The organism is Hoeflea algicola (genome assembly GCF_026619415.1).
Lineage (GTDB): Bacteria > Pseudomonadota > Alphaproteobacteria > Rhizobiales > Rhizobiaceae > Hoeflea > Hoeflea algicola.
The window spans coordinates 569905-1024950 of record NZ_JAOVZR010000001.1 but is presented as its reverse complement, the minus strand read 5'-3'; the positions used below and the strand labels follow the sequence as shown (position 1 = coordinate 1024950).

The following is a 455046-nucleotide window of genomic DNA, read 5'->3' as shown; positions in this document are numbered from 1 at the left end:
AGAACATGCCCGGACCGTCATAGACGACGATGATATCGGTCTGTGACAGCCCCAGCGAAGCTGCGGCGCGGGCGAAATCATCGGTGCTGGGCAAGGTGTGCGGCAGGCTGGAACCCGGTTTGACGACCGCGTCCTGATCGAAAAATACCGCGCCCGGAATGCAGCTGGCTGCAAATTCGGCCCGGGGATCGCGGTTTTGTGCCGGCAGGTACCAGGAGGCGTCGACAATCTTGAGCCCGGGCGAGCCGAGGCGCTGTTCAAGCCAATCGAAGGAAACGACTAAGGGGCTGGTGTCGGCGGCAGCAGTCATGGACAGATCCTCATTTGCGGGCGGGCAGTTGGGCGCGGATGCGGGCGCCGCTGCGCATGGTATGCGATGAGCGTGGCGCGCGGCAATGCGGAGGAACGTCTTTCAAAAAGAGATTTTCCGGAACCTGGACCGGGTTTGCTCGGCTCGGACCGTGTCAGTAAATCGACGAGGGCTGATAGGTCTGGGCTTCGTCAAACAGGATCGAGATGATCTGTGATGTCGTGTCCCCAACCGAATCGCTATCGTCTTCTTCGGTTTCGTCCGTTTCAGTCTCATCCGTTTCCAGTAACAACAGTGCAGTTTCGCTTTCGTCCACTGCCTGGCTTCCACCAGCAGATGCGCCATCGGGGCGAGGTCCGCCACCGGGTGGTGGTGGCGGTGGGCGATTGGCGCGGCCTGCGTCGTTTTTCTCGGTCTGTTCTGTCGCCAGAAATGCGCCGACGCGATCAGATACGGTAAGTCTGACGTCGGAGGACGTGACCCCGTCAAGTTTCGCCGTCGTGCTCTTGGTGTTGTTGTTGGTTGATGCGTTGGTGTCCGTGCGTGGTGGCACAAGGGTGGGCACCAATACAGAGACGGGATAGGCACTGGCTTGAATGGAAGGCATCAGCTCGCTCTGCAATGTTTGCTGCATGCCTCGTTGGCATGCATGCGTGCCGCCAAAGGCTATCGCAAAACGCGCGCCGCCATTGACCAACACCCAACCGTTATGCTCCGGGTGTTAAGAACGTGTAAAAGGAGCGATCTACCGGCACCGAACTGCAGCGCTGCGGACTACCGGTCAAGCAGGCGCCGGGCCGAAACAGAATCCGGAAGCGCCGGTTTTCCTTGCCCTTTTTCTCGATCTTGCCGATGTGGATTTCGCCCACTTCGGCGGTTTCGCCAACATGGGTGCCGCCACAGGGCTGGCTGTCGATGCTGGAATCCTCGCCGATACAAACCAACCGGATCTGGCCCTGGCCACGCGGCGGCCGGACGTTCTTGGACTTGATCAGTGTCGGGTTGGCATCAAGATCAGCTTCGGCGATCCAGCGGATGAAGATCGGGTGGTTGGCGTTGACCAGTTCCATCAATCTGGTGGTGACCTCGGCCTTGTCGATGGTGTCGGACATGTCGAAATCGACGCGGCTGTCGGTCTCGCTGACGGAAGCACCGGTGATCGGGTAGGGGCAGATGACCGAGAGCAGGTGGCAGGCCGTGTGCATCTGCATCAGCTTGTAGCGCCGATCCCAGTCGATATGCATCACCAGTTTCTCGCCGATCTCGGGCACCGCCTGGTCGGGCGCAGGGATATGGATGATCTCGGCCTTGGTCTCGCCGGTGACGGTACCGGCGATGACAATCTTGTCGCCGCTTTCACGCTCGAGAAAACCGGTGTCTCCGGGTTGACCACCTGACGTTGCGTAAAAGCAGGTCTGGTCAAGCACAATGCCGCCATCCTCGCGGATGCCGGCCACCTCCGCTTCGGCTGTGGACAGATAGGCGTCTTCAAGAAAAAGCGGTTTCATGGGGGTCATTCACTTATAAAGGGGATCGAGAAATTGCTCTTGCGGGTCATCCATTCGGGAACCGGCAGATCCTTGGAGGTCAGGAATTCCGGATTGAACAGCTTCGATTGATAGCGGTTGCCGTAGTCGCAGAGCACGGTGACGATGGTGTGGCCTGGGCCCATGTCGCGGGCCATGCGGATGGCGCCGGCGATGTTGATGCCGGATGAACCGCCGAGGCAGAGGCCTTCCTGTGCGAGCAGGTCGAAGACCAGCGGAATGGCTTCGGAATCGTGAATATTGTATGAAAAATCAGGCTTGAAGCCTTCCAGGTTGGCGGTAATCCGGCCCTGGCCGATACCTTCGGTGATCGACCCGCCGGCGGATTTTAGCTCGCCTGTTGTATAGAAACTGTGCAGCGCCGCGCCATCGGGATCGGCAAGCCCGATCTTGATATCGGATGAGAAGCCGCGCAGGCCTTCGGCAACGCCGGCGAGCGTGCCGCCGGAGCCGACAGCGCAGATGAATCCATCGACTTTGCCGGCTGTGTCGTTCCAGATTTCCGGCGCCGTGGTTTTGACGTGGGCCTGACGGTTGGCGACATTGTCGAACTGATTGGCCCAGATCGCGCCGTTGGGATCGGATTTGGCGATCTGCTCGGCCAGTCGTCCGGACAGGCGGACATAATTGTTGGGGTTGCGGTAGGGTGCCGCGGGCACCTCGACCAGTTCCGCGCCAAGCAGACGCAGCGCATCCTTCTTTTCCTGGCTCTGGGTTTCAGGAATGACGATGACGGTATTGTAGCCGAGTGCGCGCGCGACCAGCGCCAGTCCGATGCCGGTATTGCCGGCAGTTCCCTCGACAATAGTGCCACCGGGGCGCAGCAGGCCTTTTGATTCGGCGTCGCGGATGATCTCCAGCGCCGCCCGGTCCTTGACCGATTGACCCGGATTGAGGAATTCTGCCTTGCCCAGAATGGTGCAACCGGTGGCTTCCGAGGCTGCTTTGAGCCGGATTAGTGGGGTGTTGCCGATGGCGTCGAGAACAGAATCAAGCGGGGGCATGGTCATTCCTGTCATTTGTGTGTCACCCAGACATATGCATCACCCGGGCGGTCGAAGGTTAAGCAGCCTGTTCTGGCTCCTCAAGGGCCTTGTTGCAAGAAAACAGCCGCTGTGCGGGCATGCCACAAGGGATTATTTGCCTCAAACCCGCAAAAATGGGAAATCATATGTTCCAGTGATCCGGAATGAAGGGTCACGCGTAGAAAGTGACACTTGGATTTGACAGCCTGGGCTGATTGCGCCGAAGGGTGGATGACAATCTCCTGAACCGACAGGAAGCTGACGACGCATGGTGCGTGAACACATTGATACGATCGATTCGCTGCTGGCGCGCTATGTCGCCGGTACGCTTCCGGCACCGGCGCGGGTGCTGGTGGAAGCGCATCTTGAACTCAAACCCGAAAATCGGGTCAGGGTCGCCAATCTCGAGGCGATGGCGGGGCAGGCGCTGATGGAGATCGATCCCGCCGCACTGTCGGACCGCGACGCGATGCTCGCTGCGATCATAGAATCACAGGCGCCGGAGACCGTTGCCGCTGCGCCGAAACCCGATGCAGTGGTGTTTCCGCAGGTGTTGCGCGATTTCATCGGCTTTGACGCCGGTGATGTGCCGTGGCGGACGCGCTTGCCGGGTTACCGCGAATATGATCTCGGCGACATCGACGGCTGTCACGTCAATCTGTTCTGGATCAAGCCGGGCCGTACCGTGCCGGCACATACCCATGAGGGCAGCGAATTGTCACTGGTGCTCGACGGCGCATTTTCAGATTCACGCGGTCACTATGGCCGCGGTGATATTTCGGTGGCCGACGATTCGGTGGATCATCGCCCTTGCGCTGACGCCGAGCGGCCCTGCATCGGGCTTGCGGTAATGGATGCGCCCCTGAAGATGACTGGCTCGTTCCGGCAGATGATCGGTGATCTTATCGGCTAAGCCCGGCGGAATTTTTGCAAATCTCCTGAACCGGGCCGCCGCCTGCAACGTATCAAGGTGCAGATTGCCTGCTTGGAGAAACGCATGACCCAATACATCGCCAAACCAGCAGACGGAGCTGTCTGGATTACCGGCGCCTCAAGCGGCATCGGTCGATCGCTGGCACTCACATTGGCGAGCGAGGGGTTTGTGGTGTTTGCCACCGCGCGCAGCGTCGACCAACTGGCTGAACTCGAGCGCGATGCCAGCGGCCTCATGGGTCGGGTCATTGCCGCGCCGGGCGATGTGACCCGTGCCAACGAGATGGCTGCGATCGTTGAACGGATCGACGCGCATCGAGGCGGACTTGCGCTTGCCGTGTTCAATGCCGGCGTCTATCTGCCGGTTTACGGTGAACAGTTGAAGGTCGCGGATTTCGACACGAGCTTCGCGGTCAATCTGTCCGGCGTCGTCAATGGTCTGGTGCCTGCACTATCGCACATGAAAGCGCGGCGACGTGGGCAACTGGCCATTGTTTCATCCGTTACCGGCTATGGCGGTATGCCGACAAGCGCTGCCTATGGCGCGACCAAGGCGGCGCTGATCAACATGGCCGAAAGCCTGAAATTCGATCTCGACAAGCTTGGCGTCCATATCCAGGTGATCAATCCGGGTTTTGTCGACACACCTGCCACCGAAGACAACGCCTTTGCCATGCCTGCGCTCTTGCAGCCTGAAGAGGCGGCCAACCGGATTGCCCGGGGGCTGAAATCCAGCGCCTTCGAGATTACCTTTCCGCGGCGCTTCACCTTTGTTCTCAAGGCGCTGCAATTTCTCCCCTATCCCGTCTATTTCTGGCTGATGAATGCGGCGACCGGCTGGAAGAAGCGGCCGTTGCAGACGGCCTGATCAAGTGGTCTCGATGCGGTTTCTAAGTTCTATTTGGGTGGCCTCGTCGAGCGGGAAATTCCACATCAAGGCGATGGCGGCGAGCTTGGCGGCGATCGGCGCCCAGGCATAGGCGATGGCCAAGGCGGTCAGGCCTTGCACTGATCCAACATTGGACGATGGATCGAAGCCAAATCCGGCAAGCAACGGAAAGACAATGCCGACGCCGCCGGCAAGCGAAAGTTTGGTGGCGAGACTCCAGGCCGCGAAATAGGCGCCGGAGCGCTGTTCGCCGGAGTCCGCCGTATCGACGTCGATGACATCGGCCTGGATTGCCGGCGGCAGCACGAGATCAAACCCCAGCAGCAAGCCGGTGACAACACAGATCAGCGCGAAGCCCACGAGGTTTCCTTCGCCAAGTAGCGGCGCCGGTGCGAAGGCCAGGCACGCGGCGAGCATGGCGTAGCACCAGGCGCGGTGCTTGCCAAAACCGCGTGCAGCCCAGGTGGCGAGGGGCACGCCGGCGATGGCGCAGAGGAAATAGAGAAACAGCAGCGGTCCGCGCGCGTCGGGCAGGCCGAGCCGCTCGGAAACGAAATACAAAAACAGCGTGGCGGGAATACCGTTGGCGAGGCCATTGAGGAAAAAGGCAGCGATCAGCCGGACAAACGGCCGGTTGCGGGCCAGATGTGCGAGGCTGGCGCGTAGGTCAAGCCGGGTGCGGGAATGTTCCGCCGGTTCGGGTGTGAAGATCACCGCGATTGCGCCCAGCAGTGGCAGCGCTGCGAACACGACAATGCCGAGTACCGCAAGCCCGTGCAGCCCACCGGGCTGGGCGTTGGCGCTCTGATCAAAGCCGATGGCAAAGGGCAGCGCAATGGCGATCAGCGTGCCGACCAGCGTTAACGCCTCGCGCGAGCCGGCAATGCGGGCGCGGCCATGGTAATCGGTGGCCAGTTCCGCCCCCAGGCTGAAAACGGGATCAGCGCCGCGGTATAGCCGAGCGACAGCATCAGCCCCCATCCGACGAGCCAGGCTGTCGTGACGACGGCGGGTGGCCAGAACAGCATCAGTGCCGAAACGGCCGTTAACGGCAGGCTCAGTGCAAACAGCGTGCGGCGGCGGCCGAAACGGGGCCGGAACCGGTCCGCAGCCCAGCCAATCAAAGGATCGTTGACTGCATCGAACAGGCGCACCAGCAAAAGCGCAAAGCCAACCGAAGCGAGCGATAGGCCAAGGGTTTCGGTGTAGAAAGTCGGAACCAGCACATAAAGTGGCAGCGACAGCGCCGCCAGCGGAATGGCGGGCAGGGCGTAGGCGATGATCTGGCCGCGTGCCAGTACTGGCGGGCGGCGCGACGAGTCCGGCAGTTCGGTATCCACAGGTTCACCTGATTGTTGGTCAATGCCAGGGTTGGGCCAGAGTTGGGCCAGGGTTGGCCTGACGCCTCGGTGCCTGTGTCTACGGGGGTGGCGTGCAGATGGTTCACCCGCACCCGGCGATTACATGCTGGTGCGGGTGAAGTGTGTGGGTGTTTCTAGCTGTAGACCACCTGGCGCACATTGATGTGGCCAGAGCGGAAGCCGGCCTCGCAGTAATACATGTAGAATTCCCAGAGCCGCTTGAAGCGGGTATCGAACCCAAGTGGTTGGATCTCCTCCCAGGCATCCCAGAACCGTTGCCGCCATTCAGCCAGCGTGCGCCCGTAATCGGGACCGAAGGCGCGGTGGTCGATCATGTCGAGACCGGCAGCCTGGCCAAGCGAGGTCAGGTGGGTCTCAGTTGGCAGCATGCCGCCCGGAAACACATAGCGCTGGATGAAATCGGGATTGGCGCGGTAGGTCTGGTAGGCCTCGGGCTTGATGGTAATGATCTGCAATCCGGCGCGACCGCCGGGTTTGAGGCATTGCCGTACCTTGGCGAAATAGCCAGGCCAGTATTTCTCACCCACGGCCTCGAACATTTCAATCGAGACCACCGCATCATAGGAACCGGTTTCGTCGCGGTAGTCCTGAAACCGCAGGTCCACCTTGTCGGCCAATCCGGCCTTTTCGATGCGTTCGCGGGCAAAAGCCAGTTGCTCGTCGGATATGGTCAGCCCGGAGACGCGGCAGCCAATCTCGCGTGCAGCGAATTCGGCAAATCCACCCCAGCCACAACCGATTTCAAGCACATGGTCGCCAGCCTTGAGCCCGACCGCTTCGGCCAGCGCGCGGTATTTCGCTGTCTGGGCCGAAGCAAGGTCATTGGCGCCGGTACCGTAGAGCGCCGACGAGTAGGTCATCGTCTCGTCGAGCCATTTGCTGTAAAATTCATTTCCCAGATCGTAGTGGGCCGAGATGTTCTTCTTGGCCTGGGTGCGGGTGTTGGAGCGTAGCCAGTGGCGAACCATCTCAACCAGCCGGGCAAGACCACGGGCGCCGCCGGCGAGTGTGTCGCCGACTTCGACATTGACCAGAAACAATTCCAGGAAAGCGGTGACATCGGGGCTTTCCCAATCGCCATCGATGTAAGATTCGGCAACGCCGATGGTGCCGCCGGTCAGCGCCCTGTGCGCCAGATTCCAGTTGTGCAGGATCAGCGCGGCTTCGGGCCCCGCTGTGTGGCCCTCGATCAGCACCCAGCGTCCATCCGGCATGCGGATCGACAGACGGCCATGGCCCATGTGCAAGAGGCCGCGCAAAGCCATCTTTGCTTTTGCCGGCAGCCCGCGCAGATAGGCGGACAGGTTTTCCGTTGACAGCCGTTCAGCCTGTTCAAACTCGTTCCAGGTGGCTTCGTTGTTCATGCGCAGAGCCTCCTCAGTTCTGCCATCAGTTGCTCCGTCACGGCTTGGCCACCGGATGATCGAGCTTTCCCTGATCGCGAAAGCTCGCCATGGGAGGCGGCGCCGGGCGCGGCACGGTACGCATTCCCTTGAGCCACAATTTAAGCGCTTCGAAGTGAATGCCGCCGACAATCTTCCACGGCAGAAGCGGAATCTGCAATAGGCAAGCGACAATAGATCGGTTCGAGAGGTCTCTGCGTGTGCCATTATAGGTCGCAGCAAGCAACGGCCCAGACTGGTCTGTCTCCAGAATGCGCCATTTGAGCTGTTCTGCCGGCCTGTTCATGCGGAAGTTGTAGCGCATCTCAAGCTCGATGAAGGGCGAGACATAGAAGTTCTTCGCCCGGCTCTGGCGGATGCCGGCCGGTGTCGCCTCGCCGTCCTCGACAAGACACACATAGGTGTGGCTTTCGCCGAAAGTGTTGCGCACTTCATAGATCATCGCAACGGGTTCATCGTCGCTGTCATAAGCGTAATAGACCGACAGCGGATTGAAGACGTGGCCGAAGATCCGTGGGTAGCAGGCGAGTTCGATGCGGGCGGCGGGTTGGTCGAGACCGGCGGCATGCAACAGCGCGTCGACATGGGCACGAAGGGTCTTTGCCTGGGACCCGCGCAGATGATCTGATTCATGAAACGACATCAGGTTGGTGCGGTTGACCGAAAACAGCTTCGACAGACGATCGGCCTGGTCAAGCTGGTCGAGATCGATCAGCAGCGAGTAGACCTTGTAGCGGAAGCGATGGCCGACCGGCTTCATGCGCTGGTGCATGACATCACCAGCATAAAGCGAGGCCGGGCGCCGTTGGTCCATGGCAGGGGTCGCAGGGGCGGGAATGTTCATGCTCAAGCAGCCAATTCCAGCGGGGTTGCTGCGGGCTGGCGCCAGGGCAGGGTGGCGCCCAGCGCCTCGGCTGCATTGATGCCGGAGGTAAGCCCGTCCTCATGGAACCCGTAGCCGGTCCATGCGCCGGCGAAATAGGTATGATTGTCGCCCTGGATCTGTTTCAGACGCGCCTGCACCTGCATGGCGTTATTGCCGAATTGCGGGTGGTCGTAGCTGTATTCGCCAAACACCAGTTCCGACCTTGGCTCGCGATCAGGGTTGAGTGTAACGAACAATGGTTTGGCCGGATCGATTCCTTGCAGGCGGTTCATCCAGTAGGAAACCGCCACATTGGCGTCACTCTGGGGAACGGAAGAGCGCATGTAGTTCCAAGAGGCCCAGACTTTCTTGCGGGTCGGCATCAAGCGCTCGTCGCGATGCAGAATCACCCTGTTGGGACTGTAGGGTATGGCGGTGAGAGCGGCTGTTTCGGCTGCTGTCGGGTTATCCAGGATCCGCAATGCCTGGTCGGTGTGGCAGGCGAAGATCACCCGGTCGTAGCTCTCGAGGCGGCCGGTGGTGTCGAGAATATCGACGCCCGCCCCGCCGCGGCGAACCGAGACGGCGCCGGTATTGAGCCGAACCCGGTTGCCGAGCGGCGCCAGCAGTTTGTCGAGATAATTGCGGCTGCCACCGGTGACAGTGCGCCAGGTCGGCCGTTCCGAATAGATCAACCGATGGTTTTCAAAGAAATTGACGAAATAGGTAGCCGGGAATTCAAGAAGTCGCTTGGCGGGCGTTGACCATATGGCGGCAGCCATCGGCACCAGGTAATTGTTCATGAAGCCCGGTGAAAAGCCGCGCCAGTTGAGATAATCGCCGATCGAACGGGCGGTAAGATGGCCGGCGGCGCGGTCCTGCAGGCAGATCTTGTTGAAGCGCAGGATTTCACGCAGCATCAGCAGGAAGGACGGGCGCAGCAGGTTTCGCTTCTGGGCAAACAGCGTCGATAAATTGTCGCCGCCCCATTCGAGCTTGCCGTGATCGAGCGAGAGCGCAAAGCTCATGTCGCTGTCATGGGTATCGACACCGAGATGGGAAAAAAGTGCGGTCAGGTTGGGATAATTGAGTTCGTTATAGACAATGAAGCCGGTGTCGACCGGGATCGTAGCGCCATCATAGTCAATATCCACGGTAGCGGTGTGGCCGCCGGCACGCGAGGCTGATTCGTAGACCGTGACGTCGTGCAAATCGCGCATGGCCCAAGCTGCCGACGCGCCGGAGATGCCGGAGCCGATAACGGCAACGCGCAGACGCTGGCGGCCGGTGGAGGTGGCGAATGGCTTGAGATGAACGTTCATGCGACATCCTTGATCTGCTGATAGGCGGCAAGCGCGCGGTTGCGCACCGTCTGATGGTCGACAACGGGTTCGGGATAGGTTTCGCCCAGCCGGACACCGGCTTTTGCCAGCACGTCGTCGGGTGCGGCCCAGGGCTTGTGGAGGTAGCGGTTGGGCATCTGCGCCAGTTCCGGCACGAACTGGCGGACATAATCGCCTTCGGGGTCGAATTTTTCGCCCTGAAGCACCGGGTTGAAAATGCGGAAATAGGGGGCCGCGTCAGCACCCGATCCGGCCACCCATTGCCAGCTTGCGGCGTTGGATGCGGGATCGGCGTCGACCAGCGTGTCCCAGAACCAGCTTTCGCCCTGGCGCCAGTCGATCATCAGATGCTTGGTCAGGAAAGAAGCAGTGACCATGCGCACGCGGTTGTGCATCCAGCCTGTCTGCCAGAGCTGGCGCATGCCGGCGTCGACAATCGGGTAACCGGTCATGCCTTTGCGCCATGCCGAAAGCGCCTGGTCTGACGGGGCAATCCAGGGGAAATTATCGAATTTGCTGCTGTAATTGGAATTCGCGAGGTCTGGTCGGTTGGCCAGCAGGTGCCAGGAAAACTCGCGCCAGCCAATTTCCTTGCGAAAAACTGTACGATCGGCGGTTGATGCTTCGGTGTCGCTGTGTTTGAGTGCTTCGAGGATTTGCGCCGGTGTGATCTCGCCATGGGCGAGATGCGGCGACAATCCGGAAGTGGCCGCAACACCGGGCACATCGCGGCGTTCGGCGTAATCGGGCAGGCGTTCATCGAGAAATTCGGCAAGCCGCTCCTTGGCGCCTTCTTCTCCGGGAAGCCACGCCTTGACGAGACCGCCAGCCCAATCCGGTCCTGTCGGCAACAATTTCCAGTCATCAAGATTTTCGGACGCCGGAACAGGGACAAGCGGTGCCAGTGTTTGTGGCGCAGGAGCGGGAGGCCGATTATCGAGATCTGGTTCAATTGCGCGCCAGAACGGGCTGTAGACCTTATAAAATCCGCCACTGCCGGTGCGCAGTCGCGTCGGCTCATGCAGCAACTGGCCGGCAAAGCTCTCGGCGACGATGCCGTCTGATTGAAGCTGATGCTTGAGTGCGGCATCAGCGTCCTGGTAAGCCGGATCGTAACGCCGGTTCCAGTAAACTGCCGAGGCGCCGGTCGATTGCACCAGACGGGGAACCAGTTCCTCCGGGTCGCCAGTCAGCAGCAGCAAAGGCGCGCCTAAACTTTCGAGTTGTTCGCCCAGCCGTGCAAGCGAGTGATGCAGCCACCAGTTTCGCGCACCACCGAGCGGGCGGGCGGGCGTGACGGGCTGGTGTATGAACACCGGCACAACTGCGCGGTGCTGGCTTGCCGCCAGCAGTGCTGCATTATCGCCGGTGCGCAAATCGTTGCGGTACCAGACAATGGCGGTATCGCTGAGGATGCTGTCATCATGGGACATATTTGAAAATCTGGTTCCGCTTGGGCGTAATTGCCCGGCCTTTGACTGTGTCATACGGCTCTACGGAAAAGACGGATCAGAAGTTTCAGGAAATAAAATCAGGGCGTTCGGCAGCCTTGCGAACCATGTCGGGCCAGGAAATGAAAAAGGCCGCACCCGATGAAGGGTGCGACCTTTCCTGAATCTGGCTCCCCGGGCCGGATTCGAACCAGCGACCGATCGATTAACAGTCGATTGCTCTACCACTGAGCTACCGGGGATCACCGCCTTAAGCAGTGTGTGGGGCCTATAACAAATGCCTCTCTGATTTGCCAAGCTGTTTTTCAAGAAAAAGGCATCTATCTTGCCAAACCAGGCGGGAAAACCCATCTGATAGGCTTGGCTGGCAGCCGGAAGGTTCGGCAGATGCAGGTTTAAATGGCGAAAAAGAGCGCTTTCAGTTTCAACGCCGCCCGCGGCGAAATCCGGGTCGGACGGAGGACCATTGGCCTGCCTGCGCGCGCTCCGGTCCGGGTGGCGTTGGGGGCCGGCCTGATTATCGGCGGTTTTTTTGGGTTTTTACCGATTCTCGGTTTCTGGATGATACCCCTCGGTTTTTTGATTCTGTCGCAGGATTTGCCGATGGTACGACGCTGGCGGCGTTCGCTTGTGGTCAAGCTCGAACGGCGCAAACCTGCCCGGTCGAAGCGGCAAGGGCCAACCAAACCAACAAACCATGACACCTGATTGATTCGGGTGGCCTCGTCCCGACCTCCGGGGGCGGCGGTTCGGTCAACGCGGCTGCAAGCGGTGATTATTGAGAAATGGCTTGGCGAAGCGCGCATGGTGCCCGTAACCTGACAGACGTTGCTCCATTCGCGGAACACCGGATTATCCATTGCTTCAAGCGGGGATATTTCCATGAAGTTTGTCTGCTTAGCCATTCTCCTGTCGTTTGGTGCGATTGCCGACACGTTGGCTGCGTGCGGGGATCCGCCTGCGCCCGGGGTCAATTGGCGCGGGTGCGATCTCAACGGGGCGAGCCTGCGACGGTTGGACTTGAACGGAGCCAATCTGATGGGGGCGAACCTGACCTGGGCAAACTTGGCAGGCACCTTCCTCAACCATGCCAACCTTTCCGGGGCGGACATGAGAAGAGCGGACATGCGGGCCGTGCGTCTGAGAAGCGCGAACCTGACCGGTGCCAATCTGAGTGGCGCCGACCTGACACGCGCAGGCCTGAACAGGGCCAATCTTACCCGTGCGAACCTGAGCGGAGCGTCTTTGCGCAGAGCCAACCTGTCGCGCGCGAACCTGGCGCGGGCAGATATGACGTGGGCAGATCTGATCGGAGCGGATCTCAGCCTGGCCAATCTTGAGGGCGCGGATCTGGGCGGAGCCAATCTGAGCGATGCAGATATGGAAGGAGCGGTTCTGGCCGGTGCGAAGCTGACGGGAGCGTCGTTTCCCGACGGCAGAAAATGCCGTAACTGCTCAATCGCGCGATGCAAACGATAGTGCGCGCGATGTCTGGCGTTTATATCTCGGTATTGCTGTATTCGGGAGCGGGAGTTGGAGGCCTCGCCCGGAATCGAACCGGGGTGCAAGGATTTGCAGTCCTCTGCGTAACCACTCCGCCACGAGGCCTCATGCCGGTCTGACACCGGACGGCTGGCAAATAGACGGAGAATCAAGCAGACGCAAGGGGGTTGTGGACATCGACCGCGACATTATCGACAACTCAGGCACCGAAAACAGGGAATATTGCCGGTGCGCCTGTGGTTCAGCTTGAAACTGTCGGTTCCGCGCTTTATTGAAGCGCGAACCAGATGCATCGGAGAGACCGGATGGGCACCGACTATCAAGACGCTCGCCAGAAGATGGTGGACAATCAGATACGCACAACCGATGTGACCTCGCATTCGGTCCTGAAGGCCTTCCTGACTGTGGCGCGCGAAGATTTTCTGCCGACGCCGCTCAAGCCGCTGGCCTATATCGACACCGACCTTCAGATCACTTCGAGTGACGAGAACGGGGTTGCGCGTTACGTGATGGAGCCATCGCCGCTGGCCAAGTTGTTGCAGCTGGCGCAGATCACGCCCGATCAGGTGGTTCTGCAGATCGGCTGCGGGGTGGGCTATTCCGCGGCGCTGTTGTCGATGCTTGCCGGGTCGGTTGTTGCGGTTGAAAGCGATGGTACGCTGGCCGAAGCTTCGAGTGCCAAGCTCAGCGATACCGGCTACGACAATGTCGCCGTCGTCACCGGGGATCTGGAAAAGGGCTATGCTGCCGAGGCACCCTATGACGTGATTATCTTCAACGGTGCGGTGGAAGTCGTGCCGGAGGCGCTGTTTGAGCAGTTGCGCGAGGGCGGTCGTCTGATCGCGGCGATCGGGATGGGGGCCGCGGCCCAGGCATATGTGTATGTCAAGGATGGCGGTGTGGTCTCCGGCAGACCCGCGTTCAATGTGTCGATCAAGCCGTTGCCCGGTTTTCGCAAAACGCGAGAATTTGTTTTCTAGACGCAGGCGCGAGACCGCTGTCACCGATGTTATGAAATGTCGTGCTGTTGCGCGAAGGTCACTTTGCTGTGTTTAGTACCTGTATAGACCGTTTGTAAGATTGCGTCGGGCGGTGCCGGTTATATATGTGGTACCTTAAATATTTGGTGTTTCACCAATATCGTATCCTGCGCTGTTTCGGGTTTCCCGGTTGTGCGCATGCTGGAGTGTTTGCTCGTGTCGTTTTTTACCAAGTCGCTCGCCTGTGTCGCGGTCATTTCGATGGTGGCTATATCTCCGCAGCCGGCTTTTGCTGAAACTTTGTATCAGGCGATGGCCAAGGCCTATGAAAACAACCCGGACCTGAATGCCGCGCGGGCAGGATTGCGCGCGACCGACGAAGGCGTGGCACTGGCGAAATCGGGCTACCGGCCGATCATCGCCGCTGAAGCAGTCGCGTCATCGACCAATACCGAGGGCTTTCAGACAGACGCCGCCAGTGTCGGGGTGTCGATCAATCAGACACTTTTTGACGGATTTCAGACACGCAACAATGTGCGCGCCGCAGAGGCGCAGGTGTTTGCCGGACGGGAAAACCTGCGCGGCACCGAGATCGATATCCTGCTGGCCACCGTCCAGGCCTATGTCAATGTCAACCGCGACAACCAGATCGTGGTGTACCGGAAACAGAATATCGCCTTCCTGCAGGAGCAATTTTCCGCGGCAAAGGCCCGGTTTGATGTCGGCGAAAGCACCCGTACGGATGTCAGTCTCGCCGAAGCGCAACTGGCAGGTGCCCGAGCGAGCCTGACGGCGGCGATTGCCCAGGCGAAATCGAGTGCCGCCGTATATGCGCAGATCGTCGGCACCATGCCGAAGAGCCTCAAGGCCGTGGCGCTGCCGCGCAAACTGTTGCCGCCGACTCTCGACAGTGCGGTTTCGCAAGGGGTCACGGAACATCCGGCAGTGCTGGCGTCGCTCTATGGCGTTGATGCCGCAGGCTACAACGTCAAATCCCAGGAAGGAACGTTCCTGCCGGGCGTGAAATTGAGCGGATCGGTCTCCGAGGCTGATGGCGGCGTGAGTACGGCGCGGGTCGAGGCTCGGGTTACGGTTCCGCTCTATCAGGGTGGCGCGGCGTCGGCACGGGTTCGTCAAGCCAAGGAGCAACTGGGCCAACAGCGCATCCTGGTCGACAAGACCCGGCGTTCAATCCAGCAGTCGGTGATTACGTCGTGGACCCAGATGGAAGCGGCACAGGCAACCATTGAGGCCAATCGCGCCCAGCTTTCGGCCGCCAATCTGGCACTGAACGGAGTTGTCGAGGAACGCCGCGTCGGACAGCGGACCACGCTCGATGTGCTGAATGCGCAGCAAACCGTGCTCAACGCCAAGGAAGCGATTTCCCAATCCGAACGCAACGCCATCCTGGCAAGTTTCTCGGTGCTCGCCTCCACCGGCAAATTGACCGTTGACCGGCTTGGGCTGCGTGTCGCCAATTACCGTGCCGAAGATCATTACGAGGCTACCAAAGATCGTTGGTATGGTCTGCGCACCATTGACGGCCGTTAGAGGCTATATTTCCGTCTACTGATTATTGCAAATCCTGTGCATGATCGAGGATCCGTTCACAAGCGTGATTCTCAATGCTTCGCTGATGCCCTACAGTCAAAGGGTGATTCGCCGGTGGTCATGAGCCGAGCGACGAGAGTAACGGAGCGTAATCATGGGACAGGCCGGCGCACAGCGCGAACCGTCGATGGAAGAAATTCTGGCGTCCATCCGCAGGATCATCGAGAATAATGAACCCGCGGGTGAAAACGAGGCGGGTGCCGCCTATGACGGTGCCCACGACGATTATGCGGACGAATCAGAATCAGACTTTGAAAGCTCGGTGAGCAATGGCGTTCGCGGCAAAGGCTTTGCCAGCGACGATGTTACCGAGGATGAAGCGACTGAGCAAAGCGCAGCGCCGGAAGAGCCGCAGCGCTCGGAACCGGTCTCGCTCGCCGATGTGGCGGCGCGTGTACGCTTGTCCCCGGAAGCTTTGGCTGCAGTCGCTGCTGACCCGGGGGCGGACGCCGAGGCCGCAATCGACGACGCCGTGGCGGAAGAACTCAGGCAGGCGCTGGTCTCCAACGATCCGGTGGTGTCGATCGCGCCCAGACTGGAAACCGTTGAGCCCGTAAAGTCTTCCGAGCCTGCCAAGCAGGAGGACACCGAGGTGCAGCAGGAATCTGAACCCAAAATTGCAAGCGCTGGCAAGCCGGAGACAGGCGGAAGCCAGCTGGTTTCCCTGCATACCGGAGAAAAAGTCGCTGCGGCGTTTGACGAGTTGAGCTCGGCTATCGCGGCAGGGCAAACACGGTCGTTTGACGAAATCGCCGAGGAAATGCTCAAGCCGATGCTCAGCCAATGGCTCGATGACAATCTGCCGACCCTTGTCGAGCGGCTGGTTCGCGAAGAAATCGAGCGGGTGTCGCGCGGCAACAGAAGCTGACGGCGAACTGTTTTATCGACATATGAAGCGCGCAGCCGGCGGGGGAGATGGCCACGCCATGGGCATCTTTGCTGGCTGATGCGCGCAAACGCATTGGCATTCGGTGGGTGACCATCGATCTTGCCTGACCGCCTTGTTGTTGACTTAGCCCGGCCGTTCCGGTTTATCCGAGCCTTGTCCCACATGATGCAGGCGGTTACCCGAACATGCTTGAAAAAACCTATGACGCTGCGGCCGTAGAGCCGAAAATTGCGACACGCTGGGCAGACGCCAATGCGTTTGCCGCCGGCGCTGGCGCGAAACCCGGGGCGGAGCCCTATTGCATCGTCATTCCGCCACCCAATGTCACCGGCTCGTTGCATATGGGGCACGCGCTCAACAACACGCTGCAGGATATTCTGGTGCGTTTCCAGCGGATGCGGGGGCGTGACGTGTTGTGGCAGCCCGGCATGGACCATGCCGGCATCGCAACGCAGATGGTTGTCGAGCGGCAACTGGCCGAGCGCAAGGAACCCAACCGACATGAGGTCGGGCGCGAGAAATTTGTCGAGCGAATCTGGAACTGGAAGGATGAATCGGGTGGGATCATCTTCAACCAGCTCAAGCGATTGGGTGCTTCCTGCGATTGGCCACGCGAACGCTTCACCATGGATGAGGGCCTGTCGCGCGCGGTGCTTGAGGTGTTTGTCAGCCTTTACAAGGAAGGGCTGATCTACAAGGACAAGCGGCTGGTCAACTGGGATCCGAAGCTGCTTACGGCGATTTCCGACCTTGAGGTCGAACCGGTCGAGATCAAGGGCAATCTCTGGCATTTCCGCTATCCGCTGGCTGACGGCGTCACCTATGAGCATCCTGTCTCCCACGACGAGGACAGCGATACCTACCAGTACGAAACGCGCGACTACATCATTGTCGCAACGACGCGGCCGGAAACCATGCTCGGCGACACGGCGATTGCCGTCAATCCCGAGGATTCCCGCTACAAGGATCTGATCGGCAAGCAGGCGATCCTGCCGCTGGTCGGTCGCCGCATTGACATTGTCGGTGACGATTATGCCGACGAAACCGCCGGATCAGGGGCCGTGAAAATCACGCCGGCCCATGATTTCAACGATTTCGAGGTGGGCAAGCGCCACCATCTCAGGGCCATCAACATCCTGACGACCGATGCGCGCATCACGCTCAAGGACAACGAGGACTTTCTCGAAGGCATTGCCGTGGAAGGTAAGCTGATCGAGGTAATTGAAGAACTCGATGGCATGGACCGGTTTGCGGCGCGCAAGGAAATTGTCGTCAAGATGGAAGAACTGGGGCTGCTCGACGAAGTCGAGCCGCACACCCACATGGTGCCGCATGGCGACCGTGGCGGCGTGCCGATCGAGCCGTTCCTGACCGATCAGTGGTATGTCAACGCCGCCGAGATGGCCAAGCCGGCGATCGAGAGCGTGCGCGAAGGGCGGACCAACTTCGTCCCGAAAAATTGGGAAAAGACCTATTTCGACTGGATGGAAAACATCCAACCCTGGTGCATTTCCCGGCAATTGTGGTGGGGGCACCAGATCCCGGCCTGGTACGGTCCCGACGGACAGGTGTTCGTTGAAAAGGACGAGGAAGCAGCGCTTGAGGCGGCGATCCAGCACTACCTGGCCCATGAGGGACCGTGGAAGGCCTGGGTCGAGGAGAAGCTCGAAAACTTCAAGCCGGGCGAGATCCTGACCCGCGACGAGGATGTGCTCGACACCTGGTTCTCGTCGGCACTGTGGCCGTTTTCCACGCTCGGTTGGCCGGACAAGACACCGGAACTGGCCCGCTATTACCAGACCGACGTGCTGGTGACCGGTTTCGATATCATCTTCTTCTGGGTTGCCCGGATGATGATGATGGGCCTGCATTTCATGGATGAAGAACCGTTTCACACGGTCTATGTCCATGCGCTAGTGCGCGACAAGCACGGCGCCAAGATGTCCAAGTCCAAGGGCAACGTGATCGATCCGCTGGAACTGATCGACGAGTACGGCGCCGATGCGCTGCGCTTCACGCTGGCGATCATGGCGGCACAGGGCCGTGATGTGAAACTCGACCCGTCGCGGGTCGCCGGTTATCGCAATTTCGGCACCAAATTGTGGAATGCCACGCGCTTTGCCGACATGAACGGTGCTGCGCTGGACCCGAATTTCGATCCGGCCTCGGTTAAGCTGACGATCAACCGCTGGATTCTGACCGAGCTCACCCGCACCGCGGCTGAAGTCAAGACGGCGATTGAGGGCTACAAGTTCAACGAAGCATCGGGCGCGCTGTACCGTTTTGTATGGCACCAGGTGTGTGACTGGTATCTTGAATTGCTCAAGCCGGTATTCATGGGCGAGGACGAGGCCGCAAAGGCTGAATCCCGTGCCTGCGCGGCGCATGTTCTGGCGGAGGCGGTCAAGCTGTTGCATCCGTTCATGCCGTTCATGACCGAAGAGCTTTGGGCCCATCTGGCGGGCGAGGGGGCAGGGCTTGCCTGTCACGCGGCCTGGCCGGAGCCGGTGTTCGAGGATGAGGCCGCTGCTGCGGAAATAAACTGGCTGATCGATCTTGTGTCCGGTCTGCGTTCGGTCCGGGCGGAGATGAATGTTCCGCCCTCGGCCAAGGCGCCGCTGGTGATGGTGGGCACCAACACCGAAACCGGCGAACGGTTGGTCCGGCACGAACCGGCGATCATGCGGCTGGCACGGGTCAGCGACATCCTGCTGGAGGCTACGGCGCCACGCGGGTCGGCGCAGATCGTGGTTGGCGAGGCGACCGCCTGCCTGCCGCTCGGCGACCTGATTGATCTGGATGCTGAGAAAGCGCGTCTGCAGAAGGCTCTGGGCAAGGTGGCCGACGATATCGACAAGATCGAACGCAAGCTTGGAAACGACAAGTTCGTGGCCAATGCCAAGCCCGAGGTCGTTGCCGCCGAACGTGAAAAACTTGCCGACCTGATCGGCCAGAGAGAAAAGCTGTCAATGGCCATCGAACGTCTCGGGCAAGCTGACTGATACTGAGACTGGCAGTATGCGAATCTGCGCCGGCGGCCCCTTGTTTCGGGCCGCCGTTGCTGTTTTTGGCGCACGGGTGATTTTGCCGCGGGGCTGATTCGGGATTCGAGCAAAATCATGGCAAATGTGACGGAATTGCAACAAATCCTGATTCTGACCAGAGATAACAAGGGTTTTTGGGGCTGAACAGCACACGCACCGCCCAATTTTTCTCGATTTTGGTGCGTTTGGGCGGCTTTTTGCCAGGAACTGAGCGCTTGCAGGCAGACGTTGTGGCGGAGGGCGGACACGCGCGGTTTACAAAGTTGCAAAAAACTTTACCTAATCATGTCAATCGTAAGCTTTTACGTCCTGGAGGGGATTCATGATTACCGGTAATTTGAAAACACTCGTCGCCGTACTCGCTGCAAGCGCGGCAATGGTTTCTGTGGCGCAGGCAGGCGGCTTCAATCGCGGCAGTGCCAATCTCGACGGTCTGTTTTCCGACAGTCTGGGCATTTACAGTGGTGTGACCTATGTCGCTCCTGGTCGTTCCTATTCAAGCGTGACGGGGTTGCGCGTGGTTGGCGGAGCCCCGGCCGCGCTTGCTCAGGGGGCCGTGGAGTTCGGCGATTCCTTTGCCGTGCCCTATGCATCGGCAGGTGGCGAAATTTTCGCCAACACCGCCTGTGTCGGCTCCTACTCCCAGCCCTATGGCGCGGATTCGAGCTATTCTGGGGATATCACCTATCACATTGCCAGCCAGTCGCTGGCGACCCGCGAACTCGGCCTGACCTGCTCCTATCGCTATGAGTTGGGCAAGGGGCGGATTTCTTTCATCGGCGGCGTATTCAACGAATATATCGAGTATGATCAGGCACGGAATTTCAATCTCGCGTTCGGCACTGTCGGCGATAGCAAGATCAATGTCTCATCGGATGCTTGGGGCTATCGCCTTGGTTTAGCCTATGAGATCCCGGAGATCGCCCTCAAGGCGTCGTTGATGTACCGTTCGCAGACCGACCACACCGCGACCGGCATGTACACCAATACCCCGTTTGCGACCTTGGCGGTTGCTGGCGGTGCATTGACACCGGTACAGGCCGCCGCCGTCTATGGTGCAAACATGTCAACGACGGCGACGACCAATGCAAGCTTGCCGCAAAGCGTTGAGCTGGCCGTGCAGTCTGGCGTTGCACCGGGCTGGCTCGCATTCGGCAGCATCAAGTGGACCGAGTGGAGCGTGCTGCAGTCGATTACCCTGACTGAAGGCATTGCCGGCACCCCGTTCTCGACCTCGCGGTTCTTTTTCAAGGACGGCTGGACCGTGACCGGTGGCGTCGCCCACCGCTTTAACGAGCAACTGGCAGCATCGGCATCGCTGACCTGGGACCGTGGTGTTACCACCGGCTGGGACACTCTGACCGACACCTGGACGCTGGCCGGTGGCGTGGCATACGATGTCAACGAAAAGATCCAGATCCGCGCCGGCGGCGCTGCGATTCACTTCGCGAGCGGCAACAAGTCGAAGACGGCGAGTGCTGTTGATTACACCGCGGTATCGCCGAGTGAATGGGGTTATGCCCTCTCAGCCAGCGCGTCGGTCAAGTTCTAGACAGCGCCGACATTGTCGAAACTACCAGACCCCGCCCAAGTGGCGGGGTTTTTGGTTTATCCCCATGGTCGTTCCGATCTTGAGTTCGAGGCGAGTCCGTTGCGCAGGGCTGCGAGTGGACAGTTCACCCGGCCGCGCCGTAATTTTATTGCGATATGTGCTCCTTGGGTGATCGTGATCACGCATTGTGACGAATTCGCAACACTTTTTTGGGAATGCATCTGCTATGAAACAGGTGGGCGCAATGTGCCCATTTCCCGCCACAAACAAGGCGCAGGCCAAACCTCCAGTTCGGCTCCGCGGCTCGGTTTTTTGGCCAGACGCGTCTGAGGATATTATGACCGCCACACCATTCGACAAGTCCAAGCTTCCTAGCCGTTACACCACCGTTGGCCCTGCGCGGGCGCCACACCGGTCGTATCTGTATGCGATGGGACTTTCGAGTGAGGAAATCGCGCAGCCGCTGGTAGGTGTGGCGTCATGCTGGAATGAGGCCGCGCCCTGCAATATTTCGCTGATGCGCCAGGCGCAGGTGGTCAAGAAGGGTGTTGCCTCTGCCAAGGGTACACCGCGCGAATTCTGCACCATTACCGTCACCGACGGCATCGCCATGGGCCATCAGGGCATGAAGGCCTCACTGGCCAGCCGTGATCTGATCGCCGATTCAGTTGAACTGACCATGCGTGGCCATTGCTATGACGCGATTGTCGGTCTGGCTGGCTGCGACAAATCGCTGCCGGGCATGATGATGTCGATGGTGCGGCTCAATGTGCCGTCGATCTTCATCTATGGCGGCTCGATTCTTCCCGGCAGTTTCCGCGGTCGTCAAATTACCGTTCAGGATGTGTTCGAGGCGGTGGGACAGCATTCGGTTGGCAATATGTCGGATGAGGACCTGCTGGAAATCGAACAGGTGGCCTGTCCTTCGGCCGGTTCCTGCGGCGCGCAGTTTACTGCCAACACCATGGCGACAGTGGCCGAGGCCATTGGCCTGGCCTTGCCCTATTCCTGCGGCGCGCCGGCGCCTTATGAAATGCGTGATCAGTTTTGCTATGCAGCCGGCGAAAAGATCATGGAATTGATCGCCAAGCAGATCCGCCCGCGTGACATTGTTACCCTCAAGGCGCTGGAAAATGCGGCTGCAGTGGTTTCGGCCACCGGCGGGTCGACCAACGCGGCCTTGCATCTGCCGGCGATCGCCCATGAATGCGGGATTGAGTTCGACCTTTTCGATGTAGCCAAGATTTTCGAACGTACGCCCTACATTGCCAATCTGAAGCCGGGCGGCAAATATGTCGCCAAGGATATGTTCGAGGCTGGCGGGATTCCATTGTTGATGAAGACCATGCTTGAGCACGGCTATCTTCATGGCGATTGCATGACGGTGACAGGCCGTACTTTGGCCGAAAACATGGAGCACGTTCGCTGGAATGATCAGCAGGATGTGGTTCACCCGGCCAACAAGCCAATCACCGTTACCGGCGGTGTTGTCGGTTTGCGAGGCAACCTCGCCGAGGACGGCGCGATCGTGAAGGTCGCGGGTATGTCGCAGTTGAAATTTACTGGCCCGGCGCGTTGTTTCGATTCGGAAGAAGAGTGCTTTGAGGCCGTCACAAACCGCTCCTATAAGGAAGGTGAGGTTCTGGTGATCCGCTATGAGGGTCCCAAGGGTGGCCCCGGCATGCGCGAAATGCTGTCGACCACTGCGGCGTTGTACGGCCAGGGCATGGGCGACAAGGTGGCCTTGATCACCGATGGCCGGTTCTCCGGCGCAACCCGCGGCTTCTGTATCGGCCATGTCTGCCCGGAAGCTGCAGAAGGCGGACCAATCGGCTTGCTTGAGGATGGCGACATCATCGAGATCAATGCTGTTGACGGGGTTTTGAATGTGCAGCTGTCCGATGAGGAACTGGCTGCGCGCAGGGAAAAATGGACAGCACGGGAAACCGATTATGCATCGGGTGCGCTGTGGAAATACGCCCAGACGGTGGGATCAGCGCGTTATGGCGCAGTTACCCATCCGGGCGGAGCGAAAGAAAAGCACTGCTATGCGGATATTTAGTCTTACCCGGACCGGCCTGTTTTACGCCATGCTTGCTGCCGCCATCGGCGCGAGCGGGCCGGCGCGAGCGTTTGATCCCAACAGCGGTGTGTCTCCTGAATCGGGCCCATTCGACCTCTTCAAGTTCGGGTTTTCGGCCTACAAGAAAGGCCACAAGGACGAGGCTGTCGAAGCCTATAAGTATGCTGCGGAAAAAGGCCATCCTGGCGCTCGCTGGGCCTTGGCCAACATGTATGCCTATGGCGATGGCGTGGTTGAAAACGATTACGAAGCGTTCAAGATCTATGATGATATTGCGCGTCAGGGTGTTGAGCCGGGATCGCAGGATACCGGTTATTTCGTCAACGCGCTGTTGTCGCTAGCGATCTATTATCAGAAAGGCATTCCCGGCAGCCCGATAAAGGCCAATCTGGGAGCCGCGCGCCAGCTTTATTTCCAGGCAGCATCGGCTTTTGGCGTGCCTGAAGCGCAATATCGTTTGGGCCGGATGATCCTGGAAGGTCAGGGCGGCGCCAACGATATCCAGCAGGCCAAGAAATGGCTTAACCGGGCTCGCGTCAGCGGTCACCCGGCGGCGTCCGCCGTGCTTGGCAATGTGGTGTTCGAGGAAGGTCAGGTCGTGCGTGGACTGGCATTCATGACGACGGCGCTTGAGCGCTCGGCTCCTGCCGACAGACCCTGGATCCAGGGCTTGCAGGAACGGGCCTTTTCGCTGGCTGGGGAAGCCGATCGCCGCACGGCGGTGGCGCTGGCCCAGGACATGCTGGCCAAGGGCCTGAACTGACCGCCCAGCGATTGCTTGCCGCAAAGCGTGACATCAAAAAGCGATTGCCGTGACGCGCACCTCAGTGGTCCGACATTCAGCCGGGTTGGTGGATGGTTCCTGCGCTGGCCCATGGCGACATTTGCGCCACCGGGCAGCCATCCGAAATCTTCTTCCAACTGGTGTTGTTGAGATTGCGCTCGCAGCGCGCCATGTAGCGCGTGGTTGAGCCGATCTGAAGGCAGACGATTCCGCCTTCCTTGACCTTTTTACCGTTGCCCAGGCATTCACAATCCTGGCCAGCAAAGGCAGGGGGCGCGACAAGGACCAGCACGGCCAAAAGACCGATGCCTGTTGCCAAATGCCGTAACCGCCTGCGTCTCATGGTTCCATGATGCGCCTGAAGCTGCTTTTTGGCAAGTTTGCGCGGTCCAGATCGCCCGTGGGCGCCAAGTGTCGTGGGACGTGCGTCTGACGGGTTGGCCAGTCAGACGTCCAGCGATATTGCCACTGGAACGTGATCAGACGGTTTCTCCCAGCCGCGGACGTGTTTTTCAACGTTGGCCGATTGCAATAGCCCGGCGGCTTCCGGCGAGAGCATCAGATGATCGATACGGATGCCATTGTTCTTGGGCCATGCACCGGCCTGGTAATCCCAGAACGTATAGGTTTTGGGCTGATCGTGCACAGCGCGTAGGGCGTCCGTGAAGCCCAAATTTTCAAGCCTGCGGAAGGCGGCTCTGCTTTCAGGCCGGAACAGGGCGTCGCCTTCCCAGACCTTGGGATCGTGGCAATCGACTGGCTCGGGGATGACGTTGTAATCGCCGGCGAGCACCAGCGGTTCCTCCAGCGCCAACCGGTCGGCTGCGAACGCCTGCAGACGCTCCATCCAGCCAAGCTTGTAGGGGAATTTCGGCGTGTCGACCGGGTTGCCGTTGGGCAGATAGAGCGACACAACGCGCAAAACCCCGTTACCAGTGGAAAATACCGCCTCCATGAAACGCGCCTGAACATCTTCGTCGTCGCCCGGGAGCCCTCGGTTGACCTCGTCGGGGCTTTGCTTTGAGAGGATAGCTACCCCGTTAAAGCCCTTCTGGCCGTGGGTTTCGACGTGATAGCCCAGTGCCTCGATCTCCAGCCGGGGAAACCCCTCATCGACGGATTTCACCTCCTGCAGGCAGGCGATGTCGGGATCGCTCTCGCGAAGCCAGGACTGCAGGTTTTCGAGCCGCGCCTTGACGCCATTGATGTTCCAGGTGGCGATTTTCAAGACGGTGGTCCTTTAACTGCGGCCGATGATGGAAATTGGTGTCTAGACCGAAAAACTGGTGCCGCAACCGCAGGAGGCGACCGCGTTGGGGTTTTTGATCTGGAACGCCTGGCCCATCAGATTATCGACAAAATCGATCTCCGACCCGGCCATGTAGACCAGCGAAACCTGATCGATGAGCACACGTGCGTCGTCGCGTTCAAGCACGACGTCATCCTCAGCAGGTTGGTCATCGAGATCGAACTTGTAGGAAAAGCCGGAGCAGCCTCCGCCTTCGACCGAGACGCGCAATGCGGATTTCCCTTTCTCGGCGGAGACAATTGCCTTGATGCGGTTTGCCGCCGACTGCGACAGTGTTACCGATACGGTGTCAGTCATAATACCTCCTTGCCGGGGTCAAGGTCCGGAAGAGACGTGTTTCAAATCACTTGCTCTATAGGTATGAAGGCGGTGGCCCGACGTCAATGCTTGGACGTGGCGAGTCGGGACTAATCATGCCAGGTCTCGCCTGCAATGCAGCAGGACGGGGCCTGCTGACGGGATGGCCATGGAATACGACAGAACACAGCTTGGGTTTGGAACCGGTACGCGCGCGCCATGGGCGGCCGATCCCTGGACTAGCCGGGGGCGGTTGTTTGCTGAGCCGGTAAGTCCGACGCGGTCCGAGTTCCAGCGCGACCGCGATCGCATTGTTCACACCACAGCCTTCAGGCGGCTCAAGCACAAGACCCAGGTGTTCGTGGCCCATGAGGGCGATCATTACCGGACCCGACTGACCCACACGATCGAGGTGGCGCAGATTGCCAGGGCACTGGCAAGAGCGCTCAAGCTTGACGAGGATCTGGCCGAGGGGGTGGCGCTGGTTCATGATTTTGGCCACACACCGTTCGGTCATACAGGCGAAGAGGCGCTGGCCGAACTGCTCAGCGGGGCAGGCGGGTTTGACCACAATGCTCAGTCGCTCAGGATCGTCACCACGCTGGAGAGGCGGTATGCCGATTTTGACGGCCTCAACCTGACCTGGGAGACGCTTGAGGGACTGGTCAAGCACAACGGGCCGCTGACGGGGCCGGGTACGGCGCCGGTTCCTGAACCGATCATGGCCTATAATGCGTCGCATGATCTGTGGCTCGGCTCGCATTCCGGTCTTGAGGCGCAGACTGCCGCAATTGCCGATGACATAGCCTATAACACCCATGATATTGACGACGGGCTGCGCTCGGGACTGATCACGCTGGAAATGCTTGAGGAGCTGCCGTTGATCGCGCGCCTGATGGCGGAGGTTCGTGGGCGTTACCCGGACCTTGAAGAGCCGCGGCTGATCAACGAGATCATGCGCCGACAGATCACCGCGATGGTGGAAGACGTGATTGCCGTAACACAGGCCAATATTGCCCGGACCAAGCCTGAATCAGCTGACGATGTCCGCCATGCGGGGCAGACAATGGCGCATTTCTCAGATGAATTCGCTGCCGCTGACCACGAGATCAAGACTTTTCTGTACGCCCATCTGTACAGGCATCCGGAAGTAATGCGGGTGCGTGAAAGTGCGACCTTGATCGTCAATGATCTGTTTGCAGCCTTCATGGCCGATCCCGGCGCGATGGGCGATAAGCACAGCCATGCGGGATTCGAGGAATTGCCGACTGAGCTGCGCATGCAGCGGGTGAGCGATTATCTGTCTGGCATGACCGACACCTATGCAATCGCTGCACACCGGCGTTTGTTTGACCGTACCCCTGAATTGCGATAGGCAGCGGTCAATTCGCCCGCCAGCTGTCGCGTGGCTCTTTTTTGCCCTATCCGGACTTATGCCATGAATGTGTTCAAGGACTTCGAACAGAGAATCAAGCGGGCTGTAGAAGCGCTTGATGTCGTTAAGGAAAAGGGCGGTGCTCTGGACTTTTTCCGACTCACCGCCGAGCCGCCGCGCGATCCTGCCCACGGCGATATCTCGACCAATGCGGCGATGGTACTGGCCAAGCCGCTGGGGATGAACCCGCGGGTTCTGGCGGACATGATCGCTGCTCAATTTGCCGATAACGCTGATGTTGCCGAGACGGCGGTGGCCGGGCCGGGGTTTTTAAATTTCCGGCTGACCGCGCGTTTCTGGCAGGGACTTGTCGGCACTGTACTCCGTGACGGTGTAGATTTCGGCCGCTCGACGCTTGGCGCTGGCGCCAAGGTCAATGTCGAATATGTCTCGGCCAACCCGACCGGGCCGATGCATGTGGGCCATTGCCGCGGCGCTGTTGTCGGCGATGCGCTGGCCAATCTTATGAGTTTCGCCGGTTACGACGTGACCAAGGAATACTACATCAACGACGCCGGCTCGCAGATCGATGTGCTGGCCCGGTCGGTCTATCTGAGATACCGCGAAGCCCTCGGCGAGACGATCGGCGAGATCCCTGCGGGGCTTTATCCCGGTGATTACCTGGTGCCGGTGGGGCAGGCGCTGGCGGATGAGTTTGGACCATCGCTGACCAAGATGCCCGAAGACGAGTTGATGGCGCTGATCCGGCCGCGGACCATCGACGCGATGATGGCGATGATCCGCGCTGACCTCAAGGCGCTCAATGTCGAGCATGACGTGTTCTTTTCAGAGCGCAGTCTGCATGCTGATGGCGCCAAGAAAATCCGGCACGCGATCAACGACCTGACCTTCAAGGGCCATGTCTACAAGGGCAAGCTGCCGCCGCCGAAGGGGCAGTTGCCGGAAGAGTGGGAAGACCGGGAACAGACGCTGTTTCGCTCGACCGATGTTGGCGACGACATCGACCGTCCGCTGATCAAGTCGGACGGCAGCTACACTTACTTCGCAGCTGATGTGGCCTATTTCCGCGACAAGTTCGAGCGTGGCTTCAAAGAGATGATCTATGTGCTTGGCGCCGATCATGGCGGCTACATCAAGCGGCTCGAGGCGGTCGCCAAGGCGGTTTCGGCGGGAGAAGCCAAGCTGACGGTGCTGTTGTGCCAGCTGGTCAAGATCTACCGTAACGGCGAACCGGTGCGGATGTCCAAGCGTTCGGGTGATTTCGTCACCCTGCGCGACGTGGTTGATGAAGTCGGCGTCGATTCGGTGCGCTTCATGATGCTGTACCGGAAGAGCTCGGAAACGCTGGATTTTGATTTTGCCAAGGTGACCGAGCAATCCCGGGACAACCCGGTGTTCTACGTCCAGTACGCCCATGCCCGTTGCGCCTCGGTGATGCGGCAGGCGTTGGAAGTGTTTCCCGATCTCGATCTGTCGCCGGAGGCGCTGGCCGCTGCCGACCTGTCTGATCTGAGCCATGAGAGCGAACTGGCGCTGATTGCCAAGCTTGGCGAATACCCCAGGATGATCGAGGCGGCAGCCACCGGTCAGGAGCCGCACAGGGTGGCGTTTTACCTCTATGACCTTGCAAGTCTGCTGCATGGACACTGGAACAAGGGGCGTGATGAGCCAGGTTTGCGGTTTGTTAACGATAAAAACCGACAATCCACAATTGCCAGAATGGGTTTGGTGTACGCGGTTGCTTCGGTGCTGAAGTCAGGTCTCATGATTACGGGAACTGATGCCCCGGAGGAAATGCGTTAATCGTCACCTTTTCCCCACAATACTCTGGCAGTAAATTTCGCGAGAGTATGTGAGTGACGCATGGTTGATCAATTGGATAGCAACACCCGGACCCAAGAGCCGGATGTCGAAGTCGACGATCCGCTGGCGGAACTCGCCCGGATCATCGGCTATGAACGGCCTGTCGAACAGTCTGTTCCGGACGCTGCCGAAAACGAGCCGGTGGCTAGCGCGTTCGATCTCGAAGCAGAGTTGATGCGCGAGCTCGACGTGGTGTCGGCTGTCGAACCTGCCATGCAGGCCGAAGCACTCAATGCCGATGACACCAAGAGTGATGCGGATGATGACGCCGGCGCTGACATGGATCAGCCTGCCGAGCCTGCCGAAGATCTTGCTGATCCGTCTGATGATGATTCAGTGCTGGCCGATGCCTGGCTGGGCAACAAGCCCGATTCCAATTTCGATGCCGATGCCGATGCGGTTCTCGATGCCGAGACCAATATGGGTGGTGAGACCGAGTTTGCTTTCGATTCCGAGGCTGGGGTTGATGCTGTTGCGTTTGTCGATGTGGAGCAGGTTGCTGCCGAAGAGGCCGTAGCTGATTTCATGCCGGATCTTGCCAGCTTGAACGAAGTCGATGAGACAGCCGGTACCGCTGAGGTGACGGAATTCGGGGCTTGGGAAGCGCCGGAACTGGAAGCTGAGTGGGAACCCCGGCCGGAGACGCCATTTATTGCTGACGCTTCCGATTTGGACGACGGTGATGATGACGTCGGCGATCAAGTTGGCGCGGAGACAGACGAACTGGGGCAGGTCATATCGCGTGATCTTGGTCCGGCCGCGGCATCCGATGTGGCTGAAGACGATGTTGATGATCAGGTGCTTGCCGACATGTTCCGGTTTGAACTGCCGGCTCATACAGCAAGCAGCGGTAGCAACGAGCCGGTTGCTATTGATGTGCCTGAGTTGAATGACCCTGAAACCCTTGAATATGGGGATGCCGACGCCGACCTTGCGGCGGCGTTTGAACTTGATCCGGAACTGGCCACTCCGGAACAGTCTGTCCCGGAACTGGTTGCCCCCGAACTGGTTGCCAATGACACCAACGTGGTCGACGTCCCCGACGTCGAGCCGACAGACGATGTGGCGTCACCGATCGACGCGCCGGTGCTGGACTGGGAGGGGTACAATTCAACGTCGGACAATATAGACGACGCGCAAGCTGGCTCGGACATGCCTCCCGAACCAGCCATCGATACCGATATGGATGATGGCGTCGTCGATTTTGAAGACTATCTGTCGGCTGAACTTGATGTGTTTGAGCATCAGGTTGCAATGTCGGATGCGCCAGCGGCGGATGAAGTGCCGTCGCCGGTTCCCGATCATAGCCCCGATTCCGCCACTCAGGCGGGGGAAGTTGACGGCTGGAACGATGCCGCCTTGGATGGCGATGATCTGGTGTTTGACGAAGCTGCCGAAGAGCTGCTTTCTGATATAGCAGAGGAGCCGGCCGCCACTGGCGCATATGCGGATGGCGGTTGGAGCGAAGGCGCCATCAACGACAGCCTTGCCTTGGAGCTGGAAGAGGAACTCGAGGACATGTTCGGGCTGACGGCGCCGGTAGACCTGTCACCGGTTGCTTTTGACGAGTCCGATGATCTGGAATTCGATCTCGAACAGGTGCTGGCCGAGACGGTGGTCGAGGCCGAAGCCGCGCCTGATCAGTCGTTTGAACCCGAATTGCCTGCGTCCCATGAGTTCGAAGCTGCGGCACCAGAACTTGAGGAGTTCGAACCTCAGGCGCATGAACTGCTGGCTGTCGACAACGTGACTGCTGACGATGGAGAGCTGGAGCAGGAACTGCTGGAGGAGCCGCAGCCTGAGACTGAACGCGACGAAATTGCGGAAGCGTTTTTCGGGCTGGGTGGCGTTGTCGAAGATACGATCGACGTTTCTGATGCGGGTGCAGGGCATGAATCTGCCAACGAGACGTCTGTCGTCGAAGCTGATTATCCGACTGAAACACCGACCGAATTTTCCTCCGAACACACGGCTGATCCCGCGCAGGGTGACTGGCTGGCCGGGTTCGAGACTGATGATCAGACGAGTCAATCAGCCCATTCGGACGATGACGGGTTCTTTTTTGACGCCGATATGATTGCCGAACCGGAAGACAGTGTCGAAGCAGTCGCTGATTTTGATGTACCTGAACTCGCCCATGATGAGCCGGTGGCGATGGATCCGGATTTTGACAACGAGATCGACCGGGAATTTGCCGATATCATCGACCGCGATACACCTGACTCCGAGGTTGCTGCGGCATCAGTTGTAACAGGCAGCCTTGGCGCCGCAACCGGTATGGCCCACGACTGGAGCCGAGACGTCAACACTGAGCGCGGTTATGAGGGATCTGGCGACTATATAGCGCTTGAACGTGAGTTGGGTGCTGATGATGTCCATGTTGCGCCGCCCTATGACGACGGTGAAGGCGACGATCATGAACCCTCGCCGCTTGATAGTGAATACGCCACCGGCATGGTTGGCGCGCCGGCTGCCGGAAATGAGTCACGCGGGCCTTTCCTGGCACTTGTTGTGCTTGGTGTCGCGGTGTTGGCCGGAGCGGGCGCCTTTGGCTGGAGCATGATGTCGACGGACGATAGCTCGGTGGATGGCGGTCCCCGCATCATTCGGGCGGACAAGGAACCTGTGAAGGTGGTGCCCGAGAACCCGGGCGGGGTAACCGTGCCCAATCAGGACAAAGCGGTTTACGACAGGGTCGCTGGTGGTGATGCTGCGCAACCCAGACAGCCAGCATTGATCAATTCGGCTGAAGAGCCGGTGGACGTGGTTCAGCGCACGCTCGATCCCGACGTGCTTCCACTTGAGGGCCGCGGCAGCCCGGCAGTGAAATCGGAAGAACGGTTGACGGCAGATGGCACATCTGAAGCGAATGCCGGATCAGCAACACAGGCTGCGCCGGTGGTATCGCCGCGCAAGGTGCGCACCATGATCGTTAAACCCGATGGCTCGATAGTTGCCCGCGAGGACCCGACTCCGGAACCGGTGACACAGCCTGCCACAGTCGCGGCTGAGAAAATCGAACCGGCAGCCGCACCTTTGCAGGCAGCAAACCAGCAGACTCCTGAGGCCGAAACCGCAGTGCCTGCCGCGCCAGATGTGGCGGCAGTGCCGGCAGAAGCTGCCCCGGCGCCTGCCGAGGAAGAAGTTGCCGCGGTGGAAGCGCCCGATGCAGGCACCACCGCGCCGGTGCGGGTCGTCACCACCCAGCAGATCCGCGCGCCGATTCCCCAGGGCCGGCCTGCAGATCAGCCAGTCAATGTGGTGGGAACAGTGACCCAGGGCGGCACGGTCGCTGCGGCACCGACCGCACCTTCAGCGCCTGCCCAAGACACGGAAGTTGCTTCGGCACCGGCTCCTGCCGCCGCACCCGTGGCCAATCCGGGCGGCTATTACGTCCAGATCGCATCGCAGCCGACTGTCGATGGCGCACAGGCTTCATGGCGAACCCTGTCCAATCGCTACAGCAGTATGCTGGGCGGGCGTGACGTGGACATCCAGCGGGCTGACATTCCTGGCAAGGGTGTGTTCCATCGCGTCAGGGTTGTCGGCGGTACACGCGATCAGGCCAACGCATTGTGCAGTCGTTACAAGTCTGCCGGTGGCAGTTGCTTCGTGTCGCGCTGATATCTGTTCGGTCTGAGAATGGGATTTAGAATAAGGCCGCGCATGGTTTGTGCGGCCTTTGCCGTTCTATCCCTGTGGGCTGACAGGAACGCAAACTGTCAATTGTCGGTGGATTGATTACGATTGGCCGATGAGCAGAATCAAAAGCAGTCATCTTCGGTTGTGCCGGCCCTCAACTCAGTGTCGAGGAGCGCGCATTCTTTGCCGAGCACCGGCCCTGGGGCTTTATTCTTTTTGGCCGCAACATTGTCAGCCTGGAACAGGTCACGGAGCTGTGTGCCGACCTGCGTGAGAGCATTTCGCGCCCCGATGCGCCGATCCTGATTGATCAGGAAGGTGGCCGTGTGCAGCGCTTCAAGCCTCCATTGGTACCGCAATACCCTTCGGGCGCGGAACTCGGTGCATTGTATCTCGCCAACCCTGAGGCGGGCCTGCGCGCGGCCTGGATCATGTCACGGCTGCATGCATTCGACCTGCTGCCGCTTGGTATCACAGTTGATTGCCTGCCGGTGCTCGATATCCCCGCGCCAGGCGGCCACGAGGTGATCGGCAGCCGTGCCTATGGCGTGACGCCGGAGGTGGTGACGGCAATGGGTACGGCAGCCTCAGCAGGCCTGAAGGCCGGTGGCATGCTGCCGGTGATCAAGCACATTCCCGGCCACGGTCGGGCGGGTGCCGATACGCACCATGAATTGCCAAGGGTCGATGTTGCGCGGGCGGAATTGTCAGCGCGCGACTTCGCGCCGTTCAAGGCGCTGGCAGGCGAAGCGATGGCGATGTCGGCGCATGTGGTCTTTACCGATATCGATCCTGAGCATCCCGCCACCACATCACGCAAGGTGATTGAAGAGGTGATCCGGGGTGAAATCGGGTTTGACGGGCTTTTGATGTCCGATGATGTGTCGATGAACGCGCTTTCTGGGGATTTCGTGGCCAGGACAGGTGCAATTTTTGCCGGAGGGTGCGATGTCATCTTGCACTGCAATGGCGTTCCTGCGGAAATGGAAGCGGTGATTTCGGTCACACCGGTCCTGTCGGGTGAGGCGCTGCGGCGTACGCAAGCGGCAATGGAGGCATTCAAGCCCGCTGATGACAGCAATGAGACCGTCTTGCGGGACGAATTCGAGGCGTTGATGGCGGCCTCATAACAGCTGAAAGGCCAATCTGAGTGAGCAACGGCAACCGGCAACAAAGCAGCAGTGAAGCCGGCAAGGCGTCCGCGGTGACAACGCCGATGGATGCCGTGTGGGACACGGCCGCTGCCGACCGGGCCACCGGTGATCCTTTCCTGGTGATCGATGTTGACGGGTTTGAAGGCCCGCTTGATCTGCTGTTGCACCTGGCGCGCACGCAAAAGGTCGATCTGGCCAAGATCTCGGTTCTGGCGCTGGCCGAACAATATCTGCATTTTGTCGAAAAGGCGCGGGCGTTGCGACTTGAGCTTGCCGCCGACTATCTGGTGATGGCGGCGTGGCTCGCCTATCTCAAGTCCCGTTTGTTGATACCCCAGGGCCCGAAGGGCGACGAGCCGAGCGGCGAGGAAATGGCGGCGCAACTGGCGTTCCGGCTCAAGCGGCTGGAAGCGATGCGCGAAGCTGCGACCCGGCTTGTCAATCGCAACCGGTTGGGGCGCGACGTGTTCGCCCGTGGCGCGCCGGAGCCGCTGGTCATCGACCTCAATTCGAGCTTCGACGCAACGCTTTATGACCTGCTGACGGCCTATGCGTCGCAGCGGCAGCGGCAGATGATAACCCAGGTGACGATCGCCCGGCGCCGGGTCTGGTCGCTCGCCGATGCACGCGTCATACTGACGCGGCTGATCGGCGAGCTCAAGGATTGGACGGCGCTGGACCAATATTTGGCGCGCTATCTCGCTGACCCCGAGGAGCGGGTGACGGCGATTGCCAGCTCGTTTGCGGCCAGTCTGGAACTGGTGCGGGAAGGGCGAATGGAAATCCGCCAGGAGGGGGCCTTCCAACCTATATTCATGCGACGACCGTCAGGCGCCGGTCTCAATGCGGGGAGCAGATCATGATAATGGATCCCGGTTACGGTGAAGCGATGGCCTATGGCGGCGATATGGATCAGGCTCAGGACGATGAAACCGGTGCGGATGCTCTCGACGCGCTCAAGAACCGCGCGCTTCGCGAAGCCGAGCGGATTGCCGAGGCGCTGGTGTTTGCATCGAGCGAACCGGTCGCCGAAAAACTGATCGCGACGAAACTGCCCGATGACGTGGCCGTCGATGCGGTAATGGCGCAACTGGCGCGCCGCTACGCTGACCGGGGTGTTAATCTGGTGCGGGTCGGTGATGCCTGGGCGTTTCGCACGGCAGCGGATCTGGGCTTTCTGATCCGTCAGGAAGAAAACGAAATCAAGAAGCTGTCGCGTGCCGGCCTCGAGGTTTTGTCGACCATCGCCTATCACCAGCCGGTGACACGGGCGGAAATCGAGGACGTGCGCGGTGTCGCCACATCCAAGGGCACGCTTGATGTGCTGATGGAAACCGGCTGGGTGCGGATGCGCGGCCGCCGCCGGTCGCCGGGTCGTCCCGTGACCTATGGCACCACGGCCGCGTTTCTCGATCATTTCGGACTTGAAGACCTGCGTGACTTGCCGGGCATGGACGAACTCAAGGGGGCGGGCTTGCTGTCGGGCAAGGTTCCGTCGAACTTCCAGCCACCGATTCTGTCGGCCAATGATGACCTCACTGAGGATGAAGATCCGATCACGCAAATGGATCTGGAAGAACTTGGACTCTTGACACCGATGGGTGAAGCGGAGGACTAAGCACGCGGGCCCGGTTGTGAACCGGGTACAGTGTTGCTGACGGCAAGGGTCCCGACCATCGTGAACCAGCAGACAAGGACGGCAAACGCGCGCAGGACGGCAGGTGTAACCTTCGCCGCGCGCCTGGCGTTTGAGGATGTCCACCATGCCTATGGTGAGCAGCCGACGCTGCACGGGGTGACGCTTGCCGCCGAACCTGGCGAAGTTCTGTGCCTGTTGGGACCGTCGGGATCGGGCAAGACCACCTTGCTGAGGATCGCGGCCGGAATCGAGCGCATGAGCCGCGGCCGGCTTTTCCTCAATGACCGCGAAATCGCCGGACCGGTCACCAATCTGCCGCCGGAACGTCGCGGCATCGGCCTGATGTTTCAGGACTTTGCGCTGTTTCCGCATTTGACCATTCTCGACAATGTCCGCTTTGGCCTGACCGCGTTGTCATCGGCTGACGCCAAGCGCGAGGCGATGGCTGCGCTGGACCGGGTCGGCATGGTCCATTACGCCGATAATTACCCGCATGCGCTGTCGGGCGGCGAGCAGCAACGGGTGGCGCTGGCGCGGGCGCTGGCGCCGCGACCAGCGGTGCTGTTGATGGACGAGCCCTTCTCGGGACTTGATTCGCGGCTCAAGGACAGCGTGCGCGCCGAAACCCTGGCAATTTTGCGGGAAGCGCGGGCCACGGCCGTTGTCGTCACCCATGATGCGGAAGAAGCCATGCGGATGGGCGACCGGATTGCCCTGCTCAGGGATGGCGCGCTGGTGCAGGTGGGAACGGCGGAGGATCTTTACCACCGTCCCGCAAGCCTGTTTGCCGCCGGGTTCTTCTCGGAGATCAATGTGTTTGACGGCATCGTCCAGGGTGAAATCGCGCAAACCCCGGTGGGGCCAGTCAAGGCGCCTGGGCATTCTGACGGTACGACGGTTGCCATCGCCGTTCGGCTGCCGGGTCTAGAGGTAACGGAGACGCCGTGTGGCGTGCCTGCACGGGTGGTTGCGCGCCGGTTTCTTGGCGTTGAAGAGTTGGTGACATTGGTGGTTGCAGGCGGTGAAAACCCAATCGATGCGCGCATCAGAGCAGGTCAGTTGCGTCCCGGCGCGCGGGATGTTTCTGTATCTGTTAACGAGAGAGACATTTTGGTGTTTGAAACAAACGGATAAACACCTTAAATCAAGATAGAATCCTTAGAGGAGAGTTTCATGGGTAGTTTTAGTATTTGGCATTGGCTTATCGTTCTGGTCGTCGTTCTGTTGCTTTTCGGTCGCGGCAAGATCCCGGAACTGATGGGCGATGTTGCCAAGGGCATCAAAAGCTTCAAGAAGGGCATGGGCGACGAAGAAACCGCACCCGATGCCAAGTCGGTTGAGGCCAAGACGGTCGAAAGCAAGGCCGAAGAAGCCAAGGATCGCGGCTGATCCGCCCAAATCCATTGTCCTGAGGGGCGCGGAGAAGCCTGAATGTTCGATATTGGTTGGCCAGAGCTTCTGGTCGTCGCCATTGTGCTGATAATCGTGGTCGGTCCGAAAGACCTGCCACCGATGCTGCGCGCCTTCGGGCGGACCACCAAGAAACTCAGATCAATGGCATCTGAGTTTCGGGGTCAGTTCGATGAGGCGTTGCGGGAAGCGGATCTTGACGATGTCAAGAAGACGTTTGACAGCGCACGCAAACTCAACCCGATGCAGAGCATTCGTGACGCGGTCAATCCGTTGAAGGATACTGCCAAGGAAATCCGTTCGGACCTGGAAAAATCCGTGAAGACGCCGTCAACGGCTGCTGCGGACAAACCGGTCCCGGATGTGGCGGTGCCAACACCGGCGATGAAGCTGGCGGATGGGCCACCGGAGATCAAGGCCGACGCGCCAGCTCCGGCGGGTAAAGCCGGTGACAAGACCACGTCGAAATCCGCTTCGCCATCGGGCGCCACGGCCAAAGCGAAAACTTCGACCAGGGCAAAGACGCCGGTCAAGCCAGCGGTAAAGACTGAGTCGGCTGCCAAGCCCGCGACCAAGTCTCAGCCGGCAGAGAAGCCTGCTGCCCGAAAAACTGCAGCGAAGGCGTCGGCAGCGAGCAAGCCATCGTCGTCGAATGCTCCGGCTGCCACGACCAAGGCCGCAGCCAAGCCATCGGGCGGGGCCAAGGCCCCTGCGCGTGCCAGAAAACCGAAACAAGGTGAGGGCTCGGCTTGACCGAAGATATTGATGACAAGCCGCAGCCGCTGCTTGAGCATTTGATGGAACTGCGCAATCGCCTGATGTGGGCGATCGGTGCCTTCTTCATTGCATTTCTTGTCTGTTTCGCGTTCGCCAAACCGTTGTTCAACATGCTGGTGCAGCCTTTCACCTGGGCGGTGGACTGGGCCGGGATGACCGATCGCAAGATCGAATTGATCTACACGGCGCCGCAGGAGTTTTTCTTCACCCAAATCAAGATTGGCATGTTCGGCGGCGTGGTGCTGGCGTTTCCGATGATCGCGGCACAGGTCTACAAGTTCGTAGCACCGGGGCTTTACAAGAACGAGCGCTCGGCATTTCTGCCATTTCTGGTGGCGTCGCCGGTGTTGTTCCTGCTCGGCGCGGCGCTGGTCTACTTCTTCTTCACCCCGATGGTGATGTGGTTCTTCCTTGCGATGGAACAGACCGGAGGCCACGGCGAGGCGTCGATCGTGCTGTTGCCGAAGGTCTCGGAATATCTCGGGTTGATCATGACCCTGATCTTCGCCTTCGGCCTGGTGTTCCAGTTGCCGGTGGTGACCACGTTGCTGGCGCGGGCGGGGCTTGCCACGTCTGTCGGCCTCGCAGCAAAGCGCAAATATGCCATCGTCGCCGCCTTTGTCGCAGCTGCGGTGCTGACGCCGCCAGACCCGGTCTCCCAGATCGGGCTTGCGCTGCCCACCATCATTCTTTACGAGATTGCCATCTATTGCGCCCGTCTCGTGGAGCGCCAGCGCGCCGCGGCAAAGGCCACGGCGGCAGCAGATGATCCCGAATCATCGGCTGACTCTGATCCCCAAGGGGACGCCTGAGTTCTGGAGGTTCGTCACGCCGTCTGATCAGGCGGCGTGGTTGCGAGGCTGACGCGGAAATTCGAATTCCGGAACCAGCCATGCTTGACATCAAATGGATACGAGAAAACCCGGCGGCGCTTGACGCGGCGCTCGCCAAACGTGGCGCTGATCCACAAGCCGAACAGCTGGTGGCGCTCGATGAGGCACGCCGTAGCCATGTCGGCGCTGTGCAGGCCTTGCAGGAGCGCCGCAATGCCGCTTCCAAGGAAATAGGCAAAGCAATGGCCGCCAAGGACCAGGCTGCGGCCGACGCGCTGAAGGCCGAGGTTGCCAAGCTCAAGGACGAATTGCAAGCTGGCGAAGCCAAGGAGCGGGAGCTTGACGAAGCGCTCAAGCATGCGCTTTCGGTTCTGCCGAACATCCCGCTCGACGAAGTGCCGGTCGGCGCTGATGAAGGGGACAATGTTGAAATTCGCTTGGGCGGCAAAAAGCCCGATCTCGGGTTTGAGCCCAAGGAGCATTTCGAACTTGGCGAAGCGCTCGGAATGATGGACTTCGAGCGGGCGGCGAAAATGTCTGGCGCACGGTTTACCATCCTGTCTGGACCGCTGGCGCGGCTTGAGCGGGCGCTGGGCCAGTTCATGCTGGATTTGCACACTGGCGAGCATGGCTATCGTGAGGTCAACCCGCCGCTGCTGGTCAACGATGCCGCGGCATACGGCACCGACAAGTTGCCGAAATTTGGCGATGACCTGTTTCGCACCACGGACGGCCGTTGGCTGATTCCGACGGCGGAAGTGCCGCTGACCTATATGGCAGCCGGCGAAATTCTCGATGAGCAGCAATTGCCGCTGCGCTATACCGCGCTGACGGCATGCTTTCGCTCCGAGGCCGGATCGGCCGGCCGTGACACCCGCGGCATGCTTAGGCAGCATCAGTTCAGCAAAGTTGAGATGGTCTCGGTGACCACGCCGGAAACCTCGCTTGAAGAACATGAGCGGATGACCGCGAGCGCGGAAGCCGTGCTCAACCGGTTGGGGCTGCACTATCGCACCGTGGTGCTGTGCACGGGTGATATGGGGTTTGGCGCCCAGAAGACTTACGACATCGAGGTCTGGCTTCCGGGCCAGAAGGCCTATCGGGAAATTTCATCTTGTTCGGTCTGCGGCGATTTTCAGGCGCGGCGCATGAATGCGCGCTGCCGCAAGCCGGGCGACAAGGCCACGCGCTTTGTCCATACGCTCAATGGGTCCGGCGTCGCCGTCGGTCGGGCGCTGATCGCGGTGATGGAAAATTACCAGAACAAGGATGGTTCGATCACCGTTCCGGATGCGCTGCGCATGTATATGGGTGGCCTTACGCGAATTGAAAACCCGAATTGACAGCTGCGGCAAGGATCACATGATGCGCATACTCATCACCAATGACGACGGCATTCACGCCGAGGGGCTTGAGGTGCTTGAGCGCATTGCCCGGACGCTCTCCGACGACGTCTGGGTGGTTGCGCCGGAAACCGACCAGAGCGGGCTTGCCCATTCATTGACGCTTTCCGAACCGCTGAGGTTGCGCAAGGTGAAGGACAAGACCTATGCGCTGCGCGGCACGCCGACCGATTGTGTGATCATGGCGATCCGCAAGTTGATGGATCAGGCGCCGGATCTGGTTCTATCGGGCGTCAATGCCGGGCAGAATGTTGCCGATGACGTGACCTATTCCGGCACCGTCGCCGGGGCCATGGAAGGCACGCTTTTAGGCGTGCGGTCGATTGCCATCAGCCAGGCCTACCGGCTCGATGAGGGCAGGGTGCTGCCGTGGGATGTGGTCGAAACGCTGGCGCCGGCGCTGCTGCGCAAACTCATCGGTCTCAGTCTGCCGAAGGGAACCCTGCTCAACGTCAACTTCCCCAATTGTGCCGTGGAAGACGTCAAGGGCGTGGTCGTGACCGATCAGGGAGTGATGACCCATGCGCTGTCGATTGACGAGCGCCGTGACGGGCGCGGGTTCCCATATTTCTGGCTGAAATTCGGCCGCCGGGATTTTGAGACGGAAGCCAACAGCGACATCAAGGCGATCTCTAACGGGTATGTTTCCGTGACGCCACTGCAGCTGGATCTGACCCATCATGCGGTGCAGGATCAGATTGCCAAAGCATTGAGAGATTGACCGGTGAATGTGCGGTTGTTGGAAAAAGAGGGATTTGCCGGCCTGTTCCTGAGGCTGCGTGCCGAAGGACTTGCCGACAAGGAACTGCTGACGGCATTTGAGCAAACACCGCGCACGCTTTTTCTGTCTGCAGCCTATTCCGATGCTGCCTATCACGATCGCCTGCTGCCGATCGATTGCGGTGGTTTTGCCGAGAGTGCGCGTCTGGTTGCCAAATGTCTCTCCGCGCTGGCAATCGAACCCGGCCAGCGGTTGCTCGATATCGGTACCGGAAGCGGTTTTCTGGCGGCGGTGGCCGGGCGCATGGTCGAACGCGTGGTGACGATTGACCGCTACAAGACCTTGATTCAGCTTGCACAACAGCGTTTCTCTCATCTGGGACTTGGCAACGTGATGGCCCGCCAGGCCGACGGCCTCAAGGGGGTAAGCGGAGAGGGGAGTTTTGATCGGATCATTGCAACCTGCGCCTTCGACGCAATGCCCCGCCAGTTCGTTGATCAACTCGCCTCCGGCGGAATCATGCTGGCGCCAATTGTGTCGGAAGATGGTCAGGCTGCGCGGATGGCGCGGCTGACGAAAATCGGTAGCCGTTTTGAGCGGGAGGACCTTTTTGAAGTGCCGTACCGTGCCTTCATTCCCGGAATCGCGGCGGCGCTGTGACCCGATTCTGGGCTTGAAATCCACGGAATCCTGCGACTTTAACCGATGAGTAACACTAACGCGCTTTAATCATCACAGTTGGTATTGCGTTGATTGGGTGGTGTTATGCGTCTCAGACAGACTGTTGTTTCCGGTACTTCGGTAACCCGAATGCTCGGCGTCGCGCTTCTGGCAAGCTCCGCCGCAGCTTGCAGTTCGGATGCAAACCGTTTCGCCTATAAAAATGCGGATCAGTTGTACACCGCCTCAGTGCCGCAGCCGTCTTCGGCTTCGCTGGCGCCGATGGGTGCGCCGATTCCTCCAGGCGCCGTTGCCTCCGGATCCGCGCAGGCATCGGCCTATCCCCAAGCACCAAATACAGTTTCACAGGCATTTCCGGGCGATTACCGGGCGCCGGCCCAGGCGAGCTATGACCCGACCGCGACCGGTTCGGTTACCGGATCCGTGGTTCGGCAGACTACGTCGCCTTCGAGCCTGATCGGCAATGGTGTTCAGCGGACCAAGGATATTGCGCGTTCGGTTCTGCCGAAGCGCCAGCCCGCGGTTCTGCCGGCTCTTGCAGCGCCAACCCGCACAGCCGCGGTTACAACACCGGCGCCGCAACGCGTGGCCGCTGTCGCGCCGTCGGTAGCGGCGCAGCCTTTCCCGGAACGTCCGGCACAGTTGAGCGCGTCGGTGCAGCCAAGCTCGACCTTCAGCAACAATGCTGAGCCGGTAATGGCGCCGGATCCGATTGTCACCGGCACAGCATCGCGCGATGCTGGCTGGACAACCACGGGTGCAACCCGCATCACAATGGGTCCGGGCGAAACCATTTATAACCTGTCCAAGCGCTATGGCGTACCGGCCAGCGAGATCATCAAGGCCAATGGCATCAGCGACCCTTCGCGCGTATCTGCCGGTCAGCAGTTGTTGATCCCGGTGTATGTGTATTCGCGTCAGGCGCCGGTGTCCGCACCGGACAGCAATCCCAAGACCCGCGCCTCCAAATCCGGTGCCGGACTGCGTGGCGAAGCGAGCCAGGACAAGATTCCGCTGCCCACACCGGCCCCGCGGCGCGATGTCGCCGTGCTGCCGTCAGCACCGTCGCTGCGCAACCCCGAGAACGCCGAATCTCAGTCCGCTTCACAGCCGGTGACCGAGAAAACTGCGGCGTCGGGCGGCAATTCCTCGTCAGCTGGTGTCTATGCCGTCAAGGGCGGCGACACTCTGTCGAAGATCGCCCGCAATCACGGGGTAAGCGTTGACGCTTTGAAAGCCGCCAACGGCCTTTCGGGTTCGAATATCCGAATCGGCCAGACGCTGGCTATTCCGGGCAAGGGTTCGGGCGCAGTCGATACAACGGTGACGGCTTCGGTGAAGCAGGATTCGACGCCAAAGGCCTATACGCCGCCGACCCAGAAGGCGCAGGACGGTGTGGCCGCAAAAACCAATGCAGATGTGGCCTCGATCGCACCTGCCGCGACCGGTATCGACAAGTTCCGCTGGCCGGCCCGCGGCCAGGTCATCACCGGCTACGCAAAGAACGAAAACGGCAAGCGTAACGACGGTATCGACATTTCCATGCCGACGGGGACGCCGATCAAGGCTGCTGAAAACGGGGTGGTGATCTACTCCGGCGATGGCCTGAAGGAGTACGGCAAAACCGTGCTGATCCGCCACGATGACGGGCTGGTAACGGTTTACGCGCACGCCAATACGCTCAATGTCAATCGTGGTGACAAGGTCGGGCGCGGTCAGGTGATCGCAAGTTCCGGCATGACCGGCGTGGCGAAGACCCCGCGGTTGCATTTCGAAGTCCGCAAGAACGCCTCACCGGTCGATCCGATGGGCTATCTCGAATAATTGCCCTCCAGGCAAAAGTGCAAAAAAGGCCAGCGTTGATAACGCCGGCCTTTTTTCGTTGTGGCTGCGCGCCGTGTCTCAGAGGGTCTGTCCCAGACGTCCGGCAAGATCCTGGATGAATTGCCAGGCGACGCGTCCGGACCGGGCGCCGCGTGTGGTTGACCATTCCAGAGCTTCGGCGCGCAGTTCGTCCGGATTGATCTTCAGGTCATAATGGGTCGCATAACCGGTGATCATGTCGAGATATTCATCCTGACTGCATTTGTGGAAGCCGAGCCAGAGACCGAATCGATCCGACAGCGAGACTTTCTCCTCGACGGCCTCATGCGGATTGATTGCCGTAGAGCGTTCATTGTCCATCATGTCGCGCGGCAGCAGATGTCGGCGGTTGGAGGTGGCGTATAACAGCACATTGTCCGGCCGGCCTTCGATACCGCCATCAAGCGCTGCCTTGAGTGACTTGTAGGCCGTGTCGTCATGATCGAAGGAAAGATCGTCGCAAAACAGGATGAAACGGCCGGGTGCGGGCCTCAGGATCGACATCAGAGCGGGCAGCGAGTTTATGTCCTCACGGTGGATTTCCACCAGCTTGAGCGGTGCCGGTAGGCCTTCCTGGGCTGCAAGTTTGGCATGGACGGATTTTACCAGCGACGATTTACCCATGCCGCGTGCGCCCCAGAGCAGCACATTGTTGGCGGGAAGGCCGCCGGCGAAGCGCTGGGTATTTTCGACGAGGATGTCACGGACATGATCGACGCCCTTGATCAGGTCAATTTCAATCCGGTTGGGTCTGCCCACCGGTGCGAGGTATTCGGCCTCTGCGTCCCAAATGAAGCAGTCTGCTGCCTGAAAATCACTGATTGCGGGCTTTGGCCCCGCAAGTGATTCCACAGCGCGGGTGAGGCGGGCGAGCTCGGTAAGGATTTGCCGTGCGGTTTCGTCTTGCATGTTGATGTCCGGGGGCTAATTTGTCTGCGGGGCGGGTACTGCGAGCGGGTAGCACGCGGTGTCACTGCGGAAAAGTGGTTTGCCGCGGGGATTTCACGCTACCATTTGCCATGTTTGCGTTGCAATCGGCCATGTTGCCACTATATTCCGCTCGACTGTTGGCGGGCCCGCTGGGACGCCCATACTTTTCTCAAGGAGTGTTTTATGTTTGTGACCCCGGCCTATGCCCAATCCGCCCTGGGTGGCGGCGGCAGCGAGATGCTGATGTCGATCCTGCCGTTTCTGCTGATCTTCGTGATCATGTATTTCCTGATCATCCGGCCGCAGCGTACGCAAGCGAAGAAGCGCGAGGAAATGCTCAAGAACGTGCGCCGTGGCGACCAGATCGTTACCGGCGGCGGCATGATCGCCAAGGTCACCAAGGTTGTTGACGATGCCGAACTGGAAGTCGAGATTTCCGATGGCGTCAAGGTCCGGCTGGTCCGCAGCCTGATCGCGGATGTTCGCAGCAAGAGCGAACCCGTCAAGGAATAGCCACAAATGAACGGGTAGGAGTGTTTCTGCCCGTTTTTGTGTCAGGCCATACTTGAACCTTTTTCGTCCCCAAGGATGAACCGAGAGCACTATGCTGTATTTTTCCCGTTGGAAAACAACCCTGATCTGGCTTGCTGTGCTTGCCGGCGTGGTGTTTGCATTTCCAAATCTGCTGACGTCGCAACAGGCTGAAAGCCTGCCTGAATGGGCCCCGTCCAAGCAAATGACGCTCGGGCTCGACCTGCAAGGCGGCTCCTACATGCTGCTGCAGGTTGAACGCCAGGACATCGTCAAGGACCGGTTGACCACCACGGTGGATGACGTGCGCCGGTTGCTGCGTGAAGCCGGGATCGGCTACACCGGCTTGTCGGGCACCGGGCAGATGGTTCAGGTGCGAGATCCGCGACGAGGCGCGCATAGAGGAAGCCAAGACGGTTCTGGCTGAACTCTCGGAGCCGATAAATTCGGGTCTGTTTGGCGGCGGCACGGTAGCTGAGGCGACCATTGAGGAAGAAAGCCAGCCGGGTTTTTTGCGCATTCTTCTGACCGACGCCGGGATTGATTACCGGGTGTCATCAGCAGTGGCGCAGTCAATCGAAGTGGTACGCAAGCGCATCGATGAGCTCGGCACCACCGAGCCGGTGATTCAGCGGCAGGGCGCCGACCGGATTCTGGTTCAGGTTCCTGGGCTGGAAGATCCCGAGCGGCTCAAGAACCTGCTTAACCAGACCGCCAAGCTTGCGTTCAGGATGGTCGACAGTTCGATGTCGGTGCAGGAAGCAATCGAAGGTCGCCCGCCGGCAACCTCGGAAGTGCTCTATTCCACAGATGATCCGCCGATTCCCTACCTGATCCAGAGATCGGTTCTGGTGTCGGGTGAAAACCTGGTCGACGCGCAAGCAGGTTTCGATCAGCGCACCAACGAGCCGGTGGTCACGTTCCGCTTCGATTCCAAGGGCGGCCAGCGTTTTGGCCAGGCCACCACCCAGAATGTTGGTTTGCCATTTGCCATTGTACTTGATGAGCAGGTGATTTCGGCGCCGGTGATCCGCGAGCCGATCCTGGGCGGAACCGGTCAGATTTCGGGTAGTTTCGACGCCCAGAGCGCCAATGATCTGGCCATTCTTCTGCGTGCCGGCGCATTGCCGGCAACGCTCACCGTGATTGAAGAGCGTACGGTCGGACCTGGCCTGGGTGCGGATTCAGTTGCTGCCGGTGAAATCGCCGGCATAATCGGTGCGTTGCTGGTGCTGGCATTCATGTTCGTTGCTTACGGCACGCTCGGCTTCATTGCCAATCTGGCGTTGATTGCCAACGTCTGCATGATCATCGCGCTTCTCACTGTTCTTGGGGCGACGCTGACCCTTCCGGGTATTGCGGGTATCGTGCTGACCGTTGGTATGGCGGTCGATTCCAATGTGCTGATCTATGAGCGCATTCGTGAGGAACATCGGGCCGGACGATCGTTGATTCAAGCCATCGATGCGGGGTTCAGCAAGGCCTTCGCCACCATTCTTGACGCCAACGTGACCACGCTGATTGCTGCTGTCATCCTGTTCTATCTCGGTACAGGCCCGGTGCGCGGTTTCGCCATCACGCTGGCTATCGGTATTGTCACGACCGTGTTTACCGCTTTCACCCTGACCCGGTGGCTGGCTGCTGAATGGGTCAGGCGCAGACGCCCCAAGGCCATGCCCAAAGGCGCGCTCGACCTGTTTATTCGGGATTTCAGTTTCCGTTTCATGTCGTTTCGCCGGTATTCCTTCATTGCCTCGGCCGCGGCATCGCTTTTGGCTTTGGGACTGTTTGCGACAGTCAACATGAATTACGGCATCGACTTCATGGGTGGGTCGATGATCGAGGTCCAGTCCAAGCAAGGCAACGCCGATGTCGGTGACATCCGCGCGCGGCTTTCCGAGCTTAATCTGGGCGATATCCAGGCGCAGGAATTCGGGACGCCACGCGAAGTGCTGATCCGTGTTCAGGCCCAGGGCGGCGGCGAAAACGCCGAGCAGACCGTAATCACGCTGGTGCGTGGCGAACTCGAGGGCGATTATGACATTCGCCGTGTCGAGGTGGTCGGACCGACTGTGTCGGGCGAATTGGCGCAAGCCGGCACGATTGCCGTGATCGCCTCGCTGTTGGCGATTCTGGTCTATATCTGGTTCCGGTTCGAGTGGCAGTTCGCGCTTGGCGCGGTGATTGCCACCATCCATGACGTGGTGCTGACGATTGGCATTTTCGTGATCACCGGGATCGAGTTCAACCTTTCAAGTATTGCGGCGGTGCTGACAATTGTCGGCTACTCTCTCAATGACACGGTGGTGGTTTATGACCGGGTGCGCGAGAATCTGCGAAGATACAAGAAGATGCCTCTTCCGGCTCTGCTTGATCGGTCGATCAACGAGATGCTGCCGCGAACGATCCTGACTTCGGTGACAACATTGCTGGCGTTGTCGGCGCTGTACATCTTCGGCGGCGAAGTGATCCGGTCGTTCACCTTCGCGATGATCTTCGGTGTGGTGGTAGGCACCTATTCATCGAACTATATCGCCGCACCGGTGCTCATCCTGTTCAAGCTCCGTGCGGATAATTTCCGTGTCGGACTAGATGTGGAAGAGCCCAGCGAGGTTGAAACAACAACTGACAAGAGCACGGCCTGAGCCATGGCCCGGGGCATCGAGATACGCGAAGCGCATTTCCCGGGCCGGGCGCCGATCGACGCCTATGGCAATGGCGGTTTTAGGTTTGCCGACATGTCGCATCGCGGCTCCATCCTGTGCCTGCCATCGGGTATCCATGGCTGGCAGGTGGAGCCGGATCAACCGCTTGATATGGCGTTGTTTGCGCAGGTGCTGGCGGAAGCCGGCGACATCGAATTCCTGCTGGTGGGGACCGGAATGTCTATACGGCCGCTGCCCGCGGAGTTGAAATCGGCGTTGCGGGCCGCCAACATATCCTCGGACCCGATGAGTACTGGGGCGGCGGTGCGCACCTATAATGTGATGCTTGCCGAATCGCGCGCAGTGGCGGCTGCGCTGATCGCTGTCTGAGCGATGGTAAACCCCGTTTCCTCTACCGCACCGAGCTCCCCGCTCCCCGACCAGACCACGCTTGAAGCGCTGCGCGCGGCCGATATCGACCGCTATCTGGCGCTATTGTTGATGCCGCCTCCAGCACAGGCCGATCTTGCCGCGCTAATGCTGTTCAACGCCGAGATTGCCGCGATCCGTGACAGGATCCGCGACCCGCTGCCGGGCGAGATCCGGCTGCAATGGTGGCGCGATGTGTTGTCGGGCGAGCGCGCCGGAGAGGCCGAAGCGCACCCGGTTGCCAGTAATCTGATGGCGATGATTGCCCGGCGCAGCCTACCGCTCGCACCGCTGATGGCGATGTGCGACGCGCGCCTGTTCGATCTCTATGATGACCCGATGCCGGACCGAACCAGCTATGAAGGTTATGCTGGGGAAACGGCCTCGGCATTGTTGCAGATGTCTGCATTTCTGATTGACGCCGAGGCATCCGCCGACACTGCCACTGCAAGCGGCCATGCCGGCGTGGCCCAGGCGGTCGCCGGACACCTGATGATGCTGCCGCTAACGCGTGCGCGCGGGCAGGTGTTCGTGCCGGGCGATCTGCTTGCCGCCACGGGATTTGACCGCGAAAAATTTCTGGCTGGCGACAATGAGACTGCGGTTTCAGCTGCGGTGCGGGCTTTTGCCGGCTTTGGCCGGGATCATTTGCGGCTGGCGCGCGCGGCGATATCAGACAGCCCGGCCAGCGTGCGTGCGGCCTATCTTCCGGTGGCTCTGGTGGAACCGGTGCTCGCGCGGGCAGAAAAGCTCGGATCGGACTGCCTCAAATCGCCACCGCAGCCACCGCAATGGCAAAGGCAATGGCGGCTTTGGCGCGCGGCGCGCAGCGGCCGCATCTGATAATTTGACCCAAAACCGTCTGCTAGCAGACCGGGCGAATGGCGCAAAACTCGCGGGCGACTGTGGACGGCTTGCACGGCGTCAATTGGCGCGGCATAGTCGGACGCGATTGACGCAGATGGGAGTTGCGTCAGGCGGAGGAAAATCATGAGTCTGGGTGTCTTGATCGTAGTGGTGGCCATCGGCGTGATGCTGGTCGTTGGCGTCGTGCATTATACCGGCGGATCGCGCCGGAAGGATACGCGAGATCATGGCGAGGTGATTCTCGAATTTGCGCGGGCCTATCCGGGCGAGGCGATACGGTCGGTTATCATGACCGAAGACGGCGTCGGCAGCTTCTTGCGGCTGGCCGATGGCAAGACTGGATTTCTGCAGCTGATGGGCCGGCACTATGTGGCGCGGTTGATCGAGCCTGGCGATGTGGCGGTGGCGGCAGTCGAGGGCCGCCCGGGCCTGTCGGTGAAGTTTCATGATTCAACCCTGCGCGGCGGCGATTACGTGTTCGAATCGGCCGAAGACGCGGCGGAAGTCTCGTTGTGGTTGTGCGGCGGATTTGCCTTGGCAAGTCCGACAATCGAAGGACCGGAGGAGGGGCAGAATGCCTGATCTGAAGGATTTTCCGGATGTGACCCAATTGGCGATCCCGTTTTTCGTGATCGCCATGCTCCTGGAATTGCTGGTCATTCGCCTTTTCAAGGCGCGCGGTGATTACGAGACCCGCGACACGCTGACCTCGCTGTTGATGGGGGTGGGAAATGTGGTTTCCGGCCTGCTGCTCGGCTTCGTTGCGTTCGGGGTGCTGATGTGGGCATGGGAATTCCGAATCACCGATCTGGGGACATCATGGTGGGTGATTGGACTGTGTTTCATTCTCGATGACCTGCGTTACTATTGGTATCACCGCATTGCCCATCGTTGCCGCTGGGTCTGGGCCGAACACGTCAACCACCATTCTTCCCAGCACTACAATCTTTCGACCGCGCTCAGGCAAAGCTGGACCGGTACGTTCACCGGGATGTTCATCCTCAGGATTCCGCTGGCGCTTATGGGTTTCCATCCGGTTCTGCTGTTGTTCGTCGGCGGTTTGAACCTGGTCTATCAATTCTGGATTCACACCGAGGCAATCGGCCGAATGTGGCGACCGATCGAGTGGATCTTCAACACGCCGTCGCACCATCGGGTGCATCACGCCACCAATCCGCGATATCTCGATTCAAACTATGCCGGCACGCTGATCATCTGGGACCGGATGTTTGGCACCTTTGTGCCGGAGCTTGATGAGGACATGCCGCGCTACGGTATCGTCAAGAACATCGGCACATACAATCCGGTGAAGGTTGCATTCCATGAATGGGTCGACATGTTTGGTGACTTTGTACGACCTGGGCTGACGCTGATCCAAAGGCTGGCCTATCTGTTCGCGCCGCCCGGATGGAGTCACGACGGATCACGCAAGGGGTCGGAGAGGCTGAAGGCAGATTATGTGGCGCAGCACCCGGAGGCTGCCGGAATGCCTGGTTTGCCTGGCGACAAACGGATTCCGAGCGGGCCGGTGGCGCCGGCGGAATAGCCGGTTCAGAACATCTCATTTATTCAAGCGTAACCGAGTGCGCAGCGCTGCACCGTGCTGGAACGTCAATCTATTCGGCGGCGATCTTGGCCTGGTCGACGCCCAGCCATTTAGCGCAATCGGTCAGTGCGCGACGTGCCATTGCCTGCTTCTTGGCCTTGGCCTTGTCCTTGCCACGGAATCGGCCGCCCCCTTCGGGACGGACAATTGCGCCGGGATCGAGCGGCGGAAACAAGCCGAAATTGACGTTCATCGGCTGGAATGATCGTTTGCCGGGTTCGTCGTCGCTCACCAGATGGCCACCGGTGATGTGATTGAGCAGCGCCCCGAAGGCGGATGTCAGCGGCGGCGGCGGCAGGCTCTCGCCAAGACGTTCGGCAGCGGCGAAGCGGCCGGCGATGAGTCCGATCGCTGCGCTTTCGACATAGCCCTCGCAACCGGTAATCTGCCCGGCAAAACGCAATCCCGGACGGGTCTTGAGCTGAAGTGTCCTATCGAGCAGCAGCGGTGAATTGAGATAGGTATTGCGGTGCAGCCCGCCAAGCCGGGCAAATTCAGCGTTCTGCAGGCCGGGAATCATCCGGAAGATATCAGCCTGAGCGCCGTATTTCAGCTTGGTCTGGAATCCGACCATGTTGTAAAGCGTGCCCAGCGCGTTGTCCTGGCGCAATTGCACCACCGCATAGGCCTTGATGTCGGGCTGATGAATGTTTGTCAGACCCATCGGCTTCATCGGTCCATGGCGCAGGGTTTCGCGACCGCGCTCTGCCATGATCTCGATCGGCAGGCAGCCATCGAAATATGGTGTGCCTTCCCATTCCTTGAAGCCGGTGGTGTCGCCGGCGATCAGCGCGTCGATGAAGGCATCGTATTGATCCTTGTCCATCGGGCAGTTGATGTAATCGCTGCCGGTGCCGCCGGGGCCGACCTTGTCGTAGCGCGACTGGAACCAGCACACCGACATGTCGATCGAATCGGTGTGGATGATCGGCGCGATAGCGTCGAAGAAGGCGAGCGCATCCTGGCCGGTCTCGGCGCGGATCGATTCGGCCAGGTCCGGCGCAGTCAGCGGTCCGGTAGCGATGATTGCCTGGTCCCATTCGGCAGGTGGTAGACCCGACACTTCCTCGCGGGCAATGGTGATCAGCGGTTCGGCTTCGATCTTCTCGGTGACGACCCTTGCAAAGCCCTCGCGGTCGACGGCCAGCGCGCCGCCGGCGGGCACCTGATTGGCATCGGCGCAAGCCATGATCAGCGAGGAAGCCATCCGCATCTCGGCGTGAATGACGCCGACAGCATTGTTTTCCGCGTCATCGGAGCGGAAGGAATTGGAACAGACCAGTTCGGCCAGACTGTCGGTCTTGTGGGCCTCGGTGCCGCGCACTGGCCGCATCTCGTGCAGGATTACCGGAAGGCCGCGGCGGGCGATCTGCCAGGCGGCTTCGGAGCCGGCGAGGCCACCGCCAATGACATGAATGGGGGAACTGGAGTTATCTGTCTTGCTCATGGCGTCCGTTTACCACGGGTCCGAGCCCGGCTCAAAGATGATTCGACACATGGGGCACAAACAAAAACGGCGCCCCCGAGGGACGCCGCTTGAAACATATACAGACTGGATTAACGGCGCAGGCCGCGTGCCACATTGTCGATGTCGAAACGTGTGAGGCCGATATCGGCCAGGGTTTCGTTGGACAGGTTGGAAAGCTGGTGGGCGGTCTGGCGGGTTTTCATCCAGCTGCGGGCTTTGGAAAGAATGTTCATGTCGGTCTCCTCGGGAAAGGCCCGCTCGGGGCCGTCAATCTGATGCCCCGTATATAGGCACTTGCACTACATTTGTGCAGCGCAATATTGGCAAGCCAGGTATGCAATACCCGGATAGCTCGTTAATGGAAAAATAGGTTCTGAAATGTGCCGCCAAATTGGGCAGTTGCCTGCTTGCTTGCCATGCGTTTTATGCCGTTGGGCGCGCGTCAATTCAATGCCGGCAGCCGCAAATAGAAACAGCGCCCTGTTTCCAGGGCGCCGTTTGAAATGGCCGGTCGAAACCGGGCATATGGTCTGCCGGTTCTTAGTTGCCCGGACGGCGTGCAACGAACGGGATGTCACCGCGGGAGATGCCCAGGTCGTTGAGTTCGCGCTCAGACATACGCGACAGTTCGTTGACGGTGTTGCGGTAGTCGCGCCAGTTTTTGTAAGCGTTACGAATGTTCATGGTCATGTTCCTTTTGAATTCGCGCCGGTCGTTCCAGCGCCGTGTTTGATGATCCTGATATAGGACCGCTAACTCGATTTGTGCAGTGCAATATTATGCATAGGCGCCATGCATTTGTTGCAACTCAGGTTAACAACATGCTGTTTCGCTTTACCAATCGCGACGGTGCAGGCGTTGGCCGAGAACCGTTTTGAAAGCGCTCAGATGATCGCAGCGATAATGGAATGAGGCAGACAGGGAGAGTGCGGGGTGTTGCCCAAAAAATAACGCCCACCGGGGGAGGAGGATCCGGTGGGCGTCATTTGGAGAGACTGACGCTCGGGAGGAGGATGAACGTCAGTCACATCGAAGCGGCTATTGGGAGGAGGAGGGCGCCGCTTCGAATTCCTAATTCTGTTATACGGCGCGGCGTGCGACGACTGGAATGTCGCCGCGGGCCATACCGATGTCGTTCAACTCGCGTTCGGACAGCTTGTTCAGCTCGACGCAGGTTTCACGATACTTCCGCCAGCTGGCGTAGGAGCGGATCAAATTCATGGACTCTCTCCTTATTTACCGCTGTTTTTCGGATCGCCACCGCGGCGTTCCGATGAGCCAGATATAGGTATATCTAATCGATTTGTGCAGTGCAATAAATACATAGAAGCCATGCATTTTTGCATAGCTCTGCCATGGTTGATCCCGGTCTGTCGCAGCGCCCGGAAAAGCCTCGTCGGAGCCATGTGCGAGGTTATCGATGTCGCCAGTCTACATTGTACGGCGCGGGGGTTGGTGTACTTTGTGAACGGCTGAAACAAGACAGGATATGACCGTGTTGCGCAGATATCTGGCTCGGGAGATCGAGCAATGGACGACAGCGGGTTTGTTGCCCCCTGGCCAGGGAGCGGTGCTGCTGGCTGATCATGACCGGCGTCACACCGGCTTCAGCCTTGCAGCCGTTCTGGCGGTATTGGCCGCGATTTTGCTGGGCGCGGCTGTCATTGCGCTGGTGGCCGCAAACTGGGAACTAATCGCGCGACCGATGCGGGTGTTGATGCTGGCCGTGCTGATCGGAGCCGGGCTGGTGACGGCGGTGATGGCGTTACGCAAACGCGCCAGATGGGTGTGCGAAGCGGCTCTGGTGTTTTCGCTTTTGTGTTTTGGCGCGGGTATCGCGCTTGTCGGGCAAATGTATCATCTCAGCGGTGATGATGTCGCGTTCATGCTGCTGTGGACACTGGGCGCGATCGCCATGTCGCTGAGCTTCTCCTCGCCAATGGCAGCGGTCGGCGCCGGGTTGCTGGCGTTTGGGTATCTTTCCGCCATATCCGGTGCGATGGATTTCGGAGCGGGAGGCGTCAACGATTTGACTGCTCATCTGTCAGTATTGGCGATTGGCCTCGTAATCGCGGTTTCGGCCTGGCGGGCGGGTTCAGTGGTGGCAGGGCATCTGGTGGCTTTGTTGCTGATCTGCTGGATGATCTGGCTCACCATAGACAAATCCGATGTGAACCCCGGCTATGTGCTGGCAGCAATCGGTCTCGCTGCCTTTGCCGTCGGTTCGCGTCTGCCGCCGGCGCTGGCCGGGTTTGCCGCTCGGCATGGCGCAGTATCGGCCTATGGAGCGGTGTTGTTGCTGTGCGGGGTCGGGCTGGTGCAGATCGAGCATGATGGCGAGTGGATTGTGGTGCAGCTTGCGCTGGCGGCGCTGATCCTGAGTGCAAGTATCGTCGTGCTCGCCATTGCTGGCGGGCATAACCGGCTGATCCGGCGCTTTGCCTATTTCGTCTTTGCCGCCGAGGTCCTCTATGTAGTCAGCGAAACGCTGGGAACGCTGCTTGGCAGTTCCGGTTTCCTGTTTCTGGGCGGGTTGGTGCTGGCTGCCATTGCCGTGGCGGTGATGAAGATCGAAAAACGGTTTCAAACAGGGAAGGACCAGTCATGACGGGGTTGGCTTCGACACTGCGCAGACCGCTCAATCCGGTGATTGCCGGCATTTTGTGCGCAGTCTTCATGATCGGTTCGCTGGCGATGATGATCCAGAGCCGGGCATCGATCCTTAGGGACGGGACGGAAATCATCCTCAAGACCGAGCCGATCGACCCGCGCGACCTGATGCGCGGGGATTATGTGCGTCTGCAATATGATGAAATTTCGCGACCGGAGCGGGCACTGTTTTCGGGTGACTGGCCGCAGCAAGATCGCTACGCGCCGCTGTGGCTGACACTGGCGGTTGGCGAGGACGGTGCTGCAACCGTGACAGCCATCAGCCTTGAAAGGCCGGTGGATGCCGGTAAGGGCACGGTTTTGCTCAGAAGCGATCCAGTCATGTTGTCTGCGGATGCCGGCAATCAGATCAGCCAGGGTCAGTTTGCGCTCAAATTCGGAATCGAGCGCTACTACGTGCCGGAGGGAGAGGGGCTTGAGATCGAGAGTGCGCGCAATGCCGGACGGGCCACTGCCGCAATCCGGGTTTCCAAGCGTGGCGTAGCGCAGATTGCCCGACTGATGATCGATGGCGAGACACTGTATCAGGAGCCATTATATTGATAAGGTGCCGGGCGGTCAGGCTCCGCGCGGTCCATCGGGGCAAAAACCCTTGCCGGAAAGGCGATTTTCCCTTTGATCGCCGCCAAACGGGTGATATAGAGCGACCGCGTTCAGGGTCGCCCTCGCGCGAGCGTGGTTTTGCGGCCTTCTGAGCGGGTATGGTGAAATTGGTAGACACGCCAGATTTAGGTTCTGGTGCCGTAAGGCGTGGGAGTTCAAGTCTCTCTACCCGCACCAATTAAAGTCCGGTCTGGCCGCCTGAAGATGGCGCGTGACGACAGGGCTAGTGCAAAGTGGCATTCAGCCGGCCCTGCCGGCCCGGAGCCAAGGACGAATAATGCCACAAGCGACGCCGGAAAACCGGCCCAGTCGCGGGGCCAACCCGAACGGTCGCAGTCGCGAGGAAATGAAGGTTTGAACATGCAGGTTACCGAAACGCTTGCCGAAGGGCTGAAGCGCGAATTGAAGGTAGTTGTCCCGGTCAAGGACATGGAAGCGCAGCTCAACGAAAAGCTCGCCGAGGCCAAGGGCAAGATGAAGATCAACGGCTTTCGGCCGGGCAAGGTGCCGATCTCGCATCTCAAGAAGGTCTATGGCCGTTCGATCATGGCGCAGTTGGTCAACGAGATGATCCAGGAAAAGCCGGCTTCGATTCTGGCCGAGCGTGGCGAAAAGGCTGCAACGCAGCCGGAAATCTCCATGACCGAGGACGAAAAAGAAGCCGAAGAGATCCTCACTGGATCGGCGGACTTCGAATTCACCATGGCCTATGAAGTCATTCCCGCCTTCGACCTTGCCGACATTTCCGGCTTCAAGATCGTGCGCGAGGTTGTTGATGTTCCGGCCGAGGAAGTCGAGGAGCAGGTGCTTCGGGTTGCCGAAAACAGCCGTAGCTATGAGCCCAAGAAGGGCAAGGCTGCCGATGGCGACAAGGTGACGATCGATTACCTTGGCAAGGTCGACGGCGAACCTTTCGAAGGCGGCGCTGATCAGGACGCGGAACTGGTGATCGGTTCGAACCGATTCATTCCGGGTTTTGAAGAGCAGCTGGTCGGCCTCAAGGCTGGCGACGAGAAGGTGATCACGGTCACGTTCCCGGCCGAATACCAGGCCGCGCACCTTGCGGGCAAGGAAGCCACCTTCGACATCAAGGTCAAGGCAATTGCCGCACCGGGCGAGTTGGAAATCAACGACGAACTGGCCAAGACGCTGGGTCTTGATTCGGCTGACAAGTTGCGCGAGATCGTTCGTTCGCAGATCGAAAGTCAGTATGGCGAAGTTACCCGCCAGAAGCTGAAGCGGCAGATTCTCGATCAGCTCGACGAGACCCACAAGTTCGATTCGCCGTCGAAGCTGGTCGATGCCGAGTTCGAAAGCATCTGGCGTCAGATCAATCAGGAACTGAGTGATAACGGCAAGACCTTCGAAGACGAAGACACCACGGAAGAAGCTGCGCGCGAAGACTACCGCAAGCTCGCCGAACGCCGCGTTCGTCTGGGTCTGGTTCTGTCGAAGATCGGTGAAGAGGCCAACATTCAGGTCAGCGACGAGGAACTGCAGCGCTCGCTGTTCGAGCAGGTCCGGAAGTTCCCCGGCCAGGAAAAGGAAATCTACGAATATTTCCAGAAGACTCCTGGCGCCGTTGCTTCGCTGCGGGCTCCGATCTTTGAAGAAAAGACCATTGATCATATGCTCACCGTCATCGACGTGACGGACAAGAGCGTGACCAAGGAAGAGTTGATGGCTGACGACGAGGCCGAGGCCTCGGACAAGCCTGCGGCCAAGAAGAAGGCTCCGGCCAAGAAGAAAGCTGCCAAGAAAGACGATACAGCTGCCGAATAAGGCACTGTTCGATTAATTACAGAACGCCGGGGCATTGCTCCGGCGTCTTTGATTCCGGCCCGTTTGGGACGCCCATTTTGCGGTTAGGAGCAGCACCGGAGGACATTCGCGCAAGGAAGGGTAAGCAAGCCGCCCTTGTGAGCTGGGAATCTCTCGTCGGCGCTCTATGGCGCGCGCTGGCGGTACGTGCGTCTGACTTGGGACTTGCGGACTTGTCAGGAACTGAGAGTTGGCATTGGCTGGCTGGCGATCTTGCCAAGCCAGTGTTGCTTGGTTTCAGGCTCCAGCGGCAATCGCTCGACTAATTGACCAAGCGTGCTCGTCTTGATCTTGCGTGCGTCGATTCCAGGATCAAGGGCTGCGTGCAGCAGTCCCTCCAACAGCGCGGTTGACCTGATAACGTTGCCGACATCGAATTCGACGGGCAGGATCCGAACTTCAAATGTGTGCTTCTTATCCGTGGCATGGACCATGTTGATGATATTGAAATCGACATATTTTGTCAGTTTCAGCTGACCTAGCTGAAGACGGGCATCATCCCAGCTCAAACTTGCAAATTCGGGGGTTTCGATCAGATCCATCAATTCGGCGGGCCATTTGCCCAGGCGGGTGCAGTGGGGATTGGTTCCAAGCAGGGCTTTCAGCTGGTCGCCGAAGCGGTCGAAAATCAACACGAGCCTCGCGAAACTGGCGGTGGAGCACAGCGGGGCCGCATCAAAATGGACGTGCAATGCAGCCTCGGCAGGGATTGTGAATCCCATATCGGCGGCCGGACCAAGCAAGGCCGCAAGGCGCTCGTGGTGGTCAGAACTGATCGGCGGAGTGATGATTTCGCAGGGCCGCTCGCGTTCGCCGGGCAGGTGGGTTGCCATAGCGATCGAGGCATGACCGTCGGCGAGACGAACCATGCCATTGTCGAACTGCTGAAGATCGACCCCAAAAAGCGCGGCGCTGGGCAATAACACGGTATCGAGCGAGGCGTTCGGATCAGAATGACGCTTGATCAACCGCAGGATACGGGCATCGTCGCCGACGATGCGATACCATCCCGGTTTGGGCGGTGCCGACCTGTCGAGATCAGCCTGCAACGTCATGTCGTCGGCGCAGCGGGCAATCAACGAACCGGAGGCGTCAAAGGCGTCGTAGCCAAGGGTCAGGTTCTCGAACACCTGAATGCTGTCGGTATGAACCAGTTCCGCCTGCGGTACAAACACGGGCGCAACGGTTCCACCACCGGCGCGTTCGGCCAGGCGCAAGGCCAGATCTTTCCTGCTGGCCCCCTGAGGGGCTAGCAATTCGACCTCATAGCCAACTTTCCAGTGAATGGCAGACATTGTTGGCGATTGCCTTTGTGGCGGTGAGCTCTATCGAGCCTTTGCCAATTCGCTGACAACCCAGTGGTTGCCGCCGCCCTCGACGTTGAGGACGATCTTCATCTTGGCGTCGTAGGGAGTCATGCCGCCACCCCAATAAGCTGCCAGGGCCGCAGCATCATCATAGCTGTAGACCGGGTTGTCCATGTCTTCGAACCCGCAGGAATTACCGTCCTGTGACCAACGAGTTGCAGCATTCCTGAGCTTGTCCTTGAGGTCTTTCTCCTGGCGTTGCAGCAGCATTTCGCCAGCACCGATCTTGGCGCTCCATTCGTCGGTTCCCCAGAAGTGTGCCAGTACTTTGGCGTCGCAATAGGTGTATTTCTGGCCGCGATAAAACGCATCGACCGATGCCTGATCATTTTGCGCAAGTGCGGCGGATGGAAGAATTGCCATTCCCAACACCGTAGATGCTCTAACAATTGCGTCGCGGCGGGAGATGTTTTTATTATTTGGCATATCGCTCAACCTTAGGTTATGTGTTCTGTTGTTTTCTATTTAACTGTGAAGATTTCGTATAAACATTAAATCAGCGTCAAATATTTCCATATTACTCTGACTAATCTATTGTAAATATTGCAGGCCCGCAAGGTAATTGCGAGCCGGATTCAATTTATGGACGGAACAATCTTGTCGCCGAGGCGGAACTTGATGCAACACGCTAAATAAGCTTCAGGCCCTTGAGACTGGCGTGGCCGTTCTTGCCGATGATGATGTGGTCATGAACAGTGATGCCGAGTGGGCGGGCCGTGTCGATGATCAGCTTGGTCATTTCGATGTCGGCGCGCGAGGGCGTCGGATCGCCCGAAGGGTGGTTGTGGACCAGGATGATCGCGGTGGCGGACAGTTCCAGCGCTCGCTTCACCACCTCGCGGGGGTAGACCGGGGTATGATCCACGGTTCCGGTCTGCTGCACCTCGTCGGCGATCAGCGCGTTCTTCTTGTCGAGAAACAACACTCGGAACTGTTCGCGCTCCTCGAACGCCATCGCCGCCCGGCAATACTCGATGACCGATGACCAGGATGCCAGCACCTGACGTCCCTTGAGGTCGCTCTTGAGCATGCGATGGCAATGGCGGCAACCAGCTTGAGATCGGTGGCGACACTGTCGCCTACGCCCTTGACCTCGGTCAGCAATTGGGTCGGTGCGCCGAGAACTTCGGATAGTGATCCAAACCGGGCGAGCAATGCCTTGGCGATCGGTTTGGTATCACGGCGCGGGATTAACCGGAAAAGCAGCAACTCGAGCAGTTCGTAATCTGCCAACGCCCGGTCGCCGCTTTCACGAAACCGCAGCCGCAAGCGGTTGCGGTGACCATGGTAATGTTCTTCCGGAGCCTGGGGGGCAGGAACGTCGCCATCGGCGATGGCGTGGCCTCTGGCTCTAGCCGGCCGTGTTTCTGCGAACCAGGCCCGTTCATCTGCGGGCGCGTCATCGGTGCCCTCGTCGCTCAGGCCCTTTTTACTCAGACCTGGTCGACGAGGCGATGTCATGCGGGCAGGCCAGGCCGGTCAAATCCGCCCGGAGACAGGGTGAAGATCTCGCAGCCGGTTTCGGTGACGCCGATGGTGTGCTCGTATTGCGCCGACAGCGAACGGTCGCGGGTGACCGCGGTCCAGCCATCGGACAGCACTTTGACATGCGGGCGACCGAGATTGATCATCGGCTCGATGGTGAAGAGCATGCCTGCACGTATCTCCGGGCCTTCATTGGCACGACCGTAGTGCAGGATATTTGGTGCGTCGTGGAACATTTGCCCCAAGCCGTGACCGCAGAAATCGCGCACCACCGAGCAGCGTTCGGCTTCGGCATAGGTCTGGATGGCTTCGCCAATGGCGCCTGTACGGACGCCGGGCTTGACCGCCTCAATGCCGAGCATCAGCGATTTATGGGTGATTTCCAAGAGCCTCTCGGCGGCGCGCTTGATCTGGCCAACCGGGTACATGCGGCTTGAATCGCCGTGCCAGCCGTCGAGCACATAAGTGACGTCGATGTTGACGACGTCGCCCTCGCGCAGCGGCTTGTCGTTAGGGATGCCGTGACAGACGACATGGTTGATCGAGGTGCAGCAGGATTTGGTGTAGCCGCGATAGTTCAGCGTTGCCGGCAGCGCGCCGTGATCCTGGCCGAATTCGAACACGAAACGATCGATCTCGTTGGTGGTGACGCCAGGAGCGACGCGTGACACCAGTTCGTCCAGACACCGTGCCGTCAACTGGCTGGCTTTGCGCATGCCCTCGAAGCCTTCGGGGCCGTAAAGCCGGATCTGACCAGTGTTTTTCATCGGGGCCGACGTCGCGTCGATATAGGTAACCATGGCAGGCTCGCTTTGTCTCATCTGCCCGGGCTGCGCCGGCAGGGGTTCATGATACGCTGTTTAATCCGGATTCCTCAACGGGGACAACGAACTCAGCGCGAATTTGCTCCGGTGTGATCTTGCACCGTATGGCGCAAGCTTCAACCCCGCGCTTCATGGCTCGGTCAAAGGCCGTGGCATAGGTCTTATCAAGGTCGCGGCACAGCCTGAGCCGGTCCACATCCGAGCGCTGTATCAGATAGACCATAATCGCGCGGTGTCCAGCCTCCGCCATGTCGCCAAGCTCCTCGAGATGTTTGGCGCCGCGGCTGGTGACCGAGTCGGGGAATTCGGCGAGACCGGGTTGGCGGCAAAAATGGACATTCTTGACTTCGACATAGGCTTTGCCGCGCACCGGATCGTCCAGCAGCATGTCGATGCGTGAATTGATCCCGTATTTCTGCTCGCGTTTCAGCACCGCGTAGTCGCCAAGCGTTCCCAGCAGCCCCTCCTTTATTGCATCCTCGACCAGCCGGTTTGGTCGGCCGGTATTGATGCCGACAAGCGTGCCGTCGGCTTCGACGAGTTCCAGCGCATGGCGGTATTTGCGCGTCGTGCTGCCGATGTGCTCGGTCAGGTAGATCCGTGAGCCCGGTGCGGTCAGCCCCAACATAGAGCCCGTATTGGGGCACGATCCGGTGATCGCTTCGCCATTGTCGAGTTCGGCGTCGAACAGGAACCGCTTGTAACGGCGGACAAGCCGGGCGCGGATCAGGGGCGGGTCAAATTGCATCGCCGGGCGCATAACAGGGATCGCCACCCGTGGCAAACCAGGTGCGCGCGCCGTTATGCGCTCTGAGGGAGAGAAAAAACGCGTCAGGCCTCAGACGCGAACCCGCACATAGGAGCCCGGCGCATCCTCGATCGGCTTGAGCTTGGTTCCGCCGGGCTTGCGCGCCGGCACTTCCTCGTCGGATTGGGACCGGATCCATGCATGCCAGTGTGGCCACCAGGAACCTGGTGTCTCCTTGGCGCCGGCAACCCAATCGTCAAATTCCGCATTCTTGGGGCCATCGCTCCAGAACTGGTATTTTCCGGCTGCGGGTGGATTGACGACACCGGCAATGTGTCCCGATCCCGACATCACATAGGTAACGTCGCCACCGAGCAGCTTGCCGCCGATATAGGCCGAGCGGGCAGGGGCGATATGATCTTCCTTGGCTGCAAGGTTATAGACCGGGATCTTGACCTTGGAGAGATCAAGGGTCTTGCCGGCAAGTTTCATCCGGCCTTGCGAAAGGTTGTTCTCTAGGTAGCAATTACGCAGATAAAAGGAGTGGTTGGCCGCCGGCATTCGCGTTGCATCTGCGTTCCAGTAAAGCAGGTCGAAGGGCATCGGATCCTTGCCCTTGAGGTAGTTGTTGACGACATAGGGCCAGATCAGATCGGAGGCGCGCAGCATATTGAAAGCTGTGGCCATTTTCGACCCGTCGAGATAGCCGCTCTTTTCCATCGCCGTTTCGATAGATGCTATCTGGTCCTCGTCGACAAACACCTTGAGATCACCGGCATGGGTGAAATCGGTCTGGGTGGTGAAAAAGGTCGCCGTGGCGATGCGACTGTCTTTCTCCTGGGCGTGCAGCGCCAGAGTGGCGGCCAGCAAGGTACCGCCGACGCAGTAGCCGATAGCATTGACCTCGCGCTCGCCGGTGGCTTTCTCGATGGTATCAAGCGCAAACGAGATGCCTTCACGCGAATAAGCTTCCCAATCCTTCTTGGCATGGCGCTCATCCGGGTTGACCCAGGAAATCACGAAAACGGTATGCCCCTGCTCAGTGGCCCATTTGATGAAGGATTTTTTCGGGTTGAGGTCGAGAATATAGAACTTGTTGATCCACGGCGGCACGATCAGCAGCGGCCGCTTGAGAACATTTTCGGTCAGGGGGGCGTACTGGATGATCTGGCAGACGTCGTCCTGAGCGACCACCTTGCCTTCCGACAGAGCAATATTTTCGCCAACGACGAACTTCGAGGCATCCGATTGCCGAATCTTGAGTTCACCCTTGCCGGCGACGATATCCTCGGCGAGCATGTGCATGCCGCGAACCAGATTTTCTCCGTTGGAGGCGACCGTCTCCTTGTAGAGTTCGGGATTGGTGAGCAGGAAATTGGCCGGCGACAGCGCGCTGGTGATCTGGCGGATGTAGAATTCGGCCTTGTGACGGGTGTGTTCGTCCAGTCCTTCGCTCTCGCTAACCAGCTTGTTGGCCCAGTCCGAGGTGATGAAATAGGCGTTCTTGATGAATTCGAAGAACGGATTGTCTTCCCAATCGGGATCTGAAAAACGCTTGTCAGCCGACTTTGCGCGCGGCGTCTCATCTTCACCTGACATGCGGCGGAGGGATTCGCTCCACATGCCGAAATAACCGGTCAGCAGTGAAGTCTGAGCCTCGATGGCGCGCTTGGGATCGGACAACCAGTATTCGCCGACCTTGGAGAAGGTCTTGACCATGTCCGCCATCGGCTCGGAGACGGTGTCGGAGACCTCACCCTTTTCACGCGGCTCGACCCAGGCCGAGGCGGCCTTACCGAGCTCTTCGAGCATCCTGGCGACATTGCGGGCGAAGGCCTCAGGGTCCTTGACCACATAAGCCCCCACAGACGACGTTTCGGAGCCGGCCTGCGTGCCACTTGTGGTATTCTTGCCCTTATCGGCCATTCTGGTGCCTCCTGTGCGGGTCCGAAACTTGATTTCGGGTCGGCTTGTGCCTTAAATCGGCTTGATTGGCGTGTTGTTAACCAGCATGGACCTAACAACGCCAAGCATCAGTTTATTCTTGATACGGACTTTTTTTGTTCCTGTCATGACCGCCATCAGGTGGAGACCATTATACACGTGAATATACCACAGAATGTCCTGCCGGCGCTGGGTGCGCTCATGGTGCTTGTACTTTCGGGGTGTCAAACCGCATCGCTGGAGGATGCTGCCCCGAAGACTGTGCCAAGCAATCTTGCGACCGTCAGCGCTCAAACGGACACCCCTGATACAGGGACGGCTGATGCCCAAGCCACGCCGCCCGTGCCTCAGACCGTGGCAAAGGCGGATGACGACGCCCCCGCTTCCACAATCATACGACGCAACCCCGGCTTCAAATCGGTGATTCCGATCGAAAAAACAACACCTGTGGCGACCGAAGAGTTTGTTGAATCCGGCGCCCGCCGAACCGGCGAGTATCCGGTGATTGGTCGCAAGCAGACGGCGGCAAACAGTCAATTGTCGGCTACGGAGAAAAGTGCTGCCGAAGCGGAAATGGCCAAGCTGTTGCGGGAACGGGCTCAGACGCCGGATGGGCGCGCTGAATATGAGGCACGGCTCAAGGAACTCAGGGACCTGGCCAAAAACCATGCGGCAGACACCCAGCGCGAGATCGAGCAATAAGCCGCGCGTTAAAGCGTAGCTGCGCAGTTTGGACCAACTTGTTGCCGGGGAGACGGATGACGCAGCGTGCGTCCACGGGCAAATAAAGTTCGCCGTCAGATCTTGCCTTTGGCCCGGTTTGGCCGCAAACCCCTGACACGAAATCCACTAACAGCCGTCAACTCCGGGGAATTCCATGGAAGAATTTCACAAAGTTCGCAGACTCCCGCCCTATGTGTTCGAACAGGTCAATCGCCTCAAGGCCTCGGCACGGGCAGGGGGCGCGGATATTATCGATCTGGGGATGGGCAACCCCGATCTTCCCACTCCGAAGGCCATTGTCGACAAGCTGTGTGAAGCCGTTCAGGATCCCCGCACCCATCGTTATTCGACCTCGCGGGGCATCCCCGGTTTGAGGCGTGCCCAAGCTGGTTATTATCAGCGGCGGTTCGGCGTCAAACTTGATCCGGAAACCCAGGTAGTCGCCACGCTTGGCTCGAAAGAGGGGTTTGCCAATATGGCGCAGGCCATCACCGCGCCGGGCGATGTGATCCTGTGCCCGAACCCGACCTATCCGATTCATGCATTTGGCTTCATCATGTCCGGCGGCGTTATCCGTTCGCTCGATGTGGTGCCGGACGACAGTTTTTTCGGCCCGCTGGAGCGCTCGGTCCGACATTCGATCCCTAAGCCGCTGGCGCTGATCCTGAATTACCCGTCCAATCCCACCAGTTATGTGGCGACGCTTGATTTCTACAAGGAGGTCATCGCGTTCGCCAAGAAGCACGACATCATTGTGCTTTCCGACCTTGCCTATTCGGAAATCTATTTTGACGGCAACCCGCCGCCATCGGTGCTGCAGGTACCCGGCGCGATGGATATTTGTGTCGAGTTCACGTCGATGTCGAAGACCTTCTCCATGCCCGGTTGGCGGATGGGCTTTGCCGTTGGCAACGAGCGGCTGATTTCGGCGCTGACGCGGGTGAAATCCTATCTTGATTACGGCGCTTTCACGCCGATCCAGGTGGCGGCGACCTCGGCACTCAATGGTGACGGCGCCGACATCAAGGAAGTCCGCTCGATCTACAAACGCCGGCGCGACGTGCTGGTTGAAAGCTTCGGCAAAGCCGGCTGGGACGTACCGCCGCCGCCGGCTACGATGTTTGCCTGGGCGCCGATCCCGGAGCCATTCAAGCACATGGGATCGCTGGAGTTTTCCAAGCTGTTGATCGAGAAGGCCGATGTTGCGGTGGCCCCGGGTATCGGCTTCGGCGAGTATGGCGACGAGCATGTGCGTATCGCGCTGGTGGAGAACGAGCACCGGATCCGGCAGGCGGCACGCAACATCAAGCGGTTCTTTTCGACCGCCAATGGCGGCGGCGACAATATGGTCTCGATGACCGCGCGGCGTTGACCGCCCGGACGACCGCCGTTAAACCGCCCATGAAATTCTAAAGTTCGCTGCAATCGCTGGCGAAGCTTTCACACAGGTGGACCATTGATATGACTGATGCCCTGAAAATCGGCATTGCAGGACTGGGAACCGTCGGCGCCGCGCTGTTTGGCGCGATTACCACCCGGCACAATCTGCTGACCGATATCTGCGGTCGTGAAATCCGCATTATCGCGGTGAGTGCGCGTGACCGCAGCCGCGACCGGGGAATCAATCTCGACGGCATCGCCTGGTTTGACGATCCGGTGACAATGGCGCGGGATGCCGATATCGACGTTTATGTCGAACTGATCGGCGGCGATGGCGATCCGGCGCACGCGGCTGTGGCTACGGCGCTCGAACGGGGTCGGCATGTGGTTACCGCAAACAAGGCGCTGCTTGCCAAACATGGTGTGGCGCTGGCAGGACTGGCCGAAGACAACGGCGTGCTGCTGAATTTCGAGGCGGCGGTGGCTGGCGGAATTCCGGTGATCAAGGCGATGCGCGAATCGCTGACAGGAAACTCGATCCAGCGGATCTACGGCATTCTCAACGGCACCTGCAATTACATCCTGACCCGGATGCAACGCGACAATATGGGATTTGCCGAATGCCTGGCCGAAGCACAGCGGCTTGGCTATGCCGAGGCCGATCCGGCGTTTGACATTGAAGGCAATGATACAGCGCACAAGCTGGCGATCCTGACCAGCCTGGCTTTCGGTACGCAGATTGCCGGCGACGAAGTCTATATCGAGGGCATCACCAATATTTCGATCGATGACATCCATGCCGCCGACGAACTGGGATACCGCATCAAGCTGCTGGGTGTGGCCTTGCGCACTGCCACCGGCATAGAGCAGCGGGTTCACCCGACCATGGTGCCAAAGGGTTCGATGATCGCCCAGGTCGAGGGTGTCACCAACGCCGTGACAATTGAGGCCGATATTCTGGGCGAATTGATGCTGTCGGGTCCCGGTGCGGGCGGCGACGCCACCGCATCTGCGGTGCTCGGCGATATCGCCGATATTGCCAAGAGCCGGCCTGGTCACCAGCATGCGCCGGCACTTGGGCGCCCGGTGGCAAAGCTCGAGCCCTACCAGCGGGCGCAGATACAGAGCCATGAAGGCGGCTATTTCATCTCGCTCAAGGTCGATGACCGGGCAGGGGTATTCGCCTCGATCGCCACGCGGATGGCCGAGAACAATATTTCGCTGGAATCTATCGTTCAGCGAGCGCGGCCCGGTGGTGCGGAAGCCGGACCGCAGACGGTCATTCTGGTCACCCACGCCACCACCGAATCCCGGGTGCGCGCGGCGGTGGATGGAATCAAGGCCGAAGGTTACCTGACGGGCGAACCTCAGGTGATCCGCATCGAACGCACCAACGGGAGCTGATCGCGGAGCATGTGATCAGCCGTTTCGGCGCAATGTCACAAAGCTGCGGTATATTGGCCGGGCTTAATCGATTTAGTTTTGGCTTCGTTCAAAAACCAGCGAAAACAAAGGCTTTAATGTGAGTTTCACATTGCCTTGCTGGCTTTTAAAGCGGTATGAGCGGCCATACGACACAGCCGGGAGACAAGCGCAATGGCGGACACGCATACACAATCAAGCGGTCTGGATCGTATCCTGACGCTCGAAATCGCACGGGTGACCGAGCGCGCCGCCGTTGCCGCAGCACGGTTGCGTGGCCACGGCGACGAGATGGCTGCCGACCAGGTGGCTGTCGACGCCATGCGTTCGGAGCTCAACCGTCTGCCGATCGACGGTGTGGTTGTGATCGGCGAAGGCGAACGTGACGAGGCGCCGATGCTCTATATCGGCGAAGAAGTCGGCAACCGCGAAGGCGCCAAGGTCGACATCGCGCTCGACCCGCTCGAGGGCACGACGATCTGCGCCAAGAACCTGCCCAATTCGCTGGCGGTGATCGCGATCGCGGAAAAGGGCAGCCTGCTCTATGCGCCCGACGTTTATATGGACAAGATTGCCATCGGGCCTGGCTATCCGGCCAATACGGTGGCGCTTGAAGCGAGTGCGACCGACAATATCCACGCCGTGGCTCGCGCCAAGGGTGTAGCCGTGAACCAGGTGACGGCTTGTATTCTCGACCGGCCGCGGCATGCGCGACTGATCGAGGAAGTGCGGGCGACAGGCGCCGCGATCCGCCTGATTGGCGATGGCGACGTGGCCGGCGTAATCCACACAACCGATCCGGACGAAACCGGCATCGACATCTATATCGGTATCGGTGGTGCGCCTGAGGGTGTGCTGGCGGCAGCGGCGCTCAGATGCATTGGCGGACAGATGCAGGGCCGGCTGCAGCTCAATACCGATGAGAAGGTGGCGCGCGCCGCCAAGATGGGGATTTCCGATCCCAACAAGATCTACACGATGGAAGAAATGGCCAGCGGCGACGTTTTGTTTGCCGCAACCGGTGTGACCGACGGTAATCTGCTGCATGGCGTGCGCTTTACCCGCGACGCGATTATCACCCATACCATTGTCATGCGTTCGTCTTCGCGCACGGTGCGCGAGATCAAGGCGCGGCACCAGGACCTGTCAAAGTTCGACTGATATTTTCCGTCATGGAATGGATATCGGAACGCGCGGAGAGCAATGCCTCCGCGCGTTTTGCTGTGACAGGTCGAATGCGCTATGAGCAAAGGAGCAGAGCGCTCCGGTGGAGTCTGTGCCTGCGCGGGGCTTTTGGTTTGAAACCGGTGATGGCGAGTTGAGTTGGCAATGACGGCAAGCGGCGGATCTGATCGGGCATTTCTAGGCGTTGAACAGTCGCTCTCCGGCCAGAAGTGGGTTGCGCGGCTGGATCAGGCTGGGGAGAACAAGGCAATCTCTATTGCCCAGACGACCGGGCTTCCGGATGTCGTCGCGCGGGTGTTGGCGGGGCGCGGCGTGGCCATGGGCGATGCACTGGCGTTCCTTGACCCGACGATCAAGACATTGATGCCGGATCCGTCACGCCTGACAGATTGCGACAAGGCCGCTGAGCGCCTGGCCGACGCGATTGCACGCAATGAACGGGTTGCGGTGTTTGGCGACTACGATGTGGATGGCGCGGCATCTTCGGCGCTGATGCAGCGGTTTCTGACCCATTTCGGTATTGTTAGCGAGATCTACATTCCCGACCGGATTTTTGAAGGCTACGGGCCCAATCCGGCGGCGATCGGAGAACTGATCGATCGTGGAGCGGATTTGCTGGTCACCGTCGATTGCGGTTCGACCAGCCACGAAGCGCTGCAGGAAGCCGCCCGCCGCGGTATCGAGGTTGTGGTGATCGATCACCATCAGATGCCCAGCGAGTTGCCGGTGGCACATGCGCTGGTCAATCCCAACCGCGAGGATGATCTCTCCGGTCTCGGGCATCTGTGTGCCTGCGGGGTGGTGTTCATGGTGCTGGTAGGAACGTTGCGGCTGTTGCGCCAGCGCAGCGACGCTCGCGCCACAGGCTTTGATCTGATGGGCTGCCTCGATATTGTCGCGCTGGCCACCGTGTGTGACGTGGTGCCGCTCAAAGGACTGAACCGGGCCTTTGTGGTCAAGGGCATGCTGGTGGCGCGCGACATGGGCAATGTCGGGCTGGCGGCACTGGCGCAACGTGCGGGCGTCAATGGCCCGATTTCGCCCTATCATCTGGGCTATCTGATCGGCCCGCGCATCAATGCAGGCGGCCGTATTGGCGATGCGGCCCTTGGCAGCCGGTTGCTGGCTCTGACCGACCCGGCTGAAGCTGAGGCAATTGCCGAGCGGCTAGAGGAACTCAACCGCGAGCGTCAGGCAATCGAGGCGGCGATGCTGGCAGAAGCCGATGCCGAGGCGGCGGTGGAAATGGCAAGCGGCGACGGCCCGTCAGTCATCGTGACTGCCCGACAGGGCTGGCATCCCGGGGTTGTCGGACTGCTCGCCTCGCGGCTCAAGGAGCGCTACCGCCGGCCGGCGTTTGCCATTGCCTTTGACGGCAACGGCAAGGGTACCGGCTCGGGGCGTTCCGTACCGGGGCTGGATATCGGTCGATTGGTGCGCAAGGCGGTCGAGACCGGCCTGCTGCTCAAGGGCGGTGGCCATGCAATGGCGGCTGGTCTGACGGTTTCGGAAAAGCGCCTTGGCGAGTTGCGCGGCTTTTTCGAGGAGCAGGCGGCGGAGACCGTTGCCGGGCTCTCGGCGTCACACCGGCTCAGGATCGACGGTGCGTTGGCTGCCTCGGGCGTGACGGTGGATTTGGTTGATATGATCGAACGTGCCGGCCCCTACGGCGCCGGCCATTCACAACCGATATTTGCGGTGCCGTCGCATATTCTTACGGATGCCAGGGTGGTGGGCCAGAATCACGTCAAGCTGACGCTCACCGGTCCTGACGGGGGCAGGCTCAACGGTATCGCTTTCCGTGCCGCCGACACTGATATGGGCCGGGCACTGCTGGGTGGGCGTGGGCTGCCATTCCATCTGGCCGGAACGATTTCCGTGGACCACTGGCAGGGCGCAAGACGGGTCCAGATCCGGGTGATCGACGCCGCGCAGGCGCGGTAAGCCATTCGGACTTCTCGTTCCGACGTAGCGCAAATGACTTATTGATATGTAGCAGGATAGATGCCTGCCCGCGGTCGCGAGCCTTGGCCGCTGCGAGCGACATGCTTGCCTGTGAGCAATTGACAAGCCGACATCGTCACCGCTGGGGCGGTTGCTTGAACTTCAGATTTTAGAAGAGGATATCAAGCGAAGTGCTTGAAAATGGTGGTACGCCCTAGGGGAGTCGAACCCCTCTTTCCAGAATGAAAATCTGGCGTCCTAACCGATAGACGAAGGGCGCGTACGTTGTTGGGCGTCTTATAGTCAGCCCACTTTCGGACCGCAAGCGGATAATTGATGTCTCCGTAAAAAAATGTAGTCCGAAAGTTTTTGGTTTTGGTCTTTGGGATTTTGCCGCGGGTAGCGTTCAGAAAATCAGGATCATGAGTCCTATTTTTTGCGCCGGCGGCAACGCCAGTTCCAGTCGCGCGCATTACCGATATCGATGTGAACGGATTCGGTGTAGCAATAGGTACCGACGCCGCCGCGACCCGGCATCGAGCGAAGGTATTTGGCCAGTTGCCATTTCGAGACGCCCTCGACCTGGATGTCGGCGGCTTCACAGGTGGTGTGGCGCGATCCGGATGCGCCGCCGACCCGGCGGTTGTGTTTCGGGCTGCGGTAGCCGGAGGTGACCACGACCGGGCGACCATATTTGCGCTCGACGGTATGCAGGACGCTAATCAGTTTTGGCGAGAAACAGTCGACCTTCACCTTTTCAGTCTGCAAATGCAGGCCGTTGGGCGCGAGCCGGGCGAGGCCTGCCGCCGAGGCCAACTGTATGTTGCCCGAATCGCTGCTTCTCGTATCGTCATCGGATGTCACGCCCATCAAGCCGGCCAAACGCACTCCCGGCAAAGCATTGCCGCCGGCAGAGGCCACGCTGGCGGTCTGTGCTCTTGATGAGGTTGGGCGCTTTGTGGTGGTGCGCGAAGTCTTTTTGGATGAATTGGTCTGAGAGCCAAAAAGGCGCGAAAAGAATGTTTTCTTTTTCGGCGGTGCCACGACCGCCAGTTCCTGGACTGGTGCTGCTGCGGGTTGTTCTTCAACCTCGGGCGCAGCACTTGCGACTGCCGCCGGTTCCGCTGGTGCGGGTTCTGGCACCACGGCCACCTGAGAAGGGTCCGCGGGCGCGCTATAGAGATTGGCCACCGGTTGAGCAGATTGGGTCTGGGTGATTCCGCGATTAAGGGCGTCAACCGCAGTGTCGGCCTGAACCAGCGATTGGATCGTCGCGCTGTCGGTTGCTTCATTCGCCGGCAGGGACGCCGTTTGCGCATCAGCTGCGGGTGGTGGCACGGGAGCAGGTGCATCGGAGGCCGATTCCAGTGCCGCCACGATCAAACTGTCGCTGGAGGTTCCCGATGAGGCTGAATTGGCCATGTTGGGCGCGCCGGGCGCAAAGCCCTGGCTCGCATACATCGACGGATCATCATTGACCGATACGCATCCACTCAGGGCAATGGCGGCGCCCGCCAATAGCCAGGCACGCAAGGGCAGACGGGTTCCGGCTGATGATTTTTCGCCCCTATGCAATCTCTGCGGCCCCCGGATCGTTTGCGATTGGCAGACCCGTAGGCCCTGGAAGGTTGGTCATTCAGATACGGTACCGTATCGCCGGACAAATCCCTCAGTCCGGGCGATACAGAAGACGGTCATCGCCACACGGATGCGATGCGTCGCAAATGCGGCAAAACCATGACAATTTCAGTAACATGGCTCGCTATCGTTGCGTGAGCCTTGCGATCAGACATTTTCGTTCAATAGCATGCCGTGTGCGCTGGTGCGCCGTTACCAGGACCCCGTGTTCTTCATCGACACCCACGGCTCGGCGGGTGCCAGTGATTCGCCCTTCTGCAGCAACTCGATGGAGACGCCGTCAGGCGAGCGAACAAAGGCCATGTGGCCATCGCGCGGCGGCCGGTTGATGGTCACGCCATTGTCCAGCAGCGACTGGCAAAGCTCATAGATGTTGTCCACCACATAGGCGAGATGGCCAAAATTACGGCCGCCCGGGTACTCTTCCGGATCCCAATTATAGGTCAATTCGAGCATCGGCGCACTATTGGCAGCAGCACTCTCCTTGTCTTCGGGAGCGGCGAGAAAGATCAGCGTGAAGCGGCCGGATTCGTTCTCGGTGCGCCGGATTTCGACAAGCCCGAGCTTGTTGCAATAAAAATCCAGCGACGCGTCGACATCGGTAACCCGGACCATCGTGTGCAGATAACGCATTGGCAAATCCCATGATTCTTGAGTGTGAGAACGATAGACAGGTTTACGTTTGAGGCAATGGCAACACGATAGAAGTGGAAGGATCAGCTAGTTTTTCTGCCGGGGCTTGCACAGTCTGGTCAATACAATGTTAATGTTTTGTAGCAGAATCACTTCATTTTCATGTGGCGCGTATCGGAGAGGCATTCGAATGGGGGAAAGGTCCTCAGAGAAGACCGAGGTTGATGCAGAGGCATATGCTGATGCTGTGGATCTTATTGAGATCACCGGTGTCATCAAGTGGTTCGATGTCGCCAAGGGCTTTGGTTTCATCGTCCCCGACAACGGTATGGAAGATGTGTTGCTGCACGTGACGTGCCTGCGCCGCGACGGCTACCAGACCGTTCTGGAGGGCACCCGCATCGTCTGTGAAATCCAGAAGCGTGAACGCGGCTACCAGGCTTTTCGCATTCTTTCCATGGACACCTCGACCGCTATTCACCCGTCGCAGATGCCGCCGGTGCGTACCCATGTTCAGGTTACCGCTTCGAGCGGGCTTGAGCGGGTGATCGTCAAGTGGTTCAACCGCACCAAGGGTTTCGGCTTCCTGACGCGGGGCGAGGGGACCGAGGACATTTTCATCCATATGGAAACCTTGAGGCGGTATGGCCTGACTGAATTGCGGCCGGGGCAGGTGGTTCTGGTGCGGTTTGGTGATGGCGACAAAGGCCTGATGGCCGCCGAAATACATCCGGATATCGATGCGCCGCTTCCCAAATCTCACTGACATCCTGCCGCGCGCGGCAATTCGGCTGGCCCGGATGCTATGTGCCGCGCTGATGCTGGCGGTCGGTGTTGCGACGTTGGCGCTGGCGCTTCCGACTGATTCGGAGAAGCTGGTGATCGTGACCAGCACCGGCCCGGTCGAGTTTACTGTGGAATTGGCGCTGACGCCGGCAGACCGGTCAACCGGTCTGATGAACCGGGAAACCATGGCCTCGAACCACGGCATGCTGTTTCGTTTCGAGGAAACCCGGCAGGTATTGATGTGGATGAAGAACACGCCACTGCCGCTGGATATGCTGTTTCTCGATGAACAGGGCGCGGTGGTGGGCATAGCGGCCGACACGACGCCCTTTTCGGAAGCGATCATCCCATCACCGGGTCCGGTGAAATATGTGCTGGAGCTCAATGCTGGTGCGGCCGGGAAAGCTGGTATTTCCGTCGGTGACATGGTCCGTCACCGGGTTATCGGCAACTGATTGACAGGTTTTATCTCGAAGCGGTGTTTTAGAGTTGCGGGGCAGTCCGTTCCGGTGTATCCGGACCACGCCTTAGGCATCGGAGCGTAGCGCAGCCTGGTAGCGCATCTGGTTTGGGACCAGAGGGTCGCAGGTTCGAATCCTGCCGCTCCGACCAACTATCCCACTGAATAGACTCAGTTTTCCTGGCCACCCTTGATTACCTGCAATCCCGACTGTGGGTGTGACCAGTGACCGCTTGCGGGTGTGGGCGTTGATTCGTGAGAGCACTTCGTCCGTTGCCTGGGCCACCGGTTCAAGAAAATCCGGGTCGAACTGCTCATACCAAGCTGTCGTGGCAGATCCTTCGGTCACAACGTGCCCCATCCACTTCGATCGCATCTCTCTCGTGACCTCGGCCGTGGTGCGCCGGCACTGGGTCGCCATGAAATGGCGTAGCGTGTAGCAGACGAACTCTGGCATTCCGATGGTTGGTCCGATTGCGTTCAGGCGCTTCTCAACCGTATCCTGGTATTGCTTGATCGGGCGGTTGTCCCCCAGTACCTGAGCCAGCTCCGCAAATTGTTCGTGAGGCGAATCACTGGCCGACGCTTCTTGGTCTGTCTGCGACCTTCCGGGTTGAGGTTGACCAGGCCATATTCGAAGTCGATCTGTGCGTTGACCCGCATGTCAAAGATGGCTGAGTTTCTGGCCCAGGTGTTCAGGGCGATCACGACATACCTGAAATCGGACTCGTGCTCGATCGAATCAATCCATTTGGCGACCTGTTCAAATGTCGGCAGGAATGCCCGTCCAACACTGCGCTCGGCGCCAAGATAATCGGCTATCTCATCCTGGTTGCACATCACGGGGATCGTGTCGTTCAGAAGCTGGACCTCTTCCAGTTTCCCGTCGACCTCAACGATCTGTGGGCGGGCCGAATAGTTCACGGCTGCCCTGAGGGCGATCATATAGGTCGAGATCGACTTGGCCTTTAGCCCGTGGGTTTCATAGATGTGCTTCCATACCCGCCGCTGATTGGTCAGCGTGAGATCGGACACCTTCGGGTAGGGCGTGACGTCCTCCAGACCTAGTATGATCAGCTGGGCTGCCCTACTGGCTGGCGGGTACTTGTGCTCGACATAATGATTGAGCACGTCACTGAGAAGGACTTCCTGTGGCGAGCGCCTGGCTTCTGACCTGGTGGGCATGCCCGATAGCAGTTCGATCAGCCGTTCTTTTGCTTCTTCAACAGACGACGTTTCGAGGCTTCGGCGTACAACCTTTCCGCCTCCGTCAGGGTACCAGCACCGGTACCAGCTGGACCTTCCGTTTTCGAGGCTGATCCATTGTCCTCTGAACTCAAAGGGGCTTTCGTCTCTTCGCATGATCCCATCTCCCGCTCGATCGCCTGCAGAATGTCCGCTTCGACATAAACATGCTGGTTCTGCCTTGGCGTGTACCGTCGAATCTTTTCACCGTTCACCCACCGTGACAAGAGCTTGGCGCTCAGCCAGGGGTACCGCTTCAGCAGGTCGGACTGTTCGATCAGTTCGTTCAACGAATGTATTGCACTGAACTCGGTCATGGCTATTCCATCAGGCTGCGCTTGCACGTCCCGTCACACCAGAACCGCATGTGGTTCTTCGGGCCGGCCAGGCGACCCTGAACCATGCCGTCGCATTCCGGGCACTTGGCCTGAGCCCGTGTGAGACCTCGGGCGATCATGACCTTCTTGAGTTTGAGGGCGTCACGTATCGTGGTGGCGAACGAGTTCCTTACCTGGTCCGGCATCTAGGCGCCCTCGGCCTTGGTGGTTACGGACGGAGCTTTCGCGTGCGAGGAAATCCCCGCTACGCCTGCAGCATAGTTTGCCAGTTCAACAAGCTGGTACTGCATGTCAGGGTTTGCGACTGCGGCGATCCACACACCGTTATCATCCCTGATCCCGTCCATTGAGACATGCCAGGGCGCCTTGTACAGCTTCAGCAGCTCAGGTTTGGGCTTGGTGGCTACCGTCACACTGCCTCTATGAGCTGGACGTTGTGTACGACCTTCTCCATGGCCATGGCCACGTACTGCTCTTCGGAGAGCATGCCCGGGAACATGGTCATCGACGAGACCCCGGGGTTCAACGAGGACACGAGCCTGTCGACGATCTCGGCGTTCAATGACCTGTGATTGGCTGCAGCAGCACTGGCCAGCTTCTCTTTGAGGTCTGGCTGCATCCTCAAACCAAACGGCGGTATGCTTGCCACTGACTGCTTATCTTTCGCGTGGGCAGGCATCGGTCGTTTCCTTATTCGAGTGACATTAATTGCATTTGTTCGGGCGGTGCCTCAGTCGAGGTCGCAGAACTCGATCCGGGTGTAAGGCCCGATCGAGTACCGGTAGGAGTTTGCAGCTATCTCGAGTACGTTCAGCACCTTGGCCGAGGTCGGATCGAGGGCGTTGTTCAGATCGAGAACCTGCGTGGCAATCTCTTGGATGAAGTAATCCTTAGCGATCTTCGAGTACTCGCACTTGCCCATCAGCACGTACCCGGCTCGCTGGGTCTCACAATGCACTTCGCAATAGCGAATAAATTCGAGGTCTTCCATTACCAACTCCCTGGTCAAAGATTGCAGTTAATTGCAAATCAGTGGTGTCGTGAGCAAACCTTACTGCAAGGTCTGCAAACGATCATAAAATTTGTGGGTCAGTGGGGGCGGGTTGACCGCTCCACCAGGCGCATCAGTGCGGCTTCCTTGTCCAGAAGACCCCGGCCTTGCTGGGTGGCCCCATGCTCGACCAGGACGTCACGGAGAACCCCGTACTGCTCAGGCGTGAAATACATCAGCACAGCATGATTGTTGTCTTCAGTATCTTCACCCTTCAGGTGCAATTGAAGATTTCGTGCTGTCATCTTTTCAGCCAGGTCCAGGAGGTCCCGGTAATTCTGTTTCGTGACGTGGGCGCTCAGGATCATCAGCTTTGTCCAGCCAATCTGGCGCAGGCGCTTGGGCTGCACATGCAGCTTGTCAAACGCTTCGAAGACCTTGACCAGGTAATAGGCTTTGCGCAGGCCAATGCCAGTGTCGGCAGCCATCTGGCGGAACAATTCACTGTCGGTATCTTTCACGTCGCGCAGGGTCTTGCCCAACTCCATGAACTGCTTGTCCAGGTCTTTTGCGAGGTCGGATACTTTCTTGCTCAGTTCATCAGAACTCATAACTTCGGATCCCAGTTGAATGTCCTATGACTAATCTACTCAGCATTCGGAAAATGCCAAAAAAGATAGCCGCGAAAAACTTCCTAAACAGATTGGGTGCTTCCGATAGTGCGTAACACAGGACCTTGAGGCTAGGCGTGCCTCGCCGTCGGAAATGGCCTTAAAAGTAACAATGCGGGGTTGTTCAGGCCCTGCCGCAGCACGGTACGCCGGGTGATGCACCGCGTCCGTGGACGGGGTCGAGTAATGCTTATGTTCAAGTGCATCTGCGCTTAAAAACCTCGCTATGAACTCGGGGTAGGTGAATACCGCGAAACCCCGTTCCTTCGCAGTTTCTGCTTTGACACCCCAGGGTACCATGACTGACACATGCCATGCCGCCAGACCCCCCGCCTTGTATTTGGGGTAATAGAAATTCGGAAACAGGATGCAGGATAGGTCGGGCAGAAGGCCGTCTTCGAACTGGCTCATCAGCGTCCCGAGGGTCATGACTCGGGCCCGGATGAAACGTCTCACTAGACAGGCGGCCAATGACGCCATGCGCCGTTCGGGAGTGGGGTAGGTCTTGGCTCTAGCGCAGCATAAACCGGCTACAGCACCTCCATGGGCGTGATTTCGGAGGCTCTTCGGGGTGGTAGCCCTTTCGGATGGCCCCGCCTCGCTTAGGAGGGGCTCTGTGGGCGAATGCTCCACAATCCCTGAATCACGGGCGTAGTTGCCCTGATCGGCCACAAGCCGGCCATGGTGCTTCGGGTTAAGCTCTCCGTGCTTGTACGGGTTGTCGATCACTCGTTACCCTCCTTGGATAAATGATCGCCAGCAGGTCTTCGACGGACCCAGGCTGGTGTGGTTGTTCTTCGGGAACGGTGGGCTTGACTAGCTCGCTCTCCATATTCAGTGAAATTAATTGCAAATTATTGTCCGGTTCGAGCACAAGGTCAACCCCTTTGTCAGCCTCGCCGAATTTCTCCTGCAAGGCGTCCTCGTCGGCGTACAGGTTGACGGCGTCAGGCAGGTGTTTCAGCAGGGGGCCACGTTCGGCAGGGCCGGGGCCGTTGCCACCTCGTGGTGCGAGGCCACACGATCGGTCAGCAACGACCAGTTCCCGATGATGAACTGGATCATGGGTGTAGCCATGCCTTCGGGGCACAGGGCTGCGATTGTCTTCATCTGGCCTTTCTGCTGCATGGTGAATGCCATGGCCATCTGGTTGTAGGTATTGGAAATGGGTTCCTTCCAGATCTATTCCAGGGCTGCCACGTTGTCTGACTTGCGGATGATCCTTTTTCGTCTTGACGGCATTCAGGGCTTCCTTTGCCGTCGGGTAGTTTTCTTCATTCTGATATCTCCCCCGTCCGCTTTTGCAACCAATCTGAGAACCGGCACACGACCCTTAAAGGGGGCGTGTGCCAAGTCCCTATATATTGTCCCTATTATATTGTCCCTCTTATACGAAGTATAAGAAGTGGGCCCTGAGGGTACCGCTTGAGTGGACCCTGAGTGTACCGCTTGGGCGGTACCTAACGGGACCACTTGAGTGGTCCCTTTTTTGACGCTCAGCCGAACACGCTTCACAGCGGCCTTGCACTCGTGGGTAGCATGAATATGGAGTATGTTCCGGCCTTTGAACATGTGCTGGCTGGTGACGATAAGCCCCTCTTGACGAAGACGTGTCAGGGCCTTCTTGATCAATTTTTCGGACAGACTCGTAAGCTTTGCCAGATCCGATCGTGGATTCGGCCAGCCATCGTTGGCCGTTCAGCAATCTGTCGCGTCCCAGTCGCTTGTGCGCAACTGAACCAACGACTGTTCGGTCCCGGTTGGTCTGGCGCGTTTTCGACGGGACTGCGATCCGTTGGCACTTTTCCTGGGTGGCAATCAACATTCAAAGCGGTCTACTTGATTGAAAACCACGATGGAATATGAAGTTGGCTGAGTTGTTTTTGATTGCGATATCTATGTCAGTGCGGAACCGATTGAATTTGTGGCGTACCGAACATTGATTACCCCCCAAAACCAAAATTTCTTATGTCGTTCTCAACAGGTGGGCTTTTCATCAACGAGAGCGTTGAACTTGCCACTCTCCATCGAGAGGGTGAAGCTTGGAGGCTGACGATCGCGCGCGCTTGAGCAAGGCTTATCTACTCTGCCAAAGGCAGTATCAAACCGTAGAACCCTACGCGAGATAACAAATCGGATTTCCGGTCTTTCAGATCGAAAATACCGTTAGGTATCTAGGGGTGGATATTGAGGATGCCTTGGAATTAGCTGAACATACGGAGATTTGACAGCATGCGGCTCCGCGAACTGCGGGGCCGCATGTGTCGGGGTAAAAGTTACAATCTTCAAGTTTGGAATCGAGCAGCTATGCGCCCCCAAGTTGGTCACTGAAGTCCTTTCTATTTTTCCCTGAAAGCAGGCGGCGCTAACGGTCTATGTAGCGGACGTTCGCGGCGTTCTTCTTGCGGGGCGATCTTGTCGATAACGCCGGGAATCTGCCTTTCGGAAGCCTGTCGAGCCCAGTGGGCATATGGTTTAATATCCTCGGCTTGCCGGACATTTTGGTCGGAGTTCGCCACTCGAAGCCGACTGGCAACAGCTCATTTTCCTTGAGAAGGCGACCCTTGAAAACCAAGAGGATCGACACGTCAGCAACTGCTTACCTCATCACCTTCCTGTTGCCCAATCTTGTCTGCCTCCAAAAGCCGCCGGGGCGTTCTCTGCCCTAGAAGGCTTGTCAGTACATCCTAATTCTGTAACAAATATCTCGAAGAAATATTTTCTTGCATTTCGTAATCTTTGAACGGGTGACTGAGGGGACATTTTTTTGAAGAAAATTTTTGTACTAATTACGGGCATTTCTCAGAAGTTTTTGGCGCAATAGATTGGGGAGCGTAATTTTTACTATTGTCGGTTGCGGAGATGCGATGGGGAGTGCTGGACGCTTCAACACATGCTTTCTCGTTGATGATGACATTGGACGCTTTGCAATTGATTTTGGCGCGAGCTCGCTGGTGGCGTTGAACGCGCTCGATATCGCACCCGATAGCATTGACGCAATTTTTCTCACGCATTTGCACGGCGATCATTTTGGGGCCTTGCCCAATTTGCTGCTGATGCGGGAATACGTATCGGATGCGGTTCGCCCGCTGACGATAGCCGGCCCGCCCGGCCTGCAAACGCGCATTGTGGGCTTGTTCGACGCCATGTTCCCTGGAATGTGGAAGACGGACTGGAAGTTCCCATTGCACATCGTTGAGATTGAACCGGGAGCGCCTGTGGAGATTCTGGGAAGGGTCGTCCTGACGCAACCCGTGACCCACTATGCCGGGCCTGAGCCTTCAACAGCTATTCGAATTGAAACCTGCGGACATGCGATCGGTTTTTCCGGTGATACCGGATGGAACGAGGTTCTGGTTGAAATCGCAAAGCGGACGGATCTTTTCCTGTGCGATTGTTTTGACCGACATGACAAACCGTTTGAAGGCCATCTGAGCTACGACACACTTTTGAGGAATGCCGACCGGCTTGAAACAGGTCGGCTGTTGATGACGCATCTCGGGCCGGAGATGCTCAACGCGCCAGACAGCTTCGAGATCGAACAGGCAAAAGACGGCATGGTAATCTCTCTCGCAGAGGTGACACCAGCATGAGCATACGCGCTGAAAGGCTTTGTGTTCGGTCATTCAGTATTACAGCAACGTTCAATAAAGTGACGGCGGCGTATCGAGGTCGACCGAGGGGAGAATGAAGATGATGAAAGCAACGCAAAAAATCATTTTGTCAGGTCTTGTCGGCCTTGCAATTTCAAGCGCTGCGTATGCGGATGTGTTGGTCGGCATTGCAGGTCCAACGACCGGCAGCGTCGCATTTTTGGGGGAACAACAGGAAATTGGTGCGCAGCGTGCCATCACCGATATCAATGCAGCGGGCGGCGTTTTAGGTGACACCATAAGAGCAATCGTGGTTGACGACGCCTGCAACGCTGACCAAGCGCTAGCGGCAGCCAATCAATTGGTTTCAGCTGAAGTCGTGTTTGTAAACGGTCATATTTGTTCGGGTACCTCCATTGCTGCCAGCCCAATTTATGAAGAAGCTGGCATCATCATGATGTCCCCAGCCTCGACAAACCCACGGGTAACTGACGAAGGCGGCCCGAACGTTTACCGGGTTATCGGACGGGACGATGACCAGGCAATCGTTGCTGCAGATCTGATCGTTTCCGAATTCGCGGGGCAAAAACTGGCGGTAATTGGCGGAACAAATCCATATGGGACCGAGCTTGCTCAAGGTTTGATTGGTGAACTGGCAAAACGAGATACGATCCCCGCACTCGATCTGTCCTTTGCACCAGATGCAAGCAGCTACGAAGATATCGTCGACCAACTCGTCGCAGAAGCAATCGAAGTCGCCTATCTTGTCAGCAACAGCCCGTCAGATATGGGACTGATCGCACTGCAAGCGCGCGAGGTTCTTCCCAACATTCAATTCATATCTGCAGATGCCTTGTCCGGCGAGGATTTCCTGCTTGTTGCCGGTGAGGCAGGTGTTGGAACGCTATTTACCTTTGGTCCTGACGCGCGAAATCTGCCGTCTGCGGCTTTGGTCACAGAGGCCATTCGGGACGAAGAATTTTTCGAGCCCAGCGGATACACACTTTATAGCTATGCTGTGATGCAGGCTTGGGCACAAGCCGTCGAAGCAGCAGGTTCCCTGGACGAGCGTTCGGTCATCCAGGCGTTGAACACGAATGAATTTGACACCGTCATTGGCCGTATCGGATTCAACGAAAAGGGTGATGTTAAGGGCGTCGATAACTTCGTGATCTTCGAATACGACGCAGAAACCTATTCGCAGCGCCCATGACTCGATTGCGCTTGGAATAGATATGTCATCACGGCCAATCTCGTTCCTGCGAAGCGTCCGAGGACGTCTGATCATTGCGTTTCTCGGCATCAGCTTTCTGTCCCTTGTGGCGGGCGGAGCAGGATTGTTTTCTTTGGACCGCGTGAATGGCGCACTCAGCCGGATTGCCGACGAACGCGTTCCTCAGGCTTTGGCCCTTGTCGAAGTCTCCCGTCAGGCTGAGCGGATTCTGAATGCGGCGCCAGCTTTGCTTGTTGTGACGTCCGAAGCTTCTCGCCTTGAGGTTTCCAAGAATGTCCGTGTCGAGGTGGAAAAGCTCAGGACCAGGCTTTTGGAAGCTGCGACCGGAGCAGAAATCCATGAGCAATCTCAAGAAAGTGTCGCCGGTCTTGTCGAAAAACTTGATCGTAATCTGCTTGAACTTGATGCGCTTGTTACCCAACGCATCAAACTTACCGATACGCGCGCGGAATTGTCCCGCAAACTTGCGACCGTGAACAATGGCGCATTGCGACTTATCGCTCCGGCAGAGCGGCAGCTTGGTGCGCAGATATCGTCCTGGAACAGGAGCGGTGCGCCTGGTGCGGATACGATCAATCCTGAACAGGGAAAAATTGCAAGAACCATCATCGGAATTTTGCCACAACAAGATCTTGCCACCAAGATTGCCGCCGTCCGGGCCGCTCTTTCCAACATTGCCATCACGCAGAGTGTGGAAGAGGTCGAGGTTCTTACATTTGGCCTGAACACTGCTCTTGCAGAGCTACGTTCGGCCAACGACGAAATGCCACAGCAACTGAAACGTCGACTGGTCCGCCTTTTCGCAGCATTCGTCGAATTGTCTGAAGGTGAAAACGGTCTGCCTGAGATCCGCAAACAGGAACTTATCGCGATAGAATCTGGCGAAGAACTTCTTGAGGCGAACGCCGCTTTGTCAAACCTGCTGAGCAATCGTATCGATTTTCTGGTGAAAAACGCAAAAGACGAAATTGCGGTGGCGAGAGCGTCAGCAACGGACATTCAAAAGTTGAGCTTCAACATTCTTGTGGCAGTGGGCGCGTTGAGCCTTGTTAGTTCGATACTCGTCGTTTGGCTTTACGTTGGGCGTGTCCTTATCCGGCGACTGACAGCACTTAGCAACAGTATGCTGTCCATTGCAGATGGCGACCTCGAGGCGCCACTGCCGAAACCTGGCACGGACGATGAGATTGGCCGTATGGGTGAAGCACTGATCGTGTTTCGAGACACTGCGGTGGAAGTCAAGAAATCCAACTTGGAAGAGATGGAGACGGCGCGGCGTCGCTTGAATGATGCCATCGAAAACTCGTCCGAAGGGTTTGCATTTTATGACCCTGAAGGGCACCTGGTGATTTGCAATTCCAGATACTCCGCCATTCTGTTTCCAAACGGAGAATTTGAAGTATCGCCGGGCACAAAGTTTGAGACTGTGACGCGCGAAAGCGCCAAGACCGGCCTGATCTCGGACGCTGTGGAGCGCGAGGATGAATGGGTCGAGGAGCAGCTGGCATGGCATCTTAGCCCTGGGGAGCCGCGGCTTCAGCACAACAGCAATGGTCAATGGATCTTGATCAGTGAACGCAAAACAGGCGATGGAGGGACGGTTGCGATTTATTCCGACATCACTGACCTGAAGGCCCGTGAAAATGAGCTGTCGGAAAAGTCCACTGCGCTGGAGCAATTGTCCAAACAGCTGGCAAAATATCTGTCGCCTCAGATCTATGATTCAATTTTCTCGGGCAAACAAGAGGTGAAGCTGGTCAGCCAGCGCAAACGTCTGACGGTGTTCTTCTCGGACCTTGTCGGGTTTACCGAAACCACCGAAAGGCTTGAATCTGAAGACCTGACACGGCTGCTGAACCAGTATCTGACTGAAATGTCGAACATCGCGATCGCACATGGGGCGACGATCGACAAGTTCATCGGAGATGCAATCGTCATCTTCTTTGGCGATCCGGAAACATTGGGTGTGAAAGAAGACGCCGCCCAATGCGTCAAAATGGCAATAGCCATGCGAAAACGCATGAAAGAGCTTGAGCGGACGTGGCAAGACAGCGGGCTTGAGAAGCCGCTTCAGTGCCGGATTGGTATCAATACGGGCCTGTGTACGGTCGGAAATTTTGGTAGCGACGATCGCATGGACTATACCATTATTGGGGGCGGAGTGAATTTGGCAGCCCGTTTGGAAGGCGCCTGCGCGCCTGGCGAGATTCTGATATCTTACGAAACATACGCGCATGTCAAAGACTTGATCGACTGTGAGGAACGCGATCAGATCAAGGTGAAAGGCATTTCGGCGCCTGTCACAACGTTCCAGGTGGGCGACCTGTTTGCGAACCTGGATGCCGATGTGCGCCCGATCCGCGCCAGTCAGCCGAACTTCAGCCTGGATCTGAACATCACGCGGCTCAGTCACGAAGAACAGGCCAAAGTGCTCGATATTCTCAAGGATGCGACACAGCGCATTGAGCAGGCGTCGACAAAAACAAACCAGAGATTGCTGATCAGCGATTGATCGCCTTCAGGTTTGTACAATGGCCAGAAGGGACAAGCTCTTGACTTCACCTCTGCGTTTTGCACCCACGGAAAGTCCGTTGCAGTCATTTGTCACGTCGCTGTCGACACCGAGCATCCTGTTTCGCAGCCTGTCTGCAGCAGCCGTTCTTGCCGTTTTGAACGTTGCCACCGCAGTTTCGATCGGCACGCTGGTCTTCTCCGGGCCGCTGACCTCCTTTGTGTCTCTCGGGATTGGCCTTTTCCTGGTTGCAACGGCCGTAACCGGTTTTCTCGTCCCTGCAACAAGTGGTTACAAGGCCCTTCTTGCAGGGCCACGCGCAGGTCAGTCACCTATTTTTGCAGCCATGGCCGCCACAATCGCGCTGACCATGCAGGGTCAACCAACGGAGACAATTGCCGTAACGGTTGTCGCAGCCATTCTCGTGACCACTTTGGTCGTTGGCGCTTTCATGTTCACCGTCGGCCTTGCAAAGATGGGGACCTTGGCCCGCTACATCCCGTTTCCGGTGATGGGTGGTTTTTTCGCGGGTCTTGGCTATCTGCTGACAAAAGGTGGCATCACCGTGGCCGCGGGGCCGCTGGTTGAAGCCGGCAATTTTGCCAGCTTCCTGACGCCCGACGTCATGATGCATTTGTTACCCGCCATCATTTTCGGCGCGGTGCTTTTTGCGATCGAGCAGCGCATAAGCCACTGGTTGCTGGTCCCCACATTCCTGGCCGCTGCAATCGGGCTGTTCTATCTGGTGCTCTGGGCGGGCGGATCATCGATTGAAATCGCCACCCAACAAGGGTGGCTGACGACGTTTGATGCACAGGTCACCAGCTTCTTCCCGATTGCTACGCCCAGCCAGCTCCCCTTGGTGGACTGGAATGTCGTGGCGCAACAGTCTGGTACGATCGTTGTGCTGTGTATCTTGAGTGTGATCATGCTTCTGCTCGACATTTCAGGTGTCGAAATCATTATCAATCGTGATCTTGATCCCAACCGTGAGCTGCGATCTGCAGGACTTTCGAATATCGTCGGAACCTTCGTCACAAGTCCGCTGGGCTTTGGCGCAGCCGCAGACACCGCTGTTGCAAGCAAGTTGGGGGGCAACCGGTTTTTGATGATTGCAATTTACACGATGCTGATCATCGCGGTGATTGTTATTGGCCCCGCTCCGATTGCATTTGTGCCATCCTCCATTGTCGGCGGCTTCCTGGTCTATATCGGACTGAGCTTTCTGATTGAGTGGGTCTGGAAAAAACGCGACAAGCTGCCCTTCGCAGATGTTCTGGTGATTTGCATTATTTTGGTCGCTGTCGCGGTATTTGGTATTCTCGAAGGCGTTGCGGCCGGCGTGGTGCTGGCGACGGTCCTGTTTGTGCACAAATACAGCCAGCTGAGCGTCATAAAAACTGCCATGGATGGTGCAGAGCATGTCAGCAACATCGACCGCCACAAGGATGATCAGGGATACCTGGATCAACATGGTCACCTTGTTCAGATTTTTGTTTTGCAAGGATTCCTGTTTTTCGGCTCAGCAAGCCGCCTGTTGGAAAAGATCAAGCTTGTCGTCGATGCAGGGGACCGGGGAACCCGACGTTTTCTGGTTATTGATTTCACCCGCGTTGATGAAATGGATTCGTCGGCTGCGAACAGCTTTTCAAAGCTCATGCAGATTTGCGTCCGCGAAAGAATTTTGCTGTGTCTGGCCGGGAACCAACCGTCGATTCTCAGCCGCCTTGAAGGTCTGGGCGAGGAGCTCGAACTTCCCAATGGGGTTGTGCGCAGTTTTGCCGATCTGGATACAGCCGCAGGTTGGTGTGATGACCAGCTGTTGCTGGATTTCAAGCATGGCAATTCTTCTGATCAGGTCATGAACCCGGATGAACTTCTGGCGGGCCTGATCGGCGATGACCGTGCGGTGCCTGTGATTTCGTCGTATTTTCATCGCTTGAGTATTGCTGCGGGCGAGGTGTTGTTCGAGCAAGGCCAGTCCGGCGATTCGCTTTATTTGATTTTAAGTGGGTCTGTTTCAATCGTGATAAACCTGCCCGGTGGTCAATCGCTGACCGTGCGCACAATGCGTGCCGGGTCGATTCTCGGTGAAATGGCCGTCTACACAGGGTCGCCACGGTCTGCTTCAGCGCTTGCGCGTCAGGATTGCGCACTGTTCTGCCTGAGCGTTGAAAGTTACCACCGGCTAGTATCGGAATCTCCCGCTGAGGCAGGGGTCTTCGCGTCCTGCATCGTAAAGCTTATGGCCGAGCGTCTTGGCCGCGCAAACAGGGCCGTTCTTGCATTGACGAGATAGGCTTGTTGCTTGGACGGGGCCTAATGGTCCTGTGGTTTGCCCTCGCCTCTGTCTGCGGAAAATGTCCAGTTTTGCTCTGAAAACGGCCATCACCGCAAATCTGTATCGAAACGGTTAAACCCCAAGGACCGCCAGGGCCGGGTGCGCATTCCGGAGTATCCGGCCGGCCATTCCGATAACATCCGGCCACCTAAACCGGGGTATCCGGCCACCCTTATATAGCGGCTGCGAGGCCTGATGATTTGGTTATCAGGATTGGATGCTTTCGTCACCTGTTCCGAGTTTGGTTTTCCTCATGCTCTGGCCGTCGAGTTCGACGCGATAGGCGTTGTGTACGAGGCGATCGAGAATGGCATCGGCGAAGGTGGGTTCCCCGATCACGTCATGCCAGGTGTCGATGGGCAATTGGCTTGTGATCAAGGTTGATCCAACCTCGTATCTGTCCTCGACTATTTCCATAAGGTCACGACGCTGACTGGCATTGAGGCGATCCGGTCCCCAGTCGTCCAGGATTAGCAGTTGAGTTTTGGTAAGGGCCTTGAACAGACGCGGAAAGCGTCCGTCACCATGGGCCAGTTCCAATTCATCAAAGAGACGTGGCATGCGCTTGTACAGCACAGTGATACCGTCTCGGCAGGCGGCTTGCGCCAGAGCGCAGGCCAACCATGTTTTGCCAACGCCGCAGGGGCCAGTGATCATCAGGTTGCGCTTGTCCTTGATCCAGCGCCCGGTCAGCATCTGCTGGAACATGGCTTTGTCGAGGCCGCGCCGCGACTTGTAATCCACGTCCTCCGGCGAGGCACCGACGTGGCGCAGTTTTGCTGTACGCATGCGGCTTTCAAATCGCCTCGTCTCACGACTGGCGGTCTCTCGATCAATGAGCAGCCCAAGCCATTCAGCGTGGCTAAGCCCGGCTGTGCCGTCCTGTTTTTGCATCTCGGCAAAGGCTTCTGCCATGCCGTCGAGCCTGAGTGTTTTGAGCTGATCCAGCGTTGGGTGATCAAGCATTCTCTATCCTCTTCAATGGAAGTAATCCGCACCACGGATATTGGGGTGAGTGATCGCAGGGCCGTCCGTGGTGGGTTCGCGGCGCTGACGGTCCAAACCATTCTTCAGAATGGAATGCAGGGATGTGTAGGAGTGGGCGTTGATCTCAAGCGCACGCAAACAGGCGGCATCCAGGCGCTCCCGCCCGAAGGTCTTGGCCAGCCGTAAAACACCGAGGCACGTTCTGTATCCTTGTTCGGGATGTTTGCGCTGGCGCATGATCACATCGACAAAGACCTCAACATTTGGGCCGATGCGCACAGCTTGCCCGCGGATACGCTGTGGCGTCCAATCCTCGCGGAAGCGATGATGGGCGGGCATGTGATCGCGGATCGTGGAGTGCTGGCGATTGCCCGAGGTTCTGGCGTGAGAGGCAACGCGTTGCCCATTAAAGTATACCTCTACGGTGCGTGCGGTGATCCTTGCCCATAGTTTTTGCTTCAGCAACTGATGCGGCACCGAGTAATAATGGCGGCCAATATCGACATGGTAATCGAGGCCCGCGCGGCACTGCTTCCATTCGGCATAAACATAGGCCTCCATAGACAAGGGCTTCAGAGCGGGCCGATCCAGGCGTTCAAACAGATCGCGGCGGCTTGCACCAAGATGGCGACTGACTTTGCCGTTGAGCTGATCCAGCAATGGCCGGATGGCAGCGTTCACCTCATCAAGGCCAAAAAAGTGCTGGTTGCGCAGCCGCGCCAAAATCCAGCGCTCGGCCAGCAAAACAGCGCCTTCCACCTTTGCCTTGTCTTTCGGCTTTCCAGGCCGCGCCGGAACGATGGCGGTATCGTAATGTGCCGCCATATCACCATAGGTGCGATTGATCTCAGGATCATAAAAACAGGCCTTGGTGACGCCTGCCTTGAGATTGTCTGGAACCAGCTGCGCAGGCACGCCACCGAAGAACTCAAAGGCACGCACATGGCTGGATACCCAGTCCGGCAGGCCCTGTGTCCAGCTGGCTTCGACATAGGTGTAATTGGACGCTCCCAGCGTCGCGACAAAGATTTGTGCGGTGCGCACCTCTCCCGTTTTGGGGCAGACAACATCAACTGTCGGGCCCGCGTAATCGACAAACAGCCGCTCGCCTGCAGGATGACGCTGACGCATCACCGGAGACAGCTTGCCTTCCCAGCGGGTGTAGAGCTCACAGTATCGGCTATAGCCGTATCCATCGTGATGAACCCCGCGATACTCCTCCCACAGCAGCGACAGCGTCACGCCCTTGCGCCGCAACTCGGCATGCACATGCGCCCAGACAGGCTGAGGAACCGCGCGACGGACATCGCCGGGGCAAACGGGAAACAGGCGGTTCTCAAGGTCGGCGTCCGACAGATCAGCAGACAGAGGCCAGCTCAAACCTTCCAGATCAGCGCGCCGAAAATATTCCGAAATCGTCGCACGGGCCACGCACAGGCTTTGCGCCACCTGGCGGCCTGAAAATCCATCCGCCCGAAGCCGCAGGGCTTCCCTTATCTTCCGCATAGGCAATCTCTTCATAAAGGGCTCTCTCCATCCAAAGGAACGGAACAGTAGCCCTGTTACAGATCGCCTCGCAGCAGCCTAAACTGGGTTGAAATGGGGGTGGCCGGATGCCCCGGAATCCCCGGCCGGATCAAATCGGAATGGGTGGCCGGATGCTATCGGAATCAGTGGCCGGATCGCCCCGGAATACGCAGCCGGGAGCGCTAGTTTCAATTGTTGCCAAGACGCCTTGTTGGGGCACATTTAAAACAGGTATGTGAATCTAGCTGTCCGCTTTTATCATTTTGAACGCCGGAAGCCGTTAGTCTGCAGTCGGCCCCACTGGCGTCGGCAATGCGCCCTCATCGCGGACGTTCAGACAAGCTTTACCTTCACCTCAAAGCGGATGAGGACCCGGAGCAGCCGCTTCGGGCGCCCATAGCGTCTTTGCCGCTCATAATCCAGTAGACCACTTAGCCTGAACGCTCTTGAAAGCCTCGGTCTGCTCAAGCGCGGCACTTCGACGATCGCCGAGGTCGATCAACGCATCGAGAATCTGCAAGAGACCCTGCGCTTGGTCCGGCCTGAGGGGGAAATTGGTATCGGCGAGTTTCTGCACGACCGTGGCGGTTCGGGCGGGAAGACTGGTTCCGACCCAATTGCCCTTTGCGTCATTCACGCTCGCGAGGACGGAGCTCACTTGTTCGATGAACGGATCGAGCGGGTACGCTGTGCCCGCACGTTCGCAAAGCAACAAAAACTTCGACATCACGAATACGGACCATCCGGTGGCCTTTACCAACTGCGTGACCGTGGGCATGACGAGATCGATCTCGGACCAGTCGCCATTTACAAAGCGGGCAGCGCCCATCGCGCGCTCGACATTCACCATCAGAAGCGCCTTGATGATCTTCGGCATCTCACGACCGGAAACCTCGCCAGCTCGATAACCTCCTGGCCGAAATGTGCTGTCGCCGATCACATGTTCGGCACAGAGGTCAAGCAAATCAAACGTCCCCGGCGGGATAACGGCCGCATCCAAGACGTGCCGTGTAACCACACGATCCGTGAATGCTGCTATGACATGTAGTTCATTGTCGCTGCGGTTCTGAACGAAGGGGCCGATGAACTCCGTCTTGACGAGTGATAGTTCAAAGAACGGCGTTGCCCGCGCCAGGAAATCACCTAACGCGTCGCTCCAACCGATTAGGTCGGTGTCACGGTCCCGCCTCCGACGCGTCCCGCCGGGCGGGTTCATTCGCAACACCGTCCAACTTACGATGCTGCGGATCAAGGCAAGAACGTGCGGCTTCGCTTCGTCGGAATGACACCACGTTTCGACCGGAAAATCCTCAAGGTACTTCTCGGCACGTTGCGCGTCGAACAGCGGATCAGGCTCCGCCCACTTGGCGGTCGGATCCTCGTCGTCGAGATCGTCATCATCGTCATTCGCTCCTGACGCCACTTTGACCCATGCAGCCGGCATCGAGAGAAAAGGCTCAAACTTCTTTGCCTTTAGCTTTTTGAGAGCCCGGCCGAGGGCAACTTTCGCGGCCTTCTTCGCGGCTCGGCTGTCGCGCTTACCATCCTCCATGATCAGTGGTTGGTAGTAGTGAGATTGTTCCAGCGCGAGTTGGGCGGCAACCCACGACACATATGGATCGGGGTCCGCAAGCAGCGCCTTGAAGGCGAACTCAGCAGCTTCTTCATGACTATGCGACGTTAGACGCACCAAGCGTCGTGCAGACTCTAGGTCAGTTGGATTTATGCGTCGCAGGTGCAACAGCGCGAAGATGAGGTGATGGACGGGGTGCCACGCAATCTTTGAGCCGTAAAAGGAGCTCGGCGGTTCCTTCATAGCTTCGATCCGGTCCAGTACGCCGATCGCCCACTTGTAGTCGTCTGACGTGGGGTCGCCAAAGCAGACGATACACGCGGCTACAGCAGCGACGGTACTTTGCGGCGTGTGATCTTCAATATCCAGCCTCACTCGGAAGAGCTGGGGATCGTCGAGAGGGCGCGCGATCGCAAAAGCGTCGGCGAGTTTTTTGTCAGGGTCAAGCGCGAAGGCGCGGAGCGATTTCATCACCCATGCCAGAACGCTGCTTTGCTGCAGGTAGATCATCGCTGCTTCGCCGCGCTTGAAGGTCTCCTCGGAGAGCGGCGGCTGGTAGGCAATCATAACTTGTTCGTCGGGCGTGCGATATCCCTGATAGTTTTCCACCACCGCCAACGCTGCGTATTCTTCGGCCTGCGTCTTGAGCGTGGCCGTTGTAGCTGAATTTGAGCGATGTTCCTCGAGCTCGTAGGGCAACTCGGTCACAAATCGTGCCAATGCTTCTTTGAAACGGGCGGTCAGCGCATCGTCGCCGTTGACGGCGAACACCATGGCGAGTTGCTTCACATCACGGGAGTGGCTCGAGCGCTTGTTGAGGTAGTCCTCCGCAGCTTTCTTTTCGCCTGTTAGCTGGTTCATCAAACCGAACCCGAACAGGTCGACGTTTCGCATTGGCTCGTTACGCACTCGTGCAATGTCAAACGGCCAAAGTCGTTGGCACGCACACAGGGCCAGGGTCACATCTGAAAGATGAAATATTTCAAGCGCCAACCGAAGCGCTAATCCTGCCGCTGCAATCGACTCGTTTCCTTCAACGACGAGTTGGATCATTTCATCAACAGACCGGCCATTCTCGATCTGCCGAAAAGCCCAGTAGCTCATCGCTAGGAACGCGCATTCAAGGGGTTGCGGGCCAAGCTGGCCAAGCTGCCAATTATACGCTGGCCAATCGCCCCAGAACTGCTGCTCCCCCCAGGGGAATGCGATCGTCACGGGGATTGGTGTACCATGCTGGCGGCGGGTGATATCGGCAATCTGCCGCCATCCCGTAGTTGCGTGATTGGCGAGATCACGTACCAGCTGCAACGCGACGTCGGGTTTCCTGCCGAACAGGCTCGCGAACGGCTCGTGCGCCGGTGAAACCGGGTAGTAGTAGCTATTGTGTCGGTCGATTCCGATTTCTTCGCGACCCAAACCGTCGAATCTATGCCGAATGTGGAAGTACGGATGTTCGATCGAGCGCTTCTCATTCTCGCTACGCTCACTTTCGGGCTTTTCGCGGATTCGTCGGATCCACTCTACGTGCTCCCGTTGCTCACGCTTCTCCCGGTCAAGATGATCTTGCGGCAGCTCGTGCTGTAACTCTGCTTTGGTGACCGCCGCCAATCGCTCGGGCGAAACCTCAGCGATCATCCATGCAAGCGACATGAGGTCGCTGTACGCGTCGCGGCGCATTTCCCCATTGGCGACAGCTCGATCCAACAATGCGTTGGCATATTCCGGAAACGCCCGCGCAGCCCGCACGATGACGATGCGTAATGCCGTGGCGAACTGCTTCTGCGCGTCACGGCCTAGCTCGTCCCATCGGCCATGCTCAAACGTTCGCTTCTCGGGGTACGCTGCGTTTTCAAAGTCGATCAGCCAATTGGCGCAGGCGGCGGCGATCGCCTTGGATCGTACCGTCCGAATATCAGAAAGCGCATTTTGCCAGACCGAGAACACTTCGACCACTCTCGGATACAGCCTGACGGGCAGTGACGAGGCGAGTGGCAAAAGCCAGTCAATGAAACGGCCCCAGCTCGTGAAATCCGATGGCCAGCTTAACAGTTCAGCAAGGCCAACGCGGTCGAGCCCCGTTTGCCCGGGCGAAGCTTGCTCCAGGACAAACGGGCTTGGGATCGTGTGTTGCGCCTGGAACCAGACTAACAGCTTCTCGAGTAGTGCGTGGTCATTTCCCGTTACAAGCACCGTGAATTCGGTCTGGCCGTTTGCGAACGCGCTTGTAAACGGTGGTGCCGTCAGCCACTCCCGCCGCCATTGAGGACGTAGCGTCGATCCATCGAGAGCAGCGTAACCTGCCAACCATTCGCCTGGCGCGGCGATCGAGTTCTGGGCTAACAGGCCGACGACGCGGCCGAGCAGCGGCGGCTCTCCAGCCTTTGCCAGCCCGTCGATCCACGCATCACCAAGGTCAATGAGAAGGCGAAAGAACGTCCACTCAAAGAAAATGTCATGCGTGAAGGAAAACGATGCGTCGCCGTTGTTCCCGCGTATGACCAAGTCGGCCTTCAACGTGGCGATGTGCTCGAACGAGGGCGGAGCAAGCACTCGGGCCGCGACGCTCTTACCCAGGTTCGCGACGCCCTTTTCCGCGATATCGAGTAGCGCGCGTTGGCGTTGCGGAACGACCTCCGCCGGGGCATCGTGTCCCGCACGGGCCCACCATGCGTTGATGAGATCGACTTCGGCCTGCGGTTCCGCCGTGCTATCGCTGAAGCTTCTCGCGAGAACGGCCGCGAAGAATGGACGACGGGCTATGGCCTGAACCGAGGGAGTGCCCATCAGTAGTCGGCGGAGGCCAGGTTTCTCCTTGGCCAGCGCCTCGGCTTCATCGTCATCGAATGGCTTGACTTGAACATCACCGATTGGCGTGCCGCTGTAGAAGGTCGTGGGAAACCACGCGCGGTACGTCTCAAGTCCCCGGTCACGCGATGTGGCCAAGACGCGCCAGTTGTCGAGGGCAGCGTCAGCTTCGATCGCATTGAGAATGTCGAGAACGATCCGCTTTTGATCGGGATTAATGCGGTCTATGCCGTCGATGTAGAGAGTGGCAGTACCTGTTGCCGCAATCTCTGCCAAAAGATCGTTGACCTTACGGTGCTTGAGGCCTAGCGCCGCGGCAAATTCGGTCCAACTCTTGCCGGACAAGCGATCCGCTTTTAGGAAGAGGATCGGGCCGTGTTTCTGGGCATCCAACGCAACCCGCTTGAGGACGACAGATTTTCCACACCCTGGAAGCCCGCTAATATTCACGACGCGGCTAGCGGCAAGACGCTCCGATATGGCCTGCTGAAAGGCAGTGCGATCAACCTCGAAGCCGTCGATGCTGTCGGCAATCTCGTTGAGACCATCCTTGGAAAATTGTGCGAGCAAGTCGAGGTCGTTACGAAAGTTCGCCGAAACCTTCAGCCTAACTACGCCCCGAAGTTGCGTAAGCAATGTTGCGCGCGTCCATTTCCGGGCCGTGCCAGCGCCATCGCGCACAATGCGGCACAAGCGATCGAAGAGAAGGACGTCTTGCCCGTCTTCGTTGTTGGCAACCAGCTCTTGCAGGCGGTTCGTAATCTCTGACCAAACTATGCCCGTATCGTCGAGGCCGCTTAGGCGGGCGGCGACAAACCCTCGGTAGAAACTCCACTCGTGCTCCGCCTCGGCCCCGATGAGCGGCGCCAATTCCTCACGAAGCGCGCGTTCCGCAGCGGCGGCAGCTCCGCCTTCGGCAAAACGCCGGTCAAAATCCGCTGGAGTGGGGCTGCTCCTTGCCCAATCGATGAGGCGATTGAGCGACCGATGTCTCGCCTCGGCCACGTTCTCCGTGATGTAACCGTATGCATCCCGATCGGCTTGAAAACCCCGGGTCTTGCGTGTCTCCAAGGCGCGGTTGAGAACATCGCGGAAGTCTGAGTTCGTAGCGGCCCCACTTATCGTGATCGATGACTTTACTTGAAGGTCCAGAAGGCGCGGTCCCTCAGCGTCTTGGAATTCGACCACAAGGTCATCCATCGGGTGGCCGTGCCCGGCCTGTTGGACCGCAACGCTCTCGACAATGCCTTCCTGAAGCATTGCCCGTTCACCGCGAAGAAGCGCAGCCAAATAGTAGGCGACCGCCTTGTCTTCATAGGTGAAGCCAGCGCCACTAGTCAGCTCGGTGGATGTCGCTTGATTCCGTTCTGATCCTTTGTGTCCGCTCGCTCGCTTGTTTCTCATCGATTTGCAAATCCTACCGCTAGGCAATCAAAGTGCTTTAATGCCACGACGCGCCTCAGGAGCAAAGGCGAAGCGACTCTTGCGCGCCGACAGAAACAACAAGTTGCGTCGTCGCCCTGAGTAACCCATCATCCGGCCGCCATGCCAGCCAACAAGTCTCAGCATTTCGTACCCCGTTGCTACCTCCGCGCTTTCTGCGCGGACGGTAATGGTGCCGCCATCAACGTATTCAACATGTCCCGCGAGCGCTCGATCGAAGCGGCACCCGCGAAGGGACAGTGCGCGAAGCCATATTTCTACGGGCGCGACGGCGCTCTGGAGCGGGCGCTGCAGGTGCCAGAAGGAGAATACGGCGAAATTCTCGGGCGCGTCATTGACGATCCCCATACCGCGACACAGGCAGACATACGACGCCTCCACGCCTTCATGTTATTGCAGTCTTATAGGAGCGCGGCATGGATCGACGGCGAAATCCGGCTAGCGGAAGCGCAACGGGCGATGTTGGCTGACGAGGCCACACCGGAACTATTGGAAAGCCTCGTTATGACGCACGAGATGGCACTTCAGCTCGCGATAAGCGCTTTCGAAGACAGCGTAGGAAGTACAGCCCACCTACAGACCCGAATTATCCTCAATCGCACGGCGGTGCCGTTCTTCACGTCTGATGATCCGGTGGTTTACACCAACCGCTTCCACCTGCAGAAGGACGTGCTGGGAGGTGCGGGCCTTGGCAGTCCGGGTGCCGTCCTGCTCATGCCGCTGACGCCGCAGCTTCTACTAGTGTCATTCGACCCGGCCATCTACCGCCTAGAGAAAAGGATGGGTGAGCTTGGCATCATCAACCGTGTCGGGGACGTTGCTGCATTCAACGACCTGCAGGCGGTTCGCGGTCATGCCAATCTCTATTTCCGAGACTGGAGAGATCGTGCGCTGGTCGCGTCGACTTATCACAAGGTCAGGCCGCGTCGAAGGGAGAGGTGGGTGGACGTGGAAACCCTCCAGGAAACAGCCCCGGGGAGCCAAACCTTTGTTGCCGTGACGAGCGGCTGGGTTCACCACCCTGACCGGAGGGAAATTCTTCATATGCAACGCAACATACCCGCGCCCGGCGCCTGGCCTCTGTTGCTGAACTTTACGGCGCACGCCCGCCGCGCCAGACGCGGCGCCAACCAGCACAGTCTTTGGAAGTAACACCGCAAGTGGGAAGCGCCCGTTGGAGACCATCATTCCGACGACAGCCGATCGCTCGTAACCGAACTCGGTCCCTTGAGCGTTCGCTATCTCCAGTTACTCACCTAAACCTGCCAGTCAGCTTTCGGCCCCCTATTAGTCATTCGTTTGTGACACGTTGGGTTTCAACTCCTAATTCCCAAAAAGTTGAGGTTCGTGATTGTGGTCGTTTGCCCTACATATCGCCATATTCATATTTGGCCATGAGGTACTCTTTCTATTCACTCTTTCACGGTCACATGGGGACTGCTGTCGTGGGGATATTCCCAAACGCGGCCTCGATCATGGAATAACCGCCTCAATCATGAGAGGCATATCGGTGCTATTGAGCTCTGAGACCCACTCTCAGGCAAAATCGGGGCTCGTGCTGAACGACCCGAAGGCATTGGCTCAAGTCGACGTCCATCAATCACAACCTCCCTGCGGCTCCTAAGCACCTACTTTACGCATTATCGGAATATTGCAATTAATTGCATTTTTTGGGCGTCTGATCGGGCTGTTTTGCTCCTCTCAGTTTGTTGGCTGTGTCCTTGGTATGTTTGGTGCCCCGTATGGCATTACCCCTGTTGTCTAGATTAACTAGGTGTTTTCGTTGAGGTTGTCGTAGTTGGCCTGAATAAATTTCAAGGAGTTTTCCGGGGCTTCCCTGTACGTCCCGCAAGACGTAGTGGGTGATGGGTTGAGACGGGTTCTTGTGTCCTCCGTTTGCCAGCCTGCTATCCTTGGTCTTGCGAGTGTCTCTGGTTACTTTCAGGCTCGGGCACTATTGCATCCAGCGGATTGTGTGTGGGCACCTTGTAGACGCTCGGGGACACGGACAATACTGCCTGGCCGTCCAGTGCGGATGCTTCATTCGGGTATCCAGTTCGTGGCGTGCTTTAGTTGCTCACTTCTTGAGTGATGCAATTAATTGCTTTTTGTGGTCATGCATCAGATGGACCAGTCTCCGCATTGTGACTTCCACGGCCTTTGCTCGTAGGGACATGGACGCGTCATAGTGCAGGGTCGATTCATTGCGTTAGGAAACACAGTCTCGATCACGAGGAGTCTGTCTGTGCTAGGCCGGTCAGCGGTCCACGCCCGTGAGAAGCTCCGGGGTGCCGGGCTGCGGAACGTGAAGCCCAAACGAATAACCGTCTTTAGTCTTCCGGATTTTCTAAGCATTCATGATCAGGCTCCTTGATTGTTATGCATTGACCATTGGCGCTCCCCGAAACGGTGCAATTAATTGCTTTCACGGGGAGCGAAAAAACCGGGGCTCGCCCGGGCAGTTCAATCAGGCTTTGACGAATGTCCTGAGGACAGCCAGTGCGTGGTCGAGCTTGTCGGCAGGGATCTTCTGGAGGATCGTGGCGCCTTGGCCCACCCGAGGGTCGAGCACGTCGGCTACCTTGATCTGGTCACCTTCAATGTCGATGCCGTCGAACAGGTCCTGCACACTGCTACCCAGAACCTTGGCGATCGCGACGAGGCGACTACTGCCTACGCGATTGGTGCCCTTTTCGTACTTCTGGATCTGCTGGAACGTGACGCCCAGTGCGTCACCAAGCTTTTCCTGAGACATGCCACACGCGAGCCTGCGGCTCCGTATATTCTCGCCGACCTTCTGGTCTTCCTTCAGTGGGATCTTCTTCGCCATCTTGGGGGCACCGCTCACAAGGCTAGTCCCTTCTGTCATGTGACGTTCGCTCGGCCCTCCATGGCCGATGCAATGCACCTAACAATACACGTGGGGTGCGGTTGTGCAATTAATTTCCCTAACCCTTCGCGGGATTTCCTCGTTTTGCTCTCGTAGGGGTGGCACACGCCCCGGTGGCTGTCTGAGTCTGGACTAGCGTCTCTCGGGGAGGGGACTGTCGATCAAAGTGTGGGTGTACTGTGGGTGTAAATGTTACTTGTTCCTAATGCGTTCTAATATCTCCCCTTGATTAAGCGTCGGGAATCTGGCTTATGCGTGTCGAGCGGACCGGTTTGGGACCAGAGGGTCGCAGGTTCGAATCCTGCCGCTCCGACCATTTTTCTGGCGTCCGATGAATCGGGGCGCCCATCGTGAGGCGCCGCGACTCGCCTGTCCAGGCGGTTGCCGTCATGGATTGGGAGTTGGATGTGAGCGCGAAGATTTATCGGCCCGCAAAAACGGCCATGCAATCGGGCAAAGCCAACACCCAACATTGGGTTCTTGAATTTGATCAGGAAATTCCGCGTTCGATTGATCCGTTGATGGGCTATACATCCTCGCGTGACATGAAAAGCCAGATCCGCATGAGTTTCGAGACGCGCGAGGCTGCTGTGGCCTACGCCATGCGCAATGACATTGCCTTCCGGGTGATCGAGCCCAAGGAGAGCAAGCGTCGTCGGGTCGTCTATTCCGACAATTTCAAGTTTGATCGTCGGCAGCCTTGGACCCATTGACACCGGTCGGATCTGCCGCAAGACAGCACATCCGGGCGCTCTCGGCCCCTTAGCTCAGCTGGATAGAGCACCGGCCTTCTAAGCCGACGGTCGCAGGTTCGAATCCTGCAGGGGTCGCCATTTCCCGCTTAGCCATAAATGCGATTTGCTTACGGGCTATTTCCACCAGACCTTATTCCCGCGTTGTGCCCGAAGGCCATCACCGGTGGCTGCTGCCACGACTGCGCGCGGCGAGATTCTCGTAGACTTCATGGACCTTTATCCGGGGCCTTGAGGAAAGGCGGGATTGAATTCCGTCACGGGTGGCACATATGAGCGCTGGTAAGGGGCGGATGCAATCAGTGCAGGCAATAGGCATTGTCATTTTTCGGGGGAACGAGCAAAAGCAAAATAGCCAAAGATTGTTTCCTGTTTGTACTGGTTTCGGCTTGTTTTATTAGTTCCTGCTAAACCGAGCGTTAAAACAGTTACTTGTAGAGAAAAACACTGTTCTGAATGCCGCTTTTGAATGAATTCGACGCTTTGTTGCAAGATAGGTGAGGGCAACGAAGGCGCCTGAATATATGTCCAGATTAATATTTAATTGGTCCAGAAGGCTGGTTTTGAACTCATTTATTGTGTTTGCTCCATGTTTCGTGAGAGGTTGCGCTCTTGCTCATATTCTCCGATTCGGAATTTATAGTTAGAAAGAGGCGCGATGTTAAAGCCAGAAGCCGCATTCCACCTTGGCCCCGAATTGGAACGCGCTTTGAATCGGATGGATTTCTTCCGCTTGTTCAAGGCTCTGACGGGAAATCATGGATATCAATATTTTGCATTTGCCGAAGTATTGGGTGAAGAGGATGCGTATGATCTGAATCTGCCGCATTCGCTTCACAACATTCCCGATGCCTGGATCGATGGTGGAATTGGGCAGAATGACCCGCTGGTCGAACATTTACGTGGGTCGACAGTGGCGTGCTCCATGGACGCGCAAAGTGTTTATTCGGTGCTTTGCAGGCAGGAGAGCGTGCACTCGGTGGTCGTCGTCCCGCTGCATACGGCGGTCGGCAAGCGGTTCGGCCTGCTCATGCTCGGAAATGCCCAACGGCCCAGGCATGACCAGCTTGCGGTCATTGCCCATGACGCAGCCGTGGTGTTCCAGCGCTATTTCGAGGCCATTTTGTCGCTCGATACGATCAGCGGCCTGAATGATCGCGAAATCCAGATCGTTCGCTGGACATCGGAGGGCAAAACCTCGGCGGAGATCGCCATCATTCTCGGCCTGTCGGAACACACGGTGAATTCTTATATCGCCGCCATTCTTCGCAAGCTGCATGTGGTCAACCGTGCACAAATGGTCGCTTCTGCGTTACGCAGTGGTCTGATCAACTGAACCAACAGGAGGCCAGTGATGAACGCCGACCCCGAAAACAGTGAACTTGTTGTCTTGCTGGTAGATGACGATCCGGTTGAACACACCATCCTCAAGCGCAAGCTGGCGGGTATGGACGCGGGCATGGACAAGGCGTCGATCAAGCTTGAATATGTGGGAAACATCAGCGCGGCTGTGGATAGAGTCAAGCGAGATGGCATTGATCTGGTGTTTCTCGACAACCGGTTGGCACCCAACAATGATTTCCGTGAAACTGCGCCGCAATTGCGACAGGCAGGATTCGTCGGGCCGATCGGAATTATTTCATCGGATATCAGCGGCGCCTATTTTCGCCAATTCCGCGAGTATGGCGTGGATTTCCGCATCGGCAAGGACGAGATCGATGGTGCGGCGATTGCCTTCATCATCAAGGAATACACCCGCGACCAACTGTCCGAAACCTGTGCTGAAGATTTCTTGTAGGCCGGCGAAGGTTTGCGCGTTTGGCTCGTAACCAACTGCTCTTTTCTCCCGATGATCTGCTAACGGCGCTCTACGAGACGTTGCCGGATCCGGTGTTGATCGGCGACCGAAACCGGACCATCGTCGCCGCCAATGCTGCAGCGGTGACCGCGTTCGGCTATTCCGAGGATGAGCTTCTCGGGATGAGCGCGGAGCAAATCTACGCCTCGCCGGATACGCTGCGCGATGTCGGTGACGCTTTTTACCCATTGGGAAAAGAAGCCATGCGGCTTCATCGGCAGGTGGATTTCCGCCGGCGGGATGGTAGTATTTTTCCGGTCGATCTGACGATGAACCGAATATTCGGATCCGATGGGGAGGCTGTGGGCGTGGTCGCTCTGGTCCGCGATCTGACCGACATCATGGCCGCCCAGGTGGAGCAGCTTCAAGCAGAGAAGACCTTGAAGCTGGCGCTGGCGGCGATTTCCGAAGGATTTGTCATTTTTGACGCGGAGGACCGGTTGTTTCTCTGCAACGACGCCTACCGGGATATATACAAACTCTCGGCGCCGGCATTGCAGCCCGGTCAGAGTCTCGAATCGATCCTGCGTTACGGGCTTGAACGCGGCCAGTATCCCGATGCCGGGGTAACGACGCAAGAACACGAGGCGTGGCTCAAGGCCCGACTCGAGAAACACAACAAGCCGTCGGAACCGATTATTCAGCGGGTGAGCGATGATCGCTGGATCCAGATAGACGAGCAGATCACGCCGGAGAACTTCCGCGTCGGCCTGCGAACCGACATCAGCGCTGTCAGCCGAATCAAGTCGGAAGCGGAACGGCTGGGGGTGATCCTCGAAAGAGTCGCCCAGGAGGTTTATGTTGTCAGCATCAAGAACGGGCATTTTGTCAGCTGCAACAAGTCAGCGCGTGAGAATTTGCAGTTCAGCAGCGAGGAGATGCGTGGTTTCACGCCTGCAGCGATCAATGCCGATCTGTCTGAAGATGAACTCGCCGAATTGATCGCGCCTTTGGTGTCAGGGGCCTCCAAACTGTTGACCTTCGACGCAAAGCACCGGCGCAAGGACGGTTCGACTTACATGTGCCGGATGCGGCTCGAGCGGCTGGACGATGTTCCCGAGCCGGTGATCATGGCGTTCGCCGAGGATATTTCCGAGCGGCTCGAGTTCGAGCGCGCACTTGAACGCAAGCAGCTCGAGTTCGAAACCCTGGTGCAAGACCTTCCCGATTTCATCACCCGCTCCAGACCCAATACAACGCTGACCTATGTGAACGAGAACTATGCCCGCTTCACCGGAATGAACGCCGAACAGTTGGTGGGGCAGCGGTTTGTCACGTTCGCGCCGGTGGAGGTGCGTTCGGAGTTGCTGTCGCATCTATCGAAACTTACGCCGGAACAGCCGATCAGGACCATGGAACAATTGATGATCAGTCATACCGGCGACCGCCGCTGGTATCTCTGGTCAAACCTGATGATTTTCAAGGATGGCGTGCCCGTTGAACTCGTGTCGGTCGGCCGTGATGTGACCGAGAGCCGCATGGCGCGCGAACAAATCGCCGCGCAGTCGCGCGAACTGGCGAAGCGCAATGACGCTCTGGGGCAATTTGGCGGCATTGTCGCGCACGATCTGAAAGCGCCGTTGCGCCACATCCGGGTGTTCGCGGACTTGATCGCCGAGGATGTCGGCACTGGCAAAACAGACGATCTTGCGGATTTTTCCGGTCACATATCCGATCGCGTGGAGGCGTTGGAACGGATGATCTCGAGTCTGTTCACTTATTCCCAATTCGCCTATCAGACCGTCAAGCCGGTTAGGTTCAAGTTGTCGAGAGCCATTACAGAGGCGTGGGAAAACCTTGGTGCCGATGTGTTGGAGGCAAAAGCACGCCTGATCGCCGAGACCGAAGTGGAAGTCTACGCAGATCCTGATCTCTTGACGCAGATGTTGCAGAACCTGTTTGCCAATTCACTGAAATACACCGATGGCTCGACGCCGCCCCAGGTACAAGTTGACGTCGAGGTCGGGGAGGCGGATGTGACCATCGCGGTCGAGGATAACGGCATCGGGATAGCCTCTGCACACGTCGACAACATCTTTGGCGTCTTCCAGCGATTGCACCGCGACGAGAGCCAGTATCCAGGTGCCGGCATCGGGCTGGCGTTGTGCCGCAGTATCGCCGATAGCCACGGCGGTACGATTGTGCTCGATCCCTCCTGTCATACCGGCGCTCGTTTCATCATCCGCTTGCCCGTGGCGCAGACCTGAAGCAGGCTTGCGGCGGGGCTGGCCTTGTCCATCAGCCCCGCCGCAAGTGATGTCAGGCGGCATTGGCGGCGGCTAGCGCCTTTTCGATGTCGGCCAGCAGGTCCTCGCTGTCTTCAAGGCCGATCTGCAGCCGGATGACCGGCCCTTCCTTGGGCGGCAGGGCGACGGTACGGTCTGAAAGATTGGCGTATACGCACAGGCTTTCATATCCGCCCCAGGAATAGCCAAGGCCAAACAGGGTGAGGGCGTCGAGAAACGCATGGGCCTTGGCGCGGTGACGTTCAGCATCCGCGACATCAAGGACGATCGAGAAGATGCCGCTTGATCCACAAAAATCACGTTTCCACAGATCGTGGCCAGGGAAGCTCTCGAGTGCCGGGTGCAGTACTTTGGCAACGCCGGGCCGGCCTTCCAGTGCGCGGGCGATCTGCAGGGCGGATTGCTGGTGCCGCTCAAGGCGTACGCCCATGGTGCGCAGGCCGCGCAGGGTCATGTAGCTGTCATCCGGCGAACCGCACATGCCAAGCAGCATGTTGGCGGTATTCAATGCCGGCCATGCGGCTTCATTGGCCGACACAGTGCCGAGCAGAATGTCGGAATGGCCAGCGGGATATTTGGTGGCGGCGTGAATCGACAGATCGACGCCATGGTCGAGTGGCTTGAAATAAAGCGGCGTTGCCCAGGTGTTGTCCATCGAGACCAGAGCGCCGTGACCATGAGCGACCTCGGCGATGGCCGGAATGTCCTGCATTTCGAATGTGTTGGAGCCTGGTGCTTCGGTATGGACCAGTTTGGTGTTAGGGCGAATCAATTGCTCGATCTCAGCGCCCATCATCGGGTTGTAATAGGTCGCCTCGATGCCATAGCGGCACAGCATGTCATTGCAGAACCTGCGTGTCGGCCCATAGACCGAATCGACCACAAGCACATGATCGCCGGCGCTCAGCACTGCCAGGAAGGGCACACTGACGGCGGCCAATCCCGAGGGCAGAATGACGGTGCCGGCCGACCCTTCAAGTTCGTCAATTGCGGCCGCCAGCGCATCGGTGGTGGGGGTGCCGTGGGTACCGTAGGTGTATTTGCTGTTGCGCGATTCCATCGTGGCGGCATCAGGAAACAGCACTGTTGAGGCATGGACGACAGGTGGATTGACAAAGCCGTGATAACTCTGCGGATCGTGGCCTGAATGGGTCAACCGGGTGTTTAATCCTCTGTTTGGCGTTTTTTCATGCTTGTTCATAGAGTTGTCCGATCCGCTGCATTTGGCGATTTTGGATGATTCCGCTGGGAAAGACTTATCGCGGAGGCGGTGCGACGACAAGAATGGCGTGCGCTACAGGTTGTAATTGCTCGACATGGCTCGTTATTCCCCGGTTCCATCAGATTTCAGGCCATGGAGGCTTGACCCTTGCAAAATTTCAGCGTGGTATGGTGCTGTGCGACAGGAGATACGGGGCGCGCCGGAGACACGGTGCCTCCATTCTTGTTTCACCCAAAACAGGGCAACAGAAAAAAAGGTTGTATCAAATGAACAAAAAGATTTTGTCGGCAGTCGTTGGCGCTGCCGCCGTTGCCGGTATGGGAGCCAGTGCAGCATCCGCCGCAACCCTCGACGACGTCAAGGCGAAGGGTTTCGTCCAGTGTGGCGTGTCTACCGGCCTGGCCGGATTCTCGGCCCCCAATGATGCCGGTGATTGGTCCGGGATCGATGTGGACCTTTGCCGCGGCGTTGCCGCCGCCGTATTTGGCGATGCGACCGCTGTGAAGTTTAGCCCGCTGTCGGCCAAGGAACGGTTTACCGCGCTGCAGTCGGGTGAAATCGACGTGCTTTCGCGTAACACCACCTGGACCATGAGCCGCGATACCCAGCTGGGTCTCAACTTTGCCGGCGTGAACTACTATGACGGCCAGGGCTTCATGGTGCGCAAGTCGCTCGGCGTGAATTCCGCCTTGCAGCTTTCCGGTGCTTCGGTCTGCGTGCAGACAGGTACCACCACCGAGCTGAACCTGACAGATTACTTCAAGGCCAACGACATGACCTACAATCCGGTCGTGTTCGAAAAGCTTGAAGAGGTGAATGCGGCTTACGACGCCAACCGTTGCGACGTGTACACCACCGACCAGTCGGGCCTGTATTCGATCCGCCTCGGCCTGTCGGCACCCGACGAACACATGGTCCTACCGGAAGTGATTTCCAAGGAGCCGCTCGGCCCCGTGGTTCGCCAGGGCGACGATCAGTGGTTCTCGATCGTCAAGTGGGTCCATTTCGCCATGCTCAATGCTGAAGAAATGGGCATCACGCAGGCCAATGTCGACGAAATGATGAATTCCACTGACCCGAACGTGATGCGTTTGCTCGGCAAGGAAGGCGCATTCGGCGAGGCAATCGGCGTGGGCAATGATTGGGCCTATAACGTCGTCAAGCAGGTCGGCAACTACGGCGAAGTGTTTGAACGCAATGTTGGCGCTTCGACACCGCTCGGTATCGCCCGTGGCGTGAATGCGCTGTGGTCGAAGGGCGGCTTCCAGTACGCACCGCCGGTCCGCTAAGGCTTGGACTTGATTTGAAGCGGGCCCCGGATTCCGGGGCCCGCTTTACCTGGTTTTCCGAAAGGGTGGCCTAAAGGCCTGACGCAACGACGGCAGGTTCACGAACGATCCGGCTCATAAGGTCCGGACAAACAAGAAGTTGGGGACAGACATGGCTCATCAAACAGGCGTCTCCGCAGATGCCGATGATTCCGGCCGCGTATCATTGATGAATGATCCCAAGGCACGCGGCCTTGTATTTCAAATATTGCTTATCGTCGCCGTTGCTGCGGTGGTCTGGAGTGGTATCAGCAACGCCATCGACAATCTGGCCCGGGCGGGTATCGCCTCCGGGTTCGGTTTTTTCGGTGAAAGGGCCGGTTTCGATATAGGCCAGTCGATCATTCCCTACACCAATGACAGCACCTATTTTCGTGCCTTCCTGGTCGGACTTTTAAACACCCTGGTGGTGGGGGCGATCGGTATTTTCTTTGCATCGGTGATTGGTTTCACGGTCGGTTTGGCGCGGTTGTCGCACAACTATCTGGTTCGCAAATTCGCAACCGTATATGTTGAGACGCTACGCAATATTCCGCTGCTTTTGCAATTGCTGTTCTGGTACAAGGCGGTTCTTTCCATCCTGCCGTCACCCCGCGAAGCGGCCCGGGAAACCGGTGTCGAAGTGGCGTTCAGCATCAACAATCGCGGCCTCTATTTACCACGGCTGGTGCCTGAATCAGGCTCGTCGTTGATCTTTTACGCCATCGTGGTGGCGCTGGTGGCGTGGTTCCTGATCGGCCGTTGGGCCAAGAAGAGACAGATGGATACCGGCCAGCAGTTTCCGGTGTTTCTGACCGGGTTGGGAATGCTGATCGGGTTGCCACTGATCGCGTTCCTGGTCACTGGAATGCCGATGTCGGTGGAATATGCCAGCCTGCAAGGTTTCAACATGGTTGGCGGCTGGGTGATACAGCCCGAGTTCATGGCGTTGTTGCTGGGGCTTTCGCTCTATACGGCCTCGTTTATCGCCGAGATCGTCAGAGCCGGAATCCTGGCGGTTTCGCGCGGTCAGACCGAAGCGGCTTTCGCGCTCGGGGTGCGACCGAACCTGACCAGCCGGCTGGTGATTGTTCCGCAGGCAATGCGGGTCATCATTCCGCCGCTGACCAGCCAGTATCTCAACCTGATCAAGAATTCGTCGCTGGCCGTGGCCATCGGCTATCCTGATCTTGTGTCGATCTTCGGGGGCACGGTGCTCAATCAGACCGGGCAGGCAGTGGAAGTGATCTCGATCACCATGCTGGTCTATCTCGGCCTGTCACTGTTAACATCGGCATTCATGAACTGGTTTAACTCCAGAGTTGCCCTGGTGGAGCGCTGAGCAATGGATAACAACACAAACTCAATCGCTTACGTTCGCACAGTGGAAAGCCCGACAACGGCGCCGCCGAATCTTGTCGGCGGTCCGGTGGGCTGGGCCAAGGAAAACCTGTTCGCCACACCGCGAGACACCATCCTCACGATCGTTACCTTTCTGGTGCTGTTGTGGCTGGTGCCGCCGATCATCAACTGGGCCTTCATCAATGCGGTCTGGACTGGCGAAAGCCGTGAGGATTGCCTGGGGCCGGAAACCGGTGCCTGCTGGGCGTTCGTTGAAGCAAAATTCGGCCAGTTCATTTACGGCCGTTATCCGCTGGAAGAACGCTGGCGGGTCGACCTTACCGGGATTTTGCTGATCATCGGACTGGTGCCTATCGCCATTCCGTCGGTTCCCTACAAGCGTGAGAACGCGCTTTACCTGCTGATTGTTTTCCCGATCCTGGCCTTCATTCTGCTGACCGGCCAGTTCGGTCTTGAAACAGTCGATACCCCGCTGTGGGGTGGTCTGTTGGTAACGCTGGTGGTGGCCATTGTCGGCATTGTCGTGTCGTTTCCACTGGGGATATTGCTGGCGCTTGGACGACGGTCGGAGATGCCGATCGTCAGGATGTTCTGCGTCATCTTCATCGAGTTCTGGCGCGGGGTGCCGTTGATTACGGTGCTGTTCATGTCGTCGGTGATGTTGCCGCTGTTCCTGCCGGAGGGCGTGTCGTTCGACAAATTGTTGCGTGCGCTGATCGGGGTGGCATTGTTCTCGTCGGCCTATATGGCCGAGGTGATCCGCGGTGGATTGCAGGCAATTCCAAAGGGCCAGTACGAAGCGGCCAATGCCATGGCGTTGACCTTCTGGCAGGGCGTGCGGTTGGTGATCCTGCCGCAGGCGCTGAAACTGGTCATTCCAGGCATCGTCAACACCTTCATCGGGCTGTTCAAGGATACCAGTCTGGTTCTCATCATCGGCCTGTTCGACCTGCTCGGCATCGTCCAGCAGAACATGAGCGATCCGAACTGGATATCACCCGCGACGCCGGCAACAGGTTTTGTTTTCGCGGCGCTGGTGTTCTTCATCTTCTGCTTCAGCATGTCCCGCTACTCCGCCTATATGGAGCGGCGCCTGGACACCGGCCACAAACGATAACAGGGGAATAACAACCATGGCTGACAACAACGCAGCAGCGGTTTCACAAGGCGAAAACCGGTCGAAAATGACCGTGTCGGATACCGACGTCGCCATCGAAATCATAGGCATGAACAAATGGTACGGTGATTTTCACGTGCTTCGTGACATCAATCTCAAGGTTATGCGCGGTGAACGGATTGTCATCGCCGGTCCTTCGGGATCGGGCAAATCGACCATGATCAGATGCATCAACCGGCTGGAAGAACACCAGAAGGGCAAGATCATCGTCGATGGCATCGAACTTACCAATGATCTCAAAAAGATCGATGAGGTTCGGCGTGAAGTGGGCATGGTGTTCCAGCACTTCAACCTGTTTCCGCACCTGACCATCCTGGAAAACTGCACACTCGCGCCGATCTGGGTTCGCAAGATGCCCAAGAAGAAGGCCGAGGAAATTGCGATGCATTACCTGGAGCGGGTGAAAATTCCCGAGCAGGCGAACAAGTATCCCGGTCAGCTCTCCGGTGGTCAGCAGCAGCGTGTGGCGATTGCTCGCTCGCTGTGCATGAACCCGCGGATCATGCTGTTTGACGAGCCGACATCGGCACTCGACCCGGAAATGATCAAAGAAGTGCTCGACACCATGGTTGGGCTTGCCGAGGAAGGTATGACCATGCTGTGCGTGACCCATGAGATGGGGTTTGCACGTCAGGTCGCCAACCGGGTGATCTTCATGGATCAGGGTCAGATCGTTGAGCAGAATGCGCCGGACGAGTTCTTCGACAACCCGCAGCACGAGCGCACAAAGCTGTTCCTCAGCCAGATCCTACACTGACTCGCGCAGCGGTCAGACGGAATTTTCCGCTGTTGAAAGCGGTCGTCTATCCGGTCAGTCTGTGTCTGTTCATTCTCCTGGTAATTGGCCTCGGAACCCTGGTTCCGAGGCCTTTTTCTCCGAGCGAACCCGCGCCGTGGCCGATGCCGCCAGCGCCGCGCTACCGGACCCGGCGGATGCAGAGCATATGATCTTCATGCTTTCATCGCCGATCCATACCGATCTGGCGCTGCCCCTGAGCCCGGATCTGGCGAAACGTTTCGGGTTTATGGCTGCCGATGGGCTCGACCCGTCGCAATCCGGTGTCTCCTACATTATCGTAGGTTGGGGCGGCCGCAGTTTCTACATCGAGACCCCGACCTGGTCAGATCTCAAGCCGGGTCCGTTGTTCAGGGCGCTGACGCTTGACCGGTCGGTGATGCATGTCGGTTTGGCCGGCGCGATCGATCCGGCGCATCCCTCGGTATTGGCGATCAACCTTGATGGTCCGGCCTATGAACGCCTTCTGGACTTGGTACTTGCGGATTTCACCGGGATTGAGACCGCCGGATCCGGGGTAGTCGCAGGCGCACAGTATGGCGAGTATGATCTGTTTTACGAGGCAGACGGCTGGTTTAACGCCGCCGTCGGCTGCAATCTGTGGACGGCGCGGATGCTGCGGCAGGCGGAGCTGAAGACGGGATGGTGGACGCCTTTGCCCGGCCTGCTTGCCGCCAGTCTGCGTCTGCACAATCCGGCGGGCAGTTTTGCCTATAATCCGGTTGCACGGTAGCCGTAGAGCCAATCGAGATCGCCTGCCAGGCTCTCGGGGCTTTTGAGCGCCAGCACCAGATCGCGCCCGAGCCGCACCGGGCCGCGGGCGTGATAGGCGAACTGGTTGAATGCGGCGCGGCTGCGCGCCTTGGCGATACGGGTGCGGCGGCGGTTCTCGAAGCTCGCAAGCGCCGGGCCGAGGCCGCTGGAGGCACAGGTGACGGCTTGAGCCAGTTCGTAGCCATCTTCGATGGCCATGGCCGCACCCTGTGCGGCGAAAGGTGTCATGGCGTGAGCGGCATCACCGATCAATAGCAGATCGGTGCCGTTGCCCCAATGGCCGTCAGCCATTTCGAACAGCGGCCACCAGGTCATGTCGGGCGCCCCGCGCAGGATCGATCCGAGTGCCGGGTGCCAGTCGGAAAACGTCGCCAGCAATGTTGCGCGATCCGCCGGAATTTCCCGCTCTGCCCAGGTTTGGCCCGGATCCTTGCCTTTGGTGATAGCCACCATGTTTATGCTTTTGCCATGATCTAACGGATAGGCAACGAGATGAGTGCGAGCGCCCAGAAAGGCAGTGACGTTCCTGGGATCGATCACGCCGGTGACGGCCTCAACGGGAACGATGAAGCGCCAGGCAACCTGACCGGAAAACTCCGGCCTGGCGGCGCCTGTGACCAGCCGGCGGGTCTGCGACCAGACACCATCGGCGCCGACGATAAGGCGCCCCTGGCGCTGCATTCTGGCGATGTCGGCCGTCTCGATCCTCTGGTCAAGACGCAAACAGCACCGTGGCTCTGCTTTCACGGCGTCGAGTAGCAGGCGTTGAAGATCGGCACGGTGCAGCACACCATAAGGCGCACCCCAGCGCCGGGTGGCGAATTCACCGCAGGGAACGCCGGTGATGGTGCGCAGTGACCGGCCTGATGCGAGGGTGATCTGGGCTGGCCGGGTCATTGCCGCATCAAGTGCTGCGCCGAGATCGAGCGCGTTGAGGATACGGCTGGCATTTGGAGAAACCTGCAGACCGGCGCCGACTTCGCTCAGTTCGTGTGCCGAATCGACAATCTCGACGTCATGGCCGTTGCGGGCAAAGGCGAGGGCGGCTGTCAGGCCGGCAATGCCAGCGCCGATGATCTGAATGTTCTGGGCCGCCATCGCTCCCTCCCGGATCGGTCCTGGCGTATTACCCGACAAACCTTGACCGATCAAAAAGGGATTATGTGCGGATATCAACTATCGGCGTCGCTGGCCCACCGGGATTGAAGCGCGGCGCGGCAGGTGTGGCTCAGGCGGCCTGATATTCCCAGGCGCATCCTGCGGGCAGCGTGTCAGCGGCGCCAAGCGACGGGTTGAACTTGTAGAGAGTGGAGCAATAGGGACAGACCTTTTCGTTGTCTGCGCCCATGTCCAGAAATTCATGCGGGTGATCAAATGGCGGGTTGGCGCCCACGCACATGAATTCCTTGACGCCAATCTCAATCGCGGTGTGCCCGGCATCATTCTGGAAATGCGGAATCTTGTGGTCGGCCATGCATCTCTCCGTCGTGGCGAACTTGAATTTGGGCGGACCATATACGCTGGTTTGGCAAATGTGTAGCCGGTATTTGGCCATGTCCGCGCGGAAGCGACCCGTGCGTCGGATTTGCCGTCGCTGTAACCGGCTGGTGTGCGGTCGGTGCGGCAAATCTATTGGTTGAAACATTTGCAAGACAGGTTGATTGCGATAGGGAGATGGCCAAAAGGAGACGCCCATGAATCTGGACCGATTGCAGGCCAACCGCTTTACCTCCGGCGACGTCGAACTTGCCTTTTACGAGGCAGGAAACCCCGAGGGCTTACCGGTGTTGCTGATCCACGGCTTTGCCTCGACAGCGCATGTCAACTGGGTTTTCCCAGGCTGGGTCAAGACCCTTGGCGAGGCCGGCTACCGGGTGATTGCGATCGACAATCGCGGCCATGGCCAGTCGGACAAGCCGCATGACCCGGAAGCTTATCACCCGGAATCGATGGCGGCGGATGCGGCCGGGTTGATCGAGGAACTCAACATCGGGCCTGCCCATGTGATGGGTTATTCGATGGGAGCCCGGATTACCGCCTTCCTGGCGCTGTCGCGCCCTGAGCTGGTGCGCTCGGTAGTGTTCGGCGGTTTGGGTATGGGCATGATCGACGGGGTCGGCGACTGGGATGCGATTGCTGAGGCGCTGTTGGTGGCATCACTTGACGAAGTGAGCGATGAACGCGGACGGATGTTCCGCGCCTTTGCCGACCAGACCAAGAGTGACCGGCTGGCGTTGGCGGCCTGCATCCGCACCTCGCGCACGCTGGTCAATCCCGAAGAAATTGGCAGAGCTGATTTTCCGGCGCTGATCGGCGTCGGGACCCGCGACGATATTGCCGGCTCCGCGCAGGAGTTGGCGAGTTTGATGCGGCGAGCCCGGGCGCTCGATATTCCCAACCGCGACCACATGCTGTCGGTCGGTGACAAGGTGTTCAAGGCCGGAGTGCTTGATTTCCTTGCTCAGGTCGATGCAGGAGAATTTTGATGCAAGACATGAAAAGCCGGATTGAATTCCGCGGATCGTCGGACAATCTGCTGATCGCCGACCGGCATGCGCCGCGCGGCGACGTTCATGGTAATCCGGTAGTGCTATTGCATGGTGGTGGACAGACACGGCACGCCTGGGGCGGCGCAGCGCGGCGAATAGCCGATGCCGGTCATACTGCCTTTACCGTCGATCAGCGTGGCCACGGCGCCAGCGCCTGGCTGGAAAGTAAGGCCTATGCGTTTGATGATTATGCGGCTGACGCGGTTAACCTGTGCCGCGACGTTGCCGAGCGCTGTGGCAAGCCGCCGGTACTGGTGGGTGCATCGCTGGGTGGTATTTCGGGCCTGATGGCGGCGCATCTGGGCGGGCCGGATCTGCTTGCCGGACTGGTGCTGGTCGATATCACGCCGCACATGGATGCTGATGGCGTCAGCCGCATTCAGGGGTTCATGGCCGAGCGGATGCACGACGGGTTTGCGACGCTGGAAGAGGCGGCAGCTGCAATCGCCGCCTATTTGCCAAACCGGCCAAAGCCACGCTCGCTTGAAGGACTGGCCAAGAATCTTCGCCAGGGCGCGGATGGTCGCTACCGCTGGCACTGGGATCCGGCCTTCATCGACGGGCCGCGCTCCATCAGCACCGGTGGCGAGACGGCTCAGCAGCACTTGATCGATGCGGCGCGTCAGCTTTCCATCCCGGTGTTGCTGGTGCGTGGCCAGCAATCGGAACTGGTCACCGAGGAAGCTGTCTTGGCGTTCCGGGAGATGGTGCCGCATGCCGATTTCGTTGATGTTTCAGGCGCCGGGCACATGGTGGCGGGTGACCGCAATGACGCCTTCAACGATGCGGTGTTGGGATTTCTCGACAAGCTTGAAGGCCGGATTTGACTGGCTCTCCGAGCGCTTATTGGCCAGAAAAATCCGGGCGCCGTTTTTGCGTGAACGCGCGGCGCCCCTCGGCGTAATCGACGCTCTCAAATGTCGCATCGGCGAGCCTGGATGCGCTGGCAAAGGCCGCCTCATCGCGGCTGGAATGGGCATTAATGGCAGCTTTGGACGCCCGCACCGACATCGGTGCGGCTTCTGCGATTGCTTCTGCGAGCGCGTTGACCTCGGTATCGAGATCGTCAGGGCGATGGAGTGCCGTCAGGCAGCCCAACGCCTTGGCTTCAAGCGCTGAAAATTCTCGGGTTGAGTAAAGCGCGTAGCGCGCTGCCTGATCGCCGAGTGCGCGAACCAGGTCCTGCACTGCGTCGAGCGGGTAGGCTAGGCCAAGGCGGGCGGCGGGGATTGCAAAACGGGCGGTCTCGTCGGCAATACGGATGTCTGCGGCCGCCGCCAGGCCAAAGCCGCCACCAAAGCAGATGCCGCGCACGGCGGCGATCACCGGAACCGGACACGTGCGAATTGCCGCAAATGCCGCTGAATTTCCGGCTTCATAAACCCGGGCCGTTTCGGCATCCTTGCGCAGCGTGTCAAACTCGCCAATATCGGCGCCGGCGGAAAAGTCGCGATTGCCTGCGCCGTCGATGATGATGACCCGGGCCTGCTTGTCGCGGGTCAGCCAAGCAAATGCAGCGGGCAGGGCGCGCCACATCGCATCGGTCAGGGCATTGCGTTTATCAGCCCGGTTGATGGTCACACGGCCGATGCCGGAATCGGTGACGGCGGCGGTGATCGTGCCGTCCGCAAAGGAAGTTTGTGCGCCCATTGGCTCCACCCATTTGTTTTTTTTGCGTTGTGGCTTATCTTCAGGGTGAAAGCAATCAAGCCCGGAGGCGGCAATGGCAGCGAATTCAGGAGTGCGGACCGACGACGCCGTCAAGACGATCGACCCGATATGGGATTCGATCCGCATGGAAGCCGAACGCTCGGTCGGTCAGGATCCGCTGCTGGCGGCGTTTCTCTATTCGACCATCCTGAACCAGCCTTCGCTTGAGGAGGCGGTGATTCACCGCGTCTGCGAACGGCTTGATCACCCCGATTTGCAGGCCAATCTGCTGCGCCAGACATTTCTGGAAATGTCAGCGGACTGGAAGCAGTGGGGTGCAGTGCTGCGGGTCGACATTCAGGCGGTGTATGACCGCGATCCGGCCTGCGACCGGTTCATCGAACCTGTGCTCTATTTCAAGGGATTTCACGCGATTCAGACCCACCGTCTGGCGCATTGGCTCTGGGGCCAGGGCCGGACCGATCTGGCGTTGTATCTGCAGAGCAGGTCGTCTGAAGTGTTCCAGACCGATATTCATCCGGCCGCGGTGATGGGCAAGGGCATTTTTCTCGATCATGCCACCGGGCTGGTTGTCGGTCGCACCGCCGTTATCGGCGATAATGTGTCGATCCTGCACGGGGTGACGCTGGGCGGGTCCGGCAAGGAGACCGGTGACCGCCATCCCAAGATCCAGGATTGCGTCATGCTCGGCGCCGGCGCCAAGGTGCTGGGTAATATTGAAATCGGTCGCTGCAGCCGCATTGCTGCTGGTTCGGTGGTGCTTCAGGCGATTCCGCCGAATTCGACCGCTGCCGGTGTTCCGGCGCGGGTTGTCGGCACCGCGGGCTGTGATGAACCTTCGCGCGCCATGGACCAGATGCTGAGCGGCAACGCGTGAAACAGCCTTGTTGATGTCGTTCTTACGGAATTGTGGGTACGGCGTGCTCATGCACGCAACCGCGGCCTAGGGGCGGTTGCCGAGCCGCAGATCTGATACAACGCGCCGCTTAACCTTATTATGCCACTCAAAAACTGCGTCACGGGTTTGATTTAGCCGGCCGTCCGTGCCAAAAGCCCGACGAAGCCAATTGCCCAGGAGAGCACTGTGAAACCCGATGAAATCGTCAAGCTGAATGCCTATTTCAAGCGTCTTTTCAACGAGAAAATGGTGATCAAGGCACGGCCCCGCAAGGACGATTCGGCGGAAGTGTATCTTGGCGACGAGTTCCTCGGTATCGTTTTTCGTGACGATGAAGATGGCGATCTCTCCTACAATTTCTCGATGGCTATCCTTGATGTGGATCTCGAGGACTAGGGCCGCTCATCTTGAAATGGAAGCAGTTTGATGGAATGGATTTTCCGCGTCAGTTAGGAAAATACCGCAGCCACGATGCAGCGCATCGTGCGAGGATATTGACGACGCTAGCGTGGAAAAGACTACCAAGCGAGGAGCGCGGCGGTGCTTCCGGCAACCTCAGAGCCAGCGCTGAGAGGTGATCGTGTGAGCTTGTTCTTTCGCGTTTTGGACTACGTCGCGCACGGCTAACGGCGCTGGCGCCGCGTCACCGCACGCTTCTTGCCAGATCATGAAAATTCGACGCTCAAACGGTTCATTTCAAGATGAACGGCTCTAAGTTCTGCCGCGCTCATATGTTTTGATTTGAGCGAGAACATCCCCGTATCAAAGCGCTGCGCCCGGACAGATCGATTCGGGCGCTTGGGCTTGCCGGGTGATATGGGCCTGTGCCTTCCCCGACATGTTTTCCAGGTTCGACGGCTTTGTTTACAGAAAATCAGAATTAGCCGGCCAGTGCTGCCTCGAAACGGGCGCGGACATCGCGTTCAATCTCGCGCCAATGCGGCAGCAGTTCGATGGAGAAGCGGTAAGTCACCGACAATCCATCACCAAGAAAAATATCGCGTTGGCATCCGGTCCGGGTGCTGAAATCAGGCTGTGACTGCGCATCCTCGACGAGGCAGCGCACCGCATAGGGATTGTCCTTAACCGCGTGCTCGACATAGAGCAATTCGTTGGCATAACCGGCCCCGGACCTCAACCGCATCGAATCAAGCCCGTTTGGACCTGCCACTGGATGACCGTCGGTCAGGCGTTGATAGATCGGCGTGAGCCGGCCGGACATGTCTCGCGACATGGTGGCCTGTGCGATCCGTGCGAAGATGAGGTTTTCCGCCGTTTCAGTCTGGTTGAAAATCGCACGGTTGGCTTCGCTGTATCCGGCCATGCCGGGCCAGGCGAAGTAGGTGTCGACGACGTCCTGGACGCCGGATACTCGCTGGCTTTCAAAACGGATCACATTTGCCGGCAGATTAAGCACGTCGTTACCGATGACGATCTCGCGCAGGCTTTGATCCAGGGTGTTGCCGGCCAAAGCGATGCTGCCACCGACCATTCTGCCGGTTATGGCGATTGCCAAAGTGACCGCGCACAGCAGCCCGACGATGGCGGTGACCTTCCAGACAAACCGCGGTGAAAGCAGCGGTGCGTGTTCAATGGCTTGATCGGTGTCGGACATTGGTCGCCCATGGATTGGTGAACATGTGCCAGAATGAGACGCCGCGCCGCGGCACGGCGCTTGCATCTGCTTGGTGTAATCGCAACTGTGACCCGGATATGGTTAACCAATGATGTATATTTTCGACATCCTCACCGCGCTGTTCGCCATGGCGACCGGATTTGCCACCTCATGGATTGGGCTGGAGCTTGCGCGGCTGTGCGGCTGGCGCGAACCGGTGAGCGCCAACGGCCCGGCTAGTCCCGTGCGAATCGGTGCGGAAATGACATTGACGGCGGTGGTTGGCCCCTGGTTGCTGTTGATCAACGGGTTTCACAACTGGCGCAGCGGCGTGGTCTCTCTGCCGCTTTATACTGTGCTCGCGCTTGTCGCTGTCGGTTGGTCGATGTGTTCAGGTGTCGTCGTGCTTCAGGCGGCGTTTGCGAGCGGCTATTTTCTGGCCTAGACACGGGGCTTAAGCATTTTCGGTTGGCTGTGCTCGTAACCGGCTGAGTGAAAATCGGGAAATGTTCTCACGGAGAGAGAAAACGATGGCGATTTACAGTCTCGATGGCAAACAGCCGGTCTTGCCGGAGGGGTTTTATTTCATAGCGGAAAACGCCCAGGTAATCGGTAACGTGAATGTGGGTGAGGGCGCCGGGATCTGGTTTGGCGCCGTGCTGCGTGGCGACAATGAATCCATAACCGTAGGCACCGGGTCAAACGTCCAGGAAAATTGCGTGTTGCACACCGATATGGGGTTTCCGCTGCAGATCGGCGCGGGCTGCACCATCGGGCATTCGGCCATCCTGCATGGCTGCACCATTGGCGACAACAGCCTGGTCGGTATGGGAGCGACTGTGCTCAACGGCGCCAGGATCGGCAAGAACTGCCTGATTGGCGCCGGTGCGTTGGTGACCGAAGGCAAGGAGATCCCAGACAATTCTCTTGTGGTCGGAGCGCCAGCCCGTGTCGTCAGGACACTGGATGGCGAGGCTGAGGATATGCTGAAACTGTCCGCATGCCACTATGTTGAAAACGCCCGGCGATTTGCCGATGACCTCAAGCGCATCGATTAGAATCAAAGGAGCCGACCCCAGGGGACTTTGGGGTCGGCTCAAGGGCTTGGCCGTTGCGGGGAAGCATGGGGACTCGACCAAGGCCCATCTGATGAAGCGGCGTGCGCGATATCCACACAGCCACCGCTCCGTATTCTCTAAACGAAACATCCTGCATCGCCTGGGCCACGTATTGGCTTTCGGCTGATGCTGGCGCCAACCGCTCAGGGGTGTGTCCCCGGTGCGACTGGCGTTGTCATGATTGTCCGGTCGGCCCCGCGCCGTTTCATCCGGATCACGAAATCAGTATTTGACGGTACCCACGCTGGTGGTCGAACCCGGCCCGAGCTTGGTCCAGCGCCCGGCATGAAGCGGCGACTGTCGCTTGACAAATGTGTAGCCGCTCTCCGACCAGAGCCGAACATCACCGCGCAGATTGTCGAGAATGTAATCGCCGTAGTCGGTTCGCACGGTCAGTACAGCGTGGCCTTCGCCACTGGGCTGCAGCACCACCGTTATCAACAGATCGGATGGCGAAAAGCCCTCCTTGATCAGGATGAGTCGCTTGAGCAGTACATAATCCTCGCAATCGCCGACGGTGCGCGGATAGGACCACAGTTCCTCGACACCATTGATATTGAGGTCGGTATCGGGCTGGATCGCCTGGTTAACGCGTGCGTTGACTTCGAGCAATTGCGCCCAGCGGGTGCGTGTCAGGGTCAATGGACCCGGATCATTGCCGAGCGACTTGCAATCGTTCGGATAGCGCTTGCAGAATTCGAAATGGCCGATTGGCGGATTGGTTTCGCCTGCCGATACCAGATTGGCAGGGGCCGCGACGGCGGCCGTGGAAAAGGTGATTGCCAAGCCAAAGGCCGCGACAAAATTCCCCAGAACATGAATGCGTCTGTTCATTGCTATAACTCCCCGTTACAGGGAGACAATGGCAGTCGTAGCTTGCGATCGCCCAAAAATACATAGTAAAAACAAGTACTAATTAAAATATAATGTGACTTAAATCAAATTAAAACAAGTATAAAATAAATCTAAAAGTCCGAATATTGGGGTTACGATTGAGCAACCATAAACGCGGGCGGCAGAAACGGCAACGGTGGCCAAGTCGCGCTGAGTCAGGTCGAAACGGGTTGGTGGATATGGCCGGGGAACTGGTGGGCGGGTGATGTAGCCTACATTCGCCATGCCGGACTTAAGACACAAAAAAGCCGGCTGGGAGCAGCCGGCTTGATCAGATCAGACTGAAAGAATCGCGTCAGGACATCTGGTCGATGATTTCGTTTGGTTGAATGGTGGTGAACTCCATGGCGATTCCTTCCTGGAAATGACGCACTACGCGACCGCGCATGTTGCCGAGAACGACCATTGTGCCGAAGGCTGGGCGGACATCGATTTCCACCGCGGCGCCAGAGACGGAAAGGTCGATGATGCGGCACGGATAGCGGCGACCGTCGTCTAGCTTGATCTCCGCAGCCGCCTGACTGGGGGCAACGCGCTCGTGACGGCGGTCTTCGGGAAGGCTGAGTTCGTGCTTGTTGGCAAGCCATGTCAATTGTGCGGACAGCTTGTCGCGCTTGCGATCAGTGGCGTTGAGCGTGATCGTGAAAGTGCGATGCCCGGTTGCAGATACCTTGCCTTCGATCCGACCGAGATAATCAAGATAGGCGACAATGCGCTCACCGATTTCCGGCTTCGTGCTGCAGGATAGAACGGCATCGAAGGGCGACATGGTGTCGATGATACAATCGTGTTCAGAATGATCGGCACGCATGAAGCGGCCCTGAACCGATACGGTAACGCTGCTGTACTGCCGCTCGTCGGCAGTGCCTGTTGGGGTCGATGCAGGTGTAACGTTCAACATGCTGATCTTGTCGCTTCCAATGGAAATATAACGCCATCCTATGCCTTCCATTGTTAACAAGGTGTAAGCACGATGCATTTCAATCGCGCCGACCGCCTTCAAGCACGATCAGATGGGCGACCCGGCGGCGGTTTTCCGCATGTGCGGCACGGAATCCGGACCCCTGCGCAGGCGGCAATTTGATCTCCGGCCGGTTGCCTAGAAACAGTGGCTCGCGGGTTTGATCGAGGAAACGGATTCCGGTGGTGGAAAATCCTGCCAACGGGTCGTGGCCGATCCAGTAGGGCGGTTCGAACACTGATACCAGGCCAATCAGCCTATCGTGTTCACCGGTGGGGCCGGTGATTGGCAGCAGCAGCATTTCCGCGTGAACCACATGACCACCCTGGCTCAAGCCATCCAGCGACAGCACCGAAGGCGTGGCGCCGGTGGCGACGGCAGCGCCGGTGCGTCCCGCATTGCGGACGCCGTCGGTGAGCCACAGCGCGGCGAAGGGCGTTGCCTTGAGTTCCTTGGCATAGAGCGCGCAGACAGCGGTGCCGGCAAGGCGGAACGACAGGCTGTCCTTTCCTGCAAGGTCACAAATGAACACATGCGGAAGCAGGCCACGGATGTCGGCAGGTTCAATGTCGGTTCGGCTGGGGGCTGCACGGCCGGCGCATTTGGAAATCCAGTAGTCAAAGAGTTCGAGGCTTTTCTTGTGTCTCATGTCGGTCCCCGCCATGGGTGTTGCGTGTCCCGGTTTGCGTGCCAGTTGTTGCGCCATTTCGGCACAATTCGGCCCGCCAGTCGGGTGCTGACATTTACGAAGCGAGAACCATGCCAACGCCGCGCCGTTAAGGTTAACAAGGTGTTTCGATTGCGGTTGCCCCATGGCCGTGGCACGTTTGGGCACAGCTTCATGAAGGGAATGTCCTTCAGCACAATTTGGACGAGGGGCTCGACCAGCCGTTCGCACATTGCGAGCGGCTTTTTTTTGGCTTGCGGGTGGTTGCCAGTGTCATGCGCCGGCTCTACTCATCGCACAGCGTGAGCATGCGCCAACGAGGATATGCCTTGATGACGAATTCAGCCCCCGAGATGAGAACGCCACCGCCGCCAGCCCGGCAACCGATATTCAACATGCCCAATGTGGTTTTGGCGATGTTGCTGGTGATGGTAGCGATCCAGGTGGGGCTCGACAGCCTGCTGCCGCGCAATGCGATGCTTGAGCTGGTTTTGCAAACCGCGTTCATTCCGGCGCGCTATGCGACAGATGCTGCAGGGCAGGGCGGCGCCTATTACTGGTCGCCGATTACCTATTCGCTGCTGCATGGTGGCTACACTCACCTTGCGCTGAACGGTTTCTGGCTTGCTGCCTTCGGGACGGTGGTCGCCCGCCGGATCGGCTGGGTTCGCTTCCTGGTTTTCTGGCTGTTGAGCGCAATCGCATCGGCGGCGTTGTTTCTTGCCTTCCATTGGGGCGACCAGACCATCATGATCGGTGCATCCGGTGTGGTATCGGCATTGATGGGGGCTGCTTCGCGATTTGCTTTCGGCGATCATGGTTTTCGGCGCGACAGGGCCCACCTCAATCCGCGGCGCACAATCGTGCAGTCGCTGGCTAACCGCACGGTGGTTGTCTTCCTGGTGGTGTGGTTCGGCATCAACCTGTTGGCGGCGGTCGGATTTTCCTTTGGTCTTGCCGATTCGGCGATTGCCTGGGAAGCCCATGTGGGCGGCTTCCTGTTCGGCTTTCTCGGCTTTGCGCTTTTTGACCCGGTGGCTGACGCCTGAACCGGCATTACGCTTTCATTACAATACTTTGCAGCCGGTGATCGCGGCGTTTGCGCCGTCGCGATCCCGGAACAGGCCATCTTTCTGCGTCAAATCGCAGGGTTGCAAACACCAGTGTTCCAGCGCACGATGATGCATGCATGTCACGTCTGTTTCGGGGGTGGCATGACCGGCAATCTTGCGGAAGGAGGACTGCATGACTGTTAAGCAAATACTCGATCAGAAGGGTCGCAACGTCATTACCGTGAGCCCATCAATGGGCACACAGGATGCGGTACGGTTCCTGTCAGATAACAAGATCGGTGCCGTCGTTGTTACCGGTCCCGGCGGCAAGATCGCCGGCATCCTCTCGGAGCGCGATATCGTACGGGCAGTCGCCACCAGGGGCGCCGACTCACTGACAGCGCCGATATCCCAGATCATGACCTCGAAAGTGACCACCTGCGGCGAAAGCCATTCAATCAACCAGGTGATGGAACTGATGACCAATGGCCGGTTCCGGCATTTGCCGGTGGAAGAAGACGGCAAATTGATCGGCATCATTTCGATCGGCGACGTGGTACGGCGGCGCATCGAGGACGTCGAGCGCGAGGCTGAGGAAATCAAGGCCTATATCGCCGGTTAAGGGTAGCTACCCTGGTTGCAGCAGTTTCTGATGATTTTGCCTGACGGCTGGTTGAGCCCGGTTGTCAGACCGGTGACAGGGCTGTCTGCATGCGGGTGATTTCGCCCAGCTTGGCAGAGGCTTCCTGGTAGCCGCGGTCGATGGCTTCGCTGGCGCGGTGGAATTCCGACAGGCCGATATCCGACAGTTTGGGATGCAGCGACAGGTCTGGCGGATCACCCGCAAGCCGGGCCCGGGAAATCCGGTCCTGAATGATGTTGAAGGCCTGAACCATGACGTTGGTGACGCCGAGACGGTCTTCACGGGCCTTCTTGCGGTTTTCGGCACGGCTTTGCGGCGCCGGCGGCTCGCTGGCGGTGTGCTTAATAACTGCCGAGCGGCCATAAAGATCGTAATGCAGGTTGACCGCGACGACGAGCGGCTGCTCGTGGGCGCGGCAGACCGAAACCGGTACCGGGTTAACCAGTGCACCATCGAGAAGCGTGCGGTTGCCGCAGCGCACCGGCTCGAAAATGCCCGGCAACGCATAGGAGGCGCGAATGCCGGTGATCAGCGATCCTGCCGAGATCCAGACTTCATGACCGGTGTTGAGTTCGGAGGCGACAGCAACGAACGGGCGGTCGAGATCCTCGATGTTGACGCCGACAAGATGCTCCTGCATCCGGTCATTGAGCCGCATGCCGCCAAACAGGCCGCCGCCGCCGATGGCGAAATCCAGCAGGCCGGCGATACGCCGCATGGTCAGGCTGCGGGCGAAGGCTTCAAGTTCATCAAGCCTGCCGGCCAGATAGCAACCGCCAACCAGCGCACCGATCGACGTGCCGGCGATCATCGAAACCTCGATGCCTGCTTCATCAAGCGCGCGCAGCACGCCGATATGCGCCCATCCGCGCGCAGCTCCGCCGCCAAGTGCCAAGGCGATGCGGGGTTTCTGCGGAATTGTCTGGTGCATATCGTTAATAAGTCTGGGCGGTGTGGAGACAGGCCCGGATGGGGCCACCATGGAGGGCTCGATGGTTCGATTCATGTTCCAGTTCAGCATCCTCGTCATCCTTCCGACCGAACACTCTCCCGTTTAACGAATGAGACCAGTATTCGGTTTCAAATTCATGAAGAAAGACAATTATGCGCCAAATCAGGACACTTGTGGCTAATGATCGGTGTACACCGTGGTTGGGTCGAATCGCGGTTCGGCGTCGATTTCAAGCCGGGTTTGCCCGCCATCGGTGACGACCTTGCGGTAAAAGCAGGAGCGGCGACCGGTATGGCAGGTGGCATCGGCGCCGCCGACGCGAACCTTGAGCAGAACCGCGTCCTGGTCGCAATCAAAACGGATTTCGTCAACCATTTGCAAATTGCCCGAGGTTTCGCCCTTCTTCCACAGGCTGTTGCGTGAACGGCTCCAGTAATGGGCGATGCCGGTTTCGATCGTTAGCCGCAACGCCTCCTCGTTCATGTGCGCCAGCATCAGGATTTCATTGTCATGGCTGTCGGCGACAACGGCCGTCACCAGGCCGCTGCCGTCAAACCTGGGTGAAAGCGCCGCGCCCTCTTCGAGCGCGGCCTTGTCTTTCGCGGGTGCCTTGAAAAGAGTGGTCATGGGTACCCCTTTGTGTGGGGGTCAGCCGCGACCCCGTATCAGTGTCATGAAGCGGACCTGCTCGTGCGGCTCCGTCTTGAACGCGCCCTTAAAGGCCGTGGTAATGGTCGTCGAGCCCTGCTTCTGAATGCCGCGCATGGACATGCACATGTGCTCGGCTTCGATCATTACCGCGACGCCACGTGGATGCAAGGCATCATCAATGGCGCCCGAAACCTGCGCGGTCATGGTTTCCTGGGTTTGCAATCGGCGGCCGAAGATCTCCACCACGCGGGCAATTTTCGAGAGACCCAGCACCTTGCCGTCCGGCAGGTAGGCAACATGCGCTTTGCCGATGATCGGCACCATATGGTGTTCGCAATGGGAAAAAAACGGGATGTCCTTGACCAGGACGATATCATCATAGCCGCCAACATCCTCGAAGGTACGGCCCAGCGCTTCCTCGGCGTCGAGTTCGTAGCCGGAAAACAGTTCCTTATAGGCCTTGGCTACCCGTTTGGGGGTGTCGAGAAGGCCTTCGCGGTTGATGTCGTCGCCTGCCCAGCGCAACAGCGTGCGCACAGCCTCTTCGGCTTCGGCTTGAGTCGGCCGATTATCACCGTCGCCGGCTGGAAATTTTTTCACTATGGCATCCATGCTTGTGGTCTCCGTAGGGGCGCTCGTCCCTCTAGGTTTGCTCGCGTTAAATCGGACCACGCACACAGACGCCAGGATGGACTTGTTCCATGGCGTCCAGCGGGTTCCGGGGCTTTCAGGCTCTTTCAAGCCGTCCGGCACGGTTTCCCTCAGCAATCTGCAAACAGGTTTTGCGGATTGCCTGACACTTACTATATAATAAGGAAAAGGCCGGCGTCGAGATGTGCGCCGTCAACTCTTGTCACATCCCCTTGAGCGGGATCCAGAAAGCAAAGGTCGAGGCCGATGATCGACGACGTCTATAATACCCGCATATTGGATCTCGCCGGTAATATTCCGCGCATAGGCACTCTTGAAGATGCGGATGCGGAAGCCTCCGCGCATTCCAAACTGTGCGGTTCGAAAGTCAAGGTCTGGCTGAAAATGGACGGCGATCTGGTCTCCGATTTCGCCCATGACGTCAAGGCCTGCGCCCTGGGGCAGGCTTCGTCATCGATCATGGCGCGCAATATCATCGGCGCCAGCACAGCCGAATTGCGCGCGGTAAGCGAAGCCATGCGCAAGATGCTCAAGGAAAATGGTCCGGCGCCGGAAGGCCGGTTCGCTGACCTCAAATTTCTCGAACCGGTCCGCGACTATAGGGCGCGGCATGCTTCGACAATGCTGACATTCGATGCGGTGATTGATTGCCTCAACCAGATTGACGCGCGGCGGGCGGAAGACGCGGCCTGATGGCTCATGTTGCCGCCGGCCGAAACTGGCGCGGTCCATGGCGGAAAACACCGGGGCGACTTCTGGGTACCGGGCTGGTCCGGCTATACCAGCTCTCCCTGTCCGGTTTCATCGGCAATTCCTGCCGGCATCTGCCGACTTGTTCTGAATATGCCTATGAGGCCATCGCCCGACACGGTTTGTGGAAGGGCGGCTGGCTCTCTCTGTTCCGGGTCGGACGATGCGGTCCTGGCGGGACCCACGGCATCGACAACGTGCCTGAAACGCTTGATGCGCGGCTGGTCTGGTGGGCGCCGTGGCGGTTGAGGCGTATCGGTGGCATGGGTCATTGTTGACGCTCAGTTTCGGAAGCATATCCATGCGCCCCAGAACAGGCTGGAAAAGAAGCGTTTTGGCGACCCGAACCCGGTTTCGGCCATCAACGTAAACACGGCTTCTTCAGACGGTAAGGGATCGGCGCCTTTCAGGATGGTGCCAAGCTTGTTCCTGACTTCCTCTGGGGTGGCGCCATTCATGCGCCAGCGGTTACCCCACGCAGCCATCGTCAACGGATCGGAACCGTATGTGCGGTGATTGGCGGCAAGAATCAGCGGTGCGCCGGGTTTCAGCCTGATGGCCAAATCGGAGAGCATCCCGCGCTTGGCAGCGTCGCCAGGCAGATGGTGCAGTACGCCGATCAGTGTTGCAGCGTCAAATTGGCGTTCATCTTCGAGATCAGCCAGTAAGCAGGACACAAATTTGGTGCGGCCAGCAAGGCCCGCAGCCTCGATCTGCGACCTGGCCAGTTCGAGCATCGGCGGGGAGGGATCGACGGCGACGAAACGCCATGCGGGTTCGAGCCTGCCTGCATTGATGATCTCGTTGCCGGTGCCCCCTGCGCCTGCGACCAAGACGGTGGCCGTGCTGGTTTGGCCGAGAGCTGCCGACAACATGCAGGCGGCAAGTTCGTGGCAAGCCTCATAGCCGGCCAGGCCAATGCGGCTTTGAAGGGCGAATTCGTTGGCGCGGGTGGGGTCGAACTTGGCGGCACTGGTCCCGTTCATTGTGGACTCCATATTTGAACACCCGAAAGCAAACCTTTCAGAGGTTGGGGTTCAAGTTATCGTTCTACGAGATTCATCGGGCTTGCTGCAACCCTGCCGGTGCCGTCCGGGTTGCCCGCACCGGCCAAATCGCGTAAACGCCGTCGCGCACCCATAATTTGCTCAACCACCCGCGTTCGTTGGCGGGACTGGATCAAGGAGAGACTGCCATGGCATCCGCCGTATCCCTTACTTTTCCCGATGGCTCCCAGCGCGAATACCCGGACGGCACGACCGGCCGCGAAGTAGCCGAATCGATTTCCAAGTCGCTTGCCAAGAAAGCAGTGGCGATTGCGCTTGATGGCGAACTCACCGATCTGAGCGACCCGGTTCATGACGGCGCACTGGAAATCATCACCCGCACCGATCCGCGCGCGCTGGAACTGATCCGGCATGACTGTGCGCACATCATGGCCGAAGCCGTGCAGGAACTGTTTCCCGGCACTCAGGTGACGATCGGGCCGGTGATCGAGAATGGATTCTACTACGATTTCGCGCGCGAGACGCCGTTTACGCCGGAAGATCTGCCGGTGATCGAGAAGAAAATGCGCGAGATCATCCAGCGCAACAAGCCGTTCACCAAGGAAGTGTGGAGCCGTGACGAAGCCAAGCAGGTGTTTACCGACAAGGGAGAAGCCTACAAGGTCGAACTGGTTGACACCATCAAGGCCGGCGAAGATTGCAAGATCTACCGCCAGGGCGATTGGTTCGACCTGTGTCGCGGCCCGCACATGGCCTCGACGGGCCAGACCGGCACCGCCTTCAAACTGATGAAGGTGGCCGGCGCTTACTGGCGCGGCGATTCCAACAATCCGATGCTGACGCGGATCTACGGCACCGCCTGGGCAGACCAGAAGGAACTCGACGCCTATCTGCACATGCTCGAGGAGGCCGAAAAGCGCGACCATCGCCGCCTTGGCCGCGAAATGGACCTGTTCCATTTCCAGGAAGAGGGGCCGGGCGTGGTGTTCTGGCATTCCAAGGGCTGGCGCATGTTCCAGAACCTGGTGGCCTATATGCGCCGTCGGCTCGACCGCGACTACGAGGAAGTCAACGCGCCACAGATCCTCGACAAGAGCCTGTGGGAGACTTCCGGGCACTGGGGCTGGTATCAGGAGAACATGTTCGCGGTGAAATCCGCCCATGCCTTCACCCATCCCGATGATGTTGACGCCGACAACCGGATTTTCGCGCTCAAGCCGATGAACTGTCCCGGCCATGTGCAGATCTTCAAGCACGGGCTCAAATCCTACCGCGACCTTCCGCTGCGGCTGGCCGAATTCGGCAATGTTCACCGCTACGAACCGTCTGGTGCATTGCATGGTCTGATGCGTGTGCGGGCGTTCACACAGGATGATGCGCATGTGTTCTGCACCGAGGACCAACTGGAAGCGGAAATTCTCAAGATCAACGATCTGATGATGTCGGTCTACCGTGACTTCGGTTTCGAGGAAGTGGTCGTCAAGCTCGCTACCCGTCCGGAAAAGCGCGTCGGCACCGACGCCATGTGGGACCACGCCGAGGACATCCTCAAGAGCGCGCTGGCACGGATGGCGCGCGAGGACAATCGCATCAAGACTGGCATCAACGAAGGCGAGGGCACCTTCTACGGTCCCAAGTTCGAGTACACGCTGCGCGATGCCATCGGTCGTGAATGGCAGTGTGGAACGACGCAAGTCGATTTCAACCTGCCCGAACGGTTCGGTGCGTTCTATATCGGTCCGGATTCGGAGAAGAAGCAGCCAGTGATGATCCACCGCGCGATCTGCGGATCGCTCGAGCGGTTCCTCGGTATTCTGATCGAAAGCCATGCCGGGCATATGCCGTTGTGGTTCGCACCGCTGCAGGTGGTGGTCGCGACCATTACATCGGAAGCCGACGAGTACGCCGAACAGGTCGCACAACGGTTGCGCGATGCCGGGCTGCAGGTGGAAACCGACTGCCGCAATGAGAAGATCAACTACAAGGTTCGCGAGCATTCGCTGGCCAAGGTTCCGGTGATCCTGGTTTGCGGCATGCGCGAAGCCGAAGAGCAATCGGTCAACATGCGCCGGCTCGGCAGCCGCGATCAGGTGTCCATGACTTTGGCGGAAGCGGAAACGCAACTGGTGCGCGAAGCCACCCCGCCAGACACGCTGCGTCGGGAAGCCGAAAAGGCCAGCCGGGCTATTTGAACCGACAAAGCGACGCGATGCTTGAGCGGGCATCGCGTCGCAATTGCGGCTAATTACTGCAGTTCTGAATGAAATGTCCGATGATTTGCTTGTCGCGGCCACCAGGAGCGGTCGGCCGGATAGCCCTGCGGGCTATTGAAGCAGCACTTCGATGTCCGAGTTGTGCCCGGCGACAACGGTAAATTCGCGCTGGTAGACCTTGGTCTTGTTGCGGGCGATGGCCGTGTAGTCGCCCTCGGCAAGGATGATGGTCGGGAATGCACCGACGCTCTCCGACACAGTGTCGCCGCCGGAACTCAAAATCGACCAGGCCGTGTCGGCGATGGCTTCGCCGCCGGGTTCAGCAACCAGCTTGAGGGTGAGTTGGGCGGCGCGGTGCTGGATCACGGCTTCGGTCAGCTTGCCTGCCTCGACCCTGATGTCGGATCGGATCACCGCGTTGACGCCGCCATATTCGGAAACGATGTGATAGGTGCCGGCATTGAGCCTGACGATGGTGTTGGCCTTGACATCTTTCAGCACCAATTGCTGTTCGCCATCAAGCCCTTCCTCGGCCTTGAAGATATTGAACCGCAACTGGCTGGGCGGAATGCGCATGTCGATCCCCGACACAGCATTGAGCACCAGGCCACCGGCTTCAAGCACAAGGTGTTGCGTTTCCAGTGGCCCGTCGCGCGGGATGGTGAGCTTTTTTGTCACACCGGCGCGGCCAAAGGCCACGTGGATGAAGTAATCGCCCGGCTCGAATTCGAACTCTGCCGATCCGCCGGTTGCGGTGGCAAGAAGCGGCAGCTTGCCGTCGGTGCCTGGAACGGGGTGGAATATGCGCCAGGTCAGGCCATGCTCGAGCGGATCGCCGTTCTCGGTGAGCAGCGCCTGCATTCGCACGGTGCGCCCGAGGGCGGCCCCTGCGCTGGCTGCTGCTGCGGGTGCATACTGGCTCAGGCCGGGCAGGGCGATGTCTGGACTGGCGGTATCGCCGAATGCATCCTGTGCGGCTGCCATCCCCGGCAGGAGAATCAGCGGCAGCGTGCAGAGGAGGGCGATAGACAGTCTGTTCATGCGGTCCGGTCCGGTTGACTTCCGGGATGTGAGGGGTCACTTGAAACCCAATGCCATGGCGAATTCATGGCCGATCTCGATCAAACCTGAATGCACGAGGAAGACATGCCGGTCAATGCTGCCCTTAAGTCCTATCTGGAAACCCGCCGGTCTACGCCCGCCCTTCAGATGATCGAACCGGGCCCGTCGCGGCCTGAAATCATGGAAATGCTCATGCTCGCCAGCCGGGTGCCCGATCATGGCAAATTGGCGCCCTGGCGTTTCGTGGTTTACGCGGGGGCCGAGCGCGCGCGCATTTCGCAGGAACTGGCCAATGTTGCGGTCGCGCGCAATCCGGGCATGACGGACGAGATGATTGCGGTCGAGAAGAACCGGCTGACCCGCGCGCCGGTGGTCATCGCGGTGGTGTCGCGGGCTGCCCCGCATGTCAAGATTCCGGAATGGGAACAGGTGCTTAGTGCCGGCGCTGTCTGTCTCAACCTGTCGATGGCAGCGCAAGCAATGGGCTACGGGTCGAGCTGGCTGACCGAATGGTTTGCCTTTGACGAGAGCGTTTCTTCATTGCTCGGCGTCAAGACCGAAGAAAAGATTGCCGGCTTTATTCACATAGGCACCCCGAAGATGCATCCGGGTGAACGGTCGCGTCCCGATCTTGCCGATATTGTCAGTTTTGCGGGCGAATGAGCACGATGTTTTATGAAACACGCGACAACGCCCACGGGCTGCCGCACGATCCGTTCAAGGCAATCGTCTCGCCCCGGCCGATTGGCTGGATCGGTACCAAGGCTGCCGACGGATCCGTCAATCTGGCGCCTTATTCCTATTTCAATGCGATTTCTGATCATCCGAAAATGGTGATGTTCTCTTCGTCAGGGCGCAAAGACACGCTGCGCAACGTCGAGGAAACCAGGGTCTTCACCACCAGCATGGTCAGCCGTTCGCTGGCCGAGAAAATGAACCGCTCATCAGCCAGTCTGCCCCATGGCGAGAGTGAATTCGATTTTGCCGAGCTTACGATGCAGACCGGTCGACTGGTCGATGCGCCCTATGTCGGCGAAGCCTGCGCGGCGCTGGAATGCCGGGTCACCGAGATCTTCGAGGCCAAGGCGCTGGACGGGACGCCGAGCGGCTCGTTTGTCGTCATTGGCCAGGTGCTGGGTATCCATATCGACGAAGCTGCCCTCAAGGATGGAAGGCTCGACATGGCAAGTGTCGCGCCGGTGGCACGGCTTGGCTATATGGATTACGCAGACGCTGCCGAAACCTTCGAGATGGTGCGTCCGCAGCGACCAAACGACCGTCGCTAAGCGGTCTAGAGATTCGCCGCCTCGTCAAGCGCCGTCTCGGTGAGTCCGGCGCGCCGCACCACCCGTTCGGCCTGACGCAGATGCGGCATGTCGATCATCTTGCCGTCAAGCGAGAGTACGCCGGCGTCAGGTCCGGCAGCGGCAAACAGTGCCAGGATCCGGACCGCGCGTTCGACATCTTCGGGCGCCGGTGTGAACGCGGCATTGATGATGGCGACCTGGCCGGGATGGATCGCCATCTTGCCGGAAAAGCCGTCACGCACTGCGGCGCGGCATTCGGCGTCAAGGCCATCCTTGTCCCGAAAATCGGTAAATACCGTGTCGATCGCATCGACGCCCGATTGTGCCGCGGCGAGCAGCGTCAGGCTGCGCGCCATCCGGAAAATATCCGTGTAGCGACCATTCTCATCCTTGTTGGTTGCAGCACCGATGTCGGCGGCGAGATCTTCCGCGCCCCAGGCCAGTGCTGACAGGCGGGCCGATTTGGCTGCGAAGGTGGCCGCATTCAGCATTCCGGCTGCGGTCTCGGTCATCAAAGCGTGGACCAGGATTTTGCCTTCCGGCAAATTCGCCCTGGCTTCCTCGACCGCGATACGCGCGGCAAAATCCTGAAGATCGGCGCCTGAACCAGCTTTTGGCAACAGCACGGCGTCGGGACGGCCGGCAATTACGGCGGCGAGGTCGTCGTCGGTGAGGCCGGTATCGAGCGCATTGACCCGAACGATCAGGCGAGGGGTGGGGGACTGCCTGTCGGCGTTGGCCAGATAGGAGGCCACAATTTGCCGGGCGTCCGGTTTGCGCGACAGGGCAACCGAATCCTCGAGATCGAGGATCAGCGCGTCTGCGCCAGCGCTGGCGGCCTTTTCCATCTTGCGTTCCGAATCGCCTGGAACGAACAGCAGTGAGCGCATCATGATTGCGGCCGCTTGCGCATCATCGCCTGACGCACGCAGCGCGCCACCAGCTTGTCGTGCTGGTTGAACGCCTGATGTTCGAGTTCGACAATGCCGCGATCGGGCTTGGATCTGGATTCGCGCACCGACACGATCTTGGTTTCCACCCGCACAGTATCACCGTGAAACAGCGGGTTGGGGAAGGTAACGTCGGTCATGCCGAGATTGGCGATGGTGGTGCCGACGGTGGTGTCGTTGACTGAAATTCCGATCATCAGCCCCAGGGTGAACAACGAATTGACCAGCGGCTGGCCGAATTCGGTGGTTTTGCAGAATTCATAATCGATATGCAGCGGCTGAGGATTGAGCGTCATGTTGGAAAACAACATGTTGTCCATCTCGGTCACTGTGCGCCGTAGCGTGTGCGAAATCACCGCTCCCGCTTCAAACTCTTCGAGATACATCCCGCGCATCGCATTCTCCTCACCCTGTATAGTGCCGCACCTAAATGCCGTGTTCCCGGGTTGCGCGCAAGTGGCCCCGGGCTTACCTCCAGCGGTTAACAAAGATGGTGAACCGAACGTAAACCATTTGGCTCTAGCTTGAGCCCATTGGTATCGAGTGGGATTGAAGCCGTCATGATCATAAAGTCATTTTTGAAGTGGTCGGAAACCGCCAGCACCAGCGAGCGGTGTCGCGCTACCAAGGCTTTGACACAGGCCTATGCCGAGGGTCACATGGACCCGTCCGAGCGTAATGCGGCCGAAGCCGCACTGTCATTCCTGCTTGAAGATCCTTCACCGAAAGTGCGGCTGGCGCTGGCCGAAGGCCTTGCCGCTGTCGAGCATGCGCCGCGCAGTATTGTCGTGGCGCTGGCTGGTGACCAGCTCGAGGTCGCGGGCCGGATCATTGCGTTGTCACCGGTATTGGGTGACAGCGATCTGATCGAAATAGTCGCGAGCGGTCGTTCAACGCTTCAGCAGTTCGTCGCGTTCCGGAGCCAGGTCTCGGTATCTGTGGCGGCGGCGCTGGCAGAGGTCGGTACCGCACGGGCCGTCGCCGACATGCTGGATAATCCTCATATTTCGGTGGCGCGGATATCGGTGCGGCGCATAGCCGAGCGGTTTGGTGATGATGCCGAAATCCGCAGTCGTCTGTTCGATCGGGCCGATCTGCCCTGCGATGTTCGCCAGCAACTGGTCGAGCGGCTGGGTGCGGCGCTGGCCGGGTCGAACTTCATCCGTTCGGCGATTGGCGGCAGCCGTGGCCGCAAGGTCACCGAGGAAGCCTGTATGAGTGCAACCTTGCGGCTGGCCGAATCCGTGGTTCAGGATGAAATTCCCGCACTGGTCGAACATCTGCGCATGTCGGGGCGACTGACGCCTGCGTTCCTGATGCACACATTGTGTGCCGGCAATGTCGATTTCTTTGCCGCCGCCGTGGTGTCGCTGTCAGGTATCTCCGACAGCCGTGTGCGCGGCATTCTGATAGACGGGCGGGAAGCGGCCATGCGCGCGCTTTACCGGTCGGTCGGGCTCGACAGGGAACTGGCGCCGGTATTTGTCACGGCGACCTTGCTATGGCGGGCGGCATCGCGTCGTCCGGGCGGCATGGACACGGGCAGGGTTTCGAGCGAGTTGATGAACCGTCACGCCGATGACGCACAGCGCCAGCCGGCGGTTGCCGATCTGCTGCGGCTGGTCGAATCGCTGCATCTGATCTGGCATCGCCAGGCCTCGCGCGATTACGCCCATGCGCTGGCTGCAGAAGCCGCCTGACCGGGCGACGTTTTAAACTGAAAATTCTGCCAGGTGCTACACGCTGGCACGGAAGGTCTGGCACCCGCCGCGAACGAATGGCGTTCTAAATATCGAGATTGTCGGCGAAGGCTGCGTGCTCCTGAATAAACCGGAAGCGGGCGTCGGCCTTGGTTCCCATCAGATTGTCGACCGTCTCGCGGGTCGATTCGGGATCGGTGATGTCGACGGCGACCTTCAGCAAGGTCCGCTTGGACGGATCCATGGTGGTTTCCTTGAGCTGTGCCGGCAGCATCTCGCCCAGGCCCTTGAACCGGTTGATCTCGACCTTGCCGCGGCCGGTGAACTCGGTTTCCATCAGTTCGACCCGGTGCGCGTCGTCGCGGGCATAGAAGGACTTTGCCCCTTGGGTGAGCTTGTAGAGCGGCGGCACCGCCAGATAAAGATGGCCCTGACGGACCAGGTCCGGCATTTCCTGATAGAAGAAGGTGATCAGCAGTGATGCGATATGGGCGCCATCGACATCGGCATCGGTCATGATGATGATGCGGTCGTAGCGCAGGTCTTCCTCGCGGTATTTCGATCCCGTGCCGCAGCCCAGCGCCTGGATCAGGTCGCCGATCTGCTGGTTGGCGCCGAGTTTTTCGCGGCCGGCGCTGGCGACGTTGAGGATCTTGCCGCGCAACGGCAGAATCGCCTGGTTGGAGCGGTTGCGGGCCTGCTTGGCCGAGCCGCCAGCCGAATCGCCCTCGACGATGAACAGTTCGGCGCCTTCCGAAGTGGTCTGGCTGCAATCGGCCAGTTTGCCCGGAAGCCGCAACTTGCGTACCGCGCTCTTGCGGTTGACTTCCTTCTCCTTGCGCCGCCGTAACCGTTCTTCGGCGCGGTCAATCACCCATTCGAGCAGCTTGTCGGCCTCAGCCGGCGAATCGGCCAGGAAATGGTCGAACGGATCGCGCAGTGCGTTTTCGACAATTCGCTGGGCTTCAACGGTGGCCAGCTTGTCCTTGGTCTGGCCGACGAATTCCGGCTCGCGGATGAACACCGAAAGCATACCAATCGAGGAGATCATGACGTCGTCGGTGGTGATCGAGGCGGCGCGCTTGTTGCCGGTGAGTTCGGCATAGGCCTTCAGCCCCTTGGTCAGCGCAATCCTCAATCCGGCTTCATGGGTGCCGCCGTCGGGCGTGGGGATGGTGTTGCAATAGGAATTGATCGACGCGTCGCCGCCATACCAGGTGATGGCCCACTCCATCGATCCGTGGCCGCCGGTACGCTCGGTCTTGCCGGCAAAAATATCGCGGGTGACCCGGTGTTCCTTGCCAAGCGTGGTTTCGAGATAATCCTTGAGCCCGCCGGGAAAGTGAAACACGGCTTTTTCCGGAGTCTCGGTACCTTCGACCAACGATGCGGCGCAAGCCCAGCGAATTTCGACGCCGCCAAACAGAAACGCCTTCGATCTTGCCATGCGGTAGAGCCGACCCGGATCGAAGCGCGCACCGGCGCCGAAAATATCGGGGTCTGGGTGAAACCGGACCTTGGTGCCGCGGCGATTATGGATCTCGCCCAGTTCCTCGAGCCCGCCCTGCGGGATGCCGCGCGAGAAGGTCTGCCGGTAAAGACGGCGATTGCGGGCGATCTCGACCACGAGATCATCGGAAAGGGCGTTGACCACCGATACGCCGACGCCATGCAGTCCGCCGGAGGTTTCATAGACCTTGCTGTCGAACTTGCCGCCCGCATGCAGCACGGTCATGATCACTTCAAGCGTCGACTTGCCGGGAAACTTGGGATGGTTTTCCACCGGAATGCCACGACCATTGTCGGAGACCGAAAGATAGCCTTCGGCATCGAGCTCGACCTCGATGAAATTGGCGTGGCCGGCTACGGCTTCGTCCATCGAGTTGTCGATTACCTCGGCAAAAAGATGGTGCAGCGCGCGTTCGTCGGTGCCGCCAATATACATGCCAGGTCTGCGCCGCACCGGCTCGAGGCCTTCGAGCACTTCGATCGCGGAGGCGTTGTAATCATCGCCGCTGGCTGGTGCGCCCTGTTTGGAGGGCGCCGCGCGCGCGGGTTTGGCCGCTGCTGGTTGGGATGCCTGCGCCGGGGTATTTTGAGCCTTTGGCTCCGGACTTGTCGCCGGTGTGGCCATTGCTGCAAAAAGATCGTTGGAATCGTCCATATCGTGGTCGAGCCTAGTGTAGATTTGGGGTGCGAATCAGCCGGAGTGTGCCAGAATCCAACCTTTCAAGCGACCATGTACCATGTGCTTCGATGCTTTGCGCGCTGTTCGTCGCGGTTCTATCGTGCTGGCAATGGCAATTGTGCTCGGCAATTTGCCGCAGACGTCTGCCGCAGCACTGGAACTCAAAGGCCACAAGGATCGGCTGTTTGCCTATCCGGGCATCCTGACGATGGCTAAGGACGGCTCCTACATGGTGGTCGACTACGACAAGATGCGCGACATTCACCGTCGCGATATCGAGCCGGAACGCCGGGTGCGCTCGTCTTACGTATCACTCAAGGTGAACCGGTTGAGCCGGGTTGCCGAACATCAGGCCAATGGCCGGACCATCGAAACGGGCCTGACCGGTGATCTGGCCGGCGCGCGCTTTGCTGTCATCTTCGTCCATGGCCGCGGCGGAGATCAGCGGCTGGGAATGAACGATTACACCTTTGGTGGCAACTTCAACCGGCTCAAGAATCTGGTGGTCGGGAATGGCGGCGCCTATCTGGCGCCCACCGTGCAGAGTTTTGACGATCAGGGCTCGGGTGACGTCAAGGCGCTGGTGCTTGCCGGGCGGGTGCCGGTGGTGCTGGCCTGCGCGTCGATGGGCTCGATCATCTGCGCCAAGTTGGCCAATGACACAGAGGTGGTGCCGCGCCTTGCCGGCATCGCGCTGTTGGGCGGTGCCCCTGATATGGGGATCGCCGGCAGTGCGGCGGTAAAGGCCCGGCTGCCGATTGTCTTTACCCATGGCAGCGACGACAGTGTTTATGCGTGGGGCGACCAGAAGGCCGTGTTTGACAAGGTGCGGGCCAGCAGCGAGGCTTATCCAGCGCGTTTCGTGCTGTTTAACACCGGCTCGCACGGCACTCCGATGCGGATGACCGACTGGAAACAGACGCTGGAATTTCTGCTCAGCCGCTGAGATGGATGGCTTGGGTTGAGCATTTCCTCGCCGATTTAAGGGGGAAGAAGGCTGCAAACCCGGCTTCTCAGGCCGATCCATGACCGGTTCATTTCGGGAATAGTTTCAATTTAAGGAAAAATTGACTGCGCCGGTGAACCTGATGTTTGCGAAATAAGCCTAGAACTGGCCCGATCCTAATGCGGAGCGGGACATGAAATATATCGCCTTTATCCTTTTTACCGTGCTGACCAACGCGGCGGCGCAGCTGATGCTCAAGCAGGGCATGCTGTCACTCGGACCAATTTCCTTTACCGCCGACACGATGATTTCCAGAGTTTTCCAGATTCTGTTCAATCCGTGGGTCTTCGCCGGTCTTACTACTTTCGCGATTTCCATGGCATCGCATCTTTACGTGCTGTCCAAGGTGGAATTGTCCTTCGCCTATCCGTTCCTGAGCCTGGCCTATGTGGCCGTGGCGGTATTTGCCTTCTTTATCTTTGGTGAAGATCTCAACAATTGGCGGATCGCAGGCATCGCCTTCATCTGCGTCGGAACGATCCTGATTGCCCAGTCCGGCCGCGAAGGCCACTCAAGCGATGTGCAGGAGACGGCACAGCTTTCAAAAATCAACGCAGCAGCAAGTGAGATTTCACGATGAAACACGTCATTTTTGGAGGCGACGGCTTTGTCGGTCGCCATCTCGCCAAGAAGCTTCTCGCCGATGGCGAAGAGGTCGTGATTGCCGATATCGTCAACGACAACCAGGCTTTCTACCGGGATGCGACGATCATCAAATGCGATGTGACCCGCCCGGATGATGTAGCCAGGGTTTCGCTTTCCGCTGACGACATGGTCTACAATCTCTCGGCCAAGATGCTTTCGCCATTGCAGGTGCGTGCCAAGCGCCATGATTTCTTCTACCCGGTCAATTACGACGGCACCAAGAACATCATCGAAGCAATGGACAAGGCCGGCGCCAGCCAGCTGGTGCATTTCACCACCGACATGATCTACGGCCATACGGTAACCTTTCCGATGACCGAGGAGCACCCGGTTTCGCCGCTGGGCGAATATGGTCAGTCGAAGCAGGACACCGAAGTTCTTGCGGCGGAATGGCGTACCCGCGGGATGTCGATCTCGCTGTTTCGTCCACGGCTGATCATCGGTCCAGGACGGCTCGGAATCCTGGAAAAACTGTTCAAGCTGATTGATGCCAATCTGCCGGTGCCGATGATCGGATCGGGCAGGAACCCGTATCAGTTCATCTCGGTGTTCGATTGTGCCGAAGCTGCGCGGCTGGCCTGGAAAGCCGGTGTGCCGAACGAGGCCTATAATCTGGGTTCGATCAAGCCGCCGCCGGTGCGCAAGCTCCTGGGCGATCTGGTCAAGCATGCCGGGTCGAAATCGTTCCTGATCCCGACACCGGGCTGGGCAGTCAAGCGCACGCTCGACCTGTTTGATCTGATCAACATGCCGATCATGGACCCGGAGCAGTATCTTATCGCCGATGAAAATTGCGTTCTCGACGTCTCCAAGGGCGAGCGCCAGCTTGGCTGGGTGCCGCAGTACCGTGACGAAGACATGCTGATTGCCGCCTATGACGAATATCGCGCCCAGAAAGTGCGTGGCGGTGCTTCCGCTTCTGCACACGTCGCGCCTGCCGAATGAAACCGCTTCGAGGGAGCCACAACATGCTTGATACACCCAACCGCGTGACTGTCGAAGCGCCGCCATTGTCTGCTACGGCGCCTGACGCCGGCCGCGCGTCGCGGCCAAACCTGCTGAGCGTCGACGATGCGAAAGCGATGTCGCTTGGCGAGATGACGGAGCTGTTCAAGGATCACATCAATCCCGGCCAGCTGCATTTCATGAAGCTTCTGGGCTTCCACAAGGTCAAGATCGAGACCGCGTCGGGGATGTATTACACCGACCAGAACGGGCGCAAGATCCTTGATTTCTTCGGTGGTTTCGGCTCGCTGGCGCTGGGTCATAACCATCCGCGCATCATCAAGGCGCGGAAGGATTTTCAGGACGAAGACCGGCATGAGATCGCCATTGCGTTCATGAGCCAATACGCCTCCGCACTGGCCAAGAATCTGGCGGCGATCGCGCCGGGCGATCTCGACATGGTGTTTCTGGGTTCGTCCGGCTCGGAAGCCATGGAAGCGGCCATCAAGGTGGCTGAGCGGGCTGCGGGACCGAAGCGGCCGAAGATCGTCTATGCGGCGAACTCGTTCCACGGCAAGACCAAGGGCGTGCTGTCGCTGACCGATTCCGAGCTCTATCGCGGCGAGTTCCAGCTCACCGGCAACACGGTCAAGGTGCCGTTTGGCGACATCGATGCGATCCGCGCGGCGTTCGAAACCGATCCGGAAATCGGTGTGATCGTGCTCGAGACCATCCAGGGTGGTGGCGGTATCGTCGAGGCGCCGGTGGAATTCTGGCAGCAATTGCGGGCGCTGTGCGACAAGCATGGCGTGTTGTGGATTGCCGACGAGGTGCAGTGCGGCATGGGTCGTTCCGGTCACTTCTTCGCATTCGAGAAGGCAGGCGTGGTGCCGGACGTCACGGCGCTCGCCAAATCGCTCGGTGCCGGCAAATGTGCCATGGCAGCGATGATCGCCTCCCGCAAGGTCTACATGAAGGCCTATGGCACACCGAAAACGGCAATGATCCACGCCCAGGCCACATTCGGCGGCATTGGCGAGGCTTGCGTCACGGCCATCGAAGGTCTCAACGTGATGTATGATGAGGATCTGATCGGCAATGCCGCACAGGTCGGGTCCTACCTGATCAACCGTCTCAACGAACTCAAGGCCAAGTATCCGCAAATCATCAAGGATGTGCGCGGCAGCGGCTTCATGGTCGGGCTTGAATTCCAGGATTTCAGCCAGACCTTGCCGGCGCTGCTCAGGCCAATGGTGGCGCTGCTCGACGACAAGCTGAAGGGCTCGCTGTCAGGCTTCGTCGGCGCAGAATTGCTGCGCGATCACGATGTGCTGGTGGCGTTTACCGAATATAATCGCAACGTCATCCGGCTGGAGCCGCCGTTGATCTGCGGGCCTGAGCATGTCGATCAGTTCATCGAGGCTCTCGACACCGTGCTGGGCCGTGGCATTGTCCGCATCGTCCGCGATTTCATTGGCAGCCAGACCAAGAAATAGACCCGGGCCTTAACCTGGGTTTTCAGCAACCATCAGCCGGGGCGGATCCATGGTGATCCGTCCCGGCTTTTGTGTTTTCGGACTTGTGTCGAGCCGGGATGCGCATGCCAAATCCGGAATGAGAACAGCCGCAGGCTTGCTTGCGCGGCCATGTTTTTCACGTTACCCCTTGCCGGTCCGTACGGCCAATTTGAGGCTGGCGGTGCAGGTCATGGCGCGGTCGAGGTGGTGACCGGATCGCTGCCTTGGCGAACTCGCTGCGGTACGTGCAGATTTGGAAGGTGATTCAATTGGTTAACCAATGGGGCAGGGAGAGTGATTTTCGGCCCGGTCGTCGTGGCGTCAGCGCCGCCATGACGGTCATCGCCGTGGTCTTCGCCCTCGCAATTGGCGCGGCTGGCGGCTATTTCGCGTTCCGGGTTACCCAGTTCGATGCCAACGTAGAAGTCGATACCTCTGCCAACACACAGATCGCCGATACGCAGATTAATGATCTCGAAGCGAAAATCGGCAGGCAGGCGGCTGAGTTGGATGCCATGGCGGAAGAACTGGCGGCACTCAGCAGCAAGGCGCAACTCGCGGAGGAGAATGCCGCTGCAGCCGAAACGCTGGCCCGCTCGCGTGATGCACTGCTTGTGGAGAACAAAGCGCTGAAGGCGAAACTGGCTGCGGCGGAAGCGGAGCGGGACGTCGTCGGCCAGGTCAGGGGAGCTGCCGAGGACCGCACCGCCGCCGAATTGGCCCGTTTGCGTGACGAGGTCATTCCGCAACTAACGGCGGAGCGGGACCAGTTGCAGCGCAAGAACATGATGATGCTGGCGGACCAGACCAACCTGAAGGCGCGGGCCAAAGCCGCTGCCGAGGTGCATACGGCGGATGCCAAGCGGATTGCCGAACTGGAAGCACGGCTTGCCGAGGCCGAGGTGAACCTGGCGGCCTCGCAAGAGGTGCTGGATGCGCTCAAGCTTGCCGAGCGCGCGGGCAAGGCGCCCGAGGTAGTGGCCGAAAATCCCGACCCGGCGACGAAATCGGATCCAACGGACAATTCGGCGCCCGATCCGCGCAAGCGCGATAATGTGGCAAAAGCCTTGCGTGTCGCGCCGGGTCTTGAAACATTGTCTGAAGCGGAACGGCAGAAGCTGGAAGACACGCTGATTGCCGGCGAATGCGTGACAACGGCGCTGAAATCGGTGTTTGAGCGCGTGCCCATCCTCACACTTCGAAACCTGATCCGCGATCTGAACAGCGACTGCTGACCAAAGGAGAACGCCTTGAAAACCGGTGCCATCACTCTTCGAGGCTTGTTTTGGGTCGTCTGCGCATGGCTGCTTGCTGCCGGCGTGAGCCAATCGGCCGAATTTGAACGTAATATCATGACTGGCGGGCCGACCGGCACCTATATCCGCATCGGCAACGATATTGCCGATCTTGGTGCGCAATGCGAACTGACGCTGAACGTGGTTGAAAGCGCTGGCTCGCTCGAGAATTTCGTTGGTGTCCGCAAGCGGCGCAATACCCAGTTCGGCATCGTCCAAAGTGACGTTCTGGAGTATCTGAAAACCTTCGAGGCCAATGATTCCGAAATTCAGGATGCCGTGCGCGGCGTGCGGATCATGTTCCCGCTTTATAACGAGGAAGTGCACGTGCTGGCGCGCATCGGGCTTGGCGGGATCAGGGATCTCGAAGGCCAGAAGGTCGCCATTGGCGTCAAGGACAGCGGAACGTTTCTGACCGCCTCGCTGGTGCTCGACATCCTGCAGGTCAAGGCCGCCGAGCGGCTGCCGCTGAACCCGGATCAGGCGCTTGAAAAACTCAAAGCTGGTGAGATCGATGCCTTCTTCTATGTCGCCGGCGCGCCCGCTTCGCTGTTTGCCGATGCCGATATCGATCCGGACGAATTCCATCTGCTGCCGATCACCGAGGCGCCATTGCTTGCGACCTACACCAAGGCGGCCATTCCGGCTGATACCTATGCCTTCCAGACCGGGCCGGTCGATCTGATCGCGGTCAAGGCGGTGCTGATGACCTATGATTATGATCCCGCCAAGAATGCCTACCACCGCGAGAGCTGCACCACTGTTTCGGATTTCTCCAGCCTGGTGCTCAATGGCATGGGGCAGTTGCGTGAGACAGGCCACCCGAAATGGACATCGGTGGACCTGACAGCACTGCCGCCGGGCTGGAAAGTGGGCTCTTGCGTCAAGGCCGGGATGGCGCTGGACTATGCGCCCAAATGCAAAAAAGCTGCCGAGGCGGTGCCAGCCGATAGCAATGAGGAATATCTCAATCTCCTCAAGCAGCGGCTCAAGAACTGAACTTTATCCTTGGACCCACCTAATAAAAAACCGCCGGAGCCCGATTTGGGCTCCGGCGGTTTTATGTGTGCCGGGCCGCCTTGGCAGCCCGGCATAATCAATCAGACCGAGTAGTACATGTCGAATTCGACCGGATGCGGGGTCATTTCGAAGCGCATCACTTCGGCCATCTTCAGCTCGATGAAGGCATCGATCTGGTCGTCGTCGAATACGCCACCGGCGGTGAGGAATTTGCGATCCTTGTCGAGGCATTCAAGCGCTTCACGCAGCGAACCGGCAACGGTCGGGATCTTCTTGAGTTCCTTGGCAGGCAGATCGTAAAGGTCCTTGTCCATAGCCTTGCCCGGATGGATCTTGTTCTTGATACCGTCGAGGCCGGCCATCAGCATGGCTGCGAAACACAGATACGGGTTTGCAGTCGGATCGCTGAAGCGGACTTCAACGCGCTTGGACTTCGGCGATGAGCCGAACGGAATACGGCAGGATGCCGAACGGTTGCGTGCCGAATAGGCCAGCAGCACCGGAGCTTCATAACCCGGAACCAGACGCTTGTAGGAGTTGGTCGAAGGGTTGGCAAAGGCGTTGATGGCCTTGGCGTGTTTGATGATACCGCCGATGTAGAACAGGCAGGTTTCCGACAGGCCGGCATATTCGTCGCCGGCAAAGGTCGGCTTGCCACCCTTCCAGATCGACTGGTGCACATGCATTCCCGAACCGTTGTCGCCGAAGACGGGCTTGGGCATGAAGGTCGCGGTCTTGCCATAGGCGTTGGCGACCTGGTGGACACCATACTTGTAGATCTGGGTCTTGTCGGCCATGCGGGTTAGGGTGTCGAATACCAGACACAATTCATGTTGGGCCGACGCCACTTCGTGGTGGTGCTTTTCAACCGTCAAGCCCATTTCGGCGAGAACAGTGAGCATTTCCGAACGCATGTCCTGGCAGCTGTCGATCGGAGGCAGCGGGAAATAGCCGCCCTTCATGCGCGGACGGTGACCCATGTTGCCGGTTTCGTAGTCGGTGTCGTCGTTGGACGGCAGTTCGGTCGAATCGAGCTTGAAGCCCGTGTTGTAGGGGTCGGCCTTGTACTTCACATCGTCAAAGATGAAGAACTCGGGCTCGGGGCCGATGAACACGGTGTCGCCGATGCCGGAAGCCTGAAGATAGGCTTCGGCCTTCTTGGCGGTTGTGCGCGGGTCACGGCTGTAGGCTTCGCCGGTGATCGGGTCGAGGATGTCGCAGAAAATCGCCATGGTCGACTGCGCGAAGAACGGATCCATATGCGCAGTCGTTGTGTCGGGCATCAGCACCATGTCGGACTCGTTGATGGCCTTCCAGCCGGCAATCGAGGAACCGTCGAACATGACGCCATCGGCGAACATATCTTCGTCAACGCAGGAGACGTCCATGGTCACGTGCTGCATCTTGCCCTTGGGGTCGGTGAAGCGCAGATCGACGAACTTGACGTCGTTGTCTTTGATCTGCTTCAGAATTTCATTCGCTGTCGTCATGTTCGATATTCCCTGTTGGTACTGACGATAGGTGCGCGGCCTAACAGCGCCGGGCACGTTGATCGGGGGTTATTAGATGGCGTCGTTGCCGGTTTCACCGGTACGAATGCGGATGACTTCCTCGACATTGGAGACGAAGATCTTGCCATCGCCGATGCGGCCGGTCTGGGCGGCGTTGCGAATGGCGTCGATTGCGGCTTCGGCCGTTTCATCGGCGAGCACGATCTCGACCTTCACCTTGGGCAGGAAATCCACGACATATTCCGCGCCGCGGTAGAGCTCGGTGTGGCCCTTCTGGCGACCGAAACCCTTGGCCTCGGTAACGGTAATGCCCTGCAGGCCGACTTCCTGAAGGGCTTCCTTCACTTCGTCGAGCTTGAACGGCTTGATGATCGCTTCGATCTTTTTCATGAGAACCAATTCTCCGCATTTTTTCTGTGAAAGAGGGCGCCGACGCATGCACCAAAACCCACTCGCGAACATAAAAGCACACGGCGTGCCAATTCGGCGAAAATTCACGAGAACCGAGCAAATATTTTCTTTTGACCGAAAAAGGGACTGCGAAATCCGGCAAAACCGCCAGACTTCCTCCGGGGAAGGCCAATCCGCATTCGATTTCGTTTGTTTGTTCGGCGGGAAATGGTTCGGCGTGGCAGTCGTTGATGATTTTTTGTGCATCAACGCATGCCTAAATTCACGCCATAGTGCCTAAATAATGCTCAGTAGTCGGGCCTGGGGCAATAGAGCTGATCGTCTCCGTGCGGGCTATCGTCGGTGTCTTGACCGCGGTGCCCGGCGGTGCGACGAAAGCTGATGGCGATCAATGCGATACTGCTGGTGAACCCTTCAACTATGGGCAAGATTGACGCCGCGGCGATTGCCAGCGGAATTGGCGGCTATGGGCTGATGCAAGCTGCGGGCGCGCATGTTGCCGCCTGCGTGCTCAGGTACTACCCGGCCATGGTCCGGGCGATCATCTTCTGCGGACCTGGTAATAATGGCGGCGACGGTCATGTGGCAGCGCGCCTGCTTGCCGAGAGTGGCGTTGATGTTTGCCGCTACGGTGTTGAACCGCGACCGGGCGGTGATGCGGCACGGGCTCATGCCGATTGCCCGGGCAAGATCCTGCCTCTCGCCGACTGGTGTCCTGAACCTGGCGATGTGATTGTCGACGCGCTGTTTGGCGCTGGCCTCGACCGGCCAGTAAATGACGAGGTCGCCGCACTGATCGAGCGCGCGAAGGCAGCAGAGACACCGGTGGTCGCCGTTGATTTGCCGTCGGGCCTGTCGGGGCGAACCGGGCAACCGACTGGCGCCTGTTTTCAGGCATGCCATACCGTAACCTTTGCTGCGCTCAAACCTGGCCATCTGCTAATGCCGGGCAGGGCGCTGTGCGGCGAGATGCATCTGTGCGATATCGGCATTCCGGCGCGGCTGATTACCGGTGATGACCCGATCTCCTGCAACCACGCGGGGCTTTATAACGACTACCTTCCGGCAGCAGATCCGGCGCAGCATAAGTATAAACGGGGACACTTGGTGGTGTTTTCCGGCCGGTTGATCTCGGGGGGCGCGGCACGGCTTGCGGCCTCTGCCGGATTGCATGCAGGCGCCGGGTTGGTGACGCTGGCGACGCCGCCCGGTGCGGTGATGGTTCAGGCCACGCACCTGACGGCGGTGATGCAACGGTCGGTTAAATCGGCAGATGATCTCGATCAATGGCTTGAAGATCCGCGGCTTGCGGCCTTCGTGCTGGGGCCTGGATTTGGCGATCTCGACAAGGCCCGCGATTTTGTCACGCCGCTCGGCGGCGCCAACCGCCCGGTGGTGCTCGACGCCGACGGGCTGAGCGCTTTTGCAGGCGATACGGAACGGCTGGGGGGCTTGTTCTTGGGAGAAACGCGGCTGGTGATAACCCCGCATGAGGGCGAGTTCCGCCGGTTGTTTGCCGAATTGTCGGATGATCCTCAACTCTCGAAGATCGACCGAGCGCGTGCAGCGGCAAAGATCCTCAATGCGGTGGTGGTCTACAAGGGGCCAGATACGGTGATCGCAGCTCCTGATGGCCGTGCGGCGGTCAATGCCGGGGCGCCACCGTGGCTTGCCACTGCCGGGTCGGGCGATGTGCTGGCCGGTATCATCGGCGCGCTGCTGGCCCAGGGCATGCCGCCCTTCGAGGCCAGTTGCGCGGGCGTGGCGATGCATGGTCAGGCAGGCGATCGGGCGGGCAGGGCAATGACGGCAGAAGATCTGCCGCCGCATATCGCGCCTTTATAGAAGCCGGCTTTTACGCAACATGCCGGCGCTGGCGAGGACCGGATAGGCGATCGAAACGAACAACGAGTTGATTTCCTTGAGGTCACGCATCGTGTCGATATGGATCGACGAGCTGTCATAGGAGTTGTCGTTTCCGTCTCTCAACCGCTGCATGTGCTGCTCTTCACTGTGGCGGACCATGGTGCGCACCACTTCTTTTTGCGCCACCAGTTGCCGCGCGTGCTCGACATCGCGGTTGACGAACAGATTGAAGGCCAGCCGCGCATTTTTCGACACTTCCTGATGCAATGCCTTGATTTCGTGCCAGCCTTCCTCGGAAAAGACGATCTTGCGGGCATGCCGCTTGCGTGCCCTTGTGACCATGTTCTGGGAGATGATGTCGGCGGCCTGTTCGAGTTTGATGGTGGCGCCAAGAAGGTCCTGGCATAGCGCCGCTGACTTTTCGTCCAACGCGCTTTCGGAAATCTTCGCCAGGTAGAACTTGATGTTGCGGTGGGTCTGGTCGATCTCGTCGTCAAGTTCCTGAATCCGCGTGATCTTTGCCTTGTCGGATTTTTCATAGACATCAAAGATCCAGGCCAGCATCAGTTCGATCCGCTCGCACACGGTCAGCACTTCGCGGGTGGCGTTGGCGATCGCCTGTTCGGGATTGGACAGATGTTCTGGCGTCAGCGCCGAGAGACGTTCCTCGCTTATGGTTTCCACGCCCACATCGGGGCTTGTCATCCACGACTGCAGCAGACGGCCAACCATGCCGCAGAAGGGAAGTCCGAAAACCAGAACCGCCAGATTGATGGCGAGATGGCACAGCACTACAGCATCGCCAGGATGAGTGGAAAAGACGCTGCTGGGCAATTCCACCGTCATCTGGACGGCCAGTGCGATCAGCGTGCCAAGGCCGCGAATGGCGACGTTGCCGAGCGGCACGACCCGTGCATCGGTGCGTTCGCCACGGGTCAACACCGCGGCGATCACGGCTGCGCCGAAATTGATGCCGAGCACCAGCGGAATGATCAGCACTGGCGGGATCAACGCGCGGTCGGCCAGCGAGGCCAGCAGCAGCACGGTGGCAACGCTGGAATGAAACGCCCAGGCCAGCAGCCCGGCGAGCACAAAGGCGGTTATCCAGTCGCGCGACAGGTAATTGATGATCACCGGCAGGATTTCGCTGGTTTTCAGCGGGATTGAGGCTTCGCCGATCAACCGCAGTGACAGCAGCAAAAGCCCCAGCCCGAACAGGATGCGGCCTAATTGCCGCCAGTTTCGCGCCTCGCTGGCGCGGAAGGAGATGGTGCCGGCGAGCAGCAGAACGGGAATCAGCAGCGACAGGTCATGGCGCAGGATGCGCACGACAAAGGCCGAACCGAGATCGGCGCCGAGCAGGGTGGCGATGCCGATCGCCGAGGAGACGTAGCCGCTGGCGACAAAGCCCGCGGTGATCAGCGCCACCGCGGTGGCGCTTTGCAAGGCAATGGCCAGGAAAAACCCGGCGATGGCCGCGGTGACGCGGTTGCTGATCGCCAGCTTCAGCTTGTCGCGCAGGGCGTTGCCATAAGCGCGTTCGATGCCGGTTCTGACCATTCGTGTGGCCCAGAGCAGCAGGGCGACTGCGCCGGCCAGATTGATAAAGACAATGATACCCGACATGTAGCGGCCAGACCGTAACAAGAGTGAACAAGGAACTCCGGCGCCATAGATGTGCGATCGGAGGTGGCGAATATGGGCCGCAAATGCTGGCAGAACGACGAATCAGATTATCGCATATTTGCGTTTGTCACAATTTGCCGCCTGATGGTTGCGCGTGCGAAAAACTATTCAATTTATAGGGGTTGCTAATCATTATTGCGCAACCGGTTCGACCCGTTGCCGGGCGCGCCCGCGTCTGGGGTCATAATGGCTGGTGGTGGTGTTGGCTCAGGCGGCCTTCTGATTGGTGAGATAGGCCTTGGGCGGTGCACCCATGACCCTGGAAAACATGGTCGTGAATGCTGGCATGCTGTCATAGCCGAGATCAAGCGCAACCACGGTGACCGCGTCACCGGCGGTCAGCCGCGGCAATGCGGCCATCACGCAGGCCTGCTGGCGCCAGGCCGACAGGCTCAACCCGGTTTCCTGCCGGAACACCCGGGTGAAAGTGCGGCGGCTCATCCCGGTCCGGGCGGCCCATTCGTCGATTTCAAGCCGGGCCGAGGGTGCGCTGATGAAGCTGCGGCACAGGCGCGCCAGGCCGGGATGCGCAGGAAGCGGCAGGCCCAAAGGGCGTTCAGGCAGTCGCGGGATTTCGTGCAACAGCAAGGCCTGGATCAGCCGCGAGCGGGGTTCGTCATTGTCGGGGCCCTGGCGGACAACCTCCTCGCTCAGGCTGCGCATCAAGGGGGTCAAGCCGGTGACATGTAGATGTACCGGCAAACCGGGCATGGCGTCGGATTGAACGTAGACCGATTGCATTTCGACTTCACCGATCATGTCGACCGAATGGCGCACGCCGGCCGGGATCCACAAGGCGTGGTCGGGGGGCACCATCCAGCGGCCCATCTGCGTTGATACAATGACGACGCCGGTGATCGGGTGCAGCAACTGTGCCCGCCCGTGCTCGTGCTCTGGAACATGTTCGCCCGCCGCGAAACGGAGGGTGAAGGCAAACGCCGGTGTGGTTGCTGCTTCCACAGCGTCGAGCCGCAAATGGTGTTGCAAGGCGTTTTCAAGCGGTAGCGCGCGATGGTGAATAGCCGTTTGGTCGATCATGATTTGGCCCGATTGCGTAATATTTCGACCAAACCACGAAAGCAGGTCGCGGACAAGACATGTATCTATACCTGCAGATCTGGCGGTGCATGGACTGAAACTCTTGTCCATATGGTGCCATTGCGAGGAACTGATCCCGCCCGATCAAGCCGTTTTTACGGTCTGGACCGGTGCGGAGTGTTTGCAGAGCCTGATGCCGGTCGCCGTCAAATGGGTTCATTTGGGTGGTTGCGACCATGTATCAGATCATCGTGTTGAAGCGGCCTTTGCGCGTTCAGCTGAATGCGCGGCGTTTTTGGCTCGGGACGGAAGGATAGAGAATGAGCGTTGCGGAAACAGGATCTGAACCGCGTATGGCGGCAAGTGCCGCGCCGGCCGCCTTTTCGGTGGTGGTGGCGCTCAGCGTCTGTCATTTTCTCAACGACACGATGCAGTCGGTGCTGGCAGCGATCTATCCGATCCTGAAAATCAACTATGCGCTCAGCTTTGGCCAGATCGGCATGCTGACCTTCGCCTTCCAGTTCACCGCGTCGTTGCTGCAGCCGGCGATCGGTGCCTTTACCGACAAGCGACCGATCAGCTACGGATTGCCGGTCGGCATGGGTTTTTCGCTGGTGGGGCTGCTGTTGCTCTCATCGGCCGGCTATTACGGCCTGCTGCTATTGGCTGCGGCGCTGGTGGGGCTTGGCTCGGCGGTGTTCCACCCCGAATCCTCGCGCATTGCCCGGCTTGCCTCGGGCGGTCGCCACGGCACCGCGCAATCGGTGTTTCAGGTGGGCGGCAATTTGGGCACTGCCTGCGGGCCTTTGCTGGCGGCGTTCATCATCGTGCCCAACGGCCAGACCTCGGTCGCCTGGTTTGGCGTGGCCGCGTTGATTGCCATGGTGATCCTGACCTGGGTCAGCCGCTGGTATGGCGCCTTCCGTCGTGCCTCGGTGGGACGACCGGCTCCCGACAAGACGCTCGCACATAGCCGCCGCCGGGTGATGATTGCGCTGGTGGTTCTGGCATTGCTGGTGTTTACCAAGAACATCTATGTCGCCAGTTTTACCAGCTTCTACACCTTCTTCGTGATTGAACGCTTCGGCGTCAGCGTTCAGGCGTCGCAATTGCTGCTGTTCGTGTTTCTGGGCGCGATGGCCGTCGGTACGCTGATCGGTGGTCCGATCGGCGACCGGATCGGGACGCGCGCGGTGATCTGGGTGTCGATCCTCGGCATTCTGCCGTTTACGCTGATGCTGCCCTATGCGGATCTGTTCTGGACCACGGTGCTGACGGTGATCATCGGCGTGATTCTGGCCTCGGCGTTTCCGGCGATCATCGTGTTTGCACAGGAACTTGTGCCGGGACGGATCGGGCTGATTGCCGGCGTGTTCTTCGGCTTTGCCTTCGGCATGGGCGGCATATCGGCCGCGGTGCTGGGGGAGGTGGCCGATATCAAGGGGATCATCTATGTCTACCAGATCTGCTCGTTCCTGCCGTTCCTGGGCCTGCTGACCGTACTTTTGCCAAAGCACACGCGTAATCAGACCGCTTGACAGCGAAACGGATCAAGCGCTCACGAGCCGTTGGCCTGTGCTACTGAGCGACAAAACCGCCATCGACTGGAATGATGGCGCCGACCATGAATGACGCCTGACCGGAGCAAAGCCAGATAATCAGGTTGGCGACTTCAACGGCGGTGCCGATGCGGCCGATCGGGTGCAGCGGATCCATCATCTGCTGGCTGGTCTGGGCGCCGGAGGTAGCCTGCTCAGCAAGCGAATCCAGCATGCGCGTGTCGATACCACCGGGACAGACCGCGTTGACGCGGATTGCAGCCTTGGCATATTCCAGCGCGGCGTTGCGGGTGAGGCCTGCTATGGCGTGCTTGGAGGCGACATAGGGCGACAGACCGGGAAAGCCGATCAGCCCCGCGACCGAGGAAACATTGACAATGGCGCCGCCGCCGGCGGCCAGCATGTGGCGGATTTCCGCCTGCATGCACAGGAAAGCCCCCTTGGTGTTGACCCGCATGATGGCGTCGTAATTGGCTTCGGTCTGATCGGTGAAGGGGGCGATGGTGCCTTCGATCCCGGCATTGTTGACGGCGCAGTCGAGCCCGCCATACTGATCGACCGCACTTGCCACCAGCGCCGCCACGTCATCAACATTTGAGACATCGGCGCGCTGGAACATGGCAGTGCCGTCCGCCTTGTGGATCATCGCTACCGTTTCCTCGCCACCTGGCTGGTCAATGTCGGAGACCACCACATTGGCGCCTTGTGCGGCAAAACCAAGAGCCGTGGCGCGGCCGATGCCAGCGGCCGACCCGGTAACCAGAACTGTCTTGTCCGTAAACAATGCCATTTCATCCTCCCGAACCTGTGCGGATGCACTGGCAGGCAGAATGGCGGCAACGGGCGGTTGCCGCCTTGACGTCCGTCAATGGATTCAACGGGCAATGTGCTTCGGTTGTTGGTTCGTCTTCACTTACGGATACGGGACGCGCCGGTGCGTCAGGTGGAAACCAGCTTCTGCAGCGCCATGGCGCCGGCCGGCGCGTTTACCTTGCCGCCAGTAATGAAGAAGGCAAAAACATCGCGCGGCGTGGCATCGACCTTGCGCAATCCGGCGGCCAGCGGCAGGTCGTCAGGCGCCGCGCCTGCGGCATAGGACTTGAGCCGCTGTGCCCAGAGATCGATATCTTCAGGCGGATAGCAGGTGGGGATGTCGTCGGAACCCCGCTGCAGCCGCGCATAGACGAAATCCGATGTTACGTCGGCAAACATCGGATAGGTCTCGTGGTCGGCGCAGACAGCCGCCACATTGTGCTTCGCCAACAGCTCGATAAATTCCGGCGTGGAAAAGCTCTCGTGCCGGGCTTCGACGACATGGCGAAGCGCGATGCCGTTCTGTTTTTCGGGCAGCAGCGCCAGAAAAGCTGCGAAATCATCCGGCTCGAATTTCTTCGTCGGCATGAATTGCCACAGAATCGGGCCCAACCGGTCGCCGAGTTCGGTGATGCCTTGTGTCAAAAACTTGGTGATCGACGGTTCACTTTCCGCCAGCACCTTGCGGTTGGTGCAATAGCGGCTGGCCTTGAGTGAAAACACGAAACCGTCCGGCACATCGGCCGCCCATTTGGCAAATGTCGCCGGCTTCTGGCTGCCATAATAGGTGCCGTTCACCTCGATCGCCCGCAACTTGCTCCCGGCATAATGCAAGTGCTTGGTCTTCGCTAGTTTCGGCGGATAGAAGCTCTCGTTCCAGGCATCAAACACCCAGCCACCGATGCCGGTGCGGATTGTTCCGGTTTTGGTCAAGAATGCCTCCCATGCAAACAGAAACGGCGCTATCGCCGTGGCGATACATGATGGCAGCGCCGAACTCATACTAGCCATATTCGGCACCAGGCATCCACCCGTTTCCGGTGGTGCAATTCTGCGCGCTGCCGGCCGAATTTTCCAGGAGCTGACCACATCAAGATGCAGGGGGTGGGTTCGGCAATCATTGGCGCAATCGCGGCAAACCTAGTTGGACGTACTCGAAAAATATTCTAGTTGTACGAGTGCGTCTGCTGTAAAAGAGTCTGTGCATGATTTAGGTATATGAGAGCAATTTTTTGGTCGAGGGTATAATGCGTCGAGTTCTATTATATTTCGGTGTATTGGGTTGTTGCACAAATTTCGCTGCCGCTGATACCGTTGGTGATTTAGCCAAATGCCGTCAAGTAAGAGACAGTCTCGTACGGCTTACGTGCTACGATAACATTGCCGTTTCTCCAATTGGACCTAAACTCCAGAGGGTGGCTCCACCGGCGGCAAGAAGTGCTCCGATAATGATTACAAGAGCAACGCTCTCATCACAGGTAACAAATTTCGACATTAATGTTTTTAAGCCAAGAATTGAGCTTCGCCTTCGTCTTAAGAATGCGACTACGAAAGTCGTAGTTGCAGTCGGATTAAACATTGTCATTAAAGACGCTTTTGGTGATGAGGTGGTAAATCAGAATGGGAAATTGGACATCACAATTCCTGTTGGGCAAGAAGCTGACGGTACCTCGTTTTACTATTGGGAAGACAATCAGTTCATTGCAGACGACCCCTATAGTCGACTGATCGGCGCAGTGGAGGCCGGCACTGCAAGAACGGAAGTACGCGTTACCCGAGCCGTCTACCAAGATGGATCTATGGTTGCATTTTAATTGTTTCGAAATCGGAATGTGGAGGGGGATAATGCAGAAAATCATTGGCAGTATGCTGGCTTTCGTGGCCCTCGTAATCCTTGGCAACGGGCTCTACATCACCTATCCTGCCTATTCAGCAATAGCAAAAGATCCCAGAAATAGCGCCGTCTTGATGGTCCCCTATTTACGTGCAGGGCTCGATCCTAGCACGCTCGTGATTGATATCTGGAGGCTAACACCAACTACTTCTATGGCCGACGTTGACCGGATTCTACTTGACGTAGCGGCGGGCTTAAAGGGCCGATCATTCTCTAAGGTATATCTAGCCTACCGGGGTGCTGCACGTTTGAGTTTCGATGGACGTTACTTTCGGACACTCGGCGAGGAGCGTGATTGGCAGAACCCTGTATATACCATTCGGACCATGCCCGAAAATGCGCGGAAAATGGATGGCACCCGCGCCTTCAGTTCCTGGACTGGCGGTATGCTCGGTGTCGTGAACGCACAGATGAAGGATCATCAACAAATGCACCGGATCTGGTATTTTGACGATATTCACTAAATAACCAAAGCCGCGTGCCGGTGTCAGAGCGTTTCGCCTTTGGTAATACGCCTCGGGCCTTCCTTCAGCGCCAATCTCGCCGCCGCCATTCAGCCACCTTGGTCAACTCAAAAATCTCCCCGTAGCGGGCTGCGGCCGGGATGTCGCGACGCCTCAGCGCGCTGCGTTAAGCGCGTCCTCGGCCGAAAGATAGGGACCCCAATTGGTCGGATCGTCGGACTCGTAAATCAGCGTGACGGGAACCTTGGCAATATAGCCGCCGTCTTCAACGATCCGCGTCACCTGTTCAGACCTTGCGTCGGATGGTGAACTGCTCATCCCACTTCTCATTGTCAGGCCGTCGGTCGGCGAGGTCATTCATTGTTACTCCGCCGCCTCCACCCGTTTTCCCGGCCTCCGTTCGAGCAGGTCCTTGAGGAAGCCGCCGGTGTAGCTGCGCTTGACCTTGACGATGTCTTCGGGTGTGCCTTCGGCGACGATCTCGCCGCCGCCGTCGCCGCCTTCGGGGCCGAGATCAATCACCCAGTCGGCGGTCTTGATGACTTCGAGATTGTGTTCGATGACCACCACCGAATTGCCCTGATCGACCAATTCGTGGAGCACCTCCAATAGCTTGGCGACATCGTGGAAATGCAGCCCGGTGGTCGGTTCGTCGAGAATGTAGAGCGTGCGCCCGGTCGAACGTTTCGACAGTTCCTTGGCGAGCTTGACGCGCTGGGCTTCGCCGCCCGAGAGCGTGGTCGCCTGCTGACCCACCTTGATATAGCCGAGACCCACGCCCTGCAGCGCCTGCAGCTTGTCACGCACGGCGGGGACGGCGGCAAAGAACTCAACGCCTTCCTCGACCGTCATGTCGAGCACGTCGGCGATCGATTTCTGCTTGAAGGTGACGTCAAGCGTTTCGCGGTTGTAGCGCTTGCCGTGGCAGACATCGCAGGTGACGTAGACATCGGGTAAAAAGTGCATCTCGATCTTGATGACGCCATCGCCCTGGCAGGCTTCGCAGCGGCCGCCCTTGACGTTGAACGAGAAGCGGCCGGGTTGGTAGCCGCGCGCCTTGGATTCCGGCAGGCCCGCAAACCAGTCGCGGATCGGCGTGAAGGCGCCGGTATAGGTGGCCGGGTTGGAACGCGGCGTGCGGCCAATCGGCGACTGGTCGATGTCGATCACCTTGTCGATGTGCTCGAAACCGTCGATGCGGTCGTGCTCGGCAGGATTTTCGCGCGCGCCCATCACCCGCCGTGCCGCCGCCTTGTAGAGCGTCTCGATCAGGAAGGTCGACTTGCCGCCGCCCGATACGCCGGTCACCGCCGTAAAAAGGCCAAGCGGAATCGACGCGGTGACATTCTTGAGGTTGTTGCCGCGCGCACCGATGACCTTGAGTTCTTTATTCTTCTTGGCCTTGCGGCGCTCGGCCGGCACCGCCACTTCCCATTCACCGGAGAGGTATTTGCCGGTGATCGAGCGTGGATTGGCCATGATGTCGCCGGGCGTGCCCTGGGCGATGATCTCGCCGCCATGAATGCCGGCATGCGGGCCAATGTCGACCACATAATCGGCAGTCAGGATCGCGTCCTCGTCATGTTCGACGACGATCACCGTATTGCCGATATCACGCAGATGCTTGAGCGTTTCGAGAAGCCGGGCATTGTCGCGCTGGTGCAGGCCGATCGAGGGCTCGTCGAGCACATAGAGCACGCCGGTAAGCCCGGAGCCGATCTGCGAGGCAAGCCGGATACGCTGGCTTTCGCCGCCTGACAGCGAGCCTGAATTGCGCGACAGCGTCAGGTAATCGAGCCCGACATCGTTGAGGAATTTCAGACGGTCGCGGATTTCCTTGAGAATCCGGACAGCAATCTCGTTCTGCTTGTCGTTGAGACGGGCGGGCAGATCCGAAAACCACTCACCGGCGTTGCGGATCGACAGTTCGGTGACTTCGCCAATGTGGCGGCCATCGATCTTGACCGCGCGAGCCTCAGGCTTCAACCGGTAGCCGTCGCAGGCCGGGCAGGGGGCATTGGACATGTAGCGCTCGATTTCCTCGCGCGCCCAGGCGCTGTCGGTTTCCTTCCAGCGCCGCTCGAGATTGGGAATGATGCCCTCGAAATTCTTCGACGTGGTGTAGGAGCGCAGGCCGTCATCATATTTGAAGGCGATCTTGTCGCTGGTGCCGCGCAGAATGGCCTTCTGGCCTTCCGCCGGCAGATCGGCCCAGCGATCACCCAGCTTGAAGCCGAAATGCTTGCCCAGTGCTTCCAGCGTCTGGGTGTAATAAGGTGAACTCGACTTGGCCCAGGGCGCCACCGCGCCGCCGCGCAGGGTCAGGTGCGGCTCGGGGATGATCAGTGCCTCGTCGATTTTCTTCTGCGAGCCAAGCCCGTCGCAGGTCGGGCAGGCGCCATGCGGGTTGTTGAAGGAAAACAGCCGTGGCTCGATCTCGGAAATGGTGAAGCCGGAGACCGGGCAGGCGAATTTCTCCGAAAACAGCATTCGCTCATGGGTTTCATTCTTGGACTTGTTGGCCGAGCCGCCTCCCGAGGTCTCGCTGTCGGGCAGCGGCTTGTCGGCGAATTCGGCAATCGCCAGACCGTCGGCCAGCCGCAAACAGGTTTCCAGGCTGTCGGCCAACCGTGCCGAGATGTCGGGTCGCACGACGATGCGGTCGACGACAATGTCGATGTCGTGCTTGTATTTCTTGTCGAGCGTCGGGGCGTCGGCGATTTCGTAGTACTGGCCGTCGATCTTGACCCGCTGAAAGCCCTTTTTCATGTACTCGGCAAGTTCCTTGCGGTATTCACCCTTGCGGCCGCGCACCACCGGCGCCAGCACGTACAGCCGCGTGCCTTCTTCCAGCGTCAGCACGCGGTCAACCATCTGGCTGATGGTCTGGCTTTCGATCGGCAGGCCGGTGGCCGGCGAATAGGGCACGCCGACGCGCGCAAACAACAGCCGCATGTAATCGTAGATTTCGGTCACGGTGCCGACGGTGGAGCGCGGGTTGCGGCTGGTGGTCTTCTGCTCGATGGAGATTGCCGGCGACAGCCCGTCGATCTGATCGACATCGGGTTTCTGCATCATCTCGAGAAACTGCCGCGCGTAAGCCGACAGGCTCTCGACATAGCGGCGCTGGCCCTCGGCATAGATGGTGTCGAACGCCAGCGAGGATTTGCCCGACCCCGACAGCCCGGTCATCACGATCAGGCTGTTGCGCGGCAGATCGAGATCGACATTCTTGAGATTGTGCTCGCGGGCTCCGCGAATGGTAATGGATTTCAGTTCCGTCATGACGCCGCCGATTTGCCGTGGAGCGTCCTGTGCGTTCGCCTGAACGCCCGCGGTTCGCTCGCATATTCAAAAAGCCTCAACGGTCCGATTTCCCCATCCGAGGTCGCAATCGAATCCCGCAAAAACACTGCCCCTCATGAACACCAGACTTGCATTATGGTTCCGGGGGCAGACCAGACCCATACATAAGCACCTCATCCGCAATGTCGAGATGCCGCGCTTGCGGTTGCACTGTCCGAGGCGAATCTCTTGACAGAAACTGACATAATCATTAGAACAAATAAAGAACAAAAAAGGCCTGTGGATTGTGCTGGCCGGCAGGACGGGGGAATAGGCGATCCTGTAAGGTGCCCTTGATTTGGACGGGGCGGCGCAGAGCCGCCTGAAGTGTTGGAAGGTGAAACATCATGGCGGGCAGCGTCAACAAGGTCATACTCATTGGCAATCTGGGTGCCGATCCGGAGATCCGGCGCACCCAGGACGGTCGTCCGATCGCCAATCTGTCGATCGCCACCTCGGAGAGCTGGCGCGACAAGAATACCGGCGAACGGCGCGAAAAGACCGAATGGCACCGGGTTGTCATTTTCAACGAAGGTCTGTGCAAGATTGCCGAAAGCTATCTCAAGAAGGGCTCGAAAGTCTATCTTGAAGGCCAGTTGCAGACCCGCAAATGGACCGACCAGTCGGGTCAGGACAAATACTCCACGGAAGTGGTGCTGCAGGGCTTTAACGGCAACCTGACGATGCTCGACGGCCGCAATGAAGGCGGCGGTGGCGGCGGGAGCCGTAGTGGCGGCGGCGGCGATTATGGTGGTGATTTCGGCGGCGGCGCTCCCTCGGGTGGTGGCGGTCGCGGTGGATCGGGTGGCGGCGGTGGTTCCGGAGGCGGATTTGGCGGCGGCGCCGGTGGTGGTGGCGGATCCCGCGATCTCGACGACGACATTCCGTTCTGACCAACAGCTTGACTGTAAGGTCGCTTTGTCAGTCCGGTTTTGGTTCGGGCGCTCCGCTCATGCGGCGCGCGCCGAGCTGAACAGTGGGGAGGACAATGACCATGGCAGAAGAACAGACAACATCGCAACAAGCGCCCGTGTCACGGTGGCGGATCATTCTGGCGGCGGTGCTTGATTTCTTCACCGCGTTTTTTGTCATTGGTTATCTGGTCGGCACCGTCACCGGTGAAACAAGCGGTGCGGGGTTCCAATTGAACGGGATGTCGGCGCTGGTGGCGTTTGCCCTGGTCGTGGCCTATTTCTGGCTCTGTGGAAAATATCTCGGCGGAACCATCTGGCAGCGAATCCTCAAGGCACGCTGATGCCCATCCGCTGATTTTGCAGGCAGGTCAGCCCTGCGGGGATACGGGAGACAGATTTGCGCCAGTCCATTACCCATGTTGCCCTCGTGGTGCGCGATTATGACGAAGCCATTGGCTTTTACTGCGGTGTGCTTGGCTTCGATCTCCTCGAAGACACTTATCAGCCCGAGCAGGACAAGCGCTGGGTGGTGGTGCGGCCCAAGGGCGGGCAGGGCGCCTCGATCGCGCTGGCGCGGGCGTCCAGGCCGGAGCAGGAACCGTTTGTCGGCAACCAGACCGGTGGGCGTGTGTTCATGTTTCTCAACACCGATGATTTTGCCAGGGATTTCGCCCGGCTGAATGCCGCCGGTGTCGAATTCGTGCGCGAGCCGCAGATCCATGATTACGGCACGGTGGCGGTTTTCCGCGATATCTACGGCAATCTGTGGGACCTGCTGCAACTCGCCGAAGGCCATCCCGCGGCTGTTTGAGCCCCGCTCTGATGACAATGTGGGCGCCGTTGCACTCAAAATTGATTGGCATTGGCGCTGGCGAGCAGCCAAATATAGCTGCATGACAGCTTCAGCACACAAAACCCTTCACCGGTCCCTTCATCGTTTACCGCGCCTTGTGGTCCTCTCCCTGTTTGCCGCCGCAGCAGCGCTTGCCTTCTCTATTGCCGCGGGGGCCGCCGAGGCTGATGTGGTCGCGGCCAAGTTCAAACGTGCTTCTGACGGCACCTACCGGTTCGATGTCAGCGTTCGGCACGCCGATGACGGTTGGGAGCATTATGCCGACAAATGGCAGGTGCGTGGCCCTGATGGCGAGGTCTACGGCGAAAGGGTGCTTGCACATCCGCATGACACCGAGCAGCCGTTTACCCGCAGCCAGTCCGGCATTGTCATTCCTGACGGTGTCGATGCCGTCACCATCCGCGCCCATGACATTCGGCACGGCTGGAGCGGCAAGGAACTGACAGTCGATCTCGCCGAATAACCTGCCGGAAGCCGGGTAGGCCCCGTATCGGGGTTCAACCGGTCGTCAGATCAACGGTGATGCGGTCGCCTGCGGCAAGTGATTCTGCCCGGCGGATAGCAGCCTTGACCGGCAGGAAGTAGCAGCCAGATTTTGTGTCGGGAAACAGCGATGTGGCCCATTCGGAGTTGCCGATGCAGACACGCACCCGAACCGAGCCAAAGCTGTTGGTCTTGCCCGCGTAAAAGCGGATCTGGTGCGAGATTTCAAGTGGAACAGTGACAAAGTTCCAGGGTGCCTTGGCGGTATCAACCCGCCAGAGCTCGGCCTCGAAGCGGTTCGATTGTTCAGGTTCCACCAGCCGCTCCGTCAGACCGTCAGGAATGCCTGCTTGATGCCGTCGACCACGAACTGCACCGACAGCGCCGCCAGCACAACACCAAGAAGCCGGGTGAGGATGGTGCGGCCGGTATCGCCCAGGAACCGGTCCAGCCGCTCGGCGATGACGAGAAAGGCAAACAGCACCAGCGAAGCGGCGATGATGACGCCGATCAGTCCGGCGCGCTCAACCGGCGCATAGAACGACCCCGCCAGCAGGATCACCGCCGAGATCGCCCCGGGCCCGGCAATCAGCGGGATCGCCAGCGGAAACACCGCGACATTGGAGATGTGGTCCTTGGTGATGGCTCGCTCGGCACTCTTTTCCTGGCGTTCGTGGCGCTTTTCAAAGATCATCTCGAAGGCGATCCAGAACAACAGGATGCCGCCGGCGATACGGAAGGCGCCGAGTGAAATGCCGAGCACACCGAGGATACTGGCGCCGGCAATGGCGAACACCATGAGGATACCGGCGCCGGTGATGGTGCCGCGCAACGCCACCTGCAACCGCTGGCTTCTGGTCATGCCGGTTGTCAGGCCGAGAAAGATTGCTGCCAGTCCCGGCGGATCGAACATGACGATGATGGTGACAAAGGCATTTATGATCAGATCGGCATTCATGCGACATCCCCCTGCGCACCTTGAAAACCGGTGCTTTCAACCGGCTTACGACACCACGGCGGCAACCGAAACCCCCGATCTTGACGACAGCAGTGGAGAATGTTGCGAGAAAGCCCGAATTCGGGCGTGATAATTGGCGACGCGGTTGGGTTTCGGCTATAAGGCGCTAATGATTCCATTCAATGTTCGTGGACCGCTTTGACAGACCAGAAAACACCCGCCGGACCGATTACGCCAGGCATTCAACCGGTTTCGATTATCGATGAGATGCAGCGCTCCTATCTCGATTACGCCATGAGCGTGATCGTCAGCCGGGCGCTGCCGGACGTGCGCGACGGGCTCAAGCCCGTGCACCGCCGAATTCTGCACGCCATGCACGAGGGCGGCTATCACTGGAACCGCAAATACGTGAAGTCGTCGCGTATCGTCGGTGACGTGATGGGTAAATATCACCCGCATGGCGACCAGTCGATTTATGACGCGATGGTGCGGATGGCGCAGCATTGGTCGATGAGCGCGATGCTGATTGACGGGCAGGGCAATTTCGGCTCGATCGACGGCGACCCGCCGGCAGCCATGCGGTACACCGAATCGCGGTTGGCCAAGCTCGCCCACGAGATGCTCGAGGACATCGACAAGGATACGGTCGATTTCCAGGAAACCTATGATCTCGTCGGGCCGCGAGCCCAAGGTCTTGCCGGCGCGGTTTCCGACGCTGTTGGTCAATGGCGCGGGCGGCATCGCCGTCGGCATGGCCACCAACATTCCGCCGCACAATCTGGTCGAGGTGGTCAATGGCGCCGTCGCGATCATGGAAAATCCGGCGATTGATCTTATCGAGCTGATGCAGATCATCCCCGGGCCGGATTTTCCGACGTCAGGCATCATTTTGGGCCAGGCCGGCATCCGCCAGGCGTTCGAGACCGGCCGTGGATCAGTGATGATGCGCGGCAAGGTTCATGTCGAGCCGATGCGCAACGACCGTGAAGCCATCATCATCACCGAGGTTCCCTACCAGGTGAACAAGGCGACGATGATCGAGAAGATGGCCGAACTGGTGCGCGACAAGCGTATCGAGGGCATTTCCGACCTGCGTGACGAATCCGACCGCCAGGGCTACCGCGTGGTGGTTGAGCTCAAGCGCGATGTCGTTGCCGATGTGATCATCAACCAGCTTTACCGCTACACGCCGCTGCAGACCTCGTTCGGGGTCAACATGGTGGCGCTCAATGGCGGCAAGCCTGAGCTGATGAACCTGATCGACATGCTCAAGGCGTTTGTGGCGTTCCGCGAGAACGTGATCACGCGGCGCACCAAATATCTGCTGCGCAAGGCGCGCGAACGGGCGCATGTGTTGGTGGGTCTCGCCATCGCGGTGGCCAATATCGATGAAGTCATCGCCCTGATCCGCAAGGCGCCGGATCCTGCGACCGCACGCGAGCAATTGATGACCCGCCGCTGGCCGGCAAAGGACGTGGAACCGTTGATCCTTCTGATCGACGATCCGCGCCACCGCATCAACGAGGAAGACGGCACCTACAACCTCTCCGAGGAGCAGGCGCGCGCCATTCTCGAATTGCGCCTGGCTCGCCTGACAGCACTTGGTCGTGACGAAATCGGCGACGAGCTCGGCAAGATCGGTGATGAAATCAAGGACTTCCTCGAGATTCTCGCGTCCCGCGTCAGGGTACAGCAGATCGTCAAGGACGAATTGATTGCCGTGCGTGACGAATTCGGCGTTCCCCGCCGCACCCAGATTACCGAGGGTGGCGCGGACATGGACGACGAGGACCTGATTGCGCGCGAAGACATGGTGGTGACCGTCAGCCATGCCGGCTACATCAAGCGGGTGCCGCTGGCCACCTACCGGGCGCAGCGACGCGGCGGCAAGGGCCGGTCCGGCATGTCGACGCGCGACGAGGATTTCGTCACACGGCTGTTTGTCGCCAACACGCACACGCCTGTGCTGTTCTTCTCTTCGCGTGGCATCGTCTACAAGGAGAAGGTCTGGCGGCTGCCGATCGGCACGCCGACCTCGAAGGGCAAGGCGCTGATCAACATGCTGCCTTTGGAAAAGGGCGAACGTATCACCTCGATCATGCCGCTGCCGGAAGACGAGAGCAGCTGGGGCGAACTCGATGTGATGTTCGCCACCACCCGCGGTACGGTCCGGCGCAACAAGCTCAGTGATTTCGTGCAGGTCAACCGCAACGGCAAGATCGCCATGAAGCTCGACAGCGATGGGGACGAGATCCTCAATGTCGAGACCTGCAACGAGTTTGACGACGTGCTGCTGACCACGGCGCTGGGCCAGTGCATTCGCTTCTCGGTCGATGACGTGCGGGTGTTTGCCGGGCGTAATTCGGTCGGCGTGCGCGGCATCAACCTGGCTGAGGGCGATCACATCATCTCGATGACCATCGTCCATCATGTCGATGCCGATCCGTCCGAGCGCGCGGCCTACCTCAAGCGCGCGGTGGCCGAACGCCGGGCTGTCAACGGCGACGAGGTCGAGGATATCGCCCTGGTTGGCGAAGAAGCCGCCGAAGACGGCCATCTCAGCGACGACCGCTACGAGGAACTGAAAGCCCGCGAGCAGTACATCCTGACGGTGTCGGAAAAGGGCTACGGCAAGCGTTCGTCGAGCTACGAGTTCCGTATTTCCGGACGTGGCGGCAAGGGCATCCGCGCTACCGACACGTCCAAGACCGGCGAAATCGGTCCGCTGATCGCGGCCTTCCCGGTCGAGGATGGCGATCAGATCATGATGGTGTCGGACGGCGGCCAGGTGATCCGGGTTCCGGTCCACGGCATCCGCATGGCCAGCCGCGCCACCAAGGGCGTGACCATCTTCTCGACAGCCACCGATGAGCGGGTGGTCTCGGTCGACCGCATCAGCGAGCCGGAGCACGACGAAGATCTCGATGAAGATGGCGTCGAGGGCGATGCGGCAGAAGGTGCGGTTGCACCCGATGCGGAGAGTGATACGCCAGACACTGACGAGACGCCGCCTGAAGCCTGATTGACTTCAAGCCTTGCTACAAGAAACCGGGGAGAAATCCCCGGTTTTTTTGTGGGCGGGAGGGAATGGCAGGAGACGGGATAACCAGCAGCGGACGTCTGGTGCAATGCGCCACAAGGTGGAGACGGGCGGGAAGCGTGAAATTCATTGCGTAGTGGAAAAACGACCGGATTGGGGCCGCGCCTTGCCAGGCAGCTTATTGGAAAGAACTTGGTAAAGCAGACCTTCTGCGTTGACAGCCGCAGTGTCACTTCCGGCCGATGTTGTTGAAAAAGTCTTTGTTGCGCCGCGGGAAATCCTTTGATTCACTCGATTATGAGGAGAATGGAGGATTCGGCCATGATGGGGACGCAATCGGCACCGACGCAGCTGTTTTATGACTTCGATCTGGAGCGCCATGTGCCCGACAATCACATGCTTCGCGAAATCGACCGGTTCCTGGACGTGGACGGAATGCGTCAGAAGTTGCGGCCTTTCTACAGCCACATGGGTCGGCCCTCGATCGATCCTGAACTGATCGTGCGAATGCTTGTCATCGGGGATGTCATGGGCATCCGCTCCGAGCGACGACTGTGCGAAGAGGTTCATCTGAACCTCGCTTACCGCTGGTTCTGTCGTCTCGGCCTCGACGCAAAGGTGCCGGACCACTCGACCTTCTCGAAGTATCGCCATGGCAAATTCCGCGAAAGCGACTTGCTCAGGCACGTCTTCGAAGCGACGGTCGAACGGTGTCTGAAGGAAGATCTGGTCTCGGGTGAAGGCTTTGCAGTCGATGCCAGCCTGATCCCGGCCGATGCCAACAAATCGCGCTCAGTGCCTGCCTCGGAGTGGTGCCCGGATGTCGCCCGCGAGATCGGATCGCGCGCGGCGCAGGAGTATCTCGACACGCTTGATGATGCAGCCTTCGGTGCCGCATCGCCTTCCCAGCCGAAGTTCGTTGCCAAGTCAGACCCTGCAGCCCAATGGACGCGTGCCGAAGAAAGCCGGCCCTATTTTGCCTACGCCACGAACTACCTGATCGACACCGAGAGCTCGGTCATCATGGATGTTGAGGCCACCCGTGCTATCCGTCAGGCCGAGGTCGGTGCCTCACAAACCATGCTCGACCGGACGGAGAGACGCTTCGGCATCAAGCCGGACTGGATTGCCGCCGACACGGCTTACGGATCCAGCGAAAACCTCGGTTGGCTGGTCAAGCAGCGGGGGATCATCCCGTTCATCCCGGTGATCGACAAAGCTGAACGCACGGACGGCACCTGGTCGCGATCCGATTTCAAATGGGACGAGGAGAGTGATCAGTATATCTGCCCGGAAGGGCATGCTCTACGCCGTTTCCGCCGCAACTACTCCGATCCGAACCGCGTCAAAAAGACAGGCGGCACCTATAAGTACCGTGCCCTGAAAGCAGATTGTCAGGCATGCCCGTCCAAACAAAGGTGCTGCCCTAACATGGACTTCCGTGCTGTCACACGAGAGCCGCACGAAGATGCGCGGGACTTCACGCGGTCAAGCCGGAAGACAAAAGCCTACGCGATATCCCGCAACAAACGTAAAAAGGTCGAGATGCTGTTTGCCCACCTGAAGCGTATCCTGAACCTGACAAGGCTGAGGCTGCGAGGTCCAAATGGAGCCAAGGACGAATTCCTCCTCGCCGCCATCGCCCAGAACCTGCGAAAGCTCGCCAGGCTGCGACCTCGGGCACCCCGAATGGAGGCAGTCGCATGAGGTGACAGGACCAAACAGTCAGCCACCGGCACAACTAAGCGCAAAGGCGCAATGCCTAACCACATATTGCGCCCCATCGCAGACCAAATCACGCTTTCGAGCCTACTTTTTCAACAACATCCGCCCTTTCAGGACATCAACGCGGTGTGCAGCGAATGACCGCTTTCGGGAACAGGATACTATCACGCCGATGACCGAAATAGTGAAGGGTTTCGGGTGCCGTCAGGCGTACGAAAGCCTCTCATGCAGGAACCCGCGGTCCGCACATTCAGACCTATGGGGTTTTGTGTGTTGAGGCTTCCGAGCGGGCATTGATCGCAGCGGTGTTTGTAGAACCAACTGCGTTGTAGAAGGTGGTTGCCGGCGCGATCGTAGAGGTTCTCCCGGTGATCGAGAGCGCGTTTGTTCGAGTGCAATCCGCTTTCATCTTGTCCGGGGCAAGCACTCCCATTGGCCGACGCAGATGTGAGACAGCCGCATGAATGAGCAGGCCATGCCGGGTCATGGGGTGCACTCCCGGTTCGTTGCTGCCTTGTCCGGCGGCCCGCGCGGCTGCCGCCAGCGTTTGAACACTTCGATGACGATCATGCGTCCGCCGCAGCAAGTGCATGGCGGGCGGATGTCGATCGGCTCGTCGGCTGGGTTGTCAGCGGGCGGTGGGGCGGCGTTCAGGAGTTCCCGGGCGCGGGCGATGCTGGTCTTTCGGGAGCTGCCGGCGAGCAGACCGTAATGCCGGATGCGGTGGAACCCGCGCGGCAGGACGTGGAGCAGGAAGCGGCGAATGAACTCGTCGGTGGCAAGCGTCATTATCTGTTGCCGGTCGGAGCCATTGCGGCGGTAGTCCTTGTAGCGGAAGGTGACGCCGGTCTCGTTGAAAGCGATGAGACGACTGTTCGAGATGGCCACCCGGTGGGTATAGCGCGACAGATAGGCAAGCACTGCTTCAGGCCCCGCGAAGGGCGCCTTGGCGTAGACCACCCAGCGTTTCTTGTGGACCGGCGACAGATGCCGCACGAATGCCCGGCGATCAGTGAGATGCGCTGCCGATCCAAAGAAGGCGAGCCGTCCGGCGTCGTGGAGCTGGAGCAGCCTCGTGAGGAACAGGCGGCGGAACAGCTTGCCGAGCACACGCGCCGGCAGGAGGAATGCCGGACGTGACGATATCCAGCGTGACCCATCGATGACAATGCCGCCACCTGGCACGATCATGTGTATGTGCGGATGGTGGGTCATGGCCGAGCCCCATGTGTGGAGCACGGCGGTCATGCCGATGCGCGCGCCGAGATGCTTCGGATCGGCGGCGATCGTCAGCATCGCCTCGGACGCCGTCTTGAACAGCAGATCGTAGACCAGCGCCTTGTTGTAGAAGGCAATGGCGGCGACCTCGACTGGCAATGTGAAGACGACGTGGAAGTATCCCACCGGCAGCAGATCGGCCTCGCGCTCGGCAAGCCAGGTGCGAGCGGCAGCACCCTGGCACTTCGGACAGTGCCGGTTGCGGCAGGAATTGTAGGCGATCCGCCACTCTCCGCAATCCTCACAGGCCTCGACATGTCCGCCCAAGACAGCGGTGCGGCAGTGCTCGATCGCGGACATCACCTTGAGCTGGATGAGGCTGAGGTGTCCTCCATGGACTTGCCGGTAGGCAGGTCCCGCGGAACGGAAGATATCCGCGACCTCGATCGAGGTGCGCACGACTTCAGCCGTCGGCCGTCTTGCCTTCCATCAGCGCCATCAGCCGGTCGAGCGGCCCAGCGACAGCGTGAATAGTCCGGGTGGAGACCTTGGCATAGAGCGCCGTCGTCTCAAGCTTGCTGTGTCCGAGCAGAACCTGGATAACCCGGATATCGGTGCCATCCTCCAGAAGATGGGTGGCAAAGCTGTGGCGCAACGTGTGCGGACTGACGCGCTTGTGGATGCCGGCGACCTCGGCGGCTTCCTGCACCGCGCGATGCAATTGCCGCGACGAGATCGGATCGGTGCAACTGCGCCCTGGAAACAGCCAGCCATGGGGCAACATCACGCCGCGCCGTTTTCCTTCGCGCCACCACAGTCGCAGCAGTTCAAGGAGTTGCGGAGAGAGCATGGCGTTGCGGTCCTTGCGCCCCTTGCCCTGTTCAACGCGGATCAGCATGCGTGTCGAGTCAATATCGTCGACCTTGAGATGCGCAACCTCGGAGACGCGCAAGCCCGCGCCATAGGCCACGCCGAGCGCCGCCTTGTATTTGATGCCAGGTGCCGCCCCGAGCAACCGTGCAGCTTCCTCCACGCTCAACACATCTGGCAGCTTGCGCGGATTGCGGGTTATCACCAGCGCTTGCGACATAACTCGCCGCTTCAGTGTCACCGTGAACAAAAAGCGCAGCGCCGAAACCGTGCTGTTGATCGTCGCCGGACCTACACCGTTCTCATGCTGAGACAACTGGAAGCGCCGTATGTCCTCTGCCGTTGCTGTGTCGGGCGTGCGCCCGAGAAAAGTGGCAAAGAGTCGGACATGACGAATGTAGTCCTGCTGCGTATGCGATCCCAAACCCGGCATCACCATATCTTCCTGCATGCGCTGGCGAAGCGGTGTGGTTGGGGTATCGTGTGAGAAGCTGGCCATGGAAAGTTCCTCCTGTTGAAAGGAACTCCATGGTCAGCCAACACTAACGGCGTGCCTAGAACCTCAGATAGTCACACCAGCCTCACCGCGAGCCCCCTCCCGCGTAGCGGGTTCGTGCTAGAGGGCGCAAAGCGGCCATCCATCCATGGACTGCCCCGTGTCGGCAATGACCCGTTCAAATCCGTAGCTACTCGTTTTTACAACCATTCTTGTCACAGGTGATGCGCTCATGTGAATTCACCCAGTGCTCCGGGTGGTCTTTGGTATCAAATCCGCATCCCGTTTTGCCGCCCTTTGTGCCACTGTGAACTTCGTTTGTTGGCGTGTGTTTAACAGCCATGTCTCAACTCCTTTTCAAGATTTTCGAAGAGAACGAGAGTCGAAAAGCAATGGATTGGCATCGCTCACAACACGCCATAGTAGGTAAAAACGAACGGGGGCTCATCGCCGATAGTGCCCGATAATCTTCTGCCCTATCCTGGCAAATAGTGCTGCCGCGTTCACGCCGTAAACGGATGAGAGCATCCTTCGACCAGCGGCGCGTATAGGGCGAAAGGCAATGCTCCGGCACCGCCAAGCCGTAACCGGGTTCAGCCGCCTGCCGGTCAAAAGAAAACGAGATAGATTCGAGAGGAACCCATGACCCCATCCGAGCAGATTGATCAGTTGATTGCTGAAACCGCCGACTGGCGTGGCGAGACGCTGGCAATAGTCCGCAAGGCCATCCTGGCTTCCGATCCGGAGATCATCGAGGAATGGAAATGGATGGGCAGTCCTGTCTGGTCGCGCGACGGCATAATTGCGGTCGGCAATGCCCACAAGGCCAAGGTCAAGCTCACCTTCATGCATGGCGCGCGATTGCCGGACCCGGACAAGCTGTTCAATGCCGACGACCGCGGCAACACCCGCCGCGCGATCGATTTTCTCGAGGGTGACGCGGTTGATGAACCGGCGCTGCAGAGCCTGATCCGCGCGGCGATCGAGTTCAATCAAGCCAAGAAGAAAACTGCGAAGACAACGAAAATGGCAAAGGCTGAATAACAGTCAGCGATGTGGCGAGATCTGGTTGTCGCACAAATCCGCATAGGTGTGGCGGCTACCATCTGATGCGCATGGCGTATACGCATGAGAGTGAACAAGCATGTTTCCTCCTGCCACATTCTGGCAGTAGGATCTGGTAGGCAGGCGAATTGGCCGCATTGTTCCTGGAGCCCACATTTGTCCCGCGCCGCACGCCTTCTTGATCTGATCCAGTTGTTCCGACGTCACAAGCGTCCGGTCAGCGGGCAGCGGCTGGCCGATGAGCTTGGCGTGTCGCTGCGGACGGTTTACCGCGACATCGATGCGCTCAAGGCGCAAGGGGCGGCGATTGACGGGGAGGCGGGCGTCGGCTTCGTGCTCAAGCCCGGCTTCATGCTGCCGCCGCTGATGTTTTCGGAAGAAGAGATCGAGGCGCTGGTGCTCGGCTCGCGCTGGGTGGCGGAGCGGACCGATACATCGCTTGGCCAGGCGGCGCGCAACGCGCTGGTCAAGATCGCCGCGGTGTTGCCTGCCGATCTCAAGGCCGGTCTTGATGACAGCACCTTGCTGGTTGCGCCCGGCGCGCCGATTGCCGCGGGAGAGGCCGAATTGCCGACCATCCGCGAGGCGATCCGGCGGCAGCGCAAGCTGGCAATCGATTATGCCGATGCGGTGGGTCAATGTAGCGAGCGCACCATCTGGCCGATTGCGTTGGCGTTTTTCGACAGGGTCCGGGTGATTGTCGCCTGGTGCGAGCTGCGGCAGGACTTTCGGCATTTTCGCGCCGACCGGATCGCCGGCCTGCGGGTGGAAGCCGAAACCTACCCGCAACGCCGCGCCGCGCTGATGAAAGCCTGGCAGGCCAAGGAAGGCATCCCGCTGCGTTCAAAACTGGATGGCTGACTTGCTTTACTGCTGACATTAATTGGCAGCATGAAATTGTAATCTCCACCCATGGTCGCAAGACCCGGTTGAACCAGATGGAGACGACAAAATGCTGAAATTTGACATGGTGGTGCTGCACGTCGCCGATCCCGTTGCCAGCGGGGCATTCTATTCCGCGCTGCTTGAGCGGCCGCTGATCCAGTCCAATCCGGTGTTTTCCATGCTGCCGCTCAGCGACAGCGTGCTGCTCGGACTGTGGGCTGCGTCGGAAGCTGATCCTGATGGACAGAGCGCGCCCGGCAGCAGCGAGATTTCCTTCAATGTCGCCGATCGGGAAAGCCTGGTGAAGCTGCATGCGGACTGGGTCGCCAAGGGCCACAAGATCATTCTCGATCCCGTCGAAATGCCGTTCGGCCATACATTTGTGGCAACCGATCCGGACGGGCACCGGGTGCGGGCGGTGGCCAGCACCAACCGCTGAGCGGGTTTAGCGCGAACGGCCCGGCCGACGGATTTTTCCATCGGCCGGGCCGCCAATTATTCAGTTTGTTAGGCGTGTCGCAGGCAACGCTGGCTTAAAAGCCCTCGACGACGATCTTGCCCTTGGCCTGGCCGGTCTCGATCAACGCATGGGCTTTTCGCATGTTTTCCGCGTTGATCGGGCTCAACACGGTGTCGAGCGTGGTGCGGATGCGCCCGGCGTCAATTTCGCTTGCCACATAGCTGAGCAGCCTGTGCTGCTCGATCATGTCGGGCGTCTGGTGCATGGCGCGCGCGAACATGAATTCCCAATGCAGGCTGGCCGCCTTCATCTTCATGCCGTCCATCGGCATCGGCAGGTCGGTGTCGTCGATCGAAACGATGCCGCCCTGTGGCCGGATCAGTTCAACCGCCGTCTGCCAATGGTGCATGTCGTTGAAGATGGCGATATGATCGACATGCTGGAATCCGAGTGCCCGGACCTGTGCAACCATGTCCTCGCGGTGATTGACGACATGGTCGGCGCCAAGCTGTTTGACCCAGGCGGTGGTTTCCGGCCGCGACGCGGTGGCGATCACCACGAGGCCGGCGGCCTTTGCAAGCTGGATCGCAATCGAGCCGACGCCACCGCCGGCGCCGATGATGAGAACGCTCTCGCCCTTGTCGGCACCTTCACGGTCAATGCCCAGCCGGTCGAAGAAGGCCTCATAGGCGGTAATTGTGGTCAGCGGCAGCGCTGCGGATTCGGCAAAGCCCAGACTTTTGGGCTTGAAGCCGACGATACGTTCGTCAACCAGATGGAACTGCTGGTTGGTGCCCGGACGGGTGATGTCACCGGCATAAAAGACTTCGTCGCCAACCTTGAACAAGGTCACATCGGGGCCGACGGCCTCGACCACGCCGGAGGCGTCATAGCCGATTACCCGCGGGGTTTCTTCGACCTTGTCCTTGGGCGCGCGAACCTTGGTGTCGACCGGATTGACCGAAACCGCCTTCACCGCGACCAGCAGGTCACGTCCGGTGGCTGTCGGCTTGGGCAGGTCGACATCGAGAAAGGCATCCGGATTTTCAACCGGCAAATAGTGTGTCAGGGCTACGGCCTTCATTGAATTTCTCCATTCGTATTGGGTAGGTCGGCCAGAACGGCCTTGATAACGCGGATGATTTCGGCGCACTTGTTGGGATCGAGTGCATCGGGGTGAGGAGCGGCAAAGGCCCCGGAATCATTGTCGAAATAGGTCCCTGTTGCCGAGGCGAACTCCTCGGAAAAGGCTGCGCGAACAAGGATGTCTGCTCCAATGCGGAGATCGCCGCCGGCCACACCGAACGCCTGCCTGACCATCTTGCTGCCAAGCATGGAGCCCGGATTGACGGCAATGATCGCCGGGCCGGTTTTGCTGAGCTCGAGTCCGAGACTGCGCGACCACATCGTCAGCGCCAGCTTGCTTTGCGCGTAGGCTGCGCCATCGCCGAGTTGGCCCTTGCCGGCCAGCGCCTGCAGGTCAACCGGTGCCTGGGCAGCGGAAGACAGATTGACCACCCGTCCCGATGCGCCAAACAGCGGCAACAAAAGCCGGGTGAGCAGATAGGGTGCATAGGTGTTGACCGCAAAACGCACATCAAGCCCGTCATCGGTACGCGGGTCGGCGGCGGTGTAAACGCCGGCGTTGTTGATCAGCACATCAAGGCGGGTGTGTTTTTGAGTGACCGCGGCCGCCAGCGCCTTGACGTCGGGCATGTGCGAGAGATCAGCCAGAAATGTCTCGATGCGGGCGTCATCCGACAATGCCGAAAGCGCCGCTTGCGCCTGCCGCAGCTTGTCCGGGTTGCGCCCGTGTACAAGCAGGTGATGGCCATCGGCAGCCAGCATCTTTGCCGTTTCGAAACCAATGCCGTCGGTGGCGCCGGTAATGAGGATGGTCTTGTGCATGGGGTTGCCTTTCCTGAATGCGATTGCCGCCGGCAAAGGTCGAAACCGTGCCGGCGGTCAAAAGAGCCGGCTTGATCAGCCGATGCTGCTCATCTCGTTGAGTATGAATTCCGCAACGGCGCCGTCGGTGGCCTTCATGTAGGCAGCCAGATGCGGCGCATTCATGTGGGTCTGCCACAGTTCGCGCGATTCCCACTTTTCGAAGAACATGAAATGCGCCGGATTGTCGTTGTCGCGGTGCAGGTCGTACTGCAGGCAGCCGTTTTCGGCACGGGTGATGGGGAGCAGTTTTTCAAGCTCCGCTCTGACCAGCTCGGTCTGGTCGGGATTGGCGTGAATGTTTGCGACGATGGTCAGCGTGGTCATGGGCGGGTTTCCAGGTTTATGATGTTGTGGAAGTAGCTGCTTGCCACGGCCGGATAAACGGGCATGGTGCAAATTCATAATCCGGATTAGCCGTACAATGTTGCTCAACAATATCGCCCTGTTCCTGCAAATCGTCGAAAAAGGTAGTCTGACGGCTGCCGGACGCGAGGCCGGGCTGTCCTCGACCACCGTGTCGGAACGGCTTGCCGCGCTCGAAGCCCATTATGGCGTTGCCTTGCTGAATCGAACCACACGCGCCATCAGCCTGACTGAGGAAGGCCGGACGCTGGTCGAAGGCGCCAAACAGGTGCTTGGCGAGGTTGCCGATCTCGAGGCCAGCATCCGTCACGGTGCCGAAACCCTGTCAGGACCAATCCGGATCAGCGCGCCGAGCGATATCGGCCGAACGCTGGTCTCTGACGAGATCAATCGGTTTCTGTCCGATCACCCGGCGATTTCGGTCGATCTGATGCTGTCGGACGGCTTTGTCGATCTGGTCGGCGACGGGTTTGACATTGCCCTGCGGTTCGGAACGGTAATCGACAGTTCGCTGCGGGTTCGATCACTTGGCCTGCGCCGCCGCGTGGTTTGTGCCGCGCCGAGTTATATCGAAAAACATGGCGCGCCCGACAAGCCGGTCGACCTCAAACAGCATAATTGCCTGGTGATGCGGTTTGGCGGCAATCTCGACAATGTCTGGAGATTGGGCCGCGGGGCGATGCCGCAGATTGTCACCGTGCGTGGCGACCGAGTGGCCAATGACGGCGCGCTGGTGCGGCAATGGTGTCTTGCCGGTCACGGAATCATGCTCAAGTCGGAGCTGGATGTGGGACCGGACATCAGAGCCGGAAAACTGGTCGAATTGCTTGCCGATTACGCGCCGCCGGCAACGCCGCTGCAAATGCTGTTTCCGCCCAGCCGGGCTCAGCCACGACGGGTGCGGGCGCTGGCCGACCGAATTTCAGCGATGTTTCAGACGGCTGAACCGCTGCAGCAAGACTGAACACAGAGAGCTGATGCTGGAGGCGCGACAGGGCGGCTGTGCCGGTGGGCGGTTTGTATCAAGGGAAAAAGCCGGGCGCGGCGGCTTCGGTGGCGATTGACTTGCAAGCGCCGATCAGCGGCGAGCACTGCGGTCGTGTGACCATACCGGGGCGGGGGCAGGGCGCGGCACCGACTGCCGCATGGCGCCGATCACCAACGCGCTGAAAAGCATGACGATCATCAGGGAAAGCAGTGCCAGGGCCAGGGTCATGTCGATGTCCTCTCATTCGTTGTTGAAGACATCATCGCAAATTGTGTCTGAACCGAACCTGAACACTTTTGAAACACATTCTCTCTGCCCCGCAGCAAGGTTCCCCGGTTTTACCCCATGCGCCCTTCAAGCGTCAGATCAGATGCACTGCACCTGGCACGGCAGAGCCGAAATCCGGCCCGGAAGCGCGGGGTTCAGGCCGTGTTTCAAGCATTGACAACAGCTCGGAATCGGTCGTTTGATCATTGATTTCGGTGGTCCAAACCCTGAAATTGGCCAGTTGATAGGCGCCAAACGAGGTGATCATGGCGACATCGGAGGCATCCGAACCGCGCACCATCAGAATCCGGCCGATCCGCGGAGCATTGTAGCGGGCGTCAACCGTGTGCCAGCGTCCGCCGAGATAGACTTCGAACCAGGCGCAGAAATCGTCAAAGCCGGTATCGGGAACGCCGATGTCGCCAAGATAGCCGCTGGCATAGCGGGCAGGGATGTTCATGGCCCGGCACAGCGAGACGCCAAGATGGGCGAAGTCACGGCAGACGCCGCTTTTTTCTTCCAGCACATCGCGCGCGGTCTTGTCAGGGCGGCCAAATTTATAGCCGAACGTCACGTGGTTATGAACATAGGCGCAGATAGCGGCCACCCGGTCCCAGCCCTCGTTGGTGCCACCAAAATTGGCCCAGGCAAAATTGGCCAGGCTGTCGGAGTCACAATAACGGCTGGCGGTCAGGAAATTGAGCGTTTCGTGCGGCAGGTCCTCGATCCGGTGCTGGATCGCGCCATAGGGGATATTGTCTGGCTGGCCGTCAACTTCGGCAACACAGTCGGACCAGAAGGTGGTCCAGCCCGGCTCTGCAACCGTGCGTGAAATCCGGTTGCCATAGGTATCGACATATTCGGTAATCGGTGCTGCGCGGTCGGAGCGGACCTGATCAACGCCGATCAGCCGGCCGGCAAATTCGGTGTGGGTCGACAGCGCCAGCAACATCGGCACCGGCTGTGTGCAGGTTACCGAAATTTCAAATCCAAACCTGATCAGCATGAGCGGCGCTTTCTGTTGGTGAGAGACATTGGCGGAAAGCCGCTGTGGCGGCGAGGCAAGATGCATCAAATGCAGTCGGGATACGGTCAGGCAACGTTTGCGACGTCATTCCGTTCCGCTGAAATAATACACAGCGGCAATGGTCTGCACGGTGGAAAACCGAACCTAGCACAGATTGGGTGCGCTGCGGCAAACATGTGGCGACACCGCGGCAAAGATGGCGCGTGCCTTTGATAAGCCTCAATTGGGGTGGATGGTGCAACCGCAGACCGCCAAACGCCCAATGTCAGCGCCGCATTTACGACCGCCGACATTTTTCGCTTGTTATTTGCATAACAGTTCCGATCGCGCTCTCACTGTACAATCGGCTTATGAAGCCGGGCCGAAGGCCCGAGCATCGTTCAACGGAGTTTTCGGCTGGCGGTGCTTCTCATCTCAAGGACTCACGACTATGGCAAAAGGCATCTTCACCAAGGGACAGCACGTTGTGCTTCAGTCACGGGTCGGGTTGTCGCCGCGGGTCCCCGCCGATTTCAAGATCTTGATGCGGTTGCCCGACAATCAGGGCCAGCCACAATACCGCATTCGCAATGAAGATCTCGACCACGAGCGGGTGGAGCAGGGCAGCAATCTGGAACTTGTCGAGACTCAAACAAGCGCTTAGCGCACATCGGGACAGGATAAGTCATGGCTAAAGGTCAAATGCGTTCAAGCAAGGAAGTCCGAAAGCCGAAGAAGGTTAAAACCGACGTCAAGGCGACCGCCACCGCGGGTTCCGCAGTCAAGGCGCTGGAAACCAACCCATTTCAGAAGAAGGCGAAGAAGTGAGCGCCAGCGCCGGTGCTGGAGGCATCAGCTCATGACGCTCGGATTCCCCAACCAGACCCGTAACATCGATGAGGATGCTGATATCATCCGGTTTTCCGGCCATGATGGTGTCATGGAGGTCCGGTTCCTGATGGAATTGCCGGCGCTCGAGAAAATGGCGGGCACCAAAAGCATGGCGCTCAGCGCCTATCTGACCGCTTTTGACCAGCGCCGCGAACAGATCCAGTCGATCGCCGACCGGGTTTACAAGCGTAGCCGCAAGTCGCTGATCCGGCTTTCGGTCTCAGATCTTTAGGCAACACCGGCGCAGCCCGGCGCTTTGCGCCACGACGCTTGTCCGCCGGGCAGGCGTCGATACTCCCGGATAATGTGCACAAGCGGCAATTTGACAGCGGCGGAGTGGGTTCGCACCTGCTGCTTTGGCTTGATGGCATTGAGCTGACATGACAAAAGGCCCTGAGATGACAAGAGCCATTGTCTGAAGGGAACATTTCATGCGCAGGGCATTCTATCCCGGATCGTTCGATCCGATGACCAACGGCCATATTGACGTGCTCGAGCAGGCCTTGGCGCTGTGTGACCAGCTGATTATCGGCATCGGCGTGCATCCGGGCAAGGCGCCGATGTTTTCGTTCGACGAGCGCGCCAGCATGATCTCCCATCTTGTGGCGGAGGATTTTGCCGACAGGGCCAGGGATATTTCGGTGGTTTCCTTCGATGGCCTAGTGGTGGATGCCGCGCGCGACGCCGGAGCCAGCGTGCTGGTGCGCGGTCTGCGCGACGGCACCGATTTCGATTACGAAATCCAGATGGCTGGCATGAACCGCGCCATGGCGCCCACCATTACCACCGTGTTTGTGCCCGCCTTTCCCGAAACCCGCCATATCACCGCCACGCTTGTGCGTCAGATCGCCAAGATGGGTGGCGATGTCACGCCTTTCGTTCCGGTTGTCGTGCAAAAAGCGCTGTCAGCGCGGATTTCGTAATATAATCCCCTTCGCCGCAGCGTTGCCAAGCCTGCGTCGGTGTGTCAAACGATTGCCGCCGGGTCAGATGAATGCCCGGCCGGCGCTTTTTCCCTGGAGTTTGCATGCGACTTTCACGCTTTTTCACAGCCATCCTGCTTGTCTCCGGATTGGCGCTGACCGCTTGCGATTCAAACAGCGGGTTGCAGACTGACACACCGAATACCGAGACTGCGGTTGTCAAACCGGCTGTTAAGGCCGAGCAATCGGACAATACGCAGAAACCGGCTGATGCGCCTGCAAGGCCTGCGGCCGCCGCAAATGCTGCCAATCTTCTGACCATCACGCTGAAAACCGGCGATGTGGTCATCGAACTGGCCGATGATGTCGCACCGCTGCACGCGGCACGGCTCAAGGCGCTGGCCGATGCCGGCGAATATGACAATGTTGCCTTTCACCGGGTGATCGAAGGCTTCATGGCCCAGACCGGCGACGTCGAATTTGGCGACATGGAAGACGGGTTCACACCCAACCGCGCCGGCACCGGCGGATCGTCGCAGCCCGACATCAAGGCCGAGTTTTCCGACCGGAAGTTTGTTCGCGGCACGGTTGGAATGGCTCGCTCGCAAGACCCGAATTCAGCCAATTCGCAATTCTTCATCATGTTTGCCGATGGCGACTTCCTCAACGGCCAGTACACCGTGGTGGGCAAGGTCATCAAGGGCATGGAAAATGTCGACAAGATCAAGCTCGGCGATGCCAACAACAATGGTTCGGTCGACAATCCGGACCGCATGATCAAGGTCCGCTCCGGCGGTTAGTCAATTTTCAATTCCAATAACACAGGAGAGACCCCATGGCGGAGATCAAGGATCCCGAAAACACCCTCATCATGGAAACCACCAAGGGACAGGTGACCATTGAACTGCTGCCCGACCTGGCCCCTGGCCATGTTGCGCGGATCAAGGAACTGGCCCGCGAAGGCGCCTATGACGGTGTGGTGTTTCACCGCGTTATTGAAGGCTTCATGGCGCAGACCGGCGACGTCAAGTTCGGCAAGTCCGACGGCAAGGATTTCAACCCCAGCCGCGCCGGCATGGGTGGTTCGGACAAGCCCGACCTGAAGGCCGAGTTTTCCAACATGAACCACGCCCGCGGTACCTGCTCGATGGCTCGTTCGCAGGATCCCAACTCGGCCAATTCGCAGTTCTTCATCTGCTTTGGTGACGCCGGCTTCCTCAACCGTCAGTACACGGTCTGGGGCCAGGTCACCTCTGGCATGGACAATGTCGACAAGATCAAGCGCGGCGAGCCCGTTGCCGACCCTGACAAGATCGTCTCGGTCAAGGTCGCAGCCGACATCACGGCTTAAGCTAAGAGTTTTATTAGCTCTTCAACAGCTCGGAGAATCGCATATGTCAGTGCTTTCTCCGAGTTCTTCTTTACAGAACTCGTCACGCCATCTTTGGCAGATTCTGCTATTTTTTTCAAAAACGTTTTGGGTACTAAAGGAGCTTTAAGAACGGCTATTGCTGTCTCGAACATTGCAATTAATTTCGCTCTTTCGAGTTCACTGAAGGCTCTTTGCTCTGGCGGCAAGTTGGTGTTTCGGGCAATCAACACAACTTCTTCTAGAATTTCGGAGACCCGGCTTATTGCGGATTCTGTGGACAAGCGGCTCCGTGAAACCCAGATTTCCTTAGTCTCAATACTCCTGAATTCCAACTTTGTTTTGTCAACTTCTTGAAGGGAGGCATCAACGTCAGAATCACCAATTCCCCTTACGTCAATGCTATTCAGTTCAGAATTTATTTCGCCTTCGAACTCTCTCAAGAGGGAAACAAGACGTTCAGATTGCCGTAGCAGCACATCTGTGCGAATGAGACCTCGGTAGCTCAGCACCTTGTTGAGATCCATAGCTGACAGACCAAATCTGTTTTCGTATCCAAATTGGGAAAGAAGTTCAGTAGCTTCGATCACATTTATCACTTGTGCAGCATCGACTTTTGCGAGGCATTCGGCGCTTCTTAGGTACTCTCTTTCACCTTCGATTCCTTCAATAAGCCCGTAGATTTCGTCGAGTACAAAAGCCATAAAGTCGGATCCAAGTTATCAAGCTGAGACGCTAAGACTCGAAACTCCATAAGGCAAGAATGTAGGCCATGCGCGTAGACCTTTTCGATTTCGAGCTTCCCGACGAGCGGATTGCGCTCAGACCTGCAAGCCCGCGTGATTCAGCGCGGCTTTTGCGCGTCGACGCCGCGGGCGAACTTGCCGATCTGGTCGTCAACCAGCTGGCTGACCTGCTCGAACCGGGCGACGCGCTGGTGTTCAACGACACAAAAGTGATCCCGGCGCAGCTCGAAGGCTTTCGTATCCGTGACGACAACCAGCAACGCATTTCCGCAACTCTGCACATGCGCTCCGGCCCTGATCGCTGGAAAGCCTTTGTCCGTCCGGGCAAGCGCATCAAGCAGGGAGATCGGCTCCACTTTGGCGGCGCCGGCGAGGCCTGCATGGCCGGCGTGCTTGACGCCACGGCGGGAGACCGCGGCGAGGGCGGTGAGATCGAGTTGATCTTTGATCTTTCCGGCCCGGCGCTCGATGAGGCGATCATGGCCACCGGCCACATTCCGCTGCCGCCCTATATCGCTTCCAAGCGCGGCGAGGACGAGCGCGACCGGCTCGACTACCAGACAATTTACGCCCGCGAAGATGGCGCCGTGGCAGCCCCTACCGCCGGGCTGCATTTCACGCCGGACCTGTTTGCCCAGCTTGACGCCCGCGGCGTCTCGCGCCATTTCGTCACGCTGCATGTAGGTGCCGGCACGTTCTTGCCTGTCAAGGTCGATGACACCGCAGAACATCTGATGCATTCGGAAATCGGCCATGTCAGCGCTGAAACCGCTGCGGCGCTCAACGCCGTTCATGCGGCCGGCGGGCGTGTTGTCTCGGTCGGCACCACCTCGCTCAGGCTTCTCGAAAGCGCCACCGACGAGGACGGCACCATCAAAGCATGGTCGGGCCCGACCGACATCTTCATCACCCCGGGCTACTCTTTTCGCGCCGTCGACGTGCTGATGACCAATTTTCACCTGCCGCGATCAACGCTGTTCATGCTGGTTTCGGCGTTCTCAGGCCTTGAGACCATGCGTGGGGCCTACCGTCATGCCATCGACACGGGTTATCGTTTCTATTCCTATGGCGATTCCAGCCTGTTGTTCCGGAGCCAGCCGTGACCGAAAATTTCGAATTCAAGCTGCTTGCCACCGATGGCAAGGCCCGTCGCGGCGAGATCACCATGCCGCGCGGCACGGTTCGCACCCCGGCCTTCATGCCGGTGGGCACCGGCGGCACGGTCAAGGCCATGTACATGGACCAGGTCAGTGATCTGGGTGCCGACATCATCCTCGGCAACACCTACCACCTGATGCTGCGGCCCGGTGCGGAGCGTGTAGCCAAGCTTGGCGGCCTGCATGAATTTGCCCGCTGGCCAAAACCGATTCTGACCGATTCCGGCGGGTTTCAGGTGATGTCGCTGTCGGCGCTGCGCAAGATCAGCGAACGTGGCGTCACCTTTCAATCGCATATCGACGGCTCGCGCCACGAGATGAGCCCGGAACGCTCTATCGAAATCCAGGGCCTGCTCGATTCCGATATCCAGATGCAGCTTGATGAATGCGTGCGGCTGCCTGCAACCGAAACCGAGATCGAGCGCGCCATGGAAATGTCGCTGCGCTGGGCCGAGCGCTGCAGGACCGCGTTTGGCGACCAGCCCGGCAAGGCGATGTTCGGCATCGTCCAGGGCGGCGACGCTCCCTTGCTAAGGGAGCGCTCGGCGAAAGGCCTGGCTGCTCTCGATCTCAAGGGCTATGCGGTCGGCGGCCTCGCTGTCGGCGAGCCACAAAACGTGATGCTCGATATGCTCGATGTCACCTGTCCACTGCTTCCGCGTGAAAAACCGCGCTACCTGATGGGCGTCGGCACGCCTGATGACATTCTCAAATCAGTCGGCCACGGCATCGACATGTTCGATTGCGTGATGCCGACCCGCGCCGGTCGCCACGGCTTGGCCTTTACCCGCCACGGCAAGATCAATCTGAAAAACGCCCGCCACGCCGAGGACCATCGTCCGCTGGATGAGCAAAGCTCATGCCCGGCGGCGCGCGACTATTCCCGCGCCTATCTGCATCATCTGGTCCGTTCCAACGAAATTCTCGGCATGATGCTGATTACCTGGAACAATGTGTCCTACTACCAAGACCTGATGTCGGGCATCCGCGCGTCGATCAAGGCCACGCAATTTGAGGATTTCTCCGCCGAGACGCAAAGCGGCTGGGCCAAAGGCGATATCGCGCCGCTGGGGTAGGGGAACGGCAAGCTGCCACATTCTCCGTCATCCCGGCTTTGAGCCGGGATCCATCCAGCCCAAGTCCTTGAGCTGGAAGACTCTTTTGACCCGGCAGAAACCGGGTCGCTAGATGCCGGATCAAGTCCGACAAGACGGTGTCGATGAACTTCTCTCAATCACCAACTAATCACGTGGATACGAAATGTGGCTTCCGAACCGAAGCTCGGCACAACTGATCTGACCCCACTCAAGCAATTATCCGGCGTCGAGGGTCTTCTCGCAATGGGTTGGGCCGCCCTTCGGGTTAACCCGATCGGAAACCGCGCGGATCGAGGTGATGGTGTAGTCCTTGCCGACCTTTAGCTCGACGGTGCAGGGCCTGCCCCCGGAAAAACCACCGCGCCAGCTGTAGAGCGTCGCGCCGCCAGAACTTGCCTGGTCAGACACCGGAGGCCCGTAGGCGGCGAAGAAGGCGCCCGCCGACTTGCCGTTCCAGCGCGCCTCAAGCGGGTTTGACGGGATCGTGGCGGTGGTGCAGGCGGAGAGGGCACCGGCAACAACGGCCAGCAGTGCGGGACGGAAGTTCATGGTCGACATTTCCTTGGAGATTGCTTGAGTGGTGGAGCTGGCCGGCGAGAGCCCTCTTGCCCCCTCATAGCGGATTCTTAGTCGGGGGAAAATCCTCAGTTGCGGACTTCAGCCGTTGGCAACGCAAATTTGCCAAAGCCAGCGCGTGGCTGGCTCTGACAGCAGCGACGGCCGAACCCGCGGGCGGTATTGCGGCGTGTCGGGGCGGAGGCTTGCGGCTCATTCGCCGGATCGCCGCGTATCGTCGGCACGCCCCCGGTAGTCGCTCCGTCTCACCGCAGATCACGATATCGGCTCGTTATCCTGCGTCTTGCGCAAAATGGCGCAGCCAGATCCTGGTCCGCTCTTCGTCTCGGTCCTGGTAGGTGCGAACCGCCTGCAGCAGGTCGCCGATTTCCGGCGTTTCCGCATCATTGCCAATCTCAGTCAGCCGCATCGTGTACCAAGCGGTTATGCCGCCTTCCGGCACCTCGCTGAATTGCGGGAAGGCGGGCTCCGGCTCCCTGTCCAGTTGCCACAGATTGACCAGCGCCGGTTCCAGCGCGAGTGCGCGTGCGAGGCCAATCACATCAACCGCACCACTGGCCAGCGCCGCCTCGGCCTGGGCCCGGGTCTTGAAACCGCCGGTCAGCATCAACGGTATTTTGGTCAGCGCGCGGGCACGGCTGGCAAAATCAAGAAAATAGGGCCCGCTTCCGGTGCTGTCGGAGGCGGATTTGGCGCCCGGAAAATAGGTCCCGCCACTGATGTCGATCAGATCAACCGAAGTGCTGTCGAGTGCGGCCACCACCGCCAGCGCATCGTCAGTCCCGAGCCCACCTTCGAGTTGATCGGAGGAATTGAGTTTCACCGTGATCGGAAATTCCGGCCCGACGGCTGCGCGTATGGCGGCAACCACCTCGAGCAGCAGCCGCATCCGGTTGGCGATTACCCCGCCATAGCCATCGCTTCGCTTGTTGAAAAGCGGCGACAGAAACTGGCTGAGCAGAAATCCGTGCGCTGCGTGAACCTGAACGCCGCCAAAGCCTGCCATCTGTGCGAGGCGGGCGGTGCGGGCGAAAGTAGCGGGCAACTTCCGGATTTCCCGTAATGTCATGGCCGCGCAGCGTAGTCCCGGTAGATCGAGCGCGCTCGGCCCCTTGGGCTCACTGGTGGGGGCATGGGCAAGTGCACCGGCGTGGCCGAGCTGAAGCCACAGCAAAGCGCCGTTTTCGCTGCCCCGCCGCGCCAGCGTGCGGAAACGCGCCATCTCGGAGTCCCGGTTGAGCACCAGATTGCCCGGCTTCTCCGCAAAATCGGGGGTGGTCTGTACCTCGCCGATGATCGACGCCGCGACACCGCCTTCGGCCCAGCGTTGGTACAGCCGGAACTGCGCCTCGGTCGGATGGCCGGTGCCGTCGCCGAGCGAATCCGACATCGCCGATTTCACAATCCGGTTTTTCAGGGTGGTTCCGCACGGCAAAGTCAACGCATCAAACAATTTACACATCCAAGTCTTTTGGCCCCTTGAGGCCTGTCTTCAAATCCTGGCCGACGATCCATCCGCCCAAATCGATGCCTCCCCGGCATCAGGACAGCGCATATCACATTCGCCTTCTGCCTGAAATAATCAGTCTCATCTCTCCCGCACTATCTGGCGGGCGACATCCGCTCCAATCACAACGGCTGAGGGGCGATAGTCACCCGCGTGGGAACGGGGATGGCGACGGCGAACACGGCTTTGCATTCTCGAAAACAGCGCATATTATGTATCAGATGACGCATACCTGCAGGGTCGCACGCCATCGAACTCCCTCAGGTGTAGTTGTAATGATGAAGCGTCCGGCTGCTTGGAGGGCGGCGGAGGGGCTGATCGATGAAACTGTTTGCCATTGTCCTGTTGCTGTTGAGCCTGGCGGGGATGCTTTTTGGCTGGTGGGGGCTCGAGACCGTCTCCGGACGACATCAGTTTGATGAAATGGCCGGCATCATCCCGTTGGTTGCAGGCACCGCCTCGATCATCCTGCTGCCGGTTGCCGGCGTGCTTTATTATTTCGCGAGCCGGTAGGACAGGGACATGGCAGTAGTCATCCCCGCAACGAGCAGGATTGGGCGCAGCGCCGGTTCCTGGGGGAGGGAAAATTCCCGGCGTTAAACCCAGTCTGTGCTCTGGTTTAATCTGTCACTCAACACTAGCTAAGTTGATGATTTTTCTTTCTCCTCCAGCAATGGGGAGAAGAGCACGCGCAGTGCCGATTGCCCTTAAGCTTGCCCGGAATTTCCACACCCATACCGCCCATGCCATACTTTTTGCGCTCCCGCTGCCGGATGGAACGCGAACGTGTTGGACCAGACGGGAGGAAAGCCTCTCGGGTCAGCCGTAACGTGCGGTCGGAGCCGGGGGAGGCGGTGACCAGCGTGGCTCCGTCGACGGATCTGGTGTTTCCCAATGGAAGACCAGGTTCAGTCGGCCACCGGTACGTCCTCGGGTTCCGTGCCTGCCTTCGGGCAGGATGCGGGACCCGACAGCGAACCGGGCCTGTGGCGAATTTTGGCCCCGTCCTGCCTGTTGTGATGGCTTGACCCACGTCACGCGTATGCGGCAGGCAGCACGAGGATGGGGTTGAAATGCGTGCCGGAGACCGCGCCCAAAAACTTCCACTGTGGCCCCAGGTCCGGGGCTGACAGTCCGGGGCGAAAGCCTCGCAAAATCCCGCATCGGGTGAAAACCCTCAAGCGGGTCAAGCGAAGTGGCCATTGCCTGTCGGATGCGGACATCATTCGGCGAGATTCGGGCCGCGCGCGTGCTGCGCCACCCACTATTTAATTTCCGTAAGGCAAAGCCCGCGTGCGGCCCTCCGGATATCGAACCTCACACCCCGGCGAATATTTCGCGCGGCAACGCTTTTGCATGTCCGGCCTTCGTGACTGCCGGAACCGTTAGCTTCAACGCAGCTCAGCCCATGAGATAGAGATGATTTCGAGATCCTGTTCACCCACCTCGACCACATCGCCCACCGCCTTGCCCATCAGCGCGCGGGCCACCGGTGAAGCAAACGAGATGCTGCCCGATTTGGGGTCGGCCTCGTCCTCGCCGACAATGCGATAAGTCTGTGCCGGGCGCTCGTCGCGGGTATAGGTGACGGTGGAGCCGAAGCCGACAGCCTCATGGGTTTCGGGATCGGGGATCAGCTCGGCCGAGCGCACCCGTTCGGCATAATAGCGCGCATCGCGCAACGGGGCCGCCTGCTGACGGCGGCGTTCGTTGATGTCCTCGACGCTGTTTGCCGCCTCATAGGCCGCGCGGGCAGCATCAAGGTGAGCCTGCAGCTGTTTCAAACCGCTGAGCGTGACCAGATTGGGATGCTCGGAAATGGGCCGGTCTGGCAGCATTGTTTCGGCTGCAGTTTCGGAACTTTCTTCCTTGGTAAAGGCGACGCTCACAACAGTACTCCATTCCCGTACACCCGGCGCGGAGACACGATTGGCCCGGCGGTTGCGATAAGGATCATAGGTTGAATTCGGGCCAAAGGGCAATGACGACCCGTGCAGGCTCAACGCCGCCGGATCGGCTTGGTTCCGATTTAGCGCCACCACTGCGGCAATTGCTCAAAAGCGCGCCGCGAAACCGTCAGGTCTGCGGCGCGGCGGTCTTGATCATCTGCACGCCGTCGATCCGGAAACTGCCGTCGGGCTGGCGTTGAAGCGAATAGAGTGCGGTCCAGTCCTGGCCATTCGGCCCCTCGATCAGCACTTCCTGCACCAGCCCGGATCCGTCGGCGGAAAGCTTGAAACGGCCAAAGGCAAAATTGCCCGGCCGGAACACCGGGGCGTAGCCGCGCTTGACCATGTCGAAAAACCGGGTCTCGTCGGGGTAAAGCTGCTTGATTGCCGGCGCCGCAAATGAATAGGCGCCAGCGCTGTCATCGTTCAGGAACGCCTGGATTTGGCTTTCGATGACATTGCGCGCCGCGGTCGCTGGGTCTTTGGTGCGGGCCTCCCCCGCCTCGTCAGCGACGGCCGGGGTGAGTACCACCAGCAGCATGGCGATGCCGGCGGCGATTGGCGTCAGCGGGTAAAATCGGTTTGTCATGAGACAGCCTCCATCCTGCAACAGATAGGACGCAAAAGCCTCAAGGAAAGTTTCACCTCTGGCAGAACCGAAGAAGAGCGTTTTGCGGATAAGATCCTGTCCCTGAAACTAACGCTGAATCAATATTTTGGGAGGATTTCCTGAGAATATGAATCCGCTACCGCTCAAGCTCAAGGCGTCAGCATGACCTTGCCATCGCCCGTTCTCAGCGCTGCCGGCAATTTCACCAGAGCCTCGGAAAGTGGAATTGTGGCCACCACCTCAGTGCGCCATTTGCCCGAAATAAAACGGTTTTGCACTGCCCGCAACGTCCGCAGTTTCTCGATGATCGAGGCCCGCTTGAACCATTGCGCCAGCCAGTATCCCTCGATCTTCTTGTCCATGAATATGAACTGGCCGGGCTCCCGAAGCGACGGTTCTTCGGTGTCGAGCTTGCCATAGATGATCCAGCGGGCACGCGCAGGCATGGCGGTGAAAATGTCGGCGGCAACCTGATTGGCAACCGCGTCGAGCAGAATGCGCGGCTTGTCGGTCTTGCACAGGGCGGCGAGTTTTGCTCCAAACTCCGGGTCGGATTGAACCAACACGTGTTTGGCGCCGAGTTCTTCGAGGTGCGCAGCCTGGCTCTCGTTGCGGATGATCGCAATCATCGCGCAGTTCTTGTCGCGCGCAAGCCCGGCGATCAGCTTGCCGAGCTGGCTGTTGGCGGCGGTGAAGATGAAGCTCTTCGAACCGGATTTCTCGACGATGTCGAACATGGTCCAAGCCGTCACCGGGTTGACCACATGGCCCGCAGCATCCTCGTCGCGCATCGCCGGCCGGATCACCACGCAGGTGGCGGCTGAGACAACAATATACTCGGCCCAGGCGCCCGAACCTGCGGCGCCGCCAACAAAAGCCACCCGCTTGCCCTTGAGATAGGCGGCATAAAGCCCGTTGCCGGCGATCACTTGGCCTACCCCTTCAAAGCCTGCCGCAGCACCCTTGACGCGGGGCTGGCCGTATTCGCCCTTGATGAAATAGAGATCGGAAGGATTGACTGAGGCCATCCGTACCTTGACCAGAACCTCGCCCGGGCCCGGCCTGGGAACCGGCAGCTTGCCATAATCGAGATAGGGCTCCAGCGTATCGATCGCCGCACCGCTGCGGCTGCCCGACAGGCCGTGGCCCTTGAGGATCAGCGCGTTCATGGTTTCGGGCACGGTCATGGCGGGTTCCTTGCGAGATCAAGCTTGGGGCAGATGTTACGGGATCAGAATGGTCTTGCCGATGGCACCACGGTCGAGAATCCGCTGCAATGCTGCTGCTGCCTCTGACAGTGGTCGGCGCTCGTCGATCCGCGGCTTGACGACGCCATCGGCGTGCCAGGCAAACAGCTCGCGGTTGTTGGCGGCGTACAACTCGGGTTCGTTCGCAGTGAACGCGCCCCAGAACACACCAACCAGCGAAAATTCCTTGAGCAGCGCCAGATTGACCGCAAGTTTGGGGATTTCACCGGAGGCAAAGCCAACCACCAGCAACCGCCCATGACGGGCCATGGCGCGGGCGGCGACCTCGAAAGCTTGCCCGCCGACCGGATCGAAGACGACATCGACACCACGACCGCCGGTCTCGCGCTTCAGCGCCTCGCGCAGGCCTTCATAGGGCAGGGCGATATCGGCGCCAAAATCGCGGCAGGCCGCCTGTTTCTCGTCAGTCGAAGCGACCGCGATCACCCGCGCGCCCATCGCCTTGCCGATTGCAATCGCCGCCAGGCCGGTGGAGCCGGCGGCGCCGAGCACCAGCAGCGTTTCACCGGATTGGAGTTGGCCGCGCTGCTTGAGCGCATAATGCGATGTGCCCCAGGCGCACATCAGCGCACAGGCATCCTCGAAACTCATGGAATCGGGCAGGGCATGGACGCGGTTGGCGGGGGAAAGCACTTTTTCGGCATAGCCGCCATGATCGAGCAGGGCTACAACCCGGTCGCCGGGTATGAATTGGCTGACCCCGTCGCCGACTTCGCTCACCACGCCGGCTGCTTCCATGCCTGGCGAAAACGGCGTCGGTGGCTTCATCTGGTAAAGCCCCTGAACCAACAACCCGTCGGGAAAATTGACACCGATCGCCTTGGCATCGATCACCACTTCACCTGCGCCCGGATGGGGATCGGAGATCTCGCGGTAATCGAGATTGGAAACAGGTCCGTAGTCGGGACAGATGATTGCTTTCATATCGGGATCAGACCTTTTCCTGGGTATGGCGTTTGAGTTCGGCGCGCGCCACCTGGCGGCGGTGCACCGCGTCGGGTCCGTCGGCCAGCCGCAAGGTGCGCAAATGCGTCCACATCCGCGCCAGCGGCGTATCCTGGGAAATGCCCTGGCCACCAAACATCTGCACTGCTTCATCGGTGATCTTGAGCGCCATTCTCGGTGCCACTACCTTGATCTGGCTGATCCAGGGGCCGCCGCGCGGGCGTCGCCCTGATCCATCATCCATGCGGCCTTCAGGCACAACAGCCGCGCCATCTCGATCTCCATCCGGCTTTCGGCAATGATGTCGTAATTGGCGCCGAGCTGCGCCAGCTTCTTGCCGAAGGCCTCGCGGTCGAGTGCGCGCTTGCACATCAGTTCCAGCGCCATCTCGGCCTGGCCGATGGCGCGCATGCAGTGATGGATGCGGCCCGGCCCGAGACGGCCCTGGGCGATCTCGAATCCCTTGCCTTCGCCCACCAAGAGGTTGGCTGCAGACACCCGCACATCGGTAAAGCGGAGATGGAAATGACCATGCGGGGCATCGTCCTGGCCATAAACCTGCATCGGCCGGAGTTTTTCGACACCAACGGTATCGGCGGGCACCAGGATCATCGAATGCCGCAGATGCTTGGGCGTATCCGCATCGCCGGTGCGCACCATGACGATATAGATGGCGCAACGCGGATCGCCGACGCCGGAGGCCCACCATTTTTCGCCATTTAGCACATATTCGTCGCCATCGCGGACACAGGACATCTCGATATTGGTGGCGTCGGAGGAGGCGACGTCCGGTTCGGTCATGAGATAGGCGGAGCGGATCTTGCCGTCGAGCAACGGCTCGAGCCAGCGCTGCTTGTGTTCTGCCGTGCCGTAGCGGTCGAGCACCTCCATGTTGCCGGTATCGGGCGCCGAACAATTGAAGGTTTCGACGCCGAGATGGGCCTTGCCCATTTCTTCGGCCAGGTAGGCATAGTCCACGGTGGTCAGGTTGTTGTCGGGCGCGCTGGTCCGCCACAGGTTCCACAGCCCGCGCTCGCGGGCCTTGGCTTTCAGGCTCGCGAGGATCTCCGTCTGGCGCGGGCTATAGGCCCAGCGATCGCCGGCCGTGCCGACCTCGGCCAGAAACTGCTCGTCCAGCGGCATGATTTCGTTGCGCACCATATCGCGCACGGCAGCCAGAATCGGTTCAAGATAGGTGGAAACACCCAAATCCATGGCTCTTGCTTGTGTCATTGCAACTCCTGCTGGCTCGGTACCCAGTTGCCTGTGGTGGACCGGTCACATAATGGCAGGGATGAGGAACGGCTTTGCCGAATCTTCCCTTTACGCACACGTCAATTGTTTGCCATGCTAGCGGCACACGGTTCGGGCGGCAATTGCCTGACGGTGCAATTCAGTCGGGCGCCAGGCACATCTTTGCGGCGGCGCCCGGAACCCGGGAGGCGGCGACTATGAGCTATCTGGAAGACCTGTTTTCGGTTGACGGCAAGGTTGCGCTGGTCACCGGCGGCGCCACCGGAATCGGCCGGATGATCGCCATGGCGCTGGTGCATTCAGGCGCCCGCGTGTTGATCGCTTCGCGCAAGGGCGAGGAATGCGCGCGCGTTGCCGACGAACTCAATGCCCTTGGCGCCAACGGCACGGCGGAAGGTTTTGCCGGTGATGTCGGCACCGAAGACGGTGTTCGCGCATTGGTCGAAGAGGTAACGGCGCGCACAGACAAGCTTCACATCCTGATCAACAATGCCGGCGCCACCTGGGGCGCGACCTATGATGATTTCCCGCACGCGGCGTGGGCCAAGGTGATGTCGGTCAATGTTGCGGGGCTGTTCACGCTGACGCGCGATCTGACGCCGCTGCTGTGTGCCGCGGCAAACGATTCCGATCCTGCGCGGATTATCAATCTGGGATCAGTGATGGGATCACAGCCGATTGCCGACGGCACCTATTCCTATTCCGCCTCGAAAGCGGCCGTCCACCATTTGACCAAAATCCTGGCCGAGGAACTCGCGTCCCGCCGGATTACCGTCAACGCCTTTGCACCGGGGCCATTTCAGAGCAAGATGACGGCCTTCGCTACCGCCCGCGACGATCAGGTCGAGCGGGTAGGTGAGGGAGTGCCGCTGGGGCGCATCGGCGCGCCGGAAGATATTGCCGGGGCCACACTCTATCTGTGCAGCCGCGCCGGCTCCTATGTGACCGGGGCGGTACTGCCGATTGATGGCGGATTGTCGGTGCAGCATGGTATCCGCCTGTTCAAGGACGCTTGAAATGGACGATCAACCGTTTGACATGGACGCACTGGCCGACGAGTTGCACGATCTGGTGCCGGAATTCTCCGGTCTGCATGCGATCGAGAAATTCAACACCGGCCAGTCCAACCCGACCTATCGGGTGGAAGCTGACAGCGGTCGCTATGTGCTCCGGGCGAAGCCACCGGGCCCGCTCCTGAAATCTGCGCATCAGGTGGACCGCGAATACCGGGTGATGAAAGCGCTCGCCGACAATGATGTGCCGGTGCCCAAAGTCTTCGGACTGTCGCAAGAACACAGCGTCATCGGCCGGATGTATTTTGTCATGGAATTGGTCGAAGGCCATATATTCTGGGATCCGGCACTGCCGGAAATGACGAAAGCAGAACGAGCTGCGGTCTATGACGGCATGAACGATGTGCTGGCGCGGCTGCACAGTGTTGATCCGGAAGCTGCGGGACTTGGCGATTTCGGCCGGCCGGGCAATTACTTCGCGCGGCAGATCCGCCGCTGGAGCGAGCAATACCTGGCCAGCAAGACCGAAGAGCTGCCGGACATCGACCGGCTGATGGCCTGGCTTGCCGATAATGTGCCCGAAGATAAGGGACGGGCGTCGATCGTGCATGGTGATTTCCGGCTCGACAACATGATCTTTGCCGGACACGGCGAACAGGTGTTGGCGCTGATTGATTGGGAACTCTCCACACTCGGACATCCGCTGGCCGACCTTTCCTACCAGTGCATGCAATGGCGTCTGCCGCATGCCAGCGGGTTTCGCGGGCTCGGCGGGCTTGACCGCGGTGACCTCGGCATTCCCAGCGAAGCCGATTACGTCGCGCGCTATTGCGAACGCAGCGGCATCGAAATCGACAACTGGTCGTTTTGTCTGGCGTTTTCGTTCTTCCGGCTCGCCGCAATTTTACAGGGTGTCTACAAACGCTCGCTGGATGGCAATGCCTCCAATCCCGAACGCGCCCGAGAAATCGGCAAGGCGGTGCCGCTGCTGGCAGCGATGGCCAATGACATTATTGCCGGAAAGGCCTGATTGATGGCGAATTTCGAGGGACGCGTCGTCATTCTGACCGGCGCAACCGGTGGCTTCGGACGTGCGGCTGCGCGGTTCTTCCACGATGCGGGTGCCACTCTCGTTCTGAGCGATCTTGATGCCGACGCACTTGCGGCGCTGGCCGGCGAGATCGGTGGCGACAACGTGATCGTCGCCGGCGATATCTGCGACCCGGACCTGTCAGAGAAACTGGTGGAGGCGGCGCAGTCGCGGTTTGGCAGGCTCGATATCGCGGTCAACAATGCTGGCATCGCCCACGATATGGCGCGCCTGCCCAAAACCCCGCTGAAGGTAGCGCGGCAGATCATCGATGTTGATCTGATGGGCGTGTTCTATGCCATGCGGGCGCAACTGCCGGCGCTCGAACATCGCTTTCGCGAGACCGGTGAGACTGGCGCCATTGTCAATGTCGCATCGGTGGCAGGCGTGGTCGCTGCACCCATGCTGGCAGTCTATGCAGCGGCCAAGCATGGTGTCGTCGGCTTGACCAAATCGGCCGCGATCGAATATGCGCGGCGCGGTGTTAGGATCAATGCGCTGTGCCCGTCGTTTGCGCGCACACCGATGGTCAGCGAATTTCTCGACAAGGCCGGTGGCGATGCCGAAGCTGCCGAGGCGGGATTGGTGCGGGCGATTCCGATGGGGCGTTTGGCCGAGGTCGACGAAGTGATTGCCGGGCTGGCCTTTCTGGCGGATCCGGCGTCGAGTTTCGTCACCGGGCAGACGCTGCAGATCGACGGCGGGCTGTCGGCGGCCTGATCGTGCTTTAATTTCTGCACAACGGTTGAGCAATTCGGCCCGTTGTACATCAAGACCGGTGAGTGCACAGTACGTTCAGCAATTTTTATCAAGTGGAGGCAGACCTATGCAGGAACTTACTCATTTTATCGGTGGGAAACATGTAAAGGGCCAGTCCGGCCGTTTCGCCGACGTCTACAACCCCGCGACCGGAGAAGTTCAGGCAAAGGTGCCGCTGGCATCCAACGCCGAGCTTGACGAAGCCGTCGCCATCGCCGCCAAGGCACAGGTCGGCTGGGCCGCAACCAACCCACAGCGCCGCGCCCGCGTGCTGATGAAGTTCGTGGAACTGCTGCATCGCGATATGGACAAGCTTGCAGAAGCCTTGTCGCGCGAACACGGCAAGACCATTCCCGACGCCAAGGGCGACGTGATGCGCGGCCTTGAAGTGGCCGAGTTCTCGTTTGGCGCGCCGCATCATCTCAAGGGTGAATTTACTGAAGGTGCCGGCCCCGGCATCGACATGTACTCGATGCGCCAGCCGCTCGGCGTGGTCGCCGGCATCACCCCGTTCAACTTCCCGGCAATGATTCCAATGTGGAAGTTCTGCCCGGCAATTGCTGCCGGTAATGCCTTCATCCTCAAGCCCTCTGAACGCGATCCATCTGTGCCGATCATGTTGGCCGAACTGATGAGCGAAGCTGGGGCGCCGGACGGTATCCTCAGTGTTGTCAATGGTGACAAGGGCGTGGTTGACGCGATCCTCGATCATCCGGAAATCATGGCCATCGGCTTTGTCGGCTCGACACCGATTGCGGAATATATCTATGCCCGTGGCTGCGGCAACGGCAAGCGCGTGCAGTGCTTCGGTGGCGCCAAGAACCACATGATCATCATGCCTGACGCTGACATGGATCAGGCCGTGGACGCGCTGGTTGGCGCGGGCTTTGGTGCGGCTGGCGAACGCTGCATGGCGATTTCGGTGGCTGTTCCGGTTGGCGAAAAGACCGCAGATCTGCTGATCGAAAAGCTGACGCCGCGCGTCGAAGCCTTGAAGATCGGGCCTTATACGGCAGGCAATGACATCGACTTTGGACCTCTGGTAACCCGCGAAGCCCGTGACCGGGTCCTCGGCCTGGTCAATTCCGGGGTCGAGCAGGGCGCCAAGCTGGTGGTCGACGGCCGCGACTTCAAACTGCAGGGCTATGAGAACGGCAACTTCATGGGTGGATGCCTGTTCGACAACGTCACCCGCGACATGGATATCTACCAGCAGGAAATCTTTGGACCGGTGCTGTCGGTGGTGCGTGCGCCGAGCTATGAGGAAGCGCTGCGCTATCCGATGGAAAACCAGTATGGCAACGGCACAGCGATCTTTACTCGCGATGGTGACACGGCACGTGATTTCGCCAGCCGGATCAATGTCGGCATGGTCGGGATCAACGTACCGCTGCCGGTGCCACTGGCCTATCACACCTTCGGTGGCTGGAAGAAATCCGGCTTCGGTGACCTCAACCAGCACGGTCCGGATGCATTCCGGTTCTATACCCGTACCAAGACAGTGACCTCACGCTGGCCTTCGGGTACCAAGGAAGGTGCCGACTTCGCCATGCCCACAATGGGCTGAGCCAACGGCGGCGAGATCAATTCAGGGGCGGGAGACCATTGAAATGGACTTTGAACTGAACGAGGAACAGCAGGCGATTTTCGACATGGCGCGCGAGTTTGGCGCCGAGAAGATCGCCCCTTTCGCTGCCAAATGGGAAAAGGAAGAAGCCATCCCGCGCGAGGTGCTTGAAGAAGCAGCCGCGCTCGGGCTGGCATCGATCTACGTGCCGGAAAGCGACGGCGGCTCAGGTTTGAGCCGCCTCGATGCCACACTGGTGTTCGAGGCGCTGTCGATGGCCTGTCCGTCTGTCGCCTCGTTCATTTCAATTCACAACATGTGTACATGGATGATCGCGTCTTACGGATCGGACGAAATGAAGGCGCGATTGCTGCCCGACCTCGTGACCATGAAGACGATTGCCTCCTATTGCCTGACCGAGCCGGGTTCGGGTTCCGATGCCTCGGCGCTGAGGACCCGCGCCGAACGCACCAATGACGGCTACAAGCTCAATGGCACAAAGGCGTTCATTTCCGGTGGCGGGTTTTCCGACCTCTACTTGGTGATGACCCGTACCGGGGCAGATGGTCCGAAAGGCATTTCTGCGGTGGTCGTCGCCGATGGCACGCCCGGTCTTTCGTTCGGCGCGCCGGAAAACAAGATGGGCTGGCGCTCGCAGCCGACGTCCGAGGTACAGTTCGATGATTGCGTGATCCCCGCCGAGAACCTGCTCGGCGAGGAGGGAGCCGGTTTCCGCTACGCCATGAGCGGGCTTGATGGCGGGCGTCTCAATATTGCCGCTTCAGCCTTGGGCGGAGCACAGTCGGCGCTCGACAAGACGCTCGCCTATATGGGTGAACGTCAGGCCTTCGGCAAAACCATTGACCAGTTCCAAGCGCTGCAGTTCCGGCTAGCGGACATGGAAACGGAACTGCAGGCAGCACGGATTTTCCTGCGCCAGGCGGCGAGCAAGCTCGATCGCAAGACGCCTGATGCCACCAAATATTGCGCCATGGCCAAGCGGTTCGTCACCGACACCGCGTTCAATGTCGCCAATGATGCGCTGCAACTGCATGGCGGCTACGGTTACCTGGCCGACTTCGGCGTTGAGAAAATCGTCCGCGACCTGCGGGTGCACCAGATCCTCGAGGGCACCAACGAAATCATGCGGGTAATCATCTCGCGCGCGTTGCTTGCGGAACGCGCGGCATGAGTATCCGCATTCGTAAAATTGGCCGAATCGGCCAGATCACGCTGCAGCGGCCCGAAGCGCTCAACGCCGTAAGCCATGAGATGGTGCTGGCGATCGAAGCGGCCCTTTATGGCTGGCGCGAGGATGAACGCGTGGCCTGCGTGCTGATTGATGCCGAAGGGCACAAGGCATTCTCCGCCGGCGGTGACCTTCAATTCATGCATGAGACCGCCTCCAAGGGTGATTTCGAACCCGGCCGGACATTCTGGCGTGACGAATATCGGCTCAATGCCAAGATCGCCAATTACCCCAAGCCCTATATCGCTCTGTGCCAGGGCTTTACCATGGGCGGCGGTGTCGGCGTCTCGCTGCACGGCTCACACCGGGTGGTCGGCGAAAGCTCGAAGATTGCCATGCCCGAATGCGCTGTCGGCCTGATCCCCGATGTCGGCGGATCGCTGCTGCTGGCACGCGCGCCGGGGCGGCTGGGTGAATATCTCGGCATTACCGGGTATCGGATGAATGCTTCCGATGCGATTTTCGCCGGGTTTGCCGACTACTTCATCCCCGAGGCCGACTGGCCGGGTTTGACCGAGACGTTGATCGAGACCGGTGATTGGTCAGCCGTGACCGCCCTGGCGCGCGATCCCGAAGACGGACCGCTGATGGCCTTGCGGCAACAGGTGGATGCGCATTTTGGTGGCGCCACGCTCACCGAGATTGTCGGCTCGCTGCCGGCGGACGACTGGGGGAGCGCAACAGCCAAGACCATAAGGTCAGCGTCACCATTGTCAGCGGCCTGCACAATCGAACTGGTACGGCGTGCGCGCGCAAGCGGTGATATCCGCGTGGCGCTGCAGCAGGAATACCGGTTTACCTCGCGCAGCGCCTCGCAGGGCGATTTCGTCGAGGGCATCCGCGCCGCCATCATCGACAAGGACCGCAACCCGCAGTGGCGGCACAAGGATATCGAAGCCGTGACAGCGGCCGAGGTGGAGGAGATGTTGGCGGAACCGCCGGGAGGCGATATCGCGATATGACATGGCGCAAGGGCGCCGTATATTGAGCATGAAGAACGGGCAGGAGGACGCCATGAAAATCGGGTTTATCGGGTTGGGCAACATGGGGGCGCCAATGGCGGCCAATCTGGTCAAGGCGGGTCATGAAGTGACCGGCTTTGACGTGGCCGGCGTAACGGTTGATGGTGTAACACCCGCCGGGTCTGCGCCCGAAGCTGCAGGCGGTCAGGATGCGGTCATCACCATGCTTCCCAACGGGGCGATCCTGCGTTCAGTCTATGCCGAAATTGTCGATGCGGGGACTGCAGGTTCTGTGTTCATCGATTGCTCGACGGTCGATGTCGAGAGCGCCCGTGCCGCTCACGAGATGGCGGCCGCCAAGGGCCTGCTTTCGGTCGATGCGCCGGTTTCGGGCGGCGTCGGCGGAGCGTCGGCTGGCACCCTGACCTTCATGGCCGGTGGCAGCGCCGAAGCGTTCGGCCTTGCCAATCCACTGTTTGAGATCATGGGCAAGAAGGCAGTACATTGCGGTGATGCCGGGGCCGGACAATCGGCCAAGATCTGCAACAACATGCTGCTTGGTATTTCGATGATCGGCACTTGCGAAGCTTTCGCGCTGGCTGAAAAGCTGGGCCTGTCGGCTCAAAAACTGTTTGACGTGGTCTCGACCTCGTCGGGTTCCTGCTGGTCGGTCAATGCCTATTGCCCGGTTCCGGGTGTTGGCCCGCAAAGCCCCGCAGACAATGACTACAAGCCCGGTTTTGCTGCGGAACTGATGCTCAAGGATCTGAAATTGTCGCAACAGGCAGCAAGCAGTGTATCGGCGCAAACCCCGATGGGCGCGCATGCCACCGAACTCTACGACGCGTTTGTGAATGATGACGGCAAGGGACGCGATTTCTCGGCGATGATCGAACGACTGAAATAGGAAAGGGGGCTTTTGCCCCTTTTTCATTGCTTGCGCGATGCTGCGTAGGTTCGGCTGGATGTGATCGACACCATACCCGGGTGCAAGCATTGGATGACCCCGCGGGTTCATCGCCCGTATGGTCGGCGTTAATGCGCCGCTTCACCATGTTTTCGGGTTTCGCCCTTCGATTCGACTGCTTTTGGCGCTTTGGGCACAAAGCGCTGCTCGCCGCTTGATGGTTACACATACAACTGATTTGATGCGTGTCTGATTTGAATGCAGACGGAGGCTATCATGTCGCTTGCCTATATGCCGGGTTTTGGAAACGATTTTGAGACCGAAAGCCTGCCTGGGGCGCTTCCGCAGGGTCAGAATTCGCCGCAGCGCTGCAGTTACGGGCTCTATGCGGAACAGCTGTCGGGATCTCCGTTCACTGCGCCGCGCGGCACCAATGAGCGGTCCTGGCTCTACCGGATCAGGCCTAGCGTGCGCCACACCACCGATTTCAGGGCGATCGACCGGCCCCACTGGAAGTCTGCTCCAAATCAGGAGGCCGGCGTGCTGTCATTGGGCCAGCGGCGCTGGGACCCGACACTCTATCCCGACGCGGAGATGCATTTCGTCGACGCCATGCACACCATGACGGTCGCCGGTGATGCGGTCGGCCAAGTCGGCATGGCCACCCATGTCTATGCGCTCAACGCCGACATGGAAGATGACTACTTCTTCAACGCCGATGGCGAATTGCTTATCGTGCCCCAGGAAGGCGCGCTGCGGATCTTTACCGAAATGGGAATCATCGATGTCGCGCCGCTGGAGATCGCGGTATTGCCGCGCGGCATGATGTTCAAGGTAATGCGCGGCGATGGGGTCGAGCGGGCGCGCGGCTACGTCTGCGAGAACTACGGCGCCAAGTTCACACTGCCCGAACGCGGCCCGATCGGCGCCAATTGCCTGGCCAACCCGCGCGACTTCAAGACCCCGGTGGCGGCCTATGAAGACAAGGAGAGCACCTGTCTGGTTCATATCAAATGGTGCGGATCCTTCTACGTGACACCAATCGGCCATTCGCCGCTCGACGTGATCGCCTGGCATGGCAACTACGCACCCTACAAGTATGATCTAACGACGTTTTCTCCAGTCGGAGCGATCCTGTTCGATCACCCCGATCCGTCGATCTTCACCGTGCTGACTGCACCGTCAGGTGAGGCCGGAACCGCCAATATCGACTTCGTCATCTTCCCGCCGCGCTGGCTGGTGGCCGAGCATTCGTTCCGCCCGCCCTGGTACCATCGCAACATCATGAGCGAATTCATGGGCCTGATTGAAGGCCAGTACGACGCCAAGGAAGAGGGGTTCCTGCCCGGCGGCATGAGCCTGCACAACATGATGATGCCGCATGGGCCCGATCATGATGCCTTCGAAAAGGCCTCGACGGTGGATCTGAAACCGGTCAAGCTCTCCGACACGATGGCTTTCATGTTCGAAACCCGGTTCCCGCAAATGGTGACGCGCTACGCTGCCGATCTCGAAACCCTGCAGCCTGGCTATGCCGAATGCTGGAAAGGGATCGAACGGAAATTCGATGGCACGCCTGAGGCCGGCGGCTGGTCGGGTGCAAAGTGAGCGAACGGCTGGTCATTCTCGGCTCCAAGGGCGGGCCGGCAATCCGTCCGGGCGGACCTTCGCCGACGGCGTCGCTGCTTGAAATCGGCGGCCGGCGCATTGTTATCGATTGCGGTCTCGGTGTGGCGCGCGGGCTGGTGGAAGCAGGCATGGCGTTGCCGGCGCTTGATCTGGTGCTGATCACCCATCTGCATTCCGACCACGTTCTGGAACTGGGGCCTCTGCTGCACACGGCCTGGACCGCCGGCCTGAAGACGCCGGTACAAATTTTCGGCCCCGTAGGCACACGGGCGGTGTGGGACGGTTTCGTGACCTCGCTCGCCTATGACATCAATCTCCGGATTGACGACGAAGGTCGCCCGGATATCCGCCATCTGGTTCAGATTGAGGAATTTGGTGAAGGAGAGCTGTTCGACGAAGACGGACTCACCATCGAGGCGCTGCGGGTCGATCACCCACCGGTGGTCGAGTGCTTCGCCATCAAGATCAGCCACCAGGGCAGAACAATCGTGTTTTCCGCCGACACCGCCTATTTCCCGCCGCTGGCCGGGTTTTCAGCAGGGGCCGACATTCTGGTGCATGAAGCGATGCATCCCGATGGCGTGGATCGGCTGGTGGCGCGCACCGGAAATGGCGACCGGCTGAAGGCGCATCTTCTTGCCAGCCACACCATGGCCGCCGATGTCGGGCGCATTGCCAGGGACGCCGGCGTCGGCCATCTGGTGCTTAATCACCTGGTTCCCGCCGACGACTCCGAGATTACCGAGGTCCACTGGGAAAACGAGGCCCGGTCGCACTGGACCGGGAACCTGACTGTTGGCCGCGATGGCCTGGAACTGGCACTTCCGCCCCCCAAACCACAAAGGAACACCGTATGAAATTGGCAACCCTCCGCGACGGCAGCCGGGACGGCCGGCTTGTCGTTGTCTCGCGTGACCTGACCCGCGCTTCCGGCGTGCCGCACATTGCGCGAACGCTTCAGGCTGCCCTTGATGACTGGCAATATGTCGGACCACGGCTCGCGGATGTGGCGGCGATGCTGGAAACCGGTGCAGAACCCACCGAGAGATTTCATGAGCGAGACGCCCTGTCGCCGCTGCCGCGTGCCTATCAATGGGTGGATGGCTCGGCCTACGTCAATCACGTTGAACTGGTCCGCAAGGCGCGCGGCGCCGAGATGCCGGCAAGCTTCTGGCAAGACCCGCTGATGTACCAGGGCGGATCCGACAGTTTCCTCGCGCCACGCGCGCCGATCCGGATGGCCGACGAGGCCTGGGGCATTGACTGCGAGGGCGAGGTGGCGGTGATTGTCGGCGACGTACCGATGGGCGCGGATACGGACACCTGCCGCGCCGCCATCAAGCTGGTCATGCTGGTCAATGATGTGAGCCTGCGCGGGCTGATCCCGGCCGAACTTGGCAAGGGGTTCGGTTTTCTGCAGTCCAAACCATCCTCGACATTTTCGCCGGTGGCTGTGAGCCCCGATGAACTGGGCGAGGCTTGGGATGGTGGCAAGCTGCATCTGCCGCTCAATGTCGACCTAAACGGCAAGCCCTTTGGCCGCGCAAATGCTGGTGTCGACATGACTTTTGATTTTCCGCAGCTGATCGCCCATGCGGCAAAAACCCGGTCCCTGTGCGCCGGAAGCATCATCGGCTCGGGCACGGTATCCAACAAGGGACCGAACGGCGATCCCGGCAAGCCGGTCAGCGAGGGGGGCGCAGGTTATTCCTGCATTGCCGAAATCCGCATGATCGAGACGATTGCCACTGGCAAGCCGTCAACGCCGTTCATGCGCTTTGGCGATACGGTTCGGATCGAGATGAACGATGGCGAAGACCGGTCGATCTTCGGTGCGATCGAGCAAACCGTTGAGAAATATTAGGAACAAACGATGAGCAAGAAATTCGCATCCGCCGGCGATATGGCGGAAAAGAACATCTCGTTTACAGAGATCGGCCGCGATCTGTGGGCATTCACCGCCGAGGGCGATCCCAATTCAGGCGTCATCATCGGCGATGACAGCGTCATGGTAATTGAGGCTCAGGCGACGCCGCGATTGGCAAACAAGGTGATCGAAAAGATTCGAACGGTCACGGACAAGTCGATCACCCATCTGGCGCTGACACATTACCATGCAGTCCGGGTGCTTGGCGCTTCGGCCTACGGTGCGGGGCAGGTGATCATGAGCGAGAAGGCGCGCTCGATGGTGGCCGAGCGCGGACAGGAAGACTGGGATTCGGAATTCGGCCGCTTCCCTCGGCTGTTCCAGGGCCATGAATCGATTCCCGGGCTGACTTGGCCAACAACCACGTTCAACAACCGGATGTCGGTCTATCTCGGCAAGCGCCGGGTTGATCTGATGTTTCTGGGTCGGGCTCATACGGCGGGCGACATCGTTGCCTATGTGCCGGATGCCAATGTGATGTTTACTGGCGACATCGTCGAATATCACTCGGCGTGTTATTGCGGCGATGGTCATTTCCATGACTGGCCGGGCACGCTCGAGAAGATCCGCGGCTTTGATGTTGATGCGATTGCGCCCGGCCGTGGCGACGCGCTGACCGGCAAGCAGATGGTCAATGCAGCGCTCGATTCGACCGGCGATTTCGTCCGCTCCACCTACCGGCCGGTGGCACAGGTGGCGTTGCGTGGCGGCTCGCTGAAGGAAGCCTGGGATGCGGCTCGGGCGGAATGCGATCCGAAATTTTCCGATTACGCGATCTACGAGCATTGCCTGCCGTTCAATGTGGCACGAGCCTATGACGAGGCGCAGGATATCGACACGCCGCGAATCTGGACTGCAGAACGTGACCGGCAGATGTGGGAGCAATTGCAGGGATGAACCGGTCTGCCTGGCCCTATCTGCAGATGGCGCTCAACAACGCCTGGGCCAATGCGACGCTTTACAGGGCGCTGTCGGGGCTTGATGCTCCGGCATTTGCCGCCGAACGGCCAGGCTTCTTTCCATCGTTCTCTGCGACGCTCAATCATGTTTGCGAGGTGGACCTGTTCTATCTCGATGCACTTGAACAGGGGGGACGTGGTCGGAGTGTGTTTGGCATAGGGGCAATTGCTGAGCCGGTCGCTCTTGCGACGGTGCAGGCTGAGGCGGACCGGCGACTGATTGCGTTTTGCCGGGCCCTCGACGGACAACTGCTTGCGCAATCGCGCTCGACAGACCGCCCCGAGGGCCCGGTTGAGGAACGTATTGACGCGCTGTTGCTGCACTTATTCCAGCACCAGATCCATCATCGCGGCCAGGCGCATGTGCAAGTCCAGCACGCCGGTATTGCGCCGCCGCAACTCGACGAGTTCCATCTGGAATTTGAGCGCGCCCCGTCAGCGCAGGCCTACCGGATGTGAGCTTGCACCCGAAGTTGGTCGCGGGTAATGGTATTTGTCTTGATAGTTACATTTGCAACAAATAATTTGAAATGGAGGAGCGCGACGCCTGAGGTCATTGTTCAGCGAACAGGCCGCGGGAGAAGCGGGAAGGGAGATCATGGGCAGGATATTCGAACAGGCGCTGTACCCCTATAGCCGCTCGGCAGATCAGGATGCAGCGACGCCAGCACGCCACACGGTGGTTGTTGTCGGCGCCGGGCCAATCGGGCTGGCAGCAGCGATTGATCTAGCGATGCAGGATGTGCCGGTTGTTGTGCTTGACGAGAACGACAAGGTGAGCTGGGGATCACGCGCCATCTGCTTTGCCAAGCGGCCGCTGGAAATTCTCGATCGGCTGGGCTGCGGCGATCCGATGGTCGAAAAGGGTGTGATCTGGAACCTCGGCAAGGTCTATTTCGACGAACGCCAGGTTTTCGGCTTCAATCTGCTGCCCGAACAGGGCCACAAGCGGCCCGCCTTTATCAACCTGCCGCAATACAGTTTCGAGCAGTTTCTGGTCGAACGGGTGCGGGCGCTTGAGGCCGAGGGCAAGCCGATAGAGCTGCGTGGCGGCAGCAAGGTGCTGGATGTGGTGAGTCACGACGATGGCGTCGATCTGACAATTGGCACGCCCGACGGGCCCTATCAGCTTTGCGCCGACTGGGTGATTGCCTGCGACGGGGCTGCTTCACCGATCCGCACCATGATGGGGCTGGATTTCGTTGGCCGGGCATTCGAGGACAATTTTCTGATTGCCGATGTGGTGATGGAGGCTGATTTTCCGACCGAGCGCTGGTTCTGGTTTGACCCGCCGTTCAACCGCGGGCAATCAGCGTTGTTGCACAAGCAACCCGACAACATCTGGCGCATCGATTTCCAGCTCGGCTGGGATATAGACCGGGATGCTGAACTCAAGCCCGAAAACATCGACCGGCGTCTGAGGGCGATGCTTGGCGAGGAGATCCGATATGAACTCGAATGGAGTTCGATCTACTCATTCCAGTGCCGGCGGATGGATCGATTTCACGAGGGTAGGGTGGTCTTTGCAGGCGATTCCGCGCACCAGGTGTCGCCGTTCGGCGCACGCGGCGCCAATTCGGGCCTGCAGGATACCGACAACCTTGCCTGGAAACTCAAGCTGATCATTGATGGTAAGGCACCGGTTACGCTACTCGACAGTTATGATGCCGAACGGATTGCCGGCGCCAACGAGAACATTCTCAATTCCTCACGTTCGACCGATTTCATCACCCCGAAATCGGAGATCAGCCGGATCTTTCGCGATGCGGTGCTGGATCTGTCGGAGCGCTACGAAGCAACCCGACCGATGGTCAATTCCGGCCGGTTGTCGGTTCCCTGCACCTATGACGGCTCGCCGCTCAATGGCCCTGATTGCGCCGACATGCCGGCACGCACACGGCCCGGCTCGCCGATGTGCGACGCACCGGTTCCCGGCGGCTGGCTACTCGACCGGATGGGGAGCGGGTTCTATCTGCTGGCGATCGATCTCGAGGTGCCGGATGGACTGGAGATCGACGGCATTCCGGTCACTGCAATCAAGCTGACGACCAGCGGAGATGAAGAAGGCTATCTGCGGCAGCGCTATCTCGGCGATGCCTTGGCCGGGGCCTATCTGGTGCGACCTGACCAGCATGTTGCAGCGCGCTGGGATCATTTTGACGAGAACGCAGTCACTGCGGCGCTTCTTAAGGCAATCGGGAGGCAATCATGAGCGCGCTCAACACCAAGGCCAACATCAGCACACCGGATGAGTTTTATGCCGAACTGCTGGCGGCACATGAGGGACTTTCAAAGCCTGAGAGCGATGCATTCAACGCGCGGCTGATTTTGCTTCTGGCCAATCATATCGGCGACCGCACGGTGCTGTCGCAAGCGCTCCGGGCGGCGGCGCTAAAGGACTGACGCCCTGTCGTTTTTGAAAGAGGAGGAGATGGCATGAAAATCGAACACATTCATCACGTGGCTTATCGCTGTCGTGACGCCAAGGAAACGGTCAACTGGTATGTCGACAATCTGAACATGGATTTTGTGCTGGCGATTGCCGAGGATTCGGTGCCGTCTACCCATGAGCCCGATCCCTACATGCATATATTTCTCGATGCCGGGCAGGGCAATGTGCTGGCATTTTTCGAACTGCCGACAAAACCGGAAATGGGCCGTGATCCCAACACACCTGTGTGGGTGCAGCATATCGCCTTCAAGGTGAAGGACCGCGACACGCTGATAGCCTACCGCGACAAGCTCGAAGCTAACGGCGTCGAGGTGCTGGGCATTACTGACCACTCGATCTTCCATTCGATCTATTTCTTCGATCCCAATGGTCATCGCGTTGAGCTCGCTTGTCCGGATACGGAAGAGGATGATATGCTCAAGAGACTGGACGCGGTGAAGTGGGACATGCTCGAAGAGTGGTCCAAGACCAAACGCGCGCCAAAGCATGCTGACTGGCTGCACGCCAAGGAACTAGCCAAGGCCTGAGGGGTGCATCATGGCAATGCCCGTACTTTATGATTATTGGCGTTCTTCAGCGAGTTATCGCGTCCGCATTGCGCTCAATCTGGCGGGCATTGCCCATGAAACCGTGGTCGTCAACCTGCTGAGCGGCGACCACAAGGCTGCTCAAAACCTTGAACGCAATCCGATGGGTGCGGTGCCAACACTGGCGATTGACGGGCTGGTGCTGACCCAGTCGTTGGCAATCATCGAATACCTGATTGAAACCCGCGGGGTTTCTTTGCTGCCGGATGATCCCGCCGCTCGCGCGCGGGTGCGGGCGCTGGCGCATGTGATCGCCATGGATATTCACCCCGTGTGCAATCTCTCGGTGGTCAAACGCGTGATGGATCTGAGCGGTGACGGCGACAAGGTCCGCGCCGAGTGGATGCAGCATTTTATCGGCCAGGGCCTGAGGGCGTTTGAAAGCCTGCTTGATCATCCGGCCAGCGGTACATTCTGCCATGGTGACCAGCCGGGGCTGGCTGATATTTGTCTCATTCCGCAGCTCTACAACGCCGATCGCTGGGACGTGGATATCTCCGGGCTGAAGCGGATACAGGCGATCCGCAAGGCCTGCGATCAATTGCCGGCCTTTGCCATGGCGCATCCTGACAAGAACAATTTCTGATCTGTCTCAGGCGGTGTGTCGCGCGGCTGATGAGCCGCACGACACTTAGAGGGCAGCATTGCATCACCTCAACCCGGGAAATGCGCCCGGGTTCGGTTGGCGAAGGCCACCAGCGAGAGCATGACCGGGACCTCCACCAGCACACCCACCACGGTGGTCAGGGCGGCGCCGGAATTGAGGCCGAACAAGCCGATGGCGACGGCGACAGCGAGCTCGAAGAAGTTTGACGTGCCGATCAGCGCACAGGGGGCAGCAATCCGGAATGGGACCTTCATGACCCAAGCGGCGGCATAGGCGACGGCGAAAATGCCGTAGGATTGCAGTAGCAACGGCACGGCGATCAAGGCAATCAGCAGCGGCTGTGACAGGATGATAGTGCCCTGGAAGCCGAACAGCAGCACCACGGTTGCCAGCAGGCCGATGATCGAAACCGGCTTTAACGCTGCGGTAAACTCGGCCACCGCGTCCGTCGAGTTGCTGCGCGCCTCCAGGACTTTTCTGGTCACGATGCCGGCAATCAGTGGCACCACGACGTATAGAACCACACTGAGGACAAGCGTATCCCACGGCACCGGAATATCGGTAACGCCAAGCAGCAGCGCGACAATCGGCGCATAGGCGAAGATCATGATTAGATCGTTGACGCTGACTTGAACCAGTGTGTAGTTGGCGTCGCCACGGGTTAGCTGCGACCAGACAAAGACCATGGCGGTGCAGGGCGCGGCGCCCAGCAGGATCAACCCGGCGATGTAGGAATCGGCGTCTGCCGGGTTGATCAGGCCGGCAAACAGATATTTGAAAAACAGCACGCCGAGGGCTGCCATCGTGAACGGCTTGATCAGCCAGTTGACGACCAGGGTGATCACCAGGCCCTTGGGCTGGTCGGCGACATGGCGGATGCTGCCGAAATCCACCGATATCATCATCGGATAGACCATGGCCCAGATCAGTACGGCGACGACCAGATTGACGTGGGCATACTCAAAGGCTGCGAGCGCACTGAAAATAACCGGCCAAGCCTGTCCCAGAACGATCCCAAGAGCAATTGACAGCGCCACCCACAGCGACAGCCATTTTTCAAAAACACCGATGCCGCCGGGTTCCGGCTTGTGGATAACGCTATCGCTTTGTGCGGTCATTTAGGAGGCTGCCTCATGTTTGCTGCCGATGTCGGTGAGTCGTTTCTGCAGTGATAACCGGTCGATGCTGTCGAGCGGAAGCGCTGTGAATGCGGCAATTCTGGAATTAAGCATCCGAAATGCCTCGGAAAACGCCAGAGAAACTTCCGTGTCGGTACCTTCAATTGAAGCCGGATCGGGGATGCCCCAATGGGCTGTCATCGGTTGGCCGGGCCAGACTGGGCAGGTTTCGCCAGCCGCGTCATCGCAGACGGTAAACACGAAGTCCATTTGCGGCGCTTTAGCGGTTGCGAATTCTTCCCAGCCTTTGGAGTGGGCGAAAGAAGTATCGAAATTCATGCGGTTGAGCAGCGCTATCGCCATCGGGTGGACTTTGCCTTTGGGATGCGATCCAGCTGAATAGGCGTGGAACCGTCCCTGGTCGAGCTTGTTCATGAGTGCCTCGGCAAGAATCGAGCGGGCGGAGTTGCCCGTGCAGAGAAACAAGACATTGTAAGTGCGATTTGGCATGGAATTCTCCCGTCAGGATCAAACCGGCTTTGGCGATGAAAGGGCGCCGGCGTGCGGATGTTTGTGGCGGCTTACATAGAACTGGGCAGAAAAGGGGGTTTGGTATTTTTTGTTTCTACATATCATGAATAATTGATAAATATGAAATGTCAACTTCCCGAACATAAAAGTTCTCCACTTTCGCCACGATCGGATGGTGGGTGAGGGTAACCGTGATGTGTCGTTCCATCCGGATCAGCCGGTTACAGGCGCGGGTGATGTTTTGCGGGCCGATCCGGCCTACCTTTGATCAGAAACGGGCCAGGCGCTTTTCGATCATGCGCAGGAAGCCGGCACGTTTTTCCGGGGTCGAATTATCGATCTGGTAAAGCGCCAGAAACAACCGCCGGCATTTTCGGGCGCACAGCGCGCGTATACCGCGCAGGATTGTGCGTTTGCCGGGCTGGCCGACAAACCATATCCACCAACGGGGTGCGCCATAGGTGGTAATGACGCCAAGCGATTTTACGTTCGTCATCAACGGCTCGACAGGGCCGGGCGCATCGGGGATGCGGAACGCCAGGTCCGGGGTCCAGACCCGGTCGAGCCATCCCTTCAGCATCGCCGGCATTCCGTACCACCATGTGGGGTAGATAAACAGGATGGCGTCTGCCGCTTTCAACCGCCCTGCGTGGACGGGTACGGGGTGGTCGGCCATTGTCATCTGGTTGTAGCGACGATGCTCGTCTGCTGGCATCGCCGGATCGAAACCCTCGGCATAGAGATCCAGAAGATCGACCTGATGGCCAGCCCTGGCCAACGCCGCAACAGCCTTGTCGCGCAATGCCGCGCAAAAGCTATCGGGCACTGGATGGCAATAGACCACAAGGCAACGCATCGGATCTCCTTGCGCGAATGACACCGCAGCGAACCTCGTTTAGCGGTCAGACTGCGCGGGGTTACTCGCCAATCAATTTTTCGGAATCGTCTTGATGCGTGCAACCTTGTCGACCACATCGGCAGTCAGCAATGTTTTGAACTTGACGTTGAGTGTGTACTCACCCTGGCTTCGCACCACGCCGTGCACTTTAGACCCGAGGCCCGGGATGATGATGTAAACATCTTCGGCTCTGGCCGGGAAATAGTCTGACGTGATCAGGCAGCCGTCTTCGCTGAGATTGACCATCCAGGATGGTACCGCAGTTCGTGTATCTGTGTATGGGCGTCCGACATGGGCGATGATCGGACAATTGGTGTCGCGGCGGAAATATACCCGGCGAGCTTGCTCGAACTCGCCAAGGCGCGTCAGTGCATATTTTTTTGGCTGCATTGTTCAGCCCTCGCAAGCCTAAATCAATCTGACCTTATTATGTCCCACACCAACCGCTAAGAAACGGTTGACGAAGGGCGGCGGTGCGGAAGGTTTCCACATTTTAGAGTTTTGCCGCCGGAGCGCCATCGACATGGCAAAACGGTTGCTGCGTCGCAGTCCATAACATGGCGGAGTCGGGCACAGCCCTTTGGTCGGTGCTTTGGACTTAACCGGCCCGAAAACCTGGGTGAAAGCGGGGGCAGTCCAAACCGGACGCGCCTCGATATCGACGATCCTGCTGGACGTCAGGCTATCAGGGCGAAACCGCCAACTTCCGCAGCGTATGTTGAGCGGTCAGGTCGCGAGCGGGGCCGGGATATCGACATCGGTGTCGCGTTGCGACATGGCGTTGATCCACTCGAAGAATGTCCGCGCCGGTCCGGCGATTTCCTCTCCGCTGCGAACAGCTATCGAGATTTCCCGGCTTGCCCATTCCTCTGCAATCGGGATCGCGCGGATCGGCAGCATCCGGGTATAGGGAGCCACAAATTGTTCGGGCAGAACCGCAATACCGAGATTGTTGGCGACCATGGTGCGGGCGATTTCGTTGGTGCTGGCCATATAGCTGTAACTGAACCCCGAATTGGCCATGCCGCCAACCTTCCGGAGCAGCCGGGTTAGTGAACTGGTTTCGCTGACGCCGATGATCTGGAATTCGAGCATCTGCGAAAACCGCACGCTTTCAAGTTCAGCTAGAGCATGGGTGTTTGACACCGCGAGCACCAGTTTGTCGCTGCGGTAGGGAAAGGTCTTTACGCCCTCGGGTAACCGCATGGTGTTGGACAAAAAGCCGATATCGGTCGAGCCGTTGGCGACATGCTGGAGAATGTCGGGGGTCAACTGTTCCTGAAGGTCGATGGCGACGTTGGGATGGGTGTCGAGAAATTCGCCGATATGGCGTGCCAGACCGTTGACCAGCGCCGATCCGTTGGCGCTGATCACCACCCGACCGATGTCGCCGGCCTTGAGCTTTTCCATGTCTGAACACATCATATCGAGCGCGGCAAAGGTTTCGCGGGTGTGGGTCGCCAGCAATCGGCCTGCCTCGGTGATTTCCACGCCGCGTGAGTGACGCGTGAAAAGCTGTTGACCGAATTCGAGCTCGAGTTCGGAAATACGCCGACTGACCGCCGAAATGGACAGGTTGAGATTATCCGATGCAGCGCGAATGCTCTCGGTATCGACGACGGTCAAAAATGCCTTCAGGCTGACAAAGTCAATGTTCATGGGAGCTTTTCTGATCACGGATCATGGCGGTGGCTGAGATGGGGGGAACCTAGCCGCCGCCGCGATGCTCCGCAAGGCTGCTGTGGGGCAAGGTCTGACCGCATGGCTGGAGGCCAGACACCGTCAGCACGACGAGCTCTGAAACATCGGGCTCAAGGTGCGTGTTCACTCCTGGCGCAACACGCCCTGTTTTGCGAATGCGTCGATCTCGGCCTGGCTGAAGCCGGCTTCGCTCAGCACCTGGCTGCTGTGTTGGCCTAGTGTCGGCGCCGCATACCGGACTTCGCACGCATCCTGGCTGAACTTCATCGGGAACCCCAGCATCTGCACGGGGCCGCGGTCGCCGTGATCGACCTCGATCATCATGTCGCGATGCCTGATCTGGGGATCCTCGAATACTTCCGGGACAGACAGGATGGGTCCCACCGGAACGCCGGCCTTGTTGAGGCGCTCGATCCAGTGTGCGCTGGGAGCCGACTTGAAGATCGGCGCCAAGATATCGCGGAGCGCACCCCGATTGGTGAGCCGGTCGGCATTGGTGAGGAACCGCGGATCGCTGTGCAAATGCTGCAAATCCATCGCGGCAAGCAATTTGGCGTAGACACCGTCATTGCTGGGCGCCACGGCAATAGGGTTATTCGCCGTCTCAAACACGCCATAGGGGGCTACCAACGGGTGATCATTTCCACTGCGGACTGGGGACCTGCCGACCGCCAGATGATCGGACGCCATGTAGCTCAGCAGGCTGACCATGCTGTCGGTAAGGCTGATGTCTACATTCTGAACTCCCGAGGGCGCGTCGCCAGGACCGGGGCGTCCCACCAGTCGCGAGACCACTCCCAAGGCACCATAGAGGCCCGCCACCAGATCGCTGATCGGCAGCCCGGAGCGAATAGGGGGCTCGTCTTCAACACCATTGACGCTCATGAAACCGCTGAGCGCCTGTGCGATGAAATCGAAGGCCGGCCGTTGCGCATAGGGGCCGCTGGCGCCAAAACCGCTGATGTTGCAGACGATCAGATTTGGATTCATTTGTTCCAGTTCGGGCTTGGAAAGGCCCATCTTGTCGAGCACGCCCGGTCGAAAATTCTCGACCAGAACATCAGCACTGCGGATGATCTGCTTGAGAATGGTCTTGCCTTCATCGCTGTAGAGATCGAGAGCGACGGAACGCTTGTTGCGGTTGTAGGCAGCGAAATACCAGCTGAACCCGTTCACCTTGGCGCCCTGATTGCGCAACGGGTCGCCGCCGATGGTCTCGATCTTGATGACATCCGCACCCAGATCGGCGAGAAGCTGGGTGCAAAACGGACCGGAGATTATGCGTGTCAGGTCGACAACCCTAATTCCGTTGAGGCTCATGCTTTTCTCCGTAATTATCCGGCTGCGGGCTGCGCGGACGGGTTGGGTCAGCCGGACGCACGAACCGCGGCATTCAGATCATAAAGGGTTCCGACCGGTTCGGAGCGTAACAAACGCGCGGGAAGTGGGCGGCCGAGCTTGGTTTCAATCGACTTGCCGACCGCAATCAGCGCTGACAGATCGATACCGGTCGACAGGCCTTCCAGATGCAGGAGATGCACCAGATCCTCGGTCGAAATGTTGCCTGAGGCGCCGGGTGCAAAGGGGCAACCGCCGAGACCGCCGATGGCGCTTTCATAGCGGCTGACACCAGCTTCCAGACCGGCCATGACGTTGGCGAGCCCCATGCCGCGGGTGTCGTGAAAATGCAAAATAAGCTGCATGTCCGGCAATTCGGCGTTGAGGCTCGTTACCAACTCCCGAACCCGCCGCGGTGACGCGGAGCCGATGGTGTCGCCGAGCTTGAGAACCCGTACTCCCATGGCGTGATAGGCTTTTGCGAGCTTGAGCACCTGGGCGGTTCCAACCTGTCCCTCGAACGGGCAGTCATAGGCCACAGCCACCGAACCATAGAGTTCTGCGCCAGCCGATTTCGCCAGCTCTACGAGCGGTTTGATGCGCTCCAGTGCGGTATCGACATTGGCGTTGGAATTGGCCAGCGAGTGGCTCTCACTGGCGGAGGCGAAAGCCACCCAGACATTGACATTTGTGGCCGTGGCTCGCGCAGCGCCGCGTTCGTTGGGAACCAGCGCCTCGAGCACTAACCCGTCTGCAGGATTGATCCCGGCGATCACCGCCTCGGCGTCGGCAAGTTGCGGCACGGCCCTGGGCGAGACAAACGAGGTGGCTTCCAGCCTGCGCAAGCCGACGGCGATGAGGCGGTTGCCAAGATCAACCTTGTCGGCGGTTGCAAAGAACGGCTTTTCACTCTGCAGGCCGTCACGCAGTCCGACTTCAGTGATCTCAATGCGGTCCATTAATCACCCCTTGGGTCGGCCAAAGACATGATCGGCAGACGGAAACTGCCGGGTGCGTACTTCGGCCGCAAAAGTCTCGATGGCTTCGCGAATGGTCGGCATCACCTGTGCATAGCGCTTGACGAATTTGGGTTTGAAATCCTCGAACAGGCCGATGACGTCATCGACCACCAGGATTTGTCCATCGCAATCCACCGAGGCGCCGATGCCGATGGTGGGGATCGACATCACCTGGTTGATCTTTTCCGAGGCTGATTCAACCACGCCTTCGACCACCAGTGCGAAGCAACCGGCATTTTCCATTGATTTGGCCGCGGCGATCAGTTCCTGGACGGCGACTTCGTCCTTGCCCTGGGTCTTGAAGCCTCCCATCGTGTTAATCGATTGCGGCGTCAGTCCGATATGGCCCATTACCGGCACGCCGCGTGCCGACAGGAAGGCCACGGTCTCGGCCATTTCGATGCCACCTTCGAGCTTGACCGCGTCACATCCCGTTTCCCGCAGTATCCGGGCGGCGCTCATGAAAGCCTGCTCGGGGCTTGCCTGATAGTCGCCAAACGGCAGATCGACCACGACGCAGGCATGGCTGGTGGCACGCACCACGGCCCTGCCATGACGGATCATGGTGTCGAGATCGACGCCCACCGTGGAGTCTTCTCCGTAGATCGTCATAGCCAGCGAATCGCCAACCAGAATGAAATCGACAATCGCGTCCATCGCCTTGGCCATCGAGGCGGTATAGGCGGTCAGGCCGACGATAGGTTCGCCGCCTTTGCGGGCGCGAATATGCTGGGAGGTGATCTTCTTGGATGTCGTATGGACGCTCACGATGGTCTCACTTTGCTTGCGTAAACAGCCGGACCGGACTTCCGGTCACCTGCACAGACGCCGCGCTTGGGAGGATAGCGGCGACATGTGCAGGCAAACCGTTGGGACCGTTCCGAAGCCGGTTGCAGACATTGTTCCAAGCTGGAACCGGTGCTGCAGCGGCCTGATTGAAACTCGGATATAGCCGACGAGATCGGCAAGTCTCGATTGGTGAATGCTGTGTCCCGTCTGGTCGAATGCTTCAACCCACCGGGATTAGCCAAACGGGATGAACAGCACGATCTGCGGAAACAGGTAGATCAGGTAGACCGTCAGCAGCATGATCGCCAGGAACGGCAGCACGCCCTTGGTGACCTCACCAAGACTGGCCTTGCCGACCGCCTGTATTACGAACAGGTTGAGCCCCACCGGCGGGGTGATCAGCGCGATCTCGATCATCAGCATGAACACTATTCCGAACCAGATCGGGTCGATGCCCATGCTCAGGAGCGCGGGGAACAGCACCGGCACCACGATCAGCAGCATCGACAGCGATTCGAGGAAGAAGCCGAGAATCAGCAGCGCGATGCAGACAACGAAGATGAAGGAGCCGACCTGGTCGAAATTGTCGATGATCAGTCCGGAGATCTCGTGGGGGATCCGGTACAGCGTAATTGCCTTGGCAAAGATCTTGGCGCCGGCGACAATGAGAAAGATTGTCACGGTGGTCCGCATCGATCCGATCACTGCTTCGCCGAAAAGTTTCCAGGTCAGCGTGCGCAGCATCAGCGCGGTGATGATGATGGCGAGCACGAAACCGACGCCGGCGGCCTCGGTCGGGGTGAATACACCACCATAGAGACCGATGAAGATGATCAGCGCCAGGCCTACACTGGGCAAGGCCCGGATGCTGGCTTGCTTGCGTTCATCCCAGCTTGCCTTGGGCAGCGGATCGAAAGCCTTGGTGTAAGCCGCGTAGAGCATGGAAAAGCCGATGAAAAGTGCGGCTAGCAACAGCCCCGGAGCCACACCGGCCAGAAACAGCGAAACAATGCTTTGTTCGGTGAGCACGCCATAAACGATCAGCGGTACCGATGGCGGGATCAGGATGCCGAGCGTGCCGCCGGCAGCAAGCAGTCCGAGTACGAACGGGCGCTGGTAGCCGCGCGACGTCATTTCCGGGATCGCCACGGTGGCAATCGTCGCCGCGGTGGCAATCGAACTGCCGGAGATCGCGGCAAAGATGGCGCAGGAAATAACGGTCGCCACGGCCAGTCCGCCGGGCCAATGCCCGACCCAGCTTTGAACGGCCGCAAACAGGTCACGGCCGACGCCACCCTTGAGCAGGATGTTGGACATCAGCAGAAACAACGGCACCGCCAGCAGGATGAAGGAATCGACTGAACTGTAGAGTGCCTGGGTGACGATGATCGGGTTGAGACCATCAAGGATGATCAGCACCGCGCCCATGCCGCCAAGGGCAAAAGCGATGGGTATGCCGATCAGCAGGACACCAAACAGCGAAAGGATGATCAGGAACGCGGTCATCTAGATGGTATCTTCCCAATTCCGGTCGACGTTCCGGTGCGGTTGGCCGTCACGAAGCAAAGCTCTCGCCTCGATCAGGCACTGAATGAAAAGCAGTGTGAAGCCGATTGGAATGGATATTTCGGTGAGCCATTGCGGCACCGACAACATGGAGGCGGTTTTGCGACCGACTTCGATGCTCTCATTGACGGTCACCACGCCATAATAGACGGCAACGACGCTGAAGGCGGCAATCCACACCAGCGCGAGCATCTCGCTGGCCAGCCTCAAGCGTGGCGACATCCGCTCTTGCAGCACGGTGATTGAAATCAGTTCCCGCGTGTGAAGCAGGTGCGCGGCCGACATGTAGACCGCCCAGATCAGGAAGAACCGCGCCATCTCCTCGGTCCAACTGGTGGGCGCGAGGAAGACGTAACGCATAACCACTTCGTAACTGATCATCACCCCGATCGCGACGAAAAGCGCGCTGGCGACGATGGCGAAATAACCGGTGATTTTACTGAACATCGAGCGATCGCCCTGACTGGACATTAATGGCGCCGGCCCGGAAAGGCCAGCGCCAGAAACCGTACTCTACTGGAGTGCTTTCGAGGCTTCCACAACCTTGCGGCCGAGATCGCCCGAGCTTTCGATGTATTGATCGATCATCGGCGCGGACGCCTTTTTCCAGGCGGCCAGTTGATCGTCATCAAGCGTGATGACTTCCATCTTGGTCTGGTTCTTGACGAAGTCGATCGCCTCGATTTCCTTGCGGTTGACGTCGTCACGCAGGCTTTTTTCCACCTGCTTGCCTGCTTCGTCGACGATCTTCTTGTGGGCGTCGCTGAGGCCGTCCCAAACGCCCTGGTTGATCAGCACCACGAATTCCACATCGGCGTGGTTGGTGACGGTAAGGTGATCAAGCACCTCGTAGATCTTGCGCGATGTCACGCCGGCTGCCGATGACATGCCTGCATCGACAGTGCCGCGCTGATAGGCGAGGAACTGCTCGGAGCCGGAAATCAGGGCAGGTGCGCCGCCCAGCAATTCAACGAAATTGCCCAGGGTCTTGCCGAACACGCGGACCTTCATGCCCTTGAGGTCTTCGGGCATGTGAACCGGCTTGTTGCTCATGACGACAGCGCCGCCAACGGCCTGCCACCACAGCACCTTGGCGCCGGTTTCGGCAATGGCGCCATCAAGCAGGTTACGGATTTCGCTGCCCGGCGCGGTGGCCTTCTCGACGGCTTCGAGCGAGGGCAAGCTGAACGGGACATAGAAGAAATCGACTGCCGGAATGGTGCCGGCAAAACGGGTCAGCGAAGCGGTGCCCATGTCGACCGCGCCAGAGGAGACCGCCTGCGGCACTTCGCTGTCCTTGTACAATTGCGCCGAATCGTAAATTTCGACCGTGATCTCGCCGCCGGATTTCTCCTCGACGATCTTCTTGAATTCCATGAGATTGGACGTGGTCGGATGCGAGGCAGGAAGCTGTGCGGTCACCTTGAGGGTAACATCAGCGGCCCAGGACGCCGCGACGCCGGCCAGTGAAACGCCAATTGCTAATCCTGCTGCGGCCAGCAACCGTGTCGTGGTGCGAGTTCTCATATCTGTGCTCCTCCCGAGAGTCTCATAAGCATTTTGTTGATCGTCTATTGGTAGAATGGCGCACGGGCTGCGGCTATTCTCATTTGACGAACCCAGCGTCTCTTTTTGGAGAGCGAAGGGAGATGGACCGCGCCAAACTGTGGGGCAGGGGCACCACGAACCACTCGTACTACACCGCACCTGTGAGAACAACGGCTCGCGGTGTCCGGACAATGCGCGGGATTGTGCGCCTGATGTAAATGCTATTGATTGGGGGCTAACACTCTGAAAACAATTTGATTTCAATGGTGAGCGCGTCGGGGTTCGAACCCGAGACCTACTGATTAAAAGTCAGTTGCTCTACCAGCTGAGCTACGCGCTCCCATGCCCTGACCGCAGTGCAATGCGACTGGCGTGAGTGGCGCGGAACATAGGCAGGCATGGGGCCATGGTCAACAGCAAAACCGTCGCGCCAAGGTGGTTTTTTTGGCGCCCGTCCAAGCGGTCTGCCAGCATCCGGAAAGAGGCAGGCAAGGTAATCGATTTCGATGCGATGTGCGCGAGGTAGTCATGACGCCGCACGCTCTAAAACGTGACTGGCGCGTTATTAATGACGGGGCTAAAGAAGGGGCCGACCAATAGCGTCGCTTCGATGCTGCTTTGCCAAACGCGGCCGATCCCGGGTCGCCATCTGTCTTGAACGAGGATCCAGCCCGTCGTGACCATTGCCGACATCCCGCTTCTCACCGTTCTGCTTGCCGGTGCGTTATCGTTTCTTTCGCCCTGCGTGCTGCCGCTGGTGCCGCCCTATCTGTGCTACATGGCAGGCGTTTCGGTCGAGGATTTTCGCGGTGCAGGCGCCAATGCCCGGATCTCCGAGACCCGGCGTGCGGTGTTTTATGCGTCGCTGTTCTTCACGCTCGGCTTTGCCACCGTGTTCGTGGCGCTGGGCGCCGGCGCGTCATCGATCGGTGGTATCCTGCGTCAAAACATCGAGTTGCTGGCGCAAATTGGCGGCGTCATCATCATTATTATGGGACTGCATTTCCTGGGCTTGTTCCGGATTGGCTTTCTAGCGCGGGAAGCGCGGTTCTCAGGTGGCGGCAAACCCGCAACCCTGTCGGGCGCCTATGTCATGGGGTTGGCTTTTGCCTTTGGCTGGACCCCGTGCATCGGCCCGGTACTTGGCGCAGTGCTGGGCGTGGCGGCATCCCGCGACACGGTCAGTTCAGGCGCGCTGCTGCTGGCAGCCTATTCGGTCGGGCTGGCGGTGCCGTTCTGGATCGCGGCGCTGTTTTCCGAACGGTTCATGCGGTTCGCGCACAAATTCCGCAAGCATCTCGGCACGGTTGAGAAAATCACCGGCGGGTTGTTGGTGGTGACCGGCATCCTGTTTCTGACCGGCGGCATGGCGACCATGTCTTACTGGATGCTCGAGACTTTTCCGGCGCTTGGGCGAATCGGCTGAGCCCGGCGACACTTGGCAGACCTCAGCGGCGACCACCGGGTGCCGTGGCCAACACCAGCCCGCCGAGCACGGTGGCGATGCCAACCGCGTGATAGGTATGGAACGGTTCACCCAGAACCAGCACAGCGAGGCCAACGCCATAGACCGGCAGCAGGTACATGAACACGCTGGCGGTCGAGGCGCCGAGGCGGGCGACACCATACTGAAACCCCGAAAACGCCAGCAGCGATGAAAACAGCACGATGCCGGCGATGCTGCCCCAGGCCGAGATGGTGACGGGCATATGCGCGCCGCTCTGCCATTCCCAGAAGGCGAACGGAGCCAGTAGCAGCGCTCCAGCGACGGTAATCGTTCCAAACAGAGCAGATACCGGGAGACCATCGGTTCGACGCCCCTTGAGCAAAACCGAATAGAGCGCCCAGGAGAAGGCGGCGGCAATGAACATGAGGTCGCCGTCGTTGGCGGAGAAACTGGCAAGCCCGATCAGATCTCCCTTGAGCACGATGATGGCCACGCCCAGAAAGCCGACGATGATTCCCAGCAATTCGCGCCAGCGGGTGGCGCGGCCGAAAAACAGCCTTTCAAGCACGATCACCATCAACGGCGAGGTGGTGTAGATCAGCGTGCCATTGGTGGCCGTGGTAAATTGCAGCGCATAATAGACACCCGCACCACAAACCCACATCCCGAGAAAACCCATCGTCAGCCAATGCACAGGCTCGTTGGCGAGATAGACGCGGACCCGGTCGCGTGCCATCCAGACGAACGGCGCCAATACCATCGCCGCAGCGCTCCAGCGCAAAAATGCCAGCGTGAATGGCGCCACCTGGGAAATCGCCGCGCGGCCGAAAATCAGGTTTGATGAAAAGAACAACGGGGTGAGAATCATCACCGTCAGCGGAAAATACCGTGTGATGAAAGAATTTCGTGTCTGTGTCATTGCAGTGGTCATGGTGCTTGCATATCAGGACAGTGTATTGGGGAAAGAGAATTTTTCCTGTTGCGATGCTATAGCCACAGCCAAGTGTATGAGCGCGAATCGAAGAAGAGGTGTTGAATGGCCCGGACATGTCTAGCTGTCGTACTTGCGGCTGGCGATGCAACACGGATGAAGTCATCCAAGTCCAAGGTGTTGCACACGGTTGGCAATCTGCCGTTGATCGCGCATGTCACCCATGCGGCGGCAGCTGCCGGCGTCGACAAGGTTGCGCTGGTGGTGGGGCGAGACGCCGAAGCCGTCACCAAAGCTGCCAGCAACGAGGTAGCCATTCCGGTGAGCGCTGTCGAACAGACCGAACGCAAGGGCACCGGTCACGCGGTGCTGATGGCACGCGATATCATCGCCGAAGGGTTTGACGATGTCGTCGTGCTCTATGGCGACGCGCCGCTGATCGATCCGGAAAGCTTGAAGGCTGCGATCACCGAACGCGGTAAAGGCGCCGATGTGGTAGTGCTCGGCTTCCGCGCGGCTGACCCGACCGGTTATGGCCGCCTGATCGAGCGCGATGGCGCCCTGGTGGCGATTCGGGAGCACAAGGAAGCCACCGTCGAGGAACGCGCGATCGACTTCTGCAACGGCGGAATCATCACCTTTTCCGGCGGCGAGGCGATCAGCCTGCTTGAAGCGATCGGAAATGATAACGCCAAGGGTGAATTCTATCTTACCGATATTGTCGAGATTGCCCGGGCGCGCGGTCTCAAATGCGTTGCCATCGAAGCCCCCGAGGCGGACATGATGGGCTGCAACACCCGTCCCGAACTGGCTGATATCGAGCAGGTCTGGCAGGCCCGGGCGCGGCATGCGGCGATGATGTCGGGCGTTTCCATGATCGATCCCGGCAGCGTGTTTCTTTCCTACGACACCGAATTTGGCACCGACGTGACAATCGAACCCAGTGTCTGGTTCGGTCCTGGCGTCACGGTCGGCGCCGGAGCCACGATCCATGCATTCAGTCACCTTGAAGGCGCTGTCGTCGGAGAAGGCGCAACAATCGGCCCCTTTGCGCGTCTGCGTCCAGGGACCGAGCTTGCCGAACGGGCCAAGGTCGGAAACTTCTGCGAGATCAAGAAGGCGAGGGTCGGAGTAGGGGCCAAGGTCAATCACTTGACCTATATCGGCGATGCCGTGATCGGTGCTGGCGCCAATATCGGCGCAGGCACGATTACCTGCAATTATGACGGGCTGAACAAGCACCTGACGGAGATTGGCGAAGGTAGTTTCATCGGTTCGAATTCGTCGCTGGTGGCGCCGGTCAAGATCGGCAACGGCGCCTATGTGGGCTCCGGCAGCGTGGTAACCAATGATGTGCCGGAGGATGCGCTGGCAATTGCGCGGGCTCGGCAGGAGAACAAGCCGGGGCGGGCGCATGTACTTCGTGAGAGGATCGCCGCGTTCAAGGCGCACAAGAATAGTACAAAGAACTGAAAGCGCTCATGCAACAGGTTACTTCGTGTCATCAAAATTGAGCAGATCCCATGGCTCTGCTGCTGGCGCCGGCCAGACCGGCTGCGTAAGAACTTGAGCATCGTACCAATCGGGAGAATCATATGTGTGGCATAGTCGGGATCGTCGGAAAGCGTGAAGTCGCCCCGCTGTTGGTGGACGCGTTGAAACGGCTCGAATACCGCGGCTACGATTCAGCCGGTGTCGCTACCATTCATAATGGCAAGCTTGAGCGCCGCCGCGCCGAAGGCAAGCTGATCAATCTCGACACAAGGCTCGGCGAACATCCGCTGGCAGGGCATATCGGCATTGGCCACACCCGCTGGGCGACCCATGGCGCGCCGACAGAGGCCAATGCACATCCGCATTTCAGCCAGGGCGTTGCCGTGGTGCATAATGGCATTATCGAAAATTTCACGCCGCTCAGAGCCGAGTTGATCGCCAATGGCGCGGTTTTTCACAGCCAGACTGACACCGAAGTGGTGGCACAATTGCTCACTGCCTACCGCTCCCAGGGCCTGTCGCCGCGTGAAGCCATGCAAAAGACGCTGGGCAGGCTTGAGGGCGCCTATGCCCTGGCCATACTGTTTGAAGACCAGCCGGACATGATCATGGGCGCACGCTCCGGTCCACCGCTGGCTATCGGGCATGGCGATGGTGAGATGTTTCTGGGGTCCGACGCCATTGCGCTGGCGCCGTTTACCGACGAAATCACCTATCTTGATGATGGCGACTGGGCCGTTATCACCCGCGATAGCGCCGAGATCTACGACCATGATGGCGCTCTGGTCGAGCGCAGCAGCCAGATTTCGCAGGGCGGGGTCTATGTGGTCGACAAGGGCAACCACCGCCATTTCATGGAAAAGGAGATCTACGAGCAACCCGAAGTGGTCTCCCATACCCTCAGCCATTACATCGATTTTGCCGAAGGCCGGGTCAAGCTCGACAGCAGCCAGATTGATTTCGCCAATCTCGATCGGTTGGCGATGTCGGCCTGCGGCACCGCCTATTATGCCGGGTTGATCGGCAAATACTGGTTCGAGCGCTTTGCCCGATTGCCGGTCGAAATCGACGTAGCTTCGGAGTTCCGTTATCGCGAGATTCCGTTGTCGGGCAAGATGGCGGCGCTGTTCATTTCGCAATCGGGTGAAACCGCCGACACACTGGCGTCGCTGCGCTATTGTCGTGACAACGGGCTGACGATTGGCGCCGTTGTCAATGTCCGCGAGTCGACCATCGCGCGTGAATCCAACGCCGTGTTCCCGACGCTTGCCGGACCGGAGATCGGGGTCGCCTCGACCAAGGCGTTCACCTGCCAGCTTTCGGTGCTGGCGGCGCTGGCGATGATCGCGGGGCGTGCCCGCGGTACGCTTTCAAGCGAAGATGAGGCTGCAATGGTGCAGGCGCTGGTCGAGTTGCCGCGTCTTTCCAACGAGGTTTTCCATGCGGTGCAGCCGCAGATCGAAATGCTGTCGCGGGAACTCTCGCGGTTCAAGGACGTGCTTTATCTCGGCCGTGGCACCAGCTTCCCGCTGGCGCTGGAGGGTGCGCTCAAGCTCAAGGAAATCTCCTATATTCATGCCGAGGGCTATGCGGCAGGCGAACTCAAGCATGGCCCGATCGCGTTGATTGATGAAAACATGCCAGTGATCGTGATCGCCCCGCATGACCGGCATTTCGAGAAGACCGTTTCGAACATGCAGGAAGTGGCTGCGCGCGGCGGCCAGATCATCCTGATCACCGATGAAAAAGGTGCAGCGGCAACCACGCTTGAAACCATGGCGACAATTGTGTTGCCGGTTGTTGACGAGATCGTGGCGCCGATTCTTTACGCGTTGCCAGTCCAGTTGATCGCCTATCACACTGCGGTTTTCATGGGTACCGATGTCGATCAGCCGCGCAATCTCGCCAAATCCGTGACCGTCGAATAGGCGCAAACCGAACTGAGCTTGCCGAAGCCGGCAAGCGATCCCTATATATTGGCGAGGGATGCGTCTTTGCGCGTCGCGACAAAGGGATATGATTGACGATGATTGAGAAGCCGAAGCGGCAGGGCCCGGGAATGCGGCTGAGGACATATTTCCTTACCGGCATGATCATCGTGGCTCCGATCGCGATTACCGCCTACCTCACCTGGTCGTTTATCCTGTGGGTCGATGGCTGGGTGAAACCTTATATCCCGCTGGTCTACAACCCGGATTACTATCTGCCGTTCACGGTTCCCGGTTTCGGGTTGCTGATGGCGCTGTTCCTGATCACCCTGATCGGGTTCCTCACGGCCAATCTCGTCGGTCGTTCCGTCATTTCCGTCGGCGAAATGCTGCTCGATCGGATGCCGCTGGTGCGCAGCCTCTACAAGGGCCTCAAGCAGATTTTCCAGACGGTTCTCGCCGAGCAGAGCGGATCGTTCAAGCAGGCGGGGCTGATCCAGTATCCGCGCCAGGGCCTTTGGTCGATCGTCTTCATTGCCACCGAAACCAAGGGGGAAGTCAGGGAACGGCTGCCTGTCGGGGAATCGATGTCGGTGTTCCTGCCGACCACGCCCAACCCGACATCGGGTTTTTTGCTGTTCGTGCCCAGCGAAGATGTACTGATTCTCGACATGAGCGTTGAAGAGGCGGCCAAGATGGTGATTTCGGCCGGGCTCGTATCGCCTGATTATCCCAAAATACTGCCGATCAAGTCCAAGCCTGAAACCAGATCGACCGGCAACTGAGGTGGCTCAGCCGGCTCTGAGGAAACGGATCGCCTCGTCGCGCCGCATCAGATAGAGCAACATCCTGAGCGCGTCGCCGCGGGGTCCGGAGAGCGTCGGATCGTGTTCCAGCACGTTACGGGCGTCGGTGCGGGCGATTTCGAGCAGGTCAGCATGAACGGCCAGATTGGCGAGCCTGAAGCCTGGCAGACCGGATTGACGTGTGCCGAGCACCTCGCCTTCACCCCGCAATTTGAGATCCTCTTCGGCTATGCGAAATCCGTCCTCGGTCTCGCGCAGCACCTGCAGACGGGCACCTGCTGTGTCGCCAAGCGGTCCGTGGTAAAGCAAGATGCAGCTTGATGCGCCTTCGCCTCGCCCGACCCGACCGCGCAACTGGTGCAATTGGGCAAGGCCGAAACGTTCAGCATGTTCGATCACCATGATGGTGGCGTCGGGGACGTCGACCCCGACCTCGATTACCGTTGTGGCGACAAGCAACCGGGTCTGTCCGGCCTTGAAGGCGCTCATTGCCTGGTCTTTTTCAGCAGGGCTCATGCGGCCGTGAACCAGCGCCACCAGCGGCGCCAGCTCCGGGCCAAGCGCTTCGGCGAGGCTAGCGTGGCGTGTTTCGACCGACATCAGATCGCTCTCGTCGGAATCCTCAACCAGCGGGCAGATCCAGTAAGCCTTCTTGCCGTCTAACAGGGCTTTTTTCAGCCGCGCCACGATCTCCTCAATGCGCTCACCGGGAATGGTGACCGTGGTGATCGGCTGCCGGCCAGCGGGTTTTTCCGTCAGTTTGGAAACATCCATGTCGCCAAAGGCAGACAACACCAGGGTGCGCGGAATCGGCGTGGCGGTCATCACCAGCATGTGCGGTGCGGTGCCCTTGGCGGTCAGCCGCAACCGCTGATGCACGCCGAAACGGTGTTGCTCGTCAACCACGGCGAGGGAGAGATTGGCGTAAACCACCGATTCCTGAAACAGCGCATGGGTGCCAATGACTATTTGCGCGGCGCCGCTGGCGATCTGCTCCAGCAATTCCGTGCGTTCACGGCCCTTGGCCCGCGCCGTCAGCACCACGACGTTGATGCCTGCTGCTTCGGCCATTTTCTCGATGGTTGCAAAATGCTGCCGGGCGAGAATTTCAGTTGGCGCCATCAGTACTGCCTGGCCGCCGGCCTCGACCGCATCGGCCATGGCCAGCATGGCGACGGCGGTCTTGCCAGAGCCGACATCACCTTGCAGCAAGCGCAGCATGCGGTCCGAGCCGGCCATGTCGGTAAGAATTTCCGTGACCGCGGTCTGCTGGCTGCCGGTCAGCGAAAACGGCAAGGCCTCGAGCACCGCTTGGCGCAGTCTTCCTTCGGCCTTGACCGGATGACCCGGCAGCCTGCGCAGGGTTTGGCGGACCAACGCCAGGGATAATTGCCCGGCCAGCAATTCGTCATAGGCAAGTCGCCGCCGTGCAGGGGTCTGCGGCTCGATATCGAGCGCGCTTTGGGGGTGATGGAGGTGCCTGACAGATTCGGCAAACCCGGGAAAATTGTTCTTTGTCACCAGGTGCGGATCGGCCCATTCGGGCAGCTCTGGCAACAAATCGAGACTGGCCTCAATCGACCGGCATAGCACTTTTGGCGACAGGCCGGCGGTCAGCGGATAGACCGGCTCGATCAGCGGCAAGCTGGCGGCGTCGGCCTCCCCGACGATATGATCGGGATGAACCATGGAAGGCCTGCCGTTGAACCATTCGACCTTGCCGCTGACCAGCACGGTTTCCCCCACGGGCAACAGTTTTTCGAGCCATGCCTGCTTGGCATGGAAAAAGGTCAGCGCCAATTCGCCCGTCTCATCATGCACATAGACCCGGTAGGGCGCTGATCTGCGGCCGGGCGGCGAAGGTTGATGGCGATCGACGCGAACTTTAAGCGTGGCAATAACGCCTTCGGGAGATTCGGTAATTCCCGAACGCATGGCGCGGTCGATCAGCCCGTGCGGCGGCAACAGCAGCAGATCCAACGCGCGGGTATCGTCCGGGCCGTCGCGGCCGGTCACGCGCGCCAATGCTTCGGCAAGTTTGGGGCCGATTCCGGGCAGGCTTGAAACGGGTTTGAACAGGGGATCGAGATCGAGCGGTCGCATGGGATGAGAAGAACGGTAATTTTGAACCAAAGGCAAGGCTGACAATTGCGCAGCGACAGGATATGGAAACCGGATAACCAAAAAAGGCTGATCCATGACCGGAACAACACGTTCGAGCGCCGACCTTGATCCAAGACGTCGCCGCATCCTGGTGCGGGCATGGCGCCGGGGTATCCGTGAAATGGATCTGGTCATCGGCGGCTTCGCGGACGCTGAGATTGGTACGCTGGACAAGACCGAACTTGACCAGTTGGAACTGATCATGGCCGAGGAAGACGCCGACATCCTGAAATGGGTGACTGGCGAAGCGGAGACGCCGGAGCAGTTCCGGCTACCGCTGTTTGAGCGGATGCGCGCCTATGTACCGGATTTCGAACCGCGCGTTGACCCCACTGAAGGGCAGGCGCCTGCATCATGAAATCACTCATTCCGGTTGACAAGATCGCCAACGCGGCGACGCCGGTCACGCTGTCGGGTGTACCCCAAGGCATGGATGCGCTGGCGCTGGCCGAGATTGCGCGCGCCGCCGGACCGCTTGCGCATATCATCTCGGATGGCCAGCGAATGGCCGATCTCGAGCAGAACCTGGCGTTTTTTGCGCCCAACATCCCGGTGCTGACGCTGCCGGGTTGGGATTGCCTTCCCTATGACCGGGTGTCGCCGGGCGCCGACGTTTCGGCCCGCAGGCTGGCAGCACTTTCGGCGCTCGCGCACTTTGCCGAGGCGCCGCATCCGGCGATCGTGCTGGTTACCGTCAATGCGATGTTGCAACGGGTGCCGCCCAAATCTGTGGTTTCAAGCCTGGGGCTGTCGGCGCGGGCCGGCCACAGGTTGAAAATGGAAGATCTCGCCGGACGCCTGGCGCAACAGGGGTTCGAGCGGATGGATACGGTCCGCGAGGTTGGCGAATTTGCCGTCCGCGGCGGTATTCTGGATGTCTTCGTCCCCGGCGCCGACGAACCGGTGCGGCTCGATTTCTTCGGCGACACGCTTGAAAGCATTCGTCATTTCGACCCGGCCTCGCAGCGTACCACCACAACGGCCAAGGAATTCTCGCTCAACGCCATGAGCGAGGTGACGCTGGAGCCCGAGACCATCAGCCGGTTTCGCCGCAATTATCTTGCCAAGTTTGGTGCCGCGAACCGTGACGATGCGCTCTATGTGGCGATCTCCGAAGGCCGGCGCTATCCCGGCATGGAGCATTGGCTGCCGCTGTTTCATGACGAAATGGCAACCGTGTTCGATTATCTCACCGGACTGCGGATATCGGGCGACCATATGCTGGCCGAGGCCGCAAGTGAGCGCCGGGCGCAGATTGTCGATCACTACGAGGCACGGCTTGCCGCGCAATCAATCGAAAAGGACAGGGGCGTGCAGGCGACGCCCTACAAGGCGATCGAACCGGACCAGCTCTATCTCGAAACGCCCGATCTGCTGGCGCGGCTCGATCAGCTCAATTCCATACGGCTCACCCCATTCAACGAACCCGAGACTGCGGCGCGCCGCGTCATCGAACTTGCCACTGCCACCGGCCCGCGCTGGGCCAAGGACGCCGAAGCGGACAAATCGCCCGAAGGTGAGCGCGTCAACCTGTTTGCCAAACTGGTCGACCATGTGGGCAAAAAACGCGAACAGGGACACAAGGTCCTGATCACCGCCTGGACCGAAGGCTCGCTTGACCGGTTGCTGCAGGTGACTGAGGAGCACGGGCTCAAGCGGGTAGTCCGGATCCACAATCATGCCGAGCTGGACCGGCTCAAGCCAGGCGAAGCCGCAGCAGCCGTGCTTGCCATCGAAGGCGGCTACGAGATTGATGATCTCGTCGTTATCGGCGAACAGGATGTGCTCGGCGACCGGCTGGTGCGGCGCGCCAAGCGCAAGCGCCGCGGCGCCGACTACATCTCCGAAGTCTCCGGGCTCGACGAGGGTGATTACGTGGTGCATGCCGAACACGGCATCGGCCAGTTCGTCGGCTTGCGCACGATTGAGGCGGCCGGGGCGCCGCATGCCTGTCTGGAACTGCATTACGCCAGCGACGCCAAACTGTTCCTGCCGGTCGAAAACATCGAGTTGTTGACCCGCTACGGCTCCGACAGTGCCCAGGTGCAGCTCGACAGACTGGGCGGCCTTGCCTGGCAGTCACGCAAGGCCAAGCTGAAAAAGCGGTTGCTCGACATGGCCGAGGGGCTGATCCGCATTGCCGCAGAGCGGCACATGCGCGCGGCCCCCGCACTTGCCGCACCAGAGGGGCTTTACGATGAATTTTCGGCCCGCTTCCCCTATGACGAGACCGAAGACCAGATGGCGGCGATCGATCGCGTGCGCGACGACCTGGCCGCCGGCCAGCCGATGGACAGGTTGATTTGCGGCGATGTCGGCTTCGGCAAGACCGAAGTGGCGTTGCGCGCGGCCTTCATCGCCGCCATGAACGGGGTTCAGGTGGCGGTGGTGGTGCCGACCACGCTGTTGGCAAGGCAACATTTCAAGACCTTTACCGACCGCCTGCGCGGCTACCCTGTTCGCATCGCCCAGGCCTCGCGGCTGGTCGGCGCCAAGGAGCTGGCTTTGACCAAGGCGGAACTGATGTCGGGCAAGACCGATATTGTCGTCGGCACCCACGCGCTGCTTGGATCCTCGATTACCTTTGCCAATCTGGGACTGCTGATCATCGATGAGGAGCAGCACTTCGGGGTCAAGCACAAGGAGCGGCTGAAGGAGCTGAAAAGCGACGTGCACGTGCTGACGCTGTCGGCGACGCCGATCCCGCGCACCCTGCAACTGGCGATGACCGGGGTGAGGGAACTCTCGCTGATCACCACACCACCGGTGGACCGGATGGCGGTACGAACCTTCATCTCGCCGTTTGATCCGGTCACGGTGCGCGAAACGCTGATGCGCGAACACTATCGTGGCGGGCAGAGTTTTTACGTCTGTCCGCGCCTGGCGGACCTCGAGGATGTCGCAGCCTTCCTGCGTTCTGATGTCCCCGAACTGAAGTTTGCCGTGGCCCACGGCCAGATGGCTGCCGGCGAGCTCGACGACATCATGAACGCGTTTTATGACGGGCAATATGATGTGCTCTTGTCGACGACGATCGTTGAATCGGGTCTCGATGTCCCGACCGCCAATACGCTGATCGTGCACCGGGCCGACATGTTCGGTCTGGCCCAGCTCTACCAGTTGCGCGGCCGGGTCGGTCGCTCCAAGGTGCGCGCGTTTGCGCTGTTCACGCTGCCGGTCAACAAGATGCTGACGGCAACCGCCGACAAGCGTCTGAAAGTGCTGCAGTCGCTCGACACACTGGGCGCTGGCTTCCAGCTCGCCAGCCACGATCTTGATATTCGGGGTGCCGGCAATCTGCTCGGTGAAGAACAATCCGGCCACATCAAGGAAGTCGGTTTCGAACTCTACCAGCACATGCTGGAGGAGGCGGTGGCCGAAGTCCGCGGCGAGGACGCCAATATCGACACTGGCTGGTCGCCGCAGATCACCGTCGGCACCCCGGTGATGATCCCGGAAGAGTACGTGCCGGATTTGCATTTGCGGTTGGGGCTCTACCGGCGGCTGGGCGACATCACCGACGTGGCCGACATCGACGGCTTTGGGGCCGAAATGATCGACCGGTTCGGACCGCTGCCGCTCGAGGTCCAGCATCTGCTCAAAATCGTCTTCATCAAGGCGCTGTGTCGCAAGGCCAATGTCGAAAAACTTGACGCCGGGCCGAAGGGTGTTGTGGTCCAGTTCCGCAACAAGGAATTCGCCAATCCCGGTGCGCTGGTGCAGCACATTTCCAAGCAGGGCAATCTGGCCAAGATCAGGCCCGACCAGAGCGTGGTGTTCATCCGTGATCTGCCGACGCCGGAGAAGCGGCTGACAGGTGCGGCCGTGGTGATGACCCATCTGGCAGATCTTGCGGGCTAGGCTTCAATGGGTTGAGTGTCAGAGTGTAAACTAACCCGCCGTTTCAAGCGGCGGGTTAGTTTACACGACCGTTATCACCCGGATTTCGGTTTCGGCGTCGCGAACGCATGTTGCAGCTATGGTGTTTTGCCAGGGATCTGAATAACCAAACATCATCAATACCCTACCGGGACAATCCGTGAAATTTCTAGTCGAGTTCCGTTGGCTCGGATTTGTCCGTGAAGCACCTGCGCAGCCAGTTCCAAGCGCGCTTTCCAGTGATCCGTCACCATTTGATTTTGTGCGGGGAGGCAGACAGATGCCAGCAAACCCGCGGCTTTTCGTGTTGCTTTCTTGGAACTTAAAAATGACCCGGTGGTTTCATGAAATTCCGCCGGTTATTCGAGAAAAACAGGTTATTATGAATAGATACATCCCGAAATACTTCGCGACCCACGATGGTTCACGAATATTCACCCAAGAAATTTGACAGATTGGATTCCAATGCATTCTAAACAGGATGGCATTTAGGTGTAAGCTTGTAAGTCAGATGTTTTCAACACCAAACGGAGGCAATTACATGAGCTTGGACGACACAGATCGGGTAGGTATGGCGTATCGTTCCTTGAGCATGCATGAATCTGCGCAGGTTCATGAAGTCAAGGAACGTGGCCAGGAGTTTATCGATTTGCTCAACACGCTTGGACAATCGGTCGAGGTTGTCCGCGCCAAGGCCCGCATCGAAGAAGCCGTGATGTGGTCGGTCAAACATATCACCGCAGCCTGAGGCACCGCACGCTCAACCAGAGAATCCAGACCTCCTTTTGATTTGGTGCATGTAATGCTTGTCACCCAAGTCAATCAGTTCGAGCGCGACGGGCCTCGATCGGTGTTGAAGCTCGCTGTCCGTTCCCTCCGGCACCTGGCACAGGGACGGCGCGTCCACGCCGGCTCAACCAACTTGATGAACAGGTTTTGTCCTGTGTTAGGCTGAGTATTGGGCGTCTCCAATCGTGGTCAAAATGCTGGCCGCGCGAGACATCCCGCGCGGCCGTTGCCTGTTAGCGGCGCATATAGTTGCCGAATTTGACCCAGACGCTGTCGCGGCGTGATGATTCCACGCACGCGGTCACGAAGGCGACGCCCGCCAGTCCCTCTTCGATGCCCGGAAACATCACCCCCTCGGGCGCGGGCTTGCCGTCGCGGTGCGCGATGATGGCTTCAGCGGCCTCGCTGTAGATATTGGCAAAGCCTTCCAGATAGCCTTCCGGATGGCCACCGGGGATGCGGCTTAAACGCTGGCTGGCCTCGGTGGCACCGGCACCATTGCGGGTCAGCAACCGCTTCGGTTCACCCAGCGGCGCATACCAAAGGTAGTTCGGATCTTCCTGCGCCCATTCCAGTCCGCCCTTGTCGCCATAGATCCGCAGTTTGAGCGCGTTCTCGTTGCCCGGCGCCACCTGGGAACACCAGAGCATGCCCTTGGCACCGCCCGAAAACCGCATCAGCACATGGCCGTTGTCATCAAGTTGACGGCCTTCGACGAACGAATCGAGGTCAGCGCACAGGGATTCGAGTTCCAGCCCGGAAACAAAGCTTGCCAGGTTGAAGGCGTGGGTACCGATATCGCCGGTCGAACCGCCAATGCCCGAGCGTGCCGGGTCGGTACGCCAGCCGGCCTGTTTCTGCCCTGTGTCCTCGAGCTTTTCCGACAGCCAGTCCTGGGCGTATTCGACCTGCACCAGCCGGATTGTGCCGAGCTCTCCCTTGGCGATCATGTCGCGCGCCTGCCGCATCATCGGATAGCCGGTGTAGTTGTGGGTCAGCACGAACAGCGCGCCCGATGCCTCGGCCACTTTGGCCAACTTGCGCGCATCGGCCAGCGTCGAGGTCAGTGGCTTGTCGCAGATGACGTGGATGCCGCGCTTGAGGAACTCGCGTGCGACTGGGAAGTGCATGTGGTTCGGTGTGACGATCGACACCGCTTCGATGCCGTTTTTCAGCCGCGCTTCACGCTTGGCCATTTCCACGTAATCGCCATAGGCGCGGTCCTCGGCCACACCGAGATCGGCAGCCGAAGCCTTTGATTTCTCGGGCGTGGAGGAAAATGCACCGGCGACCAACTCATAGCGGTCGTCGATGCGCGAGGCGATGCGGTGCACACCGCCGATGAACGCATCGCGTCCGCCGCCGACCATACCCAGCCGGATGCGGCGCGATGCCTTGTTGGTGGAACCTTCGATTGCCATTGTCTTCCTCCCGCTCAGTCGATGCCGAGCATGCGCCGGTTGCCAGCTTCATCGGTGCCGCCATCGGCAAAATCGTCAAAGGCACGCTCGGTGACCCGGATGATGTGGTCAGAAACGAATTGCGCGCCTTCACGGGCACCGTCTTCTGGGTGCTTGAGGCAGCATTCCCATTCGACCACGGCCCAACCGTCAAAATCATTGGCCGCCATTTTCGAGAAGATCGCCCCGAAATCAACCTGTCCGTCACCCAGTGACCGGAACCGGCCAGCCCGATTCACCCAGGACTGGTAGCCGGAATAGACGCCCTGCCGCCCGGTCGGATTGAATTCCGCGTCCTTGACGTGGAACATCTTGATCCGGTCCTTGTAGATATCGATGTTGTCGATGTAGTCGAGGCACTGCAGCAGGTAGTGCGACGGATCATAGAGCATATTGCAACGCGCATGGTTGCCGACACGCTCGAGGAACATCTCGAAGGTGATCCCGTCATGCAGATCTTCGCTCGGATGGATTTCGTAGCAGATATCGACACCGCGTTCTTCGGCGTGGTCGAGAATCGGACGCCAGCGCTTGGCCAGTTCGTCAAAAGCGGTCTCGACCAGCCCGGCCGGCCGTTGCGGGAAGGGGTAGAGGTAGGGCCAGGCAAGCGCGCCAGAGAAGCTCGCCATCGCGCCGATTCCCATATTGCGGGAGGCATCCAGTGCCATCTTGACCTGTTTGACTGCCCATTCCTGACGGGCCTTCGGGTTGCCGCGCACTTCCGGTGCCGCAAAGCCGTCAAAACCTTCGTCATAGGCCGGGTGCACGGCCACAAGCTGGCCTTGCAGATGGGATGAAAGTTCGGTGACCTCGATTCCGTTCTCGGCCGCCACGCCCTTGAACTCGTCGCAATAGTCTTTCGATGTCGCTGCTTTCTCAAGATCGATCAGCCGCCCGTCCCAGCTTGGCACCTGCACGCCCTTGTAGCCGCAATCGGCAGCCCATTTGGTGATCGACGCCCAGGAATTGAACGGTGCTTCATCGCCGGCAAACTGCGCAAGAAAGAGGGCCGGGCCCTTGATCGTTTTCATCGATTGTCTCCTCCAGAATTCAATGTGATTAGGCTTGTTTGAGTGACGTGGAAATGTGCCGGTACCCGTCTCGATAGACCGCCTCCGGGCTTTCGGCAAAATCTCTCCACACTTTGGTTGCCGCGGCCAGATCGGGCAGACCGCGACCAAAACTTTCAATCGTCAGCCATCCATCATAGCCGATCGCGGCGATTGCGGCATAGGTTTCGCGCCAAGGTATATTGCCGCGTCCGGGCACGCCGCGGTCGTTTTCGGAAATATGGATGTGGGCCACGCATCCGGCGTTACGCGTCAGCGCGCCAATCGGGTCGGTTTCCTCGATATTGGCATGAAATGTGTCGTACATTGCCCGGATGTTGGGATGATCGATCTGTTCCAGATGCGCAGCAAGGCCATCCATGGTGTTGAGCAGATAGCACTCGAACCGGTTGAGCGCTTCCAGTGCCACGGTGATGCCGAGGCCTGCTGCATGATCGCCGATCAGTCGTTGCGATTCGGCTGAACGGGCAAATTCTTCCGCATTAGGCCCTTCACCGGAAAAATGTCCCAGTGTCGAGTGTAGCGGGCCGCAAATCAGCGTCGCGCCGAGCGCATGCGTGCGATCAAGCGCCGTGTGCATGAAATCGACGCCGCCGGCTCTTGCGGTGGCGTCGCCGATCAGGTTCATCGACGGGTCGCCCATCGCCGCGACAGCAGTCCGTTCCAACCCGATATCATCAAGCATCCGGGCCAGTTCTTTATAATGGTCATTACTACCTTCGAAAACCGGCACTTCTACACCGTCAAAACCGGTTGCCTTGATGTCGCGTAACAGTGCTTCGTGCTCACGGCCGACATGGGTCGTCCACAAGAACATGTTCATTCCGATTTTCATGGTGCCGTCTCCATTTTTCGGCAATCTGGTATTACCAAAATAATCCCATCATTAACGCAACCATGTTTGCTGACGGTGCGCAAGTGGCCATTTGCTGGAAAAAACCATTAAAACAGCGAGGGGTCGTTGAAAATCGCCCGTCGACGTCTTGATTAGAATTGAAATTGAGCTTAATTGGTCTAACCAGAATGAACGAAAGCAACGGGCAGCGCGTCGGAGAGGGCCGCTGCAAGGGAGGATTAAGATGCACCTGTCTACTCACAACTGGATGCGCGCCGAACCGCTCGACGTCACGCTGCGCCGGATCAAGAAATTCGGCTATGAAAGCATCGAAATTTCCGGCGAACCGACCCAGTATGACACCAAGGAAACACGCGCGCTTCTCAAGGAGCACGGAATTCGGTGTTGGGGCGCGGTGACATTGACGCTGGGCGACCGCAACCTTGCAGCAAGGGATGAGGGCCAGCGTGCCCGCACCGTCGATTACGTCAAGAGCGTACTGACCATGGTCAGCGAATTGGAAGGCGAAGTGCTGACACTGGTACCAGCCACGGTTGGCAAGGTGTTGCCCGACGGAACCGAGGAAGAAGAATGGGGCTGGCTGGTCGAGGCGACCAAGGAATGCTTCGCCCATTCCCAGAAAGTTGGCGTCAGGATCGGCATCGAGCCGCTGAACCGCTTCGAGACCTATGTCACCAATCGCTGTGCTCAGGCGCTGGCGCTGGCCGACGCAGTGCATCCCGATTGCGGCGTCTGCCTGGACGCCTATCATCTCAACATGGAAGAATCCAACATCTATGACGCCATTCGTCTGGCGGGCAAGCGACTGGTCGATTTCCACGTTGCCGACAACAACCGGTTTGCCGCCGGCCTTGGCCATCTGAACTGGCCCAAGATCGTCGAAACACTCAAGGAAATCGGCTATGACGGCGCGCTCACCAACGAGTTTGTTGCCCCTGTCGACCGCACTCCCGCGGCAATCTACCCCGACATGGTCGAACGCAACCCGGTCGACATCTCGCCCGAGCAGTTGAAGTTCATTCAGGATCACGGATCCAGCCTGCTCACCGAGGAATTCTACTCGGACCAGATGCGCATCACCGCCGAAACGCTGCTGCCGCTGATCAAGTAACCCGAATGAGGCGTTCCTCCGGGGCGGCAATTGCCGCCTGCGGAGGGCGAGGGCCCTGCCATGAAAATCAAATCCGTCCGCGCTCGGTGGATTCAGATACCCATCGAGGAAGCACGGCAGCACACCAGTGATTTTGGGACGTTGCGCACGTTTGACGCCGCGATCCTGCGGATTGAAACCGACGATGGTGTTGTCGGCTGGGGTGAGGGCAAGAACGCCGCCGGCAGTTCAGGCAATTATGCGACCCTGGTTCAACTCATCAACGAAGATTTCGGGCCCCGCCTGATCGGGCGGGACCCGACCGACATCACTTTTATCTGGGAAGAACTCTATAATGGCGTTCGCGCCCAGAAGGCGGCAATGGCCGGCCATGCCATGCCGGAAATGGCGCGGCGCGGGCTGACGGTCTCGGCCATCAGCGCCATCGACATCGCCTTGTGGGATATTCTCGGCAAAGCCGACGGCAAGCCGGTGTGGAAGCTGCTCGGTGGCCGCAAGGCGGAAAGGCTGCCCGCTTATGCATCTGGCGGCTGGGCCAGTGCAGACAAGATCGGCGAACAGCTTCAGTCCTATATCGACATTGGCGGCTTTCGTGCGGTGAAGATGCGGGTAGGGGCGATGGATTCCTCGCCGCATGCCTCCGCACAACGGGTCAAGGCAGCGCGTGCAGCGCTTGGACCGGACATTGAACTTGCAGTCGATGCCCACGGAACCTTCACCGTTGCCGGTGCCCGCCGATTCGCCCACCTTGTCGCCGATTGCGACCTTGCCTGGTTCGAAGAACCGATCATCGCCGATGACAAGGCCGGCATTGCCGAGCTACGGGCGTCGGTTAACGTTCCGATCGCCACCGGCGAGAGTGAGGCGACGCGGTTTGCTTTCCGTGATCTGGCGGTGATGCGTGCTGCAGACATTTTCCAGCCTGACCCAGCCTTTTGTGGCGGTATCACCGAGGCCATGCGCATCGGCACCATTGCCTCTGCATTCAATCTGCGACTGGCGCCACATCTTTGGGCCGGCGCTCCCTGCTTCTTTGCCGGCCTGCATGTCTGTGCCGCGTCTCCTGCAAGCTTCACGGTCGAGTTTTCCCTTGGCGCCAACCCGATGATACATGATATCATTGATGACACCGTCCAGGCACACGACGGGATGATCGAGATTCCCGAAAAACCCGGTCTCGGTTTCACCATGAACGAAGCCATTCTGCAGAGATATGCAAGACCGACATGAACAATTCGCACAGTGATTTCCTCCCCAACCTTGTCGCCCACATCGTTACTGTGGCCAGCGCCAACAATGACAAGGCGCCCTCGGAGCGGGAACTCGCTGAAAACTTCGGCGTCAGCCGGGGGCAGGTTCGTGAATCGCTGGCAATTCTCGAAGCGATGCAGCTGATCGAACGGCGCGCCAAGTCCGGCATTTACCTCACGGTCGATGCCGCCGGCCTCAGTTCGATGGCACTTTTGGCGCGTGCCGGCGTCCAACTCAATCCGCGGCAGATTTTCGAAGCGGTGGAATTGCGCAAGATCCACGAGATCAAGGCAGCCGAGCTTGCGGCCCAACGCGCCACCGAGGACAATCTGGAGCGGCTGCGCGATATTCTCGCGCGCTCGGAACAGCAAATCGCCGACGGGCTCGGCCTGCACCGGCTTGATGGCGAGTTTCACCTCGAAATTGTCCGTGCTACTCAGAACGAGATGTTTTACAAGATCTGCTCAAGTTTTTACGCTGCCAGTGAACAGCGCATGCCGATCTATTTCGGCAAGTCCGAACGCAATGCCAAATCGCACCAGGAACACCAGCAGATCTTCGATGCGCTGTACCGTCGTGACAGCATTCTGGCGCAGGCGCTGATGAACACGCATCTGGGGCGCGCCCAGAGCTACTGGACCGAACTTCTCGACAACAACAAGGAGTGGAAGGCCGCAACGCCGGAAACTCCTCCAGTCGCGGTCTGATGGCTCATGCCTGAAATCATCTTCTCGACGCATTCACTGCACCCGGAAGTTACCGCGCAGTTGCAGACGCTGGGTTCGCTGGTGATCGCCTCCGAACCGTCACCGGCAGCGATACTGGAACAAAGCGCAGGCGCATCGATCATCGTCGTGCGGGCGCCGATTGCGCCGGAAATCTTTGCCCGGGAAAAGGGCTTGCGCGCTGCGATCCGGCACGGGGCAGGGCTCGACATGATCCCGCTCGATGCTGCCACCGAAGCCGGTGTGCTGGTGGCCAACGTGCCGGGCGTCAATGCCGTCACGGTGGCCGAGCATTGTATCTGGTCATCGCTGGCGCTGCTGCGCCGCTATCCTGAAGTCAGCGCCGATCTGCGCACTCAGGGTTGGGCGCGGGCGCGGGCGCATTCTGATCATGGGCGCGAGTTGAGCGGCAGTACCATTGCCATCGTCGGCATGGGCAATGTAGGCAACGCCCTGTTCCGCATCGCCCATGGCGGGTTCAGCATGAAGGTGCTTGCCGTTACCAGCCGGCCGGAATCGTTGCCGGATGGTGCGCAGGCCGCAAGTCTGGATGAAGCGCTTGCAAACAGTGATGTGGTGGTGCTGGCCTGTCCGCTCAACGAGAACACACGTGGCATGATCGGTGCCGAACAACTCGCGCGTATGCGGCCCGGAGCAATCCTGGTCAATGTTGCGCGCGGCCCGGTTGTTCAGCAACAGGCACTCGTCGAGGCACTGCAGACCAGATCGATTGGCGGCGCGGTGCTCGATGTTTTCAATCAGCAACCGCTGCCCTCCGACCATCCCTATATTGCCATGCGCAATGTCATCCTCACGCCGCATATGGCGGGCATCACCGAAGAAAGCATGCTGCGCATGGGGCAGGGCGTGGTCTGGGAAGCAACCCGCATTCTGGCGGGAAAGCAGCCGCGCAATTTCTGCAACCCGTCGGTCTGGAATGCCTATCTCAGCCGCTTCGGCTGAACGGGTTTCCACGTATCTCGGGCGAACTCACGGCAGCCGATCAGTTTCTTAAATATCAATAGATACACGATGTTACGACGTGACCTGTCGGTTCGACGAGAACCACAGCGACGAGCTCCAGTTATCATCACAGCTGGTTTCGTTTGGCCAACGAAATCAAAAGTATGGGGCGCCAGCTTCATTTCAGATGCTGGCGCCCCGGATACATTAGATATACCTAAAGTAGAGGTGGCCAGCAGTCTCAATCGAGGCCAAGATTGCGCCCGGTTTGCTGATCGAAGAACAGCACCTTTTCCGGCTTCCAGCTGAACTTGACGGTCTGGTCGATCTGCACCTTGACCTGCGCCGAAACAGTGGCGTGCAGATGCGTGCCGTTGATATCAAGCGTGAGGATCTTGATGACCCCGTGGTTCTCGACATCGAACACCTTGCCTGTTGCCGGCCCGTTTTCATCCAGCACCACATCTTCCGGCCGGATGCCAAAACTAACCTTGCCGCCCTCAGTCCCATGCGGCGAAGTGACAGGCAGGGTGAACTTGCCGGCGTCCAGCACTGCGTTGCCAGCCTGCAGAGTGCCGTCCAACAGGTTCATTGGCGGGGTGCCGACCGAGCGCGCGACAAAGGTGTTGCGCGGCTTGCTGTAGATCTCCGTCGGCGTACCGACTTGTACCAGCTTGCCATGGTTGAGCACGCCGACCTTGTCGCCCATCGACATCGCCTCGACCTGGTCGTGGGTGACGAACACGAAGGTGGCGCCCAGATCACTGTGCAGCTTCTTCAGTTCCACCCGCAGCACGTCTCGCAGATTGGCATCGAGCGCCGACAGTGGCTCGTCCATCAGGAACACACGTGGTTCGCGCACGATCGCCCGGCCGATAGAGACGCGCTGCATTTCCCCGCCCGACAGCCGTTCGACCTTGCGGTCAAGCAACCGGGTGATCTGCAGGGTTTCGGCTACGCGGTCGACGCGTTCCTTGATCTGCTCAGGGGTAAAGTTCTGAGTACGGGATTTCAGCGGAAACTCGAGATTGCCCCGCACCGTCAGCCGCGGATAGAGCGAATATTGCTGCAGCACCAGTGCCACATCGCGTTCGGCCGCGTTCCATGCGGTGGCGTCCTGGCCATCGATCAGAACCTTGCCGGCGTCCGGCTTTTCGAGCCCGGCGATTATCCGTAGCGTTGTGGTCTTGCCCGCACCGGTCTGGCCCAGCAGCACGAAGAACTCACCGTCCTTGATTTCCAGATCAAGCCCGCGCAGGGCGGTGTTGGGGCCGAATTTCTTGGAGATGCCCTGGAGTGTGATATTGGCCATCAGTTAGCCCCCCGCAGGTTGAGCCCGGTGGCCGTGTCAAAGAAATGTGCTTGCGAGGGATCGAGACCAACCCAGACCCGCTGGCCTTCGCCTGAGACGAAGCCGCTGGCGGTACGGGCGCGCAGCGACGTGCCGCCAAGCTGCACATCCACAATATCGTGGCTGCCCAGCGGTTCGATGTTGGTTGTCACCACTTCCACATAGCCTTCGGTTTTTTCGTGCTTGAGCAGCACCGCTTCAGGTCGAATGCCCAGCGACAATTCGGAATTGACGTTGCGCAGGTTGCTCAGCGCCGTTTCGGGAAATTCGAACCCCGTCTCGGCGCCATTCAACGCCACCCGGTTGGCGTCAATCCGCACTGGCGTGACGTTCATCACGGGTGAGCCCACGAACTTCGCCACGAACAGGTTTTGCGGGTGCAGGTAGACTTCATCCGGTGGTCCCACCTGTTGCAGCACGCCGTCATGCAGGATGACGATACGATCGGCCAGGCTCATCGCCTCGATCTGGTCGTGGGTGACATAGACTGAGGTCGACCCGCGGGCGATGTGCAGGCGCTTGATCTCGGCGCGCATCTGTTCGCGCAGCTTGGAGTCGAGCACGCCCAGCGGTTCGTCCATCAGCAACGCCTGTGGGCGGCGCACCAGTGCCCTGCCAATCGCCACCCGCTGCATGTCACCACCGGACAGAGCCGATGGCTTGCGGTCGAGGTGTTCGGCGATCTGCAGCGTTTCGGCTACTTCCTTGACCGCCTTGTCACGCTCGGCGGCATTCATCCGAACGGCGCGTAGCGGGAAGGCGATGTTTTCACGCACCGTCATGTGCGGATACAGTGAAAACGACTGGAATACGAAGGCAATGTCGCGGTCGGCCGCCTTGCGGTCCTGCACTTCCTTGCCGTCGATCAGGATTTGTCCGGAGGTAACGGTCTCCAATCCTGCAATGGCGCGCAGCGCGGTGGTCTTGCCGCCGCCGGATTGGCCCAGCATGACGACGAATTCGCCGTCTTCGATGGTCAGGTTCAAGTTCTTGAGCACCTGGTGGGCGCCGAAGAATTTTTGCACATTGCGGATATCAATCTGGGCCATCAGACGGTCCCCGTCGTCTTGGAACCGGCGCCGGAGGCCTGATCATTGATCTCCAGGACATCGAGCGATTCGTCGACAAAGTCCTCTTCGGCTTCCGGATCGGGAGCGATTTTCGAAGTAATCATGAAACTGACAAGTCCGATCAGCGTCAGCGTGACGCCATATTGATGCAGGAACAGGCTCCAGGGCTGACACAACGAGATGATGCCGAAGATCATCAGGCCCTGCGCCGCGGGGGCAAGAATACGCTGGTTGGTGCTGCGAAAACTCATTTGCGGATCGCTCCGAAGGACATGCCGCGCAGCAAGTGGTTGCGCAGAAGGAAGGTGAAGATGGCGACCGGGATCAGGAACAGCAATGTGCCTGAGGCGATCACGGTCCAGTCCGGCAAACCACTGCCCACCTGTGAGGGGATGTAGGGCGGCGCGGTCTGGGCATTGCGGTTAGTCATGATCAACGCGAACGCATATTCGTTCCAGGCGGTGATGAAGCAGAACACAGCCGTTGCCGCCATGCCAGTCAGCGCTTCGGGAAGCACCACCTTGAAGAAGGCCTGCATCCGCGTGTAGCCATCGACCAGTGCCGCTTCTTCATATTCACGCGGAATCTCGTCGATGAAGCCCTTCATGATCCACACCGCAAAACTCAGGTTGAAGGCGGTATAGAGAATGATCAGTCCCAAATGCGTGTCGTTGAGGCCAACGACGCGGTACATCAGGAACATCGGGATGGCGACCACCACCGGTGGCAACATTCGGGTCGAGAGGATGAAGAACAACCAGTCATCCTCGCCTTTCACCTTGAAGCGGCTGAACCCGTAGGCCGTCAGCGTGCCCATCGATACCGCAAGCACGGTGGATATGATCGAGATGATCAGCGAGTTCTTGAAGCGGTCACCATAGCCTGACGACTTGACCTCGCCGGTCTTGCCGTTGCGCACCACCTTCTCGCCGCCATCGAACACCATCTGTTCCCACCAGGGGGCAGCGGCGTATTCTTCGGGAGTAGGCTGGTCGCGCAGTTGCGAGCGCTTGGTAAACAGCTTGACGAAGGGCGATACCGTCGGCTCGAAAATCACCGTGGGCGGGATCGTCGTGGCCAGGTTGCGTGGTTTGAACGATGTCGAGGCGATCCAGTAGATCGGCGCGAGCATCACAGCCAGGGCGACGAACACGGCGATGATCGCGACCCGGTTCGTCCATTTTTCACTGGGGGTGCGGACTCCGGCCATCTTAGCGCGCCTTCACTTTGTTGAGGTATTTCACATAGATATTGGTAATCGCCACAACCATGATCAGCACGATGTAGGCGAGCGCCGATGACATGCCGGTCTGCCATTCCTGGAACGCCATCTTGTACAGACGGATGGCGATCAGCTCGGTTGTCGGTTGCGACGACAGCACATAGGCCAGATCGAAGGTTTTGAAGGCCTCCATCGTGCGGAAAATGATGGCAATCATCAGGATCGGCGCGACCAACGGCAGGGTAATGCGGAAGAAGGTGTAGGTGCCTGATGCGCGGTCGATCTCGGCAGCCTCGTAAAGATGCTTCGGCACGGCCGACAGACCGGCCAGCGAGAGCAGCATCACGAACGGCGCCCACATCCAGATATCGACAATGGCAATCGCGTAGAGCGCCATGTCGGGGTCAGCCAACCATTCGAATTTATCGAGCCCGAAGAAGTAGTTGATGATGCCGAAATTTGGATCGTACAGCAGCTTCCAGAACAGCCCGACAACCGCCATCGACAGCATCATCGGCAACAACAACAGTGTCGTGATCAGCCCCTTGGCCGGGATCGAGCGATTGAGCAGCATGGCAAGGCCAAAGCCGACAATCACCTGGCCTGTAACCGAAATCAGCACATACTGAGCGGTAATCGAGAAGTTCTTCCAGATGAACGGATCGCTGAGCAGATCACGATAATTCTGCAGGCCAACGAACTGGGCCGGCGCGTTGGTCGACGCGCGAAAATCGGTGAACGAATAGGCCAGCGAGTACAACAGCGGGAAGATGTTGAAGATGATCAGAAACGCAATCGTCGGAATAATGAACAGGTTGCGGATGGTCAGGTCACTCAGACCTTTCGCGGCGGCGCGCGAATTCGGGTCCAAATTGGTCATGACTTGGGACGCCACGGGTGAATATCCTTGCGTTTCATAAGGTTGGGAAATAGGGGGCGCCGTAGCGCCCCCAAAGTTGCAGTCTCGGCAGGGCTGTTACTTGCCGCGGCCGTACTTGGCGAACGTGGCTTTCCAGTCGCCCGCAAGCGCATCCAGCGTGTCTTTTGCTGTACCTTCATCACCGACGATGAAGGGGTACAGACGCTGGTTGGCCGAGGTCAGAAGTTCCGCAAATTCCGGCACTGCCCAGAAGTCCTTGACCTTGAACATGGTCTGGTAGAACGCCTCATTGTAAGGCGTGGCCTGACGGAACTCATCGGATTTCAGCACCGCAGCACTTGCAGTGTAGCCACCCAGTTCAGCCCAGCGCTTCTGGGTTTCGTCCTTGATGAACCATTCCAGGAACTTCATCGCCTCTTCCTGATTTTCGGAATATTTGACGATGGAAATACCCTGGCCGCCGAGAGCCGCGAACTGATCGCCATCCGGACCGGCCGGGTTAGCGAAGAAGCCGGTGTTGGCGGCATGCGGGTTGGAAGCCTCGTTGAGCAGGGCCGGGAAGAAGGCAAAATAGTTCATCGACATGGCCACCAGGCCTTCGGTGATCGCCTGGTTGTTTTCAACGAAGAAGGTCTTGGCCCAGCCCGGAGGGGTAAAGCTGTAGAGCTTCTTGTAGTTTTCAAGCGCAGCGACTGCCTTGTCGCTGTTTACGTAGCCTTCAACTTCGTAGGTTTCGAAGTTGCCCAGATCCGCACCGTAGGAGAAGATAGCGTTTTCCACGCCCATGACCATCGCGTCATAGGAATTGTCGGTGTAGATGGCGATGCCGTAGCGATTTTCGTCCGGACGGTGGAAAAACTCGGCAATGTCGGTGAGTTCCTTCCAGGTCTTTGGCGGAGCCAGATCGTAGCCGTATTTTTCCTTGAAGGCTGACATTTCGGCCGGATCTTCAAACCAGTCCTTGCGATAGGACCAGCCGACCGCGTCACCCTCGGCCGGAACGGCCCAGTACTTGCCGGAATTGCCCGGATATTCGGCGTAGTATTTCACCGTAGCGGGGGCCATGACCTCGCTCAGGTTATGCTCGTTGAAGAAGTCGGTCAGATCAACATAGTGACCGCCTTCGGAAGCCGCACCAAGCCACTGGCTGTCGCCAACGATCATGTCGTAGGCCGAGCCGCGGGCGTTGAATTCGGTAAAGGCTTTTGTCTGGAAGTCGGCCCAGGGTGTGGTCTCCACGGTCACCGAAACCCCGGTTTCCGCTTCATACTCGTTGACCAGTTCCTGAAGATAGTTTGCCGGGTCCCACTCGGCCCAGAAAATCGTCAATTCCTGAGCAAAGGCCGATGTGCTGCTTGCCAGGGCAAGTGCCAGTCCGCCGGCAATGCCGATGAGTTTGTTGCGCATTATAAGTCCTCCCGTTGATGCACATTCTCTAAACAGTGGCCGGCAAATCCGGTACCAGGTCGGCGGCAGTGGTGCCGCGATTCCCGACCGGTGCCGGTATGCTCCAGTCCTGTGGCGCTCACGATGACCCTCCAATGTCACCGTTGCTTCCGAAGTGGTATTACCAAATTAGTTGATGGTCAAGCAGTTCCATGCACTCTCTTTGGATACAAACGGCTTCGTTATTGGCGGTAAATGCCATACTATATAGGCGAATTGGTATTTATGCGGTCAAAGTTATGATATGGCCTGTCCATCATGAAAACAGATCATGCCATTATTGGTAGGACCAGATCAAGCCTAATCGGCTGTCGTCCCCTGGATATGCACTTCGGCGACCGCCGATCGAACCAGGGCGCAGGCTGCCCACTTGGCAATCTGCGCAGATTGCACGGCCTCCAAGCCCCAAATGTCCTTGAGCACCGCATAGGCCTCGATCCCGAAAATCATCGAAATGGCCTGGGTAAGGCGATCGAAATGATCCGGAGCGAGGGATCCGCGCAGCGGCGAGAGCGCCAGTTCAAGGAGTTCCATGCGGTGCCCGCGGGTAAAGCGTGGCTCCTGGCCAAGCGCGCCAACCTGCGCGCGCGCCCACTGGTCCAGCGACAGCCTAAGTGCTGCCTTGAAGGTGGCTTCGAACTCGGCGATGCGCGGCAACGACTTGTCAAAAAGATCGGCAATGCGCTCCTCGGCATCGGTGGAATCGCTCTGCCAGGTCAGGATCGGCCCCAACGCCTCATCCACAACCGCGTGGACCAGCGTGATCTCGCTCGGAAAATACCGGTAGGCGGTTGCCCGAGATACTTCGGCAGCTTCCGCTACCTCGCTGACCGAGGGGGTAAGCCCGGACTGCATCAGTCGGGTGGCGGTCTTGATCATCAGTCTGCGGGTTCGAGCACGTGGGCCGCGTTCGGGGGCAAGGTCGGATTGAGTTGATTGACGTGAGACTTTCATATCAATACGATACTTGAGTCTCACAAATTCGCAACCACCAAATTGCGACACTTGAGACAGCGGCAAACGCGCCTGGAGGAGGCGCACCGCACAACGGGGAGGTCAATGTGAAGAGAATCTATGTGGTCGGCACCGCCGACACCAAAGGGCCGGAACTCGCCTATCTGGCAGATCTGCTCGCCCAATCCGGCCTTCCGGTGCAACGTGTCGATGTGGGAACCCGTTCGCCCAGCATTAATGTCGACATTTCGGCTACCGAAGTGGCGGGGCATCATCCCGATGGCGCCGGGGCCGCGCTGGACGGTGATGACCGCGGCGTTGCAGTCACGGCCATGGGTGCAGCATTCGCGCGTTTTCTCGCCAGCCGCCAGGACGTCGGTGGAATCATCGGTATTGGCGGTGGCGGCGGCACTTCGATCATCACAACCGGCATGCAGGCGCTGCCCTACGGCCTGCCGAAGATCATGGTTTCCACGCTCGCCTCGGGCGATGTGTCCCCCTATGTCGACATTTCCGACATCATCATGATGCCGTCGGTGACTGATTTCGCCGGGCTCAACCAGCTAAGCCGGATGATCCTGCACAATGCGGCGCAGGCAATCGCCGGAATGGCCCGCACACCCTATCGTCCATCTGCCGGTCAGCCTTCAATTGGGCTGACCATGTTCGGCGTCACCACCACCTGCGTCATGTCCATTGTCAAGCACTTGCAGAAGGACCGCGACTGCATGGTGTTCCATGCCACCGGTGTGGGCGGGCGGACGATGGAGAAACTGGTCGATGACGGCGTGCTGGCAGGTGTGCTTGACATCACCACCACCGAGGTCTGCGACATGCTGCTGGGCGGTGTGCTGCCTTCGGCGCCATCTCGGTTTGATGCCATTGCTCGCACCGGCATTCCCTATGTCGGCTCGGTCGGTGCGCTCGATATGGTCAATTTTTGGGCGCCCGACACGGTACCCGACGCTTTCGCCGGTCGCCGTTTCCACCACCATAATCCCAATGTCACGCTGATGCGCACCAATGTCGAGGAATGCCGCCGTATTGGCGACTGGATTGGCCGCAAGTTGAGCGCTTGCACTGGTCCAGTCCGCTTCCTGATTCCCGAACTGGGTGTCTCGGCACTGGATATCGAAGGTGGCGATTTCTTCGATCCCGAAGCCGATGCGGCCCTCTTTGAAGCGCTTGAAAATGCATTCGAGGCGACCGATGCGCGGCGCATCGAACGTCTGCCCCTTCACATCAACGATCCGGCCTTCGCCAAGGCGGCGGCCGATGCCTTCCTTTCCATCAACTGAAAGAACACCAATGCCAGCAATAGCACGCAAGGACATACTTAACCGGCTCAACGGCATGATTGCCGCAGGCGAGCACATCATCGGCGGCGGCGCCGGCACCGGTCTGTCGGCCAAGGCCGAGGAGGCCGGCGGCATCGATCTCATCATCATCTACAATTCCGGTCGCTACCGGATGGCAGGCCGTGGATCGGCTGCAGGGCTGCTCGCCTACGGCAACGCTAATGAAATCGTCAAGGAAATGGCGGTTGAAGTGTTGCCGGTGGTGGCCAACACGCCGGTACTGGCGGGTGTCAACGGCACCGACCCGTTCGTGCTGATGCCGCAATTCCTGGCTGAGCTGAAGGCTATGGGTTTTTCCGGGGTGCAGAACTTCCCCACCATCGGCCTGTTTGACGGCGCCATGCGCCAGAGTTTTGAAGAAACCGGTATGGGTTACGGTCTCGAAGTAGATATGATCGCCGCCGCCCATGAGCTCGATCTGCTGACCACACCTTACGTCTTCAATGCCGCCGAAAGCGAGGCGATGACCCGCGCTGGCGCCGACATCATCGTCGCCCATATGGGCGTCACCACTGGCGGCAGCATCGGCGCAACTTCGGCCAAAAGCCTCGATGACTGCGTCAAGGAGATCGACGAGATAGCTGCTGCGGCGCGCACAGTCCGCAATGACATCATCATCCTGTGCCATGGTGGGCCGATTTCGATGCCTGATGATGCGGCTTATGTGCTGGCGCACTGCAATGGCTGCCACGGCTTTTACGGCGCCAGTTCGGCCGAACGGCTGCCAGCTGAAACCGCTATCCGCGATCAGATCCGCGCATTCAAATCACTGCCCTATAAGAAAGGAACCGAAGCATGAGCGAGACCCTTTTTATCTACCCTGAAGCCGTCGATCGCTTTGCCTTTGACTGGGGACACCTGACTGTGACCTGCGGCCCATCTGTCAATGGCGCGGGTCGCTTTTCCGCCGGTGTCGTGCATGTGCCGCCGGGCCAGGGCCATACCCGCCACAACCACCCCGGCTCTGAAGAAATCATTTATGTGCTGGAAGGTAGTGGCGAACAGATGGTCGAGGACACCGAAGGCAATCCGGTTACCGAGCAGGTCCGCGCCGGCTGCACTATCTTTGTGCCCGAAAGCCGCTTCCACTCGACCCTGAACACGGGCGAGGTGCCGATGAAGCTGTTTGTCGTCTACAGTCCAGCGGGTCCGGAGGAGTTGCTGCGCGATTTGCCCGATTTCCGTCTCGTTACTCCACCCCATGCTTGATTGAGGGAGCCAACCATGATGCATGACATTCAGCCTTTGCACGCCGCCTCGGCCAATGATCTGCCCTACACATTCGAACAGCTTGATGCTGCCATGGAAGCGGCGGGCCTTGATGCGCTGGTCGCCACCTCCAAGCACAATGTCCGCTATCTGCTTGGTGGCTATCAGTTCCTGTTTTTCTCGGCGATGGATGCGATTGGACAGAGCCGCTATCTGCCGGCTTTTGTTTATCTGCGTGGCGCGGGTGACAAGACCGCCTATTTCGCCAACAAGATGGAAATTCACGAACACAAGGTGGCGCCGTTCTGGGTGCCGGAATTCCGCCCCGACCACTGGGGGTCGGTCGATGCCATGCTGGCCGCCGCCGAATACCTGCAGAAATGCGGCGTTGCCAGCGGTCGGATCGGCTTTGAGGCCGCCTTCCTGCCCAAGGACGGTTATGACACGCTCGCCGCAGCGTTGCCGCAAGCGACGTTGTCCGATGCCAGCATGCTTCTCACCCGATTGCGGATGATCAAGTCAAAGCCGGAACTGGACCTGCTGCGCGAGGCCACCGCGCGAGATCAGCGAATCCATGCAGGCGACCATTCTTGCCGCAGGCGAGGGGACTTCGAAGCGACAGATCATTGAACGGCTTCGCCAGGAGGAAACCAAACGCGAACTGGCGTTCGAATATTGCCTGCTCACGCTTGGTGACAGCCATATCCGTGCCGGCTCGGACCAGACATGGAATAAGGGCGAGGTGCTGTCGATCGATTCGGGCGGCAATCTCCACGGCTATATCGGCGACATCTGCCGTATGGGCGTGCTTGGCGAGCCGGATTCCGAACTGGTCGATCTTCTGGCCGAGGTTGAAGCCGTACAACAGGCAGCATTCGCGAAAATCGCGCCGGGAAAAACCGGTGCCGAGATGATTGCCGCCGGTGAGGCCGAATTGCGGCGCGGGCCCAACGCCGCGCATAATGATTTCTTCGCCCATGGCATGGGACTGATCAGCCATGAGGCACCGTTTCTGATGACCAATCACCCGGTTGCCTATCAGGGCAGCGATGCCAACATGCCATTCCAGCCGGGCATGGTGTTGTCGGTGGAAACCACCATGCAGCACCCGCGCCGTGGCTTCATCAAGCTCGAGGATACCGTCATCATCACCGAGGACGGGCACGAGTTGTTCGGCGCCGACAACCGGGACTGGATCGTCCGCTAGTAAAACCAGGAAAGTTGCGCCGCCTTATCGCGCGTCATGGTAATGCCAGGCGCGCGATAAGAACTTGCAGGCCCGGCGCCATCGAACCGACCTAATGCGCATCGCATCAAACCGAATCCAGGTGCCGCGCATTAGCTCTTGGCTTTGCCTGTCGATACCGCAAAAACCGCTGCACACTTTTGGGCGACATGCATTGGCGGGCAGGGGGCGGCATGAAACACAGTGACGCACCCAACACTGGTAGCGCGATCCCGTATTGATGGGCTCGGGCGCGTCAGGCTGCCTGTTCCGAGCGGATCGGGATCCTGCTTCCGGCCAACCGGCGCAACTGCAGCCAGGCTTCATCCAGATCGCCGGCCTGATCGAGCAGGTCGTAATTGCCCGGCGTCGTTGACAGTTCACCGTAGAGTTGTGCCGAGAGCTGACACATGTCGTTGAGGCAGGCATAGATCGTTTGTTTTTGACGGAGCGAGACATTTGGCGCTTCAATTGCGCGAATGATCTGCCGTTCCTTCTCTGCATAGAATTTTTGCAGTTTTTCCAACCGAAGGGCGGGGGACATATATATGATCCTGATTAGAGTTGACGTTTTGAACTCAGATCACGCTTTAGCTTTACACATTTGACTTGAAAGGTCTTTTTCCAAAATCTCCGATTCGGGTCAAATTGTCTACTAGTGCCATTTTATGGGTTTCAGCCTTAAGACGAGAGCAGACCAGAATGCTGTATTGGTTAAGGTCTGAATATCCGGCGTTGGTCGGCGGGAACCAACCGACCATGCGGAACCTGGCGTGTTGCGCTTGCCCTCAGAGGTTGCGGCATCGAGCCCTTTGTCAATCCGCGATCTGGGCATTGGCGCGTACTGGTCTCGTGCCGGGCAACACCGCAGCGCAACAAAGAATTTCCGGCCCGCGATAGCAACATCTTCACCAATCCGGTACACCGTGCCGACCGACTGTTCTTACCCCGCGAGCCATGGCCATGACCGATCCAGCCGACCGCGAAGATGAAGCCACAATGGCACCGCCCGCCGCGGAGTCCGTCGACCATGACGAGATTTACGGCGAGGACGGTTCGATCCGTCAGGATTACCTGACCGGCGTCGGTGCGGCGATTGCCGACCGCGATGTGCTGTACTTGCGCGAACACGTCACGCGCCTGCATGAATCCGAACTGGGTGACCTGCTCGAGGCCATCAATGCGTCACAGCGCCAGGCGCTGGTGGCGTTGCTCGGCGACGATTTCGATTTTGCCTCGCTGACCGAAGTCGACGAAGCCATCCGCCTGGAAATCATTGAATCGCTGCCCAACGCCAGGATCGCCGAAGCGCTGGGCGATCTTGATTCCGATGACGCGGTCTACATTCTTGAAGATCTCGACGAGGAAGATCAGCGCGAAATCCTGGCAGCGCTTCCGTTTACCGAACGGGTCAGGCTGCGTCGCTCGCTTGATTATCCCGAAGACACCGCCGGTCGCCGGATGCAGACCGAGTTTGTCGCGGTGCCGCCGTTCTGGACCGTCGGCCAGACCATCGACTACATGCGCGACGAGGAAAACCTGCCCGACAGTTTTAGCCAGATTTTCGTGATCGACCCGACCTTCAAGCTGCTCGGAGCCGTCGATCTCGACCGCATCCTGCGTACCAAGCGCCAGACCCGCATCGAAGATGTGATGGATGAAACGCGCTACCGCATCGACGCGGAGATGGACCAGGAAGAGGCCGCACAACTGTTCGAGCAGTATGACTTGCTCTCAGCTGCCGTGGTCGACGAGAACGAACGGCTGGTCGGCGTGCTGACCATCGATGACGTGGTCGACGTCATTCACGAGGAAGCCGACGAAGACATCAAACGCCTGGGTGGTGTGGGCGACGAAGAACTCTCCGACAACATCCTCTCAACCGTGCGCTCGCGCTTCAGCTGGCTGCTGATCAACCTTGCCACCGCCATTCTCGCCTCGGCGGTGATCAGCATGTTCGATGCCACCATCGAACAGATGGTAGCGCTGGCGGTGCTGATGCCGATTGTCGCCTCGATGGGCGGCAATGCCGGCACCCAGACCATGACCGTGACCGTGCGTGCGCTCGCCACCCGCGATATCGACATCTACAATGCCGGCCGCATCATCCGTCGTGAGGCGGCGGTCGGCCTGATCAACGGCCTGTTGTTTGCAGCCATCATCGGCGTGGTCGCCGGGCTCTGGTTTGCCAGCCCTGGTCTTGGTGGCATCATTGCAGCGGCCATGGTGGTCAACATGCTTGCCGCAGCTCTCGCTGGCATCCTCCTGCCGTTGCTGCTCGACAAGGTCGGCGCCGACCCGGCAATCGCCTCGGCGGTGTTTGTGACCACGGTTACCGACGTGGTCGGGTTCTTCGCATTTCTCGGCCTTGCCGGCTGGTGGCTGTCATTCGCCTGATTTCCGGTCGCCTTGCGGTGGTCATTCAGCCAATTTTGACTTATACGTAAGCGTAAGTGGCCATCGTCACAATTTCAGGAATGATCCACTTTGGACAAATTTTATACCATTACCGAATTGACGCGGGAGTTCGGGATCTCGACCCGAACCTTGCGGTTCTACGAGGACGAGGGGCTCATTCAGCCCGAGCGGCGCGGCCGTACGCGGCTGTTCCGGGTGGCCGACCGACGCATGATCCAGGAGATTCTGCGCGGCCGCCGCATCGGCTTCAGCATCGCCGAGATCCGCGAGATCATCCAGGTCTATCGCGATCCGCCGGGCGAGGCCGGGCAGTTGCGTCTGCTGATGCGAAAGATCGAGGAAAAACGCGAAGATCTGCGCCAGAAGCGCAAGGACATCGAGGAAACCCTGGTCGAACTCGACCACATCGAGGAATCCTGCCTCAACCGCCTCGCCGAAATCGGCGTCAATACCTGACGCTTGCGGTTACGCTGGACCGATTGAGGTGCTGCGGATTCTGTTGAGTGCACATTACGGCTTCAAACCCCTGATTTGATGCTAGTTTTCAGCCGTTCAAAGAAATCAGTTTGAGCAACAGCGTAAATGGTGCGCCATATCCGCCATTTCATGGAAGCCGGTTGGTCCCAATGCGAACCTTCGCGATATCCGGAGTGACAACAATTTCTGGTGTGTATGGGCGGGGAGCGGAAGTTCGCTGCGTCGAGAAGGAACGGTAGAAATGGGGCCGTGCCTTGCCAGGCAGCTTATGGGAAAGAACTTGAAAGCAGACGTTCTGCGTTGACAGCCGCGGCGTCACTTCCGGCCCATTGCGGACCTCCGTCACCTTGCAAAATGCGGCACCGCAGCTTCCGCATTGCTGCCGTTCGTCAGTCACGCAGCTTTTTTCATAGATCAATGTTGGCAGATCCGACAAGCCAACCATGTCGGAAACGAAACAGAAAATCCATACATTCAGTTATGCGATAAATTGAAGGTCAGTATTCTATCCAGTGCGGCTTCTGCTTATTTCGCAGAGTGTGCCGAGAGCCACAGCGACAAGTATCCAAACGACGCCCTGATCGATGACTTCTCCTGGGCTTCTTGATCCAAGGTAACGCTGTGCGGCAGCAGTGCTCGATGACATACTGTCAGTCATTTGCGGAATGTAAAAACCCATCGCAGTACGGATAATACCCAGTCCCAAACCTATATATGCGATTATTGTCCCTACCCTTGTAAAAAACATTCTATTTCCCTCTCATTATTGATTTATCTGCCTCAAGCCGAGGTCTGAATTGGATAAAATCCAGTTAGTAACAACGATCAGTGGCATAGCCAGCAGAGACTATCGAAGGACCACTTTGTCGGTGTTTTCGCAACAAGCTGTCGCAAAAACCAAGGTTTTTGCAACGGTTTTTCGTGACCTATGATTTCAATGGCTTGGCTGTCGCAAAACATTGTCGCAAAACACCTGACGATTCATGCCTCAATCTACTTGTATTTTGGTCACCATAGCGGGAACTATATGTTCCCAGCTCGTGCCCGTCGAATTGGATTAACAATGGAGGTTGATATGGGCGGTGTTAAAGCAGCGATGATGGAACATGAGGACAATCTTGCGGTAGCTACAGCGTACCTTGTGGAGATAGGTTCTCTTGAAGAATGTGAAGCGCATGGATTGGTTTTCGGGGGCGGCGCATGGGATCTCGAGCCAGACTTCTGGAAGAGAGTCATGGGCGAACGAAAACGCGGTGATAGAGGGTCAATCCCTTGGGCAGCCGAAATGAAAACCCGCGAATTCACCGATTTGATCAAGGAAGCTTACGAAAGCCATTTTGGCGATCGTTGCGCCCATTGTGATAAAATCATGGCTGAGTGAAATTGGCAGTGTTGCAAAAAGGATCGGTTTTGCGACATCGCTGAAGGACTTCAAATGTCCGCTTTCCGCCGATGTTGTTGAAAAAGTAGGCTCGAAAGCGTGATTTGGTCTGCGATGGGGCGCAATATGTGGTTAGGCATTGCGCCTTTGCGCTTAGTTGTGCCGGTGGCTGACTGTTTGGTCCTGTCACCTCATGCGACTGCCTCCATTCGGGGTGCCCGAGGTCGCAGCCTGGCGAGCTTTCGCAGGTTCTGGGCGATGGCGGCGAGGAGGAATTCGTCCTTGGCTCCATTTGGACCTCGCAGCCTCAGCCTTGTCAGGTTCAGGATACGCTTCAGGTGGGCAAACAGCATCTCGACCTTTTTACGTTTGTTGCGGGATATCGCGTAGGCTTTTGTCTTCCGGCTTGACCGCGTGAAGTCCCGCGCATCTTCGTGCGGCTCTCGTGTGACAGCACGGAAGTCCATGTTAGGGCAGCACCTTTGTTTGGACGGGCATGCCTGACAATCTGCTTTCAGGGCACGGTACTTATAGGTGCCGCCTGTCTTTTTGACGCGGTTCGGATCGGAGTAGTTGCGGCGGAAACGGCGTAGAGCATGCCCTTCCGGGCAGATATACTGATCACTCTCCTCGTCCCATTTGAAATCGGATCGCGACCAGGTGCCGTCCGTGCGTTCAGCTTTGTCGATCACCGGGATGAACGGGATGATCCCCCGCTGCTTGACCAGCCAACCGAGGTTTTCGCTGGATCCGTAAGCCGTGTCGGCGGCAATCCAGTCCGGCTTGATGCCGAAGCGTCTCTCCGTCCGGTCGAGCATGGTTTGTGAGGCACCGACCTCGGCCTGACGGATAGCACGGGTGGCCTCAACATCCATGATGACCGAGCTCTCGGTGTCGATCAGGTAGTTCGTGGCGTAGGCAAAATAGGGCCGGCTTTCTTCGGCACGCGTCCATTGGGCTGCAGGGTCTGACTTGGCAACGAACTTCGGCTGGGAAGGCGATGCGGCACCGAAGGCTGCATCATCAAGCGTGTCGAGATACTCCTGCGCCGCGCGCGATCCGATCTCGCGGGCGACATCCGGGCACCACTCCGAGGCAGGCACTGAGCGCGATTTGTTGGCATCGGCCGGGATCAGGCTGGCATCGACTGCAAAGCCTTCACCCGAGACCAGATCTTCCTTCAGACACCGTTCGACCGTCGCTTCGAAGACGTGCCTGAGCAAGTCGCTTTCGCGGAATTTGCCATGGCGATACTTCGAGAAGGTCGAGTGGTCCGGCACCTTTGCGTCGAGGCCGAGACGACAGAACCAGCGGTAAGCGAGGTTCAGATGAACCTCTTCGCACAGTCGTCGCTCGGAGCGGATGCCCATGACATCCCCGATGACAAGCATTCGCACGATCAGTTCAGGATCGATCGAGGGCCGACCCATGTGGCTGTAGAAAGGCCGCAACTTCTGACGCATTCCGTCCACGTCCAGGAACCGGTCGATTTCGCGAAGCATGTGATTGTCGGGCACATGGCGCTCCAGATCGAAGTCATAAAACAGCTGCGTCGGTGCCGATTGCGTCCCCATCATGGCCGAATCCTCCATTCTCCTCATAATCGAGTGAATCAAAGGATTTCCCGCGGCGCAACAAAGACTTTTTCAACAACATCCGCCCTTTCAGGACATCAACGCGGTGCGCAGCGAATGACCGCTTTCGGGAACAGGATACTATCACGCCGATGACAGGAATAGTGAAGGGTTTCGGGTGCCGTCAGGCGTACGAAAGCCTCTCATGCAGGAACCCGCGGTCCGCACATTCAGACCTATGGGGTTTTGTGTGTTGAGGCTTCCGAGCGGGCATTGATCGCAGCGGTGTTTGTAGAACCAACTGCGTTGTAGAAGGTGGTTGCCGGCGCGATCGTAGAGGTTCTCCCGGTGATCGAGAGCGCGTTTGTTCGAGTGCAATCCGCTTTCATCTTGTCCGGGGCAAGCACTCCCATTGGCCGACGCAGATGTGAGACAGCCGCATGAATGAGCAGGCCATGCCGGGTCATGGGGTGCACTCCCGGTTCGTTGCTGCCTTGTCCGGCGGCCCGCGCGGCTGCCGCCAGCGTTTGAACACTTCGATGACGATCATGCGTCCGCCGCAGCAAGTGCATGGCGGGCGGATGTCGATCGGCTCGTCGGCTGGGTTGTCAGCGGGCGGTGGGGCGGCGTTCAGGAGTTCCCGGGCGCGGGCGATGCTGGTCTTTCGGGAGCTGCCGGCGAGCAGACCGTAATGCCGGATGCGGTGGAACCCGCGCGGCAGGACGTGGAGCAGGAAGCGGCGAATGAACTCGTCGGTGGCAAGCGTCATTATCTGTTGCCGGTCGGAGCCATTGCGGCGGTAGTCCTTGTAGCGGAAGGTGACGCCGGTCTCGTTGAAAGCGATGAGACGACTGTTCGAGATGGCCACCCGGTGGGTATAGCGCGACAGATAGGCAAGCACTGCTTCAGGCCCCGCGAAGGGCGCCTTGGCGTAGACCACCCAGCGTTTCTTGTGGACCGGCGACAGATGCCGCACGAATGCCCGGCGATCAGTGAGATGCGCTGCCGATCCAAAGAAGGCGAGCCGTCCGGCGTCGTGGAGCTGGAGCAGCCTCGTGAGGAACAGGCGGCGGAACAGCTTGCCGAGCACACGCGCCGGCAGGAGGAATGCCGGACGTGACGATATCCAGCGTGACCCATCGATGACAATGCCGCCACCTGGCACGATCATGTGTATGTGCGGATGGTGGGTCATGGCCGAGCCCCATGTGTGGAGCACGGCGGTCATGCCGATGCGCGCGCCGAGATGCTTCGGATCGGCGGCGATCGTCAGCATCGCCTCGGACGCCGTCTTGAACAGCAGATCGTAGACCAGCGCCTTGTTGTAGAAGGCAATGGCGGCGACCTCGACTGGCAATGTGAAGACGACGTGGAAGTATCCCACCGGCAGCAGATCGGCCTCGCGCTCGGCAAGCCAGGTGCGAGCGGCAGCACCCTGGCACTTCGGACAGTGCCGGTTGCGGCAGGAATTGTAGGCGATCCGCCACTCTCCGCAATCCTCACAGGCCTCGACATGTCCGCCCAAGACAGCGGTGCGGCAGTGCTCGATCGCGGACATCACCTTGAGCTGGATGAGGCTGAGGTGTCCTCCATGGACTTGCCGGTAGGCAGGTCCCGCGGAACGGAAGATATCCGCGACCTCGATCGAGGTGCGCACGACTTCAGCCGTCGGCCGTCTTGCCTTCCATCAGCGCCATCAGCCGGTCGAGCGGCCCAGCGACAGCGTGAATAGTCCGGGTGGAGACCTTGGCATAGAGCGCCGTCGTCTCAAGCTTGCTGTGTCCGAGCAGAACCTGGATAACCCGGATATCGGTGCCATCCTCCAGAAGATGGGTGGCAAAGCTGTGGCGCAACGTGTGCGGACTGACGCGCTTGTGGATGCCGGCGACCTCGGCGGCTTCCTGCACCGCGCGATGCAATTGCCGCGACGAGATCGGATCGGTGCAACTGCGCCCTGGAAACAGCCAGCCATGGGGCAACATCACGCCGCGCCGTTTTCCTTCGCGCCACCACAGTCGCAGCAGTTCAAGGAGTTGCGGAGAGAGCATGGCGTTGCGGTCCTTGCGCCCCTTGCCCTGTTCAACGCGGATCAGCATGCGTGTCGAGTCAATATCGTCGACCTTGAGATGCGCAACCTCGGAGACGCGCAAGCCCGCGCCATAGGCCACGCCGAGCGCCGCCTTGTATTTGATGCCAGGTGCCGCCCCGAGCAACCGTGCAGCTTCCTCCACGCTCAACACATCTGGCAGCTTGCGCGGATTGCGGGTTATCACCAGCGCTTGCGACATAACTCGCCGCTTCAGTGTCACCGTGAACAAAAAGCGCAGCGCCGAAACCGTGCTGTTGATCGTCGCCGGACCTACACCGTTCTCATGCTGAGACAACTGGAAGCGCCGTATGTCCTCTGCCGTTGCTGTGTCGGGCGTGCGCCCGAGAAAAGTGGCAAAGAGTCGGACATGACGAATGTAGTCCTGCTGCGTATGCGATCCCAAACCCCGCATCACCATATCTTCCTGCATGCGCTGGCGAAGCGGTGTGGTTGGGGTATCGTGTGAGAAGCTGGCCATGGAAAGTTCCTCCTGTTGAAAGGAACTCCATGGTCAGCCAACACTAACGGCGTGCCTAGAACCTCAGATAGTCACACCAGCCTCACCGCGAGCCCCCTCCCGCGTAGCGGGTTCGTGCTAGAGGGCGCAAAACAGTCATTAAACTAGCTGCAGCACCAAGATCGGCTAAGGCCCAAAAGTGCCTACGCAAGGCCGATCCCTCGCACCCACCCGCGTCTCAGATCCAGCGGCGGACCTTGCGGCAATAGGTTTCATACTGGTAGCCGAACAGCGCGATCAGGTGATTTTCCTCGCGCCGCACTGCCAGCATATGCGTGAGTACGCCATCGAGCGGCACAAGCAGCAACAGCCAGCCATTCATGGAGAACAGTCCCAGCCCGGCCATCAGCGCCATGTTGGCGACATAGATCGGGTTGCGGCTTAACCGAAACGGTCCTTGGGTAACGAGGTGTGTCGATCCGCGATTGGGCAGGATTGTGGTGTGGGCGTCATAAAGGGTTTTCATAGCCCACAGGTCGATCCCCAGCGCCAGTGCCACCAGCACCGCGCCCAGCGGCCGCGCACCGGCAAATTCGAGCGACAGTGGCACCAGCATGCCCAAGGCGATGGCTGCCAATGTCAGGCTGACAATCAGGATAGGTGGCCAGGGGATAAAATTCGGCCGCGCCCGGTAGGCGTTCATGGTGTCCTTTCCTGGTCGACTATCGGGCCAGCGCTGGGTTCCTGGTGCACGTCTCGGTTCTCATGGTAGCGCCTTTGCCGTGCATTGCTCGGCAATGACGTTGACCCTGCTGTCGGTGTCCGGCGTGATGGTGCCGGCGACAAACCCGTCAAACATGCTTCGCGAAAGCAGCTCATCGGTCACACAACCGCAGAATCTGGTACAAAAGTTGGCATCATTATCGCGTGCGCAGCTCGCTTCACATTTCGAAATGAAGCGGGGCAGCGGATCGGGTGTCTGGGCCGGCGCAAGTTGCGCAAAACTCCAGACCAGAGCGATCAGCACCGGTTGATGCAACAGATAAAAGGCCAGACTGTGACGGCTGCTCAGCCGCAGCACGCGTGTCATCAAATTATTCCCAGCCCTGTAGCGGGCGAGACGTGCGACCAGCCCGTAGCGGAGCGCCAGTTGGGCGCATCCCAGCCCGATCAGGAAAGGGCCGAGCCATGGCAGCAACGGTACATAATCATTGGCCCGCGGCGGGATTGTCGACAGCCCGACCCAATAGAGCCAAATCGTGTTGAAGACCTCGTTGCCATAAAGCTGCGGCAGGATCAGGCAGGCCACGCCCGCCAGCAGCGCCACCAGTCCGGGCAGCCGAAGGAACAAGAGCCCGATCACACTCGCTGCGGCAATGGCGTGCAGGATGCCAAAAAAGATGAAGGCGTCGGGCGTGGCAAAAATTGTGGCGATGGTGATCAGCGCCGCCGCCGCGACAATGGTGACAAGTCGCTTGATGTACGCTCTGGGTCTGAGCCCGGCTGAATAGGCCAATGCCAGGCTGGCGCCGGCGACAAACAGGAACGATGCGGCGATCGAGCGGGCGTAGATTTTCAGCCAGCCATGATTGGCCGTGCCGGGATCGAGATAACCGAACAGTTCGAGATCCCAGGCAAGATGGTAGGTTGCCATGGCAAACAGCGCCAGGCCTCTGAACAGATCAAGTCCGTCGAGACGGAATTTCGACTTGGGTGCGGGCAAGGCCTTGTCAGTGCTGTCCGTCAAGCTAGGGTCTCCCGGTGCGGATGGCCGTGATGCCGACTCGCGCCATGAGACTAGCAAAAGGATTCCGTGATGCATCTTGTAAAGGCGGGCGGCGCAAAAATTCCGGCCATCGGGCTCGGCACCTACACGCTGAAGGGCGATCAGTGCCGCGATCTTGTAGCCCGAGCGCTGGATGTCGGCTATCGGCATATCGATACCGCCGCCCTGTACGAAAACGAAGCCGCCGTCGGTGAGGGACTTCGGGCGTCCACCGCTGCGCGCGACGAGGTGTTTCTGACCACCAAGGTCTGGCACACTGAAATCGGCGACGGCGCGCTCGAAGCATCCGCTGAGGCCAGCCTCAAGCGTCTGGGGCTGGATCATGTCGATCTTCTGTTGATCCACTGGCCCAACCCGAAGGTGCCGCTGGCCGAGTCAATCGGCGCGCTCAACCGGGTGCGTGAAATTGGTCTCACACGCCATATCGGCGTCTCCAACTTCACCCGGCCGCTGCTTGAACAGGCGATTTCTCTGTCTGATGCGCCGCTGGTCTGCAATCAGCTCGAATATCACCCGCAGCTCGATCAGACGCCGCTTCTGGCCACCATGCGCGAAAACAACATCGCGTTCGTGTCCTACAGCCCTCTGGGGCGCGGCGAGATGCTGTCTTCGCCGGTGGTCACCGATGCTGCCCGCGCCCATGGCAAGACGCCCGGCCAGATCATCCTGCGCTGGCACGTTCAGCAGCCCGGCGTGGCCGCCATCCCGCGAACCGCCAATCCGGCGCGGCTACCCGAAAACATCGATCTGTTCGATTTCGCACTCTCGGACGCCGAAATGGCGGCGATCTCGGCGCTGGGAGCGGCCGGTCGCCGGTTTTCCGACTACGCCTTCTCGCCTGAATGGGACAGCGACTAAACCTTGTCGCTCCTGGCCACCAGCAGACCGCTGAGCACCAGTCCGACTGCCACGACCAGGCCAAGCGACAGTGTTTCTCCGAGAATGATTACTCCCAAGGCCACGCCGAATACGGGCACGAAATTGACGGACAGCGAAAACCGCGAATAACCGACGGCGCGGATCAGCTGAAACCTCAGGATATAGGCGATCCCGGTGGGAAAAACCCCGAGAAACATGAGCGCCGCAATGGTTTGCGAACTCAGATCCGTCGGCGGCGCACCTTCCACCATCAAAGCGATCGGGATCAGCATCATGGTTCCCAGACCCAGCGCCAGACAGGCCAGCCTGACCGGGGGCATGTCGATCTTGCGGATCAGCAAACCGCCCGTGACATAGCAAAGTGATCCGCCGAGCGCTGCCAGCTTGGCCTGCAGCGAGCCATCGCCCAGTCCGGCCACCGCATCCGGTCCGACCAGCACCAGGATTCCGGCAAAGCCGAGGATCACCGAAATCAGCTTGCGCCCGGTCATGCGGTCGTCATCGGTGAGAAAATGGCTCCCCAGCAACGCCAGAAACGGCCCCGTGCCCATCAGCAGCGCCAGCACCCCGGCATCGGTGGATTTGCCGGCCCAGGCAATCAGGAAGAACGGCAGCACCATGTTGAGCACTGCCATGCCTGTGATCAGTACCCATTGACGGGGCGATTTCGGAAACAGTAATCCGCGCCAAATCGCATAAGGAGCGAGAACGGCAAACCCGAGACCAACCCGGATCGCTGCCAGCCACACCGGCCCGGTTTCGGGCACGGCGATGCGGATCGCCACAAAGGCCGAGCCCCATATCAGCGCGGTGAAGATCATTAGCCCGAGATCGGTGCGCGTCGGCGTGCGCAGCGGCTGTATCAAACTCATGGGGCCTGCGGGGGCGTGTTCTGGGGCAGGGCGAGCCGGTAGACGCCGCGAAAATTGTCCGGATCGACCGGCTTGCCCTTGCGCAGGATCTCGATCTCTCCGGCCTTGGCCATCTCCACCGAGACCAGCCGCAACGGTTTCATCAACCGGCTCCACTGTTTTTCATCGCTGCCGGCAAGCAACCGCGCGGCATCCGAGGGGCTGATGCTCTTGCCCGGCGCCAGTTTGCTGAGCGCGGCGAGAATGGCCGCGCGCAATGCGTCGGGACGGCGTGAGGGATCGGATGTCAAGATGAGGAGGTCTCCACGAGTACGGCGCTGCGCGCAGCAGAAAAGAATTGCCGCCTGAGCAGCACCAGAATGACCAGCGTGGTCGTGCCCAAAAACATCCACGGTCCGGCAAACCAGCCGAGATAGCCCATCGACATGAAGGTTGCTCTCAGTCCGCCGTTGAAATGGCGCCCGGCCAGGGTGTTGACGGCCGCCGCCCGATCAGCAGCCTTCTCGAGAGCGGTGTGATCGTCGCTCCGCTCGTCCTTCATCGGGATCGCCCCAAACAGGATCGAGGTGTAATTAAACAACCGGTACGACCAGCCATATTTGAAAAACGCATAGGCGAAAATCGCGATCAGCCCGAACACCTTGATCTCGAAGGCGCCACGGTCGGCGACCAGCGGTATCGGCAAATCGTCGGCGACTTCCAGAACCTGCTCGGTGGCGCCCAGCAAAGCAAAACAGCCGCCGATGGCGAAAATCGTTGTCGAGGCAAAAAACGCTGTGCCGTTCTGCAGCCCGGCGATGATCGCCGTGTCTATCATACGCAGATCGCGATGAGCAGCAGTCCTCATCCATACCTTGCGGTGGTGGTTCATGGCGCTTGTCAGGCTCATGCGCTTGGTCTGAATGCGACCGTCGGTCAGTGCCGCGAATCCTATCCAGGCAAAGGTAAACCAAGCAAGCGCCATATAATCGTAATTGGTCATGAACTGCTTTTGGCATGCCCGAGTAGGCTTGGCAAAGGGGTGTTTGGGAAAGTCCGGAATTAGCGCAACGTACGAACAATGGGGCGCATTCTGCCGCAATGGTTTCCAAGCCAACAAGGCCTTCGCTGAAGGGCAACCGTAAAGGTGCATTCGCGACGAAATTGCTTCTCACGGCTTAATCTGCGCAGGAATCCTTGATTGGCGGCGTGTCCACCCGGCGTAACCCAAAGATGTCTGACCGCACGGTCTTTCTCCAACGCCGATGTCGACACTAGAACCAACAATATGATCAACCCCGTGACCGAACCAGAATTTCAAATACTCTAATCGCCGCGATCTCCTGCTCGATATTATTCCAGACAGTCTATTTCCGCGTTACCTAAGTTGTGGATAGAATTATGAAAATTCATTTGCCCGTGTGGGAAGTTTGAATTGCATCCAAAATGTGATTTTGGTCTATCACTACTTTGACGCGTAATATGTATATGTGCTGAATTCACTTAATATGATCGCATTTGATCCGAAATATTGAGTTTTACCTTGATTTAGCATTTCTGGCGGGTAGCATAAAAGGCCACATAAATCTGGCGGGGCGCTGCAAATTTCCCGCCGAACCATAAAGTTGGGCAGGGGACGCATGTCATTTCTTGAACGAAGTCATCGGACCCGGCGGCATGGTTTCGCCAACGCCCTGTTGATCGCCATTGCCGTTGCCAGCGTGGCCTGTTTTACGCCTTTTGCCCACGCATTCAGCGAGACCGATCTGGAGAAGGTGGTAGCGTTGCAGGAGTGCAACGGATGCGATCTTTCAGAGGCCTACCTGGAAGCAATGGTTTTACAAGACATGGAACTCGCCGGTGCAAACCTGTCGGACGCACATCTCACCAACTCGAATTTCGATTTTTCGAACATGAAGGGTGCGAATTTGAGTGGCGCCGACCTTACAAAATCCAGGCTAGGGAAAGTCCATCTGGTCAAGGCAGATCTGACCAACGCCAACCTTGAAGGCGCATGGCTGCAGGAAGCCTCCTTTGTCGCTGCCAACCTGACCAATGCCAACCTTAAAGGTGCATGGCTGGAAGGAGCATCTTTCGCATTTGCCGACCTGACTGGCGCCAATCTGGAAGGTGGATGGGCAGACCGGAGATTGATCCGGCCAACGGATTTCACCATGGCAAAGTTTTGCAAAACGACATGGATAGACGGGACGATCAAGAACAAGGACTGCTGATTTTGCACTTTGAGTTGATCAAAAATACATGGCGACTGGGAAGCGAAAATGGATAGTTTTCGGAATTCAAAACGCCTTGCCCTAGTCACCTGGTTGTTGGTCTTTGTGCTCGCCTTGCCAGTGGATCTGGCCAGCGCGCAACAATCGGCCGTCCAGCGAGCTGTCAAATATGTGAAGGAAGCTTCGGTTGAATGCGCTTCCGCCAAAATTCTGTTCTCCAGGCAGAAATACAAGAAATTTCAAAGCTGTATGAATGGTTACGCGCTTTCACCCGATCCATTGCCGGTGTCATCGCCATTCAAGATCAGGCATAAAACGGGGCTGTATTTGCGCAGTTCCAGCGGAAGCTCGGTCCGGTTGATGCCGCAGGGTGAAGGCGACACCTGGCTCTGGGAGGATGGTGAGAGAATTATCAACCTGCGCAATGGCATGGTGCTGCAGGCAAATACGAACGGTAAAACTGTTTCTCTTGCCCTTCCTGATGACCCGCTGGGTGATCGGGCATTGTGGAGTAGCACTGTATCCAATTTTGCCTATCGGCAGGCTGTTGCGCTTCAAAGCAAGGCCGGAAGCAAATCCCTGCGGCTCAAATCTGGCAGTAGCGTGCACCTGGTTGCAAATGCCGGTTCCGGCGCCAAGTCCTGGCGTCTGATGAAGGCGCCGCCGGCTGATCTCGCACGCATCACACTTAAATCCATCAGGGCCCTGGTGACATCGACCGGTCAGGACGAAAATACCAAGATTGCCTTGATGTCTATCGAGCTTGCGTTTGATCTTGCGACCATGGCGGGCTCGGGAGGCGGAGCGGGCATTGGCCTGAAGGCAGGGGTCACGGCAGCAAAGGCGGCCGGAAAAAAGGGCGTGCAAGCATTGTCCAAAAAAATCGGCAAGGAAATCGCCGAGATTGCGGCCAACAGGGCCCTTAAGAAGACCGTAGGAGGGCTTCAGAAACTGGCCGCGAAAAAGGCCATGAAAAAGATGATCAAAAAGCATGTTGCGTTGGCAGCCAGCAAGAAAACCAAGCAAAAAATGCTGGGCCGCATGGGAAAATATGTGAGCGGAAAAATTGCAGGGGCCGGCGGAAAGGCGGGACTGAAGAAAACAGCAAAGGAAATGGCCGCCGAATACGCGATCAAGCAGGCCTGGCAAAATTCTTATAACGAGGCATTCAAGGCCACGCACGACGGCCGTTCCCAATCCCAATATACCAGCGATTTCAATGAGGCCGAGCAAGTGGCCGAAATCGAAAGACTGAAGCAGGAGAGCTTTGAGAGATTCTATCAGGCAGCCGCCGCTCCGTTACGATTTGCAGCCGTGGAGAATGTTGAGGAGGTTGTGAAGAAGGTCATGGATTCGGAGGGGCGAAAGGGCAACGAAGGCCTAATCCAAGGAATGCTCAGCCCGTTCATCGATGATACGCGGGATGAACTCTACATCCAGCTGGACGGGGTCCGGGTTTATGGCGGGTCAAGAGGTATTGATATCGATAAGGGCGACGTGCACAAGATCGGCAAAAGCCTGATTTTTGATCGGATCAAGGGCGTTACCATACGGCTGAAAGAGTGGGATGATCATAGCAGTGACGACGAACTCGGACACCTCGACATCAACACCACAACGCTAGCTGGAAAAGAAGAATATAAAGGAGTGCTGATATACAGCACCAGCGAGGGAAGCCTTTACCAACTGAACTTCTCCGTTGAACCTTTTGCAGGGATTTATGAGGCGGGTATCCTTGCAGATCATGAATACGGTCTGCGGTTCATTCGGGAAGTCAATTCTGGAATCTCTAACCAGATCCGTTTGCAGGGGGAAGCCCTCGAAGCCCGCAGATCAGCCGAAGTCTTGCGCCGTCAGAAAGAAACGCGCGACACCATGGCGCAAGAGGGAGCAGACGGATTTCGCCGTTATGAGGCCATTGCGGCTTGGCGCAAGAAGGCCGAAGCGCAATGCGACTACTGGGACAAGAGTTTCAAGTATGCAAAAGATGACACCAAACGGGTTGGCGGCATCCCGACATATTATGGCCGGTTGGCCCGTAGAATGGGCATTCCGGGAACCTGGAGAGCGGGAAAACTGACACGCTTTCTCGAGCGCGACGACGCAGAGACGTGGAGGTACACGTTCCTTAATTCTCGAAGAAACGGTGGCTATGGTTCGGCAACCGGGAAGGGGATGGACGAAAACGGTGGCCGTTGGTCGACAACGCCAAGGGCGCTCTTTGGTCCAGTTCGTCAGAGCTATAGCAAGGATCAACTTTATCAGATGTATGGCAAGGCCCAATCCTGTCTTGGGATTTTTCTCGTTCGGAAGCCCGGGGCCGGCGGCAGGCCAGTCCGGCGCGGATTCAACGACAACGCAGAACAGGCCGAAACACATTTGCCGGTTTTCCAGGTCAAGACCGGCGGGTTGGAAGCCTATGCTGTCAATTTTCTCGGTGAGCCGGTCATGTGGCTGCGAAAAATCGGAGCCGGCCCCGATTATCCCGACGCCTACGCTCAATGTGAAGGCTCTTATGATCCAGACACGAAGCGGCATACAAATCTGACCGAAGACAAGCTTATCGGGGTTTGGGAAGGGGAGGCTACCTGTCGCAGAGAAGAATTGGGACCGCCTCCTGGCGTGCCCCCATCAGGTGGTCCGGTTTGATTGTTAGTGCATCATGGGCGTCTGGTCCATCGGGACAATGCTTTCCGGCGCGGGCGGGCGGTAGCCCAGAGCGCTATGCGGCCTGACGGTGTTGTAGTGGATACGCCATTGCTCGATCAGGATTTGCGCCTCCCTTAGGCTGTAGAAGATTTCGCCGTTCAGCAGCTCGTCGCGGAACCGGGCGTTGAAGCTTTCGCAGTATCCGTTCTCCCATGGTGAGCCTGGCTCTATGTAGGCCGTCTTGGCTCCAACAGCTGCAATCCAATCCCGCACTTTCTGGGCGATAAATTCCGGCCCATTGTCCGACCGAATGTATTCCGGCGGGCCGCGCAGGATGAATAGGTCTGTCAGAGCATCCAGCACGTCCGTTGAGTTGAGCTTGCGGTCCACGCGGATCATGAGTGCCTCCCTGGTGTATTCGTCGATGATATTCAGCGTCCGATAGACGCGGCCGTCAGCGGTTCGATCCTGGACGAAGTCGTAGGACCAGACGTGGTTTGGCCGTTCCGGTCTGAGACGCACACATGATCCGTCGTTCAGCCAAAGCCGCCCCTTTTTCTTCTGCTTTTGTGGCACTTTCAGCCCTTCACGCCGCCAGATGCGCTCAACCCGCTTATGGTTTACCTGCCAGCCCGCGTTGTTCAGCAGACCGGTGACCATGCGATACCCATAGCGCCCGTACTTGTCGGCCAGTTCGATGATATCATCGGTCAGCCGTTCTTCATCTGCCCGGCCCTGTGGCACCTTGCGCTGTGTGGATCGGTGTTGTCCGAGCGTGCGGCAGGCGCGGCGTTCTGATACGCCGAGCTCCCGCCGCACATGGTCGATGCACTTGCGCCGACGCGAAGGGCTTAGAAGTTTCCCTTTGCCGCCTCGGTCAGGATGAGTTTGTCCAGTGTCAGGTCAGACACCGCCCGCCGAAGCCGCTGGTTCTCCTTCTCCAGCTCTTTCAGCCGAGTGAGTTGAGATCGCTGCATCCCGCCATAGAGCTTCCGCCATCGATAAAACGTCTGCTGTGTCACGCCGATCTGGCGCACCGCGTCAGCAATCGTCGCACCTTGCCCTTGCAGAACTTCAACCTGCCGAAGCTTCGATACAATCTCTTCCGGCTTCTCTCGTTTTCCAGCCATCGCTGATCCTCCAATTTGAGGGATAATCTATCCCAGTTGGTGGACCACTTTCAGGGGGCAACTCCAGCTCAATCTCACGATCATCGCCACCAGCTCGGATGGCTCAACTACCGAAGAGAACTTCGTGATCAGTCTGATCGACGTCAATGAGTTCGATGTCACCTGGGAAAAAAGCAAGTACTACGAGACGGCAAAGATCCGCGAAGATGCTGTAATCGGCACAGACGTTGATCTGGGTTTCGTTGCTGACGATCGCGATCCTTCGGACACCGTGACCTTTGCGTTGACGAACAACGACGAGCTCCCGTTTGCGATCGATCCGAAGACCGGCGGCGTCACGGTCAGCAAATCTCTCAGCGGCGACGAAGCGGCCAGTTACACGCTGGAGATCGTCGCGACCAGCACCGACGGATCCGAAGCGCGCAGGCGTTTTGAGGTTCCTGTCGAGGACGTCAACGAGTTTGAGGTCAGCGCGTTGATCGATGCCGATGAGGCCATCGGTGAGGTGGACGAGAATGCCGGGTACGGAACCAAGGTTGGCATTACCGCATTCGCGGAAGATCCGGACAGATCGGATGAAGTCACCTACAGCCTGACTGACCAATACGGCCCCTTCTCAATCGATCCGAACACCGGCGTCATTGCCGTACAGAATCCGGACAATCTCGATAATGAGACCAAGCCTGTCGAGATCGTGCAGGTCGCCGCCCAAAGCTCTGATGGCTCAGTCAGCTGGATGGACTTCGAGGTGGCTATCAACGACGTCAACGAGGATTCCGTACGCTTTCCCCAGGATGTCGATAGCGCTGCCAATGAAGTTGAGGAGAATGCGCCTGCGGGAATGCTTGTCGGGATAACGGTCTTCGCGGAGGATACCGACCGAAACGATAAGGTGACCTACAGCATCGAAGAAAATGATGATACGCCGTACGCCATTGATCCGGTCACCGGCGTGGTCACAACCACAGCACCGATTGACCTCGAGTCATCGTGGCCATGGGGCCTGCGGATCGTGGCAACCAGTTCGGATGGTTCGACCAATGAACGCCCCTTCGAGATCAGGATGATACCGGTCAACGAGTATGACATAACGCCGTTTGTTGATACGGATGCCGCGTCAGATGAAGTTGCCGACAGAGCGGAATATGCCAGTCCGGTCGGAATAACGCTGAGCGCCGCCGACGGGGATCACGATCGATATGGAACCACTCCCATCCGGTTCACTACCGTTGACGCGGACGGCAACCCCTATAGTGGTGGGGCTTTCGGGGTGGGTGCAGAAGGCAAAGTGTTTATTGACAGCGCACAAAGGCTCGCGGAGCTGGAGCCCGGACCGCACACCATCTATGTAAAGGCTACCAGCGACGATGGATCGGAACGCACCGAACCGGTGATCATCACCATTCTGGGCCCGGACAGGTGGTACGACAATCCGCAAGGGCCACGTGTTGAAGCGGATTATCCGACCGTGTCGGATGTTGATCGCCAGGCCTGTGTTGACCAAGATGACGACAGGTCGTCACTTGCCACATACAACAATGAAAGCAACTATTTCGATTGCCTCGAAAGCGCCGTGCCCGAGGTGAGTTGGCGCGAAAACCCGCAGGGACCCCGCTACGAGCAGGACTATGAGGGCTTGTTGCCGGAAGGCGCACTTAATTATTGCAAGTACAATGACGAGGACCCGACCTCATCCAGCTACAACAATGAAACCGCATTTTTTGATTGCCTGGATCCGTACAAACGCGCTGAACCCGAGCCCGATCTGAAGTGGCGCGATAACCCGCAAGGACCGCGGTTTGAGGAAAACTACATCAATCTGGTGTCTCAAGAGGCGCTGGATTATTGCCGCTATGAGGACGAGGACCCGGCGTCTCAAAGCTACAACAGCGAGACCGCCTATTTTGATTGTCTCGATCCCTATCTCCCTGCGACCACGGCAACCGACGATAACCCCGGTTTTGAACCGGAGCCTGAGTTGAAGTGGCGTGATAGCCCGCAAGGGCCGCGGTTTGAGGAAAACTACATCAATCTCGTGTCGCAAGAGGCGCTGGATTACTGCCGGTATGAGGACGAGGACCCGGCGTCTCAAAGCTACAACAACGAGACCGCCTATTTTGATTGTCTGGATCCCTATCTTCCGGCTGCCTCTCTCCCTGATCCTGCTCCATCGGATGATACCGTCGTCGACAAGCTGAGCGCCGCCCGGCTCTGTGCGCAGGACCACGACCTGCAGGCCGAGTTTGCCACCAATACCGGACTGGTGACGATCACCAATGCTGCAGTGTCAAACATTGAAGTGATGCGCCTCTATCCGGGTGGTGAAACCGAATCCATAGCCTATCTGGAAGCCGGCCAATCGACCGAGTTCACATCGCAGCGTCGTGCGGTATTTGTCGGGCTTGATTCTGTCAGGAGGGTGCGTGGGGGCCGGCAAGCCACGTGAATCGAGAAACAGCTTCATATTCGGTGGCTAGAGTGGTTCATCTCGAAATGGAAGTCTTTGGAAACGGTAGTTTTTTCGCCTCAGCCAGGAAAACACTGCAGTCACAATGCAGCGCATCGTGTGAAAGTTTCGACGACGCTGGCGTGGAAAAGACATCCGGGCGAGGCAGATGGGGTTTGAACAGGCGTGCAATTTTGACCCCGTAGGGGGGTGATCGGCGCCCAAAAATGCACCCCCTTACGCTATTTTGGATGATGCCCCCGAGGTCATCGGGGAGCGCAGTGTGGGATGTTGGTTCGCAGCATTGCCTTGAGCTTGGAAAAAGCCATCTCGATCATTGGCCGGCAAGCATTTGCAAAGCAAATACTGAGAGGCGGGATTGAGGTCAGGGCTGTAGGGCGGCAGGAAGAGAAGCCAGGCACCCTTGGCCCGTACCATTGCCGCAGCTGTCTCGCTTTTGTGGAAGGCGACATTGTCGAGAATGACGATGTCGCCTTTTGACAATGTCGGAGCCAACTGGGTTTCGACCCAGGTCTCGAAGATGCGGCCATTCATCGGCGCGTTGACGATCCATGGCACAGTCAGTCCGTGACTGCGCAATCCGGCGATGAAGGTCTGCGTTTTCCACGAGCCGAACGGCGCATAGGCGTTGAAGCGCTGACCTTTGGCTGACCATCCGGTGCGTTTGGCGAGTTTGGTGTTGGTCGATGTTTCATCAATAAAGATCAGCCGTGCCAATGCCTTGTTGAAGAAGCGCCGGCGTCGCTTGATCCACAGATCACGGGCGTGGGCGATCTCCGGCCGCAACTGTTCGCTTGCATTGAGTCTTTTTTATGGCTCAACCCAAGCCGGTTGAGAAACCGGCCAACGGTCGAGCGATGCACGTCAACGCCACGCCCGGCGAGTTCGACGCAGAGCTCGTCGAGCGTTACTTCGCCATTCGCAGCCACAAGGGTTCTAATCCATTCGCCATGCGGCGTCAGCTTGCCGCCCGGCGGATGGCCCTGCCTCGCAGGCGCAAGCGAGCCAGTGGCCCGATGCAGGATCATCATGTTGTTGACAAAACCTCGGGGAGACCCGGAAATGCCGAGCAGCCTCTCGATGGCTGTTGCCTTCTTCTACAAACCCAACGACACGCGCACGCAACTCGACCGGATGCGGTTTGCCCATGGCGGTTCTCCTTCCATGGGTAAACTGAATCACAAATCCATCAATCAGGGAATCCCAAATCTCAAAGCCGCGACACGCTTTAGTTTTGTTGCTCTCCGAGGGCCAAATGAGTGACTTCAAGGGCGCGGCGCTGGTGTTTTATGCCATTCCGGACGAAAAACCCTGCTGGGCGACAGGGGCAACGATGCAGATTGGTTTCGCCAGGCGCTTATGCTCGCGGCATAGGGCCCTGCATTCCGCCCAAATCCAACCGCAAAATCGAATTCCCGTTCGACAACACGCTCTACAAAAGCCGTTACAAGATCGAGAACATGTTTGGAAAATTCAAGGACTGGCGGCGCATCCACACTCGCTACGACCGTTCTGCCCAAACCTTCATGTCAGCCATCGCAACCGCAGCAACCGTCATCTTCTGGATCAATCAAGGGGCCTGAACCTAAGAACCTGATCCTCCAACACGTAATGGTATCTCGACCTCTATCGTATCATTCTGATGGACGATTTTATGTAAGCAAATATAACAATAACTGTCAATATTTGTCGCTTTTATTTCGAAATATTATCATTATGTTTTGCCGGACGATGCGATTGGAGTTGCGTGTGACTGCGGATTCACAAAGTCTTGATGTCCATGTCTGGCGTGGAAATGACGTCGAGGGGAAGTTTGAACGGTTTTCGGTGCCCCGGCAGGAAAACCAGACGATTCTCGATGTTGTCGCCTGGATCCAGCAGCATTCGGACCCGACCCTGTCTTATCGCTATGCCTGCCGTGTTGGCATGTGCGGTTCTTGCGCGATGACGGTCAACGGGGTGCCGCGCTGGACGTGCCGTACTCACGTGAAAAAGGTTCTTTCAGGCGATTCCGTAACCATTGCGCCCCTGCGCAACCTGCCGGTGATCAAGGATCTGGCTGTCGACATGGACCCATTTTTCGACAAATGGGTTGCCGCCGGCGGTGTGCATCATCCCAGCAAACGCCGGGAAGATGCCATCCAGCAATTGGATCCGGCAACGCCTGCGCGCGTCGAGACCGATACCGGTATTGAATGCATTAATTGCTCGGTCTGCTATGCGGCCTGCGACACGGTGGCCAATAATGTTGATTTTCTCGGCCCTGCAGCGCTGCAGCGTGCCTGGACCGTTTTTCTCGACCCCAAGGATGCTGATCCGAATGCCATTATCGAGGCGGTTTCTGGCAAGGGCGGCTGCCACAATTGTCACAGCCAGGGCAGTTGCACGCTGCATTGCCCCAATGACCTCAACCCGATGAAGGCGATCGCCGGTCTCAAGCGCGCCACCGTCGCTTCCTTCTTCCAGGGAGGACGCTAGATGGTCGGTCTCCGCCTCTACATGCTGCAGCGGCTGAGCGCGATGGTGATGATCCCACTGACGCTGGGTCATATCGCGGTGATGATCTATGCCATCCAGGATGGGCTGAGCGCCGCCGAAATCCTCGGTCGCACAAAAGGTAGCGTCATCTGGTTTCTGTTTTACGGCCTGTTTGTGCTGGCCGTCTCGCTGCATGCGTCGATCGGCCTGCGCGTCATTGTTCATGAGACGCTCGGCTTGAAAGGCCGCGAACTTGAGCTTTTCATGTGGGGTGCCGGCTTGCTGTTGCTCGCCACCGGCCTTCGCGCTGTCTTTGCGGTAACGCTATGATCAAGCCGCACCGCTCACATCCGCTGTGGATTGCCTATCTGTTGCACCGGCTTTCCGGTCTTGGTCTGGCGCTGTTTCTGCCCGCGCATTTCTACCTGCTGGCGATGGCCTTGAACCAGCCGCAAACCTTCGATGAGCTTTTGCGCTTTGCTGACAATCCACTGGTCAAGCTCGCAGAATTCGGCCTCGTTTTTCTGCTTGCCGTGCATGTGTTCGGCGGATTGAGGCTTCTGGCGCTGGAGTTCCTGCCGTGGTCGCCAAGGCAAAAAACCATGGCCGCTTCCGCCGTCGCCGCGGCCTTTCTGGTGGCCGGCGCGTTTTTTCTGCAGGCGGTATGAGGATGAGCATGACCGATATAGATCGTCACGACACCGACATCCTGATCCTCGGCACCGGCGGAGCAGGCATGTTCGCGGCCCTGCATGCGCTGCAGACGGCACCGGCAGGCACCAAGGTAACCATCGCCGTCAAGGGGCTGATTGGCAAATGCGGCTGCACCCGCATGGTGCAGGGGGGCTACAATGTTGCGCTGGGCGGTGGCGACACCGTCGAACGCCACTTCATGGATACCATCAATGGCGGCAAGTGGTTGCCCAACCAGGACATGGCCTGGAGGCTGTGCGAGCAGGCCGTGGTTCGCGTCCGTGAACTCGAAAACGAGATCGGCTGCTTTTTTGACCGCAATGCCGACGGCACGCTTCATCACAAGGCTTTCGCCGGCCAGACCGCCGACCGGACGGTCCACAAGGGCGACCTGACCGGCATCGAGATCATCAATCGGCTGATGGAGCAGGTGCTCTCGCGCCCGGTGGAAAAATTGCAGGAACACCGCGCGATCGGCCTGATCCCGACAAAGGACGGCTCGGCGCTGGCCGGCGTCCTGATGATCGACATGCGCACCGGAAAGTTCCGCTTTGTCCGCGCCAAGACCGTGCTGATGGCCACCGGTGGCGGCCCCACGATGTACAAGTACCACACTGCTTCGGGCGACAAGACCATGGACGGGCTGGCAATGGCGCTGCGTGCCGGCTTGCCGTTGCGCGATATGGAGATGGTGCAGTTTCACCCTACCGGATTGCTCGCCGGCGATCATACGAAAATGACCGGTACAGTGCTCGAAGAAGGTCTGCGCGGCGCGGGTGGACAATTGCTCAACGGTGCCGAACGCCGCTTCATGTTCGACTATGATGACCGCGGCGAGCGCGCCACACGCGATGTCGTCAGCCGTGGCATTTATGATGAAATGCGCAAGTCCAACACCTCGACCAATGGCGGCGTCTACATCAAGATGAGCCACCTCGGGCCCGAGATGGTGCGACAGAAATTCTCCGGCATGGTCAAGCGCTGCGCCGATTCCGGTTTCGACCTTGCCGGCGGTCTGGTCGAAGTGGTGCCGACGGCGCATTACTTCATGGGCGGCGTGGTGGTCGACACCGATACCCGCACTGAAATGGAAGGCCTCTACGTGGCTGGCGAGGACGCCGGCGGCGCCCATGGCTCCAACCGGTTGGGCGGAAATGGCGTCGCCAATTCCACGGTCTATGGCGGGATCGCCGGCGATGTCATGGGAGCCGATATTCGCCGCATGGGCGCGCTGCGGGATCCTGACGAAACAGTGCTTGATGCAGAGATTGCCCGTGCCTGCCAACCGCTCGGCCGCAAGCCTGCCAACATACAGGCTTTGCGCCATGAGTTGCAGGAAGCCATGTGGGAAGATGTCGGCGTCATCCGCAATCGGCGCGGCATGGAGCGTGGTATTGGCCGCGTCGCCGACATATCTGATGAGCTGATGCAGGTCGGTGTGGCGGGCGACAATCTGGCTTTCAATCTGACCTGGCACGATTGGCTCAATGTCCGCTCGTTGTGCGATGTCTCCGAAGTCATCGCGCACGCGGGACTGGCGCGGGAGAATTCCCGCGGCGCGCATTACCGCGAGGATTTTCCCGAGCCGGGCGACCTCGAAAGCTCCTATTTTACGGTGGCGCGGCAGTCAGGCAGTGACATCGAGGTGGATTGCGAGCCGGTGCAATTTACCATCGTTCGGCCGGGCGAAACAATCCTGCCTGCCGGCGAACCCGAAACTCTGGTGGAGGCGAACTGATGATCCCCATAGACATCATTCAAAAGACGGCCGAGACCCTGATGGACAAGGCGGCAATCGAAATTCCGCAGGACTATCTCGATGGTCTGCAGGCAGCCGCCAATGTCGAGGACGGCGATCTGTCGTCGTTTGTGCTCGAGGCGATGCTGGAAAACTACAAGGCGGCCAAGGAAGACCGCCGCGCCATGTGCGGCGACACCGGCACCCCGCGCTGGTACGTCAAGATGGGCAACGAGACGCAGATTGAGGGTGGTCCGATCGCGCTGGAGGCGGCGCTGCGCCGCGCCACCGCGGTCGCCACCAATGGCGTGCCGTTGCGGCCCAACCGGGTGCATCCGCTTTGGCGCACCGATCACGACAACAATGTCGGCATTGGCGCGCCCGAAATCGAATATGGCTATGAGCCGGGCGGCGAGTGGATCGACCTGATCACTGTGCACAAGGGCGGATTGTTCGGCACTGACTACCGCATGTTGTTTCCGTCCGATGGCATTCAGGGCATCAAGCGCTTCTATCTTGATTGTCTGGTCGCCTTCGGCAAGCGCGGGCTGGCCTGCCAGCCGGCGATCATCGGCATCGGTCTGGGCGGCTGCAAGGACACCTGCATGGTGCTCGGCAAGCGCGCCGCATGCCTGCGCATTGTCGGTTCCCGCAATTCCGATCCGCGCATTGCCGAGCTCGAGCTGGAACTCAAGGAACTGGGCAACTCGATCGGCATGGGCGCCATGGGCTTTGTCGGCAAGTCGATGGTTATCGATGCCAATATCGAGGTTGGCTATTGTCATACAGGCGGCATGCAGATGTCCGTGCATGCCTTCTGCCTGTCATCGCGCCGCGCCGTGGCGCGGGTCTTTGCCGACGGACGGGTGGAATACCGCACCGATCCGGACTGGTTCACTGATTATCAACGCCGGGAGACAGTGGAATGGGAAATGCCTCAAAACCACGAAAAATCCGCCTGAGCACGACGCCGTCACCGGAAGCGCTGGCGCAGTTGCGGCTGGGCGATGTGGTCTATCTCGACGGGCTGATCTATACGGCGCGCGAAGGTGTCTACAAACGCGCGCTCGAGGACAAGGCCAATATCCCGATGGAATTGCCGGGCGAGAGTGCCGCCAATTTCCATTGCTCACCGGCCGCCGCCATCAACGAGGACGGCACCTTTCGGCTGGGCGCGGTCACCGCCACCGCCTCGTTTCGTTTCTCCAAGTGGATCGGCGAATGGATGGCCAAGTCCGGCGCCAAGCTGATCATCGGCAAGGGCGGCATGAGCGTCAAGGATTACAAGGATCACTTCGTGCCCAACGGTGCGATCTACCTGACGACCGTCGGCTACGGCACCGGCGCATTGCTTGGTCGTGGCGTCAAACGGGTCAAGACTGTGCACTGGAACAAGGAACTCGGCCTGGCTCAGGCCATGTGGGTGCTTGAAGCCGACAATATGGGCCCGTTCATCGTCGAGAGCGATCTGGCCGGCAATTCGCTGTTTGAACGCGAGAACGCCAAAATCTCGGCTAATCTTGAAAAAGTCTACGAAGGCACCGTTCCGGCAGTGCTCAAGCGTTTCGGTGAAACTGATGACCGCAGCGACGAGATGATAGGGTAGGCCATGACAACGAATGATAACCCCTTTGCAGGACATAACGGGCCGATCGATACTCAGGACGGGCTCTACAGTGAGGACGAGCTGAGGCTCTCCAACCGCAATTCGGGTATTCTGCTGGAGACCCTGGCGCTCGATGTGACGCCCACCGGGCTGCATTATTTGCTCAATCATTTCGATGTGCCGTTGCTCGATGCCGGCAATCACAAACTGAGTTTTTCGGGCGCGTTCGATACTGCTGCGGAACTGTCGCTCGACGAGATCAAGGCAATGCCGCAGGTTACTCTGCCTGTGACCTTGGAATGCGCGGGCAATGGGCGCGCTGGCGTATCACCGCGTCTTCATGCCATGCCGTGGATCTATGAGGCGGTCGGCACATCGGAATGGACCGGCACACCGCTGAGACCGTTGATCGAACAGATGGGGCTGCGCTCCGATGCTGTTGAGATCGCCTTCACCGGCGCTGATTATGGTTTCGACAAGGGCGTCGGCCATTCATTTGGCCGTTCGCTGACGCTGGCGCAAATCGCAGAACTCGATGTCATGCTGGTCTATGCCATGAACGGGCAGCCGTTGTTGCCACAACATGGTGCGCCGCTCCGGCTGATCGTTCCAGGTTGGTACGGGATGGCAAGTGTCAAATGGCTGGAGCGGATCGAGGCGCTGACGCAGCCTTATGACGGTTTTCAGCAACTGCGTACCTATCGCTACCGGGAAACTGCGGAAGATCCTGGTCGCCCGGTAACCGCCATACGGGTGAAATCGTTGATGGTGCCGCCGGGCGTTCCTGACTGGGGGTCGCGCAAGCGCTATCTGGAGCCCGGACCGGTAACACTCACCGGTCGTGCATGGTCGGGCGCCGGCGTGCCGATCAGCAGGGTCGAGGTGGAGCTTGATGGTGCCTGGCAGGAAGCCCGGCTGGAGGCTGCTGTTGGCGACTATGCCTGGACCAAATGGACCTGTGACTGGACTGCCAGCCCCGGCGAGCACGTGCTGCGCTGTCGCGCAACCGATGCTGATGGTCAGGTGCAGCCACTCGAAGCGCCATGGGATGCCGCTGGTTTCGGCAACAACGCGGCCCAGAAAGTGGTCGTCTTTGTCGGGCAATCGGCTGCCGCGCTCTGACTGCAACGCCGCACGCCCCTGATACGGGGCGTTCCCGCCGTCCCTTACCGAAAATGTGAAGAGGTCCATGACCCGATTGACCGAACTTGCGCTGGTCCGCAAGGCCCGATTGCTGTTTCCTGGGTTGCTCACGGCGCTGACTGTCGCACTGGCGGCCAAATTCATTTCCGAGCATTACGGTGCGCCGGTGATGCTGATGGCGCTGCTGATTGGCATGGCTTTCAATTTTCTGACGGAAGACGGAGGCAAATGTGTCGCCGGCATCGAGTTCTCCTCGAAAGTGTTGCTGCGTTTCGGCGTCGCCTTGCTCGGCCTTGGAATCACCGTTCAGCAGATCGCCTCGACAGGCTCTGAGGTGTTACTGATCACGCTCTTCGGTGTGGCGCTGACCATCAGCCTGGGGCTGATCCTAAGCCGGTTCTTGGGGCGCGGCGCGCGCTTCGGCCTTCTGATTGGCGGCGCGGTGGCAATTTGCGGCGCCTCGGCGGCGCTTGCCATTTCCTCAGTGCTGCCGAAAAGTGAAACGCTGGAGCGTGACACCATCTTCACCGTCATCGGCGTGACAGCGCTCAGTACGTTGGCGATGATTGTCTATCCGATAATTGCCGATCTCATGGAATTGTCGGAAGTGGCAACCGGCGTCTTTTTCGGCGCCACCATTCATGACGTCGCGCAAGTTGTTGGCGCCGGCTATTCGGTTTCGGAATTGGCGGGTGATACCGCCACCTTCGTCAAATTGCTGCGGGTTGCGTTGCTGGTGCCGATTGTCGTGGTGTTGTCGCTGGTGTTTTCCGGAGCGCACGAGCCCGGTGCCAAGCGGTCGCTGCCGATTCCGTTCTTCGTTGTCGGATTTGCTGCCCTGGTCATCGCCGGCTCCTATGATCTGGTGCCTGTTCCGGTCAAGGATGGGCTGTTGTCATTTTCGCGCTGGTGCCTGGTGGTGGCGATTGCTGCACTCGGCATGAAGACGTCGCTGCGAAAGCTCGGCGATGTCGGCGGCAGCGCCATCGTGCTGATTTGCGCGCTTACCGGCATTCTCGCCGTGTTCGTGCTCACGGCCATCAAATTACAACTGAGCTGAGGAATGACATGAGCAAATTTGTCGACGAACGCATCTACACATTGCAGGCTGGCCAGGTGCCGGTTTTTCTCAAACTCTATGAGGAGGAGGGGATGGAAGTGCAGCTCCGGATTCTCGGCAAGATGGTCGGCTACTATTTTACCGACATCGGTCCGTTGAACCAGATTGTCCATATGTGGGGCTATGACAGCCTCGATGATCGCTACGCGCGGCGCAAACTGTTGCAGGCAGCGCCTGAATGGAAGAGCTACGCCGCCAAGATGCGGCCGCTCGTAACCCATGTCGAGAACAAGATTCTGGTGCCCGCACCCTTTTTCAAAGTGCCGTAGGATCGAAGATCGCGACAGCGGCGGGTGTCCAGATGGGTGCCTGCCGCTGCATGCTAATGCACAAGCTCAGAACAGCTGACCGACGAGTATTGTACATCCGGAAACAAACATCATAACGATCAGCAGCCGGCTGAAATGCCGGTCCTGCATCCGGTGGAAGACCATTAGGCCCACATGCGCGGCCAACAGGGTGGTTGGCAGCGCAATGCCAATCAGGATCAATGTTTCGCGGTCATAGGTGCCCTGTACGCCCAGGATAATCGCCGACACGGTCAGCACGATAACGTTGTACGGCTGCAGGACCGCGCGTTGCTCGGCCTTGTTCCATGGGCGCAATGCGGACCACATGGTTGGCAATGCGCCCGAAAGTGACGCTGCGCCCCCAAGGATGCCGCCGATGAAACCGATTGCCATTTGGGTGTAGGCGCGGGGCCCGTCCACAACCGGCAATGACTGACGGGCGATGAAGAAGCCGCCATAAAACAGCATGAAAATACCGATAGTCAGCTTGAGCGATCCGGCCTCGAGATACTCGAGCAGGGTCAGGCCGATCGGAACGCCGATCAGACCCGGTAAAAGAAATTGCAGCAATCTGCGGGAATTGGCGGCGATGGTTGCGCGCATGACGAACACGCCCTGCAGGCCGCTCAGGATCGACGTGATCAACACGACGGCAACCGCCTGTTGCGGTGGCATGATGTTAAGCCAGAAGCCGAGCGCGAAAAGCGCCGTGCCGAACCCGGCAAGTCCGTTGACGAAGCCACCCGCCGCTGCGCCAACCAGCAGCCAGGCCAGCAATTCCGGACTCATCCTTCGATGGCCCGCTTCAGCGTATCCGGGTTGAAGGTTCCCAGCGCGACCGCATCGAGCAGCCGCTGGTGGATTTCGCGAATTGCGCGCGGCCGCACATTGTCGTTGCGGCTTGCCAGACCGATGGTGCGGTACAGATTACCAAGGTCTAGAGGCAGATGCTTGAGCGGGCGCGGGAGCATGTGCTGAACGCACGGACGTGGAGCGATCGAGACACCAAGATTGGCGAGCACCATGCTCGAAATCGCCTCGAGACTTTCCAGTTCCATGCTCTCATTGACCTCGATGCCTCTATCCTGGAGCCAACGCTCGATTCTCTCGCCCACCACGGCGTGTCGGGAAAACCGGATGAAGGGTTCGGTCCTGAGCAGTTCCAGTGGATCGTTACATTCGATGTCTGGCGAAACCAGAAGTTCCAGCGGTTCTTCGGCGACATCCAGCCACGCCAGATTGCGCGGCAGAACTTCCGGCCGCGATGTGATCGCGGCGTCGAGCGAGCCTCGCTCTACCTCATGCAGCAAGGCATTGGTCAGGCCCGGGGTAACGGAAACCATCAACGCCGGGAAGGCGTGCTTCAGGGAAGAGATGGTAAGAGGAACGAGACCGGTCAGCGTGGTCGGAACAGCTCCGAGCCTGACCATTCCGCGCAAACTTTCCTCTCCGAGGATTCCGGGAACCAGCCCGTCATAGGCTGCGATGACATCCTTGGCGCGCGCCACCAGGGCGCGCCCCATGGGGGTCAGTTCCGGGGTTCGCTTGGTCCGGTCAAATATCTTGATGCCCCAGTCAGTCTCCAGCGCTTTCATCTGCTGGCTGACGGCCGCATGGGTGAGAAAGACAGCCTTGGCGGCAGCGCTGAAGGTGCCGTGCTCGTGAACTGCCACAAGGGTGCGCAATATCCGTATTGTCAAAGTAGCTTGAAACTCATGTAAGTTATATTTACAAAATATTATCACATGCCGCAATTTATAAAGCAATTGCTTACAACAATTTGTGCGTCACTTATACACCATCAGTCCGAATCAAATCAGTCTGTCAAAGCGCCTGGCGGATCCGTTTTGGATGCTTCTGGTCGCCTATTTGGTGGGAGGTGGACCGTCATTCGGCACGGTCTCGTTGGAGAGGCTCGTCAACTCATCCAGCAATGTTTCTGCAAGTGCAGCCTTGGCGTGATCGCGCAGATAGACGAGGCCGATTGTGCGGTAGGCCGGTGGGCCGGAGAAGGCCAGCCGCCGCACGGGCAGGGCCAGCGGGTCGTGCATTCCGCGCTGGGGAACAATCGAGACCCCGAGCCCGTGGTGGACCATGGTGGTGATCGCCTCGAGCGTGTCCAGTTCCATCATCTCGTTGACGCGCAGGCGCCGCCTCTTCAGATAGGCATCAATCAGCTCACCGACCCAGGCCTGACGGGTATAGCGAATGAACGGAAAACTCGTAACGAGTTCTTCAGCCCTGCGTTGCGGGACTTCTGCCGGCGCGATCAGGACCAGTGGTTCACGCAGGAATGGCGACCATTCGAGGCCTGAAGAGCCATGAACCAGGTCGCTGACAATGGCGGCATCGAGCTTGCCTTGCCTTGCCCGGTCGACGAGGTCTGCCGACAGTCCCATCGAAAGCTGGATATGCAGCCGTGGGTATTTGGACCTGAGGGCGACCAACGCGCGCGGCATGATTCCTGTAATGACGCTGGGAACCACGCCAAGGCTCAAATGGCCTTCGACGGATGTTTCTTCGCTTGCCTGAAACAGCCGCTCATAGGCCTGAACGGCTTCGGTCGCTTTGCTAACAAAACGGCGCCCAGCATCGCTGAGGACCGGTGGACGCTTCGAACGGTCGAACAGTTCGACACCGAGCTCGTTTTCAAGGGATCTGATTTGCACTGTGACCGCTGACTGCGTTCGGCGCACTGCGCCGGCCGCCCCGGCGAATGACCCGCTTTTAACGACAGCCAGAAATGTTTTGACGTCACGAATGGACATTTATCATTCCATCTAATTCAATTGCTCTCAATCTAATGTTCTCTATTTTTCGTTTCTTTTCAATCTATATTTCCCTTATAGTTTGCCGAAATCGCTGTTTTCGCTCCTGAAAGCAGCCCGGCAGCCAAATCCGGATAGCATCAGAAAATGGTCCGACAGCAGAGTGGGCCCGCGGGGAAACATGTCTTCAAATCCTACCAAACGAGTTGCTGTTCTGACTGGCGCAGAAGGGGGCATCGGTCAGGCAGTCGCGCACCGCCTTCTTGCCGCGGGTTACGCAGTAGCTCTTATCGACAAGCAGAAACCGGAATTTCAGATTGATTCCGGAGAGCAAGCCAATGTTCTGAGGCTGGAGGCAGATGTTGCCGATGATACGGCCTTGCAGAACGCAGCGGGGGAGGTGGCGGCGTATTTCGGTGGTGTTCACGTCTTGATGGTCAATGCTGGTATCGGCCCGGCCGGCACGGTTGTTGAAACCGGTAAGGCGATCTGGCGCACCGTTGTCGATGTGAACCTGACCGGGGCGTTCAATACATTGCAGGCCTTTGTGCCGGTAATGCGTGCCACTAAGGGAGCCAGATCGGTCATTCTGACCTCCTCGGTGCTGGCGACCCGCGGTGCGCGCAACATGGCTGCCTACAGCGCATCCAAAGCAGGGTTGGTCGGGCTCATGCAATCGGCAGCGCAGGAATTTGCTGCGGAAGGCATTACGGTCAATGCATTGGCTCCGGGGCCTATTCAGACACCGCTTCTGGACAGTCTTCCCGGCGATACGCTTGCCGAACTCGAGCAGGCCGTTCCCTTAAAGCGGCTCGGTACTCCCGACGACGTGGCGGATGCTGCCATTTTCCTTGCCGGAGCGGGCGCCACCTTTATCACCGGCCAGCTTCTTGTCATCGATGGCGGGTTGAGCGGCCGCGCCTATTGGCGGGACAATTGACGGTTCTCGTTCAGAGAATATCGCCAAAGACCCAGTTGGAATGGCGTGTGCGGGCAACGGATCCTGCCAGGCAGATGAATATTGTAACCCGCAATCATCATGAGCATGCGGACAATGAAAAGAGGGAATCATGACAACGCTGTATGAAACAATTTCCAGTCGTAGCCAGAAGAACAATCTGGCCATCGACCTGCTGGTCGTGCTGGCCGGCTCCTTGCTGATGGCAATAGCCGCAAAAATCACGATTCCGTTCTATCCGGTGCCGCTGACCACTCAGACTCTTGTGGCCATCGGGCTTGGCCTGGCGCTGGGCCCGGCGCGGGCTGCAGCTGCCGTTCTTGCCTATCTTGCGCAGGGGGCGGCCGGCCTTCCGGTTTTTGCTGGCGCCCCGGCAAACGGTCTCGGTCTCGCCTACATGGCAGGCCCGACCGGCGGCTATCTCATCGGATTTGTTTTCCAGTCGCTCGCCGCGGGCTTTCTTGCACGGCTTGGCTGGGGGCGCAGCCCGGTGACGGCTGTAGGCGCGGGACTGATTGCGGCTGCCGCCATCTACCCGACTGGGTTGCTCTGGCTGGGCGTCGTCATCGGCTTCGACAAGCCGCTTCTGGCGTTGGGTCTGTTTCCGTTCGTTCTCGGCGACCTCGCCAAGGCTTGCCTGGCAGCGCTGATTTTCCCGGCCGCCTGGTCGATGCTGGCACGTAACAAGGGGTGATGCAGGGCGTAGGATCAGCCAAGCCGGTTACGCCTGCGTAGTCGCCGTTTGGGCGCAGTGCCACGACTGCGAGACAGAGGGCCGGGCATGTCGCATGAGCACGACATGCCCGGCCTTTTTATTGGGAGAACATGTTGTAGGTTGCCCTGGCGCCTTGGGAGAAGGAGATCAGTCTGGCCTGATCCTGCAGGATCTTGCCCCACTCGGCGATCGTATCCGGCGTGAATTCCTTGCTTGAGCCCGCCAGCATGACGCAGCCCAGCACTTGGTCCGGGCCGCATGTCACCACCGCGCCGATGGCGGAGAAGCCGATGAAGTTCTCATCCAGATTGGTAGAGTAACCACGCACGACAATCTGCTCCAGCTCCTGCTGGAATGCTTCCGGGTCGGTGATGGTGCTCGGGGTCAGGGCCTCGTAGGGACCGTCGCCAAGCAACTCGTGCTGCTCTTTCGGTGATCGGTTAAGCAGCAGGATCTTCCCGGAAACCGCGACATGCAATGGATTGCGTAGTTGCGTTTCATAATAGGGTGTGAGCACACCCGATACGCCGGATATGTCGACGACCAGCCGTTCATTGCCGATAAAGACGACAAGTGAAGATGTCAGTTCCGTCTGCTTCCGCAGCAGGCGCAGCGGTTCGAACGCATCCCGCCGCAGTATCTGAAGCGGGTGGTACATGGTGAGCGAGCCCAGGGCTTTCGATGCCGCATGATAGCGTTTTCCGCTGGCGTCACGCATGACGTAGTCTGCTTCCATCAGGGACTGCAAAATGCGGTGCACCGTGCTGTCGGTGAGTTTTACCGCTTCGGCGACCTCGTGCAGTGTCAGGGGGCGAAGCGATTCAACCAGCAGTTCAATTACCGACAAACCTCGTCTCAGGGCGCCCGTATCCTGAGGGCTGTCAGGGGCTGCCTGAGTTTTTGACATTCGTGCTTTCATTGAGACATCCCATCGAAATATGAAATCTTTATTCCACAAAATACAAATTCTATCCCATTATACAATAATCGTGTTGCAAAATATATTGTCGCATGGTTCTTTTCCTGTGCCAGAGGAGGCGTGACCGATCTGGGTGAGAATAGGATCGGGCACATTTGGATATGTCCATACGGACCTGGGAGAGAGACGGATGATAAATAAAAATATGAAACGCGGCTTTGGAGTTGCGGGCTTTGCTGCCGCGCTTATGGCTGGCGTGATGACAGCAGCTATAATGACAGTACCAGCCGCCAATGCAGAAGAAAAAGTTGTCGCAAATGGCGAGCTTCTTCGGATTCAGGAATATCCTGGCACGATCCTGCATTTCAGCCAGTGGGTTGCTGCAGACAAGGGGTTTTGTGAAGACCACGGTATTCGCTGCGAAATGGTGAAAATTCCAAGTGGCCCGGTCGGGCTTCAAGCGCTTGCCGCAGGAAGTATCGAAGTCAGCTTTGCTTCCACCGAAGTGACCATGCAGGCTGCATCTCGCGGCAACGATGTGAAGCTCATCGTCGGTCACTCACCTGCCAACATCTACACATTGAATGTCCACGCCGATGTACCTCGCCCGAACAAGGACAAGGGTTATCCGGCGGTCATGCAGGATCTCAAGGGTCTCAATATAGGTGTCACCGGGCGTGGTTCGGGAACTGAGCTTCAAGCCCGCGCGCTGTTCATCGGTGCAGGCATGGACCCGGACGATGTAACCTATATCGCTGTTGGAGCGCCCGGTACGGCCTATCCGTCATTCTTGGCCCGTCAGGTCGACGCGGCAATGATGTTCGAGCCATTCGGCACAATCTGCCGACTGCAAAAAACCTGCGGCACACTGGTTGACTTGGTTGGTGGCGAAGGCCCAGCCGAAATCACGTCCCTCAATGGCGCATTCGAGACCTATGCGGCCCGGACCGATTTTATTGAGGAAAACACTGTCGCAATCGATGCCTTTATTCAGGCCATCACCGAGGCTACTGCCTGGGTCAACGACCCTGCGAACTTCGATGAGCTGCTCGAAGTCGTGAAGGGACGTTTCACTCTCGGCGAAGAAATCGAAGATAGTGAAAATGTCCTGCGCGAACTGGTGAAAAGCGGCGCGCCGCTTTACGGAGCAGAGATTGATCGCACTGCGGTCAAGGCATTTTCCGACTATCTGATCCAGAACGAACTGATCACGGACCCCGTCGATCCGGCAACGTTCGTCTACGCCAAGGCTCCCAAGCCATGAGCGGACCGGGTCAGCTTGCCGCCGATGCCACAGTGAAGCCGGATGCCGGCGGTCACACGCAGGCGGTGGTAGGGGCGCCGGAGATTGGCAATGTCTCGATCCGGGATCTTAATCACCGTTTCGGCAGCAGCGTTCACGCTGCTGCCGATGTTTCCCTGAATTTCGCACCGGGCGAATTTGTTTCGATCGCCGGTCCGTCCGGATGTGGCAAAACTACGGTTCTCAATCTTCTTGCTGGGCTGCTGGAAGTTCAGGAAGGGCAAGTCTCGATTTTTGGTTCGCCACCAAAGGCCGGCCGGCACGATGTTGCCTATATGCTGGCGCGTGATTGCCTGTTTCCATGGCTTACCGCCGAGCAGAATGCGGAATTTGGTGCGCAAATCAGGCATGCCGACCGTCAAAAGCGACAGAAACGCGCGCGCGCGTTGCTCGAGGCTGTCGGCCTCAAGGGCTTTGAAAACAGTTATCCTAAGGCTCTGTCGCATGGCATGCGTCAGCGCGTAGCCTTGGCGCGTACCTTTTGCCTCGATTCTCCACTGTTGTTGATGGATGAGCCTTTTGGCGCCCTTGATGCTCAGACGAAATTGCAGCTCGAGGATGTTCTGCTTTCTCTCTGGACCAAGGAGAAGCGCACCGTGGTCTTCATTACCCATGACCTTGCCGAGGCCATCACGCTGTCGGACAGGGTTATCGTAATGAGTGCCAGGCCTGGAAGGGTAATCGCCGACATACCCATCGATCTTCCACGGCCCCGGTCCGTGTCTGCGCTGCAGAAGGATCCGGCGTATCACAAGATTTATAGCCATGTTTGGGAAAAACTGGAAGTGGGGCTGCAGTCATGAGCAAAGCTTCGGAAGGTCACAATTATCCGCTGTACGAGACTGTCGCAATCAACGTCGCGCGGCTTGTGTTTTTGGCGGTCTTTTTTGCGGTTTGGGAATATGTTGCGCGCAACAAGATAATCGACCCGCTTTTCATCGGAATCCCCACCGAGATCGGTAAATTCCTTTGGAAGGGCCTGTTCGTAGAATTCAGCCTGATAAAGGACCTGTTCTGGACTTTGGGCAGCACGTTTCTGGCATTTCTGATCGGCAGTTTGGCCGGAGTGGCGACCGGGTTGGTTTTCATCACCTGGCCGAGGTTTGAACGGTTCAGCGATCCGCTGTTCTCTGCCCTCAATGCGCTGCCACGTATTGCGCTCGCCCCATTGTTTTTGCTGTGGTTCGGATTGGGTATTTGGTCAAAGGTCGCCCTTGGCGCCAGCCTGACCTACTTCATCGTGCTCAGCAGCGCTGTCGCAGGCATTCGCAGCACCAGCGCCGATCACCTGACGCTGTCGCAAACTCTGGGCGCCAGCAAACGCCAGATTTTCACGAGGGTCACGCTCCCAAGCGCTGTGCCGACGATTTTCTCGGGCCTCCGACTGGGGTTGATCTACGCCCTGCTCGGCGTCATTGGCGGCGAGATTATTGCGGCACAGCATGGCCTCGGTCAGCTTCTGGCCTTCCTGGCAGGCAGCTTTCAAATCAGTGGCGTCTTTGCAGTTCTGTTCATCCTGGCAATCCTGGGAACCGGATTGATTGCAGCAATGAACAGCGTCGAAAAATGGCTGCTTCGGTGGCAGTAAGCAGTATCGCGGGAGGAATTACGCGTCATGAATGAGACAACACCCAACTGGGATGGATTGACAGAAGCCACTGCAGCGCTCTCCGCTGGTGGCAACTCGATCAGCTACGATTTCAGCTATGCCGATGCACTGGAAATCCTGCGGTTGATCGACACTACGCCGAATGTGCGGAAGCTGGCGCTGTCGATCGGCGACATGACAATTGAAGTTAAGCGCGGTGCTGAGGATGCGCCGCAGCGTCCGGGTGCGATCGCGACTGCCGCACCGGTTGTTGCTGCGCCGCCGCCTCCATTGGCGCAGGGGCAGATGACCGCTGCTTCCGAAAAGGAGACTGGGTCGACGCCTGATGGGGCGGTGCCTGTTCGTTCGCCCATCGCCGGCATTTTCTACCTCGCGCCGGCTCCTGGTGAGCCGCCCTTCGTCGAGCTCGGTTCCGAGGTCGTGGAAGATACCGTCGTCGGTATTATCGAAGTGATGAAGGTGATGAACAACATCCGTGCGGGTACCCGCGGGGTAGTCACCGGGTTCGGAGCGGCAAACGAGGATCTGGTGCAATTTGACCAGGCTCTGCTTTATATCGACCCAGCCGGGCAGGTTGACGCGTCATGAGCAACAGCAGCGTCAAGCCTCGCCTGAAGTTTACCGACGAGACGTTTCGCGATGGGCCGCAATCGGTCTGGGCCAACCGCATGCGTACCGCATCGATGCTTGATGCGGCGCCGGTCCTGGATGACTGCGGCTTCGACCGTATCAACCTGATCAGCGGGTCAGCCTTCGAGACGGCGGTGGTCTATCTCTATGAAGACCCCTGGGAGCGCCTTCATCATCTAAGAAAGCGCATCAAGAAAACCGATACGATCATTCTTGTGCGCGGCCGCAATCTGTTTGGCTGGAAGCGCTATTCCGACGATGTCGTCGAACTGTTCATGAGAAGGCTCAAACAGATCGGCATCGACTGGGTATTGATTTTTGATGCTCTGAACGATGTGAGCAATGTCGAGTTTCACGTTCGCTGTGCCAAGAAGCTTGGCATGGGGGTGCTCGGCTACGTCACCTATTCGATCAGCCCGGCACATACGCCCGAACACTTCGTAGAGAAAAGCAAGGAATTCATCGCCTGCGGTGCAGACGGCATTGTCTTCGGTGATGCCAGTGGGCTGTTAACGCCGGAAACCGCGCGAGAGAATCTGACCGCATTGCGCCGTGCACTTCCGGATACAATACTCGAGTTTTCCGGCCACGATGCCACTGGCCTGTCAAAACTCTGCTACCAGGAAGGGATCGATGCCGGGATTGACGGGGTCTATTCGGCGGCTCGTCCGCTCGCCTATGGTGAGTCTATTCCAGCTACGCTTGATCTGAAGGCAATGGCGGAAGGGTCTGGACGTCAGACCCAACTCAATGATGAGAATCTGCGCCGCATCGACGATCACTTCATGTGGGTAGCTTACCAGGAAGGCAGGCCACTCAGCAGGAAGATAACGCCGAACGACGAGAATTTCCGGACCTTCGCACACCACCAGGTTCCCGGTGGGATGATGTCGCATCTGGTCAGCCAGTTGAAAAACCTGAACCTGATCGACCGGCTTGACGAAGTGCTGGAAGAGACCGGTCGCGTACGTGAGGAGATGGGTTACCCGGTGATGGTTACGCCGTTCTCCCAGCTTGTAACGGTGCAGGCGACATTCAACGTGCTGGAAGGCAAACGCTATCACACTGTGCCTGAAGAACTGCGCCTCTACATGCGCGGTCACTATGGGCAGTCGCCCGGTCAGATTGATCAGAACATTCTTGATCGCGTAATCGGCAACGAAGACCGGATCGATTCATCGGCGGTGTTCGGGCGCGAGATGTTGCCGGAATTCGTTGCTGAAAATGGCCCTTACAGTTCCGACGAAATTCTGCTGCTGGAGCTGTTTAACAGCAAGGTCGTTATCCAGAAATACCGTGCCAACCAGAAGCCGGTCAGTCATGGCGACGTACCGTCACCGCTCTATGGCCTGGTGCAGGAAATCGCCAAGCGCCCAGGCATCAGCAAGGTAGCTGTGAACAAGGGATCCTTGCGCCTTGAACAGCGCATGTAGCATTCAGAAAAGGCGAGTGAACATGAGTAAATACCCGTTGGAGGGAGTGCGGATTATCGCGCTCGAACAATATATCGCGGCGCCCTATTGCACGATGTGGCTTGCCGATTGCGGCGCCGAGGTGATCAAGATCGAGAGGCCGGTTGGCGGGGATCCGAGGCGGAACTATCAGCCCGCGCTCGAGAGTGAAGCCGGTGAATCGGTCTATGGCGGCTTTGTTACCTACAACCGCAACAAGAAAAGTGTTGCGCTGGATCTGCAGACCCCCGAGGGCCGCGAAGTCTACCTCGATTTGATAAAGAGCGCCGATGTCGTGGTTGAGAACCTGAAGCCGGGCTCGGTCGACAAACTCGGGCTCGGTTATGACGACCTCAGCAAGATAAATCCGAAACTGATCTATGCCGCCATTAGTGGCTATGGGCGCACCAAGGAACTCGATGGTGCCTATTCCGGTCTTCCGGCTTTCGACCCGGTAATTCAGGCGATGTCCGGGATCACCAATCTGTTTGGCGAAGAGGGTGGTCCGCCCGAGGTCAGCCCGCTTGCGCTTGGTGATCTGTTTACCGGCGTGATGGCTGGTTATCAGATCCTGCTAGCCCTGTTCATGCGCGAACGCACCGGCACAGGCCAGTATATCGACGCGGCCATGTATGACAGTCTTGTTGCCCTCAACGAGAAGAGCCTGATGCTCTACACTTTCGCTGGCGAAGTTCTTAGTCGCGGCCGTGACAAGTACCAGGCGCCCTATCGCACCTTTGCTGTCAACGACGGGTATGTGGCGTTGATTACCCCGAATGATTTCATCTGGGCCCGTTTCTGCAAAGCTCTCGGCAAGGAAGAATGGATATCCGATCCGAAGATGGCAGACGGCCGCCTGCGTGCCGCCAACACCGATGCGTGGGAACCGTTTGTCGAGCAGTGGATGTCCGAGCGCAGTTCCGATGAGGTGGTCGCCGCACTCGACAAATTCGGTGTTCCCGCCGGCAAGGTTCAGACCGGCGAGGATCTCGCCAAATGCGAACATCTCAAGGCGCGCAAGGCGCTGGTGGAAGTTGATGACCCCGATGTCGGTCCGCTTCTGTTGGCGCGTGCACCGGTGCGGCTTTCCGCAATGGGTGAGGTACGCACGGCTTCGGCGCCAAAGCTGGGTCAAGATACTGTCGACGTTCTAGGCGCCATGCTGGGTTATTCGGAACAACGGATTGATGAGTTGAAGGCTGCGGGAGCCGTGGCGTGAAGGAGGTTGTCATGAATGCGAGCGAGACATCTGCCACAGCGTCTGGCGCTGCCTGGCTGGAGGGATGCGAGTGTGGCGAATGCGGCCGCAAGTATTTCCCCAAGCGGGTGTTCTGCACCGAGTGCGGCAGCCGTGATGCGATGAGAGACGCCCGGATCGAAGGACCCGGCAAGCTCTATTCCCACTCGATCATTCATATCGCGCCGAAGACGTTCAAGGTTCCCTATGCGGTTGGCTACGTGGATTTGCCCGGCGATGTGCGTGTGCTGGGCCAGATCTTCGGTTGGGAAGATGGTTCGCTTGAGCAAGGCATGGAGATGGAGATCGGCTACGCACCGATCGCCGAGGAGCCCGACGGCTCCATCCGTGAAAGTTTCGTCTTTCAGCCCAGGCGCTAGTCGCACTGCCAATAGGAGAGCACAATCGTGTACGGTAGCGGAGAAGTTTTTGTCATCGGCGGGGCGATGACCCCATTTGGTAAGCACCCCGATGTATCTGCCGAGGCGCTGGCGCAGACAGCCGTCCTCGAAGCCATCGAAGACGCCGGCATTGACCGGCGGAGTATCGAGGCAGCTTATGTCGGCAGCGTGTTTCAGGGCAGTCTGGCTGGCCAACGTGTGCTCAAGGACCTGGGCATGACCGGCATGCCGATCATCAATCTTGAGAATGCCTGCTCCAGCGGCGCAACGGCGCTTTCCCAGGCCTGGATGGCCGTGGCGACAGGGCAGGTCGAGACTGCGCTTGTCATCGGTCTCGAGAAACTCAGCGTGCGCGGTAGCGGCCCCCTGGCGCTCAGCACAGGCGACCCGGAAATAGAGCAGGGGCTGACCATGCCCGCACTCTATGCGATGCGCACCCGCGCCTATTTTGACAAGCACGGCGGATCCATCGATCAGGTTGCGCAGGTGACGGTGAAAAACCGCAAGCATGCCGCCAACAACCGCTATGCGCAGTTCCGCGACGCCTGTACCGTCGAGGAAGTGATGGCATCGCGTCCGGTTGCTGACCCGATTACCCTGCTGCAGATGTGCCCCAATGCCGATGGCGCCGCAGCTGTGGTCATTTCCGCCAAGCCGAAGACAAACGGCCATGGCAAGAATGTGAAAATTCTCGGCTCGGTCGTTGCCAGCGGGAAATTTTCCCAGGGGTACCGGGATCTCACGGTTCCCGATATCTCGATCCAGGCTGCGCAGCGCGCCTATGAAATGGCCGGCATTGGGCCCAAGGATGTGAACCTGGCCGAGGTTCATGACGCCGCAGCAATCGCCGAAGTCATCTATTACGAAGCACTGGGCTTCTGCGAACCGGGCGAGGGGCTGCATTTCCTGAGTGCGGGCGAGTCTTCGATCGGGGGGCGTGTCCCGGTCAATCCGAGTGGCGGTCTGCTCTGTCGCGGGCACCCGCTCGGCGCAACCGGGGTGGCCCAAATCGTTGAAATCATGTGGCATCTGACCGACCGTGCCGGCGATCGTCAGGTCGAGGGCGCGAAAATTGGCCTCGCCCATTGCACCGGTGGCGGTATCTGGGGCGTCGACAACGGCGCTTGCTCGATCCACGTGCTGGGGGTCTAGTCCGTGATGGCAGAGCAAAATGCGGGGCCGGTGCCTGATCTACAGTCAGCCAGGGTCGTCGTGACCGGCGCCGGTGGTGCTATTGGAAGCCGTCTGGTGCGCCGTCTGGCCGGGCTTGGGGCGGCGGTGACCGCTGTGGATCTGCACATGCCAGATCCTGGTCACCGGCTCGACGGTGTGACGTGTGTTGCTGCCGATATCATGGACGTTGACACGTTGCGGCCGCATCTGGATGGCGCAGATATCGTCTACCACCTCGCTTATCTGATGGGCGAGGAAGCCAACAGCGACCCGGTTGCTGCTGCCCGGATCAACACGCTTGGCGGCACACAATTATTTCAGACCTGCCTGGAGGCAAAGGTTGGCCGGATGTTGATGGCGAGCTCGGTCTCGGTGTTTGGCACGCGGCGCGACTACCAGCCGAACAATCGGCCTCTTGACGACCACGCAGCCCAGTTCGGCGCCAAGGGGATTCCGGTTTATGCCGCCGGCAAGATTTATCTTGAAAAGGTGGCGGACCATTATCTCAGCCGGCACGGAATGCTGATTGGCGGCTTGCGTCCCGGCGCCGTGATCGGCTGCAGCCGCAGCACCGGGCGGGCCAAGACTGTCGCCAACATCGTTGCCGCGGCGGCAAGCGGTGAAACGGTGCAGCTCGACAATGGTCGGGCCGCTTTTCAGGCCATTCACGTTGATGATGTCGTCAGCGCTTTTGTTGCACTGGCAACCGTTGCGCCGGCGACGCTGAAGCAAATGCCATTTTTCAATCTCGCCGGTGATTACGCCACCGTGCGGTCTTATTGCGACGAGGTTGCGCGAGTGCTCCCCGAAGCGCGCTTTGAGATAACCGACGGAGAAAGCGACGAGCTTTTCGGTTCCTCGCCGTTTGTGGCGGATGACGGCATTTACCGCCTTGTCGGCTTTGAAAGACGTTATCGCAGCCTCAATCAGGCAATCGAGTCGGAAGCCGGGGATCTGGCACGCGCGCGCGCCGTCGCCTGATTGCGCAGCCAGACTGGTCAAACGCGGTTGAACTTACACAGAAGGTAGAGACAGCTATGAAGAGAGTCCTGATCGCCAACCGCGGTGAGATTGCCCTGAGAGCGGTCCGCGCCTGTCGCAAGGCAGGGCTGGAAAGCGTGGCCGTGTATTCCCAGACGGATGCCGCCTCGCCACATGTGTGGGCTGCCGATCACGCGGTCTGCATCGGACCGGCGGCCGCTACGAGCAGCTATCTGCTTGCCGATCTGCAGATCGAGGTTGCTCGCGCCACGCAATGTGATGCGATCTATCCTGGCTATGGCTTTCTGTCCGAGCGCGAAAGCTTTGCCAATGCCTGCCAGGAGGCCGGGTTGATCTTCATCGGTCCGTCGGCCGAGGTGATCGCCACGATGGGTGACAAGGCGGTGGCGCGACGTACCGCCCAGTCGCTCGGCGTACCGGTTGTGCCGGGGTCACAGGATGGGTTCGTTTCGTCCAGCGAGGCGCTGCCGGTGGCCATGGAAGTTGGATTTCCGATGCTGCTGAAGGCCAGTGCCGGCGGCGGTGGGCGCGGCATGCGGGTTGCCCGAAATGCGGACGAGTTCAAATCGCTTTTCGAGCAGGCATCGGCAGAGGCCCAGTCAGCGTTTGGCAATGGCGAAATCTATCTCGAACGTTTCTTCGAGAATGTGCGGCACATCGAGGTCCAGGTGTTCAGCGACAGCCATGGCAATCACCGCCACCTTTGGGAGCGTGATTGCAGCGTGCAGCGTCGTCACCAGAAGCTGGTCGAGGAGGCGCCATCGCCGGTGATCAGCCCCAGTGTGCGACGGGCCATGACCGAGGCTGCGGTAACGATCATTGAAAGCATCAAGTACCGGAACGCCGGCACCATCGAATTCATCTATGAAGTCGATACCGAGCAGTTCTTCTTCATCGAGATGAACACCCGCATCCAGGTTGAGCACCCGGTGACAGAACTCATCACCGGGCTGGACCTGGTGGTTGAACAATTGCGCGTTGCGGCCGGCGAACCGATTTCGTTTGAGCAGATGACGAAGCTGCCATCCCGCGCGGCAATTGAATGGCGTATCTGCGCCGAAGATCCGAAGCGCGGCTTTGCCCCGAGCCCGGGCCGGATTACCCGTTGGCGGCCGCCCGTCGGCGCCCACACCAGGGTGGATACGCATGTCTATGAGGGATACGCGGTTCCGGCGCATTACGATTCGATGATTGCCAAGTTGCTGGTCAGCGGTGACAGCCGTGAAGAGGTGCTGGAACATTCGCGCCATGCCCTTGCCGGCTTCGAGGTTGAAGGCATTCCCACGACGTTGGGCTTTCACCGCGAATTGCTGCAGAACCCGGCGTTCCGGGACGCAAGCATTCATACGCGCTGGCTCGATGAGCGCGGGCTTACCTGAGCGGCATTGGCGACCCGCCGCCCGGCAATCTGGGCGGCGTTGAATAAGCGATCAACCGATTTTTGGATACTAAGGAGCACCGGACCGATGCACTCCATTCCCGACCAGATGCGCGTGATCAGCATGTCCGGCCCCGGCGGGCCAGAGGTTCTGCAGGCCGAGAGCCGGCCCGTCCCCCGGCCGGCAAAGGGCGAGGTTCTGATTCGGCTGCGTGCGTCCGGGGTGAACCGTCCTGATTTGCTGCAACGCGCAGGCGCCTATCCGCCGCCAACCGGTGCCACCGATCTGCTCGGTCTCGAGGGCTCCGGTGAGATTGCAGCCATTGGCGAGGGTGTTGAAAATCTTACTGTGGGAGATCAGGTGTGTGCTCTTCTGCCCGGTGGCGGCTATGCCGAGTATTGCGTAACCTCCGCCAGCCACTGCCTGCCTATCCCCCCGGCTTTGACCCTGTGACAGCCGCGGCCTTGCCGGAGACGATTCTGACGGTCTGGGCCAATGTCATGGACGGCAACAACCTGAAGCCGGGGGAAACGATCCTCATCCATGGCGGGTCCAGCGGCATTGGCGTCATGGCCATCCAGATTGCCCGAAACCACGGCGCCCGCGTTTTCGTGACCGCGGGTTCGGACGAGAAATGCAGGGTCTGCGAGGAACTCGGCGCCGAGCGGGCGATCAATTACAAGCAGGAGGATTTTGTCGCGGTTGTGAAATCGCTGACCGATGGCAAGGGGGTGAACATGGTGCTCGACATGGTCGGGGGCGACTATGTTGAGAGAAACCTGCGCGCCCTGGCGGTCGAGGGGCGGCATGTTTCCATTGCCTTCCTCACCGGCAGCAAGGTGACGTTGAATCTCGCGCCGGTGATGATGCGCCGACAGGTTCTGACAGGCTCGACGCTCAGGATACGGTCGGACGCCGAGAAGGCACGCCTAGTCGAGGCGGTGCGGCACGCGGCCTGGCCGCAACTTGCCAACGGCGATATCAGGGTGCTGATCCACGAAAAATTTCCATTAAGTGCTGCGGCAGACGCCCACAGGTTGATGGAAAAAAGCCAACATATCGGCAAGATCCTGCTCGAAATCTGACCCGCTTGATGCCTAAAGGGCGTGTCTCCCCATATTCGTCGACACAACGACCCACTTTTTTGGCAAGGGTTGCTGTCAGAGAAAGTCGTAGGGCTTAGCGGTAGTTCAGGAAAATTACACAACTGGGAAAAGTGGAATTTCTTCCTGCTTTTAGGGGCTGTTGACGTTTACCTTGTGTGAATGAGCGTTGCGGCAATTGAGATGAAGGCTTTGATACTCTGGTCGGTTTTGCAAGAGTGCATTGCTATGCCTCTGTTTTCCCTCAACAACCTTGAGAGCTTCATGGGTAGTAGCACGTTCGATGCCTCCTGCCTTCGCATCTTGGTTCTCAATCAGCACCAGCACGATTACCAATTCCTGCAAGAAGGATTGTTGCAATGAGAACGGGCGGTTCTCGGTGCGGCAGCGTTGATTGCGGCGATTGCTAGGTGGCTGACATACCGCAAATCTTGTGACGAACCCGATTGGATATGCTGCTCGCACAGGAAGGCGCTACGCCGTTCTCGCGGCGCATTTGATGTTCAACCAGAAAACCGTCGAACCAAAACTCCCTGTTGCTCCCCGACGTTTGCTGCTCTCAGGCGCTTGGCAATTTTGGGTGTCTCAGAAATCCACCGCCGACCCCAAGTTCACACTCAACGCGCCAATGTGACTTAATAATGAAAATACAATTACTTAGACAGTAAATTGGCGGAGGGGATGGGCCTAGTATCCAACCTTCTCTACCTTCAATCAAGAAAGCTCATCGACGGCGATGACGTGAGACAGGTTTATCTGGCCGGCATTTACGGCCGCCACTTTTCTCTCAGAGGTGTCATCGCCTTCCCCGTCATTGTGCTGGACCGGAGCCCAGTCGCCAATTGAAGCGACATAAGCAAGTACGTTTGTGTGGGCTGTGTTGTGGCTGAATGAGACAATGTCCCGGCCTGCGTCGAGTTTCAGGGTGTCCTTCAAACATTTGACGAGGAAACCTCCGATAGCTTGAGACACGGCCGATCTAAATTTTTCGGTTTCGACAGGGCCACCGAAAGACGCTGAGCCACCGGGCGCAGCCACCGCAAAATAATAGTCTGGGCAAGTGTAATAGGCAAAATAGGGGTGACCGGATGCGCAGACGAATGCAATCTCCATGATCGCGCCCTCCAAGTGCTCCTTGGGGTATTGTCGAGCGGTTGTGCCAGTGAAAAGAATTTTCCCATTTCGGGTTATCGAGACAACGTCCACATCGTGCCCCATGACGCGAATCTTGCTTGAAGCTTCCTTCTTAAGAAAACCGAACATTAATTCCCCTACGAACGTGAAATTGTATCTGCGATGTATAACTTCGGTGTCCCTGCTCTTGCTATATAAAATCAGAGCTCGTGTGCTTTCATTGTAGAACTAGAGAATCCGGCAAGGTGGTCAGGAAGAGCTTGTCTCTCAGGCGTGCCACAAGATCTTTCCCGCTGGCCACGTCCAAGCTGGCGGTCTCGACTACCGTCTCCTGACCCGAGATCCGGAACTGCGCCTGGACGCCTTCATTGGCGCCGAGCCCGTCGTGGTGGGGATAGAGAAGAGTCAGCTTGGGTGCCTTGTAGAGATGGGCATACGCCATCATCTGGTAGACATCACCCTGGGAAACGCCCAGCTTCGGATCATCAATCCGCGAGGAGATCCGTTTCCATTTGGTGTCGATCACGTGGGCTACCTGCCCAGCCCGCCAGATCAGGATGTCGGGCTTGGTTTGGAACACGGCGCGGTCGTCCTCGAGCGAGGTTAGACAGAAGAGCCGCCCACCCTGCAGCGTAACGCGGAACTCGGTTCCGGCGAGAGCGCGCGTGACCAGTCGACCGACATACTCCTCGAAAAGGGCGTTCATTTCGAAAAGGAGCGCCGTCCCTTGGCCCGAGCCGCTGCTCGTCGTCTGGTATCGATTACGCAAGAATAATTGTGCCATGCCGAATAGATCCTGCCACGCGCGGTTCGTCCGGTCGATGATGACCTCGCCCCATTTCAGCGCTGGCACCGGAACATCCGAGATGTCGGCATAGACGAAGGCCAGTTCGCGAAGGCGCTGCTGATTGGCCGGACTCCGAGACATTTTGGACAGATGCAACACCGCCGCTTTCATAATTCGATTGAGCGCGATGTCTTGCGACAATTCGTCGAAGCGACAAGCAAGGCGTCCGGGGTTCGCTGCGTGGCGGGTAAATTGACGCGGCACGTCGAGCGTGCCGCGCAGAGCGGAAAGATCGTCCTCATGGCCGAGATAGCGACGAGGCATGCCGCGGCGGACTGCTTCGGTCAGCTTGTCGCAGAATATGCGGATAAGTATCTCAAGAAGCGTCTCGCGCTGCCAATCGAGATCGGTAATCCGCCCCATTTCGATCTTCAGATCCAACGCGACCGCGAGCATATGGACAAGACGCTTGCGGATCGCAGCGTTCTGCCGCTCCGCGCCTTCCTCCTGCACGACGTCAATTTTCGGAAGGATCTCCAGACTGCAACCCTGCGCAGCAATCACACCAACAACACCACGGGCCCGCAACTCGTGCCGCCGATCCTCCAATACTCCGCCGCCACCTCGGCCGGCAAAGGATGAAGTCTTCGCGAGCGCAACCAACCGACTTGCCAGATGTGCCGGAATGAAGCCCTCACCGTCGCCATGTGGCAGCGTGTCCCACTCCCGCACGGTATAGGACGGCATCAGGCCTCGAACTCCGAGAAATCGAACTGGTCTTTGACGCGCCAGCGCAGCTTCTCGCCAGCGAAATCGTCCTCGGCAATACCCGCAGGAGCGGCAAGTCTCCGTGCTTCCAGGAACCGCGCCTGGCCTTGTCCGGTTTCACCAAGGATGGCGGCAACTTTGGACCAGTCCTCGTAGAAATACTCCGCCAGCAGCGGGATCACTTTGTGACGCATCACCTCTTCAACATCGCCGCGGGTTGCGCAGCCAGTAAAGTAGGCGTGCCCGATCTGATGCTCGCGATCGAAGAGATATTCAATCCTGTCGTTTATCGTGGTCAAGAGCTTCTGCAGATCGATCCCGCCCATATCGGTTGGAAGGACAAGTGGGTTCGGCATCAGTTCACGGAACGTGAAGCGTCGGCGCAACGCCGTGTCCAAGAGCGCAATAGACCGGTCAGCCGTGTTCATCGTTCCGATGATGTGGAGGTTCGCCGGCACAGCGAAGGGCTTTTTCGAATAAGGCAGCACGAGGCGGATCTCGTTCGGCATGCCCAACCGTTTGTCGGGTTCCAAAAGCGTGATCAGTTCACCAAAAACCTTGGAGATGTTCGCTCGGTTGATCTCGTCGATGATGAGGACATGATCCCGTGCTGACTGGCTTGCGCGAGGTGTGTCATTGCCGAAAACGATTTCTTCCAGCGCGTCCCAGTCCACGAGTGATTGGTTTAGCTTGTATACCGAATGGCGTCGGAAGGCATTCCCGTAAAAGCGACTGCGTTCAGTTCCGGCGTCATTGCGCCAAAGCCACTCCACATGACGGCGGTGAGGATGAAATGTGGCCTCTGAGTCATAAAAATATTCGCTGGTTATTCTTCCGAATGCCTGAATCCGGTCACGACCATCCGAGACCACCACATAATCGCCGACCTGCATGTCAGCCCTGAACGAGAAGGTGATCACGACGTTTCCATCGTGGCCCGTCGCCTCGGAATCCTTCGTCGTTTTCCATTCAGAGAATATTTCGTTGAAATCGTCGAAACGCTCGTCTGACCAATCAATGTTCCCGCCCCAGCCGACATGGATCAAGCCGTGATCGAGACCGAAGCGAATTCGGTCACGTTCTTCCTCAACTTGCCGCCTCCCAAGTGCCACCTTGAAAACGCGCGCGGAACGATCCAACCGTACTGATGTGCCCACCTCAGCCTGATCAAGTCTTGCACGCTCACTAACGCGTTTGAATACGCCGTCGTGAGGCTTCAGCCGGAAACCCGCGCGGGTTTCCACCTCCTCAGGCCCCTCACCAGCGTCATCGCCGGTGCTTGGCCGTAGGCCTTCGACGAATTCCTCGTAAGACATGGACTGGTGAAAGGTCACGAACTCGATCCGTCCCTCGCTCACCAAACGCCGGTACTCGGCCATCAGCGCGTCACGCTTCTCGTTGCCTTGAAGCGCTGCTGCAGCCCGCTCGCCAAGACAAAGCCGGACCGCCTCCCATGCGGTGCGGTAGGTCTTGCCCGTCCCGGGTGGACCGTAGAGGATCAGGTTGGTCGCCGCACGCGTCGGCGTTGGCGTTGTAGTTTCTTCTGTCACGGTGGCCGCCTCCGCTTGCGATGCGAGCTTGTAGGTGAAGATGGTCGAACTGCTGGGGTTTGGCTCGGTATGAGTTGGCGGTGGCACTTGGGCCAACTGCTGAAACTTCTCACCGCCGAGGGCTTGGCAGATGTTTGGAAATGCGTCTTGCAGCCCCATGGTTGCTGCAAGATCGCCAGCCCGAATAGAAACATCGGACGCACCTTGCTCCCGTGCCGGCTCGATGAAGTAATTCAGCGCACAAAGTCGTATACGGTCGGCGCCACGCAGCACGTACTCCCTATCCGGCAGTTCAGATGGCATGTCTTCGGCGTCGACAATGATGAAACCACTGTTATGAAGTTGTGACACAGGACCGCTCGGCTGATTCCAACCGCCATGGATATCAGTAGTACTTAGAAGGTATCCGACGATTGGCTTGGTCGGATAAACACGGATTGGACGTGATCTGCTGGATCGAACCCGATAATCGCGCGGCGGTCCGAATGCGCTGAAGATTTCGGTATGGGTGCGGTGATCTCGATATGAGTCGAATGCGTCCATAGCGGCTTCTACTGCAGCCCGTGAGAAAACAGCTGAGGGTTCGTCAGTGCCGCCCTGTTCCGGTATCCCTAATTCTCGAGCGATCTCTGGATCGAGTTCGTACCGGACGAGTTTTTGAGCGCCAAACTTGAGGTAGTTGACGGGACCTCCTGAGAAAGCTTGGCACCGGGCGGCAAGTCCTTCGACTAATATCGCCCGCGCCACTTCCAGCCAATGCTCGGTGTGGATGGCTTCGTCCGCCCGGTTGCTTGCACCCTGTGGTTTTATTTTGAAGATCGATCTTCCTGTCCCACCATCCCGCACGGGTCGATACGGAGCGCTCTCCCGATCATAAAGAACGAGTCGTCGATCTGGGCCCAACCGGGTCATACATACATCTCCAAAGCACACAGCGTATTCACCAGCCGCATCTGCTCGACCGTCTCGCATTTCGCCTCGCGCAGGCGCGGAGCGCCGAAGACCAACGCAAGGCCCTTTGCACGGGACACAGCGACGTTGATCCGGTTGAGCGAGAACAGGAAGTCCATGCCGCGTGGCGTTTCCTCGGCTGATGAGGCGGTCATCGACACAAGGCAGACCGGCGCTTCCTGGCCTTGAAACTTGTCCACGGTGCCGACGCGGATGCCTTCGGGCAGTGCGTCCCTAAGCGCATTAACCTGCACGTTGTAGGGTGCGACCACGATGATATCCGACTGCCGCATGGAGCGCATCGTGCCGTCTCTGTCGGTCCATGTGCCGTTCAATAGGTCAGCTGCGGCTGCCTTGATTGCGGTTACTTCCTCGAGTGCGATCTGGGCGTTCCCCTCATGCGGGACCGGCACCCAGAACGCACCCGCTGGAGGAAACGCAGTGCCGGTCACCGCTTGGCTCGAGGTGTCGGGGTGGCTGGTCAACCGACCCTCATACACCTGGTTGGAAATGAAGCGGCAGACGTCTGGATGCATCCGGCGCGAGACAGGCAGAAAAATACCGCGGTCCGGTGGCACCGTCGCGTGATCGCCGAGCATCCAGTCGAGGCAGGAGAGGTTCGCAGGATCCGGATGCGCGCCCTGGATCACCTGCGGCAGCTGGCGCGGGTCGCCGACCAGCACGATGTTCCGCGCGGCACGCCCCATGGCCACCATGTTGGCGAGGCCAACCTGTCCTGCCTCGTCGACGAAGAGCCAGTCCAAGGTCTGCTCGAACTCCGGGCGCGAGAAGAAGAATGCGGTGCCCCCAACAACATGGGCCTCCGTCAACGCAGGGTCGTCGTTGGACGTGGCCCGCGTGATGCCGGTGAAGCCTTCGGGATAGCCATCCTCGTCGCCGCTCACCTTGTGGGCCAGTTCGGCGTCTTCCAACGCGGCGAGACAGCCCATCAGCACGTTCCGGATGGCCTCGTGGCTGTTCGATGCGACGCCGACCCGATAACCCTTGCGCACCAGAGACAAGATCGCACGCGCGGTGACATAGGTCTTGCCCGTGCCCGGCGGCCCCTGAATAGGCAGAACGGTGCCGTCCATCGCGCCCACGGCCGCAATCGCGCCCGCGACCGGATCGGCGCCATCCAACAGGTCAGGCTTCGTGCCAGTCGTCAGGCGCGGCGCCGCGCGAGACAACAGATCGTCTACGGCCGTGAATCGGCGCGGCCCGCATTGGTCGGCAATCACATCGCGCAGGGCAGCGGCGATGACACCGGTGTTGAGCGGCCAGTCCGGGTGAAGCGTCAGGCGGTCTGAGAGAAGATGCGCCTTCGCTGCCCCGGCCTTGAGGGTGATCTCACGCGCGGTCCGGTCCAGAGCGGCGATGCTGATCGTGGCGGGCGGTCCGTCATAGACCGGCACCGTCGCCGACCTGCCACCCCGCAATTTCGTCTCCTGCGGCGGGAAGCGATAGGTGCGCGCCATCGAGCGTTTCACGGGCTCAGCCGCGCCCACGGCCTCGAGCCCGGCAAGCGCGTCGAGATCGTCGATCAGATCGTCCACGTCCTTGCCAACGCTATCGAACACCGCCCATTGCGCGGGCTTCGCTTCGCGCTTGTGGAAAAGCCCGAGGTTGAACAGCATCTCCTGCCGGTCCTCGGGTAGGTCGGAGGCTGCCAAAGCCGAACGCAGCTCTTGCGTGTCGGCGTCCTCCTCCGCCTCCTTCATGCCCGCATCCTGACCGAGCGACGGCCAGGGGCCGCTGGGTCGAATGCCGACCAGCCAATCCCTCAACTCCTCGGTCGAAATGCAGTCTACGCGGTTGTAATCCTCGATCTCGTCGAGGATCTGCTGCTCCCCAGTCTCGCGCCACCGCTCATAGGCGACGACCGAGCCGCCCGCGGTCTTTACCTCGCCATCGCGCTTGCGGTCGTAGAAGGCCTCCATCGACTTGATGGAGTAATTCGGCTCAGAGCCGATCAGCGCACCGCGCACGACGGCGAACAGATCAACGAACCGCCGCTCCCGCAGAAGCCGATCGAGGAACGCCTCGCCGATCCCGTACTTCGTGGTCAGTCGGCGCAGGGCGGTGATCTCGTAGGGCGCATAGTGATAGATGCGCGCGTCCGGATAAGCCGTGAGGCGCGCACGGAAGAACTCCAGCAGACCAGCGAGCGCACGCGCCTCGGCAGCATGGTCATGCGCCCAGAACGCCCGGAATTGTCCGTCGAACCAGACGCCGTGGAGATACTCCAGACCGCCCTCGAAATGTGGGTCGCCTTCGATGTCGTAGAAAAGATCGCCGGCCTGCGGCTCGGGCAGCAGATCGAACCCTTTGCCGGGTTCCGGTGCGCGCAATTCGAAGGCGGGCAGCCCAGTTTTGCGGGCATGCTGAAGGCGGGCCTGCGTCACCAGGCGGAGGCGTGTGTTTTCCGCCATGCCGCGGATCGGATGATCGAGACCGGCGAGGGCTTCCATGGTCTGGATGCCCGCAGCTTCCAGTTTCTTCACCTGCCCACGGCTGATGTTGGCGACGTTGAACAGGCTATCTTCGGCCTGCCAGACGTCGGCGCAATGGTCGCCCCAGCGGCAAAGACCACAGTCCGCGCAGGGGATCGGACGGGTTGGCGGCGGATCGGCGACGAACCCTTCGAGCCGCGCCCGCGCCATGCGGGCATAGGCGGCGTAGTCCGATAGCCGAAGGGTCGCGCGGGTGCCGCCCCCCAATTCGACATGGGCGACCTCGGGCGCCGCGCCCTGAACCTCGCTCAGCAGATCGGAATAGAGCACCAGTTGCAAAACATGCTTGGGGTGCGGGCGGCGCTTCAGCTTCGTGTCGGCCACCTCGTAGCTGTACGCTCCGAGCGCGGAGGGTCTCTCGATGCGCTCCAGGAAATCAGACCAGCCGCCCCAATTGCCTGACAGGAAAGCGCCCTGAAACACCACGTCCGGACCAGCAGCCAGCGCCGCACGCGTGGCCTCGGCGTCACTCGCGAGGTTGCCCCTCGCTATCTCCACCACGTTTCTGCCCGCCGCTTTGAGCCGGGCCAGATGGGCGGCCTCGTGGGCGTCGCCCTGCTTCTGTAGCAGCGCCGTGTCTTCGCTGTCTTCGCGCGGCTTTGGTCCGGTGCCGCGCATGTGTGCCAGATCAAGGGTAATCGCGTGCGCGCACCCCATGAAGCGCATGAGATCCGAGGCGGACAGGAATATACAGCCGTCGAGGTTCCTCATTAATGCTCCAATACTTGCAACACTCAACCCCCGAGGGAATCGCCTCGACAGACCACAAGTTGATCAATAGCTTATGACGGTGTCAATTTCTGCCATAGAGGTCAAATGTCTTTCGCCATGGCTCAGGATCTGCTCCGTCTTGCCCAGATGGCCGCTTCCAGGCGGGGTGGCGTCAGCCTTGAGGGTATCTGCACCGTGTTCGACGTCTCGCACCGCACGGCGCAACGCATGACTGAGGCCCTGGACGTCGCCTTCGGCAATGTCACGACCGTAGACGCCGAGGACCGCCGAAGATATTGGCGGCTGGACGCGCGCCCACCCGAGCGGCTGCTGGCGGGGCTGACACCCCGTGACGCAACGAGGTCTGAAGCCGATGCCGAGGCGGTATTGGCCAGTCTCAGTCAGGTCATGCGTCCCGGTTCGACCGTCGCCCCGAGCCCCGGCGTGACGGATGCGGTCATGGACGCGCTGCGAGGCCCGTTTCGATTGCGCGTCATCTACGGATCTGTGGATGCGACGCCTAGGGTGATCGAACCGCTCGGCCTGCTGCTGTGCCACCGGAGCTACCTTGTGGCGCGGCAACCATCGCACAGCGAAACGATTCTGAACTTCCGCAGGGACAGGATCCATGCCGCCGATGTGCTGAACGAAAGCCTTGTGTTCGCCCCAAGCTTCACTTTGGAAAGCTATGCCGCCAAGGCTTTCGGCGTTTATCAGGATCCTGCGCAATACGGCGAGGTGATCTGGCGCTTCGCGCCCGAGGCTGCCGTGCGTGCCGCCGAATTTCGCCTTCACCCCACGCAGGTCCTGGAGCCACAGGATGATGGAAGCCTGATCGTTCGGTTCACTGCGGCCGGATGGCTCGAGATGGCGTGGCATCTCTATCAGTGGGGCGACAAGGTCGAGATGATAGCGCCTGACGGGCTGCGAACCTTGGACGAAGGGTATCAGAGGCCGGATTTCGAGGCCTTGCCGTGACCGGATCTTCAGAGAGGTATTGTAAAGCTCGTCTGGTCGCTTTGCGGCCACAGAGTCGTAGACGCGGTCCGCAACTGCCACAGCGCAGTTTAAACTATTGGAAAGCCGAAAGCCTAGTTCATTGATTCGACTACAACAACGCTCATTGTACAGATTTCTGGCTGATCCCTTCGGCAGGTCCACCCGCGCCTTGGAGTTGGACGGGAACTACATCCGGACTACACGCCGCGGCGAGGTCGTATCTATATCGTTGCAGTCGTTGGCGACCGCGCCTTTCATTAGAAAAGGAATGCTCGGAACCGCACTTACCATCAGTTCGAGCGAGTACAACGATGTTACGCTGAAGGGCGCGGGCCACCGAGATGCCCATGTATTTTCAAAACGGGTCAAGGATGCGTGGAATCGTTTCAATCTCGCGGCCCTCGAAAAGGAAGCGGCGCGCCTGGACAGAGTTCTCGCCGAGGTGATGTCGCTGGCAGCGCCGTCCCGATACCCCGCAGCGTGTCAAATCGCGCCTCTGCTCGAACAAGCCCGTGCTCTGAATGAATCGCTTCTGTCGAAGCTGAATGCCGAAGTCATCGGTCGCGAGACCGTCGCGCGTATTGCGCCCGTCCGGAAGTTCGCAGGCGACCCGCGCACGTTACGCGCGAACGGCATCGCGGCCTTCGTCACCGCCGAACTGGATCGATGGAAGGATTTCTTCGACACTATCGAGACCAAGCCGCTGACGCCGGAACAGCGCCTTTCGGTCGTCGTCGATGAGGATGCGACGCTCGTTCTAGCCGGGGCAGGATCGGGAAAGACGAGCGTCATCACCGCCAAGGCCGCCTATCTGATCAAGGCGGGCATTCGTCAGCCGAAAGAGGTACTGCTTCTCGCCTTCGCAAAGAATGCGGCGGAAGAAATGTCGAAACGTGTCGAGGCCCGATCCGGCGTACCCATCGTCGCGCGGACCTTCAATGCTATTGCCTATGACATCATCGGCATCGTCGAAGGGTCAAAGCCCGCTCTGGCCGATCACGCCACTGACGACATGGCTTTCACCAACCTGATCAAGCAGATTCTGAAGGACCTGGTCGACCGGCTATCGGATGTGTCGATGGCGATCATACGGTGGTTCGCGCATTTCCTGGTCGAGCCGAATAGTGAATGGGATTTCAAAACCAAACACGATTTCTACACCCACATGGAGGCGCAGGACCTGCGGACGCTACAGGGCGAGAAGGTCAAGAGCTACGAAGAACTGCAGATCGCCAACTGGCTCTACGAGAACGGTGTCGAATACGAGTACGAGCCGGTCTACGAACACAAGATCCCCGAAACCGGCAGGCGCGATTACCAGCCGGATTTCCGCCTGACCGAGAGCGGCATCTACATCGAGCATTTCGGGGTGCGCCACCAAAAGATGGCCGACGGCAGCGAGCGGCTGGTCACGGCGCCCTTCGTCGACCGCGACGAATACCTGGCAGGCATGGAATGGAAGCGGCAGGTCCACGCCGAGTATAAGACCACCCTGATCGAAACCTACAGCTATGAGCGCCAGGAGCGGCGGCTGCTGGAGGGTCTCGCCGAAAAGTTGGCACCGCATGTCAACCTGAAACCCCGACCGGTCGAAACGATCTATGACCGGATCGTCGAATTGAATCAGGTCGACGAATTCTCGAAGCTGCTCGGGACCTTCCTGCGCAAGTTCAAGAGCGGGGGCTACAGTCTGCAGGATTGCGAGACCAAATCCGACCGGATGAAGCTGGGCAAGCGTGCCCGGGCGTTCCTCGACGTCTTCGCGCCAGTCTTCGAGGAGTACCAGAAGCGTCTTGAAGGCCGGATCGACTTCGAGGACATGATCCTGCGCGCTGCGCACTATGCGGAGACCGGCCGCTATGACAGCCCGTTCCGCCACATCCTGGTCGATGAGTTCCAAGATATCTCGCAAAGCCGGGCCCGGCTGGTGAAGGCGCTCAAGGCACAGCATCCGGACGTGCGGGTCTTTGCCGTCGGAGATGACTGGCAGTCAATCTTCCGCTTTGCCGGGTCCGACATCCACCTGATGCGCCATTTCGGTCAGGAATTTGGCGGCAGCTTCGACGGCGAGACGGACGTTCACCGGTCTGTCGACCTTGGCCGCACCTTCCGTTCGATCGACCAGATTGCCTTTGCCGCTAGAACCTTCGTCCTGCGGAACCCGGCTCAAATTCAGAAGCTGATCGTCCCGGCCGGGACCGCGACCGAACCTGCCATCAGGATCGTGACCGTGTCCAAGGGCGAGGATAAGGCGAAACTGGCCGAGGTTCTTGCCGCCATGTCTGCGGTTGTGGCACAGGTGGTGAAGCCTGCGACGGTGCTGCTACTCGGCCGATATCGCTTCGTCGAGCCAGACCTGCGGGATCTGAGGCGACGCTTTCCGCGACTGAAGATCAGTTTCAAGACCATCCACGCCTCTAAGGGTCTGGAGGCTGACCACGTCATCCTGCTGAACGCCGACAGCGGGCGCACAGGGTTCCCGTCAGAGATAGTGGACGACCCCTTGCTGTCTATGGTGTCCCCGGAGGAGGAGGCGTTTCAGAACGCGGAAGAACGGCGCGTCATGTATGTTGCGATGACCCGGGCGCGCCACACTTTGACGATCCTTGCTTCGAAAGCCCGGCCATCGTCCTTTGTCACGGAGCTGAAGAAGGATCCCGTCTATGGCATCGCCGCTCTACCTGGCATGGAACTGGAGGAACACGGCTGCGGCGAATGTGGAGGGCGGTTGTTGGGCGTAAGGGGGAAGGATGGCCGCATCTGGTATCGCTGCGAGCATGTCCAGCATTGCGGAAACCTGCTGCCCGCCTGCCAATCCTGCGGAGCCGCTCTGCCGCGCCGCACGGATGGAACGGCGGAGGTACAATGCGGCTGCGGTGCCACCTATCCGACGTGCCCCGAATGCGAAGATGGCTGGCTGATTGAACGCAGCGGCAGTTATGGAAGGTTCCTTGGCTGCGTCCGCTATCCGACCTGCGTCGGGAAAGCGAAAATATCGAGCGGTGACCGGTCCGCAATCACGAAGCCGCGACGCCAAAACAGGGCGTGATTGAGATGCACAATTTTGCCCGTCGCCAGCCAAGACATACCTGGCCGCGCCTGCCATCATCCACCTGCAGGTAGTCACTGCTGTTCTTTGGCAGCGTGAACCCGTAACCCTGCAGGGTTACGAGCGAGAACCGGTTCATATTCGTGAAGCCGCCGAGGCCACGTCCGTCAAGATGGTGAAATTTCCAGATAGCCTGAGGTCATGATCAGGCGGCTTTCATTGCTATGCTGAGGATGGGGTCGACCTCCTCTCTGTCGATCTGGGCGAAGGCTTCGACCATCATTTAGCGGCTCGAAGTCTGCCATTCGTCATTCTGTTCGACTTAATTGAGGTGCCCATCAGGTTTGGACATGCCGACAAATTGCAAATCTCGTGTCCGGCGGCATTAACTTTACAGTGTGGTGCCACCGTCGAGGCTGATTCCATCAAAGAGGCGATCGCGGAAATTAATCAGGTGATGTTTCATCGCCTGACGGGCGCCTTCAGGCTTCCGGGCTTCAATCGCATCGACGATTGCCCTGTGTTCATCCTGCACGCCAAGCAAGTAGTCGCGCGGACGGGCGAGGGAATTCTGGTGAGCAATTCGCATACCATTGGACAGCGGCTCCAGCAGCTCATTGAATGCACGCAGGTAAAATTCATTCTTGGAACAGATTGTGATCATCTGGTGAAATTCGATGTCCTTCTCTTCCGATATACCCGCATCCAGATCACTCGACATCGCTTCGAGAATGGACTTTAGCTTGATGAGGTCAGAGCTAGTATGCCGACGCGCGCAGTAGTAGGCAGCGTCGGCCTCAAGGGATGTTCGAAACTCGAAACAGCGTTGCAAATCTGAAAGCGTGTCAAAATTATGGGTGGCGTTTTTCTGGATCCTCGGCGCAAATTTAATGTAGTTTCCTGATCCTCTTACAGAATAAATCAGGCCGTCTTCCTTTAGAAATTCGAGCGCCATACGCACAGTAGGGCGCGAAACATTATAATTACCTGCCAGCACATTTTCTGATGGTAACCGACTATTCAGTGGAAATGTACCATTCGAAATCGCCTCGAAGATTTTTCCATAGACAATGTTCGGCATCCCTTTTCGGCTCATGGTTTTATTCCAAATGCTGTGATCGACCCTGTACCAAAGTTGTTTGCGGGATCGCGGCCCACATTTCAAGCTCCACCTTGTAGGAACGCCGCAACGCACACCCTATAGCCGTGCGTACAGGCATAGGGGAGGTGAAATACCGCTTATAGACCTCATTGAATTGCGACCATTCATTGAGATCTGCCAAGAATACGTTGACCTTGAATACGTCATCAAGATCACAACCAGCATGCGCCAATTGGGCCCTGCAATTCTCGATCGTCTTATGGGTTTGGTCGGTAATTGTCTCCCCGATAAGATTGCCTTCAAGATCCAGTGCGGCTTGGCCAGAGATGACGGCAATTGGTCCGGGCGTAATCATCAGTACCGGCGAGTAAGGCCCTGCGGTGACGTGTTGTTGGGCGGCTGTTGGATGTTCAATGCGTCCGGAGTCCATTTTATTTACCTCTGTTACGTTTGATGTGACGCGCGAATTAGCATGTTCGATATTTGTAATAATATGTATTTTTTGGTTCGTCCAGAACTGGCCAAGCGTTCTGAATTTGCGCTCCCGTACAACACTAATTCACTCAAATTCGGACATAAAACTAAGTTTATGCGCCGCAGCCATAATGTTTGACAGAATTATGATGTTGTAATAAGTTGTAATAATAGTCATTACGGCTATGGCTGGGAAGAATGGCGACTTCCATTCTCTGTGGTCGAACCGAACAATGGAAACATGAGGATGCAAGGCTATGCGAATGAAATTTACAACAGGGCTGATCGGCGGTGTCATTTCCTGCGCCATGGCGATTTCGCTGGGCTCCCAGGCAAATGCCCAACAGGCTAATTGGAAGTTTTCAAGTGCATACAACCGCACGGTACCGATTTTTGGCGAGGCCGCCCTTGGTATTGCTCAGAAGACGACCGAGGCAAGTAATCGTCAGTTGAGAATTCAGTTTTTTGATCCCGGGGCGCTGGTGCCAGCGGCCGGAATTTTTGACGCGGTCGGCGAGGGAGCGATTGATGCAGGATATGCTGGCACCGGATTCTTTGTCTCTAGAGAACCTGCGTTGGCATTTTTCGATTCCATTCCGTTCGGCCCAGGCCTCTCAGAATATATCGCCTGGATCAAGGATGGCGGTGGGGCCGAGTTGCGCGACGAAATCCTGAAGCCCTACAATATCAAAGCGCTGACCTGCGGTGTGAATATGCCCGAGGCCGGCGGCTGGTATAACAAGGAAATCAACAGCGGCGCAGACTTCTCTGGGCTGAAGATGCGCATTGTCGGCCTTGGTGGTCGTGTGCTTGAGAAGCTTGGCGCATCGACGCAGATTCTCGCTCCCGGTGATATCTATCCTTCTCTCGAAAGAGGTGTGATTGATGCAACTGAATTTTCTAACCCTGCCTCCGACCTTGGGTTGGGTTTATATGAAGTCGCCAAGTATTACTACTTCCCTGGCTGGCAACAGCAGATCAGTTTCCAAACCCTATTTGTCAATCTTGACCGGTGGAATGAACTGCCATCAGCGCAACAGCAATTGCTTGAGGCCGTCTGTGCGGAAACTATGATCCAGATGATCGCGCGCGGGGAATCAGCCCAGACAGCAGCGTTGGCTGAGTTTCGTAGTAAGGATGTTGAGATCAGAACATTCCCGGACGTCGTGTTGAGCGACGTCAAGGCAGCTTGGGAAGACGTTCGTGTTGATCTTGAAAGTGGGAATGAAAATTTCGCGAAGGTTTCAGGGTCCCTGCGCGCATTCCAGGAAGACTACAAACAGTGGTCAACTATTGGCTATCTAAAGTAAAATATCAGGCGGCAGGATAGCTGTTAAGCAGTACTCCTGCCGTCGTCCACTACTGTACGACGTTAAACTGATTACAAATGAAAGAATATTTGAAATGCGACGCTGGTCAGTGATATCAAGGAATATTGAAAGCTGGATCGCGCGGATCGCATCCTGTAGCGGCTATCTAATGGTTCCCCTAGTTTTGGTTACAATATTTGATGTCGTAACCAGAAAGTTCTTCACCCTCGGCTCGACCGGGTTTCAGGAACTTGAATGGCATTTTCACACACTGGTGTTTTGCGGGATCTTGGCATTTGTGATCCAGGCTGACAGGAACGTCAGGATAGATATCTTCTACGATCAATTCTCTGTCCGAAAAAAAGCCTGGATTGACGTCCTCGGGTACCTCCTGTTTGCCTTGCCTTTTCTTGGAACCATCTTCATTTTTGCCTTACATTTTGTAGTCGCCGCCTACACGTCAGGAGAGGGATCCTTTTCGACCCAAGGAATTCCGCATCGCTGGTTAATCAAATCTGCACTTCTGATCGGGATTGCCTTGATGTTGGTTCAAGTGATCCTGGAGATTATCAAACGCATTAACACGCTGTTGGGTCATGGCGACACCATGGGCTTGGCCCCGAACGCTGGCGACGAGGTTTCCCCGGTTAATGAAGCCGACGGTGTGAAACAATGATTGCGCAGCTTGCTTACTATCTGCCGGGGATGATGTTTCTTGCACTGACCGGTCTTCTTCTTACCGGTTTTCCCGTTGCTTTGACCCTCGGCGGAACCAGCATAATTTTCGGTCTATTAGGTATTTCCGCGGGTATCTTTTCTTATGCGGAGTTCTTCAACATTTTGCCCCGAATATGGGGCGGGCTTGCAGAAAACCTGGTGCTTGTTGCAGCGCCAATGTTTGTCCTGATGGGGTCCATACTGGAACGAAGTGGAATAGCGGAAGACTTGCTGGACTCCGCCACGCACCTAAGCCGAAAATTGCCTGGTGGAACAGCAATCGCGATAATTCTGATTGGCATGGTACTTGGGGCGACGACCGGCGTCATTGCAGCCACAGTTGTAATGCTGACTGTGTTTGCAGTTCCGGCGATGCTCAAACAACAGTACAACAAGGAATTTGCGGCAGGTACTGTCGCTGCAGCTGGAACTCTTGGAATTCTCATACCGCCCAGCATCATGCTTATTTTCATGGGAGATATTCTTCAGGTCTCGGTTGGCAAGCTTTTTTGGGTGCAATTGTGCCCGGACTGATGTTGACAATTGTATATTGTCTGTTTGCGTTCAGTGTGGCGTATCTCCGCCCCGATGTCGCACCGCGGCCCGAGTTTGGCAACGCGGATGCCAATAATCGGGAAGTTTTCATCTCGGCGTTGAAGGGATTCGTCGCGCCAATCATTCTTATTGTTGCGGTATTAGGTTCAATATTCGGCGGTTGGGCGACACCAACAGAGGCTGCGGCGGTGGGGGCGGCCGGTGCATTCTTGCTCGCGTTAGTACGCAATCGCATGGACGTGAATATTTTCAGTCAGGCAATCCGCGACGCCGGAATAATGACTACCATCGTTTTTTCGATACTTATTGGTGCGACCGCTTTCTCCTACGTCTTTCGATCACTTGGTGGCGAGTGGCTGGTGTCCGATTTTGTAAATTTCATGGGCCTCGGTCCATGGGGGATACTATATTTAATTATGTTTATAGTATTCATATTCGGATTCTTCTTCGATTGGTTGGAAATAACTTTGATAGTTCTTCCAATATTTTCCCCACTAATTGTAAGTTCTGATTTTGGAATTGAATACTTTGGAAGAAACGATGTTTTGTTGTGGTTTGCCATTCTTGTTGCGGTAAACCTCCAAACTTCATTTTTATCACCTCCTTTTGGATACACCCTTTTCTACATGAAGGGTGCCGTGCAAAAAGAAATTGGAATTCTAACAATATACAAGGGTGTTATACCCTACATTATTCTGCAGCTTTTAGTTTTGTTTTCAATAATGGCATTCCCATTTTTGGTAACATGGCTTCCGAACTCAATACTGGGATAGAATATGACTAACGTTAAACTTGGTTTGGTAGGTTGCGGCCCAATGGGTGCGAAGCATTTCAAGGCTGTGCATTCACTTCCAGGCGTAGAAATTGCAGCGGTTTGCGATAAGGATCACGCACGGGCGAAGTTCGTTGCTGCTCAGTTTCCCTCGCTACGAGCAGACCCGGCGGTTTTTGACAATGCCGGTGCAATGTGCAGCAAGATCGGCTTGGACGGTGTAATAATCGCCACATCAGATTTTGCTCACCTTGACCCGGTAAAACAGGTGGCAGCATTTAACATCCCCATATTTTTGGAGAAACCGTTGGCCTCGACGGTCGAGGATGCAGACGCAATAATTGATGCATGCGCCGCCGCGCCCGTACAATTGGCAGTAGGACAAATACTTCGGTTCGAACCAGCCTATTTGTCAATGTATCAAGCGGTACAAGATGGTCGGCTGGGACGATTTGTTTCGGCGTTTCTTCGTCGCCACAGTTTGCAATCGGTAGCCGAACGTCTGGCGCCGACAACCAATGTGCTGGATTACCTGTCCATTCATGATTTCGACCAGTTGCGATGGATAAACCCCGGTGAGATCACCGAGGTCAGCGCCCGCGCCGCAAAAGGCCCGATCTATGAAAAGCATGGTTCACCGGATGCGGTCTACACCGTCATCAACTTTGCGGATGGTGGGATGGCTTGCGTTGAGAGCGCGTGGTCATTGACATCAAGTTGGGGTGGAACGGGCGCAGACACTCATTGGCAGCCATTTGGTGACGTTCGCTTCGATCTATACGGAAGCGACGGATTTCTCTCGCTCGATTTCAGGATGATGAATGTGATTGGAGTCAGCACGCAGCATGGTTTCATGGCACCTGAAAACCGGCATTGGCCTGATATTCACGGACGAACGGGTGGAGCTCTGCGTGAAGAACTTATCGACTTCGTTCACATGATCACAACCGGTACGGCACCCGTCGTTAACGGATACGAGGCGCGCAAGGCCGTCGTCATTGTTGATGCCGCAAAAAAATCGCTCGCCAATGGTGGTGCCGCCGTGCGGCCCTTGCCTGACAGAGTTGCCTGATCAAGCAGTATGACTGGAGTAGCTTAATGCCGAAGATATACAAGAACCTGATTGGTGGACAATGGTGCTCGCCGGTCGATGATGCACATTACGAAGCGGTTTCGCCGGCAACCATGAAGGTATTGGGAAAGGTTCCGCTGTCGGGCCCAATGGACATCGACCGTGCAGTAAAAGCAGCGCAATTGGCGCGGCCGGTACTCGCCGCGATGTCCCCCTGGGAACGTTCTCGATTGTGTTTGAATATAGCTGATCAAATGGAGGCAAGAAGCACCGAACTGGCTGAAGTGCTTAGTTCTGAGCAGGGCAAGCCGCTGCTAAGTGAGGCAAAACCGGAAGTGGCAAAGGCGATTCAGGGTTTTCGCGAGGCCGCCGAGCATATCAAATGGATGGAAGGTGCTACGATTTCAGTAGCCGATGCGACCAAACGCGTGTTCACATTCCGGCAACCGCGGGGAGTTTATGGCGTCATTACTCCATGGAATTTTCCTATAAATATTCCCGTTGAGTATTTGGCGCCCGGTCTTGTTGCCGGGAACGCGATCGTCTGGGTTCCCGCGCCAACGACAAGTATCTGCGCCCTGAAAGTAGCAGAGTGCATTATGGATGCAGGTGCACCAGACGGATCCGTGAACGTAGTAACCGGCCATGGACCCGTCGTCGGTGATGCATTGGCCATACATGAGAATGTGGACGGTATTGGGTTCACGGGCAGTTCTGCGACCGGAAAGCTGATAGCAGCTCGAGCTGCTGGCAAAGCGCAGTTGATGGAATTGGGTGGAAACGGTCCGGTAATCGTTCTCAATGATGCAGACCTAGATTTGGCTGCTGCTGCTATCTGCATGGGAAGTTTTGTCAATGCTGGACAGATCTGCTCTGCCAGCGAGAGAGTGCTTGTTGACCGGCGAGTTGCCGATGAACTGACAGAAAAAATCGTTGCGATCGCCAAAGGTGTCGTTCTCGGTGATCCCATGAAGGCAAACACTACGATGGGCCCACTAAATAACCGCGGGGTAGCTTCAAAAGTGGCCGACCATATTAGTGAGGCGGAAGCTGCGGGGGCACGCATATTAATTGGTGGGAAACCGCGCCCCGAGTTGGGTAGCGACCTATACTACTCACCGACAGTCGTAACGGATGTGCCGCGCAACAGTAAATTGGCGCGAGAAGAAACCTTTGGTCCGGTTGTTCCTCTAATTGTTTGCGATTCCATCGAAGATATCGTTAACGTCGCATTAGATGACAGACTTGGACTTGCTGCAAGTGTGTTTACCAAGCGATTGGACATGGCGTTTTACTTTTCCGAGATTTTGCCGGCTGGCCTAGTTAACATAAATGAGAGAAGCAGTTACTGGGAGTTGCATATACCGTTTGGCGGCGGGGCAGGTACCGATAGCGGAACCGGACGGATCGGTGGCAAGCACGCATTGGAGGCGATGTCCGTTCTTAAGGCAGTTTCGGTGAATGTCGGTCGTTCAGTCGGTGAGCGTAAGTTGCCGTGATTTTGAGTTGCCTTGTTCATGAAAGCAACGATGGAAATAGGAACATGAAATATTTATGGACCGAGCTCACCTCCGCTGAACTTCGTTCGCTCAAGGATGAAGACCCAATTGTATTAATTCCTGTTGGGGCGGTGGAACAACATGGTCCGCATCTGCCAACTGGCGTAGATGGGTATCTTGCTGAAAGCGTATGCGTTGGTGCGGCGAAGCTTGCTAATAAGTCGGGTCTCAGAACTGTAGTTTTGCCGGTTCAGTGGGTCGGGTACTCACCCCATCACCTGAGCTTGGGCGGCTCACTGTCCCTGTCATGCGAAACGCTGGTCGCAGTTTTAACCGAGCTGTCCGTATCGTTGGTGCAGCAGGGGTATCGGCGGGTGTTATTAGTCAATGGTCATGGTGGCAATGGTGCGTGTGTGGATATGGCCGCTACCGATGCTGGCCGTCAGATGTACGGTCAGGGCATTATTGGCGCACTATCGTATTTTAGCTTGGTTTCGGAACGGCAATCAGAGTTCCGTGAATCCGGTAGCGGAGGTATGGGCCATGCATGTGAATTCGAAACGTCTTTGATGCTTTCGCTCTACCCCGAGCTTGTCGAGATGGAGAGGGTGCAAGATCACATTCCTCAACCCTATTTACAAAATACCAACAACGATTTGTTCGGATCCAAGAAAGTTAGGATTTACCGAGAATACAGCGCGGTAACCCCCAATGGCGTAGTTGGTCAGCCTTCGCTAGCCACCTCTGAAAAAGGGGAAATAATATTTGAAATCTGCTGCGAGGAACTGGCCCAGACAATCAAGAATATAAGCGAAAAAGAGATCACAAACTAAATCCATTTTATCAATGGCATCAGGAGAACTTCCTTGCAAAAGTCCGATACAATTAGTTCGCTGAGAAAAATATCTGTAGCTACACTTGCCACGGCATTGTTCAAACGCGGTTTGCGTAATCAGGTAATCCAGGGAGTCCACCCCTTAACGCAGAATGGCGAGAACATGGTTGGGCCAGCATTTACCTTGAGGTATATGCCTGCCCGTGAAGATCGGAATGGCCTCGACGTTTTTCTTGACCCTGATCATCCGCAACGGAAGGCAATTGAGACATGTCCGCCCGGCTCCGTCATGGTAATTGACAGCCGTAAAGACGCGCGTGCAGCTTCGGCTGGCGACATCCTTGTGACCCGTTTGATGAAACGTGGCGGGGCAGGGATCGTTACCGACGGCGGATTTCGAGATGCTAGCTCTATTGGGCAACTTGACATGCCAGCATATCACCAGCGCCCTTCTCCCCCGACGAACCTGACCTTGCATGAAGCAATTGAGATCAATGGTCCTATTGGCTGTGGAGATGCCCCCGTTTTCCCTGGCGATATTATTGTCGGTGACGATGACAGCGTGATTGTTGTTCCCGCGGGAATTGCCGGAGAAATCGCACTCGAAGCTCTAGAGATGACGCTTTATGAGAATTTTGTCATTGAACGGGTGCGCGAGGGTGCCTCCATTACCGGACTTTATCCTCAAACGGATCCAGCCATAAAGAAGCAGTTCAACGAATGGAAAAGTAATATAGCAAATAGGTTCTGAGAGGTGGCTCGGTTCCTCTGAACAGTTCAGGGCGTTTCGTTAAGTGGATTTCCGACTCGATTATGCTGCGACCAGTATTGGCGTCAGCGCTTTGAAGTAAGCCTGATCCGGTGTTTGCCGGTCAAGGGATGAATGTGGGCGTCGGCTGTTATAGAAGGCCAGATATCGACTGAGGCCTGCTCGGGCCTCCGGCACCGTTTTGTAGGCGTGGAGATAGACCTCCTCATATTTGCTCGACCGCCAAAGCCGCTCGATCATTGCCCGGCAGTCGTTCGCCTGCGAACGATGAGAGGAGAAGACATTGTCTCGCCATGCGCCCTTGCCGTCCATAGAGATGGACACCCGCATTAACCCACTCTTCTGATCACGTTTTTGTTCAGCATTGCGCAAAGGCATGACTTTTCCCCCACTGTTACCCTGGCAGGGCGTTTTATCTGCCTTTCGACGGATTCATGGCGCAGTTTTGGCTCGTCTTTCGTGGAAGATACAGCGTCGCGCAGCGCCCGCCAGCTTTCGAGCGGGGCACGTGCCCCCTCGGCCAAATCGCGCGCCGCGCCACGGTAGAGGTTCGCGGATTCGAGCGCCCGGTTCGCGGCTTCCGTCAGACCGAGATCGGGGTACTGAGCGGGTTGTCCTCGAAGGCCCGGTCGAGGGCTGCCTGCGCCGCCGTCGTGGCGGCGCTGGCCGCGCCCTCGAAGCGGTTCTCGATCTCGCCGAGGTCGAGGTCGGGCACCAGCGAGATGCGGCGCTCCGGCCCGAGGGCTCCCAGCCCCTGGTTGATCCCGCCGATGAAACCGTTGATGCGCGAGACCACGCCGTTCAGCATTGCCTCGACGCCGTCGAACGCCAGACGTCGAGCAGCGCGTCAATGGCCTCCGGGTCTGCATTGATGGGGTTACCGTCGGCGTCGCCGACGCCCTCCCAACACAGAACGGCACGACGTGCCAGCGCCTTGGCGAAAGCAACAGCGCGTTCCTCGTCGGAGGCCTGCTCCGGCACAGTCTCGACGGCGGGATCGCTGCGCGTCGCCACCATCAACACGGTGGTCAGCGGGCGCAGCTGCGCCCGCACCCCAGGCGCGAAGTCATGCCAACGCGGGGCATTTGTCAGATCGAGCGTCAGCATCAGTATACCTCGATATCGTTGATCAGCGTTGCGGTACACATCCGTCCGACCAAGCTGTCGCGCGCAGCGTGCCAGTCGAAGGTGGCCTGCACGCCCTGCGGTCCGGAGATCTCGATCCGCGGGCGGGGCAGGTAGACTGCGTGCACGGTGAAGGTGAAGCTCTCGCCGGAGGGGAGGGCGTAGTCGAACTCCAGCTCGCAGGCCTCGCCGTTGATTGCTTGCGTCACCAGCGTCAGGTCGGCGAAGCGCACCTCGATCCGCCCCGTGAGCGCGGCGATGGACGGGTCCGCATCGTCGATGCGGCCGTCCGAGCGGATGGTCTCGATCCGGTCGAGGTTGTTAGCATAGGTGATCTCGGCCGAGACCACGTTGCCAAGAGCCAAGCCGTTCCGCTTGATCGCTCCGTTGAAATGGCCGAAGCGCTTCAGCTCCAGCGCGGCGGGCGTTCCGGCGCTGGTCGTCGTGCCGACTGTCTCGCCCTGCGCCACCAGCCGCGCGGTTGCCGTGAGCAGGCCAGACCGCTGCACCTGCCAGATTATCTGGTCGAGCACGCAGCCCGAGTACATCGCATAGCGCGGCCCCTCGGGCATGCCGGTCTCGATCGACATGCTGGGCAGCGTCCAGGCACCCGACTGAAACTCATGCGTCCAAGGGGCGGTGGTGACCTTGCCGCACCCAGTCTACGAGTGGGGACCGTCTGACCCTTAGAATTTAGCCTTCCCACCGCACCAGCAGGCTCGAGCCCGTGCGACGATAGACGCTGAAGCGCGGCGAGGATGGTTTCGCGATGGGTGGCTTTGTGTCTCGATTATGATGTAGCACCTTCGGGTGAAACCAAGGGAATAAAGCTTTCCACCTCGGCGGAGCCTCGGCTATCTTCTCTGACAGGATTTCGTGTTGTGGAGGGGGTTATATGGGCGTCGCAAAAACAATTCGGCAAGGCAGCTTAGGGAAGCGAGCCCTACGTCTAGCTGCAAAGTAATTACCCACCCCCTTACCATGCACCACAATGTCTGAATCCATGATGATATGGATCGGACTGATTTGCAGCAGCTGAGCAAGGACGAATTGATCGAGATGGTGCTTCGGCTCCAACGGCCTTCCAAGGATTCTCGGACGTCTTCCAAGCCGCCCTCGACGGACAAGAAAGAGAAACGCGTCAACTCACGACCGGGTGGAGCCAAGCCCGGGCATGAACCCCACAATAGGGTGCTGGCGGATTTTGCCGACATGTTTCGCGATCATGAACCGACCGCCTGCAAGAGATGCGGCCATGCGTTTTCCGGTGATGATACGATGGTGCTGGCCGGGGCCTATGACGAGATCGATATTCCTGCGATCCGTCCTCATGTCACCCGGCATCGGCGTTTTTCCTGTCATTGCCCGCAATGCGGCACGACAACAAAAGCCACCGCACCTGCCGTGGCAACCGCAACGCCGTTCGGGCCAGGCATTCACGCGCTGGCGATCTACCTCAAGAGTTTCCATGCATTGTCTTACGAACGCCTGAGCGGTGTGTTCATGGATATCTTCGGCCTTAATGTGAGCGAGGGCGCGATCATGAACATGTTTTCCCGCTCCCGTCCGAGCTTCCAGGCCACAGCACAGGCCGCCAAGGCCAGCCTTCGAGCCGCCCGCGTTGTCGCCAGCGACGAAACCGGTGTGCGTATCGAGGGCACAAATGCCCAACACTGGGTTTTTCATTGCAAGGATGCTGTTGTCCACCAGCCCGATTACTCCCGTGCAGCACGGGTCGTTCACGAGACCATGGGCGGCCATGTCCCCGAGGTATGGATATCTGATCGGTATTCAGCCCAGCAATCTCACGGCCATCGACATCAAACCTGCCTTGCACATTTGGCGCGTGATACAGCCTTTGCGCTGGAACATGGCGAGGATGATCTCCCTCTTCGCTTCCAGCTTTGGTTTGGCCGTGTGTTTGATTTCGCCAGAGCCATAAGCACATTCGCTGCGTCTACCGTCGCAAGCAAGAAGCGCAAATTCGATAAACAGCTTGCCGGGCTTCTATGCGCCCCGACTTCGTGCGACCTGGCCCAAAAGCTCCAGGCCAAGATCGGGCGGGCCCGCGATCAGCTGCTGACGTTTTGCGACTATCCCGGAGAAGTCGATGTCACCAACAACACATCTGAGCGAAAGCTCCGTCCATGGGTCATTCAGCGAAAGGTGACAAACGGATATCGCGCCATGTGGGCCGCCCAAGCCGAGGCGGATGTACGCACGACCATCGACACCGCCCGCCTCAAAGGCGCAAACCCCTTCCAGGTCATCGCATCCGTCCTGGCATAGGCCGGTAGAAGAACCGGAAATCACGAATTCGGGGGTGGGTAATTACGCTGCAAAGGACGGAAAATTCTTCGGTCTTGCGGATGGCAAGATTTTCGCTGAAGGCAACGATCCCGATCAAGTTTGGCAGCAACTTCATGACGAGGCTGGAAAGTCAGATCCAAGGTATTTCGGCTATGCGGGAGCGCGAAGTCGTTTTTTAAAGTTTTTTCCCAATGGCTTTCATTCTGATGGCTATGCCAATCAAGAAAGAAACTACAAACTCGCTGCTAAGAGGAAGCTTGACGATACAGCGCCCCTTGAAAAGGTTCTTACAGGATCAGGCTTCGGCGAAGCGGTTCTTTCCGTTTTTCGAGCCACAAACATGCTCTCTCCTTTCGAAAAGACTAAATTGCAGGATGTCTTTCGTGGTGCGGATGCTGATGCGGTCATTCAGGCAGCAGCCACCTTTGCGAAGCACGGTGACAAAACATCGCTTGGCCGTCTGGAAGCTAAGCTCAAGCCTTACGATTGCGCCAAATGGACAGTCGCGACTTATCTTCCCTATCTCTGGCAACCTGAAAGACACATGTTTCTGAAGCCCGAGGTTACAAAGGACTACGCCGCACGTGTCGGTCATCCGTTTGCCTCGATATATGAAGCAAAATTGAATTTCGATGTCTACGCCCAGCTGCTGGATCTTGTAGAAAAGACTAACCGAGAACTCAGCGATTTAAAGCCTCTCGACCGTATAGACATCCAGAGCTTCATCTGGGTGGTTGGTGACTATCGTGAAGACCGCGAAGAAGTTTACATTTGAAGCCAGTTCGCCACGATCAGTCCTGGCACCCAGTCTTTCAGGTAAAGAACTCATCGGCCGGGTCGATTTCCCAAGGCTTGGGGCCTGTCGGGATCTGAACCGCCAGTCGTGATCTCGCAGAGGGTGTGAGGCCAAGTTCGGTCATGAACTTCGCCATCAATTCCAATTGCTTATTTGAGATCGTCAGCCATGGCGACACCTGAATATAGCCTGCGGGTGTCTTCAGGATTGAGGGAGTCTCGGTGAGTTTTTTCTCGGCCTCAACCCAGCGACCGTAGGACTGGCAGTAGGCGGCAAACACTGTGCGGTCGATTTGTGTGAGCAGTCCGATACGGTTCAGGACTTCGGCCAGACGTTTCCATTCTGCCTTGGCTGTTGGCGACAGATGGGCAGGGCAGGTGGGTTTCTCCGATGGCGGTCGCGGTTCACGTCCGTTCACAGGTCGTCGTCCGGGATTGCCCTCGATCAGCTTCAGTCGCGTCGGCTTTGGCTTTCGTCCTCTCATAACGGTTCCTTCTCGCCGGATGGGATCAGCAGTTTGATCTCCTGGGCTTCGAAGCGAAGAGGGACGGAGCTGTACGCAATCTTCCACCCCGGTCGTTGAACAAGGGATTCTGGATGGTCAAAGTCAGCCTTCGATACATCGACTTGGTCTATCATTGCGCACGTCCTTTCAGGTATTAAGCGGTGCCAACGATTTGAATTCTATAGAGAAAGGGCGGCCGGATGACGGGGGATACCCCCCTGCCAATTTCGCGCTTGTAAAAGAAAACCTTCCCAGCCGGTCCTCATCCCAAAAGCCCCGAAGATCGGACCGCCCCCCCCGGGGCACCACCCGGGATCACAGTTTTCAACCATCATCGTCTTGTCTCGACACGACGCGCTCGGACAATCCGGGTAGAGCATCGTTTTGTTCGACTGCCATATAGCTCAGGCGGCCACTCAAGTTATGGGCTTGTGTCAAGGTCAACTGCAACCCGATGAGGGCGCACAGAACCAACTGGCCCAGCAATGCGCCATTCCATCTGACGAGCCTGTTGCACACGACTTCAACCAGGAACACCCAGCGACTTTGGGTCATGTCTCAACTCTGTTGGCGATGACTTCGGCGTAACGCTTTCCATCTGTCGTCGTGGCATCCTTGCCGGTAAAGCTCTGCCAGCGCTGCACGACCACGTCGACGTATGCAGGGTCGAGTTCCATGGCATAGCAGACACGCGCACTGGTCTCGGCCGCTATGATGGACGTCCCCGAACCACAGAACGGCTCGTAGACTGCCTGCCCGGGACTGGAGTTGTTGACGATTGGCCGCCGCATGCATTCGACAGGCTTCTGAGTGCCATGTACCGTTTCAGCGTCCTGATCCCGGCTGGGTATTGTCCACAGCGTGGTCTGCTTCCTGTCGCCACTCCAGTGTCCGGTACTCTTGCTTCGTACAGCATACCAGCATGGTTCATGTTGCCAGTGATAGTCGCCGCGGCTCAGAACCAGGCGCTCCTTGGCCCAGATAATTTGAGACCGGACGTCGAAACCCGCTGCTCCAAGACTTTCAGCGACGGTTGTTGCGTGCAACGCCCCATGCCAGACGTACGCGACGTCGCCCGGAAACAGTGCCCAGGCCTCGTGCCAGTCGGCGCGGTGATCATTCAGCACCTTCCCTGTACGCTTCGTCTTCGCCGCACCCGTCTCGTTACGCCATGCGGGGTCGTATGAGACGCCATACGGAGGATCGGTAACCATCAGGTGAGGGCTGGCTCCGTCGAGCAACCTCTCAACATCTGCCGCCACGGTAGCGTCGCCGCAGAGCAATCGATGCGGCCCCAGGCACCATAGATCTCCCAGCATGGACAAAGGTGTGCTGGGGGGCTCTGGAGTGTCTTCCTCACGGGGATCAGCACAATCGCGGTTCAGAATGGCGTCAAGTTCCGCCGTTTCAAAACCAAGTGTCGTCAGATCAATTCCCAATCCGTCCAAGTCGCCAACCTCAAGCGCCAACAACTGCTGATCCCAGTTCGCCGCCTCGGCCAGCCGATTGTCGGCCAGGATGTAGGCCCGCTTCTGAGCACTGGTGAGATGGGCCAGTTCGATCACGGGCACCGTCGCAACACCAAGCTTACGAGCCGCCATGACCCGGCCATGCCCCGCAATGATTCCGTTCTCGCCATCCACGAGGACCGGATTGGTAAACCCGTATTCCCGGATCGAGCCCGCGATCAGTGCAACCTGAGCATCCGAATGCGTCCGCGCATTGCGGGCATAGGGAATGAGATCCTCGACCGACCGTTGAACGACGCGGAGGTTCATCTCCGGGCTCTGATCCGGCTTCGGAGCAAGCACACTCTTCATTTGTGATGTCGTGACCGCCAAATCGAAAACTCCCCGCAGCTAAACCGGGCTTTTCCGGCACAACGATCATAGCAAATCAACAAGTGCTTGTAATCATGACATTTTTTGTAATCTTTGGCCAAAACTCGACACCGATGGTCGCTTGACGACAACAGCGCTGGTGGTCGCATGACGCCAGAATATCGGAGCACAGGAACAGTGACGCATGTGACACCGGAATACATGTTTCTTTCACGTACGCGCGTGAGAACAAATATGTATTCTGCCGTCACAAGCGTCATTGTCGGTCGATTGTGACCGCATTCATCAATAGCTCGGGCATCATCCCCGCTCGTTCAGGATATTCTAGAGGTCTGACTCCGACGCTTCGAACCGCCACCTGAGCAAGTCTTGGATGACCGCAATGCGGACCTTTCCACCATTCGCTGCGCCTGCATCATTCTCAGGTTCATCAACGGGGCGTCCGGAAGGGACGGCCGGATTATTTGGCTCGCGTTTTCATCGCCGAACTGGCAAAGGCATCGAAGACGGACTTGCCACGGTCATATGCTTCCGTCTCATGGGTCTCGAGCCAGATGAAACCACTGGCCTCACAGGACTTGGAGCCACAGACGAGCGCGCTCTCGGGGTGGCCGACCGGCTTGACGGAGCGAACGTAGATCTTTGTGCGCCCTTTCGGAGGGTGGTTTTCACATCGAATAACTGCCAAGTTGAGACCGTCTACTTTTATGTGTCAGGGGTAGCCGGATGAAGTATTCCCGTCTCGACGATGTCAAGACCTTCTACTCTCTCTTAGAGCGACTGAGCGCGAAAACCCCATCGCGGCAGATGGGACCAGCCTCTGCTCAAGACGGCTGGCCAGACCGGGGCGTCTACTTCTTTTTCGAAACCGGAGAAACCCGCGGCGACGGAACGCCTCGCGTGGTCCGTATCGGGACGCACGGATTGATTGAAGGGTCTTCTTCGACACTGTGGAAGCGGCTTTCACAACATCGTGGCACCTTGACGCCAAAAGATGGAAATCATCGAGGTTCGATTTTCCGGGAGCTCGTCGGCGCGGCACTTTTTGCAAAAGATAACAAGACCGTCGGGACATGGGGCAACAGGAAGGTCCCGGCTGTGGAGGTGGGAGCATCTGAGCGACCTCAGGAGGAAGCGGTTAGCGACCATATCGGCGCCATGCGCGTGGCCTGGCTCGACATTCCGGATAATCCGGGACCTGGTTCCCTTCGAGGCTTCATCGAGCGAAACGTGATTGCTCTGCTCTCCAACTACGACCGCGCGCCCATTGATCCGCCATCACCAAGGTGGCTCGGCCTAAATAGTGATCGGGATCGCGTGCGCAAATCCGGGCTTTGGAACAACAACCACGTGACCGAGACGCATGACCCGGCGTTTCTCAAAGTTCTGGAGGCACTGATTGAGGAACGACCAGTTTCTCCAAAAAGTCCGTCTGCGATGACCGGGGTGCCTCCGATCCTCGTCATGCAATGCGCCAAGTCGAAAAGAGACGGCGGCCGGTTTCAGGCCCAAGATGGCACGGCTCTTGCATTCGTCGCGGATCCGGAACTTACACCGCCCATCCCGGGTATCCGCCCGGTTCATCCCGATTCAGAGGATGAGGACGGGTTTGCCTGGCGGCGGCGCGTGCTCGATTACAACAGGGCGCATGCCGCGACGGGGGCGAACCCCTATGGTCTACATACCGCAGCCGATCTTTATATGAACCCGGCCTACGGTGCCGTTGCTGGGGCCATGCCAGCCGACCGTTTCTACATCCTCTCTGCCTGTTGGGGGCTGGTGCGGTCGGACTTCCTTCTGCCTAACTACGACGTCTCGTTCAGCCGGTCACAGGGCGTCCCACCCCATGCAATACGCGCCGGAGGCAAACACTGGCGTGCCCCCATCAGGTGGTCCGGTTTGATTGTTAGTGCATCATGGGCGTCTGGTCCATCGGGACAATGCTTTCCGGCGCGGGCGGGCGGTAGCCCAGAGCGCTATGCGGCCTGACGGTGTTGTAGTGGATACGCCATTGCTCGATCAGGATTTGCGCCTCCCTTAGGCTGTAGAAGATTTCGCCGTTCAGCAGCTCGTCGCGGAACCGGGCGTTGAAGCTTTCGCAGTATCCGTTCTCCCATGGTGAGCCTGGCTCTATGTAGGCCGTCTTGGCTCCAACAGCTGCAATCCAATCCCGCACTTTCTGGGCGATAAATTCCGGCCCATTGTCCGACCGAATGTATTCCGGCGGGCCGCGCAGGATGAATAGGTCTGTCAGAGCATCCAGCACGTCCGTTGAGTTGAGCTTGCGGTCCACGCGGATCATGAGTGCCTCCCTGGTGTATTCGTCGATGATATTCAGCGTCCGATAGACGCGGCCGTCAGCGGTTCGATCCTGGACGAAGTCGTAGGACCAGACGTGGTTTGGCCGTTCCGGTCTGAGACGCACACATGATCCGTCGTTCAGCCAAAGCCGCCCCTTTTTCTTCTGCTTTTGTGGCACTTTCAGCCCTTCACGCCGCCAGATGCGCTCAACCCGCTTATGGTTTACCTGCCAGCCCGCGTTGTTCAGCAGACCGGTGACCATGCGATACCCATAGCGCCCGTACTTGTCGGCCAGTTCGATGATATCATCGGTCAGCCGTTCTTCATCTGCCCGGCCCTGTGGCACCTTGCGCTGTGTGGATCGGTGTTGTCCGAGCGTGCGGCAGGCGCGGCGTTCTGATACGCCGAGCTCCCGCCGCACATGGTCGATGCACTTGCGCCGACGCGAAGGGCTTAGAAGTTTCCCTTTGCCGCCTCGGTCAGGATGAGTTTGTCCAGTGTCAGGTCAGACACCGCCCGCCGAAGCCGCTGGTTCTCCTTCTCCAGCTCTTTCAGCCGAGTGAGTTGAGATCGCTGCATCCCGCCATAGAGCTTCCGCCATCGATAAAACGTCTGCTGTGTCACGCCGATCTGGCGCACCGCGTCAGCAATCGTCGCACCTTGCCCTTGCAGAACTTCAACCTGCCGAAGCTTCGATACAATCTCTTCCGGCTTCTCTCGTTTTCCAGCCATCGCTGATCCTCCAATTTGAGGGATAATCTATCCCAGTTGGTGGACCACTTTCAGGGGGCAACTCCAGCGCAAACTGAGACGAAAAGTGGGCCATCCACTATAGGTCAATTTCGGCCCTTTGCGGACCTCCATCCAGGGTGCAGACAATGGCGGGGCCTGAGCCCGAAGCAGACACAACAGGTTCGACGGACGGTTTCCAAATGCCTATGACATGAGCCCCCGTGCGGCCTACAGGGATGCTGCCGACGGTTTGTTCATTTAGTTGGGATGCACTCTCTACTTTCGACATTGGGCCGCGGATTGGTTAGGCTTCATCCTTGTAGGCGAGCAGGCGCAAGGCGTTAATCACTACGAGAACCGTCGAGCCTTCATGGAAGAGAACCGCCGCGCCGAGCTGAAGCCCGAGCAATGTGGCGGGAACCAGAATGGCGACCATGCCAAGACTGATCCAAAGATTCTGCTTGATCGTCCGGCTGGTCCTGCGGCTAAGGCCGATGACGAATGGCAGGCGCTCCAGAGCGTCACCCATCAACGCTACGTCGGCAGTCTCAAGTGCAACGTCGGAACCGGCAGCCCCCATCGCGATCCCGACTGTTGCATTGGCCATGGCAGGTGCATCATTGACACCATCACCCACCATTGCGACCGGTTGCTCCGACCGCAGTTGCTTGATGGTCGTTACCTTGTCTTCTGGCATCAAATCACCCATCGCCTGGTCAAGGCCGACCTCCTTCGCGACGGCATCGGCGACACGGCTGTTGTCGCCGGAAATCATCACCATACGTGTAATGCCGAGTGAGCGGAGGCTGTTGATCACGCCTGCAGCCGAGGCGCGCGGTTTGTCCATGAGGCCGATCACCCCCAGGTAACGATCGGCCTTGCGCACGACCATTGTGGTGCGTCCCTGCCTTTCAAGGCTCTCCGAATCCTCCGCCACATCGGCAGGAATTGGTGATCCTTCTATCTCGGCAAAAAGGGCGGCCTTGCCGACATAAACCATTTCGCCCGCTATCTCTGCAACAAGGCCACGTCCAGTGATACTTTGAAGGTTATCGGCCGCAGCCAGTGTCGTGTCGCCCCCAAGCCGTTCGGTTCCATCACGAACCAATGCCGCTGCCAAGGGATGATCGCTGAGTGCTTCTACAGCGACAGCGACCGCAAGCAGTTCCTGCTCTGTGACCCCGTTAGCCGGAATGACATTGGTCACCTGTGGCTTTCCTTCCGTCAGCGTCCCGGTCTTGTCAAAGGCGATAGCACCAAGCGTACCAAGGTTTTCGAGCGGGCCACCACCCTTGACCAAGACCCCACCACGTGCGGCTCTCGCGACACCCGCAAGCACCGCGCTCGGAGTGGAGATGGCTAGTGCGCAGGGGCTTGCGGCCACCAGAACCGCCATGGCGCGATAGAAGCTGGCGCTGAATGGTTCATCGATGACAACCCATGCGAACAGCAGCATGCCAACTGACAGCAGGACCACCGGAACGAAAATGCGCTCGAAGCGGTCAGTGAAGCGCTGTGTAGGCGACTTTTGGGTTTCGGCTTCGCCAACCATCTGCACGAGGCGGGCGAGCGTACTGTCCTTGGCCAACTTGGAGACCTGTATCTCAAGGGCTCCGCCGCCATTGATCGTGCCGGCATAGACGCGGAATTCGGCTGCAAGTTCGCTGGCCATCGATGCGGCCTCGGCTATATCGCTCACCGCCCATTTGTCCACCGGAACGCTCTCGCCGGTTACGGGGGCCTGGTCGACACTGCTCGTCCCAAGGATCACGAACCCATCCGATGGAATACGCGAATTCGGTCGGACGACAACAACATCGCCCACAACCAGTTCGGCCACACGCACTTCGCGCATTTTGCCGTCTCGCTTGACTTCGGCGGTTGGTGGCGTGAGTTCCGCAAGTGCGGCAATGGCGTGGCGGGCGCGGCCCATCGCATAGTGCTCCAACCCATGCCCGATGCTGAACAGGAAAAGAAGCAGGGCTCCCTCGGCCCATTCGCCGAGAACCGCCGCACCTGCCGCCGCAACCAGCATCAGGAAATCGATCTCGAAGCGACCGACAAGCAATGACTCAATGGCTTCGCGGAGAAGGTAATACCCACCAAATCCATAGGCGGCGACATAAAGGGCGAGCGGAATCCATATTGGTATCGACACCACAAACGATGACGCGAAACCCGCTGCGAGAAAACCGCCGCAGATCAAGGCAAAGATCAGCTCTGTGTTGCTGCCAAAGATGCCACCGTGGTCCTTTTCTTCACCTTCCTCAACATGGTCGACAGTCGGTGCTGGCTGGGTTGAAGGGAAGATGACGCCCAAGTCTTCCAATCCCCTGCGGAGGGTCGTTTCAGATGTCACCGATTTGTCGAACTCGATCCGCACTGGACCGGCAACATTGGCCACGGCTTCCAGAACACCCGGCATCTGATGCAGATAGTCCGTGACCGTACGGGCACGGCTCGCATTTTGGATGCCGTTCGCCTCCCAAAGGACATGGCCAAATTGTTCGGTTAGTCGGGCACCGGAACTTTCGGCAACCTCCATAATCCTGGCAAGGCTGATGATCCCGGGATCGTAGTGAATGCAAAGCTTGGCTGGTTGACCTTCGGCAGCGGCAAGGACATGAACCTTCGACATGCCTTCGCGCTCGGCCAGGTCTGCGACCAATCGATCGACGCAGGCATCATGTTCATCTGGAATATTCGGAAGGACGACAGGAAGATCGAGTTGCAGATTGCTTGCATCAAACTTCGTCATGGGCGTGAGGTCTTTCTTTCGGGAGGACGTTTCGCCAGGAGAAGGCCGCGAGGCAACCTCACTCCTTTCGACGGACCGTTCCTTGAAGGTTCGTGGCTTCGGCTATGGTGTTGGAGATCGTCCCATATTTCCGAACATTCTTATGCAGCAAGTCGAGCCGCTGGTCGGTCTCGGTGGTGTCAACAATCAACTCATAGGTGACGGACACCATTTTGGGAGGGCTGTCCTGCCGGATGCCATGGAGCGTGACCTCGACGCCGAGCAGATGAAAGTCGAGGATCGGCGTCACGCGCTCGATGCCCTTGATCATGCAGGCGGCAACCGATGCAAGAAGCAGTTCGGCCGGATTGAAGGCATCCGGCCTGCCCACCATGTCGGTATCGAGGATGATCCGCGCCTCCTTTGTCGAGGCTTCCGCCCCGTGATTGTCGACACGGCGCGCTGCCACCCTGTATTCAAGCATGAGTGTCTTCCTTTATGAGGGGCCGACCGGCATCGCCGGGAGACCTCAATTGCACACGTTGGAACTGTTCATCAGCATGATCCGGATGAGGCGATCGTGTCAAAGCGGGATGCCGCGGCCGCGGCAAGTTCCTTCTTCCCTGTCTCGTTTATTTCACCACACATTTCAGCTGGCACTATTGCTCGTCAGTTATCTTGCATCAGTGGTAGGCGCGGCGAGCCTTGTGTCGTTGACCGAAGTCAAGTCGAACTCGAACCATGCGACCAGAACTCGGTGGCGGGCTCATGCCACACCCTCGCGCTTAGCCAGAGATGCCTACTCCTTCGGGCCGATACCACTGTATCGAGTGGCGGCGTTTGTCGGTGGAACTCATATATCGCCATGACCTTGGCCGAAGTGCGATTTGGCGCATAGCTGCCGTTGGTGCAATCTGCAACGAAAGTCAGCTTTCCGCCCTTCTAAGCCGTTCGCGGCATCTCCATACGGTCATCTGTCCTGCGAATTGTTGGGTGTCCGCCGCAGCCCAAAATGAGCTTGACCCCTGCTCAACCTCCTGAGCTCTGCGCCAGATAAATTGAGCATATCGGAGAATTAAGCATCGCGCCGCAGAGCGGGAATTCGGACATTCGCGCATGAAGAAATTGGAGACAGAGGCTGCCGCAGGAGGTCGCGTTTATCGCGATCCGGGACCGACCGCCGCCGATTTCGAATTCAATTTTGTTCACACTTCGAAACTCGAATTAATCGTTTCGAATCTCGAAAGATCGATATTTTGAACTGATCGATTCGAATTTCGGCGCAAACGGTTCGACATTCGAATCGTTTGGACGGCACGACAAAAACCTGAAAACCGTCTTTTCGGTATCACGTACATGTACGTGACATTGAATCGGCGAAATTTCCCACCGCCTACATGATCGTTCGAGGTTCGAAATATACGTTTCGAATTTCGAAATGAATTGTTCGAATTTCGAACTGTCGGATTTCCTCAGATTTGGCGATTTGTAATTACCCACCCCCGAATTCGTGATTTCCGGTTCTTCTACCGGCCTATGCCAGGACGGATGCGATGACCTGGAAGGGGTTTGCGCCTTTGAGGCGGGCGGTGTCGATGGTCGTGCGTACATCCGCCTCTGCTTGGGCGGCCCACATGGCGCGATATCCGTTTGTCACCTTTCGCTGAATGACCCATGGACGGAGCTTTCGCTCAGATGTGTTGTTGGTGACATCGACTTCTCCGGGATAGTCGCAAAACGTCAGCAGCTGATCGCGGGCCCGCCCGATCTTGGCCTGGAGCTTTTGGGCCAGGTCGCACGAAGTCGGGGCGCATAGAAGCCCGGCAAGCTGTTTATCGAATTTGCGCTTCTTGCTTGCGACGGTAGACGCAGCGAATGTGCTTATGGCTCTGGCGAAATCAAACACACGGCCAAACCAAAGCTGGAAGCGAAGAGGGAGATCATCCTCGCCATGTTCCAGCGCAAAGGCTGTATCACGCGCCAAATGTGCAAGGCAGGTTTGATGTCGATGGCCGTGAGATTGCTGGGCTGAATACCGATCAGATATCCATACCTCGGGGACATGGCCGCCCATGGTCTCGTGAACGACCCGTGCTGCACGGGAGTAATCGGGCTGGTGGACAACAGCATCCTTGCAATGAAAAACCCAGTGTTGGGCATTTGTGCCCTCGATACGCACACCGGTTTCGTCGCTGGCGACAACGCGGGCGGCTCGAAGGCTGGCCTTGGCGGCCTGTGCTGTGGCCTGGAAGCTCGGACGGGAGCGGGAAAACATGTTCATGATCGCGCCCTCGCTCACATTAAGGCCGAAGATATCCATGAACACACCGCTCAGGCGTTCGTAAGACAATGCATGGAAACTCTTGAGGTAGATCGCCAGCGCGTGAATGCCTGGCCCGAACGGCGTTGCGGTTGCCACGGCAGGTGCGGTGGCTTTTGTTGTCGTGCCGCATTGCGGGCAATGACAGGAAAAACGCCGATGCCGGGTGACATGAGGACGGATCGCAGGAATATCGATCTCGTCATAGGCCCCGGCCAGCACCATCGTATCATCACCGGAAAACGCATGGCCGCATCTCTTGCAGGCGGTCGGTTCATGATCGCGAAACATGTCGGCAAAATCCGCCAGCACCCTATTGTGGGGTTCATGCCCGGGCTTGGCTCCACCCGGTCGTGAGTTGACGCGTTTCTCTTTCTTGTCCGTCGAGGGCGGCTTGGAAGACGTCCGAGAATCCTTGGAAGGCCGTTGGAGCCGAAGCACCATCTCGATCAATTCGTCCTTGCTCAGCTGCTGCAAATCAGTCCGATCCATATCATCATGGATTCAGACATTGTGGTGCATGGCAAGGGGGTGGGTAATTACGGCGATTTTTCGAATTTCGAAGTTTTCCATTCGAATCTCGACCTATCCCAGAATCGAAGGTGAGCAGTCCAGTTCTGACTTGCGGAATGGTGCGGGCGTAGTCGGCAACGACGAGCCACGGCCGCTAGGCAGGACTTGACGGGTCGCATCGGTTGACAATCATGCCCCCCCGTCAATGGTTTCATGGACGGGACTAGGCCAGCGCCAATGAGCAGACTTGTGAACATGTCGACAGGAGCGGTTTGCAGAGCCGCCAGCTAGGGTTTGATGAGAAAGAGGATGTCAGGTCCATACTGGGCGAGTTCATACATCTGACGGGCAGGAAACCGACCTTTTTGGATTTGCTACTCTTTCACCGACAATGATTGCATTCTGGTTTTGGCTGCCATCGGTCGGGAGTGTTTTCTCGGCATGACTATTGATGGATTCCGATTCCGCTCTGGCGAGGTGGGCCTATCCCGCCCTGATATGCGTTGCCTTAGAAGCAGCCAGCCAACCACCCCCGACCCTCGGGGGCCGTATGTGGTCTACTTTGAACAAAAACTGCTTCCTCATGCACGATTGAGCACCACACAGAGAGAACAGGAACCAGAGAGTGATCCAGTTGGAATTTGCATTTGAGCCCATGCCCTCGCAAGCGACCGAAGATGCCCCAATCAAGCGACGCTCAGTTGCTCGCCGGGCTGACCAGTTGAAGGACACCGCCCAGAGCCCTGCGAGCGCCGTACTCGCCTAACCCAGAGAAGAGAGCTCGGGATTGTTCCCGGGTTCTCTTCATTGCAGGAACAAGTTATTCCCTAGCTGTGATCGGGCCAACCCTTTTGGCAAAGCTAACCAGCAGATTGAACGGGGCGACGCAGCTGGTTGCAATGGAAGGCAATTACCTGGATTGTGGACATAGAGATTTAGACTACCAGAGTGTCACTCGGATCGCTATCTACATGAAATACGCTGTCAGACAAACATCATGACCACGATCGCGCCGAGCACTATCAGCACAAGCCCACCGATCAGCATCGGCAGAAGCGTGTCCTTCGGATCAATGTCGCGCGTCACAAAAGTCAGCGGTTGGTTTGGTTTAGATTTTTCTTTGATCATGATTTGGGTTCCTAAATTATCCTCAGCGTGTCGCAGCATGGCTTCTTCACAACAACGCAGTGGAGGGTAGCTGGTTCCATGCACCCCGCTGCTAATCTAGCAGGCTGCTGAACAACGCCTTGGTTTTCCTCGATCCTTGTGGCAACGAAGGCTGATCGCGTAGCCCTCGCTTGCCGCAACCGCCTGTAGCCCCGAGGCTTCTTGAAATTTCCCAACATGCACCAGACGAGAGAGCTCGGGATTGTTCCCAGGCTCTCATCCGGACAAACAGGCTGCCATAGGAGGGTCTATTGGCAGCAGGCCAACTTCACATAGTTGTTGCCATATGTGGCGAATGCATCGTCTGGGACAAGCCGCTGGGCCTTCAGCTCCTTAATGAGGTCGACGGCCATTGAGGAGGACACCGGTTCGGCCAAGCTAATCGCGTACCAGCCGTTGGTTGCAAGAAATGCCTTGAGCTTTATGGGCGAGTTTCTCACGTAGGATGCAGCATCAGAATACTTTAAGAAGCTTTTGATCTGTATGTATTTTTTATCGAACTCACGAGTGGCAAATCCCTCGACCATCAGCCATGTGTGATGTGCGTAGCCCTGCAAATTCGAGTATCGCACCACGTACCATCCGTTGTCGTCACCGATGATCTGCACCGGTGCTCCGTTCTTGATCCGCGCCAACGCCTGTGTCGCTTCATCTGGCCCGGACTTCAATTCGATCTGCCCTCTCGGATGCCGAACAAGGCCCGCCATTCCAACAGAACTTGCTTGGTCCGGTTCGGTTCGCCTTGCAGGTGCGGGGACGGGGACGGGGACGCGAGGCAAAGCAGCCGTTATTTGGGTCAGCCGGTACTGTGTCATTTCGCTGGAAGAGAGGTAGCGCATGTCGTCACTGTCATACTTTAAAGCCACCTGAAGCAGACCGGGATCAATACCCATGTCGATCATGTAGGTGATCATGTCCGCCGTCGCGGACTGGATCGCTGACACAGCTGTTCTGCTGTCCATACCGGCTTCGGCGCTGAATGACGAGCGGTGAACGCCAATCGATCCGGGGTCGGCAAACCTCTGGACGCCACCCATGAATGCCAGTGCGCATGCAGAAGCGCATTCGGCGGCTCTGAGCTGGACGGTGGACAATCCAAGTGAACGGATCAACCGTCCAAACTCCATGGCAGCAAAGGTATTGCCTCCCGGAGAGTTGAAGGTCACTACAGTCGCCTTGCTGGACTGGACCAAGCGTTCGAACCGGGCAAAGTTCTGACCGTTCGCAAAATCGCCCTGTGCAACAATCACTGTTCCATCCGGGGTCGTAGCTGCTTCAAACTGCACTTCGGCAGTACCTGCCTTGGGTAGAAGCAGGCAACTTGCGAACGCAATCCCGACGACAATCCAATTCTTCATAGCCCACCTATGCCTGCGACGCCCACCCCTAATTTTAGGCTTACAGCAGACTACTCGCGGTTGTCCCAAGATGGCAACTCACATCGCGGGCAACCGTTCTATCGCTTGCACGGCATGGACCGATCCAGGGCCGTCTTCATAGCCTTTTCAAGCGCCTTCTCGTGCTCTTCAGCAACTATGAAGGAGTCATGGATAGGCAGAGCGATGATGCTCTTCCTGTGAAGCTCTGAGAGAACGCTACGACACATTTCTGAATCGATATTCTGCAGGCGCATTCCTATGCCCGTGTGAAAATATTCCTGGACATTGGGGTGCTTGGTCTTGATGTCCTCAATCAACTCCTTGGCGGCATCCATGTCGCCTTGGAGGGCATCCGCCAGGGCTCTCTGTGCGCGCGACAAGGTCTGTGCGTTCAAAATCATGTTGAATGCAATTTTTCCAAGGTCGCGGTGCCAACCCGAAACCTCATAGGCGTCACCATTCAGCGTTTGCCCTGCCATCTTGTACAACAGCCGCGGGTGAATCTGGCTATAGTCACGCTCAACGGTGGCCTGACCATTGATTGTAATGAATTTCCTATGCCTGGGCGGACAAGACTGCCACCAAGCTCCATAGTAGCGCCCTCCCAGCGTCCAAGAGCCTTTATAGACGCGGTACAGTGCTTTTTGGGTCGTATAGATGGCTTGCTTGCCGAACCGCACCACATCGCCCTCGATAACCGCGTCGGGAGATTTGATCCTGATGTCAGCTTCGGCAACGGCAAGGTTGATTTTGGAAAGAAGCGCGCGATCTCGGATGACCCGCTTTGTGTCCTTGTAATCCGTCATTTTGCCGTCCGCATCTTTCAGTCGGATCAGCTCGCCGACCTCGTGATGCAGTTTCGGCAAGCCGACGTCAGCCAGCCAACGCGCAGGGCGATAGCTTGATTGAATGCCGCTCGACAAACCTGCTGGACGTAAATCGTGATCGACAAGGATGCCAGCCTCGATCAGGCCGTCAATGGTCGGGATCACAGTGTAAAAGGAAAAGTCGGAGTCGTGATATAGGCGGGCACCGTGCCACCAGGCATTGCGTCTTGAATATGAAATCCTGCGTTCTGGATCGTAATGTGCCGCCAAAAGGGCATCGGCGACAATCACCGCCTGAACGCGCGCGCCCTTCGCAGAGCGGACAGGTGGTAGCTCCAAAAGAGCGGCAATTTCCTTGACGTCGCAACGCCAGTTGAGGCTAAGCGGGCGATCACGGTTCGGATCGCGCTTCCGAATATATTTCAGTCGGCGCTGATTGGCTGTCCAAATTTGTTGACGGGGTGGGGCGCGATGTTCCTGCGGTGGGGCTGGGATATGTCCCAGCTCTGAGGTCACCGATGACTATGACGGGACTTTGCCCGAGTCTTAATTGCTGCAATCACCATCTGGCCACCTTTGAAACGCCCATTAAGGATGGGGCACTTCAACAAGGCTCAGTGCCGGCGGCGCATGGGTCAAGCATAGATTTCACTTGCAACACCAAATCCGTCATTCTGCAACACGTCTGCAGTTGCAGCATTGTTGCAACTTATGTTGACAATGTTGCACGGCGCTCCAAAAATTCGGAGGAACTGTCAACCAATTTTGATCATTTTTTTCAGTGGCTTGTGGCGGAGGGGGTGGGATTCGAACCCACGGTACGGTCTCCCGCACGCCGGTTTTCAAGACCGGTGCCTTAAACCGCTCGGCCACCCCTCCGGATGTTCGGGACTGAGCGAACTCCGGTTGCCAATGCCGATGACAGGCACCGGGTCCGGGGCGCCAGCCCGATTGCGGTTCGAGCGCGCTTTTAGCCTTGCCTCAGGTGTTGCGTCAACTTGTTTCGAACCATGATCCGAGCCGCCGCCTACCGGCGTGACGAGCATCCTGCTGCGCCGGTTACCTGGCCCTTTGATCAAATTTGTCGGCATATCCTGAAACCGGACGCGGGTGCGGCGCGTAGAGCATGACAGTTCAGACACATTTTAAGGGAGCCAAAGCATGTTCGCACGATTTTCGTCCTTCATTCTGGCAGTAGCCAGCGTTTGCGCCTTGCTAGCCACGGGCGTTCGTGCCGAGCCGCTTGCGGGCAGCGAGCTCAAGGACTTCGTCAATGGGAAGCGGGTTTATCTGGCAACGCCTTTTGGCGGTGAGTTTCCACTGAACTACAAGCGCTCAGGTACGGTGACCGGCGACGGCACCGCGTTCGGTCTCGGCAAGTTCCTGGCGCCAAAGGAAACCGGGCGCTGGTGGGTCAAGGGCAGCAATCTGTGCCAGCAATGGCCGAGTTGGTATGAGGGCAAGCCGACCTGCTTCACGATCACCAAAACCGGCGAAAGATCGCTCGACTGGGTTCGCCAGGATGGCCGCCGCGGCCGCGCCCGAATCGAAGGGTAGACCCGCAGGGCAGGGCGCACGGCAGGTGCAGGGGACACACCCGGGTCTCGTCGCCGACAGGTTGGGCAGTATCCGAATGGCAAATATTGACAGAAATTTCACCATGTTGACCGCTTTTGCGCCGCCGAATGTGGCCATCAACGCATTTTCGCCATCTTGCGCGGCGAATTAAAGCTTCGATAATGACATCGACCGCATTGATCGAAGGGGACGGGTTTGCAGGGGACATGCTGCCAAATCCAAATGGCAACCGCCAGAGCATCGAGTACCGGCGTGGGACAGAAAAACCGTATCAATTTCGAAGCAGGGCTGCGTCGCGCGGCCTGCCTGTCGATCCTTGCCCTGCTTTCGGTAGGGCTTGCCGGTTGCGGGTCCACGTCCAAATCAAGCAGCAAGTCCTCAAGCTCCTTCATCAACACCAAGAGCAAATTTTCGGTTTCCGAATATGGCGTCGCGGCCAGCCCGCGGGTTTCGGCCTCCAAGCGGCCCAAAAAGGGTGGCGGCCGGGCGCTGGTGGGCAAGCCCTACCGGGTACGGGGCAAATGGTACACGCCAAAGGAAGATCCGGACTACGACCGGGCCGGACTAGCATCCTGGTATGGCCCGAATTTTCACGGCCGGCTGACCGCCAATGGCGAGATTTACGACCAGTTCCACCTGTCTGCCGCACACCCGACTTTTCCGTTGCCGAGCTATGCCCGGGTGACCAACAAGAAGAATGGCAATTCGGTCATCGTCCGGGTTAATGATCGTGGTCCGTTCGCCCATGGCCGGATCATCGATCTGTCCAACAAGGCGGCCGAACTTTTGGACATGAAACACGAAGGCGTCGCCGCTGTCCGTGTTGAATATGTCGGCCGGGCGCCGGTGGAGGGTGACGACACCCGTTATCTGATGGCAAGCTACCGGCCAGGCGGTTCCGATGCACCGATCGGCGGCAATATCGCGACCGGTGTGATGCTGGCGATGAATGACGCGGTGACCAGCTTTCCGGGCGTCAAAGCGGCCTCGGCTACCATGGCCCCACCGGCGGCCATCAGTACGTCAACCGCGTTTCAGGCCCCTGTCGCAAACGCCACGGCGGCTACATTTGTCGGTTTCCCGTTGGGAACCGGTCTGCCGACTGTCGGCCCGGTTGTGCCTGACCGGCCCTCCTACCAGATCCCGGTGGCGGCACTCGACGCTGATCCCGGCGAGGCTGGCGCCGGCCTGCGTGAAATCGGCGCCGCATATTGGGGCGGCCGCGTGACCTCGATCTCTGCACGGTTCGACACGGTTTTGCGCGGGCGCGACAACCGCCGCTGACGGTGCCAATACCTTCAGTCACACGCGCGCGTCCACGGGGCTGGCTGTCCAGATCACTCTGAGACCTTGATATTCTGAATTTCCGCTTTGGCGCGGATGTCGTGGTTGCACGCCTTTTGCATTGAAGCACCTTGCGTCCACTTAAAACCATATCGGTCGCGTCAAGGTTTTGGTTTGAGAGATACCTTTTATTACGGATATGTCCCGAATTGGCCAAAACCACCACGGTTGGATTGTCGATCATCATCAAATTCACCCAAACCATTGATTTTTATGGGCTTGATTGCTAGATTGCGGTTTACGCCCCGATCGCTTCTCTCATGATGGATGGCTATGATGTTCCGGCCACTCCTTGGTAGCCTGTTAATTGCCTTGACGCTGCTGGTTGGCACCCTGCCAGCGGCGGCGCAATTGTTCGAGACCCGGGCCAAGCAGGCCTATCTGGTCGATGCCGATACCGGCACGGTTCTGTTTGCCAAGAATGAAAACGACCAGGTTCCGCCGGCGTCGCTGGCCAAACTGATGACCATGGAAGTGGTGTTCAACGCGATCGAGAGCGGACGTCTGACGCTGGACGATACGTTTCAGGTCTCCGAAAATGCCTGGCGCACCGGCGGGGCGGCGTCTCGCACATCCACCATGTTCGCCGAACTGAAATCCTCGATCCGGCTGGAAGACCTGATCCGCGGCGTTATCGTGCAATCGGCCAACGACGGCTGCATCATCATTGCCGAGGGGATGGCCGGCTCGGAAGACAATTTTGCCCGGCTGATGACGGAGCGCGCGCACGCCATCGGTCTGACCAACTCTGTATTCGGCAATTCGACCGGCCTGCCGCATCCCGATTCCAAGGTGACTATGAAGGATCTGGTGACGCTGGCGCGACATATCCAGACCACCTATCCGCAGTTCTACAAGTATTATTCAGAACCCGATTTTACCTGGAACAAGATCAAGCAGCGCAACCGCAACCCGCTCTTAGGTCTCGACATCGGTGTTGACGGCCTGAAGACCGGCTTTACCGAGGAATCGGGTTACGGCATCGTCTCGTCAATCAAGCGCGATGGGCGACGGCTGTTTCTGGCGATGAGCGGTATGGCGAGCCTGCGCGAACGCGCCGAAGAAGCCCGCAAGATTCTGGAATGGGGTATTCGCGCCTTCGACCGCAAGCAATTGTTTGAAGAGGGTGAAACGATCGCCGAGGTCGGCGTCTATGGTGGCGAGAACCCGGCTATCATGAAGGCTAAAGGACCGGTCGACATCTTGCTGCCGATCACCTACCCGGACCGGCTAACTGCACGAATCACCTATCACTGGCCATTGCGCGCGCCGCTTGAAGCAGGTGCGGAAATTGGCGTGCTCAAGGTATATATCGGCGACACGCTGTCTCAGGAAACGCCGCTTTTTGCGGTCAATTCGGTCTCCAAGGGTACGTTGCACAGCCAGGCACTGGATGCATTGCTCGAACTTGCGCAATTCTGGCGATAAGGCAGCGTGCAACCGTTCAATTCCATTGCAATATGCTCTAGACACGGGGTGAGCCCGGAATACCGGGACCAAACCAACAACAGATCCCCGACGCACGTTGCGTTGGCGGCGATCGGGATAACCAGACGTGAGCAAAAGCACAGGGCGCTTCATCACATTTGAAGGCGGCGAGGGTGTCGGCAAGTCGACCCAGATCCACCGTTTGGCCAATGTGCTCCGGCGCCGCGGTCATGACGTGCTGGTCACGCGCGAGCCGGGCGGCTCGCTTGGCGCGGAAGCCGTGCGCCACGTGCTGTTGTCGGGCGCAGCCGAGGAATTCGGCGTGCGCATGGAAGCCATCCTGTTTGCCGCAGCCCGCAGCGACCATGTCGAGGAAGTCATTCGTCCGGCGATTGCCGAGGGCACGATCGTGCTGTGCGACCGATTCATGGATTCAAGCCGCGTCTACCAAGGCGTCACCGGCAATCTGGAGCCGCAATTCATGGCCAATCTGGAGCGGATTGCCGTCAATGGCATGGTGCCGGACCTGACGCTGGTGCTCGACCTTCCGGCAGAGGCCGGGCTCGGGCGGGCCAAGGCGCGCGAAGGCGAGGGGCTGCACCCGACCGCTTCGAGAAGGAAGAACTCGCCACCCACGAAAAGCGGCGCGAAGCATTCAGGGATCTGACCCGCAACGAACCGGACCGCTGCAAGCTGGTCGACGCCAACCAGTCCGAAGACGCGGTTGCGCTGGCCATCCTGGCGGCGTTAGAGCCCTTACTCCAGGATGGTGAGGTGGATACACCAACACCGAAACATCCGGCATGAGCGGCGCCCAAACCGGTCTATTGGAGGGAGCGATCCCGCCCTCGCAGAACACCGTGCTTTTTGGACATGATTCGGCGCAGTCATTTCTGGCCAACGCCTACCGATCCGGCCGCATGCATCACGCCATCCTGATCGAGGGTGCGGAAGGCATTGGCAAGGCGACACTGGCTTACCGGTTTGCCCATCACGTGCTCTCCCATCCCGATCCTTCGTCAGCACCAGACCGGCTTGCGGACCCAGACCCCAACGACATGGTCAGCAGGCAGATCGCGTCGGGGGCGTCGCATCACCTGCTGCACCTGGCGCGTCCGGTGGATGAGAAGACCGGCAAGACCAAATCGGTCATTACCGTCGACGAGGTGCGCAGGGCCGGCAAATTCTTCAACCAGACCTCAGGCACCGGCAACTGGCGGATCGCGATCATCGATCCCGCCGATGACCTCAACCGCAATGCCGCCAACGCCATTCTCAAAATCCTGGAGGAGCCGCCGAAACAATCACTGTTCCTGGTGCTTTCGCATACGCCGGGCCGGCTGCTACCGACCATCCGTTCGCGCTGCCTGTCGCTGCGGCTGCAGCCATTGTCCCCCCCGATGTGAACCGGGCGCTGGGGCATCTGGGCAACGCACCGGGCGAGAACGATGCGATCGTCCGGCTCAGTGAAGGCAGCGTCGCCAGGGCGTTGCTGATGCGCAATTATGGCGGCGCTGACATTGCCGAGGCCTTTGTAGCTATTCTGGAGAGCGGCAACCTTGCCAAACGCGAACCGATCCACAAGCTCGCCGAAACGCTGGCCGCGCGCGACCGCGATGTGGCCTACCAGTTCTTTACCGAATTGGCGGTCGACCGTGTGCGGGCCATGGCGCATGATGCGGGCGCGGCCGGCGATCTCATGGAAGCCGACCGGCTGGCGCGGTTGTCGGCGGTGCTGGTCGAGCATTTTGCCACCGCGGCAGCCTATAATCTGGACCGCAAACAGACGGTTATGCATGTCTTTACACTGTTTTTTGAAGGCCGCTAGGAACTTCTGGCATGGCATCGGCCCACTTTATCGCTTATGACGGCGGCGGGCATGGAGCCAATAGTAGGTCCGGCCCCGGACATGAAATTCGAAGGCTATCATGAGCACCGAGCGTTTTTACATCACCACACCTATCTTCTATCCCAACGGGGTCCCGCATATCGGCCACGCCTACACGGCGATCGCGACCGATGTTGCTGCGCGGTTCCAGCGGCTTGACGGCAAGGATGTGTTTTTCCTGTCGGGCACCGACGAGCATGGCCAGAAGATGCAGCAGACCGCCGAGAAGGAAGGCATCAAGCCGATTGAACTGGCGGACAAGAATTCCGCTGTGTTCCGCTACATGCTGGTCCAGCTCAATTGCTCCAATGACGATTTCATCCGCACAACAGAAGAGCGCCACCGAATTTCGGTGCAGGAATTGTGGAAGCGGATGGAAGCCAATGGCGATATCTATCTGGGCAATTATGGCGGCTGGTATTCGGTCCGCCAGGAAGCTTATTTTGACGAGGCTGAAACTACCCTTGGTGAAGATGGCGTCCGCCGCGAACCGCTTGGCTCACCGGTCGAATGGGTGGAGGAAGAAAGCTATTATTTTCGACTGTCGGCCTATGAAGACAAACTCTTGGAACTGTTCGAGACAAACCCTGAATTCGTGGCGCCTGCTGAGCGGCGCAATGAAGTGGCGAGCTTCGTCAAATCGGGCTTAAGAGACCTGTCGATTTCGCGCACGACATTCGACTGGGGCGTTCCGGTGCCGGGCGATGACAAGCATGTCATGTATGTCTGGGTTGATGCGCTGACCAACTATATCACGGCTGCCGGCTTTCCCGATGAGGCTTCAGACAAGTGGAACTACTGGCCTGCCGTCCACATGATCGGCAAGGACATTGTGCGGTTCCACGCTGTATACTGGCCCGCCTTCCTGATGTCGGCCGGGCTGGCGCTTCCAGCCAAGGTGTTTGCGCACGGCTTTCTGCTGGTCAAGGGCGAGAAAATGTCCAAATCGATCGGCAATGTGGTCGACCCCTTCGCGCTGATTGATGCCTATGGGCTTGATCAGGTGCGCTATTTCTTCATGCGTGAAGTGCCGTTCGGACAGGACGGCAGCTACAGCCCCGAAACGATCGCCACCCGGATTAATTCCGATCTTGCCAATGGCATTGGCAATCTCGCCAGCCGGTCCTTGTCGATGATCAACAAGAACTGCGATGGCAAGATGCCAGCCTGCGGTCCCTTGACCGATGAAGATAAGGCGCTTTTGGCCACCATAGACAATGTGATTGAAAGCGTACGCGCCGATATGGCGGATTTCCAGATCCACAAGGCTCTGGCCTCGATCATCGACGTCGTGGCCGATGGCGACCGCTATTTCGCCAGTCATGAGCCCTGGGCGCTGAAAAAGACCGATCCGGCACGGATGGAAACTGTGCTCTACGTCACGGCAGAGACCGTGCGCCAGATCTCGATCCTGCTGCTGCCCTTCATGCCGGAATCGGCGGGTAAATTACTTGACCTGGTCGCCGCACCTGCTGACAAGCGCGATTTCGCCGCCCTTGGTGAGATCGGGCGTTTGGTGGCAGGTACACCGATCGACAAGCCGGCGCCAATCTTCCCGCGCTATGTCGCGCCTGAGGAGGCGTGAGCGAATGTTGATTGACACCCATTGCCACCTCGATTTCGCCGATTTTGATGCGGAACGCGACGAACTGGTCGCGCGCGCACACGCGGCGGGCGTCACGCAGATGGTGACGATCTCGACGCGCGTGAAAAAACTCGACACACTGCTGGCGCTGACCGAACGCTATCCCAGCGTGTTCTGCTCGGTGGGCACTCATCCCAACAATGCCGATGAAGAGCTGGATGTGACGGCCGACGAGCTGGTGCGTCTGGCCGAAGCCAACACCAAGGTGGTGGCGATCGGCGAAGCTGGGCTCGATTATTTCTACGACACGCAAAAGCCCGAGGACCAGAAGACGGGGTTTCGCCGCCACATCGAAGCCGCGCGGCGGACACAACTGCCGTTGGTCATTCACAGCCGCAGCGCTGATGACGACATGGCGGCGATCCTGACCGAGGAAACAGGGAAGGGGGCCTTCCCGTTCATCCTGCATTGCTTTTCGGCGGGTCAGGCGCTTGCCGACACTGGTGTCGCGCTCGGCGGGTATATTTCATTTACCGGCATTCTGACTTTTCCAAAGTCGACCGAGCTGCGCGATATTGCCAAAACCGTACCGATGGACCGGCTGCTGGTGGAAACCGACGCGCCATATCTCGCGCCCAAACGCTGGCGCGGCAAGCGCAACGAACCGTCCTATGTCGTCAACACGGCGGAAGTTCTGGCCGAAGTTAAAGGCGTCTCCTATGAGGAGATGGCCCGGATTACGACCGAGAACGCCTTTCGCTGCTTCTCCAAGATGCCGTCGCTGTGACTGTCCGATACCGCCGCGAGTTCGTCCTCCTTGGCTGCGCCTCCTCGCCAGGCGTGCCACGCGTCAACGGCGATTGGGGCGCCTGCGACCCAAGTAATCCAAAAACCGGCGGACCCGCGCTGCCTTCCTGATCCGCCAGATCGGACCAGATGGTGGGGAGACCACCGTTGTGGTCGACACCGGGCCGGATTTCCGGGAGCAGATGATCGCCAACAAGGTGCGCCACATTGATGCGGTGCTCTACACCCATTCGCATGCTGACCATGTGCACGGGATCGACGATCTGCGTGGCTTTGCACTGTCGCAGCGGCAACGAATCCCGATCCACGCCGACCCCGAAACAATGGCGCGAGATCCGCGTTGGCTTCGGCTATTGCCTGGAGACGCCTGAGGGCAGCGAGTATCCGCCCATCACCATGCCGGTACTGATCAACTCGCTTGATCAACCGATCCGCGTGACCGGCGCCGGCGGCACGATCGAACTTCTGCCGCTCGATCAGAAACACGGCACGATCCGTTCGCTGGGCTATCGCATCGGCAATGTCGCCTATTGCTGCGATGTCAGCGATTTTCCGCAGAAGACTATCGAGCGGCTGCAGGGTCTCGATGTGCTGATTATCGACTCGCTTCAATACAAGCCGCACCCCAGCCACTTGTCGATTGACCAGGCGCTGTGGTGGATCGAAAAACTCGACCCGAAGTGCGCCTATCTCACCCATATGCACGTGCCGCTCGATTACGAGACGGTTCTCAATGAAACGCCCGATCGGGTTGAACCAGGATATGATGGACTGACTATCGAGGCGGAGGTGGATACATGAGCGAGACTGCAACCGAAATGACACCGGATTTGATACCGGCGGGCTCGAGCATGGCGCGGGTGGCCGCAGCAGCCACTGACGCAGGGCTGTCGATCCGCATCATGAAGATGGCGCAATCGACCCGCACCGCCCAGGAAGCGGCGGATGCCGCGGGCTGCAAGGTTGCCCAGATCGTCAAATCGCTGGTGTTTGAAAATCAGGCAACACGCCAACTCAATCTGATGCTGGTTTCCGGCGCACACAACGCTGATATGGAATATATTTCGAGCCATTACGGCTTGTCGTTCACGCGCTGCGAGGTTCGGCGGGTGCGCGACGAGACCGGTTTTGCGATTGGTGGCGTGGCGCCGATCGGGCATCTGGCGCCGATCCCGATCTACATGGACCGAAGCCTGCTCGCCCATGACGAAGTGTGGGCCGCCGCCGGCCGTCCCGACAGCGTGTTCAGCGTCGACCCGACAGCACTGGCCAAGGCCATTGAAGCGGACATTATCGACGTGCGTACCCCGGACTGAACACCTTGCTATGGCTCCGAGACGTCCAGGCTGCGCCGACGTTCAATCGTCTTCCAACCAATTCAGAATTTCTTCTGTGTGCTGACCGCGCACCGGGATCTTGCCGGGTGTGGCGTCCGGGCGGGACGAAAAACGCGGCGCGGGTGCTGCCTGCAGCACGCCGTCAATCTGTTGCCAGATGTTGCGCGCCGCCATGTGCGGCTCGGCCATCGCTTCGACGGGGCTCAGGGTAGGGGCCACGCATGCATCCGACCCGGCGAACAAGTGTTCCCAGTGGTTGCGTGGTTGGCGCACAAAAACACCGGCCAACAGTGCTGTCTGACGTGGCCATTGGCTTCGATCGAACTGAGAGGTCAAATCGGGATCCCCCGCGAGTTTCAGTCGGGTCAGCAATTCGGCGTAGAATTTCGGCTCAAGACATTGCACGGAAATAAAGCCACCGTCGGAACAGGCATAGGTCCGGCTCCAGTGCGGTCCATCAAGCAGGCTCTGGCCGCGTGTCATCGAGAGGCCACCGGTCTGGGCCAGCGCCATCAGCAGGTTCATCATGTGCGCGGAACCATCGACGATCGCCGCGTCGACCACGCAGCCACCGCGCCCCGCACGCGCTGCCATCACGCCGGCAAGCACGCCCACTGTAAGATAGAGCGCGCCGCCACCGATGTCGCCCACCAGCGTCGGCGGTGTCAATGGCGGTTCACCGGGACTACCCGAAAACCAGGCCGCACCCGAGACCGAGATGTAATTGAGATCGTGACCAGCGGTCATGGCCCTCGGTCCGCCTTGGCCCCAGCCGGTCATGCGGCCATAGACCAGATCGGCATTGATCACCGCCAAGTCTTCAGGCCCAAGCCCCAGCCGCTCCATCACGCCGGGCCGAAACCCTTCGATCAAGGCTTCCGACCGCGCAACCAGCCGCTGGAGACGATCCACATCGTCGGGCGCCTTCAGATCCAGCTCGATCGAGCGCTTGCCGCGGTCAATCAGTGAACGCTCGGGCATGCCAGGTGCCGGCTTGCCACCCTTGCGGTGAACGATAATGACATCGGCGCCAAGATCGGCCAGCAGCATGCCGGCAAAAGGCGCCGGTCCAAGACCTTCAATTTCGATGATCCGCAGTCCGTCGAGCATCCGTTCCGGTCCTTGTCTGGAAATTTGTTCGTTGGGCCGAGAAACCCTTTCATACATGGGACATACGCCGATGCAAGCTCGACATCTATACGGGAATACGCGACGCGAAAACCGCAGAGAGCCAGAAGATCTGCGAGAAAAAGCTCGACGGTGACGCCAAACGGGTGTTTGAAGCCGGGGTGAACACCGGTAGAGACCGGCCAGCCTTGTTCGGAATTGATGCCGAATGGACGCCAAGGGCAGGGCGGAGAATGGGGAGATGGCTGGATGTACGGGCTGGATGTTGCTGTAACGCGTTGGATCAATGGACTATCCGGCCTGAATCCCACGCTCGACGCTGTCATGATCGCAACATCCGAATTTGGCATCCCGATCCTGGTGCTGGCCGTAGCCTGCCAGTGGTGGACAAGGCCGAACCGGGAGCATGTCCGCCATGTTCTGATCGCATCCGGGCTTTCCTTTTTGCTCGGATTGGCGCTTAACCAGATTGTTCTTTTGTTCGTGTCCAGAATTCGGCCTTATGACAATGGAGTGACCGATCTTTTGATTGCCAGAAGCGCTGATTTTTCCTTTCCCTCCGACCACGCCACCGCCAGTATGGCGATTGCGGCCGCTTTCCTGCTGCACGGCATGACGCGACGCGGCATGGTGTTTATGCTGGCCGCAGTTCTCATTGCCTTTTCGCGGATCTACATCGGCACCCATTATGCAGCCGACATTATTGGCGCTGCGGCAACGGCCATGGCTGCTGCTTTGGCGGTTCGCTTGGCCTACCGCGAAGGCACACGGCTTGATCGCTTCGTGACTGCGATCTTATGATGGAAATGCTGCATTTTCTCTCTGGCACGCTGGTGCACGATCTCGTTCAAGCCTATGGGCTGTGGGTTGTGTTCGTGCTGATCACGATCGAAAGCATGGGCGTGCCGGTGCCGGGAGAAACGGCGCTGGTCTCGGCGTCGTTGTATGCCGGATCAACCCATGGAATTGAGATCGCATCAATCATCGCTGTCGCCGCACTTGCCGCTGTAATCGGCGACAATATCGGCTATCTGATCGGTCGCACGATCGGATTCAACCTGTTGGTTCGCCACGGTCGTCATGTCCGTCTCCATGAGGCGCGTTTGAAAGTCGGCCAGTATCTGTTTTTGCTGCACGGCGGAAAGATCGTGTTCTTCGGTCGCTTTGTCGCATTCCTGCGGGCATTCGCAGCGCTGCTTGCTGGCGCCAATCAGATGGAATGGCGTCGCTTCATGGTCATGAACACGCTGGGCGGCGTATGCTGGGCATCCGTGTTCGGCCTCGGCGCCTATACGTTCGGGCAATCGATAACCAGGCTTGCAGCGCCGGTGGGCTTGTCCTTGCTGGTGGCCGGTCTGGTGCTGGCTGTCATTGGGGTGATGTTTTTCCGTCACCACGAAAAGCAGCTTGAACTGCGCGCCGAGATGGCGTTTCCCGGACCGCTGGCATTAAAGGTTCGGCCCAGCACTCAGGCATCCAGACCAACCGTTTGAACACGCTGGAATATTCTCCAGTTCCATAATCCATCTTATGCGATCTTTGTTTTACTGTGTACGGACGGATCACTGCATCCACATACAAACAGCCGCAAACCAGAAGCCTGACTGCGCCGCAGCACAAAGATCGCATAGTGGTTTCCCCCTGCCGCTCCCACAACTCATCCCTCGCCAATCCCTTCAAGCAGGCATTTGAGGAGAATACCCATGGATCGTTTCGTGGTCATTTCCGGCTGTTCCGGCGGCGGCAAATCCACCCTTCTGAATGAACTGGCGCGGCGCGGTCATGCGGTTGTCGAAGAACCGGGTCGTCGCGTCGTCGTAGATCAACGTGCAGCACACGGTACGGCGTTGCCGTGGACCGATATGGAAGCATTCGCGCGGCGTGCGCTGGAAATGGCACTTGCTGACCACGCAGCCCGGCTTGATGCCATCGGCTGGGTATTTTTCGATCGTGGCATCATCGACGCGGCATCGGCACTGGCGCAAGCGCGCTGCGAAACTCTGACAGCCAACCAGTTCAGTCCGCGGCCCTATAACAAAACCGTATTCATGACACCGCCATGGCCGGAAATCTATCAAACCGACAGCGAGCGCCGCCATGATTTCGCGGCGGCCGTGACCGAGTATCAGCGCCTGTGCCATGTCTATCCGCAGTTGGGCTATGATATCCGGATCCTGCCCAAAGCCAGTGTCAGCGATCGTGCTGATTTTGTCATCGAGGCCTTGAAACGATCTGGTCCCGCGCCGGTTAGAGGCTGACAACCAATAGCAGGTGCAAGCGCCTGCCCCGGTTTGACGTGGCATTGTTCCAGTGTGACATCGCAAGCCGTTGCCCCTTGCGGCGCATCGCGGCTTGGCCTATCCGGGTTGGCATCTCTTTCCCAGTCCGGAGCCAGTCATGTCATTCGCCAAGCTCGACGCCCATTGCCGATCCCTCATTGCGCTCGAACATGCGCTGTCGATACTGGGCGTGGATGAAGCAACGGCGATGGCGCCCGGCGGTGGCGAACAGCGCGCCGAGGCGATGGCCGGTTTGTCGGGCATGTATCACCGCCAGGCCACGGCGCCACAGGTGCGAGACTGGATCGAGGCCGCCAAGACAGAGACGCTGGATCAGGCGCAACAAACAGCCGTTGCCGAACTCGAACGCAGCTATGTCAACCTGACCTGCCTGCCCGCTGATTTTGTCGAACACAAGATGCGCACCGGCATGCGCTCGGAGCAATTGTGGCGCACGGCGCGGCCCAAAGGCGACTGGGTGGGTTTTCGCCCGGCTCTTGAAGGCGTGGTCGAACTGGTACGCGAGGAAGCGGCAATGCGCGCCGAGCTGCTCGGGCTTGCGCCCTATGACGCGTTGATGGAGCAATTCGATCCGGGCAACCGCACCGAAACCATCACCCCTGTGTTTGCAGAGTTGAAGGCGTTTCTGGTCGATTTCGTTCCCAAGGCTCTGAAAATACAGGATGAAAAGAGGGCCAAGAGGCCGCTAAAGCCGCTTTCAGGCATCTATCCGGTGGAAAAGCAAAAGGCGCTGGGAATCGCCATGATGAAGGCCGTCGGTTTCGACATGAACCATGGCAGCCTGTCGGTATCGGATCATCCCTTCTGTGGCGGTGTACCCACCGATGTGCGCCTGACCACGCGCTATCGCACCGATGAATTCCTGCCGGCGCTGATGGGCATCCTGCACGAAACCGGCCACGGACTTTATGAGCAGAACCTGCCGAAAGACTGGGCGCACTGGCCCTCGGGCAAGGCGCGCGGCATGTCGATCCACGAAAGCCAGAGCCTGTTTGTGGAAAAGCAGATCGGCCGCAATCCGGCGTTCTGGACATTCGCCCTGCCGCACGTCGCCAGCCATCTTGGCGAGGACTGGGCGATGGACGACTTGTTGCCGCATGTTCACCAGGTCAAGCGCGGGTTGATCCGGGTTGACGCCGACGAGGTCACCTACCCGCTGCACGTGATCTTGCGTTACGAGTTGGAGCAGGATCTGCTGGCCGGTCGGCTTGAAGTCAAGGACCTGCCGGAGGCCTGGGACGCCAAGATGGGCGACTACCTTGGCATCTCCAGCCTGGACGCCCCGCAGAATGGGCCGATGCAGGATGTCCACTGGCCGTCCGGCGCTTTCGGCTATTTCCCGTCCTACACACTTGGCGCGATGATGGCCGCACAGCAATGGGCGACGATTTCCAGGTCTCACCCCGATATCAACGAGGAAATCGCGGCAGGTGATTTCACCACTGTAAACACCTGGCGGCGCGACAATATCTGGCTGAAGGCCTCGATGGGATCAACCCCGGAGATCCTTCGCCAGGCTACCGGCGAGGACCTCAATCCGGCGTATTTCATTGCACACCTAAAGACCCGCTACGGCGCCTGAAAATTCAATAGATGCCGGAGGCGGCCGCCTGTTGTGCCGCCTCCCGGGCAAGCGCGGCTTCCTGGCGGCGGCGCTTGCGCTCGCGCACTAGTGTGTAAAGCCCGGTGGCGATGATGATCGCGGCGCCGACAAGCGTGTAGGTATCGGGGTATTCGTAAAACACGATGGCGCCGACAATGGTGGAAAACACCAGTCGCGAATAGCGAAACGGCGTGACGACGGCAATCTCGCCGACGCGCGTGGCTTCGGTCAGGGTCCAGTAGGCAACGCTGCCGATCAACAGCGCGCCAAGCAGGAACAGTGATTCATTGCCGGTCGGCATTTTGGCCCCACCGCTGTACACGCTCATGATCAGGCCAATGATTCCAACAGCTGAAAATCCCCAGACGGCTAGTTGCAGCGAGGAAATCGATTTCGGCACCTTGCGGCTCGCCAGGTCCCTGATCGACAGGCCGATAACACCCATAACCGCCCACATCACGTTGGGATCAAACCCGCTCAACCCGGGTCGAATCACCAGCACGACCCCGAAAAAACCGACCAAAATCGCCGTCCAGCGCCGCCAGCCCACAGCTTCGCGCAGCACCAGCGCCGCTCCCATGGTCACGAACAGTGGCGTTGCCTGCAGGATCGTGGTGGCTGTGGCCAACGGAATCAGCGCCAGCGACATCACGAAGCCGACCGATCCGACCATCTCTGACAGGTTGCGGATCAGCACCGCGGGATGCAGAAAGTCGCGCGAGAACGGGTTGGCGCCGCGTGCACGCGCCAGCACCGCAAAGAAAATGGCGCTCGGAATACCGAGGATGGCAAGGATCTCGCCCACCGGCAGCCCGGCCGAGGCAAGCTTGATGAACATGTCTTCGGCGGCAAAACCAAGCATGCCGAGTACCATCAGCACAATGCCGCGCATGTTGTCCATTTGAGTAAACCCCGGTTGTCGGATTGGATGAAAGTCCCGTCTGACGGGCACCACCGTCCCTACCCGCTTTTGCAAGCAATTGGAATGCTGACAATTTCCGGTGCAGCAAGATTTCAACCCGGCGAGTCCAGGGCAGCCTTTTCCATCGCGCCGTTCACCCGGCCCAGCATGCTGACAAAAAGAGCCTGTTCGGCCATGGGCAAACCATCAAGCAGCACCTGGTCGGCTGCGCGTGCTGCCTGCCGCGCCGGTTCTATGCGTTCGCGGGCCCGCTCGGTCAGCCGGATCAGCTGCGCGCGGCCGTCATCAGGGTGTGGCTTGCGCTCGATCAGTCCGTCGCGCTCCATTCGCGACAGCGTGTTGGCCATGGTCGCCTGTTCGACGGCCAGAACACCGGCAAGAGCGCGCTGGGTTTGTTCGCCGTGCAGATCAAGCGCCGCCAGCGCCTGGAACTGGGCCGGCGACAACCCCAGCGGCTGTAGCCGTGTTTTCAGGCAAGCATTGTGAATCCGCGCCAGATGCGCAGCCATTTGTCCGACAGATTCTCCAGCATCAACCATTTTGTGGCAACTCCATTAGTGTGCTATGCATATTTACATAGCGTGCTATTCTTGGCAATGGTGCCCCCCTTCCCTCTGCTGGTCCGGCGGAACGGTTTTCACGGAATGGCTTCTGGCGTCGCGGCACGATGGCCTGTAAGGCCAATCCCTGTTACCGCCGCAGATCCGCGCGTGCCCGAAGTCGGCCGTCGCATATTGTTGGGAGCCCACTCGCCGATGCCGGATCTGGCCGCCTATACAAGCCTGTTTCTCGCCTCGCTTCTTGCCGCCACGCTGGTTCCGGCACAGTCGGAAAGCGTGCTTGCCGGCCTGATCCTTGCTGGCGGTCAACCGGTGACAGCGCTGGTAGCTGTCGCCAGTCTTGGCAATATATTGGGATCTGTTCTCAACTGGCTGATTGGCCGCGGCGTCGAGCGGTATCGGGACAAGAGATGGTTTCCCGCCAGCCACGCACAGTTGCAGCGCGCGCAGACGCAGTACCAGCGATTTGGCTACTGGTCGCTCTTGCTGGCCTGGGTTCCGATCATCGGCGACCCGCTGACCTTGGTGGCGGGCATCATGCGCGAACCGCTATGGCGGTTCCTGCTGCTGGTGTCGATCGGCAAGATCGGGCGCTATGCGGTGCTGGCAGCAGGCATTGACGCAGTGTCATAATACGGCTGGGGTGAAGCAGGGGAATCTGGCAGTATCTCCCCTGCCCGCATCTCCCGCCTGACAGGATGCCGATCATGCTTTCAGCCCTGACCCTCATACTTTGCTGCCAGTTGGCCGGCGAATTGATTACCCGTTTTGCCGGCCTGCCGGTACCCGGTCCGGTAGCCGGCATGGTGATCCTGTTCACGCTGCTTGCCATCAAAGGATCTGTGCCTGACGATATCGGCGCAGTGGCCGATACATTGCTCAGGCATCTGGCGCTGCTTTTCGTGCCGGCCGGTGTTGGCGTGATGGCGCATATGGGCCTGCTCGGGCAGGACTGGCTGCCGATCTCTGTCGCGCTCGTCGGCTCCACACTGGCAACCATCGCGGTAACAGCGCTGGTGATGAACCGGCTTGCCCGCGCCGGCAGTTCCGATAGTGCGGAGGCAGACAATGGGTAAGCTCACCGACGTCTGGGTCTATCTCAGCGCCAGCCCGCTGATGTTCCTCACGCTCACACTGGCGGCATTCCAAGCCGGTACATGGCTCTATGACCGCTCCGGCCACAAACCGTTTCTCAACCCGGTACTCACGGCGGTGATCGTTGTCGTCGGGCTGCTGACACTCAGCGGAACCAGTTACGAGACCTATTTCGAAGGCGCACAGTTTGTGCATTTCCTGCTCGGCCCCGCCACCGTGGCGCTGGCGATCCCGCTTTACCGGCAGTTCGACCGTGTCCGCCGCTCGGCACTGGCCCTGATTACCAGCTTGCTGTGCGGCTCGCTGACGGCGATCGGATCCGCTATCGGCCTCGGCTGGGTGCTTGGCGCCAGCCGCGAGACCCTGCTGTCTCTGGCGCCGAAGTCCGTCACCGCACCTGTGGCGATGGGGATTACCGAGCAACTGGGCGGCCTGCCGTCTCTGACCGCGGTGCTGGTGATCCTGACCGGGATACTGGGCGCCGTCCTCGGCCCACCGCTGCTCAATCTGATCGGCGTCAAGGACTGGCGCGCGCGGGGGCTGGCGCTCGGCACCGCCAGCCACGGCATCGGCACGGCGCGGGCGCTGCAGGTCAATGAGCTGGCCGGTGCCTTCTCAGGCCTCGCCATGGGCCTTAATGCACTGGCAACCGCAATTCTGCTGCCAATCCTGTGGCGGTTGTTTTTCTAAGAGGAACCAGGATGGAACACAGTTTCTGGCATGACCGTTGGGGGACCGGCAGGATCGGTTTTCACGAGGGAGAACCCAACCCGCTGCTGGTCACCCATTTCCCGGATCTTCGGGTCCCGGAAAACGGGCGCGTATTCGTTCCGCTGTGCGGCAAGACGCTCGACATCGGCTGGCTGCTCTCCAAAGGCCACCGCGTTGCCGGCGCGGAACTCAGCGAAGTGGCGATCGAACAATTGTTTAAAGAGCTTGGGGTTGAACCGACAATTTCCGATCTGGGCAAATTGAAGCACTACAGCGCGGACAATATCGACATATTCGCAGGTGATGTTTTCGATCTGACGTCAGCCGTGCTCGGTTCGGTCGATGCCATTTTTGACCGGGCGGCCTTTGTCGCGCTGCCCGAAACGATGCGCGCCCAATACGCTCCCCACATCGCCGGTATTACCGGCAACGCGCCACAGCTGCTTGTCACCTTCGAGTACGATACTTCGCTGCTTGACGGGCCGCCGTTTTCGATCCCGGGCAACGAAGTCATGCAGCGCTACGGTGACCGCCATGACATTTCAATCCTCGCCCAGAATGCCGTGGAGGGAGGATTTAAAGGTGTGAGTGCTGCCGAAATCGTCTGGTTGCTCAGGCCGCTATGAGCGGTACACGGCGTGGGAGACATACTCGATTTACTGAAATGTTGATGCAGGGTCGGCGGCGCTGTGGCCAATTGACCGTTCTCAACCGTCAGGCGGCGGCGCGGTCTCCGGCTTCCGTTCCCGGCGCCAGCCGGACCTCGAGACCATCGAGTTCGGTCGACATCAGCAACTGGCACGACAGCCTTGAATTGTCACGGACATCGAAAGCTTGGTCGAGCATGTCTTCTTCCTCGTCGCGCATCGGATGCAACTGATCGAGCCAATCTTCGGCGACATGTACATGGCAGGTGGCGCAGGCGCAGGCACCGCCGCACTCGGCCTTGATGTCGAGACCCCAGTCGCGAATGATTTCCATGACCCGAAACCCTTCCAGCGCCTCAAGCGTATGGCGGGTTCCGCTCTGGTCGGTGACATGAATATGCATGGATACGTCCCTGATTGGTTCAGCCGTTGAGAATGGCGGTACGCCGCCAGCTGTAACCGCCGGACGGCTTGGCGGCGTCGGCGGAGGGCTGGTAGTGCAGATCGATACCTGGCAGCCTTTGCTGCTTCAATCGTTCGATGGTGGGTTCGTGACTTACCTCGAAACTGTCGATCCCGACCCGGAGCATCAGTGGCACATGGTCGAGCAAGACGGTGCCGATGGCGCGCAGTTCACTCTTGTACTTGAGACGTTCACGCAGCAGCATGGCCTGGGAAAAGGCGCGTCCGTCGCTGAAGACGGGAAAGGTCAGGGCGATGAAGCTGATGCTGTCAACAACCGGCGCCAGTGCGCGCACGTCGTCGGCAGGTTTGACGAGCACGCCAAGGGGAGCGTTGTCACGGGCATGGTTCAACGCCTCGTCGATTGATAGCAATTTGCCGTCGTCCTCGTCGCCGGCGACGGTCCATGGATCATCGTCAACGACGCCGTTTTTGGTCCAGATGATGGTCAAAATATTTCTCCGGTATCAGGCGGCGCGCGCCCGGTCGCCATACAGCGCGGTCTTGAACGGGGCGGCGCCAATGCGGCGGTAGCAGTCGATGAAAGGCTCCGAGGCGGCACTGCGGTTGGCTAGGTAAACCTCGACAATGGTCTCGACGGCGTCGGTGACCTGGTCGGGCTCGAAACCGCGACCGAGGATATCGCCGATCGAGGCGTTCTCGTCCGCCGATCCGCCGAGCGAGATCTGGTAGAGTTCGGCGCCCTTCTTCTCGACCCCGAGAATGCCTATATGGCCAACATGGTGGTGGCCGCAGGCATTGATGCAGCCCGAAATCTTGATCTTCAGATCACCGATCTCGGCCTGTCGCGCCGGGTCGGCAAAGCGGTTGGAGATACCCTGCGCCAGCGGAATTGAACGGGCATTGGCAAGCGCGCAATAGTCGAGACCAGGGCAGGCAATGATGTCGGTGATCAGGCCGACATTGGCCGTCGCCAGACCTTCGGCGAGAAGCGCCCGGTAGACAGGTTCAAGATCGGCCAGGGCGATATGTGGAAGCACCAGGTTCTGCTCGTGGGTGACACGGATTTCATCGTGGCCATACTCTTCGGCAAGGCGCGCAACTGCTTCCATCTGCTCGGCCGTGGCGTCGCCGGGGATGCCGCCGATCGGCTTCAGCGACAACGTCACCATGGCATAATCGGGATGCCGGTGCGGGACAACATTCCGGCCGACCCAATCGGAAAAACCGGGATCGGACTTCTTCCAGGCGGCCAGTTCGCCCCAGCCCTCGGCCCGCGGTGCCAGTTCCGGCGGAGCAAAATAGGCGTTGATCGCGGCAAGCTCCTCGGCGGGCAACTTCAATTCGCCATCCTTGAGATGAGCCCATTCGGCATCGATCTCGGCGCCCAGTTCCTCCACCCCGGTCTCATGCACGAGGATCTTAATGCGGGCCTTGAACTTGTTATCCCGGCGACCGTGCAGATTGTAGACCCGCATGATCGCTGTCACGTAAGACAGAAGATCCGCCTCTGGAACAAAGTCCTTGAATTTCTTGGCTAAAAGCGGTGTACGTCCCTGCCCGCCGCCGATCCATACGGCAAAGCCGAGCTGGCCTTCATCGTTCTTCTTTACCTGCATCCCGATGTCATAGGTCTGGATTGCCGCGCGATCACGCTCGGCCGCGGTCACGGCAATCTTGAACTTCCGCGGCAGATAGCAAAATTCCGGGTGCAGCGTCGACCACTGCCTTAGAATTTCCGCGTAAGACCTTGGATCTGTTACTTCATCTGCCGCTGCGCCTGCAAAATGATCGGCCGTGACATTACGGATGCAGTTGCCCGATGTCTGGATCGAGTGCATCTCGACTTCGGCCAGTTCCTTAAGGATCGCCGGGATGTCGGACAGCTTGGGCCAGTTGTACTGAATGTTCTGGCGGGTGGTGAAATGGCCGTAGCCGCGGTCATAGGTGCGGGCGATATAGGCGAGCTTGCGCAACTGCCGTGGGTGCAGCGTACCGTAGGGAATCGCCACCCGGTGCATGTAGGCATGCAGTTGCAAATAGACACCGTTCATCAGCCGGATCGGTTTGAAGGCATCCTCTGAAATCTCGCCGGCAAGCCGCCGCTCCACTTGGTCGGTGAACTGGCTGACCCGGGCAGCAACAAAGGCGTGGTCGAATTCATCGTAACGATACATGAAACATTATCCTCAAGCGGCCTGGGAAACCCGTCGCGCTGATGCGGGCGCATAATCGATTGTCGGGCCATCAGCGCGGATCCGTTCACGCAACCGGAACGGTCGCGGTCCGGCTTCGGTCTCCTCGATCTCGATGACGGCAACGTCGATGACGCGGTTGTCGGCAAACGCCTGGGCGCCGGCTGCCTCGATCGCATGAACAGCATCGTCGTGACGGGCCAGGAATGCCTCGCGCAGCGACAGCGCCCATTCTCCATCGGCACCGAGCCAGACAGCGACGCCATCGCTCAGGCGGTTTGCGGTGAGAACCTTGGTTGTCATGATGGCCTCCTCAGGCTGCGTGGGTTTGAGGTTGGGCGGCGGGTGACCGCACGTGCTCGTTGATCGGGGTGGAATGTTCGAAATTGGCGCCGGCAACAGCATCGCCGATGATCACCATGACCGGGCCGCTCAGTTCGCTGCGGCCTTCGAGTGCCGGCAGATCGGCGAGCGTGCCATGGAACAGACGGCGCTCGTTGCGCGAGGCGTTTTCAACGATGGCAACCGTCATGTCGGCGGCAAGCCCTGCCTCGATCAACCGCGCGGCGACACTGGCTGCCACCGTGCGCCCCATATACACGCACAGCGTGGCGCCGGAGATGGCGAGCCGCGCCCAGTCGGGCAACGCCGCGCCAGTCAGATCGTGACCAGTGGTGAAGACCAGCGACGAAGCAACGCCACGCAGGGTCAGCGGCAATTCGAAATCAGCAGCGGCGGCAAACGTGGATGTGATGCCAGGCACGACTTCGAACGAAATTTCAGCCGCGCGAAGGGCTGCGATTTCCTCGCCGGCGCGGCCAAAGATCAGCGGGTCGCCGGACTTGAGCCGGACCACGCGCTTGCCTGAGCGCCCAAGCTCAACCAGCAGATCATTGATCTGGTCCTGGCTCCTGGAGTGACAGCCCTTGCGCTTGCCCACCGAGATGCGTTCGGCGTCACGGCGGCCAAGCGCGATGATTGCTTCGGGCACCAGCGCATCGTGAACGATCACATCTGCCTCCATCATCGCTCGCTGGGCGCGCAGGGTCAGCAGATCCTCGGCGCCAGGGCCAGCGCCCACCAGCCAGACATGACCGGGCACATTGTCACCGGCACGCAACATCCGGGTGGCGGCGCGGCGCGCCAACGAGACCTCGCCGCGACCGACATGGGTGGCGACATCGGCTTCGAAAAATCGCCGCCAGAATACCCGCCGGGCGACGCCGCGCGGTACCAGCCGGTCGACGGCAACACGGTAATCGGCAGCCAGCCGCGCCAAGCGACCCAGCGAAGGCGACAACATCTGGTCGACGCGGGCACGGATCATCTGCGCCAGCACCGGGCCGGCGCCTTCGGTGCCAATGGCAATGGCCACAGGTGCACGGTTGACCAGCGCCGGGGTCAGAAAATCGCAATAGTCTGGTTGATCAACTGCGTTGGCCGGGATCCGGCGGACACGTGCGGCGGCAACTATGTCACGGTCGAGCGTGCCATCGCCTGTGGCCGCGAAAACCAGTGTGGCGCCGTCCAACTGTTCGGGCGAATAGGCGGCACGTTGGGGTTTGATCGAAAGCCGCGTAAGATCGGCGCGCAGCTCGGCGTCGGGCGCGTCGGCATAGACACAGATCTCGGCCGAGGTGTTGGCCACAAGCCGGGTCTTGGCGGCAGCTTCAGCGCCGTTGCCAAAGATCGCCACTTTCCGGGCATCAACCCGCATGAAGGCAGGAAATGTCGTCAGTTGCGGCGATTTCGTCGTCATGTCCGGGAAACTCCTGAATTACAGGCATTTTCAAGATAATGACGAAACAAATGAAGGTACAATGATGTGTCGATTTAGCGATCCGGATATTCTTTTACCTCTCAAAGCCGGTTATGGAGAATGGGTAACCGCGATGCCTCAAGATCATGCGGTCAGACATTGAAAATAGTGGAATCCGACATGGAGATCCTTGAAAACGCGGCGCTGGTTCGCCGACTACTTGATGTCATGGAGAACGACATTCTGCCGCTGACCGAAACCGGTGTTGCCGAGGGCAACAAGGTTTTTGGCGGCGCGCTGCTGCGCAAATCCGATTTGTCTCTGGTGATGGCGCAGACCAACAACGAGACCGAAAACCCGCTCTGGCACGGCGAAGTGCATCTGCTCAAATGCTTTTACGAGCACCCGGTTTCAAAACAGGCATCGACCAAGGACATGATTTTCCTGTCGACCCATGAGCCGTGCACCATGTGCATGTCGGCGATTGCCTGGGCCGGGTTCGACAATTTCTTCTATTTCTTCAGCCATGAGGATTCGCGTGATTCATTTGCCATTCCCCATGACCTGAAGATGCTCAAGGAAGTGTTCGGGCTGGAGCCGGGCGGCTACAATCACGACAATGCGTTCTGGAAGAGCCGTGGGCTGTTCGAGATCCTGGCCACCCTGCCCGATGCGCAAGCGCAGCCGCTGCTTGACCAGGCCAAACGCATCCGCGACCGCTATGCGGCGCTGTCGGAGGCCTACCAGTCAAGCAAGGACGATAACGCCATCCCGCTCAACTGAGCAGCCAAACTGTTGTGGACAAGAGCCACGCCCGCGGCTTCACCGTCGCGGGCCTCTGCCGGCTCGGCTATGCTTGAGCGATGAAACCATCCCGCGACATTTCCGGCATCATCGAGATCATGGCGGCACTCCGGCACCCCGAGACCGGTTGCCCCTGGGACATCAAGCAGGATTTCAACTCGATCAAGCCCTACACGATCGAGGAAGCCTACGAGGTGGCCGATGCGATCGAGCGCAACGATCCCGATGACTTGTGCGATGAACTAGGCGATTTGCTGCTGCAGGTGGTGTTTCACGCGCGCATGGCTGAAGAAGCCGGGCAATTTGCTTTTGGCGACGTGGTCGAGGCAATCACCACCAAGATGATCCGCCGACATCCGCATGTGTTCGAACGTTCGGACGCCGACACCGCTGACAAGGTCAAGGTGCAGTGGGACCAGATCAAGGCCGAGGAGAAACGCGAGCGCAGAGAGCGCCGCGCCGCACGGGGACTTGCCGAGAGCGAGACACCCGGGCAACTGACCAGCGTGCCGCGCGCCCTGCCCGCACTTATGGAAGCGCTAAAGCTTCAGCAAGCAGCATCCCAGGTCGGCTTTGATTGGGGTGCTGCGGGGCCGGTGCTCGACAAGATCGAGGAAGAGATTGCTGAATTGCGCGCCGAGATCGCCAGCGGCGAGACGAAGAAAGCGGCGGGTGAACTGGGCGACGTGATCTTTGCCGTCGCCAATCTGGCCCGACACCTCAAGACCGATCCCGAAGACGCGCTGCGGACGACGAACACCAAATTCCGCACCCGCTTTGCCTATGTCGAGGCGGAATTGGCGAAACTGGGCAAGACGCCTGATGACGCTACGCTCGCGGAAATGGAAGCTCTGTGGCAAGAGGCGAAGGGCAACATCTGAATTGCTCGGCGCCGTCGGCCGCGCCGAGAGGCTGCATCCGGGGCCGGCGATCGACTAGGTTGCCAAAGCCTGTTTCTTATCCCCAGCATTGTTCCGAATAGTTGTATCTTGTTTCCATTCTCTACCAGATGGTAGATGTGGGCCAGGTGGAAATTGCGTAGCTTTCAACCGAACCAACTAATAAACAACAACGGGGCGGATAATGGATACGAAATTTACACTGGTTGCGATCGCAGCAATCCCATTGGTTTTAACCGGGTGCAATAAAACGCTAACCGCAATGGATATCGGAGATCTGCTTGCCGCAGACGCGACGGATACAGCGGCCAAACACTTCAATGCGGGAACTTCATTGAAGGCTTCAAAAAAGACGACTGTCACAAAGACGCTCGATTACACTAAGAACACGATCGCCAAGGCTCCGGCGGCCGACTTCTCCGTCACCAAGAACAAGACTGGCGGTGTCGACATGAATGTCAATGGTGAAGTAGTGAGCTTTGCCGCCGCCGACAAGTTCATCGAACCTGACGGTACAACATCCTTTGGCTATGAGAAAAACCCGAACGGTGGCGGCGATTACAAGGGCCTGTTTAGTTGGTCCGGGTCGATTAATGACCTCGAAGCCGGCACCGACACCAACTTCCTGCAGGTATGGAATTATTATTCCGATACAGATGGCATGGGTACGCGCGGATTTGCAGTAGTTGGCGCCGAGACAAAACCAGACACCATCAAAGCGCTTCCGAATGCAACTTATACGGGCTATGCGCTAGCGGAAACCGCTCTGGCCAATGACCGAAAGACACGAACCCGAGTTCGAGGGGACCTGGCGCTCAATGCAGATTTTGCGGCTGGCAACGTCAACGGAACAATTTCCAACCTTATGAGCGAAGTAAGAAACGGTGCGAATAATGGCTGGGATCCGCGGACGCCGCAGAACGGCCAGATAGCGATGGGCACGAGCAGCATAAACGCCAATGGATTTACCGGAGGAACGGTGTCGGGCGATGCGGCTTTCAACACGGCAATCGACGGTGATATCGCTGGTTCCACTTACTCGGGACGATTCTACGGACCCAATGCGGAAGATGTAGGCGGCGTTTTGGATATAACAGGAACCAGCGACGGAGATGTCATTCTTGGAAATGGATTTTTTGCTGGCGGCAAAAATTAATTCTTGATCCTAATCAGCAACTCACCGCCGTGCAAAATTTATACGACGGTGAGGCTGCACGCTCAAGCTGGCAATAATCATGTCCTGTATTTCCGCGTGTTGTCGCTTGTTCGTGCTCGGTGTCTGCATCACCGCACTGGGCATTTTTCAGGCCGTGGCTGTAGCTGCTCCGGCTCAACAGCCGAATGCTATAATAGGTCTCCTTGAGGCAGGAGAGTATGATGCGGCGCGAGATGAGCTGCGCAGATTTCTTGCCGGTCGCAAGGATACGTCGCTTCATATTGCTCATCTCGAAGGACTGATTGCGCGCCATAAGGGAGAAGATGCAAAGGCGGTGGAAATATTCCGCTTTATCCTCTCGCGCCAACCAAATTTCACACCGTCGCGGATAGAATTAGCGAAAACATTGGCATCAGAAGGCCATTTCGACTCTGCGTCGTATCAACTCAGAATAATCGAACTGAGCTCAGACGATCCTGAAGTGCGACGTCAGGCCACGTCATTTGGCTCCGCCATAAGAGATCAGAAACCCCTATCGTTCTCCGGATATTTCAGCATTTTGCCGTCCACAAACGTCAACCGGGGGACAGGAAACAAAACCATAACGATTGGCGGAGCCAAGTTCGTCATCAATGACGAAGGCCGCCAACAAAGCGGCGTTGGCGTTGCGGCCGGAGGCTCGTTTCGTCGCGGTTTCGCCCTTGGGGACCAGCGCCAAATTTTGTGGAGTGGCGCAGTTGATACGAAGAAATACCAAGACCGCCAGTTCGACGAAACCACCCTTTCAACGAGCGTTGCAATCGCGCAAAAATTGCGCGGTTTCAATGCAGAGATTGGGCTGACTGCAGATCATCAATGGCGAGGATGGCAGCCCTATATGCTCCGTTACGGCGTGTTCGCAAACACCGCCTACAAACTTATGCCACTCAACACCTTGTCTTTCGGTGGTTCGCTCCGGCGGCAAGAGTATGATGACAGATTCGCTTATCGAGACGGTTGGATAGCCAGGGGTTCCATCGCATTTCACCACGCATACACCCCTACTCTCTCCATGATGCTGTCGGCTAATGTGACAGCAGAACGTACAACTCTAAACCATCTGGACCATAATGATCTGCAGGGCCAATTTCAGATCAACAAGAATTGGGCAGGTGGTTTGATGACGAATTTCTTTGCCAAGGCTGAAACACACCATTATCTCGGCCCATTTCCCGGCACGACGATCACGCGAAATGACACGCTCTGGTCACTGGGGATGACCGCCTCTCACCGCGATTTTTCCTACCATGGCTTCCGCCCTGAAATCTCTTACCAATACACAAAACAAATTTCGAACATAAGTTTTTACGATTATGACACCCACGACATTGGAATTTATCTTACCAGAAACTTCTAGTTACCATTAGTATTTATGGTTTTTTGCACTCACATACTGAATCATTCCTTATCGTTATTTATTTTTTCTCACAGTTTATTACAATACAGCGAAGCAAAGAGTTGCTGCTGGAGGTACGAAGAAAACCCACCATGAGCGAATTGTTAGTCGACGCCATATACGAGGCATCGGTCATTACAAAAAACTGGCCGGCAATTCTGTGTCGTCTGGCGAACCTCATCGGTGGCTCTCATGGCGTCTTGGTTTCCACAACTGGCACAAAATTCGACTGGGTAGCATCATCAGAAGCCTATAGTGAGATAGTGAAACACAACTACAGGCACCCGGAGGGGCCAAACCGCACAAGGATGCTACTTGAGAAAAAACATTCCGGTTTTTTGACGGAATCAGACATTTGGACAGATGCAGAACTTTCGCAAAGCAGCCTGTATCAAGATTTTCTGTACCCAAGAAGCCTGGGAAGATCCGCAGCAACCGCCATTTTCACGCCGAATGGGGATTCCTTTATCCTGCATACGGATAGTCCTCCATCATTGGGGCCTATAACCCCTGAGCAAATTGCGGTTCTCGACGAGTATCGGCCACATCTTGCCCGCGCGGTTCTACTCTCCGCGCGTTTGGGCTTTGAACGGGCTGTAGCCGCGGCAAATGCATTGGACTGCGCATTCCGGAGTATCCGGCCGGCCATTCCGATAACATCCGGCCACCTAAACCGGGGTATCCGGCCACCCTTATATAGCGGCTGCGAGGCCTGATGATTTGGTTATCAGGATTGGATGCTTTCGTCACCTGTTCCGAGTTTGGTTTTCCTCATGCTCTGGCCGTCGAGTTCGACGCGATAGGCGTTGTGTACGAGGCGATCGAGAATGGCATCGGCGAAGGTGGGTTCCCCGATCACGTCATGCCAGGTGTCGATGGGCAATTGGCTTGTGATCAAGGTTGATCCAACCTCGTATCTGTCCTCGACTATTTCCATAAGGTCACGACGCTGACTGGCATTGAGGCGATCCGGTCCCCAGTCGTCCAGGATTAGCAGTTGAGTTTTGGTAAGGGCCTTGAACAGACGCGGAAAGCGTCCGTCACCATGGGCCAGTTCCAATTCATCAAAGAGACGTGGCATGCGCTTGTACAGCACAGTGATACCGTCTCGGCAGGCGGCTTGCGCCAGAGCGCAGGCCAACCATGTTTTGCCAACGCCGCAGGGGCCAGTGATCATCAGGTTGCGCTTGTCCTTGATCCAGCGCCCGGTCAGCATCTGCTGGAACATGGCTTTGTCGAGGCCGCGCCGCGACTTGTAATCCACGTCCTCCGGCGAGGCACCGACGTGGCGCAGTTTTGCTGTACGCATGCGGCTTTCAAATCGCCTCGTCTCACGACTGGCGGTCTCTCGATCAATGAGCAGCCCAAGCCATTCAGCGTGGCTAAGCCCGGCTGTGCCGTCCTGTTTTTGCATCTCGGCAAAGGCTTCTGCCATGCCGTCGAGCCTGAGTGTTTTGAGCTGATCCAGCGTTGGGTGATCAAGCATTCTCTATCCTCTTCAATGGAAGTAATCCGCACCACGGATATTGGGGTGAGTGATCGCAGGGCCGTCCGTGGTGGGTTCGCGGCGCTGACGGTCCAAACCATTCTTCAGAATGGAATGCAGGGATGTGTAGGAGTGGGCGTTGATCTCAAGCGCACGCAAACAGGCGGCATCCAGGCGCTCCCGCCCGAAGGTCTTGGCCAGCCGTAAAACACCGAGGCACGTTCTGTATCCTTGTTCGGGATGTTTGCGCTGGCGCATGATCACATCGACAAAGACCTCAACATTTGGGCCGATGCGCACAGCTTGCCCGCGGATACGCTGTGGCGTCCAATCCTCGCGGAAGCGATGATGGGCGGGCATGTGATCGCGGATCGTGGAGTGCTGGCGATTGCCCGAGGTTCTGGCGTGAGAGGCAACGCGTTGCCCATTAAAGTATACCTCTACGGTGCGTGCGGTGATCCTTGCCCATAGTTTTTGCTTCAGCAACTGATGCGGCACCGAGTAATAATGGCGGCCAATATCGACATGGTAATCGAGGCCCGCGCGGCACTGCTTCCATTCGGCATAAACATAGGCCTCCATAGACAAGGGCTTCAGAGCGGGCCGATCCAGGCGTTCAAACAGATCGCGGCGGCTTGCACCAAGATGGCGACTGACTTTGCCGTTGAGCTGATCCAGCAATGGCCGGATGGCAGCGTTCACCTCATCAAGGCCAAAAAAGTGCTGGTTGCGCAGCCGCGCCAAAATCCAGCGCTCGGCCAGCAAAACAGCGCCTTCCACCTTTGCCTTGTCTTTCGGCTTTCCAGGCCGCGCCGGAACGATGGCGGTATCGTAATGTGCCGCCATATCACCATAGGTGCGATTGATCTCAGGATCATAAAAACAGGCCTTGGTGACGCCTGCCTTGAGATTGTCTGGAACCAGCTGCGCAGGCACGCCACCGAAGAACTCAAAGGCACGCACATGGCTGGATACCCAGTCCGGCAGGCCCTGTGTCCAGCTGGCTTCGACATAGGTGTAATTGGACGCTCCCAGCGTCGCGACAAAGATTTGTGCGGTGCGCACCTCTCCCGTTTTGGGGCAGACAACATCAACTGTCGGGCCCGCGTAATCGACAAACAGCCGCTCGCCTGCAGGATGACGCTGACGCATCACCGGAGACAGCTTGCCTTCCCAGCGGGTGTAGAGCTCACAGTATCGGCTATAGCCGTATCCATCGTGATGAACCCCGCGATACTCCTCCCACAGCAGCGACAGCGTCACGCCCTTGCGCCGCAACTCGGCATGCACATGCGCCCAGACAGGCTGAGGAACCGCGCGACGGACATCGCCGGGGCAAACGGGAAACAGGCGGTTCTCAAGGTCGGCGTCCGACAGATCAGCAGACAGAGGCCAGCTCAAACCTTCCAGATCAGCGCGCCGAAAATATTCCGAAATCGTCGCACGGGCCACGCACAGGCTTTGCGCCACCTGGCGGCCTGAAAATCCATCCGCCCGAAGCCGCAGGGCTTCCCTTATCTTCCGCATAGGCAATCTCTTCATAAAGGGCTCTCTCCATCCAAAGGAACGGAACAGTAGCCCTGTTACAGATCGCCTCGCAGCAGCCTAAACTGGGTTGAAATGGGGGTGGCCGGATGCCCCGGAATCCCCGGCCGGATCAAATCGGAATGGGTGGCCGGATGCTATCGGAATCAGTGGCCGGATCGTCCCGGAATACGCAGTGGACGAAGTAGGTCTGGCCGCAGCACTCCTTGGAGTCCGGGGCAAGACCATCTACGCTAATGATCACATGGCCTCATTGATCCCGGCAGTGGTACAGGACCGGCACGATAGATTTACGATTATCGACAAGAGGGCCGATAGTTTGCTTTCGGGATTGCTTGCAGAAATTTCCAGTACTGGTTCACTAACCAGAATCGGATCCATTCCGATTGAAGCTGCCTCTGACCAACCACCGTCAGTTCTTCACCTGATCCCAGTTCGTGGAGTGGTCAGAGATATATTCTCTACAGCAAAACTGATTGCTGTCATTACACCACTGATGCAAAAAATCATGCCGGATGCGAGTATTCTACAAGGATTGTTTGATTTGACGCCCTCTGAAGCTAAAGTTGCTAAAGGGCTTGGCGATGGAATGACTATAGACCAAATTTCACAAATCATGAATATAAAGTCTTCCACTTGTCGATTCTACATGAAGAGGGTGATCACCAAGACCGGAACGGGACGTCAGGCCGTGCTGGCAGGTTTACTTCAAAATATAGCACCACCTTTTCGCTGATGCTCAACAGCAACACAGTATTATTTGTATCTTTACGCACGGCGCCATAACGGATGAATTCACGCAGGCAGTGTTCGCTCCGACGAACCCATCTCACCGCGGGTTACATCAGTCATCCCAATCGTCGGCGGGCTTCGGGCCCAAGCCCAGTTGCCGGTCGAGATCGAGGCTGTCGGCAGCCGTGAATTCGGCGGTGACCTCAACCGAGCCGTCTTCGTGATCGATCCGGTCCTTGACCCTGCCCCGGTCATAAATCCAGGACATCACCTGCAATTGCTGGGTACCGAGCCGCACCGTTCGGGTGACAAGTTCACCTGAAATGCGCGATTCGACCGCAGTCAGCAGCGTGTCGACGCCCTCGCCTTTCAAGGCCGAGACCACGATCGCCTCGCCGGAAGCCGCGCGGGTGCGGAGCGCGTCCGCGGCATCGTCGTCGAGCAGATCCACCTTGTTCCAGACTTCCAGCATCTGGCCGGGCTTTTCCTCGCCGACACCAAGACTTTTCAGGATCGCCTCGACATCCGTGGCCTGGGAATTGCGGTCGGGATCGGACATGTCGCGCACATGCAGGATCAGGTCAGCTTCCACAACCTCTTCGAGCGTAGCGCGGAAAGCTGCGACCAGATGCGTCGGCAGATTGGAAATGAAGCCCACCGTGTCCGACAGGATCACCGTGGCGCCATGCGGCAGCTTCATCCGGCGCAGCGTCGGATCGAGCGTGGCAAACAGCATGTCTTCGGCCAGCACCTCTGCACCGGTCAGCCGGTTGAACAGGGTCGATTTGCCGGCATTAGTGTAGCCGACAAGGGCCACGATCGGATGCGGCACCTTCTTGCGCTTGGCGCGGTGCAACTGCCGTGTGCGGCGCACCTGTTCGAGCTCTCGCTCAAGCTTGATGATGCGCTCCTGCAGCAGGCGCCTATCGGCCTCGATCTGAGTTTCTCCGGGGCCACCCATGAAGCCGCCGCCGCCACGCTGACGTTCAAGGTGGGTCCAGCTGCGGACCAGCCGGCCTTTTTGGTAATTGAGATGGGCGAGTTCGACCTGCAACACGCCTTCCTTGGTGGAGGCACGGCGACCGAAGATTTCCAGGATCAGGCCGGTACGGTCGATCACCTTGACCGCCCATTCCTTCTCCAGATTGCGCTGCTGTACCGGCGTCAGCGGATGATCGACGATGACCAGTTGCGAATCGGTCGAATCGATCAGCGCCTTCATCTCGAGCATCTTGCCCTTGCCGAACAAGGTAGAAGGCCGAGGATCGGATATCGGCACGATCAGCGCTTCGGCAACCTCGAGCTCGATGGCGCCAGCCAGGCCGACCGCTTCGCCCAGTCGGTGGCTGTCCGGTCGCTTGGCGACATTGCCACCATCGGGGCCGCTGCCGGGCGCAGCATTGCGCGTGCGCAAGGTCGGGATGAGCACGATCGCGCGGGTGACGATGGACTTGCTGTCCGCGTCGTGGAAATTTCCGGAACTATCAACAGTTTCTATGTGCGTTTTCCCGTCAGGCGCCTTCAGCGGCGTCCTCGTTCTCGAACATCTGCACAGGCTGGCTGGGCATGATGGTGGAGATTGCGTGTTTATAGACAAGCTGCGAGTGGCCATCGCGGCGCAACAGCACGCAGAAATTGTCAAATGACGTCACCACGCCGGTCAGCTTCACCCCGTTGATCAAAAAGATCGTCAGGGAAATCTTCTGCTTCCGAACCGTGTTGAGAAATAGATCCTGCAGGTTTTGTGAACGCTCCGCCATTGCGCCTTATATCCGTCTTTTTATTGCCCGCGCTACGCAGGTCATTACCGCACCCGTTCAGATCCCGTTCGTAACGCTCGTATTCTGACTGAAAACGGAGCCAGCTGTAAAGCCTGCAGTTACGTCAAGCTCCGAACAATTTTACTCCCTGAGACATACAAATTATATTGTTTGCCGCTGACAGAAATTCGCTCGTTCGAATGTATCGCACCAGATCATTGTTGCGGGTGTTTGTAAACACTTGATTTGTCCCGCAGCGGCTGCGCAATCGCGGCGCTCGGCATCAATTTACCAGTCGACCGGGAGTAGAAAATTCGCGTCAAAATATTGATTTGGTACACATAATCATGACCGCAAACAAATTCAAACGGGTCGCCGCGAACTATCGGGTCATCCAGTAGCGCAGGTTCAAGACCGCAAATATGACCATCACCTCAAGCCGCCCCATGGTCATGACGACAATCCCGATGATCTTGGCCGAGGCCGGCATGGCAATCAGTTGAGGCCAGGCCGGATTGGCTGGATCGGTGGTAAACACCGGCGGGATCAGGGCTTCATAGACCGGCCCGGCATTGGCGAAGAAGGCAATCGCCATGGCGATGCCGGCTTCGAAATCCGTCGCCGCAAGCGTCAACGCCATCGCCGCGGCGGCAATAACCAGCAAGGACAGGACAAAATAGGTCCAGATCGCCCGCATGCTTGGCTCGTCGATACGGTGTGTCCCAAAACGCAGGCTGGAGACGCTGCTGGGATAGATCAGCCGGTTGAGTTCGCGTGCGGAATGAATCGCCATGGCCGAAATCCGGTAAACCTTGAAGCCGCCGGTGGTCGAATAGATTCCACCGCCTACAAGCACGATCAGAAGCACGATGATTTCAGGCCAGAGCGCAAGCACGCCTGGCCTGCTTTCAATTCCGCTGGTGGCGATCAGCGAGGTTGCCGCAAGCAGGCTTTCGGCAAACACCGGTCCCAATTCAGCCCCGCCCGAGACTGCTGACAGCCGTGCGGCAAACAGCACTGCGAACACCAGAATTGCCGAGCCGATGATGATCGCTTCTGGATTGGCAGCAATGAAGTGTTTGGGTGTACGCAACAAACGCCGCCGCCAGAACACGCTCACCGTCCCGACAGCCAGCCCAACCGCAAGCACGATCTGCGCCATCGGGCCAGCATGTTGCTCAAGCGCGCCGTCAAATGGCAGGAACCCGCCGGTGGCAATCGCCACCATCGACATCATTGCTGCAAACGGCCCCGCCACGCCCGCCAGCATCAGCGCGATGAAAACGATAAGCGTCATCAGAAGATATTGCCAGAATACGTCGCGGAAACCGGCAAGATCGATGGTCATGTCGCTGGAATGCCCGGTAACAACGCGTCGATCACCGGCAGGCAACCCGCCAAATCCGCCGGGCGCCAGTACGTGAATGATCGATACCAGCGCCAGAAAGCCGCCATACCACTCCACCGAGGCCCGCCAGAACAGGATCGCCCGCGGTGCGGTCTCACGCGTCAATAACGTCGAGCCGGACGTGGTCAGCGCCGACACCGCCTCGAACCAGGCGTCGATCCAGGACAGCCCGGCCAGTGTCTTGAACGAGATCGCCGCGACGATTGGCAACAAGAACCAGACCGCAACCAGCGCAAGATAACCCGATGAACGGCCGAGCCGCCTTGGAAACCCGGCAATCGAGCCGAGCACCATCAGCGCAGCAAACACACCCAGCGAACTGACCAGCAGCATCGAAAACGCGAGATCGCGCATGCCATCGGCGATCGCAAACAGCACCGCCGGCGCCATCATGGCGAACAGGCCGCCGACAGAGACCGCCAGCACGTGAAGGATGCCGAGCATGGAGCTAGAAGAATTCGAGGCTGACGCGGAACATCTGTTCCACATGGCGCACCGAATCCAGCGCCGCGAACATCACCACCCGGTCCTTGGCCTTGATCTTCTGTGATCCGTCGGGCCTGATCACCTGCTTGTCGCGATAGATCGCGCCGATACGCACGCCATCGGGCAGATCCAGATTGCGCAGCGGCTTGCCGACCAGCGGCGAGGTCTCCAGCGCTTCGGCCTCGATCACTTCAGCCGAGCCCTTTTGCACCGAATAGACCGCCCGAATGCGACCGCGGCGAACATGCTGCAGGATCTTCGAAATCGTCACCGCGCGTGGATTGATATGGGCATCGATGCCCAGCGTCTTGGTAAACCCCTGAAACGAGGGATTGTTGATCAAGGCCAGATTGGCCTTGCAACCCAGTCGCTTGGCCATCACCGAGGACAGGATGTTGACCTGGTCGTCATTGGTCAGCGCCACCATCAGATCGGCGTTCTGAATGTCTGCCTCGACGAGGATGTTCTGATCAAGTGACGAGCCGTTGAGCACGACGGTGCGCGAGAGCGAATCGGCAATCGAAACGGCGCGGGCGCGGTCGGCCTCGATGATCTTGACCTTGGTCTTGGGCTGTCGTTCCTCGATTGCGGCGGCGACGTAATAGCCGATATTGCCGCCGCCGGAGATGACGATGCGGCCGGCCTCCTGCTCCTCATGCCCGAACAGGCCAAGCGTGCGGCGAACGTGCTCACGGTCACAGACCACATAGGCCAGATCACCGGTTTCCAGCTGATCGGTGGAGTGCGGCACAAACAGCTTGTCATGGCGCCAGACGCCCACCACGGTGGCAATCAGATCGGGAAATAGTTCGCTGAGTTGCAACAGCGGCGTATTGACCACCGGGCAATCTTCAAGACACTCGATCGCCACCATCGCCACCTTGTCGTCGGCAAAGCGCACCGCGTCGGTGGCGCCGGGCAGCGCGATCCGGCGCAACACCATCTGGCCGACTTCGACTTCCGGCGAAATGATCACGTCGATGGGCATGTGATCGCGGGAAAACAGATCTGACCAGTGCGACTTGAGATAGGACTGGGCGCGGATGCGGGCAATCTTTGTCGGCACATTAAACAGCGAATGCGCAACCTGGCAGGCCACCATGTTGATCTCGTCATAAAGCGTGACGGCGATGATCATGTCGGCCTGATCGGCGCCGGCCTGGGCCAGCACGTCTGGATGGGCGCCGTGGCCGACATAGCTTCGCACATCCAGCGTGTCGCGGATCGCCTGGACCAGCGTCGCCGACGTATCAATCACCGATACGTCGTTATCCTCGGCGGCCAGACGTTCGGCGATTCCGTAACCCACTCGTCCCGCACCGCAAATGATGACCTTCATTGCCGTCTCCCTGCACGCTCTCTCATGCGTTTGTCACACATGCCGGCAGCAGCCAGCAAGCGCCGCTTATACGCCAAGCGATTTCAATTTGCGATGCAGCGCGGAGCGTTCCATGCCGACAAATTCCGCGGTGCGCGAGATGTTGCCGCCAAAGCGGTTGATCTGGGCAATCAGATAGTCGCGCTCGAACAATTCCCGCGCCTCACGCAACGGCAGCGTCATGATGTGGTTTGATCCCGCAGCCGAGGTCTTGGGCAACATGTCGGAGACATCGTCGGGCAGCATATCGGCGGTGATAACTGTATCTGGACCATCAGAGCGGGCCAAGATCATCAGCCGTTCCATATAGTTGCGCAATTGGCGAATATTGCCGGGCCAGGTGTGGGCCTGGATCACCGCCAACGCATCCTCGCCGATGCGGCGGTTTCTGATGCCTGCCTGTTCGGAAACCTGGCGCATGAATATGTCGACCAGGAACGGAATATCCTCACGCCGTTCGCTGAGCGAGGGTACCCGCAACGGCACCACAGCGAGCCGGTGGTAGAGATCTTCACGAAACTCGCCGTCGGCAATCAGCTGTTCGAGATTGCGCGCGGTCGAGGAGATGATTCTGACGTCTACCTTGACCCGCTTGGTGCCGCCGACGCGCTCGAATTGCTGGTCGACCAGCACCCGCAGGATCTTGTTCTGGGTGCCGCGCGGCATGTCGGCGACCTCATCGAGATAGAGAATGCCGCCATGGGCTTCCTCAAGCGCGCCCACCTTGCGCTCGTGGCTGGCAGCACTTTCGGTGCCAAACAGCGCCACCTCCATTCGCTCGGGCGTAATCGCCGCCGCATTGAGGACCACAAAGGGTCCGCCTGCACGGCTCGACTTCTTGTGCAGAAGCCGCGCCACCAATTCCTTGCCCGAACCGGAGGGCCCGAGAATCATCACCCGGCTGTTGGTCGGCGCAATCTTGTCGATGGTCTGCTTGAGCTGCGAGACCGCGACCGAGGTGCCGATCAGTTCGAGCTGATCGCCCGAGCGGCGCTTGAGTTCGGTAACTTCGCGTTTGAGCTTCGAGGTTTCCAGCGCCCGCGCTGCAACCAGCAAAAGTCGATCTGCCTTGAAGGGCTTTTCGATGAAATCATAGGCGCCGCGCTGGATCGCCGAGACCGCAGTTTCGATGTTGCCGTGCCCAGAGATCATCACCACCGGCAGGTCGGGGTAGCGCGCCTTGATCTCGTCGAGCAGCGCCAGACCGTCAAGCCGGCTGCCCTGCAGCCAGATATCGAGAAAGATCAAGCGCGGCACCCGATCCGATATCGCCGCAAGCGCGGAATCGCTGTCGCCGGCGGTGCGGGTTTCATGGCCCTCATCGTCGAGGATGCCCGAAACGATGTCACGAATGTCGGCTTCGTCATCAACGACGAGAATGTCAGACGCCATCTGCCGGTTCCTTTGGTTGTTCTTGTTTGTCGGCTTGCATCGATCCTTCATCGTGTGGGATCGGTTCCACCGGAAGTCGAACGGTAATCATCGCTCCCCTACCACCATCAAATTCGGGTGGCGCGTCACCCAGCTGAATCGTGCCCCCATGATCGTCGATAATCTTCTTGACGATGGCGAGACCAAGGCCGGTGCCTTTTTCGCGCATTGTCATGTATGGCTCGAGCAACCGGTGACGGTTGTCGCCGGGCAAACCCCGGCCGTTGTCGATGATGTCGACAACGTAATTCTGCCCGTCAGTGGAAACCCCGGCGCGGACAATGACCGTTTTGCCATTTCGTTCCGCATCGGACGGTACGGCATCGATCGCCTCGGTGGCATTCTTGATCAAATTGCCAAAGGCCTGCCCCAACATACGTGCATCGAACTCCCCTTCCAACGGGGTTTCGGGGAAATCGCGAATAAATTCAATGTCATTACGGCCTACTTCGCGCAGGAAGGCGGCGTCCTTGAGGATGTCGCGCAGATCGGTGCGGGCTTTGGCCGGCTTGGGCATGCGGGCAAAGGAGGAGAATTCGTCGACCATTCGGCCGATGTCCTCGACCTGACGGACAATGGTATCGGTACACTGATCGAACACCGCGCGGTCGTCATCGGGGATCTGCTTGCCATAGCGGCGGCGAATCCGCTCGGCTGACAGCTGGATTGGCGTCAGCGGGTTCTTGATCTCGTGGGCGATCCGGCGGGCGACATCTGCCCAGGCGGTCGAACGCTGGGCGATCAGCAGATCGGTGATGTCGTCGAGTGTGACGACAAAAGATTCTAGCCGGTCATGGGATTCTTCCCGGGTCACCTTGACGTTGAGGGTCCGTTCCATGCCGCCACGATTGAGTGTGATCTGGGCGCGAGCGTCGGTCCGCGGTCGCATCGCCGCTTCGGCCAGCACGGTTTCAAATTCCGGGGCCAGTTCAAAAAACGATTGGCCAATGATCTCGGCACCGCCGTCGCCAAGAATCTGCCGGGCCGAACGGTTGGCAATGGTCACTGCACCCCGGTGATCGATACCGACCACACCGGCGGAAACACCTGACAGCACGGCCTCAGTGAAGCGGCGGCGATTGTCGATCTGGTCCTTGGCAGACAGAATTTCATCGCGCTGGGTTCTGATCTGGACGATCATGTTGTTGAAGGTCTGCGCCAATGACCCGACATCGCCGTCCGAGGCGTGCACAGGCACCGACACATCGAGATTACCGCTGGCGACATCATCCGAGGCGCCGATCAATATTCGAATCGGCCGCACCAGCCGGTCGGCCACGGCAATCGCGGTCCAGATTGCCGCCAGCAGCACGATCAGCGCAAAGCCGAGATAGAGAATCCCGAAGGCCAGTTGCAGCGAAGTGCGTCCCTGCTCCAACGTTCGGTATTCCTGTGTCGCCTCCTCCATCAACCGGGTCGAGCGCATGACTTCCGGATCGACCGCTCGCACGGTGTAAAGCAGCGCGCCGCTGATCTGCTGCAGCGGCATCAACGCGCCGACCAGATTGGTAACGCCAGGCGGAATCAGCGTCGGCTTGCCCGTGGTTGCATCCTTGAGCGCCTGCTCGGGAATCGCAGGCAACGGCCGCTCGGTGCGAATGTCGGCCTGGAGAATGACGCTGCCGTCGGGACGCACCACGAACGCGCCAAGTAGTCCCCTGCCAATCGCCTGGCGGGTGACGAACTGGGTAAAACCGATCCTGTCCAGCGTGTAGAGCGAGCGCGCATTGTCCAGGTCATTGGCCATGGAAACCGTTTGACCCTGCAAAAATCGCGCGTTCTCAAGCACATAGGCTTCAGCCACTGAAAGCGACGAATTGACGATGGATTTTGTTCGCAGCGAAAACCAGCGATCCAGGCCGACGTCGAGCGTGATCGAGGCGACGACAGCGACCAGAATTGCCGGCAAGATCGCAACAATGGAGAACAACGCCACAATGCGGATATGCAGCTTCGCCGCCGCCTTGCCGCGCCGCCGCGCCTTGAGCAGCATGCGGATTTCCAGAAACACCAGAATGACCAGGCCGATAACGAAGACCAGGTTGATCACAACCGCGCCCAGAACAACCCGGTCAACTGGCTCGATCGGCGTTAGTCCCAACAGGATGGCGAAGGTGACCAGCGCGCTTAAAAACGCCGTGGCGACAAGCACCACGCCCGGCGTGGTAAACAGGTTGCGGCGATGCAAGCCACGGTCACCTGCGCCAGGACCATCGGCATTTTCGCGGTGCAGATCGACGAGTGGAGAAACCGTATCGATTACCATCTGCCGCCTGCCGCTCCATTTTCTGGCTGCCATCGTTGCGAACAAGCAACAGATTGTGGCGAAAATGCAACTTTGCCCCACGGTCTGTCAAGCCGACACAGCACCGCGTGCGGTGCCGAAGAAACTCGCAGGACCTTCAGGCCGGACGCGGCAGACGATAGACGGTAACTCCGAGCTCGCGGATTTTCTTGCGCAACGTGTTGCGGTTGAGGCCGAGCAGGTCGGCCGCCTTGATCTGGTTGCCGCGGGTTGCTGTCAACGCCGCCAGTATCAGCGGATATTCTACTTCCTCGAGCACCCGGTGATAGAGCCCCGGGGGCGGCAAATCCTCCCCGAATCCGGCGAAGTAGCGGCGCATGTTTTCCTCCACCGCCTGGGCAATGCTGGCCTGACCGTTCGAAACAGTTCCCTGTGGCGAGGGTGTTTCGGGAGATTCAATGCGTAATTCGTTGTCGATGATCTCGCTGGTGATGACATCCTGGGGATAGAGCGCCATCACTCTGCGCACGACGTTTTCGAGTTCGCGCACATTACCCGGCCAGGGATAGGCCTTGAGCAGGTCCAGCGCATCGCCATCAAAACGCTTGGCGTCCAGACCTTCCTGCTCGGCATGGCGCACGAAGTGGCGCACAAGATCCGGCACGTCCTCGGCACGGTCGCGCAAGGCCGGCAATCGCAACGGCACCACGTTGAGCCGGTAAAACAGATCTTCGCGAAACAAGCCCTGATTGATCAGGATCTTGAGATCCTTGTTGGTCGCGGCAACGATTCGCACATCAGTCTTGATCGGCGTACGACCGCCCACGGTGGTGTATTCGCCCTGTTGGAGCACCCGGAGCAAGCGGGTCTGGGCGTCCATCGGCATGTCGCCAATCTCGTCGAGAAAAAGGGTCCCGCCTTCGGCCTGCTCAAACCTGCCGGTCGAGCGGCTCTGGGCGCCGGTAAACGCGCCCTTTTCGTGGCCAAACAATTCCGATTCAATCAGATCTCGCGGGATCGCCGCCATATTGATGGCGACGAACGGGCCGTTGCGGCGCTTGCCGTAATCATGCAGCGCACGGGCAACCAGTTCCTTGCCGGTTCCGGATTCACCGGTGATCATCAGCGTCAGATCGGTTTGCATCAACCGGGCCAGCACCCGGTAGATGTCCTGCATCGCGGTTGACCGCCCCACCAGTGGCATGCCTTCGGTGCTTTCCTCAGGCTGGATTGTCAGCTTGCGTGGCTCTGAGAGGGCGCGACCGATGGTGCCGATCATCTCAGTGAGATCGAACGGCTTGGGCAGGTAATCATAGGCGCCGCATTCAGATGCCTTGATGGCCGTCATGAAGGTGTTCTGGGCGCTCATCACCAGCACCGGGAGATCGGGCCGGGCGCGGCGGATCCGGGGCAGCAGATCAAAGGCATTTTCATCGGGCATTACCACATCGGTGATGACCAGATCGCCCTCGCCTGCGGAAATCCAGCGCCAGAGAGTTGCCGCGTTGGAAGTAATGCGAACTTCGTAACCGGCCCTGCTCAGCGCCTGGTTCAGCACTGTGCGGATGGCAGCGTCGTCATCGGCGACGAGTATGGTTGCCTTGCTCATGAGCTTAGTCCTTCTCGCCAAGCGGCGCACTGTTCTTGTCTGACGTCGGTTCGATTGGCCGACCGTCGGGCGACGCGGGCATCAGAATCCGGAATGTGGTCTTTCGGGCCTGGCTGTCGCATTCGACAATGCCGCCATGACCGCCGACGATCTTGGCGACCAGCGCCAGGCCAAGACCGGACCCGTTGGTTTTGGTGGTGACGAACGGATCGAACAGATGCGGCAGCAGATCGGCTGGCACGCCGGGCCCATTATCCTGCACGCAGAATTCCAGTGGCAGCGAAACCTTGTCGCGGCTACCAGCGACGGAGAGCTTGATGCCGGGACGATAAGCTGTGGTCAGCACGATTTCGCCGTCGGGGTTGTCTCCGACAGCCTCAGCGGCATTCTTGACCAGGTTAAGGAACACCTGCACCAGTTGATCGCGGTTGGCGTAGACCGGCGGCAGCGAGGGGTCATACAATTCGGTAAAGCGGATATTCCGGCCAAAACCGGCCTTGGCCAGCGCCTTGACGCGATCGAGCACCGAATGGATGTTGACCGGCGTGCGGTCGACCGGTCGCTCGTCGGAAAAGATCTCCATCCGGTCGACCAGCGAGACAATGCGATCGGTTTCATCGCGAATCAGTCGCGCCAGCGAGCGGTCTTCCTCACCTACGGTCATTTCCAACAGTTGCGCCGCCCCGCGAATGCCCGACAACGGGTTCTTGATTTCATGGGCCAGCATTGAGGCGAGCCCGGTTACCGAGCGGGCAGCGGCACGGTGGGTCAACTGCCGGTCGATCTTGTCGGCCATTGAGCGTTCTTGAAAGAAAACAACGACATTGCCGGGCACACCGGCAACAGGGGCGACATAGAGATCGACCAGCTTGTCATTGCCAAGCCGCGGCGAACTCAGATCAACCCGGTATTCGTTGACGGCGGCGCGGCGCGCGCGGACCTGCTCGATCAGTTCAAGCAGCGGACTGCCAAACGGAATGAAGGTTTCGAGCCTGTGCCGGGCGAGATGCGTGGCGCTTGCTGCGAAGAAGGCTTCGGCCTCCCAGTTGGCAAAACACACCAGTCCTGCCGCATCCACCATGATCACCGGGTGCTGGATCGTGTTGAGCACCATGCTGGCGATGTCGGGGGCGCTATCGGGCGCGGCCTGATCCCCCGGGAAACCACTCATGCTGCCGTCTCCAGATCTGTGGCGCCAGCGCCCGCTTCAAGGGCTTCGAAAAACAATGGCAACACCTCGGCGGCACTTCGCGAGGACATCATCGCGCTTTTCAATTTCGCGGGTGCCGATGGCGCGAGGGTGTCGAGATACCAGCCAATATGCTTGCGGGCATGACGGACACCGACGTCTTCGCCGTAATGGTCGATCATCATCGTGTAATGCTCCAGGGCGATGGCGTTGCGTTCCGGGCCCGGTTTCGGGGCGTGGGTCGATCCGGCCAGAATGCCGCAAATCCAGGGCTGGCCACGCGAGGCGCGCCCGATCATCACCGCATCGGCGCCCGAGCGACGCAGGCATTCGTCGATATCGGCCCGCGAATTGACATCGCCATTGGCGACCAGCGGCACCCTGACCGCATCGCGGATGCTGGCGATCGCGTCCCAGTCAGCCACGCCCTCGTAAAATTGCATGCGGGTGCGCCCGTGAATGGTGATCATCTGAACGCCGGCTGCTTCGGCCCGTGCGGCGATTGCTGGCGCATTGAGGTTTTCATGGTCCCAGCCGAGCCGCATTTTCAGCGTCACCGGCACCGACACGGCGTTGACCGTGGCCTCGATCAGGCTGAGCGCGTGATCGGGATCGCGCATCAGCGCCGACCCGGAATAACCACCGGTGACCTTCTTGGCCGGACAGCCCATGTTGATGTCGATCATCGCCGCGCCTTCGGCCTCGGCAATGCGCGCAGCTTCCGCCATCCAGTCGGCTTCGCGCCCGGCGAGTTGCACCACGTGCGGGTCAATTCCGTCACCGCGCAGCCGGACCCGTGATTCGCGCCGCTCAGTGACCAGTTCGCGGCTTGCCACCATTTCGGTAATGACCAGGCCTGCGCCATAGCGCCATGCCAGTTGCCGAAACGGTAAATCGGAAATACCCGATAGCGGTGCCAGGAATACCCGGTTCCGTGCTGTCACCGGCCCAATCGTCAAAGGCAGGTCAATTCTGTCGCTGCTGATTTGCATGTGTTTCAGGCATCTCTCTTTGCTGCTTCTTTTTTAGACATGCATGATGACATTGCCAAGGCGAAATCGCTGTGCCACCAAGAAAAATTCAAAAGAGCTTTTTCTCGCTGCCAGAGCCCCTACACCCGCAGCAACAATGCCAAATGGGAAATCGCACCGTGAATGACAACAGCAAGTTTGCGCTGGTGATCGTTGCCGCCGGCCGCGGCGAACGCGCCGGATCACCGTCGGACGGGCCGAAACAATACCGAAGGATTGGCGGCAAGCCGGTGATCGTCTGGACGTTGTCGCGCTTTCTGACACATCCGGGTTGCAGCGACATCGTCGTGGTCATTCATCCCGACGATGAAGCTCTGTATGCCGACGCTATCGTCGGCCTGTCCCCGGAAAGGCCGATCAAGACCGTGTTCGGCGGCGCCAACCGCCAGGCTTCGGTCCGCGCGGGCCTTGATGCCCTCCGCGACACCCGGCCGGCGTATGTTCTGATCCATGACGCGGTTCGCCCGTTCGTCACACAGGACGTCATTGATCGCGTTCTTTCCGCCCTGGATGCAGGGCATCATGCCGCCCTGCCCGCTGTGGCGGTGGCCGACACGCTCAAGCGTGGCGACGCCGAAGGCAATGTCACCGACACCATCGCCCGGGCCGGATTGTTTGGTGCACAGACACCTCAAGGATTTGATTTCGCTTCAATTAGCGCCGCCCATGCGCGCGCCGTCACCGAAACGGGGGCGGAATTCACAGATGATTGCGCCATTGCCGAATGGGCCGGGTTGACCGTGCGGCTCACGCCGGGCAGTCCGGTCAATGTCAAACTCACCACTGCGGAGGATCTCGCCATGGCTGACGAACGGCTCTCTTCTCAGGCACGACCGGCCGCGGCCCTGCCGGATGTGCGCACCGGCAATGGTTACGATGTGCACAGGCTGGTTGCCGGCACACATGTCACGCTCTGCGGCATCGACATTGCCCATAACCAACGGCTTGACGGCCATTCCGACGCAGACGTGGCGCTGCACGCGCTGACCGACGCGCTGCTGGCCACCTGCGGCGCCGGCGACATCGGCGATCACTTTCCGCCATCCGAGCCCGAGTGGCGGGGCGTTGCTTCGGAGGTCTTTCTCACTCGCGCGGTCGAGATTGTCCGCAGCGCCGGCGGTACAATCATGAACGCCGACGTGTCACTGATTGCCGAAGCCCCGAAGATCGGGCCGCACCGTCAGGTGATGCGCACCAATCTCGCCCGCATCCTCGGCATTTCGCTCGACCGCTGTTCAGTCAAGGCCACCACCAACGAAACCATAGGCTCCATCGGCCGCCGTGAGGGCATCGCCGCGATCGCCACGGCAACCGTGGTATTTGGAGAGCCATCATGAGCGAAGCCGAGACCCTTGCGGACCTGCAGGCCGACTGCCGCGCTCTGGCCGAAGAACTGCTTCAGGCGATGTCGGTTGCGGGCGCAATGGTCGCCACCGCGGAATCCTGTACCGGTGGGCTGATTGCCGGCGCGATCACCGACATAGCCGGATCATCAGCGGTGTTTGACCGTGGTTTCGTGACCTATTCCAACGAAGCCAAGCAGGACATGCTCGGCGTCAGGCCGGCCACACTGGAAGCCTTCGGCGCCGTCTCGGCGCAAACGGCCACCGAGATGGTGCTGGGTGCGCGGCGGCGCTCGCGGGCGGGCTATGCGGTGTCGGTCACCGGCGTAGCCGGACCGGGCGGTGGTACACCGATGAAGCCGGTCGGGCTGGTCTGGATGGGGCTATCGGGGCCCGGGGACCTGACCAGCGTTGTGGAATTGCGCTGGGACCCAAGCTGGAGCCGCGACATGATCCGCGCCGCGACAGTGCGTGCGGCACTTGAAGCACTGATCGGCCGCGCCACCCAGGGCAGTGGAAATCAGACGTCGCCGGCCGCGCCGTAGATCTCGACAGCGCGCTTTTCGAATGCTTCGGCGAACATGCGAAAGGCGCGATCGAACATCGCCCCCATCAGTGCGCCAAGCATCCGGCTCTTGAACTCGTACTCGATATAGAAGCACACTTCGCAACCACCGCCCTCGTGCGGTTCGAAGCGCCAGCGGTTGTCGAGATACTTGAACGGGCCATCGAGGTATTTGACATCGATGGCAAGCTCATCAGGCTTGAGCAGCACCTGACTGGTGAAGGTTTCGCGGATTGCTTTGTAGCCCACCGTCATGTCGGCAATCAGCAAGGTCTTGCCGTCGCGTTCCTTGCGCGAGCGCACAGAGAGCGCCTCACACAGCGGCAGGAACTCAGGATAGCGCTCGACATCGGCAACCAGATCGAACATCTGGCGCGGTGAGTGCGGAACCGGGCGTTTGGTCTCATAAGATGGCATGCAGGCAGTTAATCGGCAGAGCCGAAAATATCAAGGAATTTGGACATCCGGCAATGACTTCAAAGCTCCGGTAGCGGATACCCCTGGAAATTCTGGATTCCGGCATCGCCACCAACACAAACCTCAGGTTTCGTGCACGATTGCGTATTCTAGAAACCGGCTTAATCTGAACAGACCATACCTACCGTACGAGGGGATGAAAGTGGAAGCCGAACATTTGTCGTCGTGTCTGTTCTGCAACATGGCTCAGGGGCACGTCGGGACCGAAGCCATATTCAAGAATGAAAATATTTTGGCCTTTCTTGATATTTGTCCAATCCGCCGCGGCCATGTTCAGATCATACCACTTCAACATTTCGCCTATTTTGAAGATTTGCCGGGCGATCTGGCCGCAGAGATTTTCGCCACTGGTCAGATGGTCGCCCGCGCTCAGAAGCGGATCTACGACGTTGAGCGCGTGGCGTTCCTGTTTTCGGGCGGCGACATCGCCCACGCTCATGCGCATTTGGTGCCGATGGTGGACAAGACTGACATAACCTCGCGCCTCTATATCAAACAGACCGATCTCACATTTGTTTCAGCGCCACGCGCGTCCGCCGAAGAACTGAAGAGCGCCGCCCGCGAACTCAGGAGCGCTCTCAAGTGCGGATGAAAAGGACCGGGCTCCACTCAAGCAAACAGGTCACTAAATCGCAGCCGCAAATTTTTTCGCGCGGTTTTCTCTGAGCCGCGCAAAATCGTCGCCGGCGTGGTGGGACGAGCGGGTCAACGGGCTGGCCGACACCATCAGGAAGCCCTTGGTGTAGGCGATGGTCTCGTAGCTCTTGAACTCGTCTGGTGTAACGAAGCTCATGACTTCGTGGTGCTTGCGGGTCGGCTGCAGATACTGGCCGATGGTGATGAAATCAACGTCAGCAACTCGCAGGTCGTCCATCAGTTGCAGTACTTCGTTGCGAGTCTCGCCGAGCCCCACCATGATGCCCGACTTGGTGAACATCGTCGGGTCGAGTTCCTTGACCTTCTGTAGCAGGCGGATCGAATGGAAATAGCGCGCGCCCGGCCGCACCGTGAGATAGTTGGACGGCACGGTTTCGAGATTGTGGTTGAAGACGTCAGGTTTGGCGGCGACAACGCGCTCCAGCGCGCCGGGCTTGCGCAGGAAGTCAGGTGTCAGGATCTCGATGGTGGTCGATGGTGAGGCCTTGCGGATCGCCCAGATCACCTTTTCGAAATGTTCAGCGCCGCCATCATCGAGATCATCGCGGTCGACCGAGGTGATGACCACATGGGTGAGCCCCATCTGCTTGACGGCGTTGGCGACATTTTCCGGCTCGTTCATGTCGAGCGCATTGGGCTTGCCGGTCGAGACATTGCAGAAGGCGCAGGCGCGGGTGCAGATCTCGCCCATGATCATGAACGAGGCGTGCTTCTTCTCCCAGCATTCGCCGATATTGGGGCAGCCGGCTTCCTCGCAGACGGTCACCAGCTTGTTTTCTTTGACGATGCTGCGGGTCTCCTGGTAGCCCTTCGACGTCGGCGCTTTCACCCGGATCCAGTCCGGTTTGCGCTTGACCTCGGTATCCGGACGGTTCTGCTTTTCCGGATGGCGGATGCGCCTGGCTTCGGGCTTGAAATCAGCGGTGGTGGCGTCGAGAATGGTGACCATTGGGAAGGTCCTTTTTGTTCGCAGCGTTCAGGTGCGCTTGGCACGGCCGAAGACCCAGAGAATCAGAAGGGCGCCAACAATGGCGACCACCAGGTTCCCGGCGAAGCCGTAATAGTTGATGTTGAGCACGCCCGCCAGAGCGCCGCCTACAAATGAACCGGCGATGCCGACCAGCATGTTGGTCAGCAGGCCGTGATCACGGTTCATGGCGCGTTCGGCGACATAGCCGGCAATCAGGCCGATCAGCAGCAGGCCCAGAAAGCCGACGCCGGGCATCGTCATGAATCCCATCTGCTGACTCATCATTTTCTCCGGTCCTGAGTGGCGGCAGCGCGCAGGCTGCGCATGATCAGCATCAAGATAAGGCCGAGCATCAGCCCCATCAATGCCAGCAGCGCCGCAACAGCGACAATTCCGGCAAGGCCTTCGAGCCGGGTGGCGCCGAGTTCGACCGCACCGCGACCGATAATCGCAGCCCAGCCGCCAAGGGCACCAAGCACGGCGCCTCCCAGCATGGACAGGACCACAGGACGCGGCACCAGGGCGCCCATCAGGCGTTCAGTGCACGGTTATAGGCGTCGAGCACGCTTTCCTTGAGCGTCTCCGAAATCGTCGGATGCGGGAAGATGGTGTGCATCAGGTCTTCCTCGGTGGTCTCCAGATTCATCGCCACGACAAAGCCTTGGATCAATTCGGTGACTTCGGCGCCGACCAGATGCGCACCCAAAAGTTCGCCGGTCTTCTTGTCGAAGATGGTCTTGACCATGCCCTGGTCTTCACCGAGTGCAATCGCCTTGCCATTGGCGACAAACGGGAAGCGACCGACGCGGATTTCGCGGCCCTGCTCCTTGGCTTTAGCTTCGGTCAGGCCGACGGAAGCTACCTGCGGATTGCAATAGGTGCAGCCGGGGATCTTGAGCTTGTCCATAGGATGAACATTGGGCAGGCCGGCGATCTTCTCAACGCAAATGACGGCCTCGTGCTCGGCCTTGTGAGCCAGCATCGGCGGACCGGCAACATCGCCGATTGCGTAGAGACCGGGCACGTTGGTCTTGCCGTAGCCGTCAATAACAATGCAGCCGCGATCGGTTTTGACGCCGAGTGCTTCAAGTCCGAGATTTTCGATATTGCCCTGAACGCCGACAGCCGAGATCATCCGGTCAGCGGTGATCTTCTCGACCTTGCCGTCTTTCAGTTCCACATGGGCAGTGATCGAGTCGGCGGCCTTGTCGACCTTGGTGACCTTGGCTTCGAGCAGGATCTTCATGCCCTGCTTGTCGAACTGCTTCTTGGCGAAGGCCGAAATTTCCGCATCCTCGACCGGCATGACGGTTTTCATGACTTCAACCACGGTCACGTCCACACCCATGGTGCGGTAGAACGAGGCGAATTCGATGCCGATCGCGCCGGACCCCATGACCAGCAGCGATTTCGGCATTTTTTCAGGCTTCATCGCATCGAAATAGGTCCAGATCAGCTTGCCATCGGGCTCGATGCCCGGCAAGGCGCGGGGACGCGCGCCGGTAGCAACGATGATGTGCTTGGCGGTGTAGGTGCCCTCACCAAGCGTGTTCTTGGGGATCGGGCCCTGCGGCTCGACGATCTTCTTGGTGGTCTTGGTGACAACGATCTCGCCGGGCTTGCTGAGCTTCGCCTCGCCCCAGATGACATCGACCTTGTTCTTTTTCATCAGGAAGCCGACACCGCCATTCATCCGCTCGGCAATACCGCGCGAACGCTTGACGATGGCTTCGATATCCGGCGTTACCGTGCCTTCAAGCTTGAGACCGTAATTCTTGGCGTGTTCTGCAAGATGTAACACTTCGGCCGAGCGCAATAGCGCCTTGGTCGGGATGCAGCCCCAGTTGGAGCAGATGCCGGCCAAGTGCTCGCGTTCAACCACGGCAATCTTCAGACCGAGTTGGGCGGCGCGGATGGCCGCGATATAGCCGCCGGGGCCGGAACCAATGATGATCACGTCGTAAGTGTTTGACACGCCTCGTCTCCTCTAAAGTCAGGGCGGACGGATCAACATCCGCCCTGCCATCTGCACGGGCGTATCCGAACTATCTCAGTCCGTCAGCATCCCGTAGATTTCGTCCTTGAGCTTCAGCCGTTCCTTGCGCATTTCTTCCATGTGCAAATCGCCGGTTGGCTCGATGTCCGTTTCTGCCCGGTGGATTGCCCGGTTGACCTCGTGATAGGCATCGGAAAGCTTGGCGAAATGGGCATTGCCCTGCTTCAGCTCCTGCATTTTCGCGAGATGTTCGGGAAATTCCTCCGTCAATTCGTGGGGCGTGTTCGACATCCATCATCTCCTGTGTGGGTGTAAGATGGCTTCAGTCTACCCGCCCGCGCTCTGTCTTCTCCTTGACCCTTGTCAATCCGATCGCCGTCTCACCGATTAAATAGCTCTCGGTGTGACGACGTTCTTGTTTTCATTGCCCCAATAACAGCCGAACCACCGGCGCCAGGCCGCGGCCAACGGCGCGGCTGTTGGCAGCATCGAGGTGGACACCGTCAATGGTCGAACATTCGGCCACCGAACCGGCATCGAAAAAACCGGCGCCCGCCTCATCGGCGAGATCGGCGTAGAACGAAGCCAGCATCGCCGACTGCATGATCCCGCCCTCGAACATCGCCGCGAAATCCGGATCGGCGGCCTCGACCAGCGGTGGCGGCGAGACTACGAGGGTCTGCGGCGGCTCCTGCTCGACCGGCCAATTGTGCAGGCGAACTAGATCCAGCAGCCGGCGCACGCCTTTTGACGCGGCATGGGCGGTGGCAGCCAGATGCGGCTTCATATCGTTGGCGCCCAACATGATGATCACCAGATCGAGCGGCGCGTGGGCATGCAATGCGGTGGGCAGCGTGCGCGCGCCGTTGCGGTCGCAATCGCCGGTGTAATCGTCAAACGCGGTGGTGCGGCCATTGAGACCATCGACGACCACATGTACGCCTTCACCCAATGCACTCGCCAAAACCGTCGGCCAGCGGTCCTCAAGCGGGTGCCGCGCCCGGGTTGCCGGATCATATCCCCAGGTCAGGCTGTCGCCATAACAAAGCACGGTTTTCATGCGCGAAACCCGGATCGCGGGGAAAAAGGCAGTTCTGGCCTGTAACCACCAAGCATATTCAGTTCCCCTTGATCAATTGTTCGACCTTTTTCTCCAGTTCACCAATTCTCTCTTCGAAATCGCCGGTCACGAATCTTCCCATCATGGTGTCGGCTGTCAGCGCATTGTTGAAGCTTTTCTGACGGCCATCAATGGTGTCGAGACGCTTGTCCACGCCATCGAAGCGCTTATCAACTTCGTCAAACGCGCGCGTCATCTCAGCGCGTATTTCCTCGAGCATCGGAACAATCATGTCTTTCGGCTCGGTCATGATATCCTCCTTTGGACTATAACTACCCCACGATATGGTGCGCACCCGGTGCAAAGTCATCCATGCGTGCTCAGCGATACCCCATTTTGCGCAGTCCCAGCGCCACGAACAGGAACAGCACGCCGTTGGAGATCAGTTCGATGCCGAGCAACAGGCCGAGGATGGTTGTTGCCGTGGCGGGCAGACCGGCAAGGATCATCACGCCGAGAACGGCCGAAACCAGGCCTGAGACCAGCACCCAGACCCAGCCGCTGGCGGGCCTCAAAGCGAAGCCGAACATGGTCTTGGCGACGCCGGTCATCAACAGCAGCACAGCCACCAGCAAGGTCAGCGAGACGCTGCCTGCGAGCGGATCGGCAACCAGCACAAAACCGACAATGAGCGAAAGCACGCCGAGCCCGAGCGACCAGATGAAACCCGGCCAATCGCGCACACGAAAGGCGTGAACCACCTGGATCACGCCCTGCATCAGGAAGATCCAACCCGCCAGCACAACAGCAAGAATGGTGGCGCCAAACGGATTGATCAGCGCCATGAAGCCGCCGATGATGCAGATGACGGCGAGCACCGCCATCCAGGTCCAGGTTCTGCCAAACCCCTCGTTCACACCATGATCAGCCATTTGCGCGCGCTCCAGTGTTGATATGCCTACCGGTCCGAATGCGACGCGCGTTCAACCGAACGCGCAACGCTTCTTTCCAGTCCCAGCCGCCATGCATGCCCGTTACCGCCCAAATCAATCCGTTCGGGCGCGCCATGCATCAAACCAGCATTCCCATCGGGCTTTCGATATAGCCCTTGAAGGCGGCCAGCAGTTCGGCGCCGAGCGCGCCGTCGACGGCACGGTGGTCGGTCGACAGCGTCACGCTCATCACCGTGGCGATTGCCAGGGCGTCATCCTTGACCACCGGGCGCTTTTCGCCCGCACCAACGGCCAGAATGGTCGCATGCGGCGGATTGACGACGGCGGCGAAGTCCTTGACGCCCATCATGCCCATGTTCGACACCGCAGTGGTGCCGCCCTGGTATTCCTCGGGCTTGAGCTTCTTGTCCTTGGCGCGCTTGCCCATGTCCTTCATCTCGTTGGAGATGGCCGACAGGGTCTTGGTCTCGGCCGAGCGGATGATCGGGGTGATCAGGCCGCCTGGGATCGAAACAGCAACGCCGACATCGGCGTGCTTGTGCTTGACCATGTTTTCGTCGGTCCAGGAGACATTGGCGTCGGGCACATCGCGCAGTGCGAGCGCTAACGCCTTGATTACCATGTCGTTGACCGAGAGCTTGTAGGCGGGCTTGTCGTCCTTGACGGGGGCTGCCTTGTTGAGTTGCGCGCGCAGGGCCAGCAGCGCATCGAGTTCGCAATCGACGGTGACGTAGAAATGCGGGATCGTCTGCTTGGATTCCTGCAACCGGCGGGCAATGGTTTTGCGCATGCCGTCGTGCTTGACCAGTTCGTAGGAACCTTCGGCAAAATTCTTGAGCACGGCATCGTCGGACATGCCCTTTGGCGCTGTAGCGGGAGCCGCGGCAGTTGCCTGCGGTGCGGCTGCCGCCTGGGCCTTGCCTGTACCCGAAGCGATCGCGGCTTCGACATCCTTCTTGACTACACGACCGTGTGGGCCGGAGCCGGAAATCTGCGCGACATCAACGCCGGCATCCTTGGCGATGCGGCGTGCCAACGGCGAGGAGAACGTCCGCTCGCCAGATGCTGCCACCGGTGCCGGTGGGGCTGCGGGTGCCGCGGGATTGGCGTCGCGGATCGGTTTGTTGTCCGTTGTCGGCGCGGCCGCAGCCTTGGGTGTCTCGGCGGGCGCTTCGGCTGGCTTTGCCGCAGGCGCGTCGCCACCACCCTTGGCAGCGTCCTCGACACTTTCGCCTTCAGCGGCGAGAATGGCGATCACGGCGTTGACCTTGACACCTTCGGTGCCGGCCGGAACCACGAGCTTGGCAACCGTGCCTTCATCAATGGCTTCTACTTCCATGGTCGCCTTGTCGGTCTCGATCTCGCAGAGAACGTCACCAGACGTCACCTTGTCGCCTTCCTTGACCAGCCATTTGGCGAGGTTGCCCTCCTCCATGGTCGGCGACAGGGCGGGCATTGTGATGTTAATGGGCATCTTTCAGTCCTCCCTCAAGCCGTATAGGTGACGGCTTTGACCGCCTCGACGATTTCGCCGACATTTGGTAGCGCCAGCTTTTCGAGATTTGCCGCGTAGGGCATCGGAACATCCTTGCCCGCGATGGTGATGATCGGCGCATCGAGATAATCGAACGCCTGCTGCTGCACGCGCGTGGCGATCTCTGTGCCGACAGAAGATTGCGGATAACCTTCCTCGACGGTGACCAGGCGCCCGGTCTTCTTGACGCTCTCGATCACTGTTGGCAGATCCATCGGCCGGATCGTGCGCAGATCGATCAGTTCGACATCGATGCCGAGCTTGGACAGCTCATCGACCGCCTTGACCGCATAGCTCATGCCGATGCCGAAGGAGACAATGGTGACATCCTTGCCGGTCTTGTGAACCCGCGCCTTGCCGATCGGCAGCACGAAATCATCGAGCTTCGGCACGTCGAATGTCTGGCCGTAAAGGATCTCGTTTTCGAGGAAGATCACCGGATTGGGATCGCGGATGGCAGCCTTCAGCAGCCCCTTGGCGTCGGCTGCCGTATAGGGCATCACCACCTTCAGGCCCGGGACATGGCTGTACCAGGCGGCGTAGCACTGCGAGTGCTGGGCGCCGACGCGGGCGGCAGCGCCGTTGGGTCCGCGGAAGGCGATCGGCGCGCCCATCTGGCCACCGGACATGTACAGCGTCTTGGCGGCGGAGTTGATGATCTGGTCAATCGCCTGCATGGCGAAATTGAATGTCATGAATTCGGCGATCGGACGAAGACCTGACATGGCGGCCCCGACACCGACGCCGGCAAAGCCATGTTCGGTGATTGGCGTATCGACCACCCGGCGGGCGCCGAATTCGGCCAACAACCCCTGGGAGATCTTGTAGGCGCCCTGGTACTCGGCCACTTCCTCGCCCATGAGGAAGACATCTTCATTGGCGCGCATTTCCTCGGCCATGGCGTCACGCAACGCTTCGCGCACGGTGGTCGGCACCATTTCGGTGCCTTCAGGGATCGATGGGTCGGATGCGGCCACATTAGCCACCGGGGCAGCGGCAACAGGCGCTTGAGCGGCAGGTTCCGGCGAAGCTGCGGCTTCCGGCTCGGCAGGCTTGGGCGCAGGGGCCTCAGCCTTTGCTGAACCGATGTCGGAAGTGCTTTCGCCCTCTTCCAGGATCACCGCAATGACGGCATTGACCTTGACGTTTTCGGTACCGGCGGGAACGACGATCTTGCCGAGCACACCCTCATCAATGGCTTCCACTTCCATGGTCGCCTTGTCTGTTTCAATTTCGGCCAGCACATCGCCCGAGGCGACCTTGTCGCCCTCGTTCTTGAGCCATTTCGACAACGTGCCTTCTTCCATGGTCGGGGAAAGCGCGGGCATCAGGATATCAATCGGCATGGTGTTCCCTCCCCTTAAAGCAGAATGTCGGTGTAGAGCTCGGAGGCATCCGGCTCCTTGTCGGCCTGGGCGAAGTCCGCCGCGTCCGCCACCACATCGCGCACATTCTTGTCGATGCCCTTGAGTTCTTCCTCAGTGGCATGCTTGAGCTCGAGGATACGGGCCTTGACCTGTTCGATCGGGTCATGTTCGGCGCGCATCTTCTGGACCTCGTCCTTGCTGCGGTATTTCGCCGGATCGGACATCGAATGGCCGCGATAGCGATAGGTCATCATTTCCAGAATGATCGGCCCCTTGCCGGCACGACAATGCGCCACGGCCTCGACCGCAGCCGCATGAACCGCGCGTACGTCCATGCCGTCAACCTGATGGCCGGGAATGCCGAAGGACAGGCCCCGCATGGAAAAATCGGTCTGCGCGGATGCGCGAGAAACCGACGTCCCCATGGCGTAACGGTTGTTTTCGATGATGTAGATCACCGGCAGCTTCCAGAGTGCTGCCATGTTGAAGCTCTCGTAGACCTGGCCCTGGTTGGCTGCGCCATCACCGAAATAGGCGACCGAAACATTGTCGTTGCCCCGGTACTTATTGGCAAATGCCAGGCCGGTGCCGAGCGACACCTGGCCGCCGACGATACCGTGACCGCCGTAGAAATTCTTTTCCTTGGAGAACATGTGCATCGAGCCGCCCTTGCCGCGGGAATAGCCTCCCCGGCGGCCAGTCAGCTCGGCCATCACGCCACGAGCTTCCATGCCGGTGGCCAGCATGTGGCCATGGTCACGATAGCCGGTAATCACCTGGTCACCGTCCTTGAGCGCCATCTGCATGCCGATAACGACCGCTTCCTGGCCGATATAGAGATGGCAGAAGCCGCCAATGAAACCCATGCCGTAGAGCTGCCCCGCCTTCTCTTCGAAGCGGCGGATCAGCAGCATCTCATGATAGGCTTCAAGTTCGGTGGACTTGTCGAAGTCGGTAATCCCGCCATTCAGACCGCTTTTTGCGGCTGGTTTCTTGCGGGATGCGGCTGGCGCGCTTTTACGTGGAGCCATTGTCATCCTCCCAGTGGAAATGTGAATTGACCATAGGGAATTAAGCCGCCAGCAGCAAGCGCATAAATGCATAGCTGGCATGTTTGCTATGCTGTTGTTTTAAATAGAAATTGTCTGAATTAACCGAATTCAGGTTAATGATCTAAATCAATTGAAATAGACGACCTCGTCCTCGCGGGCGACATTCAGGAGAAACCGCGCCCGCTCATCGAGCATGTCCGCCTCCACTGCGCCGTCGCTCAGCAACAGGACCTGTCTTTCCAGACGTTGCCTGCGTTCGGTCAAGCTTGCAAGCTGTTCCGTCAACTCAACGCGACGCACCTCGAGCGCTTCCGCCGAATTGAGGCCATAGGCCCCCGACCAGGAATGAAATCCGAAATAGGTAAAACAGCCCAGTGAGAGCAGAGGAATTACCCACCTGCCCCATCTCCGCTGTTTTCTGAATTGAGTCCGCATTCGCTAAACGCCTTACCCCTGCGAGGAACACAGAATGGCAGGCCATGCTTAATATAGGGTTAGCCACCACCCGACATTTTTACACAGGTGACGCAAGAAAGCCCGCAAACGGGTGCGGGCTTCCAAGGCTATGGCGACATTCGCCGGCGTTTGGCGTGCGGCTGTTATCCGCGCAGGATCGAGGCGCCGGCGTAAGCTGCTTCAATACCGAGTTCTTCCTCGATGCGGATCAGCTGGTTGTACTTGGCCAGCCGGTCGGAGCGCGACAGCGAACCGGTTTTGATCTGGCCGCAATTGGTGGCGACGGCGAGATCGGCGATGGTGGAATCTTCGGTTTCACCGGAACGATGGCTCATCACCGCAGTATAACCGGCCTTGTGGGCGATCTCGACCGCATCAAGGGTTTCCGACAGCGTGCCGATCTGGTTGACCTTGATCAGGATCGAATTGGCGACGCCCATCTTGATGCCGTCGCGCAGCCGCGCGGAGTTGGTGACAAACAGATCATCACCGACCAGCTGACACTTGTCGCCAACCATATCGGTAAGCGTCTTCCAGCCTTCCCAATCATCTTCGGCCAAGCCGTCTTCGATCGAGATGATCGGGTATTTGGCAACGAGCTCGGCGTAATAGGCAGCCATTTCCGCGCTTTCGAGAACACGCCCCTCGCCTGCCAGATCGTATTTTCCATCCTTGAAGAATTCGGTCGAGGCAGGGTCGAGCGCGAGATGGATATCTTCGCCCGGACGATAGCCGGCCTTTTCAATCGACTTCATGATGAAGTCGAGCGCTTCGGGCGCGCTCTTCAGGTTCGGGGCAAACCCGCCCTCGTCGCCGACGTTGGTGTTGTGACCGTCAGCGGCAAGTTCCTTGCGCAGGGTGTGGAACACTTCGGAGCCCATGCGCACCGCCTCGCGCAGGCTGGAAGCGCCCACCGGCATGATCATGAATTCCTGAAAATCAATCGGGTTGTCGGCATGCGCGCCACCATTGATGATGTTCATCATCGGCACCGGCAACAGCCGTGCATTGGCGCCGCCGACATAGCGGTAGAGCGGCAGGCCGCTCGATTGCGCCGCGGCGCGGGCGGCTGCCAGCGACACGCCGAGAATGGCGTTGGCGCCGAGCTTGCTCTTGTTGGCAGTGCCATCAAGCTCGATCATTGCCATGTCGAGGGCAATCTGGCCTTCGGCATCCATGCCGCAGATGTTCTCGCGCAGCTCGCCATTGACCGAGGCGACTGCTTTTTCCACGCCCTTGCCAAGATAGCGGCTGCCGCCGTCGCGCAACTCGACGGCTTCATGGGCCCCGGTCGAGGCGCCTGAGGGAACCATTGCGCGGCCCATGGCGCCATCGTCGAGATGGACATCGACTTCAACTGTCGGGTTTCCGCGGCTGTCGAGAATTTCCCGTCCAACAATATCAATAATGGCGGTCATGACTTGGTTCCTTGTATGGCTTGGGACAAGCGCCATTCCGGCGTTGCGCGTTCTTACCGCAAAGCACCCGAAAATCAAATGCGATGCGCAGACGGAAACGGCCTGGCTGGGCGTGCGAAAAAGCGCATCAGTCGGCTGTCAGCGCATCTACAATCTCGGTAACCCAATACATAATTACCAGCTCGACGTCCGGATTAAGGTTCCGCTAACCCAAACGCCCCTAAGAATTCAAGGGAAGCAGGGCTGCCCGCATCGATATCCGAATTGCTGGCAATGGCATGAAGCCTCTCCCGAACGTGGTGTCATCTCCCGCGTTGTCGAACCGGTGAGACTGCCAGCTTAAGCGGGCATGGCCATCTCTCTTCCCCACCTTGATCAGTATTTCCCATGAGGATGTCATGAAGCTCAACATATCGCGAAGCCTGGTGCTGCTAGCCATCACCGTTACACTCGGGCTGACGGCGGCCTTCGGATTGCAGAAATTCATTTATGAAGATCTCAAGGTGACCGGGCCGGTCTACACCGAGATCGTCGACAACAAGGATCTGCTGGCCGACATCCTGCCGCCGCCGCTTTATGTGGTCGAATCCTACATGCTGGCCAATGAAGCGATGGTGCATCCGACCATCGCTGAACAGAACGCAGCGCGAGATCGGCGAATTGTATGAAGAGTACAAGTCCCGCAGGGATTACTGGCTAGGTTCCGAGTACAACAGCGCGCTGCTTGAGCACCTCAAAGCCGGCACCCTGATCGAGGGCGATCGCTACTGGGAGATCATGAACGGGACCCTTGTTCCCGCCATCATCAATATGGACATGCCGACGGCGACGATCACACTGGGCGAATTGCGCACCGCATTTCTGGCCAGCGATGCCGCAGTCAAGGATCTGGTCGCCGAAGTTTCTGCACATGATCAGCAGGTTCGCGCCGAAGCCGTTGCCGATGATGCGCTGTTCTCGCTGATCGCATTGATGGCCAGCATCGGCACTGTGGTGCTTTTCCTGGCAGGCCTGTTCGTCTTCCGCCAGCGGGCGATCGTGCCGCTGACGGCGATGAAAGACTATATGCAGGTGCTTTCCGACGGGGACTACAATCGCGATGTGCCCTATGCCGAGCGCGACGATGAAATCGGCGAGATGGCGCAATCCGTCGCCTATTTCCGTGACGCGGCGATGGAACGCAACACGGCACGCGAGCAGAGCGAGACGGCCCGCCGCGAGAAAGACGAACTCGACGCAGCCAACGCCGCCCACAAGGCCAAGGAAGAGGCCGAGCGGGTTCGCGTCATCGAGGCGCTCACCAGCGGTCTCGAAAACCTGTCGGGTGGTAATCTGACCTACCGCATCACCGAGACTTTCGCGCCGGAATATGAAAAACTCCGTTCCGAGTTCAATTCCTCCATCGAAGTACTGAATTCGACGCTGAGCGACATATCGACGACAACCAACTCGGTGCGGTTGTCCTCTTCGGAAATCGGCAGTGCTGCGGACGACCTGTCGCGCCGCACCGAGCAACAGGCTGCCTCGCTTGAACAAACCGCGGCCGCGCTCGACGAGATCACCGCGACGGTGAAGAGTTCGTCGCAGCGGGCGGACGAGGCCAGCCAGATGGTCGGAACCGCCAAGGCTGGCGCCGAGAAATCGGCCACGGTGGTTCACGATGCCATCTCGGCGATGGAAAAAATCGAGGCCTCCGCACGCCAGATCAGCCAGATCATTTCGGTGATCGATGACATCGCCTTCCAGACCAACCTGCTGGCACTCAATGCCGGCGTCGAGGCAGCGCGCGCCGGCGAGGCCGGAAGAGGTTTTGCCGTGGTTGCCCAGGAGGTTCGCGAGTTGGCGCAGCGTTCCGCCACGGCGGCCAAGGAGATCAAGACCCTGATCGAGACCTCCTCGACCCAAGTTGCCTCCGGTGTGTCGCTGGTCAATGAGACAGGCACGGCGCTCAAGGATATCGAAACCCAGGTAAACCGGATCAACGATCACATCATCTCGATCGTCACCGGCGCGCGCGAACAGTCGACGGCGCTGGCCGAGATCAACTCGGCGGTCAACCAGATGGACCAGGTAACCCAGCAGAACGCAGCCATGGTCGAAGAGACCAATGCCGCCACCCAGGACCTTTCCGGTGAAGCCGTGAAGCTCGAGGGTCTGGTAGGCCGCTTCAAGACCGATCCTGGTTCTGGTGCAGGCCACGCTGCGCTGGCAACCGCCACTTCCGGATCGAAACCGGCACTGTCGCCGGCGCGCGCGCTGGGCGCCAAGGTGGCCTCTGCCTTCGGCCTTGGTGGTGCGGCAACTGCCGCCAAGCAGGAGAACTGGAGCGAGTTCTGAGCGCATGGCTCACATGATAGAACAGGCAAGGCCACCGGGGATAATCCGGTGGCCTTTTTCTTGCACAATCAACAATGCAGACAGATCTGGATCAGGAGGCGGCGCGCTTGGCCACGGCATCAAACGCCATCAGCGTTTCCAGCAAGCGCGGCATGTCCCTGAGCGGCACCATGTTGGGACCGTCAGAGGGCGCGTTGTCGGGATCCTCATGGGTTTCGATGAACACGCCGGCAACCCCGACGGCGACGGCAGCGCGCGCCAGCGTCTCGACAAATTCGCGCTGACCACCGGTCGAACCACCCTGCCCGCCGGGCTGCTGTACTGAATGGGTGGCATCGAAGATCACCGGCGCGCCCATCGCGGCCATGATCGGCAATGCGCGCATATCGCTGACCAGCGTGTTGTAGCCGAAGGAAGCGCCGCGCTCGGTCATCAGCACATTGGAATTACCGCTGTCGGTGATCTTGGCGAGCACATTCTTCATGTCCCAGGGCGCCAGGAACTGGCCCTTCTTGACATTGATCACGCGGCCGGTTCTGGCGGCGGCGATCAGCAGATCGGTCTGTCGGCAGAGAAAAGCCGGGATCTGCAGGATGTCGACGACATCAGCTACCGTTGCGCATTGTTCTTCGGTGTGGACATCGGTGATGACCGGCAGGCCGAACTCGGCCTTGATGTCGGCAAACACCGCCAACGCCTTGTCGAGCCCGAGGCCACGCTTGCCCGACAGCGAAGTACGGTTGGCCTTGTCGAAGGATGATTTGTAGACCAGCCCGATGCCGAGATTGGCACAAATCTCCTTGAGCTGGCCGGCGATCTCGAAGGCGTGCTCGCGGCTTTCCATCTGGCAGGGACCGGCGATCAGTGTCAGTGGCAGCTGGTTGCCGAACACCACGTTGCCGGCGTTGACGGTGGAATTGGCAGCAGTCATCGAACTTCCTCGAAACAATAGATCGCGCCCTGACCGGGTGCAGGATCAACCATCAGGCGGGCACCGACCTGGCGGACGGTAACGTCGTTCTCGTGCAGAAATTCGGTGATGGTGACCAGGCTGGTGACCCGGTAGACAACAGCACGAGTGCGCAGCCCGCGGGCGCGGCTCGGGTCGGTCAGGCCGAGATAGGCTTCGAGCCCGGCATTGTTGAGAACCGTGACGGAGGCCTGCTGAAGCTCGATGGTCATGCCGAAGGAATTGGCGTCGACTTCACGGTTGTCGCATAGCTCCTGGATGAAATACTGAAAATCGGTAGGGTTGGGTTCCGACAAAACCACTTCCGAGATGCCGATGACGCCGTTGGCGTGGGTGCTCAAGGCAGAGTGACCGGCGGTCGGCACATTGATGCGCTCGACGGCGAAGCCGAACATGTCGGGCGCTCGCAGATCCGCGGCAAAGGCAAGCTTGAAGCTCGCTTCGTGTTCGGTCCCGTCGGGCATCCGCATTAGCCGCGAAAAGCCCAGCATATCGCCGCCGGACATTCCCAGTTCAACAAAGCGGGCATGATCAGCGTCGGCGTCGCTGGAGCCGACGACGAAAGCGCTGAAGCCATTGTCGCCGTTGCGGAACCGGTAGGCCTGATCGCGGGCGACAAAGACATTGCCCTGCCGTGCGGCCTCCTCGCAATCCTCGCGCGAGGCGATTGCCAGCGGTTCGAGATAGGTTCCGTCATCGAAAAACACGCAGGCGTTTTCGGTGCCGAAGGGATGGTGGGCCTCGGCGGCCACGGTAAAGCCGAGCGCTGTATGGCGGGTGCGCGTGCTCTCCAGGTCCTCGACAGGCAACACGAGATGATCAAGCGGTCTGGCGGTTCGCGGTGACGTCATGGATTTGGCTCTCCGTTTGGCACTCCCCATATCAGCAAGCTTTGCTGCCGCGCAACTGCGGCGGGGCGGGCCTTGCGGAAAAGCTGGCCAACCGGTATTTCAGACCGTGTACAAACCGGGGGAACGCCTTTTGACCGGGCATTTTGCTGTGGCGCTGAAGCGCTGCCATCTGTCGATTACCATGCTGCTGATGGCGCTCGCGCTTTCGGCCTGTGCCTCATCCGGTGGCTCGATCGACGAGATCGTCACCTCGGTCGCACCGACACCGAGTAAATATGCGGCGATCGTGGTTGATGCCAAATCCGGCAAGATGCTCTATGGCGCCAATGCCCACGAAACCCGTTATCCGGCGTCGCTGACCAAGATGATGACGCTGTACCTGATGTTCGAGGCGATGGACCAGGGCCGCGCCACCCGCGAGACACTGATTCCGATCTCGGCCTATGCAGCGCGGAGGCCGCCCTCGAAACTGGGGCTGAAAGCCGGTCAGACGATTCCCGTCGATACCGCCATCCGGGTACTGGTGGTCAAATCCGCCAATGATGTGGCCACCGCCATGGCCGAATTTCTGGGCGGCGGCTCGGAATCCCGATTCGCCGAGATGATGACGGCGAAAGCCCGCACGCTGCGGATGAGCCGCACCACCTTCAAGAACGCCTCGGGGCTTCCCGACGCTGGTCAGGTGACGACGGCCACCGACATGGCGCGGCTGGCAATCGCGCTGAGGCGCACATTCCCGCATTATTACGGCTATTTCAGCCAGACCGAAGTGACGGTGGCGGGTCGCACCATCAAGGGTCACAACCGGGCTATGGCGATGATTCCCGGCGCTGACGGGCTGAAGACTGGCTACACCCGCGCATCGGGCTTCAATCTCGCCACATCGGTGACCCGCGGCGGCAAGTCGGTGGTCGGCGTGGTGATGGGCGAAGACAAGGCCAAAATCCGCGATCAGCGCATGGCGCAGTTGATGTCGGCTTTTGTGAAAAAGGCCAAGTAGCCAACTTTTCAGATGATTGCCTGATCCGTAAGGCGGCAGTACACGGGCGACAGTTCGTGAGTTACGGGCCGGTGCAGGAAATGCCGACCGGCGGATCATCCTCGATCTGAATGAAACCGAGCTGCAAGGGCATGGTGTCGTGATCGGCCCGGAGCAGCCGGATCGCCGCAACCCGTTTGGTTACCTGCTGATCCATCAGATCAATGCGGAAGACCTCGCCATCATCAAAGTCCTGGGCCTTGACCACCAGATCTCCCGGCAGATTGGGATCGGTGGTCAACTCCCAGTCACCCATCTCGATCGACACCGACAAAACATTGGGAACCGGACCGGCGCCGAGCACGATGTGGACACTGGAATCCTCTTTCATGTCAGTGCAGGAAATCGATTGGGTGGCGTGGGCCGGGCTCGCCAGCGGCACGAACAATGCGGCGGCGGCCAATGATGCCAGGACTGCGTTTACACTGCGCATGGTCTTGATCCCTCCTCAGGTGCGGCGATATCGCCTCTGGCTGGATGTACCGAGACAGCGCGGGCACCACAGCGTGGGAGTGTGTCAAACTTCCGATTTGGCGGCAAGTATGCGCGCAAGGAGCGGCAATCCGGGCGGGCAACGCAAAATGGTCCCGCGCGGCAGACCGCCGAGGTATGGAGGAGAAGATGGTCCGGAGGGCCGTGTGCGGGCTTTGCCTCTGGGAAGTGGTAGTGTGGGGGGTGGCGCAGCACGCACACGGCCCGAACTTTGCCGGATGATGTCCGCATCCGACAGGCGGCAAACCGGCTTCCGCAACAGCCCGGACGATGGCCATTGCAGGCGCCTTGCACCGCGCATTCCGGCACGAACCCGACTGCAAAAAGAACAATCAAATCCGCCACAGGCCCGTTTCGGTGTCCAGCCCGCGCACCCGCCCGGGGGCAAGTGTCGTTCTGAAGGCCGACCCGGTGGCTGGCTTGGCCCGCGCCCATGCAAGCAAGAGGCGAACTGCCAGCGGAACCACGATGGTCACCGCCTCCTCTCATCCCGAGCCGCACGTTACGGCAAGGGTTGCGAGGCATTCCCCCGCCTGGTCCGAAGCGTTCGCGTTCCATCCGGCAGCGGGAGCACAATGATGATGCCATCGCGCGTGGAAGTGTGGACAATATTGGTGGAATTTTGTTGTGCGAACGCCCGGTTACAGCCGTTTCGAGGTGTTTGAAGCAGAAATTCTTCCGCGTATTTCCGACGAGAACCGCGTCCCTCCACCCTCGGCTTCGATCGGCTCTGGACGGGGGCGTAATCATCTGCCAAAAGCGGGGTGGGACGCGACCGCCGTTAGTTATAGAACGGGGTCGGGCTGTTGATTGACGTCACGCGGCTGCCGCGAGGACACGCTGGCCGTCCTATCATTTTCTGCCATGCCACCAAGCCAGCCGACCCGGTACACATTACCCGGTCAACCGGTTTGCCCTCAAACTGGGATTTGAACCACCGGCGATCATCGATTCTCAGGACACAACGTAGGCTGCCGCTGTCATTTCAATGTGGCCGGCGATGGTCTGCAAGCGCGTTCACGGTCGGGAACGGCAATGTGAAGTGCATTGCAGGCGGCGGGGCGCTAACGTTCCCTGACGCGAGGATGCGCGCGCATGGCATTGATTCTGATAGGGAAGAAACGGCGATGGCGTGGACAACAGACCGGCATGATCCCCACCGGCTAAGCCGATGACGGCGCGCGGACTGGGTAGGCTGGTGCTGCTTGCCGGGCTTTATGCGCTGCTGGTTTTCGGCGGCAACTGGCTGGCACAGTATTTCGAGCAAAGCCTGCTGGCCGCCAACATCAACCAGGATTCCAGCCCCTATCAGGGGGCGGTGATCGGCTTCATGATCCTGTATGTGCTGGTGATGGCGATTCCGTTCCTGCCAGCTGCGGAAATTGGCATGGCACTGATCATGGTGTTCGGCGCAAAAATCGCCGGCTTTGTCTATATCTCCACGGTTCTGGCGCTGTGCCTGGCCTTCGCCATCGGCCGGCTGGTGCCGGTCGCGCCACTGGCGGCGTTCGTCAGGGCACGCGGGTTCACCCAGCTTTACGTGATGATCACCCGGTTCAGCCTGCTGGATGTGGACGACCGGAAGAAATATCTCGCCCGGCAGGGTCCGCGCCGGCTGGTGCCGTGGCTGCTCAGGCACCGATTGCTGGCGCTGATCGTGCTGCTCAACCTGCCCGGAAATTCGCTGATCGGCGGTGGTGGCGGCATTGCGATGATCACCGGGCTGAGCCGCGTGGTGTCGTTTTCGACATTCCTGGCAATCGTCGCACTGGCGGTGGCGCCGGTGCCGCTGGTGGTCGCCCTGACCGGCTGGTCAGGGCTGTAAGACGGGCGCACCCCTGCCCCGTGGGGCCGCGCGGGACAAATCTAATTCTGTTCGATTGATATGCCGCTTTCGCCGATCTTGATTTCGACGCCGGATGGCTTTTGCTGCTCCTGGTAGAGCTGGAAGCCGATGACGCCAACGCCGACGACGAGCAGGGCGATGATAATGTAAAGCGTGTTGCGGTTCATGGCTGGGTGTCCCTGGAGAAAAACGCGACTTGCGTCCGGACACGGTGTTGCACGGTTTGGCAGCGGGCGGGTAGCCAAATATGTCGGGACACAGCCCTGCCCCATGAAAACGGCAAGGCCCCGGCGCTATCGCCGGGAAAACCCGTTACACCAGGCGCGACTGTTCAAGTGCGGCTTCGATGAAGCTGGCAAACAGCGGGTGCGGTTCCAGCGGCCTCGACTTGAGCTCGGGGTGATACTGCACGCCGATGAACCACGGGTGGACGTCGCGCGGATACTCGACCGTTTCAGGCAGCAGGCCATCGGGCGACAGGCCGGAAAACACCAGACCGGCGGATTCGAGCTGGTCCTTGAAGGCGATGTTGACCTCGTAACGGTGGCGATGGCGCTCGGAGACTTCGGTGGAGCCGTAGATCTCGGAAATCAGGGTGCCGGGCTTGAGCGGGTGCGGATAGGCGCCCAGCCGCATGGTGCCGCCGAGATCGCCCGACGCTGCGCGTTTTTCAAGCTGGTTGCCCTTGAGCCATTCGGTCATGATGCCGACGACATGAGTACCGCTCTTGCGATCGAATTCCGAGGACATGGCGTCTTCAATGCCGGCCAGATTGCGCGCCGCATCAAGCACCGCCATCTGCATGCCGTAACAGATTCCGAGATAAGGCACCTTGCGTTCGCGGGCGAAACGGGCAGCCGAGATCTTGCCTTCCGCGCCGCGCTCGCCAAAGCCGCCGGGGACCAGAATGCCGTGGACCTTTTCGAGCCAGGGAGACGGGTCTTCCTTCTCGAAGATCTCCGATTCGATCCATTCGAGATTGACCTTGACGCGGTTGGCGATGCCGCCGTGATACAGCGCTTCGATGAGCGATTTGTAGGCGTCCTTGAGGCCGGTGTACTTGCCGACGATGGCGATGGTGACTTCGCCCTCGGGATTGTGGATGCGCTCGGAGACCGCTTCCCAGGCCTGCATGCGGGGTTTTGGCGCCGGGTCGATACCGAAGGCTGCCAGCACTTCGGTATCGAGGCCTTCCTTGTGATAGGCAATCGGCACATCGTAGATCGACGGCACATCCAGCGCCTGGATCACGGCGGAGGGGCGCACATTGCAGAATTGCGAGAGCTTGCGGCGTTCCTCGGCCGGGATTTCGCGGTCGGCGCGGACCAGCAGGATATCGGGTGCAATGCCCATCGCCTGCAGTTCCTTGACCGAATGCTGGGTCGGCTTGGTCTTGAGTTCGCCGGCAGCGGCGATCCACGGCATCAGTGTGAGGTGGACATAGACGGCATTGCCGCGCGGCAGGTCGTTGCCAAGCTGGCGAATCGCCTCGATGAACGGCATCGCCTCGATGTCACCGACGGTGCCGCCGATCTCGCACAGCACGAAATCATAATTCTCGTTGCCGTCGAGCACGAAATTCTTGATTTCGTTGGTGACGTGCGGAATCACCTGGACGGTGGCGCCGAGATAATCGCCGCGCCGTTCCTTGTCGATGATGTCCTTGTAGATCCGGCCGGTGGTGATGTTGTCGGACTTGACCGCCGAGCGTCCGGTGAAGCGTTCGTAATGGCCCAGGTCAAGATCGGTCTCGGCGCCGTCGTCGGTGACGAACACCTCGCCGTGCTGAGTCGGGCTCATGGTGCCGGGATCGACATTGAGATAGGGGTCGAGTTTGCGCAGCCGCACCCGATAACCACGGGCCTGCAGCAATGCGCCAAGGGCGGCTGAGGCTATACCTTTGCCAAGCGAGGAGACCACGCCGCCAGTGATGAATACATATCGCGCCATGGGCTTGGACCGATATCCCTTGCTTTGTGATTCCGCCACCCCAAAAACCTCGAGGGGCGGTTTTTACATGTATAATTGAACTGCGGCCATGAAAAAACCGGCGGAGACGATGTGCGCCATCCGCCGGTCATTCCGCAATTCAGGCTTACTGCCCCGAAGGAACATCCGATCCGGACGATGCCGGCGCGGCAGGAATGTCGCCCTCCGCAGCAGGTGCTACCGGGGTTTCGGCATCCGTCGACGGGGTGGGGGCGCCACCCAGCTGATCAAGAACGCCAGCGCCGGTACCTTGGGTTTCGACCGGGATACGGTCGAGAATATCGGTCGGGCTGTCGCCGTAGCGGGCGAGGATACCAAGACCCAGCGAGGTGATGAAGAACGCAGCGGCAAGAATGCCGGTGGCGCGGGTCAGCGCGTTGGCGGCGCCGCGTGCCGACATGAAGCCGGAACCGCCACCAATGCCCAAGCCTCCGCCTTCAGAGCGTTGAATCAGCACGATGCCGACAAGCGCCAGTACGATCATGAGGTGGACGACAATCAAAACGGTTTGCATCGGGTTCTTTCCTGCCCTTCAAGGGCGCAATCTATGTCCGGTTTGGCGGCTCTTTACACGAGCGCGACCGGCTTTCCAAGTCCCGACCATACCGGTCGGGGGCGCTAAGGCGCATAAACCTCAGGAATTTGCCGGTCGCTCAGCCGATCAGGCCGCGGCAGGCCTTACAAATGGCGAGGAAGTCAGCGGCTTTCAAGCTGGCGCCGCCAATCAACGCGCCATCGACATGAGGAACGGCCAAAAGCTCTGCCGCATTGTCGGGCTTGACCGAACCGCCATAAAGCAGCCGCATGGAAGTGCCCTCGCCGGCAAACCGGGTTTTCATTTCGGCGCGGATGAATGCGTGCGCCTCGGTGACGTCAGCGACGGTGGGGGTGAGACCGGTGCCAATGGCCCAGATCGGCTCATAGGCAATCACGGTGTCTTCTGCCGTGGCGCCATCGGGCACCGACCCTGAAAGCTGGCGACCCAGCACATCAAGGGTTTGGCCGGATTTGCGCTCGGCTTCGGTTTCGCCGATGCAGATGACGCGGACCAGACCGGCTGCCTTGGCCGCTTCGGCCTTGGCGCGGACTGTCTGATCGCTTTCACCATGCAGTGCGCGGCGTTCGGAATGGCCAACAAGCACATAATCGGCCAGGCAATCGGCGATCATCTCGGCGGAAATGTCGCCGGTATAGGCGCCGTTCTGCTTTTCATGGCAATCCTGGGCACCTATGGCGAGCGGGGTCTGCTCGGCAATTGCGGTGGCCACGTACAACAGCGTTGCCGGCGGACAGATGAGCGTATCGATATGATCGGCGAGATCGGCGTCGATTCCTTCGGCAATGGCCTTGATCTGGTCAAGCTGGTCGCGCTTGCCGTTCATCTTCCAGTTGCCTGCCACTAGCGGCCGGATGTCAGGTGTCATGTGCTTTCCCCGTGTCAGCGATGCTTGGGGCGGATTTAGCAGACCAAGGCGGAAAAGCAAACGAAGCACCGTCGGAGCCAAGCGGCCGATGCCGCGGCTGCGACGCCGGCAGGCGCGGCCGGGGCGCAGCTTTCGGCAATCGGACCGTTCACCCTTCAATTCGCTGAAAGTTTCGTCTAAAGGATCGGGGGACAAGGGCCGTATGGACGGTTCTCATTTACGTGGGCTGCCACGATCGATCATGCAGGAGCATTTATGCTTGAACTATTGCGCAAGGGCACCAAAGGCTGGGTCGCCAAATTCCTCCTCATCTTGCTGGTGGCATCGTTCGGCGTGTGGGGCATTTCCGGCTCCATTCTGAGCTCCGCCGGCACCTCGGTGGTGACCGTGGGCGAAACCGAAGTCTCTGCCAATGAATTCCGCCTCGCCTATGACCGGCAGATGGCGGTGATGGGCCGTCAACTCGGAACCCGCATCACCGCGGAACAGGCACGCGCCTTCGGAATCCAGAACCAGGTCTATTCGCAGCTGATCGCCGGCGCATTGCTCGACGAGCAGGCACGGATGATGAATCTGGGGCTGTCGGACGAACGGCTTGCGACGCTGGTTGCCGAGGACCCGGCGTTTCATGATTTCAACGGACGCTTTACCCGCGGCAACTTCCAGCAGGTGCTGCGCACGGTCGGCATGAGCGAGGAAGATTATCTCAAGAACCGCAGCCAGGTTGCGGTGCGCACCCAGATCGTCGAAGCCGTTTCGGAGGGCTTCTCCGCCCCCGACACGATGATTGCGGCGATGGCGCAATACGAATCCGAGACCCGCGACGCTGATTATCTGTTGTTGACCCAGGCCAATATCGATCCGGTGGCGGCTCCTACAGACAGTGAGCTCGAAAGCTGGTTCGAGGCCAACAAGGCGAAATACGCCGCACCCGAATACCGCAAGCTCACCTATGTGAAGCTGGAAAGCGAAGATATCGCCGATCCTGCGGCAATCAGCGCCGAGACTGCGCGAGCCGACTATGAGGCGCGCAAGGATCGTTACACCACTGACGAGACCCGCACGGTCGACCAGCTGGTATTTGCCGACCGCGCAGCAGCTGACGCGGCTGCAGTCGAACTGTCTTCGGGCAAGAGTTTTGACGAGCTGGTGACAGCCCAGGGCCGCTCGGCAGCCGACGTGCGGCTTGGCAGCTTCACAAAGACATCTATGCCGGATCAATCGCTGGCAGACGCTGCGTTTGCGATCAATACTCCCGGTGGCACCACATCGGTGGTTGATGGTCAGTTCGGACCTGTGATTTTGCGGGTGGCGGAGATCACACCTGCATCTACACGCAGCTTCGAAGAAGTCGAGGCCGAGATCCGCAAGGAACTGGCACTGGCCGAGGCCTCGCAGGCGTTGCTTGATGTGCATGACGCATTCGAGGATGCCCGCGCCGGCGGCATGACGCTGGTTGAATCCGCAGCACAGCAGAAACTCAAGCCGGTGAGCATCGAGGCGATCGACCGCACCGGCCAGACCCCGGACGGCGACGTCATCAGCGACATTCCGCAATCGCAGACGCTCTTGAAAGAGGCGTTCGAGGCCGAACCCGGCGTCGAGACGCTGCCGCTCAGCCTCGGAGCAGAAGGCTTTGTCTGGTACGAAGTGATTGACGTCACCCCTGCCCGCGACCGCACACTTGATGAAGTGCGCGATCGGGTGGTGGCCGACTGGACAGCAGAGAAGTCGCTGGAAGCACTCGGCGCCAAGGCCAACGAACTTCATGAGCGGCTCGAAAAGGGCGCCGAGCTTGCGAAAATCGCCGAGGAACTGGCGGTATCGGTGGAAACCAAATATGCGCTCAACCGTCGCGGCGCTGACGCGGTGTTTGGTGCGGCAGCTGTTTCGGAAGCCTTCGCCGGCCCGAAAGGCCATCTCGGCGTGGCCAACGACGCCTCGGGCGAAAACAAGATCCTGCTGCAGGTCAAGTCGGTCAACGACGCGTCCACGGTGACGGCGGGTTCGGTTGCAGCCGAGCAACGCGCGCAGGTTTCACAACAGGTGGCTGACGACATTCTCGACCAGATGGTGGCACGGTTGCAGGCCGATCTGGGGGTATCCATCGACCAGGCGCTGGCCGACCGGGCCCTTGCGTTCTAAGCCGGAAAGACCAGATTACGTAGACAGGGAAAGCAGGCACCATGGCCGATCTCAAATCCTTCATCGCCAAGGTGGCGGGCGGCGAGCCTCTTGACCGCGAAAAAGCCCGACGCGCCTTCGGGGTGATGATGTCGGGCGATGCCACGCCTTCGCAAATCGGCGGGTTCCTGATGGCACTCAGGGTCCGCGGCGAAAGCGTCGATGAAATCTACGGCGCGGTCAGCGTGATGCGCGAGCGCATGCTGCCGGTCAGCGCGCCCGCCGATGCGATCGACATCGTCGGCACCGGCGGCGACGCTTCGGGCACCTACAATGTATCGACGGCGGCGGCCTTCATCACTGCCGGCGCCGGCGTCAAGGTGGCCAAGCACGGCAACCGGGCGCTGTCGTCGAAATCGGGAGCTGCGGATTCGCTCGCCGCACTCGGGATCTCGCTGGAACTTGCGCCCGAAGGCATTTCCGCCTGTATCGACCAGGCCGGTGTCGGCTTCATGTTCGCGCCAGCCCATCATTCGGCGATGCGCCATGTCGGGCCGAGCCGGGTCGAGCTTGGCACCAGAACAATCTTCAACCTGTTGGGACCGCTCGCCAATCCGGCCGGCGTCAAGAGGCAGTTACTGGGGGTGTTTGCGCCCGAATGGCTGCAGCCGCTGGCCGAAGTGATGCGTGATCTGGGATCGGAAACGGTCTGGGTGGTGCATGGCGACGGGCTGGACGAGATGACCACGACCGGAACGACGCAAATTGTAGCGCTGGAAGACGGCAAGATCCGTTCGTTTGAAACAACCCCGGAAGAATTTGGCCTGACGCGGGTGCCGCTGGCCAAGCTGAAGGGCGGCGACGGCGCCTATAACGCCAAGGCGCTTAAGCGGCTGCTCGAGGGCGAAGCCGGCGCCTACCGCGACATCTCGGTGCTGAATGCTGCCGGCGGGCTGGTGGTGGCCGGCAAAGCGGAAACGCTGGCTGACGGCATTACCTTGGCCAACCAGTCAATTGACAGTGGTGCGGCATTGGCAGCACTCGACACACTGGTCAGTGTGTCGCAAGCTCATGCTCCTGCACCAAAGGCGGGCTGAGCCAATGAGCGATATTCTGACACGAATCGAAACCTACAAGCGCGAAGAGATCGCCGCTGCCAAGGCCAAGCTGCCGCTTGGCGAGATCAAGGCACGCGCAGCCGACACCGAGCCGCCGCGCGACTTCATTGCCGCAATCGAGGCCAAGCATGCCGATGGCGGTTATGCGCTGATTGCCGAGATCAAGAAGGCAAGCCCGTCAAAAGGCCTGATCCGCGCCGATTTCGATCCGCCGTCGCTGGCCAAGGCCTATGAGGCAGGAGGGGCTGCCTGTCTTTCGGTGCTGACCGATGCGCCCTCGTTTCAGGGAGCGCCGGAATTTCTGACCGCGGCACGTGCGGCCTGCAAGCTGCCGGCGCTGCGCAAGGATTTCATGTTCGACATCTACCAGGTGCACGAAGCGCGGGCCTGGGGTGCGGATGCGATCCTGATCATCATGGCGTCGCTGGACGATGACGACGCCAAGCGGCTGGAAGACGAAGCCCATGAGCTCGGCATGGCGGCGCTGATCGAAGTGCATGACGAGGACGAGCTCACACGTGCGCTCAAACTCGATAGCCGGCTGATCGGCGTCAACAACCGCAATCTGAGGACCTTCGAGGTCTCATTGAGCGTTTCCGAACGGCTGGCGGCGATGGTGCCGGATGACCGGATCCTGGTAGGCGAAAGCGGCATCGGATCGCACGCCGATTGTGCGCGGCTGTCGCGCAGCGGCATCTCGACATTCCTGGTCGGCGAAAGCCTGATGCGCCAGACCGATGTGACGGCAGCCACCCAAATGCTGCTTTCAGGCGACAGCGCACGCACGGCGGCTGAATAAGATGGCCGATGAGACCTCCTCGCGGCTCACCCATCTTGCCGAGGACGGTTCGGCGGCAATGGTGGATGTCGGTGACAAGGCCAATACGGTGCGCATTGCCGAAGCCGAAGGCCATGTGCGGATGAAGCCCGAAACGCTCAAGCTTATCCTTGATGGCAACATGAAGAAGGGCGACGTGATTGGCGTCGCGCGGGTTGCCGGCATCATGGCGGCCAAGCAGACCGCAAACCTGATTCCGCTTTGCCATCCGCTGGCGCTGACCAAGGTGAGCGTCGACATCACCGCCGATGACGCCCTGCCCGGCCTGCGCGTGCGCACGCTGGCAAAACTGACCGGCAAGACCGGTGTGGAGATGGAGGCGCTGACGGCAGCGTCGGTCGCCTGCCTGACCATCTATGACATGGGCAAGGCGGTGGACCGCGGCATGGAAATCGGCGGGATCAGGGTGATCGCCAAGTCCGGCGGCAAGTCCGGAACCTGGGATCTGAAGACCGAGGAGGCTGAGTGATGGCGCTGATGCCAGTGGACGACGCACTTGCGCAGATACTCGAGGGAGCCGCCCCCCGGGGTGAGCCGGAAATGCTCGGCCTGGCCGAGTGTTTCGACCGGGTTCTGGCGCGCGATCTCAAAGCGCTGCGCACCCATCCCCCGTTTGCGGCATCAGCCATGGATGGTTACGCGGTGCGGGCGCAAGACGTGAAGGCCGGCACCGTGTTGAAGCTTCAAGGCGAATCATCTGCCGGGCACAGTTTTGACGGGACGCTTGAGCCGGGCTCGACAGTCCGCATCTTCACCGGCGCGCCGGTGCCAGCGGGCGCCGATGCTATTGTCATTCAGGAACATGTCTCACCGCTTGGCGACGGCACCGTGAGAATCAACGAGGCAGCCATAGACGGCCGGCATATCCGCCCTGCGGGTGTTGATTTCACAGAGGGAAAGGTGGGGCTCGAAGCCGGACGGCTGCTCGACGCGGGCGCGATCACCTTTGCAGCCGCCATGAACCACGCGAGCCTGCCGGTGGCACGCAGGCCAAGGGTGGCGATACTCGCCACCGGCGACGAATTGCGCCTGCCCGGCCAGAAGCTTGGCCCATCGCAAATCATTGCCTCGAACACCTTTGGAGTGGCGGCGCTGGCGCGTGGCGCAGGCGCCGACGTGATCGATCTGGGGATCGCCGAGGACCGGATGGAAGCGCTGGATGCGGCGCTTGATTCGGCAATTTCACAGGGCGCCGATGTGCTGGTGACCATTGGCGGGGCTTCGGTGGGCGACCATGATCTGGTGCAGGAAGCCATGACCGGGCGCGGTATGGCGCTCGATTTCTGGAAAATCGCCATGCGCCCGGGCAAGCCGCTGATGTCGGGACGGCTGGGTGAAATGCGGGTGCTAGGACTGCCGGGAAATCCGGCTTCGAGCCTTGTCTGTGCGTATCTATTCCTAGAACCGCTGGTGGCACGACTGGGCGGACGCCCTGCCCCGAAGCGGATCCAAAAAGCCATACTGACCAGAGACTTGCCGGAAAACGACCAGCGCCAGGACTATCTTCGTGGGGACCTTGCGCCGGGCCCCGAGGGCGGGCTCGAGGCAACACCGTCGCTACGTCAGGATTCATCATTGATGAAGATATTTTCGGATGCCCGCTGCCTGATCATTCGGCCGCCTTTTGCGCCGCCGGCAATAGCTGGCGACGCTTGCGATGTGCTGGTTTTGCGCCCCTGATGTTCCGTCAATGTTTCGGCTGCTCTTGCGGAACACATATAGAACATGGTATTTCGGTTCTGGTTTTGTTTCTCCTCGGGCACCGGGACGTATGAATCATGTTGACGCGCAAACAACACGAACTTCTGCTTTTCATTCACGAACGGATGAAGGAAAGCGGGATTCCCCCTTCCTTCGACGAGATGAAGGATGCGCTTAATCTTGCTTCCAAATCCGGGATTCACCGGCTGATCACGGCGCTTGAGGAACGCGGCTTCATCCGCCGCCTACCCAATCGGGCACGGGCGCTGGAAGTGATCAAGCTGCCCGAGAGCTACCAGAACAATTTGCAGCCGCGGCGCGGATTTTCGCCGAGCGTGATCCAGGGCAGCCTCGGTAAACCGGAATCGGTGCGTCGTGCAGTCCCTGCCAATGACGAACCGGCGACCACGGCAGAAGTGCCGATGATGGGCCGGATTGCCGCTGGCGTGCCGATTTCGGCGATTCAGAACAACACCCACAGCATCAACGTGCCGGTGGAAATGATCGGCCCGGGCGAGCATTACGCGCTTGAGGTCAAGGGTGATTCGATGATCGAGGCCGGCATTTTTGATGGGGATACGGTGGTAATCCGCAATGTTTCGACGGCAAGCCCCGGCGATATCGTGGTGGCGCTGGTCGATGACGAGGAAGCCACGCTGAAGCGGTTCCGCCGCAAGGGTGCTTCGATCGCGCTGGAAGCAGCCAACCCGGCCTATGAAACCCGAATTTTCGGCCCGGACCGGGTCAAGGTGCAAGGCAAGCTGGTGGGCCTGATCCGCCGCTATCACTAAAACTGCCCTGCCCGGCTGAACGGCCGGACGCGCAAACCGCGCGGTAAGACTTGAGACGAAAGCGGCCCGGATATCCCCTCGGATTTCCGGGCCGCTGTCATGAGCGGGTGGACGAAAGACAATTCTGGCGCCTTGGTACGGACCCAGACAGTATGGCGCCGGCATCTGCTGCTGCGGTCTGTTTTTATTGCCTGTTCGCGTGGTCGACTGAAGGCCGCACCTCAGACCGGACCGGGATTAACTTGAGAAATTCGTTATCTCGGAACCGCTGCCCGGTTTTGCGCGATGTGGGTTCGAGCCGCCTATTACGGCAAATCATAGCTTTGCGTCCGCCAGTCATAATAGCGCTGAACTGTCCACGGCCTGACGACCCCCTCAAGGGCTGCCTCGATGTCAAATACCGGACGTTTTCTGGGAGCACGGCCGCGAGCGCCGATACCACCGGATCCACGCACGGCCTGTGAAGCTACCCTGGTGGCAGCACTGGCACCGATCCCCGGCGGCGACCCTGGTGGATCGACATTGAGGATGCGAATCGCCAGGGCGCCGCTGCGACGCAAGCTGCGCGATGTGACCAGCGTCGCGCCGGAGCGGCAGGCGCTCATATAAACAGGGGTGGCGACGATCACCAGATCGGCGCGGTCACAAGCCGGGCCGATCAGTTCGGCGCGGTCAATGGCGATGATTGTCGCCTGCTTGTAAATCGCGGCGCAGACTCCCCGACTTGCGCACTGAAACCGGGAGGGCTGGTCTGCGGCAGCGGCCATCAGCGGATCGAGAATTTTTGCCTGCATTTCATGGGCCGCCTGTGTTTCGGGCTCGGTGGCTGTGGCGATCAAAGCGGTGCTGTGGGGCACTGGCGGCAGGTGCTGCGGACCGCGCAGAGCGGTCTGCCATTGCCGGAAGGTGAACTCCGAAGGGCGTGCGGCGTTGCTGGCAAGACCATCGGGGGTGTTCAGGCCAATCAGGCGGCCATCCTCGCTGACCAGAATATCGGGAGCCCGCGGCGCCAGCGGTGGTAACGCCAGCACGGCGCCTGCGGCGATCAGCGCGGTGCCCGCAAGCCGCAGTCGGCTGCGCAGCATGACCAGTACGATCAACCCAGCGCCTGCCGCAACGGTGGCGTGCAGCGGGATCTGACCGATCAGCAGATCGCCGCCGAATGCGTCGACATAGCGGGCGACGGCGATAACGCCGCGCAACCCCAACCCCATCAGTTGCAGCGGCCAGGCGTCGAGCCCGAACGGCATGGTCAGCATGGCGACCAGGCCTGAGGGCATGACCACGAAAGTCACCAGCGGCATGGCGAGCATGTTGGCGAGCAAGCCGTTTCCCGCCACCCGGTTGAAATGATGCGCCGAGAACAGACCAGTGGCGAGGCCTGCAACCAGCGAAGTGATCGCCAAGCCGATCAGCCCCCGGACAATCCGGGCCAGCCACTCCGGCGGTTTGAAGAAGCGGTGGGCGCTGTTGCCGCCCGATCTCGCGCGTTCGTCTTCGGCCGGTCAGCGCGGCATAGGCGGAGACCAGCGCTGCGGTTGCCGCAAACGACATCTGGAAACCGGGGCCAACCACGGCAGATGGCGAGATCAGGATGATCAGGATTGCGGCCAGCGCGACATTGCGCATGGTCAGTGCCGGCCGGTCGGCGAGAACTGCGACCAGCATGACAATTAGCATGATCCAGGCACGCAATGTCGGCACGCTGCCGCCCGAAATCAACAGGTAAGCGGTTGCGGTCAGCATGGCGCCAATGGCGGCTGCCTTTTTGACCGGCCAGGCTTCGACCAGCCCGGGAAACAGCGCCAGCCCCATTCTCAACCCGACGAACAGCGTGCCGGCGGCAAGCGCCATGTGCAGGCCAGAAATTGCCAAAATGTGAGCCAGGCCGGTTGCACGCAGCGCGTCGACCGTGGTCTGGCTGATGCCGAGCCGGTCGGAGACTGTAAGCGCCGCACCGATGCCGCCCGGATCACCTGGCAGAAGCGAGCGGATGCGCGCTGAGACATGTTCGCGGAGTTGCCGCAATTGGAATTTTGCTGCTTCGGCCAAGCCGGGGCTTGCCGGTGCGGCGGGAACCGCCCGTGGCGCCCGGTAGAAAAAGCCGTGCGCGCCGATGCCATTCACAAAGGCGCCGAAAGCAAAATCATAGCCGCCGGGCAAGACCGGCCCGGACGGCGCAGAAAGGCGTGCCCGGCCGCTGATCAGGCTTCCCACCGGTAGCGGGCTGTGCGGCGATCGCGCGACCAACCTGACCCGCCGTGGCGGCCGGCGGATCAGTGGATCGGCGGTGCCGGTAAGCCTGATCAGGTAGCGCACCCTGCCGCCCGCATCGAAATCACGCGCTTCGACGCGGCCGGTGACCTCGGTCGTCACATCCGAATCGAGCAGCGGCCCGGTGCCATGCAGCTCGACGGTGGCTGCCAGCGAACCGGCAAAAGCCGCCGCCGCAAGGCCGGCAATGCAGGCAGCGTTCGGGTGGCCGGCACGGGTGATCAGGGCCATCAGCAGAAATGACAGGAAGCCTGTGGCAAGGGGGAGAGCCGGCGGGTTTTCGGGTGCCATGTAGAACAAGCCGGCGCCCAACCCCATCATCACCGGGACAAGCAAAAACACCAATCCACGCCCCGTTTCCGCAGCGTTGGCGGATAGGACGGCCGCCCCGAACCGGGCCCGAAAACCCAGTGCGGTAAGGGCCGTGCGCTCGGTGAGACGCGGCGGCAGCCGTTGAAAATCAGTAACTCCATCAGGGCGCTGCAGCGCGGAGGATGACGGAAAATTGATCCCGTCCTCCAGTCCGTTAGCCAATTCTGTGCGTTTTGGCCGCATTGTGCACGCCCCGCTACAAGCGCAACACAATACACGCGTATTTGGTGCAATTGCCACCATAAATGGCACGCCGCGTGCGTGACTACCAAATTCCATGGCGAGCCACACAATCCGCAACTGATATGCCGCTTTTCACGGGCAATTCCAACGTGTTAGATTGGGTCATCGGATCGGGTGGACAGCTTGGCACTCTAATGCGGCGATGCACAATTAGCCTTGCGCATAGCTTGGCAGGGTCCCGGAAATCATATAGCTAAACCGGGACGGTCATCCAAGGCGTCGGACAAGCGCCGGGACGCCTGCATTTGTGGAAGGACATGCCATGGCAGACAAGAACGCGAAACTAACAATGGACGGAAACGAGGTCGAACTTCCGATCAAGGTCGGAACAATCGGTCCAAAGGTCGTCGATATCGGCGCGCTGTACAAGCAAACCGGAGCGTTCACCTACGATCCTGGCTTTACCTCCACCGCATCTTGCGAATCCAAGATCACCTTCATCGATGGCGATGAAGGCGTGCTGCTGCACCGTGGCTACCCGATCGACCAGCTGGCCGAACACGGCGACTTCCTCGAAGTCTGCTACCTGCTGCTTTATGGTGAATTGCCCACAGCCACCCAGAAGGCAGATTTCGATTATCGCGTAACGCGCCACACCATGGTGCATGAGCAGATGAGCCGGTTCTTCACCGGGTTCCGTCGCGATGCCCACCCGATGGCTGTCATGTGCGGCTGCGTCGGCGCGCTGTCTGCATTTTATCACGATTCAACTGACATCACCGATCCGCATCAGCGCATGGTCGCCTCGATGCGGATGATTGCCAAGATGCCGACACTGGCAGCGATGGCCTACAAATATCATATCGGCCAGCCGTTCGTTTATCCAACCAACGATCTCGACTATGCGTCGAACTTCCTGCGGATGTGCTTTGCCGTGCCGTGCGAGGACTATGAGGTCAATCCAGTGTTGGCACGCGCCATGGACCGGATCTTCATCCTGCATGCCGACCATGAGCAGAACGCCTCGACCTCGACGGTCAGGCTTGCCGGTTCTTCGGGCGCCAATCCGTTTGCCTGCATCGCCGCCGGCATCGCCTGCCTGTGGGGGCCCGCTCATGGCGGTGCCAACGAAGCGGCACTGACCATGCTGGCCGAAATCGGTACTGTCGACAAGATTCCCGAATATGTCGCCCGCGCCAAGGACAAGGACGATCCGTTCCGGCTGATGGGCTTTGGCCACCGGGTCTACAAGAACTACGATCCGCGCGCCAAGATCATGCAGAAGACCTGCCATGAAGTGCTCGGCGAACTCGGCATCAAGGACGATCCGATGCTGGAAGTGGCGATGGAACTGGAGCGAATCGCGCTCACCGACAGCTATTTCATTGAAAAGAAGCTCTACCCGAACATCGACTTCTATTCGGGCATCACGCTGAAGGCGCTGGGCTTCCCGACCACCATGTTTACGGTGCTGTTTGCACTTGCCCGCACCGTCGGCTGGATCGCCCAGTGGAGCGAAATGATCGAGGATCCGGGTCAGCGCATCGGCCGTCCGCGCCAGCTCTATACCGGCGAAGCCTCACGCGATTATGTGCCGGTGTCCAAGCGCTAAGACCGCGCCTACACCAGTTCTACCGATCAAAAAGGTGCCCTCCCTCGGGCGCCTTTTTGATTCTGTGATTTGAAAGTACGGCGGCGCTGCTGTGGCGACCTGCGACTGGATCAGCGGCCGATGACCGACAAAAGCGTTCTGGCGGCCCGGCCAGAAGCAGGCTCCGGGGTCTGCATGCGCGACCAGACGAGATCGAAATCTGCCAGCATCGCGGTGCGATGCAGCGTGTCACGCGCCAATTGGTCGGCTTCGCGCGCCAACCGCTCAGGCTGCACATGCTTGTCGTAATATTCGGAGACCACGACATGGCCGGCGATCATGTTGGGCAGCGCCCCGGTCCAGGTGATGATCATGCTGATAACCATCCGGGAGACCGGGTCAAGCTTGTAGGACGACATGTGCGGCACGCCGGCGAGCGCCAGTTCGAGCAACACGGTTCCCGAGGCGGCGATCGCCACATCGGCACGACCGAACGCTTCCCATTTCGCTGCCTCGCCGGTGACGACCTTGCAGTTAACGTCCCAGTCGAGCACCTTGTCACGGATCTCGCGTTCGACATGGGCCCCGGCGACAAGCACGAAGGTCATGTCGGGGTTGAGCAGGGACAGCTGCTTCGCGGCAACACCAAACACGTCGCCGAGGCGGGCCACTTCGCTGCGCCGTGAACCGGGCAGAATCAGGCACATCGGCGGGATGTCCTCGGTTTCGGATTGCCGCCGCGCAAGCTGCGCCTGGCGAGCGGCGAGCAGTCCCGGATCATCTGTCAGCCGGTGGCCGACATAGGTCAGCGGCGGGCCGCCCAGTTTGCTGACGATATCGGCTTCAAACGGAAAGATCGACAGGACGTGATCGACATAGGCCCGCATTGCCGGCGCCCGTTCGGGCTTCCAGGCCCATACCGTGGGGCAGACATAATTGACAATCTTGAGATCCGGCAAGGCCTTGCGAACCTTGCGGGCGACCCGGTGGCTGAAATCCGGACTGTCGATAATGAGCAGGCAATCGGGTCTGGCGGCGATGATGGCGTCTGCGGTCTGGCCGATCTCGCCGGATCAGTTTCGGCAAACGCCCGAGCACCGCGGAAATGCCGATGATGGACAATTCGCTGTAGTCAAACAGCGACGTCAGGCCTTCGGCGATCAGCTTGTCGCCGCCAACGCCTATCAGTTCGGGTTGCTCTCCGGTTTCAACCGCAAGCGCACGAACCAGATCGGCGCCAAGCGTATCTCCGGAAGGTTCACCGGCAACCACCGCCAGTTTCAGCGCGCTCATTGCGTGCGCCTCTTATCGTCAGATCGGAGACCGGTAACGAACAGCCCCAGCCGGTCAGCCTCAGCCACCAGCAGGTCGCGCTCGAGCACCAGTGCGCGTTCCGCTTCTATGGCGATGCCATTGAGGCCGGCGGCATGGGCGTTGGTGACCGTATCGGGGCCGATCGAGGGAAGGTCGGCGCGTTCGTCCTGATCCGGCTTGCACATCTTGACCAGCACACCGCCGTTGCTGCGCGGCAACCTGCCCGCCGTGCGCAAGGCCGCCACCCGTTCAAGCATCAAGTCGGTGCCTTCGAGGCCTTCGAGCGCAATTACCCGTCCGCCAACCGCAACCGCTCCCTGCCCGACATCAAGCCGGCCAAGCGCCAGCGCGGCTTGCTCGGCAGCGGCGATGTCGGCCTGGTCGGAGGGTTTGGGGCCGAGCTTTCCCAAGGGGCCGGCATGGCCCAGCAAGCCCGGCGCCACCACCTGGGCGCCGACCACTGTCACGCCCTGCCGCTCAAGCACACCAATGGCTGCACGCAGCATCTGGTCGTCACCCGCCGACAAAAGCGTGCGCAACAGCGAGGGCGCAGCCGCCAGCGATTGCCAGGTCGGCCGAAGATCACGAATTCGGGGACGTCTGTCGATGCCGCCAGCCAGCACCAACGTCCCAATCTTCTCGCGCCGGATCAGCGCCGATAGACCGGCAACATCTCCGATGCGCAGCACACAATGATCAAAGCCCGACCAATCCTGATCGGCCTCGCCATCGATTGCGACGATGAATGGATCATGGCCGATTTCACGGGCTGAAGTCGAGACTAGAACGGGGAAACGTCCTCTGCCAGCCAGGATTGCCAACCGCGCTTTGATTAACGGCACGGCAGCCGCATCGACCATCTAGTTCAGCCCCGCTGGCCCCGAGCCGGAGACGACAATGCGCGCTCGCTCTCGGCATCGATGAACGCGATGATATCGGCCACGGCGGCGTTCTTGTCGGTCTGCTCACGCACCTGGGCGATGTTCTCGCGAATCGGCGTATTGGAATCGAAGATGGTCTTGTAAGCCCGCCGCACGGCGTGAATGGCCTTGCGGTCGAAACCGGAGCGCTGCATGCCGATGATGTTGAGCCCCATCAGCACGCCGGGATTACCGTTGAGCATGCCATAAGGAATGACATCGTTGCTGACCGCAGCCAGACCACCGATGAAGGCGTGATGGCCGACCCGGGTGAACTGGTGCACAGCAGCACCACCGCCCATGATCACCCGATCACCGACCGTAACATGGCCCGCCAGCATCACATTGTTGGACAGAATGACATGATCGCCGACATGGCAGTCATGGGCTACGTGGGAATAGGCGAGAAACAGCGAGTTGTCGCCGATCGTGGTCTTTCCGCCGAAGTCGGGCATGCCCGGATGCATGGTCACGCCTTCGCGGATAGTGCAGGAACTGCCGATGACGAGTTCGGTGTCCTCGCCCTTGTAATGGATGTTCTGCGGGGCGCAGCCGAGCACGGCATTGGGAAACACCTCGGTGTTGTCACCAATGCTGGTGGAGCCGAGAATGACGACATGGCTCATGATCCGGACATTGTCGCCCAGTCTGACCTTGGCACCTATATGGCAGAACGGACCGATCTCGACATTGCGGCCGAGTTGCGCGCCGTCCTCGACGATCGAAGAGGGATGGATGCGGGCCGGATGCAGGGCGGCAGGCACTGGCGTTATCATTCGGACTCGCTTTCTCCAGGAGCCAGCATGGCCCCGATATCAGCTTCAGCGGCCTTTTGGCCATCAACCATTGCTTCGCAATGGAACCGCCAGATGTTGCCGCGCTGCTTGATCTTGGTGACGTGATATTCCAGCCGGTCACCAGGCACAACCGGCTTTCGGAATTTGGCATTATCGATGGTCATGAAATAAACCAGATTCTTGCCGCCACCCGTTGCCTTGGCGCAGATCGCACCGGCAGTCTGGGCCATGCCTTCGACAATCAAAACACCGGGCATGATCGGGTTGCCCGGAAAGTGACCGGTAAAGTGCGGTTCGCTGGCGGTGACGTTCTTGATGCCGATGGCGGAATTGTCGGCATCGATGTCAATGATCCGGTCGACCAGCAAAAACGGGTAACGGTGCGGCAACAGCCGCATGATTTCCTGGATATCGGCTATTTCGAGCGTTTTCGTCGCGGCCTGCATCATTGATCCTCTCCGCTTTTCTTCACTTTTGCCTTGCCAAAGGCGCGGGCATTGGCATCGGCTGCGTCGCGCAGGAACCCGCGCATCGGCCGCGCCGGTTGTCCGCCCCAACGTGCACCGGCCGGCACATCACACGCCACGCCGCTCAATGCGGCCAGTTGGACGCCGTCACCGATTGTCAGATGTCCGCCAATTCCTGCAGCGCCACCAATCATGACGCCGTTTCCAATCGTTGTGCTGCCGGCGACTGCAACCTTGGCCACCAGCACGCAGTGACGACCTATCCGGACATTGTGGCCAATCTGAACCTGATTGTCGATCTTGGTGCCCTCACCGATGACGGTGTCATCGAGCGCACCCCGGTCGATTGTGGTATTGGCGCCAATTTCGACCTGATCCTGAATGATGACGCGGCCAATCTGGGGCACCTTGACCAGTCCGCGCGGACCGGGCGCATAGCCAAATCCGTCCTGGCCGATGCGCACGCCGGGATGAAGGATGACGTTGTTGCCGATCAACGTGTGCTGAACCGTGGCACCATGGGCAATGTGGCAGTCGCGCCCGATTCTGCAGCCCGGACCAATGGCGGCGCCAGCGGCGATAACCGTGCCGCGGCCGATTTCCGCACCGGCGCCGACAATCGCGCCGGTTTCAACGATCACGTCATTCTCAAGTCGGGCAGACGGGTCAACAATGGCGCCTGATGCCACGCCAGTCTCGCCTGTCAAACGCGACGCCGTCATCGCCGCAGGCACCAGCGCCGAACCGGCGATGGCAAAGGCGGTTTGCGGTGCCGCTGCTATCAGCGCAGCAACGCCGACCGGCACTTCATTGACAAATCGGGAGGGAACAAAGACCGCACCAGCGTGCGATTCACGCAATTGCGGCAAAGACTTGCGCGACGTCAAGAAAGTTATTTCAGAATTTCCCGCACGCGAAATCGGGGCAAGCCCGCTCACCCGGCGATCAGCAAATGCGGGGTCAGCAAGTTCCGCACCGCAAAGACCGGCGAGGTCTGAAAGCGTGATGCCTTCATGCGGGGGAAAGAAACGGGTTGTGTCCATAAAGAGACCGAATGCGAAGACCGGGTGACGTTGCCGCCACCCGTGTCAAATCAGAAGCGCGTGGAAGCGCCAAAGCCGAACTTCTTGAGGTCGTCGTAGCTTTCCTTGACCACCGGCTCGGCATAATAGACGCGCAGCGGACCGAAGGGCGAAGCCCAGGTGATACCGACGCCAACCGAAGCGCGCCAGTCCATGTTGTTGCCAACCAGGGTCTGACCACCGAAGTCAGCAGCCGCAATGTCATTGCCATAGAGCGTCGCCGCATCGGCGAAGACATTGAAGCGCAGGCCGAGATCACGTGAGACCAGCGGCATCGGCGCCGAGGCCTCGACCGTGCCGTTGAAATATGTGGTGCCGCCAGCAGCACCTACATCCGTGCCGCCATTGAAGACACGCGGGCCGATACCACGGGTGTCGAAGCCACGAATGGTTTCCTGACCGAGGAACAGGTGATCGAACACGTCCAGATTGGTGCTACCCGTCGACATGACGTGACCCGCGCCCGCTGACACCTGACCGATGACGTCGCCGGCCTCGGAGAGCATGTGGAAGTAATTCACCTTGGCGGTGGACTTGATGTAGTCGGAATCAGCACCAAACCCGGCATATTCCTGAGTGAGGCGAGCCGAAATTCCCTCGCGCGGCAAGGCGCTGTCATCCAGCGTGCTGTAGGACAGCGTGTAAGACAATGCTGCGGTATCGTGCCCACCATTTGCAACCGTGCGGTTGATGACAGCGCGTTCCGGATTTGAAATCACCGATGTGGCGGTGAAGTCGTTATATTTGGTCTGCGTATATTTGAACGCCGTCGAAAAATAGAGTTCCTCGGTGATCGGCGCGCCGATGCGCAGGTTGATGCCCTGCTTTTCTTCTTCGAAGCCGGTGTAGCTCGAGTCGGTGGTTTTGAAGATATCGAAGCCGGCTGCGAGGCGGTAGCCAAGGAAATAGGGCTCGGTAAAGGACAGGCTGTATTCGCGCGAGTCCTCGCCACCGCCAACCGAACCACGGATGAACTGTCCGCGACCGAGGAAGTTGCGCTCGGTGATGTCAACGGTAGCGGTGAAGCCATCATTGTTGGAGTAACCGCCGCCGACGCCGAATTCGCCGGTAGCCTGATCCTTCACGTCAACAATCAGAACCACGCGGTCTGGCTGCGAGCCCGGCTGGGTAGAGATCTCGACCGAGGAGAAGAACTTCAGATCTTCGAGGCGCTTCTTGGCGCGACGCACCAGAACCTGGTTGAAGGCATCGCCTTCAGACAGGTCGAATTCGCGACGGATCACGTAGTCACGGGTCCGAGTGTTGCCGCGGATTTCGATCCGCTCGACATAGGCCCGAGTGCCTTCATCAACCAGATACACCACAGAGATCGTGCGATTGTTGAAATCGCGATCGCCGCGCGGGGTGATCTGAGCGAAGGGATAGCCCTGAGTCGCAACGCGGTCGGAAATCGCCAGGATCGTGTCCTCGACGTCCTTGGCGCTGTAGACCGATCCGGAACGGGTTTCGATCAGGCCTCTGAGCGAATCGCTGTCGATGCCGGGAACCGTGCTTTCGATGCTGACATCACCGAACACATAGCGTTCGCCTTCTTCCACCGTGATGGAGACGACGTACTCGTTGCTGGATTCGTCAAGCTCGGCAAACGACGAGATGACGCGGAAATCGGCGTAACCACGGTTGTAGTAGAACCGGCGCAGTAATTCCTCATCGGCACGAAGCTTGTTTTCGTCGTAGACATCCTTGCGCGACAGGAACGACAGCATGCCCGAGCGCTTGGTGGTAATTACATCGGCAAGACGTCCGTCGCCAAAGGCCTGGTTGCCGACAAAATTGATCGCGGAAATCTTGGTGCGGTCGCCCTCGTTGATTTCAAAAGCGAGATTGACGCGGCCACCATCAACCGGAACCAGCCGGGTGGTCACGACTGCATCGGAACGACCGATGGCCGAATAGGCATCGCGGATCGACTGAACATCGGCTTCCAGGATGGCGTCGTTATAAGCGCCGAGCTGGCGGCTCTGGACGACCTGCTTGAGGGCGGCGTCCTTGAGCTTCTTGTTGCCGTTGAAAACCACCTGATTGATGATCTGGTTTTCGTCCACGGCGACGATCAGGGTCGAACCCGAGACGCTGATGCGCACGTCGGAGAACAGCCCGGTGGCAAACAGCCGCTTGACCGACTCGTCGATGTCGTTGTTGTCAAACCGCGAGCCGGTGCTGATCGTCAGGTTGCCACGAACAGTGGATGCGTCAACGCGGGAATTGCCGCGGACTTCAATGCGGTTAACAACCGCTGCTTCTGCTACCGTAACACCGGCAAGCGTCACAGCGCCCGCGCCTGCCACAATGATCCCCGCACTCAGCGCAACCGCAGAGACAGCGTTCAACAGATTTGAACCGGTTTTCATTGATCTACTTACCTTTTTTACTCGAATGCCCCAAACGGAGCACGCATCGTGAGTCATGACTAGCGCCCGTTTTACCCGCTTTTCATACACAAGCAAGGGACGGAGTTAATTTCTATTTACTTCGCCGACAGGCGTGGCCAAATCGCCACGTCTCAGCACTTTCAAGGTTAACAACCCGTTAGCACGGCTTGCCCCCCCATATCAACCAATCAACATCGACACATCATTCCAGGTCGCGAACAGCATCAGCGCCAGCACAAGGGTCAAACCGAGGCGATAGGCCCATTCCTGCGCCCTCTCGCCAGCCGGACGGCCGCGTACCGCCTCTATTGCGTAGAACACCAGATGACCGCCGTCGAGCATCGGGATCGGCATCAGATTGAGCAGACCGATGGAGACCGACAACACGGCGGCAAGCTGGATCAGCGCGGCAATACCGAGTGTCGACATGTCCTTGGAGTATTTGGCGACCCGAATCGGTCCGCCAAGCTGATCTGCCTTTTCCCGGCCGGTAATGATGTTGCCGATATAGCCGACTGTGCGGGTGACGATGTACCAGCTTTGTGCTGCCCCCTCGCCCACAGCCTCAAGCGGCCCGTATTCGCGGACGCGGAAATTACCGGCATCATTGTTGGTGATCACGCCGATACGGCCGACCTCCATCTTGTTGCCGAAATTGTCGGAGATCTCGGTGCGAACCGGCGTCAGCGTGAGGTCGACGTTTTCACCCTGGCGGTCCATGGTAATGGTGATCGGCACGCCTGGGCGAACGCTGACATAGCGCTGGACGTCGTCGAAAATATCGACGGTCACACCGTCGATCGCCACAAACCGGTCACCGGGCAAAACCCCAGCGGCCTCGGCAGCACTTGCGGGCTGAACCTGGGCCACCACCGGATCGGCAACCATCCGGCCATTGATGCCGAAGCTGACGGCAAAGATCGCAATCGCGAGAATGAAATTGGCGACAGGGCCAGCGGCCACCGTGGCCGCGCGTCGCCACAAGGCCGCGGTGGGAAAGGCGTGCGCCCGATCGTCGGTGTTCAAGTCTGCAGCACCGGCACCGCTGGGCAGGCTGGTTGCGTTCTCATCGCCCAGGAACTTGACGTAGCCACCAAGCGGGATCAGCGACAGCTTCCAGTGGGTGCCGTGCCGGTCGGTGCGGCCAATGAGTTCGGGGCCGAAACCGATCGAGAAGGTCTCGGCCTTGATCCCGCACCAACGGCCGACGAGATAGTGCCCCAATTCGTGAAAGAACACGGCGATCGTCAGCACCAGCAGAAACGGCGGCAGGGCGCTGAGGATGTTTCCAACCGATGAGGTCAGGAATTCCATGGGATTCGGATCCTTTCAGGACGCAGACAGAGGCGCGCCGGTATTGTTCCGCGTGGCGCGGCTTTATGAGTCTCGACTATAGGCCCAGCAACCTTGCGGCAAGCTCATCAGCCACGCCGGCGCGGTCGGCCAGCGGCAGCAGATTGCCGATCAAGAAGGCTGCAAATGCGGCAAAGACAAGGCCATCGACCCGATCCATGACGCCGCCATGGCCGGGAATGAGGTGGCTGGAATCCTTGGCGCCGAAGCGCCGCTTGACCCATGATTCGAACAGGTCACCGGCTTCCGAGGCCACCGCCAACGTCAACGCCACCAGCGGAATCATCCAACCGCCACCCTGACGCACCGCCATGGCAACGCCGATTCCGGCGGCAACCCCGGCGGCAGCACCGAAGATTGCGCCCGACCAGGTCTTGCCCGGCGATATGCGCGGCGCCAGCTTCGGCCCGCCGAGCGCGCGGCCGCAGAAATAGGCAAGGATATCGGTGGCCCAGACGATGGCGAACACGAACAGCATGGCAAACAGGCCGAACAGCCCCTCGCCGCGAATTTCGGCCAGCGCCAACCCGGATAGTCCGGCGTAGACAATTGCGGTCGCCGACCACAGACCGGCGCCGCGCTTAAGCCCGGCAAAGGCCGCACCGGCGGCGCCGATTACAATTGCTGCCAACGCCATCGACGGCAGAAGAACGAAGATAAACAAGGCCGTAGCCAGAATTGCCAACCAGCCGATGGCATTGGCGAGCGGCGCCTTGACCGGCGCATCGACCATCGTCGAGAACTCATAATGGATCAGCACCATGATGAGCACCGCCAGCGCCCGGAACCAGATGCCGCCTGCCCATGTCGCCGTCAGCACCAACAGCGCAAGGATTACGCCAGAAATGATGCGCAGCCGCAGTTCGGACGACATCACGACCCCACCGCGATATCAGGTGCGGAAACCGTGCCGAAACGGCGATCCCTGTGCGCATATTCATTGAGCGCTTCGTAAAAGGCCTTGCGGTCGAAATCCGGCCAAAGACAGGGGATGAACACCAGTTCCGAATAGGCAGCCTGCCACAAAAGGAAATTGGATAGCCGCTGTTCGCCGCTGGTGCGAATCACCAGATCCGGATCGGGAATGCCGGCGGTATCGACCGTGTCTGAGACGGTGTGCTCATCAATCGACGCCGGATCAAGATTTCCCGCACTCACGGCCTCTGCGATCGTGCGCACGGCGCGCACGAGTTCATCGCGGGCGCCGTAATTGAAGGCGATGATCAAGGTCACGCCGGTATTTTCGCGGGTGCGTTCCTCAGCCTCGTCGAGCAGCTTGCGGATATCGGACTGGACGGTCTCCCGGCAGCCGATCACCCGGACGCGAACATTCTCGCGGTGCAGTTCCGCCAGATCCTTGTGGATAAAGAAGCGCAGGATGCCCATCAGGTCGGAAACTTCCTGCTTCGGGCGGTTCCAGTTCTCCGAGGAAAAGGCAAACAGCGTCAAAAATTCGATCTTGGCCTCATGCGCAGTGCGGACCGCCTCGCGGACCCGCTCGACCCCGGCGCGGTGGCCGGCTGTTCGCGGTAACCCGCGCGCGTTTGCCCAGCGGCCGTTGCCGTCCATGATGATGGCAACATGCCTCGGGGTCTTTGCTGCTCGATCGGATTGCATTGTTTTGGCCTTTAATCGACTTGTAACGCGAGTCACGCCTAAACCTGCATGATTTCCTTTTCTTTCTCGACCAGCAAGCGGTCGATCTCATTGATCGTCTCATCGGTCAGTTTCTGCACCAGATCGGAATCGCGCCGGCTGTCATCCTGGCTGATGTCGCCGTCTTTTTCCGCCTTCTTGAGTGAGTCCATGCCATCGCGACGAACGTTGCGGATGGCGACGCGGGCGTTCTCTGCATAGGTGTGGGACACCTTGACCAGATGCTTGCGGCGCTCTTCGTTGAGTTCGGGCAACGGGATGCGCAGATTGGTGCCATCGACGATCGGGTTGAGGCCGAGATTGGCCTCGCGGATGCCACGGTCGACTGCGCCGACCATCTGCTTGTCCCAGACCGAGACACCAAGCATCCGTGCTTCCGGCACGGTGACGTTGGCCACCTGGTTAAGCGGCACGCGCGAGCCGTAGGCTTCAACCATCACCGGATCGAGCACATTGGCCGAGGCCCGGCCGGTGCGCAACGAGGCAATGTCGCTCTTGAACGCGGCAATTGCCCCCTCCATGCGACGTTTAAGTTCCTTCATGTCAGCGCCTTCACTCATCGCTAGTCCTTCCTGCAGTCGATGCTGCTGTGTTTACACGGAGCGCAGGGTGCGCGGCTCACGCTTCAATGATCGCGAACGATGGTCGCCCGCCCTCCGCCTGTCATAATCTTGGCAAAGGCGCCGGCCTCGTGGATCGAGAAGACCACGATCGGGATCCGGTTTTCACGCGCCAGGGCAACTGCGGCGACATCCATTACCGCGAGGCCCTTGTTGAGGACCTCGTCGTGGGTCAGGCTGTCAAAACGGGTGGCGTCGGGAACCTTCTTGGGATCGGCTGAATAGATGCCATCGACCTGGGTGCCCTTGAGAATGGCCTCGGCACCCATTTCGGCGGCCCGCAGGGCTGCGGCGGAGTCGGTGGTGAAGAACGGATTGCCGGTGCCGCCGGCAAAGATCACAACGCGGCCCTTCTGCAGATGATGCAGGGCTGCACGCTGGGAAAAGCTCTGGCAGATCTCCGGCATCGAGATAGCCGAGAGCACCTCGGTGTCGATCCCCAGCTTGCGCAGCGATGTTGCCAACGCCAGTGCGTTGATGACGGTTGCCAGCATGCCCATGTGGTCGCCGGTGACCCGATCGCCGCCCTTGGAGGCGACAGCGACGCCGCGGAAGATGTTGCCGCCGCCAACCACGACACCAACCTCGACGCCCATGGCGCGAACTTCGGCGATGTCGTCGGCGATCCTGTCGACCACGGCGACGTCAATTCCAAATCCCTGCTCGCCCATGAGGGCCTCGCCGGATGCTTTGAGGAGGACGCGTTTGAACAGGGGCTTGGATGTCATGGAAAAGTCCGAATTTCTGTGTCAGGCCCGGATACACGAAGGGCATCGCGTTGTCACGCGATGCCCTAGCGGTTTTTTCGACAATGGGATGAGGATCAGCCCTTGGCGACAGCAGCAACCTCGGCTGCGAAGTCGCTTTCTTCCTTTTCGATACCTTCGCCCAGCTGGAAGCGGACGAAACCGGCGATTTCGACGGGTGCGCCGGCATCGGCTTCAGCAGCCTTGACGGCTTCGGCAACGGTCTGGTCAGGATTGATGACAAAAGCCTGGGACATCAACGCAACTTCCTCGAAGAACTTGCGCATACGGCCTTCAACCATCTTTTCGATGATGTTGTCCGGCTTGCCCGATTCGCGCGCCTGTTCGATGAAGACGGCGCGTTCGCGGTCGGCGATGACCTTGTCGACATCATCGGAGGTCAGCGCAAGCGGGTTGGTGGCGGCGATGTGCATGGCGACCTGACGGCCGATTGCTTCCAACGCTTCAGGCTTGCCAGTCGAACGGACAGCAACGAGCACGCCGAGCTTGCCGAGGCCATCGGCGACGGCGTTATGGACGTAGGTCGAGACCACGCCATTATCGACCGACAGCTTGGCCGAGCGGCGGAAGCTCATGTTTTCGCCGATATGGGCGATGGCGTCCTTGACTGTGTCGACGACCGACTTGCCGGTCGACGCAACGGTTGCGGCACTGACCGATTCGGCGTTGCCATCGGTGGTCAAGGCGACGCTAGCGATCGAGCGGGCCAGTTCCTGAAAGCCATCATTGCGGGCCACGAAATCGGTTTCCGAATTGACTTCGACGGCAACCGCGGAATTGCCCTCGGATGCAACGGCGATCAGGCCTTCGGCAGCGGTGCGGCCGGATTTCTTGTCAGCCTTGGCGATGCCCTTGGCGCGCAGCCAGTCAACAGCGGCTTCCATGTCGCCATTGGTTTCAGCCAATGCCTTCTTGCAGTCCATCATGCCGGCGCCGGTCTTGTCGCGCAGCTCTTTTACCATTGCAGCGGTAATGCTCATCTTAGCCTCTTCATTCTAGATTGACGCCCGGTCCGGCCGGATTGGCTCACGGAAGCGCGGGATCGCCCGACAGCATGTCAACCATGCCAATAAAACATGACAGCCCGGCAAAGCACTGTGGCTTGGCCGGGCCGGTTTTGTCCGAAACCCGGAATCAGGCCTTTGCGGCTTCTTCTGCCGGTGCAGCTTCGGCCGGTGCGGCTTCCGCAGGAGCAGCTTCAACTGCAGCAGCTTCAGGGGCTGCTTCAAGCGCCGGCTCAACCGGGGCATCCATGGCGCCGAGATCGACACCGGAGGCACCCTGCTGACGGGCAATGCCGTCGATGCAGGCGCGGCTGATCAGATCGCAATAGAGCGAAATGGCACGCGAAGCATCATCATTGCCCGGGATCGGGTAATCGACAACGTCGGGATCGCAGTTGGAATCGATGATCGCAACAACCGGAATGCCAAGACGCTTGGCTTCCTGGATGGCAATGCCTTCCTTGTTGGTGTCGATCACGAACATCAGGTCGGGGGTGCCGCCCATGTCGCGAATACCGCCCAAAGCGCGGTTGAGCTTTTCACGCTCGCGCTCAAGGTTGAGGCGTTCCTTCTTGGTGAAGCCCGAAGCTTCCTGTGCAAGGATCTCGTCGAGCTTGCGCAGACGCTGGATCGAATGCGAGATCGTCTTCCAGTTGGTCAGCATGCCGCCGAGCCAACGGGCGTTGACGTAGTACTGAGCCGAACGCGAAGCTGCATCGGCAACGATTTCGGAAGCCTGGCGCTTGGTGCCAACGAACAGCACGCGGCCGCCCTTGGACACTGTGTCGGAGACCAGTTTGAGGGCCTGCGACATCAGCGGCACAGTCTGGCCGAGATCGAGAATGTGAAGGTTGTTGCGCGCGCCAAAAATGTACGGCTTCATCTTCGGGTTCCAGCGGTGAGTCTGGTGACCGAAGTGGACGCCTGCTTCAAGCAGCTGGCGCATGGAAAATTCCGGCAATGCCATGCCTATTACTCCTGTTTCCGGTTGAACCTCCGCAGGGCGTGAGCGCAAAGCGCCACCGGCGGACCGATCCGGATTTCTCCCGAACCAACCCATGCCCCACGTGTGGAATAGGCGTCGCTTACAGACTATCAAAATATTATGCAAGGGTGGCGCGGCTCAAATGTGCCGATTGCCGCCCGGTTCGCGGGGCCATGGCCAAGCCCCGACAGCCTCTTTATCGCGGCGACACCACGGACTGGAGCCGCGCGATGCACCTTGCAGCCGCGGCGACCGCTACTCGGTCGCTGCGGCTTTTTCGCTCTTCAGTCGGGATATGGTTGAGCGGCTGACGCCGAGCATGCGACCGATGGCGGCCGCGGACTTGCCGACCTTGAGCAGCGACAGCGCCTTCTGCTTCTGATGATTGGAGAGTTTTTGCGGGCGACCGGCGGAGACACCAAAGGTTTTCGGCCGGTCCTGGTCGTCGCGGCTCTTGACGTCGGCAACGGCGATCTCGAACTCGATCAGGCCGCGGACGGTCTCGATGACCCGGTCTCCGCCCTCCGACGTGGTGTCGGCCCAGGGTTCGGCGAGAGAACGGAAATAGGCGCCCTTGCGGTGAATTTTCTCGAGCAGGCGCAACAGATCCGGTGCCGAGTCGGCCAGCGAGGCCAAGCGAGTTGTGACCACCGTATCACCGGGCGAGACTTCGGCGAGAAACCTCTCGAAGCCGTCATCCGGGCCGTCGTGCGAGAAATTTTCCTCGCTCCAGACCTTGGCACAACCCTGCCCTTCCAACTGGGCCAGCTGAACTTTGCTTTGATACCATTTCGTTGACACCCGTGCGTATCCTATTTTCACATCTACTCCTCGTTGCTCAGTACCCGAGATGATTTCGGTTGACATTTTGCACGGCATTAATGACGGTATTATGCACGGCATAATGCACGACTGTTAATCTATTGTAAATTTTCATACCCGGCATGGCCGACACGTCAATATTGATTGGAGGGGGAATAGCATGACTGAGGACCTGGTGATCAAGAATCACGATCCAAGCCTTTATAATGAAGACCTGAAGCCGATTGCGATGAAGGACAGAACCTGGGGGTGGTTCGAGATTTTCAACGTCTGGGCCAATGATGTCCAAAGCCTGTTCGGCTATACGCTGGCTGCGTCGCTGTTTTTGACCTTTGGCCTGAATGGCTGGACGGTGTTTGCGGCGATCATGGTTGCCGGCATATTCGTCATGTGGCTGGTCAATCTGATGGGTGAGCCGAGCGTCAAATACGGCATTCCCTTTCCGGTTATGGCGCGCTCCAGCATGGGCATTAGGGGCGCCAATCTTCCCGCTGTGCTGCGCGCCATCGTGGCGATCTTCTGGTATGGTGCACAAACCTATTTCGCCTCCACGGCGGTAGCTCTATTGCTCAAGGCACTGTTCGGCGCTTCGGGTGACGCCATGTTCCTTGGTATGGGCGGGCTCGACTGTATTGCCTTCCTGATGGTCTGGGTGTTCCAGATCTGGCTGTTCTGGAACGGCATCGAGTGGATCACCAAATTTCTCAATTTTGCAGGCCCGTTTGTCTATGCGGTGATGATCCTGCTTGCCGGCATCATCTGGTGGAAGGCCGGCAACGGGCTGTTTTCGGAACTGGGAACGATCTTCCAGGGCACGGGCAGCTATGAGGGCAGCTCGTTTACGGCGTTTCTCGCCATCGTCGGCACGATGATTGCCTATTTCGCCGCCGTTGTGATCAATTACGGCGACTTTTCACGGTTCGTGAAAACCCAGGGAGAAATGAAGAAAGGCAATTTTACCGGTCTTCCGCTCAACATCGCCTTCTTCTCAGCCATCGCGTTGATCGTGACTGCCGGCACCGTGGCCATCTGGGGTGAGGCGCTGACCAACCCCACCGACATCATTGCCCGGGTCGATTCGTTACCGCTGACGGTGCTTGCGGCACTTATGTTCTTTGCCGCGACGGTGGGGATCAATCTGGTGGCAAACTTCATCCCGCCGGCCTACGACCTTGCCAACCTCTACCCGAGCAAGATCAGTTTCCGCATTGGCGGATTGATCACCTCGGGCTTTGCGCTGGTCATCGGCGGGTTGTGGGTCTCGGTCATCAGTCAGATCGGCATCTTCAATTTCGTCAATACGCTCGGCGCGATCCTGGCCCCGGTCTACGGCATCATGATTGTCGACTATTACATGATCAAGAACGGCAAACTTGACGTCCAGAAGCTGTTTTCGACCGATCCGAACGGCGCGTATTTCTATGATAATGGCTGGAACAAGCGGGCCCTGATCGCCTTTGCGCTGACTTCGATATTTTCAGTCGCAACCGTCTGGCTGCCGGCGCTGGAGTTCCTGTCCGGGTTCTCCTGGGTGATCGGCGCAGCACTGGGTGGCCTGGTCTATTTCTTCGTCACCAAGAAATAGCCGAGACAGATCACATGAATTGCAAAGGGGGCGTCCGGTGGGCGCCCCTTTCTGATTGCCGTCAGTCGGGATTTTTGTCGAACCAATCGACGATTGCCGGCATGCTGCTTTCAAAGCCCCCTGGGATGAAGAAATTGAGCAAACCGGCGCGCCGATCGGTGCGATTGCGGAAATCATGGGTAACGGTGGCCGGGATCCTTATGAAATCGCCGGGACCGAATTGCTGCCACTCTTCACCGATCAGAATGCCGGGCGCCCCTTCAAGCACGTAAAACACCTCGTCATTGGCCTCGTGGCTGTGCGCGCCGACGCCTTCCGTCCCCGGCTCCATCCACCATTCCGAAACACAGTAGCGGCTACCGGTCTCGCCCTCGTCGGCCTTGAACAGCGCTGTCATCTTCCCGAGATCGTAAGAACGTCCCTCGCCGCTTCTGAGAATAATTGTCTCCGCCATCGGCATGCCTCCGCTGCTGATCCAGGCAGCAAGAAAACACCATTTCGGAAAGAGCTACAAACTCAAAGACACATCACAAACAGCCTTTGCCGGTTCACACTCAAGTCTGCTCAGAAAAGGCCGTTGCCGTTCTCTGAGTGATCGCCAATCACTTGCAACACATCCCAATGCTCGACGATCTTGCCGTTGTCATCGAAGCGGAAGATGTCGATGCCGGCGTAGTCATCACTGCCGGGCCAGACCTGGTGGCAATGCAGCACGACGAAATTGTCTTCGGCGATGGCGCGTTTGAAATGGGTGAGCTTGCCCGGAAATTCCTTCGCCATCCGTTCGAAATAGGCGATGAAGGCTTCCTTGCCGTCGGCGACATGGGGATTGTGCTGGATATAGTCGTCGCCGGCGAACTGCTCGATCGCCGCGCGCGGCTCGCACTTGTTGAACATCATGTCGTAAAACGCGATCGCGTTTTGCTTGTTGCTGCCGGCGTCGGTGGCCATGGTGCGTTCCTTTGTGGTTTTGCGGAGGTGGCCTTCGCAGCCCGGCGCATGACGCTACGGGTGAAACGGCAGCCAAATCGGCGACCTCCCGGATAAACTCGTGACGCACCTATGGAATAGGTGCTGCGTGCAGGCAACAGGCCGGATTAGCAATTTCGACGGGTGTGTACTGGCGCACACCAGCCCGTTGGCGCCACCTATTGCTTGCACCAATAGAATTTCTCTGTCGTATTGGTAGCGTGGCGCGCCCGAAAAACTTGGCGAGCGATTGCATCGGCGCTGATCTTTTCGGGAAGTTCTCGACGGCATTCGTTTTCTGACAAATTTTATTCTCCGGTCATTGAGAATTTCGATGATCTTTCTTTTCGTTGATTTAGGGACTACCGACCATGCGAGATCCGAAACTATCAACCGCCCTGGTTTGTGGCCTGTTCACATCGGCCATACTGCTGACCGCCGCCGCCCAGGCCGAGTATCAGCCAGGCGACGCCAGATGTCAGCCGCACGTCGTGTGCTATGCGGCCTGCGTCGATGGCAAGACACATGGCTTTGATGATTCACGGGTTAGTCCCGGTCGGCAGGAATACAAGGAAGCAGCCAAGGCTGCCGACAAGATCTGTGCCGCACAGTGCAGCGCAGAACCCCAAGGGCGCGAAGACGATGTGCGCAAGGCCTGCGCCATCGACTCGTACGAGGCTCTCTTGCGCGGCGACATCACCATCGTCAATTAGACCCTCACACAGCCTGGCGGGTTTCCAGCCTGCGGACCGGATAGCGGTACCCGGGCGCGGCGGCAGAATGCACGCCCATCACGCCGGTACGGGTGTGACCACGGGAACCGTCCATTGTTCGATGTCGTCGCGTTCGCCGATCAGCGCCAGTCCATGGGCGATCGAGATCAGTTCGCCGCCGGTCTCAATGCAGTCGGCGGCAAAGCGCTCTGCAAAGATGTTTCGGACCGCCGGGACGAATGAAGTGCCACCGGTAAGAAAGACCTTGTCGACGGCGCCGGCAGCGGTGCCGGTCTTTTCCAGGACATCGTCGAGCGCTGCGGTGATGGCTGCCAGATCGGCCTCGATCCAGGTTTCGAAATCCTGCCGTCTCACAATCTTTCGGCCGGCCGCGCCCAGCGGCGAAAACTCGAATTCGGCCTCCTCTGCGCCCGACAGCGCCATCTTGGTTGCCGATACCGCCTGGTGCAGCTGGTAGCCCTCGTCATGCTCGATCAGATCGATGAACAGTTCGAGCTTGTCCGGTTCCACCGCCTGGCGGACCAGCGCCTTGAGGTCAGCATATTCCTTGGTGGTCTTGAAGATCGACAGCTGGTTCCAGCGCGAGAAATTGCGGTAGTAATTTCCCGGCACATCCAGCCTCTTGCCGAAGCTCTTGAACTGGCTGCCTTTTCCAATTTCAGGCGCGACCAGATGATCGATCATGCGGGCATCGAACTGGTCGCCAGCCACGCCGACGCCGGACTGACCGACCGGAATGGCGCTGACGCGACCGGCTTTGGTCTCGAACCGGATCAGCGAGAAATCGCTGGTGCCGCCGCCGAAATCAGCCACCAGCACGGTGGCGTCGTGCGTCAGATTTTGCGCGAAGTAAAAGGCCGCGGCCACCGGCTCGTAGACATAATGGAGCTCCGGAAAACCCAAGCGTCCGAGAGCTTCGCTGTAGCGGCGAATGGCCAGATCTGCATCCGGATTGGCGCCGGCAAAATGCACCGGGCGTCCGGTGACGATGCGGCTGACCGGAGATGGCCAGTTATCGCCTGCATAGTTTTCCAGCCGTTTGAGGAAGACCTCCATCAGGTCCTCGAACTGAAACCGGCGCGCATGCACCAGTGTGCCCTGAAACAAAGGGGACGCCGCAAAGGTCTTGATCGACTGCAGGAAGCGGCACTCGCCGGGATTATCGATGAAGGTGCTGATGGCGGAGGAACCGGCTTCTACCTGCAAGGCGCTGGCGCCAAGTTGCGGATCCTTGATGAAGGAGAGCGCGGTGCGCATGGTGTCGCTGGAGCCGGCGGGAGAGTCGAACCGAATTGACGCTGTCTCCTCCCCCTGGGCCCGTTGCGCCAGCACAGTGTTCGTCGTGCCAAAATCGAGCCCAAGCGCATTCGCCACAGCTGATGCTCCATTCTGTCTTGCGGTTGATATGAGGTCGTGTGGCACCGCGAAGCGGACACCAAAGAGCGGGCCTCATGCCACAGCGAGGCAACGCCGTCCACCCGGCAGCGGTTGGATCGCAAAACCAATCGGGGATCATCAAGACGCTTTGGCGATCACAAATACGGAAACAGGGCCCACATGTTCCAGCGTCATCACGCAAACAACCGGTTCACTGCGGCTGATGCCCGCACGAGGCCTGGCTTCGGCCGGCAAATCCCTGACTGTGACCCGCAGGCGCACTATCGGTCGCTATTTGGAGCAGCCCGGTCCGGCTATTCCTTGCACGGCGCCGGGTCGTACATATCAAGCTGCGCCAGTTGGCCTTCCAGCACGAAATCGCCGTAATCCATGGTCAGGTCGCGGGTGACGCCATTCTCGTAAAGCTTGAAAGCGATCGAATAGACAGGCAGACCATCGCCCTGGGCCTGTTCCTCGAAATAGGACATCGATACCGGCCAGAACGCTTCATCGGCGAAGGCACCTGCCTTCTTGGCTTCCGCGTCGCCGCTCTCGGGCGTTTGCTTTTCACCCAGCACGGTGGTGGTGATCATCGCCTTGTCGCCCTCGTCGGAGCCGTCATAGATACGCGATTCATAAAACCGTTCACCATTCTTGGCATGATCGATCATTTCGATCATGTGTTCGGTAGGAAAAAGCGCCTCGGGGATGTCGAGCGCCACCTTGTCGGGCTCTTCCAGCGTTACCGCCAGGCCCTCGCCCTTGGCCTCGGCGGCGCCGCGAATTTCGCGGTCGAGCTGCTGATTGACATAGGAGCGGGTGACAAAGCGGAAGCTGCGGTCACGGATATCCTCAAACGTCGTGGTCTGCTGATCGGTCACGCGCGAATCATCGGCGGTGGCTATCTCGGTGACAAAGCGAAAACTCACGGTGTAGCCCTCGCAGGCCGAGCCATTGAACTCATAGACCATGCGGCCGACCATGTTGGAGATACCAGATCGCTCGGACGCATCCTTGAGCGACAGATCATAGACCGCACGGTGGGCGGCAAGCGTCGCCGCCCCGGCCTGGGCGGCAGTGGTGGCGGGCGCAATCGCAAGGGCTGCGAGTGACGCGGTAACAAGCAAGCGCATCAGGTTTTCTCCTGTCGAATCCTGTGGCGATGTTATAAGACCAGTCACGGCAAAAGCGAGGCGGAACTTCGTTGATCCGGTGATTCCGGCCGAAAACCCCCGCATGTCCGATCAATAGCCAAATTAGCTAGATGGAGCCTACCATGACCGACAGCATTCAATCCCGCCTCGACGCCCGCAACATTGTGCTGCCGGAGGCCGCCGCACCGGCTGCCAATTACCTGCCTTACGTAATCAGTGGATCGCTGCTGTTCGTCTCGGGGCAACTGCCGCTCAAGAACGGCGCGCTGACCGCCACCGGGCTCTTGGGCCGTGATCTCGACGTGGCAACGGCCGAAAAGGCTGCGGAACTGTGCGCGATCAACATCCTGGCACAGGCCAAAGCCGCACTTGGCGGCGATCTCGATCGGATCGTGCGGGTGGTCAAGCTCGGTGGTTTTGTCGCCTCCGAACCCTCATTTACCGATCAGCACCTGGTGATCAACGGCGCCTCGAACCTGATTGCCGAGATCCTTGGTGACGCAGGCAAGCACGCCCGCGCTGCCGTCGGCACCGCCAGCCTGCCGCTCAATGCGGCGGTCGAGGTCGATGCCATCATCGAGATCCGATAAGAGGCAACCCCATGGAATCCGAACACACCGACCTTCTCTGGCTGATCTCCCGGCCGATCGCCCATCGCGGCTATCACGACATGAACCAGACCATCTGGGAAAACACCAGGAGCGCCTTTGCGCGGGCGATCGAGGGTGGCTACGCGATCGAGTGCGACGTGCATATCGCCACCGATGGCGTGCCGGTGGTGTTTCATGATGACGACCTCGAACGGCTGTGCGGGTTGCGGGGCGACGTGCGGGCAAAGACATCGAAGGAACTGGCGCAACTCTCCATCGGCGGCACCGCCGACCGGATCCCGTCGCTGCCAGATCTGCTCAAGCAGGTGGACGGCCAGGTGCCGCTGGTAATCGAGCTGAAGGCTCGGCCTGGCGACGACGAGGGCCTGGCCGACGCGGTGGTCGAGTGTCTCGAAGGCTATGACGGACGGGTGGCGCTGATGAGCTTCGATCACGCATTGTTGCGTGATCTCAAGGCGGCCGGCGCCACCTGCCCGCTTGGCCTGACTGCGGAAGGGGTCAAACCCGAAACCGCCTTCGTGCATGAAGAAGCGATGCAATTGGGGCTGAACTTCATCTCCTATTGCGTGCATCACCTGCCCAACAGCTTCATCGAGGCGCAACGGGCGCAGGGCGTGCCGATCATTACCTGGACGGTGCGCAACACCAATGCCGTCGAGCTGACCCACAAGTATGCCGACCAGATGACCTTCGAGGGGTTTGATCCGGACGAGCTTGAAGAAGACTGACCTTGTCAATTTGCTGTCAGTTCATACGTTAAGGACCACCCCGTTGCGGATGCCAGGCAAGGGTGGATCGGAGTCCCATGAGCACTGAAGAGAATGCGCACACGCTTACCACCATCGACGGCATGCATGCGGTCACCGCAGATGAGTGGAGCCGTTTAGGTGGCGCATCAAGGGGTTCTGAAGCTGAATCCGGAATTCCCTATAACCCTTTCGTAAGTCACGCTTTTTTGTCTTCACTTGAAGAATCAGGTTCGGTATCGGCGGAGACCGGCTGGCTGCCAAGGCACATTGTTCTGCGCGGCCCGGAGGGTGATCTGCAGGGGGCGATGCCAGCCTATATCAAGAGCCATTCGATGGGCGAATATGTGTTCGACCATGCGTGGGCCGACGCCTTTCAGCGGGCCGGCGGGAACTATTATCCGAAGCTCCAATTCGCAGCACCCTTCACACCGGCGACCGGGCCGAGGCTGTTGGTGAGGCCGGGCCCGGGTGCGGAATCGGGGCGCCGCGCGCTGGCCGCCGGCGGGAGATCCCTGTGCACCCAGTTGGGGTTGTCGTCAGCGCATGCGACCTTCGTGCCGGAGGCGGAACTGGCGGCATTCGAGGCCGAGGGCTACCTGCATCGCACCGATCAGCAGTTCCATTTCCACAATGAGGGCTATGGCAGTTACGAGGATTTTCTCGCCACGCTAGCGTCGCGCAAACGCAAGCAGTTGAGGAAGGAACGCCGCAGCGCACTTGAGGGCGGCATCGAGATCGAGTGGCTCAGTGGCGCCGATCTGAGCGAAAGCGTGTGGGATGTCTTTTATGAATTCTACATCGACACCGGCAATCGCAAATGGGGGCGGCCCTATCTAACACGGCCGTTCTTCTCGCTGATCGGCGAGCGCATGGCCGAAGATGTGCTGCTGATAATGGGCAAGCGTGAAGGGCGCTATATCGCCGGCGCGATCAACTTCATCGGTGGCGATTGTCTCTATGGCCGGCACTGGGGCTGCGTCGAGGATCACCCGTTCCTGCACTTCGAGGTGTGCTACCATCAGGCAATCGATTTCGCCATCGCCAAGGGCCTGAAGCGGGTCGAGGCCGGCGCCCAGGGCGAACACAAACTCGCGCGCGGTTATCTGCCGGCGACCACCCATTCTGCCCATTACATTGACCATCCCGGGCTCAGGCGCGCGGTGGCCGACTATCTGGCGCGCGAACGCGAGGACGTTGCCCATATCGGCGCGGTGCTGGCCGAACATGGACCGTTCCGCAAAGGCGGTACGGAAGCAGGCTCAGAAGGCGAATAGCGCCCTGCCCTTGCCCGCGGCGACCTGGTAGGCAACCGCGGGCCCGCGTCCGTTTCCATTCAGTCGTAGCCCATTGGGCGTGCGTGATCGGCCGGTTACGGCAACGTGCCAAATGCGGGCGACGGGTATTCCGCCGAACGATCCTCAGGCAATAATCCGTTCGACGCTTGAAACAGCCCTGAGTAGCCTTTTGTCATCACCGCCGATGCTGGAAAGCAGCAAGCTGACAGGCATATCGTCCTCTCCACTTCCGCAGGGCATCGCCACGCCCGGCAGATTGAGCAGGTTGCCGATCATCGTGTTGCGCAGCGTTTTCAAATTGACCTTGTGAAACAGCGCCTTGTCGGCTTCCAGCGGGGCAATCCGCGGCGCAACATGGGCCACGGTCGGCATGATCAACATGCGGCCATCAAGCAGATCGGCGGTTTCGCGCTGCAACGCCGCACGACCGTTCTGCAGCGACAGGAGGTCGTGCGCCAGCATCTGTTTTCCGGGCATGATGCGGTCAACCACGCGCTCGTCGATGCGGCTCACCTGTGGGCCGTCGACAAGTTCGCGGTGAACAAGATAGGCTTCCGCCGCGGCGATCGAGCCATGGCTGGCACTGAGCGCGGTCATTTTTGCAAAGGGCGCGAACGGCCCACGCTCAATCTGCGCACCGGCGCGTGCCAGAGCCTCGACCGCGACCTCGAAGGCAGCGGCGATTTCGGGCTCGAGATCATCGAGCACGATGGTTTCGGGCACGTAGAGTCTTAGAGCGGAAACCTCCATCGGCTTCGGCGTGACGATATCACGGCCCAGCATCGCCGCGGCGATCAGAGCGCAATCTTCAACCGAGCGGCCGAGTGGGCCGACTGTATCGAGCGTTGCCGACAGCGGAAAGACGCCATCCTTGGGCACGAGCCCCTGGGAGCTCATGTAGCCGGTGATGCCATTGAACGCCGCAGGTACCCGCACAGATCCGCCGGTGTCGGTACCGATGGCGCAAGGGCTCATGCCCGATGCGACGGCCACGCCAGAGCCCGACGACGAGCCGCCGGGAACGCGCGGTTCGCCCGTGCCGCGCGGATTGACCGGCGTGCCGTGATGCGGGTTCAAACCCAAGCCCGAATAGGCGAATTCGGTCATGTTGAGCCGCCCCAGATTGACCATGCCGACGGCCGTCAGATTATGAACCACGCGGGCATCGCGCGACGCAGGCGCTGCACTTGCCATCACTGCGGAGCCGGCGGTAGTGGTTTCGCCAGCCATGTCGATGAGATCCTTCCAGGCCACGGGCACGCCATCGAGCGGTGACAGCGGCCGCCCAGCAGCCAACCGTGCATCGGCCCCACGCGCTTCAGTCATCGCCCGCTCGGCTGTTGCCTTTAGGAAGACCGGTGAGGCCTGTGCGGCGATCCGGTCAAGACAAAGCTCAGCCAGTTCCTGGGCCCCGCCTCTTCGAGCGGCAAGCGCGCGGCCGATCTCGGCTGCGGATTTTGACGAGAGATCTTCGATGCTGGACATGGCAGGCTTCCTGTGTGTGTTTGCAATCCAGATCTAGCATATCAATCGACGACAGATATGCGTCAATTTGGAGCGGTAATTTCACTCGGCCAAGGCCACTACAGCAAGGGCCGCAAGGGTGGCTGACCACCAGCTCTGGTTGGTGGTGGGTGTCGCTGTCGCACCTCAAACGGGCCGATGGACGTCATCGTGCATGTCAATCACTATGAACCTGCCATGCGCTGTCGGCGGCTTGACCGTTGGTCCCGGCAGGGTACAAACAAGGTCATCCGACCATCAACCAGAGGCCAAGCCGATGACCGCCCCCAGCTATGACAACGCCAATGTATTTGCGAAGATCCTGCGCGGCGAGATCCCTTCCGAGCGACTCTATGAAGACGCCCACACGCTGGTGATCATGGACATCATGCCGCGCGGCGAAGGCCATTGCCTGGTGATCCCGAAAGCCGCTGCCCGCAATATCTTCGATGTCGAAACTGACAGCCTGGCCAAAGTGATGGAAACCACGCAAAAGATGGCGCGAGCGGTGATGAAGGCATTTGCTGCCGATGGCGTGACCATCCAGCAGTTCAACGAGAGCGCCGGCGGCCAGGTGGTGTTTCACCTGCATGTGCATGTGATTCCGCGCTTTGAGGGCGTGGCTCTGAAGCCCCATACCGGGGCGATGGAAGACATGGCCGTGCTCAAGACCAATGCCGACAAGATCCGCGCCGCGCTCGGCTGAACAAGACGTCAGTGTTTCGGGGCCTGTTCATGAGGGCATGCCGATAACGCGGGCGATCAAACGTTGATACCCTCAGGCAACCAGCTTCTTGTGTTTGGCGAAGGGGCTGAGTCCGAGCCAGGTCTGCATGGTCGAGACGATGTCGGTCGCCCCGAGCAGTTCCACGCTGTCGCGCGCGCTTGCCAGTGTGCTCACCCCCATCCAGATCGCGGTCATGGTTCGCAGGTCGGTGGTGACGTAAAGATCGATCTCGAAGCCGGGATCGGCCCAGCACAGATCGACCTCGCCTTCAGGCTCGATCACCAGCCACCAATGACTTTTGGAGGATGGCAGATCGGAATACAGAAACTGAACTACGGTGCGGTGCGGCGGAAGTGGCGTCGGATTGAGATTGCGGCGCATGTCCCACATCAGCAGCGACGGATCGAGATTTCTGAGCGAAAGCGACGATTCCACCCATTTCTGCCCCCATTTGCCGACCGCCTCGATCACCGGCAGCAAATCCTTTCCCGCTGCGGTGAGATGGTATTCGAAAACACCCTTCTCCGTGTGGAGTGGCCGACGCTCGACCACACCTGACAGTTCTAGTTCCTTCAACCACGTCGACAGCAGCGCGGGTGACATCTTCGGCACGCCCCGGCGTAGATCGTTGAAGCGGGTGGTTCCGGCCACCAGTTCGCGCACAAGGATCAATGTCCAGCGAGTGCAGAGCACTTCCGACGCCATCGCGACCGGACAGAATTGCTTGTAGCTAGCCTGTGCCATGTTTGTCTCCAATCGCCGGCAAGCTTACGGCAGTGCTTGCCCGCGAACCAGTTCAGAAACTGTACCAGGCGCTTCAGACTTGCGACTGGAATGATGTGCGGCGGTTGCGGCAGGTTTGACCGGCAGACCCGAGAAGCTGATTTTCGCGGTCCCAAACCGAATGGAGAACATCATGAGCGTCTTTCTGATCGCCGACATCAAGGTTACCGATGATGGATGGGTGGGTGAATATGCGGCCAATGTGCACAGGCTTGTCGAAAAACACGGCGGCAAGTATCTCTCGCGCAGCGGCAATATCGAGACCTTGGAGGGGGCCGACAAGGACAGTACTCTGATTGCGCTGCTGGAATTTCCAAATCGTCAAGCTGTCGACGACTTTGCCCAAGATCCCGACTACGCGCCCTATGGCAGGGCACGGCAGGCTGGAAGTGTGAGCAATTTCCACCTGATCGACGACACCGACATCGCCGGTACGATTTCCTATTTGCCGGCCGGTTGAACACGACCTGCGTGGGGCCGACGAAACCGGTTCCGCGCGGTACTGCCTTGGTTTTGCGACATTGTCGGGTCATGAGCGGGAAACCCGAACCCATGCGAGGCCGATATGCAGACCGCCCTGATTCTCATGACCATTCTCGGCTGTGACGACACCGCCACCCAGTGCCACTATGTCGAAATGCTGGACCGACGCTGGGCCACCATCCAGACCTGCGATGCGGAAGCGGGAAACCGGCTCAAGGATTATTCCAACCTCGATTATCCGGTGGTGGTCGCCGTGTGCCAATCAGCCGACGATACCGGCCTTGCCGAACTGGCCGCTGACGAGGGTGGCGAGCCTGCCGCCGAGCCCGTCGCCGCCACAGACGGGGTTCCGGTGCCGCCGGCCGATGTGCCCGAACCGGTGATTGCCGCAACTTCGCCGGAGATCACGATGACGGAACCGGCACTAGCCGCCACGCCCGAAACCACCGAACAGGCGGTTGATGCGCCGCTTGCTGCGGCAGAACCGCATCCGGGGCTTACCGCACGGGTGTTGCAGCGGGTTCAGGACGTGCTGCCAGAAACCGCAAGCGTCAAATCATTGATCACAGAGCCGGTGCATTTCGTCACCGGAAGCTATTCCTGGGTGGCGCAGCGGTTCGACAAATAGCACCAAAATCCGCGCATCGCGGCCGCTTATCCGGACAGCAATTGCCCGCCGATCAGCACGCCGACGGCAACGACAATACCGATCCAGATCCTTTTTCCGCCAATCAGGAAGGCGGAAAAGCCGATCGCCACGGCAAACAGCCGCAGCGCCACCGACACGTTCTTGAGTTCGCCGGTGGGATACAGGATCAGTTTGGCAATGACAGCGGCAACCAGCGCGGTAGCAACGGCGCGGACCCAGACCAGCGCTGCCGATTCCTGTTTGAGACGGTTGCCAATCAACACCCCGAGCCAGCGCCAGATATCGGTGGCGATCCAGCCGGCGATGAGAATGAACAGATAGGGCCACCACCAGGCATCAAAGCTCTCGTAGGTGATCATGATCGCGCGCCCCGCTTCCACAACAGGTCAGCCAGAAATGCCAGCGTGCCGCCAACAACGCCGGCATAGAGGATGTCAAATTCGGGCGCGACCTGGTGGAACAGTGGCCCTAGCGCCAATCCGAAGATCATGGCGATGTGCCCTGCCCGCTCGCGGGTCGAGGCCCAGATCGAGGTCAGGAAATAGACCGGCGTGAGGAAGAACAACGCCCCGGCGAACATTGCCGGCAGGTTGGAGACTGTTGAATAAACCACCGCAACCAGCACGATATTGGCCGATGTGACGGTGATGCCGAAACCCGCGAAAAACGCCACACGGTACTCGCGCGGCACATTCTTGATGCGCTCCATGGTGAAGACGTAGGCCGTAATCGCGATGAAATGCGACAGCAACAGCAACAGCCAGGTCGGGGTCTTTGCCGTGCGTATCTCAGGGATCAGGGCCGCGACCATCGGCATCAGCCGTATCGACGACAATGCCACGGTGATGAAGGCGGCGGGCAGCGAAGCGCCAGCGAGAATCGAGCCAACCAGCAGCACCTTGGCCGGCAAGGCCCAGATCATGCCGGTCATGAACACGGTTTCGCCAAACGGAATGCCTGCCTCCACCGCGAAGCCGCAAAAGCCGACGAAGGCGCTCATCAGGATCAGCGCGGGAAGAGAGACGATGCCACGCGCGCCGCTCAAAAACCAATGAACGTTACGCAGCTGGGACGGATTGCTCATGCATCCCTGTTAGAGATTTTGTACCGCACCGCAACTTGTTTTTTGCCTGACGAACGGTCGAAGCGAGGGCTTGGGTGTCGCTTGGTAGCACAACGTGCCTCCGCTGGCGCAAGGCCCTGCCCCGATCCGAGGCCGCGCTGGCCGGTCAAACGCAAACACCCCGGCGCGAACCGGGGTGTCTGATTATTGGCAATGCTGTTTCAGCCTATTTCTTGCGCGGCACTTTCGGCACCGCAGAAGTCGACCGTTTCGGAGCTGGTTTTTCCGCCACTGCGGCCGCCTTGGGCGCTTCTGGCTCGGGCGACGGCTTGGGGCTGCCCTTGCCGCCTGCACCACCACGCGGTTTGGAGACGGTTTTTGCAGTTGCGGTCTTGGCTTTGGCCTTGGCCGGCGCCCGCTTCTTGGCGGGAACCTTTTCCTTCTTCGGCTTGACCGGGACTTCGGCCGGGATCGCCTCGAGGATCAGTCCGTTGCTGCCATCGGCTTTTTCGCCAACGGTGACCTTGACCGTGCCGCCATGCTTGAGCTTGCCGAACAGAAGCTCGTTGGCGAGTTCCTTCTTGATGTTCTCCTGGATCACCCGGCCCAAAGGCCGCGCACCCATGCGTTCATCATAGCCCTTCTCGGCGAGCCAGCCGATGGCATCCCCGCCCAAATCAAAGGTGACATTGCGTTCGGCCAGTTGGGCTTCAAGCTGCATGACGAATTTCTGCACCACCATGTGCACCACCTTGGCCGGCAGCGAACCGAAGGCGATGATCGAGTCGAGACGGTTGCGGAATTCCGGCGTGAACAGCCGGTTGATCGCTTCCATGTCGTCGCCTTCGCGCTTGGACGAGCCGAAACCGATGGCGGACTTGGCAGCATCTGCCGCGCCCGCATTGGTGGTCATGATCAGAATGACGTTGCGGAAATCGATCTTCTTGCCGTTGTGATCGGTGAGCGAGCCGTGATCCATGACCTGCAACAGGATGTTGAACAGGTCGGGATGGGCTTTCTCGATCTCGTCGAGAAGCAGCACACAATAGGGGTGCTGGTCGACGCCATCGGTCAGAAGGCCGCCCTGATCGAAGCCGACATAGCCCGGAGGCGCACCAATCAACCGCGAGACGGTGTGGCGTTCCATGTATTCGGACATATCGAAGCGCAACAATTCGACGCCAAGCGAGGCGGCCAACTGCTTTGCAACTTCGGTCTTGCCGACGCCGGTGGGGCCGGAGAACAGATAGGAGCCGATTGGCTTGTCGGGTTCGCGCAAGCCTGCACGCGCCAGCCGGATTGCCGCCGTCAGCGCCTCGATTGCGGCGTCCTGACCATAGACCACCGAGCGCAATTCCTTGTCGAGATTGGCGAGAACGGTCTCGTCGTCCTTCGACACGGTCTTGGCCGGAATCCGGGCCATGGTGGCGATGGTGTGTTCGATTTCGGCGTCGGTCAGCGTTTTCTTGCGGCTCTTTTCAGGCAGCAACATCTGCGCGGCACCGGTTTCGTCGATCACGTCGATCGCCTTGTCAGGCAGCTTGCGGTCGGTGATGTAGCGCGCCGAAAGCTCCACTGCAGCCTTGATCGCCTCGTCGGTATAGGCAACCTTGTGATATTCCTCGAAATAGGGTTTTAACCCCTTGAGGATCTCGATGGTATCGGGGATCGTTGGCTCGTGGACGTCGATCTTCTGGAAACGGCGGACCAGTGCCCGGTCCTTCTCGAAGAACTGACGGTATTCCTTGTAGGTGGTCGAACCGATACAGCGGATCGCGCCGGACGACAGCGCCGGCTTGAGCAGGTTGGATGCGTCCATGGCGCCGCCGGATGTGGCACCGGCGCCGATCACGGTGTGGATCTCGTCGATGAACAGCACCGCGTCAGGCAGATCCTCAAGTTCCTTGACCACCTGCTTGAGACGTTCCTCGAAATCGCCGCGGTAGCGGGTACCGGCCAACAATGTGCCCATGTCGAGCGAATAGATGACGGCATCGGCGAGCACATCGGGGACATCACCCTCGACGATGCGCTTGGCGAGGCCTTCGGCGATGGCAGTCTTGCCGACGCCGGGGTCGCCCACGTAAAGCGGGTTGTTCTTGGAACGGCGGCAGAGGATCTGGATGGTGCGGTTGACCTCCTCGGTGCGCCCGATCAACGGATCGATGCGACCGGTTTTGGCCTTCTCGTTGAGATTGACGCAATAGGCGGTCAGCGCGTCCTGGCCCTTTTTCTTGGTGCCTTCCTCGCCCTGCACTTCGGGCTTGGCGGAATCAGGTTCGGGTTCCTCGACCCCACGGACAGGACGGGCTTCGGCCGATCCCGGGCGCTTGGCAATACCGTGGGAGATGAAGTTGACCGCGTCATAACGGGTCATTTCCTGCTCCTGCAGGAAATAGGCCGCATGGCTCTCGCGCTCGGCGAAGATCGCCACCAGCACATTGGCGCCGGTGACTTCCTCACGGCCCGATGACTGGACATGGATGACGGCACGCTGAATGACGCGCTGAAAGCCGGACGTGGGTTTGGAATCCTCATCGTAACCGGTGACCAGGTTGCCAAGTTCCTTGTCGACATAATCGCCGACAGTACGGCGCAACTGGTCAAGATCGACGTTACAGGCCCCCATGACCGCGGCCGCGTCGGGATCTTCGATCAGCGCCAGCAGCAGGTGCTCGAGCGTGGCATATTCATGATGCCGCTCGTTGGCATAGGTCAGCGCCTGATGGATCGCCTTTTCGAGACTGTTTGAAAAGCTGGGCAAGTTCAGATCCTCATTTCTTTTCCATCACGCATTGCAGCGGATGATTATTCATGCGGGCAAAATCCATCACCTGTGTCACTTTGGTTTCAGCCACTTCGTAGGTGAACACTCCGCACTCGCCGACCCCGTGATTATGCACATGCAGCATGATCCGCGTGGCCTGATCGCGGTCTTTCTGGAAAAATCTCTCAAGCACATGAATCACGAACTCCATCGGGGTGTAGTCGTCATTAAGCAGCAAAACCCGGTAAAGAGACGGCTTCTTTACCTGGGGCTTGGTCCGGGTGATCACGGAGGTCCCCCTGTCGGGGCCGCCGTTTCCGGTTTTCTTGTCCGCTTGCAAGCGTGTCCGGTTCGCGCTGTCGTTCACTCTGGCCATGTCCTGTCATTTGCAACCAGCGCTTCGCTCATGCGACGCACCGTACTCTTGCCCTAACTTAATCTTTCCTGCGCCGATTTTAAGCCCCCTTGGCTTGGGAAGAAAGAGATTTCCCGCCTGAGGCTCAAACACGAAAAACCCGACCGCACTAATATGCGACCGGGTTAAATCAATCCACGTCAATTCGCGCAACCACCGTCACCGGCGGATGGCCAATCGGGATTAAGCAGTTGCCTTGGCGGCAGCGGCTTCGAAAGGCTTGTAGGCTTCCTTGGCCAGATCAGCGTAGAGCTCGCTCATCTTGGTCGCCTGGGCGACAAAGGTCTCGTAGGAATTCTTGGCGAAATCGGTCTGAATCTCGATCGCCTTGTCGAGGCTCTTGGCCGAAACCAGCTTCTCGACAGCGGCAGAGCCGTCTTCATAGGACTTCTTGGAGAATTCGGTTGCTTCGGCAGTGATCTGCTGAAAGCCCTTGGTCATTGCCGATACGGTGGTCAGCATGCTGTCCATAGCTTCTTTGTTCATATTGGATGTGCTGTCAAAATTCATCATGGCGACGGCTCCTGTCGTTCGGAAAGAATGTTTCTCCTATTTATTTATATGCACCGCACAAGAATGTCAAGAATATTGTGCAGCGCACCAATTGCAAGATGCACGGCCCTCTGCTCGCGCGTCGCCGTCTCAGAATCAAACGCACCCGCGGAAACGAACTATTCATCATAAACGGATTGGTAAGGACGAATGTCTAAGATCGGTCGCAATGACTGATCAAGGAGGGCGTCAGTCAGAAACCCATCCACCTGCCTGTTCGAGAGCGAGTTATCGTGTACCAGCGTAAATTCAAACTGATCACCCAGCTTTTCGCCCTCCCCGGCCTCGCCCTCAAGCTGGCGATCGTTGCCGGGTTGGCGACGGCTCTGGTCGTCACGCCATCCGCCGCAAATTCCAAATATGCGGGGATTGTCGTTGACGCCAAGACCGGCAAGACGCTCTATTCCAATGATGCCGACGAGCTGCGCTATCCCGCCTCGCTGACCAAGATGATGACCTTGTACATGACGTTTGAGGCGCTCGATCAGGGCAAGATCAAGCTCAATTCGCGCGTCACCTTCTCGGCCAACGCTGCCAAGGAACCGCCAACCAAGATCGGTGTCGGTGCCGGCAAGTCGATTACCGTCGAACAGGTAATCTATTCGCTGGTAACAAAATCCGCCAATGACGCGGCAACCGCGATGGGCGAGCATCTGGGCGGTTCGGAAGCCAAATTTGCGCAGATGATGACAGCCAAGGCGCACGCGCTCGGCATGAGCCGCACCACCTTTCGCAACGCCCATGGGCTTCCCAATTCGAAACAGGTGACGACCGCCCGTGATATGGCCAAGCTGGGGATTGCACTGCGCGAGCATTTTCCGAGGTATTACAAATACTTCTCGACCCGGTCGTTCAAGTTCGGCAAGGCGCGTTACGCCAACCACAATCGTTTGCTGGGCGTCGTCCGCGGCGTCGACGGCATCAAGACCGGCTACACCCGCGCATCAGGCTTCAACCTGGTAACATCGGTGGTAGACCGCGACCGCTCGATCGTCGCCGTGGTGATGGGCGGGCGCACCGGCGCTAGCCGCAACGCCCAGATGAAAGACCTGATCGCACGTTACCTGCCCAAGGCTTCGACGCGCGGCGGGGGCAACCTTATCGCCCGTGGTGCGGCGTCGGTGACCGCGGTCGCCGTGGCTGAACTCGATCTTCCCAAGGTTGGACCAGTGCCGCCGGCTCGCCACACCGCTAGCCAGCGTCTGGCATTGGCCTATGCCGAGCCGAGCGCGTCGCCGGTAATCGGTCGCGCCGCCCTGATTGAATCACTCTCTGCGCAGAAGGTGGCGATTCCCACACCTGCACCAGCCGTCATTCCACCGGCAGCCATCCCGCAGACAGCCTCTGTCGACAGCCAAGCGATCGATCCGGTAACAACCGCGTCAACCAAGGCGATGAACGGCTGGATGATCCAAATCGGCGCCACGCCGGACCGCGATGCCGCGATCGAACTGTTGACACGGGCTCAGGGCGCAGGCGGCAAGGCCTTGTCGGGCACCGAACCTTTCACCATGGCATTCGCCAAGAACAACGAACAACTGTACCGCGCCAGGTTTGGCGGATTCGACGGCCAGAGCGCCGCCACCAGAGCCTGCAAGGCATTGGAGAAAAAGGGGTTTGCCTGCTGGGCAACCGCCAACTGATACCGTAGCGCTTGTTTAGCGCTGCGGCCGGACATTCACCATCCGGGACTATCCACGTTTTTGTACTGCGTATTCGGGGAAATCAGTCATGTCGACTCAAGAGAACAGCTTTGGCCTCATTAATCCGGCCCGCAAGAAACGTGGAGCCGCCCGCATCGGGATGCATCCGCTTCATGAGGCGGCGATGCGCCTCGCGGATCTCGGCTTCGTCCGCCCCCGGAGCAAGACCAAGGATCTCGTAGGCCTCCTTCTGTGTCATGGCGCCCGGGCCTGGCGCAGCGCCCAGCCCCGCGCCTTCATCCATGTCCGGGCCGGCACGCCAGTCGGGCGTTCGGCGGTCAAGATACGCTTCGAGTAGACCCAGGCTTTCGGGGTCACCTACCAACTCACCATGCAACAGCATGAGGTCGGATTCGTCTAACGCGTCGAGTTCCTGCCCCTCAAAGCTGCCGGCAAGCACCAGGCCGTTCATCTCGCCGGTATCGAGATCGAGTTCCATCTCGAGCGCGGCTGAACGGACATAGGACTGACCGCCGGGATGACGGGTCGCTCGCGACGCCCCACGGGCGCGAGCAAACATCGCCAGCGAGAACGCAATCAGCGGAATTCCCAGACCACCGCGACCAATCAGCGTCATGGTGACGCCGAAGCCCGCAAGGGCCACCGGCAGGGCATAGCGCAAGATCCGCGCCAGCGCCGCCGGGTTGACGCTCAGCAGAGCGCCAGTCACCGCGACGAGGATCAGCGCCCCGCCGAACAAAACCGCAATTGGAGTCATTTGCCGCGCCCGCCCTGCTGGCCCTTGGCTGGCCGCATCTGCCCGAGCAGCAACCGCGCTGCCGAGCCACCTGATTTTTCGAGCGCGACCCGTCCACCGGTGGCGTACGCGGCAACCGCGCGCAACAACGCCGCCAGTTCGGAAGCTGCGTTCTGATCGAACCGGGCATAGGCGCCGTTGGTGACCCGGGCAATCTCCCGGAAACCGGTCGCGGCAGCTGGATCATTGCCCTCATGGAACATGAAGCACGGGACCTTGCGCAGTGCCAATTCGCCAGCCAGCGTGGCGAGATGATCAATGTTCTCCTCCATCGCATCACCGATATAGACCAGAGCATTGACCGGCTTGGCGCGAGCCTCGTCGGCGACATGGCGCAAAACCCGTCCGATCTGGGTCTGGCCACCGCGGCAATCGATCCGGCTCATCAGATCAGCCAGTTGCCTCGTGTCAGCAACCCAGCGCGAGGCACGACATTCGCCAAGACCGCGAAAATAGACGAGTTGGACGGAAAGGCCGCCGGTCTTGCCGACGGCATCGAACATTTCTGCTTGCAGACTGCAGGCCTTGTCCCAGGTCGGTTGCCGGCTCATCGTCGCATCGAGCGCGAAGGCCAACCGACCGGTTCCGCCAGTGCCGGGCACCATGGTCCTGGCAGCGGAAAGGAATTTGGCGATCTCGGATTTTGATGAAACCGGCGCGGTATCGGGCACGCCGGTGTTTGCCGTCGAAACCGTCTTGTCTGTTCCGGTCTTGTCTTTCGCCATGGCCTCTTGTTTCTTTGCTGTGCAGATATTGTTTTACCAATGTGGCGCTTTGCGCAACAAACACAAGGGTCTGGGAGCTTCCGGCTGGCCGCTGGGCTACAGCAGACCGAGCCCGGCAAGCTCCCGCTGCAGTTCGGGTGGCAGTTCGTCGCCGTCCGCGTCCAGCGTACCGAAATCCCTGGGCGCATCATCGGGGACGAGATAACGCCAGCCCTGGAACGGCCGACGCGGCGCCCATGCGGTCTCGTGCAGCACTGGATCAAGAATAAGGTTGCAGCGCGATATGCCCTCACCGTCAACAAACGGGCGGATGTCGAGCAGGCACTGACGGACCTGGATATTTCCCTTGATCACCCAATAGAGAGAACCGCCGTCAAGCAGCTCAGCCGCGCGCTTGGGAACCATTCGGGTGGTGTGATACTGCTCCGGCGGCTTGCCTGCCGCCTTTTGCGCGGCCAGACGCTGGCCAATCCAGATCCTGAGATCGTCAACGCTTTCAGCGCCGACACACAATTTGAGCAAATGAAGAGCCATAGCCTCATATTTCGACCCCGGCAGAGCCAGGGTCAAGCTGCAAGCGCATCAAAGCCGCGCCCGTCCACAGGCGCTGTGCTGATCTGTCTCAGCACTCGACCACATTGACCGCAAGACCGCCTGTGGAGGTCTCCTTGTAGCGCACGTTCATGTCGAGGCCAGTCTGGCGCATGGTTTCGATACAGGCATCGAGCGGCACGAAATGCTGGCCATCACCCTTCATCGCCAAGGAGGCTGCGGTAACGGCCTTGACCGCACCCAGCGCGTTGCGCTCGATGCAGGGCACCTGAACCAGCCCTCCGACCGGATCGCAGGTCATGCCGAGATGATGCTCGAGCGCGATTTCGGCTGCGTTTTCAATCTGTTCAGGCGTTCCGCCCATGACCGCGGCGAGACCGGCGGCCGACATCGCCGCTGCCGAGCCGACCTCGCCCTGGCAGCCGACTTCGGCACCGGAAATCGAGGCGTTGCTCTTGATGATGCCGCCGATGGCGGCGGCGGTCAGCAGGTAATCGCGCACCGCGGTCTGGTCGGCGCCGTCGTGAAACTGCAGCATGTAGCGAATGGTGGCGGGAATCACCCCGGCAGCGCCATTGGTGGGGGCGGTTACCACCCGGCCGCCAACCGCGTTTTCCTCGTTGACGGCCATGGCGTAGACACTGAGCCAGTCATTGGCGAGCAACGGGTTGCGACGGTTCTGGCGCCATTCCTCCTGCAACTTGTCAAACAGCACCCGCGCGCGGCGGCGCACCTTCAGCCCGCCCGGCATGATGCCCTCGCCGTTCAGACCGCGGTCGATGCAGCCGCTCATCGCTCCCCACAGCCGGTCGAGCCCGGCATCGAGCTCTTCGCGCGACATGTGGCTTTCTTCATTGGCGCGTTTCATCTGGGCGATCGACAGGCCGGAGCGCGCCGCCATTTCCAGCATCTGCTTGGCGTTGGCGAAGGGATGGGGCACGGACTTGTCGACCGCTGCCTTCTTGGCGGACTTGAGTGCTTCCAGTTCGGTATCGGTGACGACAAAACCACCGCCAACCGAATAATAGACCCGTCTGAGCAGCATCGCGCCGTCGCGATCAAAGGCATTGAAAGCCATGCCGTTGGCATGTCCGGGCAAGGGTTTTGTCTTGTCGAACACGAGATCGGTCTTGGGATCGAACTGATAGTGCGGATGGCCGGGCGGCGAGATTTCCCGTGTGCGCTCAACCTCGGCAACGATGGCGTCCATCTCGTCGGGATTGACCGTGTCCGGCAATTGCCCGGTCAGCCCCAGCACCACCGCGCGGCCGGTACCGTGGCCAATGCCGGTAAAAGCCAGCGAACCATGCAGACTGACGGCGATCGCCGACACCTGGGCGCCCGCCGGACGCGGCCAGTCGGAACCGGCGATTTCATCAAGAAACCGAACGGCCGCCGACATCGGCCCCATGGTGTGCGAACTTGAGGGACCGACACCGATCTTGAAGACATCGAAAACTGACAGAAACATCGGCTGGTAGCCTCCCCGCTGAACATTCACTCTACATGAGCACCGCGCGCTCGCGCGTCAATCACGCCGACAGCAAATGCCGTTCTGGCGACACTTTGTCCAACCGGTCAAATATTTCCTGAAGGCAAAGAAAAAGCAGCGCCGACGCCCTTGGGGTCATGCGCTGCCTTGTCTGTGCAATCTGTCGCTCAGATGCCGCCGAAAAGGTAGGCCAGTGCGAGAATTCCTGAAAATCCGATCACTGCACGGGCGGTGATGCCCCAGCAGGATTTGTGTGCGATCTCTTCCATGGTGACTCCGGTTGAGGTCTTCATTTCGGGCCGCGACATCCGTTAAGATTCGCTCAGCGCAGAGCCGGGTGTTTAACGTTTCAGTCATCTTTTCGCAACTGCAAAAAAGGCGATTCCAAGGCCAAGACTTCATAGCAGCTACCCGGTCTGCACATGGCTTGACGGCAAATCAAGGACTTGCCGGAAAACCTTGCGAATCTGTCCCGATCCGGCACACACAGTTCAACCACAAAGGTAAATGCGCAGTTAACCCGCCTATCCCCGATGGCGTCATGGCAATTGCGCGATAACCGCACCGGCAAGAACTCCCGTCACCAACTGCTCGCGATGTTCCGACAAACTGTGTTTGGGGGTATCGCCGGATATGAAGATGTCAATGATGCCGCACGCCCGTGATCCTGTGATGCGGGCAATCACGGGAAGGGAAGACTTTGACCGGCCAGCAGCTTCCGAAAGTCAGATGGGGCGTTTCGAGACAGGCACACTCCCCAGCGGTAAGAACCTGACTGCGCTTTCAAATCTCAACGGCAAGTGGTTGGGCAGGATTCAACGATTGCGTAAATCGCCAAACCTGATCCTTGATATTGATAGCTCCGAAAGCCCTGTGCCCGGAGAGCAGGAAGCATCGGCTTATAACGGCCATTTTGGTTGTCGTGGTTATCATCCGCTGTTCGTCTTCAATCAGCATGGTGACCTTGAGCATTGTGCCTTGCGTCCTGGCAACGTTCACAGTGCGCACAATTGGCAAGCGGTGCTTGATCCAGTCGTAAAGCGCTACCGTTGGTCTGGCCTGTGGCGCAATGCCCACGAGGCGATGCGGCATTCGCCATCCCTGAGTTGTTCGACTATCTGGAAGCCAATCAGTTTGGCTAGGCAATCCGCCTGAGAGCCAACAAGGTTCTGGAGCGGCGCATTGCACATCTTCTCAAACATCGCCCTGGCCGCCCATCAACCTCCGTGGATCGCCATTATGCCAACTTCACCTATCAGGCCAAGAGCTGGAGCAAGCCACGCCAAACAGAAAGGAAATTAGCAAAAAGGAAGCGGTCCATGCCACTGTCATGCTACGAAGAACACTATCTGGGGGATGTCGGCTTATTGTTCTGCAGCCTCGATGCGACCAAAAAGGAACAACCAGACAATGAAACTCAATTTGGTATTGGCGACAGTGTTCATGGCGTCCACGCTGTTGCCTGCGACGGGGCAGGCCGCGGGCGGTGTTTGCCCCTGCTGGACGACTGAAATCCTGCAAAGCATTCAAGGTGGTGCATGGTGCAACAAGGTGGGATGGCATGACGGTCAGAACGGCGAGGATGTATCGCTGAATTGAACCAAGGGTGGATTTTCGCACTACGCGGGCGCTACTAAACGTGAAAAATGTAGCTATCAAGTTGGCGGGAATATGGCAGACTTCAAGAGCCGTTACGACCTGACAAAGGCCGAACATAGTGCCTGCTTCCAGTCAATTGTGACTGAATGCGCCCGCCGGGGACTCAGTTTCCGAAACTAATATTCCCCTCAGAATATGAGTATTCTGGACAGTGACCAGTGGAAATAGGCCCTATCAATGCAGGTCGCACTCAAATGAATTGACTTGAGCGCGACCTGCATTAGCGCAAATGCTTGGTCGGCTGGTCCAGCGTGAACACGTCGTCGCGGACGCTATCCATCCGCGCGCGGAGCAGCTCCTGTATGTCATACAGGCTTCGATTGTAAAAATACGCGCCCATCCTTTCGGTGAAGAACCTCATCAGCATCTCGGCCGGGATCGACCCAATATCCTGATCCGGTTCCTCGCAGAAATAGTCCTGAATTTCTCCCACCACGGCCTTGGTTTTTTCGCGTCTGAATTTGATCGGTTTCATCGTTGTCCCTTCGCTTGAGCAGGGGTCTTGGCGTTTCGGGGGGTAATGAATTCGCTCAGCTTTTATGGACAGGCCTTCAATTTGTGATGGCCACTATGGGTTTGCACAATGCGCGTTGATGAACCGCACCGATGTTCAAACGATTTCGCGAGCATCTTCTATTTGTGAACGGGGATGCCACCAATGCTTGCGGCCCTGACCCATCATCACGGATGCGCGCGTGAAATAAACACAAAGTTCTCCCAGATGCTTCTTTCGCGCCAATTCTCTCCTGCTCAACCGATATTGACCCCAATTCTGTTTTGCCGATCGGGGACGGGGTGGATTCCATATCCTTAACGGCATCCGCCTGGCAGCTTCCCCTTGCTTGACACCCGCCAATTGCCGCCTGACATAGATGTTAAATACTTATCCAAAGGTGCCCTCATGAAGATTTTCGCAATCGCTGCACTGGTCGCAGTCAGCTTCAGCTCTGCTGTTTCCGCCGCACAAAAGTTCGGCCCACTGATCGATCCTGCAACCCTCAACACCGAACTGACGACCAATGCGCCGCTGATCCTCGACATCCGTGGCGAGGCATATGCAAAGGGTCATATCCCGGGCGCGGTATCGGCGCCTTATGGTGATTTCCGCGGGCCGAAGGACAATCCGGGACAATTGGTGCCGGAAGCCAAGCTGGAAGCCCGGCTGCAAAGCCTTGGTGTCAGCTATGACCGGCCCATCGTTGTCGTGCATGAGGGCAACACCGATTCCGACTTCGGCGCTGCCGCCCGGGTCTACTGGACGTTGAAATCCTCGGGCCTGACCCAGCTTGCCATCCTCAATGGCGGCATGACCGAATGGGGCAAGGCAAAGTTGCCGCTCGACACCACCACAGTGATCCCTACCCCGTCGACCATCGACATCACATTCTCACGGCAATGGCTTGCCGATACCGACGAGGTCGCCTCGGTCGTTGAAGGTCAGACCAAGGGCTCGTTGATCGATGCGCGTCCGGCGTCATTCTTCCATGGCGAGAAGGCCCATGATGCCGCCGCCCGTCCCGGAACGCTACCTGGCGCGGCCAACGTGGTGCATTCAACCTGGTTCAAGGGTGGCACCAAAATTGTCGATGCAAAGGATGCGGCCTCGATCGCTGCGACGCTTAGCCTGAAGCCGGACGAAGAAATTGTCTCCTTCTGCAACACCGGACACTGGGCCGCCACTGACTGGTTTGCCATGTCCGAACTTGCCGGGCTGCCGAATGTAAAGCTCTACCCGGAATCGATGGTCGGCTATTCCAAGACCGACCATGAAATGGCCAATGTTCCCGGCCTGTTTCAGACCCTTCTTCGCAAAGTCATGGGGAACTGATGTCAACGACCGTTGAGCAAACGATCACGCCTGGCCCCCGGTTTCGGGGCCAGGCGCTTCGGCGCAGCACGCTGTTGATCGGCGCGCTGATTTTTATCATCTCCGTGGCCGCTTTGGCCGGGGCGCGGTTCGGACTGATGCTGATGATCGGGCTTGGCTTCGGCATCGCGCTTGAAGGCCTGCGTTTCGGCTTTGCAGGCCCTTGGCGGGCGATGATCCTGCGCCGTGACCCGGCGGGCATCCTCGCGCAACTGCTGGCCATCGGACTTGTTGCAGTCGTGGCCATTCCGCTTTTGCAAAACCATTCCGGCGAACTGATTGGCGCCGAGGCGCCGATCGGCTGGGCGATGATCGGCGGCGCCTTCGTGTTTGGCGCTGCGATGCAGGTTGTGCTGGGCTGCGGATCAGGCACGCTGGTCAATGCCGGCAGCGGCAATCCGGTGGGCCTTGTGGCTTTGCCGTTCTTTGCCGTCGGAAGCTTCTTCGGCGCTTATAATCTGGTGTGGTGGACCGATCTTGGCAGCCTCCCGATCATCGTCCTCAGGGGTGGTCAGGGGCTCGCCATCACGCTGGCGCTTCTGGCCGCCGTGGCAGGGCTTTTGCTGTGGCGCGCTGCACCTGGAACCCGCAAGCTGCCCGGACGCTATGTCGCGGCGGCGCTGATCATCGCCGCGCTTGCCATCGGCAACCTGCTGGTGGCCGGCCAGCCTTGGGGCGTGGTTTACGGGCTCGGCCTTTGGGTCGCCAAGGGCGCGGTTGCCACAGGCGCAGATCTGAGCGGTTCGGGATTCTGGTCAGCACCGGGCAATGCCGCGCGGTTGGGCGAGAGCATTCTCACCGACTATACTTCGTTGACCAATATCGGACTGATCGCAGGGGCCTTCGTCGTCGCCACCTGGCGCGAAGGTGGATTGGCGGCGCCGTTACAGAAATTACCCGCACGCGCCTGGATTGCCACTGTGATCGCCGGCTTGCTGCTTGGTTACTCTTCACGCCTCGCCTTCGGCTGCAATGTGGGCGCGTTCTTCTCGGGCATTTCGACCGGCAGCCTGCATGGCTGGGTCTGGTTTGCAGCGGGTTTCGCAGGGTCGTGGGTCGGCGTCGGGTTGCGCCCACGGCTGGGACTGGAGACGCGCGCATGACCCGGAAAGTTACAGCCACGGCCGCAATGATCCTGGTCGCGCTGCTGATCGGATTTGACCTGTCGGCGGCCCAACCCAACCCCTATGCCCAGCCACCGCTTCTGGCCTTCGGTTCGGGCGTTGCCCCGAGCGGTGGATTCTGCGCCGCATTGCCGAACTGACCCCGAACGCTGCGGTGAGTCACAGCAATTCCTGGGCGGGCTTTTGCCCGGCCAGTTACCAGCGCCGCCGATATGATGGAGCGCGCGCGGGTCTGTTATAGCAGCACGGTGAAGGCTCGCGGCCAGCAGGTGCGGCATTCAGCCTCAAGCGGGTCCTAACTTTCTGGGTCTGATGGCGCCGCAAGCCGGGCTACACATGTTATCGATTAACATCCGAGCCCTTTTTCCTGCGGTATGATCGATGAACATCGAACTCGCCAAGACCTTTATTGCCATCGTTTCGAGCGGGAGCTTCCTCAAGGCGTCAGAACGTCTGAATGTTGCGCAGACAACCGTGAGCGCCCGCATCCGCACGCTCGAACAGTTGCTGGGGCGCGACCTGTTCATTCGCCACAAGGGTGGCGCAACGCTCACGCCGGCTGGCCAGCAGTTTCTCCACCATGCGCCGATGTTTATCCAGTTATGGCAGCGCACGCTGCATCAGGTTGCGGTGCCTCCGGGCCGCCGCGCAGTCCTCACGGTGGGCAGTGAGGTCAGCCTGGCTCAACCGCTACTGCTCAACTGGGTTGAGTGGATCCGCGAGTCGCTTGCCGACATCGCGCTTCGGGTTCGCGTCGATGTGCCCAAGGACATGATCACACAGGTCGCATCGGGCGAGATCGATTTGGCGATCATGTATGCACCTCAACATCTGCCGGGTCTTAAAATCGAGCTGCTGATGGAAGAAAAGCTGGTATTCGCGACGACAGATCCGCAACGACGATTTCCGGACAACTCCGACTATATCTACATGGATTGGGGGCCAGATTTTTCGCTTCAGCATGAAATGAATTTTCCGGACATCACGCCTGATATCCAAATGGACCTCGGCCCTCTTGCGCTCAACTACATCCTCTCGGTCGGCGGATCCGGCTATTTCCGGTTAAGCTCGCTGCAGCCCCATGTCGCCGCTGGCGATCTTCACCTTGTTCCGGAAATGCCGATGTTTTCCTATCCGGTCTATGCAGTGCAATCCGTCAATGCCGACAGAAGTATTGCCGACGCAGCGCTGGCCGGGCTACATGCCATCGCAAACAACGGGCACGAACACTCAGGCGCCGCACTTTAGGGTCGGGCAATTCCTCAGGCCAAGAAATCCATATTCGCGGAAGGGCCGCTGACGCGGCTTCCATTCAGCCCGCGTCGGTCTCAACCACGACCCAGGTTTGGTCAGAGCCGGTATTTTTCCTCTGGAATGTCCAGATATCAACCGCAATCAACAACTGCGACCGATGATGCGGGGGATGATCGAGCCCGGCATCCGGCTCGCCGACACGGATCTCCGCTTCGAACCGGACCTTGAATTCGGGCCGCGCGCCATCCATGTCTTTTGCGACAATCCGCATGTCGACAAGCGTGACGATTTCAAGGGAAGGTTGTTCGCCGCGCGCCCTGCTGGCTTCGATATGCAACGAAAACACGTCAAGAACATCGGTGGAAACAAGCCCGGTCAGTTCGGTTGTGTTCCCGGCGCCATAGTTGGTCACAATGCGCTCATAGGCCTTTGCTGCCTCCGTCAGAAAGGCACTCTCGTCGAAGTCGTCCGGCGCTTTGGGGGCTGTAGTCGTCGAATTGGCGATGTGTTCCCGTGCTGCAGCCGCCTCGGGCGTCGGCGCGCGCGAGTCGAAGAAGGCCTTGAACCAATCCCCCTTTCGCTGCTCGTAGGTGACAATCAGGTAGGTCCAGTAGATTGCAAAGACAATGATCGGCCAGAGACTGATTCCATTTTCCGCAGTTTCGCTCATGGCGTTTCTCCAATCGATCCCCGGTCGAACCCGACCGGGCGACATCACCGGACCTGGGGCAATCCCTCAAACTGATGGAACGGCGGCGGTGACGACAACGTCCATTCCAGGGTCGTGGCTCCCTCACCCCATGGATTGTCGCCGGCCGGGCGCTTCTTCATGAAGGCTTCCACCACCGTGATCAGGAAGACGAGAATGCCGAGCGCCGAAATGTAGGAACCAATCGAGGAAACGAAATTCCAACCGGCGAAGGCGTCCGGATAATCCGCATAGCGGCGCGGCATCCCGGCAAGACCAAGGAAGTGCTGGGGGAAAAACACGAAGTTGACGCCGACAAACATCAGCCAGAAATGGCTCTTGGCGAGGAAGGAATTGTAGCGATAGCCGCTCATTTTCGGGAACCAGTAGTACCAGCCGGCAAAAATGGCGAAGGCCGAGCCAAGCGACAGCACGTAGTGGAAATGTGCCACCACGTAATAGGTGTCGTGCACGGCGTGGTCGAAACCGGCACTGGCAACTTGAACGCCGGTTACGCCGCCGATGGTGAACAGGAAAATGAAACCGATCGACCACAGCATGGGGGTTCGAAAGGAAATAGAACCACCCCACATTGTCGCCAACCACGAGAACACCTTCACCCCGGTCGGTACTGCGATGACCATGGAGGCGAACATGAAGTAGCGCTGGCTGTCGGCCGACAGGCCAACGGTGAACATGTGGTGCGCCCACACGATGAAGCCAATGAGACCGATTGCCACCATGGCGTAGACCATGCCGAGGTAACCGAACACCGGCTTGCGCGAGAAGGTCGAGACAACATGACTGACGATGCCGAAGGCCGGCAGAATCATGATGTAGACTTCCGGATGCCCGAAAAACCAGAACAGGTGCTGATAAAGAATGGGGTCACCGCCGCCATCGGGGGCAAAGAAGGCGGTACCGAAGTTGCGGTCGGTCAGCATCATGGTCACGGCACCGGCCAAAACCGGCAATGAAATCAGAAGCATAAATGCAGTAACCAGCATCGCCCAGGCGAACAGCGGCATCTTGTGCAGGGTCATGCCCGGTGCGCGCATATTGAAAATGGTGGTGATGAAATTGATCGCTCCCAGGATCGAGGACGCACCCGACAGATGGATGGCGAGAATGACAAAGTCCACTGCCGGTCCGGGCTGGCCGGTGGTGGAGAAGGGTGGATACATCGTCCATCCGCCGCCATGTCCCAATGTCCCCGGCGCTCC

The 455046-nt window shown here is 59.0% G+C and carries 423 protein-coding genes, 8 tRNA genes and 15 pseudogenes (2 of these 446 cut by a window edge); 229 read left to right on the top strand and 217 right to left on the bottom strand.

Annotation, left to right across the window (positions count from 1 at the left end; genetic code table 11):
• The 4 genes from sseA to OEG84_RS05095 form a co-directional block, all read right to left on the bottom strand.
• A protein-coding gene (sseA, locus tag OEG84_RS05110) for a 3-mercaptopyruvate sulfurtransferase (RefSeq protein ID WP_267652722.1) crosses the window boundary here: on the bottom strand, positions 1-310 show its start. It extends 554 nt beyond the left edge of the window; only the first 310 of its 864 coding nucleotides appear in the window; it begins with the start codon at positions 308-310; the stop codon falls past the left edge of the window.
• A gap of 154 nt (positions 311-464) precedes the next feature.
• Positions 465-1007: a hypothetical protein gene (locus tag OEG84_RS05105; protein ID WP_267652721.1), complete on the bottom strand. Its 543-nt coding sequence runs from the start codon at positions 1005-1007 to the stop codon at positions 465-467.
• Between the two features lie 10 nt (positions 1008-1017).
• On the bottom strand, positions 1018-1827 hold the full coding sequence (locus OEG84_RS05100) for an alanyl-tRNA editing protein (RefSeq protein WP_267652720.1): 810 nt from the start codon (positions 1825-1827) through the stop codon (positions 1018-1020).
• Positions 1824-2867, bottom strand: coding sequence for a cysteine synthase A (locus OEG84_RS05095; protein WP_267656094.1), 1044 nt, complete (start codon positions 2865-2867; stop codon positions 1824-1826). The genes OEG84_RS05100 and OEG84_RS05095 overlap by 4 nt, the downstream gene beginning before the upstream one ends.
• 283 nt (positions 2868-3150) lie before the next feature.
• On the opposite strand from OEG84_RS05095, the gene OEG84_RS05090 reads away from it, so the two are divergent.
• Both OEG84_RS05090 and OEG84_RS05085 read left to right on the top strand, forming a co-directional pair.
• Positions 3151-3795 carry a ChrR family anti-sigma-E factor gene (locus OEG84_RS05090; RefSeq protein ID WP_267652719.1) on the top strand — a complete coding sequence of 215 codons (645 nt, stop codon included), beginning with the start codon at positions 3151-3153 and terminating at the stop codon, positions 3793-3795.
• Positions 3796-3879: 84 nt separating this feature from the next.
• Complete coding sequence (locus OEG84_RS05085; protein ID WP_267652718.1) at positions 3880-4683, top strand: SDR family NAD(P)-dependent oxidoreductase; 804 nt, start codon at positions 3880-3882, stop codon at positions 4681-4683.
• Here OEG84_RS05085 and OEG84_RS25455 read toward each other — a convergent pair.
• From OEG84_RS25455 to OEG84_RS05050, 7 genes and pseudogenes are all read right to left on the bottom strand, one after another.
• Positions 4684-5930, bottom strand: a pseudogene (locus OEG84_RS25455) (MFS transporter).
• Between the two features lie 269 nt (positions 5931-6199).
• The gene (locus OEG84_RS05075; RefSeq protein WP_267652717.1) at positions 6200-7450 is read right to left on the bottom strand and encodes an SAM-dependent methyltransferase; all 1251 of its coding nucleotides are present in this window, start codon (positions 7448-7450) and stop codon (positions 6200-6202) included.
• Positions 7451-7487: 37 nt separating this feature from the next.
• Positions 7488-8333, bottom strand: a complete 846-nt coding sequence (locus tag OEG84_RS05070) for a DUF1365 domain-containing protein (RefSeq protein ID WP_267652716.1) — start codon at positions 8331-8333, stop codon at positions 7488-7490.
• 2 nt (positions 8334-8335) lie between these two features.
• Positions 8336-9676, bottom strand: a complete 1341-nt coding sequence (locus OEG84_RS05065) for an NAD(P)/FAD-dependent oxidoreductase (protein WP_267652715.1) — start codon at positions 9674-9676, stop codon at positions 8336-8338.
• A complete protein-coding gene (locus OEG84_RS05060) occupies positions 9673-11130 on the bottom strand; it encodes a cryptochrome/photolyase family protein (RefSeq protein ID WP_267652714.1) in 1458 nt (485 codons plus the stop codon). Before OEG84_RS05060 ends, OEG84_RS05065 begins: the two co-directional genes overlap by 4 nt.
• 185 nt (positions 11131-11315) lie before the next feature.
• Positions 11316-11390 (bottom strand) — tRNA-Asn (locus OEG84_RS05055).
• Positions 11391-11543: 153 nt separating this feature from the next.
• Entirely contained in the window at positions 11544-12053 is a 510-nt protein-coding gene (locus tag OEG84_RS05050) for a hypothetical protein (protein WP_267652713.1), read from the bottom strand.
• On the opposite strand from OEG84_RS05050, the gene OEG84_RS05045 reads away from it, so the two are divergent.
• A complete protein-coding gene (locus OEG84_RS05045) occupies positions 12031-12627 on the top strand; it encodes a pentapeptide repeat-containing protein (RefSeq protein ID WP_267652712.1) in 597 nt (198 codons plus the stop codon). The two genes, OEG84_RS05050 and OEG84_RS05045, sit on opposite strands and share 23 nt — an antisense overlap.
• Positions 12628-12682: 55 nt before the next feature.
• Here OEG84_RS05045 and OEG84_RS05040 read toward each other — a convergent pair.
• A tRNA-Cys gene (locus OEG84_RS05040) sits at positions 12683-12756 on the bottom strand.
• A 200-nt stretch (positions 12757-12956) separates the two neighbouring features.
• Here OEG84_RS05040 and OEG84_RS05035 point away from each other — a divergent pair.
• The 7 genes from OEG84_RS05035 (at position 12957) to OEG84_RS05005 (ending at position 23573) form a co-directional block, all read left to right on the top strand.
• Positions 12957-13631: a protein-L-isoaspartate O-methyltransferase family protein gene (locus OEG84_RS05035; RefSeq protein ID WP_267652711.1), complete on the top strand. Its 675-nt coding sequence runs from the start codon at positions 12957-12959 to the stop codon at positions 13629-13631.
• Between the two features lie 216 nt (positions 13632-13847).
• Positions 13848-15182 (top strand): TolC family outer membrane protein, encoded by a 1335-nt coding sequence (locus OEG84_RS05030; RefSeq protein ID WP_324288176.1) that lies wholly within the window; start codon positions 13848-13850, stop codon positions 15180-15182.
• A gap of 154 nt (positions 15183-15336) precedes the next feature.
• Positions 15337-16110, top strand: coding sequence for a PopZ family protein (locus tag OEG84_RS05025; RefSeq protein WP_267652709.1), 774 nt, complete (start codon positions 15337-15339; stop codon positions 16108-16110).
• A gap of 206 nt (positions 16111-16316) precedes the next feature.
• Positions 16317-19133, top strand: coding sequence for a valine--tRNA ligase (locus OEG84_RS05020; RefSeq protein WP_267652708.1), 2817 nt, complete (start codon positions 16317-16319; stop codon positions 19131-19133).
• Positions 19134-19497: 364 nt separating this feature from the next.
• Positions 19498-20727 (top strand): OmpP1/FadL family transporter, encoded by a 1230-nt coding sequence (locus tag OEG84_RS05015; protein WP_267652707.1) that lies wholly within the window; start codon positions 19498-19500, stop codon positions 20725-20727.
• Positions 20728-21064: 337 nt separating this feature from the next.
• Complete coding sequence (gene ilvD, locus OEG84_RS05010) at positions 21065-22789, top strand: dihydroxy-acid dehydratase (RefSeq protein WP_267652706.1); 1725 nt, start codon at positions 21065-21067, stop codon at positions 22787-22789.
• Complete coding sequence (locus tag OEG84_RS05005; protein ID WP_324288175.1) at positions 22776-23573, top strand: tetratricopeptide repeat protein; 798 nt, start codon at positions 22776-22778, stop codon at positions 23571-23573. Before ilvD ends, OEG84_RS05005 begins: the two co-directional genes overlap by 14 nt.
• 76 nt (positions 23574-23649) lie before the next feature.
• On the opposite strand, the gene OEG84_RS05000 is transcribed toward OEG84_RS05005, so the two are convergent.
• From OEG84_RS05000 to erpA, 3 genes are all read right to left on the bottom strand, one after another.
• Entirely contained in the window at positions 23650-23913 is a 264-nt protein-coding gene (locus OEG84_RS05000) for a hypothetical protein (protein ID WP_267652705.1), read from the bottom strand.
• A gap of 126 nt (positions 23914-24039) precedes the next feature.
• Positions 24040-24822, bottom strand: coding sequence for an exodeoxyribonuclease III (gene xth / locus OEG84_RS04995; RefSeq protein ID WP_267652704.1), 783 nt, complete (start codon positions 24820-24822; stop codon positions 24040-24042).
• 42 nt (positions 24823-24864) lie between these two features.
• Entirely contained in the window at positions 24865-25200 is a 336-nt protein-coding gene (gene erpA, locus OEG84_RS04990; RefSeq protein WP_267652703.1) for an iron-sulfur cluster insertion protein ErpA, read from the bottom strand.
• 169 nt (positions 25201-25369) lie between these two features.
• Between erpA and OEG84_RS04985 the strand changes: the two genes are divergently transcribed.
• From OEG84_RS04985 to OEG84_RS04920, 14 genes are all read left to right on the top strand, one after another.
• A complete protein-coding gene (locus OEG84_RS04985; RefSeq protein WP_267652702.1) occupies positions 25370-26575 on the top strand; it encodes a deoxyguanosinetriphosphate triphosphohydrolase in 1206 nt (401 codons plus the stop codon).
• Between the two features lie 63 nt (positions 26576-26638).
• Entirely contained in the window at positions 26639-28399 is a 1761-nt protein-coding gene (gene argS, locus OEG84_RS04980; protein ID WP_267652701.1) for an arginine--tRNA ligase, read from the top strand.
• Positions 28400-28459: 60 nt separating this feature from the next.
• Entirely contained in the window at positions 28460-32083 is a 3624-nt protein-coding gene (locus tag OEG84_RS04975) for an SPOR domain-containing protein (protein WP_267652700.1), read from the top strand.
• Between the two features lie 152 nt (positions 32084-32235).
• A complete protein-coding gene (gene nagZ, locus OEG84_RS04970) occupies positions 32236-33231 on the top strand; it encodes a beta-N-acetylhexosaminidase (RefSeq protein WP_267656092.1) in 996 nt (331 codons plus the stop codon).
• An 86-nt stretch (positions 33232-33317) separates the two neighbouring features.
• Entirely contained in the window at positions 33318-34118 is an 801-nt protein-coding gene (locus OEG84_RS04965; protein ID WP_267656091.1) for a segregation and condensation protein A, read from the top strand.
• A 44-nt stretch (positions 34119-34162) separates the two neighbouring features.
• Positions 34163-34873: an SMC-Scp complex subunit ScpB gene (scpB, locus tag OEG84_RS04960; RefSeq protein WP_267656090.1), complete on the top strand. Its 711-nt coding sequence runs from the start codon at positions 34163-34165 to the stop codon at positions 34871-34873.
• 60 nt (positions 34874-34933) lie between these two features.
• The gene (locus OEG84_RS04955; RefSeq protein WP_425602822.1) at positions 34934-36028 is read left to right on the top strand and encodes an ABC transporter ATP-binding protein; all 1095 of its coding nucleotides are present in this window, start codon (positions 34934-34936) and stop codon (positions 36026-36028) included.
• A 39-nt stretch (positions 36029-36067) separates the two neighbouring features.
• Positions 36068-36283: a twin-arginine translocase TatA/TatE family subunit gene (locus tag OEG84_RS04950; RefSeq protein ID WP_267652699.1), complete on the top strand. Its 216-nt coding sequence runs from the start codon at positions 36068-36070 to the stop codon at positions 36281-36283.
• A gap of 42 nt (positions 36284-36325) precedes the next feature.
• Positions 36326-37057 (top strand): Sec-independent protein translocase protein TatB, encoded by a 732-nt coding sequence (gene tatB / locus OEG84_RS04945; RefSeq protein ID WP_267652698.1) that lies wholly within the window; start codon positions 36326-36328, stop codon positions 37055-37057.
• The gene (gene tatC, locus OEG84_RS04940) at positions 37054-37893 is read left to right on the top strand and encodes a twin-arginine translocase subunit TatC (protein WP_267652697.1); all 840 of its coding nucleotides are present in this window, start codon (positions 37054-37056) and stop codon (positions 37891-37893) included. Before tatB ends, tatC begins: the two co-directional genes overlap by 4 nt.
• Before the next feature lie 80 nt (positions 37894-37973).
• A complete protein-coding gene (gene serS, locus OEG84_RS04935; RefSeq protein ID WP_267652696.1) occupies positions 37974-39257 on the top strand; it encodes a serine--tRNA ligase in 1284 nt (427 codons plus the stop codon).
• A 22-nt stretch (positions 39258-39279) separates the two neighbouring features.
• Complete coding sequence (gene surE, locus OEG84_RS04930; RefSeq protein WP_267656088.1) at positions 39280-40038, top strand: 5'/3'-nucleotidase SurE; 759 nt, start codon at positions 39280-39282, stop codon at positions 40036-40038.
• Between the two features lie 3 nt (positions 40039-40041).
• Entirely contained in the window at positions 40042-40698 is a 657-nt protein-coding gene (locus OEG84_RS04925; protein ID WP_267652695.1) for a protein-L-isoaspartate(D-aspartate) O-methyltransferase, read from the top strand.
• A 105-nt stretch (positions 40699-40803) separates the two neighbouring features.
• The gene (locus OEG84_RS04920) at positions 40804-42543 is read left to right on the top strand and encodes a peptidoglycan DD-metalloendopeptidase family protein (RefSeq protein WP_267652694.1); all 1740 of its coding nucleotides are present in this window, start codon (positions 40804-40806) and stop codon (positions 42541-42543) included.
• 78 nt (positions 42544-42621) lie between these two features.
• Here the strand turns inward: OEG84_RS04920 and OEG84_RS04915 are convergent, their stop codons facing one another.
• Positions 42622-43491 carry an ATP-binding protein gene (locus OEG84_RS04915; protein ID WP_267652693.1) on the bottom strand — a complete coding sequence of 290 codons (870 nt, stop codon included), beginning with the start codon at positions 43489-43491 and terminating at the stop codon, positions 42622-42624.
• Between the two features lie 204 nt (positions 43492-43695).
• Here OEG84_RS04915 and yajC point away from each other — a divergent pair, with 204 nt between their 5' ends.
• The 6 genes and pseudogenes from yajC to OEG84_RS04885 all read left to right on the top strand — a co-directional run bounded on the left by yajC (position 43696) and on the right by OEG84_RS04885 (position 49530).
• Positions 43696-44025: a preprotein translocase subunit YajC gene (yajC, locus tag OEG84_RS04910; protein WP_267652692.1), complete on the top strand. Its 330-nt coding sequence runs from the start codon at positions 43696-43698 to the stop codon at positions 44023-44025.
• Positions 44026-44116: 91 nt separating this feature from the next.
• Positions 44117-46688: pseudogene (gene secDF, locus OEG84_RS04905) on the top strand (protein translocase subunit SecDF).
• Between the two features lie 3 nt (positions 46689-46691).
• The gene (locus tag OEG84_RS04900; RefSeq protein WP_267652691.1) at positions 46692-47078 is read left to right on the top strand and encodes an Mth938-like domain-containing protein; all 387 of its coding nucleotides are present in this window, start codon (positions 46692-46694) and stop codon (positions 47076-47078) included.
• A 3-nt stretch (positions 47079-47081) separates the two neighbouring features.
• The gene (locus OEG84_RS04895) at positions 47082-47960 is read left to right on the top strand and encodes a phytoene/squalene synthase family protein (RefSeq protein ID WP_267652690.1); all 879 of its coding nucleotides are present in this window, start codon (positions 47082-47084) and stop codon (positions 47958-47960) included.
• A gap of 147 nt (positions 47961-48107) precedes the next feature.
• Complete coding sequence (locus OEG84_RS04890) at positions 48108-48566, top strand: hypothetical protein (protein ID WP_267652689.1); 459 nt, start codon at positions 48108-48110, stop codon at positions 48564-48566.
• Positions 48559-49530: a sterol desaturase family protein gene (locus tag OEG84_RS04885; protein ID WP_267652688.1), complete on the top strand. Its 972-nt coding sequence runs from the start codon at positions 48559-48561 to the stop codon at positions 49528-49530. The genes OEG84_RS04890 and OEG84_RS04885 overlap by 8 nt, the downstream gene beginning before the upstream one ends.
• Positions 49531-49600: 70 nt before the next feature.
• Here the strand turns inward: OEG84_RS04885 and trmFO are convergent, their stop codons facing one another.
• The 4 genes from trmFO to OEG84_RS04865 all read right to left on the bottom strand — a co-directional run bounded on the left by trmFO (position 49601) and on the right by OEG84_RS04865 (position 52279).
• Positions 49601-51037 (bottom strand): methylenetetrahydrofolate--tRNA-(uracil(54)-C(5))-methyltransferase (FADH(2)-oxidizing) TrmFO, encoded by a 1437-nt coding sequence (trmFO, locus tag OEG84_RS04880; RefSeq protein ID WP_267652687.1) that lies wholly within the window; start codon positions 51035-51037, stop codon positions 49601-49603.
• 110 nt (positions 51038-51147) lie between these two features.
• Positions 51148-51291, bottom strand: a complete 144-nt coding sequence (locus OEG84_RS04875; RefSeq protein WP_267652686.1) for a DUF1127 domain-containing protein — start codon at positions 51289-51291, stop codon at positions 51148-51150.
• A gap of 307 nt (positions 51292-51598) precedes the next feature.
• A complete protein-coding gene (locus OEG84_RS04870) occupies positions 51599-51742 on the bottom strand; it encodes a DUF1127 domain-containing protein (protein ID WP_267652685.1) in 144 nt (47 codons plus the stop codon).
• 396 nt (positions 51743-52138) lie between these two features.
• A complete protein-coding gene (locus OEG84_RS04865; RefSeq protein WP_267652684.1) occupies positions 52139-52279 on the bottom strand; it encodes a DUF1127 domain-containing protein in 141 nt (46 codons plus the stop codon).
• A gap of 268 nt (positions 52280-52547) precedes the next feature.
• Between OEG84_RS04865 and OEG84_RS04860 the strand changes: the two genes are divergently transcribed.
• From OEG84_RS04860 to tig, 4 genes are all read left to right on the top strand, one after another.
• Positions 52548-53666, top strand: coding sequence for a DUF2157 domain-containing protein (locus tag OEG84_RS04860; RefSeq protein WP_267652683.1), 1119 nt, complete (start codon positions 52548-52550; stop codon positions 53664-53666).
• A complete protein-coding gene (locus OEG84_RS04855; protein ID WP_267652682.1) occupies positions 53663-54271 on the top strand; it encodes a GDYXXLXY domain-containing protein in 609 nt (202 codons plus the stop codon). Before OEG84_RS04860 ends, OEG84_RS04855 begins: the two co-directional genes overlap by 4 nt.
• 152 nt (positions 54272-54423) lie before the next feature.
• Positions 54424-54508: transfer RNA gene (locus tag OEG84_RS04850), tRNA-Leu, on the top strand.
• Positions 54509-54691: 183 nt separating this feature from the next.
• On the top strand, positions 54692-56113 hold the full coding sequence (tig, locus tag OEG84_RS04845; RefSeq protein ID WP_267652681.1) for a trigger factor: 1422 nt from the start codon (positions 54692-54694) through the stop codon (positions 56111-56113).
• Between the two features lie 215 nt (positions 56114-56328).
• Here tig and OEG84_RS04840 read toward each other — a convergent pair whose 3' ends face one another.
• The 6 genes and pseudogenes from OEG84_RS04840 to phaC form a co-directional block, all read right to left on the bottom strand.
• Positions 56329-57447, bottom strand: coding sequence for an amidoligase family protein (locus OEG84_RS04840; protein WP_267652680.1), 1119 nt, complete (start codon positions 57445-57447; stop codon positions 56329-56331).
• A gap of 30 nt (positions 57448-57477) precedes the next feature.
• Entirely contained in the window at positions 57478-57882 is a 405-nt protein-coding gene (locus tag OEG84_RS04835) for a hypothetical protein (protein WP_267652679.1), read from the bottom strand.
• Positions 57883-58147: 265 nt separating this feature from the next.
• Positions 58148-58980: pseudogene (radC, locus tag OEG84_RS04830) on the bottom strand (RadC family protein).
• The gene (gene map / locus OEG84_RS04825; protein WP_267656087.1) at positions 58977-59804 is read right to left on the bottom strand and encodes a type I methionyl aminopeptidase; all 828 of its coding nucleotides are present in this window, start codon (positions 59802-59804) and stop codon (positions 58977-58979) included. The pseudogene radC and the gene map overlap by 4 nt, the downstream one beginning before the upstream one ends.
• 46 nt (positions 59805-59850) lie before the next feature.
• Complete coding sequence (gene sfsA, locus OEG84_RS04820; RefSeq protein WP_267652678.1) at positions 59851-60576, bottom strand: DNA/RNA nuclease SfsA; 726 nt, start codon at positions 60574-60576, stop codon at positions 59851-59853.
• A gap of 90 nt (positions 60577-60666) precedes the next feature.
• Complete coding sequence (phaC, locus tag OEG84_RS04815; RefSeq protein ID WP_267652677.1) at positions 60667-62502, bottom strand: class I poly(R)-hydroxyalkanoic acid synthase; 1836 nt, start codon at positions 62500-62502, stop codon at positions 60667-60669.
• Between the two features lie 177 nt (positions 62503-62679).
• On the opposite strand from phaC, the gene OEG84_RS04810 reads away from it, so the two are divergent.
• From OEG84_RS04810 to recJ, 5 genes are all read left to right on the top strand, one after another.
• On the top strand, positions 62680-63222 hold the full coding sequence (locus OEG84_RS04810; protein ID WP_267652676.1) for a hypothetical protein: 543 nt from the start codon (positions 62680-62682) through the stop codon (positions 63220-63222).
• A 175-nt stretch (positions 63223-63397) separates the two neighbouring features.
• On the top strand, positions 63398-64615 hold the full coding sequence (locus OEG84_RS04805; protein WP_267652675.1) for an LL-diaminopimelate aminotransferase: 1218 nt from the start codon (positions 63398-63400) through the stop codon (positions 64613-64615).
• Between the two features lie 89 nt (positions 64616-64704).
• Entirely contained in the window at positions 64705-66027 is a 1323-nt protein-coding gene (locus tag OEG84_RS04800) for a homoserine dehydrogenase (RefSeq protein WP_267652674.1), read from the top strand.
• Between the two features lie 192 nt (positions 66028-66219).
• Positions 66220-67206, top strand: coding sequence for a class II fructose-bisphosphatase (glpX, locus tag OEG84_RS04795; protein ID WP_267652673.1), 987 nt, complete (start codon positions 66220-66222; stop codon positions 67204-67206).
• Positions 67207-67374: 168 nt separating this feature from the next.
• Complete coding sequence (gene recJ, locus OEG84_RS04790) at positions 67375-69174, top strand: single-stranded-DNA-specific exonuclease RecJ (RefSeq protein WP_267652672.1); 1800 nt, start codon at positions 67375-67377, stop codon at positions 69172-69174.
• Between the two features lie 205 nt (positions 69175-69379).
• Here recJ and OEG84_RS04785 read toward each other — a convergent pair.
• The 3 genes from OEG84_RS04785 to OEG84_RS04775 form a co-directional block, all read right to left on the bottom strand.
• Positions 69380-69454 (bottom strand) — tRNA-Glu (locus tag OEG84_RS04785).
• A 149-nt stretch (positions 69455-69603) separates the two neighbouring features.
• Complete coding sequence (locus tag OEG84_RS04780) at positions 69604-70707, bottom strand: YcbK family protein (RefSeq protein WP_267652671.1); 1104 nt, start codon at positions 70705-70707, stop codon at positions 69604-69606.
• 297 nt (positions 70708-71004) lie between these two features.
• On the bottom strand, positions 71005-71445 hold the full coding sequence (locus OEG84_RS04775) for a VOC family protein (protein WP_267652670.1): 441 nt from the start codon (positions 71443-71445) through the stop codon (positions 71005-71007).
• 190 nt (positions 71446-71635) lie between these two features.
• On the opposite strand from OEG84_RS04775, the gene OEG84_RS04770 reads away from it, so the two are divergent.
• The 3 genes from OEG84_RS04770 to OEG84_RS04760 all read left to right on the top strand — a co-directional run bounded on the left by OEG84_RS04770 (position 71636) and on the right by OEG84_RS04760 (position 72843).
• Positions 71636-72211: a cold-shock protein gene (locus OEG84_RS04770; RefSeq protein ID WP_267652669.1), complete on the top strand. Its 576-nt coding sequence runs from the start codon at positions 71636-71638 to the stop codon at positions 72209-72211.
• A complete protein-coding gene (locus OEG84_RS04765) occupies positions 72186-72686 on the top strand; it encodes a DUF192 domain-containing protein (RefSeq protein ID WP_267652668.1) in 501 nt (166 codons plus the stop codon). Before OEG84_RS04770 ends, OEG84_RS04765 begins: the two co-directional genes overlap by 26 nt.
• 80 nt (positions 72687-72766) lie before the next feature.
• A tRNA-Pro gene (locus OEG84_RS04760) sits at positions 72767-72843 on the top strand.
• Positions 72844-73171: 328 nt separating this feature from the next.
• Here OEG84_RS04760 and OEG84_RS04755 read toward each other — a convergent pair.
• The 7 genes from OEG84_RS04755 to OEG84_RS04725 form a co-directional block, all read right to left on the bottom strand.
• Positions 73172-73876 carry a hypothetical protein gene (locus tag OEG84_RS04755; protein WP_267652667.1) on the bottom strand — a complete coding sequence of 235 codons (705 nt, stop codon included), beginning with the start codon at positions 73874-73876 and terminating at the stop codon, positions 73172-73174.
• A 17-nt stretch (positions 73877-73893) separates the two neighbouring features.
• Entirely contained in the window at positions 73894-74253 is a 360-nt protein-coding gene (locus tag OEG84_RS04750; protein WP_267652666.1) for a hypothetical protein, read from the bottom strand.
• Between the two features lie 2 nt (positions 74254-74255).
• On the bottom strand, positions 74256-74459 hold the full coding sequence (locus OEG84_RS04745; protein ID WP_267652665.1) for a hypothetical protein: 204 nt from the start codon (positions 74457-74459) through the stop codon (positions 74256-74258).
• Entirely contained in the window at positions 74460-74687 is a 228-nt protein-coding gene (locus OEG84_RS04740) for a hypothetical protein (protein WP_267652664.1), read from the bottom strand.
• Entirely contained in the window at positions 74684-74953 is a 270-nt protein-coding gene (locus tag OEG84_RS04735) for an Arc family DNA-binding protein (RefSeq protein WP_267652663.1), read from the bottom strand. The genes OEG84_RS04740 and OEG84_RS04735 overlap by 4 nt, the downstream gene beginning before the upstream one ends.
• A 51-nt stretch (positions 74954-75004) precedes the next feature.
• Positions 75005-75283, bottom strand: a complete 279-nt coding sequence (locus OEG84_RS04730) for a hypothetical protein (protein WP_267652662.1) — start codon at positions 75281-75283, stop codon at positions 75005-75007.
• An 80-nt stretch (positions 75284-75363) separates the two neighbouring features.
• Positions 75364-75876, bottom strand: coding sequence for a hypothetical protein (locus OEG84_RS04725; protein ID WP_267652661.1), 513 nt, complete (start codon positions 75874-75876; stop codon positions 75364-75366).
• 907 nt (positions 75877-76783) lie between these two features.
• Here OEG84_RS04725 and OEG84_RS04720 point away from each other — a divergent pair.
• From OEG84_RS04720 to OEG84_RS04695, 6 genes and pseudogenes are all read left to right on the top strand, one after another.
• The gene (locus tag OEG84_RS04720; RefSeq protein WP_267652660.1) at positions 76784-77092 is read left to right on the top strand and encodes a hypothetical protein; all 309 of its coding nucleotides are present in this window, start codon (positions 76784-76786) and stop codon (positions 77090-77092) included.
• Between the two features lie 994 nt (positions 77093-78086).
• Positions 78087-78164: pseudogene (locus tag OEG84_RS04715) on the top strand (integrase); the annotation flags it as partial.
• A gap of 597 nt (positions 78165-78761) precedes the next feature.
• Entirely contained in the window at positions 78762-79529 is a 768-nt protein-coding gene (locus tag OEG84_RS04710) for an MBL fold metallo-hydrolase (protein WP_267652659.1), read from the top strand.
• 100 nt (positions 79530-79629) lie between these two features.
• On the top strand, positions 79630-80742 hold the full coding sequence (locus OEG84_RS04705) for a branched-chain amino acid ABC transporter substrate-binding protein (protein ID WP_267652658.1): 1113 nt from the start codon (positions 79630-79632) through the stop codon (positions 80740-80742).
• Between the two features lie 22 nt (positions 80743-80764).
• Entirely contained in the window at positions 80765-83275 is a 2511-nt protein-coding gene (locus OEG84_RS04700) for an adenylate/guanylate cyclase domain-containing protein (RefSeq protein WP_267652657.1), read from the top strand.
• A 19-nt stretch (positions 83276-83294) separates the two neighbouring features.
• Entirely contained in the window at positions 83295-85574 is a 2280-nt protein-coding gene (locus tag OEG84_RS04695; RefSeq protein WP_267652656.1) for a cyclic nucleotide-binding domain-containing protein, read from the top strand.
• A 249-nt stretch (positions 85575-85823) separates the two neighbouring features.
• Here OEG84_RS04695 and istB (OEG84_RS04690) read toward each other — a convergent pair whose 3' ends face one another.
• The 3 genes from istB (OEG84_RS04690) to OEG84_RS04680 all read right to left on the bottom strand — a co-directional run bounded on the left by istB (OEG84_RS04690) (position 85824) and on the right by OEG84_RS04680 (position 93912).
• Positions 85824-86582 (bottom strand): IS21-like element helper ATPase IstB, encoded by a 759-nt coding sequence (gene istB, locus OEG84_RS04690; protein ID WP_267652424.1) that lies wholly within the window; start codon positions 86580-86582, stop codon positions 85824-85826.
• Between the two features lie 12 nt (positions 86583-86594).
• On the bottom strand, positions 86595-88124 hold the full coding sequence (gene istA, locus OEG84_RS04685) for an IS21 family transposase (protein WP_267652423.1): 1530 nt from the start codon (positions 88122-88124) through the stop codon (positions 86595-86597).
• A 418-nt stretch (positions 88125-88542) separates the two neighbouring features.
• A complete protein-coding gene (locus tag OEG84_RS04680) occupies positions 88543-93912 on the bottom strand; it encodes an AAA family ATPase (RefSeq protein WP_267652655.1) in 5370 nt (1789 codons plus the stop codon).
• A gap of 141 nt (positions 93913-94053) precedes the next feature.
• Between OEG84_RS04680 and OEG84_RS04675 the strand changes: the two genes are divergently transcribed.
• Positions 94054-95103: a DUF4238 domain-containing protein gene (locus tag OEG84_RS04675; RefSeq protein WP_267652654.1), complete on the top strand. Its 1050-nt coding sequence runs from the start codon at positions 94054-94056 to the stop codon at positions 95101-95103.
• Between the two features lie 1315 nt (positions 95104-96418).
• Here the strand turns inward: OEG84_RS04675 and OEG84_RS04670 are convergent.
• Positions 96419-96781, bottom strand: coding sequence for a helix-turn-helix domain-containing protein (locus OEG84_RS04670; protein WP_267652653.1), 363 nt, complete (start codon positions 96779-96781; stop codon positions 96419-96421).
• Positions 96782-97248: 467 nt separating this feature from the next.
• Between OEG84_RS04670 and OEG84_RS04665 the strand changes: the two genes are divergently transcribed.
• The 5 genes from OEG84_RS04665 (at position 97249) to OEG84_RS04645 (ending at position 101658) form a co-directional block, all read left to right on the top strand.
• Positions 97249-97554, top strand: coding sequence for an ETC complex I subunit (locus OEG84_RS04665; protein WP_267652652.1), 306 nt, complete (start codon positions 97249-97251; stop codon positions 97552-97554).
• A 43-nt stretch (positions 97555-97597) separates the two neighbouring features.
• Positions 97598-97674 (top strand) — tRNA-Arg (locus tag OEG84_RS04660).
• A 577-nt stretch (positions 97675-98251) separates the two neighbouring features.
• Positions 98252-98929 carry a helix-turn-helix transcriptional regulator gene (locus OEG84_RS04655; protein ID WP_267652651.1) on the top strand — a complete coding sequence of 226 codons (678 nt, stop codon included), beginning with the start codon at positions 98252-98254 and terminating at the stop codon, positions 98927-98929.
• A gap of 18 nt (positions 98930-98947) precedes the next feature.
• Positions 98948-99391: a response regulator gene (locus tag OEG84_RS04650; protein WP_267652650.1), complete on the top strand. Its 444-nt coding sequence runs from the start codon at positions 98948-98950 to the stop codon at positions 99389-99391.
• A gap of 20 nt (positions 99392-99411) precedes the next feature.
• Positions 99412-101658: a PAS domain-containing sensor histidine kinase gene (locus tag OEG84_RS04645; RefSeq protein WP_267652649.1), complete on the top strand. Its 2247-nt coding sequence runs from the start codon at positions 99412-99414 to the stop codon at positions 101656-101658.
• A 52-nt stretch (positions 101659-101710) separates the two neighbouring features.
• Here OEG84_RS04645 and OEG84_RS04640 read toward each other — a convergent pair whose 3' ends face one another.
• The gene (locus tag OEG84_RS04640) at positions 101711-102898 is read right to left on the bottom strand and encodes a cystathionine beta-lyase (protein ID WP_267652648.1); all 1188 of its coding nucleotides are present in this window, start codon (positions 102896-102898) and stop codon (positions 101711-101713) included.
• Between the two features lie 287 nt (positions 102899-103185).
• Between OEG84_RS04640 and OEG84_RS04635 the strand changes: the two genes are divergently transcribed.
• The 5 genes from OEG84_RS04635 (at position 103186) to OEG84_RS04615 (ending at position 108294) form a co-directional block, all read left to right on the top strand.
• The gene (locus tag OEG84_RS04635) at positions 103186-104208 is read left to right on the top strand and encodes an amino acid ABC transporter substrate-binding protein (protein ID WP_267652647.1); all 1023 of its coding nucleotides are present in this window, start codon (positions 103186-103188) and stop codon (positions 104206-104208) included.
• Between the two features lie 151 nt (positions 104209-104359).
• Positions 104360-105568 (top strand): amino acid ABC transporter permease, encoded by a 1209-nt coding sequence (locus tag OEG84_RS04630; RefSeq protein ID WP_267652646.1) that lies wholly within the window; start codon positions 104360-104362, stop codon positions 105566-105568.
• 3 nt (positions 105569-105571) lie between these two features.
• Entirely contained in the window at positions 105572-106705 is a 1134-nt protein-coding gene (locus tag OEG84_RS04625; RefSeq protein ID WP_267652645.1) for an amino acid ABC transporter permease, read from the top strand.
• 16 nt (positions 106706-106721) lie between these two features.
• Complete coding sequence (locus tag OEG84_RS04620) at positions 106722-107522, top strand: amino acid ABC transporter ATP-binding protein (RefSeq protein ID WP_324288174.1); 801 nt, start codon at positions 106722-106724, stop codon at positions 107520-107522.
• Between the two features lie 136 nt (positions 107523-107658).
• Positions 107659-108294 carry a TIGR02117 family protein gene (locus tag OEG84_RS04615; protein ID WP_425602821.1) on the top strand — a complete coding sequence of 212 codons (636 nt, stop codon included), beginning with the start codon at positions 107659-107661 and terminating at the stop codon, positions 108292-108294.
• Here the strand turns inward: OEG84_RS04615 and OEG84_RS04610 are convergent.
• On the bottom strand, positions 108273-109433 hold the full coding sequence (locus OEG84_RS04610; RefSeq protein WP_267652644.1) for an FAD-dependent monooxygenase: 1161 nt from the start codon (positions 109431-109433) through the stop codon (positions 108273-108275). The genes OEG84_RS04615 and OEG84_RS04610 overlap by 22 nt on opposite strands.
• Positions 109434-109563: 130 nt before the next feature.
• The gene (locus OEG84_RS04605; protein ID WP_267652643.1) at positions 109564-109809 is read right to left on the bottom strand and encodes a zinc-finger domain-containing protein; all 246 of its coding nucleotides are present in this window, start codon (positions 109807-109809) and stop codon (positions 109564-109566) included.
• A 220-nt stretch (positions 109810-110029) separates the two neighbouring features.
• On the opposite strand from OEG84_RS04605, the gene OEG84_RS04600 reads away from it, so the two are divergent.
• Positions 110030-110821, top strand: coding sequence for an alpha/beta fold hydrolase (locus OEG84_RS04600; protein WP_267652642.1), 792 nt, complete (start codon positions 110030-110032; stop codon positions 110819-110821).
• Positions 110821-111711, top strand: a complete 891-nt coding sequence (locus OEG84_RS04595; protein ID WP_267652641.1) for an alpha/beta fold hydrolase — start codon at positions 110821-110823, stop codon at positions 111709-111711. Before OEG84_RS04600 ends, OEG84_RS04595 begins: the two co-directional genes overlap by 1 nt.
• Positions 111712-111727: 16 nt before the next feature.
• Here the strand turns inward: OEG84_RS04595 and OEG84_RS04590 are convergent, their stop codons facing one another.
• Complete coding sequence (locus tag OEG84_RS04590) at positions 111728-112534, bottom strand: enoyl-CoA hydratase-related protein (protein WP_267652640.1); 807 nt, start codon at positions 112532-112534, stop codon at positions 111728-111730.
• 73 nt (positions 112535-112607) lie between these two features.
• Here OEG84_RS04590 and cysE point away from each other — a divergent pair, with 73 nt between their 5' ends.
• Positions 112608-113432 carry a serine O-acetyltransferase gene (gene cysE / locus OEG84_RS04585; RefSeq protein WP_267652639.1) on the top strand — a complete coding sequence of 275 codons (825 nt, stop codon included), beginning with the start codon at positions 112608-112610 and terminating at the stop codon, positions 113430-113432.
• A 207-nt stretch (positions 113433-113639) separates the two neighbouring features.
• Positions 113640-113849: a DUF3126 family protein gene (locus tag OEG84_RS04580; protein ID WP_267652638.1), complete on the top strand. Its 210-nt coding sequence runs from the start codon at positions 113640-113642 to the stop codon at positions 113847-113849.
• A 484-nt stretch (positions 113850-114333) separates the two neighbouring features.
• Here OEG84_RS04580 and OEG84_RS04575 read toward each other — a convergent pair whose 3' ends face one another.
• Entirely contained in the window at positions 114334-115068 is a 735-nt protein-coding gene (locus OEG84_RS04575; protein WP_267652637.1) for a hypothetical protein, read from the bottom strand.
• A 109-nt stretch (positions 115069-115177) separates the two neighbouring features.
• Here OEG84_RS04575 and OEG84_RS04570 point away from each other — a divergent pair, with 109 nt between their 5' ends.
• Complete coding sequence (locus tag OEG84_RS04570; RefSeq protein ID WP_267652636.1) at positions 115178-115513, top strand: DUF6949 family protein; 336 nt, start codon at positions 115178-115180, stop codon at positions 115511-115513.
• 85 nt (positions 115514-115598) lie between these two features.
• Complete coding sequence (locus OEG84_RS04565; RefSeq protein ID WP_267652635.1) at positions 115599-116126, top strand: gamma carbonic anhydrase family protein; 528 nt, start codon at positions 115599-115601, stop codon at positions 116124-116126.
• A 282-nt stretch (positions 116127-116408) separates the two neighbouring features.
• Here the strand turns inward: OEG84_RS04565 and OEG84_RS04560 are convergent, their stop codons facing one another.
• The 3 genes from OEG84_RS04560 to OEG84_RS04550 form a co-directional block, all read right to left on the bottom strand.
• Positions 116409-117020, bottom strand: a complete 612-nt coding sequence (locus OEG84_RS04560; protein ID WP_267652634.1) for a transglutaminase-like cysteine peptidase — start codon at positions 117018-117020, stop codon at positions 116409-116411.
• A gap of 355 nt (positions 117021-117375) precedes the next feature.
• Complete coding sequence (locus tag OEG84_RS04555; RefSeq protein ID WP_425602895.1) at positions 117376-117981, bottom strand: PilZ domain-containing protein; 606 nt, start codon at positions 117979-117981, stop codon at positions 117376-117378.
• A 79-nt stretch (positions 117982-118060) separates the two neighbouring features.
• A complete protein-coding gene (locus OEG84_RS04550; RefSeq protein ID WP_267652632.1) occupies positions 118061-118690 on the bottom strand; it encodes a PAS domain-containing protein in 630 nt (209 codons plus the stop codon).
• A gap of 350 nt (positions 118691-119040) precedes the next feature.
• Between OEG84_RS04550 and OEG84_RS04545 the strand changes: the two genes are divergently transcribed.
• Positions 119041-119757, top strand: a complete 717-nt coding sequence (locus tag OEG84_RS04545; RefSeq protein ID WP_267652631.1) for a rhomboid family intramembrane serine protease — start codon at positions 119041-119043, stop codon at positions 119755-119757.
• Between the two features lie 18 nt (positions 119758-119775).
• Here OEG84_RS04545 and OEG84_RS04540 read toward each other — a convergent pair whose 3' ends face one another.
• Positions 119776-119955, bottom strand: a complete 180-nt coding sequence (locus OEG84_RS04540; RefSeq protein ID WP_267652630.1) for a hypothetical protein — start codon at positions 119953-119955, stop codon at positions 119776-119778.
• Here OEG84_RS04540 and OEG84_RS04535 point away from each other — a divergent pair.
• Entirely contained in the window at positions 119954-120382 is a 429-nt protein-coding gene (locus tag OEG84_RS04535) for a CBS domain-containing protein (RefSeq protein ID WP_267652629.1), read from the top strand. The genes OEG84_RS04540 and OEG84_RS04535 overlap by 2 nt on opposite strands.
• A gap of 64 nt (positions 120383-120446) precedes the next feature.
• On the opposite strand, the gene OEG84_RS04530 is transcribed toward OEG84_RS04535, so the two are convergent.
• The 3 genes from OEG84_RS04530 to folE all read right to left on the bottom strand — a co-directional run bounded on the left by OEG84_RS04530 (position 120447) and on the right by folE (position 122618).
• Complete coding sequence (locus tag OEG84_RS04530; RefSeq protein WP_425602820.1) at positions 120447-121424, bottom strand: patatin-like phospholipase family protein; 978 nt, start codon at positions 121422-121424, stop codon at positions 120447-120449.
• A gap of 108 nt (positions 121425-121532) precedes the next feature.
• Positions 121533-121982 (bottom strand): phosphoribosyl-AMP cyclohydrolase, encoded by a 450-nt coding sequence (gene hisI, locus OEG84_RS04525; protein WP_267652628.1) that lies wholly within the window; start codon positions 121980-121982, stop codon positions 121533-121535.
• A 21-nt stretch (positions 121983-122003) separates the two neighbouring features.
• On the bottom strand, positions 122004-122618 hold the full coding sequence (folE, locus tag OEG84_RS04520) for a GTP cyclohydrolase I FolE (RefSeq protein WP_267652627.1): 615 nt from the start codon (positions 122616-122618) through the stop codon (positions 122004-122006).
• Positions 122619-122903: 285 nt separating this feature from the next.
• Between folE and OEG84_RS04515 the strand changes: the two genes are divergently transcribed.
• Positions 122904-123350: an iron-sulfur cluster assembly scaffold protein gene (locus OEG84_RS04515; protein ID WP_267652626.1), complete on the top strand. Its 447-nt coding sequence runs from the start codon at positions 122904-122906 to the stop codon at positions 123348-123350.
• The gene (yidD, locus tag OEG84_RS04510; RefSeq protein WP_267652625.1) at positions 123350-123685 is read left to right on the top strand and encodes a membrane protein insertion efficiency factor YidD; all 336 of its coding nucleotides are present in this window, start codon (positions 123350-123352) and stop codon (positions 123683-123685) included. The genes OEG84_RS04515 and yidD overlap by 1 nt, the downstream gene beginning before the upstream one ends.
• A gap of 3 nt (positions 123686-123688) precedes the next feature.
• Here the strand turns inward: yidD and OEG84_RS04505 are convergent, their stop codons facing one another.
• Complete coding sequence (locus OEG84_RS04505; RefSeq protein WP_267652624.1) at positions 123689-124393, bottom strand: class I SAM-dependent methyltransferase; 705 nt, start codon at positions 124391-124393, stop codon at positions 123689-123691.
• Positions 124394-124602: 209 nt separating this feature from the next.
• Here OEG84_RS04505 and thrS point away from each other — a divergent pair, with 209 nt between their 5' ends.
• Complete coding sequence (gene thrS / locus OEG84_RS04500; RefSeq protein WP_267652623.1) at positions 124603-126606, top strand: threonine--tRNA ligase; 2004 nt, start codon at positions 124603-124605, stop codon at positions 126604-126606.
• Positions 126607-126738: 132 nt separating this feature from the next.
• Here thrS and OEG84_RS04495 read toward each other — a convergent pair whose 3' ends face one another.
• On the bottom strand, positions 126739-127668 hold the full coding sequence (locus tag OEG84_RS04495) for a hypothetical protein (RefSeq protein WP_267652622.1): 930 nt from the start codon (positions 127666-127668) through the stop codon (positions 126739-126741).
• A 105-nt stretch (positions 127669-127773) separates the two neighbouring features.
• Here OEG84_RS04495 and OEG84_RS04490 point away from each other — a divergent pair, with 105 nt between their 5' ends.
• Both OEG84_RS04490 and OEG84_RS04485 read left to right on the top strand, forming a co-directional pair.
• On the top strand, positions 127774-128352 hold the full coding sequence (locus tag OEG84_RS04490) for a nitroreductase family protein (RefSeq protein WP_425602894.1): 579 nt from the start codon (positions 127774-127776) through the stop codon (positions 128350-128352).
• Between the two features lie 5 nt (positions 128353-128357).
• Entirely contained in the window at positions 128358-128975 is a 618-nt protein-coding gene (locus tag OEG84_RS04485; protein WP_267656083.1) for a flavin reductase family protein, read from the top strand.
• Positions 128976-128980: 5 nt separating this feature from the next.
• Here OEG84_RS04485 and OEG84_RS04480 read toward each other — a convergent pair whose 3' ends face one another.
• Both OEG84_RS04480 and OEG84_RS04475 read right to left on the bottom strand, forming a co-directional pair.
• Positions 128981-129886: an HpcH/HpaI aldolase/citrate lyase family protein gene (locus OEG84_RS04480; protein ID WP_267656082.1), complete on the bottom strand. Its 906-nt coding sequence runs from the start codon at positions 129884-129886 to the stop codon at positions 128981-128983.
• Positions 129886-130341 (bottom strand): MaoC family dehydratase, encoded by a 456-nt coding sequence (locus OEG84_RS04475; RefSeq protein WP_267652620.1) that lies wholly within the window; start codon positions 130339-130341, stop codon positions 129886-129888. Before OEG84_RS04475 ends, OEG84_RS04480 begins: the two co-directional genes overlap by 1 nt.
• A gap of 165 nt (positions 130342-130506) precedes the next feature.
• On the opposite strand from OEG84_RS04475, the gene OEG84_RS04470 reads away from it, so the two are divergent.
• Positions 130507-131646, top strand: a complete 1140-nt coding sequence (locus OEG84_RS04470) for a DUF2336 domain-containing protein (RefSeq protein WP_267652619.1) — start codon at positions 130507-130509, stop codon at positions 131644-131646.
• 85 nt (positions 131647-131731) lie between these two features.
• Here the strand turns inward: OEG84_RS04470 and parE are convergent, their stop codons facing one another.
• Positions 131732-133780, bottom strand: a complete 2049-nt coding sequence (gene parE / locus OEG84_RS04465; RefSeq protein WP_425602893.1) for a DNA topoisomerase IV subunit B — start codon at positions 133778-133780, stop codon at positions 131732-131734.
• 112 nt (positions 133781-133892) lie between these two features.
• On the opposite strand from parE, the gene OEG84_RS04460 reads away from it, so the two are divergent.
• From OEG84_RS04460 to OEG84_RS04435, 6 genes are all read left to right on the top strand, one after another.
• Entirely contained in the window at positions 133893-134780 is an 888-nt protein-coding gene (locus OEG84_RS04460) for an alpha/beta fold hydrolase (protein ID WP_267652617.1), read from the top strand.
• Positions 134781-134973: 193 nt separating this feature from the next.
• On the top strand, positions 134974-135420 hold the full coding sequence (locus OEG84_RS04455; RefSeq protein ID WP_267652616.1) for a DMT family transporter: 447 nt from the start codon (positions 134974-134976) through the stop codon (positions 135418-135420).
• Complete coding sequence (locus OEG84_RS04450) at positions 135417-136430, top strand: NAD-dependent epimerase/dehydratase family protein (RefSeq protein ID WP_267652615.1); 1014 nt, start codon at positions 135417-135419, stop codon at positions 136428-136430. Before OEG84_RS04455 ends, OEG84_RS04450 begins: the two co-directional genes overlap by 4 nt.
• Before the next feature lie 137 nt (positions 136431-136567).
• On the top strand, positions 136568-137926 hold the full coding sequence (locus OEG84_RS04445; protein WP_267656081.1) for an aspartate aminotransferase family protein: 1359 nt from the start codon (positions 136568-136570) through the stop codon (positions 137924-137926).
• A 245-nt stretch (positions 137927-138171) separates the two neighbouring features.
• Positions 138172-139182: a hypothetical protein gene (locus OEG84_RS04440; RefSeq protein WP_267652614.1), complete on the top strand. Its 1011-nt coding sequence runs from the start codon at positions 138172-138174 to the stop codon at positions 139180-139182.
• 15 nt (positions 139183-139197) lie between these two features.
• Positions 139198-140241 carry a TAXI family TRAP transporter solute-binding subunit gene (locus OEG84_RS04435; RefSeq protein WP_267652613.1) on the top strand — a complete coding sequence of 348 codons (1044 nt, stop codon included), beginning with the start codon at positions 139198-139200 and terminating at the stop codon, positions 140239-140241.
• A gap of 101 nt (positions 140242-140342) precedes the next feature.
• Here OEG84_RS04435 and glnA read toward each other — a convergent pair whose 3' ends face one another.
• Both glnA and OEG84_RS04425 read right to left on the bottom strand, forming a co-directional pair.
• Positions 140343-141752, bottom strand: a complete 1410-nt coding sequence (gene glnA, locus OEG84_RS04430) for a type I glutamate--ammonia ligase (protein ID WP_267652612.1) — start codon at positions 141750-141752, stop codon at positions 140343-140345.
• A gap of 72 nt (positions 141753-141824) precedes the next feature.
• A complete protein-coding gene (locus OEG84_RS04425; RefSeq protein WP_047029994.1) occupies positions 141825-142163 on the bottom strand; it encodes a P-II family nitrogen regulator in 339 nt (112 codons plus the stop codon).
• Positions 142164-142565: 402 nt separating this feature from the next.
• Here OEG84_RS04425 and OEG84_RS04420 point away from each other — a divergent pair, with 402 nt between their 5' ends.
• Positions 142566-144029: an NAD(P)H-hydrate dehydratase gene (locus tag OEG84_RS04420; RefSeq protein ID WP_267656080.1), complete on the top strand. Its 1464-nt coding sequence runs from the start codon at positions 142566-142568 to the stop codon at positions 144027-144029.
• Here the strand turns inward: OEG84_RS04420 and OEG84_RS04415 are convergent.
• Both OEG84_RS04415 and OEG84_RS04410 read right to left on the bottom strand, forming a co-directional pair.
• Positions 144024-145676: a Na/Pi cotransporter family protein gene (locus tag OEG84_RS04415; protein WP_267652611.1), complete on the bottom strand. Its 1653-nt coding sequence runs from the start codon at positions 145674-145676 to the stop codon at positions 144024-144026. The two genes, OEG84_RS04420 and OEG84_RS04415, sit on opposite strands and share 6 nt — an antisense overlap.
• 267 nt (positions 145677-145943) lie before the next feature.
• Positions 145944-146774: an AraC family transcriptional regulator gene (locus OEG84_RS04410; protein WP_267652610.1), complete on the bottom strand. Its 831-nt coding sequence runs from the start codon at positions 146772-146774 to the stop codon at positions 145944-145946.
• Positions 146775-147127: 353 nt separating this feature from the next.
• Between OEG84_RS04410 and OEG84_RS04405 the strand changes: the two genes are divergently transcribed.
• Positions 147128-148312, top strand: a complete 1185-nt coding sequence (locus OEG84_RS04405) for an MFS transporter (RefSeq protein WP_425602892.1) — start codon at positions 147128-147130, stop codon at positions 148310-148312.
• A 40-nt stretch (positions 148313-148352) separates the two neighbouring features.
• On the opposite strand, the gene OEG84_RS04400 is transcribed toward OEG84_RS04405, so the two are convergent.
• Both OEG84_RS04400 and OEG84_RS04395 read right to left on the bottom strand, forming a co-directional pair.
• Complete coding sequence (locus tag OEG84_RS04400; RefSeq protein WP_267652608.1) at positions 148353-149123, bottom strand: glucose 1-dehydrogenase; 771 nt, start codon at positions 149121-149123, stop codon at positions 148353-148355.
• A 149-nt stretch (positions 149124-149272) separates the two neighbouring features.
• On the bottom strand, positions 149273-150079 hold the full coding sequence (locus tag OEG84_RS04395) for a DUF72 domain-containing protein (protein WP_267656079.1): 807 nt from the start codon (positions 150077-150079) through the stop codon (positions 149273-149275).
• Positions 150080-150594: 515 nt separating this feature from the next.
• On the opposite strand from OEG84_RS04395, the gene OEG84_RS04390 reads away from it, so the two are divergent.
• Both OEG84_RS04390 and OEG84_RS04385 read left to right on the top strand, forming a co-directional pair.
• Positions 150595-150960 carry a hypothetical protein gene (locus OEG84_RS04390; RefSeq protein WP_267652607.1) on the top strand — a complete coding sequence of 122 codons (366 nt, stop codon included), beginning with the start codon at positions 150595-150597 and terminating at the stop codon, positions 150958-150960.
• A gap of 31 nt (positions 150961-150991) precedes the next feature.
• A complete protein-coding gene (locus tag OEG84_RS04385) occupies positions 150992-151504 on the top strand; it encodes a hypothetical protein (RefSeq protein WP_267652606.1) in 513 nt (170 codons plus the stop codon).
• Between the two features lie 153 nt (positions 151505-151657).
• Here the strand turns inward: OEG84_RS04385 and OEG84_RS04380 are convergent, their stop codons facing one another.
• Together OEG84_RS04380 and uvrA are read right to left on the bottom strand one after the other, a co-directional pair.
• Positions 151658-151822, bottom strand: coding sequence for a hypothetical protein (locus tag OEG84_RS04380; RefSeq protein ID WP_267652605.1), 165 nt, complete (start codon positions 151820-151822; stop codon positions 151658-151660).
• Between the two features lie 45 nt (positions 151823-151867).
• Entirely contained in the window at positions 151868-154789 is a 2922-nt protein-coding gene (gene uvrA, locus OEG84_RS04375) for an excinuclease ABC subunit UvrA (protein ID WP_267652604.1), read from the bottom strand.
• A 407-nt stretch (positions 154790-155196) separates the two neighbouring features.
• On the opposite strand from uvrA, the gene OEG84_RS04370 reads away from it, so the two are divergent.
• The 4 genes from OEG84_RS04370 to OEG84_RS04355 all read left to right on the top strand — a co-directional run bounded on the left by OEG84_RS04370 (position 155197) and on the right by OEG84_RS04355 (position 157079).
• Complete coding sequence (locus OEG84_RS04370) at positions 155197-155742, top strand: single-stranded DNA-binding protein (RefSeq protein WP_324288171.1); 546 nt, start codon at positions 155197-155199, stop codon at positions 155740-155742.
• Positions 155743-155843: 101 nt separating this feature from the next.
• Complete coding sequence (locus OEG84_RS04365) at positions 155844-156104, top strand: hypothetical protein (RefSeq protein ID WP_267652603.1); 261 nt, start codon at positions 155844-155846, stop codon at positions 156102-156104.
• A 56-nt stretch (positions 156105-156160) separates the two neighbouring features.
• Positions 156161-156574 carry a VOC family protein gene (locus OEG84_RS04360; protein WP_267652602.1) on the top strand — a complete coding sequence of 138 codons (414 nt, stop codon included), beginning with the start codon at positions 156161-156163 and terminating at the stop codon, positions 156572-156574.
• An 82-nt stretch (positions 156575-156656) separates the two neighbouring features.
• On the top strand, positions 156657-157079 hold the full coding sequence (locus tag OEG84_RS04355) for a hypothetical protein (RefSeq protein ID WP_267652601.1): 423 nt from the start codon (positions 156657-156659) through the stop codon (positions 157077-157079).
• Positions 157080-157113: 34 nt separating this feature from the next.
• Here the strand turns inward: OEG84_RS04355 and OEG84_RS04350 are convergent, their stop codons facing one another.
• A complete protein-coding gene (locus OEG84_RS04350; RefSeq protein WP_267652600.1) occupies positions 157114-157416 on the bottom strand; it encodes a DUF1905 domain-containing protein in 303 nt (100 codons plus the stop codon).
• 11 nt (positions 157417-157427) lie between these two features.
• Positions 157428-158057, bottom strand: coding sequence for a MarC family protein (locus tag OEG84_RS04345; RefSeq protein ID WP_267652599.1), 630 nt, complete (start codon positions 158055-158057; stop codon positions 157428-157430).
• A 198-nt stretch (positions 158058-158255) separates the two neighbouring features.
• Between OEG84_RS04345 and gyrA the strand changes: the two are divergent.
• Positions 158256-161079: pseudogene (gyrA, locus tag OEG84_RS04340) on the top strand (DNA gyrase subunit A).
• Between the two features lie 339 nt (positions 161080-161418).
• Positions 161419-162804: an IS1182 family transposase gene (locus tag OEG84_RS04335; protein ID WP_267652515.1), complete on the top strand. Its 1386-nt coding sequence runs from the start codon at positions 161419-161421 to the stop codon at positions 162802-162804.
• A gap of 501 nt (positions 162805-163305) precedes the next feature.
• Here the strand turns inward: OEG84_RS04335 and OEG84_RS04330 are convergent.
• From OEG84_RS04330 to OEG84_RS04320, 3 genes are all read right to left on the bottom strand, one after another.
• Positions 163306-164499 (bottom strand): IS91 family transposase, encoded by a 1194-nt coding sequence (locus OEG84_RS04330; RefSeq protein ID WP_425602819.1) that lies wholly within the window; start codon positions 164497-164499, stop codon positions 163306-163308.
• A gap of 4 nt (positions 164500-164503) precedes the next feature.
• On the bottom strand, positions 164504-165409 hold the full coding sequence (locus tag OEG84_RS04325; protein ID WP_267652598.1) for a tyrosine-type recombinase/integrase: 906 nt from the start codon (positions 165407-165409) through the stop codon (positions 164504-164506).
• Between the two features lie 187 nt (positions 165410-165596).
• A complete protein-coding gene (locus OEG84_RS04320) occupies positions 165597-165749 on the bottom strand; it encodes a hypothetical protein (RefSeq protein WP_267652597.1) in 153 nt (50 codons plus the stop codon).
• A 299-nt stretch (positions 165750-166048) separates the two neighbouring features.
• On the opposite strand from OEG84_RS04320, the gene OEG84_RS04315 reads away from it, so the two are divergent.
• The 3 genes from OEG84_RS04315 (at position 166049) to OEG84_RS04305 (ending at position 167795) form a co-directional block, all read left to right on the top strand.
• Positions 166049-166450 (top strand): DUF1801 domain-containing protein, encoded by a 402-nt coding sequence (locus OEG84_RS04315; RefSeq protein ID WP_267652596.1) that lies wholly within the window; start codon positions 166049-166051, stop codon positions 166448-166450.
• 177 nt (positions 166451-166627) lie between these two features.
• Entirely contained in the window at positions 166628-167332 is a 705-nt protein-coding gene (locus OEG84_RS04310) for a helix-turn-helix transcriptional regulator (protein ID WP_267652595.1), read from the top strand.
• Positions 167333-167423: 91 nt separating this feature from the next.
• Positions 167424-167795 carry a VOC family protein gene (locus tag OEG84_RS04305; RefSeq protein WP_267652594.1) on the top strand — a complete coding sequence of 124 codons (372 nt, stop codon included), beginning with the start codon at positions 167424-167426 and terminating at the stop codon, positions 167793-167795.
• Positions 167796-167889: 94 nt separating this feature from the next.
• On the opposite strand, the gene OEG84_RS04300 is transcribed toward OEG84_RS04305, so the two are convergent.
• The 3 genes from OEG84_RS04300 to OEG84_RS04290 all read right to left on the bottom strand — a co-directional run bounded on the left by OEG84_RS04300 (position 167890) and on the right by OEG84_RS04290 (position 170090).
• A complete protein-coding gene (locus tag OEG84_RS04300) occupies positions 167890-168900 on the bottom strand; it encodes a zinc-binding alcohol dehydrogenase family protein (protein WP_267652593.1) in 1011 nt (336 codons plus the stop codon).
• A complete protein-coding gene (locus tag OEG84_RS04295; protein ID WP_267652592.1) occupies positions 168897-169724 on the bottom strand; it encodes an SDR family NAD(P)-dependent oxidoreductase in 828 nt (275 codons plus the stop codon). The genes OEG84_RS04300 and OEG84_RS04295 overlap by 4 nt, the downstream gene beginning before the upstream one ends.
• Before the next feature lie 75 nt (positions 169725-169799).
• Complete coding sequence (locus OEG84_RS04290) at positions 169800-170090, bottom strand: putative quinol monooxygenase (RefSeq protein ID WP_267652591.1); 291 nt, start codon at positions 170088-170090, stop codon at positions 169800-169802.
• A gap of 97 nt (positions 170091-170187) precedes the next feature.
• Here OEG84_RS04290 and OEG84_RS04285 point away from each other — a divergent pair, with 97 nt between their 5' ends.
• Positions 170188-171093: a LysR family transcriptional regulator gene (locus OEG84_RS04285; protein WP_267652590.1), complete on the top strand. Its 906-nt coding sequence runs from the start codon at positions 170188-170190 to the stop codon at positions 171091-171093.
• A gap of 114 nt (positions 171094-171207) precedes the next feature.
• Here the strand turns inward: OEG84_RS04285 and OEG84_RS04280 are convergent, their stop codons facing one another.
• Both OEG84_RS04280 and OEG84_RS04275 read right to left on the bottom strand, forming a co-directional pair.
• Entirely contained in the window at positions 171208-171345 is a 138-nt protein-coding gene (locus tag OEG84_RS04280; RefSeq protein ID WP_267652589.1) for a hypothetical protein, read from the bottom strand.
• 133 nt (positions 171346-171478) lie between these two features.
• A complete protein-coding gene (locus tag OEG84_RS04275) occupies positions 171479-172390 on the bottom strand; it encodes a transglutaminase-like domain-containing protein (RefSeq protein WP_267652588.1) in 912 nt (303 codons plus the stop codon).
• A 451-nt stretch (positions 172391-172841) separates the two neighbouring features.
• On the opposite strand from OEG84_RS04275, the gene OEG84_RS04270 reads away from it, so the two are divergent.
• The 6 genes from OEG84_RS04270 to OEG84_RS04245 all read left to right on the top strand — a co-directional run bounded on the left by OEG84_RS04270 (position 172842) and on the right by OEG84_RS04245 (position 175555).
• Positions 172842-173054 carry a hypothetical protein gene (locus tag OEG84_RS04270; RefSeq protein WP_267652587.1) on the top strand — a complete coding sequence of 71 codons (213 nt, stop codon included), beginning with the start codon at positions 172842-172844 and terminating at the stop codon, positions 173052-173054.
• Positions 173055-173077: 23 nt separating this feature from the next.
• Positions 173078-173218 carry a hypothetical protein gene (locus OEG84_RS04265; protein WP_267652586.1) on the top strand — a complete coding sequence of 47 codons (141 nt, stop codon included), beginning with the start codon at positions 173078-173080 and terminating at the stop codon, positions 173216-173218.
• 31 nt (positions 173219-173249) lie between these two features.
• On the top strand, positions 173250-173513 hold the full coding sequence (locus OEG84_RS04260) for a DUF1488 family protein (protein WP_267652585.1): 264 nt from the start codon (positions 173250-173252) through the stop codon (positions 173511-173513).
• Positions 173514-173712: 199 nt separating this feature from the next.
• Positions 173713-174204 (top strand): pantetheine-phosphate adenylyltransferase, encoded by a 492-nt coding sequence (gene coaD / locus OEG84_RS04255; RefSeq protein WP_267652584.1) that lies wholly within the window; start codon positions 173713-173715, stop codon positions 174202-174204.
• Between the two features lie 104 nt (positions 174205-174308).
• Positions 174309-175004, top strand: a complete 696-nt coding sequence (locus tag OEG84_RS04250; protein WP_267652583.1) for a peptidylprolyl isomerase — start codon at positions 174309-174311, stop codon at positions 175002-175004.
• A gap of 35 nt (positions 175005-175039) precedes the next feature.
• On the top strand, positions 175040-175555 hold the full coding sequence (locus OEG84_RS04245) for a peptidylprolyl isomerase (RefSeq protein ID WP_267652582.1): 516 nt from the start codon (positions 175040-175042) through the stop codon (positions 175553-175555).
• Here OEG84_RS04245 and OEG84_RS04240 read toward each other — a convergent pair.
• The gene (locus tag OEG84_RS04240) at positions 175552-176277 is read right to left on the bottom strand and encodes a hypothetical protein (protein ID WP_267652581.1); all 726 of its coding nucleotides are present in this window, start codon (positions 176275-176277) and stop codon (positions 175552-175554) included. The genes OEG84_RS04245 and OEG84_RS04240 overlap by 4 nt on opposite strands.
• Positions 176278-176345: 68 nt before the next feature.
• On the opposite strand from OEG84_RS04240, the gene queA reads away from it, so the two are divergent.
• Positions 176346-177422, top strand: a complete 1077-nt coding sequence (gene queA, locus OEG84_RS04235; protein WP_267652580.1) for a tRNA preQ1(34) S-adenosylmethionine ribosyltransferase-isomerase QueA — start codon at positions 176346-176348, stop codon at positions 177420-177422.
• Positions 177419-178552, top strand: coding sequence for a tRNA guanosine(34) transglycosylase Tgt (gene tgt, locus OEG84_RS04230; RefSeq protein ID WP_267652579.1), 1134 nt, complete (start codon positions 177419-177421; stop codon positions 178550-178552). Before queA ends, tgt begins: the two co-directional genes overlap by 4 nt.
• Before the next feature lie 237 nt (positions 178553-178789).
• Here the strand turns inward: tgt and OEG84_RS04225 are convergent, their stop codons facing one another.
• Positions 178790-179122: a hypothetical protein gene (locus OEG84_RS04225; RefSeq protein ID WP_267652578.1), complete on the bottom strand. Its 333-nt coding sequence runs from the start codon at positions 179120-179122 to the stop codon at positions 178790-178792.
• Between the two features lie 298 nt (positions 179123-179420).
• Positions 179421-180611: an NADH:flavin oxidoreductase/NADH oxidase family protein gene (locus OEG84_RS04220; protein WP_267652577.1), complete on the bottom strand. Its 1191-nt coding sequence runs from the start codon at positions 180609-180611 to the stop codon at positions 179421-179423.
• Between the two features lie 366 nt (positions 180612-180977).
• Here OEG84_RS04220 and OEG84_RS04215 point away from each other — a divergent pair, with 366 nt between their 5' ends.
• Positions 180978-181169: a hypothetical protein gene (locus tag OEG84_RS04215; RefSeq protein WP_267652576.1), complete on the top strand. Its 192-nt coding sequence runs from the start codon at positions 180978-180980 to the stop codon at positions 181167-181169.
• An 878-nt stretch (positions 181170-182047) separates the two neighbouring features.
• Here OEG84_RS04215 and greA read toward each other — a convergent pair.
• The 5 genes and pseudogenes from greA to OEG84_RS04190 form a co-directional block, all read right to left on the bottom strand.
• Positions 182048-182545 (bottom strand): transcription elongation factor GreA, encoded by a 498-nt coding sequence (greA, locus tag OEG84_RS04210; RefSeq protein ID WP_267652575.1) that lies wholly within the window; start codon positions 182543-182545, stop codon positions 182048-182050.
• Positions 182546-182732: 187 nt separating this feature from the next.
• Positions 182733-183146 (bottom strand): DUF4864 domain-containing protein, encoded by a 414-nt coding sequence (locus tag OEG84_RS04205; protein ID WP_267656077.1) that lies wholly within the window; start codon positions 183144-183146, stop codon positions 182733-182735.
• A gap of 218 nt (positions 183147-183364) precedes the next feature.
• Positions 183365-184402 (bottom strand): alcohol dehydrogenase catalytic domain-containing protein, encoded by a 1038-nt coding sequence (locus OEG84_RS04200; RefSeq protein ID WP_267652574.1) that lies wholly within the window; start codon positions 184400-184402, stop codon positions 183365-183367.
• A 36-nt stretch (positions 184403-184438) separates the two neighbouring features.
• Positions 184439-185407, bottom strand: coding sequence for an NADPH:quinone oxidoreductase family protein (locus OEG84_RS04195; protein ID WP_267652573.1), 969 nt, complete (start codon positions 185405-185407; stop codon positions 184439-184441).
• A gap of 7 nt (positions 185408-185414) precedes the next feature.
• Positions 185415-186643: pseudogene (locus OEG84_RS04190) on the bottom strand (acyl-CoA dehydrogenase family protein).
• 236 nt (positions 186644-186879) lie between these two features.
• Between OEG84_RS04190 and OEG84_RS04185 the strand changes: the two are divergent.
• The 16 genes from OEG84_RS04185 to maiA all read left to right on the top strand — a co-directional run bounded on the left by OEG84_RS04185 (position 186880) and on the right by maiA (position 202369).
• On the top strand, positions 186880-187698 hold the full coding sequence (locus tag OEG84_RS04185) for an SDR family oxidoreductase (RefSeq protein WP_267652572.1): 819 nt from the start codon (positions 186880-186882) through the stop codon (positions 187696-187698).
• A gap of 1 nt (position 187699) precedes the next feature.
• The gene (locus OEG84_RS04180; protein ID WP_267652571.1) at positions 187700-188725 is read left to right on the top strand and encodes a phosphotransferase family protein; all 1026 of its coding nucleotides are present in this window, start codon (positions 187700-187702) and stop codon (positions 188723-188725) included.
• Positions 188726-188728: 3 nt separating this feature from the next.
• Positions 188729-189505 carry an SDR family NAD(P)-dependent oxidoreductase gene (locus OEG84_RS04175; RefSeq protein WP_267652570.1) on the top strand — a complete coding sequence of 259 codons (777 nt, stop codon included), beginning with the start codon at positions 188729-188731 and terminating at the stop codon, positions 189503-189505.
• A 106-nt stretch (positions 189506-189611) separates the two neighbouring features.
• The gene (locus OEG84_RS04170) at positions 189612-191111 is read left to right on the top strand and encodes a CoA-acylating methylmalonate-semialdehyde dehydrogenase (RefSeq protein WP_267652569.1); all 1500 of its coding nucleotides are present in this window, start codon (positions 189612-189614) and stop codon (positions 191109-191111) included.
• A 43-nt stretch (positions 191112-191154) separates the two neighbouring features.
• Positions 191155-192303 (top strand): acyl-CoA dehydrogenase family protein, encoded by a 1149-nt coding sequence (locus OEG84_RS04165; protein WP_267652568.1) that lies wholly within the window; start codon positions 191155-191157, stop codon positions 192301-192303.
• Entirely contained in the window at positions 192300-193322 is a 1023-nt protein-coding gene (locus OEG84_RS04160; protein ID WP_267652567.1) for an enoyl-CoA hydratase/isomerase family protein, read from the top strand. The genes OEG84_RS04165 and OEG84_RS04160 overlap by 4 nt, the downstream gene beginning before the upstream one ends.
• A 52-nt stretch (positions 193323-193374) precedes the next feature.
• Entirely contained in the window at positions 193375-194229 is an 855-nt protein-coding gene (mmsB, locus tag OEG84_RS04155) for a 3-hydroxyisobutyrate dehydrogenase (protein ID WP_267652566.1), read from the top strand.
• Between the two features lie 276 nt (positions 194230-194505).
• Entirely contained in the window at positions 194506-195837 is a 1332-nt protein-coding gene (gene hmgA, locus OEG84_RS04150) for a homogentisate 1,2-dioxygenase (protein ID WP_267652565.1), read from the top strand.
• Entirely contained in the window at positions 195834-196715 is an 882-nt protein-coding gene (locus tag OEG84_RS04145; protein WP_267652564.1) for an MBL fold metallo-hydrolase, read from the top strand. Before hmgA ends, OEG84_RS04145 begins: the two co-directional genes overlap by 4 nt.
• Positions 196712-197722: a fumarylacetoacetate hydrolase family protein gene (locus OEG84_RS04140; protein WP_267652563.1), complete on the top strand. Its 1011-nt coding sequence runs from the start codon at positions 196712-196714 to the stop codon at positions 197720-197722. Before OEG84_RS04145 ends, OEG84_RS04140 begins: the two co-directional genes overlap by 4 nt.
• 9 nt (positions 197723-197731) lie before the next feature.
• Positions 197732-198682: an MBL fold metallo-hydrolase gene (locus OEG84_RS04135; RefSeq protein WP_267652562.1), complete on the top strand. Its 951-nt coding sequence runs from the start codon at positions 197732-197734 to the stop codon at positions 198680-198682.
• The gene (locus OEG84_RS04130; RefSeq protein WP_267652561.1) at positions 198679-199203 is read left to right on the top strand and encodes a DinB family protein; all 525 of its coding nucleotides are present in this window, start codon (positions 198679-198681) and stop codon (positions 199201-199203) included. Before OEG84_RS04135 ends, OEG84_RS04130 begins: the two co-directional genes overlap by 4 nt.
• Positions 199204-199342: 139 nt before the next feature.
• The gene (locus tag OEG84_RS04125; RefSeq protein ID WP_267652560.1) at positions 199343-200956 is read left to right on the top strand and encodes an FAD-dependent oxidoreductase; all 1614 of its coding nucleotides are present in this window, start codon (positions 199343-199345) and stop codon (positions 200954-200956) included.
• Positions 200953-201147, top strand: coding sequence for a DUF2783 domain-containing protein (locus tag OEG84_RS04120; protein ID WP_267652559.1), 195 nt, complete (start codon positions 200953-200955; stop codon positions 201145-201147). Before OEG84_RS04125 ends, OEG84_RS04120 begins: the two co-directional genes overlap by 4 nt.
• A gap of 33 nt (positions 201148-201180) precedes the next feature.
• Complete coding sequence (locus OEG84_RS04115; RefSeq protein ID WP_267652558.1) at positions 201181-201723, top strand: VOC family protein; 543 nt, start codon at positions 201181-201183, stop codon at positions 201721-201723.
• 10 nt (positions 201724-201733) lie between these two features.
• Positions 201734-202369 carry a maleylacetoacetate isomerase gene (gene maiA / locus OEG84_RS04110; protein ID WP_267652557.1) on the top strand — a complete coding sequence of 212 codons (636 nt, stop codon included), beginning with the start codon at positions 201734-201736 and terminating at the stop codon, positions 202367-202369.
• Positions 202370-202437: 68 nt separating this feature from the next.
• Here the strand turns inward: maiA and arsB are convergent, their stop codons facing one another.
• The 12 genes from arsB to OEG84_RS04050 form a co-directional block, all read right to left on the bottom strand.
• Complete coding sequence (gene arsB, locus OEG84_RS04105) at positions 202438-203508, bottom strand: ACR3 family arsenite efflux transporter (RefSeq protein WP_267652556.1); 1071 nt, start codon at positions 203506-203508, stop codon at positions 202438-202440.
• A complete protein-coding gene (locus OEG84_RS04100) occupies positions 203509-204018 on the bottom strand; it encodes an arsenate reductase ArsC (protein WP_267652555.1) in 510 nt (169 codons plus the stop codon).
• Between the two features lie 289 nt (positions 204019-204307).
• A complete protein-coding gene (locus OEG84_RS04095; protein ID WP_267652554.1) occupies positions 204308-204895 on the bottom strand; it encodes an NAD(P)H-dependent oxidoreductase in 588 nt (195 codons plus the stop codon).
• Between the two features lie 72 nt (positions 204896-204967).
• Positions 204968-205327 carry a hypothetical protein gene (locus OEG84_RS04090; RefSeq protein WP_267652553.1) on the bottom strand — a complete coding sequence of 120 codons (360 nt, stop codon included), beginning with the start codon at positions 205325-205327 and terminating at the stop codon, positions 204968-204970.
• 336 nt (positions 205328-205663) lie between these two features.
• Positions 205664-206596, bottom strand: coding sequence for a LysR family transcriptional regulator (locus tag OEG84_RS04085; RefSeq protein WP_267652552.1), 933 nt, complete (start codon positions 206594-206596; stop codon positions 205664-205666).
• A 165-nt stretch (positions 206597-206761) separates the two neighbouring features.
• Complete coding sequence (locus tag OEG84_RS04080) at positions 206762-207958, bottom strand: CaiB/BaiF CoA transferase family protein (protein WP_267652551.1); 1197 nt, start codon at positions 207956-207958, stop codon at positions 206762-206764.
• Between the two features lie 47 nt (positions 207959-208005).
• Positions 208006-208935: a hydroxymethylglutaryl-CoA lyase gene (locus OEG84_RS04075; RefSeq protein ID WP_267652550.1), complete on the bottom strand. Its 930-nt coding sequence runs from the start codon at positions 208933-208935 to the stop codon at positions 208006-208008.
• 3 nt (positions 208936-208938) lie between these two features.
• The gene (gene panB, locus OEG84_RS04070) at positions 208939-209763 is read right to left on the bottom strand and encodes a 3-methyl-2-oxobutanoate hydroxymethyltransferase (protein ID WP_267652549.1); all 825 of its coding nucleotides are present in this window, start codon (positions 209761-209763) and stop codon (positions 208939-208941) included.
• A 255-nt stretch (positions 209764-210018) separates the two neighbouring features.
• Positions 210019-211290 (bottom strand): TRAP transporter large permease, encoded by a 1272-nt coding sequence (locus OEG84_RS04065; RefSeq protein ID WP_267652548.1) that lies wholly within the window; start codon positions 211288-211290, stop codon positions 210019-210021.
• Positions 211291-211797 (bottom strand): TRAP transporter small permease, encoded by a 507-nt coding sequence (locus OEG84_RS04060; RefSeq protein ID WP_267652547.1) that lies wholly within the window; start codon positions 211795-211797, stop codon positions 211291-211293.
• A 66-nt stretch (positions 211798-211863) separates the two neighbouring features.
• Positions 211864-212877 (bottom strand): TRAP transporter substrate-binding protein, encoded by a 1014-nt coding sequence (locus tag OEG84_RS04055; protein ID WP_267652546.1) that lies wholly within the window; start codon positions 212875-212877, stop codon positions 211864-211866.
• A 285-nt stretch (positions 212878-213162) separates the two neighbouring features.
• Positions 213163-213238 (bottom strand) — tRNA-Lys (locus OEG84_RS04050).
• Positions 213239-213574: 336 nt separating this feature from the next.
• Between OEG84_RS04050 and OEG84_RS04045 the strand changes: the two genes are divergently transcribed.
• Complete coding sequence (locus OEG84_RS04045; RefSeq protein WP_267652545.1) at positions 213575-214324, top strand: cytochrome c biogenesis CcdA family protein; 750 nt, start codon at positions 213575-213577, stop codon at positions 214322-214324.
• A 22-nt stretch (positions 214325-214346) separates the two neighbouring features.
• Here the strand turns inward: OEG84_RS04045 and OEG84_RS04040 are convergent, their stop codons facing one another.
• Complete coding sequence (locus tag OEG84_RS04040; RefSeq protein WP_267652544.1) at positions 214347-215276, bottom strand: DMT family transporter; 930 nt, start codon at positions 215274-215276, stop codon at positions 214347-214349.
• 105 nt (positions 215277-215381) lie between these two features.
• Between OEG84_RS04040 and glmU the strand changes: the two genes are divergently transcribed.
• The 3 genes from glmU (at position 215382) to OEG84_RS04025 (ending at position 219483) form a co-directional block, all read left to right on the top strand.
• Positions 215382-216749: a bifunctional UDP-N-acetylglucosamine diphosphorylase/glucosamine-1-phosphate N-acetyltransferase GlmU gene (glmU, locus tag OEG84_RS04035; protein ID WP_267652543.1), complete on the top strand. Its 1368-nt coding sequence runs from the start codon at positions 215382-215384 to the stop codon at positions 216747-216749.
• Between the two features lie 122 nt (positions 216750-216871).
• Positions 216872-218698, top strand: a complete 1827-nt coding sequence (gene glmS, locus OEG84_RS04030) for a glutamine--fructose-6-phosphate transaminase (isomerizing) (RefSeq protein ID WP_267652542.1) — start codon at positions 216872-216874, stop codon at positions 218696-218698.
• 131 nt (positions 218699-218829) lie between these two features.
• Positions 218830-219483, top strand: coding sequence for a DUF502 domain-containing protein (locus tag OEG84_RS04025; RefSeq protein WP_267652541.1), 654 nt, complete (start codon positions 218830-218832; stop codon positions 219481-219483).
• A gap of 6 nt (positions 219484-219489) precedes the next feature.
• Here the strand turns inward: OEG84_RS04025 and recG are convergent, their stop codons facing one another.
• Positions 219490-221607 (bottom strand): ATP-dependent DNA helicase RecG, encoded by a 2118-nt coding sequence (gene recG, locus OEG84_RS04020; RefSeq protein WP_267652540.1) that lies wholly within the window; start codon positions 221605-221607, stop codon positions 219490-219492.
• A gap of 94 nt (positions 221608-221701) precedes the next feature.
• Between recG and OEG84_RS04015 the strand changes: the two genes are divergently transcribed.
• From OEG84_RS04015 to OEG84_RS04000, 4 genes are all read left to right on the top strand, one after another.
• On the top strand, positions 221702-222025 hold the full coding sequence (locus OEG84_RS04015; RefSeq protein ID WP_267652539.1) for a succinate dehydrogenase assembly factor 2: 324 nt from the start codon (positions 221702-221704) through the stop codon (positions 222023-222025).
• A complete protein-coding gene (mfd, locus tag OEG84_RS04010; protein WP_267652538.1) occupies positions 222022-225528 on the top strand; it encodes a transcription-repair coupling factor in 3507 nt (1168 codons plus the stop codon). Before OEG84_RS04015 ends, mfd begins: the two co-directional genes overlap by 4 nt.
• A 178-nt stretch (positions 225529-225706) precedes the next feature.
• Positions 225707-225997 (top strand): hypothetical protein, encoded by a 291-nt coding sequence (locus OEG84_RS04005; RefSeq protein WP_267652537.1) that lies wholly within the window; start codon positions 225707-225709, stop codon positions 225995-225997.
• Between the two features lie 90 nt (positions 225998-226087).
• Positions 226088-226294: an Acb2/Tad1 domain-containing protein gene (locus OEG84_RS04000; RefSeq protein ID WP_267652536.1), complete on the top strand. Its 207-nt coding sequence runs from the start codon at positions 226088-226090 to the stop codon at positions 226292-226294.
• Between the two features lie 274 nt (positions 226295-226568).
• On the opposite strand, the gene OEG84_RS03995 is transcribed toward OEG84_RS04000, so the two are convergent.
• From OEG84_RS03995 to OEG84_RS03985, 3 genes are read right to left on the bottom strand one after another with little or no spacing between them, the layout of a single operon-like run.
• Positions 226569-227756 (bottom strand): Gfo/Idh/MocA family protein, encoded by a 1188-nt coding sequence (locus tag OEG84_RS03995; protein WP_267652535.1) that lies wholly within the window; start codon positions 227754-227756, stop codon positions 226569-226571.
• Positions 227757-227770: 14 nt separating this feature from the next.
• Positions 227771-228826 carry a sugar phosphate isomerase/epimerase family protein gene (locus tag OEG84_RS03990; protein ID WP_267652534.1) on the bottom strand — a complete coding sequence of 352 codons (1056 nt, stop codon included), beginning with the start codon at positions 228824-228826 and terminating at the stop codon, positions 227771-227773.
• A 28-nt stretch (positions 228827-228854) separates the two neighbouring features.
• Positions 228855-229700, bottom strand: a complete 846-nt coding sequence (locus OEG84_RS03985; protein WP_267652533.1) for a sugar phosphate isomerase/epimerase family protein — start codon at positions 229698-229700, stop codon at positions 228855-228857.
• A 244-nt stretch (positions 229701-229944) separates the two neighbouring features.
• Here OEG84_RS03985 and OEG84_RS03980 point away from each other — a divergent pair, with 244 nt between their 5' ends.
• Genes OEG84_RS03980 through OEG84_RS03965 form a run of 4 tightly spaced genes read left to right on the top strand, consistent with a single transcriptional unit; the run spans position 229945 to position 233771 of the window.
• Complete coding sequence (locus OEG84_RS03980) at positions 229945-230832, top strand: sugar phosphate isomerase/epimerase family protein (RefSeq protein WP_267652532.1); 888 nt, start codon at positions 229945-229947, stop codon at positions 230830-230832.
• Positions 230833-230892: 60 nt separating this feature from the next.
• A complete protein-coding gene (locus OEG84_RS03975) occupies positions 230893-232062 on the top strand; it encodes a mandelate racemase/muconate lactonizing enzyme family protein (protein WP_267652531.1) in 1170 nt (389 codons plus the stop codon).
• On the top strand, positions 232059-232790 hold the full coding sequence (locus OEG84_RS03970) for a FadR/GntR family transcriptional regulator (protein WP_267652530.1): 732 nt from the start codon (positions 232059-232061) through the stop codon (positions 232788-232790). The genes OEG84_RS03975 and OEG84_RS03970 overlap by 4 nt, the downstream gene beginning before the upstream one ends.
• 6 nt (positions 232791-232796) lie before the next feature.
• Positions 232797-233771, top strand: coding sequence for an NAD(P)-dependent oxidoreductase (locus OEG84_RS03965; RefSeq protein ID WP_267652529.1), 975 nt, complete (start codon positions 232797-232799; stop codon positions 233769-233771).
• 241 nt (positions 233772-234012) lie between these two features.
• Here OEG84_RS03965 and OEG84_RS03960 read toward each other — a convergent pair whose 3' ends face one another.
• The 7 genes from OEG84_RS03960 to OEG84_RS03930 form a co-directional block, all read right to left on the bottom strand.
• The gene (locus OEG84_RS03960; protein WP_267652528.1) at positions 234013-235083 is read right to left on the bottom strand and encodes an ABC transporter ATP-binding protein; all 1071 of its coding nucleotides are present in this window, start codon (positions 235081-235083) and stop codon (positions 234013-234015) included.
• Positions 235083-236171, bottom strand: a complete 1089-nt coding sequence (locus OEG84_RS03955) for an ABC transporter ATP-binding protein (protein ID WP_267652527.1) — start codon at positions 236169-236171, stop codon at positions 235083-235085. The genes OEG84_RS03960 and OEG84_RS03955 overlap by 1 nt, the downstream gene beginning before the upstream one ends.
• Positions 236171-236443: a hypothetical protein gene (locus tag OEG84_RS03950; protein WP_267652526.1), complete on the bottom strand. Its 273-nt coding sequence runs from the start codon at positions 236441-236443 to the stop codon at positions 236171-236173. The genes OEG84_RS03955 and OEG84_RS03950 overlap by 1 nt, the downstream gene beginning before the upstream one ends.
• Positions 236440-237402, bottom strand: a complete 963-nt coding sequence (locus OEG84_RS03945; RefSeq protein WP_267652525.1) for a carbohydrate ABC transporter permease — start codon at positions 237400-237402, stop codon at positions 236440-236442. Before OEG84_RS03945 ends, OEG84_RS03950 begins: the two co-directional genes overlap by 4 nt.
• 1 nt (position 237403) lies before the next feature.
• Positions 237404-238294 carry a carbohydrate ABC transporter permease gene (locus OEG84_RS03940; protein ID WP_412048778.1) on the bottom strand — a complete coding sequence of 297 codons (891 nt, stop codon included), beginning with the start codon at positions 238292-238294 and terminating at the stop codon, positions 237404-237406.
• Between the two features lie 96 nt (positions 238295-238390).
• Complete coding sequence (locus OEG84_RS03935; RefSeq protein ID WP_267652523.1) at positions 238391-239701, bottom strand: ABC transporter substrate-binding protein; 1311 nt, start codon at positions 239699-239701, stop codon at positions 238391-238393.
• Between the two features lie 339 nt (positions 239702-240040).
• A complete protein-coding gene (locus OEG84_RS03930) occupies positions 240041-240694 on the bottom strand; it encodes a TetR/AcrR family transcriptional regulator (RefSeq protein ID WP_267652522.1) in 654 nt (217 codons plus the stop codon).
• 107 nt (positions 240695-240801) lie between these two features.
• On the opposite strand from OEG84_RS03930, the gene OEG84_RS03925 reads away from it, so the two are divergent.
• The 4 genes and pseudogenes from OEG84_RS03925 (at position 240802) to OEG84_RS03910 (ending at position 244468) form a co-directional block, all read left to right on the top strand.
• Positions 240802-241992 carry a Tm-1-like ATP-binding domain-containing protein gene (locus OEG84_RS03925; protein WP_267652521.1) on the top strand — a complete coding sequence of 397 codons (1191 nt, stop codon included), beginning with the start codon at positions 240802-240804 and terminating at the stop codon, positions 241990-241992.
• Between the two features lie 10 nt (positions 241993-242002).
• Positions 242003-242851 carry a phosphoenolpyruvate hydrolase family protein gene (locus OEG84_RS03920; protein WP_267652520.1) on the top strand — a complete coding sequence of 283 codons (849 nt, stop codon included), beginning with the start codon at positions 242003-242005 and terminating at the stop codon, positions 242849-242851.
• The gene (locus OEG84_RS03915; RefSeq protein WP_267652519.1) at positions 242848-243261 is read left to right on the top strand and encodes a cupin domain-containing protein; all 414 of its coding nucleotides are present in this window, start codon (positions 242848-242850) and stop codon (positions 243259-243261) included. Before OEG84_RS03920 ends, OEG84_RS03915 begins: the two co-directional genes overlap by 4 nt.
• Before the next feature lie 18 nt (positions 243262-243279).
• Positions 243280-244468, top strand: a pseudogene (locus OEG84_RS03910) (M24 family metallopeptidase).
• A gap of 274 nt (positions 244469-244742) precedes the next feature.
• Here OEG84_RS03910 and OEG84_RS03905 read toward each other — a convergent pair.
• The gene (locus tag OEG84_RS03905; protein WP_267652518.1) at positions 244743-245030 is read right to left on the bottom strand and encodes a hypothetical protein; all 288 of its coding nucleotides are present in this window, start codon (positions 245028-245030) and stop codon (positions 244743-244745) included.
• 455 nt (positions 245031-245485) lie between these two features.
• Between OEG84_RS03905 and mgtE the strand changes: the two genes are divergently transcribed.
• The 3 genes from mgtE (at position 245486) to OEG84_RS03890 (ending at position 248762) form a co-directional block, all read left to right on the top strand.
• Positions 245486-246883, top strand: coding sequence for a magnesium transporter (gene mgtE, locus OEG84_RS03900; protein ID WP_267656076.1), 1398 nt, complete (start codon positions 245486-245488; stop codon positions 246881-246883).
• A gap of 90 nt (positions 246884-246973) precedes the next feature.
• Entirely contained in the window at positions 246974-247360 is a 387-nt protein-coding gene (locus OEG84_RS03895) for a MerR family transcriptional regulator (RefSeq protein ID WP_267652517.1), read from the top strand.
• A 1084-nt stretch (positions 247361-248444) separates the two neighbouring features.
• The gene (locus OEG84_RS03890) at positions 248445-248762 is read left to right on the top strand and encodes a hypothetical protein (protein WP_267652516.1); all 318 of its coding nucleotides are present in this window, start codon (positions 248445-248447) and stop codon (positions 248760-248762) included.
• 191 nt (positions 248763-248953) lie between these two features.
• Here OEG84_RS03890 and OEG84_RS03885 read toward each other — a convergent pair whose 3' ends face one another.
• From OEG84_RS03885 to OEG84_RS03865, 5 genes are all read right to left on the bottom strand, one after another.
• Positions 248954-250339, bottom strand: a complete 1386-nt coding sequence (locus OEG84_RS03885; RefSeq protein WP_267652515.1) for an IS1182 family transposase — start codon at positions 250337-250339, stop codon at positions 248954-248956.
• A gap of 460 nt (positions 250340-250799) precedes the next feature.
• Positions 250800-251993 carry an IS91 family transposase gene (locus OEG84_RS03880; protein ID WP_425602819.1) on the bottom strand — a complete coding sequence of 398 codons (1194 nt, stop codon included), beginning with the start codon at positions 251991-251993 and terminating at the stop codon, positions 250800-250802.
• Positions 251994-251997: 4 nt separating this feature from the next.
• Positions 251998-252903, bottom strand: coding sequence for a tyrosine-type recombinase/integrase (locus tag OEG84_RS03875; RefSeq protein WP_267652514.1), 906 nt, complete (start codon positions 252901-252903; stop codon positions 251998-252000).
• Between the two features lie 217 nt (positions 252904-253120).
• Positions 253121-253585, bottom strand: coding sequence for a methyltransferase family protein (locus tag OEG84_RS03870; protein ID WP_267652513.1), 465 nt, complete (start codon positions 253583-253585; stop codon positions 253121-253123).
• 60 nt (positions 253586-253645) lie between these two features.
• Positions 253646-254629, bottom strand: coding sequence for a heparan-alpha-glucosaminide N-acetyltransferase (locus OEG84_RS03865; protein WP_267652512.1), 984 nt, complete (start codon positions 254627-254629; stop codon positions 253646-253648).
• Between the two features lie 69 nt (positions 254630-254698).
• Here OEG84_RS03865 and OEG84_RS03860 point away from each other — a divergent pair, with 69 nt between their 5' ends.
• Entirely contained in the window at positions 254699-255526 is an 828-nt protein-coding gene (locus OEG84_RS03860; RefSeq protein ID WP_267652511.1) for an aldo/keto reductase, read from the top strand.
• Here the strand turns inward: OEG84_RS03860 and OEG84_RS03855 are convergent.
• The 3 genes from OEG84_RS03855 to OEG84_RS03845 are packed head-to-tail and all read right to left on the bottom strand — an operon-like array spanning position 255523 to position 257401.
• Entirely contained in the window at positions 255523-256419 is an 897-nt protein-coding gene (locus OEG84_RS03855; RefSeq protein ID WP_267652510.1) for a DMT family transporter, read from the bottom strand. The two genes, OEG84_RS03860 and OEG84_RS03855, sit on opposite strands and share 4 nt — an antisense overlap.
• On the bottom strand, positions 256416-256709 hold the full coding sequence (locus tag OEG84_RS03850) for a DUF3253 domain-containing protein (protein ID WP_267652509.1): 294 nt from the start codon (positions 256707-256709) through the stop codon (positions 256416-256418). Before OEG84_RS03850 ends, OEG84_RS03855 begins: the two co-directional genes overlap by 4 nt.
• Positions 256706-257401 (bottom strand): DUF599 domain-containing protein, encoded by a 696-nt coding sequence (locus tag OEG84_RS03845; RefSeq protein ID WP_267652508.1) that lies wholly within the window; start codon positions 257399-257401, stop codon positions 256706-256708. Before OEG84_RS03845 ends, OEG84_RS03850 begins: the two co-directional genes overlap by 4 nt.
• 694 nt (positions 257402-258095) lie before the next feature.
• Here OEG84_RS03845 and OEG84_RS03840 point away from each other — a divergent pair.
• Entirely contained in the window at positions 258096-258632 is a 537-nt protein-coding gene (locus OEG84_RS03840; RefSeq protein ID WP_267652507.1) for a pentapeptide repeat-containing protein, read from the top strand.
• A 48-nt stretch (positions 258633-258680) separates the two neighbouring features.
• Positions 258681-261281 carry a hypothetical protein gene (locus OEG84_RS03835; protein ID WP_267652506.1) on the top strand — a complete coding sequence of 867 codons (2601 nt, stop codon included), beginning with the start codon at positions 258681-258683 and terminating at the stop codon, positions 261279-261281.
• Between the two features lie 3 nt (positions 261282-261284).
• On the opposite strand, the gene OEG84_RS03830 is transcribed toward OEG84_RS03835, so the two are convergent.
• A protein-coding gene (locus OEG84_RS03830) for an IS3 family transposase (protein WP_267652453.1) occupies positions 261285-262411 on the bottom strand; the annotation gives its coding sequence in 2 pieces (ribosomal slippage) (positions 261285-262147 and positions 262147-262411; 1128 coding nt in all).
• Positions 262412-262535: 124 nt separating this feature from the next.
• Here OEG84_RS03830 and OEG84_RS03825 point away from each other — a divergent pair.
• Positions 262536-264857 (top strand): cadherin repeat domain-containing protein, encoded by a 2322-nt coding sequence (locus OEG84_RS03825; protein WP_267652505.1) that lies wholly within the window; start codon positions 262536-262538, stop codon positions 264855-264857.
• Positions 264858-265094: 237 nt separating this feature from the next.
• Here the strand turns inward: OEG84_RS03825 and OEG84_RS03820 are convergent, their stop codons facing one another.
• A complete protein-coding gene (locus tag OEG84_RS03820) occupies positions 265095-265664 on the bottom strand; it encodes a transposase (RefSeq protein ID WP_267652504.1) in 570 nt (189 codons plus the stop codon).
• A gap of 276 nt (positions 265665-265940) precedes the next feature.
• Here OEG84_RS03820 and OEG84_RS03815 point away from each other — a divergent pair, with 276 nt between their 5' ends.
• From OEG84_RS03815 to OEG84_RS03765, 11 genes are all read left to right on the top strand, one after another.
• Complete coding sequence (locus tag OEG84_RS03815) at positions 265941-266141, top strand: hypothetical protein (protein ID WP_267652503.1); 201 nt, start codon at positions 265941-265943, stop codon at positions 266139-266141.
• A 26-nt stretch (positions 266142-266167) separates the two neighbouring features.
• On the top strand, positions 266168-266461 hold the full coding sequence (locus OEG84_RS03810) for a transposase (RefSeq protein WP_267652502.1): 294 nt from the start codon (positions 266168-266170) through the stop codon (positions 266459-266461).
• A gap of 166 nt (positions 266462-266627) precedes the next feature.
• Positions 266628-267356 carry a succinate dehydrogenase/fumarate reductase iron-sulfur subunit gene (locus tag OEG84_RS03805; protein WP_267652501.1) on the top strand — a complete coding sequence of 243 codons (729 nt, stop codon included), beginning with the start codon at positions 266628-266630 and terminating at the stop codon, positions 267354-267356.
• Entirely contained in the window at positions 267357-267686 is a 330-nt protein-coding gene (locus OEG84_RS03800; protein ID WP_267652500.1) for a succinate dehydrogenase, read from the top strand. It abuts the gene before it with no gap.
• A complete protein-coding gene (gene sdhC / locus OEG84_RS03795) occupies positions 267683-268024 on the top strand; it encodes a succinate dehydrogenase, cytochrome b556 subunit (RefSeq protein WP_267652499.1) in 342 nt (113 codons plus the stop codon). Before OEG84_RS03800 ends, sdhC begins: the two co-directional genes overlap by 4 nt.
• 8 nt (positions 268025-268032) lie before the next feature.
• Positions 268033-269787 carry an L-aspartate oxidase gene (locus OEG84_RS03790; protein ID WP_267652498.1) on the top strand — a complete coding sequence of 585 codons (1755 nt, stop codon included), beginning with the start codon at positions 268033-268035 and terminating at the stop codon, positions 269785-269787.
• On the top strand, positions 269787-270749 hold the full coding sequence (locus tag OEG84_RS03785; RefSeq protein ID WP_267652497.1) for a fumarate hydratase: 963 nt from the start codon (positions 269787-269789) through the stop codon (positions 270747-270749). Before OEG84_RS03790 ends, OEG84_RS03785 begins: the two co-directional genes overlap by 1 nt.
• Positions 270713-271393, top strand: a complete 681-nt coding sequence (locus tag OEG84_RS03780) for a fumarate hydratase C-terminal domain-containing protein (RefSeq protein ID WP_267652496.1) — start codon at positions 270713-270715, stop codon at positions 271391-271393. The genes OEG84_RS03785 and OEG84_RS03780 overlap by 37 nt, the downstream gene beginning before the upstream one ends.
• A gap of 3 nt (positions 271394-271396) precedes the next feature.
• Positions 271397-272515 (top strand): sulfite oxidase, encoded by a 1119-nt coding sequence (locus OEG84_RS03775; RefSeq protein ID WP_267652495.1) that lies wholly within the window; start codon positions 271397-271399, stop codon positions 272513-272515.
• Between the two features lie 67 nt (positions 272516-272582).
• Positions 272583-273596: a YeiH family protein gene (locus OEG84_RS03770; protein WP_267652494.1), complete on the top strand. Its 1014-nt coding sequence runs from the start codon at positions 272583-272585 to the stop codon at positions 273594-273596.
• An 8-nt stretch (positions 273597-273604) separates the two neighbouring features.
• On the top strand, positions 273605-273925 hold the full coding sequence (locus OEG84_RS03765; RefSeq protein WP_267652493.1) for an NIPSNAP family protein: 321 nt from the start codon (positions 273605-273607) through the stop codon (positions 273923-273925).
• A 66-nt stretch (positions 273926-273991) separates the two neighbouring features.
• Here the strand turns inward: OEG84_RS03765 and OEG84_RS03760 are convergent, their stop codons facing one another.
• The 3 genes from OEG84_RS03760 to OEG84_RS03750 form a co-directional block, all read right to left on the bottom strand.
• Positions 273992-274735 (bottom strand): sulfite exporter TauE/SafE family protein, encoded by a 744-nt coding sequence (locus OEG84_RS03760; RefSeq protein WP_267652492.1) that lies wholly within the window; start codon positions 274733-274735, stop codon positions 273992-273994.
• Positions 274732-275691: a LysR family transcriptional regulator gene (locus tag OEG84_RS03755; RefSeq protein WP_267652491.1), complete on the bottom strand. Its 960-nt coding sequence runs from the start codon at positions 275689-275691 to the stop codon at positions 274732-274734. The genes OEG84_RS03760 and OEG84_RS03755 overlap by 4 nt, the downstream gene beginning before the upstream one ends.
• 120 nt (positions 275692-275811) lie before the next feature.
• The gene (locus OEG84_RS03750; RefSeq protein ID WP_267652490.1) at positions 275812-276714 is read right to left on the bottom strand and encodes a LysR family transcriptional regulator; all 903 of its coding nucleotides are present in this window, start codon (positions 276712-276714) and stop codon (positions 275812-275814) included.
• An 82-nt stretch (positions 276715-276796) separates the two neighbouring features.
• On the opposite strand from OEG84_RS03750, the gene OEG84_RS03745 reads away from it, so the two are divergent.
• On the top strand, positions 276797-277654 hold the full coding sequence (locus tag OEG84_RS03745) for an SDR family NAD(P)-dependent oxidoreductase (protein ID WP_267652489.1): 858 nt from the start codon (positions 276797-276799) through the stop codon (positions 277652-277654).
• A 130-nt stretch (positions 277655-277784) separates the two neighbouring features.
• Positions 277785-278366 (top strand): biotin transporter BioY, encoded by a 582-nt coding sequence (locus tag OEG84_RS03740; protein WP_267652488.1) that lies wholly within the window; start codon positions 277785-277787, stop codon positions 278364-278366.
• A gap of 118 nt (positions 278367-278484) precedes the next feature.
• Here the strand turns inward: OEG84_RS03740 and OEG84_RS03735 are convergent, their stop codons facing one another.
• Complete coding sequence (locus OEG84_RS03735; protein ID WP_267652487.1) at positions 278485-279294, bottom strand: IclR family transcriptional regulator; 810 nt, start codon at positions 279292-279294, stop codon at positions 278485-278487.
• 217 nt (positions 279295-279511) lie between these two features.
• On the opposite strand from OEG84_RS03735, the gene OEG84_RS03730 reads away from it, so the two are divergent.
• From OEG84_RS03730 to OEG84_RS03680, 11 genes and pseudogenes are all read left to right on the top strand, one after another.
• On the top strand, positions 279512-280570 hold the full coding sequence (locus tag OEG84_RS03730) for an ABC transporter substrate-binding protein (protein WP_267652486.1): 1059 nt from the start codon (positions 279512-279514) through the stop codon (positions 280568-280570).
• On the top strand, positions 280567-281412 hold the full coding sequence (locus tag OEG84_RS03725; protein ID WP_267652485.1) for an ABC transporter ATP-binding protein: 846 nt from the start codon (positions 280567-280569) through the stop codon (positions 281410-281412). The genes OEG84_RS03730 and OEG84_RS03725 overlap by 4 nt, the downstream gene beginning before the upstream one ends.
• A complete protein-coding gene (locus OEG84_RS03720) occupies positions 281409-282197 on the top strand; it encodes an ABC transporter permease (protein WP_267652484.1) in 789 nt (262 codons plus the stop codon). Before OEG84_RS03725 ends, OEG84_RS03720 begins: the two co-directional genes overlap by 4 nt.
• A gap of 27 nt (positions 282198-282224) precedes the next feature.
• On the top strand, positions 282225-282806 hold the full coding sequence (locus OEG84_RS03715) for an acetyl-CoA carboxylase biotin carboxyl carrier protein (protein ID WP_267652483.1): 582 nt from the start codon (positions 282225-282227) through the stop codon (positions 282804-282806).
• Complete coding sequence (locus OEG84_RS03710) at positions 282803-284281, top strand: pyruvate carboxylase subunit B (RefSeq protein WP_267652482.1); 1479 nt, start codon at positions 282803-282805, stop codon at positions 284279-284281. The genes OEG84_RS03715 and OEG84_RS03710 overlap by 4 nt, the downstream gene beginning before the upstream one ends.
• A 22-nt stretch (positions 284282-284303) precedes the next feature.
• A complete protein-coding gene (locus tag OEG84_RS03705) occupies positions 284304-285518 on the top strand; it encodes a CaiB/BaiF CoA transferase family protein (protein WP_267652481.1) in 1215 nt (404 codons plus the stop codon).
• A gap of 11 nt (positions 285519-285529) precedes the next feature.
• Positions 285530-285916: a Zn-ribbon domain-containing OB-fold protein gene (locus OEG84_RS03700; RefSeq protein ID WP_267652480.1), complete on the top strand. Its 387-nt coding sequence runs from the start codon at positions 285530-285532 to the stop codon at positions 285914-285916.
• A 27-nt stretch (positions 285917-285943) separates the two neighbouring features.
• The gene (locus OEG84_RS03695) at positions 285944-287089 is read left to right on the top strand and encodes a thiolase family protein (RefSeq protein WP_267652479.1); all 1146 of its coding nucleotides are present in this window, start codon (positions 285944-285946) and stop codon (positions 287087-287089) included.
• 6 nt (positions 287090-287095) lie between these two features.
• Positions 287096-288091: an NAD-dependent epimerase/dehydratase family protein gene (locus OEG84_RS03690; RefSeq protein ID WP_267656074.1), complete on the top strand. Its 996-nt coding sequence runs from the start codon at positions 287096-287098 to the stop codon at positions 288089-288091.
• A gap of 56 nt (positions 288092-288147) precedes the next feature.
• A complete protein-coding gene (locus OEG84_RS03685) occupies positions 288148-289491 on the top strand; it encodes an acetyl-CoA carboxylase biotin carboxylase subunit (protein ID WP_267652478.1) in 1344 nt (447 codons plus the stop codon).
• 87 nt (positions 289492-289578) lie between these two features.
• Positions 289579-290576, top strand: a pseudogene (locus tag OEG84_RS03680) (NAD(P)H-quinone oxidoreductase).
• 150 nt (positions 290577-290726) lie between these two features.
• Here OEG84_RS03680 and OEG84_RS03675 read toward each other — a convergent pair.
• From OEG84_RS03675 to OEG84_RS03655, 5 genes are all read right to left on the bottom strand, one after another.
• Positions 290727-290939, bottom strand: coding sequence for a hypothetical protein (locus tag OEG84_RS03675; RefSeq protein WP_267652477.1), 213 nt, complete (start codon positions 290937-290939; stop codon positions 290727-290729).
• Between the two features lie 369 nt (positions 290940-291308).
• Positions 291309-291857 carry a hypothetical protein gene (locus OEG84_RS03670; RefSeq protein WP_267652476.1) on the bottom strand — a complete coding sequence of 183 codons (549 nt, stop codon included), beginning with the start codon at positions 291855-291857 and terminating at the stop codon, positions 291309-291311.
• An 88-nt stretch (positions 291858-291945) separates the two neighbouring features.
• Entirely contained in the window at positions 291946-293262 is a 1317-nt protein-coding gene (locus OEG84_RS03665; protein ID WP_267652475.1) for an McrC family protein, read from the bottom strand.
• On the bottom strand, positions 293262-295745 hold the full coding sequence (locus tag OEG84_RS03660) for an AAA family ATPase (protein WP_267652474.1): 2484 nt from the start codon (positions 295743-295745) through the stop codon (positions 293262-293264). Before OEG84_RS03660 ends, OEG84_RS03665 begins: the two co-directional genes overlap by 1 nt.
• On the bottom strand, positions 295742-299008 hold the full coding sequence (locus OEG84_RS03655; protein ID WP_267652473.1) for a TM0106 family RecB-like putative nuclease: 3267 nt from the start codon (positions 299006-299008) through the stop codon (positions 295742-295744). Before OEG84_RS03655 ends, OEG84_RS03660 begins: the two co-directional genes overlap by 4 nt.
• Before the next feature lie 105 nt (positions 299009-299113).
• Between OEG84_RS03655 and OEG84_RS03650 the strand changes: the two genes are divergently transcribed.
• Together OEG84_RS03650 and OEG84_RS03645 are read left to right on the top strand one after the other, a co-directional pair.
• Positions 299114-299986 (top strand): helix-turn-helix transcriptional regulator, encoded by an 873-nt coding sequence (locus OEG84_RS03650; protein WP_267652472.1) that lies wholly within the window; start codon positions 299114-299116, stop codon positions 299984-299986.
• A gap of 97 nt (positions 299987-300083) precedes the next feature.
• A complete protein-coding gene (locus OEG84_RS03645) occupies positions 300084-303056 on the top strand; it encodes a UvrD-helicase domain-containing protein (protein WP_324288170.1) in 2973 nt (990 codons plus the stop codon).
• Positions 303057-303447: 391 nt separating this feature from the next.
• Here OEG84_RS03645 and OEG84_RS03640 read toward each other — a convergent pair whose 3' ends face one another.
• Positions 303448-304152 carry a FadR/GntR family transcriptional regulator gene (locus tag OEG84_RS03640; protein WP_267652470.1) on the bottom strand — a complete coding sequence of 235 codons (705 nt, stop codon included), beginning with the start codon at positions 304150-304152 and terminating at the stop codon, positions 303448-303450.
• 4 nt (positions 304153-304156) lie between these two features.
• The gene (locus OEG84_RS03635; RefSeq protein ID WP_267652469.1) at positions 304157-304588 is read right to left on the bottom strand and encodes a RidA family protein; all 432 of its coding nucleotides are present in this window, start codon (positions 304586-304588) and stop codon (positions 304157-304159) included.
• A 307-nt stretch (positions 304589-304895) separates the two neighbouring features.
• Here OEG84_RS03635 and OEG84_RS03630 point away from each other — a divergent pair, with 307 nt between their 5' ends.
• From OEG84_RS03630 to OEG84_RS03595, 7 genes and pseudogenes are all read left to right on the top strand, one after another.
• Positions 304896-305942: a TRAP transporter substrate-binding protein gene (locus OEG84_RS03630; protein WP_267652468.1), complete on the top strand. Its 1047-nt coding sequence runs from the start codon at positions 304896-304898 to the stop codon at positions 305940-305942.
• 94 nt (positions 305943-306036) lie between these two features.
• The gene (locus tag OEG84_RS03625; protein WP_267652467.1) at positions 306037-306618 is read left to right on the top strand and encodes a TRAP transporter small permease subunit; all 582 of its coding nucleotides are present in this window, start codon (positions 306037-306039) and stop codon (positions 306616-306618) included.
• A pseudogene (locus OEG84_RS25450) lies at positions 306615-307987 on the top strand (TRAP transporter large permease). The gene OEG84_RS03625 and the pseudogene OEG84_RS25450 overlap by 4 nt, the downstream one beginning before the upstream one ends.
• A gap of 3 nt (positions 307988-307990) precedes the next feature.
• The gene (locus tag OEG84_RS03610; protein ID WP_267652464.1) at positions 307991-309058 is read left to right on the top strand and encodes a Gfo/Idh/MocA family protein; all 1068 of its coding nucleotides are present in this window, start codon (positions 307991-307993) and stop codon (positions 309056-309058) included.
• A 26-nt stretch (positions 309059-309084) separates the two neighbouring features.
• Positions 309085-310557: an aldehyde dehydrogenase family protein gene (locus OEG84_RS03605; protein ID WP_267652463.1), complete on the top strand. Its 1473-nt coding sequence runs from the start codon at positions 309085-309087 to the stop codon at positions 310555-310557.
• A 44-nt stretch (positions 310558-310601) separates the two neighbouring features.
• Positions 310602-311390, top strand: a complete 789-nt coding sequence (locus tag OEG84_RS03600; protein WP_267652462.1) for a creatininase family protein — start codon at positions 310602-310604, stop codon at positions 311388-311390.
• Positions 311391-311423: 33 nt separating this feature from the next.
• Complete coding sequence (locus OEG84_RS03595) at positions 311424-312143, top strand: ribonuclease activity regulator RraA (protein ID WP_267652461.1); 720 nt, start codon at positions 311424-311426, stop codon at positions 312141-312143.
• 60 nt (positions 312144-312203) lie between these two features.
• On the opposite strand, the pseudogene OEG84_RS03590 reads toward OEG84_RS03595, so the two are convergent.
• From OEG84_RS03590 to OEG84_RS03575, 4 genes and pseudogenes are all read right to left on the bottom strand, one after another.
• A pseudogene (locus tag OEG84_RS03590) lies at positions 312204-312485 on the bottom strand (integrase core domain-containing protein); the annotation flags it as partial.
• A 259-nt stretch (positions 312486-312744) separates the two neighbouring features.
• A complete protein-coding gene (locus OEG84_RS03585) occupies positions 312745-312969 on the bottom strand; it encodes a hypothetical protein (protein ID WP_267652460.1) in 225 nt (74 codons plus the stop codon).
• Positions 312963-313268 (bottom strand): hypothetical protein, encoded by a 306-nt coding sequence (locus OEG84_RS03580; protein ID WP_267652459.1) that lies wholly within the window; start codon positions 313266-313268, stop codon positions 312963-312965. Before OEG84_RS03580 ends, OEG84_RS03585 begins: the two co-directional genes overlap by 7 nt.
• Positions 313268-313876, bottom strand: a complete 609-nt coding sequence (locus tag OEG84_RS03575; protein WP_267652458.1) for a phage tail tube protein — start codon at positions 313874-313876, stop codon at positions 313268-313270. Before OEG84_RS03575 ends, OEG84_RS03580 begins: the two co-directional genes overlap by 1 nt.
• A gap of 421 nt (positions 313877-314297) precedes the next feature.
• On the opposite strand from OEG84_RS03575, the gene tnpC (OEG84_RS03570) reads away from it, so the two are divergent.
• Both tnpC (OEG84_RS03570) and OEG84_RS03565 read left to right on the top strand, forming a co-directional pair.
• Positions 314298-315575: an IS66 family transposase gene (gene tnpC / locus OEG84_RS03570; protein WP_267651873.1), complete on the top strand. Its 1278-nt coding sequence runs from the start codon at positions 314298-314300 to the stop codon at positions 315573-315575.
• Positions 315576-315609: 34 nt separating this feature from the next.
• Positions 315610-316371, top strand: a complete 762-nt coding sequence (locus OEG84_RS03565; RefSeq protein WP_267652457.1) for a hypothetical protein — start codon at positions 315610-315612, stop codon at positions 316369-316371.
• A 37-nt stretch (positions 316372-316408) separates the two neighbouring features.
• Here the strand turns inward: OEG84_RS03565 and OEG84_RS03560 are convergent, their stop codons facing one another.
• The gene (locus OEG84_RS03560) at positions 316409-316876 is read right to left on the bottom strand and encodes a phage terminase small subunit P27 family (RefSeq protein ID WP_267652456.1); all 468 of its coding nucleotides are present in this window, start codon (positions 316874-316876) and stop codon (positions 316409-316411) included.
• A 572-nt stretch (positions 316877-317448) separates the two neighbouring features.
• Positions 317449-318675, bottom strand: coding sequence for a site-specific DNA-methyltransferase (locus OEG84_RS03555; protein WP_425602891.1), 1227 nt, complete (start codon positions 318673-318675; stop codon positions 317449-317451).
• Positions 318676-319464: 789 nt separating this feature from the next.
• Here OEG84_RS03555 and OEG84_RS03550 point away from each other — a divergent pair.
• On the top strand, positions 319465-320727 hold the full coding sequence (locus OEG84_RS03550) for a GIY-YIG domain-containing protein (RefSeq protein WP_267652454.1): 1263 nt from the start codon (positions 319465-319467) through the stop codon (positions 320725-320727).
• On the opposite strand, the gene OEG84_RS03545 is transcribed toward OEG84_RS03550, so the two are convergent.
• The 8 genes from OEG84_RS03545 to OEG84_RS03510 form a co-directional block, all read right to left on the bottom strand.
• Positions 320645-321771 (bottom strand): IS3 family transposase gene (locus OEG84_RS03545; RefSeq protein ID WP_267652453.1). Its coding sequence is split into 2 segments (ribosomal slippage): positions 320645-321507 and positions 321507-321771, totalling 1128 coding nucleotides; the frame shifts between segments, so codons are not numbered across the junction. The two genes, OEG84_RS03550 and OEG84_RS03545, sit on opposite strands and share 83 nt — an antisense overlap.
• A 304-nt stretch (positions 321772-322075) precedes the next feature.
• Entirely contained in the window at positions 322076-324529 is a 2454-nt protein-coding gene (locus tag OEG84_RS03540) for a heavy metal translocating P-type ATPase (RefSeq protein WP_267652452.1), read from the bottom strand.
• Positions 324530-324587: 58 nt separating this feature from the next.
• The gene (locus tag OEG84_RS03535; RefSeq protein ID WP_267652451.1) at positions 324588-324992 is read right to left on the bottom strand and encodes an OsmC family protein; all 405 of its coding nucleotides are present in this window, start codon (positions 324990-324992) and stop codon (positions 324588-324590) included.
• Between the two features lie 1050 nt (positions 324993-326042).
• On the bottom strand, positions 326043-327320 hold the full coding sequence (gene tnpC, locus OEG84_RS03530; RefSeq protein ID WP_267651873.1) for an IS66 family transposase: 1278 nt from the start codon (positions 327318-327320) through the stop codon (positions 326043-326045).
• A 1005-nt stretch (positions 327321-328325) separates the two neighbouring features.
• Complete coding sequence (locus OEG84_RS03525) at positions 328326-328469, bottom strand: hypothetical protein (protein ID WP_267652450.1); 144 nt, start codon at positions 328467-328469, stop codon at positions 328326-328328.
• 287 nt (positions 328470-328756) lie between these two features.
• On the bottom strand, positions 328757-329866 hold the full coding sequence (locus tag OEG84_RS03520; protein ID WP_267652449.1) for an SH3 domain-containing protein: 1110 nt from the start codon (positions 329864-329866) through the stop codon (positions 328757-328759).
• Between the two features lie 98 nt (positions 329867-329964).
• Entirely contained in the window at positions 329965-331230 is a 1266-nt protein-coding gene (locus tag OEG84_RS03515) for a hypothetical protein (RefSeq protein ID WP_267652448.1), read from the bottom strand.
• Between the two features lie 273 nt (positions 331231-331503).
• A tRNA-Ser gene (locus OEG84_RS03510) sits at positions 331504-331593 on the bottom strand.
• 282 nt (positions 331594-331875) lie between these two features.
• Here OEG84_RS03510 and OEG84_RS03505 point away from each other — a divergent pair.
• The 9 genes and pseudogenes from OEG84_RS03505 (at position 331876) to OEG84_RS03465 (ending at position 340660) form a co-directional block, all read left to right on the top strand.
• Positions 331876-332271: a hypothetical protein gene (locus OEG84_RS03505; protein WP_267652447.1), complete on the top strand. Its 396-nt coding sequence runs from the start codon at positions 331876-331878 to the stop codon at positions 332269-332271.
• 243 nt (positions 332272-332514) lie between these two features.
• Entirely contained in the window at positions 332515-333576 is a 1062-nt protein-coding gene (locus tag OEG84_RS25325; protein ID WP_324288169.1) for a septal ring lytic transglycosylase RlpA family protein, read from the top strand.
• Positions 333577-333912: 336 nt separating this feature from the next.
• Positions 333913-335064: a D-alanyl-D-alanine carboxypeptidase family protein gene (locus OEG84_RS03495; RefSeq protein WP_425602818.1), complete on the top strand. Its 1152-nt coding sequence runs from the start codon at positions 333913-333915 to the stop codon at positions 335062-335064.
• Positions 335065-335191: 127 nt separating this feature from the next.
• Positions 335192-335871, top strand: a pseudogene (tmk, locus tag OEG84_RS03490) (dTMP kinase).
• Positions 335868-336892: pseudogene (locus OEG84_RS03485) on the top strand (DNA polymerase III subunit delta'). The pseudogenes tmk and OEG84_RS03485 overlap by 4 nt, the downstream one beginning before the upstream one ends.
• Positions 336893-336992: 100 nt before the next feature.
• The gene (gene metG, locus OEG84_RS03480; RefSeq protein ID WP_267652446.1) at positions 336993-338537 is read left to right on the top strand and encodes a methionine--tRNA ligase; all 1545 of its coding nucleotides are present in this window, start codon (positions 336993-336995) and stop codon (positions 338535-338537) included.
• Between the two features lie 4 nt (positions 338538-338541).
• Positions 338542-339324 carry a TatD family hydrolase gene (locus OEG84_RS03475; RefSeq protein ID WP_267652445.1) on the top strand — a complete coding sequence of 261 codons (783 nt, stop codon included), beginning with the start codon at positions 338542-338544 and terminating at the stop codon, positions 339322-339324.
• Positions 339321-340145, top strand: a pseudogene (locus OEG84_RS03470) (MBL fold metallo-hydrolase). Before OEG84_RS03475 ends, OEG84_RS03470 begins: the two are co-directional and overlap by 4 nt.
• Positions 340142-340660 (top strand): YbaK/EbsC family protein, encoded by a 519-nt coding sequence (locus OEG84_RS03465; protein WP_267652444.1) that lies wholly within the window; start codon positions 340142-340144, stop codon positions 340658-340660. The pseudogene OEG84_RS03470 and the gene OEG84_RS03465 overlap by 4 nt, the downstream one beginning before the upstream one ends.
• Before the next feature lie 42 nt (positions 340661-340702).
• On the opposite strand, the gene OEG84_RS03460 is transcribed toward OEG84_RS03465, so the two are convergent.
• Complete coding sequence (locus tag OEG84_RS03460) at positions 340703-341791, bottom strand: CaiB/BaiF CoA transferase family protein (RefSeq protein ID WP_267652443.1); 1089 nt, start codon at positions 341789-341791, stop codon at positions 340703-340705.
• Between the two features lie 267 nt (positions 341792-342058).
• Between OEG84_RS03460 and OEG84_RS03455 the strand changes: the two genes are divergently transcribed.
• The 4 genes from OEG84_RS03455 to OEG84_RS03440 all read left to right on the top strand — a co-directional run bounded on the left by OEG84_RS03455 (position 342059) and on the right by OEG84_RS03440 (position 345691).
• Positions 342059-342610 (top strand): phosphatase PAP2 family protein, encoded by a 552-nt coding sequence (locus OEG84_RS03455; protein WP_267656072.1) that lies wholly within the window; start codon positions 342059-342061, stop codon positions 342608-342610.
• Between the two features lie 5 nt (positions 342611-342615).
• On the top strand, positions 342616-343302 hold the full coding sequence (locus OEG84_RS03450) for a DedA family protein (RefSeq protein ID WP_324288168.1): 687 nt from the start codon (positions 342616-342618) through the stop codon (positions 343300-343302).
• Positions 343303-343512: 210 nt separating this feature from the next.
• Positions 343513-344067: an AAA family ATPase gene (locus OEG84_RS03445; protein ID WP_267652442.1), complete on the top strand. Its 555-nt coding sequence runs from the start codon at positions 343513-343515 to the stop codon at positions 344065-344067.
• Positions 344068-344206: 139 nt separating this feature from the next.
• Entirely contained in the window at positions 344207-345691 is a 1485-nt protein-coding gene (locus OEG84_RS03440) for a carboxypeptidase M32 (RefSeq protein ID WP_267652441.1), read from the top strand.
• Between the two features lie 4 nt (positions 345692-345695).
• Here OEG84_RS03440 and OEG84_RS03435 read toward each other — a convergent pair whose 3' ends face one another.
• Positions 345696-346613 (bottom strand): DMT family transporter, encoded by a 918-nt coding sequence (locus tag OEG84_RS03435; protein ID WP_267652440.1) that lies wholly within the window; start codon positions 346611-346613, stop codon positions 345696-345698.
• A gap of 113 nt (positions 346614-346726) precedes the next feature.
• Positions 346727-347173, bottom strand: a complete 447-nt coding sequence (locus tag OEG84_RS03430; protein ID WP_267652439.1) for a MarR family winged helix-turn-helix transcriptional regulator — start codon at positions 347171-347173, stop codon at positions 346727-346729.
• Positions 347174-347389: 216 nt separating this feature from the next.
• Here OEG84_RS03430 and OEG84_RS03425 point away from each other — a divergent pair, with 216 nt between their 5' ends.
• The 4 genes from OEG84_RS03425 (at position 347390) to tmpT (ending at position 349626) form a co-directional block, all read left to right on the top strand.
• Positions 347390-347827, top strand: a complete 438-nt coding sequence (locus OEG84_RS03425; protein WP_267652438.1) for a YqaA family protein — start codon at positions 347390-347392, stop codon at positions 347825-347827.
• Positions 347828-347901: 74 nt separating this feature from the next.
• On the top strand, positions 347902-348270 hold the full coding sequence (locus OEG84_RS03420) for a CidA/LrgA family protein (protein WP_267652437.1): 369 nt from the start codon (positions 347902-347904) through the stop codon (positions 348268-348270).
• Positions 348263-348979 (top strand): LrgB family protein, encoded by a 717-nt coding sequence (locus OEG84_RS03415; protein WP_267652436.1) that lies wholly within the window; start codon positions 348263-348265, stop codon positions 348977-348979. Before OEG84_RS03420 ends, OEG84_RS03415 begins: the two co-directional genes overlap by 8 nt.
• Positions 348980-348990: 11 nt before the next feature.
• Positions 348991-349626 carry a thiopurine S-methyltransferase gene (tmpT, locus tag OEG84_RS03410; protein WP_267652435.1) on the top strand — a complete coding sequence of 212 codons (636 nt, stop codon included), beginning with the start codon at positions 348991-348993 and terminating at the stop codon, positions 349624-349626.
• Positions 349627-349714: 88 nt separating this feature from the next.
• Here the strand turns inward: tmpT and OEG84_RS03405 are convergent, their stop codons facing one another.
• The 5 genes from OEG84_RS03405 to cysG are packed head-to-tail and all read right to left on the bottom strand — an operon-like array spanning position 349715 to position 354024.
• Entirely contained in the window at positions 349715-350050 is a 336-nt protein-coding gene (locus tag OEG84_RS03405) for a 2Fe-2S iron-sulfur cluster-binding protein (protein ID WP_267652434.1), read from the bottom strand.
• A 19-nt stretch (positions 350051-350069) separates the two neighbouring features.
• Positions 350070-350561, bottom strand: a complete 492-nt coding sequence (locus tag OEG84_RS03400) for a DUF934 domain-containing protein (RefSeq protein WP_267652433.1) — start codon at positions 350559-350561, stop codon at positions 350070-350072.
• A 15-nt stretch (positions 350562-350576) separates the two neighbouring features.
• Positions 350577-352247, bottom strand: coding sequence for a nitrite/sulfite reductase (locus OEG84_RS03395; protein ID WP_267652432.1), 1671 nt, complete (start codon positions 352245-352247; stop codon positions 350577-350579).
• 12 nt (positions 352248-352259) lie between these two features.
• Positions 352260-352568, bottom strand: coding sequence for a DUF2849 domain-containing protein (locus OEG84_RS03390; RefSeq protein ID WP_267652431.1), 309 nt, complete (start codon positions 352566-352568; stop codon positions 352260-352262).
• A gap of 10 nt (positions 352569-352578) precedes the next feature.
• Entirely contained in the window at positions 352579-354024 is a 1446-nt protein-coding gene (gene cysG / locus OEG84_RS03385) for a siroheme synthase CysG (RefSeq protein WP_267652430.1), read from the bottom strand.
• A 180-nt stretch (positions 354025-354204) separates the two neighbouring features.
• On the opposite strand from cysG, the gene OEG84_RS03380 reads away from it, so the two are divergent.
• The 5 genes from OEG84_RS03380 to OEG84_RS03360 all read left to right on the top strand — a co-directional run bounded on the left by OEG84_RS03380 (position 354205) and on the right by OEG84_RS03360 (position 359034).
• Positions 354205-354807 (top strand): nucleoside deaminase, encoded by a 603-nt coding sequence (locus OEG84_RS03380; protein WP_267652429.1) that lies wholly within the window; start codon positions 354205-354207, stop codon positions 354805-354807.
• An 80-nt stretch (positions 354808-354887) separates the two neighbouring features.
• Positions 354888-355709, top strand: a complete 822-nt coding sequence (mazG, locus tag OEG84_RS03375; protein WP_267652428.1) for a nucleoside triphosphate pyrophosphohydrolase — start codon at positions 354888-354890, stop codon at positions 355707-355709.
• A 202-nt stretch (positions 355710-355911) separates the two neighbouring features.
• Complete coding sequence (locus tag OEG84_RS03370) at positions 355912-356883, top strand: transferrin-binding protein-like solute binding protein (protein WP_267652427.1); 972 nt, start codon at positions 355912-355914, stop codon at positions 356881-356883.
• A gap of 79 nt (positions 356884-356962) precedes the next feature.
• A complete protein-coding gene (locus tag OEG84_RS03365) occupies positions 356963-358279 on the top strand; it encodes a surface lipoprotein assembly modifier (RefSeq protein WP_267652426.1) in 1317 nt (438 codons plus the stop codon).
• 131 nt (positions 358280-358410) lie between these two features.
• Positions 358411-359034, top strand: coding sequence for a type 1 periplasmic-binding domain-containing protein (locus OEG84_RS03360; RefSeq protein WP_267652425.1), 624 nt, complete (start codon positions 358411-358413; stop codon positions 359032-359034).
• 11 nt (positions 359035-359045) lie between these two features.
• Here OEG84_RS03360 and istB (OEG84_RS03355) read toward each other — a convergent pair whose 3' ends face one another.
• Both istB (OEG84_RS03355) and istA (OEG84_RS03350) read right to left on the bottom strand, forming a co-directional pair.
• Positions 359046-359804, bottom strand: a complete 759-nt coding sequence (gene istB, locus OEG84_RS03355; RefSeq protein WP_267652424.1) for an IS21-like element helper ATPase IstB — start codon at positions 359802-359804, stop codon at positions 359046-359048.
• 12 nt (positions 359805-359816) lie between these two features.
• On the bottom strand, positions 359817-361346 hold the full coding sequence (gene istA, locus OEG84_RS03350) for an IS21 family transposase (protein WP_267652423.1): 1530 nt from the start codon (positions 361344-361346) through the stop codon (positions 359817-359819).
• Between the two features lie 178 nt (positions 361347-361524).
• On the opposite strand from istA (OEG84_RS03350), the gene OEG84_RS03345 reads away from it, so the two are divergent.
• Positions 361525-362085: a helix-turn-helix transcriptional regulator gene (locus OEG84_RS03345; RefSeq protein ID WP_267652422.1), complete on the top strand. Its 561-nt coding sequence runs from the start codon at positions 361525-361527 to the stop codon at positions 362083-362085.
• 108 nt (positions 362086-362193) lie between these two features.
• On the opposite strand, the gene hflX is transcribed toward OEG84_RS03345, so the two are convergent.
• The 9 genes from hflX to dusB all read right to left on the bottom strand — a co-directional run bounded on the left by hflX (position 362194) and on the right by dusB (position 374579).
• Entirely contained in the window at positions 362194-363579 is a 1386-nt protein-coding gene (gene hflX, locus OEG84_RS03340) for a GTPase HflX (protein ID WP_267656070.1), read from the bottom strand.
• A 13-nt stretch (positions 363580-363592) separates the two neighbouring features.
• On the bottom strand, positions 363593-363841 hold the full coding sequence (gene hfq, locus OEG84_RS03335) for an RNA chaperone Hfq (protein ID WP_267652421.1): 249 nt from the start codon (positions 363839-363841) through the stop codon (positions 363593-363595).
• A 382-nt stretch (positions 363842-364223) separates the two neighbouring features.
• Positions 364224-365693: a potassium transporter TrkG gene (locus OEG84_RS03330; RefSeq protein ID WP_267652420.1), complete on the bottom strand. Its 1470-nt coding sequence runs from the start codon at positions 365691-365693 to the stop codon at positions 364224-364226.
• Between the two features lie 4 nt (positions 365694-365697).
• Positions 365698-367074, bottom strand: a complete 1377-nt coding sequence (trkA, locus tag OEG84_RS03325; protein ID WP_267652419.1) for a Trk system potassium transporter TrkA — start codon at positions 367072-367074, stop codon at positions 365698-365700.
• Positions 367075-367140: 66 nt separating this feature from the next.
• Positions 367141-368505 (bottom strand): nitrogen assimilation response regulator NtrX, encoded by a 1365-nt coding sequence (ntrX, locus tag OEG84_RS03320; protein ID WP_267652418.1) that lies wholly within the window; start codon positions 368503-368505, stop codon positions 367141-367143.
• Positions 368495-370843, bottom strand: coding sequence for a sensor histidine kinase NtrY-like (locus OEG84_RS03315; RefSeq protein ID WP_324288167.1), 2349 nt, complete (start codon positions 370841-370843; stop codon positions 368495-368497). The genes ntrX and OEG84_RS03315 overlap by 11 nt, the downstream gene beginning before the upstream one ends.
• A 103-nt stretch (positions 370844-370946) precedes the next feature.
• Entirely contained in the window at positions 370947-372398 is a 1452-nt protein-coding gene (gene ntrC / locus OEG84_RS03310; protein ID WP_267652417.1) for a nitrogen regulation protein NR(I), read from the bottom strand.
• Between the two features lie 4 nt (positions 372399-372402).
• Positions 372403-373569 (bottom strand): two-component system sensor histidine kinase NtrB, encoded by a 1167-nt coding sequence (locus OEG84_RS03305; protein WP_267652416.1) that lies wholly within the window; start codon positions 373567-373569, stop codon positions 372403-372405.
• Positions 373566-374579 (bottom strand): tRNA dihydrouridine synthase DusB, encoded by a 1014-nt coding sequence (gene dusB, locus OEG84_RS03300; protein ID WP_267652415.1) that lies wholly within the window; start codon positions 374577-374579, stop codon positions 373566-373568. The genes OEG84_RS03305 and dusB overlap by 4 nt, the downstream gene beginning before the upstream one ends.
• Positions 374580-374722: 143 nt before the next feature.
• On the opposite strand from dusB, the gene OEG84_RS03295 reads away from it, so the two are divergent.
• Positions 374723-375955 carry a bifunctional 2-C-methyl-D-erythritol 4-phosphate cytidylyltransferase/2-C-methyl-D-erythritol 2,4-cyclodiphosphate synthase gene (locus OEG84_RS03295; RefSeq protein WP_425602817.1) on the top strand — a complete coding sequence of 411 codons (1233 nt, stop codon included), beginning with the start codon at positions 374723-374725 and terminating at the stop codon, positions 375953-375955.
• A complete protein-coding gene (locus OEG84_RS03290; RefSeq protein WP_267652413.1) occupies positions 375952-376506 on the top strand; it encodes a CinA family protein in 555 nt (184 codons plus the stop codon). The genes OEG84_RS03295 and OEG84_RS03290 overlap by 4 nt, the downstream gene beginning before the upstream one ends.
• On the opposite strand, the gene OEG84_RS03285 is transcribed toward OEG84_RS03290, so the two are convergent.
• On the bottom strand, positions 376482-376943 hold the full coding sequence (locus OEG84_RS03285) for a type II toxin-antitoxin system RatA family toxin (protein WP_267652412.1): 462 nt from the start codon (positions 376941-376943) through the stop codon (positions 376482-376484). The two genes, OEG84_RS03290 and OEG84_RS03285, sit on opposite strands and share 25 nt — an antisense overlap.
• Positions 376944-377139: 196 nt before the next feature.
• On the opposite strand from OEG84_RS03285, the gene OEG84_RS03280 reads away from it, so the two are divergent.
• Entirely contained in the window at positions 377140-377595 is a 456-nt protein-coding gene (locus tag OEG84_RS03280; protein WP_267652411.1) for an HIT family protein, read from the top strand.
• 33 nt (positions 377596-377628) lie between these two features.
• Here the strand turns inward: OEG84_RS03280 and lipA are convergent, their stop codons facing one another.
• The 13 genes from lipA to eno form a co-directional block, all read right to left on the bottom strand.
• Entirely contained in the window at positions 377629-378609 is a 981-nt protein-coding gene (gene lipA / locus OEG84_RS03275; RefSeq protein WP_267652410.1) for a lipoyl synthase, read from the bottom strand.
• A gap of 27 nt (positions 378610-378636) precedes the next feature.
• Positions 378637-378912, bottom strand: a complete 276-nt coding sequence (locus OEG84_RS03270; RefSeq protein ID WP_425602890.1) for a GlsB/YeaQ/YmgE family stress response membrane protein — start codon at positions 378910-378912, stop codon at positions 378637-378639.
• The gene (locus tag OEG84_RS03265; protein ID WP_267652408.1) at positions 378912-379160 is read right to left on the bottom strand and encodes a hypothetical protein; all 249 of its coding nucleotides are present in this window, start codon (positions 379158-379160) and stop codon (positions 378912-378914) included. The genes OEG84_RS03270 and OEG84_RS03265 overlap by 1 nt, the downstream gene beginning before the upstream one ends.
• The gene (lpdA, locus tag OEG84_RS03260; RefSeq protein WP_267652407.1) at positions 379160-380605 is read right to left on the bottom strand and encodes a dihydrolipoyl dehydrogenase; all 1446 of its coding nucleotides are present in this window, start codon (positions 380603-380605) and stop codon (positions 379160-379162) included. The genes OEG84_RS03265 and lpdA overlap by 1 nt, the downstream gene beginning before the upstream one ends.
• A 75-nt stretch (positions 380606-380680) precedes the next feature.
• A complete protein-coding gene (locus OEG84_RS03255) occupies positions 380681-380917 on the bottom strand; it encodes an HP1242/YdcH family protein (protein WP_267652406.1) in 237 nt (78 codons plus the stop codon).
• Positions 380918-381047: 130 nt separating this feature from the next.
• Positions 381048-381686 carry an SGNH/GDSL hydrolase family protein gene (locus OEG84_RS03250; RefSeq protein ID WP_267652405.1) on the bottom strand — a complete coding sequence of 213 codons (639 nt, stop codon included), beginning with the start codon at positions 381684-381686 and terminating at the stop codon, positions 381048-381050.
• Between the two features lie 58 nt (positions 381687-381744).
• Positions 381745-381996, bottom strand: coding sequence for a hypothetical protein (locus OEG84_RS03245; RefSeq protein WP_267652404.1), 252 nt, complete (start codon positions 381994-381996; stop codon positions 381745-381747).
• A gap of 70 nt (positions 381997-382066) precedes the next feature.
• Positions 382067-382618: an HdeD family acid-resistance protein gene (locus tag OEG84_RS03240; protein WP_267652403.1), complete on the bottom strand. Its 552-nt coding sequence runs from the start codon at positions 382616-382618 to the stop codon at positions 382067-382069.
• 139 nt (positions 382619-382757) lie between these two features.
• Positions 382758-384113, bottom strand: a complete 1356-nt coding sequence (locus OEG84_RS03235; protein ID WP_267652402.1) for a pyruvate dehydrogenase complex dihydrolipoamide acetyltransferase — start codon at positions 384111-384113, stop codon at positions 382758-382760.
• A 14-nt stretch (positions 384114-384127) separates the two neighbouring features.
• Positions 384128-385519, bottom strand: a complete 1392-nt coding sequence (locus OEG84_RS03230) for a pyruvate dehydrogenase complex E1 component subunit beta (protein WP_267652401.1) — start codon at positions 385517-385519, stop codon at positions 384128-384130.
• A gap of 14 nt (positions 385520-385533) precedes the next feature.
• A complete protein-coding gene (gene pdhA, locus OEG84_RS03225; RefSeq protein WP_267652400.1) occupies positions 385534-386571 on the bottom strand; it encodes a pyruvate dehydrogenase (acetyl-transferring) E1 component subunit alpha in 1038 nt (345 codons plus the stop codon).
• A gap of 147 nt (positions 386572-386718) precedes the next feature.
• Entirely contained in the window at positions 386719-387027 is a 309-nt protein-coding gene (locus tag OEG84_RS03220) for an FtsB family cell division protein (protein ID WP_267652399.1), read from the bottom strand.
• Positions 387028-387191: 164 nt separating this feature from the next.
• The gene (gene eno, locus OEG84_RS03215) at positions 387192-388466 is read right to left on the bottom strand and encodes a phosphopyruvate hydratase (RefSeq protein ID WP_267652398.1); all 1275 of its coding nucleotides are present in this window, start codon (positions 388464-388466) and stop codon (positions 387192-387194) included.
• Positions 388467-388864: 398 nt separating this feature from the next.
• Here eno and OEG84_RS03210 point away from each other — a divergent pair, with 398 nt between their 5' ends.
• Positions 388865-389134 carry a hypothetical protein gene (locus OEG84_RS03210; RefSeq protein ID WP_267652397.1) on the top strand — a complete coding sequence of 90 codons (270 nt, stop codon included), beginning with the start codon at positions 388865-388867 and terminating at the stop codon, positions 389132-389134.
• Positions 389070-390803, top strand: a complete 1734-nt coding sequence (locus OEG84_RS03205; protein WP_267652396.1) for a methyl-accepting chemotaxis protein — start codon at positions 389070-389072, stop codon at positions 390801-390803. Before OEG84_RS03210 ends, OEG84_RS03205 begins: the two co-directional genes overlap by 65 nt.
• A gap of 91 nt (positions 390804-390894) precedes the next feature.
• Here OEG84_RS03205 and kdsA read toward each other — a convergent pair whose 3' ends face one another.
• Positions 390895-391734: a 3-deoxy-8-phosphooctulonate synthase gene (gene kdsA / locus OEG84_RS03200; RefSeq protein WP_267652395.1), complete on the bottom strand. Its 840-nt coding sequence runs from the start codon at positions 391732-391734 to the stop codon at positions 390895-390897.
• Positions 391731-392624, bottom strand: a complete 894-nt coding sequence (locus OEG84_RS03195; RefSeq protein WP_267652394.1) for a VOC family protein — start codon at positions 392622-392624, stop codon at positions 391731-391733. The genes kdsA and OEG84_RS03195 overlap by 4 nt, the downstream gene beginning before the upstream one ends.
• Positions 392625-392754: 130 nt before the next feature.
• On the opposite strand from OEG84_RS03195, the gene OEG84_RS03190 reads away from it, so the two are divergent.
• Complete coding sequence (locus OEG84_RS03190) at positions 392755-393624, top strand: D-alanyl-D-alanine carboxypeptidase family protein (protein ID WP_267652393.1); 870 nt, start codon at positions 392755-392757, stop codon at positions 393622-393624.
• A 61-nt stretch (positions 393625-393685) separates the two neighbouring features.
• Here OEG84_RS03190 and OEG84_RS03185 read toward each other — a convergent pair whose 3' ends face one another.
• Complete coding sequence (locus OEG84_RS03185) at positions 393686-394096, bottom strand: hypothetical protein (protein WP_267652392.1); 411 nt, start codon at positions 394094-394096, stop codon at positions 393686-393688.
• Positions 394097-395326: 1230 nt separating this feature from the next.
• Here OEG84_RS03185 and OEG84_RS03180 point away from each other — a divergent pair.
• A complete protein-coding gene (locus OEG84_RS03180; protein WP_267652391.1) occupies positions 395327-395980 on the top strand; it encodes a hypothetical protein in 654 nt (217 codons plus the stop codon).
• Between the two features lie 41 nt (positions 395981-396021).
• Here OEG84_RS03180 and OEG84_RS03175 read toward each other — a convergent pair whose 3' ends face one another.
• The 4 genes from OEG84_RS03175 to tpiA all read right to left on the bottom strand — a co-directional run bounded on the left by OEG84_RS03175 (position 396022) and on the right by tpiA (position 399414).
• Positions 396022-396168 (bottom strand): hypothetical protein, encoded by a 147-nt coding sequence (locus OEG84_RS03175; protein WP_267652390.1) that lies wholly within the window; start codon positions 396166-396168, stop codon positions 396022-396024.
• Between the two features lie 145 nt (positions 396169-396313).
• Entirely contained in the window at positions 396314-397951 is a 1638-nt protein-coding gene (gene pyrG / locus OEG84_RS03170; RefSeq protein WP_267652389.1) for a CTP synthase, read from the bottom strand.
• Between the two features lie 145 nt (positions 397952-398096).
• On the bottom strand, positions 398097-398504 hold the full coding sequence (gene secG / locus OEG84_RS03165) for a preprotein translocase subunit SecG (RefSeq protein ID WP_267652388.1): 408 nt from the start codon (positions 398502-398504) through the stop codon (positions 398097-398099).
• Between the two features lie 139 nt (positions 398505-398643).
• Positions 398644-399414 carry a triose-phosphate isomerase gene (gene tpiA / locus OEG84_RS03160; RefSeq protein ID WP_267652387.1) on the bottom strand — a complete coding sequence of 257 codons (771 nt, stop codon included), beginning with the start codon at positions 399412-399414 and terminating at the stop codon, positions 398644-398646.
• Between the two features lie 255 nt (positions 399415-399669).
• Here tpiA and OEG84_RS03155 point away from each other — a divergent pair, with 255 nt between their 5' ends.
• From OEG84_RS03155 to lexA, 6 genes are all read left to right on the top strand, one after another.
• Complete coding sequence (locus OEG84_RS03155; protein WP_267652386.1) at positions 399670-401559, top strand: peptidylprolyl isomerase; 1890 nt, start codon at positions 399670-399672, stop codon at positions 401557-401559.
• Positions 401560-401600: 41 nt separating this feature from the next.
• Positions 401601-402635, top strand: a complete 1035-nt coding sequence (trpD, locus tag OEG84_RS03150) for an anthranilate phosphoribosyltransferase (RefSeq protein WP_267652385.1) — start codon at positions 401601-401603, stop codon at positions 402633-402635.
• A gap of 4 nt (positions 402636-402639) precedes the next feature.
• Entirely contained in the window at positions 402640-403455 is an 816-nt protein-coding gene (trpC, locus tag OEG84_RS03145; protein ID WP_267652384.1) for an indole-3-glycerol phosphate synthase TrpC, read from the top strand.
• Position 403456: 1 nt separating this feature from the next.
• Positions 403457-403963: a cyclic pyranopterin monophosphate synthase MoaC gene (moaC, locus tag OEG84_RS03140; RefSeq protein WP_267652383.1), complete on the top strand. Its 507-nt coding sequence runs from the start codon at positions 403457-403459 to the stop codon at positions 403961-403963.
• The gene (locus OEG84_RS03135; RefSeq protein WP_267652382.1) at positions 403963-405174 is read left to right on the top strand and encodes a molybdopterin molybdotransferase MoeA; all 1212 of its coding nucleotides are present in this window, start codon (positions 403963-403965) and stop codon (positions 405172-405174) included. The genes moaC and OEG84_RS03135 overlap by 1 nt, the downstream gene beginning before the upstream one ends.
• A 98-nt stretch (positions 405175-405272) precedes the next feature.
• The gene (gene lexA / locus OEG84_RS03130; protein WP_267652381.1) at positions 405273-405986 is read left to right on the top strand and encodes a transcriptional repressor LexA; all 714 of its coding nucleotides are present in this window, start codon (positions 405273-405275) and stop codon (positions 405984-405986) included.
• 305 nt (positions 405987-406291) lie between these two features.
• Here the strand turns inward: lexA and OEG84_RS03125 are convergent, their stop codons facing one another.
• Together OEG84_RS03125 and OEG84_RS25445 are read right to left on the bottom strand one after the other, a co-directional pair.
• Complete coding sequence (locus OEG84_RS03125) at positions 406292-407392, bottom strand: ComEC/Rec2 family competence protein (RefSeq protein ID WP_267652380.1); 1101 nt, start codon at positions 407390-407392, stop codon at positions 406292-406294.
• A 139-nt stretch (positions 407393-407531) separates the two neighbouring features.
• Positions 407532-408491 (bottom strand): annotated as a pseudogene (locus tag OEG84_RS25445) (ComEC/Rec2 family competence protein); the annotation flags it as partial.
• Positions 408492-409137: 646 nt separating this feature from the next.
• Between OEG84_RS25445 and gltA the strand changes: the two are divergent.
• Positions 409138-410427, top strand: a complete 1290-nt coding sequence (gene gltA / locus OEG84_RS03110; RefSeq protein ID WP_267652377.1) for a citrate synthase — start codon at positions 409138-409140, stop codon at positions 410425-410427.
• A gap of 110 nt (positions 410428-410537) precedes the next feature.
• Here the strand turns inward: gltA and lpxB are convergent.
• The 14 genes and pseudogenes from lpxB to OEG84_RS03040 all read right to left on the bottom strand — a co-directional run bounded on the left by lpxB (position 410538) and on the right by OEG84_RS03040 (position 424586).
• A pseudogene (gene lpxB / locus OEG84_RS03105) lies at positions 410538-411699 on the bottom strand (lipid-A-disaccharide synthase).
• Positions 411696-412580, bottom strand: coding sequence for an LpxI family protein (locus OEG84_RS03100; RefSeq protein WP_267652376.1), 885 nt, complete (start codon positions 412578-412580; stop codon positions 411696-411698). Before OEG84_RS03100 ends, lpxB begins: the two are co-directional and overlap by 4 nt.
• A gap of 5 nt (positions 412581-412585) precedes the next feature.
• A complete protein-coding gene (gene lpxA / locus OEG84_RS03095) occupies positions 412586-413404 on the bottom strand; it encodes an acyl-ACP--UDP-N-acetylglucosamine O-acyltransferase (RefSeq protein WP_425602889.1) in 819 nt (272 codons plus the stop codon).
• Positions 413405-413412: 8 nt separating this feature from the next.
• Positions 413413-413883, bottom strand: a complete 471-nt coding sequence (fabZ, locus tag OEG84_RS03090) for a 3-hydroxyacyl-ACP dehydratase FabZ (protein WP_267656068.1) — start codon at positions 413881-413883, stop codon at positions 413413-413415.
• Positions 413883-414947, bottom strand: a complete 1065-nt coding sequence (gene lpxD, locus OEG84_RS03085; RefSeq protein ID WP_267652374.1) for a UDP-3-O-(3-hydroxymyristoyl)glucosamine N-acyltransferase — start codon at positions 414945-414947, stop codon at positions 413883-413885. Before lpxD ends, fabZ begins: the two co-directional genes overlap by 1 nt.
• A gap of 50 nt (positions 414948-414997) precedes the next feature.
• On the bottom strand, positions 414998-417358 hold the full coding sequence (bamA, locus tag OEG84_RS03080; protein WP_267652373.1) for an outer membrane protein assembly factor BamA: 2361 nt from the start codon (positions 417356-417358) through the stop codon (positions 414998-415000).
• 201 nt (positions 417359-417559) lie between these two features.
• Positions 417560-418693 (bottom strand): RIP metalloprotease RseP, encoded by a 1134-nt coding sequence (rseP, locus tag OEG84_RS03075; RefSeq protein ID WP_267652372.1) that lies wholly within the window; start codon positions 418691-418693, stop codon positions 417560-417562.
• Positions 418694-418769: 76 nt separating this feature from the next.
• Positions 418770-419606: a phosphatidate cytidylyltransferase gene (locus OEG84_RS03070; RefSeq protein WP_267652371.1), complete on the bottom strand. Its 837-nt coding sequence runs from the start codon at positions 419604-419606 to the stop codon at positions 418770-418772.
• Positions 419606-420349, bottom strand: coding sequence for an isoprenyl transferase (locus tag OEG84_RS03065; RefSeq protein ID WP_267652370.1), 744 nt, complete (start codon positions 420347-420349; stop codon positions 419606-419608). The genes OEG84_RS03070 and OEG84_RS03065 overlap by 1 nt, the downstream gene beginning before the upstream one ends.
• Before the next feature lie 38 nt (positions 420350-420387).
• Positions 420388-420948 carry a ribosome recycling factor gene (frr, locus tag OEG84_RS03060; RefSeq protein WP_267652369.1) on the bottom strand — a complete coding sequence of 187 codons (561 nt, stop codon included), beginning with the start codon at positions 420946-420948 and terminating at the stop codon, positions 420388-420390.
• A gap of 65 nt (positions 420949-421013) precedes the next feature.
• The gene (gene pyrH, locus OEG84_RS03055; RefSeq protein ID WP_267652368.1) at positions 421014-421736 is read right to left on the bottom strand and encodes a UMP kinase; all 723 of its coding nucleotides are present in this window, start codon (positions 421734-421736) and stop codon (positions 421014-421016) included.
• Between the two features lie 95 nt (positions 421737-421831).
• Positions 421832-422755, bottom strand: a complete 924-nt coding sequence (gene tsf / locus OEG84_RS03050; protein WP_267652367.1) for a translation elongation factor Ts — start codon at positions 422753-422755, stop codon at positions 421832-421834.
• A gap of 154 nt (positions 422756-422909) precedes the next feature.
• Entirely contained in the window at positions 422910-423746 is an 837-nt protein-coding gene (gene rpsB, locus OEG84_RS03045; RefSeq protein WP_267652366.1) for a 30S ribosomal protein S2, read from the bottom strand.
• A 273-nt stretch (positions 423747-424019) separates the two neighbouring features.
• Positions 424020-424586: a recombinase family protein gene (locus OEG84_RS03040; RefSeq protein WP_267652365.1), complete on the bottom strand. Its 567-nt coding sequence runs from the start codon at positions 424584-424586 to the stop codon at positions 424020-424022.
• 160 nt (positions 424587-424746) lie between these two features.
• On the opposite strand from OEG84_RS03040, the gene OEG84_RS03035 reads away from it, so the two are divergent.
• On the top strand, positions 424747-426171 hold the full coding sequence (locus OEG84_RS03035; RefSeq protein ID WP_267652364.1) for an NCS1 family nucleobase:cation symporter-1: 1425 nt from the start codon (positions 424747-424749) through the stop codon (positions 426169-426171).
• A gap of 61 nt (positions 426172-426232) precedes the next feature.
• Here the strand turns inward: OEG84_RS03035 and OEG84_RS03030 are convergent, their stop codons facing one another.
• Positions 426233-426625 carry a cupin domain-containing protein gene (locus tag OEG84_RS03030; RefSeq protein ID WP_267652363.1) on the bottom strand — a complete coding sequence of 131 codons (393 nt, stop codon included), beginning with the start codon at positions 426623-426625 and terminating at the stop codon, positions 426233-426235.
• A 110-nt stretch (positions 426626-426735) separates the two neighbouring features.
• Positions 426736-427122 carry a nuclear transport factor 2 family protein gene (locus OEG84_RS03025; RefSeq protein WP_267652362.1) on the bottom strand — a complete coding sequence of 129 codons (387 nt, stop codon included), beginning with the start codon at positions 427120-427122 and terminating at the stop codon, positions 426736-426738.
• Between the two features lie 389 nt (positions 427123-427511).
• Here OEG84_RS03025 and OEG84_RS03020 point away from each other — a divergent pair, with 389 nt between their 5' ends.
• On the top strand, positions 427512-427853 hold the full coding sequence (locus OEG84_RS03020; protein WP_267652361.1) for a hypothetical protein: 342 nt from the start codon (positions 427512-427514) through the stop codon (positions 427851-427853).
• Between the two features lie 78 nt (positions 427854-427931).
• Here the strand turns inward: OEG84_RS03020 and OEG84_RS03015 are convergent, their stop codons facing one another.
• Both OEG84_RS03015 and OEG84_RS03010 read right to left on the bottom strand, forming a co-directional pair.
• The gene (locus tag OEG84_RS03015; protein WP_267652360.1) at positions 427932-429248 is read right to left on the bottom strand and encodes an Hsp70 family protein; all 1317 of its coding nucleotides are present in this window, start codon (positions 429246-429248) and stop codon (positions 427932-427934) included.
• A gap of 317 nt (positions 429249-429565) precedes the next feature.
• Complete coding sequence (locus OEG84_RS03010; protein ID WP_267652359.1) at positions 429566-430384, bottom strand: cell envelope integrity EipB family protein; 819 nt, start codon at positions 430382-430384, stop codon at positions 429566-429568.
• Between the two features lie 143 nt (positions 430385-430527).
• On the opposite strand from OEG84_RS03010, the gene OEG84_RS03005 reads away from it, so the two are divergent.
• The 3 genes from OEG84_RS03005 to OEG84_RS02995 all read left to right on the top strand — a co-directional run bounded on the left by OEG84_RS03005 (position 430528) and on the right by OEG84_RS02995 (position 433039).
• Entirely contained in the window at positions 430528-430995 is a 468-nt protein-coding gene (locus tag OEG84_RS03005; protein WP_267652358.1) for a RidA family protein, read from the top strand.
• Between the two features lie 11 nt (positions 430996-431006).
• Positions 431007-431744 carry a glycerophosphodiester phosphodiesterase gene (locus OEG84_RS03000; RefSeq protein ID WP_267652357.1) on the top strand — a complete coding sequence of 246 codons (738 nt, stop codon included), beginning with the start codon at positions 431007-431009 and terminating at the stop codon, positions 431742-431744.
• Between the two features lie 122 nt (positions 431745-431866).
• Positions 431867-433039 (top strand): GNAT family N-acetyltransferase, encoded by a 1173-nt coding sequence (locus OEG84_RS02995; protein ID WP_267656067.1) that lies wholly within the window; start codon positions 431867-431869, stop codon positions 433037-433039.
• A 144-nt stretch (positions 433040-433183) separates the two neighbouring features.
• Here the strand turns inward: OEG84_RS02995 and OEG84_RS02990 are convergent, their stop codons facing one another.
• Positions 433184-434545: an amidase gene (locus OEG84_RS02990; RefSeq protein WP_267652356.1), complete on the bottom strand. Its 1362-nt coding sequence runs from the start codon at positions 434543-434545 to the stop codon at positions 433184-433186.
• A gap of 295 nt (positions 434546-434840) precedes the next feature.
• On the opposite strand from OEG84_RS02990, the gene OEG84_RS02985 reads away from it, so the two are divergent.
• Positions 434841-435269, top strand: a complete 429-nt coding sequence (locus OEG84_RS02985; protein WP_267652355.1) for an HIT family protein — start codon at positions 434841-434843, stop codon at positions 435267-435269.
• A gap of 72 nt (positions 435270-435341) precedes the next feature.
• Here the strand turns inward: OEG84_RS02985 and OEG84_RS02980 are convergent, their stop codons facing one another.
• On the bottom strand, positions 435342-436034 hold the full coding sequence (locus tag OEG84_RS02980; RefSeq protein ID WP_267652354.1) for a winged helix-turn-helix transcriptional regulator: 693 nt from the start codon (positions 436032-436034) through the stop codon (positions 435342-435344).
• A 172-nt stretch (positions 436035-436206) separates the two neighbouring features.
• Here OEG84_RS02980 and OEG84_RS02975 point away from each other — a divergent pair, with 172 nt between their 5' ends.
• Positions 436207-436533, top strand: a complete 327-nt coding sequence (locus OEG84_RS02975; RefSeq protein WP_267652353.1) for a DUF1330 domain-containing protein — start codon at positions 436207-436209, stop codon at positions 436531-436533.
• A 105-nt stretch (positions 436534-436638) separates the two neighbouring features.
• Positions 436639-437184, top strand: coding sequence for a hypothetical protein (locus OEG84_RS02970; protein ID WP_267652352.1), 546 nt, complete (start codon positions 436639-436641; stop codon positions 437182-437184).
• Between the two features lie 26 nt (positions 437185-437210).
• Here the strand turns inward: OEG84_RS02970 and OEG84_RS02965 are convergent, their stop codons facing one another.
• The 5 genes from OEG84_RS02965 to OEG84_RS02945 form a co-directional block, all read right to left on the bottom strand.
• On the bottom strand, positions 437211-437564 hold the full coding sequence (locus OEG84_RS02965) for an AzlD domain-containing protein (RefSeq protein ID WP_267652351.1): 354 nt from the start codon (positions 437562-437564) through the stop codon (positions 437211-437213).
• Positions 437561-438289: an AzlC family ABC transporter permease gene (locus OEG84_RS02960; protein ID WP_267652350.1), complete on the bottom strand. Its 729-nt coding sequence runs from the start codon at positions 438287-438289 to the stop codon at positions 437561-437563. The genes OEG84_RS02965 and OEG84_RS02960 overlap by 4 nt, the downstream gene beginning before the upstream one ends.
• 205 nt (positions 438290-438494) lie before the next feature.
• Entirely contained in the window at positions 438495-441032 is a 2538-nt protein-coding gene (gene clpA / locus OEG84_RS02955) for an ATP-dependent Clp protease ATP-binding subunit ClpA (RefSeq protein WP_267652349.1), read from the bottom strand.
• Between the two features lie 10 nt (positions 441033-441042).
• The gene (gene clpS / locus OEG84_RS02950; protein ID WP_267652348.1) at positions 441043-441411 is read right to left on the bottom strand and encodes an ATP-dependent Clp protease adapter ClpS; all 369 of its coding nucleotides are present in this window, start codon (positions 441409-441411) and stop codon (positions 441043-441045) included.
• Positions 441412-441633: 222 nt separating this feature from the next.
• Positions 441634-441963, bottom strand: coding sequence for a phasin family protein (locus OEG84_RS02945; RefSeq protein WP_267652347.1), 330 nt, complete (start codon positions 441961-441963; stop codon positions 441634-441636).
• A gap of 293 nt (positions 441964-442256) precedes the next feature.
• On the opposite strand from OEG84_RS02945, the gene OEG84_RS02940 reads away from it, so the two are divergent.
• Positions 442257-443645 (top strand): serine hydrolase, encoded by a 1389-nt coding sequence (locus tag OEG84_RS02940; RefSeq protein ID WP_425602888.1) that lies wholly within the window; start codon positions 442257-442259, stop codon positions 443643-443645.
• Between the two features lie 82 nt (positions 443646-443727).
• Here the strand turns inward: OEG84_RS02940 and OEG84_RS25440 are convergent, their stop codons facing one another.
• The 4 genes from OEG84_RS25440 to OEG84_RS02915 all read right to left on the bottom strand — a co-directional run bounded on the left by OEG84_RS25440 (position 443728) and on the right by OEG84_RS02915 (position 447210).
• Entirely contained in the window at positions 443728-444423 is a 696-nt protein-coding gene (locus tag OEG84_RS25440; protein WP_425602816.1) for a DnaJ domain-containing protein, read from the bottom strand.
• Positions 444420-445187 (bottom strand): VWA domain-containing protein, encoded by a 768-nt coding sequence (locus OEG84_RS02925; protein ID WP_267652346.1) that lies wholly within the window; start codon positions 445185-445187, stop codon positions 444420-444422. Before OEG84_RS02925 ends, OEG84_RS25440 begins: the two co-directional genes overlap by 4 nt.
• Positions 445188-445283: 96 nt before the next feature.
• The gene (locus OEG84_RS02920; protein ID WP_267652345.1) at positions 445284-445721 is read right to left on the bottom strand and encodes a DUF1489 family protein; all 438 of its coding nucleotides are present in this window, start codon (positions 445719-445721) and stop codon (positions 445284-445286) included.
• An 88-nt stretch (positions 445722-445809) separates the two neighbouring features.
• Positions 445810-447210 (bottom strand): L-serine ammonia-lyase, encoded by a 1401-nt coding sequence (locus tag OEG84_RS02915; protein ID WP_267652344.1) that lies wholly within the window; start codon positions 447208-447210, stop codon positions 445810-445812.
• Positions 447211-447864: 654 nt separating this feature from the next.
• On the opposite strand from OEG84_RS02915, the gene OEG84_RS02910 reads away from it, so the two are divergent.
• Together OEG84_RS02910 and OEG84_RS02905 are read left to right on the top strand one after the other, a co-directional pair.
• Positions 447865-448386 (top strand): transposase, encoded by a 522-nt coding sequence (locus OEG84_RS02910; protein WP_267652343.1) that lies wholly within the window; start codon positions 447865-447867, stop codon positions 448384-448386.
• A 255-nt stretch (positions 448387-448641) separates the two neighbouring features.
• Positions 448642-448830, top strand: coding sequence for a hypothetical protein (locus OEG84_RS02905; RefSeq protein ID WP_267652342.1), 189 nt, complete (start codon positions 448642-448644; stop codon positions 448828-448830).
• Between the two features lie 280 nt (positions 448831-449110).
• Here OEG84_RS02905 and OEG84_RS02900 read toward each other — a convergent pair whose 3' ends face one another.
• Positions 449111-449365, bottom strand: a complete 255-nt coding sequence (locus OEG84_RS02900) for a DUF2164 domain-containing protein (RefSeq protein WP_267652341.1) — start codon at positions 449363-449365, stop codon at positions 449111-449113.
• Between the two features lie 426 nt (positions 449366-449791).
• Here OEG84_RS02900 and OEG84_RS02895 point away from each other — a divergent pair, with 426 nt between their 5' ends.
• From OEG84_RS02895 to OEG84_RS02880, 4 genes are all read left to right on the top strand, one after another.
• Positions 449792-450718, top strand: coding sequence for a sulfurtransferase (locus OEG84_RS02895; protein WP_267652340.1), 927 nt, complete (start codon positions 449792-449794; stop codon positions 450716-450718).
• Entirely contained in the window at positions 450718-451860 is a 1143-nt protein-coding gene (locus OEG84_RS02890) for a YeeE/YedE family protein (RefSeq protein WP_267652339.1), read from the top strand. Before OEG84_RS02895 ends, OEG84_RS02890 begins: the two co-directional genes overlap by 1 nt.
• Positions 451857-452021: a hypothetical protein gene (locus OEG84_RS02885; protein WP_267652338.1), complete on the top strand. Its 165-nt coding sequence runs from the start codon at positions 451857-451859 to the stop codon at positions 452019-452021. The genes OEG84_RS02890 and OEG84_RS02885 overlap by 4 nt, the downstream gene beginning before the upstream one ends.
• A gap of 241 nt (positions 452022-452262) precedes the next feature.
• Entirely contained in the window at positions 452263-453129 is an 867-nt protein-coding gene (locus tag OEG84_RS02880; RefSeq protein ID WP_267652337.1) for a LysR family transcriptional regulator, read from the top strand.
• A gap of 64 nt (positions 453130-453193) precedes the next feature.
• On the opposite strand, the gene OEG84_RS02875 is transcribed toward OEG84_RS02880, so the two are convergent.
• Positions 453194-453805 (bottom strand): Tim44 domain-containing protein, encoded by a 612-nt coding sequence (locus tag OEG84_RS02875; protein ID WP_267652336.1) that lies wholly within the window; start codon positions 453803-453805, stop codon positions 453194-453196.
• Positions 453806-453849: 44 nt separating this feature from the next.
• Positions 453850-455046: the 3' portion of a cytochrome c oxidase subunit I gene (gene ctaD / locus OEG84_RS02870; RefSeq protein WP_267652335.1), read on the bottom strand. It continues 432 nt past the right edge of the window; the window shows 1197 of its 1629 coding nt (coding positions 433-1629); its start codon lies beyond the right edge, outside the window; its stop codon occupies positions 453850-453852.

What these genes read in the sequence shown, in the direction of transcription:
- istA (WP_267652423.1), bottom strand. Translation starts at nt 361,346, where the DNA reads ATGAAGAGATTGCCTATGCGGAAGATAAGGGAAGCCCTGCGGCTTCGG.
- OEG84_RS03995 (WP_267652535.1), bottom strand. Translation starts at nt 227,756, where the DNA reads ATGGCAATCGAAGGTTCCACCAACAAGGCATCGCGCCGCATCCGGCTG.
- OEG84_RS04025 (WP_267652541.1), top strand. Translation starts at nt 218,830, where the DNA reads ATGCGGCTGAGGACATATTTCCTTACCGGCATGATCATCGTGGCTCCG.
- mgtE (WP_267656076.1), top strand. Translation starts at nt 245,486, where the DNA reads ATGGCACCGCCCGCCGCGGAGTCCGTCGACCATGACGAGATTTACGGC.
- OEG84_RS04655 (WP_267652651.1), top strand. Translation starts at nt 98,252, where the DNA reads ATGTTAAAGCCAGAAGCCGCATTCCACCTTGGCCCCGAATTGGAACGC.
- OEG84_RS03775 (WP_267652495.1), top strand. Translation starts at nt 271,397, where the DNA reads ATGACAACGAATGATAACCCCTTTGCAGGACATAACGGGCCGATCGAT.
- OEG84_RS03890 (WP_267652516.1), top strand. Translation starts at nt 248,445, where the DNA reads ATGGAGGTTGATATGGGCGGTGTTAAAGCAGCGATGATGGAACATGAG.
- OEG84_RS02875 (WP_267652336.1), bottom strand. Translation starts at nt 453,805, where the DNA reads ATGAGCGAAACTGCGGAAAATGGAATCAGTCTCTGGCCGATCATTGTC.
- OEG84_RS03750 (WP_267652490.1), bottom strand. Translation starts at nt 276,714, where the DNA reads ATGTCCATTCGTGACGTCAAAACATTTCTGGCTGTCGTTAAAAGCGGG.
- OEG84_RS03980 (WP_267652532.1), top strand. Translation starts at nt 229,945, where the DNA reads ATGCACCTGTCTACTCACAACTGGATGCGCGCCGAACCGCTCGACGTC.
- OEG84_RS02915 (WP_267652344.1), bottom strand. Translation starts at nt 447,210, where the DNA reads ATGTTTCTGTCAGTTTTCGATGTCTTCAAGATCGGTGTCGGTCCCTCA.
- OEG84_RS04130 (WP_267652561.1), top strand. Translation starts at nt 198,679, where the DNA reads ATGAACCGGTCTGCCTGGCCCTATCTGCAGATGGCGCTCAACAACGCC.
- OEG84_RS03780 (WP_267652496.1), top strand. Translation starts at nt 270,713, where the DNA reads ATGGGAAATGCCTCAAAACCACGAAAAATCCGCCTGAGCACGACGCCG.
- istB (WP_267652424.1), bottom strand. Translation starts at nt 359,804, where the DNA reads ATGCTTGATCACCCAACGCTGGATCAGCTCAAAACACTCAGGCTCGAC.
- OEG84_RS03360 (WP_267652425.1), top strand. Translation starts at nt 358,411, where the DNA reads ATGAGCGAATTGTTAGTCGACGCCATATACGAGGCATCGGTCATTACA.
- OEG84_RS03315 (WP_324288167.1), bottom strand. Translation starts at nt 370,843, where the DNA reads ATGGCAGCCAGAAAATGGAGCGGCAGGCGGCAGATGGTAATCGATACG.
- OEG84_RS04200 (WP_267652574.1), bottom strand. Translation starts at nt 184,402, where the DNA reads ATGACCGTGCCCGAAACCATGAACGCGCTGATCCTCAAGGGCCACGGC.
- OEG84_RS05075 (WP_267652717.1), bottom strand. Translation starts at nt 7,450, where the DNA reads ATGAACAACGAAGCCACCTGGAACGAGTTTGAACAGGCTGAACGGCTG.
- trpC (WP_267652384.1), top strand. Translation starts at nt 402,640, where the DNA reads ATGAGCGATATTCTGACACGAATCGAAACCTACAAGCGCGAAGAGATC.
- OEG84_RS03535 (WP_267652451.1), bottom strand. Translation starts at nt 324,992, where the DNA reads ATGCTTGAATACAGGGTGGCAGCGCGCCGTGTCGACAATCACGGGGCG.
- OEG84_RS03685 (WP_267652478.1), top strand. Translation starts at nt 288,148, where the DNA reads ATGAAGAGAGTCCTGATCGCCAACCGCGGTGAGATTGCCCTGAGAGCG.
- OEG84_RS04335 (WP_267652515.1), top strand. Translation starts at nt 161,419, where the DNA reads ATGATGGGGACGCAATCGGCACCGACGCAGCTGTTTTATGACTTCGAT.
- folE (WP_267652627.1), bottom strand. Translation starts at nt 122,618, where the DNA reads ATGGATGCCATAGTGAAAAAATTTCCAGCCGGCGACGGTGATAATCGG.
- OEG84_RS03690 (WP_267656074.1), top strand. Translation starts at nt 287,096, where the DNA reads ATGGCAGAGCAAAATGCGGGGCCGGTGCCTGATCTACAGTCAGCCAGG.
- OEG84_RS04355 (WP_267652601.1), top strand. Translation starts at nt 156,657, where the DNA reads ATGACAGCTTCAGCACACAAAACCCTTCACCGGTCCCTTCATCGTTTA.
- OEG84_RS02880 (WP_267652337.1), top strand. Translation starts at nt 452,263, where the DNA reads ATGAACATCGAACTCGCCAAGACCTTTATTGCCATCGTTTCGAGCGGG.
- OEG84_RS04090 (WP_267652553.1), bottom strand. Translation starts at nt 205,327, where the DNA reads ATGCAGCCAAAAAAATATGCACTGACGCGCCTTGGCGAGTTCGAGCAA.
- OEG84_RS03220 (WP_267652399.1), bottom strand. Translation starts at nt 387,027, where the DNA reads ATGCGGACTCAATTCAGAAAACAGCGGAGATGGGGCAGGTGGGTAATT.
- OEG84_RS04975 (WP_267652700.1), top strand. Translation starts at nt 28,460, where the DNA reads ATGGTTGATCAATTGGATAGCAACACCCGGACCCAAGAGCCGGATGTC.
- OEG84_RS04080 (WP_267652551.1), bottom strand. Translation starts at nt 207,958, where the DNA reads ATGAGCCTCAACGGAATTAGGGTTGTCGACCTGACACGCATAATCTCC.
- OEG84_RS04320 (WP_267652597.1), bottom strand. Translation starts at nt 165,749, where the DNA reads ATGGCTGTTAAACACACGCCAACAAACGAAGTTCACAGTGGCACAAAG.
- OEG84_RS04570 (WP_267652636.1), top strand. Translation starts at nt 115,178, where the DNA reads ATGATGTATATTTTCGACATCCTCACCGCGCTGTTCGCCATGGCGACC.
- tnpC (WP_267651873.1), bottom strand. Translation starts at nt 327,320, where the DNA reads ATGGATCGGACTGATTTGCAGCAGCTGAGCAAGGACGAATTGATCGAG.
- OEG84_RS03630 (WP_267652468.1), top strand. Translation starts at nt 304,896, where the DNA reads ATGAAATTTACAACAGGGCTGATCGGCGGTGTCATTTCCTGCGCCATG.
- OEG84_RS03250 (WP_267652405.1), bottom strand. Translation starts at nt 381,686, where the DNA reads ATGAAAACCGTGCTTTGTTATGGCGACAGCCTGACCTGGGGATATGAT.
- OEG84_RS04765 (WP_267652668.1), top strand. Translation starts at nt 72,186, where the DNA reads ATGCGCCGCTTCCCAAATCTCACTGACATCCTGCCGCGCGCGGCAATT.
- gltA (WP_267652377.1), top strand. Translation starts at nt 409,138, where the DNA reads ATGGCAGACAAGAACGCGAAACTAACAATGGACGGAAACGAGGTCGAA.
- moaC (WP_267652383.1), top strand. Translation starts at nt 403,457, where the DNA reads ATGGCCGATGAGACCTCCTCGCGGCTCACCCATCTTGCCGAGGACGGT.
- OEG84_RS04805 (WP_267652675.1), top strand. Translation starts at nt 63,398, where the DNA reads ATGGAAGAATTTCACAAAGTTCGCAGACTCCCGCCCTATGTGTTCGAA.
- OEG84_RS04455 (WP_267652616.1), top strand. Translation starts at nt 134,974, where the DNA reads ATGAAATATATCGCCTTTATCCTTTTTACCGTGCTGACCAACGCGGCG.
- OEG84_RS04280 (WP_267652589.1), bottom strand. Translation starts at nt 171,345, where the DNA reads ATGACCCTGGCCCTGGCACTGCTTTCCCTGATGATCGTCATGCTTTTC.
- OEG84_RS04270 (WP_267652587.1), top strand. Translation starts at nt 172,842, where the DNA reads ATGGCAAAAGGCATCTTCACCAAGGGACAGCACGTTGTGCTTCAGTCA.
- OEG84_RS03440 (WP_267652441.1), top strand. Translation starts at nt 344,207, where the DNA reads ATGTCATTCGCCAAGCTCGACGCCCATTGCCGATCCCTCATTGCGCTC.
- hisI (WP_267652628.1), bottom strand. Translation starts at nt 121,982, where the DNA reads ATGACCACTCTTTTCAAGGCACCCGCGAAAGACAAGGCCGCGCTCGAA.
- OEG84_RS03785 (WP_267652497.1), top strand. Translation starts at nt 269,787, where the DNA reads ATGATCCCCATAGACATCATTCAAAAGACGGCCGAGACCCTGATGGAC.
- OEG84_RS03740 (WP_267652488.1), top strand. Translation starts at nt 277,785, where the DNA reads ATGACAACGCTGTATGAAACAATTTCCAGTCGTAGCCAGAAGAACAAT.
- OEG84_RS03180 (WP_267652391.1), top strand. Translation starts at nt 395,327, where the DNA reads ATGACGGCGCGCGGACTGGGTAGGCTGGTGCTGCTTGCCGGGCTTTAT.
- OEG84_RS04215 (WP_267652576.1), top strand. Translation starts at nt 180,978, where the DNA reads ATGAAACTGTTTGCCATTGTCCTGTTGCTGTTGAGCCTGGCGGGGATG.
- OEG84_RS03600 (WP_267652462.1), top strand. Translation starts at nt 310,602, where the DNA reads ATGAAATATTTATGGACCGAGCTCACCTCCGCTGAACTTCGTTCGCTC.
- metG (WP_267652446.1), top strand. Translation starts at nt 336,993, where the DNA reads ATGAGCACCGAGCGTTTTTACATCACCACACCTATCTTCTATCCCAAC.
- OEG84_RS02900 (WP_267652341.1), bottom strand. Translation starts at nt 449,365, where the DNA reads ATGAAACCGATCAAATTCAGACGCGAAAAAACCAAGGCCGTGGTGGGA.
- OEG84_RS03100 (WP_267652376.1), bottom strand. Translation starts at nt 412,580, where the DNA reads ATGGTCGATGCGGCTGCCGTGCCGTTAATCAAAGCGCGGTTGGCAATC.
- clpS (WP_267652348.1), bottom strand. Translation starts at nt 441,411, where the DNA reads ATGGCCAGAGTGAACGACAGCGCGAACCGGACACGCTTGCAAGCGGAC.
- OEG84_RS03175 (WP_267652390.1), bottom strand. Translation starts at nt 396,168, where the DNA reads ATGAACCGCAACACGCTTTACATTATCATCGCCCTGCTCGTCGTCGGC.
- dusB (WP_267652415.1), bottom strand. Translation starts at nt 374,579, where the DNA reads ATGCAAATCAGCAGCGACAGAATTGACCTGCCTTTGACGATTGGGCCG.
- OEG84_RS03765 (WP_267652493.1), top strand. Translation starts at nt 273,605, where the DNA reads ATGAGCAAATTTGTCGACGAACGCATCTACACATTGCAGGCTGGCCAG.
- OEG84_RS04515 (WP_267652626.1), top strand. Translation starts at nt 122,904, where the DNA reads ATGATCGACGACGTCTATAATACCCGCATATTGGATCTCGCCGGTAAT.
- OEG84_RS04405 (WP_425602892.1), top strand. Translation starts at nt 147,128, where the DNA reads ATGGCGGCAAGTGCCGCGCCGGCCGCCTTTTCGGTGGTGGTGGCGCTC.
- maiA (WP_267652557.1), top strand. Translation starts at nt 201,734, where the DNA reads ATGGCAATGCCCGTACTTTATGATTATTGGCGTTCTTCAGCGAGTTAT.
- parE (WP_425602893.1), bottom strand. Translation starts at nt 133,780, where the DNA reads ATGGCCACACCGGCGACAAGTCCGGAGCCAAAGGCTCAAAATACCCCG.
- glmS (WP_267652542.1), top strand. Translation starts at nt 216,872, where the DNA reads ATGTGTGGCATAGTCGGGATCGTCGGAAAGCGTGAAGTCGCCCCGCTG.
- OEG84_RS05035 (WP_267652711.1), top strand. Translation starts at nt 12,957, where the DNA reads ATGGGCACCGACTATCAAGACGCTCGCCAGAAGATGGTGGACAATCAG.
- OEG84_RS04875 (WP_267652686.1), bottom strand. Translation starts at nt 51,291, where the DNA reads ATGAACATTCTTTCCAAAGCCCGCAGCTGGATGAAAACCCGCCAGACC.
- OEG84_RS05050 (WP_267652713.1), bottom strand. Translation starts at nt 12,053, where the DNA reads ATGGCTAAGCAGACAAACTTCATGGAAATATCCCCGCTTGAAGCAATG.
- OEG84_RS05085 (WP_267652718.1), top strand. Translation starts at nt 3,880, where the DNA reads ATGACCCAATACATCGCCAAACCAGCAGACGGAGCTGTCTGGATTACC.
- OEG84_RS04015 (WP_267652539.1), top strand. Translation starts at nt 221,702, where the DNA reads ATGACCGGAACAACACGTTCGAGCGCCGACCTTGATCCAAGACGTCGC.
- OEG84_RS03920 (WP_267652520.1), top strand. Translation starts at nt 242,003, where the DNA reads ATGCCAGCAATAGCACGCAAGGACATACTTAACCGGCTCAACGGCATG.
- OEG84_RS04125 (WP_267652560.1), top strand. Translation starts at nt 199,343, where the DNA reads ATGGGCAGGATATTCGAACAGGCGCTGTACCCCTATAGCCGCTCGGCA.
- OEG84_RS03585 (WP_267652460.1), bottom strand. Translation starts at nt 312,969, where the DNA reads ATGCTGAACGGCGTGGTCTCGCGCATCAACGGTTTCATCGGCGGGATC.
- OEG84_RS03435 (WP_267652440.1), bottom strand. Translation starts at nt 346,613, where the DNA reads ATGGACAACATGCGCGGCATTGTGCTGATGGTACTCGGCATGCTTGGT.
- cysE (WP_267652639.1), top strand. Translation starts at nt 112,608, where the DNA reads ATGGCAGCGAATTCAGGAGTGCGGACCGACGACGCCGTCAAGACGATC.
- OEG84_RS04840 (WP_267652680.1), bottom strand. Translation starts at nt 57,447, where the DNA reads ATGTCTGCCATTCACTGGAAAGTTGGCTATGAGGTCGAATTGCTAGCC.
- OEG84_RS25325 (WP_324288169.1), top strand. Translation starts at nt 332,515, where the DNA reads ATGGCAACCGCCAGAGCATCGAGTACCGGCGTGGGACAGAAAAACCGT.
- pdhA (WP_267652400.1), bottom strand. Translation starts at nt 386,571, where the DNA reads ATGGCTCCACGTAAAAGCGCGCCAGCCGCATCCCGCAAGAAACCAGCC.
- tig (WP_267652681.1), top strand. Translation starts at nt 54,692, where the DNA reads ATGCAGGTTACCGAAACGCTTGCCGAAGGGCTGAAGCGCGAATTGAAG.
- OEG84_RS04745 (WP_267652665.1), bottom strand. Translation starts at nt 74,459, where the DNA reads ATGCCGGACCAGGTAAGGAACTCGTTCGCCACCACGATACGTGACGCC.
- OEG84_RS04085 (WP_267652552.1), bottom strand. Translation starts at nt 206,596, where the DNA reads ATGAACATTGACTTTGTCAGCCTGAAGGCATTTTTGACCGTCGTCGAT.
- istA (WP_267652423.1), bottom strand. Translation starts at nt 88,124, where the DNA reads ATGAAGAGATTGCCTATGCGGAAGATAAGGGAAGCCCTGCGGCTTCGG.
- OEG84_RS04775 (WP_267652670.1), bottom strand. Translation starts at nt 71,445, where the DNA reads ATGCGTTATCTGCACACGATGGTCCGGGTTACCGATGTCGACGCGTCG.
- mfd (WP_267652538.1), top strand. Translation starts at nt 222,022, where the DNA reads ATGAAATCACTCATTCCGGTTGACAAGATCGCCAACGCGGCGACGCCG.
- OEG84_RS03815 (WP_267652503.1), top strand. Translation starts at nt 265,941, where the DNA reads ATGCCGAGCAGCCTCTCGATGGCTGTTGCCTTCTTCTACAAACCCAAC.
- OEG84_RS04490 (WP_425602894.1), top strand. Translation starts at nt 127,774, where the DNA reads ATGCCGGTCAATGCTGCCCTTAAGTCCTATCTGGAAACCCGCCGGTCT.
- yajC (WP_267652692.1), top strand. Translation starts at nt 43,696, where the DNA reads ATGTTTGTGACCCCGGCCTATGCCCAATCCGCCCTGGGTGGCGGCGGC.
- OEG84_RS04225 (WP_267652578.1), bottom strand. Translation starts at nt 179,122, where the DNA reads ATGAACTTCCGTCCCGCACTGCTGGCCGTTGTTGCCGGTGCCCTCTCC.
- OEG84_RS05015 (WP_267652707.1), top strand. Translation starts at nt 19,498, where the DNA reads ATGATTACCGGTAATTTGAAAACACTCGTCGCCGTACTCGCTGCAAGC.
- OEG84_RS04985 (WP_267652702.1), top strand. Translation starts at nt 25,370, where the DNA reads ATGGAATACGACAGAACACAGCTTGGGTTTGGAACCGGTACGCGCGCG.
- OEG84_RS04115 (WP_267652558.1), top strand. Translation starts at nt 201,181, where the DNA reads ATGAAAATCGAACACATTCATCACGTGGCTTATCGCTGTCGTGACGCC.
- OEG84_RS03730 (WP_267652486.1), top strand. Translation starts at nt 279,512, where the DNA reads ATGAAACGCGGCTTTGGAGTTGCGGGCTTTGCTGCCGCGCTTATGGCT.
- queA (WP_267652580.1), top strand. Translation starts at nt 176,346, where the DNA reads ATGCGCGTAGACCTTTTCGATTTCGAGCTTCCCGACGAGCGGATTGCG.
- OEG84_RS04390 (WP_267652607.1), top strand. Translation starts at nt 150,595, where the DNA reads ATGATTACAAGAGCAACGCTCTCATCACAGGTAACAAATTTCGACATT.
- OEG84_RS04530 (WP_425602820.1), bottom strand. Translation starts at nt 121,424, where the DNA reads ATGCTGAACTGGAACATGAATCGAACCATCGAGCCCTCCATGGTGGCC.
- mmsB (WP_267652566.1), top strand. Translation starts at nt 193,375, where the DNA reads ATGAAAATCGGGTTTATCGGGTTGGGCAACATGGGGGCGCCAATGGCG.
- OEG84_RS03420 (WP_267652437.1), top strand. Translation starts at nt 347,902, where the DNA reads ATGCTTTCAGCCCTGACCCTCATACTTTGCTGCCAGTTGGCCGGCGAA.
- OEG84_RS03635 (WP_267652469.1), bottom strand. Translation starts at nt 304,588, where the DNA reads ATGGACTCCGGACGCATTGAACATCCAACAGCCGCCCAACAACACGTC.
- OEG84_RS03235 (WP_267652402.1), bottom strand. Translation starts at nt 384,113, where the DNA reads ATGCCCATTAACATCACAATGCCCGCCCTGTCGCCGACCATGGAGGAG.
- OEG84_RS03960 (WP_267652528.1), bottom strand. Translation starts at nt 235,083, where the DNA reads ATGGCCAATATCACACTCCAGGGCATCTCCAAGAAATTCGGCCCCAAC.
- OEG84_RS03905 (WP_267652518.1), bottom strand. Translation starts at nt 245,030, where the DNA reads ATGTCCCCCGCCCTTCGGTTGGAAAAACTGCAAAAATTCTATGCAGAG.
- OEG84_RS04600 (WP_267652642.1), top strand. Translation starts at nt 110,030, where the DNA reads ATGAATCTGGACCGATTGCAGGCCAACCGCTTTACCTCCGGCGACGTC.
- OEG84_RS04220 (WP_267652577.1), bottom strand. Translation starts at nt 180,611, where the DNA reads ATGTGTAAATTGTTTGATGCGTTGACTTTGCCGTGCGGAACCACCCTG.
- OEG84_RS03195 (WP_267652394.1), bottom strand. Translation starts at nt 392,624, where the DNA reads ATGACGTCACCGCGAACCGCCAGACCGCTTGATCATCTCGTGTTGCCT.
- OEG84_RS03305 (WP_267652416.1), bottom strand. Translation starts at nt 373,569, where the DNA reads ATGAGTGGTTTCCCGGGGGATCAGGCCGCGCCCGATAGCGCCCCCGAC.
- OEG84_RS03875 (WP_267652514.1), bottom strand. Translation starts at nt 252,903, where the DNA reads ATGGCCAGCTTCTCACACGATACCCCAACCACACCGCTTCGCCAGCGC.
- OEG84_RS04680 (WP_267652655.1), bottom strand. Translation starts at nt 93,912, where the DNA reads ATGAGAAACAAGCGAGCGAGCGGACACAAAGGATCAGAACGGAATCAA.
- OEG84_RS02925 (WP_267652346.1), bottom strand. Translation starts at nt 445,187, where the DNA reads ATGGCGAAAGACAAGACCGGAACAGACAAGACGGTTTCGACGGCAAAC.
- OEG84_RS03445 (WP_267652442.1), top strand. Translation starts at nt 343,513, where the DNA reads ATGGATCGTTTCGTGGTCATTTCCGGCTGTTCCGGCGGCGGCAAATCC.
- OEG84_RS03240 (WP_267652403.1), bottom strand. Translation starts at nt 382,618, where the DNA reads ATGGCTGATCATGGTGTGAACGAGGGGTTTGGCAGAACCTGGACCTGG.
- OEG84_RS03430 (WP_267652439.1), bottom strand. Translation starts at nt 347,173, where the DNA reads ATGGTTGATGCTGGAGAATCTGTCGGACAAATGGCTGCGCATCTGGCG.
- ntrX (WP_267652418.1), bottom strand. Translation starts at nt 368,505, where the DNA reads ATGGCGTCTGACATTCTCGTCGTTGATGACGAAGCCGACATTCGTGAC.
- OEG84_RS05020 (WP_267652708.1), top strand. Translation starts at nt 16,317, where the DNA reads ATGCTTGAAAAAACCTATGACGCTGCGGCCGTAGAGCCGAAAATTGCG.
- rseP (WP_267652372.1), bottom strand. Translation starts at nt 418,693, where the DNA reads ATGGAATTCCTGACCTCATCGGTTGGAAACATCCTCAGCGCCCTGCCG.
- sfsA (WP_267652678.1), bottom strand. Translation starts at nt 60,576, where the DNA reads ATGCAATTTGACCCGCCCCTGATCCGCGCCCGGCTTGTCCGCCGTTAC.
- OEG84_RS03210 (WP_267652397.1), top strand. Translation starts at nt 388,865, where the DNA reads ATGAAGCTCAACATATCGCGAAGCCTGGTGCTGCTAGCCATCACCGTT.
- OEG84_RS04475 (WP_267652620.1), bottom strand. Translation starts at nt 130,341, where the DNA reads ATGCGCGGGATGTATCTCGAAGAGTTTGAAGCGGGAGCGGTGATTTCG.
- OEG84_RS03070 (WP_267652371.1), bottom strand. Translation starts at nt 419,606, where the DNA reads ATGTCGTCCGAACTGCGGCTGCGCATCATTTCTGGCGTAATCCTTGCG.
- surE (WP_267656088.1), top strand. Translation starts at nt 39,280, where the DNA reads ATGCGCATACTCATCACCAATGACGACGGCATTCACGCCGAGGGGCTT.
- OEG84_RS04670 (WP_267652653.1), bottom strand. Translation starts at nt 96,781, where the DNA reads ATGGCGAAGAAGATCCCACTGAAGGAAGACCAGAAGGTCGGCGAGAAT.
- OEG84_RS04770 (WP_267652669.1), top strand. Translation starts at nt 71,636, where the DNA reads ATGGGGGAAAGGTCCTCAGAGAAGACCGAGGTTGATGCAGAGGCATAT.
- OEG84_RS03155 (WP_267652386.1), top strand. Translation starts at nt 399,670, where the DNA reads ATGCTTGAACTATTGCGCAAGGGCACCAAAGGCTGGGTCGCCAAATTC.
- OEG84_RS03455 (WP_267656072.1), top strand. Translation starts at nt 342,059, where the DNA reads ATGTACGGGCTGGATGTTGCTGTAACGCGTTGGATCAATGGACTATCC.
- OEG84_RS03970 (WP_267652530.1), top strand. Translation starts at nt 232,059, where the DNA reads ATGAACAATTCGCACAGTGATTTCCTCCCCAACCTTGTCGCCCACATC.
- OEG84_RS02910 (WP_267652343.1), top strand. Translation starts at nt 447,865, where the DNA reads ATGAAGATGTCAATGATGCCGCACGCCCGTGATCCTGTGATGCGGGCA.
- OEG84_RS04325 (WP_267652598.1), bottom strand. Translation starts at nt 165,409, where the DNA reads ATGGCCAGCTTCTCACACGATACCCCAACCACACCGCTTCGCCAGCGC.
- OEG84_RS03710 (WP_267652482.1), top strand. Translation starts at nt 282,803, where the DNA reads ATGAGCAACAGCAGCGTCAAGCCTCGCCTGAAGTTTACCGACGAGACG.
- OEG84_RS02965 (WP_267652351.1), bottom strand. Translation starts at nt 437,564, where the DNA reads ATGATCACCTACGAGAGCTTTGATGCCTGGTGGTGGCCCTATCTGTTC.
- frr (WP_267652369.1), bottom strand. Translation starts at nt 420,948, where the DNA reads ATGAGTGAAGGCGCTGACATGAAGGAACTTAAACGTCGCATGGAGGGG.
- OEG84_RS03715 (WP_267652483.1), top strand. Translation starts at nt 282,225, where the DNA reads ATGAATGAGACAACACCCAACTGGGATGGATTGACAGAAGCCACTGCA.
- OEG84_RS04700 (WP_267652657.1), top strand. Translation starts at nt 80,765, where the DNA reads ATGTCATCACGGCCAATCTCGTTCCTGCGAAGCGTCCGAGGACGTCTG.
- OEG84_RS03915 (WP_267652519.1), top strand. Translation starts at nt 242,848, where the DNA reads ATGAGCGAGACCCTTTTTATCTACCCTGAAGCCGTCGATCGCTTTGCC.
- OEG84_RS04345 (WP_267652599.1), bottom strand. Translation starts at nt 158,057, where the DNA reads ATGAATGCCGATCTGATCATAAATGCCTTTGTCACCATCATCGTCATG.
- OEG84_RS04185 (WP_267652572.1), top strand. Translation starts at nt 186,880, where the DNA reads ATGAGCTATCTGGAAGACCTGTTTTCGGTTGACGGCAAGGTTGCGCTG.
- OEG84_RS04420 (WP_267656080.1), top strand. Translation starts at nt 142,566, where the DNA reads ATGGCGATCAATGCGATACTGCTGGTGAACCCTTCAACTATGGGCAAG.
- OEG84_RS04275 (WP_267652588.1), bottom strand. Translation starts at nt 172,390, where the DNA reads ATGCTGATCAGGTTTGGATTTGAAATTTCGGTAACCTGCACACAGCCG.
- OEG84_RS03390 (WP_267652431.1), bottom strand. Translation starts at nt 352,568, where the DNA reads ATGACAACCAAGGTTCTCACCGCAAACCGCCTGAGCGATGGCGTCGCT.
- OEG84_RS04675 (WP_267652654.1), top strand. Translation starts at nt 94,054, where the DNA reads ATGCCAGCCAACAAGTCTCAGCATTTCGTACCCCGTTGCTACCTCCGC.
- OEG84_RS03525 (WP_267652450.1), bottom strand. Translation starts at nt 328,469, where the DNA reads ATGATCAAAGAAAAATCTAAACCAAACCAACCGCTGACTTTTGTGACG.
- OEG84_RS04610 (WP_267652644.1), bottom strand. Translation starts at nt 109,433, where the DNA reads ATGGCGGCCCAGAACATTCAGATCATCGGCGCTGGCATTGCCGGCCTG.
- OEG84_RS04000 (WP_267652536.1), top strand. Translation starts at nt 226,088, where the DNA reads ATGAGCTTGGACGACACAGATCGGGTAGGTATGGCGTATCGTTCCTTG.
- OEG84_RS04895 (WP_267652690.1), top strand. Translation starts at nt 47,082, where the DNA reads ATGGTAAACCCCGTTTCCTCTACCGCACCGAGCTCCCCGCTCCCCGAC.
- OEG84_RS05090 (WP_267652719.1), top strand. Translation starts at nt 3,151, where the DNA reads ATGGTGCGTGAACACATTGATACGATCGATTCGCTGCTGGCGCGCTAT.
- OEG84_RS03580 (WP_267652459.1), bottom strand. Translation starts at nt 313,268, where the DNA reads ATGCTGACGCTCGATCTGACAAATGCCCCGCGTTGGCATGACTTCGCG.
- OEG84_RS03855 (WP_267652510.1), bottom strand. Translation starts at nt 256,419, where the DNA reads ATGAGTTTGATACAGCCGCTGCGCACGCCGACGCGCACCGATCTCGGG.
- OEG84_RS04920 (WP_267652694.1), top strand. Translation starts at nt 40,804, where the DNA reads ATGCGTCTCAGACAGACTGTTGTTTCCGGTACTTCGGTAACCCGAATG.
- OEG84_RS04055 (WP_267652546.1), bottom strand. Translation starts at nt 212,877, where the DNA reads ATGAGAACTCGCACCACGACACGGTTGCTGGCCGCAGCAGGATTAGCA.
- OEG84_RS04415 (WP_267652611.1), bottom strand. Translation starts at nt 145,676, where the DNA reads ATGTCGGGTATCATTGTCTTTATCAATCTGGCCGGCGCAGTCGCCCTG.
- OEG84_RS03930 (WP_267652522.1), bottom strand. Translation starts at nt 240,694, where the DNA reads ATGAAAGTCTCACGTCAATCAACTCAATCCGACCTTGCCCCCGAACGC.
- OEG84_RS04060 (WP_267652547.1), bottom strand. Translation starts at nt 211,797, where the DNA reads ATGTTCAGTAAAATCACCGGTTATTTCGCCATCGTCGCCAGCGCGCTT.
- OEG84_RS04370 (WP_324288171.1), top strand. Translation starts at nt 155,197, where the DNA reads ATGGCGGGCAGCGTCAACAAGGTCATACTCATTGGCAATCTGGGTGCC.
- erpA (WP_267652703.1), bottom strand. Translation starts at nt 25,200, where the DNA reads ATGACTGACACCGTATCGGTAACACTGTCGCAGTCGGCGGCAAACCGC.
- OEG84_RS03025 (WP_267652362.1), bottom strand. Translation starts at nt 427,122, where the DNA reads ATGGCCACCGACGCCGGCAGCAACAAGCAAAACGCGATCGCGTTTTAC.
- OEG84_RS04890 (WP_267652689.1), top strand. Translation starts at nt 48,108, where the DNA reads ATGAGTCTGGGTGTCTTGATCGTAGTGGTGGCCATCGGCGTGATGCTG.
- OEG84_RS02975 (WP_267652353.1), top strand. Translation starts at nt 436,207, where the DNA reads ATGAGCGTCTTTCTGATCGCCGACATCAAGGTTACCGATGATGGATGG.
- ntrC (WP_267652417.1), bottom strand. Translation starts at nt 372,398, where the DNA reads ATGAGCAAGGCAACCATACTCGTCGCCGATGACGACGCTGCCATCCGC.
- phaC (WP_267652677.1), bottom strand. Translation starts at nt 62,502, where the DNA reads ATGGCCGATAAGGGCAAGAATACCACAAGTGGCACGCAGGCCGGCTCC.
- OEG84_RS04915 (WP_267652693.1), bottom strand. Translation starts at nt 43,491, where the DNA reads ATGCAAGACGAAACCGCACGGCAAATCCTTACCGAGCTCGCCCGCCTC.
- OEG84_RS04365 (WP_267652603.1), top strand. Translation starts at nt 155,844, where the DNA reads ATGGCAGAAGAACAGACAACATCGCAACAAGCGCCCGTGTCACGGTGG.
- OEG84_RS03990 (WP_267652534.1), bottom strand. Translation starts at nt 228,826, where the DNA reads ATGAAAACGATCAAGGGCCCGGCCCTCTTTCTTGCGCAGTTTGCCGGC.
- OEG84_RS03065 (WP_267652370.1), bottom strand. Translation starts at nt 420,349, where the DNA reads ATGCAATCCGATCGAGCAGCAAAGACCCCGAGGCATGTTGCCATCATC.
- OEG84_RS02905 (WP_267652342.1), top strand. Translation starts at nt 448,642, where the DNA reads ATGAAACTCAATTTGGTATTGGCGACAGTGTTCATGGCGTCCACGCTG.
- OEG84_RS04260 (WP_267652585.1), top strand. Translation starts at nt 173,250, where the DNA reads ATGACGCTCGGATTCCCCAACCAGACCCGTAACATCGATGAGGATGCT.
- OEG84_RS04195 (WP_267652573.1), bottom strand. Translation starts at nt 185,407, where the DNA reads ATGAAAGCAATCATCTGTCCCGACTACGGACCTGTTTCCAATCTCGAT.
- rpsB (WP_267652366.1), bottom strand. Translation starts at nt 423,746, where the DNA reads ATGGCATTGCCGGAATTTTCCATGCGCCAGCTGCTTGAAGCAGGCGTC.
- OEG84_RS04135 (WP_267652562.1), top strand. Translation starts at nt 197,732, where the DNA reads ATGAGCAAGAAATTCGCATCCGCCGGCGATATGGCGGAAAAGAACATC.
- OEG84_RS03870 (WP_267652513.1), bottom strand. Translation starts at nt 253,585, where the DNA reads ATGAACGCCTACCGGGCGCGGCCGAATTTTATCCCCTGGCCACCTATC.
- OEG84_RS05070 (WP_267652716.1), bottom strand. Translation starts at nt 8,333, where the DNA reads ATGAACATTCCCGCCCCTGCGACCCCTGCCATGGACCAACGGCGCCCG.
- OEG84_RS03665 (WP_267652475.1), bottom strand. Translation starts at nt 293,262, where the DNA reads ATGCCGTCCTATACCGTGCGGGAGTGGGACACGCTGCCACATGGCGAC.
- OEG84_RS03610 (WP_267652464.1), top strand. Translation starts at nt 307,991, where the DNA reads ATGACTAACGTTAAACTTGGTTTGGTAGGTTGCGGCCCAATGGGTGCG.
- OEG84_RS03290 (WP_267652413.1), top strand. Translation starts at nt 375,952, where the DNA reads ATGAGCGAAGCCGAGACCCTTGCGGACCTGCAGGCCGACTGCCGCGCT.
- OEG84_RS04300 (WP_267652593.1), bottom strand. Translation starts at nt 168,900, where the DNA reads ATGAAGGCCGTAGCCCTGACACACTATTTGCCGGTTGAAAATCCGGAT.
- OEG84_RS03725 (WP_267652485.1), top strand. Translation starts at nt 280,567, where the DNA reads ATGAGCGGACCGGGTCAGCTTGCCGCCGATGCCACAGTGAAGCCGGAT.
- OEG84_RS03965 (WP_267652529.1), top strand. Translation starts at nt 232,797, where the DNA reads ATGCCTGAAATCATCTTCTCGACGCATTCACTGCACCCGGAAGTTACC.
- kdsA (WP_267652395.1), bottom strand. Translation starts at nt 391,734, where the DNA reads ATGACTGCTGCCAATTCCACCGTCAACGCCGGCAACGTGGTGTTCGGC.
- OEG84_RS03950 (WP_267652526.1), bottom strand. Translation starts at nt 236,443, where the DNA reads ATGAGTTTTCGCAGCACCAACCAGCGTATTCTTGCCCCCGCGGCGCAG.
- OEG84_RS04385 (WP_267652606.1), top strand. Translation starts at nt 150,992, where the DNA reads ATGCAGAAAATCATTGGCAGTATGCTGGCTTTCGTGGCCCTCGTAATC.
- OEG84_RS03255 (WP_267652406.1), bottom strand. Translation starts at nt 380,917, where the DNA reads ATGTCGAACACGCCCCACGAATTGACGGAGGAATTTCCCGAACATCTC.
- OEG84_RS03005 (WP_267652358.1), top strand. Translation starts at nt 430,528, where the DNA reads ATGACCGACAGCATTCAATCCCGCCTCGACGCCCGCAACATTGTGCTG.
- tmpT (WP_267652435.1), top strand. Translation starts at nt 348,991, where the DNA reads ATGGAACACAGTTTCTGGCATGACCGTTGGGGGACCGGCAGGATCGGT.
- OEG84_RS03940 (WP_412048778.1), bottom strand. Translation starts at nt 238,294, where the DNA reads ATGACCAATTTGGACCCGAATTCGCGCGCCGCCGCGAAAGGTCTGAGT.
- OEG84_RS04620 (WP_324288174.1), top strand. Translation starts at nt 106,722, where the DNA reads ATGGCTGACAACAACGCAGCAGCGGTTTCACAAGGCGAAAACCGGTCG.
- OEG84_RS05025 (WP_267652709.1), top strand. Translation starts at nt 15,337, where the DNA reads ATGGGACAGGCCGGCGCACAGCGCGAACCGTCGATGGAAGAAATTCTG.
- OEG84_RS04140 (WP_267652563.1), top strand. Translation starts at nt 196,712, where the DNA reads ATGAAATTGGCAACCCTCCGCGACGGCAGCCGGGACGGCCGGCTTGTC.
- OEG84_RS03185 (WP_267652392.1), bottom strand. Translation starts at nt 394,096, where the DNA reads ATGCGCAGTGTAAACGCAGTCCTGGCATCATTGGCCGCCGCCGCATTG.
- OEG84_RS03035 (WP_267652364.1), top strand. Translation starts at nt 424,747, where the DNA reads ATGACTGAGGACCTGGTGATCAAGAATCACGATCCAAGCCTTTATAAT.
- glnA (WP_267652612.1), bottom strand. Translation starts at nt 141,752, where the DNA reads ATGACGACAGCGAATGAAATTCTGAAGCAGATCAAAGACAACGACGTC.
- OEG84_RS03700 (WP_267652480.1), top strand. Translation starts at nt 285,530, where the DNA reads ATGAATGCGAGCGAGACATCTGCCACAGCGTCTGGCGCTGCCTGGCTG.
- recJ (WP_267652672.1), top strand. Translation starts at nt 67,375, where the DNA reads ATGACGGCAAGCGGCGGATCTGATCGGGCATTTCTAGGCGTTGAACAG.
- OEG84_RS04595 (WP_267652641.1), top strand. Translation starts at nt 110,821, where the DNA reads ATGCAAGACATGAAAAGCCGGATTGAATTCCGCGGATCGTCGGACAAT.
- OEG84_RS04535 (WP_267652629.1), top strand. Translation starts at nt 119,954, where the DNA reads ATGACTGTTAAGCAAATACTCGATCAGAAGGGTCGCAACGTCATTACC.
- yidD (WP_267652625.1), top strand. Translation starts at nt 123,350, where the DNA reads ATGGCTCATGTTGCCGCCGGCCGAAACTGGCGCGGTCCATGGCGGAAA.
- OEG84_RS04560 (WP_267652634.1), bottom strand. Translation starts at nt 117,020, where the DNA reads ATGAACAGACGCATTCATGTTCTGGGGAATTTTGTCGCGGCCTTTGGC.
- OEG84_RS02890 (WP_267652339.1), top strand. Translation starts at nt 450,718, where the DNA reads ATGTCAACGACCGTTGAGCAAACGATCACGCCTGGCCCCCGGTTTCGG.
- OEG84_RS04540 (WP_267652630.1), bottom strand. Translation starts at nt 119,955, where the DNA reads ATGCAGTCCTCCTTCCGCAAGATTGCCGGTCATGCCACCCCCGAAACA.
- ilvD (WP_267652706.1), top strand. Translation starts at nt 21,065, where the DNA reads ATGACCGCCACACCATTCGACAAGTCCAAGCTTCCTAGCCGTTACACC.
- OEG84_RS04480 (WP_267656082.1), bottom strand. Translation starts at nt 129,886, where the DNA reads ATGCGCTCACTGCTGTTCGTTCCAGGCGATTCGGAACGCAAGATGGAA.
- OEG84_RS05095 (WP_267656094.1), bottom strand. Translation starts at nt 2,867, where the DNA reads ATGACCATGCCCCCGCTTGATTCTGTTCTCGACGCCATCGGCAACACC.
- OEG84_RS04640 (WP_267652648.1), bottom strand. Translation starts at nt 102,898, where the DNA reads ATGAACAAGCATGAAAAAACGCCAAACAGAGGATTAAACACCCGGTTG.
- OEG84_RS03520 (WP_267652449.1), bottom strand. Translation starts at nt 329,866, where the DNA reads ATGAAGAATTGGATTGTCGTCGGGATTGCGTTCGCAAGTTGCCTGCTT.
- pyrH (WP_267652368.1), bottom strand. Translation starts at nt 421,736, where the DNA reads ATGACATCCAAGCCCCTGTTCAAACGCGTCCTCCTCAAAGCATCCGGC.
- OEG84_RS25440 (WP_425602816.1), bottom strand. Translation starts at nt 444,423, where the DNA reads ATGACTCCAATTGCGGTTTTGTTCGGCGGGGCGCTGATCCTCGTCGCG.
- hfq (WP_267652421.1), bottom strand. Translation starts at nt 363,841, where the DNA reads ATGGCGGAGCGTTCACAAAACCTGCAGGATCTATTTCTCAACACGGTT.
- OEG84_RS04250 (WP_267652583.1), top strand. Translation starts at nt 174,309, where the DNA reads ATGCGACTTTCACGCTTTTTCACAGCCATCCTGCTTGTCTCCGGATTG.
- OEG84_RS03285 (WP_267652412.1), bottom strand. Translation starts at nt 376,943, where the DNA reads ATGCCATCTTATGAGACCAAACGCCCGGTTCCGCACTCACCGCGCCAG.
- OEG84_RS03640 (WP_267652470.1), bottom strand. Translation starts at nt 304,152, where the DNA reads ATGAGCCGAAAAGGGATGCCGAACATTGTCTATGGAAAAATCTTCGAG.
- OEG84_RS03985 (WP_267652533.1), bottom strand. Translation starts at nt 229,700, where the DNA reads ATGAAAATCGGAATGAACATGTTCTTGTGGACGACCCATGTCGGCCGT.
- OEG84_RS03380 (WP_267652429.1), top strand. Translation starts at nt 354,205, where the DNA reads ATGGAGATCCTTGAAAACGCGGCGCTGGTTCGCCGACTACTTGATGTC.
- OEG84_RS03465 (WP_267652444.1), top strand. Translation starts at nt 340,142, where the DNA reads ATGAGCGAGACTGCAACCGAAATGACACCGGATTTGATACCGGCGGGC.
- OEG84_RS03720 (WP_267652484.1), top strand. Translation starts at nt 281,409, where the DNA reads ATGAGCAAAGCTTCGGAAGGTCACAATTATCCGCTGTACGAGACTGTC.
- OEG84_RS04855 (WP_267652682.1), top strand. Translation starts at nt 53,663, where the DNA reads ATGACGGGGTTGGCTTCGACACTGCGCAGACCGCTCAATCCGGTGATT.
- OEG84_RS03405 (WP_267652434.1), bottom strand. Translation starts at nt 350,050, where the DNA reads ATGCATATTCATGTCACCGACCAGAGCGGAACCCGCCATACGCTTGAG.
- secG (WP_267652388.1), bottom strand. Translation starts at nt 398,504, where the DNA reads ATGCAAACCGTTTTGATTGTCGTCCACCTCATGATCGTACTGGCGCTT.
- OEG84_RS03540 (WP_267652452.1), bottom strand. Translation starts at nt 324,529, where the DNA reads ATGACGAAGTTTGATGCAAGCAATCTGCAACTCGATCTTCCTGTCGTC.
- OEG84_RS02960 (WP_267652350.1), bottom strand. Translation starts at nt 438,289, where the DNA reads ATGAGCAATCCGTCCCAGCTGCGTAACGTTCATTGGTTTTTGAGCGGC.
- OEG84_RS04285 (WP_267652590.1), top strand. Translation starts at nt 170,188, where the DNA reads ATGTTGCTCAACAATATCGCCCTGTTCCTGCAAATCGTCGAAAAAGGT.
- eno (WP_267652398.1), bottom strand. Translation starts at nt 388,466, where the DNA reads ATGACCGCCATTATTGATATTGTTGGACGGGAAATTCTCGACAGCCGC.
- OEG84_RS05060 (WP_267652714.1), bottom strand. Translation starts at nt 11,130, where the DNA reads ATGTCCCATGATGACAGCATCCTCAGCGATACCGCCATTGTCTGGTAC.
- OEG84_RS04175 (WP_267652570.1), top strand. Translation starts at nt 188,729, where the DNA reads ATGGCGAATTTCGAGGGACGCGTCGTCATTCTGACCGGCGCAACCGGT.
- OEG84_RS03660 (WP_267652474.1), bottom strand. Translation starts at nt 295,745, where the DNA reads ATGACCCGGTTGGGCCCAGATCGACGACTCGTTCTTTATGATCGGGAG.
- bamA (WP_267652373.1), bottom strand. Translation starts at nt 417,358, where the DNA reads ATGAAAACCGGTTCAAATCTGTTGAACGCTGTCTCTGCGGTTGCGCTG.
- OEG84_RS04550 (WP_267652632.1), bottom strand. Translation starts at nt 118,690, where the DNA reads ATGAGACACAAGAAAAGCCTCGAACTCTTTGACTACTGGATTTCCAAA.
- OEG84_RS03760 (WP_267652492.1), bottom strand. Translation starts at nt 274,735, where the DNA reads ATGAGTCCGGAATTGCTGGCCTGGCTGCTGGTTGGCGCAGCGGCGGGT.
- OEG84_RS03365 (WP_267652426.1), top strand. Translation starts at nt 356,963, where the DNA reads ATGTCCTGTATTTCCGCGTGTTGTCGCTTGTTCGTGCTCGGTGTCTGC.
- glpX (WP_267652673.1), top strand. Translation starts at nt 66,220, where the DNA reads ATGGCGGACACGCATACACAATCAAGCGGTCTGGATCGTATCCTGACG.
- tpiA (WP_267652387.1), bottom strand. Translation starts at nt 399,414, where the DNA reads ATGACACCTGACATCCGGCCGCTAGTGGCAGGCAACTGGAAGATGAAC.
- OEG84_RS04170 (WP_267652569.1), top strand. Translation starts at nt 189,612, where the DNA reads ATGCAGGAACTTACTCATTTTATCGGTGGGAAACATGTAAAGGGCCAG.
- tatB (WP_267652698.1), top strand. Translation starts at nt 36,326, where the DNA reads ATGTTCGATATTGGTTGGCCAGAGCTTCTGGTCGTCGCCATTGTGCTG.
- OEG84_RS02980 (WP_267652354.1), bottom strand. Translation starts at nt 436,034, where the DNA reads ATGGCACAGGCTAGCTACAAGCAATTCTGTCCGGTCGCGATGGCGTCG.
- OEG84_RS04305 (WP_267652594.1), top strand. Translation starts at nt 167,424, where the DNA reads ATGCTGAAATTTGACATGGTGGTGCTGCACGTCGCCGATCCCGTTGCC.
- OEG84_RS04555 (WP_425602895.1), bottom strand. Translation starts at nt 117,981, where the DNA reads ATGTTGAACGTTACACCTGCATCGACCCCAACAGGCACTGCCGACGAG.
- OEG84_RS04290 (WP_267652591.1), bottom strand. Translation starts at nt 170,090, where the DNA reads ATGACCACGCTGACCATCGTCGCAAACATTCACGCCAATCCCGACCAG.
- OEG84_RS02885 (WP_267652338.1), top strand. Translation starts at nt 451,857, where the DNA reads ATGACCCGGAAAGTTACAGCCACGGCCGCAATGATCCTGGTCGCGCTG.
- OEG84_RS04705 (WP_267652658.1), top strand. Translation starts at nt 79,630, where the DNA reads ATGATGAAAGCAACGCAAAAAATCATTTTGTCAGGTCTTGTCGGCCTT.
- argS (WP_267652701.1), top strand. Translation starts at nt 26,639, where the DNA reads ATGAATGTGTTCAAGGACTTCGAACAGAGAATCAAGCGGGCTGTAGAA.
- OEG84_RS04630 (WP_267652646.1), top strand. Translation starts at nt 104,360, where the DNA reads ATGGCTCATCAAACAGGCGTCTCCGCAGATGCCGATGATTCCGGCCGC.
- serS (WP_267652696.1), top strand. Translation starts at nt 37,974, where the DNA reads ATGCTTGACATCAAATGGATACGAGAAAACCCGGCGGCGCTTGACGCG.
- OEG84_RS04245 (WP_267652582.1), top strand. Translation starts at nt 175,040, where the DNA reads ATGGCGGAGATCAAGGATCCCGAAAACACCCTCATCATGGAAACCACC.
- OEG84_RS03475 (WP_267652445.1), top strand. Translation starts at nt 338,542, where the DNA reads ATGTTGATTGACACCCATTGCCACCTCGATTTCGCCGATTTTGATGCG.
- OEG84_RS04065 (WP_267652548.1), bottom strand. Translation starts at nt 211,290, where the DNA reads ATGACCGCGTTCCTGATCATCCTTTCGCTGTTTGGTGTCCTGCTGATC.
- trkA (WP_267652419.1), bottom strand. Translation starts at nt 367,074, where the DNA reads ATGAAGGTCATCATTTGCGGTGCGGGACGAGTGGGTTACGGAATCGCC.
- OEG84_RS04625 (WP_267652645.1), top strand. Translation starts at nt 105,572, where the DNA reads ATGGATAACAACACAAACTCAATCGCTTACGTTCGCACAGTGGAAAGC.
- OEG84_RS04265 (WP_267652586.1), top strand. Translation starts at nt 173,078, where the DNA reads ATGGCTAAAGGTCAAATGCGTTCAAGCAAGGAAGTCCGAAAGCCGAAG.
- uvrA (WP_267652604.1), bottom strand. Translation starts at nt 154,789, where the DNA reads ATGACGGAACTGAAATCCATTACCATTCGCGGAGCCCGCGAGCACAAT.
- OEG84_RS04165 (WP_267652568.1), top strand. Translation starts at nt 191,155, where the DNA reads ATGGACTTTGAACTGAACGAGGAACAGCAGGCGATTTTCGACATGGCG.
- OEG84_RS04545 (WP_267652631.1), top strand. Translation starts at nt 119,041, where the DNA reads ATGACGAATTCAGCCCCCGAGATGAGAACGCCACCGCCGCCAGCCCGG.
- pyrG (WP_267652389.1), bottom strand. Translation starts at nt 397,951, where the DNA reads ATGGCGCGATATGTATTCATCACTGGCGGCGTGGTCTCCTCGCTTGGC.
- OEG84_RS04835 (WP_267652679.1), bottom strand. Translation starts at nt 57,882, where the DNA reads ATGGCAATTCTTCCATCCGCCGCACTTGCGCAAAATGATCAGGCATCG.
- OEG84_RS04800 (WP_267652674.1), top strand. Translation starts at nt 64,705, where the DNA reads ATGACTGATGCCCTGAAAATCGGCATTGCAGGACTGGGAACCGTCGGC.
- OEG84_RS05100 (WP_267652720.1), bottom strand. Translation starts at nt 1,827, where the DNA reads ATGACCCCCATGAAACCGCTTTTTCTTGAAGACGCCTATCTGTCCACA.
- OEG84_RS04100 (WP_267652555.1), bottom strand. Translation starts at nt 204,018, where the DNA reads ATGCCAAATCGCACTTACAATGTCTTGTTTCTCTGCACGGGCAACTCC.
- OEG84_RS03935 (WP_267652523.1), bottom strand. Translation starts at nt 239,701, where the DNA reads ATGCGCAACAAACTCATCGGCATTGCCGGCGGACTGGCACTTGCCCTG.
- OEG84_RS03010 (WP_267652359.1), bottom strand. Translation starts at nt 430,384, where the DNA reads ATGCGCTTGCTTGTTACCGCGTCACTCGCAGCCCTTGCGATTGCGCCC.
- OEG84_RS04950 (WP_267652699.1), top strand. Translation starts at nt 36,068, where the DNA reads ATGGGTAGTTTTAGTATTTGGCATTGGCTTATCGTTCTGGTCGTCGTT.
- OEG84_RS03205 (WP_267652396.1), top strand. Translation starts at nt 389,070, where the DNA reads ATGAAGCGATGGTGCATCCGACCATCGCTGAACAGAACGCAGCGCGAG.
- OEG84_RS04240 (WP_267652581.1), bottom strand. Translation starts at nt 176,277, where the DNA reads ATGGCTTTTGTACTCGACGAAATCTACGGGCTTATTGAAGGAATCGAA.
- OEG84_RS02970 (WP_267652352.1), top strand. Translation starts at nt 436,639, where the DNA reads ATGCAGACCGCCCTGATTCTCATGACCATTCTCGGCTGTGACGACACC.
- OEG84_RS04485 (WP_267656083.1), top strand. Translation starts at nt 128,358, where the DNA reads ATGTTTTATGAAACACGCGACAACGCCCACGGGCTGCCGCACGATCCG.
- OEG84_RS04470 (WP_267652619.1), top strand. Translation starts at nt 130,507, where the DNA reads ATGATCATAAAGTCATTTTTGAAGTGGTCGGAAACCGCCAGCACCAGC.
- OEG84_RS05005 (WP_324288175.1), top strand. Translation starts at nt 22,776, where the DNA reads ATGCGGATATTTAGTCTTACCCGGACCGGCCTGTTTTACGCCATGCTT.
- thrS (WP_267652623.1), top strand. Translation starts at nt 124,603, where the DNA reads ATGGCATCCGCCGTATCCCTTACTTTTCCCGATGGCTCCCAGCGCGAA.
- glmU (WP_267652543.1), top strand. Translation starts at nt 215,382, where the DNA reads ATGGCCCGGACATGTCTAGCTGTCGTACTTGCGGCTGGCGATGCAACA.
- OEG84_RS04450 (WP_267652615.1), top strand. Translation starts at nt 135,417, where the DNA reads ATGAAACACGTCATTTTTGGAGGCGACGGCTTTGTCGGTCGCCATCTC.
- lipA (WP_267652410.1), bottom strand. Translation starts at nt 378,609, where the DNA reads ATGGTCACCATTCTCGACGCCACCACCGCTGATTTCAAGCCCGAAGCC.
- OEG84_RS03295 (WP_425602817.1), top strand. Translation starts at nt 374,723, where the DNA reads ATGGGAAATCGCACCGTGAATGACAACAGCAAGTTTGCGCTGGTGATC.
- OEG84_RS03135 (WP_267652382.1), top strand. Translation starts at nt 403,963, where the DNA reads ATGGCGCTGATGCCAGTGGACGACGCACTTGCGCAGATACTCGAGGGA.
- OEG84_RS03560 (WP_267652456.1), bottom strand. Translation starts at nt 316,876, where the DNA reads ATGAGAGGACGAAAGCCAAAGCCGACGCGACTGAAGCTGATCGAGGGC.
- OEG84_RS04160 (WP_267652567.1), top strand. Translation starts at nt 192,300, where the DNA reads ATGAGTATCCGCATTCGTAAAATTGGCCGAATCGGCCAGATCACGCTG.
- OEG84_RS03800 (WP_267652500.1), top strand. Translation starts at nt 267,357, where the DNA reads ATGGTCGGTCTCCGCCTCTACATGCTGCAGCGGCTGAGCGCGATGGTG.
- tsf (WP_267652367.1), bottom strand. Translation starts at nt 422,755, where the DNA reads ATGAGCATTACCGCTGCAATGGTAAAAGAGCTGCGCGACAAGACCGGC.
- OEG84_RS03265 (WP_267652408.1), bottom strand. Translation starts at nt 379,160, where the DNA reads ATGGGCGCCCTGGTGCCGCGTCCTGTGGTCCTGTCCATGCTGGGAGGC.
- sdhC (WP_267652499.1), top strand. Translation starts at nt 267,683, where the DNA reads ATGATCAAGCCGCACCGCTCACATCCGCTGTGGATTGCCTATCTGTTG.
- OEG84_RS03885 (WP_267652515.1), bottom strand. Translation starts at nt 250,339, where the DNA reads ATGATGGGGACGCAATCGGCACCGACGCAGCTGTTTTATGACTTCGAT.
- trmFO (WP_267652687.1), bottom strand. Translation starts at nt 51,037, where the DNA reads ATGAGCAAGACAGATAACTCCAGTTCCCCCATTCATGTCATTGGCGGT.
- OEG84_RS04180 (WP_267652571.1), top strand. Translation starts at nt 187,700, where the DNA reads ATGGACGATCAACCGTTTGACATGGACGCACTGGCCGACGAGTTGCAC.
- OEG84_RS03505 (WP_267652447.1), top strand. Translation starts at nt 331,876, where the DNA reads ATGTTCGCACGATTTTCGTCCTTCATTCTGGCAGTAGCCAGCGTTTGC.
- OEG84_RS03495 (WP_425602818.1), top strand. Translation starts at nt 333,913, where the DNA reads ATGTTCCGGCCACTCCTTGGTAGCCTGTTAATTGCCTTGACGCTGCTG.
- OEG84_RS03945 (WP_267652525.1), bottom strand. Translation starts at nt 237,402, where the DNA reads ATGGCCGGAGTCCGCACCCCCAGTGAAAAATGGACGAACCGGGTCGCG.
- OEG84_RS04120 (WP_267652559.1), top strand. Translation starts at nt 200,953, where the DNA reads ATGAGCGCGCTCAACACCAAGGCCAACATCAGCACACCGGATGAGTTT.
- OEG84_RS04410 (WP_267652610.1), bottom strand. Translation starts at nt 146,774, where the DNA reads ATGATCGACCAAACGGCTATTCACCATCGCGCGCTACCGCTTGAAAAC.
- OEG84_RS05065 (WP_267652715.1), bottom strand. Translation starts at nt 9,676, where the DNA reads ATGAACGTTCATCTCAAGCCATTCGCCACCTCCACCGGCCGCCAGCGT.
- OEG84_RS03370 (WP_267652427.1), top strand. Translation starts at nt 355,912, where the DNA reads ATGGATACGAAATTTACACTGGTTGCGATCGCAGCAATCCCATTGGTT.
- OEG84_RS03425 (WP_267652438.1), top strand. Translation starts at nt 347,390, where the DNA reads ATGCCGGATCTGGCCGCCTATACAAGCCTGTTTCTCGCCTCGCTTCTT.
- OEG84_RS04755 (WP_267652667.1), bottom strand. Translation starts at nt 73,876, where the DNA reads ATGCCCACCAGGTCAGAAGCCAGGCGCTCGCCACAGGAAGTCCTTCTC.
- OEG84_RS03835 (WP_267652506.1), top strand. Translation starts at nt 258,681, where the DNA reads ATGGATAGTTTTCGGAATTCAAAACGCCTTGCCCTAGTCACCTGGTTG.
- OEG84_RS04725 (WP_267652661.1), bottom strand. Translation starts at nt 75,876, where the DNA reads ATGAGTTCTGATGAACTGAGCAAGAAAGTATCCGACCTCGCAAAAGAC.
- OEG84_RS02895 (WP_267652340.1), top strand. Translation starts at nt 449,792, where the DNA reads ATGAAGATTTTCGCAATCGCTGCACTGGTCGCAGTCAGCTTCAGCTCT.
- fabZ (WP_267656068.1), bottom strand. Translation starts at nt 413,883, where the DNA reads ATGCAGGCCGCGACGAAAACGCTCGAAATAGCCGATATCCAGGAAATC.
- OEG84_RS02990 (WP_267652356.1), bottom strand. Translation starts at nt 434,545, where the DNA reads ATGTCCAGCATCGAAGATCTCTCGTCAAAATCCGCAGCCGAGATCGGC.
- OEG84_RS03625 (WP_267652467.1), top strand. Translation starts at nt 306,037, where the DNA reads ATGCGACGCTGGTCAGTGATATCAAGGAATATTGAAAGCTGGATCGCG.
- istB (WP_267652424.1), bottom strand. Translation starts at nt 86,582, where the DNA reads ATGCTTGATCACCCAACGCTGGATCAGCTCAAAACACTCAGGCTCGAC.
- OEG84_RS04635 (WP_267652647.1), top strand. Translation starts at nt 103,186, where the DNA reads ATGAACAAAAAGATTTTGTCGGCAGTCGTTGGCGCTGCCGCCGTTGCC.
- OEG84_RS04040 (WP_267652544.1), bottom strand. Translation starts at nt 215,276, where the DNA reads ATGACCACTGCAATGACACAGACACGAAATTCTTTCATCACACGGTAT.
- OEG84_RS03555 (WP_425602891.1), bottom strand. Translation starts at nt 318,675, where the DNA reads ATGAACCTCCGCGTCGTTCAACGGTCGGTCGAGGATCTCATTCCCTAT.
- recG (WP_267652540.1), bottom strand. Translation starts at nt 221,607, where the DNA reads ATGCGACCGCTCGATCTCGATCCCCTGTTCAAACCCGTTTCAAGCCTG.
- trpD (WP_267652385.1), top strand. Translation starts at nt 401,601, where the DNA reads ATGGCCGATCTCAAATCCTTCATCGCCAAGGTGGCGGGCGGCGAGCCT.
- OEG84_RS02985 (WP_267652355.1), top strand. Translation starts at nt 434,841, where the DNA reads ATGACCGCCCCCAGCTATGACAACGCCAATGTATTTGCGAAGATCCTG.
- OEG84_RS04865 (WP_267652684.1), bottom strand. Translation starts at nt 52,279, where the DNA reads ATGAATTTGATCCGCTCCTACGCCAGCTGGCGGAAGTATCGTGAAACC.
- OEG84_RS04380 (WP_267652605.1), bottom strand. Translation starts at nt 151,822, where the DNA reads ATGAGCAGTTCACCATCCGACGCAAGGTCTGAACAGGTGACGCGGATC.
- OEG84_RS03650 (WP_267652472.1), top strand. Translation starts at nt 299,114, where the DNA reads ATGTCTTTCGCCATGGCTCAGGATCTGCTCCGTCTTGCCCAGATGGCC.
- OEG84_RS03280 (WP_267652411.1), top strand. Translation starts at nt 377,140, where the DNA reads ATGAAAGTGGAAGCCGAACATTTGTCGTCGTGTCTGTTCTGCAACATG.
- OEG84_RS04590 (WP_267652640.1), bottom strand. Translation starts at nt 112,534, where the DNA reads ATGGGCGCACAAACTTCCTTTGCGGACGGCACGATCACCGCCGCCGTC.
- OEG84_RS04445 (WP_267656081.1), top strand. Translation starts at nt 136,568, where the DNA reads ATGTCGCTTGGCGAGATGACGGAGCTGTTCAAGGATCACATCAATCCC.
- OEG84_RS03230 (WP_267652401.1), bottom strand. Translation starts at nt 385,519, where the DNA reads ATGCCGATTGATATCCTGATGCCCGCGCTTTCCCCGACCATGGAAGAA.
- OEG84_RS03030 (WP_267652363.1), bottom strand. Translation starts at nt 426,625, where the DNA reads ATGGCGGAGACAATTATTCTCAGAAGCGGCGAGGGACGTTCTTACGAT.
- OEG84_RS03770 (WP_267652494.1), top strand. Translation starts at nt 272,583, where the DNA reads ATGACCCGATTGACCGAACTTGCGCTGGTCCGCAAGGCCCGATTGCTG.
- OEG84_RS04400 (WP_267652608.1), bottom strand. Translation starts at nt 149,123, where the DNA reads ATGGCATTGTTTACGGACAAGACAGTTCTGGTTACCGGGTCGGCCGCT.
- OEG84_RS04205 (WP_267656077.1), bottom strand. Translation starts at nt 183,146, where the DNA reads ATGCTGCTGGTGGTACTCACCCCGGCCGTCGCTGACGAGGCGGGGGAG.
- OEG84_RS02995 (WP_267656067.1), top strand. Translation starts at nt 431,867, where the DNA reads ATGCATGCGGTCACCGCAGATGAGTGGAGCCGTTTAGGTGGCGCATCA.
- OEG84_RS03395 (WP_267652432.1), bottom strand. Translation starts at nt 352,247, where the DNA reads ATGTATCGTTACGATGAATTCGACCACGCCTTTGTTGCTGCCCGGGTC.
- OEG84_RS05045 (WP_267652712.1), top strand. Translation starts at nt 12,031, where the DNA reads ATGAAGTTTGTCTGCTTAGCCATTCTCCTGTCGTTTGGTGCGATTGCC.
- OEG84_RS04575 (WP_267652637.1), bottom strand. Translation starts at nt 115,068, where the DNA reads ATGTCCGACACCGATCAAGCCATTGAACACGCACCGCTGCTTTCACCG.
- OEG84_RS03575 (WP_267652458.1), bottom strand. Translation starts at nt 313,876, where the DNA reads ATGTCGATCGAGACCGGCATGCCCGAGGGGCCGCGCTATGCGATGTAC.
- OEG84_RS03735 (WP_267652487.1), bottom strand. Translation starts at nt 279,294, where the DNA reads ATGTCAAAAACTCAGGCAGCCCCTGACAGCCCTCAGGATACGGGCGCC.
- tnpC (WP_267651873.1), top strand. Translation starts at nt 314,298, where the DNA reads ATGGATCGGACTGATTTGCAGCAGCTGAGCAAGGACGAATTGATCGAG.
- OEG84_RS02920 (WP_267652345.1), bottom strand. Translation starts at nt 445,721, where the DNA reads ATGGCTCTTCATTTGCTCAAATTGTGTGTCGGCGCTGAAAGCGTTGAC.
- OEG84_RS04650 (WP_267652650.1), top strand. Translation starts at nt 98,948, where the DNA reads ATGAACGCCGACCCCGAAAACAGTGAACTTGTTGTCTTGCTGGTAGAT.
- OEG84_RS03670 (WP_267652476.1), bottom strand. Translation starts at nt 291,857, where the DNA reads ATGTTCGGTTTTCTTAAGAAGGAAGCTTCAAGCAAGATTCGCGTCATG.
- OEG84_RS04095 (WP_267652554.1), bottom strand. Translation starts at nt 204,895, where the DNA reads ATGCGTTGCCTTGTGGTCTATTGCCATCCAGTGCCCGATAGCTTTTGC.
- OEG84_RS04605 (WP_267652643.1), bottom strand. Translation starts at nt 109,809, where the DNA reads ATGGCCGACCACAAGATTCCGCATTTCCAGAATGATGCCGGGCACACC.
- OEG84_RS03550 (WP_267652454.1), top strand. Translation starts at nt 319,465, where the DNA reads ATGAAGTATTCCCGTCTCGACGATGTCAAGACCTTCTACTCTCTCTTA.
- OEG84_RS04495 (WP_267652622.1), bottom strand. Translation starts at nt 127,668, where the DNA reads ATGAACAGACTGTCTATCGCCCTCCTCTGCACGCTGCCGCTGATTCTC.
- OEG84_RS04885 (WP_267652688.1), top strand. Translation starts at nt 48,559, where the DNA reads ATGCCTGATCTGAAGGATTTTCCGGATGTGACCCAATTGGCGATCCCG.
- OEG84_RS04735 (WP_267652663.1), bottom strand. Translation starts at nt 74,953, where the DNA reads ATGCCTGCCCACGCGAAAGATAAGCAGTCAGTGGCAAGCATACCGCCG.
- OEG84_RS03270 (WP_425602890.1), bottom strand. Translation starts at nt 378,912, where the DNA reads ATGAGTCAGCAGATGGGATTCATGACGATGCCCGGCGTCGGCTTTCTG.
- OEG84_RS03810 (WP_267652502.1), top strand. Translation starts at nt 266,168, where the DNA reads ATGCCATTCCGGACGAAAAACCCTGCTGGGCGACAGGGGCAACGATGC.
- OEG84_RS03845 (WP_267652508.1), bottom strand. Translation starts at nt 257,401, where the DNA reads ATGACCAATTACGATTATATGGCGCTTGCTTGGTTTACCTTTGCCTGG.
- scpB (WP_267656090.1), top strand. Translation starts at nt 34,163, where the DNA reads ATGGATCAGGCTCAGGACGATGAAACCGGTGCGGATGCTCTCGACGCG.
- OEG84_RS03605 (WP_267652463.1), top strand. Translation starts at nt 309,085, where the DNA reads ATGCCGAAGATATACAAGAACCTGATTGGTGGACAATGGTGCTCGCCG.
- OEG84_RS04565 (WP_267652635.1), top strand. Translation starts at nt 115,599, where the DNA reads ATGGCGATTTACAGTCTCGATGGCAAACAGCCGGTCTTGCCGGAGGGG.
- coaD (WP_267652584.1), top strand. Translation starts at nt 173,713, where the DNA reads ATGCGCAGGGCATTCTATCCCGGATCGTTCGATCCGATGACCAACGGC.
- OEG84_RS03000 (WP_267652357.1), top strand. Translation starts at nt 431,007, where the DNA reads ATGGAATCCGAACACACCGACCTTCTCTGGCTGATCTCCCGGCCGATC.
- OEG84_RS03790 (WP_267652498.1), top strand. Translation starts at nt 268,033, where the DNA reads ATGACCGATATAGATCGTCACGACACCGACATCCTGATCCTCGGCACC.
- OEG84_RS02945 (WP_267652347.1), bottom strand. Translation starts at nt 441,963, where the DNA reads ATGATGAATTTTGACAGCACATCCAATATGAACAAAGAAGCTATGGAC.
- OEG84_RS04900 (WP_267652691.1), top strand. Translation starts at nt 46,692, where the DNA reads ATGGCCCGGGGCATCGAGATACGCGAAGCGCATTTCCCGGGCCGGGCG.
- OEG84_RS04695 (WP_267652656.1), top strand. Translation starts at nt 83,295, where the DNA reads ATGGCCAGAAGGGACAAGCTCTTGACTTCACCTCTGCGTTTTGCACCC.
- OEG84_RS03450 (WP_324288168.1), top strand. Translation starts at nt 342,616, where the DNA reads ATGCTGCATTTTCTCTCTGGCACGCTGGTGCACGATCTCGTTCAAGCC.
- OEG84_RS03955 (WP_267652527.1), bottom strand. Translation starts at nt 236,171, where the DNA reads ATGGCCCAGATTGATATCCGCAATGTGCAAAAATTCTTCGGCGCCCAC.
- OEG84_RS04860 (WP_267652683.1), top strand. Translation starts at nt 52,548, where the DNA reads ATGACCGTGTTGCGCAGATATCTGGCTCGGGAGATCGAGCAATGGACG.
- OEG84_RS03415 (WP_267652436.1), top strand. Translation starts at nt 348,263, where the DNA reads ATGGGTAAGCTCACCGACGTCTGGGTCTATCTCAGCGCCAGCCCGCTG.
- OEG84_RS04295 (WP_267652592.1), bottom strand. Translation starts at nt 169,724, where the DNA reads ATGCACAAGACCATCCTCATTACCGGCGCCACCGACGGCATTGGTTTC.
- OEG84_RS04870 (WP_267652685.1), bottom strand. Translation starts at nt 51,742, where the DNA reads ATGAACATTCGTAACGCTTACAAAAACTGGCGCGACTACCGCAACACC.
- OEG84_RS03655 (WP_267652473.1), bottom strand. Translation starts at nt 299,008, where the DNA reads ATGAGGAACCTCGACGGCTGTATATTCCTGTCCGCCTCGGATCTCATG.
- OEG84_RS04750 (WP_267652666.1), bottom strand. Translation starts at nt 74,253, where the DNA reads ATGACCGAGTTCAGTGCAATACATTCGTTGAACGAACTGATCGAACAG.
- OEG84_RS04315 (WP_267652596.1), top strand. Translation starts at nt 166,049, where the DNA reads ATGACCCCATCCGAGCAGATTGATCAGTTGATTGCTGAAACCGCCGAC.
- OEG84_RS04965 (WP_267656091.1), top strand. Translation starts at nt 33,318, where the DNA reads ATGGATGCCGTGTGGGACACGGCCGCTGCCGACCGGGCCACCGGTGAT.
- OEG84_RS03460 (WP_267652443.1), bottom strand. Translation starts at nt 341,791, where the DNA reads ATGCTCGACGGACTGCGGATCATCGAAATTGAAGGTCTTGGACCGGCG.
- mazG (WP_267652428.1), top strand. Translation starts at nt 354,888, where the DNA reads ATGAAACCATCCCGCGACATTTCCGGCATCATCGAGATCATGGCGGCA.
- OEG84_RS03020 (WP_267652361.1), top strand. Translation starts at nt 427,512, where the DNA reads ATGCGAGATCCGAAACTATCAACCGCCCTGGTTTGTGGCCTGTTCACA.
- OEG84_RS03975 (WP_267652531.1), top strand. Translation starts at nt 230,893, where the DNA reads ATGAAAATCAAATCCGTCCGCGCTCGGTGGATTCAGATACCCATCGAG.
- OEG84_RS03860 (WP_267652511.1), top strand. Translation starts at nt 254,699, where the DNA reads ATGCATCTTGTAAAGGCGGGCGGCGCAAAAATTCCGGCCATCGGGCTC.
- lexA (WP_267652381.1), top strand. Translation starts at nt 405,273, where the DNA reads ATGTTGACGCGCAAACAACACGAACTTCTGCTTTTCATTCACGAACGG.
- OEG84_RS03245 (WP_267652404.1), bottom strand. Translation starts at nt 381,996, where the DNA reads ATGACCGAGCCGAAAGACATGATTGTTCCGATGCTCGAGGAAATACGC.
- lpxD (WP_267652374.1), bottom strand. Translation starts at nt 414,947, where the DNA reads ATGGACACAACCCGTTTCTTTCCCCCGCATGAAGGCATCACGCTTTCA.
- OEG84_RS04460 (WP_267652617.1), top strand. Translation starts at nt 133,893, where the DNA reads ATGTGCTTCGATGCTTTGCGCGCTGTTCGTCGCGGTTCTATCGTGCTG.
- hmgA (WP_267652565.1), top strand. Translation starts at nt 194,506, where the DNA reads ATGTCGCTTGCCTATATGCCGGGTTTTGGAAACGATTTTGAGACCGAA.
- OEG84_RS03330 (WP_267652420.1), bottom strand. Translation starts at nt 365,693, where the DNA reads ATGCTCGGCATCCTTCACGTGCTGGCGGTCTCTGTCGGCGGCCTGTTC.
- OEG84_RS04505 (WP_267652624.1), bottom strand. Translation starts at nt 124,393, where the DNA reads ATGAACGGGACCAGTGCCGCCAAGTTCGACCCCACCCGCGCCAACGAA.
- arsB (WP_267652556.1), bottom strand. Translation starts at nt 203,508, where the DNA reads ATGACCGCACAAAGCGATAGCGTTATCCACAAGCCGGAACCCGGCGGC.
- map (WP_267656087.1), bottom strand. Translation starts at nt 59,804, where the DNA reads ATGGTTACCTATATCGACGCGACGTCGGCCCCGATGAAAAACACTGGT.
- OEG84_RS04425 (WP_047029994.1), bottom strand. Translation starts at nt 142,163, where the DNA reads ATGAAAAAGATCGAAGCGATCATCAAGCCGTTCAAGCTCGACGAAGTG.
- cysG (WP_267652430.1), bottom strand. Translation starts at nt 354,024, where the DNA reads ATGACGACGAAATCGCCGCAACTGACGACATTTCCTGCCTTCATGCGG.
- OEG84_RS03705 (WP_267652481.1), top strand. Translation starts at nt 284,304, where the DNA reads ATGAGTAAATACCCGTTGGAGGGAGTGCGGATTATCGCGCTCGAACAA.
- OEG84_RS04075 (WP_267652550.1), bottom strand. Translation starts at nt 208,935, where the DNA reads ATGGACCGCATTGAGATCACTGAAGTCGGACTGCGTGACGGCCTGCAG.